General features: G+C 53.8%; 446 protein-coding genes, 9 tRNA genes, 1 other RNA gene, 9 pseudogenes and 1 riboswitch (2 of these 466 only partly in view). Of the genes and pseudogenes, 168 read left to right on the top strand and 297 right to left on the bottom strand.

Annotated elements, in window-relative coordinates:
- A protein-coding gene (gene ffh, locus QNH99_RS05335) for a signal recognition particle protein (protein WP_063880712.1) crosses the window boundary here: on the bottom strand, positions 1-1,044 show its 5' portion. Its footprint begins 318 nt before the window's first position; the window shows 1,044 of its 1,362 coding nt (coding positions 1-1,044); its start codon is at positions 1,042-1,044; the stop codon falls past the left edge of the window.
- A gap of 167 nt (positions 1,045-1,211) precedes the next feature.
- Here ffh and QNH99_RS05330 point away from each other — a divergent pair, with 167 nt between their 5' ends.
- Together QNH99_RS05330 and QNH99_RS05325 are read left to right on the top strand one after the other, a co-directional pair.
- A complete protein-coding gene (locus QNH99_RS05330; protein WP_063880713.1) occupies positions 1,212-2,009 on the top strand; it encodes a cytochrome C assembly family protein in 798 nt (265 codons plus the stop codon).
- 18 nt (positions 2,010-2,027) lie between these two features.
- Positions 2,028-3,314, top strand: a complete 1,287-nt coding sequence (locus QNH99_RS05325) for an HlyC/CorC family transporter (protein WP_063880714.1) — start codon at positions 2,028-2,030, stop codon at positions 3,312-3,314.
- 162 nt (positions 3,315-3,476) lie between these two features.
- On the opposite strand, the gene luxS is transcribed toward QNH99_RS05325, so the two are convergent.
- The 16 genes from luxS to mltB all read right to left on the bottom strand — a co-directional run bounded on the left by luxS (position 3,477) and on the right by mltB (position 16,766).
- The gene (luxS, locus tag QNH99_RS05320; protein WP_063880715.1) at positions 3,477-3,992 is read right to left on the bottom strand and encodes an S-ribosylhomocysteine lyase; all 516 of its coding nucleotides are present in this window, start codon (positions 3,990-3,992) and stop codon (positions 3,477-3,479) included.
- Between the two features lie 152 nt (positions 3,993-4,144).
- Positions 4,145-5,749 carry a glutamate--cysteine ligase gene (gene gshA, locus QNH99_RS05315; protein ID WP_410517373.1) on the bottom strand — a complete coding sequence of 535 codons (1,605 nt, stop codon included), beginning with the start codon at positions 5,747-5,749 and terminating at the stop codon, positions 4,145-4,147.
- 31 nt (positions 5,750-5,780) lie between these two features.
- Positions 5,781-6,209, bottom strand: a complete 429-nt coding sequence (locus tag QNH99_RS05310) for a YqaA family protein (protein ID WP_410517372.1) — start codon at positions 6,207-6,209, stop codon at positions 5,781-5,783.
- The gene (gene yqaB, locus QNH99_RS05305; protein ID WP_096011829.1) at positions 6,206-6,772 is read right to left on the bottom strand and encodes a fructose-1-phosphate/6-phosphogluconate phosphatase; all 567 of its coding nucleotides are present in this window, start codon (positions 6,770-6,772) and stop codon (positions 6,206-6,208) included. Before yqaB ends, QNH99_RS05310 begins: the two co-directional genes overlap by 4 nt.
- 879 nt (positions 6,773-7,651) lie before the next feature.
- Positions 7,652-7,728, bottom strand: a tRNA-Arg gene (locus QNH99_RS05300).
- A 189-nt stretch (positions 7,729-7,917) separates the two neighbouring features.
- Positions 7,918-7,994 (bottom strand) — tRNA-Arg (locus QNH99_RS05295).
- A gap of 265 nt (positions 7,995-8,259) precedes the next feature.
- Positions 8,260-8,336, bottom strand: a tRNA-Arg gene (locus QNH99_RS05290).
- 8 nt (positions 8,337-8,344) lie between these two features.
- A tRNA-Ser gene (locus tag QNH99_RS05285) sits at positions 8,345-8,437 on the bottom strand.
- A gap of 283 nt (positions 8,438-8,720) precedes the next feature.
- Complete coding sequence (gene csrA, locus QNH99_RS05280; protein WP_006120718.1) at positions 8,721-8,906, bottom strand: carbon storage regulator CsrA; 186 nt, start codon at positions 8,904-8,906, stop codon at positions 8,721-8,723.
- Between the two features lie 249 nt (positions 8,907-9,155).
- Positions 9,156-11,783, bottom strand: coding sequence for an alanine--tRNA ligase (gene alaS, locus QNH99_RS05275; protein ID WP_410517371.1), 2,628 nt, complete (start codon positions 11,781-11,783; stop codon positions 9,156-9,158).
- 128 nt (positions 11,784-11,911) lie between these two features.
- Positions 11,912-12,427, bottom strand: a complete 516-nt coding sequence (locus tag QNH99_RS05270) for a regulatory protein RecX (RefSeq protein ID WP_082875219.1) — start codon at positions 12,425-12,427, stop codon at positions 11,912-11,914.
- Between the two features lie 114 nt (positions 12,428-12,541).
- Positions 12,542-13,612: a recombinase RecA gene (recA, locus tag QNH99_RS05265; RefSeq protein WP_063880719.1), complete on the bottom strand. Its 1,071-nt coding sequence runs from the start codon at positions 13,610-13,612 to the stop codon at positions 12,542-12,544.
- Between the two features lie 95 nt (positions 13,613-13,707).
- Entirely contained in the window at positions 13,708-14,202 is a 495-nt protein-coding gene (gene pncC, locus QNH99_RS05260; RefSeq protein ID WP_096011726.1) for a nicotinamide-nucleotide amidase, read from the bottom strand.
- Positions 14,203-14,304: 102 nt separating this feature from the next.
- Positions 14,305-15,081, bottom strand: a complete 777-nt coding sequence (gene tam / locus QNH99_RS05255; protein WP_063880721.1) for a trans-aconitate 2-methyltransferase — start codon at positions 15,079-15,081, stop codon at positions 14,305-14,307.
- 191 nt (positions 15,082-15,272) lie between these two features.
- Complete coding sequence (locus tag QNH99_RS05250) at positions 15,273-15,608, bottom strand: zinc ribbon domain-containing protein YjdM (protein ID WP_063881238.1); 336 nt, start codon at positions 15,606-15,608, stop codon at positions 15,273-15,275.
- 75 nt (positions 15,609-15,683) lie between these two features.
- Entirely contained in the window at positions 15,684-16,766 is a 1,083-nt protein-coding gene (gene mltB, locus QNH99_RS05245; protein WP_096011727.1) for a lytic murein transglycosylase B, read from the bottom strand.
- Positions 16,767-17,108: 342 nt separating this feature from the next.
- On the opposite strand from mltB, the gene mutS reads away from it, so the two are divergent.
- The 3 genes from mutS to QNH99_RS05230 all read left to right on the top strand — a co-directional run bounded on the left by mutS (position 17,109) and on the right by QNH99_RS05230 (position 21,148).
- Complete coding sequence (mutS, locus tag QNH99_RS05240; protein WP_283356279.1) at positions 17,109-19,670, top strand: DNA mismatch repair protein MutS; 2,562 nt, start codon at positions 17,109-17,111, stop codon at positions 19,668-19,670.
- 218 nt (positions 19,671-19,888) lie between these two features.
- Complete coding sequence (locus QNH99_RS05235; protein WP_410517370.1) at positions 19,889-20,365, top strand: helix-turn-helix domain-containing protein; 477 nt, start codon at positions 19,889-19,891, stop codon at positions 20,363-20,365.
- A 42-nt stretch (positions 20,366-20,407) separates the two neighbouring features.
- Positions 20,408-21,148, top strand: coding sequence for a 2-phosphosulfolactate phosphatase (locus QNH99_RS05230; RefSeq protein WP_410517369.1), 741 nt, complete (start codon positions 20,408-20,410; stop codon positions 21,146-21,148).
- A gap of 72 nt (positions 21,149-21,220) precedes the next feature.
- Here QNH99_RS05230 and rpoS read toward each other — a convergent pair whose 3' ends face one another.
- The 13 genes from rpoS to cysG all read right to left on the bottom strand — a co-directional run bounded on the left by rpoS (position 21,221) and on the right by cysG (position 32,713).
- Entirely contained in the window at positions 21,221-22,213 is a 993-nt protein-coding gene (gene rpoS, locus QNH99_RS05225; RefSeq protein ID WP_013026913.1) for an RNA polymerase sigma factor RpoS, read from the bottom strand.
- 52 nt (positions 22,214-22,265) lie between these two features.
- Positions 22,266-23,402, bottom strand: a complete 1,137-nt coding sequence (gene nlpD / locus QNH99_RS05220; RefSeq protein ID WP_063880727.1) for a murein hydrolase activator NlpD — start codon at positions 23,400-23,402, stop codon at positions 22,266-22,268.
- 165 nt (positions 23,403-23,567) lie between these two features.
- Entirely contained in the window at positions 23,568-24,194 is a 627-nt protein-coding gene (locus QNH99_RS05215) for a protein-L-isoaspartate(D-aspartate) O-methyltransferase (protein ID WP_241568308.1), read from the bottom strand.
- Positions 24,188-24,949: a 5'/3'-nucleotidase SurE gene (surE, locus tag QNH99_RS05210; protein WP_410517368.1), complete on the bottom strand. Its 762-nt coding sequence runs from the start codon at positions 24,947-24,949 to the stop codon at positions 24,188-24,190. The genes QNH99_RS05215 and surE overlap by 7 nt, the downstream gene beginning before the upstream one ends.
- A gap of 283 nt (positions 24,950-25,232) precedes the next feature.
- On the bottom strand, positions 25,233-26,273 hold the full coding sequence (gene truD, locus QNH99_RS05205) for a tRNA pseudouridine(13) synthase TruD (RefSeq protein ID WP_283355058.1): 1,041 nt from the start codon (positions 26,271-26,273) through the stop codon (positions 25,233-25,235).
- Positions 26,270-26,752, bottom strand: coding sequence for a 2-C-methyl-D-erythritol 2,4-cyclodiphosphate synthase (gene ispF, locus QNH99_RS05200; RefSeq protein ID WP_063881240.1), 483 nt, complete (start codon positions 26,750-26,752; stop codon positions 26,270-26,272). The genes truD and ispF overlap by 4 nt, the downstream gene beginning before the upstream one ends.
- Entirely contained in the window at positions 26,752-27,468 is a 717-nt protein-coding gene (gene ispD / locus QNH99_RS05195) for a 2-C-methyl-D-erythritol 4-phosphate cytidylyltransferase (RefSeq protein WP_283355059.1), read from the bottom strand. The genes ispF and ispD overlap by 1 nt, the downstream gene beginning before the upstream one ends.
- A 3-nt stretch (positions 27,469-27,471) precedes the next feature.
- Positions 27,472-27,789, bottom strand: coding sequence for a cell division protein FtsB (ftsB, locus tag QNH99_RS05190; RefSeq protein ID WP_063881239.1), 318 nt, complete (start codon positions 27,787-27,789; stop codon positions 27,472-27,474).
- 168 nt (positions 27,790-27,957) lie between these two features.
- Entirely contained in the window at positions 27,958-28,278 is a 321-nt protein-coding gene (locus QNH99_RS05185; protein ID WP_063880732.1) for a DUF3561 family protein, read from the bottom strand.
- Positions 28,279-28,333: 55 nt separating this feature from the next.
- Positions 28,334-28,939, bottom strand: coding sequence for an adenylyl-sulfate kinase (gene cysC, locus QNH99_RS05180; protein ID WP_410517367.1), 606 nt, complete (start codon positions 28,937-28,939; stop codon positions 28,334-28,336).
- The gene (gene cysN / locus QNH99_RS05175; protein WP_109717040.1) at positions 28,939-30,366 is read right to left on the bottom strand and encodes a sulfate adenylyltransferase subunit CysN; all 1,428 of its coding nucleotides are present in this window, start codon (positions 30,364-30,366) and stop codon (positions 28,939-28,941) included. The genes cysC and cysN overlap by 1 nt, the downstream gene beginning before the upstream one ends.
- A gap of 11 nt (positions 30,367-30,377) precedes the next feature.
- Complete coding sequence (cysD, locus tag QNH99_RS05170) at positions 30,378-31,286, bottom strand: sulfate adenylyltransferase subunit CysD (protein WP_006120739.1); 909 nt, start codon at positions 31,284-31,286, stop codon at positions 30,378-30,380.
- An 11-nt stretch (positions 31,287-31,297) separates the two neighbouring features.
- Positions 31,298-32,713 carry a siroheme synthase CysG gene (gene cysG / locus QNH99_RS05165; RefSeq protein ID WP_063880735.1) on the bottom strand — a complete coding sequence of 472 codons (1,416 nt, stop codon included), beginning with the start codon at positions 32,711-32,713 and terminating at the stop codon, positions 31,298-31,300.
- Positions 32,714-32,966: 253 nt separating this feature from the next.
- Here cysG and QNH99_RS05160 point away from each other — a divergent pair, with 253 nt between their 5' ends.
- A complete protein-coding gene (locus QNH99_RS05160) occupies positions 32,967-33,977 on the top strand; it encodes an aminopeptidase (RefSeq protein ID WP_063880736.1) in 1,011 nt (336 codons plus the stop codon).
- Between the two features lie 9 nt (positions 33,978-33,986).
- Entirely contained in the window at positions 33,987-34,271 is a 285-nt protein-coding gene (locus QNH99_RS05155) for a YciI family protein (RefSeq protein WP_096011734.1), read from the top strand.
- 50 nt (positions 34,272-34,321) lie between these two features.
- Here the strand turns inward: QNH99_RS05155 and QNH99_RS05150 are convergent, their stop codons facing one another.
- Positions 34,322-35,074, bottom strand: a complete 753-nt coding sequence (locus tag QNH99_RS05150; RefSeq protein ID WP_063880738.1) for an IclR family transcriptional regulator — start codon at positions 35,072-35,074, stop codon at positions 34,322-34,324.
- A gap of 361 nt (positions 35,075-35,435) precedes the next feature.
- Between QNH99_RS05150 and QNH99_RS05145 the strand changes: the two genes are divergently transcribed.
- The 6 genes from QNH99_RS05145 to QNH99_RS05120 all read left to right on the top strand — a co-directional run bounded on the left by QNH99_RS05145 (position 35,436) and on the right by QNH99_RS05120 (position 40,235).
- Positions 35,436-35,828, top strand: a complete 393-nt coding sequence (locus QNH99_RS05145; RefSeq protein ID WP_063880739.1) for a RidA family protein — start codon at positions 35,436-35,438, stop codon at positions 35,826-35,828.
- 126 nt (positions 35,829-35,954) lie between these two features.
- Positions 35,955-36,794 (top strand): transporter substrate-binding domain-containing protein, encoded by an 840-nt coding sequence (locus QNH99_RS05140; protein ID WP_145394517.1) that lies wholly within the window; start codon positions 35,955-35,957, stop codon positions 36,792-36,794.
- A gap of 47 nt (positions 36,795-36,841) precedes the next feature.
- Entirely contained in the window at positions 36,842-37,579 is a 738-nt protein-coding gene (locus QNH99_RS05135; RefSeq protein ID WP_218996139.1) for an amino acid ABC transporter permease, read from the top strand.
- A complete protein-coding gene (locus tag QNH99_RS05130) occupies positions 37,576-38,220 on the top strand; it encodes an amino acid ABC transporter permease (RefSeq protein WP_241568305.1) in 645 nt (214 codons plus the stop codon). The genes QNH99_RS05135 and QNH99_RS05130 overlap by 4 nt, the downstream gene beginning before the upstream one ends.
- Entirely contained in the window at positions 38,217-38,954 is a 738-nt protein-coding gene (locus QNH99_RS05125; protein WP_096011739.1) for an amino acid ABC transporter ATP-binding protein, read from the top strand. Before QNH99_RS05130 ends, QNH99_RS05125 begins: the two co-directional genes overlap by 4 nt.
- 9 nt (positions 38,955-38,963) lie before the next feature.
- The gene (locus QNH99_RS05120; RefSeq protein WP_241568304.1) at positions 38,964-40,235 is read left to right on the top strand and encodes an alanine racemase; all 1,272 of its coding nucleotides are present in this window, start codon (positions 38,964-38,966) and stop codon (positions 40,233-40,235) included.
- A gap of 120 nt (positions 40,236-40,355) precedes the next feature.
- On the opposite strand, the gene QNH99_RS05115 is transcribed toward QNH99_RS05120, so the two are convergent.
- Genes QNH99_RS05115 through cysJ form a run of 3 tightly spaced genes read right to left on the bottom strand, consistent with a single transcriptional unit; the run spans position 40,356 to position 44,607 of the window.
- Positions 40,356-41,087 carry a phosphoadenosine phosphosulfate reductase gene (locus QNH99_RS05115; protein WP_063880745.1) on the bottom strand — a complete coding sequence of 244 codons (732 nt, stop codon included), beginning with the start codon at positions 41,085-41,087 and terminating at the stop codon, positions 40,356-40,358.
- Complete coding sequence (cysI, locus tag QNH99_RS05110; RefSeq protein WP_063880746.1) at positions 41,084-42,805, bottom strand: assimilatory sulfite reductase (NADPH) hemoprotein subunit; 1,722 nt, start codon at positions 42,803-42,805, stop codon at positions 41,084-41,086. Before cysI ends, QNH99_RS05115 begins: the two co-directional genes overlap by 4 nt.
- On the bottom strand, positions 42,805-44,607 hold the full coding sequence (gene cysJ, locus QNH99_RS05105) for an NADPH-dependent assimilatory sulfite reductase flavoprotein subunit (RefSeq protein WP_063880747.1): 1,803 nt from the start codon (positions 44,605-44,607) through the stop codon (positions 42,805-42,807). The genes cysI and cysJ overlap by 1 nt, the downstream gene beginning before the upstream one ends.
- Before the next feature lie 274 nt (positions 44,608-44,881).
- Here cysJ and QNH99_RS05100 point away from each other — a divergent pair, with 274 nt between their 5' ends.
- Together QNH99_RS05100 and queD are read left to right on the top strand one after the other, a co-directional pair.
- Positions 44,882-45,709, top strand: a complete 828-nt coding sequence (locus QNH99_RS05100; protein ID WP_410517366.1) for an arylamine N-acetyltransferase family protein — start codon at positions 44,882-44,884, stop codon at positions 45,707-45,709.
- Between the two features lie 129 nt (positions 45,710-45,838).
- Positions 45,839-46,198 (top strand): 6-carboxytetrahydropterin synthase QueD, encoded by a 360-nt coding sequence (queD, locus tag QNH99_RS05095; RefSeq protein WP_013026939.1) that lies wholly within the window; start codon positions 45,839-45,841, stop codon positions 46,196-46,198.
- Positions 46,199-46,321: 123 nt separating this feature from the next.
- On the opposite strand, the gene queE is transcribed toward queD, so the two are convergent.
- The 7 genes from queE to rlmD all read right to left on the bottom strand — a co-directional run bounded on the left by queE (position 46,322) and on the right by rlmD (position 56,200).
- Positions 46,322-46,993 (bottom strand): 7-carboxy-7-deazaguanine synthase QueE, encoded by a 672-nt coding sequence (gene queE / locus QNH99_RS05090; protein WP_410517365.1) that lies wholly within the window; start codon positions 46,991-46,993, stop codon positions 46,322-46,324.
- A gap of 138 nt (positions 46,994-47,131) precedes the next feature.
- Positions 47,132-48,247, bottom strand: coding sequence for an endonuclease/exonuclease/phosphatase family protein (locus QNH99_RS05085; protein WP_410517364.1), 1,116 nt, complete (start codon positions 48,245-48,247; stop codon positions 47,132-47,134).
- Positions 48,248-48,496: 249 nt separating this feature from the next.
- Positions 48,497-49,792, bottom strand: a complete 1,296-nt coding sequence (eno, locus tag QNH99_RS05080; RefSeq protein ID WP_063880752.1) for a phosphopyruvate hydratase — start codon at positions 49,790-49,792, stop codon at positions 48,497-48,499.
- A gap of 76 nt (positions 49,793-49,868) precedes the next feature.
- Positions 49,869-51,506, bottom strand: a complete 1,638-nt coding sequence (gene pyrG, locus QNH99_RS05075) for a glutamine hydrolyzing CTP synthase (RefSeq protein ID WP_063880753.1) — start codon at positions 51,504-51,506, stop codon at positions 49,869-49,871.
- Between the two features lie 229 nt (positions 51,507-51,735).
- The gene (gene mazG / locus QNH99_RS05070) at positions 51,736-52,524 is read right to left on the bottom strand and encodes a nucleoside triphosphate pyrophosphohydrolase (RefSeq protein WP_145394508.1); all 789 of its coding nucleotides are present in this window, start codon (positions 52,522-52,524) and stop codon (positions 51,736-51,738) included.
- 92 nt (positions 52,525-52,616) lie between these two features.
- Positions 52,617-54,848 (bottom strand): GTP diphosphokinase, encoded by a 2,232-nt coding sequence (relA, locus tag QNH99_RS05065; RefSeq protein ID WP_063880755.1) that lies wholly within the window; start codon positions 54,846-54,848, stop codon positions 52,617-52,619.
- A gap of 32 nt (positions 54,849-54,880) precedes the next feature.
- Complete coding sequence (rlmD, locus tag QNH99_RS05060; protein ID WP_283355068.1) at positions 54,881-56,200, bottom strand: 23S rRNA (uracil(1939)-C(5))-methyltransferase RlmD; 1,320 nt, start codon at positions 56,198-56,200, stop codon at positions 54,881-54,883.
- An 86-nt stretch (positions 56,201-56,286) separates the two neighbouring features.
- Here rlmD and barA point away from each other — a divergent pair, with 86 nt between their 5' ends.
- Positions 56,287-59,016 carry a two-component sensor histidine kinase BarA gene (barA, locus tag QNH99_RS05055; protein ID WP_283356280.1) on the top strand — a complete coding sequence of 910 codons (2,730 nt, stop codon included), beginning with the start codon at positions 56,287-56,289 and terminating at the stop codon, positions 59,014-59,016.
- A 61-nt stretch (positions 59,017-59,077) separates the two neighbouring features.
- Here barA and QNH99_RS05050 read toward each other — a convergent pair whose 3' ends face one another.
- The 6 genes from QNH99_RS05050 to QNH99_RS05025 form a co-directional block, all read right to left on the bottom strand.
- Positions 59,078-60,217 carry a glycerate kinase gene (locus QNH99_RS05050; RefSeq protein ID WP_283355069.1) on the bottom strand — a complete coding sequence of 380 codons (1,140 nt, stop codon included), beginning with the start codon at positions 60,215-60,217 and terminating at the stop codon, positions 59,078-59,080.
- Positions 60,218-60,291: 74 nt separating this feature from the next.
- On the bottom strand, positions 60,292-61,176 hold the full coding sequence (garR, locus tag QNH99_RS05045; RefSeq protein WP_063880759.1) for a 2-hydroxy-3-oxopropionate reductase: 885 nt from the start codon (positions 61,174-61,176) through the stop codon (positions 60,292-60,294).
- A 17-nt stretch (positions 61,177-61,193) separates the two neighbouring features.
- Entirely contained in the window at positions 61,194-61,964 is a 771-nt protein-coding gene (garL, locus tag QNH99_RS05040; protein WP_063880760.1) for a 2-dehydro-3-deoxyglucarate aldolase, read from the bottom strand.
- 46 nt (positions 61,965-62,010) lie between these two features.
- Positions 62,011-63,342 carry a glucarate dehydratase gene (gene gudD / locus QNH99_RS05035; RefSeq protein ID WP_063880761.1) on the bottom strand — a complete coding sequence of 444 codons (1,332 nt, stop codon included), beginning with the start codon at positions 63,340-63,342 and terminating at the stop codon, positions 62,011-62,013.
- 10 nt (positions 63,343-63,352) lie between these two features.
- Positions 63,353-64,699 carry an enolase C-terminal domain-like protein gene (locus tag QNH99_RS05030; protein ID WP_283355070.1) on the bottom strand — a complete coding sequence of 449 codons (1,347 nt, stop codon included), beginning with the start codon at positions 64,697-64,699 and terminating at the stop codon, positions 63,353-63,355.
- Between the two features lie 9 nt (positions 64,700-64,708).
- Positions 64,709-66,052 carry an MFS transporter gene (locus QNH99_RS05025; protein ID WP_109717025.1) on the bottom strand — a complete coding sequence of 448 codons (1,344 nt, stop codon included), beginning with the start codon at positions 66,050-66,052 and terminating at the stop codon, positions 64,709-64,711.
- A 511-nt stretch (positions 66,053-66,563) separates the two neighbouring features.
- Here QNH99_RS05025 and garD point away from each other — a divergent pair.
- Positions 66,564-68,123, top strand: a complete 1,560-nt coding sequence (garD, locus tag QNH99_RS05020; RefSeq protein ID WP_283355071.1) for a galactarate dehydratase — start codon at positions 66,564-66,566, stop codon at positions 68,121-68,123.
- Positions 68,124-68,245: 122 nt separating this feature from the next.
- Here the strand turns inward: garD and QNH99_RS05015 are convergent, their stop codons facing one another.
- From QNH99_RS05015 to syd, 4 genes are all read right to left on the bottom strand, one after another.
- Positions 68,246-68,692 (bottom strand): flavodoxin, encoded by a 447-nt coding sequence (locus tag QNH99_RS05015; RefSeq protein WP_063880765.1) that lies wholly within the window; start codon positions 68,690-68,692, stop codon positions 68,246-68,248.
- 12 nt (positions 68,693-68,704) lie between these two features.
- Positions 68,705-69,484, bottom strand: a complete 780-nt coding sequence (gene truC / locus QNH99_RS05010; RefSeq protein WP_096011751.1) for a tRNA pseudouridine(65) synthase TruC — start codon at positions 69,482-69,484, stop codon at positions 68,705-68,707.
- Positions 69,478-69,813 carry a YqcC family protein gene (locus QNH99_RS05005; RefSeq protein WP_063880767.1) on the bottom strand — a complete coding sequence of 112 codons (336 nt, stop codon included), beginning with the start codon at positions 69,811-69,813 and terminating at the stop codon, positions 69,478-69,480. Before QNH99_RS05005 ends, truC begins: the two co-directional genes overlap by 7 nt.
- Before the next feature lie 580 nt (positions 69,814-70,393).
- Positions 70,394-70,942, bottom strand: a complete 549-nt coding sequence (gene syd / locus QNH99_RS05000) for a SecY-interacting protein (RefSeq protein WP_283355072.1) — start codon at positions 70,940-70,942, stop codon at positions 70,394-70,396.
- A 61-nt stretch (positions 70,943-71,003) separates the two neighbouring features.
- Between syd and queF the strand changes: the two genes are divergently transcribed.
- From queF to xni, 3 genes are all read left to right on the top strand, one after another.
- Positions 71,004-71,849 carry an NADPH-dependent 7-cyano-7-deazaguanine reductase QueF gene (gene queF, locus QNH99_RS04995; protein WP_063880769.1) on the top strand — a complete coding sequence of 282 codons (846 nt, stop codon included), beginning with the start codon at positions 71,004-71,006 and terminating at the stop codon, positions 71,847-71,849.
- A 169-nt stretch (positions 71,850-72,018) separates the two neighbouring features.
- Positions 72,019-73,383 (top strand): nucleotide 5'-monophosphate nucleosidase PpnN, encoded by a 1,365-nt coding sequence (gene ppnN / locus QNH99_RS04990; RefSeq protein WP_014605152.1) that lies wholly within the window; start codon positions 72,019-72,021, stop codon positions 73,381-73,383.
- Between the two features lie 33 nt (positions 73,384-73,416).
- Positions 73,417-74,175 carry a flap endonuclease Xni gene (gene xni, locus QNH99_RS04985; protein ID WP_283355073.1) on the top strand — a complete coding sequence of 253 codons (759 nt, stop codon included), beginning with the start codon at positions 73,417-73,419 and terminating at the stop codon, positions 74,173-74,175.
- 39 nt (positions 74,176-74,214) lie between these two features.
- On the opposite strand, the gene rlmM is transcribed toward xni, so the two are convergent.
- From rlmM to QNH99_RS04965, 4 genes are all read right to left on the bottom strand, one after another.
- Positions 74,215-75,315: a 23S rRNA (cytidine(2498)-2'-O)-methyltransferase RlmM gene (rlmM, locus tag QNH99_RS04980; protein WP_063880771.1), complete on the bottom strand. Its 1,101-nt coding sequence runs from the start codon at positions 75,313-75,315 to the stop codon at positions 74,215-74,217.
- Positions 75,308-75,703 carry a DUF423 domain-containing protein gene (locus tag QNH99_RS04975; RefSeq protein WP_096011753.1) on the bottom strand — a complete coding sequence of 132 codons (396 nt, stop codon included), beginning with the start codon at positions 75,701-75,703 and terminating at the stop codon, positions 75,308-75,310. The genes rlmM and QNH99_RS04975 overlap by 8 nt, the downstream gene beginning before the upstream one ends.
- A 51-nt stretch (positions 75,704-75,754) precedes the next feature.
- Entirely contained in the window at positions 75,755-76,672 is a 918-nt protein-coding gene (locus tag QNH99_RS04970) for a transcriptional regulator GcvA (protein ID WP_063880773.1), read from the bottom strand.
- 335 nt (positions 76,673-77,007) lie between these two features.
- Positions 77,008-77,229: a YgdI/YgdR family lipoprotein gene (locus QNH99_RS04965; protein WP_063880774.1), complete on the bottom strand. Its 222-nt coding sequence runs from the start codon at positions 77,227-77,229 to the stop codon at positions 77,008-77,010.
- 211 nt (positions 77,230-77,440) lie between these two features.
- Between QNH99_RS04965 and csdA the strand changes: the two genes are divergently transcribed.
- Both csdA and csdE read left to right on the top strand, forming a co-directional pair.
- Positions 77,441-78,649: a cysteine desulfurase CsdA gene (gene csdA, locus QNH99_RS04960; RefSeq protein WP_283355074.1), complete on the top strand. Its 1,209-nt coding sequence runs from the start codon at positions 77,441-77,443 to the stop codon at positions 78,647-78,649.
- Positions 78,650-78,651: 2 nt separating this feature from the next.
- Positions 78,652-79,101 carry a cysteine desulfurase sulfur acceptor subunit CsdE gene (csdE, locus tag QNH99_RS04955; RefSeq protein ID WP_283356281.1) on the top strand — a complete coding sequence of 150 codons (450 nt, stop codon included), beginning with the start codon at positions 78,652-78,654 and terminating at the stop codon, positions 79,099-79,101.
- Here the strand turns inward: csdE and tcdA are convergent.
- Together tcdA and mltA are read right to left on the bottom strand one after the other, a co-directional pair.
- On the bottom strand, positions 79,098-79,898 hold the full coding sequence (gene tcdA / locus QNH99_RS04950; RefSeq protein ID WP_109717019.1) for a tRNA cyclic N6-threonylcarbamoyladenosine(37) synthase TcdA: 801 nt from the start codon (positions 79,896-79,898) through the stop codon (positions 79,098-79,100). The two genes, csdE and tcdA, sit on opposite strands and share 4 nt — an antisense overlap.
- A 49-nt stretch (positions 79,899-79,947) precedes the next feature.
- Positions 79,948-81,096: a murein transglycosylase A gene (gene mltA / locus QNH99_RS04945; RefSeq protein ID WP_063880777.1), complete on the bottom strand. Its 1,149-nt coding sequence runs from the start codon at positions 81,094-81,096 to the stop codon at positions 79,948-79,950.
- A gap of 204 nt (positions 81,097-81,300) precedes the next feature.
- Here mltA and QNH99_RS04940 point away from each other — a divergent pair.
- The 4 genes from QNH99_RS04940 to dsdA all read left to right on the top strand — a co-directional run bounded on the left by QNH99_RS04940 (position 81,301) and on the right by dsdA (position 83,166).
- Positions 81,301-81,377, top strand: a tRNA-Met gene (locus tag QNH99_RS04940).
- Positions 81,378-81,438: 61 nt separating this feature from the next.
- A tRNA-Met gene (locus tag QNH99_RS04935) sits at positions 81,439-81,515 on the top strand.
- Between the two features lie 61 nt (positions 81,516-81,576).
- Positions 81,577-81,653, top strand: a tRNA-Met gene (locus QNH99_RS04930).
- A gap of 184 nt (positions 81,654-81,837) precedes the next feature.
- Positions 81,838-83,166: a D-serine ammonia-lyase gene (gene dsdA / locus QNH99_RS04925; protein ID WP_283355075.1), complete on the top strand. Its 1,329-nt coding sequence runs from the start codon at positions 81,838-81,840 to the stop codon at positions 83,164-83,166.
- Between the two features lie 141 nt (positions 83,167-83,307).
- Here dsdA and amiC read toward each other — a convergent pair whose 3' ends face one another.
- Positions 83,308-84,552 carry an N-acetylmuramoyl-L-alanine amidase AmiC gene (amiC, locus tag QNH99_RS04920; protein WP_096011754.1) on the bottom strand — a complete coding sequence of 415 codons (1,245 nt, stop codon included), beginning with the start codon at positions 84,550-84,552 and terminating at the stop codon, positions 83,308-83,310.
- Between the two features lie 232 nt (positions 84,553-84,784).
- Here amiC and argA point away from each other — a divergent pair, with 232 nt between their 5' ends.
- Positions 84,785-86,113, top strand: coding sequence for an amino-acid N-acetyltransferase (gene argA, locus QNH99_RS04915; protein ID WP_096011755.1), 1,329 nt, complete (start codon positions 84,785-84,787; stop codon positions 86,111-86,113).
- 35 nt (positions 86,114-86,148) lie between these two features.
- Here the strand turns inward: argA and recD are convergent, their stop codons facing one another.
- The 12 genes from recD to rppH all read right to left on the bottom strand — a co-directional run bounded on the left by recD (position 86,149) and on the right by rppH (position 104,453).
- Positions 86,149-87,996: an exodeoxyribonuclease V subunit alpha gene (recD, locus tag QNH99_RS04910; protein ID WP_283355076.1), complete on the bottom strand. Its 1,848-nt coding sequence runs from the start codon at positions 87,994-87,996 to the stop codon at positions 86,149-86,151.
- Positions 87,993-91,532 (bottom strand): exodeoxyribonuclease V subunit beta, encoded by a 3,540-nt coding sequence (recB, locus tag QNH99_RS04905; protein WP_283355077.1) that lies wholly within the window; start codon positions 91,530-91,532, stop codon positions 87,993-87,995. The genes recD and recB overlap by 4 nt, the downstream gene beginning before the upstream one ends.
- On the bottom strand, positions 91,529-94,420 hold the full coding sequence (gene ptrA, locus QNH99_RS04900) for a pitrilysin (protein ID WP_283355078.1): 2,892 nt from the start codon (positions 94,418-94,420) through the stop codon (positions 91,529-91,531). The genes recB and ptrA overlap by 4 nt, the downstream gene beginning before the upstream one ends.
- 100 nt (positions 94,421-94,520) lie before the next feature.
- Positions 94,521-97,898, bottom strand: coding sequence for an exodeoxyribonuclease V subunit gamma (gene recC / locus QNH99_RS04895; protein ID WP_283355079.1), 3,378 nt, complete (start codon positions 97,896-97,898; stop codon positions 94,521-94,523).
- Positions 97,899-98,011: 113 nt separating this feature from the next.
- Positions 98,012-98,338, bottom strand: coding sequence for a prepilin-type N-terminal cleavage/methylation domain-containing protein (locus tag QNH99_RS04890; protein WP_256853132.1), 327 nt, complete (start codon positions 98,336-98,338; stop codon positions 98,012-98,014).
- Complete coding sequence (locus QNH99_RS04885; RefSeq protein WP_241568292.1) at positions 98,298-98,702, bottom strand: DUF2509 family protein; 405 nt, start codon at positions 98,700-98,702, stop codon at positions 98,298-98,300. The genes QNH99_RS04890 and QNH99_RS04885 overlap by 41 nt, the downstream gene beginning before the upstream one ends.
- The gene (locus QNH99_RS04880) at positions 98,699-99,226 is read right to left on the bottom strand and encodes a prepilin peptidase-dependent protein (RefSeq protein WP_109717010.1); all 528 of its coding nucleotides are present in this window, start codon (positions 99,224-99,226) and stop codon (positions 98,699-98,701) included. The genes QNH99_RS04885 and QNH99_RS04880 overlap by 4 nt, the downstream gene beginning before the upstream one ends.
- On the bottom strand, positions 99,223-99,693 hold the full coding sequence (locus QNH99_RS04875; RefSeq protein WP_063880787.1) for a prepilin peptidase-dependent protein: 471 nt from the start codon (positions 99,691-99,693) through the stop codon (positions 99,223-99,225). Before QNH99_RS04875 ends, QNH99_RS04880 begins: the two co-directional genes overlap by 4 nt.
- A 191-nt stretch (positions 99,694-99,884) precedes the next feature.
- On the bottom strand, positions 99,885-100,679 hold the full coding sequence (gene thyA / locus QNH99_RS04870; RefSeq protein ID WP_063880788.1) for a thymidylate synthase: 795 nt from the start codon (positions 100,677-100,679) through the stop codon (positions 99,885-99,887).
- Positions 100,676-101,557, bottom strand: a complete 882-nt coding sequence (gene lgt, locus QNH99_RS04865; RefSeq protein WP_063881243.1) for a prolipoprotein diacylglyceryl transferase — start codon at positions 101,555-101,557, stop codon at positions 100,676-100,678. The genes thyA and lgt overlap by 4 nt, the downstream gene beginning before the upstream one ends.
- A 109-nt stretch (positions 101,558-101,666) precedes the next feature.
- A complete protein-coding gene (gene ptsP / locus QNH99_RS04860) occupies positions 101,667-103,913 on the bottom strand; it encodes a phosphoenolpyruvate--protein phosphotransferase (protein WP_096011764.1) in 2,247 nt (748 codons plus the stop codon).
- A gap of 12 nt (positions 103,914-103,925) precedes the next feature.
- Complete coding sequence (gene rppH, locus QNH99_RS04855; RefSeq protein WP_013026988.1) at positions 103,926-104,453, bottom strand: RNA pyrophosphohydrolase; 528 nt, start codon at positions 104,451-104,453, stop codon at positions 103,926-103,928.
- A gap of 686 nt (positions 104,454-105,139) precedes the next feature.
- On the opposite strand from rppH, the gene mutH reads away from it, so the two are divergent.
- From mutH to QNH99_RS04835, 4 genes are all read left to right on the top strand, one after another.
- Positions 105,140-105,817, top strand: coding sequence for a DNA mismatch repair endonuclease MutH (gene mutH, locus QNH99_RS04850; protein ID WP_096011765.1), 678 nt, complete (start codon positions 105,140-105,142; stop codon positions 105,815-105,817).
- A 100-nt stretch (positions 105,818-105,917) separates the two neighbouring features.
- Positions 105,918-106,628, top strand: a complete 711-nt coding sequence (locus QNH99_RS04845) for a TerC family protein (RefSeq protein WP_063880791.1) — start codon at positions 105,918-105,920, stop codon at positions 106,626-106,628.
- A gap of 118 nt (positions 106,629-106,746) precedes the next feature.
- Positions 106,747-106,965 carry a YgdI/YgdR family lipoprotein gene (locus QNH99_RS04840; RefSeq protein ID WP_283355080.1) on the top strand — a complete coding sequence of 73 codons (219 nt, stop codon included), beginning with the start codon at positions 106,747-106,749 and terminating at the stop codon, positions 106,963-106,965.
- A gap of 139 nt (positions 106,966-107,104) precedes the next feature.
- Positions 107,105-108,145: an NADP(H)-dependent aldo-keto reductase gene (locus QNH99_RS04835; RefSeq protein WP_063880793.1), complete on the top strand. Its 1,041-nt coding sequence runs from the start codon at positions 107,105-107,107 to the stop codon at positions 108,143-108,145.
- A gap of 88 nt (positions 108,146-108,233) precedes the next feature.
- Here QNH99_RS04835 and lysA read toward each other — a convergent pair whose 3' ends face one another.
- Positions 108,234-109,484, bottom strand: a complete 1,251-nt coding sequence (gene lysA / locus QNH99_RS04830) for a diaminopimelate decarboxylase (protein ID WP_145394493.1) — start codon at positions 109,482-109,484, stop codon at positions 108,234-108,236.
- Between the two features lie 102 nt (positions 109,485-109,586).
- On the opposite strand from lysA, the gene QNH99_RS04825 reads away from it, so the two are divergent.
- The gene (locus tag QNH99_RS04825) at positions 109,587-110,507 is read left to right on the top strand and encodes a LysR family transcriptional regulator (protein WP_410517363.1); all 921 of its coding nucleotides are present in this window, start codon (positions 109,587-109,589) and stop codon (positions 110,505-110,507) included.
- On the opposite strand, the gene QNH99_RS04820 is transcribed toward QNH99_RS04825, so the two are convergent.
- The gene (locus tag QNH99_RS04820; protein ID WP_218996043.1) at positions 110,504-111,667 is read right to left on the bottom strand and encodes an MFS transporter; all 1,164 of its coding nucleotides are present in this window, start codon (positions 111,665-111,667) and stop codon (positions 110,504-110,506) included. The genes QNH99_RS04825 and QNH99_RS04820 overlap by 4 nt on opposite strands.
- Before the next feature lie 367 nt (positions 111,668-112,034).
- Here QNH99_RS04820 and QNH99_RS04815 point away from each other — a divergent pair, with 367 nt between their 5' ends.
- The gene (locus tag QNH99_RS04815) at positions 112,035-112,661 is read left to right on the top strand and encodes a hypothetical protein (RefSeq protein WP_063880797.1); all 627 of its coding nucleotides are present in this window, start codon (positions 112,035-112,037) and stop codon (positions 112,659-112,661) included.
- Here the strand turns inward: QNH99_RS04815 and QNH99_RS04810 are convergent.
- The 6 genes from QNH99_RS04810 to xerD all read right to left on the bottom strand — a co-directional run bounded on the left by QNH99_RS04810 (position 112,658) and on the right by xerD (position 119,493).
- On the bottom strand, positions 112,658-113,152 hold the full coding sequence (locus QNH99_RS04810) for a cupin domain-containing protein (protein WP_063880798.1): 495 nt from the start codon (positions 113,150-113,152) through the stop codon (positions 112,658-112,660). The genes QNH99_RS04815 and QNH99_RS04810 overlap by 4 nt on opposite strands.
- A 136-nt stretch (positions 113,153-113,288) precedes the next feature.
- Positions 113,289-114,809: a lysine--tRNA ligase gene (lysS, locus tag QNH99_RS04805; RefSeq protein ID WP_063880799.1), complete on the bottom strand. Its 1,521-nt coding sequence runs from the start codon at positions 114,807-114,809 to the stop codon at positions 113,289-113,291.
- Positions 114,810-114,818: 9 nt separating this feature from the next.
- Positions 114,819-115,917 (bottom strand): peptide chain release factor 2 gene (gene prfB, locus QNH99_RS04800; protein WP_096011771.1). Its coding sequence is split into 2 segments (ribosomal slippage): positions 114,819-115,841 and positions 115,843-115,917, totalling 1,098 coding nucleotides; the frame shifts between segments, so codons are not numbered across the junction.
- Positions 115,918-116,120: 203 nt separating this feature from the next.
- A complete protein-coding gene (recJ, locus tag QNH99_RS04795) occupies positions 116,121-117,860 on the bottom strand; it encodes a single-stranded-DNA-specific exonuclease RecJ (protein ID WP_283355083.1) in 1,740 nt (579 codons plus the stop codon).
- Positions 117,861-117,863: 3 nt separating this feature from the next.
- The gene (dsbC, locus tag QNH99_RS04790; protein ID WP_063880801.1) at positions 117,864-118,577 is read right to left on the bottom strand and encodes a bifunctional protein-disulfide isomerase/oxidoreductase DsbC; all 714 of its coding nucleotides are present in this window, start codon (positions 118,575-118,577) and stop codon (positions 117,864-117,866) included.
- Positions 118,578-118,599: 22 nt separating this feature from the next.
- Positions 118,600-119,493: a site-specific tyrosine recombinase XerD gene (gene xerD / locus QNH99_RS04785; RefSeq protein ID WP_096011773.1), complete on the bottom strand. Its 894-nt coding sequence runs from the start codon at positions 119,491-119,493 to the stop codon at positions 118,600-118,602.
- Between the two features lie 102 nt (positions 119,494-119,595).
- Between xerD and fldB the strand changes: the two genes are divergently transcribed.
- On the top strand, positions 119,596-120,114 hold the full coding sequence (gene fldB / locus QNH99_RS04780; RefSeq protein WP_109717004.1) for a flavodoxin FldB: 519 nt from the start codon (positions 119,596-119,598) through the stop codon (positions 120,112-120,114).
- Between the two features lie 305 nt (positions 120,115-120,419).
- Here the strand turns inward: fldB and QNH99_RS04775 are convergent, their stop codons facing one another.
- The gene (locus tag QNH99_RS04775) at positions 120,420-120,824 is read right to left on the bottom strand and encodes a protein YgfX (RefSeq protein ID WP_109717003.1); all 405 of its coding nucleotides are present in this window, start codon (positions 120,822-120,824) and stop codon (positions 120,420-120,422) included.
- A complete protein-coding gene (gene sdhE, locus QNH99_RS04770) occupies positions 120,799-121,065 on the bottom strand; it encodes an FAD assembly factor SdhE (RefSeq protein WP_063880805.1) in 267 nt (88 codons plus the stop codon). Before sdhE ends, QNH99_RS04775 begins: the two co-directional genes overlap by 26 nt.
- 224 nt (positions 121,066-121,289) lie before the next feature.
- On the opposite strand from sdhE, the gene ygfZ reads away from it, so the two are divergent.
- Positions 121,290-122,276: a tRNA-modifying protein YgfZ gene (gene ygfZ / locus QNH99_RS04765; protein WP_063880806.1), complete on the top strand. Its 987-nt coding sequence runs from the start codon at positions 121,290-121,292 to the stop codon at positions 122,274-122,276.
- A 35-nt stretch (positions 122,277-122,311) separates the two neighbouring features.
- Here the strand turns inward: ygfZ and trhA are convergent, their stop codons facing one another.
- The gene (gene trhA / locus QNH99_RS04760) at positions 122,312-122,965 is read right to left on the bottom strand and encodes a PAQR family membrane homeostasis protein TrhA (RefSeq protein WP_096011776.1); all 654 of its coding nucleotides are present in this window, start codon (positions 122,963-122,965) and stop codon (positions 122,312-122,314) included.
- Positions 122,966-123,129: 164 nt separating this feature from the next.
- Here trhA and QNH99_RS04755 point away from each other — a divergent pair, with 164 nt between their 5' ends.
- Together QNH99_RS04755 and QNH99_RS04750 are read left to right on the top strand one after the other, a co-directional pair.
- Positions 123,130-123,849: a MurR/RpiR family transcriptional regulator gene (locus QNH99_RS04755; RefSeq protein WP_063881244.1), complete on the top strand. Its 720-nt coding sequence runs from the start codon at positions 123,130-123,132 to the stop codon at positions 123,847-123,849.
- A gap of 114 nt (positions 123,850-123,963) precedes the next feature.
- Entirely contained in the window at positions 123,964-125,391 is a 1,428-nt protein-coding gene (locus QNH99_RS04750; RefSeq protein WP_410517362.1) for a 6-phospho-beta-glucosidase, read from the top strand.
- 33 nt (positions 125,392-125,424) lie between these two features.
- On the opposite strand, the gene QNH99_RS04745 is transcribed toward QNH99_RS04750, so the two are convergent.
- The 8 genes from QNH99_RS04745 to QNH99_RS04710 all read right to left on the bottom strand — a co-directional run bounded on the left by QNH99_RS04745 (position 125,425) and on the right by QNH99_RS04710 (position 135,451).
- Positions 125,425-126,168, bottom strand: a complete 744-nt coding sequence (locus QNH99_RS04745; RefSeq protein WP_410517361.1) for an SDR family oxidoreductase — start codon at positions 126,166-126,168, stop codon at positions 125,425-125,427.
- Positions 126,169-126,228: 60 nt separating this feature from the next.
- Positions 126,229-129,102, bottom strand: a complete 2,874-nt coding sequence (gene gcvP / locus QNH99_RS04740) for an aminomethyl-transferring glycine dehydrogenase (protein ID WP_096011779.1) — start codon at positions 129,100-129,102, stop codon at positions 126,229-126,231.
- An 81-nt stretch (positions 129,103-129,183) separates the two neighbouring features.
- On the bottom strand, positions 129,184-129,570 hold the full coding sequence (gene gcvH, locus QNH99_RS04735) for a glycine cleavage system protein GcvH (protein ID WP_063880811.1): 387 nt from the start codon (positions 129,568-129,570) through the stop codon (positions 129,184-129,186).
- A gap of 24 nt (positions 129,571-129,594) precedes the next feature.
- Positions 129,595-130,692 (bottom strand): glycine cleavage system aminomethyltransferase GcvT, encoded by a 1,098-nt coding sequence (gene gcvT, locus QNH99_RS04730; RefSeq protein WP_109717001.1) that lies wholly within the window; start codon positions 130,690-130,692, stop codon positions 129,595-129,597.
- Between the two features lie 433 nt (positions 130,693-131,125).
- Positions 131,126-132,328 (bottom strand): FAD-dependent 2-octaprenylphenol hydroxylase, encoded by a 1,203-nt coding sequence (gene ubiI, locus QNH99_RS04725; RefSeq protein ID WP_096011781.1) that lies wholly within the window; start codon positions 132,326-132,328, stop codon positions 131,126-131,128.
- Between the two features lie 13 nt (positions 132,329-132,341).
- Positions 132,342-133,520 carry a 2-octaprenyl-6-methoxyphenyl hydroxylase gene (gene ubiH, locus QNH99_RS04720; RefSeq protein WP_410517360.1) on the bottom strand — a complete coding sequence of 393 codons (1,179 nt, stop codon included), beginning with the start codon at positions 133,518-133,520 and terminating at the stop codon, positions 132,342-132,344.
- Complete coding sequence (pepP, locus tag QNH99_RS04715) at positions 133,517-134,839, bottom strand: Xaa-Pro aminopeptidase (protein ID WP_410517359.1); 1,323 nt, start codon at positions 134,837-134,839, stop codon at positions 133,517-133,519. Before pepP ends, ubiH begins: the two co-directional genes overlap by 4 nt.
- 33 nt (positions 134,840-134,872) lie before the next feature.
- The gene (locus tag QNH99_RS04710; RefSeq protein ID WP_063880815.1) at positions 134,873-135,451 is read right to left on the bottom strand and encodes a YecA family protein; all 579 of its coding nucleotides are present in this window, start codon (positions 135,449-135,451) and stop codon (positions 134,873-134,875) included.
- 171 nt (positions 135,452-135,622) lie between these two features.
- On the opposite strand from QNH99_RS04710, the gene zapA reads away from it, so the two are divergent.
- The 3 genes from zapA to QNH99_RS04695 all read left to right on the top strand — a co-directional run bounded on the left by zapA (position 135,623) and on the right by QNH99_RS04695 (position 136,849).
- On the top strand, positions 135,623-135,952 hold the full coding sequence (gene zapA / locus QNH99_RS04705; protein WP_063881246.1) for a cell division protein ZapA: 330 nt from the start codon (positions 135,623-135,625) through the stop codon (positions 135,950-135,952).
- Between the two features lie 39 nt (positions 135,953-135,991).
- A non-coding RNA gene (gene ssrS / locus QNH99_RS04700) (6S RNA) lies at positions 135,992-136,175 on the top strand.
- 77 nt (positions 136,176-136,252) lie between these two features.
- Positions 136,253-136,849, top strand: a complete 597-nt coding sequence (locus QNH99_RS04695) for a 5-formyltetrahydrofolate cyclo-ligase (protein ID WP_410517358.1) — start codon at positions 136,253-136,255, stop codon at positions 136,847-136,849.
- A gap of 42 nt (positions 136,850-136,891) precedes the next feature.
- On the opposite strand, the gene serA is transcribed toward QNH99_RS04695, so the two are convergent.
- Together serA and rpiA are read right to left on the bottom strand one after the other, a co-directional pair.
- Entirely contained in the window at positions 136,892-138,130 is a 1,239-nt protein-coding gene (gene serA, locus QNH99_RS04690; protein WP_410517357.1) for a phosphoglycerate dehydrogenase, read from the bottom strand.
- A gap of 277 nt (positions 138,131-138,407) precedes the next feature.
- On the bottom strand, positions 138,408-139,067 hold the full coding sequence (rpiA, locus tag QNH99_RS04685) for a ribose-5-phosphate isomerase RpiA (RefSeq protein WP_109716997.1): 660 nt from the start codon (positions 139,065-139,067) through the stop codon (positions 138,408-138,410).
- 181 nt (positions 139,068-139,248) lie between these two features.
- On the opposite strand from rpiA, the gene QNH99_RS04680 reads away from it, so the two are divergent.
- Positions 139,249-140,151, top strand: a complete 903-nt coding sequence (locus QNH99_RS04680) for a LysR family transcriptional regulator ArgP (RefSeq protein WP_063880819.1) — start codon at positions 139,249-139,251, stop codon at positions 140,149-140,151.
- Positions 140,152-140,519: 368 nt separating this feature from the next.
- Here QNH99_RS04680 and QNH99_RS04675 read toward each other — a convergent pair whose 3' ends face one another.
- The 8 genes from QNH99_RS04675 to tkt form a co-directional block, all read right to left on the bottom strand.
- Positions 140,520-141,248 carry an oxidative stress defense protein gene (locus QNH99_RS04675; RefSeq protein ID WP_063880820.1) on the bottom strand — a complete coding sequence of 243 codons (729 nt, stop codon included), beginning with the start codon at positions 141,246-141,248 and terminating at the stop codon, positions 140,520-140,522.
- Between the two features lie 144 nt (positions 141,249-141,392).
- Positions 141,393-142,016, bottom strand: coding sequence for an arginine exporter ArgO (gene argO, locus QNH99_RS04670; RefSeq protein ID WP_145394483.1), 624 nt, complete (start codon positions 142,014-142,016; stop codon positions 141,393-141,395).
- A gap of 126 nt (positions 142,017-142,142) precedes the next feature.
- Entirely contained in the window at positions 142,143-143,018 is an 876-nt protein-coding gene (mscS, locus tag QNH99_RS04665; protein ID WP_218996037.1) for a small-conductance mechanosensitive channel MscS, read from the bottom strand.
- Between the two features lie 172 nt (positions 143,019-143,190).
- A complete protein-coding gene (locus QNH99_RS04660; RefSeq protein WP_096011785.1) occupies positions 143,191-143,544 on the bottom strand; it encodes a VOC family protein in 354 nt (117 codons plus the stop codon).
- Positions 143,545-143,749: 205 nt separating this feature from the next.
- Positions 143,750-144,829, bottom strand: a complete 1,080-nt coding sequence (gene fbaA / locus QNH99_RS04655; protein WP_013027074.1) for a class II fructose-bisphosphate aldolase — start codon at positions 144,827-144,829, stop codon at positions 143,750-143,752.
- Positions 144,830-144,938: 109 nt separating this feature from the next.
- Positions 144,939-146,102 (bottom strand): phosphoglycerate kinase, encoded by a 1,164-nt coding sequence (pgk, locus tag QNH99_RS04650; RefSeq protein ID WP_145394481.1) that lies wholly within the window; start codon positions 146,100-146,102, stop codon positions 144,939-144,941.
- A 51-nt stretch (positions 146,103-146,153) separates the two neighbouring features.
- Entirely contained in the window at positions 146,154-147,173 is a 1,020-nt protein-coding gene (epd, locus tag QNH99_RS04645) for an erythrose-4-phosphate dehydrogenase (RefSeq protein ID WP_241568284.1), read from the bottom strand.
- Between the two features lie 307 nt (positions 147,174-147,480).
- On the bottom strand, positions 147,481-149,475 hold the full coding sequence (tkt, locus tag QNH99_RS04640) for a transketolase (RefSeq protein WP_063880826.1): 1,995 nt from the start codon (positions 149,473-149,475) through the stop codon (positions 147,481-147,483).
- 270 nt (positions 149,476-149,745) lie between these two features.
- On the opposite strand from tkt, the gene QNH99_RS04635 reads away from it, so the two are divergent.
- Positions 149,746-150,501, top strand: a complete 756-nt coding sequence (locus QNH99_RS04635; RefSeq protein WP_063880827.1) for a M48 family metallopeptidase — start codon at positions 149,746-149,748, stop codon at positions 150,499-150,501.
- A gap of 43 nt (positions 150,502-150,544) precedes the next feature.
- Here QNH99_RS04635 and speB read toward each other — a convergent pair whose 3' ends face one another.
- Together speB and speA are read right to left on the bottom strand one after the other, a co-directional pair.
- Positions 150,545-151,465: an agmatinase gene (gene speB, locus QNH99_RS04630; protein ID WP_063880828.1), complete on the bottom strand. Its 921-nt coding sequence runs from the start codon at positions 151,463-151,465 to the stop codon at positions 150,545-150,547.
- 159 nt (positions 151,466-151,624) lie between these two features.
- On the bottom strand, positions 151,625-153,604 hold the full coding sequence (gene speA / locus QNH99_RS04625) for a biosynthetic arginine decarboxylase (RefSeq protein WP_074181035.1): 1,980 nt from the start codon (positions 153,602-153,604) through the stop codon (positions 151,625-151,627).
- 803 nt (positions 153,605-154,407) lie between these two features.
- Here speA and metK point away from each other — a divergent pair.
- The 9 genes and pseudogenes from metK to ruvX all read left to right on the top strand — a co-directional run bounded on the left by metK (position 154,408) and on the right by ruvX (position 162,234).
- Positions 154,408-155,559: a methionine adenosyltransferase gene (metK, locus tag QNH99_RS04620; protein ID WP_283349954.1), complete on the top strand. Its 1,152-nt coding sequence runs from the start codon at positions 154,408-154,410 to the stop codon at positions 155,557-155,559.
- 439 nt (positions 155,560-155,998) lie between these two features.
- Positions 155,999-157,390, top strand: coding sequence for a sugar porter family MFS transporter (locus QNH99_RS04615; protein WP_063880830.1), 1,392 nt, complete (start codon positions 155,999-156,001; stop codon positions 157,388-157,390).
- Between the two features lie 212 nt (positions 157,391-157,602).
- Positions 157,603-157,917 (top strand): annotated as a pseudogene (locus tag QNH99_RS04610) (methyl-accepting chemotaxis protein); the annotation flags it as partial.
- A 91-nt stretch (positions 157,918-158,008) separates the two neighbouring features.
- On the top strand, positions 158,009-158,521 hold the full coding sequence (locus QNH99_RS04605; RefSeq protein WP_410517356.1) for a SprT family zinc-dependent metalloprotease: 513 nt from the start codon (positions 158,009-158,011) through the stop codon (positions 158,519-158,521).
- A 75-nt stretch (positions 158,522-158,596) separates the two neighbouring features.
- The gene (gene endA, locus QNH99_RS04600; protein WP_096011788.1) at positions 158,597-159,304 is read left to right on the top strand and encodes a deoxyribonuclease I; all 708 of its coding nucleotides are present in this window, start codon (positions 158,597-158,599) and stop codon (positions 159,302-159,304) included.
- Positions 159,305-159,377: 73 nt separating this feature from the next.
- Positions 159,378-160,109, top strand: a complete 732-nt coding sequence (rsmE, locus tag QNH99_RS04595) for a 16S rRNA (uracil(1498)-N(3))-methyltransferase (RefSeq protein ID WP_410517355.1) — start codon at positions 159,378-159,380, stop codon at positions 160,107-160,109.
- A 115-nt stretch (positions 160,110-160,224) separates the two neighbouring features.
- Positions 160,225-161,169, top strand: a complete 945-nt coding sequence (gshB, locus tag QNH99_RS04590; protein ID WP_063880834.1) for a glutathione synthase — start codon at positions 160,225-160,227, stop codon at positions 161,167-161,169.
- A gap of 85 nt (positions 161,170-161,254) precedes the next feature.
- The gene (locus tag QNH99_RS04585; protein ID WP_063880835.1) at positions 161,255-161,818 is read left to right on the top strand and encodes a YqgE/AlgH family protein; all 564 of its coding nucleotides are present in this window, start codon (positions 161,255-161,257) and stop codon (positions 161,816-161,818) included.
- Complete coding sequence (gene ruvX, locus QNH99_RS04580; protein WP_063880836.1) at positions 161,818-162,234, top strand: Holliday junction resolvase RuvX; 417 nt, start codon at positions 161,818-161,820, stop codon at positions 162,232-162,234. The genes QNH99_RS04585 and ruvX overlap by 1 nt, the downstream gene beginning before the upstream one ends.
- Here ruvX and QNH99_RS04575 read toward each other — a convergent pair.
- The gene (locus tag QNH99_RS04575; protein ID WP_410517354.1) at positions 162,231-163,226 is read right to left on the bottom strand and encodes a type IV pilus twitching motility protein PilT; all 996 of its coding nucleotides are present in this window, start codon (positions 163,224-163,226) and stop codon (positions 162,231-162,233) included. The two genes, ruvX and QNH99_RS04575, sit on opposite strands and share 4 nt — an antisense overlap.
- A gap of 15 nt (positions 163,227-163,241) precedes the next feature.
- On the opposite strand from QNH99_RS04575, the gene QNH99_RS04570 reads away from it, so the two are divergent.
- Genes QNH99_RS04570 through hemW form a run of 4 tightly spaced genes read left to right on the top strand, consistent with a single transcriptional unit; the run spans position 163,242 to position 166,263 of the window.
- Entirely contained in the window at positions 163,242-163,949 is a 708-nt protein-coding gene (locus tag QNH99_RS04570) for a YggS family pyridoxal phosphate-dependent enzyme (protein ID WP_063880838.1), read from the top strand.
- 12 nt (positions 163,950-163,961) lie between these two features.
- On the top strand, positions 163,962-164,516 hold the full coding sequence (locus QNH99_RS04565; RefSeq protein ID WP_063880839.1) for a YggT family protein: 555 nt from the start codon (positions 163,962-163,964) through the stop codon (positions 164,514-164,516).
- Between the two features lie 21 nt (positions 164,517-164,537).
- Positions 164,538-165,131 carry an XTP/dITP diphosphatase gene (locus QNH99_RS04560; protein WP_063880840.1) on the top strand — a complete coding sequence of 198 codons (594 nt, stop codon included), beginning with the start codon at positions 164,538-164,540 and terminating at the stop codon, positions 165,129-165,131.
- Complete coding sequence (gene hemW / locus QNH99_RS04555) at positions 165,124-166,263, top strand: radical SAM family heme chaperone HemW (RefSeq protein WP_063880841.1); 1,140 nt, start codon at positions 165,124-165,126, stop codon at positions 166,261-166,263. The genes QNH99_RS04560 and hemW overlap by 8 nt, the downstream gene beginning before the upstream one ends.
- 63 nt (positions 166,264-166,326) lie before the next feature.
- Here the strand turns inward: hemW and QNH99_RS04550 are convergent, their stop codons facing one another.
- A complete protein-coding gene (locus QNH99_RS04550; protein WP_063881249.1) occupies positions 166,327-167,061 on the bottom strand; it encodes a GntR family transcriptional regulator in 735 nt (244 codons plus the stop codon).
- 465 nt (positions 167,062-167,526) lie between these two features.
- Here QNH99_RS04550 and QNH99_RS04545 point away from each other — a divergent pair, with 465 nt between their 5' ends.
- From QNH99_RS04545 to QNH99_RS04535, 3 genes are read left to right on the top strand one after another with little or no spacing between them, the layout of a single operon-like run.
- Positions 167,527-167,988, top strand: a complete 462-nt coding sequence (locus tag QNH99_RS04545) for a PTS sugar transporter subunit IIA (RefSeq protein ID WP_063880842.1) — start codon at positions 167,527-167,529, stop codon at positions 167,986-167,988.
- A 25-nt stretch (positions 167,989-168,013) separates the two neighbouring features.
- Positions 168,014-168,283 (top strand): PTS sugar transporter subunit IIB, encoded by a 270-nt coding sequence (locus QNH99_RS04540; protein WP_096011794.1) that lies wholly within the window; start codon positions 168,014-168,016, stop codon positions 168,281-168,283.
- Between the two features lie 44 nt (positions 168,284-168,327).
- Positions 168,328-169,704, top strand: a complete 1,377-nt coding sequence (locus QNH99_RS04535; RefSeq protein WP_410517353.1) for a PTS ascorbate transporter subunit IIC — start codon at positions 168,328-168,330, stop codon at positions 169,702-169,704.
- A 193-nt stretch (positions 169,705-169,897) separates the two neighbouring features.
- Here the strand turns inward: QNH99_RS04535 and QNH99_RS04530 are convergent, their stop codons facing one another.
- The 4 genes from QNH99_RS04530 to melR all read right to left on the bottom strand — a co-directional run bounded on the left by QNH99_RS04530 (position 169,898) and on the right by melR (position 172,833).
- Positions 169,898-170,614 (bottom strand): DUF2884 domain-containing protein, encoded by a 717-nt coding sequence (locus tag QNH99_RS04530; RefSeq protein WP_063880845.1) that lies wholly within the window; start codon positions 170,612-170,614, stop codon positions 169,898-169,900.
- 42 nt (positions 170,615-170,656) lie between these two features.
- Entirely contained in the window at positions 170,657-170,983 is a 327-nt protein-coding gene (locus tag QNH99_RS04525) for a YggL family protein (protein WP_410517352.1), read from the bottom strand.
- Positions 170,983-171,702, bottom strand: coding sequence for a tRNA (guanosine(46)-N7)-methyltransferase TrmB (gene trmB, locus QNH99_RS04520; protein ID WP_063880847.1), 720 nt, complete (start codon positions 171,700-171,702; stop codon positions 170,983-170,985). The genes QNH99_RS04525 and trmB overlap by 1 nt, the downstream gene beginning before the upstream one ends.
- A 198-nt stretch (positions 171,703-171,900) precedes the next feature.
- Positions 171,901-172,833 (bottom strand): transcriptional regulator MelR, encoded by a 933-nt coding sequence (gene melR, locus QNH99_RS04515; RefSeq protein WP_063881250.1) that lies wholly within the window; start codon positions 172,831-172,833, stop codon positions 171,901-171,903.
- Positions 172,834-173,098: 265 nt separating this feature from the next.
- Between melR and QNH99_RS04510 the strand changes: the two genes are divergently transcribed.
- The 5 genes from QNH99_RS04510 to mltC all read left to right on the top strand — a co-directional run bounded on the left by QNH99_RS04510 (position 173,099) and on the right by mltC (position 178,701).
- Positions 173,099-174,454 (top strand): alpha-glucosidase/alpha-galactosidase, encoded by a 1,356-nt coding sequence (locus QNH99_RS04510; RefSeq protein WP_109717058.1) that lies wholly within the window; start codon positions 173,099-173,101, stop codon positions 174,452-174,454.
- Positions 174,455-174,538: 84 nt separating this feature from the next.
- The gene (melB, locus tag QNH99_RS04505; RefSeq protein ID WP_145394474.1) at positions 174,539-175,957 is read left to right on the top strand and encodes a melibiose:sodium transporter MelB; all 1,419 of its coding nucleotides are present in this window, start codon (positions 174,539-174,541) and stop codon (positions 175,955-175,957) included.
- A 254-nt stretch (positions 175,958-176,211) separates the two neighbouring features.
- Positions 176,212-177,297, top strand: a complete 1,086-nt coding sequence (gene mutY, locus QNH99_RS04500) for an A/G-specific adenine glycosylase (RefSeq protein ID WP_063881251.1) — start codon at positions 176,212-176,214, stop codon at positions 177,295-177,297.
- Entirely contained in the window at positions 177,297-177,569 is a 273-nt protein-coding gene (locus QNH99_RS04495; RefSeq protein WP_013027107.1) for an oxidative damage protection protein, read from the top strand. The genes mutY and QNH99_RS04495 overlap by 1 nt, the downstream gene beginning before the upstream one ends.
- A 52-nt stretch (positions 177,570-177,621) precedes the next feature.
- Entirely contained in the window at positions 177,622-178,701 is a 1,080-nt protein-coding gene (mltC, locus tag QNH99_RS04490) for a membrane-bound lytic murein transglycosylase MltC (RefSeq protein WP_063880850.1), read from the top strand.
- A gap of 1,523 nt (positions 178,702-180,224) precedes the next feature.
- Here mltC and QNH99_RS04485 read toward each other — a convergent pair.
- Positions 180,225-182,375: an ornithine decarboxylase gene (locus QNH99_RS04485; protein WP_410517351.1), complete on the bottom strand. Its 2,151-nt coding sequence runs from the start codon at positions 182,373-182,375 to the stop codon at positions 180,225-180,227.
- Between the two features lie 602 nt (positions 182,376-182,977).
- Here QNH99_RS04485 and QNH99_RS04480 point away from each other — a divergent pair.
- Positions 182,978-183,961: an MDR family oxidoreductase gene (locus QNH99_RS04480; protein WP_063880852.1), complete on the top strand. Its 984-nt coding sequence runs from the start codon at positions 182,978-182,980 to the stop codon at positions 183,959-183,961.
- On the opposite strand, the gene QNH99_RS04475 is transcribed toward QNH99_RS04480, so the two are convergent.
- A complete protein-coding gene (locus QNH99_RS04475) occupies positions 183,958-184,476 on the bottom strand; it encodes a CinA family protein (RefSeq protein WP_109716983.1) in 519 nt (172 codons plus the stop codon). The two genes, QNH99_RS04480 and QNH99_RS04475, sit on opposite strands and share 4 nt — an antisense overlap.
- 282 nt (positions 184,477-184,758) lie before the next feature.
- Here QNH99_RS04475 and QNH99_RS04470 point away from each other — a divergent pair, with 282 nt between their 5' ends.
- Positions 184,759-185,052 (top strand): SelT/SelW/SelH family protein, encoded by a 294-nt coding sequence (locus QNH99_RS04470; protein ID WP_063880854.1) that lies wholly within the window; start codon positions 184,759-184,761, stop codon positions 185,050-185,052.
- A 16-nt stretch (positions 185,053-185,068) separates the two neighbouring features.
- On the opposite strand, the gene QNH99_RS04465 is transcribed toward QNH99_RS04470, so the two are convergent.
- The 8 genes from QNH99_RS04465 to QNH99_RS04430 all read right to left on the bottom strand — a co-directional run bounded on the left by QNH99_RS04465 (position 185,069) and on the right by QNH99_RS04430 (position 191,937).
- Positions 185,069-185,608 carry a PadR family transcriptional regulator gene (locus QNH99_RS04465; protein WP_063880855.1) on the bottom strand — a complete coding sequence of 180 codons (540 nt, stop codon included), beginning with the start codon at positions 185,606-185,608 and terminating at the stop codon, positions 185,069-185,071.
- A gap of 98 nt (positions 185,609-185,706) precedes the next feature.
- Complete coding sequence (locus tag QNH99_RS04460) at positions 185,707-186,489, bottom strand: siderophore-interacting protein (protein ID WP_283355098.1); 783 nt, start codon at positions 186,487-186,489, stop codon at positions 185,707-185,709.
- 232 nt (positions 186,490-186,721) lie between these two features.
- Complete coding sequence (locus tag QNH99_RS04455) at positions 186,722-186,916, bottom strand: hypothetical protein (RefSeq protein WP_063880857.1); 195 nt, start codon at positions 186,914-186,916, stop codon at positions 186,722-186,724.
- A gap of 168 nt (positions 186,917-187,084) precedes the next feature.
- Positions 187,085-187,951 carry a helix-turn-helix domain-containing protein gene (locus tag QNH99_RS04450; RefSeq protein ID WP_145394469.1) on the bottom strand — a complete coding sequence of 289 codons (867 nt, stop codon included), beginning with the start codon at positions 187,949-187,951 and terminating at the stop codon, positions 187,085-187,087.
- A gap of 225 nt (positions 187,952-188,176) precedes the next feature.
- Complete coding sequence (locus tag QNH99_RS04445; protein ID WP_074181036.1) at positions 188,177-188,344, bottom strand: DUF2474 domain-containing protein; 168 nt, start codon at positions 188,342-188,344, stop codon at positions 188,177-188,179.
- 1 nt (position 188,345) lies between these two features.
- Complete coding sequence (cydB, locus tag QNH99_RS04440) at positions 188,346-189,350, bottom strand: cytochrome d ubiquinol oxidase subunit II (protein WP_063880859.1); 1,005 nt, start codon at positions 189,348-189,350, stop codon at positions 188,346-188,348.
- A gap of 1 nt (position 189,351) precedes the next feature.
- Positions 189,352-190,764: a cytochrome ubiquinol oxidase subunit I gene (locus QNH99_RS04435; RefSeq protein WP_063880860.1), complete on the bottom strand. Its 1,413-nt coding sequence runs from the start codon at positions 190,762-190,764 to the stop codon at positions 189,352-189,354.
- A gap of 789 nt (positions 190,765-191,553) precedes the next feature.
- The gene (locus tag QNH99_RS04430; protein ID WP_145394468.1) at positions 191,554-191,937 is read right to left on the bottom strand and encodes a winged helix-turn-helix transcriptional regulator; all 384 of its coding nucleotides are present in this window, start codon (positions 191,935-191,937) and stop codon (positions 191,554-191,556) included.
- 103 nt (positions 191,938-192,040) lie between these two features.
- Here QNH99_RS04430 and QNH99_RS04425 point away from each other — a divergent pair, with 103 nt between their 5' ends.
- The 4 genes and pseudogenes from QNH99_RS04425 (at position 192,041) to QNH99_RS04410 (ending at position 194,526) form a co-directional block, all read left to right on the top strand.
- Entirely contained in the window at positions 192,041-192,898 is an 858-nt protein-coding gene (locus QNH99_RS04425; protein WP_410517350.1) for an SDR family oxidoreductase, read from the top strand.
- Positions 192,899-193,114: 216 nt separating this feature from the next.
- The gene (locus QNH99_RS04420) at positions 193,115-193,435 is read left to right on the top strand and encodes an antibiotic biosynthesis monooxygenase family protein (RefSeq protein ID WP_145394466.1); all 321 of its coding nucleotides are present in this window, start codon (positions 193,115-193,117) and stop codon (positions 193,433-193,435) included.
- Positions 193,428-193,819 (top strand): annotated as a pseudogene (locus QNH99_RS04415) (amino acid-binding protein). The gene QNH99_RS04420 and the pseudogene QNH99_RS04415 overlap by 8 nt, the downstream one beginning before the upstream one ends.
- Positions 193,798-194,526 (top strand): ArsR/SmtB family transcription factor, encoded by a 729-nt coding sequence (locus QNH99_RS04410; protein WP_256853110.1) that lies wholly within the window; start codon positions 193,798-193,800, stop codon positions 194,524-194,526. Before QNH99_RS04415 ends, QNH99_RS04410 begins: the two are co-directional and overlap by 22 nt.
- Before the next feature lie 43 nt (positions 194,527-194,569).
- Here the strand turns inward: QNH99_RS04410 and QNH99_RS04405 are convergent, their stop codons facing one another.
- The gene (locus tag QNH99_RS04405) at positions 194,570-195,076 is read right to left on the bottom strand and encodes a GNAT family N-acetyltransferase (RefSeq protein ID WP_410517349.1); all 507 of its coding nucleotides are present in this window, start codon (positions 195,074-195,076) and stop codon (positions 194,570-194,572) included.
- Between the two features lie 317 nt (positions 195,077-195,393).
- Between QNH99_RS04405 and QNH99_RS04400 the strand changes: the two genes are divergently transcribed.
- Positions 195,394-197,052 (top strand): alpha,alpha-trehalase, encoded by a 1,659-nt coding sequence (locus QNH99_RS04400; protein WP_410517656.1) that lies wholly within the window; start codon positions 195,394-195,396, stop codon positions 197,050-197,052.
- Between the two features lie 79 nt (positions 197,053-197,131).
- On the opposite strand, the gene QNH99_RS04395 is transcribed toward QNH99_RS04400, so the two are convergent.
- The 8 genes from QNH99_RS04395 to QNH99_RS04360 all read right to left on the bottom strand — a co-directional run bounded on the left by QNH99_RS04395 (position 197,132) and on the right by QNH99_RS04360 (position 203,190).
- Positions 197,132-197,641, bottom strand: a complete 510-nt coding sequence (locus tag QNH99_RS04395; protein ID WP_063880867.1) for a ferritin-like domain-containing protein — start codon at positions 197,639-197,641, stop codon at positions 197,132-197,134.
- Complete coding sequence (locus tag QNH99_RS04390) at positions 197,638-198,135, bottom strand: ferritin-like domain-containing protein (protein WP_410517348.1); 498 nt, start codon at positions 198,133-198,135, stop codon at positions 197,638-197,640. The genes QNH99_RS04395 and QNH99_RS04390 overlap by 4 nt, the downstream gene beginning before the upstream one ends.
- A 505-nt stretch (positions 198,136-198,640) precedes the next feature.
- On the bottom strand, positions 198,641-198,805 hold the full coding sequence (locus tag QNH99_RS04385; RefSeq protein ID WP_006118264.1) for a general stress protein: 165 nt from the start codon (positions 198,803-198,805) through the stop codon (positions 198,641-198,643).
- 611 nt (positions 198,806-199,416) lie between these two features.
- The gene (locus QNH99_RS04380) at positions 199,417-200,235 is read right to left on the bottom strand and encodes an alpha/beta fold hydrolase (RefSeq protein WP_109716976.1); all 819 of its coding nucleotides are present in this window, start codon (positions 200,233-200,235) and stop codon (positions 199,417-199,419) included.
- A 146-nt stretch (positions 200,236-200,381) separates the two neighbouring features.
- Positions 200,382-200,825 (bottom strand): DUF943 family protein, encoded by a 444-nt coding sequence (locus QNH99_RS04375; protein ID WP_410517347.1) that lies wholly within the window; start codon positions 200,823-200,825, stop codon positions 200,382-200,384.
- A complete protein-coding gene (locus QNH99_RS04370) occupies positions 200,818-201,642 on the bottom strand; it encodes a DUF3289 family protein (protein WP_283355102.1) in 825 nt (274 codons plus the stop codon). The genes QNH99_RS04375 and QNH99_RS04370 overlap by 8 nt, the downstream gene beginning before the upstream one ends.
- Before the next feature lie 105 nt (positions 201,643-201,747).
- Positions 201,748-202,164 (bottom strand): hypothetical protein, encoded by a 417-nt coding sequence (locus QNH99_RS04365; RefSeq protein ID WP_410517346.1) that lies wholly within the window; start codon positions 202,162-202,164, stop codon positions 201,748-201,750.
- A 66-nt stretch (positions 202,165-202,230) separates the two neighbouring features.
- On the bottom strand, positions 202,231-203,190 hold the full coding sequence (locus QNH99_RS04360) for a diguanylate cyclase (RefSeq protein ID WP_410517345.1): 960 nt from the start codon (positions 203,188-203,190) through the stop codon (positions 202,231-202,233).
- A gap of 438 nt (positions 203,191-203,628) precedes the next feature.
- On the opposite strand from QNH99_RS04360, the gene QNH99_RS04355 reads away from it, so the two are divergent.
- From QNH99_RS04355 to QNH99_RS04325, 7 genes are all read left to right on the top strand, one after another.
- Positions 203,629-203,874, top strand: coding sequence for a hypothetical protein (locus tag QNH99_RS04355; protein WP_241568448.1), 246 nt, complete (start codon positions 203,629-203,631; stop codon positions 203,872-203,874).
- A gap of 111 nt (positions 203,875-203,985) precedes the next feature.
- Complete coding sequence (locus QNH99_RS04350; RefSeq protein ID WP_241568447.1) at positions 203,986-204,648, top strand: YfdX family protein; 663 nt, start codon at positions 203,986-203,988, stop codon at positions 204,646-204,648.
- 422 nt (positions 204,649-205,070) lie between these two features.
- Positions 205,071-206,654 (top strand): methyl-accepting chemotaxis protein, encoded by a 1,584-nt coding sequence (locus QNH99_RS04345; protein WP_410517344.1) that lies wholly within the window; start codon positions 205,071-205,073, stop codon positions 206,652-206,654.
- A gap of 201 nt (positions 206,655-206,855) precedes the next feature.
- Complete coding sequence (locus QNH99_RS04340; RefSeq protein ID WP_109716973.1) at positions 206,856-207,251, top strand: acyl-CoA thioesterase; 396 nt, start codon at positions 206,856-206,858, stop codon at positions 207,249-207,251.
- A gap of 298 nt (positions 207,252-207,549) precedes the next feature.
- Positions 207,550-208,836 (top strand): methyl-accepting chemotaxis protein, encoded by a 1,287-nt coding sequence (locus QNH99_RS04335; RefSeq protein ID WP_109716972.1) that lies wholly within the window; start codon positions 207,550-207,552, stop codon positions 208,834-208,836.
- A gap of 424 nt (positions 208,837-209,260) precedes the next feature.
- On the top strand, positions 209,261-210,034 hold the full coding sequence (locus tag QNH99_RS04330; protein ID WP_172897892.1) for a DUF1868 domain-containing protein: 774 nt from the start codon (positions 209,261-209,263) through the stop codon (positions 210,032-210,034).
- Positions 210,035-210,369: 335 nt separating this feature from the next.
- Complete coding sequence (locus tag QNH99_RS04325) at positions 210,370-211,578, top strand: aldose 1-epimerase family protein (protein ID WP_410517343.1); 1,209 nt, start codon at positions 210,370-210,372, stop codon at positions 211,576-211,578.
- A gap of 218 nt (positions 211,579-211,796) precedes the next feature.
- On the opposite strand, the gene QNH99_RS04320 is transcribed toward QNH99_RS04325, so the two are convergent.
- Positions 211,797-212,618: a TIM barrel protein gene (locus QNH99_RS04320; RefSeq protein ID WP_410517342.1), complete on the bottom strand. Its 822-nt coding sequence runs from the start codon at positions 212,616-212,618 to the stop codon at positions 211,797-211,799.
- 380 nt (positions 212,619-212,998) lie between these two features.
- A complete protein-coding gene (locus QNH99_RS04315) occupies positions 212,999-213,175 on the bottom strand; it encodes a hypothetical protein (RefSeq protein WP_410517341.1) in 177 nt (58 codons plus the stop codon).
- A gap of 511 nt (positions 213,176-213,686) precedes the next feature.
- Between QNH99_RS04315 and iolD the strand changes: the two genes are divergently transcribed.
- The 4 genes and pseudogenes from iolD (at position 213,687) to QNH99_RS04295 (ending at position 218,879) form a co-directional block, all read left to right on the top strand.
- A complete protein-coding gene (gene iolD / locus QNH99_RS04310; protein ID WP_096011823.1) occupies positions 213,687-215,627 on the top strand; it encodes a 3D-(3,5/4)-trihydroxycyclohexane-1,2-dione acylhydrolase (decyclizing) in 1,941 nt (646 codons plus the stop codon).
- A gap of 93 nt (positions 215,628-215,720) precedes the next feature.
- Positions 215,721-215,852: pseudogene (locus QNH99_RS04305) on the top strand (inositol 2-dehydrogenase); the annotation flags it as partial.
- A gap of 40 nt (positions 215,853-215,892) precedes the next feature.
- A complete protein-coding gene (locus QNH99_RS04300) occupies positions 215,893-216,789 on the top strand; it encodes a sugar phosphate isomerase/epimerase family protein (protein ID WP_109716964.1) in 897 nt (298 codons plus the stop codon).
- 605 nt (positions 216,790-217,394) lie between these two features.
- The gene (locus QNH99_RS04295; RefSeq protein ID WP_410517340.1) at positions 217,395-218,879 is read left to right on the top strand and encodes a sugar porter family MFS transporter; all 1,485 of its coding nucleotides are present in this window, start codon (positions 217,395-217,397) and stop codon (positions 218,877-218,879) included.
- 285 nt (positions 218,880-219,164) lie between these two features.
- Here the strand turns inward: QNH99_RS04295 and QNH99_RS04290 are convergent, their stop codons facing one another.
- On the bottom strand, positions 219,165-219,527 hold the full coding sequence (locus QNH99_RS04290; RefSeq protein WP_096011826.1) for a hypothetical protein: 363 nt from the start codon (positions 219,525-219,527) through the stop codon (positions 219,165-219,167).
- 243 nt (positions 219,528-219,770) lie between these two features.
- A complete protein-coding gene (locus QNH99_RS04285) occupies positions 219,771-220,685 on the bottom strand; it encodes a LysR family transcriptional regulator (RefSeq protein WP_063880884.1) in 915 nt (304 codons plus the stop codon).
- Between the two features lie 148 nt (positions 220,686-220,833).
- On the opposite strand from QNH99_RS04285, the gene QNH99_RS04280 reads away from it, so the two are divergent.
- Both QNH99_RS04280 and QNH99_RS04275 read left to right on the top strand, forming a co-directional pair.
- A complete protein-coding gene (locus tag QNH99_RS04280; protein WP_218995779.1) occupies positions 220,834-222,255 on the top strand; it encodes a M20 family metallopeptidase in 1,422 nt (473 codons plus the stop codon).
- Positions 222,252-223,526 (top strand): MFS transporter, encoded by a 1,275-nt coding sequence (locus QNH99_RS04275; RefSeq protein WP_410517339.1) that lies wholly within the window; start codon positions 222,252-222,254, stop codon positions 223,524-223,526. Before QNH99_RS04280 ends, QNH99_RS04275 begins: the two co-directional genes overlap by 4 nt.
- Positions 223,527-223,831: 305 nt before the next feature.
- Here QNH99_RS04275 and QNH99_RS04270 read toward each other — a convergent pair whose 3' ends face one another.
- Positions 223,832-224,257, bottom strand: a complete 426-nt coding sequence (locus QNH99_RS04270; protein ID WP_283378965.1) for a hypothetical protein — start codon at positions 224,255-224,257, stop codon at positions 223,832-223,834.
- A 146-nt stretch (positions 224,258-224,403) separates the two neighbouring features.
- Here QNH99_RS04270 and QNH99_RS04265 point away from each other — a divergent pair, with 146 nt between their 5' ends.
- Positions 224,404-225,282 carry a DUF6615 family protein gene (locus QNH99_RS04265; protein ID WP_283378964.1) on the top strand — a complete coding sequence of 293 codons (879 nt, stop codon included), beginning with the start codon at positions 224,404-224,406 and terminating at the stop codon, positions 225,280-225,282.
- Here the strand turns inward: QNH99_RS04265 and QNH99_RS04260 are convergent.
- Positions 225,279-225,533 (bottom strand): annotated as a pseudogene (locus QNH99_RS04260) (integrase domain-containing protein); the annotation flags it as partial. The gene QNH99_RS04265 and the pseudogene QNH99_RS04260 overlap by 4 nt on opposite strands.
- A 37-nt stretch (positions 225,534-225,570) precedes the next feature.
- Between QNH99_RS04260 and QNH99_RS04255 the strand changes: the two are divergent.
- The 3 genes and pseudogenes from QNH99_RS04255 (at position 225,571) to QNH99_RS04245 (ending at position 229,547) form a co-directional block, all read left to right on the top strand.
- Positions 225,571-226,691, top strand: a protein-coding gene (locus tag QNH99_RS04255) for an IS3 family transposase (RefSeq protein WP_109718365.1) whose coding sequence is annotated in 2 segments (ribosomal slippage) — positions 225,571-225,829 and positions 225,829-226,691 — 1,122 coding nt in all. Because the reading frame shifts where the segments join, the coding sequence is not laid out codon by codon here.
- Positions 226,692-227,074: 383 nt separating this feature from the next.
- Positions 227,075-228,103: pseudogene (locus QNH99_RS04250) on the top strand (IS3 family transposase).
- Between the two features lie 766 nt (positions 228,104-228,869).
- Complete coding sequence (locus QNH99_RS04245; protein WP_283378962.1) at positions 228,870-229,547, top strand: DNA-methyltransferase; 678 nt, start codon at positions 228,870-228,872, stop codon at positions 229,545-229,547.
- Between the two features lie 175 nt (positions 229,548-229,722).
- On the opposite strand, the pseudogene QNH99_RS04240 reads toward QNH99_RS04245, so the two are convergent.
- Positions 229,723-230,020, bottom strand: a pseudogene (locus QNH99_RS04240) (integrase core domain-containing protein); the annotation flags it as partial.
- Here QNH99_RS04240 and QNH99_RS04235 point away from each other — a divergent pair.
- Positions 230,020-230,133 (top strand): annotated as a pseudogene (locus QNH99_RS04235) (IS3 family transposase); the annotation flags it as partial. The pseudogenes QNH99_RS04240 and QNH99_RS04235 sit on opposite strands and share 1 nt — an antisense overlap.
- Positions 230,134-230,310: 177 nt before the next feature.
- Here QNH99_RS04235 and QNH99_RS04230 read toward each other — a convergent pair.
- Both QNH99_RS04230 and QNH99_RS04225 read right to left on the bottom strand, forming a co-directional pair.
- Positions 230,311-230,637 carry a hypothetical protein gene (locus tag QNH99_RS04230; RefSeq protein WP_410517338.1) on the bottom strand — a complete coding sequence of 109 codons (327 nt, stop codon included), beginning with the start codon at positions 230,635-230,637 and terminating at the stop codon, positions 230,311-230,313.
- A gap of 296 nt (positions 230,638-230,933) precedes the next feature.
- Positions 230,934-231,009: transfer RNA gene (locus tag QNH99_RS04225), tRNA-Phe, on the bottom strand.
- A gap of 294 nt (positions 231,010-231,303) precedes the next feature.
- On the opposite strand from QNH99_RS04225, the gene QNH99_RS04220 reads away from it, so the two are divergent.
- Genes QNH99_RS04220 through QNH99_RS04205 form a run of 4 tightly spaced genes read left to right on the top strand, consistent with a single transcriptional unit; the run spans position 231,304 to position 234,220 of the window.
- Positions 231,304-232,533 carry a SpoIIE family protein phosphatase gene (locus QNH99_RS04220; RefSeq protein ID WP_145395004.1) on the top strand — a complete coding sequence of 410 codons (1,230 nt, stop codon included), beginning with the start codon at positions 231,304-231,306 and terminating at the stop codon, positions 232,531-232,533.
- Positions 232,534-232,549: 16 nt separating this feature from the next.
- Entirely contained in the window at positions 232,550-233,116 is a 567-nt protein-coding gene (locus QNH99_RS04215; RefSeq protein ID WP_063881255.1) for a SiaB family protein kinase, read from the top strand.
- Positions 233,109-233,513, top strand: coding sequence for a DUF1987 domain-containing protein (locus tag QNH99_RS04210; protein WP_096011839.1), 405 nt, complete (start codon positions 233,109-233,111; stop codon positions 233,511-233,513). Before QNH99_RS04215 ends, QNH99_RS04210 begins: the two co-directional genes overlap by 8 nt.
- Positions 233,510-234,220: a GGDEF domain-containing protein gene (locus QNH99_RS04205; protein WP_063880891.1), complete on the top strand. Its 711-nt coding sequence runs from the start codon at positions 233,510-233,512 to the stop codon at positions 234,218-234,220. Before QNH99_RS04210 ends, QNH99_RS04205 begins: the two co-directional genes overlap by 4 nt.
- On the opposite strand, the gene mrdA is transcribed toward QNH99_RS04205, so the two are convergent.
- The 11 genes from mrdA to QNH99_RS04150 all read right to left on the bottom strand — a co-directional run bounded on the left by mrdA (position 234,217) and on the right by QNH99_RS04150 (position 246,516).
- A complete protein-coding gene (gene mrdA / locus QNH99_RS04200) occupies positions 234,217-236,100 on the bottom strand; it encodes a penicillin-binding protein 2 (RefSeq protein ID WP_410517337.1) in 1,884 nt (627 codons plus the stop codon). The genes QNH99_RS04205 and mrdA overlap by 4 nt on opposite strands.
- A gap of 217 nt (positions 236,101-236,317) precedes the next feature.
- Positions 236,318-237,031 (bottom strand): purine-nucleoside phosphorylase, encoded by a 714-nt coding sequence (deoD, locus tag QNH99_RS04195; RefSeq protein WP_063880893.1) that lies wholly within the window; start codon positions 237,029-237,031, stop codon positions 236,318-236,320.
- A 33-nt stretch (positions 237,032-237,064) separates the two neighbouring features.
- The gene (deoB, locus tag QNH99_RS04190) at positions 237,065-238,288 is read right to left on the bottom strand and encodes a phosphopentomutase (RefSeq protein WP_063880894.1); all 1,224 of its coding nucleotides are present in this window, start codon (positions 238,286-238,288) and stop codon (positions 237,065-237,067) included.
- A 94-nt stretch (positions 238,289-238,382) separates the two neighbouring features.
- Positions 238,383-239,711 (bottom strand): thymidine phosphorylase, encoded by a 1,329-nt coding sequence (gene deoA / locus QNH99_RS04185; protein WP_410517336.1) that lies wholly within the window; start codon positions 239,709-239,711, stop codon positions 238,383-238,385.
- Between the two features lie 59 nt (positions 239,712-239,770).
- On the bottom strand, positions 239,771-240,550 hold the full coding sequence (gene deoC, locus QNH99_RS04180) for a deoxyribose-phosphate aldolase (RefSeq protein ID WP_410517335.1): 780 nt from the start codon (positions 240,548-240,550) through the stop codon (positions 239,771-239,773).
- Positions 240,551-240,782: 232 nt separating this feature from the next.
- Complete coding sequence (locus QNH99_RS04175) at positions 240,783-241,556, bottom strand: TatD family hydrolase (RefSeq protein WP_410517334.1); 774 nt, start codon at positions 241,554-241,556, stop codon at positions 240,783-240,785.
- On the bottom strand, positions 241,553-242,602 hold the full coding sequence (locus QNH99_RS04170; RefSeq protein WP_063880898.1) for a patatin-like phospholipase family protein: 1,050 nt from the start codon (positions 242,600-242,602) through the stop codon (positions 241,553-241,555). Before QNH99_RS04170 ends, QNH99_RS04175 begins: the two co-directional genes overlap by 4 nt.
- Positions 242,603-242,842: 240 nt before the next feature.
- Positions 242,843-243,004: a DUF1328 domain-containing protein gene (locus tag QNH99_RS04165; RefSeq protein WP_003848537.1), complete on the bottom strand. Its 162-nt coding sequence runs from the start codon at positions 243,002-243,004 to the stop codon at positions 242,843-242,845.
- Between the two features lie 99 nt (positions 243,005-243,103).
- Entirely contained in the window at positions 243,104-243,718 is a 615-nt protein-coding gene (osmY, locus tag QNH99_RS04160; RefSeq protein ID WP_063880899.1) for a molecular chaperone OsmY, read from the bottom strand.
- A 256-nt stretch (positions 243,719-243,974) separates the two neighbouring features.
- Positions 243,975-245,561: a peptide chain release factor 3 gene (prfC, locus tag QNH99_RS04155; protein WP_063881256.1), complete on the bottom strand. Its 1,587-nt coding sequence runs from the start codon at positions 245,559-245,561 to the stop codon at positions 243,975-243,977.
- Between the two features lie 355 nt (positions 245,562-245,916).
- Positions 245,917-246,516, bottom strand: a complete 600-nt coding sequence (locus QNH99_RS04150; protein ID WP_410517333.1) for a pentapeptide repeat-containing protein — start codon at positions 246,514-246,516, stop codon at positions 245,917-245,919.
- A 444-nt stretch (positions 246,517-246,960) separates the two neighbouring features.
- Here QNH99_RS04150 and ftnA point away from each other — a divergent pair, with 444 nt between their 5' ends.
- Positions 246,961-247,467 carry a non-heme ferritin gene (gene ftnA, locus QNH99_RS04145; protein ID WP_063880901.1) on the top strand — a complete coding sequence of 169 codons (507 nt, stop codon included), beginning with the start codon at positions 246,961-246,963 and terminating at the stop codon, positions 247,465-247,467.
- Between the two features lie 70 nt (positions 247,468-247,537).
- Here ftnA and QNH99_RS04140 read toward each other — a convergent pair whose 3' ends face one another.
- Both QNH99_RS04140 and QNH99_RS04135 read right to left on the bottom strand, forming a co-directional pair.
- Entirely contained in the window at positions 247,538-249,901 is a 2,364-nt protein-coding gene (locus QNH99_RS04140; protein ID WP_283355121.1) for a glycoside hydrolase family 31 protein, read from the bottom strand.
- 10 nt (positions 249,902-249,911) lie between these two features.
- Positions 249,912-251,219, bottom strand: coding sequence for an MFS transporter (locus tag QNH99_RS04135; protein ID WP_410517332.1), 1,308 nt, complete (start codon positions 251,217-251,219; stop codon positions 249,912-249,914).
- A gap of 220 nt (positions 251,220-251,439) precedes the next feature.
- On the opposite strand from QNH99_RS04135, the gene QNH99_RS04130 reads away from it, so the two are divergent.
- On the top strand, positions 251,440-252,504 hold the full coding sequence (locus tag QNH99_RS04130) for a LacI family DNA-binding transcriptional regulator (RefSeq protein WP_063880904.1): 1,065 nt from the start codon (positions 251,440-251,442) through the stop codon (positions 252,502-252,504).
- A 15-nt stretch (positions 252,505-252,519) separates the two neighbouring features.
- Here QNH99_RS04130 and QNH99_RS04125 read toward each other — a convergent pair whose 3' ends face one another.
- From QNH99_RS04125 to QNH99_RS04055, 15 genes are all read right to left on the bottom strand, one after another.
- Positions 252,520-253,608, bottom strand: coding sequence for an MBL fold metallo-hydrolase (locus QNH99_RS04125; protein ID WP_410517331.1), 1,089 nt, complete (start codon positions 253,606-253,608; stop codon positions 252,520-252,522).
- Entirely contained in the window at positions 253,596-255,338 is a 1,743-nt protein-coding gene (locus tag QNH99_RS04120) for an ABC transporter permease (protein WP_410517330.1), read from the bottom strand. Before QNH99_RS04120 ends, QNH99_RS04125 begins: the two co-directional genes overlap by 13 nt.
- A 2-nt stretch (positions 255,339-255,340) precedes the next feature.
- The gene (locus QNH99_RS04115; RefSeq protein WP_145394994.1) at positions 255,341-256,333 is read right to left on the bottom strand and encodes an ABC transporter substrate-binding protein; all 993 of its coding nucleotides are present in this window, start codon (positions 256,331-256,333) and stop codon (positions 255,341-255,343) included.
- 15 nt (positions 256,334-256,348) lie between these two features.
- Positions 256,349-257,416, bottom strand: coding sequence for an ABC transporter ATP-binding protein (locus tag QNH99_RS04110; RefSeq protein ID WP_410517329.1), 1,068 nt, complete (start codon positions 257,414-257,416; stop codon positions 256,349-256,351).
- Positions 257,417-257,490: 74 nt separating this feature from the next.
- On the bottom strand, positions 257,491-259,197 hold the full coding sequence (locus QNH99_RS04105) for a lysophospholipid acyltransferase family protein (protein ID WP_096011849.1): 1,707 nt from the start codon (positions 259,195-259,197) through the stop codon (positions 257,491-257,493).
- A 336-nt stretch (positions 259,198-259,533) separates the two neighbouring features.
- Positions 259,534-260,136: a cupin domain-containing protein gene (locus tag QNH99_RS04100; protein WP_063880910.1), complete on the bottom strand. Its 603-nt coding sequence runs from the start codon at positions 260,134-260,136 to the stop codon at positions 259,534-259,536.
- Between the two features lie 158 nt (positions 260,137-260,294).
- A complete protein-coding gene (locus QNH99_RS04095) occupies positions 260,295-260,558 on the bottom strand; it encodes a hypothetical protein (RefSeq protein ID WP_256853199.1) in 264 nt (87 codons plus the stop codon).
- Positions 260,509-261,408 (bottom strand): ABC transporter substrate-binding protein, encoded by a 900-nt coding sequence (locus tag QNH99_RS04090; protein WP_096011854.1) that lies wholly within the window; start codon positions 261,406-261,408, stop codon positions 260,509-260,511. Before QNH99_RS04090 ends, QNH99_RS04095 begins: the two co-directional genes overlap by 50 nt.
- Positions 261,409-261,417: 9 nt before the next feature.
- Complete coding sequence (locus QNH99_RS04085; RefSeq protein ID WP_283349916.1) at positions 261,418-262,212, bottom strand: amino acid ABC transporter ATP-binding protein; 795 nt, start codon at positions 262,210-262,212, stop codon at positions 261,418-261,420.
- A complete protein-coding gene (locus tag QNH99_RS04080) occupies positions 262,196-263,122 on the bottom strand; it encodes an amino acid ABC transporter permease (RefSeq protein WP_410517328.1) in 927 nt (308 codons plus the stop codon). The genes QNH99_RS04085 and QNH99_RS04080 overlap by 17 nt, the downstream gene beginning before the upstream one ends.
- 9 nt (positions 263,123-263,131) lie before the next feature.
- Entirely contained in the window at positions 263,132-263,644 is a 513-nt protein-coding gene (locus QNH99_RS04075; protein ID WP_063880915.1) for a GNAT family N-acetyltransferase, read from the bottom strand.
- A 10-nt stretch (positions 263,645-263,654) separates the two neighbouring features.
- Positions 263,655-264,593 (bottom strand): ABC transporter substrate-binding protein, encoded by a 939-nt coding sequence (locus QNH99_RS04070; protein ID WP_063880916.1) that lies wholly within the window; start codon positions 264,591-264,593, stop codon positions 263,655-263,657.
- 11 nt (positions 264,594-264,604) lie between these two features.
- Entirely contained in the window at positions 264,605-265,918 is a 1,314-nt protein-coding gene (locus tag QNH99_RS04065) for an LLM class flavin-dependent oxidoreductase (protein WP_410517327.1), read from the bottom strand.
- A gap of 76 nt (positions 265,919-265,994) precedes the next feature.
- A complete protein-coding gene (locus tag QNH99_RS04060) occupies positions 265,995-267,149 on the bottom strand; it encodes an amidohydrolase (RefSeq protein ID WP_410517326.1) in 1,155 nt (384 codons plus the stop codon).
- Positions 267,150-267,175: 26 nt separating this feature from the next.
- Positions 267,176-268,177 (bottom strand): LLM class flavin-dependent oxidoreductase, encoded by a 1,002-nt coding sequence (locus QNH99_RS04055; RefSeq protein ID WP_410517325.1) that lies wholly within the window; start codon positions 268,175-268,177, stop codon positions 267,176-267,178.
- A 614-nt stretch (positions 268,178-268,791) separates the two neighbouring features.
- Here QNH99_RS04055 and QNH99_RS04050 point away from each other — a divergent pair.
- Together QNH99_RS04050 and QNH99_RS04045 are read left to right on the top strand one after the other, a co-directional pair.
- Entirely contained in the window at positions 268,792-269,958 is a 1,167-nt protein-coding gene (locus QNH99_RS04050) for an amidohydrolase (protein ID WP_410517324.1), read from the top strand.
- A gap of 76 nt (positions 269,959-270,034) precedes the next feature.
- Positions 270,035-270,517, top strand: a complete 483-nt coding sequence (locus tag QNH99_RS04045; protein WP_410517323.1) for a YlaC family protein — start codon at positions 270,035-270,037, stop codon at positions 270,515-270,517.
- On the opposite strand, the gene QNH99_RS04040 is transcribed toward QNH99_RS04045, so the two are convergent.
- Positions 270,514-271,917, bottom strand: coding sequence for a PLP-dependent aminotransferase family protein (locus QNH99_RS04040; protein WP_410517322.1), 1,404 nt, complete (start codon positions 271,915-271,917; stop codon positions 270,514-270,516). The two genes, QNH99_RS04045 and QNH99_RS04040, sit on opposite strands and share 4 nt — an antisense overlap.
- Before the next feature lie 79 nt (positions 271,918-271,996).
- Positions 271,997-274,093 (bottom strand): putative bifunctional diguanylate cyclase/phosphodiesterase, encoded by a 2,097-nt coding sequence (locus QNH99_RS04035; RefSeq protein WP_410517321.1) that lies wholly within the window; start codon positions 274,091-274,093, stop codon positions 271,997-271,999.
- Between the two features lie 706 nt (positions 274,094-274,799).
- On the opposite strand from QNH99_RS04035, the gene QNH99_RS04030 reads away from it, so the two are divergent.
- Genes QNH99_RS04030 through QNH99_RS04010 form a run of 5 tightly spaced genes read left to right on the top strand, consistent with a single transcriptional unit; the run spans position 274,800 to position 280,060 of the window.
- A complete protein-coding gene (locus QNH99_RS04030; protein ID WP_063880923.1) occupies positions 274,800-275,366 on the top strand; it encodes a spore coat protein U domain-containing protein in 567 nt (188 codons plus the stop codon).
- Positions 275,367-275,390: 24 nt separating this feature from the next.
- Positions 275,391-275,912, top strand: coding sequence for a Csu type fimbrial protein (locus QNH99_RS04025; protein WP_109716928.1), 522 nt, complete (start codon positions 275,391-275,393; stop codon positions 275,910-275,912).
- Between the two features lie 24 nt (positions 275,913-275,936).
- Positions 275,937-276,635, top strand: coding sequence for a molecular chaperone (locus QNH99_RS04020; RefSeq protein WP_410517320.1), 699 nt, complete (start codon positions 275,937-275,939; stop codon positions 276,633-276,635).
- Positions 276,636-276,641: 6 nt separating this feature from the next.
- Complete coding sequence (locus QNH99_RS04015) at positions 276,642-279,089, top strand: fimbria/pilus outer membrane usher protein (protein WP_410517319.1); 2,448 nt, start codon at positions 276,642-276,644, stop codon at positions 279,087-279,089.
- Entirely contained in the window at positions 279,086-280,060 is a 975-nt protein-coding gene (locus QNH99_RS04010) for a spore coat U domain-containing protein (RefSeq protein WP_410517318.1), read from the top strand. The genes QNH99_RS04015 and QNH99_RS04010 overlap by 4 nt, the downstream gene beginning before the upstream one ends.
- On the opposite strand, the gene QNH99_RS04005 is transcribed toward QNH99_RS04010, so the two are convergent.
- The 3 genes from QNH99_RS04005 to exbB all read right to left on the bottom strand — a co-directional run bounded on the left by QNH99_RS04005 (position 280,057) and on the right by exbB (position 282,853).
- Entirely contained in the window at positions 280,057-281,379 is a 1,323-nt protein-coding gene (locus QNH99_RS04005; RefSeq protein WP_063880927.1) for an MFS transporter, read from the bottom strand. The genes QNH99_RS04010 and QNH99_RS04005 overlap by 4 nt on opposite strands.
- Before the next feature lie 320 nt (positions 281,380-281,699).
- Positions 281,700-282,122, bottom strand: coding sequence for a TonB system transport protein ExbD (gene exbD / locus QNH99_RS04000; protein WP_109716925.1), 423 nt, complete (start codon positions 282,120-282,122; stop codon positions 281,700-281,702).
- Between the two features lie 5 nt (positions 282,123-282,127).
- Entirely contained in the window at positions 282,128-282,853 is a 726-nt protein-coding gene (exbB, locus tag QNH99_RS03995) for a tol-pal system-associated acyl-CoA thioesterase (protein ID WP_172823913.1), read from the bottom strand.
- Positions 282,854-283,760: 907 nt separating this feature from the next.
- Between exbB and QNH99_RS03990 the strand changes: the two genes are divergently transcribed.
- Positions 283,761-285,263, top strand: a complete 1,503-nt coding sequence (locus QNH99_RS03990) for a PTS transporter subunit EIIC (protein ID WP_410517317.1) — start codon at positions 283,761-283,763, stop codon at positions 285,261-285,263.
- Positions 285,264-285,329: 66 nt separating this feature from the next.
- Positions 285,330-286,346: a Mal regulon transcriptional regulator MalI gene (malI, locus tag QNH99_RS03985; protein ID WP_145394985.1), complete on the top strand. Its 1,017-nt coding sequence runs from the start codon at positions 285,330-285,332 to the stop codon at positions 286,344-286,346.
- A 278-nt stretch (positions 286,347-286,624) separates the two neighbouring features.
- Here malI and QNH99_RS03980 read toward each other — a convergent pair whose 3' ends face one another.
- The gene (locus QNH99_RS03980) at positions 286,625-286,756 is read right to left on the bottom strand and encodes a hypothetical protein (protein WP_255474515.1); all 132 of its coding nucleotides are present in this window, start codon (positions 286,754-286,756) and stop codon (positions 286,625-286,627) included.
- On the opposite strand from QNH99_RS03980, the gene QNH99_RS03975 reads away from it, so the two are divergent.
- Positions 286,755-287,204, top strand: a complete 450-nt coding sequence (locus QNH99_RS03975) for a hypothetical protein (RefSeq protein ID WP_244915428.1) — start codon at positions 286,755-286,757, stop codon at positions 287,202-287,204. The two genes, QNH99_RS03980 and QNH99_RS03975, sit on opposite strands and share 2 nt — an antisense overlap.
- Positions 287,205-287,236: 32 nt before the next feature.
- On the opposite strand, the gene QNH99_RS03970 is transcribed toward QNH99_RS03975, so the two are convergent.
- Together QNH99_RS03970 and QNH99_RS03965 are read right to left on the bottom strand one after the other, a co-directional pair.
- Positions 287,237-288,613, bottom strand: coding sequence for an MFS transporter (locus QNH99_RS03970; protein WP_145394983.1), 1,377 nt, complete (start codon positions 288,611-288,613; stop codon positions 287,237-287,239).
- Between the two features lie 285 nt (positions 288,614-288,898).
- Entirely contained in the window at positions 288,899-290,791 is a 1,893-nt protein-coding gene (locus QNH99_RS03965) for a bifunctional sugar phosphate isomerase/epimerase/4-hydroxyphenylpyruvate dioxygenase family protein (protein ID WP_410517316.1), read from the bottom strand.
- 231 nt (positions 290,792-291,022) lie between these two features.
- Here QNH99_RS03965 and pcaH point away from each other — a divergent pair, with 231 nt between their 5' ends.
- The 3 genes from pcaH to QNH99_RS03950 are packed head-to-tail and all read left to right on the top strand — an operon-like array spanning position 291,023 to position 293,373.
- Positions 291,023-291,763, top strand: a complete 741-nt coding sequence (gene pcaH / locus QNH99_RS03960; protein WP_063880935.1) for a protocatechuate 3,4-dioxygenase subunit beta — start codon at positions 291,023-291,025, stop codon at positions 291,761-291,763.
- A complete protein-coding gene (gene pcaG, locus QNH99_RS03955; RefSeq protein ID WP_410517315.1) occupies positions 291,760-292,380 on the top strand; it encodes a protocatechuate 3,4-dioxygenase subunit alpha in 621 nt (206 codons plus the stop codon). Before pcaH ends, pcaG begins: the two co-directional genes overlap by 4 nt.
- 60 nt (positions 292,381-292,440) lie before the next feature.
- Positions 292,441-293,373, top strand: a complete 933-nt coding sequence (locus tag QNH99_RS03950) for a LysR substrate-binding domain-containing protein (protein WP_283355132.1) — start codon at positions 292,441-292,443, stop codon at positions 293,371-293,373.
- 9 nt (positions 293,374-293,382) lie between these two features.
- Here QNH99_RS03950 and pcaC read toward each other — a convergent pair whose 3' ends face one another.
- The 6 genes and pseudogenes from pcaC to QNH99_RS03920 form a co-directional block, all read right to left on the bottom strand.
- Positions 293,383-293,769 (bottom strand): 4-carboxymuconolactone decarboxylase, encoded by a 387-nt coding sequence (gene pcaC, locus QNH99_RS03945; RefSeq protein ID WP_241568456.1) that lies wholly within the window; start codon positions 293,767-293,769, stop codon positions 293,383-293,385.
- Positions 293,770-294,525, bottom strand: a pseudogene (gene pcaD / locus QNH99_RS03940) (3-oxoadipate enol-lactonase); the annotation flags it as partial.
- On the bottom strand, positions 294,522-295,862 hold the full coding sequence (locus QNH99_RS03935) for a 3-carboxy-cis,cis-muconate cycloisomerase (RefSeq protein ID WP_256853211.1): 1,341 nt from the start codon (positions 295,860-295,862) through the stop codon (positions 294,522-294,524). The pseudogene pcaD and the gene QNH99_RS03935, both read right to left, overlap by 4 nt.
- A gap of 3 nt (positions 295,863-295,865) precedes the next feature.
- Entirely contained in the window at positions 295,866-297,068 is a 1,203-nt protein-coding gene (pcaF, locus tag QNH99_RS03930; protein WP_096011865.1) for a 3-oxoadipyl-CoA thiolase, read from the bottom strand.
- A 10-nt stretch (positions 297,069-297,078) separates the two neighbouring features.
- Positions 297,079-297,732, bottom strand: coding sequence for a 3-oxoacid CoA-transferase subunit B (locus QNH99_RS03925; RefSeq protein ID WP_172897932.1), 654 nt, complete (start codon positions 297,730-297,732; stop codon positions 297,079-297,081).
- 10 nt (positions 297,733-297,742) lie between these two features.
- A complete protein-coding gene (locus QNH99_RS03920; RefSeq protein ID WP_109716913.1) occupies positions 297,743-298,432 on the bottom strand; it encodes a 3-oxoacid CoA-transferase subunit A in 690 nt (229 codons plus the stop codon).
- Between the two features lie 186 nt (positions 298,433-298,618).
- On the opposite strand from QNH99_RS03920, the gene QNH99_RS03915 reads away from it, so the two are divergent.
- The 3 genes from QNH99_RS03915 to QNH99_RS03905 all read left to right on the top strand — a co-directional run bounded on the left by QNH99_RS03915 (position 298,619) and on the right by QNH99_RS03905 (position 301,576).
- The gene (locus tag QNH99_RS03915) at positions 298,619-299,425 is read left to right on the top strand and encodes an IclR family transcriptional regulator domain-containing protein (RefSeq protein ID WP_063880943.1); all 807 of its coding nucleotides are present in this window, start codon (positions 298,619-298,621) and stop codon (positions 299,423-299,425) included.
- A 77-nt stretch (positions 299,426-299,502) separates the two neighbouring features.
- Positions 299,503-300,693, top strand: a complete 1,191-nt coding sequence (gene metC, locus QNH99_RS03910) for a cystathionine beta-lyase (RefSeq protein WP_410517314.1) — start codon at positions 299,503-299,505, stop codon at positions 300,691-300,693.
- Between the two features lie 220 nt (positions 300,694-300,913).
- Positions 300,914-301,576 (top strand): DedA family protein, encoded by a 663-nt coding sequence (locus QNH99_RS03905; RefSeq protein ID WP_063880945.1) that lies wholly within the window; start codon positions 300,914-300,916, stop codon positions 301,574-301,576.
- A 12-nt stretch (positions 301,577-301,588) separates the two neighbouring features.
- Here the strand turns inward: QNH99_RS03905 and QNH99_RS03900 are convergent, their stop codons facing one another.
- Complete coding sequence (locus QNH99_RS03900; protein WP_410517313.1) at positions 301,589-302,497, bottom strand: AraC family transcriptional regulator; 909 nt, start codon at positions 302,495-302,497, stop codon at positions 301,589-301,591.
- A gap of 192 nt (positions 302,498-302,689) precedes the next feature.
- Here QNH99_RS03900 and dkgA point away from each other — a divergent pair, with 192 nt between their 5' ends.
- Positions 302,690-303,517, top strand: a complete 828-nt coding sequence (dkgA, locus tag QNH99_RS03895) for a 2,5-didehydrogluconate reductase DkgA (RefSeq protein WP_145394977.1) — start codon at positions 302,690-302,692, stop codon at positions 303,515-303,517.
- A 190-nt stretch (positions 303,518-303,707) separates the two neighbouring features.
- On the opposite strand, the gene ftsP is transcribed toward dkgA, so the two are convergent.
- The 3 genes from ftsP to parC form a co-directional block, all read right to left on the bottom strand.
- The gene (gene ftsP, locus QNH99_RS03890) at positions 303,708-305,138 is read right to left on the bottom strand and encodes a cell division protein FtsP (protein ID WP_063880948.1); all 1,431 of its coding nucleotides are present in this window, start codon (positions 305,136-305,138) and stop codon (positions 303,708-303,710) included.
- A 127-nt stretch (positions 305,139-305,265) separates the two neighbouring features.
- Complete coding sequence (locus tag QNH99_RS03885; RefSeq protein WP_063880949.1) at positions 305,266-306,003, bottom strand: 1-acylglycerol-3-phosphate O-acyltransferase; 738 nt, start codon at positions 306,001-306,003, stop codon at positions 305,266-305,268.
- Between the two features lie 45 nt (positions 306,004-306,048).
- Entirely contained in the window at positions 306,049-308,322 is a 2,274-nt protein-coding gene (gene parC / locus QNH99_RS03880) for a DNA topoisomerase IV subunit A (RefSeq protein WP_063880950.1), read from the bottom strand.
- Between the two features lie 392 nt (positions 308,323-308,714).
- On the opposite strand from parC, the gene QNH99_RS03875 reads away from it, so the two are divergent.
- From QNH99_RS03875 to QNH99_RS03850, 6 genes are all read left to right on the top strand, one after another.
- Positions 308,715-310,277, top strand: coding sequence for a BglG family transcription antiterminator (locus QNH99_RS03875; RefSeq protein WP_410517312.1), 1,563 nt, complete (start codon positions 308,715-308,717; stop codon positions 310,275-310,277).
- 18 nt (positions 310,278-310,295) lie between these two features.
- Entirely contained in the window at positions 310,296-310,766 is a 471-nt protein-coding gene (locus QNH99_RS03870) for a PTS sugar transporter subunit IIA (protein WP_145394975.1), read from the top strand.
- A 22-nt stretch (positions 310,767-310,788) separates the two neighbouring features.
- Complete coding sequence (locus tag QNH99_RS03865; protein WP_096011875.1) at positions 310,789-311,103, top strand: PTS fructose transporter subunit IIB; 315 nt, start codon at positions 310,789-310,791, stop codon at positions 311,101-311,103.
- Positions 311,104-311,114: 11 nt separating this feature from the next.
- Positions 311,115-312,206, top strand: coding sequence for a PTS fructose transporter subunit IIC (locus tag QNH99_RS03860; protein WP_063880954.1), 1,092 nt, complete (start codon positions 311,115-311,117; stop codon positions 312,204-312,206).
- Between the two features lie 9 nt (positions 312,207-312,215).
- Positions 312,216-313,067: a class II fructose-bisphosphate aldolase gene (locus QNH99_RS03855; protein ID WP_109716908.1), complete on the top strand. Its 852-nt coding sequence runs from the start codon at positions 312,216-312,218 to the stop codon at positions 313,065-313,067.
- Between the two features lie 86 nt (positions 313,068-313,153).
- Entirely contained in the window at positions 313,154-314,014 is an 861-nt protein-coding gene (locus QNH99_RS03850; RefSeq protein WP_218995717.1) for a ketose-bisphosphate aldolase, read from the top strand.
- Positions 314,015-314,341: 327 nt separating this feature from the next.
- On the opposite strand, the gene QNH99_RS03845 is transcribed toward QNH99_RS03850, so the two are convergent.
- Positions 314,342-315,112, bottom strand: coding sequence for a transporter substrate-binding domain-containing protein (locus QNH99_RS03845; protein ID WP_371560164.1), 771 nt, complete (start codon positions 315,110-315,112; stop codon positions 314,342-314,344).
- A gap of 154 nt (positions 315,113-315,266) precedes the next feature.
- Here QNH99_RS03845 and QNH99_RS03840 point away from each other — a divergent pair, with 154 nt between their 5' ends.
- Both QNH99_RS03840 and QNH99_RS03835 read left to right on the top strand, forming a co-directional pair.
- Positions 315,267-315,848 (top strand): NAD(P)H-dependent oxidoreductase, encoded by a 582-nt coding sequence (locus tag QNH99_RS03840; protein ID WP_063880957.1) that lies wholly within the window; start codon positions 315,267-315,269, stop codon positions 315,846-315,848.
- A gap of 31 nt (positions 315,849-315,879) precedes the next feature.
- Positions 315,880-316,188 carry a putative quinol monooxygenase gene (locus QNH99_RS03835; RefSeq protein WP_063880958.1) on the top strand — a complete coding sequence of 103 codons (309 nt, stop codon included), beginning with the start codon at positions 315,880-315,882 and terminating at the stop codon, positions 316,186-316,188.
- Positions 316,189-316,253: 65 nt separating this feature from the next.
- On the opposite strand, the gene parE is transcribed toward QNH99_RS03835, so the two are convergent.
- The 5 genes from parE to nudF are packed head-to-tail and all read right to left on the bottom strand — an operon-like array spanning position 316,254 to position 320,710.
- Positions 316,254-318,149, bottom strand: a complete 1,896-nt coding sequence (parE, locus tag QNH99_RS03830; RefSeq protein WP_063880959.1) for a DNA topoisomerase IV subunit B — start codon at positions 318,147-318,149, stop codon at positions 316,254-316,256.
- A gap of 48 nt (positions 318,150-318,197) precedes the next feature.
- Positions 318,198-318,779 carry an esterase YqiA gene (gene yqiA / locus QNH99_RS03825; protein WP_063880960.1) on the bottom strand — a complete coding sequence of 194 codons (582 nt, stop codon included), beginning with the start codon at positions 318,777-318,779 and terminating at the stop codon, positions 318,198-318,200.
- Between the two features lie 3 nt (positions 318,780-318,782).
- Positions 318,783-319,610: a 3',5'-cyclic-AMP phosphodiesterase gene (gene cpdA, locus QNH99_RS03820; RefSeq protein WP_063880961.1), complete on the bottom strand. Its 828-nt coding sequence runs from the start codon at positions 319,608-319,610 to the stop codon at positions 318,783-318,785.
- 42 nt (positions 319,611-319,652) lie between these two features.
- Positions 319,653-320,078 (bottom strand): DUF1249 family protein, encoded by a 426-nt coding sequence (locus QNH99_RS03815; protein ID WP_063880962.1) that lies wholly within the window; start codon positions 320,076-320,078, stop codon positions 319,653-319,655.
- Positions 320,075-320,710 carry an ADP-ribose diphosphatase gene (gene nudF / locus QNH99_RS03810; protein ID WP_096011877.1) on the bottom strand — a complete coding sequence of 212 codons (636 nt, stop codon included), beginning with the start codon at positions 320,708-320,710 and terminating at the stop codon, positions 320,075-320,077. Before nudF ends, QNH99_RS03815 begins: the two co-directional genes overlap by 4 nt.
- Positions 320,711-320,921: 211 nt before the next feature.
- On the opposite strand from nudF, the gene tolC reads away from it, so the two are divergent.
- The 3 genes from tolC to QNH99_RS03795 all read left to right on the top strand — a co-directional run bounded on the left by tolC (position 320,922) and on the right by QNH99_RS03795 (position 324,371).
- On the top strand, positions 320,922-322,391 hold the full coding sequence (tolC, locus tag QNH99_RS03805) for an outer membrane channel protein TolC (protein WP_063880964.1): 1,470 nt from the start codon (positions 320,922-320,924) through the stop codon (positions 322,389-322,391).
- Between the two features lie 142 nt (positions 322,392-322,533).
- On the top strand, positions 322,534-323,202 hold the full coding sequence (locus QNH99_RS03800; RefSeq protein ID WP_410517311.1) for a DUF1190 family protein: 669 nt from the start codon (positions 322,534-322,536) through the stop codon (positions 323,200-323,202).
- Between the two features lie 8 nt (positions 323,203-323,210).
- Entirely contained in the window at positions 323,211-324,371 is a 1,161-nt protein-coding gene (locus QNH99_RS03795) for a glutathionylspermidine synthase family protein (RefSeq protein ID WP_410517310.1), read from the top strand.
- Between the two features lie 39 nt (positions 324,372-324,410).
- On the opposite strand, the gene ygiD is transcribed toward QNH99_RS03795, so the two are convergent.
- The gene (ygiD, locus tag QNH99_RS03790; RefSeq protein ID WP_145394970.1) at positions 324,411-325,193 is read right to left on the bottom strand and encodes a 4,5-DOPA dioxygenase extradiol; all 783 of its coding nucleotides are present in this window, start codon (positions 325,191-325,193) and stop codon (positions 324,411-324,413) included.
- A 184-nt stretch (positions 325,194-325,377) separates the two neighbouring features.
- The gene (gene ribB / locus QNH99_RS03785; RefSeq protein ID WP_063880967.1) at positions 325,378-326,034 is read right to left on the bottom strand and encodes a 3,4-dihydroxy-2-butanone-4-phosphate synthase; all 657 of its coding nucleotides are present in this window, start codon (positions 326,032-326,034) and stop codon (positions 325,378-325,380) included.
- 110 nt (positions 326,035-326,144) lie between these two features.
- Positions 326,145-326,293: riboswitch (FMN riboswitch) on the bottom strand.
- Between the two features lie 171 nt (positions 326,294-326,464).
- On the opposite strand from ribB, the gene ubiK reads away from it, so the two are divergent.
- Positions 326,465-326,797, top strand: a complete 333-nt coding sequence (ubiK, locus tag QNH99_RS03780; RefSeq protein WP_410516015.1) for a ubiquinone biosynthesis accessory factor UbiK — start codon at positions 326,465-326,467, stop codon at positions 326,795-326,797.
- 36 nt (positions 326,798-326,833) lie between these two features.
- On the opposite strand, the gene hldE is transcribed toward ubiK, so the two are convergent.
- From hldE to QNH99_RS03765, 3 genes are all read right to left on the bottom strand, one after another.
- Positions 326,834-328,258: a bifunctional D-glycero-beta-D-manno-heptose-7-phosphate kinase/D-glycero-beta-D-manno-heptose 1-phosphate adenylyltransferase HldE gene (gene hldE / locus QNH99_RS03775; protein ID WP_063880969.1), complete on the bottom strand. Its 1,425-nt coding sequence runs from the start codon at positions 328,256-328,258 to the stop codon at positions 326,834-326,836.
- A gap of 70 nt (positions 328,259-328,328) precedes the next feature.
- Positions 328,329-331,181: a bifunctional [glutamate--ammonia ligase]-adenylyl-L-tyrosine phosphorylase/[glutamate--ammonia-ligase] adenylyltransferase gene (glnE, locus tag QNH99_RS03770; RefSeq protein WP_410517655.1), complete on the bottom strand. Its 2,853-nt coding sequence runs from the start codon at positions 331,179-331,181 to the stop codon at positions 328,329-328,331.
- A 29-nt stretch (positions 331,182-331,210) separates the two neighbouring features.
- Positions 331,211-332,521, bottom strand: a complete 1,311-nt coding sequence (locus QNH99_RS03765; protein WP_172897942.1) for an inorganic triphosphatase — start codon at positions 332,519-332,521, stop codon at positions 331,211-331,213.
- Between the two features lie 265 nt (positions 332,522-332,786).
- On the opposite strand from QNH99_RS03765, the gene QNH99_RS03760 reads away from it, so the two are divergent.
- Positions 332,787-333,407, top strand: coding sequence for a TIGR04211 family SH3 domain-containing protein (locus tag QNH99_RS03760; protein WP_063880972.1), 621 nt, complete (start codon positions 332,787-332,789; stop codon positions 333,405-333,407).
- A 157-nt stretch (positions 333,408-333,564) separates the two neighbouring features.
- Positions 333,565-334,782: a multifunctional CCA addition/repair protein gene (locus QNH99_RS03755; protein WP_410517309.1), complete on the top strand. Its 1,218-nt coding sequence runs from the start codon at positions 333,565-333,567 to the stop codon at positions 334,780-334,782.
- 32 nt (positions 334,783-334,814) lie between these two features.
- Here the strand turns inward: QNH99_RS03755 and bacA are convergent, their stop codons facing one another.
- Positions 334,815-335,633, bottom strand: coding sequence for an undecaprenyl-diphosphate phosphatase (gene bacA, locus QNH99_RS03750; protein WP_063880974.1), 819 nt, complete (start codon positions 335,631-335,633; stop codon positions 334,815-334,817).
- Positions 335,634-335,826: 193 nt separating this feature from the next.
- Entirely contained in the window at positions 335,827-336,186 is a 360-nt protein-coding gene (folB, locus tag QNH99_RS03745) for a bifunctional dihydroneopterin aldolase/7,8-dihydroneopterin epimerase (RefSeq protein WP_063880975.1), read from the bottom strand.
- Between the two features lie 108 nt (positions 336,187-336,294).
- On the opposite strand from folB, the gene plsY reads away from it, so the two are divergent.
- Positions 336,295-336,894: a glycerol-3-phosphate 1-O-acyltransferase PlsY gene (gene plsY, locus QNH99_RS03740; protein ID WP_063880976.1), complete on the top strand. Its 600-nt coding sequence runs from the start codon at positions 336,295-336,297 to the stop codon at positions 336,892-336,894.
- A gap of 34 nt (positions 336,895-336,928) precedes the next feature.
- Here plsY and tsaD read toward each other — a convergent pair whose 3' ends face one another.
- On the bottom strand, positions 336,929-337,942 hold the full coding sequence (gene tsaD / locus QNH99_RS03735) for a tRNA (adenosine(37)-N6)-threonylcarbamoyltransferase complex transferase subunit TsaD (protein ID WP_410517308.1): 1,014 nt from the start codon (positions 337,940-337,942) through the stop codon (positions 336,929-336,931).
- A gap of 278 nt (positions 337,943-338,220) precedes the next feature.
- On the opposite strand from tsaD, the gene rpsU reads away from it, so the two are divergent.
- The 3 genes from rpsU to rpoD all read left to right on the top strand — a co-directional run bounded on the left by rpsU (position 338,221) and on the right by rpoD (position 342,450).
- Positions 338,221-338,436, top strand: coding sequence for a 30S ribosomal protein S21 (gene rpsU, locus QNH99_RS03730; protein WP_001144069.1), 216 nt, complete (start codon positions 338,221-338,223; stop codon positions 338,434-338,436).
- 116 nt (positions 338,437-338,552) lie between these two features.
- Positions 338,553-340,298 carry a DNA primase gene (gene dnaG / locus QNH99_RS03725; protein ID WP_410517307.1) on the top strand — a complete coding sequence of 582 codons (1,746 nt, stop codon included), beginning with the start codon at positions 338,553-338,555 and terminating at the stop codon, positions 340,296-340,298.
- Between the two features lie 307 nt (positions 340,299-340,605).
- The gene (gene rpoD, locus QNH99_RS03720) at positions 340,606-342,450 is read left to right on the top strand and encodes an RNA polymerase sigma factor RpoD (protein WP_063880979.1); all 1,845 of its coding nucleotides are present in this window, start codon (positions 340,606-340,608) and stop codon (positions 342,448-342,450) included.
- 70 nt (positions 342,451-342,520) lie between these two features.
- Here the strand turns inward: rpoD and mug are convergent, their stop codons facing one another.
- Positions 342,521-343,036 (bottom strand): G/U mismatch-specific DNA glycosylase, encoded by a 516-nt coding sequence (gene mug, locus QNH99_RS03715; protein WP_172897945.1) that lies wholly within the window; start codon positions 343,034-343,036, stop codon positions 342,521-342,523.
- A 308-nt stretch (positions 343,037-343,344) separates the two neighbouring features.
- Here mug and QNH99_RS03710 point away from each other — a divergent pair.
- Positions 343,345-343,420: transfer RNA gene (locus QNH99_RS03710), tRNA-Ile, on the top strand.
- 167 nt (positions 343,421-343,587) lie between these two features.
- On the opposite strand, the gene QNH99_RS03705 is transcribed toward QNH99_RS03710, so the two are convergent.
- The 14 genes from QNH99_RS03705 to QNH99_RS03640 form a co-directional block, all read right to left on the bottom strand.
- Complete coding sequence (locus QNH99_RS03705) at positions 343,588-343,806, bottom strand: ogr/Delta-like zinc finger family protein (protein ID WP_014605020.1); 219 nt, start codon at positions 343,804-343,806, stop codon at positions 343,588-343,590.
- 60 nt (positions 343,807-343,866) lie between these two features.
- Positions 343,867-344,967, bottom strand: coding sequence for a phage late control D family protein (locus QNH99_RS03700; RefSeq protein ID WP_410517306.1), 1,101 nt, complete (start codon positions 344,965-344,967; stop codon positions 343,867-343,869).
- Positions 344,967-345,449: a phage tail protein gene (locus tag QNH99_RS03695; protein ID WP_033739843.1), complete on the bottom strand. Its 483-nt coding sequence runs from the start codon at positions 345,447-345,449 to the stop codon at positions 344,967-344,969. The genes QNH99_RS03700 and QNH99_RS03695 overlap by 1 nt, the downstream gene beginning before the upstream one ends.
- Positions 345,446-348,241 (bottom strand): phage tail tape measure protein, encoded by a 2,796-nt coding sequence (locus tag QNH99_RS03690; RefSeq protein WP_410517305.1) that lies wholly within the window; start codon positions 348,239-348,241, stop codon positions 345,446-345,448. The genes QNH99_RS03695 and QNH99_RS03690 overlap by 4 nt, the downstream gene beginning before the upstream one ends.
- A complete protein-coding gene (locus QNH99_RS03685; protein ID WP_013027006.1) occupies positions 348,234-348,356 on the bottom strand; it encodes a GpE family phage tail protein in 123 nt (40 codons plus the stop codon). The genes QNH99_RS03690 and QNH99_RS03685 overlap by 8 nt, the downstream gene beginning before the upstream one ends.
- A 14-nt stretch (positions 348,357-348,370) precedes the next feature.
- Entirely contained in the window at positions 348,371-348,673 is a 303-nt protein-coding gene (locus QNH99_RS03680; protein WP_145031933.1) for a phage tail assembly protein, read from the bottom strand.
- A 56-nt stretch (positions 348,674-348,729) separates the two neighbouring features.
- Positions 348,730-349,245 (bottom strand): phage major tail tube protein, encoded by a 516-nt coding sequence (locus QNH99_RS03675; protein WP_024471058.1) that lies wholly within the window; start codon positions 349,243-349,245, stop codon positions 348,730-348,732.
- A gap of 12 nt (positions 349,246-349,257) precedes the next feature.
- The gene (locus QNH99_RS03670) at positions 349,258-350,430 is read right to left on the bottom strand and encodes a phage tail sheath protein (protein WP_410517304.1); all 1,173 of its coding nucleotides are present in this window, start codon (positions 350,428-350,430) and stop codon (positions 349,258-349,260) included.
- 99 nt (positions 350,431-350,529) lie between these two features.
- Positions 350,530-351,048, bottom strand: a complete 519-nt coding sequence (locus QNH99_RS03665) for a tail fiber assembly protein (protein WP_410517303.1) — start codon at positions 351,046-351,048, stop codon at positions 350,530-350,532.
- Between the two features lie 9 nt (positions 351,049-351,057).
- Entirely contained in the window at positions 351,058-352,656 is a 1,599-nt protein-coding gene (locus tag QNH99_RS03660) for a phage tail protein (RefSeq protein ID WP_410517302.1), read from the bottom strand.
- Entirely contained in the window at positions 352,653-353,261 is a 609-nt protein-coding gene (locus QNH99_RS03655; protein WP_410517301.1) for a phage tail protein I, read from the bottom strand. The genes QNH99_RS03660 and QNH99_RS03655 overlap by 4 nt, the downstream gene beginning before the upstream one ends.
- Positions 353,258-354,175, bottom strand: coding sequence for a baseplate assembly protein (locus QNH99_RS03650; protein ID WP_410517300.1), 918 nt, complete (start codon positions 354,173-354,175; stop codon positions 353,258-353,260). Before QNH99_RS03650 ends, QNH99_RS03655 begins: the two co-directional genes overlap by 4 nt.
- Positions 354,162-354,515 (bottom strand): GPW/gp25 family protein, encoded by a 354-nt coding sequence (locus tag QNH99_RS03645; RefSeq protein ID WP_410517654.1) that lies wholly within the window; start codon positions 354,513-354,515, stop codon positions 354,162-354,164. The genes QNH99_RS03650 and QNH99_RS03645 overlap by 14 nt, the downstream gene beginning before the upstream one ends.
- Complete coding sequence (locus tag QNH99_RS03640; RefSeq protein WP_410517299.1) at positions 354,515-355,093, bottom strand: phage baseplate assembly protein V; 579 nt, start codon at positions 355,091-355,093, stop codon at positions 354,515-354,517. The genes QNH99_RS03645 and QNH99_RS03640 overlap by 1 nt, the downstream gene beginning before the upstream one ends.
- A 79-nt stretch (positions 355,094-355,172) precedes the next feature.
- On the opposite strand from QNH99_RS03640, the gene QNH99_RS03635 reads away from it, so the two are divergent.
- Entirely contained in the window at positions 355,173-356,609 is a 1,437-nt protein-coding gene (locus QNH99_RS03635; RefSeq protein ID WP_410517298.1) for a HEPN domain-containing protein, read from the top strand.
- On the opposite strand, the gene QNH99_RS03630 is transcribed toward QNH99_RS03635, so the two are convergent.
- The 11 genes from QNH99_RS03630 to QNH99_RS03580 all read right to left on the bottom strand — a co-directional run bounded on the left by QNH99_RS03630 (position 356,590) and on the right by QNH99_RS03580 (position 362,065).
- A complete protein-coding gene (locus QNH99_RS03630) occupies positions 356,590-357,033 on the bottom strand; it encodes a phage virion morphogenesis protein (RefSeq protein ID WP_410517297.1) in 444 nt (147 codons plus the stop codon). The genes QNH99_RS03635 and QNH99_RS03630 overlap by 20 nt on opposite strands.
- Positions 357,026-357,457 carry a phage tail protein gene (locus QNH99_RS03625; RefSeq protein WP_410517296.1) on the bottom strand — a complete coding sequence of 144 codons (432 nt, stop codon included), beginning with the start codon at positions 357,455-357,457 and terminating at the stop codon, positions 357,026-357,028. The genes QNH99_RS03630 and QNH99_RS03625 overlap by 8 nt, the downstream gene beginning before the upstream one ends.
- Positions 357,420-357,665, bottom strand: coding sequence for an Rz1-like lysis system protein LysC (gene lysC, locus QNH99_RS03620; protein WP_410517295.1), 246 nt, complete (start codon positions 357,663-357,665; stop codon positions 357,420-357,422). The genes QNH99_RS03625 and lysC (QNH99_RS03620) overlap by 38 nt, the downstream gene beginning before the upstream one ends.
- Positions 357,553-357,984, bottom strand: coding sequence for an Rz-like lysis system protein LysB (gene lysB / locus QNH99_RS03615; protein ID WP_410517294.1), 432 nt, complete (start codon positions 357,982-357,984; stop codon positions 357,553-357,555). The genes lysC (QNH99_RS03620) and lysB (QNH99_RS03615) overlap by 113 nt, the downstream gene beginning before the upstream one ends.
- Positions 357,981-358,496 carry a lysozyme gene (locus tag QNH99_RS03610; protein ID WP_410517293.1) on the bottom strand — a complete coding sequence of 172 codons (516 nt, stop codon included), beginning with the start codon at positions 358,494-358,496 and terminating at the stop codon, positions 357,981-357,983. Before QNH99_RS03610 ends, lysB (QNH99_RS03615) begins: the two co-directional genes overlap by 4 nt.
- Positions 358,477-358,689 carry an HP1 family phage holin gene (locus QNH99_RS03605; RefSeq protein WP_410517292.1) on the bottom strand — a complete coding sequence of 71 codons (213 nt, stop codon included), beginning with the start codon at positions 358,687-358,689 and terminating at the stop codon, positions 358,477-358,479. The genes QNH99_RS03610 and QNH99_RS03605 overlap by 20 nt, the downstream gene beginning before the upstream one ends.
- Before the next feature lie 3 nt (positions 358,690-358,692).
- Positions 358,693-358,896, bottom strand: a complete 204-nt coding sequence (locus QNH99_RS03600) for a tail protein X (protein ID WP_013027024.1) — start codon at positions 358,894-358,896, stop codon at positions 358,693-358,695.
- Complete coding sequence (locus tag QNH99_RS03595; RefSeq protein ID WP_410517291.1) at positions 358,896-359,381, bottom strand: head completion/stabilization protein; 486 nt, start codon at positions 359,379-359,381, stop codon at positions 358,896-358,898. The genes QNH99_RS03600 and QNH99_RS03595 overlap by 1 nt, the downstream gene beginning before the upstream one ends.
- Before the next feature lie 97 nt (positions 359,382-359,478).
- Positions 359,479-360,129 (bottom strand): terminase endonuclease subunit, encoded by a 651-nt coding sequence (locus QNH99_RS03590; protein ID WP_410517290.1) that lies wholly within the window; start codon positions 360,127-360,129, stop codon positions 359,479-359,481.
- A gap of 3 nt (positions 360,130-360,132) precedes the next feature.
- Positions 360,133-361,194: a phage major capsid protein, P2 family gene (locus tag QNH99_RS03585; protein WP_410517289.1), complete on the bottom strand. Its 1,062-nt coding sequence runs from the start codon at positions 361,192-361,194 to the stop codon at positions 360,133-360,135.
- Positions 361,195-361,210: 16 nt separating this feature from the next.
- A complete protein-coding gene (locus QNH99_RS03580) occupies positions 361,211-362,065 on the bottom strand; it encodes a GPO family capsid scaffolding protein (RefSeq protein WP_410517288.1) in 855 nt (284 codons plus the stop codon).
- 142 nt (positions 362,066-362,207) lie between these two features.
- Between QNH99_RS03580 and QNH99_RS03575 the strand changes: the two genes are divergently transcribed.
- Positions 362,208-363,974, top strand: a complete 1,767-nt coding sequence (locus tag QNH99_RS03575) for a terminase ATPase subunit family protein (protein WP_262959491.1) — start codon at positions 362,208-362,210, stop codon at positions 363,972-363,974.
- Positions 363,974-365,023, top strand: coding sequence for a phage portal protein (locus QNH99_RS03570; protein ID WP_410517287.1), 1,050 nt, complete (start codon positions 363,974-363,976; stop codon positions 365,021-365,023). The genes QNH99_RS03575 and QNH99_RS03570 overlap by 1 nt, the downstream gene beginning before the upstream one ends.
- Before the next feature lie 37 nt (positions 365,024-365,060).
- Here the strand turns inward: QNH99_RS03570 and QNH99_RS03565 are convergent, their stop codons facing one another.
- The 14 genes from QNH99_RS03565 to QNH99_RS03500 form a co-directional block, all read right to left on the bottom strand.
- Positions 365,061-365,360, bottom strand: coding sequence for a DUF1493 family protein (locus QNH99_RS03565; protein WP_105082435.1), 300 nt, complete (start codon positions 365,358-365,360; stop codon positions 365,061-365,063).
- Positions 365,354-365,815: an STM2901 family protein gene (locus QNH99_RS03560; RefSeq protein ID WP_105082436.1), complete on the bottom strand. Its 462-nt coding sequence runs from the start codon at positions 365,813-365,815 to the stop codon at positions 365,354-365,356. Before QNH99_RS03560 ends, QNH99_RS03565 begins: the two co-directional genes overlap by 7 nt.
- A gap of 393 nt (positions 365,816-366,208) precedes the next feature.
- Positions 366,209-366,874, bottom strand: coding sequence for a hypothetical protein (locus tag QNH99_RS03555; RefSeq protein ID WP_410517286.1), 666 nt, complete (start codon positions 366,872-366,874; stop codon positions 366,209-366,211).
- Positions 366,871-367,281, bottom strand: coding sequence for a hypothetical protein (locus QNH99_RS03550; protein WP_410517285.1), 411 nt, complete (start codon positions 367,279-367,281; stop codon positions 366,871-366,873). Before QNH99_RS03550 ends, QNH99_RS03555 begins: the two co-directional genes overlap by 4 nt.
- A gap of 26 nt (positions 367,282-367,307) precedes the next feature.
- A complete protein-coding gene (locus QNH99_RS03545) occupies positions 367,308-368,471 on the bottom strand; it encodes a hypothetical protein (RefSeq protein ID WP_410517284.1) in 1,164 nt (387 codons plus the stop codon).
- A 143-nt stretch (positions 368,472-368,614) separates the two neighbouring features.
- A complete protein-coding gene (locus QNH99_RS03540; protein ID WP_410517283.1) occupies positions 368,615-368,803 on the bottom strand; it encodes a hypothetical protein in 189 nt (62 codons plus the stop codon).
- A gap of 83 nt (positions 368,804-368,886) precedes the next feature.
- Positions 368,887-371,175: a replication endonuclease gene (locus QNH99_RS03535; RefSeq protein WP_410517282.1), complete on the bottom strand. Its 2,289-nt coding sequence runs from the start codon at positions 371,173-371,175 to the stop codon at positions 368,887-368,889.
- A complete protein-coding gene (locus QNH99_RS03530) occupies positions 371,172-372,008 on the bottom strand; it encodes a DNA adenine methylase (protein ID WP_205957008.1) in 837 nt (278 codons plus the stop codon). Before QNH99_RS03530 ends, QNH99_RS03535 begins: the two co-directional genes overlap by 4 nt.
- The gene (locus QNH99_RS03525; protein ID WP_104933734.1) at positions 372,005-372,232 is read right to left on the bottom strand and encodes a TraR/DksA family transcriptional regulator; all 228 of its coding nucleotides are present in this window, start codon (positions 372,230-372,232) and stop codon (positions 372,005-372,007) included. The genes QNH99_RS03530 and QNH99_RS03525 overlap by 4 nt, the downstream gene beginning before the upstream one ends.
- Positions 372,232-372,459 (bottom strand): DUF2732 family protein, encoded by a 228-nt coding sequence (locus tag QNH99_RS03520; RefSeq protein ID WP_039342011.1) that lies wholly within the window; start codon positions 372,457-372,459, stop codon positions 372,232-372,234. Before QNH99_RS03520 ends, QNH99_RS03525 begins: the two co-directional genes overlap by 1 nt.
- 70 nt (positions 372,460-372,529) lie before the next feature.
- Positions 372,530-372,913 (bottom strand): hypothetical protein, encoded by a 384-nt coding sequence (locus tag QNH99_RS03515; protein WP_024471084.1) that lies wholly within the window; start codon positions 372,911-372,913, stop codon positions 372,530-372,532.
- A gap of 1 nt (position 372,914) precedes the next feature.
- On the bottom strand, positions 372,915-373,094 hold the full coding sequence (locus QNH99_RS03510; RefSeq protein WP_104933736.1) for a phage filamentation protein Fil family protein: 180 nt from the start codon (positions 373,092-373,094) through the stop codon (positions 372,915-372,917).
- Positions 373,095-373,104: 10 nt separating this feature from the next.
- A complete protein-coding gene (locus QNH99_RS03505) occupies positions 373,105-373,614 on the bottom strand; it encodes a phage regulatory CII family protein (RefSeq protein ID WP_072404492.1) in 510 nt (169 codons plus the stop codon).
- Positions 373,615-373,648: 34 nt separating this feature from the next.
- A complete protein-coding gene (locus tag QNH99_RS03500) occupies positions 373,649-373,885 on the bottom strand; it encodes a regulator (RefSeq protein ID WP_072404490.1) in 237 nt (78 codons plus the stop codon).
- Between the two features lie 90 nt (positions 373,886-373,975).
- Here QNH99_RS03500 and QNH99_RS03495 point away from each other — a divergent pair, with 90 nt between their 5' ends.
- Complete coding sequence (locus QNH99_RS03495; RefSeq protein ID WP_410517281.1) at positions 373,976-374,587, top strand: phage repressor protein CI; 612 nt, start codon at positions 373,976-373,978, stop codon at positions 374,585-374,587.
- Positions 374,588-374,592: 5 nt separating this feature from the next.
- Positions 374,593-375,606: a phage integrase gene (locus tag QNH99_RS03490; RefSeq protein ID WP_072404486.1), complete on the top strand. Its 1,014-nt coding sequence runs from the start codon at positions 374,593-374,595 to the stop codon at positions 375,604-375,606.
- 375 nt (positions 375,607-375,981) lie between these two features.
- On the opposite strand, the gene QNH99_RS03485 is transcribed toward QNH99_RS03490, so the two are convergent.
- The gene (locus QNH99_RS03485; protein WP_063881016.1) at positions 375,982-376,410 is read right to left on the bottom strand and encodes a WapI family immunity protein; all 429 of its coding nucleotides are present in this window, start codon (positions 376,408-376,410) and stop codon (positions 375,982-375,984) included.
- A 10-nt stretch (positions 376,411-376,420) separates the two neighbouring features.
- The gene (locus tag QNH99_RS03480) at positions 376,421-377,098 is read right to left on the bottom strand and encodes a hypothetical protein (RefSeq protein WP_410516008.1); all 678 of its coding nucleotides are present in this window, start codon (positions 377,096-377,098) and stop codon (positions 376,421-376,423) included.
- A gap of 94 nt (positions 377,099-377,192) precedes the next feature.
- Here QNH99_RS03480 and QNH99_RS03475 point away from each other — a divergent pair, with 94 nt between their 5' ends.
- Complete coding sequence (locus QNH99_RS03475; RefSeq protein ID WP_410516007.1) at positions 377,193-377,381, top strand: hypothetical protein; 189 nt, start codon at positions 377,193-377,195, stop codon at positions 377,379-377,381.
- Between the two features lie 73 nt (positions 377,382-377,454).
- Here the strand turns inward: QNH99_RS03475 and QNH99_RS03470 are convergent, their stop codons facing one another.
- Positions 377,455-377,631, bottom strand: a complete 177-nt coding sequence (locus QNH99_RS03470) for an ogr/Delta-like zinc finger family protein (protein WP_074181041.1) — start codon at positions 377,629-377,631, stop codon at positions 377,455-377,457.
- Positions 377,632-377,710: 79 nt separating this feature from the next.
- On the opposite strand from QNH99_RS03470, the gene QNH99_RS03465 reads away from it, so the two are divergent.
- Entirely contained in the window at positions 377,711-377,842 is a 132-nt protein-coding gene (locus QNH99_RS03465) for a hypothetical protein (RefSeq protein ID WP_256392991.1), read from the top strand.
- A gap of 63 nt (positions 377,843-377,905) precedes the next feature.
- Here the strand turns inward: QNH99_RS03465 and QNH99_RS03460 are convergent, their stop codons facing one another.
- Positions 377,906-378,049, bottom strand: a complete 144-nt coding sequence (locus QNH99_RS03460; protein WP_410516006.1) for a tail fiber assembly protein — start codon at positions 378,047-378,049, stop codon at positions 377,906-377,908.
- A gap of 41 nt (positions 378,050-378,090) precedes the next feature.
- Positions 378,091-378,252 (bottom strand): hypothetical protein, encoded by a 162-nt coding sequence (locus QNH99_RS03455; RefSeq protein ID WP_410516005.1) that lies wholly within the window; start codon positions 378,250-378,252, stop codon positions 378,091-378,093.
- Between the two features lie 47 nt (positions 378,253-378,299).
- Between QNH99_RS03455 and QNH99_RS03450 the strand changes: the two genes are divergently transcribed.
- Positions 378,300-378,761, top strand: a complete 462-nt coding sequence (locus QNH99_RS03450) for a hypothetical protein (protein ID WP_410516004.1) — start codon at positions 378,300-378,302, stop codon at positions 378,759-378,761.
- 582 nt (positions 378,762-379,343) lie between these two features.
- Here the strand turns inward: QNH99_RS03450 and QNH99_RS03445 are convergent.
- Together QNH99_RS03445 and QNH99_RS03440 are read right to left on the bottom strand one after the other, a co-directional pair.
- Positions 379,344-379,637: pseudogene (locus QNH99_RS03445) on the bottom strand (DUF1493 family protein); the annotation flags it as partial.
- A gap of 543 nt (positions 379,638-380,180) precedes the next feature.
- Entirely contained in the window at positions 380,181-380,372 is a 192-nt protein-coding gene (locus QNH99_RS03440; RefSeq protein WP_096011888.1) for a toxin-antitoxin system HicB family antitoxin, read from the bottom strand.
- Between the two features lie 137 nt (positions 380,373-380,509).
- Between QNH99_RS03440 and QNH99_RS03435 the strand changes: the two genes are divergently transcribed.
- Positions 380,510-381,040, top strand: coding sequence for a hypothetical protein (locus tag QNH99_RS03435; protein ID WP_410517280.1), 531 nt, complete (start codon positions 380,510-380,512; stop codon positions 381,038-381,040).
- Positions 381,041-381,419: 379 nt separating this feature from the next.
- On the opposite strand, the gene QNH99_RS03430 is transcribed toward QNH99_RS03435, so the two are convergent.
- From QNH99_RS03430 to QNH99_RS03390, 9 genes are all read right to left on the bottom strand, one after another.
- Positions 381,420-381,641: an ogr/Delta-like zinc finger family protein gene (locus QNH99_RS03430; protein WP_063881022.1), complete on the bottom strand. Its 222-nt coding sequence runs from the start codon at positions 381,639-381,641 to the stop codon at positions 381,420-381,422.
- A gap of 73 nt (positions 381,642-381,714) precedes the next feature.
- Positions 381,715-382,872 (bottom strand): contractile injection system protein, VgrG/Pvc8 family, encoded by a 1,158-nt coding sequence (locus tag QNH99_RS03425; RefSeq protein WP_410517279.1) that lies wholly within the window; start codon positions 382,870-382,872, stop codon positions 381,715-381,717.
- A gap of 1 nt (position 382,873) precedes the next feature.
- The gene (locus QNH99_RS03420) at positions 382,874-383,377 is read right to left on the bottom strand and encodes a phage tail protein (protein WP_145394958.1); all 504 of its coding nucleotides are present in this window, start codon (positions 383,375-383,377) and stop codon (positions 382,874-382,876) included.
- 6 nt (positions 383,378-383,383) lie between these two features.
- Complete coding sequence (locus tag QNH99_RS03415; RefSeq protein ID WP_410517278.1) at positions 383,384-385,471, bottom strand: phage tail tape measure protein; 2,088 nt, start codon at positions 385,469-385,471, stop codon at positions 383,384-383,386.
- The gene (locus QNH99_RS03410) at positions 385,464-385,586 is read right to left on the bottom strand and encodes a GpE family phage tail protein (protein ID WP_063881026.1); all 123 of its coding nucleotides are present in this window, start codon (positions 385,584-385,586) and stop codon (positions 385,464-385,466) included. Before QNH99_RS03410 ends, QNH99_RS03415 begins: the two co-directional genes overlap by 8 nt.
- 32 nt (positions 385,587-385,618) lie before the next feature.
- The gene (locus QNH99_RS03405; RefSeq protein WP_109716888.1) at positions 385,619-385,915 is read right to left on the bottom strand and encodes a phage tail assembly protein; all 297 of its coding nucleotides are present in this window, start codon (positions 385,913-385,915) and stop codon (positions 385,619-385,621) included.
- Between the two features lie 53 nt (positions 385,916-385,968).
- Entirely contained in the window at positions 385,969-386,481 is a 513-nt protein-coding gene (locus QNH99_RS03400) for a phage major tail tube protein (RefSeq protein ID WP_063881028.1), read from the bottom strand.
- Between the two features lie 12 nt (positions 386,482-386,493).
- Positions 386,494-387,663 carry a phage tail sheath protein gene (locus QNH99_RS03395; RefSeq protein WP_256853229.1) on the bottom strand — a complete coding sequence of 390 codons (1,170 nt, stop codon included), beginning with the start codon at positions 387,661-387,663 and terminating at the stop codon, positions 386,494-386,496.
- A gap of 80 nt (positions 387,664-387,743) precedes the next feature.
- The gene (locus QNH99_RS03390; RefSeq protein WP_028722820.1) at positions 387,744-388,322 is read right to left on the bottom strand and encodes a recombinase family protein; all 579 of its coding nucleotides are present in this window, start codon (positions 388,320-388,322) and stop codon (positions 387,744-387,746) included.
- A gap of 420 nt (positions 388,323-388,742) precedes the next feature.
- On the opposite strand from QNH99_RS03390, the gene QNH99_RS03385 reads away from it, so the two are divergent.
- From QNH99_RS03385 to QNH99_RS03365, 5 genes are all read left to right on the top strand, one after another.
- A complete protein-coding gene (locus QNH99_RS03385) occupies positions 388,743-389,174 on the top strand; it encodes a tail fiber assembly protein (protein ID WP_410517277.1) in 432 nt (143 codons plus the stop codon).
- A gap of 369 nt (positions 389,175-389,543) precedes the next feature.
- Positions 389,544-390,104: a hypothetical protein gene (locus QNH99_RS03380; protein ID WP_410517276.1), complete on the top strand. Its 561-nt coding sequence runs from the start codon at positions 389,544-389,546 to the stop codon at positions 390,102-390,104.
- Positions 390,104-390,493: a tail fiber assembly protein gene (locus QNH99_RS03375; protein ID WP_096011896.1), complete on the top strand. Its 390-nt coding sequence runs from the start codon at positions 390,104-390,106 to the stop codon at positions 390,491-390,493. Before QNH99_RS03380 ends, QNH99_RS03375 begins: the two co-directional genes overlap by 1 nt.
- Positions 390,494-390,774: 281 nt before the next feature.
- Positions 390,775-391,314, top strand: coding sequence for a hypothetical protein (locus tag QNH99_RS03370; RefSeq protein WP_283355183.1), 540 nt, complete (start codon positions 390,775-390,777; stop codon positions 391,312-391,314).
- A complete protein-coding gene (locus QNH99_RS03365) occupies positions 391,314-391,526 on the top strand; it encodes a hypothetical protein (RefSeq protein ID WP_283349868.1) in 213 nt (70 codons plus the stop codon). The genes QNH99_RS03370 and QNH99_RS03365 overlap by 1 nt, the downstream gene beginning before the upstream one ends.
- A 185-nt stretch (positions 391,527-391,711) precedes the next feature.
- Here QNH99_RS03365 and QNH99_RS03360 read toward each other — a convergent pair whose 3' ends face one another.
- The 17 genes from QNH99_RS03360 to QNH99_RS03280 all read right to left on the bottom strand — a co-directional run bounded on the left by QNH99_RS03360 (position 391,712) and on the right by QNH99_RS03280 (position 401,992).
- Positions 391,712-392,308 carry a tail fiber assembly protein gene (locus QNH99_RS03360; protein ID WP_410517275.1) on the bottom strand — a complete coding sequence of 199 codons (597 nt, stop codon included), beginning with the start codon at positions 392,306-392,308 and terminating at the stop codon, positions 391,712-391,714.
- Entirely contained in the window at positions 392,308-393,438 is a 1,131-nt protein-coding gene (locus QNH99_RS03355) for a phage tail protein (protein WP_218987105.1), read from the bottom strand. The genes QNH99_RS03360 and QNH99_RS03355 overlap by 1 nt, the downstream gene beginning before the upstream one ends.
- Positions 393,435-394,043, bottom strand: coding sequence for a phage tail protein I (locus QNH99_RS03350; RefSeq protein ID WP_283355879.1), 609 nt, complete (start codon positions 394,041-394,043; stop codon positions 393,435-393,437). Before QNH99_RS03350 ends, QNH99_RS03355 begins: the two co-directional genes overlap by 4 nt.
- Positions 394,036-394,944 (bottom strand): baseplate assembly protein, encoded by a 909-nt coding sequence (locus tag QNH99_RS03345; RefSeq protein ID WP_063877292.1) that lies wholly within the window; start codon positions 394,942-394,944, stop codon positions 394,036-394,038. Before QNH99_RS03345 ends, QNH99_RS03350 begins: the two co-directional genes overlap by 8 nt.
- 3 nt (positions 394,945-394,947) lie before the next feature.
- Positions 394,948-395,298: a GPW/gp25 family protein gene (locus tag QNH99_RS03340; RefSeq protein ID WP_063877293.1), complete on the bottom strand. Its 351-nt coding sequence runs from the start codon at positions 395,296-395,298 to the stop codon at positions 394,948-394,950.
- Positions 395,295-395,879 carry a phage baseplate assembly protein V gene (locus QNH99_RS03335; RefSeq protein WP_410517274.1) on the bottom strand — a complete coding sequence of 195 codons (585 nt, stop codon included), beginning with the start codon at positions 395,877-395,879 and terminating at the stop codon, positions 395,295-395,297. The genes QNH99_RS03340 and QNH99_RS03335 overlap by 4 nt, the downstream gene beginning before the upstream one ends.
- A gap of 92 nt (positions 395,880-395,971) precedes the next feature.
- The gene (locus QNH99_RS03330; protein ID WP_256853484.1) at positions 395,972-396,442 is read right to left on the bottom strand and encodes a phage tail protein; all 471 of its coding nucleotides are present in this window, start codon (positions 396,440-396,442) and stop codon (positions 395,972-395,974) included.
- Positions 396,372-396,647, bottom strand: coding sequence for an Rz1-like lysis system protein LysC (gene lysC, locus QNH99_RS03325; RefSeq protein WP_241568272.1), 276 nt, complete (start codon positions 396,645-396,647; stop codon positions 396,372-396,374). Before lysC (QNH99_RS03325) ends, QNH99_RS03330 begins: the two co-directional genes overlap by 71 nt.
- Positions 396,529-396,963, bottom strand: coding sequence for an Rz-like lysis system protein LysB (gene lysB / locus QNH99_RS03320; protein WP_257469586.1), 435 nt, complete (start codon positions 396,961-396,963; stop codon positions 396,529-396,531). Before lysB (QNH99_RS03320) ends, lysC (QNH99_RS03325) begins: the two co-directional genes overlap by 119 nt.
- Entirely contained in the window at positions 396,960-397,469 is a 510-nt protein-coding gene (locus tag QNH99_RS03315; RefSeq protein ID WP_410517273.1) for a lysozyme, read from the bottom strand. The genes lysB (QNH99_RS03320) and QNH99_RS03315 overlap by 4 nt, the downstream gene beginning before the upstream one ends.
- Entirely contained in the window at positions 397,453-397,677 is a 225-nt protein-coding gene (locus QNH99_RS03310; protein ID WP_096011187.1) for an HP1 family phage holin, read from the bottom strand. The genes QNH99_RS03315 and QNH99_RS03310 overlap by 17 nt, the downstream gene beginning before the upstream one ends.
- A gap of 5 nt (positions 397,678-397,682) precedes the next feature.
- Entirely contained in the window at positions 397,683-397,886 is a 204-nt protein-coding gene (locus QNH99_RS03305) for a tail protein X (RefSeq protein ID WP_063877299.1), read from the bottom strand.
- A gap of 720 nt (positions 397,887-398,606) precedes the next feature.
- Positions 398,607-398,798 (bottom strand): hypothetical protein, encoded by a 192-nt coding sequence (locus tag QNH99_RS03300; protein WP_063881030.1) that lies wholly within the window; start codon positions 398,796-398,798, stop codon positions 398,607-398,609.
- Between the two features lie 206 nt (positions 398,799-399,004).
- A complete protein-coding gene (locus QNH99_RS03295) occupies positions 399,005-401,101 on the bottom strand; it encodes a replication endonuclease (RefSeq protein WP_410517272.1) in 2,097 nt (698 codons plus the stop codon).
- Positions 401,098-401,325 (bottom strand): TraR/DksA family transcriptional regulator, encoded by a 228-nt coding sequence (locus tag QNH99_RS03290; protein WP_063877302.1) that lies wholly within the window; start codon positions 401,323-401,325, stop codon positions 401,098-401,100. The genes QNH99_RS03295 and QNH99_RS03290 overlap by 4 nt, the downstream gene beginning before the upstream one ends.
- Positions 401,325-401,543, bottom strand: a complete 219-nt coding sequence (locus QNH99_RS03285; RefSeq protein ID WP_063877303.1) for a DUF2732 family protein — start codon at positions 401,541-401,543, stop codon at positions 401,325-401,327. The genes QNH99_RS03290 and QNH99_RS03285 overlap by 1 nt, the downstream gene beginning before the upstream one ends.
- A 68-nt stretch (positions 401,544-401,611) precedes the next feature.
- On the bottom strand, positions 401,612-401,992 hold the full coding sequence (locus tag QNH99_RS03280; RefSeq protein WP_109716878.1) for a hypothetical protein: 381 nt from the start codon (positions 401,990-401,992) through the stop codon (positions 401,612-401,614).
- Between the two features lie 426 nt (positions 401,993-402,418).
- On the opposite strand from QNH99_RS03280, the gene QNH99_RS03275 reads away from it, so the two are divergent.
- Positions 402,419-403,003, top strand: a complete 585-nt coding sequence (locus QNH99_RS03275) for a phage repressor protein CI (RefSeq protein WP_063881031.1) — start codon at positions 402,419-402,421, stop codon at positions 403,001-403,003.
- 224 nt (positions 403,004-403,227) lie between these two features.
- Here the strand turns inward: QNH99_RS03275 and QNH99_RS03270 are convergent, their stop codons facing one another.
- From QNH99_RS03270 to QNH99_RS03245, 6 genes are all read right to left on the bottom strand, one after another.
- Positions 403,228-404,085: a ketose-bisphosphate aldolase gene (locus QNH99_RS03270; RefSeq protein ID WP_063877305.1), complete on the bottom strand. Its 858-nt coding sequence runs from the start codon at positions 404,083-404,085 to the stop codon at positions 403,228-403,230.
- A 3-nt stretch (positions 404,086-404,088) separates the two neighbouring features.
- Complete coding sequence (locus QNH99_RS03265) at positions 404,089-405,498, bottom strand: PTS fructose transporter subunit IIC (protein WP_063877306.1); 1,410 nt, start codon at positions 405,496-405,498, stop codon at positions 404,089-404,091.
- A 21-nt stretch (positions 405,499-405,519) separates the two neighbouring features.
- Positions 405,520-405,993 carry a PTS sugar transporter subunit IIA gene (locus QNH99_RS03260; RefSeq protein ID WP_410517271.1) on the bottom strand — a complete coding sequence of 158 codons (474 nt, stop codon included), beginning with the start codon at positions 405,991-405,993 and terminating at the stop codon, positions 405,520-405,522.
- A complete protein-coding gene (locus tag QNH99_RS03255) occupies positions 405,986-407,491 on the bottom strand; it encodes a BglG family transcription antiterminator (RefSeq protein ID WP_410517270.1) in 1,506 nt (501 codons plus the stop codon). The genes QNH99_RS03260 and QNH99_RS03255 overlap by 8 nt, the downstream gene beginning before the upstream one ends.
- 203 nt (positions 407,492-407,694) lie before the next feature.
- Complete coding sequence (locus QNH99_RS03250) at positions 407,695-409,173, bottom strand: SulP family inorganic anion transporter (RefSeq protein ID WP_283355874.1); 1,479 nt, start codon at positions 409,171-409,173, stop codon at positions 407,695-407,697.
- A 456-nt stretch (positions 409,174-409,629) separates the two neighbouring features.
- Positions 409,630-411,174 carry a methyl-accepting chemotaxis protein gene (locus tag QNH99_RS03245; protein WP_109716874.1) on the bottom strand — a complete coding sequence of 515 codons (1,545 nt, stop codon included), beginning with the start codon at positions 411,172-411,174 and terminating at the stop codon, positions 409,630-409,632.
- 1,009 nt (positions 411,175-412,183) lie between these two features.
- Here QNH99_RS03245 and QNH99_RS03240 point away from each other — a divergent pair.
- The 3 genes from QNH99_RS03240 (at position 412,184) to QNH99_RS03230 (ending at position 415,022) form a co-directional block, all read left to right on the top strand.
- Positions 412,184-414,112, top strand: coding sequence for a methyl-accepting chemotaxis protein (locus QNH99_RS03240; protein WP_410517269.1), 1,929 nt, complete (start codon positions 412,184-412,186; stop codon positions 414,110-414,112).
- Between the two features lie 323 nt (positions 414,113-414,435).
- Positions 414,436-414,696: a hypothetical protein gene (locus QNH99_RS03235; RefSeq protein WP_063877312.1), complete on the top strand. Its 261-nt coding sequence runs from the start codon at positions 414,436-414,438 to the stop codon at positions 414,694-414,696.
- A gap of 128 nt (positions 414,697-414,824) precedes the next feature.
- A complete protein-coding gene (locus tag QNH99_RS03230) occupies positions 414,825-415,022 on the top strand; it encodes a hypothetical protein (RefSeq protein ID WP_063877313.1) in 198 nt (65 codons plus the stop codon).
- A gap of 106 nt (positions 415,023-415,128) precedes the next feature.
- Here the strand turns inward: QNH99_RS03230 and QNH99_RS03225 are convergent, their stop codons facing one another.
- The 4 genes from QNH99_RS03225 to QNH99_RS03210 all read right to left on the bottom strand — a co-directional run bounded on the left by QNH99_RS03225 (position 415,129) and on the right by QNH99_RS03210 (position 416,769).
- Complete coding sequence (locus QNH99_RS03225) at positions 415,129-415,401, bottom strand: biofilm development regulator YmgB/AriR family protein (RefSeq protein ID WP_063877314.1); 273 nt, start codon at positions 415,399-415,401, stop codon at positions 415,129-415,131.
- Positions 415,402-415,551: 150 nt separating this feature from the next.
- Positions 415,552-415,821 carry a hypothetical protein gene (locus QNH99_RS03220; protein ID WP_063877315.1) on the bottom strand — a complete coding sequence of 90 codons (270 nt, stop codon included), beginning with the start codon at positions 415,819-415,821 and terminating at the stop codon, positions 415,552-415,554.
- Between the two features lie 142 nt (positions 415,822-415,963).
- Entirely contained in the window at positions 415,964-416,203 is a 240-nt protein-coding gene (gene ycgZ / locus QNH99_RS03215; protein WP_063877316.1) for a regulatory protein YcgZ, read from the bottom strand.
- Between the two features lie 257 nt (positions 416,204-416,460).
- Entirely contained in the window at positions 416,461-416,769 is a 309-nt protein-coding gene (locus tag QNH99_RS03210) for a hypothetical protein (RefSeq protein WP_410517268.1), read from the bottom strand.
- Between the two features lie 737 nt (positions 416,770-417,506).
- Here QNH99_RS03210 and QNH99_RS03205 point away from each other — a divergent pair.
- Positions 417,507-417,749 carry a hypothetical protein gene (locus QNH99_RS03205; RefSeq protein WP_063877317.1) on the top strand — a complete coding sequence of 81 codons (243 nt, stop codon included), beginning with the start codon at positions 417,507-417,509 and terminating at the stop codon, positions 417,747-417,749.
- Positions 417,750-418,391: 642 nt separating this feature from the next.
- Here QNH99_RS03205 and QNH99_RS03200 read toward each other — a convergent pair.
- The 3 genes from QNH99_RS03200 to QNH99_RS03190 form a co-directional block, all read right to left on the bottom strand.
- Positions 418,392-420,566, bottom strand: coding sequence for a putative bifunctional diguanylate cyclase/phosphodiesterase (locus QNH99_RS03200; RefSeq protein ID WP_410517267.1), 2,175 nt, complete (start codon positions 420,564-420,566; stop codon positions 418,392-418,394).
- A gap of 245 nt (positions 420,567-420,811) precedes the next feature.
- Positions 420,812-421,051: a hypothetical protein gene (locus QNH99_RS03195; RefSeq protein ID WP_096011199.1), complete on the bottom strand. Its 240-nt coding sequence runs from the start codon at positions 421,049-421,051 to the stop codon at positions 420,812-420,814.
- 423 nt (positions 421,052-421,474) lie between these two features.
- Positions 421,475-422,938, bottom strand: a complete 1,464-nt coding sequence (locus QNH99_RS03190) for a methyl-accepting chemotaxis protein (RefSeq protein WP_109716868.1) — start codon at positions 422,936-422,938, stop codon at positions 421,475-421,477.
- Between the two features lie 344 nt (positions 422,939-423,282).
- Between QNH99_RS03190 and QNH99_RS03185 the strand changes: the two genes are divergently transcribed.
- Positions 423,283-425,064 carry an EAL domain-containing protein gene (locus tag QNH99_RS03185; protein WP_109716867.1) on the top strand — a complete coding sequence of 594 codons (1,782 nt, stop codon included), beginning with the start codon at positions 423,283-423,285 and terminating at the stop codon, positions 425,062-425,064.
- Between the two features lie 16 nt (positions 425,065-425,080).
- Here QNH99_RS03185 and QNH99_RS03180 read toward each other — a convergent pair whose 3' ends face one another.
- On the bottom strand, positions 425,081-426,658 hold the full coding sequence (locus QNH99_RS03180; RefSeq protein WP_172898015.1) for a diguanylate cyclase: 1,578 nt from the start codon (positions 426,656-426,658) through the stop codon (positions 425,081-425,083).
- A gap of 365 nt (positions 426,659-427,023) precedes the next feature.
- Here QNH99_RS03180 and iraP point away from each other — a divergent pair, with 365 nt between their 5' ends.
- Together iraP and ddlA are read left to right on the top strand one after the other, a co-directional pair.
- Positions 427,024-427,377, top strand: a complete 354-nt coding sequence (iraP, locus tag QNH99_RS03175; protein WP_172898016.1) for an anti-adapter protein IraP — start codon at positions 427,024-427,026, stop codon at positions 427,375-427,377.
- Between the two features lie 98 nt (positions 427,378-427,475).
- On the top strand, positions 427,476-428,573 hold the full coding sequence (ddlA, locus tag QNH99_RS03170; protein WP_063877324.1) for a D-alanine--D-alanine ligase: 1,098 nt from the start codon (positions 427,476-427,478) through the stop codon (positions 428,571-428,573).
- Positions 428,574-428,593: 20 nt separating this feature from the next.
- On the opposite strand, the gene QNH99_RS03165 is transcribed toward ddlA, so the two are convergent.
- From QNH99_RS03165 to QNH99_RS03150, 4 genes are all read right to left on the bottom strand, one after another.
- Complete coding sequence (locus QNH99_RS03165) at positions 428,594-430,018, bottom strand: GGDEF domain-containing protein (RefSeq protein WP_109716864.1); 1,425 nt, start codon at positions 430,016-430,018, stop codon at positions 428,594-428,596.
- Between the two features lie 263 nt (positions 430,019-430,281).
- Positions 430,282-431,757: a SulP family inorganic anion transporter gene (locus QNH99_RS03160; RefSeq protein WP_283355872.1), complete on the bottom strand. Its 1,476-nt coding sequence runs from the start codon at positions 431,755-431,757 to the stop codon at positions 430,282-430,284.
- Entirely contained in the window at positions 431,754-432,386 is a 633-nt protein-coding gene (locus QNH99_RS03155) for a carbonic anhydrase (protein WP_096011205.1), read from the bottom strand. The genes QNH99_RS03160 and QNH99_RS03155 overlap by 4 nt, the downstream gene beginning before the upstream one ends.
- 571 nt (positions 432,387-432,957) lie before the next feature.
- Positions 432,958-433,767 carry a 5'-nucleotidase, lipoprotein e(P4) family gene (locus QNH99_RS03150; protein WP_063877328.1) on the bottom strand — a complete coding sequence of 270 codons (810 nt, stop codon included), beginning with the start codon at positions 433,765-433,767 and terminating at the stop codon, positions 432,958-432,960.
- A gap of 108 nt (positions 433,768-433,875) precedes the next feature.
- On the opposite strand from QNH99_RS03150, the gene QNH99_RS03145 reads away from it, so the two are divergent.
- Both QNH99_RS03145 and QNH99_RS03140 read left to right on the top strand, forming a co-directional pair.
- A complete protein-coding gene (locus QNH99_RS03145; protein WP_241568234.1) occupies positions 433,876-434,583 on the top strand; it encodes a polyphenol oxidase family protein in 708 nt (235 codons plus the stop codon).
- A gap of 175 nt (positions 434,584-434,758) precedes the next feature.
- The gene (locus QNH99_RS03140) at positions 434,759-436,780 is read left to right on the top strand and encodes an NADPH-dependent 2,4-dienoyl-CoA reductase (RefSeq protein ID WP_256853496.1); all 2,022 of its coding nucleotides are present in this window, start codon (positions 434,759-434,761) and stop codon (positions 436,778-436,780) included.
- Here QNH99_RS03140 and rlmG read toward each other — a convergent pair whose 3' ends face one another.
- Complete coding sequence (gene rlmG / locus QNH99_RS03135; protein ID WP_096011209.1) at positions 436,781-437,899, bottom strand: 23S rRNA (guanine(1835)-N(2))-methyltransferase RlmG; 1,119 nt, start codon at positions 437,897-437,899, stop codon at positions 436,781-436,783.
- Between the two features lie 82 nt (positions 437,900-437,981).
- Here rlmG and QNH99_RS03130 point away from each other — a divergent pair, with 82 nt between their 5' ends.
- Complete coding sequence (locus QNH99_RS03130) at positions 437,982-438,485, top strand: M48 family metallopeptidase (RefSeq protein ID WP_063877332.1); 504 nt, start codon at positions 437,982-437,984, stop codon at positions 438,483-438,485.
- Here QNH99_RS03130 and QNH99_RS03125 read toward each other — a convergent pair.
- A complete protein-coding gene (locus QNH99_RS03125) occupies positions 438,482-440,170 on the bottom strand; it encodes a chloride channel protein (protein WP_096011210.1) in 1,689 nt (562 codons plus the stop codon). The two genes, QNH99_RS03130 and QNH99_RS03125, sit on opposite strands and share 4 nt — an antisense overlap.
- A gap of 136 nt (positions 440,171-440,306) precedes the next feature.
- Between QNH99_RS03125 and QNH99_RS03120 the strand changes: the two genes are divergently transcribed.
- A complete protein-coding gene (locus tag QNH99_RS03120; protein WP_256853498.1) occupies positions 440,307-441,287 on the top strand; it encodes a Gfo/Idh/MocA family protein in 981 nt (326 codons plus the stop codon).
- Positions 441,288-441,546: 259 nt separating this feature from the next.
- The gene (locus QNH99_RS03115) at positions 441,547-442,515 is read left to right on the top strand and encodes a TerC family protein (protein ID WP_063877335.1); all 969 of its coding nucleotides are present in this window, start codon (positions 441,547-441,549) and stop codon (positions 442,513-442,515) included.
- A gap of 244 nt (positions 442,516-442,759) precedes the next feature.
- Here QNH99_RS03115 and QNH99_RS03110 read toward each other — a convergent pair whose 3' ends face one another.
- From QNH99_RS03110 to uxaC, 8 genes are all read right to left on the bottom strand, one after another.
- A complete protein-coding gene (locus QNH99_RS03110; RefSeq protein ID WP_241568239.1) occupies positions 442,760-443,755 on the bottom strand; it encodes a LacI family DNA-binding transcriptional regulator in 996 nt (331 codons plus the stop codon).
- A gap of 60 nt (positions 443,756-443,815) precedes the next feature.
- The gene (locus tag QNH99_RS03105) at positions 443,816-444,121 is read right to left on the bottom strand and encodes a PTS lactose/cellobiose transporter subunit IIA (RefSeq protein ID WP_063877337.1); all 306 of its coding nucleotides are present in this window, start codon (positions 444,119-444,121) and stop codon (positions 443,816-443,818) included.
- A gap of 21 nt (positions 444,122-444,142) precedes the next feature.
- The gene (locus QNH99_RS03100) at positions 444,143-445,432 is read right to left on the bottom strand and encodes a PTS sugar transporter subunit IIC (protein WP_063877338.1); all 1,290 of its coding nucleotides are present in this window, start codon (positions 445,430-445,432) and stop codon (positions 444,143-444,145) included.
- Positions 445,433-445,459: 27 nt separating this feature from the next.
- Positions 445,460-445,765, bottom strand: a complete 306-nt coding sequence (locus QNH99_RS03095) for a PTS sugar transporter subunit IIB (RefSeq protein ID WP_096011212.1) — start codon at positions 445,763-445,765, stop codon at positions 445,460-445,462.
- A 21-nt stretch (positions 445,766-445,786) separates the two neighbouring features.
- On the bottom strand, positions 445,787-446,947 hold the full coding sequence (locus QNH99_RS03090; RefSeq protein WP_283355869.1) for a mandelate racemase/muconate lactonizing enzyme family protein: 1,161 nt from the start codon (positions 446,945-446,947) through the stop codon (positions 445,787-445,789).
- Between the two features lie 512 nt (positions 446,948-447,459).
- Complete coding sequence (locus QNH99_RS03085) at positions 447,460-448,950, bottom strand: UxaA family hydrolase (protein ID WP_283355868.1); 1,491 nt, start codon at positions 448,948-448,950, stop codon at positions 447,460-447,462.
- Between the two features lie 2 nt (positions 448,951-448,952).
- Positions 448,953-450,401, bottom strand: coding sequence for a tagaturonate reductase (locus QNH99_RS03080; RefSeq protein WP_283355867.1), 1,449 nt, complete (start codon positions 450,399-450,401; stop codon positions 448,953-448,955).
- Positions 450,402-450,403: 2 nt separating this feature from the next.
- Positions 450,404-451,819 (bottom strand): glucuronate isomerase, encoded by a 1,416-nt coding sequence (gene uxaC / locus QNH99_RS03075; RefSeq protein WP_096011215.1) that lies wholly within the window; start codon positions 451,817-451,819, stop codon positions 450,404-450,406.
- Positions 451,820-452,218: 399 nt separating this feature from the next.
- Here uxaC and QNH99_RS03070 point away from each other — a divergent pair, with 399 nt between their 5' ends.
- The 11 genes from QNH99_RS03070 (at position 452,219) to QNH99_RS03020 (ending at position 459,477) form a co-directional block, all read left to right on the top strand.
- Positions 452,219-453,523 carry an MFS transporter gene (locus QNH99_RS03070; protein ID WP_063877344.1) on the top strand — a complete coding sequence of 435 codons (1,305 nt, stop codon included), beginning with the start codon at positions 452,219-452,221 and terminating at the stop codon, positions 453,521-453,523.
- A 92-nt stretch (positions 453,524-453,615) separates the two neighbouring features.
- Entirely contained in the window at positions 453,616-454,392 is a 777-nt protein-coding gene (gene exuR, locus QNH99_RS03065; protein ID WP_063881033.1) for a transcriptional regulator ExuR, read from the top strand.
- A gap of 312 nt (positions 454,393-454,704) precedes the next feature.
- Positions 454,705-455,379, top strand: a complete 675-nt coding sequence (locus QNH99_RS03060; protein WP_063877345.1) for a DedA family protein — start codon at positions 454,705-454,707, stop codon at positions 455,377-455,379.
- A complete protein-coding gene (mzrA, locus tag QNH99_RS03055; RefSeq protein WP_063877346.1) occupies positions 455,376-455,723 on the top strand; it encodes an EnvZ/OmpR regulon moderator MzrA in 348 nt (115 codons plus the stop codon). The genes QNH99_RS03060 and mzrA overlap by 4 nt, the downstream gene beginning before the upstream one ends.
- A gap of 187 nt (positions 455,724-455,910) precedes the next feature.
- The gene (locus QNH99_RS03050; protein WP_063877347.1) at positions 455,911-456,285 is read left to right on the top strand and encodes a DUF1090 domain-containing protein; all 375 of its coding nucleotides are present in this window, start codon (positions 455,911-455,913) and stop codon (positions 456,283-456,285) included.
- 35 nt (positions 456,286-456,320) lie between these two features.
- Positions 456,321-456,626 carry a DUF883 family protein gene (locus QNH99_RS03045; protein WP_014604934.1) on the top strand — a complete coding sequence of 102 codons (306 nt, stop codon included), beginning with the start codon at positions 456,321-456,323 and terminating at the stop codon, positions 456,624-456,626.
- Between the two features lie 2 nt (positions 456,627-456,628).
- Positions 456,629-457,024: a phage holin family protein gene (locus QNH99_RS03040; RefSeq protein ID WP_172823880.1), complete on the top strand. Its 396-nt coding sequence runs from the start codon at positions 456,629-456,631 to the stop codon at positions 457,022-457,024.
- Positions 457,024-457,308: a YqjK-like family protein gene (locus tag QNH99_RS03035; protein WP_063877348.1), complete on the top strand. Its 285-nt coding sequence runs from the start codon at positions 457,024-457,026 to the stop codon at positions 457,306-457,308. Before QNH99_RS03040 ends, QNH99_RS03035 begins: the two co-directional genes overlap by 1 nt.
- A 205-nt stretch (positions 457,309-457,513) precedes the next feature.
- Positions 457,514-457,924, top strand: coding sequence for a DoxX family protein (locus tag QNH99_RS03030; RefSeq protein ID WP_063881035.1), 411 nt, complete (start codon positions 457,514-457,516; stop codon positions 457,922-457,924).
- Between the two features lie 234 nt (positions 457,925-458,158).
- Positions 458,159-458,719 carry a cytochrome b/b6 domain-containing protein gene (locus QNH99_RS03025; protein ID WP_283355865.1) on the top strand — a complete coding sequence of 187 codons (561 nt, stop codon included), beginning with the start codon at positions 458,159-458,161 and terminating at the stop codon, positions 458,717-458,719.
- A 65-nt stretch (positions 458,720-458,784) separates the two neighbouring features.
- Entirely contained in the window at positions 458,785-459,477 is a 693-nt protein-coding gene (locus tag QNH99_RS03020; RefSeq protein ID WP_283355864.1) for a VIT1/CCC1 transporter family protein, read from the top strand.
- Between the two features lie 25 nt (positions 459,478-459,502).
- Here QNH99_RS03020 and QNH99_RS03015 read toward each other — a convergent pair whose 3' ends face one another.
- Positions 459,503-459,506 carry the final stretch of a formyltransferase family protein gene (locus tag QNH99_RS03015; RefSeq protein WP_283355863.1) on the bottom strand. The gene runs 917 nt beyond the window's last position, so only the last 4 of its 921 coding nucleotides appear in the window; its start codon lies off the right edge, out of view; its stop codon occupies positions 459,503-459,505.

The following is a 459,506-nucleotide window of genomic DNA, read 5'->3' as shown; positions in this document are numbered from 1 at the left end:
CGCCATGCCGCCCATGTTACGCATCTGCTTTAACTGCTCAAGGAAGTCATTGAGATCAAAACCGTCGCCGGTTTTCAGTTTCTTCGCCAGTTTTTCTGCTTGTGCGCGGTCAACTTTGCTTTCGATATCTTCGATAAGCGATAGCACGTCGCCCATCCCGAGAATGCGCGAGGCAATGCGGTCTGGATAGAACGCTTCCAACGCATCGGTCTTCTCGCCCATCCCCATAAATTTGATCGGCTTGCCGGTGATATGGCGAATCGACAGAGCAGCACCGCCGCGAGCGTCACCATCCACCTTTGTCAGAATAACCCCAGTCAGCGGCAGCGCTTCATTAAAGGCTTTAGCGGTATTCGCCGCATCCTGACCGGTCATGGCATCCACGACAAACAGCGTTTCAACCGGATTAATCGCGGCATGAACCTGTTTGATTTCGTCCATCATCGCTTCGTCTACGTGCAGACGACCCGCGGTATCCACCAGCAATACATCATAAAACTTGAGTTTGGCTTCACGCAGCGCGTTATTAACGATATCAACGGGCTTCTGGCTCACATCCGATGGGCAGAAATCCACACCGACCTGCTGCGCCAGCGTTTCGAGCTGTTTAATCGCCGCCGGGCGATACACGTCCGCAGACACGACCAGCACTTTTTTCTTGTGCTTTTCACGCAGGAATTTACCCAGCTTACCTACACTGGTGGTTTTACCCGCACCCTGCAGACCGGCCATCAGCACAACGGCCGGCGGCTGTGCGGCAAGATCCAGCGCGTTGTTTTCAGCACCCATTGCCGTAACCAGTTCGTTACGGACGATTTTGATAAATTCCTGGCCCGGCGTCAGGCTTTTGTTGACGTCGTGGCCTACCGCGCTCTCTTTGACGCGATTAATGAAGTCACGCACCACCGGCAGCGCAACGTCAGCTTCCAGCAGCGCCATGCGAACTTCGCGCAGCGTGTCTTTAATGTTGTCTTCAGTCAGCCTTCCGCGGCCGCTGATATTGCGCAGGGTTTGCGACAAACGATCGGTTAAATTGTCAAACATTGTCTCTCACTTAAAGAAAATCGCGAGGCGCCATATCGGCAGAATGCGGCGGATTATAACACGAAGCAGTGGCGATCTCTTCAATTCCACCTCAGATCGTTTGGAGCCTGCTCCTGCTGGCGCTATACTGCCCTTTTCCTTTATCTGACTGATGCCTGAAAGGAACTATGTCCGTTTTCGCGATTGTGGCGCTGTTCGCCTACTCCCTGAGTCTTGCACTCATTATCCCCAGCCTGTTGAAGCGTCAAAGCGGCTGGCGCAGATTAGCTGTGCTGTCGGCCTGTGTGGCGTTAGTGACACATGCTGTCGCCCTGCAGCAACGTATTTTTGCTGTCGATGGCGGACAAAATCTCAGCCTGCTCAATATTGGCTCCCTTGTCAGCCTGCTGATCTGTTCGATCATGACCATTGTTGCCTCGCGAAATCGTGGCTGGCTGCTGCTGCCGATTGTCTATAGCTTTGCGTTAATCAATCTGGCCTTTGCCACCTTTGTGCCAAATGCGTTTATTACGCATCTTGAAACCACGCCTGGCATCATGATTCACATTGGCCTGTCGCTGTTTGCCTATGCGACACTGATTATTGCGGCATTGTACGCGTTGCAGCTCGCGTGGATCGATTACCAGTTAAAAAACAAAAAGCTGGCTTTCACTCAGGATATGCCGCCGCTGCTTACCATTGAACGTAAGATGTTCCACATTACGCAGGTTGGCGTTGTATTGCTGACGTTGGTGTTGTGCACCGGCCTGTTCTACATGCACGACCTGTTCAGCGCCGAAAACGTGGATAAGGCCGTGTTGTCAATTATTGCCTGGTTTGTCTACATCGTTTTGCTGTGGGGCCACTATCATGAAGGCTGGCGCGGTCGCCGCGTGGTGTGGTTTAACTGCAGCGGCGCACTGCTGCTTACGATGGCTTACTTTGGCAGTCGCGTACTTCAGCACCTGCTTGTTCACAGTTCTTAATAAAAAGGAAGTTTTGCGGTGGAACATGTTTCGACCACGACCCTGATTGTCACACTCATCATTATGGTGCTGGTTTCAGCCTACTTCTCCGGCTCTGAAACCGGCATGATGACACTCAATCGTTATAAATTGCGCCATCAGGCTAAGCATGGCCATCGCGCAGCCCGCCGCGTCGAAAAATTGTTAAAGCGTCCGGATCGTCTTATCAGTCTGGTCCTGATCGGTAATAACCTGGTCAATATCCTGGCGTCCGCCATTGGGACCATTGTGGGAATGCGTCTGTATGGCGATGCAGGCGTTGCCATCGCGACCGGTATCCTGACATTTGTCGTGCTGGTCTTTGCCGAAGTCCTGCCAAAAACGGTCGCCGCGCTTTATCCAGAAAAAGTCGCTTATCCCAGTAGTTTTCTGCTCGGTCCGCTGCAATACGTCATGCTGCCGCTGGTCTGGTTGCTGAATACCATTACCCGCCTGCTGATGCGCCTGGTGGGCATCCGGGCGGATGGTGCGATTAGTTCTGCCCTCAGCAAAGAAGAACTGCGAACCATTGTCTATGAGTCGCGTACACACATGTCGCGCCGTAATCAGGATATGTTGCTGTCCGTACTCGACCTGGAGAAGGTCAGTGTGGACGACATCATGGTGCCGCGTAATGAAATTGTCGGTATTAATATCAACGATGACTGGAAGTCGGTGATTCGTCAGTTAAGCCATTCACCGCACGGCCGCATTGTCCTGTTCCGTGATTCGCTGGATGACTGTGTCGGAATGCTGCGCGTGCGCGAAGCCTGGCGCATGATGACCGAGAAAAAAGAGTTTACGAAAGAGATGCTGCTACGTGCCGCCGACGAGATCTACTACATTCCCGAAGGCACGCCGCTCAACATCCAACTGGTGAAGTTTCAGCGTAACAAGAAAAAAACGGGTCTGGTGGTGGATGAATACGGCGACATTAAGGGCCTGATTTCGATAGAAGATATTCTGGAAGAGATCGTCGGCGATTTCACGACGTCGATGTCCCCTTCACTGGCTGAAGAAGTGATGCCGCAAAACGATGGCTCGGTGCTGATTGAAGGCAGCGCCAATATTCGTGAGATTAATAAAGTCTTTAACTGGCAACTGCCGGAGCAGGAAGCTCGCACCATTAACGGTATGTTGCTGGAAGCGCTGGAAGAGATCCCCACCGTTAACACGCGCGTCCGGGTGAATCACTATGATGTCGATATCCTGGATGTGCAGGATAATATGATTAAGCAGGTTCGCATTACCCCGCGGACACCGCTTAAGCAATCCGTCGGTTCCTGATGCAGACAAACCGCCTCTAAAGGCGGTTTTTCTTTTCGTCACAACCTGCGCCACTTCATGGCTGGCAACAGTCGCCGTCATGCATGACACCGTTGTTTTAGCTGCGCAATAAAAAACGCCGCTAACAGGCGGCGTTTTACTGTCAGAACAGCCGAAGCCAGACTAGATGTGCAGTTCTTTCAGTTTTTCGGCAGGCAGTTTCAGATCGTCGTTATGGTTCACGCCGATATCCTGCGCCAGCACGTTGCGGGCAATTTGCTGCGCTTCATCCAGTGAGTGCAGCTTATAGCTACCACACTGATATTCATTCAGCTCAGGGATCTGGTTCTGATCTTTCACCTTCAGAACGTCCTCCATCGCGCCTTTCCAGGCTTGTGCCACACGCTGCTCGTCTGGTGTGCCAATCAGGCTCATATAGAAACCTGTACGGCAACCCATAGGCGAAATATCGACAATCTCCACGCCGTTACCGTTGAGATGGTTACGCATAAAGCCTGCAAACAGGTGCTCCAGCGTGTGAATACCGCGTTCCGTCAGGATGTCGATATTCGGGCGACAAAAGCGCAGGTCGAAAACAGTAATCGTATCGCCATGGGGAGTCTTCATGGTTTTTGCAACACGAACCGCAGGCGCGGCCATGATGGTGTGATCAACAGTAAAACTATCCAGTAATGGCATACGTCACCTCTTGGTCTGAAAAATTTTTTTAGGAACGATGAAACTTTTCCGATCGCCCAGCGTCTGAATATATGAAAGACGCGCATTTGTTATCATCCATCCCTGACAACAGAGATGTTAATTTGGCCACATTGATGTGGCCTTTTTCTTTTCTACCCTTCCCGGCCAGCCAGATAGGTTTCAAAATCTAACGTATCATTCGCTTCAAGCTGCTGCTGCGCGGCGACGGATTCCTGCGCCTGACGCGCGAAGTCTTCCGGCTTCAGCACTTCCAGTGGCTCGTTGATAAGCAACTGCCGATACTGTTCTGCCAGGGCAATCCCCGTACCGGTTACGCCGTTTTCTTTCATCGCATGAAGAATACGCGCCGAATAGGTTAGCTCAGGATCGTCAAAGGATGCCACTAGTTCGTCACAGACTTGCTGATATTCTGTTGTCCCCTGATTACTGTCCAATGCTTCTGCAACGCGGCGCAAATCGGCAAACAGGGTTTTCCCCATCTCGACCAGCGAGTACTCTGCTTCACCACAGCCAACGGCGATCTTAAGGTCTGGTTTACGCCCTTCAAGCACCACACGGTTCCAGTTCTGCCGACTGCACTGTAATTCATCAGCGCTCATTTCTGGCGCGTCTGCCAGCGTACACCAAATCAGGAACAGATCGAGGAACCGCACCTGGTTTTCATCCACACCGATGGGTGAGAAGGGATTGATGTCCATTGAACGCACTTCTATGTACTCGATGCCGCCACGAAGCAGGGCATCAGAAGGCGCTTCTCCGGACCGGGTAACGCGCTTTGGTCGAATCGGGGCGTAGAGTTCGTTTTCAATCTGCAGAACGTTGGTGTTCAGCTGTAACCAGTTCCCCGCTGCATCCTGGGTGCCCATCTTCACGAAGTCTTCCGAGGGCGTTTTAATCGCTTTTTTCAGGGCGCTGACATAGCCCTCAAGTGAGTTAAACGTAATACCCAATGAGCTTTGCGACTTATTGGTATAACCCAGGTCGCTCAGGCGCAACGAGGTTGCATAGGGCAGCCACAGCGTACCTTTCTTATCCGTATCAAACGGTAGCGCGCTTTCTTTGCCCTGCAGGAAGCTGGAGCAAATCGCAGGCGATGCACCAAACAGATAAGGAATGATCCAGCCGAAGCGATAATAGTTTCGGATCAGCCGCAGGTAGCCGGCAGAAATGGTGTCTTTCCCGCTCTCGTAATCTTTTACGTCCGCCCATGCCTGCCAGAATGACAGTGGCAGCGAGAAATTATAATGAATCCCGGAGATGGTTTGCATCAGCGCACCATAGCGGTTTTTCAGCCCCTGGCGATAAAGGGTTTTCATACGACCAATATTGGATTTGCCATACTGCGCCAGCGTAATGTTATCCGCATCCTCAATCAGGCAAGGCATGCTGAAAGGCCACATGCGCTCTTCACCGAGCTCGCTGGCAACATGACGATGGACATCACGCAAAAATGCGAGCATATGGTCGATGCTGTGATCAACCGGGGTGATAAACTCCAGCAGTGTTTCAGCAAAGTCGGTGGTAATCCAGTCATGCTTAAGGGCCGAACCCAGCGACTCTGGATGAGCCGTCGTCGCAAGACGACCATCTGGCTGCACACGCAGCGTTTCACGCTCAATGCCACGACCAATGCCTTTCAGTGCATCAGGATGCGCTTCCAGCCAGGACAACGCTTTTGATACGTCGGGGATCACATTAACCTCCCGCTGTGTGAATAATTTATTTTTGTTCAGCATAGTGTTAACCCTAGCCCCGAATCTGTACGAATCAATGCCACCATTCCATGCCCTGTAATGTGGCGGTCGCAATAACGATGTAACGCAGCGTTTTACCGATAGCCAGAAACAGCACCGAAGGTAACCAGGCAAAGCGTAACCAGCCTGTGAGGACGCAGAGCAGATCGCCTATAACCGGTAGCCAACTCAACAACAGCGCTGCCGGCCCCAGCCGTTGCAACCACGTCATTGCTGTCTCATGCCATCGCCCCTGACGTTTTAACGGCAATAAGCGACCCAAAATTATGTTGGTCAAGCCACCCAGGGTATTCCCTAACGATGCGACTAAAATCAACCCGTAAACTGATGCGCTTTTCGCGATCAGTAATGTAACCAACAGCGCCTCAGAGCTACCTGGAAGGAGCGTTGCACTGAGAAAGCTGCTGCTAAATAAAGACACATAAGCCAGCGTTTCGCTCACAGCTGGCGAACATCAACCACGGCCATACCTGCGGCCTTTGCTGCCTGCACGCCAAAATCAGCGTCTTCGAATACCACACAACGTGTGGGTTCAACGCCCAGTAACGCCGCACAGCGCAAGAACGTTTCAGGCTCAGGTTTATGATGTTCGACGTCATCCGCCCCCACCACCGCCGAGAAAAGCGCCCTGACGCCCAGGTGATTAAGAAGTGCATCGGCCATGGCGCGCTGGCTACCGGTTCCGACAGCCATGGGTCGACGGCCATGATAAGCCTTAACGACGTCCATTAGCGGAAGCGGCTGGACGTTATCCAGCAGCATCGCTTTGACCGCTGCCGTTTTTTCCGCGGCGAGCGCATAAGGATCGTGACCTGACTGATTGGTTTCGACAATTAACTGCGCCAGCCGCCATGACGGCGCACCATTGAAATCCATCATGCGCGCTTCATCGAACGCCAGTTCATAACGCGCCAGCACCTGACGCCACGCTTTTCGATGTGTCGGTTCAGTATCAAGAATAGTACCGTCCATATCGAAAATCAGGGCGTCGTATTGATCGTAGATTGTCACAGAGGACCTCCAACAAATGAGCCACTACTTTAGCTGAATGTGCGTAGGTTGTCGCCAGGCGGGATGAACAGCAAATGCTTTGAAAGCATTAGCAATTTTAGTTTTCGGATAAAGGTGAGCGGGTTGGAAAGCCTGTAAGGTCGCGAATTCCCAGTGATTTTGTGAGGTAAGTTGAAGATCAGCGTTGCGCTAAGAAACGCATAAGAGATTAACGGAAGAGCGTAGAAAATTTAACACAGCGCTAAATGTTAACCTGCCTGAAAACGGCTATCGCACGGATGAATTTGAACCGGGACAGTTCAGACGGTGTAAAACGGGTCTGTGAAGAGAAAAAGGAAGACTGGCGAAGATATGTCAGTCATGCCGCTAACCGGCGCTGAGGAGCTAAAGAGATAACGATCTGTTTGTCCTGCATGATACGAACTGGGGGAAGGTTGTTTGTTATCCGGCTGGCTGTACGCACATCCGGTCAGGACAGAGAGAGAAGGAGGAGGAGAAGGAGAAGGAGAAGGGTTTCGCTTTAGAAGTGCAGAATATGGTGCATCCGGGAGGATGACTCGGCTGTTGCCTCGCCCTGCGGGCCGTTGCTGAAGCAACGTTATCCTCCCTGGTATTTGCTGTAAATACGTCAGGATATGGATAGAGGGATTTTGCTTTAGCTTTAGAAGTACAAACAGGGGAATTTCGCTTTAGCTTTAGAAGTACAAACAGGGGAATTTCGCTTTAGAAATGCAGAATATGGTGCATCCGGGAGGATGACTCGGCTGTAGCCTCGCCCTGCGGGCCGTCGCTGAAGCAACGTTATCCTCCCTGGTATTTGCTGTAAATACGTCAGGACAGGACAGAAGGATTTCGCTTTAGAAGTCTAGAATATGGTGCATCCGGGAGGATTCGAACCTCCGACCGCTCGGTTCGTAGCCGAGTACTCTATCCAGCTGAGCTACGGATGCATTGAAAATCTTTTATGGACTGACAGAAATCAACCTGGGGGTAATACGAAGAATGGTGCATCCGGGAGGATTACCAGGCTTGCGCCTTGCCCTGTGGGCCGTTGCTGAAGCAACGTTATCCTCCCTGGTTCTGACTGACAAATCGATGATGTCTTACAGACCAGGAACACACCTCCATACTCTGAAGTATGGTGCATCCGGGAGGATTCGAACCTCCGACCGCTCGGTTCGTAGCCGAGTACTCTATCCAGCTGAGCTACGGATGCATTATGAAATTCTTGTACAACGCAGGGTGCTAACGGCTCACCATGAAGGAATTGCTAGTTCACTTTACAACTCTGTTCCGACGATGTTATCTGCTGGCGCGTCGCCTGACATCAACATATCCAACAATATGGTGCATCCGGGAGGATTATTCGGCTGACGCCTCACCCTATGGGCCGTTGCTAAAGCAACGTTATCTTCCCTTGTTCTGACTGGCATATCGACGATGCCTTACAGAACACTCATACACGTCCATATCGAAAAACATGGTGCATCCGGGAGGATTCGAACCTCCGACCGCTCGGTTCGTAGCCGAGTACTCTATCCAGCTGAGCTACGGATGCATCGGAAATGGCGGTGAGGGAGGGATTCGAACCCTCGATACAGCTTTTGACCGTATACTCCCTTAGCAGGGGAGCGCCTTCAGCCTCTCGGCCACCTCACCTTACGCGTTCTTCCGAACTGTGCTTCTGAACTTTGTTTCTGCTCATCGGCACTGCGTGGCGCACATATTACTTTCCCGCACTTATAAGTCAAACAATTTTTCGGAAGGTTTTTTCCGTTTGCACAAATGACAGGCAATTGGGACAAAATGACGGCAAAAAGAGTGAATAATCAACAATGAAAGATGATGAAGTTAATAAAAATGGGAGATGAGGAGTAAAAAGAAAACGAAGAGGCAGAGAAACAAGGGTAGCGTCTCGCACAGGTGCGAGACGCTGAATCTGTCAAACGTTGGTTTGTTGCGTTTTTTCGGCCTGGATGCGCTGATAGATCTCTTCGCGATGCACAGACACTTCTTTTGGTGCGTTAACACCAATGCGGACCTGGTTACCTTTGACACCCAGTACCGTTACAGTCACCTCATCGCCAATCATGAGGGTTTCACCAACTCGACGAGTTAGAATAAGCATTCTTTGCTCCTTGAAAGATTAAAAGAGTCGGGCTTATGAAGCTTCCCGGCGTTATCCATCACTTAACGCTGCACACAGGCTATGAGAAATACACCATTGCACATCAACGCGCCAATACATTCTGCTGATAAATAGTTTAGCCGAAATACGCTACATCAACCCGACTTTGTCACTAGCAAATTTAACATCGTATTAAAAAGCGCCGGAACATCAGTTCTGGCGCTTGCTACGATGAATTATTTTATTTCATTACAGACGGCTCGAAACCCATCCTTCAACGCCTGCCAGCGCACCTTTCAGTGCAGTAGCATCACTGCCACCTGCCTGCGCCATGTCCGGTCGGCCACCGCCCTTACCTCCTACTTTAGGTGCAAGTTCGGCAATCAGCTCCCCGGCTTTTACGCGGTCGGTTAAATCTTTCGTTACGCCAGCAATCAGTGACACTTTGCCATCCGCTACCGTAGCCAACACGATAATCGCTGAGCCCAGTTGGTTTTTAAGATCATCCACCATGGTTCTCAACATTTTCGGATCGGTATTGCTCAACTCAGTCACCAGCAGCTTAACGCCTTTGACGTCAACCGCATGATTACCCAGTTGTGCACTTTCCTGCGCTGCCTGCTGATCGCGTAACTGCTGTAACTCTTTCTCCAGCGAACGCAGATGATCAACCAGACTGCGCACTTTTTCATTCAGGTTACTGCTGTTGGCTTTCACCAGGTGGGCAATGTCCTGCAGTTGGCTACTCTGAGCGTACACCTGCGCCAGCGCCGCTTCACCTGTTATCGCCTCTATACGGCGAATCCCTGCGGCAGTACCGGACTCGGCCTGAATGCGGAACAGACCGATATCACCCGTACGCGCAGCGTGCGTACCGCCACACAGCTCAACCGAGAAATCCCCCATGGTCAGAACGCGTACGCGCTGATCGTATTTTTCACCGAACAGGGCCATCGCGCCCTTGGCTTTTGCCGCTTCAAGATCCATCACATTGGTTTCAACGGGCAAATTGCGACGGATCTGGGCGTTAACAATGTCTTCAACCTGACGAATCTCCTGAGGTTTCATGGCCTCAAAGTGTGAGAAGTCAAAACGCAGGTATTTATCGTTTACCAGAGAGCCTTTCTGGGCAACATGTTCACCCAGAACCTGACGCAGTGCTGCATGCAGCAGGTGAGTGGCGGAGTGGTTCAGACGAATACGCGCACGACGCGCCTCATCAACCACAGCCTCAAGACGGTCACCAATGCGTAATTGTCCGCTGCTCAGTTTGCCAATATGACCAATAGCCTGACCATATTTTTGCGTGTCCTGTACGCTAAACAGCGCGTTGCTGCCTTTCAGCTCGCCCGTGTCGCCGACCTGGCCGCCAGATTCGCCGTAAAAAGGGGTTTCATCCAGTACAACCACTGCATCCTGACCGGCAGTCACGGCGTCAACGGCTTCACCCGCGACGAACAGTGCCTTAACGGTCGCCGACAGGTCGAGTTGGTCATAGCCTTTAAACGATGAGGCGGCGTCGATACGAATGACATTGCTGTAATCGGCGCCAAAGCCACTGGCTTCACGTGCGCGCTGACGCTGCTGTTCCATCGCCTGTTCAAAACCGGCTTCATCGATTTTGAGATTGCGCTCACGGCAGACATCGGCCGTCAAATCAGCAGGGAAACCAAAGGTATCGTACAAGCGGAAGACGGTTTCACCATCCAGCGTATCACCCTGCAGTTTCGCCAGTTCGTCGTCCAGAAGCGCCAGGCCACGCTCAAGCGTTTTAGCAAACTGCTCTTCTTCACTTTTCAGAACGTTCTCAACCTGAGCCTGTTGCCTCTGTAGCTCTTCCCCTGCTGCTCCCATCACCTCAACCAGTGGCGCAACCAGCTTGTAGAAGAACGCGTCTTTAGCCCCCAGCATATTGCCGTGACGCACCGCGCGACGAATGATACGACGCAGGACATAGCCACGGTTTTCATTCGAAGGGATCACGCCATCAGCGATCAGGAATGCACAGGAGCGAATATGGTCGGCAATCACGCGCAGCGATTTGTTGTTCAGGTCGGTTGCACCGGTAACCTGTGCGACCGCTTCAATCAACTTCTGGAACAGGTCGATCTCATAGTTCGAATTAACATGTTGCAGCACCGCCGTGATACGTTCCAGCCCCATCCCGGTATCAACCGATGGCTTAGGTAATGGCAGCATGGTGCCGTCAGCCTGACGGTTAAACTGCATGAAGACGATATTCCAGATCTCAATGTAGCGATCGCCATCCTCTTCAGGGCTGCCTGGCGGTCCGCCCCAGATATGATCGCCGTGATCGTAGAAAATTTCGCTGCAGGGACCGCAAGGGCCGGTATCGCCCATCTGCCAGAAGTTATCCGACGCGTAGGCGCTGCCCTTATTATCACCGATACGGATAATACGCTCACGAGGAACGCCAATCTCGTTGGCCCAGATATCGTAAGCTTCGTCATCGGTTTCATACACGGTGACCCACAAACGCTCTTTAGGCAGCTTAAACCACTGCTCGCCGGTCAGGAGTTCCCAGGCAAATGCGATAGCTTCCTTTTTGAAGTAGTCGCCAAAGCTGAAATTGCCCAGCATTTCAAAGAAAGTGTGATGGCGCGCTGTGTAGCCGACGTTTTCAAGGTCATTGTGTTTCCCACCAGCACGTACGCAACGTTGTGACGTCGTTGCTCGTGTGTAGTCGCGCTTGTCCTGACCGAGAAACACATCTTTAAACTGGTTCATGCCGGCGTTAGTAAACAGCAACGTCGGATCGTTGTTAGGCACCAGGGAGCTGCTTGCTACAACCTGATGTCCCTTACTATTGAAAAAGTCGAGAAACGCTTGACGGATCTCAGCAGTGCTCTTGCTCATATATATCCTGGAATCACGCTAACGAAAGGTCCTTCTTTATCAGGCGTGCCGCATCGTTACGGCAGCAAGCTTGAGGAACCAAAAGGGGTAAGATAAATATTCTTCGGGGGGAAGTAAAATCACATCGGCTATTCGTCGTCAAAATTTCTGAAAACCTGCTGAATATCTTCACTCAGGAAGCCTTTAGCATGCAGGAAGCGCTGTACTTTCGCTTTTTCTTTCCATTCAGTCGGCAAAGGATGGCCAAACTTCTTTTCTGCAAGTTCAGCCGCACAGGCCGACCAGTCAATCTCGGTCTCTTCCATGGCAAGATCGATCGCCTCGCGGCCAATGCCTTTTTGTGCCAGCTCAAGCCTGATGCGTTGCGAGCCAAATCCCTTACGGCTTCGGCTCTGGATAAACCGCGCGGTAAAGCGCTCATCATTTAACCAGCCGTTTTCACTGCACCAGTTCAGCACCTTTTCCAACAGCTCGGGCGTAATGATTTCGGGATCTTTTTGTTTTATCCACGCACTACGCTGCGCAGACAGCTGGAGTTTCTGTTTAAGTTCTTCGCGGCTGTGGTCACGTTGGCCCAGCAGGCGCATCGCGCGATCCAACAGGCGTGAAAATGAGATGACTTGTGGCTGAGGTTGTTCAGACATACTGCGCACCTTTTACAAACGGAGTGAGAGTATGGCGGGAGATGGGGACAGAGGAAAGGCAAGTGAGGCTTTAATGTCAAACAGGAGCGGATTTTTCCGCTCCTGTCTCAGGCTTTAATAGTCTTCGTTGGCTTCGCTTGCCGCGTTCTCAACTTCATTGGCTGAAGCGCCGGCTGCGATATTTTGATCGCCACCGTTAAGCAGCATCTCGCGCAGTTTCACATCCAGCTCGTCGGCTATCGCCGCGTTTTCTTTCAGAAAATTGCCTGCGTTTGCCTTGCCCTGACCAATCTTGTCGCCTTTGTAGCTGTACCATGCACCGGCTTTTTCAATCAGCTTGTGCTTCACGCCAAGATCCACCAGTTCACCGAAGGTGTTGATACCTTCACCGTACATAATCTGGAACTCGGCTTGCTTAAATGGCGCAGCAATTTTGTTCTTAACGACCTTAACGCGTGTTTCGCTACCCACAACGTTATCCCCCTCTTTAATCGCCCCAATGCGGCGAATATCAAGGCGAACAGACGCGTAGAATTTCAGCGCGTTACCACCAGTAGTGGTTTCAGGGTTACCAAACATCACACCGATTTTCATACGAATCTGGTTGATGAAGATCAGCAGCGTATTTGACTGTTTCAGGTTACCTGCCAGCTTACGCATTGCCTGGCTCATCATACGTGCCGCCAGGCCCATATGTGAGTCACCGATTTCACCTTCGATTTCGGCTTTTGGCGTCAGCGCTGCTACGGAGTCAACGATAATCACGTCAACGGCGCCAGAGCGGGCCAGCGCATCACAAATTTCGAGCGCCTGCTCGCCGGTATCCGGCTGCGAACACAACAGGTTGTCGATATCAACGCCCAGCTTCTTGGCATAAATCGGATCCAGTGCGTGCTCGGCATCGATAAAGGCACAGGTTTTGCCTTTACGTTGCGCAGCGGCAATAACCTGAAGCGTCAACGTGGTTTTACCTGAAGCCTCAGGTCCGTAGATCTCAACGATACGGCCCATGGGCAAGCCACCCGCACCTAACGCGATATCCAGTGACAGTGAACCCGTCGAGATGGTTTCCACATCCATTGAGCGGTCTTCACCCAAGCGCATGATGGAGCCTTTACCAAATTGCTTCTCAATCTGGCCGAGCGCGGCAGCTAAAGCCTTCTGTTTGTTTTCATCAATTGCCATTTCTACTCCTAATCATGCCGGGTAAACACGCACGCATGGTGCCTGTGCACTTTCTGTTGCGAGTAATTATACTGTATAGTCATACAGTATCAAGTTTAATTTTTCAGAAATTGACTGGATAACGTTTGTAGCGCCCAGCCAACAGACTGACGGCGCACGGCATCACGATCGCCGTCAAACTGCTGACGAAAAGCCATGACAACACCACCCGGTGCCGCAAAGCCAAACCAGACCGTCCCTACAGGTTTATCTTCACTGCCGCCATCCGGACCGGCAATGCCGCTGACGGAAATGGCGTAATCAGCACGTGCCCGCTGCTGGGCTCCCTGCGCCATTTCACGCACCACCGCCTCGCTGACGGCACCGTATTCCGTGAGCGACGCGGCACTGACGCCAACCAGCTCCTGCTTGGCGTCATTACTGTAAGTGACAAAGCCCCGCTCAAACCAGGCCGAGCTCCCGCTCACGTCAGTAAACACTTTCGCTATCCAGCCGCCGGTGCAAGATTCTGCACAGGTTACCGTGGCGTTACGCTGCTTAAGCGCTTCACCTATCTGCGCACTCAGCGCCTGCAACTGCTGGTCATTCATTTTTTTGCTCCCTGTCGCCGTTGACTGAACATGGTGCAATCCTCACTCTTTTTCAAGCGCTCAGGGCCAGCCAGTGAAGAAATTGCGGTTTACTGTCCAGTTTTAGCCTGTACGCGTCGCCACCATAAACAGTCGTGGGAAAGCCAGCAGCACCCTGCCGTCCTGGCGCGCCGGATAGGCGGTAATCAGGCACTGGTGATAGGCCGCCAGAAACTGCTCCTGTTCAGACACGTCAAGAGGCGCAAGAAACGGACGCAACCCGGTGGCCTTCAGCCAGTGGATAATTGCCTGCGCATCGTCCATAACGTGGTAATAGGTGGTTCGCCAGATATCCACGGCACATCCCGCCTTCGCCAGCACGTCATAATAGTGCTCTGTTGAGGGTAATCTTTTGCGTTCTGCAGCCTGTGCGCTGATCTTCTCGCGCCAGGGCCCGGCTGTCGCCACCTCACGCATTAACTGATGTGACGGTTCATCCAGATTATCCGGCATCTGAATCGCTAACGCGCCCGACGGTGCCAGTTGGTTAACTAACTGCGGTAACAGTGCGGGATGATCGCCAAGCCACTGCAGAGAAGCATTGGCATAAATCACCTGCTGCGGGATGTCGGTTTTCCAACTGCCTATGTCCGCCTGAATAAACTGGCACTGGGGCAAGCGCTCACGCGCCTGCGCTAACATGGCGGTTGAACTATCAAGGCCGATAACCTGCGCCTGCGGCCAGGCATCGTAAAGCAGTTCGGTGCTGTTTCCGGGGCCACAGCCCAGATCGGTGACAAACCGGACATCTTCAACCTTAATTCTCGCCAGTAATTCATGGGCGGGCCGTGTCCTTTCCGCCTCAAATTTACGATACAACGCCGGATCCCAGTCTTGCATAGTGCGTCTCCTCTTGATGACTGCCGATTCACAGAAGATGAGACGCGTAAATACCGATAAAGTGCCCAGCCGGACAGGAAAATGCGTGGAAAAACACGGCAGGCCGAAAGAAGAGAGTCAGCGGTTTAAAAGCAGATGAGCCCGAACAGGCTGGCGGGAATAAGATCGGGCGCAGCCTGCGCCCGGCAGAATCAGTTCTTTTTCACAAACTCAGATTTGAGCTTCATCGGGCCAAATCCATCAATCTTGCAATCAATGTTGTGATCGCCTTCGACCAGGCGGATGCTCTTGACGCGGGTACCAATCTTGAGCACAGAAGAGCTGCCTTTGACCTTCAGATCCTTAACCACCGTCACGCTATCGCCATCGGCGAGTAAATTGCCGTTGGCATCACGAACGACCCTATCCTGGCCGCTGTCGTCACCGTCAGCCTGCGTCCAGATATGACCGCACGACGGGCAATTAAGATTTTCAGCATCTTGCCAGGTGTAATCAGCATGGCAAACGGGGCAAGCAGGTAACGACATAACGGCTCCAGAAAATAAAGGCGGCACGACATAAAGGGCCGCCATCATATATCCTTACAGTTGCTAAGGGTAGGATTAAAACAGCGATCCCTGGCGCGCCTTGCTGACAGCCTCACCCAGTTGCCACACCGTCATCGCGTAATGTGTGCTGTTGTTGTAACGCGTGATGGCGTAGAAGTTAGGCAGACCGTACCAGTACTGGTAGCTGGTGCCTAAATCCAGTCGGAGCAGGCTGACCTCGTCATGCCCATCCAGCGATCCTTGTGGAGAAAGTCCTGATGCAGCCAGCATGCTGACGCTGTAACGGGTTTTAAAACCGTTATCAAGCATGGGCGCCTGTCCACTGGCCGGGACGGCAACATTTTCACCTGGACGCCAGCCGTTCTGCTGGAAATAGTGCGCGACACTGCCTATCGCATCGACGGGATCCCACAAGTTGATATGGCCATCACCGTTAAAATCCACCGCATAGGATTTATAGGACGACGGCATAAACTGACCGTAGCCCATCGCGCCCGCAAAGGAGCCTTTGAGATCGAGCGGATCGTCTTTCTCATCACGCGCCATCAGCAGGAAAGTTTCCAGCTCGCCGCTGAAGTAAGCAGAACGGCGTGGATAATCAAATGAGAGCGTTGCCAGCGCATCCAGAATACGGGTTTTCCCCATGATACGGCCCCAGCGCGTTTCGACGCCGATAATGCCGACAATAATCTCAGGTGGAACACCGTAAACCTGCTGAGCGCGCTGTAGCGCATCCTGATATTGGTTCCAGAAGGCCACGCCATTTTGCACGTTATCCGGCGTAATAAATTTATTGCGATAACGTATCCAGGCACCGTTAGGCCCACTTGGCGGTGTATACGAAGGCGCCTGACGATCCATCAAGCGCAAGACGTAGTCCAGTCGCTTTGCCTGGCCAATAATGGCATGCAGTTGCTGGCGATCGAAGCCATGCTTCGCCACCATTTTATCAATGAACTGTTCTGCGACAGGATTGCTGGCGAAATCGCCAAACATCGGTTGGACGGCATGGGACGGCTCCAGCAAAAAACCGCCTTTAGGCGCAACCAGCTCAGCGGGCGGCTGCGAAGAGTGTGGCTTACTGCTACAGGCGGCAAGCAGGACAAAAAGCGGAAGGAAAGCAAGCTTAAAACGCATCAGATATCCATATAACAGGCCAGACCAGGGATTCTAATGTTAATCGTTCAGGACGAATACATACAAACGAGATTGTAAAAAAAACGCATTTTTAACGATCTGTCCGGCTGTTTTTGTGAAAGGCCTCGATGACGTTAACTCTGGTCAAAAAAAACATTCAGTCGGCGGCCAGGCTTTGCTAAGTTCAATACCCGCTGCGGTAACCCGGATGATGCAGACGCCGTAAAATGGTAATATTTCTGCATGGTCTGTACAGCACGATAGCGGCTGTATATCTCCCTCGTTAAACCCCAGCGTCAACCGTGACGGGAAAAGGAAGCGTCAACCTTGAGTAAGAATGAGATGAACAAAGCAGCGCACATGGACTTGAGTACCCACACCCCAATGATGCAGCAATACTTACGCCTCAAGGCTGAGCACCCTGACATTCTGCTGTTTTATCGCATGGGTGATTTCTATGAGCTGTTTTATGACGATGCTAAACGCGCCTCTCAGCTGTTAGACATTTCCTTGACCAAACGCGGTGCCTCGGCGGGTGAACCGATCCCCATGGCCGGTGTGCCGCATCACGCCGTTGAAAACTATTTGGCCCGACTGGTGCAGTTAGGTGAATCGGTCGCTATTTGTGAGCAAATCGGCGACCCTGCGCTGAGTAAAGGTCCGGTTGAGCGCAAAGTCGTGCGTATTGTTACCCCCGGCACCATCAGTGATGAAGCCCTGTTGCAGGAACGGCAAGACAACCTGCTGGCCGCAATTGTCCAGGGTGCGCGCGGCTATGGTTATGCCACGCTGGATATCAGTTCAGGGCGCTTTCGCCTGAGTGAACCCGCCGATCTGGAAACCATGGCAGCAGAACTGCAGCGGACTAATCCTGCCGAACTGCTTTATCCGGAAGATTTTTCTGAGATGTCGCTTATCGATCAGCGTCGTGGTTTGCGTCGCCGTCCACTGTGGGAATTTGAAATCGATACGGCGCGCCAGCAGCTCAACATGCAGTTTGGCACGCGGGATTTAAACGGTTTTGGCGTTGAGCAGGCCCATTTGGGGCTGCGCGCGGCGGGTTGCCTGCTGCAGTACGTTAAAGATACCCAGCGCACCAGCCTGCCCCATATCCGCTCCCTCAGCATGGAGCGTCAGCAGGACAGCATCATTATGGATGCGGCCACGCGCCGTAATCTTGAAATTACGCAAAACCTTGCGGGCGGTACAGAAAACACCCTGGCTGCCGTGCTGGATAAAACCGTCACGCCGATGGGCAGCCGGATGTTAAAGCGCTGGCTGCATATGCCCTTACGTGACAGCAGCACCATCGCGAAGCGGCAGGAATCGATTGCTGAACTGCAGCCTCTGAGCGAATCTCTACAGCCTGTATTACGTCAGGTAGGTGACTTAGAGCGTATCCTGGCACGCCTGGCGCTGCGCACCGCACGTCCGCGCGATCTGGCGCGCATGCGTCATGCTTTTCAACAGCTACCGGCGCTGAATGACCTGCTGGCCAACGTTGACGCGGCGCAGCTGAAAAACCTGCGCGCGCAGATGGGCGACTTTAGCGAACTCCGCACCCTGCTGGAGCAGTCCGTGGTCGAATCCCCGCCGGTTCTGATAAGAGATGGTGGCGTGATTGCGCCGGGTTATAACGCCGAGCTTGATGAGTGGCGGGCGCTGGCCGATGGCGCAACGGATTACCTGGATCGGCTGGAGGTGCGCGAGCGTGAAAAACTCGGTCTGGACACTTTAAAAGTGGGCTTTAATGGCGTGCATGGCTATTACATTCAAGTCAGTCGTGGTCAAAGTCATCAGGTACCTATCCACTATGTGCGCCGTCAGACCTTAAAAAACGCCGAACGCTACATCATTCCTGAGCTGAAAGAGTACGAAGATAAAGTCCTCACCTCAAAAGGCAAAGCGCTGGCGCTGGAGAAAAGCCTGTATGAAGGCCTGTTTGATCAGTTGCTGCCGCACCTTGAAGCACTGCAGTTAAGTGCCGCTGCGCTGGCGGAACTGGATGTCTTAAGTAATCTGGCCGAACGCGCCTGGACGCTTAACTACTGTCGCCCAACGCTGCAGGATAAACCCGGCATTAAAATCACCGCTGGTCGTCATCCGGTGGTAGAGCAGGTGCTTAAAGAGCCCTTTATTGCCAACCCGCTCTCCCTGGCACCCCAGCGCCGAATGCTGATCATTACTGGCCCGAACATGGGCGGTAAAAGTACTTATATGCGTCAGGCGGCATTGATTGCCCTGATGGCGTGGATCGGCAGCTTTGTACCAGCTGAAGACGTTGTCATCGGCCCGCTGGATCGCATCTTTACCCGCGTTGGCGCAGCAGATGACCTGGCATCCGGACGATCCACCTTCATGGTGGAAATGACAGAAACGGCCAATATTCTGCATAACGCGACTGAAAACAGCCTGGTACTGATGGATGAAATCGGCCGCGGCACCTCGACATACGATGGGTTATCTCTGGCCTGGGCTTGTGCAGAGAGTCTGGCTAATCGCATTAAAGCCATGACGTTATTTGCAACCCATTACTTTGAGCTGACCACCTTGCCTGAAAAGCTTGAAGGCGTCGTGAATGTCCATCTGGATGCGGTTGAACACGGGGAAACTATCGCATTCATGCACAGCGTGCAGGATGGCGCGGCCAGCAAAAGCTACGGATTGGCGGTTGCAGCGCTGGCCGGTGTACCTAAAGACGTCATCAAACGAGCACGTAATAAGCTGAAAGAGCTGGAAACGGTATCGAATCACTCAGCCACCTCAAATATCGACGGTTCGCAACTGCCTCTGCTGGTGGAAGAAACCTCCCCCGCCATGGAAGCGCTTGAAGCCCTGGACCCGGATACGCTGACGCCACGTCAGGCTCTGGACTGGATTTATCGCCTTAAGTCGCTGGTCTGATCCCCTCCGCCCTTTCACCGGGGCGGATAAAACTATCCCGCAGTGAATGATGTTTTCGCCAGCATGTGGCCTGCATGCTGGTTCATGGTTTAGCCTGTTGTTACCGGCGAAAGCGGTGTCATAATGCTGTCGTGTCCCTGTCGTGCGGCGGTCGTGTTCCTGACCGCACGTCCCGGCGATGCTTCTTACCGATTGTTCACTCTTTCGGAGACTGCACTATGCCTAACCTGAATAAAGTCAGAGAGTATCGTCTTGCCCGCGCCTGGTCACAGGAACAACTGGCCGAAATGGCCGGACTCAGCACCCGAACCGTGCAGCGTATTGAAAACGGTGAGCAACCCAGCCTGGAAACGCTAAGCGCGTTGGCCGCCGTCTTTGAAATCAAAGTTACCGACCTGACAGCAGAAGCGCCGGTGAAAAGCGGGCAAGCTCTGGATGACCATATTTCTGATGCCCGCCTGCAGCTGGCACTCGAAACCCAGTTCTTTCGTTCACTGCTCACCGGGGTCGTGGTGTGCCTCATGCTGTATTGCCTCAACCGCGTCACCGAACCTGGTAGTAACTGGTCGCTCTGGGTCGTCGTCATCTGGGGAAGCGTGCTCGTGATAAGAGCGCTGCGCCTGTTTGTTTTCAAACAGTGGATCAACCGCTGGCAGCAAAAACGCCTGCAAAAAATATTACGTAAACAGGACTAGCCCGACCGGTCAGCGCTTTTCTGACAACCTGAAGGAACACCCATGCACTGGTACAGTCAGCAGGCATATAACATCCGTCTGGAATGGGGCATTCCCGCCGTTGAGTATCTCGCCGGAGAAGTGGATGCCGTGGTGATTATTGATGTGATGTCTTTTTCTACCTGCGTCAGCCTGGCGGTTGAAAATGGCGCTCGCGTTTATCCCTATCCCTGGAAAGATCACTCAGTTACCCACTATGCGCTGTCGGTGGGGGCAATCGCGGCAAACAGTGACCGACGATTCAGTGGAGAAGGCTACAGCCTGTCGCCCCATACCTTGCGGCATGTTCGCAAAGGTGAAAAGCTGGTGCTTCCCTCCCCTAATGGCTCCGCAGCCTGCTTCAGAGCAAGAGAATGGGGCGTGCCGATCTTTACGGGCTGCTTCAGGAATCTGTCCGCAACGGCGGCTGCCTGCCGCCTGTTCGAACGTCTTCTGATTGTGCCTTGTGGTGAACGCTGGCCGGATGGCAGCCTTCGTCCCTGCATTGAAGATTATGTTGCAGCCGGCGGCATCATTGCCGCGCTGGGCCGCAGCGGACTGTCACCTGAGGCAGAAACCGCCGTCGCGGCATGGCAATATCATCAGGCGGTTAACGTTGCATCGCTGCACGACTGTTCATCGGCGAAAGAGTTGATTCAGAGAGGTTTTGTGGACGATGTGACACTTTGCCTGGCGCTGGATACCGCCACACAGGCATGTTATCTCACGGGCGATTTTTTTGAGAGCAGACCGTTCTCATCTTGATGGAACGGAGAGAACAGGTAAAAAAAAGCGATGGGGTTAGCCATCGCTTTCTGTTGACGTGCAAAGTTCTGTTTACTCACGGAACAATGCTTCAATGCTGAGGCCCTGACCTTGCAGGATTTCACGCAGACGGCGTAAACCTTCAACCTGAATCTGGCGCACACGCTCGCGAGTTAAACCGATTTCACGGCCAACATCTTCAAGCGTTGCCGCTTCATAGCCTAACAGGCCGAAACGACGAGCCAACACTTCGCGCTGCTTGGCATTCAGTTCGAACAGCCATTTAACGATACTTTGCTTCATATCGTCGTCCTGAGTGGTATCTTCTGGTCCGTTGTCTTTTTCATCGGCCAGGATATCCAACAGCGCTTTCTCGGAATCACCACCTAATGGTGTATCAACCGAGGTAATACGTTCATTGAGACGCAACATACGGCTGACGTCATCAACGGGCTTATCCAGTTGCTCTGCAATCTCTTCCGCACTCGGCTCATGGTCGAGCTTATGAGAAAGTTCACGCGCAGTGCGCAGATAAACGTTCAATTCTTTAACAATGTGGATTGGCAGACGAATTGTACGGGTCTGGTTCATGATTGCCCGTTCAATGGTCTGACGAATCCACCAGGTGGCATACGTTGAGAAGCGGAATCCGCGTTCCGGATCAAACTTCTCAACGGCGCGAATCAGGCCGAGGTTACCTTCTTCAATCAGGTCCAGCAGAGCCAGACCGCGATTGCTGTAACGTCGGGCAATCTTCACCACCAGGCGTAAGTTACTTTCGATCATGCGGCGACGAGAAGGAATATCACCTCGTAATGCGCGGCGAGCAAAGAGAACTTCTTCCTCAGCCGTCAGCAATGGAGAATAGCCAATCTCCCCAAGATAGAGTTGAGTAGCATCGAGTACACGTTGTGTCGCACCCTGCGCCAGCAACTCTTCTTCAGCTACATCATTGTCACCAGATTCATTTTCGACGAGAGCCTTCTCATCAAAAATTTCTGCTCCATTCTCTTCGAATTCCGCGTTCTCATGTAACTCGTTTACTTTCAGCGTATTCTGGCTCATTAAGTGGCTCCTACCCGTGATTCCAGGGCAGATTCCTGAGGACTCTGCCGGATTATCGCTGCGGCAAATAACGCAACGGGTTTACGGATTTCCCCTTGTAACGAATTTCAAAGTGTAATCTAACTGAACTGGTTCCGGTGCTACCCATGGTAGCGATTTTTTGCCCAGCCTTAACTTCCTGTTGTTCCCGGACCAGCATTGTATCGTTATGGGCGTAGGCACTCAGGTAATCATCATTATGTTTGATGATGATTAAATTACCATAACCGCGAAGCGCGTTGCCTGCGTACACCACCCTTCCTGAAGCAGTGGCCACGATTGGCTGTCCGCGCGAACCTGAGATATCGATCCCTTTATTGCCACCTTCTGCGGCAGAGAAGTTATCGATGATCTTCCCTTCGGTCGGCCAACGCCAGCTTCCTACAGGTGTAGAGCTGTCAGTTGTGCTGCTAACCGTCGGCGGTGCGGTAACGGCTGGAGCTGTCGTCGATGCAACATTTGCTCCCTTCGATGGCAACAATTTACTGCCATTCGAGTTACCCGAATCATCAGAATACGTAATAACAGGCTGCTGTGCAACAGGGGCCTGTTTTATTTGTGGTGCGCTGACGACACCGCTCTGCGTTGCATCTGCCGCGGTGATGGCATTGCCGCCGGTAATCGGCTGGCCTGAGCCATTGTCAACCTGCAACGTCTGCCCAACATTCAGGCTGTAAGGCGCCTGGACGTTGTTACGCTGCGCCAAATCGCGGAAGTCGTTTCCGGTAATCCAGGCAATATAGAACAGCGTATCGCCACGTTTTACGGTGTAGGTCTGACCAGAATAGCTACCTTTAGGAATATTCTGATAACTCCTGTTGTACACAATTCGGCCGTTTTCGGTTTGCACATTACTGTTACTGGCGCCCACATTACTATTACTGGTACTAATGATTCCGGAATTGTTCTGTGGCAACGGCGTGCTTCTACTTAACATTCCGCCCTGCGGTGGCACTGAGGGCACACCGCCAGCCGCTGGCGCAGTGCCAGAACTCGCCATATTACTATTATCATTAACGCTGTTACTGTCCCCGATATTGCTTATCGGAGCCTGGGTATTATCGCCTGAACTACAGCCTGCCAGCCAAAAACTCACCAGTGAAAGCGCCGCCAAACGGCGTAACTGAAAAATTGTGCTTCCCGTGCTCATTAATCCCCCGTGGTGGCAACCTTTAAAAAACTGACTTATTCGTCTCACCAGCACAATACACTGTGCGGCACGTTATACGCTGGATTTTCGTTGAATGAACCGGATAGTAGCAATATCAACTACCTGATTCCATGAAACAGTTATGAAGAAATGCTAACAAGACAATCAGGCCAGATCGCCCTGAACTAATGGGACGAAACGAACCGGCTCAATGGTTTCTTCTGTAATCTCACTACCACGGCGGCGCAGACGCTTTAAGACCTGCTGCTCCTCGCCGACGGGCAGCACCATAATGCCGCCCTCTGCGAGCTGTGCTATCAGCGCAATCGGAATCTCAGGCGGCGCAGCAGTGACAATAATCGCATCAAAAGGCCCACGAGCCGGCCAGCCCTGCCAGCCATCACCGTGTCGGGTGGACACATTATGCAAATCAAGCTGTTTCAGACGACGTTTGGCCTGCCACTGAAGGCCTTTGATGCGTTCTACCGAGTAAACATGTTCGACCAGATGAGCGAGGATGGCGGTCTGATAACCGGAGCCGGTGCCAATCTCCAGCACGCGTGAGCACTCGTTGAGTTCCAGCAACGCGGTCATACGCGCGACCATATAGGGCTGAGAGATGGTTTGCCCGGACCCAATCGGCAGCGCCATATTGTCCCAGGCTTTATGTTCGAAGGCTTCATCAATAAAGCGTTCGCGCGGCACATCGGCAATCGCCTTTAACAGGTGTTCATCTTCAATGCCCTGTTGACGCAGCTGTGACAGCAATGTCTCGATACGCCGACTCACCATGCCAGATTTACCTCAGCTTTATCGAGCCAACTGCTGAGAACGTCCTGCGCATTGTGAGCAGTAAGATCAACATGGAGAGCGGTCACTGACACATAGCCTTCATCCACCGCGGCAAAATCCGTGTCGGGGCCGGCATCCAGTTTTTCACCGGGCGGGCCAATCCAGTAGAGGGGATTACCGCGTGGATCGGTCTGTGCAATCACCTGTTCGGCGGGATGACGGCTGCCGCAGCGCGTCACGCGAATCCCTTTTATTTCCGCCAACGGCAGGTCAGGCACGTTGATATTCAGTATACGTCCGGTGCGCAAGGGCTGTTGCGTCAGCGCTTTAAGAATCGCACAGGTTACCGCCGCGGCGGTGGCGTAGTGCTGATGACCATTTAGCGATACCGCCACGGCAGGTAATCCAAGATGACGGCCTTCCATTGCGGCCGCCACCGTACCGGAATAGATGACATCATCCCCCAGATTGGGGCCAGCATTAATGCCCGACACCACAATGTCTGGCCGGGGTTGCATCAGCGCGTTCACACCCAAATAGACACAATCGGTGGGCGTGCCCATCTGCACCGCGATATCCCCATTTTCATGGGTAAAAGTGCGCAATGGGGTTTCCAGCGTCAATGAGTTAGAGGCACCGCTGCGATTGCGATCCGGTGCCACGACCTGCACCTCGGCAAATTGACGCAAAGCCTTTGCCAGCGTCTGAATACCAGGCGCATGGATACCATCATCGTTGCTGAGCAATATCCGCATTTAATTCTGACCTTTTCTGTTCAACCGGGCCGCCGTTATATGGACCTGTTTTGAGGCATGGCAACAAGTTAAGAGTGGACAGCGACTGTTGCATTCTAGCGGTGAGCGAGAGGAAGTGGTAGGCGAAAATAAACGAGTGGGCAGGAAAAGGGCAGGTACTTGCCGATATCGAAACGATTCAGGGCGACGACATGCACAGATGAGGCAGCCAACGGGCCGGGAAAAACCACCAGAAGCAGGCCATGCGGCTTCCCCTGTGCTGAGGGACAAGGGAAGCAGCGGCTTATTCGTCAAGCATTTCAAGAGACTCGGTGCTGTTTAACAGCTCTCTGACGACACTGGTGGCAAAGCTGCCTGCGGGCAGCCAAAATTGCATCTCCAGCGTGGCATCATCCTGCCAGCACCAGCGCAGGTCGCGTGGCACAACCAGCATGGCACGCCGCCCGGCATCTACGCGCTCGCGCTCAAGCAGACCTCGCAGCTCGCCGGCATCGGCCAGGCACTGCTGCTCAAACGCCAGCGCATCGGCCTGCGGGCCGGGATCGCCCTGCCCCGGTAACGGGGCCGTAATACGGAGCGCATGCTGATTCACCCGCGCCTGCAGCTCAGCCAGCTCTTCCGGCTGTGCGACGAACCAACTGCCACGACCGGCAAGTTGCAGAGCATCCCCGTTCATCACCTGAGTGAGTCCACCCTGCTGCTGCAAACGCATGCTGGTGACCTGATTAAACAACGCACTGCGCGCCGCAGAAAGCATCAGGCCGCGCTTGTTGCGATCGCGAATCTGAATCTCGTTGCGCGCCAGCTTGACCGCCGTCACCAGGTTGTTGCCATTGCGACCAAAGCGTTGTTCGCCAAAATAGTTGGGTACCCCGCTGTCGCGAAGGCGCACCAGGCGCGCGTCTGTTTCCTCGCGATGGCTGACCTGGCGAATCACCAGCCGGAAGGCGTTTCCCGCCAGCGCGCCAATGCGAAGCTTGCGTTTATGACGCACCACCTCAAGGATTTCCACGCCTTCCAGCGCAAAACCCGCCAGCACAGGCATGGCATTGCCGGGAACGCGAAAGCACAGCGTCTGTTCGGTGACCGCATGACGATCTTTCATACCTGCATAGCTCAGATCGCGAACGTTCACTTTCATAAACTTCGCCAGCGCTTCGGCAACAAAACGGGTGTTAGCACCGCTTTTGCGGATTCGCACCAGCACATGTTCACCGTCGCCATCAGGCTGATAGCCCAAATCCTCCACGACCACGAAATCGTCCGCTGTCGCTTTGATCACGCCCGTCGCTGTAGGCTTGCCATAAAGGTAATGCAGCGTCATGCCGGTTCCGCTTTCAGCAGCAGTGCGACCGCTTCACAGGCAATGCCTTCACCCCGGCCGGTAAAACCCAGTTTCTCCGTGGTGGTGGCTTTGACGTTGACCTGGTCCATATGGCAACCCAGATCTTCGGCAATATTAATGCGCATTTGCGGTACGTGCGGCAGCATCTTAGGTGCCTGGGCAATCAGGGTAACGTCGACATTGCCAATACAGTAGCCTTTGGCCTCAATACGGCGCCAGGCTTCCCGCAGCAGTCCGCGACTGTCCGCGCCTTTAAACGCCGGATCGGTATCCGGAAACAGCTTACCAATGTCGCCCATGGCCACCGCGCCCAACAGCGCATCGGTGAGGGCATGCAGCGCTACATCGCCATCAGAATGGGCGATAAAACCATACTCAAATGGGATTCGCACACCGCCAATCACCAGCGGACCTTCTCCACCGAAGGCGTGAACGTCAAAACCGTGACCGATACGCATCATGTGCTCTCCTTTGACTGAATCTGACTAAGATAAAAAGCCGCCAGGGCTAAGTCTTCCGGGCGGGTAACTTTGATGTTATCGCTACGACCTGTTACCAGCTCAGGATGGTAGCCACAGTACTCCAGCGCGGAGGCTTCATCGGTGATGGTCGCCCCTTCGTTCAGGGCTCGCGTCAGGCTGGCGGTAAGTAAGGCCCGGGGAAAGAACTGGGGCGTTAACGCGTGCCACAGGTTGTCGCGATCGACAGTGTGCGCAATCGCCGCCTTACCGGGTTCCCCGCGTTTCATGGTGTCACAGACCGGGGCAGCCAGAATGCCGCCCGTTTTGCTGGTCTCCCGTAACCGCAGCAGGCGCTGTAAGTCATCAGGATGCAGGCAAGGTCGCGCAGCATCATGGACCAGCACCCAGCCGGCACCTTGCGCAGCCTGAAGGCCAGCCAGTACCGATTCAGCACGCGTATCGCCCCCGGTCACGCGAATCACGCGCGGATCGCTTGCCAGAGGCAAAGTGGCAAAATGTCGATCGTCAGGGCTTAAGGCGACAATAACCTGCGTGACAGCAGGATGGGAAAACAGGCGGGCAATGCTGTGTTCCAGAAGTGTGTGCTGACCAATCGTCAGATACTGTTTCGGACAGGTTGCCTGCATGCGGCTGCCGATACCGGCAGCGGGCACAACGGCAATCACATCCGCAGAGTGGGACTGATTGTTCATGTTTTATCGTTGTTGGTTTTGCGCAGCTTGTTGCGCGTTGCGTTTGTTCTGGTCAGGTACCAGACGATAGAAGGTTTCACCCGGCTTAATCATGCCTAATTCGCTGCGTGCGCGTTCCTCAATCGCTTCAGAGCCGCCATTGAGATCGTCAATTTCAGCAAAGAGTTGATCGTTACGCATTTTCAATTTGGCGTTATTCGCCTTTTGTACCGCAACGTCGTCGTCGACGCGCGAAAAGTCATGGATGCCATTCTTACCCAGCCACAATGAATATTGCAGCCAACCTAACAGCACCAACAGCAATAACGTCAGTTTTCCCATCCCGCCCCCTAAAAACGGCCCAATCATCCCATAACTTTACTCAGGACTCCACACTGGCAGTAAAAATGCCGTGTAATGCCGTTCACGCAGACAAAAAAGGGAAGAAAAGATCGGGCGCAACGCAGGAAAACTTTTGTAACCTGCTGCTGCGTTTAGACATCAGTCTGGCTACCAGCGAGACAGAAACAGGAACAGTAACCAGAACTGACAAGCGACGGCAACGACGCATATCAGAGAGGTCCAGAGCAACTGCCCACGCAGCCATGTATTCAATACCATGCCTGTCAGGACAGAAACCGGAAACAGCGCCAGGAAAAATGGCCAGGTGTAGAGAAAGAAAAACAGGGTGCTTGAGCCGTACAACAGGAAAGGTATGGCAAGCGCACACCAGTAACATACAAAGCCAATGACGCCGCCCGGAAGGACAGAGCGAGGCTCATCCGGTGTGCCGTGGTCTTTGCGTGCCAGCATGGGAGTAATATTCTGCATAAATATCCTGTCAACGCGAAGGCGGCAAAACGAAAGGCGCTTTGCCGCTGTCTGTTCAGGAACTGATAATATCGCGCTGACGCAGCAGATTTAACAATTGGGCCGTCAGTTTTGTAACCAATTGTTCCCCATTAAGCGAGATTTCTGGCTGGTCCGGCGCTTCATAAACGCTATCTATACCGGTGAAATTTTGTAGTTCACCTGCCCGGGCCTTTTTGTATAACCCTTTAGGATCTCGCGCTTCACAGACCGCCAGCGGCGTATCAACGTAAACCTCGATAAACCGGCCGCTGTCCAGCAGATCGCGCACCATTTGGCGCTCGGCACGATGAGGCGAGATAAACGCGGTAAGAACCACTAAACCCGCATCCACCATCAGTTTAGCCACCTCACCAACACGGCGGATATTCTCTTTGCGGTGCTCATCGCTAAAGCCCAGGTCGCGACACAGTCCGTGACGAACATTATCCCCGTCCAACAGATAGGTGCTGACACCGAGGCGGTGTAGCGCCTGTTCCAGCGCCCCCGCTACGGTCGATTTCCCTGACCCCGACAGGCCGGTAAACCACAGCACCACGCCCTGATGGCCGTGCTGCTGTTCACGCGCCTGGCGCGTCACCGGATGGTCATGCCACACGACGTTTTCATCATGCTGAGCCATTACTGACCGCCCAAAAGATCGCGCGCATTCCAGTGTGGGAAGTGGCGACGCACCAGCGCATTAAGTTCAAGTTCGAACGCGCTGAATTCGCCGTTATGCTGCGGCCGATCGCTCAGTGGCTCATTGATCAGCCCGGCACCCACGGTAACGTTACTGAGGCGATCGATAATGATCATGCCGCCGGTCACGGGATTTTGCTGATAGCTGTCGAGCACCAGCGGTTCGTCAAACGTAAACTCAGCCAGACCAATCCCGTTCAGCGGCAGGCTGTCCACCTGGCGTTTCTCCAGTGAATTAATCTCAACCTGATGAATGACCTTTTCTACTCGCCCACGGGCTTTCTTGCCGGCAATTTTAACATCGTAGCTCTGACCGGCCTGAAGCGGCTGCTCAGCCATCCAGACGACATCCACTGTGGCGGACTGAACGGCACGCAGCTCGGCGCTGGCGTCCACTAACAGATCGCCACGACTGATATCAATTTCGTCGTTCAGGACAAGAGTAATGGCTTCTCCGGCACCGGCTTCCTGCAGATCGCCGTCAAAGGTTACGATGCGGGCGATGGTGGATTCGACGCCAGAAGGCAGCACTTTAACCTGTTGCCCCACTTTCACCACACCAGATGCCAGCGTACCGGCATAACCCCGGAAATCGAGATTAGGGCGATTCACATACTGCACCGGGAAGCGCATCGGTTGGTTAGCCACCACCGCGTTTAACTCCACGGTTTCCAGCACATCAAGCAACGTCGGACCGCTGTACCATGGCATGCTCTGGCTCTGCGACGCGACGTTTTCGCCTTCCAGCGCCGACATCGGCACAAAGCGAATATCCAGGTCTTCAGGCAATTGCCCGGCAAAGTCGAGGTAATCCTGCTTGATCTGCTCATACACAGCCTGCTGATAATCCACCAGGTCCATTTTATTGATTGCCACGACCAGGTGTTTAATCCCCAGCAGCGTCGAAATAAAACTGTGTCGACGCGTCTGATCCAGCACGCCTTTACGGGCATCAATTAACAGGATCGCCAGATCACAGGTCGATGCGCCCGTGGCCATATTTCGGGTGTACTGCTCGTGCCCCGGCGTGTCGGCAATAATGAACTTACGCTTTTCGGTAGAGAAATAGCGGTAAGCCACATCAATGGTAATGCCCTGCTCGCGCTCGGCCTGTAAACCATCGACCAGCAGTGCCAGATCCAGTTTCTCGCCCTGCGTACCATGGCGTTTGCTGTCGCTCTGTAACGAAGACAGCTGATCTTCATAAATCTGGCGGGTGTCATGTAGCAGGCGGCCAATCAGCGTACTTTTGCCGTCATCCACGCTGCCGCAGGTCAGAAAACGCAGCAGGCTTTTATGTTGTTGTGCGGTCAGCCAGGCTTCAACGCCGCCCTGTTCGGCAATCTGTTGTGCAATTACGGTATTCATCTGGCGTCTCCTTAGAAATAACCCTGACGTTTTTTCAGTTCCATCGAACCGGACTGATCGCGGTCAATCACACGGCCCTGACGCTCGCTGGTGGTAGAAACCAGCATCTCTTCAATAATCTCAGGCAAGGTTTGCGCTTCAGATTCCACCGCGCCAGTCAGCGGCCAGCACCCAAGGGTACGGAAACGGACCATGCGCTGTTTAATGACTTCACCTGGCTGGAGGTTGATACGATCGTCATCGATCATCATCAGCATGCCATCACGTTCCAGCACGGGGCGCGGCGCAGCAAGATAGAGCGGCACAATCTCAATGTTTTCCAGGAAGATGTACTGCCAGATATCCAGCTCGGTCCAGTTAGACAGGGGGAAGACGCGGATGCTCTCGCCCTTGTTAATCTGACCGTTATAGTTGTGCCATAACTCCGGACGCTGGTTTTTTGGGTCCCAGCGATGAAAGCGGTCACGGAAAGAGTAAATACGCTCTTTAGCACGAGACTTCTCTTCGTCACGACGTGCGCCGCCAAAAGCCGCATCAAAACCGTACTTATTCAGCGCCTGCTTCAGCCCTTCAGTTTTCATGATGTCAGTGTGCTTGGCGCTCCCGTGCACAAAGGGGTTAATCCCCATCGCCACGCCTTCCGGGTTGCGATGCACCAGCAGTTCGGCGCCCATGGCTTTCACCGTGCGATCGCGGAATTCGTACATCTCACGAAACTTCCAGCCGGTATCGACATGCAGTAACGGGAACGGCAGCGTGCCCGGGTAGAAGGCTTTACGCGCCAGATGCAGCATGACTGAAGAATCCTTGCCGATGGAGTACATCATGACCGGATTGCCGAATTCGGCTGCCACTTCGCGGATAATATGGATGCTCTCCGCCTCCAGTTGACGCAGATGAGTGAGTCGTTTTTGGTCCATCGTTTTTCCTCTCAAGCCAGATTGACAACGGCGGACTCGCGAGCCCCCTGCTGTGCCGAATGCTGAAACCAGGCAAGTTGCCCATGTAAATTAACCACTTCCCCAATCACCAACAGGGCCGGGGAAGGCGCTGACGCTGCCAGCGTCTCAAGATGTTCAAGCGTGCCGGTCAACACCTGTTGGTCAGACCGGGTACCGCGACCAATCACCGCGACCGGCGTTGACGCGGCGCGCCCATGAAGAATGAGCTGTTTGCTGATGTGAGCCGCCTTCACAGCGCCCATATAAATCGCCAGCGTCTGACGCGCACGCGCCAGGGATGGCCAGTCAATATCATCGCTATCCGGACGACAGTGACCGGTAATAAACAGCACGCTCTGCGCATAGTCACGGTGGGTCAGTGGAATACCGGCGTACGCGGTGGCACCGGCCGCAGCCGTGACGCCTGGCACAACCTGAAACGGAATACCCGCCTGCTGCGCCGCCTGCAGCTCCTCGCCACCGCGGCCAAAAATAAAGGGATCACCGCCTTTCAGGCGCACCACGCGTTTGCCTTTTTGGGCCAGTTGCACCATCAACTGGTTAATCTCGTCCTGCGGCAGCAGATGCGCGCTGGCACGTTTGCCCACGCAGATACGGTCGGCATCGCGCCGCACCAGATCGAGGACCTCCTCACTGACCAAATGGTCGTAGAGCACCACGTCAGCCAGTTGCATTACCTGTAGGCCGCGCAGCGTCAGCAGGCCGCTGTCGCCAGGCCCCGCACCCACCAGAATAATTTCACCCTGTCGGGGTGGCTGATCGCCCAGTTCGCTGTCGAGCGTCTGTTTCGCGGCCTCAACGTCACCTGTTGCCATCTGACTGGCAAAACGGCCGTTAAATATTCTTTCCCAGTAACGACGGCGGTCAGACATACGGCTGAAACGTGCTTTGACCTTGTCACGCCACTGCCCCGCCAGTTCGGCCATTTGGCCCAGATGAGACGGCAACAGCGTTTCGAGTTTCTCGCGGAGCATGCGGGCAAGAACCGGCGCGGTTCCGCTGGAGGAGATAGCCACGACCAGTGGAGAGCGATCAACAATAGAGGGGAAGATAAAGCTGCATTTAGGCTGATCATCCACCACATTGACCAGCTTGTGACGGGCATTCGCCTCGTCGTAGACCTGCGCATTCAGCGCATTGTCATCGGTGGCGGCAATAACCAGAAAGACCTTGTCGAGCTGAGCGGGTTCAAAGGAGGTTGCCAGCCATTCAAGCTGTTGCTCATCCAGTAAAGCCTGCAGCTCCGGGCAGAGTTCGCGTGAGGCGATTTGAATGCGCGCGCCAGCACGACGCAGCAGTTCGATCTTGCGCGCCGCGATATCTCCACCGCCAACGACCAGTACGGGTCGGCCTGCGAGATCGGCAAAAAGAGGCAAATAATCCACGTTAACCCTAGTGTTGTTACGATGCGTTATCGCGACTATACGTTCCCTGGTTTATTGAGATGAAATTACGAATTGGAATGAGTTGTTACTGAATGGAATAACGCACGGCAAAAGCTCAGAACAAAATGTGCTTAGCAAATGATCTTATGGGCCTTTCCGGACGATTCAAATTGTGTAATCACCGTCACAGTTTCATACTATGGGTGAAAAAATATGACCGTCCTTATAGGGAATGAGCCACAAGGAACCCGACATGTCTGCCTTTCTTCGCCTGGCGACGCTGCTTGTTGGCAGCGTTATTTTCAGCGCTCAGGCCGTGACCGACGTCACCGGACACTTTGCTGAACAACAGGTTCGACACATTTCTACTTACTTTCCCGGTCGCATGAGCGGGAGTCCGGCTGAGTTGATGGCGGCCGACTATCTGCAACAGCAGTTCACCGAACTCGGTTTTGCAACCAATACCCGACAGTTTAATACCGGCTACAGCTGGCATGAAAATGACGGCACGTCGCGCTGGCATAAAATCACGGCCACCTCAGTCATCGCCGCGCGTGAAGGCAGCGCACCTCAGGAGATTCTGGTTGTTGCCAGCCTGGATACCTGGATTCCACTCAGCCGCAGCGAAACGACGCGCAGCCTGGGCGGATTGCGTTTGCAGGGCGTTGATGACAACGCATCCGGGCTTGGCGTAATGCTGGAACTGGCAAAACAGCTCAGCCATCAGCCACTTCATTACGGCGTGCGCTTTGTCGCGCTCAGCGCCAGTGAGTCACAGCTGCACGGCATGGACGACTACGTGGCGCGCATGAGTGAGAAAGAGAAAAAGAATACGCTGCTGGTTATCGATCTCAACAGCCTGATTACGGGCGATCATCTCTATTTCAACAGCGGCATCAACACGCCGCGTGCCGTGCGTAAACAGACCAGCGAACGCGCCCTGCTGCTGGCTCGCCGCTATGGCATTTCTGCCGCCAGCCGTCAGATGCAAGAAAAGGATTTTCAGGGCATCAATCCTTTCGATGCGGCAGGGTTTCCCCTGCTGGATGTCACCGCGCGAAACTGGAACCTGGGCAGCAAGGATGGCGAACAGCAGCGCAGCCGTTCCCGGCATTTTCCCGACGGCACCACCTGGCATCAGACCGATCGCGACAATCTCGACTTTTTAGACCACTGGCTACCCGGCCGCATTGGCCTGCGTACCCATGACAGCGTGAAAGTCCTGCTGCCGTTGCTGAGTGAGCTAACCAATCCCAAAGTGTGAGGACAGACAATGTATGTGGTGTACCTGAACTATTTTCGGCCGATCGAGGAAGTAGACGCCCTGCTGGCACCGCACATTACGTGGCTGGATCGCTATTTTAACAGCGGCGTATTTATTGCTGCGGGGCGTAAAGATCCCCGCACGGGCGGCATGATAATGGTGAAAGATATTGCGCGCGCACGGCTGGATGCGATTCTGGCGGAAGACCCTTTCATCGCTGTTGCCCATTATGAGGTTACAAAGGTCAACGTAACGCGCGCAGCCGATGCGCTTGCGGTGCTGAAAGACCTGTAGCCCTTTTACCCTGAGCCGACAGCCCGGGTTTAACCCCATTGCTCGTCGGTTCAGGTGAAGTCGGACAGCTTCTGACCTGCATTGATCAAGGTTTTCAGCAACATTTGACGCCGTTCTTCGGGTGTATCCCGGCTGACCATAAAACAGATGGCTGCCACCGCCAGATCGTTACGGGCGCGAATCGGCGCAGCCATACAGCAGGTAAAACTCTCTGACAGCCCTTCCGTCATGGAGTAGCCAAGATGTCCCGCCCGATGAATGTCGGCCAGAAAATCCTGCTTATTTAGCACCTTCCCGTTCGCCAGCCGATAATCCTCTTCCGGGATCAGGGACAGAATTGCCTCATCACTCCAGTTGCTCAGCAGCAAGCGACCGGTGGCCGTCCAGGGAATAGGAATTTTAACGCCAATATCCGAGGTTATCTTGAACGGATGTGCATTGCTCTCTGACAGCACCACCGTATATTTATTGCCTTCCAGCATACACAGCTGCACGGTTTCACCATGCTCGGCAACCATCTCGATCATTAACTGATGCGCCCGACGAATCAGGGGATTGTGCGCGATGTAATCCGCACCGTAGTAGTGCATTTCACGCCCAAAATAGATACTGCCTTCCGAATCGATTTCGACCAGTCCCGCTTCACTCAACAGATTAACCAGTTCATACACGCTTGAGCGGGGCGCGCCTGTCGCCTCGATCAGTTCACGCATCGCCATGGGCTGACGGGCAACGTGTAGCTGACGAAAAATAGCGATCACACGGTCCACGCCGCGCGCTCTGGCGGGTTTATCTTCCTGCATACCCTTCTTCTCCTACCGGGATCGTCACGTTGAGGTTGATTTAATACATCATACACAGGCCACTTTGTTTTACCTACGGGCGTGCACGATAACTGTCGTTTTCTTTTTTCGCTTCATGCTATTTATCGGGGCACTAAAAGAGAGCATGCCATAATTACAAAAAGAGATCCTGATCACTATTTATTTAAAACATTTATCATTAATAACAAATATTCGTGAAGCCGATTGTAAAGCACCAAAATAATCCCGGAGCAGGCTATTGCAAAAAAAATAACATTGTGCAAATCTCAACCTATCCGGTATTGCAGATTTAATTCCGGTATACCAGACAAGCTGCAGTGATGATGTTAAGGGCATAAGCATGACAATTAAGCGCTATGGCACAGAAGGCGGTGTCGGTACCGGAGGACAGAAACTGCCTTTCGCTCGCGCCGTAGAAGCCGACGGCTGGCTGTATATCTCCGGGCAGACACCGATGACAGGCGGTGAAGTGGTCGAAGGCGGCATCATTGAGCAGACGCGGCTGGCCTTTGAAAACTGTCTGACCATTATGCGGGAAGCGGGATATCAGATTCAGGACGTGGTGCATGTGACGGCGGTGCTGACCGATGCCCGCTACTTTAGCTCATTTAATAAAGTCTTTAGTGAGCTATTCCATGAAAATCCGCCAGCACGCATTTGCAGCGTGCAAGACCTGGTGGTGGATTGCAAAGTCGAAGTCGATATGAGGTGTTTTAATTCAGGCCGGAAATAACCTTCTCTTCATGTATAACAGGTGAAAACGCATTCACCCGTCAGAATAAATTGATAATTAAAAAAAGTCCCATCCACATTATTTATTAATGTTGGTGATACCACACTTTTATTTGAGATAATAAACATGAACACGACTTCACACCAAAAGGTATTGAACCTGCTGTTTCCGGCCTTGCTGACGGTTGCCGCTCTTGCCGGTTGTACGCCGACAGAAAAGAAAACGGAAGCCGGTGCCGCACCGCAGTCTACGCTGCAAACCGTGCTGCAGCGTGGCACGTTGCGGGTCGGTGACTGCCTGAGCTTTGCGCCCTTCGGCTTTTACGATAAAGCCGGTAATCCCGACGGCTACGATGTGGATCTGGCAAAATCCTTAGCGAAATCGATGGGCGTAAAACTGGAAGTGGTTAACACCACCAGTGCGAACCGTATCCCTAATCTGCAAACCAATAAAGTGGATGTCGTGTTCTGTAATTTCACGCGTAACCTGGAGCGCGCCAAAGAGATTGGCTTCACTCAGCCTTACGTGGTGGCCAGCGAAGCGATGTTGGTCCGCAAAGTAAGCGGGATCAAGTCGGCCCACGATATGGCAGGAAAAACCATTGCAACCGTGAAAGGCTCAACCAACGGTGACGAAGTCCGCAGCATGGGGATCGATGTGAAGATCCAGGAATACGATTCCTCTCAGGCGGCGATTCTGGCCGTTAAGCAGGGGCAGGCCGATGCCATGATTGAAGATAATAACTTCCTTGCCTACCAGGCCAAACTCGACCCCACGCTTGAGGTCACCAACGAAGCGCTGGTTCCGCTGGAATACAACGCGTTCGGTGTGAAGCAAGGGGATCAGGTGTGGACGAACTATCTCAACGAATTCCTGTTTGAAATTAACGCGTCAGGTGAGAACGCTCAGCTCTACCAGAAATGGTTTGGCAGTAAGCCTCGCTATCCGCTGAACCCGCAGTTCTGACAGGCGAGGACGCAGGTCATGCCTGCGTCCTGTTGAGGAGGCTTTCTATGAGCTATCAATGGCTGACACTCTGGCAGTATGCCGACACCTTTCTCGCCGCCACCTGGTTAACGCTTCAGGTGACGCTGCTGGCTTTTATGCTGGCGCTGGTGCTGGGATTGCTGGCCGCACTGGCAAAATCTGCGCCTTTTGCCCCCCTGCGCTGGCTAAGCCACGGCTACGTTGAATTTATTCGTAATACTCCCGTGCTGCTGCAAATTTTTATTGTGTTCTTCGGGCTTCCCTCGCTGGGCATCACCATGAGTGCCTTTACGGCGGGCGTACTGGCGCTGGGGATTAACGTCGGTGCCTATCTGGCCGAAATCTTTCGCGCCGGTATTCAGTCGGTACCAAAAGGTCAGCTGGAAGCCGCCTGGATTCTTGGCATCAGTCGCCGCCAGCGGTTTTTAAACGTGGTGATGCCGCAGGCCGCGCGCGCCGTCTGGCCTGCCATTATCAACAACCTGATTCAGTTGCTGTTGGGCACCTCACTGCTGTCAGCCATCGCGCTGCCGGAGCTGACGGGAACCGCCACGGTCATCAATGCGCGTACGCTGCTCTACATCCAGACGTTCAGCGTGGTGGCGTTGGTCTATCTGTTTCTCAGCAACCTGTTTTCCTGGCTGGGCAACGTCGTGGGACGCCATCTGTTTATGCCGCCGCTGGTGGTATCGGTCAAACGGCCCCTCTGGTCGCAGGCGAAAAAAATGTGGTCCCACACGGTTAAACGGGAGCCTGCCCAATGAGCGAACTGATTCTCAGCAGCCTGCCGCTGTTATGGCGTGGTCTGGTTATTACGTTATTGCTGTCGGTGGCCGCCATTGTGGGCAGTACCTTGCTTGGCCTGTTGGCAGCCATTTTGCGCACCAGCCGCCTGCCTGTCGCCCGACAAATTGCCCTGATCTATACCGAGCTGTTTCGCGGCACGCCCGTGCTTATCACGCTAATGTTTATCTACTTTGGCGTGGCCTATTTCGGCTATGACATCAACCTGTTTGCCGCGGGCATTTTGGGATTGAGCATTTATCAGGGTGCCTACATTGCCGAGATTTTTCGTGGCGGTATTGAAGCCGTCCCAAAAGGCCAGTGGGAAGTCTCGTGGATACTTGGGCTCTCCAGGCGGCAGACCTTTACCAGCGTGATTTTGCCGCAAACCCGCGGCATCGTCTTACCCCCGCTGGTCGGTCAGTACCTGTCGCTGATTAAAGATACCTCTATTGTCAGCATGATAGGCATGTCAGAGCTGATGCATCAGGGTCAGGCGATCGTCGACCGTATCGGACAACCCGTCGTGGTTTATGGCCTGGTCGCCCTGCTCTATTTCGTTATCTGTTTTCCGCTTTCCCGCTGGGTCCAGCACCAGCAAACCAGGAACCCGTTATCATGAAAAACGCAGCCATTACCCTGAGTCGGATTAGCAAGTCATTTGGGGCGACGCAAGTCCTGAAAGAGATCAGCCTTGATGTCTCGCCCGGAGAGGTACTGGTGCTGATCGGCGCATCCGGCTCCGGTAAAAGTACCGTATTACGGATCATGAGCGGTCTGGAAAAGGCCGACGGCGGAGAGATTTGGGTTAACGGCGTTCCGCTGCATGACCAAAAACGTAATCGTGATATTTGTGGTCAGGTGGGAATGGTGTTTCAGCAGTTCAACCTGTTTCCCCACAAGACGGCGCTCGGTAATGTCACCCTGGCACTGATAAAAGCGCAGAAGCTGTCAACGGCAGAGGCAAACGCACGTGGAATGGCGGCGCTGGAACGCGTCGGACTGGCTGATCGCGCCGATCACTATCCTTCTCAGCTCTCCGGTGGTCAGCAACAACGTGTGGCCATCGCGCGTGCACTGGCGGTACAGCCCAAAATCATGTTCTTTGATGAAGCCACATCCGCTCTCGATCCCGAATTAGTTGGCGAAGTGATGGAGGTGATGCGCGGGCTGGCGCGTGAGGGCATGACCATGGTGGTGGTGACGCACGAAATGGGGTTTGCCCGCAAAACAGCCGATCGCGTTGTTTTTATGGATCAGGGCGTGATTGCTGAGCAAGGCACGCCGGACGACATTTTTGTCCATCCGCAGAATCCGCGCACTCAGCAATTTCTGTCACGCGTTCTTGAGCACTAAGGAGCCGCTATGTCTTTACGTTTCCCGCTGGTCGCAGACGCGAAGCTGGATCGCGCGCAGCCCTCGCCCCGTTTTAAATCGGTTGCTGGCGCGGGCGATGCCCCGCTCGAGGCCGGCACCGCCGTGTTGAGCAGCGGGTCGGTGTTTTCGCCCGTCATGGTGATGAAACAGTCCGCACTGGACAATAACCTGCAGCAGTTGGCGCAATTTTGTCAGGAGAAAGGCGTCATGCTGGCCGCTCATGGCAAAACCTCAATGGCACCAGCGGTCTTACGCCGGGCCGTGACGCAGGGCGGTGCCTGGGGGATCAGCGCAGCGACGCCCGCTCAGGTGCGCGCCCTGCGTCATTTTGGTATCCGTAACGTGTTTCTGGCTAACGAATTAGTCGATCCTGCCGGGATTCGCTGGATTGGCGAGTGGCAGCGCCAGCATCCCGATCATGGCTTTCTCTGCTACGTTGACTCACTGGCGGGCATCACATTGCTGGAGCAAAACCTGGGCGATACGGCGATTGCCGTAGTGATTGAAGTGTCCATCCCCGGCGGCAGAACGGGCTGCAGAACCGCCGAGGAGGCGCTGGCCATTGCTGAACGTCTCGCTCAAAGCCGCCATCTTCATCTTGTCGGTGTGGCAGGCTATGAAGGTGCGCTCGGTGCCGCGCGGGACGCCGCTGGTGTGGCATTAGTTCGGCACTACTGCCATGTGATGCTGGAGTGCGCCAGAAGGCTGGCTGAACGCCAGTTGTTCCACAGCGATACGATTCTGCTCAGCGCCGGTGGTGGAGCATGGTTTGATGTGGTGACAGAATGCTTTACCCAGGCCGTGCTGCCGCTGCCGGTTCAGCCCTTAATTCGCTCGGGTGCCTACATGGCACACGATAGCGGGCTTTATGCGCGTATTGCGCCTTTTGCCCAGCCCGGCGCTGACCACCATTTTGCGGCGGCGCTGGAGATCTGGGGACGCGTTCTTTCCCGTCCTGAACCCGGTCTGGCGCTGCTGGATTTCGGCAGGCGAGATGTCCCTTTCGATCAGGATTTACCGATCCCCTTGTGGATTCGCCAGGCTGATGGCACCGCGCCGCGATCCGGCACCCATTTGCACATCAGTGAGGTTAACGATCAACATGCCTATTTACGCTTACCCAATGATGAGCCGCTGATGCCCGGCGACTGGGTGGGATGCGGCATTTCTCATCCGTGCACGGCGTTTGATAAATGGCGTTATCTTCCCCTGGTGGATGATGAATACCGGGTGGTGGACAGTGTAGAGACGGCGTTCTGACTGCCGCGGACACCTGTGGCTATCGCACGTCCTTCCCTGGGGTTTTGATGTCAGCGATAGCCCCATCGCAAAACGGGCGACCCACAAGGATCGCCCGTTGATACCGCTACGCCGCGTGCGTTAGCCTTCGTGCAGGCCGCACTCACGTTTCAGGCCAAAGAAGCGCGTTTCTTCTTCTGCCATGCCTGGCTCCCACTTGCGCGTGGTGTGTGTATCGCCTACCGACAGATAACCCTCATCCCACAGTGGATGGTATTTCAGGTTGTGGGTTTGCAGATACTGATGAATCTGACGGTTGTCCCAGTCAATAATCGGCAGCACTTTAAACACGCCGCGCTGCACGCCCAGTACCGGCAGGCTGGCACGGCTGCCTGACTGATCGCGTCGCAGGCCCGCAAACCAGGTTTGTGCGCCCAGCGTTTCCAGCGCCCGGTTCATCGGTTCAACTTTGTTGATCTGGTTGTACTGCTCAATGCCATCAACCCCTTGCTCCCACAGCTTACCGTAGCGAGCCTCCTGCCACGCGGGCGAGGTTTCTGCCCGGAACACCTGCAGATTAAGCTTAAGCTGGTCGGCCAGCTCATCAATAAAGCGGTAGGTTTCTGGAAACAGATAGCCGGTATCGGTGAGGATGACCGGAATATCGGGTTGCACGCGCGTCACCAGATGCAGCGATACCGCAGCCTGAATGCCAAAGCTGGAGGAGAGCACATAGGCACCCGGCAGGTTTTCCAGCGCCCAACTCACCCGCTCTTCTGCGGTGGCTTTTTCCAGTTGAGCGTTTGTCGCGGCCAGCGCCATCGCGCGCTGGACTTTCGACATTTCATTCAGTGCTGCCAGATCGATACTCATTTTGCCTCCTGCCAGAAGTCGCGCGCAGGGTCCAGTACCGGCGTAACGATGCCCGCACGAATAACAAAGTCACCAAAGCCTTCTGCGGCCTCGCGCTCTTTTGCCCAGCGACCTACCAGCTCATCAAGTGTGGCGAGAATGTCACTTTCCGTAATATTTTCGCGATACATACGTGGAATGCGCGTTCCAATACGGTTACCCCCGATGTGCAGGTTGTAACGACCCGGCGCTTTCCCCACCAGGCCCACTTCTGCCAGCATCGCACGCCCACAACCGTTCGGACAACCGGTAACGCGTAACACTATGTGCTCTTCGCCTACGCCATGGTTGTGCATGATCTCTTCGACTTTCGTCACGAAAGACGGAAGGAAACGTTCAGCCTCCGCCATCGCCAGCGGACAGGTTGGAAACGACACACAGGCCATCGAGTTTTCGCGCTGGGCCGTCACGTTTTCCATCAGGCCATGTTCGCGGGCAATCGCTTCAATCTGTGCTTTTTGGCTTTCCGGCACGCCTGCCACAATCAGGTTCTGATTGGCGGTCAGACGGAAATCGCCCTGATGAATGTTGGCGATTTCGGCTACGCCGCTTTTTAACGGACGGCCCGGATAATCCAGCAGACGACCGTTTTCGATAAACAGTGTCAGATGCCACTTGTTATCGATACCCTTGATCCAGCCAATGCGATCGCCACGGGTGGTAAATTCGTAAGGGCGCGTTGGCGCAAACGTCACGCCAGCGCGTTTTTCGACTTCCGCCTTAAACGTTTCTACGCCCACGCGTTCCAGGGTGTATTTGGTTTTGGCGTTTTTACGATCGGTACGGTTACCCCAGTCACGCTGTGTCGTCACCACGGCCGCCGCCACGTCCAGGATCTTATCCACCGGGAAGTAGCCAAATTCGCTGGCGGTGCGGGCATAGGTGGCTTTGTTACCGTGCTCAATGGACAAACCACCGCCCACCAGCAGGTTAAAGCCGACCAGCTTGCCGTTTTCCGCAATCGCGATGAAGTTAAGATCGTTAGCGTGCAGATCCACATCGTTATGTGGCGGGATCACCACCGTGGTTTTAAACTTACGCGGCAGATAGGTTTCGCCCAGGATCGGTTCCTGGTCGGTGGTTGCGACTTTTTCCTGATCCCACCAGATCTCGGCATAGGCGCGGGTTTGCGGCAGCAGATGTTCTGACAGTTTTTTTGCCCACTCGTAGGCTTCCTGATGCAACTCAGACTCCACGGGGTTGGAGGTGCACAGGACGTTGCGGTTAACGTCGTTCGCGGTCGCCAGCGCATCCAGCCCGACTTCGTGCAGCATCTGGTGCGTTGGCTTCACGTTCTTCTTCAGAATACCGTGAAACTGGAAAGTCTGACGGTTGGTCAAGCGGATGCTGCCGTAAAGGGTTTTATCGGTGGCAAATTTATCGATCGCCAGCCACTGTGTTGGCGTGATAATCCCGCCCGGCAGGCGGCAGCGCAACATCATCGCATGGCGAGGCTCAAGCTTTTGCTCCGCACGTTCAGCGCGAATATCGCGGTCATCCTGCTGGTACATGCCGTGAAAACGGATAAGCAGAAAGTTATCGCCGCTGAACCCTCCGGTCAGACCATCATCAAGATCCTCAACGATAGTACCGCGCAGGTAGTTGCTCTCTTTTTTTAATCGCTCAGCGTCAGTCAGTTTGCCTTCAACCACCAGCGGTCCAGGGTATTTTTCAGTCATTAGTAAACGTCTCGCTGATAACGGCGCTCAATGCGCAGCTCACTTAAAAATTCATCAGCCGTTTCACGATCCATAGCACCGTGCTCGACCACCACATCCAGTAATGCCTGCTCTACGTCTTTTGCCATACGGTTGGCATCACCACAGACGTAAAGGTGCGCGCCTTCTTCAATCCAGCGCCACACTTCCGCACCACGGGCGCGGATTTTATCTTGTACGTATATCTTCTCTGCCTGATCGCGCGACCACGCCAGATCGATATGGGTTAACAGGCCATCTTTGACATATTTCTGCCATTCAACCTGATACAGGAAATCATCGGTAAAGTGTGGGTTACCAAAGAATAGCCAGTTTTTACCGCCGGCACCGTCATTATCGCGCTGCTGCATAAAGGCGCGGAACGGGGCAATCCCGGTGCCCGGCCCAATCATGATGACCGGTGCATCCGGGTTGGCGGGCAGGCGGAAGTTATCATTGTGTTCGATGAACACGCGCACCTCGCCCTCTTCTTCAATGCGATCCGCCAGCCAGGTGGATGCGCCGCCGCCGCGCTGACGTCCTTCAATATCAAAGCGAACGGCACCGACGGTGATATGTACTTCGGTATCGGTTTCGGCCTGAGAAGAGGCAATAGAATAGAGGCGCGGCGTTAACGGACGCAGTAAGCCGGATAACTGTTCTGCACTCAGCTGCGCGGGTGCCAGGCGAACCATATCAACAATCGGATAGCGTTGCGCATACTGCTGCAGTTTGGCTTTGTCATCCACCAGCGACAGCAGTTCGTCGTTACGTGCTAAGGCTGCGTACTGCGCCACGATTTGCGCGGTGTTAACCGTTAGCTCAAAATGTTTCTGCAGCGCCTCTGCCAATGGCAGCGTCTGGCCCTGCACCTCAACCGGCTCATCGCCTTTCAACCACACCAGTTCAAGCAACTCGTTAACCAGCGCAGCGTCATTTTCGTACCAGACGCCCAGCGCATCACCGGGCTGGTAGCGTAATCCTGAATCACCCAGATCGATTTCGATATGACGCACGTCTTTATCCGAATCGCGCCCGGTAATTTTCTGGTTAACCGCCAGGCTGGCACTAAGCGGCTGCTCTTTGGTGTAAGGGCTGGTGAAAACTTCGTTCACACTGCCGGCAACGGTGGCCGCACTCTGCGCCGGAGACGCGGTTGGGACGCGTTCTTTCAGTACCGCAGTGATTGCCGTACGCCAGGCGCTGGCCTGCTCAGCATATTCGACATCGGCATCGACCCGGTCCAGCAGGCGCTCAGCGCCCAGCTCAGCCAGGCGGCTGTCAAAATCTTTGCCCGCTTTGCTGAAGAATTCATACGATGTGTCGCCCAGACCAAACACGGCAAAGGCCGCGCCGTCCAGTTTGGGCGCTTTTTTAGACATCAGGAATTTGTGCAGCGCAACGGCCTCTTCCGGCGGTTCGCCTTCGCCCTGGGTCGAGGTCACGACGATCAGGATTTTTTCCTGACCAATCTGCTTGAATTTAAAGTCGCCCGCGTTGACCAGATTCACGGTCAGTTTTGCCGCCTGCAGGTCATCGCGAAGCTGCTCGGCCACCCGGCGGGCATTACCCGTTTGTGAGGCAGAAAGCAGCGTAATGGCCGGAGCTTCAGCCTGCGCAGGGGCGCTGGCAACCGCCTGACCCGGCGTTTGATTGACCATGCCCCAGAAATAGCCGGAGAGCCAGGCCAGCTGGGTGGTGGAAAAATCTGTCGTTGCTGCCTGTAAACGAGCAAGTTGCTCCGGAGAGAGCGGAAGCATTGAACCTGGTGCCTGAGTCGTCATCGCGATAAAAATTCCAGTAGCAGAAGTCCGGACCGAATAGTAGCGGAAGAGAAGAAAGGGTACAGGGAGCTATATTAACGATTAAATACGCCTTCGACATATCAAATAACCAAAATGACTAAATGGTTTTTCAGATAAAATTAATCGTTAAAAGTGGTAACGACAGGGTGAGTTAACAAACTCAGCTAATCATACTGTCGGTAGGACGTTCCGACTGGTTATCGCGCTAAAGGGATGGCATAAAGACAGGAAAACCGCCACGGAGTGACGACAGATGCCAGACAGTATCACAGCATTACCGGCTGCATTGGCAGAGCAGAGTCTGGAAAAACTTGGCTTCAGCTCGCCTCCTGCCCCTGACGAGGCCGGACTGAGCACGCTTTATCGCGCCTGGTGCCAGTCGGTGCCCTTTGATAACCTTCGCCGACGTCTCATCACAGAAGACGACCGCGCCCTTCCCCTGCCAGGTAGCACGGCCAGCGACTTTTTCACTCACTGGTTAACCTTTGGCACAGGCGGTACCTGCTGGGCTGGCCACGGCGCGTTGTATGCCCTGCTCGCGTATTTGGGTTTTCACGTGCAGTTTGGCCTTTCCACCATGCTGTCTCCGCGTCCGGCACCCGTGGGTTCTCCCGGTCATGGCATGTTGATTGTTAAGCTGGATGGACGCACGCTGGTGGTTGACAGCACGCTGCTCCACGGCGATCCGCTTCCGCTGGAGGCCCGGCTGAACCCGCATCCCGTCTGGGGCACCCGCGTCCATCAGCATGATGGCAGCTGGTGCATACACTGGAAGCCGCTGGGTCGGGCATGGCTCGACTGTAAAATTCTGGCAACCGACCTTTCCGCTGACGCGTTCCAGTCACGCCATCAACAAAGCCAGAGCAACAGCCGCTTTGACGGTGCCCTGCTGATTCGCCGCGCTCACGGCGAGACGATCACGGGAATTGTGAAGGGAGAGCAGGTCATCCGGGATCGCCAGGGAAAAGAAAGCGTTACGCCGCTGTCACGTTCAGAGCAGCACCGGCTGCTGATTGAGGAGTACGGCATCGCGGAAGCCCTCGTCGCGCGACTTCCGGCTGACGATCCGGTACATCGCTGAGCGCTTTTCAAGGAAAGTGGGGGACGCGTTTTACCATTCTGGCTTAATCGTCGTTAGACGGCGCTTAGCGGATGCGAAAAACCGCCTTTTCAGGTAGAATTCAGCGGTTTTTAATGCCTGAGAGCGATTATGTCTACCACGTTATTTAAAGAGTTCCAGTTCGAAGCCGCGCACTATTTACCCAATGTGCCGGCAGGACACAAATGCGGCCGTTTGCACGGTCACTCATTCCTTGTTCGTCTGGAAATTACCGGTGAAGTGGATGCGCATACCGGCTGGGTCATGGATTTTGCAGAGCTGAAAGCGGCGTTTAAACCCCTCTATGACAGGCTCGATCACTACTATCTTAATGAGATCCCTGGGCTGGAGAATCCCACCAGTGAAGTTCTGGCGAAATGGATTTGGGATCACATGAAGCCTCGCCTGCCGCTGCTGAGCGCGGTGATGATCAAAGAAACCTGCACCGCAGGCTGCACCTATCGCGGTTAATCCGCTTCGCTACGGCCGCTCAGGGTCGATCGCCCGTATCTTCACCTGTTGATCGGCCTGCTGCCGCCTTTCCAGCGCGGCGTCATGTTAACGGTCTGGCGGCCAAAGGCCGCCAGCGTTTTATCAGGCAATATTCAGATATTTATGGGTCTGCATCGACAGTCGCCAGTTGCGCGCAATGCAGGTTTCAATACACAGCTTTGTTGCCTCATCTTTGCGACTAATTGGCTGCAGCGCAATGATGCGTGCTTTGCTGTCGTGGATGCCTGCCAGCAAATCGTCTAACGCATCCACATCACGTTGCCGGGCAACCGGGTGCTTAATTTCATCCGCACGCCTCAGGGCCTGTGCCAGGACGTCATAACCGCCACGCATGTTTACCTTGGGTGAAACGGTCACCCAGGTGGCATCAGCGCAGTGGATTTCGTGGGTCCCGCTGGTTTCAATCTGACACTGGAATCCCGCCGCCTCAAGTGATGCAGTCAGCGGACGCAAATCATAGATAGCCGGTTCACCGCCGGTGATCACCACATGGCGAGCCGTCCAGCCCTGTTGTTGTATGCTGCTCAGAAGCGTCGCCGCATCGGCATTGCCCCAGGCATCGCTTTCCACCGTTTTGACCAGAATATCGCCTAATGATGTTTCCCGATCCGCCTGTTTTTCCCAGGTGTGCTTGGTGTCGCACCAACTGCATCCTACCGGACATCCCTGTAAGCGGATGAAAATAGCCGGCACGCCGGTGTAATAACCTTCGCCTTGCAGCGTCTGGAACATTTCGTTAATCGGGTACTGCATAATGGTCTCTTTGGTTTTTTCAAAACGCGATTATCGCAGAACACCGGGTTGAGATCATGTCAGGTGATGCGAAAGAGCGCGAGCTGTTCGGCACGCGCCAGCTCGCAGGTCAGCTGAGGGCTGTGTTCAGCAGCCCGTTCAGACGGACAGATCCACCCAGACCGCCGCATGATCCGAGGCGGCATTAACCTCTTTTTTCAGTTCAGGATAGGTTTCCCACTTTACCGGACGCACGCCAGGCCACATCCCTTTGCGCCATACACCGCCCTTCTCTACCTTTTTCCACAGCGCGGGCGACAGCAAAATATAGTCAATCTTGTTGCTGGCAGTGCAGCCGCCCCAGGTCCCCGGATAGCCGCCGTTATCAAACTTTTCATGGGTGAAGATATCTTTCAGGTCGGTTTCTTTCAGCAGCGGCGACAATGCATCACTGTCCGGCGTATCGTTAAAGTCGCCGGTGATGGCAATCAGCGTTTGCCCCTCTTTAATGCGTTGCTGATAAATCGCTTTCACCCGTTCGGCCTGCTGCTTGCGGCGGGCATCGGAACTGGCTTTAGCGCCGTAGCCTTTACTCTTAAAATGGTTAACCAGCACGTGCAGAGTTTGGCCATCGGCCAGCGGAATCGCAAATTCGGGACAGTCGCGAGAGAAAATCAGGTTGCCCTGTTTATCTTTATCATCAACGTGGCTGCGGATGGTGTCGATGGCAAAGCCTGCCGCTGTCATCAGTCCGACATCGATTCCCCGCTCATCGTTGCCGTCAATCACCATGACATGATCAAAAGGCGTTCCCTGGCGGGCCGGCAGCATGGCGTTGTTGAATTCCAGCAGGGCGGGACGGCTTTCTGCCTCCACCACGGTCAGGATATCCGCGTGAAGGTCAATCATGACCTGTGCCGTTAACCCCATGGCAATTTCGTCTATCGGCGCGCGGCGCAACTCCAGTGAACCCACCCAGTCAGCGCGGCCTGCGGCAATAATTTTTATTCCGCTGTTGTCTGTCGGTCGGGTCAAAAGTTTGCCCCGGTTACGCCGGAGAATAACAAAGGGCCCGGTGTCGGACGTTTGCAGGCCAAGTGCATCCATCAATTCGACCATCTGTTTTTTGTCCGCGTCGCTGTATTCCACCTGTCCCAGCAGGGCATTAAGTTGGGCAAATTTTTCCAGCGTCGGTTTGCCCGCTCGCCATTCATTCTGGTTCATTGCTCTGGCGCGATCGAACAGGTTTTCAACGTTATAAGAAGCCAGTCTCATGCGTATCCCCTTTCAGGCAGTCAGAAATGTGAACCTGAAAGCACCCGCAGACGCGCTTCAGGCAAGCGGCAAGGTGCATTGTCTGTTACAGGCGCACGGTGCTCGTCGTTCAGTGTCGATGGGTTTTGTGAAGAACGGATGTAAACAGCATAGACGTCGCGGAAAAATGTGAGGTGAGCGGCATAACCTGTGGGCATAAAAAAACCCGCCAGCATGGGCGGGTTTTATCAGAAGTCAGAAGCAGTAAACTTACTGGCCTTTCACTTCTTTCAGACCGTTGAACGGGGCTTTTGCACCCAGCGCTTCTTCGATACGGATCAGCTGGTTGTACTTCGCAACACGGTCAGAGCGGCTCATTGAACCGGTTTTGATCTGGCCTGCAGCTGTACCGACCGCCAGGTCAGCGATGGTCGCATCTTCCGTTTCACCTGAACGGTGAGAGATCACAGCGGTGTAGCCTGCATCTTTCGCCATTTTAATCGCAGCCAGGGTTTCGGTCAGAGAACCGATCTGGTTGAATTTGATCAGGATGGAGTTAGCGATACCTTTGTCGATACCTTCTTTCAGGATCTTGGTGTTAGTGACGAACAGGTCGTCGCCCACCAGCTGGATTTTATCGCCCAGCACTTTGGTCTGGTAGGCGAAGCCATCCCAGTCAGATTCGTCCAGGCCATCTTCGATAGAAACGATCGGATACTGCTTGGTCAGATCTTCCAGGAAGTGGGTGAACTCTTCTGACGTGAACGCTTTACCGCCTTCACCCGCCAGAACGTATTTGCCATCTTTGTAGAACTCAGAAGCCGCACAGTCCATAGCCAGGGTAATGTCTTTACCCAGCTCATAACCTGCTGCTTTTACCGCTTCCGCGATAACAGCCAGCGCTTCGGCGTTAGAACCCAGGTTTGGCGCATAGCCACCTTCGTCACCTACCGCCGTGCTCATGCCTTTGCTTTTCAGCACTTTTGCCAGGTTGTGGAACACTTCAGAACCCATACGGATCGCTTCTTTCACGTTTGAAGCGCCAACCGGCTGAATCATGAATTCCTGGATGTCGACGTTGTTGTCGGCATGTTCGCCACCGTTGATGATGTTCATCATTGGCAGAGGCATAGAGTATTTGCCTGGGGTGCCGTTCAGTTCAGCGATGTGCTCGTACAGCGCCTGACCTTTAGAGGCCGCTGCCGCTTTCGCTGCAGCCAGTGATACGGCCAGAATGGCGTTAGCACCGAAGTTAGATTTGTTCTCAGTACCGTCCAGGTCGATCATGATTTTATCGATGTTCGCCTGATCTTTCGCGTCTTTGCCTTTTACCGCTTCAGCAATCGGACCGTTAACCGCAGCAACGGCTTTGGTTACGCCTTTGCCCAGGAAACGGGATTTGTCACCGTCACGCAGTTCCAGTGCTTCACGAGAACCGGTAGATGCACCTGATGGTGCCGCAGCCAGACCAACGAAACCACCTTCCAGGTGAACTTCTGCTTCAACAGTTGGGTTGCCACGTGAGTCGATAATTTCGCGACCGATGACTTTTACGATTTTGGCCATTACGATTTTCCTCAGTACAAGTTAGTCAATTCTAAGACAAACAACGCGCGAAAAGTTCGCGCGTTGTTCGTTAAACTTATTTCGCTAAACGCTTCTGATGCTCATGTGCTGCCTTCACAAACCCGGCAAACAACGGATGACCATCGCGTGGCGTCGATGTGAACTCGGGATGGAACTGGCAAGCAATAAACCACGGATGATTGGGGATCTCAATGATCTCAACCAATTGATCATCACCAGACCGGCCCGCCACACGTAAACCCGCTGCCTCGATTTGCTTCAGCAGCATGTTGTTCACTTCATAGCGGTGACGATGGCGCTCAACAATGGTGTCAGAACCGTACAGCTGGCGAACCTTACTTTCCGGGTTTAGCTGACACTGCTGGCTGCCGAGGCGCATGGTGCCGCCCAGATCGCTCTGTTCAGTACGCACTTCCACATTGCCTTCTTCGTCACGCCATTCGGTGATCAGTGCGACCACCGGATACTTACAGTCTGGCACAAATTCTGTAGAGTTTGCGCCTGCCATACCGGCAACGTTACGGGCGAACTCCATCAAGGCCACCTGCATGCCGAGACAGATGCCAAGATAAGGCACGTTGTTTTCACGCGCATATTTCGCCGTCATCAACTTGCCTTCTACGCCACGATAGCCAAAACCACCGGGGATCAGAATGGCATCTAAATCTTTCAGCAATTCGACACCACGGGTTTCAACATCCTGTGAGTCAATCAGCTTGATATTCACGGTCACGCGATTTTTCAGACCGCCGTGCTTCAGCGCTTCTATAACGGATTTATAAGCGTCCGGCAGTTCGACATATTTGCCCACCATGCCGATGGTGACTTCGCCGCCTGGATTGGCTTCTTCATAAATCACCTGCTCCCACTCCGCCAGATTGGCTTCCGGGGCGTTCAGGTTGAAACGCTTACAGATATAGTCATCCAGGCCCTGCGATTTCAGCATGCCCGGGATTTTGTAAATCGAATCGACGTCTTTCAGCGAGATAACGGCTTTTTCCGGCACGTTACAGAACAGCGCAATTTTGCCACGCTCATTCGCTGGCACCGCGCGATCGGAACGGCAGATGAGAACGTCAGGCTGAATACCGATGGAGAGCAGCTCTTTAACAGAGTGCTGCGTTGGCTTGGTTTTCACCTCGCCCGCCGCGGCCATGTAAGGCACCAGCGTCAGGTGCATGTACATCGTGTGCTCGCGGCCCACATCCACCGCCATCTGACGAATCGCTTCCAGGAACGGCAAGGATTCGATATCACCCACCGTGCCACCGATTTCGACCAGCACGACATCATGGCCTTCGCCGCCTTCAAGAATGCGCTCTTTGATCGCATTCGTGATATGAGGGATAACCTGAATGGTGGCACCAAGATAGTCACCGCGACGCTCTTTGCGCAGGACTTCTGAGTAGATACGACCCGTGGTGAAATTGTTGCGGCGCGACATTTTAGTGCGGATGAAGCGCTCGTAGTGACCCAAATCCAGATCGGTTTCGGCACCGTCGTCGGTGACGAACACTTCACCATGCTGAGTTGGACTCATGGTACCCGGATCGACGTTGATGTACGGGTCCAGTTTCATGATGGTCACATTCAGACCACGCGCTTCAAGAATGGCTGCGAGGGAGGCTGCGGCAATGCCTTTACCCAGAGAGGAAACGACCCCGCCGGTCACAAAAATATAATTCGTTGTCATGCTGAACCTGAGAGTTTAGGTTTAAAGACGGTGGAATAACCAGGACGGGAAAACAGTATACTGGAAACCGCTATCAGCCACAATTGGTGAATCACATCCATCTCCCAACGCATTGCTGCGGGTAACATAGCGGATAGCGGTAAACAAAATTTTGACCTGCGTCACAAATCTGGCGTCAGGCTGAATCGAGTAAGCTCAAGAGAGCAATTTATGCTCGCTGCTGGAATAATCAGCTTTTTTCCTTCGCCTTAACCTGTTGCCAGGCGGCTTCCATTTGCGCCAGGGTGGCGCCCGGCATCGTCAGGCCCTGCGCGGTGATAATGGCTTCTACCGCACGGAAACGGCGCTCAAACTTGTCATTGGCTTTCTGCAACGCCGTTTCGGCCTTGCTGCCCAGATGACGGGAAAGATTTACGGTAGCAAACAGCAGATCGCCAATCTCTTCTTCCAGCTTTTGTGGATCAATCACGCTTTGCTGTGCCTCATGCATCACTTCGTCGATCTCTTCGTGCACCTTATCGAGCACCGGGCCAAGCGTGGTCCAGTCAAAGCCCACGTTGTGGCATCGCTTCTGAATTTTATGGGCGCGCATCAGTGCAGGGAGCGCTTTCGGAATATCGTCCAGCGCGGAGTGCTGCGCTTTTTCTGCCCGTTCGGCGCTTTTAATCGCTTCCCAGTTTTTCAACACCTCTGCACTGCTCTCTGCCGTGCCCTCTGCGAAGATATGCGGATGACGGCGTTCCAGCTTGTCACTGATGGCGTGACAAATATCATCAAAGTTAAAACGCCCCTGCTCCTGCGCCATCTGAGCATAAAACACCACCTGGAAAAGCAAATCGCCCAGCTCGCCGCGGAGATCCTCAAAGTCTTCACGCTGGATAGCATCCAGCACTTCATAGGTTTCTTCCAGCGTGTAAGGCGCAATAGTGGCAAAGGTCTGCTCGCGATCCCACGGGCAGCCCTGCTGCGGATCGCGCAGGGTTTTCATAATGCCCAGCAGGCGATCAATAGAGGTCATATGGCAATCCTTCAGGTGTTCAGTTGGCGTAACAGCGGTGATAAAAGCAGCCAGGCGCACGTCAGAAAGCACGTGCGCCTGATAACAGAAGTTTAGTGCAGACGTCGGGCATCAATAATATCAGGCACCTGGTTCAGGCGAGACAGGACGCGCCCCAGCACCTGATGATTATAAATTTCAATATCCATATCAATGGTGGCTAACTGTTTTTTCGTATCGCTACGGCTTGAAACCCCCAGCACGTTCACCTTTTCATTGGCGAGGATGGTGGTGATATCGCGTAACAGCCCGCTACGATCGTTGGCCGTGACTCTCACGACCAGTGAATAGCCACTGGAATAGCTTTCGCCCCACACCGCATCCACAATGCGCTCAGGCGCGGTGGAAATCAGCTCAGACAGCTGATCGCAGTCGGCGCGGTGAATCGAAATGCCGCGTCCGTGGGTGATAAATCCGACGATATCATCGCCCGGAATCGGCTGACAGCAGCGTGCAATGTGGTGCATCAGGTTGCCAACGCCTTCCACCACCACGCGACCGCTCTCTTTGCGTGAGGTGGGCGCGTGCGATTTTTGCGTGAGCTGACGCAGGGCTTCGCGGTCTTGCTCTTCGGCAGTCGGCTTGTTGAGTTTCGCCTGCAGGAAATTCACCATCTGGTGCAGGCGAATATCACCGCCGCCAATAGCGGCCAACAGCTCGTCCAGCGAGGTGACGTTATAGCGCGGCAGCAGCAGCTTCTCGGCCTCACGCAGGCTGATATCCATCTGGTTCAGCTCGTTATCCAGAATCTGGCGGCCGGCCAGGATGTTTTTATCCCGATCCTGTTTACGGAACCAGTTATGAATTTTGGCGCGACCACGGCTGGTGGTGATGAATCCCAGGTTCGGGTTCAGCCAGTCACGGCTCGGGTTCGGCTGTTTTTGGGTAATGACTTCAACCTGATCGCCCATCTGCAGTTGATAGGTGAAGGGCACGATGCGCCCGCCAATCTTCGCGCCGATGCAGCGATGACCGATATCGCTGTGAATGTGGTAAGCAAAATCCAGTGGCGTAGAACCCGCCGGTAAATCCACCACATCCCCTTTTGGGGTAAAGACATACACGCGGTCGTCAAACACCTGACTGCGCACCTCTTCCAGCAGCTCGCCGGAATCCGCCATCTCTTCCTGCCATGTGATCAGCTTACGCAACCAGGCAATGCGCTCTTCGTGACCTGCCGCCCCGCGCGCATGGCTGGACGACGGGCCTTCTTTGTATTTCCAGTGCGCGGCTACGCCCAGTTCTGCATCTTCATGCATCTGACGGGTACGGATCTGGATCTCGACGGTTTTGCCCTCAGGCCCCAATACCACGGTGTGGATCGACTGATAGCCATTGGGCTTGGGATTTGCTACATAGTCGTCAAACTCATTGGGCAGGTGGCGATACAGCGTATGCACCGTGCCCAGTGCGCCATAACAGTCCTGCAGCCGCTCGGCAACGATACGTACCGCGCGCACATCAAAGAGTTCATCAAACGCCAGCGACTTCTTCTGCATCTTGCGCCAGATGCTGTAGATATGCTTCGGACGGCCGTACACTTCTGCCCGCACGCCCTCTTTTGCCATCTCTTTACGCAGGTTATTAACAAAGTTTTCGATGTACTGCTCACGGTCAATGCGGCGCTCGTGCAGCAGCTTAGCAATGCGTTTGTACTCATCAGGATGCAGGTAGCGGAAGCAGTAATCTTCCAGCTCCCATTTAAGCTGCCCAATGCCCAGGCGATTCGCCAGCGGTGCATAAATGTTGGTGCTTTCTTTCGCTGCCAGTACGCGCTCATCTTCCGGCGCGTCTTTGACTTCACGCAGGTTCATGATGCGCTCAGCCAGCTTCAGCACGACGCAGCGGAAGTCTTCCACCATGGCCAGCAGCATGCGGCGGACGTTATCCACCTGCTCGGAGGCCATGGAGTCGTTATGAATGGCTTTCAGCTGACGGATGGCGTCCATATCACGAACGCCGTGCACCAGCGAAACGATGCCTTTGCCGACGGTTTTTTCCAGCTCTTCTTCGCTGACCACTTCGTCATTAGCAAGGGGGAAAATCAACGCGGCGCACAGGCTTTCGATGTCCATGCTGAGCATCGAGAGGATTTCCACCATCTCGATACCGCGCCACAGCAGTAGCGACTGGTGAGGATGCCCCTGAGTCTGCGCTTCACAATAGCGCCAGGTTTCAGCGAGACGATCACAGGATTGCGGGTTAGCAACGCCAAGGCTGGCGATCCACTGGTCAAGGGCAAACTCCCCTTCCGTATTTAAATGTGCACTTCTAACCGCAACCATATCCTCTCCTGCACAGCGCCCCTGCCGGACACTTATATTTTTTTTCTGAACAGCACCATGGATTCGAGATGACGGGTATGAGGAAACATATCCAGCATCACGACCCTTTCCAATTGGTAACCCGCCGACAGCAAGGTGCTACTGTCACGTGCGAGTGTCACAGGATTACAAGATACATAGACCACGCGTTCTGGCGATAATTTTACGACATGTGCCATAACACCTGCCGCCCCAGCGCGTGCCGGATCGAGTAATACCTTGTTAAAGCCCTGCATAGCCCAGGGCTGATGCGAAACATCTTCTTCCAGATTGTGCTGAAAAAATCTGACGTTTTTAAGATTATTCACGTCAGCATTATACGCTGCCTGTTGCACTAATGCTGCAACGCCCTCCACACCTACGGCACGTTGTACCGATTTTCCTACAGGAAGCGTAAAGTTTCCCATGCCACAAAACAGATCCAGAACCCGATCTTCAGGTTGTAAATCAAGCCATTCGATGGCCTTCGCCACCATCTGCTGGTTGACCGCATCATTGACCTGAATAAAATCCTGTGGACTGAAGATTAGCTCAAGCTGGTGAGAATGATAAAATGGTCGCTGTTCGCTAAATCCGCGCAGCGTCTCACTTCCATCATCCAGAAACAGCATCAGTTGGTGCTGATGCGAAAAACGTTCCAGTTTTGCTATATCGTCGGGGCTTAATGCATCCAGATGGCGCAGTAGCAGCACTGAGCCATTGTCAGCCTGCACCAGTTCAACATGTCCTAACCGTTTGACAGCATTAAGCATGGTGAGACAATTGCGCAGCGGAATAATTAGCGCTTCAAGTTGGGGCACCATAACAGGGCATTGCTGAATATCGACCAGATCGTTGGTGGATTCCTGGCGAAACCCCATCAGTAACTGCTGACTTTTGTTATGCCATTGTAAACCAAGGCGGGCGCGACGGCGGTAGCCCCAGGTGGGCCCGGCAATAATGTCATCAACCGCCACGGGCTGGTTCGCAGCCTGGGTCAGCATGCGCGCCAGCGCACGCGATTTACTCTGCTGCTGCAACGCTTCATCAGCATGTTGCTGCTGACAGCCACCACAGCGGCTAAAATGAGGACAGCGTGGCTCAACCCGTGACGCGCTGCGGCTGAGCAGGCGCACCGTTTTCGCTCTGGCAAACTGGCGTTTGTCCTCCAGCAGGCTTACCTCCGCCTCCTCGCCAGGCAGCGCACCCGTGACAAACAGGGTTTTCCCCTTGTGCCGGGCAACGCCCTGACCAAACGGGTCGAGGTCTTCAATGGTGACGGTGATCCGTTGTTTGGTCGTCACGCGCTGTTTTGCGGAGTAAAATTGCGCCATAGTGTGGTTCTTTCTCTTTTAGATTCGATGTGCATAAGGTTCAGCGGATGCACAGGGACGTCAATGCCGGACAGCAGGCGACTATTATGACCAAATACAGCCTGCGGGCGCGAATGATGATTTTAATTTTGGCCCCTACGTTGATGGTAGGTTTGCTGCTCAGCTCATTTTTTGTGGTGCATCGCTACAACGAGCTACAGCGACAGGTCATTGAGGCGGGTGCCAATATCATTGAACCGCTGGCAATCTCCACCGAATACAGCATGACGTGGCACAATCGTGACGCGCTACGTGAACTGGTTAGTTTACTGCATCGCCGCCATTCCGGGATCGTTCGTGCCATCTCCGTCTTTGACGACAATAATCAGCTCTACGTCACCTCCAACAACAATCAAAACCTCAGTCTGGAATCAAAACAGGCTATTCGCGCGCTTCCTGACGATGTTTCCATCGAAGGCAGCGGCAACCTGCTGATTTTACGTAAGCCGATAACGTCTGAGCGTTACGCCGTTGACGAGCTACCGGAACAGGATGCCAAACCCGCAGGCAATCCTCTGGGCTACGTGGCGATAGAACTGGATCTGCAATCCGTGCGCTTACAGCAATACCGGGAAGTCTTTATTGCCACCCTGATGCTGTTGTTCTGCCTGTGCATTGCCATGCTGTTTGCCTACCGTCTGATGCGGGATGTCACCGGCCCTATCCGTAATATGGTCAGTACCGTTGACCGCATTCGCCGTGGGCAGTTAGACAGTCGGGTGGAAGGTCATATGCTCGGCGAGTTGAGTATCCTGAAAAACGGGATCAACGCCATGGCAATGTCGCTCACTGCTTATCACGAAGAGATGCAGCACAATATTGACCAGGCCACCTGGGATCTGCGGGAAACGCTGGAGCAACTGGAGATTCAGAACGTCGAGCTGGATCTGGCCAAGAAGCGGGCGCAGGAAGCCGCCCGTATCAAATCCGAGTTTCTGGCAAATATGTCTCATGAGCTGCGTACGCCGCTCAATGGCGTGCTGGGCTTTACCCGACAGATGCTGAAAACGCCGCTGCGTACCACTCAACGCGACTACATGCTGACCATTGAGCGCTCGGCCAATAACCTGCTGTCGATCATTAATGACGTGCTTGATTTTTCCAAACTGGAAGCCGGCAAACTGATGCTGGAGTCCATCCCCTTTCCGTTGCGCGCCACCCTGGATGAAACCCTGGTTTTACTGGCTCCGTCGGCCCATGAAAAAGGGCTGGAGCTGACCGTGGTGTGCAATAACAGCGTGCCGGATAACGTTATCGGCGATGCGCTTCGTCTGCAGCAAATCCTGATCAACCTGATGGGAAATGCGATTAAATTTACCGAAAAAGGCACGATTAATTTACGCGTAGATCAACACACCATCACGGCGACCCATGTCGAGCTGGAGATTCAGGTTCGCGACACCGGCATTGGCATTTCCGAAAAGCAGCAGGCGCAGTTGTTTCAGGCATTTCGCCAGGCGGATGCCAGTATTTCTCGCCGCCACGGTGGATCGGGGCTGGGGCTGGTGATCACCCAAAAGCTGGTGCGGGAAATGAACGGGGAGATTACTTTCGTCAGCCGCCAGAATCACGGTTCTACCTTTTGGGTGCGCGTTAAGCTCGACCTCAACCCCAATGCACCGAGTATGCCGCGGGTACTGGATGCGCTGTCGAATACGCGCATGGCCTATGTTGAAGCCAACCCAGATGTTGCCAGCGCGGTGGTGGAAATTTTAGCTGCGACGCCGTTGCAGGTTGAGCACAGCTTAACGCTGGAAGGCCTGAGCCAGCCACGCTATCCCATTCTGTTGATGGCAATGCCGGTCAACGCCAGCCAACCGCAGGTGCTTGAGGACAGGCTGATCCATTCCCTGCTGGAAAGCGCGGATCTGGTCATTATGGCGCTGCCGAGTCCGATGATGTTACTGGCCGATGAGCTGAAAGTGCGCGGTATTGATGGCTGTATCACGAAACCCGTCTCGCAAACGCGCCTGCTGCCGATGCTGCTGGAGCTGCATGCGCGTCACAGCAATGAAATGTCCGCTTCGCCGCGCCTGCCGCTGACCGTGATGGCCGTGGACGACAATCCTGCTAACCTGAAGCTGATCGGGGCGCTGCTCGAAGAACAGGTGCAACACATCGTACTGTGTAATAACGCGGAGCAGGCTATTCGCGTCGCCCACCGGCAAGCGTTGGACGTCATTTTAATGGATATACAAATGCCGGATATCGATGGCATCCGCGCAAGTGAGATCATCCGCACGCTGCCAAACCATGCAGCCACGCCGATTGTTGCGGTTACCGCTCATGCTATTGATGGTGAACGCGAGCATCTGATCAGGGCAGGAATGAACGACTATCTTGCCAAGCCAATTGATGAAAACAAGCTCGCTCAGGTTCTGGCGCGTTATATGCCAAGCCCGACCACCACGGTGCCAGAGCTGCCCCAAATATTGCCAACGCTCGACTGGAAGCTGGCATTACGCCAGGCAGCAAATAAACCGGACCTGGCACGGGATTTACTACGAATGCTGCTGGAGTTCTTACCGGAAGTGCACGGTAAAATGGCGCAGGCCATGGCCGACAATGACGCGATCGCCTTACGCGAGATCATTCATAAACTTCACGGCAGCGCCAGTTACAGCGGCGTGCCACGGATGAAACAGCTGTGTCGTAAGCTTGAGAAAGAACTTCATCAGGCCAGTGATATCGAAGCGCTGGAGCCAGAACTCCTGGAGCTTCAGGATGAAATGGAGAACGTCGCCACGCAGGCACGGCGCATACTCTCCATGCCTTAATCAGTAAAGGGTGATGATACGACGGCCCTGTCACTGCTGCATGGCGGGGCCGTAAAAACGTTTAGTGAAAACCGGCGATTTTCATCGTAGCGGCCACATTTCGCGCAGTGAGCCGGACATTGTTTTCTGCCCCTTTCAGGGCCTCATCCAGCGAGCAAATACGGTAAAGCACGCTAAACACCGCATCTAAGCCATGCTGGTGTACCACACCAACATCGTCAGTCAGGCTGCCAGCAATCCCTATCACCGGAATATTAAAACGCTTGGCGACGTTGGCGACGCCAATGGGCACTTTGCCATTGATACTCTGGCTATCGATGCGTCCCTCGCCGGTGATGACCAGGTCGGCGTCTTTTACCTGTTCTTCCAGTCCCAGTGCTTCGGTAACAATCTCAATCCCGCGACGTAGCTCCGCCTGACAAAAAGCATGCAGTGCAGCGCCCATACCACCGGCTGCGCCGCCGCCACTGACCTGCAGCACATCAATGCCCAGATCACGCTGAATAATGGTGGCGTAGTGCGTCAGTGCCCGATCCAGTTGCTCAACCAACTCGGGCGTCGCGCCCTTCTGTGGACCAAAAATCGCTGAGGCACCATGAGCGCCCGTCAACGTATTGGTGACGTCACAGGCCACTTCAAAGCGGCAGTGACGGATACGGCTGTCCAGCCCGCTAACATCAATGCTTGCCAGTTCGGGCAAGGCACCGCCGCCCTGACCAATTTGCTTGTCCTGCTTATCCAGCAAGCGGGCGCCCAGTGCCTGCATCATGCCTGCACCGCCGTCATTGGTGGCACTGCCACCAATGCCAATAATGATATGTTTAACGCCTTTATCCAGCGCATTTTTAATCAGCTCTCCTGTACCAAACGAGGTGGTGATCAGGGGATCGCGCTGCGCTGCCGGTACCAGCTCCAGGCCACTGGCCGCCGCCATTTCGATGTAGGCGGTATCTTCATTACCCGATAAGCCATAAAACGCCTCAACGGGTTCACCCAGCGGACCGGTTACCGTTAACCTGACTCTTTTTCCCTGCGTCGCGGCCACCATCGCTTCAACCGTACCTTCGCCACCATCAGCGACCGGTATTTTCACATAATGGGCATCGGGGAAAACCTCACGGAATCCCGCTTCGATTGCCGATGCCACTTCCAGGGCAGAAAGACTTTCTTTATATGAATCCGGTGCGATTACGATTTTCATAGGCAATCCAGGCGGTATTAATTAACGATTAGAGAGTGAAAGTGGCCCGACGTCCGCAGAAGCCGGGCGAGTCATTAACGAGAGATTTCGACGTTGGCTAATTTTTCATAATAGCAGGCCAACGCGCTGTGGTCGGCAGTTCCCTGTCCGTCATTACGCAGCGCCTGCATCATCTCCATCACGGCCGCCGTCAGCGGAAGGTGCGCACCGATGCTGTGCGAGGTATCCAGCGCGTTAGCCAGGTCCTTGATATGTAAGTCAATGCGGAAGCCCGGCTTAAAGTTGCGGTCCATCACCATTGGCGCTTTGGCATCAAGAACGGTACTTCCCGCCAGGCCACCACGAATCGCCTGGTACACCAGTTCCGGACTCACGCCCGCTTTGGTCGCCAGGGACAGGGCTTCTGACATCGCAGCAATATTCAGCGCCACAATCACCTGGTTTGCCAGTTTAGTGACGTTGCCCGCCCCGATGTCACCGGTGTGAACCACCGATCCCGCCATGGCTTTCATGATGTCATAGCACTCGTCAAACACGGCCTTATCGCCGCCCACCATGACTGACAGCGTCCCTTCAATCGCTTTGGGCTCGCCGCCACTCACCGGCGCATCCAGCATTTTAATCTGTTTTGCCGCCAGCGCATCGTGGATTTCCCGGCTCGCCAGCGGCGCGATGGAGCTCATATCGATCACAATCAGGCCCGGTTTAGCGCCGTCGATGATGCCGTTTTCGCCCAGGCAGACTTCTTTCACCTGCGGTGAGTTGGGCACCATGGTAATGACCACGTCACACTGTTGGGCCAGTTCTTTGGCATTCGCCGCCGTTGTCGCGCCGAGCTTCACCAGTTCAGCTTCGTTTTCTGCATTGTGATCGCGCACCACCAGTGAATAACCAGCTTTTAACAGGTTTTTACTCATTGGTTTGCCCATGATGCCCAGGCCAATAAAGCCAATTTTCATTTTGTTTCTCCTGATGATTACTTTTTGAATTTGTCACACAACGCCTGAGTGGCACTGCGAAAAACACCGAGATCGCTGCCTACGGCAACGAAAGTGGCGCCCCATTCGAGATAGCGCCGGGCGTCCACCTCAACCGGTGCCAGAATACCGCTGGGCTTGTTAGCCGCTTTTGCCCGCTCAAAGATGTGTTTGATGACCTTCAATACCTCCGGGTGCGCGGGCTGCCCAAGGTAGCCAAGTGCGGCAGACAAATCGCCAGGGCCGACAAAAATGCCGTCCACCCCGTCAACGGCCGCGATAGCATCAATATTGTCCACGGCCTGCTGCGTTTCTATTTGTACTAACACAGCAATGTTGTCGTTAATGGTGCCGTTATAATCCGGCACCGTGCCGTACATGTTGCTGCGATGAGAAACCGACACGCCGCGAATCCCGGCAGGCGGATAGCGCGTTGAGGCCACCGCACGTCTGGCGTCTTCTTCGTTCTCTACAAAGGGGACGAGGATGTTGTTAAAACCAATGTCCAACAGGCGCTTAATAATCACCGGTTCGTTACAGGGTGGACGCACCACCGGCGCACTGGGGCTGCCCTTCAACGCCATGAGCTGAGGCACAAAGGTGGTGATATCGTTGGGTGCGTGTTCACCATCCAGTACTAACCAGTCAAATCCGGCCAGCCCCAACACTTCGGTCGAGAGAGGACTTGCCAGGGCACACCAACTGCCGATCAGGGTTTCACCAGCCAGCAGGCGGCGGCGAAATTCATTTGGCCAGGCTGTATTACTCATGATTTGGCTCCTGTGGAACGGGCTTCCTCAAGGAAGCCCAAAAAAGTTAACGCACCAGGCACGGGCGCTTGTTATCAAACGTCCACTGCGGGATCAGGAACTGCATCGCCTGCGCATCATCACGTGCGCCCAGACCATGCTTTTGATAGAGCGCATTGGCCTGCATGACCTGATCCATATCCAGTTCAATACCCAGCCCCGGTGCCTGCGGCACCGCGACCATGCCACCTTCAATCTGGAAAGGCGTTTTGGTCAGTCGTTGATTGCCTTCCTGCCAGATCCAGTGTGTATCAATGGCGGTGATCTTGCCCGGTGCGGCAGCGGCAACGTGGGTGAACATCGCCAGCGAAATGTCGAAATGGTTGTTGGAGTGCGAACCCCACGTCAGGCCAAACGCGTGGCACATTTGCGCCACGCGCACGGAACCCTGCATCGTCCAGAAGTGCGGGTCCGCCAGCGGAATATCGACCGACTGCAGAGATAAGGTGTGGCCCATTTGACGCCAGTCAGTGGCAATCATATTGGTGGCGGTAGGCAGGCCGGTTGCCCGTCGGAATTCAGCCATCACTTCGCGTCCGGAATAGCCCTGCTCTGCGCCACAGGGATCTTCTGCATAGGCAAGCACGCCTTTAAGCTGCTTGCCCAGCGTAATAGCTTCGTCCAGCGACCAGGCTCCGTTGGGATCAATAGTGACGCGCGCCTGCGGGAAGCGTTTCGCCAGCGCCGTAATCGCTTCTGCCTCGTCGCTGCCGCTCAGCACGCCACCTTTGAGCTTAAAGTCGTTAAAGCCGTATTTTTCATAGGCGGCTTCAGCCAGACGCACCACCGCATCGGGCGTGAGCGCTTCCTGATGGCGCAGGCGATACCAGTCGCAGGCGTCGTTGTCCTGGTTCTGATAGCCCAGTGAAGTCTTATTGCGATCGCCAACGTAAAACAGATAACCCAGCATCTCTACTTTGTCGCGCTGCTGCCCATCGCCCAACAGCGAGGCAACATTAACGCCCAGATGCTGCCCCAGCAGATCCAGCAGTGAGGCTTCGATCCCGGTAACCACATGAATCGTGGTGCGCAGATCAAAGGTCTGATTACCCCGACCGCCGGCATCGCGATCGGCAAAGGTGGTGCGAACCAGGCTCAGGATGTTTTTATATTCGCCAATCGTTTTCCCCACCACCAGCGCCGCGGCATCTTCCAACGTCTGACGGATTTTTTCGCCGCCGGGAATTTCACCTACGCCGGTATGGCCGGCGTTATCGTTAATGATGACGATATTTCGGGTGAAGAAAGGTGAATGTGCGCCGCTCAGGTTTAATAACATGCTGTCATAACCGGCGACGGGAATAACCTGCATGGCGGTAATTTTCGGTGTCGTATTCATCTGTTATCCCTTAAGCAGAGGCCCGGCCAAACGCCGGGCGTTTACGGTCAAATGTCCAGCCGGGTAACAAATACTGCATGGCCGTGGCGTCATTGCGCCCGCCCGCTGGCAGTGATTTGTAGCGTTCGTTTGCCAGGCGGAGTTGTTCCCAGTCCAGTTCGATACCCAGGCCTGGCGCATCTGGCACCGCAATTTTTCCCTGACGGATCTGCAGCGGATTTTTCGTCAGACGCTGATCGCCCTCCTGCCAGATCCAGTGGGTATCTATCGCGGTAGGTTTACCGGGCGCGGCGGCACCGACATGGGTGAACATCGCCAGGGAAATATCAAAGTGGTTATTTGAGTGGCAGCCCCAGGTTAAGCCCCATTCATCGCAAAGTTGCGCGACCCGCACGGCACCGCTTAACGTCCAGAAGTGCGGATCGGCCAGCGGGATATCAACGGCATTCAGCATCAGCGCATGGTTCATTTCACGCCAGTTGGTGGCGATCATGTTGGTGGCGACCGGTAAGCCTGTGGCACGACGAAACTCGGCCATCACCTCGCGTCCTGAATAACCCTGCTCAGCACCACAGGGATCTTCCGCGTAGGTCAGCACATCCTGCATGCCCTTGCACAGCCCGATCGCTTCGTCCAGCAGCCACGCGCCATTGGGATCGACAGTGATTCGCGCCTCGGGAAAGCGTTTTTTCAGCGCCTGGGCGGTCGCGATCTCCTGTTCGCCCGGCAGCACGCCGCCCTTGAGTTTGAAATCTTTGAAACCGTATTTATCCTGTGCCGCTTCCGCCAAACGGACAACGGCTTCGCTACTCAGGGCTTCCTGATGACGCAGGTGATACCAGTCATGCTGTGCCTTCTCGCCGGTCAGATAAGGCAAATCGGTTTTACGGCGGTCACCTAAGTAGAACAGGTAGCCCAAAACGGTCACCTCGTCGCGCTGCTGACCCGGACCGAGCAACTCAGCGACCGGAACCCCCAGACATTGTCCCAGCAAGTCTAGTAATGCAGCCTCCAGTGCCGCGACCGCGTTGACGCGCAGTTCAAACGTCCAGGCACCTTTGCCAAAGGTATCGAAATCGGCGGACTGGTTCCCCTGATGAACCTGCTGCACCAGCCGGTTCATGCGGGCGACCTGCTGACCGATCACCTGGGGTACGGCGTCCACCAGGGTTTGATAGATGGTTTCGCCGCCTGGCGCTTCACCCAGCCCGGTGTGTCCGGCACTGTCAGTCAGGATCACGATATTGCGCGTGAAGCAGGCATTATGGGCCCCACCAATATTCAGCAGCATACTGTCGTAGCCAGCCACAGGAACGACCTGCATATCGGTAATCACGGGCGTTGATTGCGTATTCATGCTGGCTCCTTAACGTGTTTTCAGTTCGATGCGCTTGATGTTATCCACCAGCACCAGATAACTAAGCACGGCAACGAACGCGTGAATGCCCACATAAACCAGCGCACCGTTATAAGAGCCGGTAGACGCAATGATGTAGCCGATCGCGATAGGCGTGACGATGCCGGAGACGTTGCCAAACATGTTGAACAGACCACCGCTCAGCCCGCTGATCTCTTTCGGCGCGGTGTCCGCCATCACGGCCCAACCCAGCGCACCGATGCCTTTACCAAAGAAGGCGGTCGCCATGAACAGAACCACAACCCAGTCCGTCTCAACATAATTACAGACCACCATGGAAGTAGAGAGCAGCATCCCAAGGACAATCGGCGTTTTACGGGCAATATTCAGAGAGCCGGTTTTGCGCATGAGCCAGTCGGATATCACCCCACCGAGCACACCACCGATAAAGCCGCAGAGCGCAGGAACCGAGGCGACAAACCCCGCCTTAAGGATCGACATGCCACGCGCCTGTACCAGATAGACCGGGAACCAGGTGATAAAGAAGTATGTCAGGGCGTTGATACAGTACTGACCGATATACACACCGATCATCATGCGCGATTGCAGCAGTTGCTTAACCTGGAACCACTTATCACTTAAGCTGACTTTTTGCTTCACGCTTTTCTGATCCATGTTGATCAGCGCGCCGCCCTGCTCCATGTATTCCAGTTCTGCTTTGTTCACGCCAGGATGATCGCAGGGATCGTGAATCACTTTGAGCCAGACGAGGCTCAAAATAATCCCCAATCCCCCCATAAACCAGAACACGTGCGCCCAGCCCACGGCAGAGGTCAGCCAGCCCATAATTGGCGCAAAAATCACCGTAGCGAAATATTGTGCAGAGTTGAAAATTGCTACTGCCGTCCCGCGTTCCTGAGCCGGGAACCAGGCTGCGACAATACGGCTGTTGCCTGGGAATGAAGGCGCTTCAGCCAGCCCCACCATAAAGCGCAGCATAAACAGCGCCATCACAATGGTGTAACCGCTGAACAAGTCCACAAAGCCTTGCAGCAGGGTAAATAACGACCAAAGGAAGATACTCCAGAAATAGACGCGCTTAGAACCAAAGCGGTCCAGCAGCCAGCCGCCAGGGATTTGTCCGATAACATACGCCCACGAAAAAGCAGAGAAGATAAAGCCCATTCCCACCGGGTCGAGGCCGATATCTTTTGCCATCGCCGAACCCGCAATAGACAACGTGGCGCGGTCGCCGTAATTGAATGAGGTCACAATAAACAGCATGACCACGATCCAGTAACGCGCGTTGGTGCGTTTTTGTACCGCCTCCGTTGTCTGGTGATAACTACTCATGATGCACTCCTGAAATATAGCGAAAGCCACATTCGCTCTGACTGCATACACATCGCGTTGGGTATCAGAGAGATGTAGGTTAAACACGGCGATTTTTTTAGTGGCAAACCGATAATGCGTCGTGACAAATAACCTGCCCGGGAAAACGGAAATCAGTATATGAAGCTGATTTGGTTGAGGCATTGGAATATCACCCTGGAATAAGGTGAGAAGGAGGAGGCTTTTTTGTGCCGTTGCATAAAACGCTGCGGAACGTTTCACGTATTTTGTAAAAAATCACAAAAAGCGCGCCCAAAGGCGTGGAGATAACTGGCTTTGTGAGAATCTTCACTTGATTTAGTAAAAAGACATTAAAACTGCGTCACCAGAACGCCGAATATAGGTCAATTGCACAATGTGCGGGCGGTATTGCCTCTTTATACTGACCCTGGCAGATACCGAACCTGTGACACCTGGCTTATCATAATGAATGCGCCGCGCAAACAAGGCGCTACCCACTGGAAGGTGAGCGATGACCCCAACATCAAAAGAACAACCGCTCTGCATTAAAGTTCATGAAAATGACAATGTTGCGATTGTGGTGAACAGCCTGGGCCTGGCCGCGGGCACCACGTTTAGTGATGGATTGACATTGATTGAGCATGTCCCCCAGGGACATAAGGTTGCGCTGCAGGCGATTCCTCAGGGCCAGGCCGTGCTGCGTTATGGTGAAGTGATTGGCCTTGCGATTCGTGATATTGCCCAAGGCAGCTGGATCGATGAATCACTCATTGCGCTTCCGGACGCGCCCGATTTGCAGAGTTTGCCCCTGGCGAATAATGTTCCGCCTGACCTGCCGCCGCTTGAAGGTTATACCTTTGAGGGTTATCGCAACGCCGACGGCAGCGTAGGCACACGTAACCTTTTAGGCATTACCACCAGTGTTCACTGCGTGGCGGGCGTGGTGGATTATGTGGTGCAAATGATAGAGCGTGATTTACTGCCCCGTTATCCCAACGTGGATGGTGTGGTTGCGCTGAATCATTTGTACGGCTGCGGTGTGGCGATCAACGCCCCTGCGGCGGTCATCCCTATCCGTTCCGTCCACAATCTGGCCCTCAACGCGAATTTCGGCGGCGAAATCATGGTGGTCAGCCTGGGTTGTGAAAAGTTACAACCTGAGCGCTTACTGGCCGGTACGCCCGACGTGCAGCCTATTTCGCTGGATGACGAAGATATTGTGCGTTTGCAGGATGAGAAACTGGTGGGCTTTGGCGCGATGGTGGATGAAATCCTTCAGGTGGCAGAGCGCCATTTGCAGCGGCTGAATCAGCGCCAGCGTGAAACCTGTCCGTCCTCTGAATTAGTCGTGGGGATGCAGTGCGGCGGCAGTGATGCCTTTTCCGGCGTAACGGCGAACCCCGCAGTGGGGTTTGCGTCCGACCTGCTGGTACGCAGTGGCGCGACCGTGATGTTCTCTGAGGTTACTGAGGTGCGCGACGCGATTCACTTACTGACACCGCGTGTGATCAATCAGGAAGTGGGGCAGCGGCTGATTGAAGAGATGGCCTGGTATGACAGCTATCTTGATCAAGGCAAAACCGATCGCAGCGCCAACCCCTCTCCCGGTAACAAGAAAGGCGGGCTGGCAAACGTGGTGGAAAAAGCCCTTGGCTCCATTGCCAAATCAGGTCGCAGTCCGATTGTGGAAGTGCTGTCCCCGGGGCAACGCCCTACGCGGCGTGGACTGATTTTTGCCGCCACGCCCGCCAGCGATTTTGTGTGTGGAACCCAGCAACTGGCCTCCGGCATCACCCTGCAGGTTTTTACCACCGGCAGGGGAACGCCTTATGGTCTGGCTGCAATTCCGGTGATTAAAATGGCGACCCGCAATGCGCTGGCGGAGCGCTGGCATGACCTGATGGATATTAACGCCGGCACCATTGCCACAGGTGAAGAAACCATCGAGCAGGTTGGCTGGCGGTTATTCGAATTGATTCTGGACATTGCCAGCGGCAGAAAACAGACCTGGTCAGATCGCTGGGGGATTCGTAATCAGCTGGCCGTCTTTAATCCCGCGCCGATAACCTGAGCAAGATGCCGTTATGACTGCGCTAACGGGAAGGCCCGCACGGCCTGATCCCGTTAGTCAGAATGGGCTGCCGCCCGTTTAGCGTGGGACGGCAGCGAAACAGCAAGGCTGACATGCGCTTATCAGAGCTGTTTGCCCCATTGCTCAACCCATGGAGTGGTAACGGATTCAGGTTCCGGATCTTCAGTGGCATCCACCAACAACACCTCCCCTACCCGTTTGGCTTGATGCTCCTGCAACAGGGCGTCAAAACGTTTGCCCGCGCCACAGAAGTTTTCGTAGCTGCTGTCGCCTAGTGCAATGACGCCATAGCGCAGTGTCGGCTGGTGGCCCAGTTTGTCCTGCACGTCGTGGAACAGGCCAGAAATCGTATCCGGAAAATCGCCCTGACCCGTGGTTGACGTAATCACTAAGGCGACATCCTCTGCATAGCCTTGCCAGTCGGCTAACCCAGGATCTTCAAAAATCTTCACGTCATGGCCTTGCTGCTGCAAAACCGGTTCTGCTTCTTCTGCCACCAGTAATGCATTGCCATATACGGTGCCTACAAAAATACCAATTTTCGCCATTTCTCTTCCCCTTTATTCCGTCACGCTATCCTGACCTGAGCCAGCCATAAACTCAACCCGTGGCACATCAGGTAAACAGGCCTGCCAGCCAAACTGATCCAGAACGCCTTGCCAGACAGCATCCAGCCCGGCGCGAATCACCAGGGGTGCTTTAGTCACAGGATGGCTGAGCGCCAGGCTGCTGGCATGTAGCATTAAGCGATTAGCGCCAAAATGCTCAGCTGCGCCGCGGTTCTGACGCAAATCACCATGGGCTGAATCACCGATGATGGGATGGCGCAAATGGGACATGTGCCGACGCAACTGATGCTTACGGCCGGTTTTCGGTTTGAGCTCAATCAGGCTGTAACGTGCGGTGGGATAACGACTGACCGCAACCGGCATCTCGACCTTTGCCAGCGCATGATAATCGGTCACAGCAGGCTGTGGCATGCGCGCATCAGTGACAAATTTGTCGGCGATTTTGTCCAGTTCTTCGACCAACGGATAATCCAGCCGATCGCTGCCTTCAAGCCAGCCACGTACCACAGCGTGATAGGTTTTCTCCATGTGGTGATGCTCAAACTGCTGTGACAGCAGGCGGCCCACTTCACTGGAAAGGCCCATTAACAGCACGCCCGACGTGGGGCGATCGAGCCGGTGCGCCGTAAAAACATGCTGGCCTATCTGGTCGCGCACCGTCTGCATCACAAACTGGGTTTCGTGGCGATCGAGCCAACTGCGGTGCACCAGCCAGCCGGCAGGTTTATTCACCGCCACCAGCCACTCATCCTGATAAATGATCTCTAACATCCGGCAGACTCATCCTCCAGAAGGGCATCCAACTGCTGTAACGTGAGGAGCAGCAGCGAACGACCGGGCTGCTCAGGCGTTAAGGCGACCTCAAAATAGGGCGCGACCGCGAAGTTCTTTGGCAAAGGTTGCCGGGCATCAATGATGGCCCGAACGCGCGGAATCAGTACCCACTGTAACCATTCCAGCGGTTGAAGCGTGTCGAGGAAAAAAGGTTGCTCGCTGGTGAACGCCTGAGCGTCTGGTGCAGCGGTCTGCCAGAGATTGTGCTCGTGCATTATCGCTTCGACCTGCTCAAGCCGTTGAATAATTAAGTGTTCCAGCGTCATGCATCACCTCTGACTGGAGAAAAATGGGTGGCAAGCATAACCCGCAGGCACAAAAAAAGGGAGCACTGTCATTAAACAGTGCTCCCGGTTCGTTTGCAGCTTTCCGGCTACGTTAGTGCTCCCTGCTCATCCGTGACAACTTTTCCCGTGCGAACTCCATCCGCGTATCATCCTGATCAATCCTTAGCCTCCTGGCCCGCCGCCTCTTCTGAGGGGCTCTCATTCTCCATCCTGGAGGTGTCCGTTAACTCCGTCCTGAGTGTCCTGCTTCATCCTGAAGCCTTCCTTGTGACGTAAACTCCGTTACGTTCCGGCCTCCTGGCTACCGTCATCCTGACGGCTCCTGTTGTCCAGGACATCCTGTCCGCGAGTGATATTCTCGTCAGAAACTACTCAAGGCACAAGGTGTTAAAATGATTTATAACCTTACCTTATAGAAGCAGCCCATCAGCGCAGCTAATAAGTTAATGATTTACAATATTTTTACATCTTTTCGGAATAAAGGACGCGTGAATTATAGAGCGATCTCTCACAGAGTTTGTAAGAGATCTCTCACACGGCTGCTAGCAGATATCTGTAACTAGTCACTAAGCGGTTGTAAATTATTGAGAAAAGAGGGGATATCGGACGCCAGCGTGACGCGCTTTTTCTGCCCGGGTGTTTCCAGAATGACATTCCCGCTGATGTTACACAGCGAGATAATGTTCTCTTCAGAATCCGTGGTCGCGATAAACAGGGTCGGGGCCTGTTTCAGACGCCGCTGCATCACTAAATGACCGATCAGGTTTTCCTGCAGTCGAACAAAGTCCTCTTCGCTCCAGACCTGCAGTAACGTCAGCCTGTTTTGTTCATAGCTGGCGCGCATGTCTCCGGCGAACTGGCTGGTATAAAATGCGGTGATTTGCGGATCGAGCTGGATCTCCACCGCTCGCTCAACGGCATCCAGCGATGGCGGCAGGCTAAAGGGCTGGGGCTGCCAGAGGGCACGCTCTCCACGGTTCTCCAGCAGGCAGGGTGAAGGTACGCCATACAGATCACTGCTGGCCGGCACATGGCCGTAATCCTGCTGCCAGTGCTGGCAATATCGGGTGGTGAAATCGATTAAGGCGTCAGCCGTTTGCTGCATCATTCAAATTCTCACTTCTGATAGGTTACACTTACTCACTTTGATGACCTCAGTGGTAACCGTTATGTCTTCTTATCAGCCGGACCCGGCGCTTAGCAATCTGACGCTGGGCAAGCCTACAGCTTATCACGATCGCTACGACAACAGCTTATTACAGGCGGTGCCTCGCAGCATGAACCGCGAGCCGCTCGGCCTCTATCCTGATAACCTGCCCTTTACAGGTGCTGATATCTGGACGTTGTATGAACTTTCGTGGCTCAACAGTAAAGGTGTTCCGCAGGTTGCGGTGGGCGAAGTGGTGCTTGACGCCCGGAGTCACAATCTTATCGAGTCCAAGAGTTTCAAGCTCTATCTTAACAGCTTTAACCAAACCCGCTTTGCCGACTGGGGCGAGGTACGCCAAACGCTGGAGCAGGATCTGCGTGCCTGCGCGGAAGGTGATGTACGTGTTGCGCTGTTTCGGTTAAATGAAATTGAGGGCCAGCCTGTCGGGCACTTTGCGGGCGACTGCATTGATGAGCAGGATATCGAGATTGAAGATTATGGCTTCAATGCCGATTATCTGGTTGATGCTGCTGGTCAGGAGCGGGTGGACGAAACGCTGGTCAGCCATCTGCTTAAGTCTAACTGCCTGATCACCAACCAGCCTGACTGGGGCTCGGTGATGATTCGCTATAAGGGCCCACGGCTCAATCGCGAAGCGCTGCTGCGCTACATCATTTCATTTCGTCAGCATAATGAGTTTCATGAACAGTGCGTTGAGCGTATCTTCAATGACCTGATGCGTTTTTGTCAGCCGGAACAGCTTACCGTTTACGCACGCTATACGCGCCGTGGCGGACTGGATATCAATCCCTGGCGCAGTAACGTGGCCTTTACGCCCGGTCATTCTCGTCTGGTACGTCAATAGTTTGCGAGATATTTCTCAGGAAGTCAGTCAACTATCCGGTTCCACTTGAGCAAGCCCTGCCCACAAGGCTACTCTGGGCAAGGCGGTAAACAGTGGATTGCCGACCAGGGATTTTCGTCACTGCATTTGCAGTGTCAGCCATCACCCTCGCGGGTGCAAAGGAGTTCATTTGATTACACATGTCAGCCCTCTTGGCTCTATGGATCTGCTCTCCCAGTTGGAAGTAGATATGCTGAAGCGCACAGCCAGCAGCGATTTGTATCAACTCTTCCGTAACTGCTCGCTCGCCGTGCTCAACTCCGGCAGTCAGACTGACAGTAGCCATGAACTGCTGTCGCGTTTTGAGAACTTCGATATCAACGTGCTGCGCCGCGAGCGCGGTATCAAGCTGGAACTGATCAATCCGCCTGAAGAGGCCTTTGTAGACGGCCATATTATTCGTTCACTGCAGGCCAACCTGTTTGCCGTGCTGCGCGATATCCTGTTTGTTAACGGCCAGTTAGCCAGCTCTGGACGCTTACCCTGCGCAGAAGACAACGATTCGGTCATGATTACCAACACCGTGTTTTCCATTCTGCGTAATGCCCGGGCATTACACGTGGGCGAATATCCCAATACCGTTGTCTGCTGGGGCGGCCACTCGATTAACGCGGTAGAATACCAGTACTGTCGCAACGTGGGCACGCAGTTGGGCCTGCGCGAACTGAATATCTGTACCGGCTGTGGTCCGGGCGTGATGGAAGCCCCAATGAAAGGCGCAGCGGTAGGTCATGCTCAGCAGCGCTATCGCGACAGTCGCTTTATTGGTTTGACCGAGCCGTCGATTATCGCGGCTGAACCGCCTAATCCGCTGGTGAACGAACTGATCATCATGCCGGATATCGAAAAGCGTCTGGAAGCGTTCGTGCGTATTGCACATGGCATCATCATCTTCCCTGGCGGCGTGGGGACGGCAGAAGAATTCCTTTATCTGCTGGGCATTCTGATGAATCCGCAGAACGAACATCAGGTTCTGCCGCTCATCCTGACCGGGCCAAAAGAGAGCGCGGACTATTTCCGTGTGCTGGATGACTTTATTGTCAGTACGCTTGGGGAGCAGGCACGTAAGCATTATCAGATCATTATCGATGATGCCGCCGAGGTCGCCCGCCTGATGAGAAAAGCCATGCCGCAGGTGAAAGAGCATCGCCGCGAAACGGGTGATGCCTACAGCTTTAACTGGTCAATTCGCATTGCTCAGGATTTGCAGGTGCCCTTTATGCCGACCCATGAAAATATGGCTAACCTCAATCTCTATACCAATCAGCCGCCGGAAAAACTGGCTGCCGACCTGCGCCGGGCGTTCTCCGGTATCGTTGCGGGTAACGTGAAAGAGATGGGCATCCGCGAAATCCGCGAAAAAGGCCCTTATAAACTGCACGGTGATGCCGACATCATGCACCGCATGGATGAACTGCTACAGGGCTTTGTGGCACAGCAGCGTATGAAACTGCCCGGCACTGCCTATATCCCGTGCTACGAAATCATTAAGTAAACCAGGAGGCAGCCTGCGGGCTGCCCTTACCTTATGTCACATCACTTACTTATTGTTGATGCACTCAATTTAATTCGTCGCCTGCATGCCGTGCAGGGCACGCCCTGTGTGGAGGGCTGCGTTGCGGCGTTGCGCCAGCTTCTGGGACACACGCGCCCCTCGCATGTTGTGGCAGTGTTCGACGGCGAGGCCCGTCATCAGGGATGGCGGCATCAGTTGTTACCCGACTACAAAAGTGGCCGACCGCCGATGCCGGAAGATTTACAGGCTGAAATGCCAGCCCTGCAGGAGGCTTTTCGGGCGGTGGGCGTCAGTTGCTGGATTGCCGAACAGGATGAAGCCGACGATCTGGCCGCCACGCTGGCGGTAAAAATGGCGCATGCTGGCCATCAGGCCACCATTGTTTCTACCGATAAGGGCTACTGCCAGCTTCTCGCTCCGGCGATTCGCATCCGCGATTATTTTCAGAAGCGCTGGCTGGATTTGCCGTTTATTGAAACCGAGTTCGGCGTTGCACCGTCCGTTCTGCCCGACTATTGGGGATTATGCGGCATCAGCAGCAGTAAAATCCCAGGCATCGCGGGCATCGGCCCTAAAAGCGCCCGGGAGCTACTGCTACAGTTTGGTTCACTGGAAGCTCTGTATCAGCAGTTGGATCAGGTTCCGACAAAATGGCGTAATAAGCTGCAATCAGGCCAGGAGATGGCGCTTATCAGCCGCGATGTTGCCCGGCTGAAGCAGGATTTAGTGCTGGAAGGGAATCTGAATTTACTGCGTTACCATGGCGATTAACATCACCAGGCCGGGCGCAAGGGCACCCGGCGGTGGTGATTAGCGCTCGTCGCGACGGCCACCCATGGCAGCCCAGATACGACGGATGTGCACCGTCACTTCTTCACGATCGTGGTAGAGCTGGCGCGCGCGAATCTGCGCATTGATCCCATTTTCAGTGAGGCGCTCCTCGATCATGGCCAGATTCTGCGTCACTTCTTCATAACGCTTCTTCATAGGCAATTTCAGGTTAAAAATGGCTTCCCGGCACCAGCCATTCACCACCCAGTCCGCCATCAGATTCGCCACGCGTGCAGGTTTTTCCACCATGTCGCACACCAGCCAGCTGATGTTGGTGCGGGGCGGACGGAAGCGGAAACCGTCTTCACGTTCATGGAACACCTGTCCGGTATCCATCAGGCTCGGTGCCATAGGACCGTTGTCCACCGCATAGACCATCATGCTGCGCTGAACCAGTTGATACGTCCAGCCGCCAGGACAAGCGCCCAAATCGACAGCATACATCCCGCTGCCTAAACGTTCATCCCACTCATCGGCTGGCACAAAAACGTGAAAGGCTTCTTCCAGCTTAAGCGTTGAGCGGCTTGGCGCGTCAGACGGAAACTTAAGACGCGGAATGCCCATATAAAATGGCGAATTGTTTTCTGGCAGCGAATAGCCCACGTAACAGGTGCCGGGGGCGATAAAGAACACATGCACCACCGGGCGTTTTGGGCTTTCGTAGTTGAGCAGAATGTTGCTCTCACGCAGGCTGGCACGTAACGGCACGGTAAATTTACGGCAGAATTTGGTCAGCTCTTTTGCCTGGTTGGTGTCAGGAACTTCAACACGCAGCTCTCCACCTTTCTCCACCACGCCGCTTAACATGCCAACGATCGGCGAAATGCGATCCTCCTGAGGCAGATCGCGCAGCAGTTCACCGACGACCAGCATCTGGCGGGCGAAAATCAACGTGTCGAACGGCAGTTCACGGATCAGCCTTTCCGCATCAGGCTGCTGATAACATTCAAACAGAACATAACCGGCGTCCTCTTTTACCCGAGGAAAGCCGTAAACGTTATGCTCTGCAGCTTTAGCACTAATTTCTGCTGCACACTCTTTTTCAAAGCCGGAGCGGCAATACAGTAAAACTTTATTCATGGCGTTCTGCCTTGGTTTTAAGACGCAGCGCGCCAATCAACATCAATAGCCAGCCAATCAGGAAGAACAATCCCCCGACGGGCGTGATAAAGACAAAAAACGTTAAATGCGACAGCGCCAGCGAATAGAGGCTGCCGCTGAACAATACGGTTCCCAGCGCCATAGACGCACTGCTCCAGTAAAACCAGATGTTACAGCGATACAGCATCGCCGCACCCAGCCCCAGTACAGCCAGCGTATGGTAAGCCTGGTATTCCAGCCCGGTATGAATCCAGGCCATTTCAGTGGCGCCCAGCGTTTTATTCAACACGTGAGCACCAAAAGCACCAAATGCCACCAGGAAAAAACCGCTGATGGCCGCAAAAATAAACATGGCACGTCTGGACATCAACCTATCCTCAAGGTGCGTTTGCAGGTCCCTGCAAAAAAATCAAAAACATTACTGATCATAACGAAAGCGGAATTTTTCTTGTTCGGTTGCCGCTTTGGCGAGAATCCACTGTCGAAAGGCGGCTATTTTACCCAGTTCTGCCTGACTGTCATGACAAACCAGATAAAAAGCATTTTTGCTCACCAAAACGTCATTAAACGGACAAATCAACCGTCCCGCTTCAATTTCGCTTTGCGCCATGACGTTATTGGCTAATGCCACGCCCTGTCCATGAATAGCCGCCTGCAGCACCATGGCACTGTGACTGAAAATGGGGCCCTGTTGCACGTTGATGTGCTGAACGCCCAACTGGCGAATATAGGACTGCCAGTCGCGGCGCGAGGCATCATGTAGCAGAGTAAAGCGGGCAAGATCCATGGGGGTTTTAAGCGGATTCTCCCCAGTCATCAGCGACGGAGAACACACCGGCAGCAGGTATTCTGCATAGAGTTTTTCTACCCGCAGTCCGGGCCAGTTGCCCCGGCCATAGAAAATCGCCACATCCACATCATCAGCCAGTTTCTCTTCATCCCGGTCCACCGCCTGGATACGGACATCAATGCCCGGATAAGCCATATTAAAGCTGGAAAGGCGCGGCACCAGCCATTGAATAGCAAAACTCGGCAGCAAACTGACCGTGAGCGCGCCTTTAGCACTGCGTGCCTGCAGTTTGCGCGTGGCCTCATTGAGGGCAGTGAAAATTTCTTTGATGTCCAGGTAGTAGCTTTGCCCTTCTTCCGTGAGCAAAAGCGAACGATTCCTCCGCCTGAACAGCTTTAATCCCAGAAAATCTTCCAGCGATTTAATCTGATGGCTGACGGCAGCCTGGGTGACAAACAGCTCTTCAGCGGCTTTTGTAAAGCTTAAATGGCGTGCTGCGGCATCGAATACCCGCAGTGCATTAAGGGGAGGAAGACGTTTTGACATGGTTTTCCGTAGCCAGCCTGGCAAAAAATACGCGAACTAATACAAAGGCATTACGTATTAGAATTTATAATCCGAGACATTATAAATTGTCCGTTGAGGAAGCTCCAGCAAATACCTATAGTTGCGCTACTTCCAGAGCCGGAACGAAAAGTTTTTAGATTTGTGAGTGAGTTCGCAGATTTTCTGAAAGCTTTTGGCTTGTGGTCGTGATGTTGTGTTTGCAATTTTGATCTGACCTTTACAGATCAAGCTTTTTAATTCCTGTAGATTTACCCTGTCTGTCCATTGTGATATTGAGTAGCACCGCAAATTGCGGTGCTTTTTTTATGCGCTGACTACTTCGTTTCAACCATCTCTTTCACATCTGAACGGTTAATTTGCTGCTCATTGCCATTCGCATCTTTATAGCTGATCATACCGGTGTCAGTATCGACCTTTGGTTTGCCTTCTGCGACGATCGTGCGGCCATCATTGGTATGCATCACGTAGTTGCTTGAACAGGCAGCCAAAGTAAAGGCCATTGTACAAACGGCCAACATTGCGGCGAGTTTTTTCATCTTCTATCTCCTTGCAGATTGATTGCACCAAACCCCCCGCGTTACGCTGACCAAAGAGACGGTCAAGTGGGATCGACTGTAAGTATGTCGTATCGCCATGCGGGTTAAGTTTATACCTTGCAATACTCAGCATAACCCGCTTTTCCAGCTTTGCCAGACAGATAGCCATCTTTCAGCCTTAATCTGAAAATTAACAACCTATGAGCCACGTATGAGCGCCTTCAATCCTTCTTCATTTCGTCAGCAGTTTCCAGCGCTAAATGATGCCGGTGTTTATCTCGACAGTGCCGCTACCACGCTGAAACCGCAGGCGTTGATAGACGCGACGCAGCAGTTCTACAGCCTGAGCGCCGGTACGGTCCACCGCAGCCAGTTTGCAGCCGCACGCCAGCTGACAGCCCAGTACGAACAGGCGCGTGGCACGGTGGCGCACTGGCTTAATGCCGCCAGCGATCGCCAGATTGTGTGGACGCGCGGCACCACGGAGGCGATTAACCTGGTTGCCCACGGCTGGTTAGCCCCGCGTTTACAAGCTGGCGATGAAATTATTGTCAGTGAAGCGGAGCATCACGCCAACCTGGTGCCCTGGCTGATGGTCGCACAGGCCAGCGATGCCCGGGTGGTGAAATGGCCGATTGGGCCCGATCGCCTGCCAGATATGTCACAATTGCCCGGATTGATTAACAGCCGGACTCGCCTGTTGGCGATCGGACAGATGTCCAATGTGACCGGCGGCTGTCCGGATTTAGCTCAGGTCATCGCGCTGGCCCACGCGGCAGACGTAAAAGTCATGGTGGATGGCGCGCAAGGTGTGGTGCATTGCCCGCCAGATGTGCAGGCGCTGGATATTGATTTCTATGCCTTTTCCGGGCACAAACTTTACGGGCCAATGGGCATCGGCGTGCTGTACGGGAAAACCGAACTGCTGGAAGAGATGATTCCCTTACAGGGCGGCGGTAAGATGCTGACGCAGGTAGATTTTACCGGTTTTACCCCGCAACCGGTGCCCTGGCGTTTTGAAGCCGGTACGCCAAATGTTGCGGGTGTGACCGGGTTAAGCGCTGCGCTCAGTTGGTTGCAGCAGCTAGATATGCGCAAAGCCGAGATGTGGAGTCAGCAGTTAGCCAGCCTTGCCGAGGAGCAGCTTGCTGAGCTGCCCGGCTTTCGAAGCTTCCGCTGCGGCAGTGCCAGCCTGCTGGCCTTTGATATTCAGGGCATTCATCACAGCGACATCGTGACGCTACTGGCAGAGCACGGTATCGCCCTGCGAGCAGGCCAGCACTGTGCTCAGCCGCTCATGGCGGCGTTAGGCGTTGAAGGCACGTTACGCGTTTCGTTTGCACCTTATAATAATCTTCAGGATGTGGATGCGCTGCTGCGCGCCATGCACAGCACCATCGCATTGCTATCGGAGTTTTGATGATGACCGCCCCCCTGTTAGCGCCCCACCCGTTTGGTGTGGAAATAACCCCGGCTGATTTGCAGGCAACCTTTTCCCGCTTTCATCAGTGGGAAGATCGCTACCGGCAGTTGATTTTGCTGGGTCGGCAGTTGCCCGCTTTACCCGACACGTTAAAAACGCCGGATATCGAGCTGAGCGGTTGTGAAAACCGCGTCTGGTTCGGCAGTCAGCTGTGCGAAAAGGGTGCTCTGCACTTTTATGGTGACAGCGAAGGTCGCATCGTGCGCGGTTTGCTGGCCGTGCTGCTGACCGCGGTGGAAGGCAAAACGCCCGCGCAATTGCTGGCGTCCGATCCGCTGGACCTGTTTGAAGAACTGGGCCTGCGCGCCCAGCTCAGCGCCTCACGCAGCAGTGGCCTGAAAGCGCTGGCTGACGCCGTGCAACAAAGCGCACAGCGGTTGCTGGGTTAAGCCTGGCGCGCCGCGCGCGCCAGAAACTTCTTCAGCGCATGGGATACCGCCACAAAGCCGAAGGTGGCCGTCACCATGGTTGCCGCGCCAAATCCCGATTCGCAGTCCATTCTTTTCGGCCCTTCTGCCGTGCTACGTGAGGCGCAAACCGTGCCATCCGCCTGCGGATACACCAGCGCCTCGGTAGAAAACACACAGTCGATGCCCAGCTTGCCTTTGCTGTTCTTTACCACGCCTGACTGCTTCAGACGCTCGCGCAGTTTGGCCGCAAGAGGGTCCTGAATCGTTTTGGCCAGATCGCTCACCTGGATTTGCGTCGGATCGATTTGACCTCCCGCGCCGCCGGTTGTGATCAGTGGGATCTTATTGCGCCGACACCAGGCAATTAACGCGGCCTTGGGGCGGACGCTATCGATGGCATCGATCACATAGTCAAAATCGGCCGCCAGCAGCGTGGCCGTGTTGTCCGGAGTAATAAAATCATCAATGCACACCACCTCACAATCAGGATTAATTGCGCGCAGGCGATCCGCCATCACTTCCGTTTTGGCTTTGCCCACGTTGCCGCTAAGCGCATGTATCTGACGATTGGTATTGGTGATACAGACATCGTCCATATCGATCAGGGTTATTTTGCCAATCCCGGTGCGCACCAGCGCCTCTGCGGCCCAGGAGCCAACGCCACCAATACCGATGACGCAGAAATGCGCATCGGCGAACAGCTGCAGCGCCTGCCGGCCATAAAGACGTGCCGTACCACCAAAACGCTGGTGCCAGGCATCGTTTAACACTTTCATAATTAAACCTGTTACAGAGTGCGGGCCAGCGCGCCCGCAGCATCAAGAATTAGTTAGCACCTAACAGCATGGTGCCGTTGTTACCGCTCTGAGCATTGCTGAACAGCGGCTGCCCAGCGCCAGGCGCAGACTTCAGCACCCACACGCGACCATAATGGTTATAGAAACCGGCAAGATGAGCAGCATCCGGCCCTACGCCCTGATAAATATCGAAGTGCTGGCCTTTAATTGCACCACCTACATCCAGCGCCACCATCATCCGCATCTCATATTTACCGTTGAATTTGCCCTTTTCATTCAGCTGCGGCACTTCTGCCAGCAACACCGTTCCGGCAGGAATCAGTGAACGATCTGATGCCACAGAGGCTTTCGCCACCAGCGGTACAGCGCTGGCGCCGCGTACCGGCACGTAGGATTCAGGTTTGAAGAAGACAAATGAAGGATTGGTTTCTAACAGCGCACGCACTTCCTCTGGGGAATGCTCATCCGCCCACTGGCGAATCGCCTGCATGGACATGTCTTCACGCTTAACTTCGCCACGGTCAATCAGCTCTTTACCGATGCTATGATAACCCCAGCCGTTTTTCCCGCCATAACCAAAAAAGCTCATCGGACGACCGTCGCCGAAATCGACGTAGCCACTGCCCTGCACATCCATAATGAAGTTATCAATAAGTGAATTGCTCCAGGCAATCACATAACGATCGTCTAACCCACCACTATATATAGAAGAACGACTTGGCAGCTTTTGTCCGCGTTTGCGTGGCGGCATCCGGTAAATAGGGTACTGGAACTCGCCCTGTCGCGTGTAGCGCGCCTCGACCACCGGTGTGTAATAGCCCGTGAACTGCACGTTGCCGTAATTATCGGTGCCTTCCATCTGAAACGCATTCAAACCAAACTGCCGCAGCTGACGCGTATCGCCACCGGCTATCAACCAGTTCTCGACCGCACTGTACGTACTGTTGTTGCGACCAAACAGGGCAGATGACGTGGACTGAATCTGCCGCACCTGTTCGCCAAAATCTCTGCCATTAACCGGACGGCCTTTGGCGTTAGGTTGATTGACCAGGGCAAGGGGCTGCTCCAGTTTACCGTCTTTATACTGTTGACCCCGATCGGTTGGCTTAGAACTACAGCCCGCCAGCAGCGCTAAAAATGCGCCAGTAAGTGCATACTTCGCCCAATGTCCTTTCATCTTCATCTCTTTTTATGACTGTTCGCCACGCGACGATAGCAAAGCCGTCATCATAATGAAATCCATCCTGTTTGGTCATAATGGATATCGGTTCAATAAATCATCAAACGGGGGAATCCTTCAGCAATTAACAGCAAATTTAGCCTTTTAGGGCAAAAAGGGGTTGCAACAATCATCGTGCGGAGTATAGTGCGCATCCACGGACGCGGGGTGGAGCAGCCTGGTAGCTCGTCGGGCTCATAACCCGAAGGTCGTCGGTTCAAATCCGGCCCCCGCAACCAATTCTTCTGTGATAGTGCTCAGACAGAAGAGACAATGTGAAAGTCGCTATGCGCAATCGGACGCGGGGTGGAGCAGCCTGGTAGCTCGTCGGGCTCATAACCCGAAGGTCGTCGGTTCAAATCCGGCCTCCGCAACCAATTCTTCTGTGATAGTGCTCAGACAGAAGAAACAATGTGAAAGTCGCTATGCGCAATCGGACGCGGGGTGGAGCAGCCTGGTAGCTCGTCGGGCTCATAACCCGAAGGTCGTCGGTTCAAATCCGGCCCCCGCAACCACTTTAAACACCTGAAAGGGTGTTTTTTTGTATCTGAATTCCGCTGAACGACACAAGCCCACCGCTTTCCCCCTTTTAATCTCTTATAAAACGCCCCTCAGACCGAAGGTTATTCGTGCCGCAGGTATTGCTCTGGTCGATACATTTCTGCTTTCATGATTCATTCGGACACCAAAAGGTCTGGTATGAATAATCTCAATATTGCTGCTCTGACAGCTCAGTACCCGCAGGTCGCGGAGTTAATCGCGCTCAACGAAACCACCTGGTTTAATCCCGCCACGACCAGCGTCGCGGAAGCCCTTCCTCATGTTGGCCTGACGGCACAGGATGTGAAAGAGGCGCACGATCGTCTGAACCGGTTCGCGCCTTTTCTGGCGCAGGCCTTTCCGGAAACCGCCGTCACGGGCGGCATTATTGAGTCAGAGATCGTCGCCATCCCGACGATGCAGAGGCGGCTGGAACAGGCATACGGACAAAAAATTGCAGGTAAGCTGTTATTAAAGAAAGACAGCCACCTGCCGATTTCTGGCTCGATTAAAGCCCGTGGTGGGATTTATGAAGTGCTGACTCATGCCGAGAAGCTGGCGCTGGGCACAGGTTTGCTGACCAGGGAAGATAGCTACAGCAAGCTACTTTCCCCTGCCTTCCGGCAGTTTTTTAGCCAGTACAGCATAGCCGTGGGGTCAACCGGCAATCTCGGGCTGTCGATTGGCATCATGAGCGCCCGCCTCGGCTTTAAAGTAACTGTGCATATGTCGGCGGACGCCCGGGAATGGAAGAAAGCCAAACTGCGCAGTCACGGCGTCAGAGTGGTGGAATATCAACAGGACTATGGCGTGGCAGTCGAGCAAGGACGTAAAGCAGCAGAATCTGACCCGGACTGTTTCTTTATTGACGATGAGAACTCCCGCACGCTGTTTCTGGGTTATGCGGTTGCCGGACAGCGCCTGAAGGCACAGTTTGAACAACAGGGACGCGTGGTTGACAGCAACCATCCCCTGTTTGTGTATTTACCCTGCGGCGTGGGCGGCGGCCCCGGCGGCGTCGCCTTTGGTCTGAAGCTGGCTTTTGGTGAACACGTTCACTGCCTGTTTGCCGAACCAACCCACTCTCCCTGCATGCTGCTGGGCATCATTACCGGTTTGCATGAGGGTATTTCAGTGCAGGACATCGGCATCGACAATATCACGGCGGCAGATGGACTGGCGGTGGGTCGGGCTTCCGGCTTTGTTGGCCGGGCCATGCAGCGCCTGCTGGACGGGCTTTATACGCTTGACGATCAAAGTATGTATGACATGCTGAGCTGGCTGGCGCAGGAAGAAGACCTGCGACTGGAGCCCTCGGCGCTTGCCGGTATGGCTGGCCCCCAGCGCGTCTGCGGTGCCGCGGCTTACCTGCAACTGCACGGTTTTACCGCGACGCAGCTGGACCAGGCGACACATCTGGTCTGGGCCACGGGCGGCGGGATGGTGCCGGAAGACGAAATGGCACGCTACCTGGCGAAGGGCCGCTGAGCACCCGGGCAGCCCTGCTGCGACCCGAAACGGACATCGGGATGCGCGATTACGCACCCTGCATCCGGGCCTGACGCGCCTTTCACCGCCTGACGGCAGGCCGGGAAACGCAGTAGCAGCCTGTTTCCCCCGGCCTGCGACTCAGCGGTGAGCCAGTGCGGCACCGCTTTTGAAATAGGCTTTGATCCCTTCCAGTATCGCCTCTGCCACCTGATGCTGATAGCGCGTGGTACGCAACTTACGCTCTTCTTCCACATTACTGATGAACGCCGTTTCCACCAGGATAGAGGGAATATCGGGTGCCTTAAGCACGGCAAAGCCGGCCTGATCCACGGTGCGTTTGTGCAGATGATTGATGCGCCCCAGACGATGCAGCACTTCTTTGCCAAACTTCAGGCTGTCATGGATGGTCTGGCGCTGCACCATATCAAACATGGTGTGATCCAGATAGCGGTCGCCACTCATGCTGACACCGCCAATCTGATCGGCTTCGTTCTGGCTGTGCGCCAGGAAACGCGCCGCAGCAGAGGTCGCGCCGCGGGTAGAAAGGGCAAATACAGAAGAACCGCGCGCGGCCCGGCTGGTGAATGCATCCGCATGGATAGAGACAAACAGGTCAGCACGTTGCTTGCGCGCTTTGGCGACGCGCACCCGAAGCGGAATAAACACATCTTCGTTGCGGGTCATGTAAGCCTTCATGTTGCGCTCTTTTTCGATCAAGGTTTTCAGCCGACGACCAATCTTCAGCACGATATCTTTTTCGCGGGTTTTGTATTTACCATGCGCGCCGGGATCTTCGCCGCCATGTCCAGGATCGATCATGATGATAATGGGTCGATCGCGTCCGGCTTTACCGGGTAAAGGCTTCTGCACCGTCTCATTTTTTTCCAGATCGCCCTGGTTGTAATCTTTAAGTAATGCCAGTAAAGGATCATCTTCAACCGTATCCTGGCTGGGATAAAGATCGACCACCAGTCGGTGCTTGATGGTGGAAACCGGGGCAAGGCTGAAGATTTTAGGGGAAACGTTGCGCTTCAGTTCCAGTACCACGCGCACGGTGTTGGCATCAAACTGCCCCACTCTGGCGCTTTTAATAAAAGGATCGTCAACGCGCACGTGCTTATTCACGCCCTTTAGCACCGCGTTGAGATGCAAGCCATCAATATCAAGCACCAGTCGGTCAGGATTGGTCAGGGCAAACTGCTTGTATTTAAGCGCGACGTTCGATTCCAGCGTCATACGCGAGTAGGTTGAAGAGGGCCAGATGCGCACCGCCAGAATATGACGGGTGGCTGCCATACTTACGCCACTGACGCTGAGCAGTAACAGCGCCCCTGTACCTTTTAATAATCGTCTACGTGAAACCAGGGGATTACCTTCCGACATGCCACTCCAGCTGTTATATAGTGTTTAAAAAAACGGCAACCAAATAAAATGGCGGCGAAAACTTTATCCAATCCTCCAGGTAATGTCACCCGGAAACCCCAAATAATGCAGGCTGTTAGCGGCATTAGCATCAAGAAAAACGTAAATTATCGTCAGGATTAACGCTTGCAAAATGGCAGTCAAAAGCATAAAAATACACAAAATACGAATAAACATTCACTGAGGGTTAGCCGTGAAGGAACGTAGTACTGAACTGGTTCAGGGTTTTCGCCATACCGTTCCCTATATCAATGCGCATCGGGATAAGACATTCGTCATCATGCTTGGCGGTGAGGCCATTGAGCATGAGAATTTCTCCAGCATCGTCAACGATATCGGCTTGCTACACAGCCTTGGCATCCGTTTGGTCGTGGTCTATGGCGCACGTCCACAGATTGATGCCAGCCTGGCGGCACATCAGCTGGAACCGGCTTACCACAAATATACCCGTGTCACCGATGCACCATCGCTGGAACTGGTCAAACAGGCGGCAGGTCGGTTACAGCTGGACATCACTGCCCGGCTCTCAATGAGCCTCAATAACACGCCGCTGCAGGGCGCGCATATTAACGTGGTGAGCGGTAACTTTATTATCGCCCAGCCGCTCGGCGTGGATGACGGGGTAGACTACTGCCACAGTGGACGCATCCGCCGTATTGATGAAGAGGCCATTCATCGCCAGTTGGATAACGATGCCATTGTGCTGCTTGGCCCGGTCGCGGTGTCGGTGACCGGTGAAAGTTTTAACCTGACGTCCGAAGAGGTTGCCACGCAGTTAGCGATTAAGCTCAAAGCCGAAAAAATGATTGGCTTCTGTTCAGAACAAGGCGTGATCGATCGTGAAGGCAACATCGTCTCCGAACTCTTTCCCAACGATGCTCAGGCGCGTATTGATGAAATGGAAAGCGATGGCGATTTTCTGTCGGGCACCGTGCGCTTTTTACGGGGCGCGGTAAAAGCCTGTCGCAGTGGCGTGCGCCGCAGCCATTTAATCAGCTACCAGGAAGACGGTGCGCTGCTGCAGGAGTTATTCTCGCGCGACGGCATCGGGACACAGATCGTAATGGAATCGGCCGAGCAGATCCGCCGGGCAACCATCAACGACATCGGCGGTATTCTGGAACTGATTCGCCCACTGGAGCAGCAAGGCATTCTGGTTCGCCGCTCACGCGAACAGTTGGAAATGGAGATCGATAAATTTACCATTATCCAGCGCGATAACCTGACCATAGCCTGTGCCGCGCTTTATCCGTTTATGGATGAAAAGATTGGTGAAATGGCCTGCGTCGCAGTGCATCCGGATTATCGCAGCTCGTCACGCGGTGAACTGCTGCTGCAGCGCGTCGCGCTTCAGGCGAAGCAAATGGGGCTGGAGAAACTGTTCGTGCTGACCACGCGCAGTATTCACTGGTTCCAGGAGCGCGGCTTTACGCCGGTGGATATTGAGTCGCTGCCAGAAAGTAAGAAAGAGATGTACAACTATCAGCGCCGTTCAAAGGTGCTGATGGCCGATTTAACCTGACCGTCAACCGGGCGGCCATCCTGCCGCCCTGCTTATTATGCCTGCCCGGCAGCCTCTAACCTTTCCACCAGTCCACTGCGTCGCTGAGTTTGCAGCTGTACGGCACGTTCAAATATTGAGCGATCGCTGTAAATGGTCAGCTGACTGCGCGCGCGCGTAATGGCGGTATAAACCAGCTCGCGAGTCAGCACCGGCAGAAACTGAGTCGGCATGACCAACGCGGTATGGTCAAATTCTGATCCCTGCGACTTATGTACTGTCATCACCCAGGCGGTTTCATGGGACGGTAAACGGCTGGGCTGAATCGCTTTGACGCTGCCATCCGGCAACGGAAAAAACACCCTGAGCTGGCCTTCTTCGTCACGTAAAGTAATACCAATATCGCCGTTAAACAGCCCAAGCGCGCTGTCATTGCGGGTGATCATGACCGGACGGCCTGGATACCAGCGGCTGCCCAGCGCAGGACGGCGAAGACGTTGCAGCTGCATCAGACGCTGCTCTATGCGCTGATTCAGTCCGTGTACGCCAAACGGCCCTTCACGCAGGGCACATAACAGCTGGTAGCGGCTAAATGCCGCGATGGCCTGTTCCGGCGCGGCCTGCTGCTGCACAGCGTGCAGATATGCCTCATAGCCCCGCGCCACCTCGTCCAGCATCGCCTGATAAGCGTCGCCGTCATTGAGCGGCTGAAAAGAAACGTCGTGGTGCCCTGCGGCGAAAATAGTCTTCATCTGGCGCGCATCGCCCTGATTCACCGCCCGGGCCAGTTGGCCGATTCCTGACTTCTCATCGAAACGATAACTCTGCCGCAGCAGGCAAATGCTGTCGCGTACCGCGGGTGCAGCCTCGGCGTCGTTGCCCACAAGCGTACAACCGGTAAGGGTTGTCAGTTGCAAGGCCCGGGAAGCGCTAAACCCTGTTTCGCTACAGCGGCAAATGTCCCCCAGCACTGCGCCCGCCTCAACCGAGGCCAGCTGATCGCGATCACCCAGAAACACCACTCTGGCGTGATGAGGCAGGGCGGAAATCAGTTTTGCCATCATGGTCAGATCGACCATCGAGGCTTCATCCACCACCAGCACATCCAGATGCAGAGGATTTCCCGCATGATAACGCAGGCGCTGCGTGTCGGGTTGCGCGCCGAGCAGGCGATGCAGCGTCGTCGCTTCCGCAGGGAAACGGGCGCGCTCTTCCTCGTTCACCGCCAGCCCCTGCAGAGCTTTACCCAGCGACTCCGTTAAACGGGCCGCCGCTTTTCCGGTGGGTGCTGCCAGCTGTATGCGCAATGGCAGCGTATTCAGACGAATCAGCGCAGCCAGCAGTTTTGCTACCGTCGTGGTTTTACCGGTTCCGGGACCACCGGAAATCACGGCGGTTTTGCGCGTCAGTGCCACAGCAGCGGCAATCTTTTGCCAGTCATCAGGAAGGCTGCCAAACAGGTCGTTTAACACCTCACTGGCGCGGTGCGAATCGAAGCGTCCTTCGTCGGGCTGCAATGAGAAAAAGCGCGCAACCTGCCCTTCGCTCTGCCACAGACGATGCAGATACAAACGCTGATTGCTCAGCACCAGCGGGGTAACGGCACTGCCGTCGCTGACTGCCGACCAGCCCGCCAGCTGCGCATGCAGATCGTCCGGTGCGCCTGCAGCCTGCCACAGAGCCTGGGCCAGTGCAGGCTGACGACCTGCAAACAACCCTGCCTCGCTCAGATTAGCCAGCGGCAGACAGACATGGCCTTCTCCGGCATCCGCACTCACGCAGGCCGCCGCCAACAGCAGAAAAGGCCGGGTTTCATCCGCGATTAAGCGGGCAAACTGAATATCCAGAGGACGCAGTAAACGCTTTTCGACTGCCTGGAGCAGCAAGGCGTTTATATCACTCATAACATTTCCTCTGTGTTGCCAAACAACCTATCCATCTCATCAATAAACGCCGGGTCGGGTCGGGTCGCGAAAATGCCGTTATCGGCAGAGCTGCCGTCCATGCCGCGCAGAAACAGGTAAAATACCCCGCCGAAATGCTGTTGGTAGTCGTAGCCTGCCAGCCGATGCTGCAGATAACGGTGCAACGCCAGGGTATACAGCTGATATTGCAGATCGTACCGGTGATCGATCATGGCCTGCTCCATCGCTTCGGGCGTGTAAGCGGCATGGCTTTCACCCAGCCAGTTGGATTTGTAATCCAGCAGATAGTATTTCCCCTGCCAGCGGAACACCAGGTCGATAAAGCCTTTCAGCATGCCTTTGACCTGCCGGAAATCCAGCTTAGCTCCGCGCTGCGACAGGGGATCGTAGCGGCGCACCAGCGCATCCAGATCGGCTGCAGTCAGCAAATTGTTAATCGGCAGATAGAATTCCATTTCGATAAGTCGGTCACTGCTGTTGATACTGGCCAGCGTCAGGCCTTCCTTGTTAAGCGGCGTCGTCAGCACGCGCGCAATCCACTGCTGAATGACCGGAAGCCAGCTCAGCGGATAGCCATTTTGCTGCAGCTGATCTTCCAGCCAGATCGCGTCTGGCAGTTCGGTAAAATCAATTGATTCAAACAGCCCGTGCAGAAAAGTACCAGGTGCAGCGCCGCGAGGAAAATGGTGCGGCGTTAACAGAGCGTCTTCATCGTCTGCCGCTTCACCCGCGGCATCAATATCAAATTTAGGTAACGCATCCAGCAGCGGTGAGCTACCGTGCTGCTGTAATCCCGAATAACTGGTGACGCGCCAGCTGTCTGCCAGCGCACGCGTCATTTCCCGACTACTCAGCGCATCGTCACGACCTTCGCCTTCATGCCAGATCGCGCCGGGCTGGAGTTCGCTGCTTATGACCTCAATGCCCGCCCCCTCAAGCGCCTGCAGATGCTGGCTGAGCTGTGCGGCATCGGCAGTTTCACCGCGCTGGACCAGATAACCGAGCGCGCTTTTGTGCAGATCGCTCTCGCCTTCCTTTTTACGTGCCCCTTTGATCAGCGGCGCAATGCCCACGCTGCAGTGGTACACCGAGCGGGTAAGCGCCACGTAAAGCAGACGCAAGTCTTCTGCCAGCCGCTCCTCTTCTGCCAGCGACAGGCTTTGCTCATCGCCCTGCACGTCCAGCATCGCGGCAAAGCTTTCGCGATCGTGATACAGGGCGCTGGCGGCCTCGCGGAAGCCGGCGGCAAAGGGCAGCCAGACCAGAGGATACTGCAGCCCTTTCGATTTATGAATGGTGACGATTTGCACCAGGTGGCGATCGCTTTCCAGCCGCAGTTGCTGGCTAGAGGCCTGGTTGTCGGGACGGGCAATTTGCTGCGCCAGAAAACGCACCAGCGCATGCGTGCTGTCGAGTTGAACCGCGGCTTCCTGCAGTAATTCACCCAGGTGCATCAGATCGGTTAAGCGCCGTTCACCGTTGTCTGACGCCAGCATATTTTCGGCCAGCTGCCGCTTGATCATTACGTCACGCAGCATGGGTAAAACACCACGCTGATGCCAGATTTGCTGCCAGCTGACAAACTGCTCTACCAGCGCATCCCAGTCGCGTTCGTTCTGCGTCAGAGCGTCCAGTTCTGCGGCATCAATCGCGAAGATGGACGTCGCCAGCGCGCTGCGCAGTAATCGCTCCTGCTCAGGGGACTGAACCGCCTGTAAAAGCCACAACAGCTCACGCGCTTCGGGCGTAGTGTAAACGCTGTCGCGACTGGACAGATAAACCGAGGGAATCGCCAGGCTGTTCAGCGCATCGCGGATCAGGCTGGCCTCGGTCCGGCTGCGTACCAGCACGGTAATGTCCGATGCTTTAACCGGCTGTAGGGCATCACCTTTGCCAATCTGCGCCTGTCCCTGCTGTCCCGCCACCAGCCAGCGGCTGATGTCTGCAGCACACTGCTGTGCCATAAATTGTTGGTAATCACTTACTCCAACGCCTTCCCCCGGCTGAAGCCAGAAGCGTAAGGCGGGCTGCGGCTGTTGCTGGTAAATCAGTTTCAAGTCCTGGTTGGGCGCAGCCGGACTGACCGGGAGAAAAGGGATCGAAGAGAACAGAAACGGCGCATCGACCTGCGAAAACAACCGGTTAACGCTGTCCACCATTTCTGGGGACGAACGCCAGTTGGTATCTAATGTGTAGTGAGCACTAACTTCACTCCGGGCGCGCAGATAGGTAAAAATATCCGCGCCACGGAAAGCATAGATAGCCTGCTTGGGATCGCCGATAAGCAGCAGCGCTAAGTCTGGCTGATGAATATACAGCGTGCGGAAGATGCGATACTGCTGCGGGTCGGTATCCTGAAATTCATCGATCAACGCCACCGGAAAACGGCTACGAATGGTTTCAGCCAGAAGCGCCCCGCCCGGCTGCTGAAGTGCCTCATCCAGACGACTTAACAGGTCATCAAAGCCCAGTAATGCACGCTGACGCTTCTCACGCTGGACTGCTTCGCGGACCTCCGTCAGGGCCTGCCAGATAATGACATCGCGTAACGTTAGCGGTTCTGCCAGGAACCGATCCACCGCGTCAAACAGGGAATGCTGTGGCGCCTCGCCCTTTTTCGTTTTCTCATGCAGCACCTGCTGTCCAAAGCGCTCCAGCTCTTTGGGATACTGATAATCAAGCGTCTCACTCTGTGCCCACTGTGTCACTTTGGTAACCCAGTTAGGTAAGTGCTTACTGCTATAACTGCGTTTATCAACGCCAGATGCGGTAATAATGCCTTCCACATCGTCGCTGGCGGCCTGCCACTGCTGCTTAAGGGCGTTGATACGCTGAAGATTGGCCGCATGACGTGAGGCCAGGGTTTCATCTGCACGAGGGGGACGCCTGAGCGTCGGCGATTCTCCCTGTAGCCAGGGTCGTAGCGTGGTCAGCAAACTGTCTGGCCCGCTCCACTCCGCCGCAATCACTCTGGCCACATCCAGCGACAGCGGGTAACACTGACGACGCCAGAAATCGGCCGTCGCCTGCCGGAGCAGGGTTTGTTCGTTTTCAATCAGCTCCTGCTCGAACAACATCCCCGATTCAAACGCGTTCAGGTTAAGCATGCGCTGACAGAAGCCGTGGATGGTGAAAATAGCCGCTTCGTCCATTTGCCGCTCGGCCGCCAGCAGCTGTGACGCCGCCTGTGGCAGGTCAGGGATTTGTGCAATCAGCTGTTGATGCATCGGGTTTTGACTTTTACCGCGCACGCAGGCCAGCCGTAGCTGATGGATATTGTCACGAATACGGCCCCGAAGCTCCGCCGTGGCGGCTTCGGTAAAGGTCACCACCAGAATTTCTTCGACGGACAGTGGCCTGCGCCAGGCATGCTCACCGCCCAACCCTAACAGCAGGCGTAAATAAAGCAGGCCGATAGTGAATGTTTTGCCGGTCCCCGCTGACGCCTCAATTAACCGCTCGCCGTTCAGCGGCAGCGTTAACGGGTCAAGTGACTCGGGTCTTGACTGCATCATTGGATTTCACTCTTTACCGGCAGCGACTGCTGCAGTTTGGCGATTTCCTGCCAGGTTCTCCAGCCAGGTAGTGGAGCAAATTCAATTTTGCGCTCGCCGCTACCGGCAATCTGCGACGTCATTGCCATCCCTTTTTTCTGCATCACGGCCTGATGAAAGAAATCGGCCAGACCGGCTGGCGTAAGCAGCTGGACCTGCTCCATCAGCTTTTGCCGGGTATCAAAATCGTAGTTCTGGCGATCAAAATCACGGCTAAAACGATCGGCTTCTTCATTTAGCGTTTGCGGACGCTGTTTAAGATCGTTGAGCATCGCCTGCTGGTACTGGGTAAAGTCGGCCTGGCTCATCGTGCGAAGCCGCTGCTCTGCCTGTGGATAGAATGCCTGATAGCGCTGCATCAGATAAGCAGGCTGCTTGCTGTTACTTTGCAACAGAAAACCGATTCCCCACTGACGTCCTACTGGCATCCGGAAGGCAAACACGGCATAGCCCAGTTGCTCTTCTGTACGCAGCTGGTTGTAAAACCAGGGCTGCACGATCTGGCTGAGCATCGCGCTGTTCGCCATGCTTTGGTACTCGTCATAGCCCAGGGGAATATAGAGTGCCGCCAGCGCAGAGTCTGTGCTGCTGCCGTGCTGTTCCAGATTCGCCTTCAGCGGCTTTTCAACGCTGAGGTAGTTGCTGTGCCAGTAGTGAATACCTCCACACTGCATCTGTTGTTTCAGATCGCGCCCCAGTTGGGTCACGCTGTCGGCGCTGAGATTGCCCACCGCCATCATTTCCGGCGTGGCATTTTTAATTAACGCATCACGGTAGGCCACCACCTCATCCAGCGTAATGCCGCTCACCAGTTTGCGCCTTGTCTCGCGCTGAGTGTAAGGCAGTTGCGATAACAGCTGCATAGGCTGAATCGCCTGCTCAAAGGCTTTGCCTTTTTCGGCCGCATCCAGCCGTTCCAGGTACCAGGATTTGGCCTGCTCAAGCTGAGATTCACTGGGCCGGAAGGTGCTGTAACGATCAACTAACTGTTTGAGTAACGCGGGCAGGCGTTGCGTAAAGCCACTGGCGTTAAAGACCAGGCCATCGTTTTCACTGGTCGAGAAACTGATCCCGCCAATCGACGCCTGCGAACTCAGCTCATCCAGCGCGAGGCTGGCCAGATAGTCGTTCAGACCAAACAGCACCTGTTGGCGCGCATCGCTGATGGCCTGCTGATTTCGCAGCGCGACGGTAATGCTGGCTTTGGGTTCACTGCTATAGAACTGGCTTGGCATCCAGTAAATGCGCATACCGTAATCGTTATCCAGCTTCACCGGATGGCGGTAGACCTTGTCCCCGGTAGCAACCAGCGAGAAATCATCAGGAATGTAGGGATTCAGTACGGGCATCGCGAATTGCATGTCACGCCCGCGCTGCTGCCACTGGGTAAACGTCTGAGCGGTGATCTTATCAACCTGATAAGGCGCGTTGACAAAATAGGCCAGCTTGTTGTGCGGTTCCTGTGGGCTGATGTACCAGATGCGGGCATTCTGCGGCGTCATGCTGTTAAGACGGCCCTGAATCGCCTCAGCATCATACTGGTCGGCAAGGTAAGGCGCATCCAGCGTGTGCTCCACCGGCACACGCTGCATCGTATCGGCCAGCCATTCGATATAATCCATATTGCGCGTGATGGAGGGATAACGGAAATCCAGCGCCAGAACACGGGAAACTTCGTCGAAATAGCGGCGATCGATGCCTTTTTCTCGCAGCATAGAAATGTAGCTAAAGACGGCCGCAACCACATCATCGCGCTGGGCAAGGCCTTTATCGGTTAGCGACACGTTGACCGTAAAAACGCCGCTGTTGCGTTCGGTGACAGGGTCGGCCCCTGCGCTGACGCCATCGGCCAGCCCCTGTTTTTGCAGCCAGTCTGCCAGCGTATTTGGGCTACGGTTGCCCATTAAATAGCCGATGAGCGTGTCCGTTTTACTGCGGAAGCGGTCGCTGTTATTCGGGATACGGAACTCGATTTTCAACTGCTTACGGGGTTGTGCAGGCACGTAATGAATAATAATGCCCTGCTGTGCTTCCGTGACGACCGGCTCGCTAATCGCGGGGACGCTGGCATTGTGGTTCGCCACCCGACCAAAGGTGTTGGCCGCAATGGCGGCCATCTGCGCCAGGGATTGATTACTGTAGATAACCGCCTTCATCAGATTGGCTGAATAGTGACCATGGTAAAAGTCCAGCAGCGCCTGATGCAGGTTACTACCCGGCTTATCCCGTAGCGTTTCCAGATTGCCCCCGTAAAAATGTGCTGCCGGATGGGCCGGATTGATCGTCTCGGCACTGACCTGCCCCATGCGCAAACCGTCCCGCGCGCGCGCCATGGTCAGCTCGGCATTGACCGCGTGGCGTTCCCGGTCAGCATTGACCGGGTCCAGCAACGGCTCAGCAATCGCGTCCGCAAGGCGATCGACGGCAGGCTCCAGCGCATCATTTTCCACTTCAAGGTAATAAGCCGTGCGATAGGATGCCGTGCTGGCGTTGTGACTGCCCCCGTGCTTCTTGAGGAAGTCAGCCAGGCTGTCAGGCTGCGGATAACGCGTTGAGCCCATCAGCACCATGTGTTCAAGGTAGTGCGCCAGGCCAGGCTGTTGTGCAGGATCGTCCAGTGAACCAATCGGCAGCGTTAAGGCCGCCAGCGACTTAGGTGCATCCTTGTCTGATACCAGCAGCACGGTCATGCCATTATTCAGCGTGATCGCCTGATACTGGCGCGAATCCTGTTGGCTTTTACCAATGGTACTGTTAACGGGCTGCCAGCCGGGGCCGGTCTCGGCCTGAACCGTAAACGCCACCAGGCTGAACAGGATGGCCAGGATCAAGCGTGCATGTGTGCGCATGTAAACCTCTTACGTTACCCAAAAGCCGCCTTGCCAGCGCATCGACGGCTGAAAATACAACAAACGTTTTTGGTGTTCTCATCACCTGTAAAGGTGTGACTTACCGATCGTCCTGATGGGCCTGCAGTACCGGCAAGTACCAGTGCTCCGCGGCCTCGGTTATGCGCTGTACATGAGACGCGTCCAGTGCCCTGCACAACCGCTGCAAATAGGGATCGCTCCCCTCGCCCTCCTGCTGATAACCGCCCACCCAGGCCGCCAGTAAACTATTACGGGCTTTGAGCTGAGTCGCCTCATCCGTCAGGAACTGTTGGCTTTTTTTATCGAAACAGGCGTTGAGCCAGGCACCGCCGCTTTTGGTCAGCAGCATTAAGGGTTCCCGCATTCCCTGCAGATAACCTTGCATGTAGCGCGCTAACGTGGCGATGGCGTCATCCGGCGTAACGGCGTGGAAGCACCAGTAACTGTGCTGTCGGCCAAACATCCGGCTTCTGCCGTTACCGCCCAGTGCACAATAAACTAAATGCTCGAGCCACAGTAATAAACCATCATTGATATTCAGCACGCCCGGACGCCAGCGCAACAGACCATCGCTCTGCACCTGGGTCAGCCAACCGGATAACCTGACGCCGTCCAGATCCAGATTGATCTCCCAGCTTTCACCTTCGCTGCGTTGACTGCTCACTTCCGCCGCCACCTCCTGCATCTCTTCGCGCTGAGCCTGCCAGAACAGCTCGCCAAAGGCACCGTAAGGTAAGTTTCCTGCGGCGCGATGATGTGCATAAAGACGATCGGTGTCATCGCCCGTCACCAATGCATTCAGTAACTGGGCATTAATCTGGTAACGCTCCAGGCTGTCCAGGGCAAAAGGCTCGCTATCGGGCAGTTCATTTTCCTCAAGCCAGAAACTGACGCCCAGACGTTGCTGAAACCAGGCCCGAACCGGATGACGCCAGAATCGCAGGAACTGCTCCAGGGCGAGTGTCTCTACGGGCGGAGTGAGCAGGGGCTGGACAAAATCAGGTTGCGGCTGGCCGGTGCCTTGCGCGGCCGGGAGCCACTCGCGGGCAAAGCTGCGTGCCGTCGACGCGGGCTGGAAGTTTTCCGGCGCAAACGGCATGCGGCTGTGTAAATGTTCCAGATGCGCCCTGACCCGCAGTGCGCTCTCGTCCAGATCCAGATCCTCATCCCCGGGCAGGTAGAAACTTTGCCCGATATACTCCAGTAATTCAGTGACCAGTACTGAGGGATAGCGTTCGGTGTTGTCCTGGATTGCGCGTCCGATATAGCTGATATAGAGCTGTTGCTGTGCCGAAATCAGGGCCTCCAGAAACAGGTAGCGGTCATCATCACGTCGGCTGCGGTCGCCTTTGCGCGACTGATGCTGCATCAGGTCAAATCCCAGCGGCGCTAAGGTGCGCGGATAAACGCCGTCATTCATGCCCAGTAAGCATACGACACGGAAAGGAATGGAGCGCATCGGCATCAGGGTACAAAAGTTGATTTGCCCGGCAAGAAAGCGTTGGCTGATGCGCTGCTGGTCCAGCCGACCGCGCAGATCGTCACGCAGCAATACCACCGGGATCGGCTCATCGAAACGTGCGTCCATGCCATATTCAATCAGCGCCTTCCACTGCTCTTCCACCAGCAGTAATGCGGCTTCAGTTTCCGTATCGGCCGTAAAGAACGCATTGAGCAGCTCGCGGCATAAAGGCAGCCAGGCTTCCAGCGGGCGCGGTTCGGACAAGACCTGACGCCAGTGATTAAGCCGTGACAACAGTTCGGCCAGATGGCCCGCCAGTTCGGCCACCAGCCCGCTCGACTCATCGTAAGGTAAAATGCCCTGCCAGTCGCCATGCTGACTTTCCATCGCATAGCCAAGCAGCATGCGTTGCAGGCCAAAGCGCCAGGTGTGCTGACCGGTAACTGGCAAGGACAATGCCTCAACGCTGGCATCATCCAGCCCCCAGCGCACGCCGGACTCACTTACCCAGCGCCGCAGTAAACGCAGTCCGCTCTCATCAATAGAGAAGTGATTCGCTAAGGCGGGTACGTCCAGCAGCGCCAGCACATCCTCTGAGACAAAACGGCTGTCGGGCAGCGCCAGTAACTGCAAAAAAGCGACAATCGCCGGATGCGCCTGGCTGGCCCGACGGTCAGAGATGGCAAAGGGCAGATAGCGTTCGGTCGGCGCATTGGCAAACACGGCCTGAATAAAGGGCGCATAAGCGTCAATGTCTGCCACCATGACGATGATATCGCGCGCTTTTAACCCAGGACTGGCCTCCATCAGCGCCAGTAAATGATCCTGCAGCACTTCCACTTCACGTTGCACGCTGTGGCAGACCTGTATGGCGATCGAGCGATCCTCGGGGTCAAGCTGACGCTTTTGTCCGCTGTAGGCCAGTTCATCCGCCGTCAGGCCAATCACCGCGTTGTCCTGCAGGTTGAGAAGATCGTGCTGCATGCTGTGTAGCAGGTTGTCTTCTTCAACATCGACAAAGGCGTCAATTTCGCTGTTGAGATCCATCTGGCTGAGCAGATAAAGATTATCGCGCCCCAGCTTGCCCCAGGAGGCCAGGAGCGGGTTAGTCAGCTGCTGCTCGCCCTGCTCACTGAACAGCGCAGGCGCGCGCGCCGCGTCACTAAACAATCCACGGTATTCGTCCCGATCGTGGCGGCGACGCTGACGACTTTGTAACTTCGCCAGAAAGGCATAATCCTGAATGTCGCCCCAGTAATCGCGGCAGGGATTCGTGAACAGCAGATAAATATCAATGTGGCGGCCCAGCGCCTGCAACGCCTGCAGATAGACCGGCGGAAGCGCTGAAATACCACAAATAAAAACCCGCTCGGGCAGGTTAGCCGGGGCGGTCTGCGCCTGCTCCAGCGTATGAATAAAGCGCGCATAGAGGTTGGCACGGTGCCATTTAGGCTGGCCCAGTTCCTCGGTGTAATTCACTAAGTCACGCCACAGCGCCGCCTGCCAGATCTGGGCATCGCCCAGGCCGTCAATGTTTTGGCCACGTTCCCAACTGTTCAGCCAGTCGGCGCGATAAACCAGATACTGGTCAAACAGGTCAGCGATACGGGCGCTGAGCTGAAACAGCTTGCGCTTGTCGCCATCGTCGCTCAGGTAATGACGCAGCGAGGCAAACTCATCCTGACGCAGCAGTGAGGGTAAACGATGCATCAGCTTCCAGCTCATGCTGGCTTTACTGAAGGCACTTTCGACCGGAATGTCCGGCAGGACGCGAACAAACATTTCCCAGATAAAGCTGGCCGGTAGCGGGAATTCGATATTCGCCGCAATACCAAAGGTTTGTGCCAGTTCCATCTGTAACCATTGCGCCATGCCCGGACTCTGCACCAGAACCATTTCTGAGGCGAAGGGATCGTCAAGTGGGTCCAGTTTAATCACTCTGGCTGCCAGGCTTTTGAGCAGATCAAGCTGATTAGAGTGATAAACGTGAAACATGAAAACTCCTGTGGAAAATCAAAACGGCATAGCGACGTCAGAGGGTATTCACTCTACCGCGTATCGCATTTGAAGCCTAACAAAAGGCGGTGGGCGATAGCGCCCCCTGGCGGTTAACAGGTTACACGCATCAGGCTGGCGTGACGTTGATGCGGCCCGCTTACCTCAGCTTTTTCCAGCACACAGCCCGCCGGCCCCTGGGTTTTCTCTGACCGGGATTGCCAGCCCGGCACCTCGCGGCCGAGCAGCCGTTGCTCTGCCACGCGCCAGGCTTCGCGTTGTTGCCACTGCTGGCTGAATCCCAGCGTCAGCACCCGGTGATACTGCAGCAGAGCGCTGGTGCTGACGGCCATCAGGAGCAGAGCAAACAGGGCTTCCGGCAGGCTGAATCCTCCCGCATCAGAAGCAGTCTTCCGCTGCGGCCAGCGGGCAGTAGTCAATCCAGCCTTGCGGCAAGGGATGAAGACGGCGACCCTGCACTCTGACCCAGTGCCATGAGGCCATCTCACTGGTGCGGTCTTCACCTTTAAGCAATCCCTTATCATCTGCGGTTCTCTGCAGGCAGCTCTGCCAGCCATACTGTTTCTCCTGCTGGCAGGTCAACGTCTGTTGTTCCGGCCACTGTAATGTCAGCCCCCACTGCAGCGCCGACTGTGCCTGCCAGAATCCCTGAATGAAACGCTGTTCATCGGCCACTCCGCTCATCCCCTGCGCCAGCATCTCACGGCTGGCATGCAGCGTCAGGCTCCCTGTCAGCATAATGATCAACACCATGCCCAGCGCACTGTTGCCCTGCGCCTTCACAAATTCATGCCCTCGACCCAGCGCGCTACCGTTTCGTCCTGTTGACCAGACCGGCCCTGCAGCAAAATGTTGATCAGGCGACCTTCCCGCTGCACATCAAAGGCTTCCACGGAGAGAAAAGCGGGATCGGACAAGCGCTCCCATCCACCGCCGTTACAGTTATCCACACCGCGCTGCATCTCCAGCTGTTTTTGCCGCAGACGATAGCCGTAATAGTCGCTTTCGCTGTGGCTGATCCCTTCCCAGTGACCGTTGCTGTTTTCATCAACGCGAATAAGCAGACAGCTCTCCGCTACCGTCACTCCCCCGCTGCCACATTCTCCCTGGCAATATCCCGCCCTGCGCACGGCTTTTTCCAGGGTAGACAGTATTTGCTGCAACTCCAGGCGCAACTGCACCCGCTGTTGCAGCCTGAGGTTTTCACCCAGCAGCAGCGGCATAAAGCGCCCCGCCCCGACCATCAGTACCGCACTGATGGACATCGCAATCAGCATTTCCAGCAGGCTAAATCCGGCCATTTTCATTCACAGCCCGCTTCATCTGCCAGACACAGGCGAATCCGTGCCCGTGAAGAGATAATCAGCCGTATTCGTCCTGCCGCATTCACCAGCTCAATGCTACCGGCTTTGGCAACGTTGCGGCGTCCGTAAAAACCGGGTTCACCGCGCAACGGCTGCAAGGCGACATCCGCGTGCGGCGCAATAAAATGCAGACGCCTGGCGGCCTCACAGCCGTTGACCGGTGGTTCGGCTACACCAACGCACCAGGGCTGGGTCGTGCGCGCCCACAGAATAAAGTCACGGTTTTGCCAGTTGGCCTGCGCCCGCACGCTGAGCAGGAAGTTCTGCAGTTGCCGGGCGCTGTCCCGTAGCTGTTGACGCTGCTGCCAGCGTTGCCAGCCCTGAGTGGCAAATGCACTGAGAATACCGACAATCACCATGACGAACAGCAGCTCTGCCAGCGTGAAACCTTTTGACGTTTGTTTTTTCATGGCAGTAGAGTGCGGTGTGGCGGGCGGTCTGGCAAAGTGAAAAACCGGGAACGGGAAGCGGCGCTGCAGAGGCGTTTATCTGGTTGTTGTGTTTAAACAAAAGTTTGCGATCAACGCCGCAATGTTACGCCAGACAAACAATAAAAACCCCGGTATACAGCGCCATACCGGGGTTTTTTATGGGGTGAGATTTAAACGGCAACCGGCGCTTTAATCGCTGGATGCGGATCGTAGCCTTCAATCTCGAAATCGTCGAAGTGATAATCAAACAGCGACGCTGGCTTGCGCTTGATAATAAGCTTAGGCAGGGGCCGCGGCTCACGCGTTAGCTGCAGGCGAGCCTGCTCAAGGTGATTGCTGTACAGGTGCGTATCGCCCCCGGTCCAGACGAAATCGCCCACTTCCAGATCGCACTGCTGCGCCACCATATGCACCAGCAGCGCATAACTCGCGATATTAAACGGCAGGCCGAGGAAGATGTCGCAAGAGCGCTGGTAAAGCTGGCAGGACAGTTTGCCGTCGGCAACATAGAACTGGAAAAATGCATGGCAGGGTGCCAGCGCCATCTCGTCCAGCTCACCGACGTTCCAGGCGGACACAATAATGCGGCGGGAATCCGGATCGCGTTTCAGTTGTTCAATCACCTTGGTGATTTGATCAATCTCCTGGCCGCTTGCCGTGCCCCAACTACGCCACTGCTTGCCGTAAACCGGCCCCAGATTACCTTGTTCATCCGCCCACTCATCCCAAATTGAAACCTTGTTTTCTTTGAGGTAACCAATGTTGGTATCGCCTTGCAGAAACCAGAGCAGTTCATGAATGATGGAGCGCAGATGGCACTTCTTGGTGGTGACCAGCGGAAAACCATCCTGCAGATTAAAACGCATCTGGTGACCAAAAATTGAAAGCGTGCCTGTACCGGTACGGTCAGATTTTGGTGTGCCTTCGTTCAACACGTAGCGCATTAAGTCCAGATACTGTTTCATTTTTCCTCGTGAAGTTGTTGCTGCGGGCGACGACGGTACGCCCAAATCATCATAATCACACCGGCAATGATCATGGGCAGAGACAGCAGTTGTCCCATGCTGAGTCCACCGGTGAGCAAACCAAGCTGTGCGTCGGGCTGACGGAAGAATTCGACAATAAAGCGGAAGCAGCCGTAGCCGATCAGGAACAGGCCAGAAACGCTGCCCATCGGGCGTGGTTTACGAATAAACAGGTTCAGGATAATGAACAGCACGATGCCTTCAAGAAACAGCTCATAGAGCTGTGAAGGATGACGTGGCAGTACGCCATAAGTGTTCAGTAATGCCTGATATTGTGGGTTGTTGGCTGCCAGCGCGATATCTTCGCTGCGCGAACCCGGGAACAGCATGGCAAAACGGAAGTTGGGATCCACGCGGCCCCACAACTCACCATTGATGAAATTACCAAGGCGACCAGCACCGAGGCCAAACGGAATCAGAGGCGCAATAAAGTCTGAAACCTGGAAGAAATGTCGTTTGGTACGGCGAGCGAAGATCAGCATCACCAGAATCACGCCAATCAGTCCACCGTGGAATGACATACCGCCATCCCAGACTTTGAACAGGTACAGTGGGTTATCGAGAAACAGGGGCAGGTTATAAAACAGCACGTAACCAATACGTCCACCCAGGAAAACGCCCAGGAAACCGGCGTAAAGCAGGTTTTCTACTTCCTCTTTTTTCCAGCCGCTGCCCGGCTTGTTCGCCCGACGCACCGCCAGCCACATGGCGAAAACAAAACCCACCAGATACATCAATCCGTACCAGTGAAGCGAAAGCGGTCCGATCGAGAAGATTACCGGGTCGAACTGCGGAAATGCGATATAGCCGTTATTCATCATTCACCGTATATTTTCAGCCCTGAAAAGGGGACGTGATGCACATAAATTAGGGCTGGGCATGATAGCACAGCCAGTTTTCTGAGTAGCCGCAGAAATGTAACCTGGGTTAACGCCCACCCCGAATCAGGCCGCCCAGACCGCGCTCTTCCATAAACGCCGACACCAGCTGACGCACATCTGACGCCGAGTAAGCTTTGAGCGCCTGGGTACTGAGTTTCTGCACTTCTTCATAATCCAGATGGCGCAGCAGATATTTTACGCGCGAGACATTCTTGCCGTTCATGCTGAGATGGTGATATCCCATCCCTATCAAGAGCGCCACACACATCGGATCGCCCGCCATTTCACCACACAAGCATAATTCCAGATTCGCCAAATGGGCTTCAATGGAAATGGCCTGCAGCGCGCGCAGCATCGCCGGATGCAGTGAATCATACAGATTCGCCACGCGCGTATTGTTGCGATCCACCGCCAGTAAATACTGGGTCAGGTCATTGGTCCCGACAGACACAAAATCGACGCGTGAGGCCAGATGCGGGATCATAAACACCATGGAAGGCACTTCAATCATAATCCCGATGCGCGGCTTCGGAATCGTATAGCCGAGCATCTCTTCCACTTCCGTTCCGGCGCGTTGAATAAGGCGTTTGGCCTCGTCGATCTCATCGATATGGCTAATCATCGGCAGTAAAATGCTCAGATTGCCTGACGCGGCGTTAGCACGCAGCATGGCGCGCACCTGCACCATAAAAATCTCGGGTTGGTCGAGCGTGAGACGAATGCCCCGCCAGCCCAGGCAAGGGTTCTCTTCACTAATCGGCATGTACGGCAACTGTTTGTCTGCCCCGATATCCAGCGTGCGCAGCGTAACCGGTTTTTCATGGAACAGTTGTAACATGCCCTGATACTGAGCAACCTGCTCTTCTTCGGACGGGAAGCCGCTCTGCAGCATAAAGGGAATTTCAGTGCGATAAAGGCCAATACCGTCAACCCAACTGCCCAGCGTCTGCTCATGCTCCGGGCTTAACCCCGCATTGAGCATGACCTGCACGCGCTGACCGCTTCTCAGTTCACCAGGCCTGTCCACGCCGCCTTCAGCCATTTTACTGAGGGCATTTTCTTCACTGATTAACCGTTGGTACTCCTGCACCAGCACCGGTTCAGGATCGATCAGCAGTTCGCCGCGATAGCCATCGACAATCAGCAGACGTTTGTTTAACTGACTGGGCTGAATGTCCGCGCCCATGACGGTCGGAATCCCCATCGCGCGGGTTAAAATGGCCGCGTGGGAGTTTGCCGCGCCGTCGCGGACCACAATCCCCGCCAGCCGCTCGTGGGGAATTTCCGCCAGCGTTGTCGCCGTCAGTTCATCCGCCACCAGGACGAAACGCTCAGGCCAGGCGTTGACGCCCACCAGAGAATCATCGAGGTGAAACAGCAAGCGCTGCCCCAGCACCCGCAGATCGCCTGCGCGCTCTTTCAGGTAGCTGTCCGTCAGGCTGGCAAACTGGGCGGCAAACTTTTCAATCACGGTTTTGACCGCCCACTCGGCGACCGATCCGCGTTCGATCTCAGCAAAGAGATCTTTTTTCAACCGTGCGTCAGTTAACAGGTGTGAGTAGAGGTCGAAGATCGCCGCGCTCTCTTTCTGCGCGCTGGCGGTAAAGCGTTTGCTGAAGCGACGAAATTCATTGGCGGCTTCACTCATCGCCAGCGATAAACGTTCGCGTTCACGTTGCTGATCCAGCGTCGAGGCGGCAGAAACCTGATCAAGCAGCGGCTGGGTTTCATCCACCCATCCAGGAGCGACAGCGACACCTGGCGCGGCAGCAATGGCCCGAATGCGCGCCAGACGATACTGACCGAACAACTGACTCAACTGCGATTGAGACAGTAGCGCTGCCAGCTGCGTGGCTAAGGTAACGAGAAACGACTCCTCGCTTTCATCAAACTGTCGATGTTCACGCTGCTGAACCACCAACACGCCCATGAGCTGACGGCGGCTGATAATAGGCACGCCAAGGAAAGAGCGATAGCGCTCTTCCTTTACAGAAGGGATGTACTTATAGCTGGGATGGCTCTGCGCATCGGCAAGGTTAATTGGCTCGGCAAGTCGCCCCACCAGGCCCACAATACCTTCATCAAACGCCAGCTTGACCGTTAAGCCACGCGGTTTTTTCAGGCCGCGTGTGGCCATCAGGTAATAACAGCGACGTTCGTGATCGGCGAGGTAGACGGAACAAACTTCCGTTTCCATCGCCAGGCAGATCTCATTAACCAGAATGTCGAGTGCTTCATTCAGACGTGGCGCACTCGCCACCTTTTCAACAATTTCTCGCAACTGAGTGAGCATAAAGGGCGTGGCCTATCCTCTTTTACGTCGATGGGCAGGATGATTTCGCTGCACCGCACTCTCCTGCATGGACATGACAACGCCAGCAAATTCTTTCATAACCCGACGATAAACATCGCGCTTAAAAGAAACAACCTGACGTACCGGATACCAAAAACTTACCCACCGCCAGCCGTCGAATTCCGGCGTGCTGCTGTGTTGCACATTAATATCTGCGTCATTACACATCAACTGCAGAAGAAACCACTTTTGTTTCTGACCAATACAAACCGGTTTTGTGTCCCAACGCACCAAACGTTTTGGCAACTTGTAGCGTAACCAGTTACGGGTAGAAGCAAGTATTCGAACATCTTTGCGGTGTAACCCGACTTCTTCGAACAGTTCGCGATACATTGCCTGTTCTGCGGTTTCACCGGGATTGATGCCTCCCTGAGGAAATTGCCAGGAGTGCTGTCCAAAGCGCCTGGCCCATAACACTTGCCCCTGCCTGTTACAAATTACGATACCAACATTCGGGCGGTAGCCATCATCATCGATCACCGGACTACCTCAAAAGCTAAAATTGAATGGTCTGATTGTTTCACACTCCTTACAGGCGGTAAACCACTGGATTTGCGGGCGGTTACAGGCGTAATACTGGGATAACTCACAGACTAATGCGAAGTTATAAACAAAGACCACTAAAAAGAGCGATCTTATTCACGTTTTCTGTGGATAGCTTTGTGCAGAACGCGGGAGTTAACTGAATAACATCTCAGGATACTTCGGAGGAGGCTCAAAACCAGATTGTCTTTTTCAATTGAAATGTAAGATAATTTTTTTGCATAACCCGCTTTTTACCCACTGAAAATCCACCGGACAAATCCTTCACGCTGACAATTGGCTAAAGATCCACCACAACGCTTTTTATCCACAGCAATCGGCTTAAGCTTGCATCAAAACGGCCAATTCTTGTCAAAAACTGGCAAAGTCAAGGCTGTAAATGGAACCAGTAGGCCGTTCCAGCCAGGGTTATCCCATTTTTCTGTGGATAACTGGGCCTGAGATCCTGTTCATTGTTGATAGCAAGTTGGGATAACCTGCTACATTAGTGAGAGCAGGCAAATTTCACTTCAAAAAAAAGTACTATGTTTCATGTTATTATGTGAGTTATACCGCGTTCTTTCCTGTGGAAAACCTTAGGTTGCCGCAGGCTGCTTAATTATTAATCATTATGAGTTATTCACATGACATTCCTTCCCGGGCCACCTGAAGATGAGGCAACGTTGCTGTCACGCGCACAAACGCTGGCGGGTTTAACGCTGCAAACCCTGGCTGAACAGGCGGGCATTCCGATGCCTGCCAACCTTAAACGGGACAAAGGCTGGGTAGGTATGCTGCTGGAATTACACTTAGGTGCCAGCGCGGGCAGTAAAGCAGAACAGGATTTTGCCCATCTGGGGATAGAACTAAAAACGATCCCTGTCGATCGCTATGGCAAGCCGCTGGAAACCACGTTTGTGTGCGTCGCGCCACTCACCGGTAACAGCGGTGTGACGTGGCAAAACAGCCATGTTCGCCATAAGCTGGCGCGCGTCCTGTGGGTCCCGGTAGAAGGCGAGCGTGAAATCCCCTTAGCCGAACGTCGGGTTGGCGCGCCACTGCTGTGGAGCCCTGACGCGCAGGAAGATGAGATGCTGCGTCAGGACTGGGAAGAGTTAATGGATATGATCGTACTGGGCAAGGTGGAACGTATTACCGCCCGTCATGGTGCCTGGCTGCAGATTCGCCCGAAAGCGGCCAACAGCAAAGCGTTAACCGAAGGGATTGGCGATCGCGGACAGCCGATCATGACGCTGCCACGTGGTTTTTATCTCAAGAAAAGCTTTACCGGCCCCTTACTGGCGCGTCATTTCCTGGTCTGACGACGGCGTTCTCATGTCCGATACTGTATTTAAAGGTGAGTTAGACAAATTTGGTGCGTATAATCTTTGTTTAATTTTCGTTTAGGATATGAGTGCAGGTATGTTCGATTGGATTTACGATCCCAACGCCTGGCTGGCGCTGGGTACCCTGACCATTCTGGAAGTGGTGCTGGGCATTGATAACATTATCTTTCTGTCGCTAGTGGTGGCGAAACTTCCCAAACACCAGCAAGCCCGCGCACGTCGTATCGGTTTGATGGGTGCCATGCTAATGCGTCTGGGTTTACTGGCCTCCATTGCCTGGGTCGCTAAACTCACCAACCCGCTTTTCACGCTGATGGATCATGCTTTTTCAGCACGCGATCTGATCCTCCTGTTTGGGGGATTATTTTTGCTGTGGAAATCCAGCATGGAGATTCATGAAACCATTGAAGGCGAGGAAACCGAGCACAAGAGCAACGTTAACTCGTTCTTTGGGGCGATTGTCCAAATCATGTTGCTCGACATCATTTTTAGTCTCGACTCGGTGATTACGGCCGTGGGCCTCTCTGACCATCTGTTTATTATGATGGCGGCGGTCGTCATTGCCGTGCTCATGATGATGTTTGCTGCCCGCACTATTGGCGAGTTCGTTGATCGCCATCCGTCGGTAAAAATGCTGGCACTTTCGTTCCTGATTTTGGTGGGTTTCACCCTGATTCTGGAAAGTTTCGCCGTGCATGTACCAAAAGGTTACATTTATTTTGCCATGTTCTTCTCAATGGCCGTTGAGTGCCTTAACCTTATGCGCAGTAAGAAAAAAGTGAGCTAGCATTGTCAAGGGCGGCCCCGCGCCGCCCCGTTATTTTCAGATTGATACGATTAACCCAATCGGTAAAAGGATTTATTACTACACTTTTTGCTATGGACGATTCGTGAGGATAAGCATAATGAAAGGGCTGATTAAAATTGTATTACTGGCCGCTGCTGCGGTGACATTAGCGGGATGTAGTTCCAATTATGTCATGGCAACAAAAGATGGCCGTATGATTATGACCGAAGGCAAACCGAGTATTGATAAAGAAACGGGGCTGGTGCAGTACACCGATCAGTCGGGCCATACCGTGCAGATTAACAGTGATGAAGTCTCGACCATTATTGAACGCTAGATGCGAAACGTATCAGCCTGTCGCCACTCCCCTCGTCGGCAGGCTACTTCTCTTTGTTGTTCCCCTTTGTTACCCGCTACGCCTCGCGCTATAGTCCCTGAAGACAGAATACTTATCCCTACAGAAAAGGAAGCCGGCAATGCATTATCACCGTATCCCCCATAGCACGCTGGAAGTCAGCCAGCTTGGATTGGGCACCATGACGTTTGGTGAGCAAAACAGCGAAGCCGACGCCCACGCTCAACTGGATTTAGCTGTCAGTTCGGGCATTAACCTGATTGATACCGCCGAGATGTATCCGGTACCGCCGCGTCCCGAAACCCAGGGGTTGACCGAAAAGTATATTGGTAGCTGGTTAAAAAAGACCGGCAGCCGGGATAAAATCATTCTCGCCAGTAAAGTCGCCGGGCCGACGCGCGGCAACGATGCATCGATTCGCCCTAACATGGCGCTGGATCGCAAAAATATTCGCGAAGCGCTGGACGCCAGCCTGAAGCGCCTCAATACCGACTACATTGACCTGTATCAGCTGCACTGGCCGCAGCGCCAAACCAACTTCTTTGGCAAGCTCGGCTATCAATACAGTGAGAACAGCGTGCCTGTCACCTTGTTAGAAACGCTGGAAGCACTGGCCGAGCAGGTACGGGCAGGCAAAATTCGTTATATCGGCGTATCGAATGAAACGCCGTGGGGCGTAATGCGTTACCTGCAACTGGCTGAAAAGCACGAGCTACCGCGTATCGTCTCTATTCAAAATCCCTACAGCCTGCTGAATCGCAGCTTTGAAGTGGGCCTGGCGGAAATCAGTCAACATGAAGGCGTGGAACTGCTGGCCTATTCATGCCTGGCTTTTGGTACGCTGAGCGGAAAATACCTTAACGGTGCGCAACCTGCTGGCGCGCGTAATACTTTGTTTAGCCGCTTTACACGTTACAGCGGCGAGCAGTCGCAACTGGCGGTGGCGGAATATGTGGCGCTGGCTCAACAGCATCAGCTTGATCCTTCACAAATGGCACTGGCTTTTGTCCGTCAGCAACCCTTTGTTTCCAGCACCCTGCTGGGCGCGACCACGCTGGACCAGTTACAGATCAATATTGACAGCGCCAACCTGACCCTCAGCAATGAGGTTCTGGAAGCGCTTGAAGCGATCCATCGCCGTTATACCTATCCTGCACCTTGATATGCACTGCCAGCCGGGCTGTTGCGCGGCTGGCGTATATCGGCCATCGTCTTTCCCTTTCCCGACAGCCTGACTGCGCGCATTAGGCTCATTCCAGCGCCAGCAGTTCCTCAATGCGTTGCGCGCGACGAATTTCCCGCGGCTCGCCGTTTTCGAACAGGATCTCAGGAATCAGCGGACGGCTGTTGTAGTTGGAAGACATCGACGCGCCGTAAGCGCCGGTATCATGAAACACCAGGTAATCACCGACTTTAGCGGCTGGAATCGCCCGGGTTTCCACCTTGCCACCTTCAAGCTGGGTAAAAACATCGCCTGACTCGCACAGAGGCCCCGCGACCACGCTATCGATCGTCGTTTGCTCGTTGATAGTCCGGTTATCACCGGCCATCAGAGAGATATGGTGGTAGCTGCCGTACATGGATGGGCGCATCAAATCACTGAAGCCTGCATCCACCAGCACAAAGTGACGACTGCCCATCTCTTTTACCGCCCGAACCTGCGAAACCAGCACACCTGACTCTGCGACCAGGAAACGGCCGGGTTCAATTTCCAGCTTCACGGCATGGCCCAGATGTTCAGCTACGCGCTGACGTGCGGCATCCCACAGGCCAAAATAGTGATCGGTATCGATCGCGTCTTCCCCATAGTGATAGGGAACAGACAGACCGCCGCCGGCAGAGATAGCCTCAATATCCTGACCAAATTGCACCACCAGATCGACCATCGCATCGCAGACCTGCTGCAGGTGCGCATAGTCCACGCCTGAACCGATATGCATATGAATACCGATGAGGCGCAGTCCATATTGTTCAATGGCGGCCTGTGCAGCAGGCAGATCGCTGGGCCAGATACCGTGTTTACTGTTTTCGCCGCCAGTATTGGTTTTTTGGCTGTGGCCGTGACCAAAACCCGGATTGATACGCAGCCAGACCGCGTGTCCGGGAGACACGGCACCCAGTTGATGCAGCATGTCGACGGAGCCGGCATTCACCGGCACCTTGAGTTCAGCTATCCTGGCCAACGTGGCGTTATCCAGAACATCAGCGGTAAAGACGATTTCATCGCTGTTGGGCTTAAAGCCCGCCACCAGCGCACGCTCAATCTCGCCCAGGGAAACTGAATCGACTTTTACTCCCGCAGCATGCATCAGGCGCAGAATGTGCGTGTTAGAACAGGCTTTTTGCGCAAAACGCACCACGTCGAAGGCGTGCAGTTGGGCAATGCGCTGTTGAATAATCTGCGCATCATAGGCCCAGAATGGACCGTTATACTGGCGCGCTAGCGGCAATAAATGGTCAACGTTGAGGGCAGATTCAGTCGTATTGAGTGGACGAGGCATGAAATTTTCTCCTGTGGCAATAAAGCCATTAAGCCAGAATCGTGCCATGCCGAAAAATATCTGTTTTAATAGCATCTATGCAAAAATGATATGGAATAGCCCATGGCAAACATCAACTGGCGGCATATCGAGATTTTTCATGCCGTTATGACCAGTGGGAACCTCACTCAGGCTGCAACGCTGCTGCAAACCTCGCAGCCCACCGTCAGCCGTGAACTGGCGCGCCTTGAACGGCAGCTGAGTCTGAAGTTGTTTGAACGCGTGCGCGGCCGCTTACAACCCACGGTACAGGGATTACGTCTGTTCGAAGAGGTACAGCGCTCGTGGTATGGGCTGGATCGCATCATCGATGCGGCAGAAGGATTGCGCCAGTTTCGCCAGGGCGAGCTGTCCATCGCCTGCCTGCCGGTCTTTTCCCAGTCACTGCTGCCGCCTGTCTGTCAGACTTTTTTGCAGCGTTATCCCGATGTCAGTCTGAATATTATTCCGCAGGAATCGCCGCTACTGGAAGAGTGGCTGTCGGCACAGCGTTATGATCTGGGGCTTACGGAAACGCAGCATGCCCCCGCCGGGACCGTTCGGCTGGCGCTACTGACCTGCGATGAAGTGTGCGTGTTGCCGCAGCAGCATCGACTGGCACAGCATAGCGTGCTGACGCCGCAGGATTTTGCCGGTGAGAACTATGTCAGTCTGTCACGCACGGACAGCTATCGTCAGTTGCTCGACGCGCTGTTTCATGAACAGGGCGTGACGCGCAGGATGGTGATGGAAACCCACAGTGCAGCGTCCGTCTGCGCCATGGTGCAGGCCGGTGTAGGGATCTCGGTGGTGAATCCGCTGACGGCATTAGATTATGCCGACAGCGGTGTGGTCATGCGCCCTTTTAGCGTTGCCGTGCCTTTTACTATCAGCCTGGTCAGGCCGCAACATCGGCCAGCATCGGCCCTGGTCGAGGCGTTTGTGAGCCATCTGCAGCAACAGGTGGCCCGTTTTCCCGAGCAGATTGCGAACAAGCTCGCTTAAGCATGCACCCGGGCCGCCGTACCGCCTGACTTGCGGAAGGTGATCAGGCAAACGACCAGCCCAATCGCCGCCAGGGCAGCAGCGGCAACCGGCACCGCCGTCAGTCCATAGCCGCGCGCGATCACTGCGCCACCGACCCACGCGCCCAGCGCATTGCCCACGTTAAAAGCGGAAATATTCAGGGTTGAAACCAGATTGGGGGCTTCTTTACCGTGGCGCACAACATTGATCTGCAGGCCGGGAACCGTTGCAAAGGTTGCCATCGCCCACAAGAACAATGTGATTTCCGCCAGCCACAGCGCATGGCTGGTCCAGCTAAACAGCAGTGAGAACAGCGTAATCAGCGAAAAACTGCCGATCAGGCTCAGGGAGACTTTACGGTCGGCCATTTTGCCCCCCAGAATATTGCCCACGGTCAGGCCCGCGCCAATCAGGAACAACGTCCAGCTCACGCCACGATCGCCAATGCCGGTAACCTGCAACAGCAACGGCGCAATGTAGCTGAACAGTGCAAACATGGCGGCGGCGAAACATACCGTCATCAGCAATGACAGCCACAGTTTGCCATTTGCCAGCGCGCTGATTTCGCTTGCCAGATTGACCGGCTTCTCGTTTTTATTCCCCGGCAGACTGGTGATCAACGCGATAAATGCCAGCACGCCGATAGCCGAAACGCCCCAGAACGTGGCACGCCAGCCAAACAGCTGACCAAACCAGGTTCCCAGCGGCACGCCTAAGACGTTTGCCAATGTGAGACCAGTGAACATCAACGCGACGGCTGAAGCCTGACGATCGGCGGAAACCAGACTGGCCGCAACCACCGACCCTATCCCAAAGAAGGCACCGTGACAGAGCGCAGTCACCACACGTGCCAGCATCAGTAAGTTATAACTGTAAGCCAGCGCACACAGCAGATTGCCGATGATAAAAATCACCATCAACAGGATTAGCGTTTTCTTACGCGGCAACTTCGCCGTTAACAGCGCCATGACGGGCGCACCGATTGCCACGCCTAATGCATAACCGCTAATTAACCAGCCAGCTGACGGAATGGTCACCCGCAAATCGTTTGCGACTTCCGGCAGCAGGCCCATGATCACAAACTCAGTGGTTCCGATGGCGAACGCACTCAGCGCCAATGCCAGCAATGCAACAGGCATAACACTCTCCCAAAAATGATAATTGCTGCGTGACAGTTGACTCACGCAATGTTATGAACGAGCTATAATTTATGATCTACATCACACTGTGTATTACAGCATAGCTGCCTGTCATCTGATACTCACATAACAACAACAATCTATTGCGCAAATGGCAATAATTGACACACACACCAACTACGCTTATTAAACATACTGTTAGAGAAAGAAATACTGCTTTACGCACCAGACGTTGAGAAAGGTTGCCAGCGAAGTAGCCGTTTTTTTGCTAATACCGATTTTAGTTATCAATAAAGTATTAGCGTTGCCGATATAGCTCTTATGAATCGCCAGATGAAATGCAGTCCTACTGACGCGGAGAGAGAAAATGCAACGGCTTATCGTTTTAATGGTAATCAGTCTTACGGGCTGCTCAGTCGGTCATTATGAATACAGCAGAGAAGCTGAGAAACGCGTTGATATGACCGTGACCGGCATTCCAACCGTGCTGGGTGTGGGCACACTGGGTACCACCATTCCGTTAACCCCGAACTACAGCCTTACGGCGGCCCACGTGGCGAAATATTCGCTTTACCGTGTGAAAGCCTGGCATCCGGAATGCGATCTTGCGGTCGTGTACCACAAAAACAGCGAAGCCAACCTGCCCCCATCATTCCGTAACAGCCATATCGGCGACCAGGTGAATCTTTATGGTTACAGCTTCATCTCCGCCATGCCCGTGAGCTCAACAGGCAAAAACCTGGTGAACACGACGTTAGCCAATGACTGGAATAAAGCAAACTGCGTGGTCGTGGCTGCCAATGCAGGCGTGGTTAAGGGCATGTCAGGCGGCGCAGTTTATAACGCCTCTGATGACACCCTGGCTGGCGTGATTATCGGCTACAGTCAGCGCATCAACGATAACCATAGTGGTAAAACCTTATATAAAGATGTGGCGCTGTATGTGCCCTATGCCCGTTTTCAGACCTGGCTGGATGATGCTGTGAAATCTTAGGATTTTTCATCCGGCAGTCCGGGATGCGTGCCCATCTGCTGCTGCGGTGGGTTAAGCCATCTGTCTTTGCGCGTTGCCTCGTAGTCGCGGTTGAGCGGATAAGTAATGCGATTCTCCGGCTTGCTGACCTCGCCGACCACCAGAAAGCGCGCGTCGGCGTCACTGTTATTAATAAAGGTGTGGCAAATACCGGTGCCGGCCGGAAAAGCCACTGCATCGCCCGGTGACAACGGGTAGAGTTCGCCATTGATCCAGGCGTGGGGATTGCCTTCCAGCACGTAGATAAACTCTTCTTCTGCACTCTCTGCATGAGGATAAGACATGCGTCGTCCGGGTCGTAGCCTTTCATGATGGATGCCGAGCCGGGTTAACCCTGACAGTTTTGCCAGAGGTGTACCAATGGACATCAGCTCATCGCTATCGGAATAATGTTCGTTGTCTTCGCCTTCCAGCGCTTGCCAGTGAAGAATGCAGTCAGGACGTTGCTTCATGATGATCGCTCCAGGTTGAGATTGTCAGCCTGGCAGACGAGGGAGGATTACTCAAGTCGACGCACATTGTGAGGCATGGCGGGCAGCAGAAATGAAAAAGGCCGGAATCACCCGGCCTTTAACCAGCATCTGATAATTACTTTGAGCCAGGGCGCAACGCCGGGAACAGGATAACGTCACGGATGGTATGGCTGTTGGTAAACAGCATGACCATGCGGTCAATACCAATGCCTAACCCAGCCGTTGGCGGTAAGCCATGTTCCAGCGCGGTAACGTAATCTTCGTCATAAAACATCGCTTCATCATCGCCCGCATCTTTCGCATTAACCTGCTGCAGGAAACGCTCTGCCTGATCCTGCGCATCGTTAAGCTCAGAAAAGCCGTTACCGATTTCACGTCCGCCGATAAAGAACTCGAAGCGGTCAGTGATTTCAGGATTCTCGTCGTTACGACGAGCCAGCGGAGAGACTTCAGCCGGATATTCAGTGATAAAGGTTGGCTGAATCAGGTGCGCTTCAGCGGTTTCTTCAAAGATTTCCGTCACTACGCGGCCTAAGCCCCAGCTTTTCTCAACCTTAATATGCAAGGACTGGGCAATGGCTACCGCTTTGTCGAAATCCTCCAGATCGGCCAAATCAGTTTCCGGACGGTATTTCTTGATCGCCTCACGCATGGTGAGTTTTTCAAACGGCTTACCGAAGTCGAATTCCTGTTCACCGTAAGGCACAACGGTGCTGCCTAACACGTCCTGCGCCAGGGTACGGAACAGGCTTTCGGTCAGTTCAATCAGGTCTTTGTAATCCGCATAAGCCATATAGAGTTCCATCATGGTGAACTCTGGGTTATGACGTGGCGAAATGCCCTCGTTGCGGAAGTTACGGTTGATCTCGAATACGCGATCAAAACCGCCCACGACCAGACGTTTCAGATACAGCTCTGGCGCAATACGCAGATACATATCAATATCCAGCGCATTATGATGCGTGATAAACGGACGCGCCGATGCGCCGCCCGGGATCACCTGCATCATCGGCGTTTCCACTTCCATAAAGTCGCGTCCAACCATGAACTGGCGAATGCCGGCCATGATCTGTGAACGGATTTTGAAGGTGTTACGTGAGTCATCGTTGGCAATCAGATCAAGATAACGCTGACGATAGCGCGTTTCCTGATCGGCCAGCCCGTGGAATTTGTCGGGCAGCGGGCGCAAGGCCTTGGTTAACAAGCGCAGCTCTGAGCAGTGGATCGACAGCTCGCCGGTTTTGGTTTTGAACAGTTTGCCGCGCGCACCGAGGATATCGCCCAGGTCCCACTTTTTGAACTGCTCGTTGTAGATGCCTTCGGCCAGATCGTCACGCGCCACATACAGCTGAATGCGGCCGCCCACGTCCTGCAGAGTAATGAAGGAAGCCTTGCCCATAATACGGCGCGTCATCATGCGGCCAGCCACGCTGACCTCAATGCCTAAGTCTTCCAGTTCTTCGTTACTCTTCTCGTCATAGCTGGCATGCAGCCGATCGGAGGTGGTATCACGACGGAAATCGTTAGGAAACGCCACGCCGTTTTCACGCAGCACGCTCAGTTTCTCGCGACGCGTTTTCAGTTCGTTATTTAACTCAAGTGCAACGTCAGCGCTCTGCGGTTGTTGTTCAGACATGTCGGTTCCTTATAGCCCTGCTTTTAAACTTGCTTCAATGAATCGGTCCAGATCGCCATCCAGCACCGCCTGCGTGTTACGCGTTTCCACGCCGGTACGCAGATCTTTAATACGTGAGTCATCCAAAACGTAAGAACGGATCTGGCTGCCCCAGCCGATGTCAGACTTATTGTCTTCCAGCATCTGCTTCTCGGCATTTTTTTTCTGCATCTCAAGCTCGTACAGCTTCGCCTTCATCTGCTTCATCGCCTGATCTTTGTTTTTGTGCTGAGAGCGATCGTTTTGACACTGGGTTACCGTACCGGTTGGAACGTGGGTAATACGCACCGCCGATTCCGTACGGTTAACGTGCTGACCACCGGCACCAGAGGCACGGTAAACGTCAATACGCAGGTCGGCCGGATTGATGTCGATATCAATATCGTCATCCACTTCCGGATAGATAAACGCTGAGCTAAAGGAGGTATGGCGGCGACCACCGGAGTCAAATGGACTCTTACGTACCAGGCGATGTACGCCGGTTTCGGTGCGCAGCCAGCCAAATGCATAATCGCCAGAGACGCGAATAGTGACGGACTTGATACCTGCCACTTCACCTTCTGACTCTTCAATAATTTCAGTCTTGAACCCTCTCGCCTCTGCCCAACGCAGATACATGCGCATCAGCATGCTGGCCCAGTCCTGCGCTTCTGTTCCACCGGAACCGGCCTGCAGATCAATGTAGCAGTCGGCGCTGTCATACTCGCCGGAAAACATACGACGAAACTCAAGTTCACCGAGTTTACCTTCCAGCACGTCCAGTTCAGCCACGGCTTCGTTGAAGGTTTCTTCATCGTCAGCTTCTACCGCCAGGTCAAGCAGCCCCTGCACATCTTCCAGCCCCTGGTTCATCTGATCGAGCGTATTAACGATGGCTTCCAGTGAGGAGCGCTCTTTACCCAGCGCCTGAGCACGTTCCGGTTCGTTCCAGACGTCGGGCTGTTCCAGTTCTGCGTTTACTTCTTCAAGGCGTTCTTTCTTGGCATCGTAGTCAAAGATACCCCCGAAGAACGTCGCTGCGCTCGCTGAGGTCCTGAATACGGTATTTGACCGGGTTAATTTCAAACATGTGTTTAGCGTCTTTTTTACGTTCGATGGAATAAGAAATTCAGCCTGCGAGTTTACCCGAAACCGACGGCAGTTTGTAGCGTTGAGAAAATGCGCAGGTCTTAATCTTTCGGCTCAGTCAGATGGACTGGCTAAGCCGAAACGGGCGTGACGATGGTAATCATGACGACAGGGGGAACAGTGCCGCGCAATCCGCCTGCCCGGCTAGCTGAGCGGCCAGAGGTGTTCAACAATCAGTTGCACCGACCGGTTACCGCGGTACTCATTGATATCAAGCCGGTACGCGAGTTCAACCTGACGCACGCTGCTGTCAGGCCACAGCGTGGTATCCACATTAAACGCGATACCGTCAATCAGCGGCCCGCCTTCCAGCGGCTCAACCATCAGCTTCAGGTGACGTTCACCGACCAGGCGCTGCTGCAGTAGCCTGAACTTGCCGTCGAAAGCCGGTTCAGGAAAGGACTGGCCCCAGGGACCGGCATCGCGCAGCATTTCCGCCGTCTGAATTGAAAACTCGGCGGGCTGTAACGCGCCATCCGACCAGATAACGCCCTGTAACGCTTCTCCGGCCAGCCATTCGCCCACCAGGTCGGCAAAGCGCTGCCGAAATTCCTCGTAGCGCGTCGCTTCCAGCGACAGTCCCGCTGCCATAGCATGGCCGCCAAACTTCTGCATCAGGCCGGGATGCAACGTATCAAGACGTTCAAGCGCGTCGCGCAGATGCAAACCCGCAATCGATCGTCCCGATCCTTTCAACATGCCGTCACCGGCAGGTGCAAAGGCAATGACCGGGCGATGGAAGCGCTCTTTCAGGCGGGAAGCCAGAATGCCGACCACGCCCTGATGCCATTCGGGGTGATAAAAGGCCAGCCCCAGCGGCAGATCGCTTTGCTCGCTCTCCAGCTTTTGGCATAACGCCAGCGCCTCGCTCTGCATGCCCTGTTCTATCTCTTTGCGCATCTGGTTAAGCGCATCCAGTTCACTGGCTAACATGCGTGACTGGCTGAGATCGTCGGTCAGTAACAGCGCCACGCCAACAGACATATCATCCAGGCGTCCGGCAGCATTAAGCCGCGGACCCAGCGCAAAACCCAGGTCGCTGGCGGCCAACTGGCGGGCATCGCGGTTAGCGATTTCCAGCAGAGCTTTAATTCCCGGTCGGCATTTGCCAGCCCGGATACGGCTCAGGCCCTGCCACACTAAGATGCGGTTATTCGCATCCAGCGGCACCACATCCGCCACCGTACCCAGCGCCACCAGATCCAACAGGTCCGCCAGATTAGGTTCCGCTCGCGTGGCTCCAAACCAGCCCTGGGTTCGCAGATGCGCGCGCAGGGCCATCATCAGATAAAAGGCCACGCCAACGCCCGCTAACGAGCGAGAGGGAAAATCACAATCCGGCAGGTTGGGATTCACAATGGCATCAGCATCCGGCAGTGTTTCGCCCGGCAAGTGGTGGTCGGTGACCAGCACCGCAATGCCGTGCTGATGCGCCACCTGCACACCGGCGTGGGAGGAGATACCGTTATCCACGGTCAATATCATCTCGGCACCGCGCGCCCTGGCCTGCTCCACCACTTCCGGACTCAGACCGTAGCCATCTTCAAAACGGTTGGGCACCAGATACTGCACGTTGCTGTATCCCATGCTGCGCAGTGCCAGCACCGTCAGCGCGGTACTGGTGGCACCATCGGCATCAAAATCGCCTACAATCATGATGCAGCGGCCATCCAGAAGAGCCTGATGAAGCAAACTCACGGCCTTGTCTATACCGCTTAATGCGCTGAAAGGCAGCAGGTTTTTCGCGCCTCTCTCCAGCTCGGCGGCATCGGTAACGCCACGTTGCAGATAAAGCCGACGCAGGAGTGGCGGTAAATCAGCCGGTAACGCCGGCTGATCAGCCACCGCCTCACGGCGACGTAGTTCGACTTCGTGCTTTACCACGCCTTAACCACCACGCTTTTGATTATCCAGTACCTGCTTGAGTTCCTGTGGGCTTTGATAGCCTGGGATCATCATTCCGCTATCGGTCAGAATAGCTGGCGTACCCTGAATGCCGAACAGCACACCCAGTTGGTACTGCTTGCCGATATCGATATTGCATGAGGCTGGCGCATCCATCTTCGGCACATCGCCTTTCATTGCCTCATCAAAGGCTTTGTTGCGATCGGCGCTGCACCAGACGGCCTTCATGGCGCTGGCGACTTTGCCGTTCATGCCTTCACGGGGGAAAGCCAGATAGCGAACGGTGATCCCCAGCGCGTTATAGTCCGCCATTTGCTCATGGAGTTTGTGGCAGTAGCCGCAGGTGATATCCGTAAACACCGTCACCACATGCTGCTCTTTTGGCGCTTTATACACGATCATTTCCGGGACCAGCGCCTCAACTTTCTTATCCAGCAGCGCATTCGTGACGTTGACCGGCTGAGTGCCGCTGACATCATAAAGCGGCCCCTGGATCATGTGTTTACCATCATCGGTAACGTACAGCACGCCACTTTCGGTGAGCACGGTTTTAAAACCCGGCAGGGGCGAAGGTTGAATCTCAGTCTGGTGCAAACCCAGTTTTTTCAGGGAAAGCTGAATGGCGCTGTCATCAGCGTGGGTCAATCCGGAAAAGGCGCTGGCCAGAAGCGCCAGCATGGCAACATGTTTGTTCATTGTTTTCCTTACTATCCGTCGGTTATGCGCGCGGATGATGCTGTTGATGTAACAGTCGCAGACGTTCCGTGGCGACATGAGTATAAATCTGTGTCGTTGAGAGGTCGCTGTGCCCCAGTAACATCTGTACGACACGTAAGTCAGCCCCGTGGTTCAGCAAATGCGTGGCGAAAGCATGGCGCAGCACGTGCGGTGAAAGCTTTTCGCTGTCGATGCCCGCCAGCGTGGCGTAATGCTTGATACGATGCCAGAAGGTTTGTCGCGTCATCTGCTGGGCGCGGTTACTGGGAAAGAACACGTCCAGCGTCTGCCCATTGAGCAGCCATGGCCGTCCGTGCTCCATATAATATTCCAGCCAGTAAACCGCCTCTTCACCTAATGGCACCAAACGCTCTTTATTGCCTTTACCGATCACCCGCACCACGCCCTGACGCAGGCTGACATCATTCAGGGTCAGTCCCACCAGTTCTGAGACACGCAAGCCGGTGGCGTATAACAATTCCAGCATGGCTTTGTCGCGCAGTTCAAGCGGCACATTGACATCCGGCGCCTGCAGCAGGCGATCTACCTGCGCCTCGCTCAGATCTTTTGGCAACCGCTGGGGCAGTTTGGGGGCTGCCAGCATCGCGCTGGGATCGTCAGATCGAATCTTTTCGCGGTAGAGGTACTGAAACAGGCGGCGCATGGCGCTGAGCAGGCGTGCAGAGCTGGAGGCTTTATAGCCGCCCTCAAGCCGCTCCGCGAGAAACTGTTGCAGATCGGGCGCACTCAGCGTCGTGAGCGTCAAACCGTTATGCACCAGCCAGCCAGTGAGGGTTTGCAGATCCTGTCGATAGGAAGACAGGGTATTTTGCGCCAGATTGCGCTCAATCCACAGCGCATCAAGAAACTGTTCTGTCAGTTCACTATCTTGCACGTTTTCCCCACCGTTCAGTATGAAATCGTGCTCATTATGCCTGATTCAACCCTGCTTCTGATACAATTACGCCAAAGTCAGGATTAACAGAGCACTATCTGCATGAAAATAGGTCTTTTTTACGGTTCCAGTACCTGTTACACCGAAATCGTAGCGGAGAAAATTCGGGATTTTATTGGTGACGAGTTAGTGACGTTGCACAACGTGAAAGATGACGATCCGCGTCTGATGGAAGACTATGATCTGTTGATTTTGGGCATTCCTACCTGGGATTTTGGTGAGTTACAGGAGGACTGGGAGGCAATCTGGCCCCAGTTACCCACTCTCAATCTGCATAACAAGATAGTGGCACTGTACGGCATGGGCGACCAGATTGGCTATGGCGAGTGGTTTTTGGATGCTTTGGGCATGCTGCATGAGCTGCTACAACCAATGGGCGTGCAGTTTGTCGGCTACTGGCCACTGGACGGCTATGAATTCACCAGCCCCAAACCGCTGAGCGCTGATGGCAAACAGTTTGTCGGGCTGGCGCTGGACGATGTTAATCAGTTTGAAGCGACGGATGAGCGCGTCGAACAGTGGTGCGAACAGATTCTGACCGAGACTGCCGACCGGCTGTAACCTCTGTTCTGCAGCCCTTGTCCAGAAAGCGGTGTTAAAAACCGCCGTTCAGAAACGGGGGCTAAGAAGCCGCTGTTAATTCACTTTCTTCAGACAGGGTTATCCAGAAATCATTGTTTTGAAGGCCGTGTTTTAAAAGACATGTTTTGAAAACCGTGCTTTAAAGCCGTGTTCTGAAAGCCCTGTCCTGGGCGCGTTATTCTGGAAACCTTATTCAGGAAACATTGTTCAGGCAACGTTGTTCTGCAAAAAGTGTTCTGGGAAGCGTGTTCTGAAAACATGGCTCTGGAAGCCTTGTTCAGCGGTCAGGTGTCACTGAAACAGCGAGCCCGTAACGCGCGCCATTCCTCTGGCTGCATGTTGTCCTGCATCAGCCAGAGCCGTAAAGTCTTGCCGTTGCCGTTGCGCAGGACCAGTAAGACCGCGCCGGGTAACCAGTACAACGGCTGGTGCGTTTGCCAGCTGTCACCTTGCCAGCGCCAGTCGCGATTGCTGTCGCGCTGTAACCAGCCGTGCCGTTGGCGTAAACGGCGATCCTGTCGCCACCCTTCCCACAGCACTACGGCGACCAGAACCGACTTAATCATCCACTCTGCCGCAGGCAGTTCCATTATCCCGACGCCTGCTATAGTCATTAACAGAGCCAGGGTTAAGGTCGTGCGTGCGTGCAAAGAGGGATGAAGGTTACATCGCCACCGGTCCGCGTTCACGATTGCGCTGCTGGATAAGTTTAACCATACGATTCAGTTCGGGATCGCCCGGTTCGCCATGGTTCATCAACCAGTTGAAAAGATCGGGATCGTCACTTTTCAGCAGGGCGATAAACACTTGCTTATCCGTGTCGTTGAGCGTGTCATATTCGTACTTAAAGAACGGCATAATAGCGATATCCAGCTCCAGCATGCCACGACGGCAGGCCCAGTGAATTCGTGATTTATCATCAATATCCATGCAACAGTTTCCACATTTCACATCGTGGCCGCTAGTGTACCCTGGATTAATGCTGACTGCAGGCTCACAACGCAACCCTGTGCAACGCGCCGCAGAGTCAGGTTTTTTTAACACCTCAGTACGCGTTTTGTGCGCCCTTTTCAGTAAACAGGTTGCATTGCCAGTGTGCTCTTTTAACATTGAAGACATTGTTCCGGATGAACCTTCATACTCAGGATTTATCGATGCCAACATTTACGCTTCCCCCACGTCAGCCCGCAGCCTCGTCACGCCTGCCGTTAACGTTAATCTCTCTGGATGCCTGGGCACTGGTTTCCGTCGTCGGCCCCGACAGCACGCCTTATTTGCAGGGCCAGTTGACTCTGGATGTGGCAGCGCTGGATGCGGCTCACCATCTGCCTGCCGCCCACTGTGATGCTAAGGGCAAGATGTGGAGCAACCTGCGTCTGTTTCATCGTGGTGAGGGCTATGCCTATTTGGTGCGTCGCGAGCTGCGAGACACGCAGTTGCCTGAGCTGAAAAAATATGCCGTTTTTTCTAAAGTCACTCTGGCGGCGGATGACGATGTCGTTTTGCTGGGCGTCGCCGGTTTCCAGGCACGTGCCGCGCTGGCGAATGTCTTTGACACGCTGCCCGACCACTCAACTCCCGTAGTACAGCAGGGCGATACAACGCTGTTGTGGTTTGAACATCCTGCAGAACGTTTTCTGCTGGTCACGTCGCTTTCACAGGCAGAAGCGCTGAAACAGAGGCTGGCGGAGGATGCGCAGTTCAATGACAGCACACAGTGGCTGGCGTTAGATATCGAAGCCGGTATTCCGGTCATCGACGCGGCCACCAGCGCGCAGTTTATTCCCCAGGCTGCAAACATGCAGGCACTGGACGCAATTAGCTTTAAAAAAGGCTGTTACACCGGCCAGGAAATGGTGGCAAGGGCCAAGTATCGCGGCGCGAATAAACGTGCGCTCTACTGGCTGTCAGGCCAGGCCAGTCACCTGCCCACCGCTAACGACTCGCTTGAGCTGCAGATGGGCGAGCGCTGGCGTCGCACGGGCACCGTTCTTGCGGCGGTCCAGCTGGACGATGGCGTAACCTGGGTGCAGGTCGTGATGAACAACGATCTGGAGCCGGACAGCGTACTACGCGTTGAAGGCGATGAAGGCGGTAAGCTGCAGATTCAGCCCTTGCCTTACTCGCTGGAAGAAGGCTGAGTTCAGGGGCGGGATCTTGTCCCGCCCTTTTTTCTTTACATGACGTAGAAGTAGATGGCGCAGAAATGGCAAATACAGCCGCCTAAGACAAAACCGTGCCAGATAGCATGATTAAAGGGCACCCGACGCGCGACGTAAAAAATCACGCCCAGGGAATAGATAATGCCGCCCAACGCCAGCAGCCAGATCCCGCCAGCCGACAGTTTCATCGCCAACTGATAAACCACAATCAGCGAAAGCCATCCCATGCAAAGATAAGTAACCAGGGACAGCACCTTAAAGCGATCGGCGATAGTCAGCTTAAAAAGAATCCCCAACAGCGCCAGGCCCCAGATGACCGCCATTAATCCATAGGCCAGAGGCGACTGTAACCCCACCATCAGGAACGGCGTGTAAGTGCCTGCAATCAACAAGTAGATAGCGCAGTGGTCAACTTTTTTCAGCACGCGCTTAGCACGCGGATGGCTGACAGCATGGTAAAGCGTTGAGGCCAGAAACAGCAGGATCATGCTGCCGCCGTACAGGCTGGAACTGACGATAGTGGTTATTCCAGCGTTCATCGCCATTGCCTTATCAAGCAACAGCACTAATCCTACAATCCCAAACAGGCAACCGAGCCCGTGACTGATACTGTTGGCAATTTCCTCTGCCAGTGGATAACCCTGCGTCGGTAAACTTTTGTGAGTCATAACATTCCTGCCTGAAAAGTGATAACAACTGCAGATTTATCGTGCAACAGAGTACCCAGAAAAAGTTTCAGTGTACAAGTGTAAGCTTAAAATAATTATTGCGGTCAACCCCTGCGCGATTTCTGGTAAAATGCTGGCTAGTCAATTGCCTGATGAGTTTTTCCATGTTCTCGCATCACGATCTTGCCACCCTGAACGATCTTGAAATGCAGGTTTATCAGTACATCATCAAACATCGCGACAGTGTCAGTTACATGACCATCCGCGATCTGGCCGAGCAGGCAGCGGTGTCGACCACCACCGTATTGCGTTTTTGTCGCAAAATGCAGTGTGAAGGCTGGTCAGAATTTCGTATCCGGCTGCGTCTGGCGCAGGAGCAAACGGCCCCTGTGCTGCCGGTCTCGGGCGTCGCGGATATGCTGAGTTTCTTTAAAAGCATCAACAACGATGAGTTTGAGCAGGTCATGCGTCAGGCGGCAGAGATGATCAATCTGGCTGAGCGGGTGTTTTTTATTGGCGTGGGAACATCGGGAAGCCTGGGAAAATATGGGGCGCGCTTTTTCTCGAACGTCGGTAAGTTCAGCCATGCCATTGACGACCCTTATTATCCGGTGAGTCCGAGCTTATATGAAAACGCCCTGGCTATTATCCTTTCTGTTTCCGGCGAAACGGAAGAAGTGCTGCGTATCGCCAGTCAGTTCAGCCTGAATAAGTGTAAAATCATTGCCATCACCAATAGTGAAACCTGCTCACTGGCAAAAATGAGCGACTTTACGGTGTCTTATCATGTACCGGTGATACGAATGGCAGACCACAGCGATATTACGACTCAGGTCCCGGTCATGTATATTATTGAGTCTCTGGGTCGAAAACTGGGTAAATAAAACAAGGCGTTTTTTCGCCGTAACAAATCCCTTTTTTGCTACGGTGTTATAGCGTGACATTATTAAGTGCTTTGCTACACTCAGCCCAATTTTATTGTCAGGGGAGAGAGCGTAATGAGCTTACCAAAAACGTTTCTGTGGGGCGGTGCGGTCGCGGCACATCAGGTGGAAGGCGGCTGGGATCAGGGCGGTAAAGGCATCAGTATTGCCGATGTGCTGACCGGCGGTTCGCATGGTGTGGACCGGGTCATCACTGACGGCGTCCAGCCCGGAAAATTCTATCCTAATCATCAGGCTGTTGAATTTTACTCTCATTACAAACAGGATATTGCGCTGTTTGCTGAGATGGGTTTTAAATGCTTCCGTACCTCAATTGCCTGGACCCGTATTTTCCCGAATGGCGATGAATTGCAACCCAATGAAGCCGGTCTACAATTCTATGACGATCTGTTTGATGAATTACTTAAATACGGTATTGAGCCGGTTATTACCCTTTCCCATTTTGAAATGCCCTATCATCTGGTAAAAGAATATGGTGGCTGGCATAACCGTAAAGTCGTCGATTTCTTTGTTCGCTTTAGTGAAGTCGTACTGAAGCGTTACAAGAAAAAAGTAAAATACTGGATGACCTTTAACGAAATTAATAATCAGCGTAACTGGCAATATCCGCTGTTTGGTTACTGCTGCTCAGGCGTTATTTTCACTGAACATGAAAAACCTGAACAGGCGATGTATCAGGTCATGCATCATCAGTTTGTTGCCAGCGCCAAAGTGGTGAAACTGGGTCATGAGATCAACCCGGACTTTCAGATTGGCTGCATGATCGCCATGGTGCCGGTTTACCCCTTCTCCTGCCATCCGGATGACGTCCTGCTGGCGCAGGAAGCGATGCATCAACGTTATGTATTCAGTGACGTGCAGATGCGGGGTTACTACCCGGCTTATGCACTGAAAGAGTGGGCGCGCAAAGGCTACCACATTGAAATGGAAGCTGAAGATGCTGAAACCCTGCGTAATGGCTGCGCGGATTACGTGGGTTTCAGCTATTACATGAGTACTGCCGTGCAGACCAGCGCCAGCGGCGTAGATGACCCCATTACCGGTTTTGAAGGCGCGGTTAAAAACCCGCATGTTAAAGCCTCAGACTGGGGCTGGCAGATTGATCCCGTTGGCCTGCGCTATACGCTTAACGAGTTGTACGAGCGCTACCAAAAACCCCTGTTTATTGTGGAAAATGGCTTTGGTGCCATCGATAAACCGAATGCACAGGGCGTCATCGAGGATGATTACCGCATTGATTATCTGGCCGCACATATTGAAGAGATGAAGAAAGCCGTCACACATGATGGTGTGGATCTTATGGGATACACACCGTGGGGCTGTATCGACTGTGTGTCTTTCACCACAGGTCAGTACAACAAACGTTACGGTTTTATTCATGTGAATAAAAACGACGACGGCAGCGGCGATTTCTCGCGCGCGAAGAAAAAGAGCTTTGCCTGGTATCAACAGGTTATCGCCAGCAACGGCGAAAAACTGTAAGTCCGTGCCGCAGCGCTCTGCTGCGGCATAATTTTAGCGCCCGCCGGCGGCATCAATAATGCTGCCGGTAATGTAAGAGGCGGCATCGCTGGCTAACCAGACGATGGCTTCTGCAATTTCTTCGGCATAACCGCCGCGCCCCATTGGAATTCCGCTGGCGAGCCGGTCGACTCTGCCCGGCTCGCCCCCGTCCGCATGCATCTCGGTGTAGATCATCCCCGGACGTACGCCATTGACACGGATTCCCTGCTGAGCGACTTCCAGCGACAGGCCTTTGGTCATCGTATCCATCGCGCCTTTCGATGCTGCGTAATCGACATATTCATTTGGCGACCCCGTGCGGGCCGCAGCAGACGACACATTAACAATGCTACCGCCCTGCCCGCCATGATGGATTCCCATGCGCCGGACGGCTTCCCGACTGCAGAGAAAGGGGCCAAGCACGTTGGTGGCAAAAACCTGCTGAATACGCGAGGCATCCAGTTGCTCAAGGCGACATTGCTGGAACAGTATGCCGGCATTATTCACCAGCAGCGTGAGCGGCAGATCTTCCTGATCCAGCCGCTGAAACAGCGACATCACCTGCGCTTCATCACTGATGTCGGCCTGAACGCTAAAAGCCTCACCGCCCTGACGCACTATCTCATCCACAACCTGATGGGCCTCACTGGCGCGTGAGCGGAAATTTACCGCCACCCGGTAGCCTCGGGACGCCAGTAAGAGGGCCGTCGCGCGACCAATGCCGCGACTGCCGCCGGTAACGAGTGCGAGTTGCATGGCTGTCTCCATAAAAAAGGGCCGAAAATCGGCCCTCAGAAATAAATGCGTTAACCTGACTTAAGCATAGTCGCTCATCGGCACACACGAACAGAACAGGTTACGGTCGCCAAAGACATCATCCAGGCGCTTGACCGTCGGCCAGTATTTATTGTGTCCGCCTGCCGGGAACACGGCCAGCTCACGGCTGTAGGGATGCGACCATTCTCCGATGACTTCCGTTTGCGTATGAGGCGCATTGACCAGAGGGTTATCCTCAAGTGACCACTCTCCCTGCTCAACCCGACTGATTTCCATGCGAATCGCCAGCATGGCATCAATGAAACGGTCCAGTTCGATTTTGCCTTCCGATTCTGTCGGTTCCACCATGAGCGTTCCGGCTACCGGGAATGACATGGTCGGCGCATGGAAGCCATAGTCGATCAGGCGTTTAGCAATATCCAGCTCACTGATACCGGTTTGCTCTTTTAACGGACGAATATCGAGAATACATTCGTGCGCCACACGACCATCGCGTCCTGCGTAAAGAATGGGATAGGCCGATTTCAGGCGGCTGGCAATATAGTTAGCGTTAAGGATCGCGACCGAACTGGCCTGCTTTAGTCCTTCTGCCCCCATCATGCGGATATACATCCAGCTGATAGGCAGAATGGATGCGCTGCCAAATGGCGCAGCGGAGACGGCGCCCTGCTGCGTCAGCATGCCATCAATCTGCACCACGCTGTGTCCCGGAACAAACGGGGCCAGATGGGCTTTCACGCCGATCGGTCCCATTCCCGGGCCGCCACCGCCGTGCGGTATGCAGAAGGTTTTGTGCAGGTTGAGATGCGAAACATCTGCGCCGATGTAGCCTGGCGTGGTGATGCCCACCTGCGCATTCATGTTGGCACCATCAAGGTAAACCTGACCACCGTGCTGATGCACGATCTGGCACACCTCACGGATGGTTTCTTCATAAACACCGTGGGTGGAGGGATAGGTCACCATAATGCATGACAGTTTATCGCCGGCCTGAGCCGCTTTTTCACGCAGGTCGCCAAGGTCGATATTGCCCTGTTTGTCACAGGCTACCACCACGACATCCATGCCTGCCATCTGCGCTGAGGCCGGATTGGTGCCGTGCGCCGAGCTGGGAATCAGGCAAAGATGACGTTCACCTTCACCGCGGCTTTCGTGGTAACGACGAATCGCTAACAGTCCGGCATATTCCCCCTGCGCACCCGAGTTAGGTTGCATGCAGAGGGCATCGTAACCGGTCAGTTGAACCAGCCACTGTGAAAGCTGCCCAATCATTTGCAGGTAGCCGCCAGCCTGTTCTGCCGGGCAGAACGGATGCAGTTCGGCAAATTCAGGCCAGGTGATGGGGATCATCTCGGCGGCCGCGTTGAGTTTCATGGTGCAGGAACCCAGCGGAATCATCGCCTGATTCAGTGCCAGATCTTTTTTCTCCAGGCTGTGCATATAGCGCATCATCTCAGTTTCACTGTGATGACGGTTAAACACCGGATGAGAGAGAATTTCACTTTTACGCTGCTGCCCGGCCGGAACCGACTGGCTGTCAGCCGCCACCTGGCTGTCGAGTTGGTCGATATCCTGACCGTGTTCATCACCCAGCAGAATAGCGAACAGCGTGCTGATGTCTTCACGGCGCGTGGTTTCATCCAGTGTGATGCCGACTGCATTATGAATGTCGCTACGCAGGTTAACGCCAAAACTCAGCGCACGGTTAAGCACGCCCGCTTTATCTGCAACCTCTACCGTCAGCGTGTCAAACCAGTGGCTATGACGCAGTTTCAGCCCACCACGCTGGAGTCCGGCAGCCAGAATATCGGTGAAGCGATGGATACGCGACGCAATACGTTTCAGTCCAACCGGCCCGTGGAACACCGCATACAGCCCCGCGATATTGGCCAACAGCACCTGTGAAGTACAGATGTTGGAGTTGGCTTTTTCACGACGGATATGCTGCTCGCGGGTTTGCATCGCCATACGCAGGGCGGTATTGCCTGCCGCATCGCGGGAAACGCCGATAATACGGCCTGGCATAGAGCGCTTGTGCTCGTCGCGGCTGGCGAAGAAGGCGGCATGAGGCCCTCCATAGCCCATTGGCACACCAAAGCGTTGGGCGGAACCAAATACAATGTCCGCCCCTTGTTTGCCCGGCGACTCAAGCAGCACCAGCGCCATAAAGTCGGATGCCATGCTCACCACCACCTTGCGCGCTTTCAGCTCGCTAATCAGGTGGGTAAAGTCGTGTACTTCTCCGGTGGTGCCGACCTGCTGTAGCAGCACACCAAACAGGTTGTCGTGATCCAACGCTTTGGCCGGACTATCGATAATCAGTTCAAAGCCAAAGGTTTCGGCGCGGGTACGCACCACATCCAGCGTTTGTGGATGAATATCGTCAGCGATAAAGAACCGGTTGGCATTTTTCAGTTTGCTGATGCGTTTTGACATCGCCATCGCTTCAGCGGCGGCGGTGGCTTCGTCCAGCAGTGAAGCGGAGGCAATGTCCATGCCGGTCAGATCAATCGTGACCTGCTGAAAGTTAAGCAGTGCCTCAAGGCGGCCCTGCGAGACTTCTGGCTGATAGGGGGTATAAGCTGTGTACCAGCCCGGATTTTCCAGCATGTTACGCAAAATTACCGGCGGCGTGATCACCGCACTGTATCCCATGCCAATCCAGGATTTATAAAGCAGGTTTTGTCCGGCAATGGCCTTTAACTCAGCCAGCGCCTGTTGTTCAGTTGCGGCATCGCCGACAGCGGGCGGGCCTGGCAGCTGAATGTCGGCGGGGACGATAGAACCAATCAACGACGCCAGAGAGCTGGCACCGATCGCCTCCAGCATGACGGCCTGTTGTTCTGGCGACGGACCAATATGGCGCTCGATAAAGGCACCGTTGTGTTCAAGCTGGCTGAGAGTCTGAGTCATGAGCTGTAAATCCTGAATCGGGCTGGGGAACAGAGAATGCAAGTCAGATATGTGCGGCCCCGATAAGAGGCCGCACAACGATTACTCGTCGATGGAGGCTTTATAAGCATCCGCGTCCAGCAGCGAGTCAATTTCGGACTCATCGCTGGCTTTGATCTGGAATAACCAGCCACCGTCATAAGGCTCGCTGTTCACCTGTTCAGGGGAATCGTTCAGGGAATCGTTCACTGCCACAATTTCACCGCTGACGGGCGCATAAATATCTGAAGCGGCTTTGACCGATTCGGCGACGGCGCACTCTTCTCCGGCAGAGAAGGTGGCACCGACCTCAGGCAGGTCAACAAACACCATATCGCCCAGTAACTCCTGCGCATGTTCGGTGATACCAACGGTATAGGTACCGTCCGCATTTTTGCGCAGCCATTCGTGACTGTCGCGGTATTTCAACTCTGCTGGCACATTGCTCATCGCCATTTCTCCTGTAATTATATGTTACTGCGCAACCGGTTTTCCGGCGCGAACGAAAATCGGTTTAGTGACTTTTACAGGCATTTCACGGTTACGGATTTCAACAATCGCGTTCTCACCGATACCTGCCGGCACGCGGGCCAGGGCAATGCTATAACCCAACGTAGGGGAGAAAGAACCACTGGTGATCACACCCTGCTGCATCTGACCCTGTTGATCGGTAAAACGTACCGGCAAGCCGTTACGCAGTACGCCTTTTTCCGTCAGAATCAGCCCAACCAGTTTTTCAGTGCCCTTTGCTCGCTGGCTTTCCAGCGCTTCACGTCCAATAAAGTTGCGGTCAGTTGGCTCCCAGCTAAGCGTCCAGCCCATATTGGCCGCCAGCGGTGATACGCTCTCGTCCATTTCCTGACCGTAGAGATTCATGCCCGCTTCCAGACGCAAAGTATCACGTGCGCCCAGTCCCGCAGGTTTGACGCCTGCGCTCAGCAAGCGCTGCCAGAACGCGACGGCTTCGGCGGCAGGGAGCGCAATTTCATAGCCCGCTTCGCCCGTATAGCCGGTGGTGGCGATAAACAGCTCTCCGGCTTGTACGCCAAAGAAGGGTTTCATGCCCTGCACCGCCTGGCGCTGCGCATCGCTGAATAACGTTTGCGCTTTTTGCTGGGCCTGCGGGCCTTGTACAGCGATAAGCGCCAGATCGTCACGCTCTGTTAATGCGACGCCGTAACCCTGGGCATGTTCACTGATCCAGGCCAGATCTTTTTCACGCGTCGCGGAATTGACCACCAGACGGAAAAACGTCTCGTCCATAAAATAAACAATCAAATCGTCAATCACGCCACCGGAGGCATTCAGCATGCCGGTGTAGAGCGCTTTGCCCGGCTGGGTCAGTTTGGCGACATCGTTTGCCAGCAGGTAGCGCAGAAACTCGCGCGTGCGCTCACCTTTCACATCAACAATCGTCATATGCGACACATCGAACATGCCGGCATCGCTGCGTACGGCATGATGCTCATCCATTTGCGAGCCATAGTGCAACGGCATCATCCAGCCGTGGAAATCCACCATCCGCGCGCCATTTGCCTGGTGCTGTTCAAACAACGGTGTGTGCTGAGTCATAACCATCCTGTGCAGAAACGAGTGAGTTTGAAACCACGCCGCCATGTTGCCGACGCAAACGTTCTCTTTGCCTTGACGTTACCACCGAACCTGACGATTAACCATAAGCAAAGCGAGGTCGAAAGACGTTGCACAGCCTAACCAGGGAGAAAGGCAAACAGGACAAAAAACTGTAATTTTGTGATTAGCCACGCAATAAATACGCCATGGTGATTTATACGCAGCAATTTTATGCGCGAAGCCTGGCAGGATGTTAAAAAAATAGCGGGACGAAAAGGCTCAGGGATAAAAAAAAGTAATGCGAAACATCAGGCAAAATTAGAATAAATCAAATGAGGCGCAATCAGGGTGCAGCACTGCATTTTTATGGTGCAGTCGATTAAGGCGATAAAAAAAGCCAGCACGAATGCTGGCTTTTCTCTGCAGGATGGCGTTAGCGAAGCCACTCTGGCATATCATTCAGGCCCATTGCCTGGCGGAGCATTATCGGCTTTACGCCCGGCAGATTATCGGCTAATTTCAGGCCCAAATCGCGAAACAGCTTCCTGGCAGGATTGTTGCCTGCAAACAATTCACGGAAGCCCTGCATCCCGGCCAGCATCATTGCTGCACTGTGTTTACGACTGCGCTCATAGCGGCGCAGATAAAGGTGCTCTCCAATATCTTTGCCCTGCTGATGCAGGCGACGAATTTCGCCGATCAGCTCTGCGGCATCCATGAATCCCAGATTGACGCCCTGCCCTGCCAGCGGATGAATGGTATGCGCCGCATCGCCCACCAGCGCCAGTCGGTGAGCGGCAAAGTTACGTGCATAACGTGCCGTCAGCGGGAAACACTTGCGTTCCCCTTCCAGCTCGCACAGCCCCAGCCGCATATCAAACGCGACGGACAACTGTTGATTGAACAGCGACTCTGGCATGGCTTCCAGGCGGCTGGCTTCCTGGGGTGAAAGCGACCAGACGATTGAGCAAAGATGCGGATCCTGCATGGGCAGGAACGCCAGAATGCCATCGCCGTGAAAGACCTGACGAGCCACGCCGCCATGGGGCAAGGCTGTACGAATATTTGCCACCAGCGCATGGTGGTCGTAATCCCAGAAGGTCAGGGGAATGTCGGCTTTGTTACGCAACCAGGAGTTGGCCCCGTCCGCCGCAACCATCAGCCGCGCGCTCATCATGCTGCCATCTTGCAGCGTAATAAAGGCTTCATTATCGCCAAATGCCACTTGCTGTAGCTGTGAAGCCGCCAGTAACGTGACATCACTGCAGTTGCTGGCGCGCTGCCAGAGGGCGGTGTGGATCACGGGATTTTCGATGATGTGCCCAAGATGCGCCAGCCCCTGCTGCTCGCCATCAAATGCGATCGCGCCAAAGCTGTCACGCTCCCAGACTTCCATTGCCTGATAAGGGCTGGCGCGGAGGGACAAAATAGTTGACCAGACATCCAGCTTTTGCAAAAGACGTTCACTGGCCGCATTAATCGCGGATACGCGCACAGAGGGAGATGCGCCTGCATCAAATTGCGGCTCGGCCGACTGTTCCAGCACGGCAATGCGTAATCCGCTCCCTTGCAGACCGCAGGCCACTGCCAGCCCTACCATTCCGCCGCCAGCGATCACCACATCGTAAGTTTGCATCAGTGCCTCTCAGTTAACGCTTAACCCAGCCGAGCGTACGCTCAGCCAGAAGATTTCTCAGCCACGGCAGATGATCCATTGCCAGCAAGCCCAGGTTGCGCCCGACGACCAGCGGCGCATGACGATTAGCAAACAGACGTACCAGCCCGTCAGTGATGCCCACGGTAATGGCCCGGTCCTGTTGGCGACGTTGCTGGTAGTGCTGCAAAACCCCGTAGCTACCGGGATCTTGCTGCTGCCGATGTGCATTGGCCAGGGTTTCAGCCAGTGACATCACATCCCGCAGACCCAGGTTAAATCCCTGACCGGCTATCGGATGCAGCGTCTGCGCAGCGTTTCCGACGGTGACTACACGATGGGAAACCGCAGGATTGGCCTGCTGTAACGCCAACGGATAAACATCACGCTTGCCGGTATGGGTGAATTTGCCCAGCCGCCAGCCAAAGGCGCGCTGAAGCTGGCTGAGGAATACCTCGTCGTTCCAGCTTTCTACCTGCGGACGCTGCTCCAGCGGATGGCACCACACCAGCGACAGACGGTTGTTTGACATTGGCAGCAGCGCCAGGGGACCAAACTCGGTAAAGCGTTCAAATGCCCGGCCCTGATGAGGACGCTCACTGGTGACGTTGGCGATAAGCGCCAACTGCTGATAGGCCTCTGTCTGCCACTGAATGCCGCAGGCGGCAGCAACGGCAGAACGGGTGCCATCAGCGGCCACCAGTACCTCGCCTTCCAACTGCTCACCATTATCAAGCGTAACCTGCACGCGTTCCTGGGTACGGGCCACCTGAGTTACGCGTGACGGACAACGCAGTGTGACGCCAGGTGCCTGCTTAAGCTGCGTAAACAGCTGCTGTCCTACGTCGAATAACTCAACCACGTTCCCCAACGCGGGAATCGCATAATCGCTGGCGGCCAGGGATACAACACCGGCATGACCGCGATCGGAAACATGGATAGTGGTGATGGGTGTCGCACAGGGTGAAATACACTGCCAGAGATTGATATCAGCAAGTTGCTGGCAGGTGCCCGCAGACAGCGCGATCGCACGCCCGTCATAGCCCGGATGCGTGCGGCTGGCAGGTTCGCTGCTTTCAATCAGCGTCACGGGCAATGCGCCCTGTGTCAGGTGTGAAATCGCCAGCGCCAGCGTGGCGCCGGTCATGCCACCACCGGCGATAAGAATGGTCATACCGCGCGTGCCGCCGCCATCAATGCCTCAATGGCATCGGGATCTTTCACAACGCTGTCGGTAAGATTCTCGTTACCGTTTTCAGTAATCACGATGTCATCCTCAATGCGGATGCCGATACCGCGGTATTCCACAGGCACATCCGCATCTGGCGCGATATACAGCCCCGGCTCAACCGTGATAACCATGCCCGGTTCCAGGATACGATCGCGGCTTGGCGTGCCGTAGTGCCCCACATCGTGGACATCCAGACCTAACCAATGGCCCAGGCCGTGCATAAAGAATTTGCGATGCGCGTCTTCGGCGATAAGTGCATCCACCTCGCCCTGCATTACGCCCAGCTCAACCAGTCCAGTGACCATAATGCGCACGACGTCATCATTAACCTCGCGGATGCTGACGCCGGGACGGAATCGGGCGAGTGCCGTTTCTAAAGATTTGAGTACGATATTGTAGATAGCCCGCTGCGGCGGGCTGAACTTGCCATTAACCGGAAAAGTACGGGTAATATCGCCCGCATAACCCTGTAATTCGCATCCCGCATCAATGAGCACCAGGTCGCCATCCTGCATCTCACACTCATTTTCGGTGTAGTGCAGAATGCAGCCGTTTTCACCGGCGCCTACGATAGTGTTGTAAGACGGGAAGCGCGCACCGTGACGGTTAAATTCGTGATGAATTTCGCCTTCAAGATGATATTCAAACAGGCCTGGACGACAGGCTTGCATGGCGCGAGTATGTGCCAGCGCACTGATCTCGCCTGCGCGACGCAACAGCGCAATTTCTTCAGGGCTTTTAAACAGGCGCATCTCATGCACCCAGGGACGCCAGTCAGTCAGGCTAGCCGGTGCACTCAGATTCTGGCGAAAGCCTTGACGCAGTTTATCCAGCGCACTAAACACCAACTTGTCAGCCTCAGCATACTGGCCCTGCGAGTGATACACCTCATCCAGACCGTTCAGCAGCAGGTGGAGTTGTTCACCGATATCGTTCCATGGCAGAGCACGATCCACGCCCAGTTTAGCGGGCGCCGCATCCTGTCCCAGACGGCGGCCAAACCAGATTTCTGCAGTCAGGTCGCGCACACGATTAAACAGCACGCTGTGATTGTGGTTCTCATCACTTTTGATCAGTACCAGTAACGCCTGCGGCTCATTGAAGCCGGTGAAATACCAGAAGTCACTGTTCTGACGGAACGGATATTCACTGTCGTTACTGCGTGTTACTTCAGGCGCGGCAAAGATTAACGCTGCGCTGCCCGGAACCATTTTCGCTAACAGCGCCTGACGGCGCTGCTGGAAATTTTCCAGTGAAATCATGTCTGCACTCCCTGTTGAACTCAGATATCTGGCTTAGTGTAGCGTTGGCTTTTGTACTTCTGGTGCGGTCGGTTGCGGGCGCGTGAAGGTATCGTGACAGAGTAGCGCAGCAACGCGAACATACTCGATCACCTCTTCCAGCGACTGCTCGAGTTCTTCCTGATCTTCGTCTTCGTCATAGCCAAGCTGAGCAATCGTGCGCAGATCGTCAATGGCCTCACCCGTTTCGCCGGTGACCTTATCCAGTTTAGGCTGGGTTACGCCCAGGCCAAGTAAAAAATGATTCACCCAGCCCGCCAGAGCATCAGCACGGTCAAACACCGTGATGTCATCATCGCCAGGCAGCATCAGTTGAAAAAGAAAGCCATCGTCCTCAAGCGCAGTAGCAATGCTGGCATGCAGAGACTGCAGTGGCTGGGACAGCGTTTGCGAAAAAGCCATGCCTTCATTCGCGAGATCATGGACCAGCGTTTTCCAGCTGTTATCCTGATTACCGCCACACAGGATGCCGCTAAGCAATCCGTGCATTTCCGCGGGCGTCATACCGACGCCGTGGTGTGAGAGCGCCGCCGCCAGCGCGTTGTAATCGGGGGTTGCGTTCTGTGAAGACATCATTTTTCATCGTCGTTGGCTGTAAGAGTTCGTGGTATGCTACCACTAGCTGCCTCAAGGTTTCCAGAAAAGGGGTTGTATCTTATTTCTCAGGTCTATATAGTTGCCCGCCTCCCAGGCCATTGAAGGCTAAGGGGAATGGCGAGCCAGGTAATCAGTCAGGAAGGTGGCATGTCTGCACAACCGGTAGATTTACAAATTTTTGGTCGTTCTTTGAGAGTAAATTGTCCGCCTGAACAGCAAGATGCGCTGAACGCGGCAGCAGAAGATCTCAATCAACGGTTGCAAGATTTAAAAGTTCGCACTAGAGTCACAAATACAGAGCAACTGGTGTTCATTGCCGCGTTAAACATTTGCCATGAACTGGCACAAGAGAAAGGTAAGACGCGTGACTATGCTGCTAATATGGAACAACGAATCCGTATGCTACAGCAGACAATTGAACAGGCATTAGTTGAGCAAGGTCGCATAACCGATCGCGAGGATGCGAAGTTCGAATAACACTTCATGGTCGCTGTGCTACACTGACGGTGAAGTAAATTTTCTCTGAGATGTTTGCAAGTGGGCCAGTCCCCTGAGCCGATATTTCATACCAACAGAATGTGACGCTCCGCAACCTGTGAGCATGCTCGGTCCGTCCGAGAAGCCTGATGGTTGCGACGGCATGTTCACCTTGAACCAAGGGTTCAAGGGTTACAGCCTACGGCGGCATCTCGGAGATCTCCTTTCTGGTAGTACTGCTTTATCTCCCACCAGGCATGATATAATGCGTCGCTCAAACGACCTTGTCTGGGGGAAACCATGTCAGAACCCTCTTTGCTACCGCGACAGGACATCCGTCAGCATGTTCGTCATTTACGTCGCGCACTCAGCCCCGAACAGCAACACGCTGCAGCCGATCAGCTTGCGGAACACGCGATTAACGTTGCGCCGATTGCCGACGCCAGCAACATAGCGCTGTTTTTGTCTGTCGATGGCGAAATCAATACGCGACCACTTATCGCGAAGCTGTGGCAGCAAAACAAACGGGTTTATCTGCCGGTTCTGCATCCCTTTGCTGCCGGTCATTTGCTTTTTCTTCGCTATACGCCGGAAACACAGTTAATCCAAAATAAGCTGCGCATTCCCGAACCTCCGCTCGATATCCGCCATCTGGTTACACTTGATAAACTGGACGTAATGATGGTGCCGCTGGTGGCATTTGACCGCACCGGGCAGCGTTTAGGCATGGGCGGCGGTTTCTATGACCGCACCTTACAGAACTGGAAACAGCACGCGTTCCGACCGATTGGGGTTGCCCACGATTGTCAGTTGGTTGATGTGCTGCCTGCTGCGGCCTGGGATATCCCCCTGCCCGCGGTACTGACGCCGTCTAAACTCTGGCTATGGGATGAATAAACCCAGGCACGCTCGTGCGCCTGGGTTTATGACAGCGATGGATTAGTAAAGCAGACGGGCGCGGATAGTACCCGGAATAGCCTTCATGAGCTGCAGGGCTTTCTCAGCCAGTTCATGCTCGGCGTCAACGTCAATCACCACATAACCCATCATCGGCGAGGTTTGCAGGTACTGAGCGGCAATATTGATGCCCTGCTCAGCAAAGATCTGGTTGATCGCGGTGAGGACGCCTGGGCGGTTCTCATGTATATGCAGCAGACGACTGGCGCTCACGCCGTGCATCGGCAATGAAACTTCAGGGAAGTTAACGGCGGACAGCGTTGAACCGTTATCCGAGTATTTAGCCAGCTTACCTGCGACTTCAATACCAATATTTTCCTGCGCTTCTTCGGTAGATCCACCGATATGCGGCGTCAGGATAACGTTGTCGAATTCGCTCAGTGGTGAAATGAACGGATCGCTGTTGGTCGCAGGCTCGACCGGGAATACGTCAATAGCGGCTCCGCCAACCTGCTTACTTGCCAGCGCGTCACACAACGCCGGAATATCCACTACGGTGCCGCGTGAGGCGTTTATCAGCAACGTGCCGGGTTTCATCTGCGCCAGTTCATTGGCAGAGATCATATTTTGCGTGGAGGCGGTTTCAGGTACATGCAGGCTGACGACATCGCTCATGTTCAGCAGTTGCGTCAGGCTACGAACCTGTGAAGCGTTGCCGAGCGGCAGTTTGTTTTCAATATCGTAGAAATAAACGTGCATGCCCAGGCTCTCAGCCAGCACGCCCAGTTGCATACCGATATGACCATAGCCAATAATGCCGAGCTTTTTACCGCGCGCTTCAAATGAGCCCTTGGCAATTTTATTCCAGACGCCGCGGTGCGCCTTCGCATTCGCTTCCGGTACACCACGCAGCATCAGCAGCATTTCGCCAATAACCAGTTCGGCAACAGAGCGCGTATTGGAGAAAGGCGCATTAAACACCGGGATACCGCGCTTAGCGGCCGCATTTAAATCAACCTGGTTCGTTCCGATGCAGAAACAGCCCACAGCCACCAGTTTTTCTGCAGCGGCAAAAATCTCTTCGGTCAGTTGGGAACGGGAACGGATACCGATAAAATGCGCATCGCGAGCGGACGCTTTCAACGCCTCGGCATCCAGTGCGCCTTTGTGGAATTCAATATTGGTGTAACCTGCAGCACGGAGGTTTTCCAGCGCACTCTGATGGACACCTTCCACCAGCAGGAACTTAATTTTGTCTTTTTCCAGTGATACCTTTGCCATTTCCCAACCCTATTCAGAATTCAACGAGGACTGAACGCCGCCAGCCGTCTGTCAAAATATCAAAAAAATCGCCTGCGGCAATACAAACGATTGCCTGCCCGTCAGCATGGCCGGGCTCAGAGGGCGCACTTTGCCAGACAAAATCATGGGTTGGCCGCATCGGAAAGAACGAACCCGCTGCCGATGACGGTTATGTGACATAAGTCACCAAATTTTGACCTGGTAAGAAAAGTTTTTTAAATCAAAAAAAAGCGGGCGCCGTTCAGCGCCAGGCGCATTATTTTTTGAGAGTTTTGACGCCGTCCGGCCCACCAATCAGTGCAACGTCTGCGCCGCGCGTCGCAAACAGCCCAACGGTGACCACACCGGGCAAGGCGTTGATGGTTTTTTCCAGCTCAATGGGATTGAGAATACGCAGATTGTGCACATCAAGAATGATATTGCCGTTGTCGGTCACTACATTCTGACGATATTCAGGTAAGCCCCCCAACTTCACCAGTTCACGCGCAACATAACTGCGCGCCATCGGGATGACTTCAACCGGTAGCGGAAAGCGTCCAAGCACATCCACTTCTTTGGATGCATCGGCGATGCAGATAAACTTTTTGGCCACTGCAGCGACGATTTTCTCACGCGTCAGCGCAGCGCCACCGCCTTTAATCATCTGCATTTGTGGGTTAATTTCATCGGCACCATCGACATAAATGGCCAGGTCATCGATTTCGTTCAAATCAAACACCTGAATGCCCAGGCTTTTCAGCTTTTGCGTTGAGGCTTCGGAACTGGAAACGGCACCTTCAATCTGATGTTTAATGCTTGCGAGCGCATCAATAAAGTGGGCGGCAGTAGAACCTGTTCCAACACCGACGATTGTCCCGGGCTGGACATAATCAAGTGCAGCCCAACCAACAGCTTTTTTCAGTTCATCCTGGGTCATGATATGTTTAGAACCTGTGCGATAAGGAATTGCGCGTAGTATAAAGCAAGGCTTGCTGAAAATGCTCGGATGCATTGGGCGGATTTAATGCTTTGGAAGCCAGCCCACAAAAATTTCCCCGACATTGCCGTTGGCACTTTTGTGGCATAGTGACGTCCATCCTGAAGGAGAGAGAAAAATAATGAAACGCCCTGACTACAGAACGCTTCAGGCGCTGGACGCAGTGATACGTGAACGCGGCTTCGAACGTGCCGCGCAAAAGCTGTGCATTACGCAATCTGCCGTATCGCAGCGCATTAAACAGCTGGAAAACCTGTTTGGTCAGCCGCTGTTAGTTCGCACCGTGCCGCCTCGCCCTACCGAGCAAGGTCAAAAACTGCTTGCGCTGCTGCACCAGGTTGAGTTGCTGGAGGAAGAGTGGCTGGGCGATGAAATCAGCGGGACAACGCCGCTGCTGCTGTCGCTGGCGGTGAACGCCGACAGCCTGGCAACCTGGCTGTTGCCCGCATTAAAAGACGTACTGGCCGATTCGCCGGTGCGCCTGAACCTTCAGGTTGAGGATGAAACCCGCACTCAGGAACGCCTGAGACGAGGCGAAGTGGTTGGCGCAGTGAGTATCCAGCCCCAGCCGCTGCCCAGCTGTCTGGTGGATCAACTGGGTGCCCTGGATTATTTGTTTGTGGCCTCAAAGGATTTCGCAGATCGCTTTTTCCCCAACGGCGTAACGCGTTCCGCCCTGCTTAAAGCGCCAGCGGTGGCCTTTGATCATCTGGATGATATGCATCAGGCCTTCTTGCAGCAGAACTTTGATTTATCTCCGGGCAGCGTTCCCTGCCATATCGTCAACTCATCCGAAGCGTTTGTGCAGATGGCGCGGCAGGGATCGACCTGCTGTATGATCCCTCACCTGCAGATTGAACGCGAACTGGCAAGTGGCGAGCTCATCGATCTCACGCCGGGGCTGTATCAACGTCGGATGCTGTACTGGCACCGTTTTGCGCCAGAAAGCCGGCTGATGCGTCGGGTAACGGATGCGCTGATTGCCCATGGCCATCGGGTGCTACGTCAGGATACGGCGGAATAGCGGGCGGTCGACAGATCATAAAAGCGCTAAAGGCCAGGAAAAACGAGCTGGCTGAAGGTTGTGTGCCAAACGTCTAATCTTTGCCGCCGCAAAAGTTGGGCGTTGCGGTGAGAAGGTGTAGTTGTGAAAGCGGCACGGCGTTAATGGCCGTCAGGGCATTTTTCAGAAGGCAATACGCAGCGCTGAGCAGAGGGAATCCACTAGCATTTACCCGCAAGGATGCGGGTAAAAGGCACAGCCGGCACAGCGTTGTGCCGTCTGTGCCGGTCCGTCAGGTTGATGAGCGATGTGAAGGAACCGCATCAGCGGCGCAAGGACCGCCTGGCAAACACTGCCCCTGATGGCTTAACCACAACACCAATAACGGCTTACTGTGCCGTATTCGGTTTCATCTCAAACACCACATCCACCTGGTCATCAAAGTTGATGCTTTGCTGATCGTAGGTTTCCTGCGCAGACGTATCTGCCGCAGCCGAGGCTTTAAACATGCGGTTCATGGGCATTGGCTGATAGTTTGCCACCTGATAACGAATGCTGTAGATCGGGCCCAGTTTGGCATTAAAGCCTTCAGCCAGTTCAGCGGCCTGTTGGGTCGCATTCTTAATCGCGGCTTTACGTGCCTGCTGCTTGTAGCTCTCTGGATTGGCGACGCCCAGTTCAACACCGCGCACTTCGTTCAGACCGGACTTCAGCGCACCATCAAGGAGATCGTTCAGCTTGTCCAGCTGACGAACGGTGACCTGCACCTGACGCACCGCACGATAGCCTTTAAGCTGCGATTTACCGTCTTTGGTGTAGTCATACTCTGGCTGCGTCGTCAGGTTCGCCGCTTCAATGTCTTTTTTCTCAATACCGTTTTTTTGCAGGAAATCAAAATATTGCGCTACGCGACTATCGACCTGCTTTTTTGCTTCAGCGGCATCTTTCGATGAGACATTCACCACAATTGACAGCGTCGCGATATCCGGGCGGGCATCTACGGTTGCCTTACCTGACGTAACAACATGTGGTCCGTTCGGCAGTTCGTCAGCCTGTACGCTCAAAGGCAATGCCCCTGCGCTCATCATCGCGGCAAGCGCCAATGCTTTCAGTTTCATGAAAGTCCTCCTTGAAAAGGTCAGTTCGATGGCTTCCAGTATATGAAGCCCACAAGCGCATCATATTACGCCTTGGTTGGAGTGGAGATTATGGCAAAAGTTCGGCAGATTGACCTTAATAACCGGTTTTCGTTTACCTTTTGGTCAAAACCCAGTGATGACCTGTCGGGCAAGCTGAAACGCAATAAACCACATTACCGCCCCAACCAGCAGGTTAATGATGCGCTGAGCACGCGCCGTTTGCAGTAAAGGCGCGAGCCACGCAGCCAGCAGCGCCAGACCAAAAAACCAGATTACCGACGCGCTGATGGTGCCCAGTGCAAACCACTGTCGCGCCGTCGTTCCTGGCAACTGACCACCAAGGCTGCCCAGCACCACAAAGGTATCAAGATAAACATGCGGATTCAGCCAGGTCACCGCCAGCATCGTCGCAATAATTCGCCCTCTGCTTTGCGTTGCGTGCATCCCTGATGCCAGTTCAATATTGCGGCTAAACGCCGTACGCAAGGCTCCCCAGCCGTACCACAGCAGGAAAGCAACGCCTGCACAGGTAATCATCATCAGGAGCAGTGGGGACTGATTCAGTAGCGCGCTGCCACCAAAAATGCCCGCACAGATTAAGGCGATATCACTTAGCGCACAGAGCGCCGCCGTCATGAGATGATACTGACGCTTTACGCCCTGGTTCAGCACAAAGGCATTTTGTGGGCCTAACGGCAGGATGAGCGCAGCCCCAAGAGCAAGCCCTTGAAAATAAATGGTTAACACAGGATGTTATTCCTTACATCGGTGAGATGCAGGGATTATAGAGAGCGGTTTGGATTAGCGGAAATTGAAAAATTTAATCTGCCATTAACGAAATTAATGGGCGGCACGGGCCGCCCATCGCACGACTTACTGGGTCGCGGTCACGTCGCTGTCTGGCTGTTTAACCTGATGCAGATGTACATCCATTTGTGGATAAGGTATGCCGATGCCTTTGCTATCCAGCGCACGCTTGAAGTTCTTCAGCAAATCCCAGTAGACGTCCTGCAGATCGCTGCTATTACTCCAGCAACGAACAACAAAGTTAAGCGAAGATGCGCCTAATTCGTTCAGGCCAATCTGGATGCCACGATCTTTTAATACGCGCTGATCGGCTTCAACGACATCACGCAACAGAGCAATCACCTCATCCACATCGGCTTCATAAGCCACTCCGACGATAAATTCATTACGACGCACAGGCTCACGCGAAAAGTTAACGATATTGCCGCTGATGATTTTACCGTTCGGCACCACCACAATTTTGCCATCGGCGGATTTCAGGGTGGTAGAGAAGATTTGTACATTGAGTACGGTCCCCATTACGCCGCCCAGATCGACGAACTCGCCGGTACGGAACGGGCGGAAGGTGACGAGCAGCACGCCAGCCGCTAAATTGGAGAGCGAGCCTTGCAAGGCCAAACCGACTGCCAGACCAGCGGCACCCAGCACCGCGATGACCGAGGCCGTTTGCACTCCCACACGACCCAGCGCAGCAATAACCGTAAAGGCGATAACGCCATAGCGTACCAGAGCGGAAAGGAAATCGGCGACGGTGGCATCAATATGGCGCGCGCGCAGCAGCCGATTAACCGTGTTTGAAATTACCCTGGCAATGATCATGCCGACAATGATAATGGCAATCGCCGCCACGATATTGACGGCATAGCTCAGAATCAGTGCCTGGTTATGCACCAGCCAGCCACCGGCACTGTTGATGCCATTAACAACATTCAAGTCTTCCATTTGTAAGCCCTGTTGATGGTTCCCCCTACGGGGGAAAAACAAAAACTGCCAGATGTAATCCGACACCCAAGGGTTAAGGGTAATCAATTATTTAGCCAGGCGCCAAAATGAGTGACATATTAAGACGGCTTTGCACAATTACTCATCAGTGCCCCAGAAGCCACGGTTTTGCTCACTGCACATGGCTCAGGATATTAATGAGCCTGCCGAAAGGATCGCGGACATAAAAACGACGGACGCCCCACGCTTCTTCCGTAAGCCCATATTCCACCGTTAGCCTCGCGGCGACAACGCGTCGGTACACCTCATCAAGATTATCGACCTCAATGGACAAGTCCGGCACAGGCGTGCCTGCACCGCCTTCCAGCGCAATGCTGAGCTGGGGCGCCATAGCATTCTCCGCAGCCCAGGTCACAATCCATCCGTGATCCATGGTCAGTTTCAGGTCGAGAATGTCACCATAAAAGCGTTTAGCTTCTTCCGTATTTTTGCCCTGAATATTCGCGACGATGCGTTTGACAGCCATAAGATCGCCCTCACCTGTTAACTCACAGACAAAGCATACCGGGGACGATGCGATGAGGTTGTGACAGCCGGTCAGAAAGTGTCGCCCTGTAAGAAGAAATAAACCGGGGGTAAGCGGAAAGGATAAAAAAAAGTCCCGATCGGACGATCGGGACTGCGTCATTCATCCGGCGTTCTTGCGAACTCAGACGAGTGCGTTGTGATGCTTACAGAACGTCAACGGCGTTGAGTTCTTTGAACGCCTGCTCCAGACGCACCACCATGGATGCCTGAGCAGAGCGCAGCCATACACGTGGATCGTAGTATTTCTTGTTTGGCTTGTCTGCGCCTTCTGGGTTACCCAGTTGCGCCTGCAGATAGCCTTCGTTCTTTTTGTAGTACTGCAGGATGCCGTCCCAGGTTGCCCATTGGGTATCGGTATCGATATTCATCTTGATCACGCCGTAGCTGATAGACTCTTCGATTTCTGCAGCAGATGAACCTGAACCACCGTGGAATACAAAGTCCAGCGCGTTGTGCGGCAGACCGTGTTTTTCACAAACATATTTCTGTGAATCACGCAGAATCGTTGGGGTCAGTTTTACGTTGCCTGGCTTGTAAACGCCGTGCACGTTACCGAAGGATGCCGCAATGGTGAAACGCGGGCTGATCGCATTCAGTTTTTCGTACGCGTAGTTTACGTCTTCTGGCTGGGTGTAAAGTGCAGAAGCGTCCATATGGCTGTTATCTACGCCATCTTCTTCACCACCGGTGCAGCCCAGTTCGATTTCCAGGGTCATGTCGATTTTCGCCATGCGCGCCAGGTATTTGCTGCTGATTTCGATGTTTTCTTCCAGTGACTCTTCAGACAGGTCGATCATGTGAGAAGAGAACAGTGGCTTACCGGTTTTCTTGAAGTGCTCTTCGCCCGCGTCCAGCAGGCCGTCGATCCACGGCAGCAGTTTCTTGGCGCAGTGGTCGGTATGCAGGATAACCGGCACGCCGTACTGTTCAGCCATCAGATGCACGTGATGTGCGCCAGAGATAGCACCGAAAATCGCTGCGCCCTGTGGCTTGTCTGTTTTAAAACCTTTACCGGCGATGAATGCAGCACCACCGTTGGAGAACTGTACGATAACCGGCGCTTTTACTTTCGCGGCAGCTTCCAGTACAGCGTTAATTGAGTCGGTGCCGACGCAGTTGACCGCTGGCAGAGCGAATTTGTTCTCTTTCGCTACTTTGAAGATCTTCTGAACGTCATCACCAGTGACAACGCCGGGTTTTACGAAATCAAAAATTTTAGACATGATTGTGTCCTGTTTCGTGACCGGTTATCCCCAATACGGGGACAGCGATTTAAACGCCCTGTTTTGGGCGAGTTTTCAGGCGATGCCGCAGGGCATCGCCCCCAAAGGATTACTGCTTCGCACGCTCTTCCAGCATGGCTACGGCAGGCAGTTTTTTGCCTTCAACGAACTCAAGGAAGGCACCGCCGCCGGTAGAGATATAGGAGATTTTGTCTTCGATCCCAAACAGATCGATGGCAGCCAGCGTGTCACCGCCGCCCGCGACAGAGAAGGCCTCACTGTCCGCAATGGCGTTAGCGACGATTTCAGTGCCTTTACGGAAGTTCGGGAACTCAAACACGCCAACCGGGCCATTCCACAGGATGGTTTTAGCATTCTTCAGAATGTCCGCCATGGCCTGGGCTGTCTCATCGCCGAAGTCCATAATCTCTTCGTTATCTGCGACTTCTGAAACCTTTTTCACGGTTGCTGGGGCAGTTTCAGAGAATTCCGTGCCAACACGGGAGTCGGTTGGAACAGGAATACCATATTGATCGCGCAGGCCTTTTGCCGCCTCAACGAAGTCTGGCTCGTACAGCGATTTGCCCACGTTGTTGTCGATCGCGACAAAGGTATTCGCAATGCCACCGCCGACAATCACGGTATCAGCAATCTTCACCAGCGACTGCAGCACATCGAATTTGGTCGATACTTTAGAACCACCCACCACGGCCACCAGCGGACGCTCAGGGCTTTTCATCACTTTACCCAGCGCTTCCAGTTCTGCAGACAGCAGTGGACCTGCACAGGCGACAGGCGCAAATTTACCGACGCCGTGCGTCGATGCCTGGGCGCGGTGCGCGGTACCAAACGCATCCATCACAAAGACGTCGCACAGCGCAGCATATTTCTTAGACAGCGCTTCGTCGTCTTTCTTTTCGCCTTTGTTAAAGCGCACGTTTTCCAGTACCACCAGTTCACCTGCGCCGATGTCGACACCGTCAAGGTAGTCTTTCGCCAGGGTAACCTGAGTACCGTTCAGTTTTTCTTTCAGGTAGTTCACTACTGGCAGCAGTGAGAATTCTTCGTTGTATTCACCTTCGGTCGGGCGACCCAGGTGAGAGGTAACCATCACTTTGGCGCCCTGTTTCAACGCCGCTTCGATAGTTGGCAGTGAAGCACGAATACGTGCATCCGACGTCACTTTCCCTTCTTTCACTGGTACGTTGAGATCGGCGCGAATTAATACGCGTTTGCCAGCAAGATCCAGATCGGTCATCTTAATTACGGACATGGTGAACCCTCTCGTTGATTCTCATAAGTTTTGCCAGACGCAAACCGCGTCTTACCTGAAACCGCTTGCGGCCATCGCTAACGTTGTGTCGAGCATTCGGTTAGCAAAGCCCCATTCGTTGTCACACCAGACCAGGGTTTTGATCAGATGCTGACCGCTGACCCGCGTTTGTGTACCGTCCACAATGGCACTGTGCGGATCATGGTTGAAATCTACTGAGACTAACGGCAATTCCGTATAGTCAACTATACCACGAAATGCCCCTTCTGCCGCGCTTTGCAACAAGGCGTTAACCTCGCAGGCCCGTACGGGCTGGCGTACAGAAACGCTGAGATCAATGGCTGTCACGTTGATCGTCGGCACGCGAACCGCAATGGCTTCGAAGCGATCGTTAAATTTCGGAAAAATACGCGTAATGCCCGCCGCCAATCGGGTATCGACCGGGATGATAGACTGACTGGCCGCACGCGTACGGCGCAGATCGCTGTGATAAGCGTCAATCACCTGCTGATCGTGCATCGCCGAATGGATGGTCGTTACCGTGCCCGACTCAATACCAAAGGCGTCATCCAGCAGCTTAATCACCGGAATGATGCAGTTGGTGGTACAGGATGCATTAGAGACAATACAGTCCGTTTGTTTCAGCTCCTGCTCGTTGACGCCGTACACCACGGTTGCATCAAGATCGTTACCACCCGGATGGGAAAACAGGACTTTTTTCGCCCCCGCACGCAAATGGGCTTCGCCATCGTCGCGGGAACCGTAAACGCCGGTACAGTCCAGCACCACGTCAACGTTAAGCTCGCGCCAGGGCAGCTCATCCAGTCCGGCCTGGTGCAGAATGCGAATAATATCGTCCCCGACCCACAGCTGGTCACGCTCCTGACGGACATCCAGTGCAAAACGTCCATGGCTGGTGTCGTACTTCAGCAGGTGCGCCATGCCTGCGGCTTCAGCCAGTTCGTTAACCGCCACCACCGTAATTTCAGCGCGGCGCCCCGTTTCATACAGTGCACGCAACACGTTGCGTCCAATGCGACCAAAGCCGTTTATCGCTACCCGAATGGTCATCTTTCTCCTGCCAAACCAGACTGAAAAAAAGGTGCTGATAGCCTGAGCGTTTCGCTGCATTTTGTACAGGAGATTCTTAGCCCGGGACAGAGCAAAGCGGCCCAAACTGAAACGGTTCAGCTAGGATAATGGAAGGAAGGAATAACGGGAATGATTGCGATCAAGGGCGCTGCTTATTTTTGGATCTACGTCACAAAAACGGGCAAAAAATCGCTATTACTGGAGGAATAATTTGGTTAATAAGGGGACGGATTCCGCCCCCTTTAATCAGAAGGCAGGCGTGCATTCACTCGCCTGCCTCTCTTTACTATGCCAGCAACGCTTTGGCTTTCGCTACCACGTTATCTACCGTGAAGCCAAAGACTTCAAACAGCTTCTCAGCTGGCGCTGACTCACCAAAGGTAGTCATGCCGATGATTGCGCCGTTCAGACCGGTATATTTAAACCAGTAATCTGCAATACCGGCTTCAATCGCAACGCGTGCGGCAACGGCTTTCGGCAGGACCGATTCACGATATTCAGCCGACTGCTTGTCGAAGGCATCGGTAGAGGGCATGGAGACCACACGTACCTTACGGCCTTCATCGGTCAGCTTCTGATACGCGGCTACAGCCAGTTCAACTTCGGAACCGGTGGCAATCAGGATCAGCTCTGGCGTGCCTGCGCTGTCTTTCAGCACGTAACCGCCACGCGCGACGTTTGCCAGCTGCTCCGCGGTACGATCCTGTTGTGCCAGATTCTGGCGAGAGAAGATCAGTGCGCTTGGGCCGTCTTTACGCTCGATGGCATATTTCCACGCAACCGCCGATTCAACCTGGTCACACGGACGCCACAGGCTCATGTTTGGCGTGGTGCGCAGGCTTGCCATCTGCTCTACCGGCTGGTGAGTCGGGCCATCTTCGCCCAGACCAATGGAGTCGTGGGTATAAACCATGATCTGACGGATTTTCATCAGGGCAGCCATACGGGCGGCGTTACGCGCATACTCAACAAACATCAGGAAGGTTGCGGTGTAAGGCAGGAAGCCACCGTGCAGCGCCAGACCGTTAGCAATGGCGGTCATACCAAACTCACGCACGCCATAATGGATATAGTTACCGGCTGCGTCTTCATTGATTGGCTTAGAACCTGACCAGATGGTGAGGTTACTTGGTGCCAGGTCAGCAGAACCGCCCAGATATTCTGGCAGGATTTTACCAAAGGCTTCGATAGCATTTTGTGACGCTTTACGGCTGGCAATTTTCGCCGGATTCGCCTGTAACTGCTCGACAAACTTCTGCGATTCCTGCTGCCAGTTAGCTGGCAGGTCATTGCTCATGCGGCGGGTAAACTCAGCGGCCAGCTCAGGGAAAGCCTTAGCATAGGCTGCAAATTTGGTATTCCACGCCGCTTCTTTGGCCTGGCCCGCTTCTTTAGCATCCCACTCAGCATAAATATCTGAAGGAATCACGAAAGGAGGATATTCCCAGCCTAACTGCTTACGGGTCAGTGCAATTTCGTCATCGCCCAGTGGCGCGCCGTGTGAGTCATGGGTACCGGCTTTATTCGGTGAACCAAAACCAATAACGGTTTTGCACATCAGCAGTGAAGGCTTGTCGCTAACGGCTTTCGCTTCTTCAATCGCTTTGGCGATAGCATCGGCGTTGTGACCATCTACGCCACGTACCACGTGCCAGCCGTACGCTTCAAAGCGCTTAGCGGTGTCATCGGTAAACCAGCCGTCAACGTGACCATCAATTGAAATGCCATTGTCATCATAGAATGCCACCAGCTTGCCCAGCTTCAGCGTACCCGCCAGCGAGCAAACTTCGTGTGAAATGCCTTCCATCATGCAGCCGTCACCCATAAAGACCCAGGTATTATGGTCTACGATGTCATGGCCCGGCCGGTTGAACTGCGCTGCCAGCGTGCGTTCAGCAATGGCAAAACCCACCGCGTTAGCAATGCCCTGCCCCAGCGGACCGGTGGTGGTTTCCACGCCGACGGTATAGCCGTACTCAGGGTGACCCGGCGTTTTAGAGTGCAGTTGACGGAAGTTTTCCAGCTCACTGATCGGTAAATCGTAGCCGGTCAGGTGCAGCAGGCTGTAAATCAGCATGGAGCCGTGGCCGTTAGACAGCACAAAACGGTCACGATCGGCCCAGTGTGGGTTGGTTGGGTTATGATTGAGATAGCCGCGCCACAATACTTCGGCGATATCCGCCATGCCCATCGGGGCACCCGGGTGTCCCGATTTAGCTTTTTGCACTGCATCCATACTTAACGCGCGAATGGCGTTGGCAAGATCTTTACGAGAGGGCATCTTCTACTCCAGTTCGGATTAATGATTTGCGCCTTAACCTGTTGTAATTAATCAGCTATCGGGCAAAGCACGGGGAAAAGTTTCACCACAATGTACATGAAAAACGGGGCAAAAGTAATGTGGTAAAACGCTAAATGTTCCCGCTTCGTCTGGCTTTTCCAGTAATGTCTGCTAGCAAAATGGCTTATCGCGAACTATAACCTGTTGGTTCAACCACCTGGCACAGATTCAGGTGATTGTTTTTTATCTTGTTACTTATGGGACGACAGAATGAAAATTCAAAAAACGGCACTGGCTCTGGGCCTGGTTGCATTGCTAAGTGGTTGTGAAGGCGTAAACAGTGATGGTCTGCTGCAGTCGGGCGCACAGGCTTTCCAGGCTTACACCCTGAGCGATGCTCAGGTTAAGCAGCTCAGCGATCAATCCTGCGCCCAGATGGACAAAGAAAACCAGGTGGCACCGGCTGACAGCGAATACCAGCAACGTCTGAACAAAATCGCTGCGGCGCTGGGTGACAACATCAATGGCATCCCGGCGAACTACAAGGTTTATCAGACCAAAGATGTTAACGCATGGGCCATGGCCAACGGCTGCATCCGCGTCTACAGCGGTTTAATGGATATGATGACCGACAATGAGGTCGAGGCGGTGCTGGGACACGAAATGGGCCACGTTGCGCTGGGCCATACGCGCAAAGCGATGCAGGTCGCCTTCACCACGACGGCAGCACGTACTGCGGCAGCCTCGGCTGGCGGGATCATTGGTTCGCTGTCACAGTCACAGTTGGGTGATTTGGGCGAAAAACTGGTGAATGCGCAGTTCTCGCAGACACAGGAAACACAGGCCGATGACTACTCCTACAGCCTGTTGAAGAAGCGCGGTATTGATCCCGTTGGGCTGGCAACCAGCTTTGAAAAACTGGCAAAACTGGAGAAGGGCCGTCAAAGCTCTATGTTTGACTCGCATCCTGACTCGGAAGCTCGTGCTCAGCACATTCGCGATCGCATTGCCGCAGACGCTAAATAACGCGTTATCAGAGGGATAACCCTGAGGTTATCCCCCTGTCACCTCAGCCCTTGTTGGCAGCCTGGACGTGCAACATGTCCAGCGCCAGGGTGGCCGCGGCAAGAGCCGTCAGATCGGCGTGATCGTAACCCGGTGCAACTTCCACCAGATCCATCCCCACGATATTCATACCCTGTAAACCCCGAATCAGCTTGGTCGCTTTATCAGTGGTCAAACCGCCAATGACCGGCGTACCGGTGCCCGGTGCATGTGCGGGGTCCAGACAGTCGATATCAAATGTCAGATAGACCGGCAGATCGCCAACGGTGCGTTTAATTTCAGCCAGAATATCGTCCACGCTACGGTCGTTGACCTGAGCGGCATCCAGCACGTTAAAGCCCAGGCTCTTGTCGAACTCGGTACGAATACCAATCTGCACCGAGTGCTGAGGATCGATCAGCCCTTCCTTCGGTGCGGTAAAGAACATGGTGCCATGGTCAAACGTTGGGCCATTAGAGTAGGTATCGGTATGCGCGTCAAAGTGCACCAACGCCATTTTACCGAAGTGCTTCGCGTGCGCGCGCAGCAGCGGCAGCGTGACGTAGTGATCGCCACCGAAGGTCATCATACGTTTGCCGTTGGCCAGCAGTTTCTCTGCATGGGCCTGCAGCTTGTCAGACAGATCCTGTGAATCGCCAAAGGCATAAACCAGATCGCCACAGTCCACCACGTTCAGACGCTGACGCAGGTCAAACTCCCACGGCCAGCGGCAACCTTCCCAGGCGAGATTGGTCGAGATCTGACGGATAGCGCCTGGGCCAAGACGGCTGCCCGGACGGCCCGAGGTGGCCGCATCAAAGGGCACGCCGGTGATCACCCACTCTGCATCGCTGTCGTAAGGCTGGAAATTTACCGGGAAACGCATAAAACCAAAGGCATTAGAAACCAGTGAATTGTCGTACTGATTGCCAAGGGTATTGTACATAAGTCGTCCTCTGTCTGTGCTTGAGTCGGGTCTGGCCCGCGCACCATGAAGGTTGAGATAAAAAAAATCCCTCCCGCGTCGTTAGGCCCGACGAGGAAGGGATGAGTTGCTGCCGATTATCAACAATGTCCCGGCAAGCTGCAAGCGCTTCGCGGGGCTTTATTCGTCTTCTAAATAGGTGTAACCATACAGACCACTTTCAAACTCTTGCAGGAACTGCTCGCGCAGTTCGTCATCCAGTTCAGAGGTCTGAATTTGCTTACGGAACAGCGTCATCAGTTCGTTTGGATCAAGCTGAACATACTGCAGCATATCGGCTACGGTATCGCCTTCATCCGACAGCTGGACTTCCACTTCCCCATTCTGGAACGCGAACACGTCAACCGCTTCGGTGTCACCAAACAGGTTGTGCATATTGCCCAGGATTTCCTGATAAGCGCCCACCATAAAGAAGCCGAGCATCGGTGGATTGTCCACGTCGTACTCCGGCATCGGCATGGTTGTCGCAATCCCATCACCATCCACGTAGTGATCGATGGTGCCGTCTGAGTCACAGGTGATATCCAGCAACACGGCGCGACGTTCCGGCTTTTTATTCAAGCCTTCCAGCGGAAGCACAGGGAACAGTTGATCAATGCCCCACGCATCCGGCATTGACTGGAACAGCGAGAAGTTAACGTAGATCTTGTCCGCCATACGTTCCTGCAGCTCGTCGATAATAGGACGGTGTGCACGGTTGCTGGGATCAAGATGCTGCTGAATATAGTGACAGATGCTCAGATAGAGTTGCTCTGCCCACGCGCGTTGCTTCAGGCTGTAAGTGCCCGATGAGTAACCCGTATGGATATCAAACAGGTCCATCTGGCTGTCATGAAGCCATTCACGCAGGGAGCGGCGGGTGTTCGGCTCGTGCATCTCCTGCCAGGTTTCCCACATGCTCAGGATAGGACGAGGCGCGTCTTCAATATCTGGCGCTTCTGGCTTACTGAATTCGTTACGCTCAACGCCGATGATGTTAGACACCAGCACCGTGTGGTGCGCCGTGACTGCACGACCGGATTCGGTGATAACCGTTGGGTGCTCAAGACCATGCTCGTCACAGGCCGCGCCAATTCCCCAGATCACATTGTTGGCATATTCATTCAGCCCATAGTTAACCGAACAGTCGGACTGCGAACGGGTACCTTCATAGTCAACGCCCAGACCACCGCCGACGTCAAAGCACTTAATGTTGACGCCCAGTTTCGCCAGCTCAACATAAAAGCGTGCTGACTCACGTACGCCGGTGGCGATATCGCGGATGTTAGACATCTGCGATCCCAAATGGAAATGCAGAAGCTGCAGGCTGTCCATCCGACCGGCTTCACGCATGATGTCGACCAGCTTAAGGACCTGGGTGGCAGACAGACCAAATTTGGATTTCTCACCACCGCTCGACTGCCATTTACCGGAGCCTTGTGAAGCAAGACGGGCGCGAATACCCAGACGTGGCACCACGTTCAGGCGTTCCGCTTCTTCCAGCACCATGCGCACTTCGGTCATCTTCTCAAGTACCAGATAAACCTTGTGACCAATCTTCTCGCCAATCAACGCCAGACGAATATATTCACGATCTTTGTAACCATTACACACAATCACTGAACGGGTCTGCCCGGCATGGGCCAGCACCGCCATCAGTTCGGCTTTTGAACCGGCTTCCAGGCCCAGCGGTTCGCCGGAGTTAATCAGAGATTCAATCACGCGCTTGTGCTGGTTAACTTTGATGGGATAAACCAGGAAGTAATCACCGGTATAGCCGTAAGACTCACGCGCACGTTTAAATGCCCCGTTAATGGAGCGCAGGCGGTGTTGAAGAATCTGGGGGAAACAGAACAGTGCGGGCAGGCGTTGGCCTTGTGCCTCTCGCTCCTTGACCAGCTTAGCCAGATCGACGCGTACATCCGGGCGATCCGGGTCCGGGCAGACGCTAATATGACCCAGTTCATTGACGTCATAGTAGTTGTTGCCCCACCAGGCAATGTTATACGTTCGCAGCATCAGGCTGGCGTCTTGATCGTTCATCGCCACCTCCTGCATTGAGCGGAGTGCACCTTGTTCGCCAGCTGACGAACCCTTGATATTCTTCATGCCGTCAGACATCGCGAACCTCAATTTTCCGTTGAAAGATAATAATGTAAACCGACTCAAAGGTCGGAAGTCTGAAAATTCGTTGCCACATATTACGTCATGCTCTGTCTGCGTCGCGAACCCGCACGATGCATCGTTGAATACCTAAGTGTAAAACACTCAGCCATGTCAGGTGCAAAAGGGTCGCGAATAATTGACGACGCTCGCAGCCTGGGCGATATAAACCGCTATCGCGTCAGAGGTTAGCCAGCGCTTGTGTCGGGATAATTACCGAAACCAATAAAATGTCGGCAGAAGAGAAATAAAGGTGGGAAACAGGATAACGCCGGCGCAACGCCAGCACGCGAAGAACCCAGGAGTGGGAACATAAGGCTCATAACTCGTATCACCTCCGCACAGGTCAAAGACATGTGGAAAAGCATCAGGGTGAAAGCCAGACAGTTGTCTGACAGGCGCGACGCGCTAGCACGTCATCCTTTTTTTCTGCTGAGAACGCAGCGGCGTTTTATACATTTTGCGCACAAAAAATGCAAAGAGATTATTTGCTTAATGCCTCCGCCATAAACAGAATTATCCACTGCGCAGCATAAAGTTAACAGCGTAACCTCAAAAAGGGCTGGTAATTCGCTCACCCCGTAACCTAGAATAGACGTCCAGATGGTTTTCCATCTAAACAGGTTAATATCCAGGCGGTGTTGGCCTGCATGCTGACACTACCTGACTGCTCACGGCTTTGCCTTAAGGGGCGTTAAGTCAGCTAATACTCACTTGCGCTATGCAGTCGAATTCAAACCATTGGTAAGGTAAAGAACATAATGGCTAAACATCTTTTTACATCCGAGTCCGTATCCGAAGGACATCCTGATAAAATCGCCGACCAGATTTCTGATGCCGTGCTTGATGCCATCCTGGAACAGGATCCGAAAGCGCGTGTGGCCTGCGAAACTTACGTGAAAACCGGTATGGTGCTGGTTGGCGGCGAAATCACCACCAGTGCCTGGGTCGATATCGAAGAAATCACCCGTAATACCGTTCGTGAAATCGGCTATGTTCATTCCGATATGGGCTTTGATGCCAACTCTTGCGCAGTGTTAAGCGCAATTGGCAAACAGTCTCAGGATATCAACCAGGGCGTTGACCGTAGCGATCCGCTGGAGCAAGGCGCGGGTGACCAGGGCCTGATGTTTGGCTATGCCACAAACGAAACTGATGTTCTGATGCCCGCACCGGTGACCTATGCGCACCGTCTGGTTCAGCGCCAGGCTGAAGTGCGTAAGAACGGCACGCTGTCATGGCTGCGCCCGGATGCTAAAAGCCAGGTGACCTTCCAGTACGACGACGGTAAAATTGTTGGGATTGATGCCGTGGTGCTGTCAACCCAGCACAGCGAAGACATCTCACAGAAAGCGTTGCAGGAAGCGGTGATGGAAGAAATCATCAAGCCTGTCCTGCCTGCCGAGTGGCTGAATGCATCCACTAAATATCACATCAACCCGACTGGCCGCTTTGTTATCGGTGGCCCGATGGGTGACTGCGGCCTGACCGGTCGTAAAATCATTGTCGATACTTACGGCGGGATGGCCCGTCACGGTGGCGGCGCATTTTCTGGTAAAGATCCGTCTAAAGTTGACCGTTCAGCCGCCTATGCCGCCCGCTATGTTGCCAAAAACATCGTGGCCGCGGGCCTGGCCGATCGCTGTGAGATTCAGGTTTCCTATGCGATTGGCGTCGCTGAGCCGACCTCTATCATGGTCGAAACCTTTGGCACAGAAAAAGTGTCTACTGAACAGCTGACCCTGCTGGTGCGCGAGTTCTTTGACCTGCGCCCTTACGGCCTGATTCAGATGCTGGACCTGCTGCATCCTATCTATAAAGAAACCGCTGCCTACGGCCACTTCGGTCGCGAGCATTTCCCTTGGGAAAAAACCGACAAAGCTGCCCAGCTGCGTGAGGCTGCGGGCCTGTAAGGGCTGACGCATCACTGAAAAGCCCCGCCATCTGGCGGGGCTTTTTTTTGCCTGTTCTGCTTCCTTTTCATGGCGTTTTTTCCTTCTGCACATTTTTTTAACTCAACTACACTTTCTTTCGGCTTGTACGCTGCTGATGTGTTAACGCTTACAATTTGAAACGCTTTATATATCGGCTATTTAGGAATTTATCGCCGTAGTTATTCTTCTGAAAATGCGTTATTTTCAGCGTCATCTGATAGGCGTTAAACAGGACATTGTCAGAAACTTCGAGGGTGCTATACCTCACTGGTTACTTGACCTTTCTGGGTTGTAAATGCTGGATTTCAGGGTTTCAGCAAGTGTAAGCGATTACATCAATGTGATCGGGCTCACTTTTTGCTCAGTTAAGGTTTTTTAACATCGATAACAACAATGATGGATAATTTTGGAGGCAACCATGCCTGGCAATTCACATAAAAGCAGAACCTCAAATAAGGCAATGACCTTATTTGTCTGCTTTCTGGCAGCCCTCGCAGGCCTGCTGTTTGGGTTGGATATCGGCGTTATTGCCGGTGCTCTGCCCTTTATCGCGAAGGACTTTAACGTCACTGCCCATCAACAGGAATGGATTGTCAGCTCCATGATGTTTGGTGCAGCGATCGGTGCCATCGGCAGCGGCTGGATGTCATCCCGTCTGGGCCGTAAGAAAAGCCTGATGGCCGGTGCGATTCTGTTTGTTATTGGCTCACTCTGGTCAGCCATGGCACCGAACCCTGAAATGCTGATCAGCGCACGTGTGCTGTTGGGTCTGGCGGTAGGTATCGCCTCTTACACCGCGCCGCTTTATCTTTCAGAGATTGCCCCTGAAAAAATCCGCGGCAGCATGATCTCGCTGTACCAGTTGATGATCACCATCGGTATTCTGGGTGCTTATCTTTCCGATACGGCGTTCAGCTTTACAGGTAACTGGCGCTGGATGCTGGGCGTTATCACTATTCCTGCCCTGCTGTTGCTGGTTGGCGTGTTCTTCCTGCCTAACAGCCCACGCTGGCTGGCGGCGAAAGGCAACTTCCGCGATGCGCAACGCGTACTGGATCGCCTGCGTGATACCAGTGAGCAGGCAAAGCGCGAGCTGGATGAAATCCGCGAAAGCCTGAAGATCAAACAGTCAGGCTGGGGATTATTTACCAGTAGCAGCCACTTCCGTCGTGCGGTGTACCTGGGCATTCTGCTGCAGGTTATGCAACAGTTTACCGGCATGAACGTCATCATGTATTACGCACCGAAAATTTTTGAGATTGCAGGTTTCTCAAATACAACCCAACAGATGTGGGGAACGGTGATTGTCGGCCTGGTTAACGTACTGGCAACCTTTATTGCTATCGGTCTGGTGGATCGCTGGGGCCGTAAGCCTACCTTGATTCTGGGCTTCCTGGTGATGGCGGCCGGTATGGGCGTTCTTGGCACCATGCTGCATATGGGCATTCATTCGTCAGGCGCGCAGTATTTCGCGATTGGCATGCTGCTGATGTTTATCGTGGGCTTTGCCATGTCAGCCGGTCCGTTGATCTGGGTTCTGTGTTCTGAAATTCAGCCGCTGAAAGGACGCGATTTCGGTATCACCGTGTCAACGACCACCAACTGGATCGCCAACATGATTGTCGGCGCAACCTTCCTGACCATGCTGAATACGCTGGGCAATGCACCGACCTTCTGGGTTTACGGTCTGCTGAACGTCTTCTTCATCGTACTGACGGTTATGTTAATTCCCGAAACCAAAAACGTTTCGCTGGAGCACATTGAACGTAACCTGATGGCAGGTAAAAAGCTGCGCGACATCGGTCAGTAAGCCTCCGCTTTTCATGTGTATATCAAAGCCAGTCAGTGAACACTGACTGGCTTTTTTGCTGGCGTTTTACCGGCGTTCTCTCTCGAAAAATCCCCCGCCTTATTATTGTCCAGCCATGGCTATTCGCCCGTAGTCACCGTCGCTGCTTCATTTTTCTTTCAAAGATGCCCGCGGCCCCGGAACAGACTGCCGCCAGTATGGCGCAGATTCGCGCCGTGAAAGATATCTCCGCCCTGATTGAAGCGTCCGCCGTGCGGGTCGAAAATGGTGTCGTACTGGTCAACGATGCGGGCAAAACCATGCATGAGATGACGACTGCCGTTTCATCCGTGCAGCATATCATCGGTGAAATCGTTGCCGCCTCCGATGAGCAGGCTCGCGGCATTGCGCAAGTGACCATCGCCGTCAACGAAATGGATGGGACCACGCAGCAGAATGCCGCGCTGGTTCAGCAGATGTCAGCTGCGTCGAGTTCTCTTGAGGACCAGGCCCGGCAACTGGCGCAGACGGTTAAGCAGTTTCATTAAAAAGCGGGTGGTGCCGGTCGGCCAGCATACCTTTTTTGCAGGCGGTGTATTGCTGTTGAGTTCCTCGCCTGCGCCGCTTATGCTGAGCGCCATGAAAACAGCCCGCCTTCCCATTGCCCTGCAACAAGCCGTTATGCGCGCCCTGCGTAGCGCGCTTGAGCGGGCCAATGAAAAGCTTGAACGCCATTATCCTGAGCCAACGCTGGTTTATCAGCAGCGTGGCACCGCCGCCGGCACGGCCTGGCTGGAAAAATGGGAAATTCGCCTCAATCCCGTCCTGCTGATGGAAAATCAGCAGGTCTTTATTGAAGAAGTTGTTCCCCATGAGCTGGCCCATTTGCTGGTGTGGAAAACCTTTGGCCGCGTCGCGCCCCATGGCAAAGAGTGGAAATGGATGATGGAGAGCGTTCTGGGCGTGCCGGCACGGCGCACCCATCAGTTTGAAGTCGAGTCGGTGCGCAGCCGCACTTTTGCTTATCGCTGCCAGTGTCAGCAGCACCAGCTTACCGTGCGTCGCCATAACCGCGTGCTCCGAGGCGAAAGCGAGTACCGCTGCGTGCATTGCGGTAGCCTGTTGAAAGCCGACGTGTCTCCCCTCACCTGAACGGATTCTCATTCCGCCTGCGCCTGCATTCTGGTACCCTGCCGCCCTTTTAAGGATCAGGGGTAAAACTGGAATATGTCTCGCAAATTAATCATAACCACGGCGCTGTTACTGGCATCTTTTAACAGCCAGGCCCTTAACCTCAATAACTATCATCAAAATAATTTTCAGCAGGCCAAAGCCTTCGCCGCAGAGATTAACCAGGATGCGCCAGGCAGCTTTTATTGTGGCTGTAAGATTAGCTGGCACGGCAAAAAGGGCGAGCCTGACCTGAACAGTTGTGGTTATCAGCCGCGCAAAAATGCCAACCGCGCCGCGCGTATTGAGTGGGAACATGTGATGCCTGCCTGGGAGTTCGGTCATCAACGTCAGTGCTGGCAGAATGGCGGCCGCAAAAATTGCAGTAAAGATGCCGACTACCGCCGTATCGAAACCGACCTGCACAATCTGCAGCCGGCCATCGGTGAGGTGAATGGTGACCGCGGCAACTACGCTTACAGCCAGTGGAACGGCACTGAAAAGCAGTACGGTCAGTGCACCATGCAAATTGATTTTAAAAACAAGCAGGCGCAGCCGCCAGAGCGGGCTCGCGGCGCAATCGCCCGCACTTACTTCTACATGCGTGACCAGTATCATCTGCGCCTGTCGCGTCAACAAACCCAGTTATTCACGGCCTGGGACAAGCTCTATCCGGTGAGCAAATGGGAATGTGAGCGCGACCAGCGCATCGCGCGTGTACAGGGGAATCATAATCCTTATGTGCTCGAGGCTTGCAAGCGTTAAAATCCCTGCCCTAAACTAACGGTTTCACCGCCCCGCCGCGTTAATCCCGCGGCGTTTAGCTCTCAGGGACCTTATGCGCATACCTCGCATTTATCACGCACAGCCTGTTCACGTTGGCAGTGAAATTACGCTGGACGACGACGCCGCCAGCCATGTTGGTCGCGTGCTCCGTATGACCAGTGGGCAGCATGTAGAACTGTTTGATGGCAGTAATCTGACTTTCGCAGCAGAAATCACGCATGTTGATAAAAAACGTGTAAAAGTATCCATCACGGCAAGCCAGGAAGACGATCGCGAATCACCGCTTTATCTGCATCTCGGTCAGGTGATGTCTCGTGGCGAAAAAATGGAATTTACTATTCAGAAATCGATCGAACTGGGTGTAAATGTCATTACACCGCTGTTTTCTGAACGCTGTGGTGTCAAACTGGATGCCGAACGTCTGGCAAAAAAAATTCAACAGTGGCAAAAAATTGCCATTGCCGCCTGCGAACAGTGTGGTCGTAACCGGATACCTGAAATCCGCCCGGCCATGACGCTGGAAGCCTGGTGCAGTGAAGCAGAAAGTGGGTTAAAACTAAATCTGCATCCGCGCGCCAGCCACAGCATCAATACGTTGCCCCAGCCGGTAGAACGTATCCGCCTGTTGATTGGTCCGGAAGGTGGGCTGTCAACAGATGAAATTGCCATGACGGCGCAGCATGGTTTTACCGATATTCTGCTTGGCCCACGGGTTTTACGCACCGAAACCACAGCACTGACCGCCATCACGGCACTTCAGGTGAGGTTTGGTGACCTGGGTTAAGCGATACTTTTAGCTTCATCGGGTCGCGCACAGCACAAACCGCGTCCTGACTGTTCAGCCCCTTTTCGCCCGAACGGAACGAGACGGTAATCCCCGCCTCCTTCAGGAGATAATAATGATCAAGCTTGGCATCGTGATGGACCCGATCTCATCCATCAACATTAAGAAAGACTCCAGCTTTGCAATGCTGCTGGAAGCACAGCGCCGTGGTTACGAAATTCACTACATGGAGATGAACGATCTCTCCCTGCGCGGTGGCGTGGCTTTCGCCCGCACTCGCCTGCTCAGCGTGGAACAGAATGCCGAAAGCTGGTATCAGTTTGGCAGCGAGCAGGTGATTAAACTGGCTGATCTGAACGTCGTGTTGATGCGAAAAGATCCGCCATTCGACACCGAATTTATCTACTGCACCTATATCCTGGAGCGCGCAGAAGAACAGGGCACGCTGATCGTTAACAAGCCGCAAAGCCTGCGCGATTGTAACGAAAAACTGTATACCGCCTGGTTCGCAGAATTCACGCCAGATACGCTGGTCACCCGCTCTAAGCAACAGCTGCGGGCGTTCTGGCAGGAGCATGGCGATGTCATTATGAAGCCGCTGGACGGCATGGGCGGCGCGTCCATTTTCCGCGTGAAGCAGGACGACCCGAATTTCGGTGTTATCGCAGAAACCCTGACTGAACATGAAAGCCGTTACTGCATGGCGCAAAATTACCTGCCGGCGATCAAAGACGGTGATAAGCGCGTTCTGGTGGTCGATGGCGAACCGGTTCCCTATTGCCTGGCGCGTATTCCGCAGGGGGGAGAAACCCGCGGTAACCTGGCGGCTGGCGGACGCGGCGAAGCTCGCCCGCTGAGCGAAAGCGACTGGGAAATTGCCCGCCGTGTCGGCCCTGCCCTGAAGGCCAAAGGCCTGATTTTTGTCGGGCTCGACATTATTGGTGATAGACTGACTGAAGTTAACGTGACCAGCCCGACATGCATTCGTGAAATCGAGGCCGCGTTCCCTGTCTCCATCACCGGTATGCTGATGGACGCCATCGAGAAGCGCCTGGGCTGAGCATAACGCTGGGGCCATGCTCCGTGATCAACCCAACACCGGTGCAGATGTCACGCACCGGTTATCTTTGGTAAAGCATGTGAGAATGAATTTACAGCATCACTTTTTAATTGCCATGCCATCGTTGCAAGATCCCTTTTTCAAACGTTCTGTGGTCTACATTTGCGAGCATAACGAAGAAGGGGCAATGGGGCTGATTATCAATAAGCCGATGGAAAACCTGACGGTTGACGGCATTCTGAAAAAGCTCAAGATCGCCGAAGAAAACCGCGACCCGGCAATCAATCTTGATAAACCGGTGTTCAGCGGTGGTCCGCTGGCAGAAGATCGCGGCTTTATTCTGCATTCGGCACAGCGAACCTTTACCTCCAGCATTCGCGTCTCAGACAACACCGTGATTACTACCTCACGCGACGTTCTGGAAGCGATTGGCACGGCCTCACAGCCCGATCATGTGCTGGTCGCGCTGGGTTATTGTGCCTGGGAAAAAGACCAGCTTGAAAACGAACTGATGGAAAACGCCTGGCTGACCACACCGGCTAACAGCAACATCCTGTTTCAGACGCCGATCTCTGAGCGCTGGCGTGAAGCCGCACGCAGCATTGGCGTTGATATTCACAATATGGCCAGCGATGCAGGTCACGCCTGATGAATACACAAACGTTGTTAGGTTTTGACTTCGGCACCAAAAGCATCGGCGTCGCGGTGGGACAACAGCTGACGGGCAATGCCCGCCCGTTGAGTGCGCTCAAGGCGCAGGATGGCACGCCTGACTGGCTGCAAATCGAAAAACTGCTCAAAGAGTGGCAGCCTGATTTTGTGGTGGTGGGATTACCGTTAAATATGGACGGCACTGAACAGCCTTTGACCGCGCGCGCCCGCAAGTTTGCTAACCGCCTGCATGGTCGTTTCGGCATTCGCGTGGAGCTGCAGGATGAGCGCCTCAGCACCGTCGAAGCGCGAGCCGATCTGTTTGAACGGGGCGGTTATCGTGCACTGAACAAAGGATCAGTGGATTCACAGTCAGCGGCAATTATCCTGCAGGACTGGTTTGAAACCCATTAAGCAATAACGCCTTCGGCCTGACGGGCCAGACGGCTCTGCTCAAACGTTTGCATTCCGGCCTGCGCGCCGGTTTGCAAAATGGCAGGAATCTGGTGCATTTTGCCTTCCCGAATCAGGTTGATGACCGCACTGGTCGTAATCAGCACCTCAAACAGCCCGACTCTTTTCTCATCGATGGCAGAAACCAGCTGCTGCGCGATTACCGCTTTCAGGCTGCCCGCCAGTTGCGTGCGTATCAGATTCTTTTCATCTGCAGGAAACACATCCACCAGCCTGTCCACCGCCTGAACCGCGCCGCGCGTATGCAAGGTTGCCAGCACCAGATGTCCGGTTTCTGCGGCGGTCAGTGCCTGACGAATGGTGTCACTGTCGCGTAGTTCACCCAGCATAATCACGTCAGGATCTTCCCGTAAAGCCGCTTTCAGGCCCAGACTAAACGACCGGCAATGCAACCCGACTTCGCGCTGTTGAATCAGGGATTGCTGGCTGTGATGAATAAACTCAATCGGATCTTCCAGCGTCAGAATATGACGCGCCTGCAGCCGGTTGATGGCATCGACCATAGCCGCCAGCGTGGTCGATTTACCACTGCCGGTTGCGCCGGTAATCAAAATCAGCCCGTCCTGTTTATTCAGTAAGGTCGGCACCACCTCCGGCAGGCGCAACGCTGCCAGCGTGGGACAGTGGCTGGCAATAATACGCAACGCCAGTGACAGCCCGTTACGCTGCCTAAACAGATTGGCGCGGAGGCGTTGTCCACTCACCAGGGTTAACGCAAAATCCAGCTGCCCTTCTTGCTTCAGCTGCGCCTGCTGTTCAGTGTCCAGCCATGCCGAGGTAAACCGCGCCATCCAGTCAGCAGGCAGGACAGGCTGGTCGGGAAGCGTTTCAAGCCGGCCCTGACGGCGCCAGTACGGCAAATGTCCGTTACAAAGGTGCAGATCGGCGGCGTTATGCTTTACACTAAGCGCCACTATTTCATCCAAATCCATTTTGATCTCCAGACTATGACTTCAATCCAGCACAACCTACAGCAAGTCCGTCAGCGAATCGCTGCTGCTGCAACCCGTTGCGGCCGGGCACCAGAAGAAATTACGTTACTTGCAGTAAGCAAAACGAAGCCTGCGAGCGCGGTCGAAGAAGCGGCAGCGGCGGGTCAGATTGATTTTGGTGAGAATTACGTTCAGGAAGGGGTTGAAAAAATTCAGTCCCTGGCCTCACATCCTGGATTGATATGGCATTTCATTGGTCCCCTGCAGTCCAATAAAAGCCGACTGGTAGCCGAACATTTTGCCTGGTGCCACACCGTCGATCGCCAGAAGATCGCCCAGCGGCTCAACGATCAGCGGCCTGAACATCTGCCGCCGCTCAATGTCTTAATTCAGGTAAATATCAGTGACGAAAACAGCAAATCTGGCATCATGCTGGATGCGGTTGCCGAACTGGCTCAGGAGATTACCGCCATGCCGCGTTTGCGGTTGCGCGGGCTGATGGCGATTCCGGCACCCGAACAGGATTATCAGCGACAGCTGGCGGTATGCCAGCAAATGGCTGATGCATTTCACCAGCTAAAACAGCAATATAGTGATGTTGACACCCTTTCACTGGGGATGAGCGATGACATGGAGGCGGCCATCGCCGCTGGCAGTACTCTGGTGCGCATTGGCACCGCTATATTTGGCGCGCGTGATTACACACAACCTTCACAACAATAATTGAGGAACTTCATGTTAACAATGACGTTTTTAGTAAAAACGATAATCGATCTCTACGTCATGGTGCTGCTGCTGCGCATCTGGATGCAGTGGTCACGTTGTGATTTTTATAATCCGCTTGCCCAGTTTGTGGTGAAGATTACTCAGCCGATTGTGAAACCCTTACGTCGTATCCTGCCTGCACTGGGTCCGATCGATACGGCATCTCTGTTGTTAGCCTTTGTACTGACAACGCTTAAATACCCGCTTCTGCTGCTCATCCAGGTCGGCGTGTTCTCTGTCGATCCCACCAATTTGCTGGTTGGGCTGCTGTCGTTGCTGAAATCTGCCGGCTATTTGGTGTTCTGGGTGATTATCATTCGCTCCCTGATGAGCTGGATCAGCCAGGGCCGCGGTGCGATGGACTTCGTGCTGATCCAACTGACCGAGCCATTAATGGCGCCGATTCGCCGCATTCTCCCTGCCATGGGCGGCATCGACTTCTCAGCCATGATTGTGATTCTGGTGCTGTATGCCCTGAATTTCCTTGGCATGGATCTGTTCCCGGGTCTCTGGTATTTGCTGTAAATGAATCAAACTGGAACTGTTATGCAAAAAGTTGTTCTTGCCACCGGTAATCCCGGCAAAGTACGTGAACTGGCGGATCTGCTCGCCGCCTTTGGTCTGGATATCGTGGCGCAAACCGAACTCGGCGTGGAATCCGCCGAGGAAACCGGCCTGACCTTTATCGAAAACGCCATCCTGAAAGCGCGTCATGCCGCGCAGCTTACCGGGCTTCCTGCTCTTGCAGACGACTCCGGGCTGGCCGTAAATGCGCTGGGTGGCGCGCCCGGGATTTATTCTGCCCGCTATGCCGGTGAAGAGGCCAGCGACCAGCAGAACCTGGAAAAACTGCTTCAGGCGCTGGAAAATACGCCCGACGGGCAACGTCAGGCACAGTTCCACTGCGTGCTGGTCTATTTACGTCATGCTTCTGATCCCACGCCGCTGGTGTTCCACGGTAGCTGGGACGGGGAAATTACCCGGACGGCAGCCGGTAACGGTGGGTTTGGTTACGATCCCGTGTTCTATGTTCCGGCATTGGGTAAAACCGCCGCCGAACTGACTAAAGCAGAGAAAGGAAAAGTCTCTCATCGTGGTAAAGCATTGACGCTGTTACTGGAAGCGATGCGTAATGCCTGATTTACCGCCTCTGAGTTTGTACATCCACATTCCCTGGTGTGTACAGAAATGCCCTTACTGTGATTTTAATTCTCACGCCTTAAAGGATGAGGTGCCGCACGTTGAATATGTGCAGCACCTGCTGCGCGATCTTGAAAACGATCTGCCGCTGATTCAGGGTCGCGAGGTTCGCACGGTGTTTATCGGCGGCGGCACGCCAAGCCTGTTAAGCAGCAGCGCCATGCAGATGTTGATGGATGGTGTGCGCGAGCGCCTGACGCTGACGGCAGATGCGGAAGTCACGATGGAAGCGAACCCGGGCACGGTAGAAGCTGACCGCTTCAGCGCTTATCAACGCGCCGGCATTAACCGCATCTCCATTGGCGTACAGAGCTTCAGTCCGCAGAAGCTGGAACGACTGGGCCGTATCCACGGACCAGACGAAGCGAAACGCGCCGCCGAACTGGCTCAGGGATTAGGCTTACGCAGCTTCAACCTTGACCTGATGCATGGCCTTCCCGATCAGTCACTGACGGAGGCGCTGGACGATTTACGCCAGGCGATTGCGCTCAATCCACCGCATCTTTCCTGGTATCAGCTGACCATTGAGCCGAATACCTTATTTGCCTCTCGCCCGCCCACACTGCCGGATGATGACGCCCTGTGGGATATCTTCGAGCAGGGTCATCAGCTGCTGACCGCCGCCGGTTATCAGCAATACGAAACCTCGGCCTATGCCAGGCCGGGCTACCGCTGTGAACATAACCTGAACTACTGGCGGTTTGGTGACTATCTCGGCATTGGCTGTGGTGCCCACGGCAAACTGACCCAGCCCGATGGCCGCATTGTCCGCACGATAAAAGTGCGTCATCCGCGTGGCTTTATGAAGGGAAACTATCTCGACAAGCAGTACGACGTTGTGGACAGTGATAAGCCGTTTGAGTTCTTTATGAACCGTTTTCGTCTGCTGGAGCCCGCGCCGCGTGCTGACTTTAGCCGCTATACCGGGCTGGATGAAACGTGGGTTCGCCCGCAGATCGACCAGGCGCTTGCCGCAGGCTACATCACCGAAACGCCGGAATATTGGCAAATTACAGAGAAAGGCAAACTGTTCCTGAACACGTTGCTGGAGCTGTTTTTAGCGGAAGCGTAACGCATTCCCGGCCCGGAAGCCTGACGCCACAGGTTAGCGTAACCGGGCCGTTTACACCGCCGTTCAACCGCGCTCGGTATTCTGCCTTAGCTGTAACAGCCTCGTGTTAATAATGGCGATGTTAACCTCACAGGGCATACCATCATCCAGATAGACGGTTTCGTTGATCTCCAGCGCCGCATCATTCGCATTAAAATTCAGCAGCCTGAGCTGCTCACCGTCGGTAACGTTGATGGCATTCAGTTGCTGATCACGACGCTGAATTTTCTTGCCGGTGATCTGTTCAATGTACGAATATTTTGAGATTTCCAGTCGCCCAAACTCCATGCTGTTAAACAGGCTGACGGGCAGATGGATATATTCCAGCGCGACAGGAATGTCATCAAAGCACATCAGACGAACGATTTTGTATATCTGGTCGCTGTTCTTGATGCGTAAAGCCTGCGCCATATCGGGCCCGGGCACTTTGATAATGCTGGCAGTGAGCACCTTCCTGACCGCTTTGTGTCCTTTTTTGTGCGCCTGATAATCAAACGGCGAAAGCGCATGAAACCGGCCAGAATGATTACTCTTGCCGATTGAGCCGACGAACAGACCAGAACCTTTTACCCGATAAATGCGCTGTTGCTCAATAAGGATTCGGGTGGCTTCCCGCACCGTTGCCCGGGTAATGCCAATGTTCTTTGCTATGGCAATTTCTGTGTCCAGCTTATCGCCCGGCAGAAGGCCATCCTGCATAATCTTCGTCAGAATATAGTCGACAACCTCTTTTTGCTTCTCTGTAATGCCATCGAACATCAGCATGTTCCCGAATAGTGTGCCCGTGCCTGCGGTGCGCTACAGCAACGCCTTTACGCCCGATTTCCGTCACGACGTGCCAGTAAGAAAGGACCCAGATGTGATCCAGCTAACGATTTTGCACTCAAATTCCCTTCGTCCAGCCAGAAATGATTCTTGCATATTGTATCTGTACAGGTCGAGGTGCATCATCAAGATGACTAGACAGGTTTAACATGTCTATACGTAAGAAACGTTTTTTGCAACAGCGGATGTTCAAAACTGATGCGTGCAGTCAAAATAAAAACCATAATTTATAATGGTTTATATTTATTTTCTTTTTCATCCTGCTGCCAGCCGTTTTGCTGGATAAAACGGAAAAGGGATGACAGCGTGAAGAAACAAAGAAAGCTGACTGTACAGCTTGATGAATGCGGCGATCCTGCATCCTGACTTTTTTGCATAACTTTTTATCCAGGATAACGTATGGCGAATCTGACCCAATGGCTGAATGCCGACAAAATTCACTATCTTGAACGCGTTTCTGACTGGAAAGCCGCGATTCAGGTCACTGGCGATCCCCTGCTCAGAGAAGGTGCGATTTCACAGGATTACATCGACACGATTATCCGCCTTAAAGAGGAAACCGGCCCCTACTTCGTTATCGCGCCGCGCATTGCCATGCCGCATGCCCGCCCTGAGCAAGGCGCAATGAAGCTGGGGCTCTCCGTGGTGAAGCTTGCAAACCCGGTCACCTTTGATGCGGGGGAAAACGATCCTGTCGACATTCTTTTCATGTTCTCCGCCCCTGACAGCAACAGCCACATCGAGATGATCTCGCAGCTGGCTGAAGTCTTGACTGACGACGCCATCATGGAACGCGTGTACCAGGCACAAAGCCAACACGCGTTGTGCGCGGTGCTGTTAGCAAACGACATGTCCAATTAACCTATTCAACTTCAAAGAGGTTTTTATGAAAATTATGGCAGTGTGTGGTTCAGGCCTGGGAAGCAGCTTCATGATGGAAATGAACATCAAAAAAGTGCTTAAAGCGATTGATGTCACGGCGGACGTTGAGCATTCCGATCTCGGCTCAGTGACACCGGACGTGGCGGATGTGTTTGTTATGGCAAAAGACATCGCCTACAGCGCTAACCTGCCGCCGGAAAAAGTCATCATCATTAATAACATTATCGACCTGAAAGAAGTTGAGCAAAAAATTCGCGAGTACTTCAATAAATAATCCTGTCACCCACTTATAAAAGAACACTTACCGCTGAGGTTATTATGTTTATACAAAACCTTTTACTGGTAGTTGTCGACGTGCTGAAAGTCCCCTCTATTCTGGTCGGACTGGTGGCGATGTTCGGTCTGATCGCGCAACGCAAACCGCTGCCGGATGTGATAAAAGGCACGGTAAAAACCATCCTGGGTTTTTTAGTACTGGCAGGCGGTGCCACGGTGTTGGTTGGTTCACTAACGCCGCTGGGGGATATTTTTAAGCACGCATTTAACGTTCAGGGAATTATTCCAAATAATGAGGCGATGGTGTCTATCGCCCTGGCGAAGTATGGCGCGCCCACGACGCTTATCATGGCGTTTGGCATGGTGGCAAATATCACCGTTGCCCGTTTTACCCGCCTGAAATATATCTACCTCTCTGGTCATGTCACCTTTTATATGGCCTGTATGATTGCCATTATCCTGTCGGTGGCCGGATTTGAAGGCGTGCAGCTTATTTATACCGGCTCGCTGACGCTGGGAATGTTAATGGCTTTTTTCCCGGCACTGGCTCAGCCCTATATGCGTAAAATCATTGGGCACGATCAGGTTGCACTGGCGCATACCGGCACGGTGGGTTATGTCCTGTCAGGCTGGATAGGTTCTCTGGTGGGCAAAGGTTCAAAATCCACTGAAGAGATGAACATGCCAAAAAACCTGAGTTTTTTGCGTGACAGCACCATCTCGATTTCCCTGACGATGATGATCATCTATTTTATTTTGTCCGTCTCAGCGGGCAGGGAATATGTGGAGAGTCAGTTCAGCCACGGACAAAACTATCTGGTGTACTCGTTTGTGCAGGCTATTACCTTCGCTGCGGGTGTCTTTATTATCCTTCAGGGCGTGCGTTTAATTCTGGCGGAAATTGTGCCGGCATTTACCGGGTTTTCAGAGAAGCTGGTGCCCAACGCGCGTCCGGCACTGGACTGCCCTATCGTTTTCCCTTATGCGCCTAATGCCGTTCTGGTTGGCTTTATTTCCAGCTTTGTCGGCGGACTGGTGGGGCTGTTTATTCTTGGACAGCTGCACTGGATATTAATCCTGCCAGGTGTCGTACCGCACTTTTTCTGCGGCGCAACGGCAGGCGTATTTGGTAATGCAACCGGCGGTAAACGCGGGGCAATGTTAGGGGCCTTTTCGCACGGTATTCTGATTACCTTCCTGCCGGTCGCCTTATTACCTGTGCTGGGTGCCATCGGCCTGACCAACACCACCTTCTCGGACACCGATTTTGGCGTTACGGGGATACTGCTGGGTAATATGGCCAGGTTCCTTGATAAGGGAACGATCACCATGGTGATCACGGGAATTTTTGCCCTGCTGGTTATTTATAACTACGTTGCCAGCAACAAAACGGTCGCTAAAGAGGTTAACAACGACTAAATCCTGCCAGGGGCTGATGAATTCAGCCCCTTTTGTTTTGCAACGGATTCAGGAAGGGCGCAACCTTGATGACGCCTGACCACGGACGTCTTCATCGCCAGGGCGCGCAGACCCTGAGAACGGGCGACCACTGGCTCAATGAACCGCACGGTGAAGGGCAGACGACCTGCCGGAGCAGGCCCTCTGTGAAGCATTACTTCAGCGAACTGACCAGTGTTTTCCGGTCTTTCTCCAGAGCAATAACCCGGTTACAGACCGCTTTTCCAAACTGCTGGAAGTCGGCTTCCTGATTATTCCACTCGCTCTGAATGGCGTTTTGCAGGCCGCCAAGATTCCCCATCAACCCCTGCAAACCGCTGCCGCCACCGTTGGACATGGCTTTGCTGCCCATCTCATTGATGCTGTCCTGCAGAATACCGCCCATCGCCTGATTAACCAGTTGCTGACCATCGGCACGAACCTGATCGATCGCCTGATGATGGAAGGTTAAACCATCACTGCGATGCTCAATAATGCGGTTCATCTGGGTTTTTAACTGGGTATTCAGCGTTGCCAGCCGCTCATGTAACCGGCTGGATTCCCCGACTTGCTGGGTGATGATATTATCCAGCGCAGCACGCCCTTTCTCCAGACGTGATGTGGCACCGTTATCGATCCAGGGAAGATCGCGACGTAAGGCATTTTGATAATCAATCGCCTTCTGACGGTTAGCCGCATTCATCGTCATCTTCTGACCGTTGAACTGCACATCACCCAGCGTTGAGATCTGCATGTTGCCGTTTTCACCCACCACCTGCACGTTTTGTGGCGTAATAACAACATCATCCTGTGGTTTGACACTGCACTCCCAGGCGGCCTGGGCCTGCGTTGCTGCCAGTAAAAGACCGGCGACCAGCGCGTTACGAATCATACAATCTCCCTGTGTGGGTGTGAAAGCGACACTGCTGGTAACTTAGTCCCACCAGACGTCAAAGAGTTCGGTCACTTTCACATCCTGCAGCTTGCGGTCTTCAAGCCACTTGCGTACCAGCTCACGATGTTCATCGGTGCATTTACCGGTTTGCTCCAGGCAAATCAGCCCTTCCCATGCCAGATAACCGCTACCATCGAAAGCCAGACCATTAGGCGCGATCGCTTCATTGATGAACTGATTCAGGGTTTCGTCGATGTCACTTTCAGCGGTGCCTTCAGGAAAACGCCAGGCTACAGAAAAGCCCAGTTCCTGAAATTCATCAATATGTAATTTTTTACGTAAACGGCGGCTGCGTTGTGTGGCCATTATTTCACCCTCTCAAACATTAAATCCCATACGCCATGGCCTAAACGCTGCCCGCGCTGCTCAAATTTTGTCAGTGGACGCGTTTCCGGACGCGGCACATACGTGCTGTCTTCAGACAGGTTTTGATAACCTGCAATGCTGCTCATGACCTCAAGCATATGTTCTGCATAGGCTTCCCAGTCGGTCGCCATATGGAACACGCCACCCAGCTTAAGTTTACGCATCACCAGTTCGGCAAAGGGCACCTGCACAATGCGGCGTTTATTGTGACGGGCTTTATGCCACGGGTCCGGGAAGAAAAGCTGAACCATGCGCAGTGAGTTATCAGGAATCATTTTTTCCAGCACTTCAACAGCATCATGACACATAACCCGCAGATTGCTGACCTCCGCTTCTTTTGCAGAAGCCAGACAGGCCCCCACGCCCGGCGCGTGCACTTCAATCCCCAGGAAGTTTTGATGTGGCGTATTTTGCGCCATGGTCACCAGCGAGGCGCCCATACCAAAGCCAATTTCCAGGGTCACCGGCGCATCACGACCAAACAGCACAGGCAAATCAATGGGATCAGGCTGATATTCAACACCCATCTCCGGCCAGTAATTATCCAGCGCCAGCTGCTGGCCTTTGGTTAAGCGGCCCTGACGGCGCACAAAACTACGAATCCGACGCAACGGGCGTCCATTTTCATCATATTCCGGGGTGATGACATCATTAATCATGTAGAAGCCTGCTGGTTTGCCTGTTCTGGGAAACGGGCATTATGCAAAGTTCAAAAGCAGAAGCAAGCCTTTGCCACGTTCTGCTTTATTCCTGGGTGCCCTGAAGCGCGATTTCCTGCCTGAGTGTAGAGTAAACCGCAGAAATTTCCTTGTTGAGATCACCCTGTCAGGATCTCGACGCATCACGCGAAAAACAGCTTATAAAGCCATCGTCTGCCGCCGCTGCTGGCTCAGCTTACGATACTGCTGTGGAGACATGCCGACATATTTAGCAAATGTACTGTAGAAGCGGCTGCTGGATCGGAATCCGGCCGTCAACGCCACATCAAGCACGGTGATATCGGTGTCGCTCAATAACGCTCTGACATGGTTGATGCGCATGGCGGTAATGTACTGTTTTAACGTGAGCTGCATAACGCGCTGAAAAATGCCCATCGCATAATTGGCATTGAGCTTAACGTGTTCGGCTACGTCATTGATGGTCAAAGCCTGATCGTAGTTATCCGCAATAAATTCCAGCATCTGACTGACATAAAACTGGGCATGACGCGACACACTGTTTTTATGCGTGCGAGAGGTTTTGTTCACCCCTACCGGCTGCCATCCCGACAAACTAAAGCGTTTAAGCATCAGGCCAATTTCATCGACGGCAAGCTGGCGGATCTGTTCGTCGGGGCTGTTGAGTTCCTGCTGCCAGCGCTGCACTTCAAACACACTGAGCTGCTGCTTTGCCACTGACTTAATCACCATGCCGTGAGTAACATGATTGATTAACTCTCTGTCGAGCGGCCAGGACAAAAACAGATGCATCGGCAGGTTAAGGATAGCCATGTTCTGGCAGTTGCCGGGACGCGTAAGCTGATGCGGTGTACAGGCCCAAAACAGCGTGATGTAACCCTGTTTAATCTGGACGACTTCATTATTGATCAGGTACTCCACGTCACCGTCAAACGGGACATTCACCTCAACCTGACCGTGCCAGTGGCTGGTGGTCATGGCCAGCGGCGGACGCAGTTCGATATCCATGCGCTGGTATTCAGAATAGAGCGACAGCGGACTGCGGGTCTGCTTTTCATCGCTGCTACACATATGCGGGTCGGGTGGAAGCGGTACGCCAGGCTGCATCATCATCATTCCCTCTCCTGAATTATCAGAACCCTGCCATATCTGAAGGGCTCAGGCCAGTAGCAGAGGCCAAAAATGGGCGGTTCGCGTTAATAATTCTCTGCTTTTCAGGCCAGATACTCTTCTTTCCAGGCAAATTTATCCCAAAAACTCAGATCCGATGCTGGCGGCGGGCAGATCTGAGCTTTTGGGAATGCTCCCCCGGTTAGAAGGAAGTTTCGTTAGTTACGGCGTGACACTATGACGTTATCCAACCTTGCAATGGAGCATCCTGATGTCTGCACCCAAAATTACGTTTATTGGCGCGGGTTCCACTATTTTCGTCAAAAATATCCTTGGTGATGTCTTCCACCGCGATGCGCTGAAGTCAGCCCATATCGCGTTGATGGATATTGATGCAACCCGGCTTGACGAGTCCTACACCGTGGTCAGCAAGCTGATGAGTTCGGCTGGCGCGGCAGGCCATATTACCTGCCACAGTGATCAGAAAACGGCATTAGTCGATGCCGATTTTGTGGTGGTTGCGTTCCAGATTGGCGGCTATGAACCCTGTACCGTCACAGACTTTGCGGTATGTAAGCGCTATGGCCTTGAGCAAACCATCGCGGATACGCTTGGCCCCGGCGGCATCATGCGCGCGCTGCGCACCATCCCGCACCTGTGGCAGATTTGTGAAGATATGACGGCGGTGTGCCCCAATGCCACCATGCTTAATTACGTCAACCCCATGGCGATGAACACCTGGGCGATGTACGCACGTTATCCGCATATCAAACAGGTTGGCCTGTGCCATTCCGTTCAGGGAACCGCTGAAGAGCTGGCGAACGATCTCAACCTCAACCCTGCCGATTTACGCTACCGCTCTGCCGGTATCAACCATATGGCGTTTTATCTGGAGCTGGAGCGGAAAACCGCAGAGGGTACCTACGTCAATCTGTATCCGGAACTGCTGGCCGCCTTTGACGCCGGGCAGGCACCGAAACCCAATATTCACGGCAATCCACGCTGCCCGAACCTGGTTCGCTATGAAATGTTCAAAAAACTGGGCTATTTCGTCACTGAATCTTCAGAACACTTCGCGGAATACACGCCCTGGTTTATCAAGCCGGGACGAGACGATCTGATTGAGCGCTACCAGATCCCGCTGGACGAATATCCTAAACGCTGCGTAGAGCAACTGGATAACTGGCGTAGCGAACTTGAGCATTACAAGCGCGCTGAACGCATTGAAAGTAAGCCATCACGCGAGTATGCCAGCGCCATTATGAATGCGATATGGACAGGCGAACCGGCCGTGATTTACGGCAATGTGCGCAATGATGCGTTAATCGACAATCTGCCACAGGGATGCTGTGTGGAAGTCGCCTGCCTGGTGGACGCCAACGGGATTCAGCCCACCAAAGTCGGCACTCTGCCGTCACATCTGGCGGCCATGATGCAAACCAATATCAATGTGCAAACGCTGCTGACCGAAGCCATCCTGACGGAAAACCGTGACCGGGTTTACCACGCCGCCATGCTGGACCCCCACACGGCAGCGGTGCTGGGCATTGAGGAGATTTATGCGCTGGTGGATGAGCTGATCGCCGAACACGGAGACTGGCTGCCCGCCTGGCTTCACGCGTAACGTCTTTGTCTCCGGACATGCAGTCCGGCTGCTGCTGTATTCCATAACAGAAGGCGGGCGCTGGCAACAGCGTCCCGGTACCCGATGAGCATTTCAATAACGACAAAACTCAGCTACGGATTCGGCGCGTTTGGGAAAGATTTCGCTATTGGCATTGTTTATATGTATTTGATGTATTACTACACCGACGTAGTGGGTTTATCGGTTGGTGTCGTCGGTACGCTGTTTTTAGTGGCACGGATCTGGGATGCCATTAACGATCCGATCATGGGCTGGATCGTTAATGCTACGCGATCACGTTGGGGGAAATTCAAACCCTGGATTTTTGTGGGCACGCTGGCGAACTCGCTGGTGCTGTTCCTGTTGTTTAGCGCCCACTTGTTCGAGGGCACGGCCCAGTTGGTGTTCGTCTGCGTCACTTACATCTTATGGGGCATGACCTACACCATTATGGATATCCCGTTCTGGTCGCTGGTGCCCACTATCACTCTGGACAAGCGCGAACGTGAAGAGCTGGTGCCCTGGCCGCGCTTTTTCGCCAGCCTTGCCTCCTTCGTCACCGCAGGCATTGCCCTGCCCTTTGTCAGCTATGTTGGCGGTGACAATCGCGGATTAGGCTTCCAGATGTTTACGCTGGTGTTAATTGCCTTTTTTATCGCATCGATGTTGGTGACGCTGCGAAACGTGCATGAAGTCTATTCGTCCACTGACGATGAAACCACGGACGGCAGCCGGTTGGGACTGAAAGCCATTGTCGCCCTCATCTATCGTAACGATCAGCTTTCCTGCCTGCTGGGAATGGCGCTGGCTTACAACGTCGCGGCTAACATCATTACCGGCTTTGCCATCTACTATTTCACCTACGTTATCGGCGATGCCGCTCTTTTCCCCTACTATCTCTCTTATGCCGGTGCGGCGAACCTGGTGACGTTAATTCTGTTCCCAAAACTGGTGAACATTCTGTCGCGCCGAATTCTGTGGGCGGCGGCGTCCGCGCTGCCCATACTAAGCTGTGGCGTGCTGTTTGCCATGGCGCTGGCGGGCTATCACTCCACTCCGCTGATTGTGGTGGCCGGCATCCTGTTAAATACCGGTACCGCCCTTTTCTGGGTGCTCCAGGTGATCATGGTGGCGGATACCGTCGATTACGGTGAATACAAGCTGCATGTGCGCTGCGAGAGCATTGCTTATTCGGTGCAGACTATGGTGGTGAAAGGCGGTTCAGCCTTTGCCGCTTTCTTTATCGCCGTGGTGCTGGGGATAATTGGCTATATGCCTAACATCGCGCAGTCACAGGAAACCCTGGTAGGTATGCAATTTATTATGATCGCACTGCCCGCGGTATTTTTTATGCTGACGCTGCTGCTCTATTTCCGTTTCTACAGGCTGAACGGCGATATGCTGCGGAAAATCCAGATCCATCTCCTGGATAAATACCGTAAACCGCCGGCGTCAGAAGCGATTCCGGTCAGGAGCCTTGCGATACCTGGATCTGAACCGTAAAAGCCGCACGCCGGGCTTTTAATACCGGGTTTCGAACAGCCACAGCAGGCCAGGTGCATATCATCTGGCCTGCTGCTGTCTGGCATTTGTGATTGATGCTGGCGCGCCCGTGGCGACTCGCCCAGGGGCGGTCAAGGCAACGCATCCGACGGGCCTGAATGAAACAGGCCTTTTCAATCTTCCGGTTTACTCTCACGTGCGCTTATGCTGGAATTCCTGCCCGAATGTCGCGTAATCACGGAAATATCCCCTTTATGATGCAAGCCCCGCAGTTCGCGCAACAGGTGCTGGACTGGTATCAGCGCTTTGGCCGTAAAACCCTGCCGTGGCAGTTGGAAAAAACACCTTATAAGGTGTGGCTGTCTGAAGTCATGTTACAGCAAACCCAGGTGACCACCGTTATTCCCTACTTTGAACGCTTTATGGCGCGGTTTCCTACCGTCAGCGATTTAGCCGCCGCGCCCCTGGACGAGGTATTGCATCTCTGGACCGGCCTGGGTTACTACGCCCGGGCGCGCAACCTGCATAAAGCGGCAAAACAGGTCGTGGATGTTCATGGCGGCGAGTTTCCCCGCAACTATGATGACGTCGCCGCTTTGCCTGGCGTGGGACGTTCTACCGCTGGCGCTATTTTGTCTCTGTCGCTGGGTCTGCATTTTCCTATTCTGGATGGTAACGTTAAACGGGTTTTGGCACGTTGTTACGCGGTAGGTGGCTGGCCGGGTAAAAAAGATGTCGAAAAACGTCTGTGGCAAATCAGCGAGGACGTCACCCCAGCCGAAGGCGTCAGTCAGTTTAACCAGGCAATGATGGACCTGGGCGCAATGGTGTGTACCCGCTCCCGACCGAAATGTGACATCTGTCCGCTTAACAGCGGATGCGAAGCCCGGGCGAACAACAGCTGGGCCAGCTATCCAGGGAAAAAGCCGAAACAGACGTTGCCAGCGCGCAGCGGCTGGTTTTTGATGATGCAACATGGCGACAAGGTCTGGCTGGAACAGCGTCCGCCGGTGGGCCTTTGGGGCGGATTATTCTGCTTCCCGCAGTTCACCAGTGAAGAGGCGATGACCGACTGGCTGACGGCGCGAGGCATTCGGGCGAAACCTCAGCAGCTTACGGCGTTTCGTCATACATTCAGCCATTTCCATCTGGATATCGTCCCAATGTGGCTGTCATGGCCTTCTGCCGGGGCATTAATGGATGAAGCGGGCGGTCTCTGGTATAACTTAACGCTGCCGCCGTCTGTGGGATTAGCCGCACCCGTAGAGCGTCTTTTGCACGAACTGCGCCATCCCCAGCAGTTGCCTTTAGGCCGCTGTGAGATTAACGAGGAAGAATAATGAGCCGCACTATTTTTTGTACTTTTTTACAACGTGACGCTGAAGGACAAGATTTCCAACTCTACCCTGGCGATCTGGGAAAACGCATTTACAATGAAATCTCGAAAGAAGCCTGGCAGCAATGGATGGCCAAGCAAACCATGCTGATCAACGAGAAAAAGCTCAACATGATGAACCCCGAAGATCGCAAAGTGCTGGAAAAGGAAATGATCAATTTCCTGTTTGAAGGCAAAGACGTCCACATTGAAGGCTATACGCCACCCGAAGCATAACCTTTTTGGCCTCAGTACTGGGGCCGTTTTCCAGGTCAGGCATGTATTTTAGATGAATAAAAAGCTGATAGCCCTGCTGGTGATTGCACCCCTTTTAGTTTCCTGTTCCGGAAAAAAGAACCCGACCTATTCAGAAGAATGGGTGAAGGACACCAACGGATTTGACATCCTGATGGGGCAGTTCGCCCATAACATTGAGAACATCTGGGGTATCAATGAGGTTCTGATTGCCGGACCAAAAGACTACGTCAAATATAGCGACAACTATTACACCCGCAGCCATATCAACTTTGAAAGCGGTAATATCACTATTGAGACCATTTCCGGTACCGATCCCACCGCCAGCCTGCGTCAGGCGATCGTGACCACCTTGCTGATCGGCGAGGACCCGGGCAATGTCGATCTTTATTCTGATGTCAACGATATCCAAATCAGTAAAGAACCGCTGCTGTATGGTCAGGTACTGGATAACACCGGGCAGGCCATCCGCTGGCAGGGCCGCGCTCAGGCGTTTGCGGACTATTTGATTGCGAATAAACTGCAGCGTCGCAATTCTGGTCTGCATGTAATCTACTCAGTTACCATCCCGATGGTGCCTAACCATCTTGATAAGCGTGCGCATAAATATCTGCCGATGGTGCGCAAGGCTGCTGAGCAATATGGTGTTGATGCGTCTCTGATCCTCGCGATTATGCAGACCGAATCCAGTTTTAACCCCTACGCCGTCAGCCATTCTGACGCACTGGGTTTAATGCAGGTGGTACAGCATACCGCGGGCGTAGATGTGTTCCGCATGAAGGGTAAATGGGGCAAACCAAGCCGCAGCTACCTGCTGGACCCCGAGAACAACATTGATGCCGGTACGGCTTACCTGTCATTGCTGCAGCGCAGCTATCTGGCAGGCATTCAGGACCCGCTTTCGCGTCGCTATGCCGTCATTACCGCCTATAACGGCGGTGCAGGCAGCGTACTGCGTGTGTTCTCCAGCGATAAGGATCGTGCGGTCACTATCATTAACGGCATGTCACCCAGTCAGGTTTATCAGACGCTGTCTAAACAGCATCCGTCTGCGGAATCGCGGCATTATTTGTATAAGGTGAGTACGGCGCAGCGGAGTTATCATCGGTTTTGATGGGGGGAGCGCCTTTCAGGGGGGATCGTTGGCGCTGAGAGGGGGCTGCCCGCCGGGCGATGGGTTGTTCTGCCCGCCGGGCGTTGGGTTGCTTACTCTGGCTGTGAGAAGGTTCCGCCCGCCAGGCGTTGGGTTGCTTACTCTGGCTGTGAGAAGGTTCCGCCCGCTGGATGTTGGGTTGCTTACTCTGGCTGTGAGAAGGTTCCGCCCGCCAGGCGTTGGGTTGCTTACTCTGGCTGTGAGAAGGTTCCGCCCGCCAGGCGTTGGGTTGCTTACTCTGGCTGTGAGAAGGTTCCGCCCGCCAGGCGTTGGGTTGTTTGGTCTGGCTATGAGAAGGTTCCGCCCGCCAGGCGTTGGGCAGTTTCAGCCTGCCCGTGCAGGCGGACGTGTTAAGGGGCTTACGCCAGCCCCTTAACAATCCCGGCGTCCGGCAGCCGTCGCTGTTCCTTCGTCACTCACTGCGGCCTGACGGACCGTCCGGATGCACCCTCCCTGGCGCAGCCGTCCTCTTCGCGGCATCCCTGCCGCTCCGCCCTGGCCTCCGCTCTCTCCTCAGCGCTCCGGATGCCTCCTGAAAACCCACGCCTGTGAGATCGAATGTTTTCCCGGAAGGTCGGCGTTGTCTGTAATTAACTGCGTGCGGTTAAATGAATGCGGACGTTTAGGGAACAGAAAAATATCTTTATCTCAATATATTAGGATGCGCTCCGGATGCCTCCTGAAAACCCACGCCTGTGAGATCGAATGTTTTCCCGGAAGGTCGGCGTTGTCTGTAATTGACTGCGTGCGGTTAAATGAATGCGGACGTTTAGGGAACAGAAAAATATCTTTATCTCAATATATTAGGATGCGTTCCAAATGCCTCCTGAAAACCCACGCCTGTTAGGGCTTATATTTTTCCCGGAAGGTCGGCGTTGTCTGTAATTGACTGCGTGCGGTTAAATGAATGCGGACGTTTAGGGAACAGAAAAATATCTTTATCTCAATATATTAGGATGCGTTCCAAATGCCTCCGAAAACCTACGCCTGTGAGATCGAATGTTTTCCCGGAAGACTGGCTTCGCCTGTTGTTAACATGCGCAATCAAAACTCAGGATGGGAAAGCCTGACGAACATGAAAAAATGAAAAGTGATGAGCCAGGAGGCTTTTCCTGCATCTGAAGCGGCAACGCGGTTGGTTTTACTACAGATATCGAAGCGGGGGAGTTGGCCGGCCTTCCCGACCGCTGAGCGGATGAGGGATTTCCGGATGAGCCGACAGGACGTCGGCGAGAGCCGGGCCGCGCCAGGGACGGCGCGTCCTGGCGGTCCGGCAGAAATCCTGAAGTAGTGAAGGGACCGCGCAGCGGCGGGCGGGCAGGACGGGAGCCCGGGGTCAAGGGGCCGCGGCGACTGGCGGCCCCTTGTCGGTCGCCCGCACGGGGCAAACTGAAACTCCCTGCCGCCTGGCGAGCGAAACCTTCTCAGAGCTTCCGAACGTCAGCTCCATGAAAGCCCTCCGCCGCCAGGCAAAAAACCATGCCTCATTGCACCATCATATTCGCCACCAGATACTTACGTCCGTCAGCATCTTCCTCGGTGTAAACCCCTTGTAACTCCGGAGAAAAACCAGGCAACTGGTTAATGCCCGCTTCCAGCGCCAGGAAATAGCGCTGTACCGCCCCGCCCCATGCTTCACCCGGTACCACACAAAGTACGCCAGGTGGATAAGGCAGTGCGCCTTCCGCCGCAATACGCCCTTCTGCCGTGGCAATCGGTACCAGCTCAACTTCACCACGAATATAAGCCTGATGTGCATCCTGTGGGTTCACTTTAACCTGCGGCAAACCCTGCTCGCGGAACATCATGCGTTGCAGATCTTTTACGTTAAAGCTCACGTACAGGTCGTGCATCTCCTGACACAAACGGCGCAAGGTGTAACCCGCGTAGCGTTTGGCGTTTTTACGGTAAAGCGTCGGCAGCACTTCAGCCAGCAACGTATCGTCTTTAACATGCTGCTCAAACTGCGCCAACATCGCGACCAGAATCGCCATTTTTTCCGGGCTTTCTGCTGGCGTTAGCAGAAACAGAATGGAATTGAGATCGCATTTTTCCGGCACGATGCCGTTCTCACGCAGGTAGTTCGCCAGAATGGTCGCTGGAATGCCAAAATCAGCGTATTCGCCACTGGCAGCATCAATGCCTGGTGTGGTCAGCAGCAACTTGCAAGGATCGACACGGTACTGATCGCGATCGTATCCGGCAAAACCGTGCCATTTAGCGTTAGGTTCGAAGCTAAAATAGTTAAGATCGCGTGCGATCGCTTCCGTTGGCGCATCCTGCCAGCGCTCGCCATTGACGATTTCCGGCACGAAAGGCAGGATCATTTCACAACGCTCAAAGATCGCTTTGCGCGCTTCAATGCCCAGCATCACGCACTCATCCCACATACGGCGTCCCGCCTCGCCCTGATGCATTTTGGCGTTAATATCCAGTGCGGCAAACAGCGGATAAAACGGGCTGGTTGATGCGTGCAGCATGAATGCGTTGTTCAACCGCTTGTGCGGGCAGAAACGCTTTTGCCCACGAATATGGTTATCTTTTTTATGAATCTGCGAGGTCTGCGAAAAGCCCGCCAGCTGCTTGTGCACTGACTGGGTAACAAAAATGCCGGGATCGTTTTCGTTAAGCTCAAGCGTCAGCGGAGAGCAACCTTCCATCAGCGGAATAAACTGCTCATAGCCCAGCCAGGCCGAGTCAAACAGAATGTAGTCACACAGATGACCAATGCGATCCACCACCTGACGCGCGTTGTAGACCGTGCCGTCGTAGGTGCCTAGCTGAATAATCGCCAGCCGGAATGGACGCGCGTCGTTAGCCCGCTCAGGTGCGACTTTCTTGATCTGTTCGCGCAGATAGCCGTCGTCAAAACAGTGCGCATCAATGCCGCCAATAAAGCCAAACGGATTACGGGCAGCCTCAAGATAAACAGGCGTTGCCCCTGCCTGGATCAGCGCACCATGATGGTTGGATTTATGATTATTGCGGTCAAACAGCACTAAATCACCGCGCGTCAGTAAAGCATTGGTGACCACTTTATTCGCGCTTGAAGTGCCATTTAACACAAAGTAGGTTTTATCCGCATTAAACACTTTGGCGGCAAATTTTTGTGCATGCTTCGCCGAGCCTTCATGGATCAGCAGATCGCCCAGCTTAACGTCGGCATTACACATGTCCGATCGAAAAACGTTTTCGCCATAAAAATCAAAAAATTGCTTACCCGCAGGATGCTTTTTAAAAAACGCACCGCCCTGATGGCCGGGACAGGCAAACGTGCTGTTTTGCATGTCGACGTAACGCGTCAGAGTTTCAAAAAACGGCGGCAATAATGCGGCTTCATAAGCCTGAGCGGCGGTTTCCAATGCCACCCAATCCTGCGGCTCGCCATTCAGTTCACCCGTGACGCCAGGCAGGTGCATCACCTCTTCTTCGAAGGCATTGGCAACAAACACCGGTAAATTAAAACCAGTGTGACGTAACAACGCCAGCACGCCACTGCGTGTATCAGCCAGCGAGACGACCACAGCCGCCACATCGGTAAAATCAGTATTATCCAGCGTAACCACGTCGCGCGCAGTATTCAGGGTCAGATTAGGCGCAACAGCAGCGCTGGCAGCAATTTTAAGTGGTGTCATAACACAAATCCCTAACAGTCAGGGAGTGGGTGCCTGAGGCACGGCAATAGGGAAATTTCCCCGGCGAATAATGTCTGACGCGATAGACCGATAGACATCAGTAAAGAGTAGTCCTTACTCATGTCCAACAGTTGCGGCCCGATTGGCCTCACCGCATAGTGAACGATGTGTGTGTAACTGGCATGACGACGAGGAACAGTTCACGCGCCAGCTCAGGCGAGTGGGAACAAGTGCGGATGCGCATTGAACCGGACATGATAGCGTCCTCTGTTAGCGGGCGGTGACAAGAAAAAAGTGGCGGTCATAATGTCATTTTTTACCGGCAGGAACAACCCGACAACTTTAAATATCAGGTCAATAAACACAAAATAAAAAAGCCTTAAATATCATTTAATTGCACTTAAAACGTTCATAGCCAACCGATTAAGTTTCTGTAATTAATGCAAAATTATGCAATATGCAAATACGGCAGCACCTTCATCAGCCTGTACTGGAACACCACCAAATTGCGGCACGTCGCGCACTTGTCGGTCCAGTGCCTACCGCAATCGGCGTATCAGGCGTAAACTTGCCTGATTATTCTTACGCCTGACGGAGGCTGCATGTTTAAGGCACTGGTCATCGACAATGACGAACAGGGTTACCGCTCTCAACTCAAAGAACTCTCCGAAACACAATTACCCGATCAAGACGTCACCCTCGACGTAAGCTATTCCACCCTCAACTATAAAGACGCGCTGGCAATCTGCAATAAAGGGCCGATTGTGCGCCAGTTCCCAATGGTGCCGGGGATTGATTTCGTCGGACGCGTCACGGCAAGCCGCCATCCTGACTGGCAAGAAGGCGATGCGGCGCTGCTCACCGGTTGGGGCGTTGGGGAAAAACACTGGGGCGGGCTGGCACAGAAAGCCCGCGTGTCTGGCGACTGGCTGGTCGCGCTGCCGGATACGCTGACACCCTTGAATACCATGGCAATCGGAACGGCGGGTTTTACCGCCATGCTGTGCGTGCTGGCGCTTGAAAAACAGGGCGTTAAGCCCGGTAGCGGTCCGGTTTTAGTCACCGGTGCCAGCGGAGGCGTCGGCAGCTTCAGCGTCGCTTTACTGGCAAAGCTTGGCTACGAGGTGATCGCCTCTAGCGGACGGGCCAGCGATGAAGCCTATTTAATCTCCACCCTGGGGGCTACCGCGGTGATGGATCGCGCCGAGCTGACCCAACCCGGCAAGCCACTGGGCAAAGAGCGCTGGGCCGCCGCCATCGACAGCGTCGGCAGCCACACGCTGAGCAATGTGCTGGCCGGAATGCAACGTGACGGCGTGGTGGCGGCCTGCGGCATGGCACAGGGGCTGGATCTGCCCACCAGCGTCGCGCCCTTTATTCTGCGCGGCGTGACGCTGGCAGGCGTAGACAGCGTGATGTGCCCTAAACCGCTGCGACAACAGGCCTGGCAGCGGCTGGGGCAGCTTCTGGATGATGCGTTACTGAGCCAGATGACAACAGTCATCCCGCTCAGTGAGGTATGCCAGGGCGCACAGGACCTGCTGGATGGCAAAATCCGGGGCCGTCTGATCGTCGACTGCGCTTAATGCTCTTTTACGGTCTGGAGCGATGAAGGCGGGCGCGTCAGCAATTCGCTCAGCCCCTGAATCGCCCAGATCGTCCCCTGCTCCATCACCGCTTTCGGCTCACCGGAAAAGTGCTGGCAGCGGGCGATGACGTCACCGCCCGGCAAGGCCCATCCTACCCAAATCGTACCTGCGGGGGTGCCATCCTGTCCGCCGTCCGGCCCGGCATAGCCGCTGATAGCCAGACTGACCGGCTCACCAGAGCGTTCACACGCACCCCGAGCCATTTCGCATACGGTTTCCCGGCTTACCGCCGTATGTTTTTCCAGCGTGTCCTCGCTGACGCCAAGCAGTCGTACCTTGGCGCTTTCGCTATAGGTCACAAAACCGCTGGTAAAAAAATCGCCACTGTTTTCGACTGCAGCCAGCGTCATGCTGATTAATCCTGCCGTGCAGGACTCCGCCGTCGCCAGACGAAGACCAGAGGATAAAAGTTGCTGCCCCAGTAACGCTGCGGCCTCATTAAGTTTCATCATGGGTTTTCCTTTGTTTCCTGCCATGAGTGAAGTATGGCCGAAACCACACAACCTGAAACAGCTAATCTGATGTTTTATCAGAATAAACGCAGGCGCTTACCTGTACCGTTTCGGCTGGCGATGGGTTAAGGTTTGCGCTGCTGTCTGCCACGGGTGAGGATTCGCGTCAGGGTTAGCAACAAAACATCAAGACAAGAAACCCATGCGTAATAGCACAGCCGGACGCGCACGCTAATAGCGCCTGCTGGTCTGAGCGTTAACGAATAAGAAAGAGAGGGAAAGATGCAAAAACCCGTGATCGTCATCCACTACTGTACCCAATGTAACTGGCTGCTGCGCTCCGCCTGGATGGCGCAGGAACTGCTGCAAACCTTTGCACAGGACTTAGCCAGCGTGACGTTGCGTCCGGGCACCGGCGGTGTATTTGAAATTACCCTGGATGAGCATCTGTTGTGGGAACGCAAACGCGACGGCGGATTCCCCGATGCCCAGACGCTTAAGCAGCGGGTAAGGGATATCTGTTTCCCGGAGCGTTCGCTGGGGCACATTGATAAAAATAAATCTGACGACAGCTGATCACCAGCCTCAGTCATTAACTGCGGTTGATTTCATCTGCCGCAGTCTTCAGCACCGCAACAATTTTTTCCCGGGTTTCATCGGTAATCTCCTGCTGCGCCAGGCGAGTGTTTAAGGCACTTTTGAAGTGATAAATAGCCTGCTCAATCTCCGGAATGCTGCGGTTATTGACCAGAACCGCAAGGGATGACAAACGCTTCATCAGGCGAGATAGCAATGCGGCATCGCGCTTTAGCATGGCGTGGCCCGTTTCGGTCAGCACAAAAGCCTTACGCGCGGCGAGAGGATCATGGATATGAATGGCGTCCATCTCCTCCAGCCATGTCAGATTGGGATAAATGATGCCAGGACTGGGCGAATACTCGCCTTTTGACAGCTCCTCAATACATTTAATCAGCTCGTAACCATGCGTGGCGCGCTGCGAGATAAAATGCAGCATCAACAGACGGATCTCGCCCGCATCCAACATTTTTTCACGGCGCTTGCGACGTCCACTGCACGGCTCCGAATGCGCATCGTGGTTACTCTGCCCTGAATGTGCCGAATCCATTTTCATTCTCTGCCTGAGTCAGTGGAAAGAGCCTGATGGTAGTGGGCCGTCAGGCAAAATTCAATCAACAGCAGGTCACGTAAATCCAGTTAGCAGAAGAAGACTTACTTTTGATGCCAGTAAGCCACGGCACGCACACAATCAGCGTCAACCCCGCGCTGCGTGGTGAAATAGTCACACAGCTGTTTCACGAACTGCCCTTCTCCGGTGAGCCAGATAAAGGCGTCGTGCTGCGGAATCGCTATCTTATCCAGTGCGGCAGTGAGCTGCGGTAAATCCGCCAACGTCATGTTACCCCTGCCGAGCCAGCTGATCTCTGCATTGCCGGTATCCGCCAGGTAAGCGCGCCCGGCGGCCTCATCGGCGTAGGCAAACAGATGCAGCGCCTCTGCCTTTACTGTGCTGCTGCGGCGCTTAAACGCTGGCAGCCCGGTTTCATCGCACACATAAAGCTGAAAAGCATAATCTGTCGGCACCAGCAAAGAACCACGCGGACCACCGATGATTAAGGTATCACCCACCTGCGCCTGCGCTGCCCAGTTACTGGCGACGCCGCTTTCATGACTGTAAAAATCCAGCGTCAGCGATGACTGGCCGTCGAACGCCAGTGGCGTATAGTCGCGCGCTACCGGCCGCAAGCCGTCTTGCCACTGAATACCCTCATCGTTGATCGTCGGCAGTGCCAGCGCTGCGCCGTCAGCGGAGGGAAAGAAGACCTTAATATGGTCGTCAAAACCAGGGGAGTTGAAGCCCATCAGGTCGTCACCTGTGAAAACGATGCGCCAAAACGTGTCGGCGATCCTGGTTTTTTCGGCCACATGGATGCGACGAAAGCGCAGTTCGTTACGTACGCGTTCAGGTAAACGACGGGGATAAGATGTATGCACGGTAACTCTCCGAAAACGCGGCTGTGCGAGCGGGGATGGTTTTCGCGCGGCCTGAGTAAATAGAAATCATTCTCATGTTAGCGGCTCAGAATAGCTATGATATATCTTAAGAACAATGACCAAAAATGCGATCGGTTATGAAGCGAGGGAGCGCAAGGGAAGAAGAAGCGGGCGCGTAAAAACAAAAAAGGCGCTTGCGCACCTTTTAAGAGGACTGACGGCAATAACGTTGTTATCGAACCGGGTTTTGTCCGCTGCTTTGAGGCAGAGAGCTGTCACCGAGTATCTCGTTATGCGTGCCCTGCGAGCCAGGGTGCAAACCTGTTGGCACATTGACAGGATCGGTCATTTGCGCGCCAGCCAGAGCCGGAGCCACAGACAGCGCGATAGCCAGCAGCATTGCTGATATCTGGGAAAGTTTAATCATAGTTTTTAGCCTGATAAGGCGCAGAAAGCAGGTGAATATTCCAGCTCAGAGAAATAAAAGCCGTCGTAGTGGCTCCTCAGTGAGCTTCAGGGAGAATTTTACGCCTCGCCAGATTACCTGCTTATAAAATCGTGCGCTTTATCACAGTATGGCGCACGTAATGTGCATTCAGCATTGCGTAACCGGGATGGAAAATACGCCTTCAATGTTGTCAGCTGTGCACCGGGCTAAATCCAGGCACAGTAAATCCATCCCCGGACGGCAGGCAACGCCCAGTTTGGGCAAATGCAGATAATAAATATCCGCGATAAAACGCGTGAGTTGTTCCGGCGTACCGCTCCACGTAAGGCTGGCATACAGGCCAGGCTCAACCGTGCGGACCGGCTTATCCTGATGGACATCAGCCGCTGGCTGCACCTCAACCCCGCGAAACAGACTGATGTGCTGCTGTTCAACAGCGCTGCTTCCGGGACCGTACTGAAACCCCAGCCAGCCGTGTGCAGTTCCCTGATGTGCAAGGACAAAATGACGAACCTGTTCGGCAACGCGCTGATGGCGATCGCTTATATAGTCGCCGTACCTGCACTCCCACTCCAGCGTCTCGCCCTGCAACTGCAACGCCTCTTCACGTACTGTCAGTAACACCTGTTTTACTGGCGCGCGCTGGGCAATGCGTCCGTGAAAATGGCGCACAGGTAAGACTCTGAGGCGTCGGAAAGCCCCCGGCGTCATCGTGAAATGGTTTTTAAAGACACGATTAAAATTTTGCTGATTTTCAAAGCCGAAACGCACCGCAACATCAATCAACGGCATGCGGGTCAGTCGCAGTGCCATGGCGGCGAGCGTGAGCCGGCGTTTTCGCGTATAGGCCGCCAGCGTTTGTCCGGTCATCTCCTTGAACAAACGCTGCATATGCCATTTTGAGTAGCCGGATTTGAGGGTGATCTGGTCGATATTAATGTCGTTGGTCAGGTTGGCCTCAATCCAGTCGACTAAATCATTAATATGCTGTTTTTTTATGGTTTGACTTAGCATTGATGTATGAACAGAAAAAGAGGGGGAAATTCGTCATAAAAGAGTAACAAAAAGCCTTACAAAATGTAATGAAGCGCAGGGTAAACGTCAGGATGGACGGCGAAAAGCGCATTAATTGCCTGGGTTACTATTAAAAAAGCCAGCCCGAAGGCTGGCCGATAACAGAAGAACAGAGCAAACCGGGTACGATATCCTGCCCCGGTTTCGGTACGCAGTGGGTGAAGCTTAGTGGCTGCGCATGCCAGCGGCGGTCATCATCATTCTGAACAGCGTGGCCACCACACCGAGTGCCAGCACACTTGCCCCATAGATAACCACCAGCCACAGCACGCGTTTCCACCACGGCGACCGGGTTTCATTCTGACGTTCTTTGCTGCTGACCTGGGTCTGCATATCAATGGTATCCTTCGTCTGCTTTGATTTTTCCGCGGAACACGTAATAGCTCCAGAAGGTGTAGCCCAGGATCATCGGGATAATCAGCAGGCTGCCCACCAGCATAAATGCCTGACTCTGTGGTGGAGAAGCCGCATCCCAGATAGAAACCGAGGGTGGAATAATATTCGGCCAGATACTGATTCCCAGACCTGAGAAGCCCAGGAAAATCAGCGCCAGCGTCAGCAGGAAAGGCGAATAGTGCGCCTCACGCTTGATGGCGCTTCTCAGTCCCCAGGCACACAGCAGCACCAGAACGGGCACCGGCAGGAACCAGAACAGATTCGGCATGCTGAACCAGCGGTGCGCAATGTTATGGTGGGTAAAGGGTGTCCAGATGCTGATCACGCCAATAATGACCAGCAGCGCCACGAGCAGCGGCGTTGCCAGTGCGGACATTTTACGGTGCAGCTCATGCTCGGTTTTCATGATAAGCCAGGTACAGCCCAGTAATGCATAGGCCACCACCAGTCCGACGCCGCAGAACAGCGGGAACGGGGCCAGCCAGTCCATCGTGGAACCTGCAAAGCTACGGCCGGATACCGGAATACCGTCCAGCATGGCACCCACCGCAACGCCCTGGCTAAAGGTCGCCAGCAGCGAACCGGCGATAAACGACTTGTCCCAAAATGCCCGGTGATGCTCGACGGCCTTAAAACGGAACTCAAAGGCCACGCCGCGAAAAATCAACCCAATCAGCATGGCGGTGAGCGGGATAGAAAGCGCATCCGCAATAACCGCGTAGGCCAGGGGGAAAGCGCCAAACAGGCCCGCACCACCCAGCACCAGCCAGGTTTCGTTACCATCCCAGACTGGCGCAACCGTATTCACCATCATGTCGCGCTCGCCTGCATCCTTATTGAAAGGAAACAGCAGGCCAATGCCCAGGTCGAAACCGTCCATCACGATATACATCAGGACAGCAAAAACGATAATCGCGAACCAGATAACAGAGTAATCAACCATCTCAACGCTCCTCATTCTGGTGAGTGGCAGCAGAGAGCGGACGTGATGGCGTTTTGATCTGGCCGGGGCCACCCGTTTCAACGATATCGCCTTCACCCGTCACCGGACCCTGCTTAATCAACCGCATCATATAGTGATAACCCACACCGAAGACGGAGGAGTAAACCAGGATAAAGGCGAGCAGGCTGATACTCATGTGCATTTCGCCATGCGGCGATACCGCATCGATAGTGCGCTGTACGCCATAAACGACCCACGGCTGACGGCCAATTTCTGTGGTAAACCAGCCGGCTAAGATGGCAATCAGGCCCGATGGCCCCATCAGTAAGGCAAACCACAGGAACGGACGCGACTCGTACAGGCGTCCTTTAAAGCGTAACCACAAGCTGACCACCCCCAGCGTAATCATCAACAGGCCCAGCGCCACCATCACGCGGAATGACCAGAAGATGATGGTTGAGTTTGGACGATCTTCTTTCGGGAAGGATTTTAGCGCCGGTACCTGCTTATCCAGACTGTGCGTCAGAATAAGGCTGCCAAGATAAGGAATCTCCAGCGCATACTTAGTGCGTTCTTCTTCCATATCCGGCACACCAAACAGAATGAGTGGCGTCGCTTCACCCGGCGGGTTTTCCCAGTGGCCTTCGATAGCCGCAATTTTTGCCGGCTGGTGTTCCAGGGTATTCAGCCCGTGCGCATCCCCAATCATGGCCTGAACCGGTGCCACAATCAGGGCCATCCACAGCGCCATTGAGAACATCTTACGAATGGCGGGATTGTCATTGCCTTTAAGTAAATGCCAGGCTGCAGAAGCGCCCACAAAGAAGGCACTGGCCAGAAAGGCCGCCACGGACATATGTAACAGGCGATAAGGGAATGACGGGTTAAAGACAATTTTAAACCAGTCTTCCGGCACGACAACGCCGTTCTGAATCAGGTAGCCCTGCGGCGTTTGCATCCAGCTGTTGGAGGACAGAATCCAGAACGTGGAAATTAACGTGCCGAGCGCCACCATGCAGGTCGCAAAGTAGTGCAGGCCGGGACCGACGCGGTTCCAGCCGAATAACATCACACCCAGAAAACCGGCTTCCAGGAAGAACGCCGTTAACACTTCGTAGGTCAGCAACGGGCCGGTAATACTGCCCGCAAACTGAGAAAAACCACTCCAGTTGGTGCCAAACTGATACGCCATGACCAGCCCGGAAACCACGCCCATACCGAAGTTCACCGCAAAGATTTTCGACCAAAAATGATAGAGATCGCGATAGGTTTGATTATGCGTTTTTAGCCACATTCCCTCCAGCACAGCCAGAAAACTGGCCAGGCCGATCGTGATGGCGGGAAAGATAATATGGAAGGAAACAGTAAATGCGAACTGAATCCTGGCGAGATGAAAGGCATCTAATCCAAACATTGCTTACCTCTTTGCCACATAGAACACCATATAGTTACTTATAATTAACAACTTATGTACAAAGAACGTCATTCCGTTGCACAGAAAAATTCCATGGCGAATGTAAAACGCTTCGCCCTGGTAAAACAGAGACAATCAGATATGTAAAAACTATAACAGTATTTTTTGATTTAGATCATTTTTTTGTTGAAAGATCTTTTATTTGAAAAACAACAATAAAAAGTTAATTACAGCGCAGCAATGTGACATTTTTGTTATTAAATTAGAGGCTAAAAAAGCGCATTCCCGCCAGGCTGCACTGGGTAAAAAAAACCTCGCAACTCGCTGTTTTTCTCTGTTATTCAGCCTTTCCCGGCTGGCTTGAATCCGGTAAAAATCTACATCCCACAATAAAATTACGTGTTTTTTTATATTGTTAGCAGGATAGTGATCTTATCTTCCCTCTCTGACAGTTTTTGCCCGTTCGGGACATATTTAACCAAGAATAAATAAGCGTTTACTCGCGCCATTCAGCACAGGCCAGTTTGCTATTTATGTTAAAATTTAACGCAGTATGTAAATAAAGAACTATCTGCTAAAACCCAAAGTCCTTATTTCTTCCCGATAGCTCGCTGAAATAACCGTATTAGTAAAAACGATGTTAAAAAATGCCAGCGAACAACCTCCCCTGTGGCGCTGGCCGGTTGTTCATGCCGGTCAGTTGCAGTGCAGCCTTTACTCTGCGTAATCGGCTATGGCCAGGCTGGCGCGTCACCTGACAGGCAAGCGCGCCCCGTTCAGGGTGACAATTTATTCCCCGGTGGCGTCTTTTTCACGATGAGACAGAATGCGATCAACATTCTCTTCTAGCCAGTCGGCCAGGCCGACCACCTGCTCCCCCACTTCCAGGCCCAATGGCGTGAGGCGATACTCCACATGCGGAGGCACCACGTCATAGGCAATACGCTGCACAAAACCGTCTTCTTCCATGTAGCGCAGGCTCTGTGCCAGCATGCGTTCACTCACGCCGCCCACCGTCCGCCGTAATTCGCTAAACCGTAGCGTTTTATCTTTCAGCGCCAGCAGGATTAACACGCTCCAGCGGCTGGTAATGCGCTTTAACAGGTCACGTGACGGACAGTTAACGTGCAACAGCTCACCGCGTTTAAATCTTTCACTCATCTTTTCAGACATTTAGTTATATCACTCCACGCTAACAATTCTGTAAGTACTTACTAAAAGTTAGTTTATCGCTTAGGCTGTTTTTCACCAACCGCTATGTTAAAGGAGTTACCCAATGATCGCTGTTACTGGTGCGACTGGCCAGCTGGGCCGTTTAGTCATAGAAGCATTACGCAAAAAAATTGCTGCAGACCACATTGTTGCCACCGTGCGCTCGCCCGCTAAAGCCGGTGACCTTGCCGCATTGGGCGTTGTAGTGCGTGAAGCGGATTACAACAAACCTGAGACCTTAGCGGCCGCCTTTAAAGGGGTAGATAAAGTACTGCTGATTTCGGGCAGTGAAGTGGGCCAACGTGAAGCTCAGCACCGCGCCGTGATAGACGCAGCCAAAGCCGCAGGCGTGAAATTTATTGCCTATACCAGCCTGCTGCATACTGATACTTCTCCGCTCTCACTTGGCATTGAGCATCGCGCGACCGCAGCCATGCTGGCAGCCTCTGGTGTGCCTTACGCCCTGCTGCGCAACGGCTGGTACACCGAAAACTATGCCGCCAGCATCGCGCCAGCCCTGGCACATCATGTGTTCCTTGGTGCTGCGGGCGAAGGACGAATCTCTTCTGCTGCGCGCCAGGATTATGCTGAGGCAGCGGCCGAAGTGATGGTTCGTGACGATCAGGCCGGAAAAGTGTACGAGCTGGCAGGCGATGACAGTTACACCCTGGCTGAATTTGCCGCTGAAATTGCGGCACAAAGCGGAGAAAAAGTCGATTACGTGAACCTGCCACAGGCGGAGTTTGCCGCAGCGCTGAAAGCCGCAGGTTTACCGGCACCGCTGGCGGACTTACTGGCGGACTCCGACGTGGGTGTTGCTCAGGGCGGGCTGTTCGATGATTCGCGCACGCTGAGCCAGCTTATTGGTCGCCCCACCACCGCTTATCAGGATGTGATTCGCGCGACGCTGGCAAAAGGCTAAGGTCGACCCGCTAACCCCCGCTTTACTCGCTAACGACGCCGTCGTCTACCGGTTATCCTGCTCCGGTAGACGACGGCGATCTTGTCTTGATTGCGCCTGATGCCTGCATCCTTATCGCCTCTTGCCCGCGCGGCGTAAACCATGATTCGGTACACGCCGAAGCAAGACATTTTGCCGTGCGTAAACTGCCTGCATGTTTACTCATGGAGATCCAAAATGATTGCTGTTCTTTTTGAAGCAGAGGCACTGCCCGCAGCGCAACAACGCTACCTTGCGCTGGCGGCTGAGTTGACACCCGCGCTGGCCGAAATACCAGGGTTTATCAGGATCGAACGATTTCAGAGCCTGAGCACGCCCGGCAAGGTTTTATCGTTATCGTGGTGGGAGGATGAGAGTGCGGTAAGACACTGGCGGGAAAACACGCGGCATCAGTCGGCACAGGAAGAAGGTAAAAAACGCATTTTTGCCCATTACCAGATACGCGTTGTCCAGCTCATTCGGGACTATTCAGGGCCAGAGGGGCGCGATCATGTTTGATATTCACGTCGTGTTCAGTAATACACCGGGGCGCTTTCATCATTTGGCACCCTGCTCGGCCAGGATGGCATTGGGCTGGAAGGCGGTGGCGTTTTTACAACGTCGCACGAGAGCCACGCGCATTTTCTTGTTGAAGAGGGTCCCAAAGCACATCAGTTATTGTCTGACGCCGGTTTCGATGTCAGAGAGCTCAAAAAACCGTTGATCAGGAAGTTAGCGCAGGAACAGCCGGGAGAACTGGGTGAAATTGCGCGGGTCATTGCGGAAAATGGCATTACTATACTGGTTCAATACAGCGATCACAGTAACCGACTGATCCTTATCACCGATGATGATGAGCGGGCTGGTGACGTCACCCGAAAATGGACATTAGCGACAGCATGAAACTGATCCCTTCCCGGCATCAACAAGATCATCCGCCTTCACTGGAGACCAGCATGTCTGCGGTCGCCACCGCGATGGCGGATGCATCCAGAATGCATATTCTCTGTGCACTAATGGATGGCCGGGCATGGACCGCCACTGAGCTAAGCGTGGTTGCCGACATCGCCCCGTCCACCACCAGCGGTCATTTGCATAAGTTGCTTGATACCGGCCTGATCGTCTGTGTGGTGCAGGGCAGGCATCGCTACTACAGCCTGGCCGATCGCGAGGTCGCCGGGCTACTGGAAAACCTGATGGGCGTTTCGGTTAAGCCCGGTAACGCCGTTAAAACCACGACGCCAAACCGGCTGAGGCGAGCCCGCACCTGCTACGACCATCTGGCCGGTGAGATTGCGGTCGAAATCTATGATTTTCTGCAATCGGCAGGTTGGATAACGTCAGACGGCACAGCCTTAACGCCGTGCGGCACGGCGAACTTTGACAAGGCGGGCATCGTGCTTGCCCCTCGTTCCCGACGAAAAGCATGCTGTCCCTGCCTGGACTGGAGTGAAAGACGCTTTCATGCCGGGGGTGAAGTGGGTGCCGCTTTGTTACGCTTTCTGCTGCAAAAGCACTGGCTGATGCAGGCACCGGGATACCGGGAGCTTGTTGTAACGGACAGCGGCAAAGCGGCACTGCAGCGTCTGTTCAGTATCAGCCCGTTCTGACCGCCGCCCTGTATTGCCCGTTTGTTCAGCACAGGTTACAGGCTTAGCGCTCAGGTTCAGCATCCCGCCGCATCAGCAAGGTATCGTGAAAAACGCCGTTGACATAAAGCGCAGCAACATCCGTCGCGTAGGTCTGAAACCCCGCCGAGCGGTACAGCCTGGCAGCCGCGATGTTGGTGGCGCTCACGGCGAGTTTCAGGCTGCGGCATGCATGGGCTTCCGCTATCGCAGCCGTGAGCAGCGCCTTCGCCAGCCCGCTGCCCCGCCATTCAGGACGCACATACATCCCCCAGAGCGTGGCGACGTGCCGCTGTTTCACGCCTGGATTAAAGCGCACGCCGACGATGCCACCTGTCTGGCCCTGGTCATCGATGCCCGCCAGCATATGGTTTTCACGTAGCATTGCCGCAAAAAAAGCGTCCGGCTGCTGACGCTCGCGATCGTAATCCGCGCCAAAGGCGTCGGGATGACGCCTGAGCGCCTCCAGTCTGATAGCACGGAATGCCGACACATCCTGCTCAGCGAGAGGTCGTAAGATGTAAGGTTTCACCACGGAATTGTCCTTAGCGGGGTTGTTCGCACCATTTTGCTTTATCCTGACACTTCTGTGTATTTTGACGGCTACGCAGGTCAAAAACATGCCCGTTGGCGATGATCAAAATTTATTTAGTTATATCCTAAGAGATTCATCTGAAATGCATTTAATGCAAAACTGGTCATATTTGGTTGAATTGACTGTGTTTTATTCAATGCATACGATTAATCGACAATTTTTATTACGTTCATAGACAATCTGCATTGTTGTTCCTGCCTGCGAGAGGTCTATAATTTCTCTTTTGTGCAACCCCGTTCGCTCAGGAGGCCGTTATTAATACTTATCGCCAGCAACTCAATGCATTCGAAGAGAATCGTGCCGGGGCGGAAGTTGAGTATCAATACGATCCCCATGAACTGAAGCTGGACCGCATGCAGGATTCTGAACCTGAGCCAGAGCTGATCGAAGGCTTACCGGCTCCGGATGCGCTGACGCCTGCCGATCGCTATCTTGAGCTGTTTGAAGCCGTCCAGATGTCGGGCATTTTCGAGGACAGCAAAACCTTTCCCGATTGTTCGCCCAAGTATGATCCACTGGATGTTCTGATGCGCTATCGCCGTCAAAAGCGCAGCAAGGACTTCGATCTGTCGCATTTCGTTACTGAGCATTTTTATATGCCAGGCATTAACGAAAGCTTTTACGTCTCAAATCCCGATAAAACGCTCAACGAGCATATCGACGATCTGTGGCCGGTTTTGACCAAAATGCCGCAGCAGCATATGCCGCACTCCTCGTTGCTGCCGCTGCCTAAGCCCTACGTGGTGCCCGGCGGACGCTTCGGTGAAACCTACTATTGGGATTCCTACTTCACCATGCTCGGCCTGGCTGAATCGGGCCGTGACGATTTGTTGCGCCATATGGCAGACAACTTCGCCTGGCTGATCGATAACTACGGTCATGTGCCAAACGGTAACCGTACCTATTATCTCAGCCGTTCACAGCCACCGGTGTTTGCCTTGATGGTGGAGCTGTTTGAAGAGGACGGCGTGCAGGGTTCACAGCGCTATCTGGATCAACTCATGAAAGAGTATCAGTTCTGGATGGACGGTGCGGGCTCGCTGATGCCAAACCAGGCTTACCGCCATGTAGTCCGTATGCCTGACGGCTCGTTGCTGAACCGCTACTGGGATGACCGGGATACCCCGCGCGATGAGTCCTGGATCGAAGATGTGGAAACGGCTCGTCTTTCAAAGCGCCCGGCAAGCGAGGTTTATCGGGATCTGCGCGCAGGTGCCGCGTCCGGATGGGATTATTCGTCGCGCTGGCTACGTAATCCCAAACGCCTGGCGAGCATTCGTACCACGCAGTTTATCCCCATCGACCTCAATGCGTTGTTATACAAGCTTGAGTTGATGATAGCCACGCTGTCTCATGCCAAAGGCGAAGAGCTTACCGCCCTGGCCTGGCAGAAAAAGGCCGAGGCGCGCAAGCGGGCAATTACCCGCTATTTATGGGACAGCACGGCTGGTGTGTTCCGCGATTACGACTGGCGTCGTGCACGCTTCGGAGCCTTTACCGCCGCCGCCGTGGTGCCGTTGTTTGTCGGTCTGGCTACGCCTTACCAGGCACACCTGCAGGCTATCGCCCTGCGTCACCTGCTGCTCAGTAACGGCGGCCTGCTGACCTCAATGGTGGAAAGCGGTGAACAGTGGGACAAACCGAACGGCTGGGCCCCTATGCAGTGGATGGCCGTCGTCGGCCTGAATAACTACGGGGAAGAGACGCTGGCGAATGAAATTGCCGTTAACTGGCTGAACACGGTGAATAACTTCTATCAGTTGCACCATAAACTGGTAGAAAAGTACGATATCAGCGGCGATCGTGCCCGTCCGGGCGGCGGAGGTGAATATCCGTTACAGGACGGGTTTGGCTGGACAAACGGGGTAACGCGTCGTCTGATGGCGATGTATGGTCACCTGATGGCTGATTAACCGCCAGCCGTACCGAACAGACGCAAAAAAGCCGGGAATCTGTCCCGGCTTTTTTTATACCCGTCAGCGCGTAGTCACGTTATTTCTTCGCTTCTACACCTGGCTGGGCTGAGCGCTGCAGGAACTGTTGAGTCACCTCCGGCAAATGCTGGAACAGCCATTCAGCCATCGCAATTTCCTGGTCGCGAATCTCTGTCAGCACTCTGACACCTTCGCTGTCGCCTACCTGCTCCGCTGCCGCGATGAGACTGGTGTAACTGGCAATCTCTGCGTTTTCGAACACATAGCCGCTCATTGCGCCTTTCACGACTTCGTCAGGGGTAAACATACCGCCAATCGCCTGCCCCATTGCCGCCATTTTTCCCATCACGTCTTTCATAATGGAATGGTCAATATCGTGGCGTTCCAGCAGTTGCTCCAGCAGCCTGAGCTGATGTTTGGTTTCATCCAGATGCTGTGCCAGGCGCTGCTCCAACGCCGGATAATGCTCCAGACGGCCCGCCATTTTACTCAGCATGCTCTCAGCCTGCTTTTCCATGGCGTGAGCATCACGAAGCCAGTCATGATAATTTTCAATCGCCGTCGTCATTTTGATGCTCCTTTAACCGTGCTGATGGCCTGTGCAACGCCGGTCAGTTTTTCATCGGTCTGTTTTTCTTCCCCAAGCGTTTGAGCCAGCAGCTTTGCCGCTTTGGTGTAGCCCAGCTTCAGTGCCAGCGCATGCAGGGTGCCGTAGGTAGCAATCTCATAATGCTCAACTTTCTGCGCCGCCCCGATCAATCCCTGATCGCGTACTTCACCCTTTTCAACAGACTCAATAATCTCCTGCGCTTCTTCCACCAACCCTTCAAGCGCATGACACTTCATACGTTTAATTTTAACCTCGGGCGTGATGTCGACTAATTCATCAAGCCGCTCAATTTGCCCGCGTGTCTCTTCAAGATGTTGATTGAACGCAGCGATAAGATTTTCATCACTGGCTGCGCGGGCCATTTTTGGCAGCGCCCGGGCTATCTGTTTTTCAGCACTGTAAACATCTGACAGGTCATGGATGAAAAGATCATTTAACGTTTTAACAGTCATAAAAAGCGCCTCATTATTTAAACAGCCACACCGTAATTTCAGCGCAGCAACCGTAAATCTCACTCTCATATAACCTTAGTGTAATTAGCGGAAATTGCGTTTAACTTTGCACAAACCCACAGCAAAAGTAGCATTACCGATGCAATTTTTCTTTTACTACCAGTCATTTACTTCTTTTAATTTATCTTCGGTCAAAGAATGATTTTTCATCAATAACGACAAACCTGTACAAAAAATCAATAAACCGTACAACTTAATCCACGCTTTAAATAAAAACGTTCCGCCCGCTGGACTCAGGTTCCATTTTTTTAAATTTGTGATTTTTTTGATATCGGACGACAAGATAAAAAATACCGGAAAGGAATTTCCTTTCCGGCAAGATTAACGCAATCTCACACCAGAGATGATTGACACAACGAATTACACTGGAAGGTTTATCTGTTTCGAAGAAACGTTAAGCTTTTCAGTGCACAAAGATAATGATTAACTCATTGTTAATTAAGCATTAACTCCGGCGACTGACTTTACCACCTTTCCGACCTGCTTCAATAGCGCGTTGCGGATCGTTCTTAAAGTTTCCACCGCTGTTTTGACCACCTTTACGTCCCGCTTCTGCTGCACGTTCTTTGTCTGCAGCAAAATTACCCGCCCCACCACGATATTGCGTCATTCTGTGTTCTCCTCAAATTTCATTATTTAAACAGCACAGTTGAAGTTACATCAGCTAAAGGGTGCCAGAAATAAATGTAGTCATAAAACTTACCTTATCAAGCATGATGTTTGAGAAAAGGCATCACATTTCTGGTCATGGTTTGTGAAGAACTTTCCTCTCATTATTTAGTGATGAAACTATTTAAAGCAGAAACTCAACTAAACCGCATCAGGTGCCCACTGTGTGACAGCGGCACCTTCCAGCCTGTATTAATCGATCGATTCATTAAAAAGTCCACTCTGTTTTTCTTTTAAAGCGAAGCGTAACAACGTGATGATTGCGCCTGACATCGTCAATCTGATCAATAAATGATCTATTTAACCAGGCGTGATAACGCAAATTCCTTTATCAAAAGATTTCATCGGATGAAAATAAGCGAAGCGGTAAATTCGTTTATTATTAAGATACTGATAAAAAGCAGATCATTTAATAATCAACCAGACATCAATTAGCAAAATGACCGGGTCAGAAAAGAGAGAAAAAGATAAAGAGGGCGTTTTAAATAAGCGAAGCGTAGGAAAATAAAAAAAACGCCCTGACGGGCGTTCTTTTCGGACTATTCTGCCCTGCTACTTTTGCAGGAACGTCAGTAAATCTTGATTAAGCTGATCCTGATGCGTCACTGCAAACCCATGCGGACCCTGGTCATAGATCTTAAGTTCCGAGCCGGTTATCAGCGCATGGGCCAGTTTACCGGTTGCTTCAAAAGGCACGATCTGGTCATGACTGCCGTGGATGATTAACGTTGGCACATCAACTTTCGCAAGGTCCGACCGGAAATCCGTTTCAGCAAAAGCGGTCACGCAGTCCAGCGTCCCTTTCAGGGAGGCCATTAACGCAATCGTTAAGGTCTGAGTTAATACACCGTCAGAAACCTGTTGACCGGCGTTCGTGCCATAAAACGGCGCAGCAAACTCGTTAATAAACTGCGCGCGATCCTTGAGTAGCCCCCGTTTAATGCCGTCGAAAACGGCTTTTTCCACCCCTTCTGGGTGATCGTCTGTTTTGCCGAAAATCGGCGTAACCGCACCCAGCAGCACCAGGCTTTTGACTTTAGCGGTACCGTACTTACCGATATAGCGCGACACATCACCGCCGCCCATCGAGAAACCGACCAGCGTTACGTCGCTGAGTTGCAGGTGCTCAATCAGACTATGAATATCTTCAGCAAAGGTGTCGTAGTCATAGCCTTCCCAGGGTTGATCGGAACGCCCGAAGCCGCGACGGTCAAAGGCGATGGCGCGATAGCCCCGTTCAGCCAGAAAGTTAAGCTGGCTATCCCACATATCTGCATCCAGCGGCCAGCCGTGGCTAAAGAGAACCGGCTGACCTTTTCCCCAGTCCTTGTAATAAAGATTAAAGCCATCTTTGCTTTTAAACAGACTCATAAGTGCCTCGCTATGGGTGAAAGTCATGACTCTTCAGGCCAGCGCGAATAACGTTACCGCGACAGCCATGGCAGAGCGGCGATACCTGACAAGTTTGGCAGAGGAGGAAAAATGTTCAAATGCGGAACAGAGGTTTTATTTTGTTGTCACTTAATGTTTTTCTTATCGTTTCCTGTTTCAATGCTTATTGTCCCGTCTTTGTTATTTTCAACTCTCATAATCATTTTTTTATCAATGCATTTATTTTCATTAGTATCAAAACACATCATATCTTGTGTTTCAGAGTTAAATACTCTTATATCACCTTTAGGTTTTGATTTGAATCCATCGCCATAATCCCAAATATTCACATACCAATCTCCGTTGCTTGCAGGTTTTGGTATGTCATATTTTTTTCTCAAATATTCTTTATTTTCATTCCACCAGGCGATTTTACCGTTTTCTGTTAGCGGGAAGTTTTTAACTGCAATATTCGAAAAATTTAGCTCTTGATCTACGACGATGATTTCTGTTTTTCGTAAAACTTCCAGGTAAAAACCTACAGCAATTACGATTATGAAGATAGCTATAATATATTTTTTGTTAAGCATTTGAATTGCCTTTGATAGTCACATAAGTTTCCATATCTGTAAAGAATGGTCTAAATCCGAAATTCACAGATCTTTGTAATACAAACCAAGTCTTAAAGAAATAGAACTGGTTGAATTTCCAGTTCCTGACATCATCTTGATCTAAACCAAAATGGTCTTGAACTTTATATTTTATTTTAGCTGTGTATTCGTTTTGACTTATTGCAAGCTCTACAATTGAAATCTCAGTGCTGTATGTATCATGAACCGCTAAACCCAGTCCATTGAAGCTATCCTGAGTTCTTGTGAATTTTGGTAGTATGCTACTTTTAATATTTATCGCTATTTGTGGTATAGCCTCATTAGGGAGTGTTTTTTTATCGTAATTTATATTTTTATCAAGTATTTCTTTTATTCTTTTAAGGCTGCTATTTAAACTTTTATCAGAAATGATATTATGGTTTAGTGCAGCATTCAGGCTCGCATTTTTGAAGCTATTTCCGTTCGACATTTGCATATGATCGAACATCTGTTTAATGATTCCTTTGTAAGGACCAAAAAAAGAGAAAGGAAGCGTTAGTTTTTTTAGATCCTCAAACATCAGTTTCGCACACGTTTGTTTACTAATTTTTTTCCCAGGAGTAGGCGAGTAGAAGCGGCTTTGTGGATGGTTGAAAGGCGTTAAAAGTTCGAGAGTATACGGATTTACTACAGTCGAAACATCCCGAAGGTTCAAACGATTTTGCAGAAATGAATCAGTCAAATCCCCGAATTTCATATCATCAGAATTTGAATCGTTAAATTTTTTCTGTGTCGAATAAACAATTATTGGTTCCATGTTATTTAATCCGTTTAACCTACCAACAAGCCAATGATAAACCATTGCTCATAAAAAAGGCACCCTACAGGATGCCTCTTGCACGTCGTTATGGGTATCAGTCTTTCAGTAGTTTGTGCTCAATCTCTCTTGCCTGTGCAATGTTTTCATCTGTTGCATCTGCGAGGAAGCTTTCAAGAGTCTCACCGCCTTTAACCAGATCCTGAAGTGCCTGGGCATAGCTTTCTTTCCGTTCCAGGTATGAAGCTTCACAGCCCCGTCTTCATAAGCAAACATACCTTTAGCCGCTGTAGGAGCGGGCTTTACAGCCTCTTTTGCCTTATCTTCATCTTCTTGAGTATGAGTAATGAGTAGAGACGCAAGACGGGTTCCGTTTAACAGCATTTGTTCCAGATCCAGTGGTAAACGACCTCTGCCTGACCACTGCATAACCTGACCATGACTTTCATACTGATACTTAGCTGCTACAGAGACGGGTTCTTTCTGTCTGTTGTTACGAGCTGGAGCATTTGCTGACAGCAACTGAGCAACCTTATTGTCTTCGCTTACCTTAATGCCAGGCCCAGCAACATTTGCAAACAGAGGACGCTACAGATAACCCTCGTGTGACAGCGCTACGCCGCATTTGCCATTTTTCTTGATGCTGTACATGGCCGCATCCGCGCGTGCCAGTGCGCTGTCAAAGTTCTCCGGGTATTCAACCTGAACCACGCCGATGGATGCGCCAATTGAGGCGCTGCCGTTGGCCACTTCAAAAGGCTGTAAGGCTGCCTCCAGGCAAGCGTCGGTGAGCTTCTCTGTGAGCGGATGAGACAACGCAAAAGGAATCAGTAAAACAAATTCGTCGCCCCCCAGACGGCCAATGATGACATTCGCCGGACAGGCCGCGATAAAGCGCTGGCTGAGTTGAATCAGGACATCGTCACCACTGCGATGACCTAAGGTGTCGTTAACATGTTTAAAGTTATCTAAATCAATAAAGGCAATACAAAAGGCTACGTCCGTTTTCATCTCGCGGAAATGGTTGATTAACGCATGGCGATTGGTTAACTGCGTGAGTGGATCGTGCATAGCCAGCGTGGCCAGTTGTTCTTCGTATTGTTTCTCTTTGGTCATATCAATGTGGGTGCCCGTCACTTTAGTGGGCCTTCCCTGCTCATCCCATTCGCTGACACGACCGCGATCCAGTACCCAGGTAATTTTGCCCGTTTTGCCAATCATGCGATGCAACGCCTCATAGAAAGGCGCTTTCCCATCGATGTGATCGTAGAAAGCCTTTAACACATCGCTGGCGTCGTCCGGATGCAGGTAGGATTTCCATACATCGAAATGCGCACCGACCTCTTTAGGCTGAAAGCCCAGCATCGATCCCCAGCGTCGGTTAAAGATAACCAGCTTGCCGCTGGGAATATCCAACTGCCACAGACACAACCCCGTGCCGTCCAGTGCGGCGCTTAATTTATTACGGGCATCGTGCGCAATACGCTTTAACCGTGCGTTATGTTTTTTTAAATTCGCGATTTGCTGCCGCAGGGCTTCTTCAGACATAGGGATAACTGGAAAGGGAAATGTCTATTTTGCCAGTGCTATACATTGTGTAAAGCAGCATGTTGAAAAGACGATGAGACGCGGACAAAACCGGCGTCGACAGGATTTCTCACCCTTAACGGCGTCAGAAACAGCACACGACAAAATCTTAAGGGATAACGTCAGGGCGTTTACATTGTCCCGGCGAGCCTCAGGTTGGTCACAGAGGTATCGCGTGAAGTGTTGGTCAGATGTCAGCCTGTACGTTTTCATCTATAGAAAGCTTTGCTTTTTTAAAGAACAGGCGGCCTGTAACAACAGCATTCTGATAACCACTTGATATGTAATCATAAATAAAATCATCAAATGTAACGCTGACATGTTTATGCAAACTCATAATCACACTTAAATATCTTCCGGGTGTTAAGTAAAGACGTCAGCACGACATCAAGGAGATAAATGATGAACCCGTTAATCACGCTTTCTTTTCACGGTACTCAGTGTAAAAATCAGTCACAACAAGATTCCCATCTCACCGACGCGCTTTTTTTAGGCGATATGTTTTTCGCTCATAATAATGACAACGAACATCATGTAAAAAATTATGGATTACATGGCGCTGCGCCCGGCCATTTCTGTGTAAGAAATGCTGTGCTGGATAATCATTTCCACACTAGCCAAAAAGGGGCAGCGATATATATCTGACCACCACCGCGCATTATTTTTGCCAACCAGTAATAACCCGTAAGAAGGCAATATCGATGTAATCAATGACGTTAGCACCTTTCGGATGCATAAATGCAGAGGATAACTATCATGAAAAAGATGATTATTAGCTCAATGATTGTAGCCGTACTCGTTTTTACCGGCGGTGCCGCAGCCGCAGAATCATTCAAAGACAGCCATACGTTAAATAACGAAGTCGTGTCTGCGCAGGCCGCACAGGCGATGAATGACATTCAGCTTTCTCGCAATGCGTTATTTAATGGCCAGACGCAGCAGGCTAAAACGCTGGCGACCCAGGCTGAAACGTATCTTAAAGATAATAGCGTGGACTGGACCAGGTATATTCGCTACGACAAAAAGGCCCCAATAACAGGTGATAACTATATTCGTATAGGCTCGGACGTCTCGGTTTCTGAAGATTATCAACTTTCCAAACAGAAAAATGACGCGATCGATAAAGCCAACCAGCATATTAAGGCGGGAGATAAACAAGGCGCGCTCGATGCGTTGAAACTGGCAGGGGTTGCCGTTACCGAAACGCAGGAACTCATGCCGTTGCAGCAAACCGAAAATGACGTTTCCAACGCGCTTGCCATGATGAAACAGGATAAGTACTACCAGGCAGGCATGTTGCTGAAATCAGCAGAAGAGGGGGTCATTTACGACACCCAAACCTATTCAGAAAGCCCTGTTAACCCAACCATGCATCACACCCAAACGGGTAGCCATGCTCAGCCAGGTAATAAAGGATAACCATCGTTTTTAATAAAGTTACGTTATTAAATAACGCTGCCGCTTTCATTATTCAGGATGAAAGCGGCAACGTACATCTATAAATACACTATAAGATAATCTGCTTACCTCTTGTTGCGCATAAGTATTACGAATACATCCCACTTCATAAAAAAAGAAATGACTTTTTTACTGAACAAACCATCTTTTCTGACTATTCGAAGTTATTTAAACGTACGCTGCCGCGCGTTACACTTTTTCAAACAACGCTCCAGCACCTGCCCTTTCTATTGATAACCAATGAAATTACTTTTTAACTAAACTAAAGGATAGTTTTCTAAAAAAAAAGACTTCAGGTTATAAACTGCAATTCATCTTTGCCGATAAACGAAATGTAATGGCTTTAATGACAAAAATAATAAGATCACTTATCGGGGAAAAACATGAAAATCACAACAGGCCGTAAAATCGCTTTAGCGTTCGGCATCATCGTCATCGTCTCGCTGATTGGCAGCAGTTTGTCGATCACTAACTTTCTTAAACTGCGCCAGGCCAACACCTGGAACGTCCACAGTTACCAGGTCATGAGCGTCAGCGACAGCATGCTGACCGATATGGTTAATATGGAAACCGGCGTGCGTGGGTTTGTTGTCTCTGGCAATGACAACTTTCTGGCACCGTTTAACAGCGGTAAAACCGCTTTCGATCAGAAGTACAGCCAGCTACGCTCGATGACTGCGGATAACGCCGAGCAGCAGCAAAGGCTGGCATCACTGCTTGAATTGCATAACAGCGTTCAGGGCGTAGATGAGCAACTGATCGCCTTACGCCGCGAGGTGAACAGCGGCAAGCAACCGTTGGAGACCCTGACGCATTTCTTTCAGGAAGGCCGCGATAAAGCGTTTATGGATCGCTATCGCGCCATCGCTGCTGAATTCAACGGTGCAGAAGCCACACTGTTAGCCAAACGTTCTGCAGAGGTAAACAGTCTGGCCTTTGCCACCAAAATGACGCTGAGTCTGGCAGGTATCACCACCATTCTGCTTTCCATCATTCTGGGCACCATTATTACGCGCAGTATTATCCGCGCACTGGGCGGCGAGCCAAAAGCGGCTGCCGATATTGCCGGGATGATTGCGCAGGGTAACCTGACCGTAGAGATCGCCGTTCCGGTCAAAGGACAGAGTAGCCTGATGGGCTCTCTTGAAGCCATGCGCATGCAGTTAGTCACCATCGTCAGCGGTATCCAGTCCTCTGCTGAGCTGATCAACAATTCTGCGAGCGAAATCGCGCAGGGCAATGTCGATCTGGCCCAACGTACTGAAGAGCAGGCCGCAGCGCTTGAACAAACGGCTGCCAGCATGGAACAACTTACCGCTACCGTGCGTCAGAATACCGATAATGCGCGTCATGCGAATACGCAGGCCGACACAACGTCACACGTGGCGACGCAGGGCGGTGATGTGGTGAAACAGGTTGTTGAGACCATGCGCTCCATTTCTGAAAGCTCAGGCAAAGTGGCAGAAATCATTTCGGTCATCGAAGGCATTGCTTTCCAGACCAATATCCTGGCGCTGAACGCCGCGGTTGAAGCCGCAAGAGCGGGTGAAGGTGGACGCGGATTTGCCGTTGTCGCCGGTGAGGTGCGTTCGCTGGCCTTACGCAGTTCCACTGCCGCCAAAGAGATCAAAGATTTGATCACTCAGTCGGTTGAACATGTGGCAAAAGGCTCAGGACTGGCCCGCCAGGCCGGTAACACGATGGAAGAGATCGTGAAATCGGTGCAGGGCGTGACGACGATTATGGGCGAAATCACCATCGCTTCCGATGAGCAGAGCAATGGTATCGGTCAGGTCAGCATTGCCGTCAGCCAGATGGACCAGGTGACCCAGCAGAACGCCGCTCTCGTTCAGCAGGTTTCTTCTGCCGCACAAGGTATGCTGGAGCAAACGGTGATGTTGCGCGACGCGGTTTCCATCTTCCGCATCGAAAAAAGCGCTAACCTCGCTACCCCGGCTTTCCGCTAACCGGCACGCTTTTATTCTGCGTGCCTGAGTCATCACAGAGCCCGGACCCGCTAACCGCTGGCCCGGGCCTGTCTTAACGATTGCGCCGATCATGCCTGTTGCCCCCACGCTTTTCCCGCGTATCCCTTGCCAAAAAAAGCGTTTTAAAAAACACCGATGACCACTAAAGTGAGCATAACCTTACTCACAACGGGCGCAACTATGTTTACGAAAACCTATCAGGTTGACGAAAAGCACATTGATTTTCAGGGCGTGGTGGATGGACTTTACTATCCGTTTTATATGGAATGGACACGTCACGCATTTATGAAAGAGCACCTTGGCGTCGATCTTGAAGAAGAGTTTGCCGCAGGCCGAATTCATATGCTACTTGAGTACTCGCTGCGCTTTAAAAAGAGCCTGAAAAAAGGCGATGAAATGCAGGTCACCTGCGCGCTGGCCGCCAATGAAAAACGCAACCGCGTTAATTTCATCCAAAAAATACTGGTCAACAATGTGGTGTACGCCGAGGCGGTTTTTACCGGCACCTGTCTGGAAAATGGTCGCCCGTCCATCCCGGAATTTTTGCGCAGTGCGATTCCGGATAATCCGTCGTAACGCGGCCTCACTCTGCCACATTGCAACGACGTCCGCCGCACGCGGATGCTGTTAAGGCCGTCACCTAATCGTTGAGGCGCATGCCCTCTGTTGTCTCCACTGCATGTCCTTGATGAATAGCGTGACGCGCCTCACTGCTCTGTTTCGATATGACCGAAATGTGACCTAAATATGACACACGCGATGCCGATAACCTTAGTGGACCCGAGTCGATCGGCCTCCCTTTAAACGGGTCGTTGTCTCTCCACTACGTGGTCAAAATCTTTTGACCTTTTAACGGCTATAAATGGAGAGATCTATGTTTTCCCTCACGCGTTTACTACCAGGCAAAATTTCGCTGGCTGTGTCAGATGCTCAAAATAACATTCAGGCGATAAAGGCCTGTAGCGGTTGGATCGAATTTACCCCAGAGGGGATCATTCTCTCGGCCAACCCGGCCTTTCTGGCCGTGACCGGCTATCAGCTTAACGAAATCACCGGACAGCACCATCGCATGTTCTGTAAGCCAGAGTTCGTCCACTCCCGTGAATATGGCCAGTTCTGGGAAAGACTGGCATCCGGGCAGTCGTTCAGCGGCATCTTCGAACGCTACAGAAAAGACAAAAGCCTGCTCTACTTGAGCGCCAATTATTTCCCCGTGAAAGACAAACACGGCACCGTTAAAAAAATCATCAAAATCGCCAATGACATTACCGACAGGCATGAAGAGCTGACGCACAAAGAAGCCATTATTACTGCGCTGAATAATACAATGGCGACGATTGAATTTACTCCGCATGGTGACATCATCAATGCGAACGAAAACTTTCTCGCGCTGATGGAGTACGATCTTGCAGAAATTAAAGGCAAGCATCACCGTATGTTCTGCTTCGATGCGTTCTATAAAGAAAACCCGGATTTCTGGAATAAAATTCAGCATGGCCGGTCCTTCACCGGACGTTTCGAAAGGGTAACTGCGTCAGGGAAGCGCGTCTGGCTTGAAGCCAACTACAATCCGGTTAAAGATGCCTCGGGGCACGTGTATAAAGTGATTAAGCTGGCTTCCGATATCACCGAACGCGTGGAAACGGCGAAGCAGGTTGCCGATATCGCCATGAGCACATCTGAAAAAACCTCTCATATCACCGTTAATGCAAACGATGTACTGAGCCAAACGGTGCGTAACGCGGAATCAATGGCCTCGCAGGTCAATGCGGCAACGGCAATCAGTGACAAACTGAATTACTCGGCCAAAGATATCAAAGAGATTGTCTCGACCATTAACAACATTGCCGGACAAACTAATATTCTGGCGCTGAATGCCGCAATTGAAGCCGCACGTGCGGGCGAAGCGGGACGCGGTTTTGCCGTCGTGGCGGAAGAAGTCAGACGTCTTGCCGCCTCCACCTCTCAGGCGACGCAGAAAATCAGCAAGGTGGTTGAAGAAAATACTAATCTTATTGATGAGATGTACCGACAGCTCGATGAGATCAACCACTTTCTCACCACAGAAAACGACAAGATCACTAATCTCTCAGACAATATTCAGGAAATTTTTAGCGGGGTAAAAGAGTTCGTCACCGTGATTCACAGGCTGGATGTGTAATCGAAAAGCGCCAGTATCGATAATATGCTGACCGCTTGCGTCAGCGGCGCGCCTGGTCAGGCCATCCTGAAAAGACGACCATCATTCCCTCAGCGCAGAGCGGCTCACGCGTCAGCCCTTATCACATTGTGATGCCGCCCGCTGCCATCGGCTCCCTTTATCGATGTCGGAGCAACCCGTTCAATTCTGCTTTCCCGCCCATCAGGTCATCGTATGGTCACAGACTTCGCGTAGCCTGCTTGATCATTTGCACATATTTTTATCGGGCAGGCTGCCTGTGCAACGCTGGTACGCCGGTTAAAGGGTTGGTCTGCAATGATGCGTAGACCAGAGGCACGCACAGTTGCCACCTCAATCCCGTTCGCGCACGCATGACACTTTTGAGCGCGTTTGCCGGACGATTCGCTGATACAGGGGGAGCACCATGACAACACGGAGAACACTTTTGAAAGGAACGCTGTTGACGCTGGCCGGAATGGCCACCTCCATGAGCCGGGCCGCCGACCATTTGCCGAACGACACAGGCAGAAAATTTGCGGCTGACGGGCGCGTACTGCCGTTTCGGGGCAACACGATCATTTGTCATCTGCCACAGCAAGAAAAAGATTCTGACGCGTTCGATGCGCTGCTGGATATTTACCGCGCATTACCGGCTGAACCCTGGGCGCGCAACGTCACGGCACTGCCGCCATCCAGCTATCATATGACGGTCTTCGGTGGCGCAAACGACAAGGCTCGCCGCTACCCGTTATGGCCAGCAGGGCTTCCACTCGATATGCCGATAGAGGAATGCGATCGTATCCTGGCCGATCGGCTGCGGCAATTTCGCCTGGGTGAGGATGCCTCTCCTTACCGTATGCGCGTTGATCCGGCAGAGCCGTCCGCGAAGGAAAAGCCGCTGACGCTTCGCCTGCTGTCAGCCGATGAGGATACCGAAACCCGCCTGCGCCGTTTGCGCGATCGGCTATCGCAGGTGACTGGCATTCATGAGCCTGACCATGAGCGTTACGGTTTCCACATCACCCTGGGTTATCAGTTCGCCCCCCTGACCGACGACGAGGACGCCGCATGGCGACGTTCGCTGGCGGCATGGAAAACAACCATTGCCCAACGTGTCCCGGTGATAACCCTGGGTAATCCTGAGTATTGCCTGATGAACGATATGTTCGCATTCAAGCGCCAGTTTTATCTGACATAAACGGACGCGCGTCTGCAACAGGCACGCCAAGCGCGGCTGAAAATGCCGCCGCCCTTCCCCAGCCAGGCATACTGGCAAAGCATGTTTATAATGATCTGGCCCGCCCGACTGGCCCGGCTCTTTACGCCCGCTCGTATCGGCTGAATCGTTACAACGCCAATCCTGTTACCCGCCGTAATCGTCATCTTTCTCATTTTTATCTGTGACTCGGCGCACAGTGCTGGGGCATTTGTGGATTCTTTTTCCAGCAGGTGAGGCGAATCACGTTTCGGTTAAGTGCAAATCAGTAAATTCCCTTAACGACTGAAAAAACGATTCAGCTTAAGGAAGGAAAGATGAAGACTAAAATCGCACTTGCCGTATTCGCCGTGATGATATCGGGTTCCGTGTCAGCAAAAACCTGGGTGCTGACGAGTGCTGAACAAGGCACAGACAAAGGAAACTGGCAAATAACCAGCAGCGAGCTGAAGTTACAGGGTAAACCGTTCAGCATCGAACAGAAAGTCCTGCACGGCGGTAAACAAGAAGGCAGTAAAATCCTTGAGATTCGCAGTCAGGATGGCCTGACCATCACGCTGATCCCCACCCGAGGAATGAACCTGCTGCGAGTAGAAGGTTTTGGCACCCGGCTGGGCTGGGATTCCCCCGTGAAAGAGGTGGTGAACCCGGCTTACATCAATCTTGAAAGCCGAAATGGCCTGGGTTGGCTGGAAGGTTTCAACGAAATGATTGTGCGCTGCGGCTATGAATGGACCGGGCATCCGGTGAACGACAAAGGGCGCATCTATACGCTGCACGGTAAAGCGGGTAATACACCGGTATCCCAGCTTGAAGTCGAGGTAGCCGATGCGGCCCCGCATGAGATTCGTATTCGGGGTTTGATCAAAGAGAGCACGTTCAAAAAAGCGGATCTCCAGACGCTTACCGAACTGCGCTATGTGCCAGGCAGCAACCAGTTCAGCCTGCATGACGTGCTGACTAACCATTCAGATTACCCGCATGATTACGAGATTATTTATCACAGCAACTTTAGTACGCCGATTCTGGAAGAAGGCGCTCGTTTCCTCGCCCCGATGTCGAGCATCAGTCCGTTTAATGATTACGCCAAAGCGGGTTTGAAAAACTGGCAAACCTATCAGGGACCGACCAAAGACTTTGATGAAATGGTGTTTAACATCAAGCCGCTTTCCGACAAGGATCATCACACGGTCGCTGCCGTCGTCAATAAAGCCGGAAACAAAGGCGCCTCCATCCAGTTTGATACCCAACAACTGCCACTGCTGACCTTGTGGAAAAATACCGACACGCTGAAACAAGGTTACGTCACCGGTATTGAACCCGGCACCAACTATGCCTATCCGGTGACCGTTGAACGTGAACAGAAGCGGGTGAAACAGCTGGCGCCAGGGGCAAGTACGGCGTTTGATCTGACCTATACGCTATTACACAACAGCGAGCAGGTTAATGCCGTTGAAAAACGCATTAAGGCGATTCAGGGCGACACGAAGATTGATGAGAATGCTACGCCAATAGCGACAGAGTAAAATATCCTGCCTCTCTGCCAGGAAATTTACCCTCACTCAGAGCGGACAGATGATGAATCACACTGACGGGCATTGTTGCCCGTCAGTGCATCAACGAAGCCTGGGCGCGTTTACTTCGACGCCCTGTTGGCTGTTCCTCATAATGCTGTTTCTGCGAACCGAAGATGCATGAGATATCATCGATAAATCAGCAGGTTAATCCTCACGGGCGAGGCACTTTACTTCAGGGAATGTTGAATCAGTTGGATGCTGTTTTTAATTTCATGCTGAACCTTGTTCTCATCCCAGTCCGCCAGTTCTGGCGCAAAAGGTTCAAAGGCATAAATGCCTTTATAGCCTCGTTCTTCAAGCTGTTTAACCTGGCGACAGGTGAACAGGCGATCTTCCGGCGTTAACATTATGCGCTCGGCATCGGTCAGGCTTTCACGCGGACGTTTGTCCTCCACGCCCGACAGGTGAACCAGACCGATTTGGGCGATATCCACCTGGCTGAATTCGGCGTCAGCATCGGGATAGAGATGATGATGGAAGGTATCGATTAATAATTTAAAGGGAACATGGGCATCGCGAATAAGATTCTGCGCCTGCGCTGCTGAACGCAGCGAGCTTTGTGGGAAGCCCAGCGGCTCAACCAGTCCGGTTATTCCATAGGTCGCGAACAGCGGTGCCACATCGCGCAGCGCGTTTACTGTTACCTCTGGCGCAACCGACGAGCCGTCGTTCAGGGGACAAAGCACCAGCGAACGCGCCCCCACCGCTTTGGCATCAGCCAGCAAGGATTCGGTCAGTTGGCGAACCTGTTCCGTACGCTGATTGAAGGGATAAACGGCGTTTATGGTAATAATGTCAATGCCATAGCGTTCAGCCAGTGCGCAAACCTGGGCAGCACTCAGGTTGTCCATCACTTTACCGCTGGGCAAGTCGTTACGAAGTTCAACCTTATTCAACCCCAAACCGTTCACCAGCCTGAAGAAGGCTTCAATGCTCAGCGAGGGGGCGATCTTTCTGTTAATACAAAAACGTTCTGCGGCGATGGTCATGCGACTCTCCTGAACCCGGTAGCATCAAGCGAACCCAATGGGATAATGAAAATATTTATTTCATTTTAGATTAAAAGGAAAATAAATTTCTTTGATGACTCTCGCAAATACGTTAACGCCCGGTTAAAAATCTCAGAAAAGAAAGAATAAAACCCACTATTTTCCTTAATTAACAACAGAATATTCACCATTCTTCTTCTGACAAAAAACCGGCAGGTTCATGTGAAAAAATGCCTCCCTGATGAAATGGAAATTTCATTTAAATGCCCTTTAAGCACCCTGCGAGGACAGCGACAGTCAGGTGTGAATCTTTTACCGATGTCAGGCCAGTACCTGATTATCGTGGGTCAGGTTATTAGTGGAGAGCAGCCATCCAGCCATTACAGTGTGGTCATCGGGGCGATAGCCTGCGCGCCGTTGCCGGCTGAGCGACCAGGATAGGTGAAGCAACGGGCGACATCTTCCGGCCTCGCCGCGCTTTGCCGGGCAACGGAAGCGACGGGCAGCCGCTCCATACCAATGACGTCAAACCGCATTGAGGCGGCATTTGTGAGCATGTCGTTTTGCGCGCCTTGCCGGGCCGGGCCATCGATCTGAGCGCGTTCCGCATGGGGGCAGCGATCGCCCTTCATGGAATTTACACTCCAGAATTAATTTAAATGAAATATAAATTTAAAAAGTGCGAATGCGCTGTCAATTTTTCCTCTGCGCCTGGCGCGCGCGGCCGTTATGACGTGCCAATGCATCCCAATAGGCAGCCTGTCTGAAGTGGTATTTTTATTTTAGAATTCAAAATAATGCCGCATTCCTCGATCTTTCATGCGTATGCATTGCTCACCTGGCAGGCACTGCGCCCCCGCATCCCCGCCGGAATAGCAGTAGAGTTTGATCGCCCTCGCAAAATGAAATCTTTCTTCTGTATTATGGTTTAATGAAAAATATGTTTGCCTATAATCGGGCATTATCCAGATTAAGGTACAACCTCTTCACTGCGTCAAGGCAAACACCGCCTGACAGAGCAAGGGGCCGGGCGACAGGCTACTACCGATCAAAACAGGAATGAGCAAAATGGGCAAAGTGAGACTGACAATGGCGCAGGCGCTGGTTACGTTCCTTGATAATCAGTATCTGAAAGTGGATGGTGAAGAGCTCAAATTTGTTAAAGGCATTTTCGCTATATTCGGGCACGGTAACGTGCTGGGACTGGGTCAGGCGCTGGAGCAGAACTGCGGCGATCTGCGGGTGTTCCAGGGGCGTAACGAACAGGGGATGGCACATGCGGCAACCGGGTTTGCGAAGCAATCTCTGCGTCGTCAAATCATTGCCTGCACCTCTTCTATCGGCCCTGGTGCGGCCAATATGATTACCGCCGCAGCCACGGCCACAGCAAACCGCATTCCTTTATTGCTCCTCCCCGGTGACACTTTTGCAACACGGCAGCCCGATCCCGTGCTGCAGCAAATCGAGCAGAGCCACGATCTCAGTATCAGCACTAACGACGCGTTTCGCCCGGTAAGCAAATACTGGGATCGCATTACTCGCCCGGAACAACTGATGAGCGCCTGCCTTAATGCGATGCGCGTTCTGACCGATCCCGCTGAAACCGGCGCGGTCACACTCTGTTTGCCTCAGGATGTGCAGGGCGAAGCCTGGGACTATCCAGAGTCCTTTTTTGCCCGACGGGTGCACGTGTTAGATCGTCGTCCGGCCAGTCAGGCGCAACTGGATGACGCTATTGCTGCTATTAAAGCAAGCCAAAAGCCGCTGATCGTCTGCGGCGGTGGGGTGAAGTACGCGGGCGCAGGCCAGGCATTGATGCATTTTGCCAGCCGTTACGGTATCCCGTTTGTCGAAACCCAGGCTGGCAAAGGCACCGTTGTCTCATCACACCCTTTTAACGCGGGCGGTGTCGGAGAAACCGGCTGTCTGGCCGCCAACCAACTGGCGAAAGAGGCCGATCTGGTTATCGGCATCGGTACGCGCTTCAGCGACTTTACCACCTCATCGAAATGGATTTTCCAGCATCCGTCCGTCCGCTTCCTGAATATCAACGTCAGTAATTTTGATGCCTGGAAACTGGATGGTATGCCGCTTCTGGCCGATGCGCTCACGGCGCTCAACACGCTGGATGCGGTGCTGGAAAAAGAAACCTGGCGCGCCAGTTGGGGCGACCGTATTGCCGAGCTGCTCACTCAACAGCACAAAGAAACTCAGCGTGTCTATCAGGCAGTATGGAAGGAAACGTCTTTCGTGCCTGAAATCGACGACCATCTGGATCGCGAGTCAGTCTACCGAGAATTTCGTCAATTAACCGACTCAACCCTGACACAAAGCAGCGTACTGGGCGTCCTCAACGAGGTGCTTCCCGAAGAATCGGTGATTGTGGCCGCAGCGGGAAGTCTGCCGGGCGATTTGCAACGTGTCTGGCGCACCCGGGCCGAAAATACCTATCACGTCGAGTACGGTTACTCATGTATGGGTTATGAAGTCAGCGCCGCGCTGGGCGTAAAGCTGGCACAGCCGCAAAGCGAGGTCTATGCGCTGGTGGGCGACGGCTCTTTTATGATGCTGCACTCCGAGCTCGTCACATCGCTGCAGGAAGGCGCGAAGATTAATATCGTGCTGCTCGATAACATGACTAACGGATGTATTAACAACCTGCAAATGGAACACGGCATGAACAGTTTCTGCACCGAGTTCCGCTACCGCTCCCCGGAAAATGGCCGACTGACCGGTGGCCTCGTTCCCGTCGATTTTGCCGCAATTGCAGCGGGCTATGGCTGCAAGACCTGGCGAGTCACCAGCCTTGATGAACTGCGTCAGGCGCTTGATGCCTCGCGCCACGAAGCGGGCAGCACACTGATTGATATTAAAGTGTTGCCGAAAACGATGGTGCACAAATATGGCAGTTGGTGGAACGTTGGCGTCGCGCAAACGGCGCTTTCGGAACGGATTCGCAAGGTTGCTAAACAGATCAATGAAAAACGCGCGCAGGCGCGCGATTACTGAGTGCCGTCCTGACCCTGAAGCCTGTGAACATGTGGGCGTAAGATCATGGCGTTACGCCTCGGTGTCACAGGTGCTGGCCTCATCGGTAAAGAACGTATTCGCCGTCCCTCAGCCTGGGATGGCTATGCTGAATCTGTTGCGGCCGATGCCAGCCTGAAAACAGCGGAAACGGGCGAAACGGTAAGCGTTACGCTGCCTGAACGCCACTCTTTTTATCAGCGTTAAGCGCTGGCCTACCATCCATTTTTACTGACAGGTAACAATGATGAAAATTGCATTTGACGTAGACGTGATAAAAGATCTGGGCGTGACCCGGATGGTGCACCAGGTCGCGGATTGGGGTTATAAGTACATCGAGCAGTCGCCGCATCCCCAGATCAATCCTTTCTATAAACATCCGCGCGCCAGCCGTGAAATCATTACGGAATATAAGCGGGCGCTGAATGAAACCGGTTTAGAGATATCTTCATTTATTTGTGTTTATCGCTGGTCGGGGCCTGATGAACTGCGTCGTCAGGCCGCCGTGAAAAACTGGAAGCGCCTGGTTGAAATCGCCGTCGAGATGGGCGTACAGGTCATTAATACCGAATTCTCCGGCGATCCAAATCAACCAGAAATCTGCGACGAAATGTTCTATCGCTCAATGGAAGAACTGTTGCCTGTTTTTGAACGTGAGGGCATTCGTGTTGAGATTCAGGCTCATCCGTGGGATTTTTGCGAAGAGAACGACGGGACGGTCGACGTAGTGAAATCGTTTCGCAGCGATAACGTCAAATATATCTACAGCGTGCCGCACACCTTCTTTTACGACAAAGGAATCGGTGACGTCGCAAGAATGTTGCGCTATGCCGGTGACGATCTGTCCCATGTGCTCATCGCTGACACCATGAACCACACCAGGCACTGTCGTTATATCGTTAATCCTCCGGGTGTTGATGCCACCATCCACCAGCATGTTGCCGTAGGTGAAGGTGAAGTGGATTTCGACGCGCTGTTCCGTACCCTGCGCGAAATGAAATTCGCCGAGAAGACCTTCAACGTCGGCGGTGAATCTATCGTGGCCGCGTCCCTTTTTGGTTATCCGGAAAAGATGAAGTACCAGGCTGTGGAAACGCGTGAATTGATTGAACGTGAATTGCTCGGTCACACCTCAGCAGTATAACGGTAAGACGTTCGGAAAAGAGTAAGCGGGCTCATGACAAGGATGTCATTGATTTTCTCATGTATTTCGCTGAAGAGAAGCGTCTGGCAAAAAGGCATCAAGCGCTGGAGAGGCAAGAGCACAGTTACCCTCGCCCAGCTTGCAGGCAACACACGCATTCTCTGGATGAAAAGCGGGCACAGCATCGTTGATAACAACCGTCGTGCGTAAGCGCCTCTTACCACCTGACACTGATTTTCTACCCGCTACTTTGTGAAAGAAAAATTCCAAATATTCCACTTAATTCCAGTCTCGTTCAGGCCGGTTTAATGCCGACAGCGCGGTAAATTTTCACGCGTTTGAATCGAATAATATCAATATCCTGGCATCACGTCGGGCCAGCATGCTGCGTTCACATTTTGTTCAGCACCTCTCCTCTTCCTGTCGTTTCATAAAAAATAATTAACAAAACATGATCCATAACTCAAACATAAAGTTTCATAGTTAACATTGATGAAATTTTTGATCTAAATTAATGCTGTTAATTTAGGTGTACTGAGGTGAATGCTTTGCGCCTGGACAAATTTTAGATTTATTTCTCTTACATCAGGTGACTGGAGTCTTGTATGACGAAAGAACAATTTCTCACACTGAACAACGCATCGGGCCCAAACAGTAACGCACCCACTTCGCCTTTTGTGAAGGTCGTTGCGCTCATCGCAACGCTAGGTGGTTTACTTTTTGGGTACGATACCGGCGTGATTTCTGGCGCGTTGCTTTTTATGGGCGATGAGCTGCATCTCACCCCCTTCACAACCGGGCTGATCACCAGTTCTTTGCTGTTTGGTGCCGCCTTTGGCGCGTTGTTATCAGGCCATCTGGCAGCAGCAGCGGGCAGAAGGAAAATAATCCTCTATCTGGCCGTTATTTTTGCGATTGGCGCGGCAGGCACGTCACTGGCACCAGACGTAAACTGGATGGTTTTCTTTCGTCTTATCCTGGGCGTGGCGGTCGGCGGCGCGGCAGCGACCGTGCCGGTTTATATCGCAGAGATGGCCCCCGCCAATAAACGTGGGCAACTGGTGACGCTCCAGGAACTGATGATTGTCTCGGGTCAGCTCCTGGCTTATATCTCGAATGCGACCTTCCACGAAATATGGGGAGGTGAAAGCACCTGGCGTTGGATGCTGGTGGTAGCAACGCTTCCTGCCGTATTGCTGTGGGTCGGGATGATGTTTATGCCCGATACGCCACGCTGGTATGCCATGAAAGGCCGTCTGGCTGAGGCTCGCCGCGTACTTGAACGCACGCGCCACAAGGATGAGGTGGAATGGGAGCTGATGGAGATTACCGAGACGCTGGAAGAACAGAGTTCGCTGGGTAAACCGCGTTTACGTGAAATGCTGACGCCGTGGCTGTTCAAACTTTTTTTGATAGGTGTCGGTATCGCCGTTATCCAGCAGCTAACCGGCGTCAACACCATTATGTATTATGCCCCCACCGTGCTGAAGTCAATCGGTATGTCGAATAATGCCGCGCTTTTTGCCACCATCGCCAACGGCGCGGTGTCCGTCTTGATGACGTTTGTTGGGATTTGGATGCTGGGTAAAGTGGGTCGCCGAACCATGGTGATGACGGGACAGTTTGGTTGCACCGCCTGTCTGGTCTTTATTGGCACGGTGAGCTATCTGCTGCCTGAAACGGTTAATGGTCAGCCAGATGCGCTACGGGCTTATATGGTACTGGCGGGCATGCTGATGTTTCTCAGTTTCCAGCAGGGTGCCTTGTCACCCGTGACATGGTTGTTATTGTCAGAGATATTTCCGACGCGACTGCGTGGCATCTTTATGGGCGGTGCCGTATTCGCCATGTGGATAGCGAACTTTCTGATCTCTCTTTTCTTTCCTCTTCTTCTTGCCCGGGTGGGTCTGGCGGGTACGTTCTTTATTTTCGCCGCCATTGGACTCTTTGGTGCCATCTTTGTTATCAAATGCGTGCCGGAAACCCGCAACAGGAGCCTGGAGCAGATCGAGCATTATCTGAAAGGCTGGCTTGATGATGAAAATCGCCATACGGCCAACAATGCCGTTTTCGTTTCAAAAAGCCGCTAATGGTAGGCGCTTAAGAGTTGGCAATCGCATGTGCCGTAATGAGGACGTTGACGGGATGACAGTGCTCAATGTTATCTGACGATGTCCCGTGGATGACAGCGTTCCAATCTCAACGCTGCGTTGGGCATGACGAAGATGATAACCTTTTGCGCCACCATCTGAGCCGTCATGCAGTATAACCGCCCCGGATACAGAGACAGGCTGATATCCGGGGCGTTATTTATTACCGTCAGGCGCTGAGCTAAGCACCGGTGTTCCCCCTACGGACTAATTTAGGGAAAGCCGTTAGGCCGAAAAGCGACAAGGACGATCAAGCTCATCGAGCTTCTTTTCCACCAGCCATTGGAACGTTTTGCCATCAGGGCGGGAATACAGCGCTTTTCTTAGCGGGACGAGCGCTACCCACTTTTGAGCAATCGTCATTTTTCTGACATCGGCTAGCAGCAGCCCATGATGTTCGCTTATCGCCCGGTTAACGGCCTGCTCGGCGGTGACGCCGGTCCAGTTACGGTTGCGCTTCAGCGCTTCGCCAAACCACAGCAGGCGAAAACTCTGGTGACGTTCAATCAGCCCTTTCACCGCACTGACGCGCTGCCAGAACGTTTTACTGAGGGTATCAATGACATCCTCAGGAAAGAAAGAATCCATGGTGGTTCTCCTTTGCAGATGAATGTTCAGGTCGTTATGTGCCGCTCTATTCTGTGTTATCGGCAAACTTCCGACAGAGATACAGCGGCTTATGAAAGGAATGATAGGCGGGTCACAGGCAGAATCCTCGCCCTTTTACAGCCTTTTACGTCCTTTACACTATCTAAAGAGAGATGACATGACGTGTGAATGAAAAGCCCCGTGTCTGGCGCATTTCTCGTGATCAATAAACTGGCAGTGGGGTTATAGGGTCAGCGGCTCGTCCAGCGCGTTCAGTTGCTGCCGCGCAAACCCTAAAAATACTTCCAGCGCGGCGCTGCGGGGCCGACCGGAAGGCACCTGCAACTGCAAATTGCGCTGGCTTAGCTGATCGATGCCCACGGATCGCAAAACCAGTCCGTGCGCTTCGGCTTCCTGTATCACGCTGAAAGCACTGCAAATGGTCACGGCTAACGGCGTATGCAGCAGGAACTGAAACAGGGTTGAAAAGTTATCGCAGGTGACGACCGGTTCAATCAGATTGCCGCTCATGTGGCTCGCCAGCTCGAACAGCTGTCGTACCGTGGTGTTTTGCTGCGGCAGCGCCAGCGGATAGTGGCTGATATCGCTGAGTGTCACCTGCGGCGCGCTGGCCAGTGGATGGCTCTGATGCATCACCAACAGCACCGGTGCAGGCCAGGAACCGAGGATCTCAACTCCGTGCTCAGCGTGCAGGCTGAACTGTAACGCCAGGTCGCATTCTCCGTTGCGTATCAGTTCTGATACGCCCTGCGGGCTGGCGACCTTGATTTCAAAAAGAATGCCGGGGTTATCTTCCCGAAAGGCGGCAATCATGCGGGGCAGCAACGTAAAGGCCAGTCCATCGGTACAGGCCAGCCGAATCAACGTACGGCGCACGGCTTTCAGCCCTTTGATTTCCGCCAGCGCGTATTCCATATCCAGCATATTTTTGCGCACGTGATGAGCAAAGATTTCCCCGGCTTCATTCAGCACCATGCCACGCGCGTGACGCTCAAACAACGGCACGCCCACCTGTGTTTCCAGCCGCTGAATCTGACGACTGATTGCCGACACGGCAATAAACAGCTGCTCACTCGCCGCGCTGAGCGAGCCTGTATTCGCGACGGCGAGGAAATAGCGGATTTCATTACTGATCATGCGGTCGCCTCATGCTGGTGCATGCCTCGAAAACGGGCACGTTTGCTTTGCTTTAAAAGCAAACCTTACTAGATAAATTGATAATGGTGGCAAAGCAGCGTTTCAGCAATGATGACAAAACCATAATATGAATAAAAGACGAGCAAACATGACAGCCCAACAAGCGGTAGACCAGGCCACCGCATGGTTCGACAGTGGCGAGTTTCAACGGCTACTCGCACGCCGCGTTTCGCAGCGTACCGAGAGCCAGCGTCAGGATCGCGACAGCGAATTACACCACTATTTACATGACGAAATCGGCCCACAGCTGAGTGCATTGGGTTTTACCCTGCACTTCATCGAGAACGCCGAAGCGGCCCATCGTCCGTTTCTGGTCGCAGTGCGCATTGAAGATCCCACTCTGCCTACCCTGCTGAGCTACGGTCATGGCGATGTGGTGTTTGGCGATGATGAAAACTGGCGCGAAGGATTATTGCCCTGGCAGCTCGTTGAAGAAGGCGATCGCTGGTACGCCCGTGGCAGCGCAGATAACAAAGGTCAGCACTGCGTGAATCTGGCCGCGCTGGAACAGGTGTTCATCGCACGCGGTGGACGTCTGGGCTTCAACTGCAAGCTACTGTTCGAGATGGGCGAAGAGATCAGTTCCCCCGGCCTGGCGCAGCTGTGCCAGCAGCACGGTGATCTGCTAAAAGCCGATCTGTTTATCGCCTCGGACGGTCCACGTCTGAATGCAGTGCAACCTACCCTGTTTCTGGGATCGCGCGGGGCGGTGAATTTCCGCCTGACGGTGACTGCCCGTGACAACGCCTATCACTCCGGCAACTGGGGCGGCTTGCTAAGCAACCCTGGCACCCAACTGGCCAACGCCATTGCCGCGCTGGTTAATGCCCAGGGCGTGCTTCAGGTTGAGGCGCTGAAACCCAACTCGCTAACCCCGCAGGTGCGCGACATTCTCAGCCAGATTAAGGTTGGCGGGATGCCGGGCGATCCCGAGATCGATCCGAACTGGGGTGAACCGGCATTGACGCCAACGGAACGTCTGTATGGCTGGAACACGCTTGAAGTACTGGCATTCCTGACGGGCAATCCTGCGCGCCCGATGAACGCCATTCCGGGTGAAGCCAGCGCCGTCTGTCAGCTGCGCTTTGTGGTGGGCACCGACTGGAAGAACCTGGCGCAACACGTCAGCGAACATCTGGCGCAGCATGGCTTTGGCTACGTGAAGGTCGAGTTTATGCGCGGATCGCCGGCAACCCGCCTTGATCCCACCGATCCGCTGGTCGACTGGGTGCTGGCCAGCATCGCCGAAACCAGCGGTAAGAAACCGGCTCTGCTGCCCAACCTGGGCGGATCGCTGCCCAACGAGGTGTTTTCCGACATCCTCGGCCTGCCCACATTGTGGGTGCCGCACTCTTATCCCGCCTGCGGTCAGCACGGCGTGAACGAACATATGCTGAAGTCGATTGCGCGTGAAGGTCTGCAAATCATGACCCGATTGTTATGGGACTTAGGCGAGCAAGGCCGCGAGCTGGTGGCGAAGCACCGTCAACATGCCGGAGGTGCCGCATGAGCACACTCAACACGGCTGCACCGCTGCACGCGAATAAACCCAGCCTGCACAAAACCCTTTTCGCCACCTGCATCGGTAACGCGCTGGAGTGGTTTGATATTGCGGTTTACGGCTTTTTTGCCAGCTATATTGCCCATGCGTTCTTCCCGACCAGCGATCCGTCCGTTTCTATGCTGCTGACCTTCGGCAGTTTCGGTGTCTCCTTCCTGATCCGTCCGCTGGGCGCGATTGTGCTGGGTAACTACGCCGATCGCCACGGGCGTAAAAAGGCGCTGCTGTTGTCCATCAATCTGATGATGCTGGGCGGTGCCATCATTACGTTCATGCCAGGCTACGCGAGCATTGGTCTGGCTGCGCCTTTGTTGATTCTGCTGGCGCGCCTGGTGCAAGGCTTTTCTGCGGGTGGCGAATTTGGCAGCTCGACGGCGTTTCTGGTGGAGCATTTCCCCGAGCGCAAAGCCTTTATCGCCAGCTGGCAGTTCGCCACCCAGGGGGCAAGTACGCTGATGGCATCCGCGTTTGGTCTGGGATTAACGCAGATCCTTACTGAAAGCCAGATTCAGGACTGGGGCTGGCGCATTCCTTTTGCCTTTGGTCTGCTGATTGGCCCGCTGGGGATTTATATTCGTCGCCACGTACATGAACCTGCCAGCTTCGCCACGCGGCAGCCTGAAGTCGCCCCGCTTAAGCGCCTGTTTGGCCGTCAGAAAGAGCTGATGCTGCTGGCGATTGGCCTGATGGTCATCTCTACGGCGGTTAACTACATGCTCAACTATGTGCCGACCTATGCCACCCGCAACCTGCACCTGCCCGGCTCTGTCGCCTTCACCGCCACCTTGCTGGCGGGCGTGATCCTGACCGTAGTAACGCCGATTATGGGCCTGTGGGCAGAGCGCGTTGGCCGTGTCCCATTGATGTGGGGATCGCTGATTTTACTGATCGTCACCATCTATCCTGCCTTTAAGCTGGTGGTGAATCACACCACGCCCACCACGTTGATCGTTATGGTCTGCTGGATGGCGTTGCTGAAGTCGATTTACTTCTCCACGGTGCCGTCGGTCATGGCCGATCTGTTTCCGATGGGCACCCGCGCCAGCGGGATGGCGATCAGCTATAACATCGCGGTGACGGTATTTGGCGGATTTGCGCCGCTGATCTGTACGCTGTTGATCACCGTCACCGGCACCAGCCTGGCACCCGGCTATTACCTGATGGCGATGTCGGTGCTGAGCGGTCTGGCGCTGCTGCGGAGTCAGAAGCGGATTCGGTGAGAGAACAGGTGCACAGGGTTGTGCACCTGACGGATTTTATTACCGCGTTAACGTTCCAGAGATTGAGGATGGCTATGCCTGTGAGAGTGCGTTATCCGGCTTGGTCGCGCGCTTCGCCATATCGGCAAGCGCTGGAATAAGCAGGCTATTGGCCATTGGCCACCTAAGTGCTTAGTTAGCCACTCCTGAACATCAAGCCATTCTGCAAGCGTGCCATCCGATGAAATGTCATAGCAGCCGATGCAAAATCTATGTGCCCGCAGTAGCGTGGTTTTCACCATAAAGTCATAGGACCGGTCTGGTGATCAATTGAACGATGTCTTACAGAATTCACTACCAGACGAATGTTGGCCAAGGAAGAAACTTTCATACTCAAGATCTTCCTTCTCTTCGCCGTTAAAAGAGATAGCGGGTTGTCGAATGCCGCTTTGAACTATCAAGTCAGCTGGCTGCAAAAGTGGATAACGGCCATCACTTGTGCAAAGCACCAACGGTTGCTTATAGCCGGGAACATGCCGGTTTTGTATTATCAAAAACAGGTTTGATAGCTGTACGCTGAACAGTAACCACTGATCGTCAGGAACTGATTTTAGTTGTATGTAGCAATGGCAATAGCCCATGGGTAAATCCTCCAGATGTGAAAAAAGGGATTTATTCGCTAATGGGAGTAAATCCCCATTAGGGTGGGTAAAGCATGCCGTGCGGCGAGGTGATGAGAGAACCTTGACCATCCAAGATGGCACCCGTTCTAAAGTTGTACGGGTATGGGGACCGCCAGATGGCGCTTCTTTAAGGTCCGTGAAGTTTTTTTATTCCATGATAGATTAAAGGTAATGCCCTAAATCTCAAGTCCAATTGTCATAAAAAGGAACTCTAAATGGAAGTTTTTGAAATGATATCAGAGTATGTTTGGAAAACTTTGTCGTTAAGTAAGAAATTTAACATATTACAAGGCGAAGAGACCGTTAGTGATAGTATATTACTCAAACTCGCCATTGCAGGAGATACTTCATTATCAATAATTAAAACCCCTAAGAATATTGAAAAAATAAAAGGAACTGATTGGGAGTGGTGGATTGGTTGTCGTTCTACTGGATGGGTGAGAATTGCTGCTCAAGCAAAAAAAATTGATAAGAATGGTCGACATTATAGCGCTTTTAAACATAAGGTAGGAAAAACAGGCATTTATCAACATAAAATATTAGAGGCCTATAGTAAAAGAAAGACAGCTTACCCTATTTATGTATTTTATAATCACACTAATCTAGTTGACCCAAAAAAACATTGGCACTGCAATAAAAACGAGTTTCAAGAAGATTTGCTAGGCATTAGTTTTACAAATTACTATAACATCAAGGCAAAGTTTACTACTCGAGGAGGGAAGGATTTTGAAAGTTTACATAGTAATAAGTTCATGTTCCCATTAAAATGTTTAATGAGCTGTATAACCATATCGAGAAGAAGAGTTCCATTAGCATCCCAAACTCCGCCATCAAAAAATGGAACCCTACAGTTGATGGTATCTTCTAATTTTTTGAGTTATGCATCTAAACAAAACTATGTCAACTTCCTCAGTCTTCATGGGGAATCACTTGAAAATTTCACTTATTTCAAGGGTGAGGATATTAAAGAGAAAATTTTAAATAGTGATGGTGAGTTCAATCCTTCGCTAAAACATACAGACCAGTTTATTAATTGCCCAAGTAGAATAGTAATTATTGATATTGAAGACAAGCTCATGGCAAGTAATAGTTAAACATTAGACACCTTGTTAATGTAGCTTCCTCTTCCATCCCCATGCCTCAAATCCATTGAAACCATAGCCTCCGCTTCTTTTCTGCTGAGGCCGTATTCTATATGCCACTCAGTAGCTTCACGTAAATATGCATACCTCAAACTGTGCGGCGCTTCTTTCCCTGAAAGCCCTGCATCCTTAGCCACATTTCGGTAGCGATCGATCGCGCTCCTTAGCCTGACCTGCTCCCCGTTGATTAATACACCGCGATGTTAGTAATGTCTTCATAAGCCACATGAGGACATTCCCATGAAGAAGCGTTTTTCCGACCAACAGATCATCAGTATCCTCCGCGAAGCTGAAGCCGGGGTTTCTGCCCGTGAACTCTGCCGCAAGCACGCCATTTCCGACGCCACCTTTTATACCTGGCGTAAGAAGTATGGTGGTATGGAGGTGCCCGAGGTTAAGCGCCTGAAGTCGCTTGAAGAAGAGAACGCCAGACTCAAGAAGCTGCTTGCCGAAGCCATGCTGGATAAGGAGGCACTCCAGGTGGCTCTGGGGCGAAAGTACTGACGACAGACCAGAAGCGGGAAGCCGTTGAGTTTATGTGTGGTGCGACCGGTCTGTCGCAACGTCGTGCCTGCAGACTCACAGGTTTGTCCCTGTCGACCTGCCGCTATGACGCTCAGCGTCCGGCGGATGATGCCCATTTATCAGGGCGCATTACTGAACTGGCACTGGAGCGCAGGCGTTTTGGCTATCGCCGCATATGGCAGTTACTGCGCCGTGAAGGGCTTCTGGTTAATCACAAGCGCGTGTACCGCCTTTATCATCTGAACGGGCTGGGCGTTAAACGCAGACGTCGTCGTAAAGGGCTGGCAACAGAACGTCTGCCGCTGCTCCGCCCGGCGGCGCCCAACCTGACCTGGTCGATGGATTTTGTCATGGACGCGCTCGCCACCGGTCGCAGGATCAAGTGCCTGACCTGTGTGGACGACTTCACGAAGGAATGCCTGACGGTCACTGTTGCCTTTGGGATTTCAGGCGTGCAGGTGACACACATTCTGGACAGCATTGCGCTGTTTCGAGGCTATCCGGCGGCGATAAGAACTGACCAGGGGCCGGAGTTCACCTGCCGCGCACTGGATCAATGGGCTTTTGAGCATGGTGTTGAGTTGCGCTTAATCCAGCCGGGCAAGCCAACGCAGAACGGATTTATCGAGAGCTTTAACGGACGATTTCGCGATGAATGTCTGAATGAGCACTGGTTCAGCGATATCGTTCACGCCAGGAAAGTCATTAAAGATTGGCGGCAGGATTATAACGAGTATCGTCCGCATTCAGCACTGAATTATCAGACGCCATCAGAGTTTGCAGCACGGTGGCGGAATGGAAAATGTGAAGGTAAACAAACCGACATTACTAACTGATGGTTGTATCTAATACTGGGGGCAGGTCACCTCAAGTGCAGAAAACCAAAGTGTACTTGATGCAAGATTAGCAATTTTGTTTATATCCATCTTGCTGAATTTAAATAATTTGATCATATCATCCAACCATAAGAAATGAAAAGTATCAGTCTTTATTTCAAACCTATCAGGTTTATTATTTTAAAGCTTGAGTGATAACGTAATCAAACTCTAAACTAATATTACTTAATCCCACTAAAGACCTTTAGATTTTAACTAACTTTACTATCTTAATCATCACCGTTTTCCTAATCCATTAGCCACCGTGTAAGTATCCCGTCAAAACGAACCATTCACTTCTAGAGAGCTTCCGACATACTGATTATGTCCCTGAGGAGATCACCATGCGTAAAGCCCGATTTACCGAGCACCAGATCATCACCGTTCTGAAGTCTGTTGAAGCCGGACGTACCGTCAAAGATGTCTGCCGCGAAGCCGGAATATCTGAGGCTTCATACTATAACTGGAAAGCGAAGTATGGCGGCATGGAAGCCTCTGATATCAAAAAGATGAAGGATCTTGAGGACGAAAACCGCCGTCTCAAACAGATGTTTGCCTACCTGAGTCTGGAAAATCGCGCGTTAAAAGACGTCATTGAAAAAAGCTTTAAAACCAGCGTAAAGCGTGAGTTCGTCAGCTATATGAAAGAGATGTTTTCGATGAGCGTACGCCAGGCATGCAGGACATTATCGCTGAGCAGGACGGTGTATTTTTACCAGCCCGATACCTGTCGCGATGAGCCTGTGATCCAGGCGCTGACTGAACTGGCGGAGCGTTATCCGCGATACGGCTTTAAGAAACTGTTCCAGTTGCTGCGCCGTCAGGGCAACAGGTGGAAACATAAACGCGTTCACCGGATTTACTGCCCGCTGAAACTGAATTTTCGACGTAAGGGAAAGCAACGTCTGCCGGTGCGCAATCCGGCTCCGCTGGCGACGCCGGAAGCACTTAACCAGAGCTGGTCGATAGATTTATGCATGATGCGCTGGTGTGTGGCAGACGCTTCCGGATCTTCAATGTGGTGGATGATTTTAACCGTGAAGCGCTGGCGAAAGATGCGTATGGATAACGGGCCAGAACGGGTCTCACTGGCACTGGCGCAGTGGGCCGAAGAACATGGTGTGTTACTGGAATTTATCAAGCCGGGAAAGCCGACGCAGAATGCCTTCATCGAACGGTTTAAACGGACGTACCGGACAGAAATACTGGATTTTTACCTGTTCAGAACCCTGAACGAAGTACGGGAAATCACAGAGCGCTGGCTGATGGAATATAACAGCGAGCGACCTCATGAATCTCTGAATAACCTGACGCCGGAAGAATACAGGCTGATGGCCGAAAACGCGGAAATCTCAAAAAGTGCGTGGAACTAAAACGGGTGTGCTTACAGCTAGGCAAGGCCCTAAAAAACGGCCTTAGCCCCATGAACCTCGCCAGTACATTCCTGATAAACTGCTGTCTGCGAAACAAAGCTGAAAGCTCAATACGCCCCCACACCAATATTAACTAGAAATTAAGAACGGATATTGACCATATGGATGCGTACATGACTTTAAGAGGTCCCTGAAACGTAAAAACCCCGATTAAGTGAGCGCCTAAAATTTGTGGCGCCCTAACCCAAAATTGAATTAGAGACTCGACTAAAAATCCATTAAGCATATGATTTTAAATTATTTAAAATTTATTTTCGATGAAAAATGTACCACGCTCAGGCCTAATGTACCGAGAAACTTAACCACTTTCTAACCTTCGAATGTTTTTTCTCAAGGGTATTGACTGACTCAAGTAAATATTAGATAAAGTTACTGATCACGATCAGCACAACAAGTAAATAATCCTTATCTGATTTGTAAAGGAGTTACAAATGACAGCATGTAGTTGTTGTGGTAAAGCTCTTAATCGGGGTATTTGGACAGATGATGGCCAGCATAAAAGCTGCCCATTGTGCTCCACTACCCAAGGAATCCAGCATGTTTTCAGGCGTTATCCTGAGGACTTTGGAACTACAGATAGACGGATTACTCCTAATAATCCTGATGGTGCTCAGAGCTATTGCGTTGACTGTAGAGGGCTAGATAAAGGACAATTATCGCAGGTAGATCTCACCAAACAGAGATTGTGCGATACAGTGAAAATTTAATGAATGTAAATCAGTTAGATGCAGTAGAATGGTTGAAGACACTCCCCTCTGGGAGTGTTGACCTTTTTATTACTGACCCGCCATACGAGTCTCTTGAGAAGCATAGAAAAATTGGCACGACGACCAGATTAAAAGTTAGTAAATCTTCAAGTAATGAGTGGTTCTCAATCTTTCCAAATAGTAGATTTAGTGAACTTTTAACCGAAGTGTATCGTGTTCTTAAACAAAATCGTCATTTGTATATTTTTTGCGACCAAGAAACCATGTTCCATCTTAAGCCGATTGCTGAAGAAGTCGGATTCAAATTTTGGAAGCCTATAGTTTGGAACAAAATGGCTATAGGTATGGGTTATCATTACCGAGCTAAATATGAGTTTGTACTTTTTTTTGAAAAGGGTAAGAGGAAACTCAACAACTTAGGTATACCAGATATTTTGGAAGCTAAGAGAGTAATGCGAGGCTATCCGACTGAAAAACCAGTTGATCTCATTAAAATCCTCATCGAACAAAGTACCCTCCAAGGCGAGTCAGTATGCGATCCTTTCTTTGGATCAGGGTCCGCATTAATTGCTGCATCTGAATTAGGCCGCGATTTTCTCGGTACGGATATATCTTCTTCTGCTCATGATTATTTCAAACAACGTTTATCAATTAGTAATTCGTCTATGAGTGATTAGTTAATCCCCATAAATAGAATAAATTTGGGTGGCCTCATTTAAATCCTGAGGCCCTTCAACTTAATGATTTATGGCTGATTATTAAATCATAATATTTTAATGCTTGAGCTGCAACCAATATTAAGCACAAACATCCCTTAATAAAATAGATTTGTTTAACTTCATTTGTTCCATTTCACCAGCCCGCTGCAAATTCAGCTCGCCTCAAATAATTGAGTGAGCATTGAGGTCTACACTCGTTATATTCCTGTCACCACTCGTTAATAATTTTTCTGTAGTGAACGATATCTCTGAACCAGTACTCATTCTGGTACTCATCTCAAAATAGAACATTAAAAGCTTTCGACAAAACCTTTTTATGTAGGCTTATCCGGCCGAATAAGTCGATGATCAACGCTATGTCCAAAGGCTCACAGGTCCCGTGCGCGGCAGGTAAAATCTGCTCCCTAATCTATTCTGATTGTTGCCGGATATGCATGATGCTTTGGTGTGCGACAGACGATTTCGGACCTTCAACGTGGTGGATGATTTTAACCGCGAAGCACTGGCGAGCGAAATTGACCTGTATATCCCGCCGCAGCGGGTTGACCTTCCCCCTGAAAACTGTGCGTGGAGCTGAAGCTGGAATACTTATACAATCACACTAAGTTAGCATAAAAGTAGGGATCACATGTATTTTTACATGGATTTCCTATTTAACATTCATCCATTTATTTTAAATAGTTAGTAAGTCCAATAAGATCCGGTCCGTTAATTGTAAAACCTACTTATGCTTTTTGAGCAATTTACACTGTTTCTTAGCGCCATATGCCCGTCTTTTCTCGATCATTCTTATATAAAAATCATGGAATTCTTTATATTGGCTTTCTCTCATTTCTTCAGGAAGCATTTCACGAGATCTTGACCAGGCATCCAGTTCCGGCTTACATTTAATGTATGCATCTTCGACGATTTTATTTGCTGGAGTTGTTGTGCTTATGAAAGGAATCGTATTGTTATTGAGGCATTCAACTTCGGGTGTCATAAAACCGGGAGTGTTTGAAAATGCCAAAGCGGGATAAAAGATGCCTAAAAATAATACACGTCTCATTATGTAGTTTTCCCTTAATAAACTTGGTTAGTGCTCCCCATTAATGCATTTCTGTAATTTAGTACGAGCTTATCTATGCCGAACCTGCTTGTTGCTCTCGGCGATGGAGGCATTGCTCATCAGTGCTATCACCGCCCGTCTGCTCCGCGCATCCTTTCGTAGAAATCTCGACTATCACCCAATCCCGGAAACCAAAACCTTACCATCACCTAAATCAAGCCCACTCACCCACTGAAGTACAGCTTTAAAGCCCCCCCAACGCAAAAACCCCCGCCGAAGCGAGGGTTTCAAATTTGTGGTGCCCGAACCCGGAATCGAACCAGGGACACGGGGATTTTCAATCCCCTGCTCTACCGACTGAGCTATTCGGGCAACGGGGCGCATTAAACCTTATGCAGGCCCCAGCGTCAAACGCTTTTCACAAAAATGAAATCAACTGACGGGTTTTCCATCAACCCGGATAGTCACGGACGAAAATTTAGCGATGCGCTCAAAAAGACACCGGATTTTCGCGCTGCCGAACGCCCTCTGACAGGCGATTTTTCGCTGCTATTTTGCTTTATCCACGATTTATCCGCGCTCTTTTTCCCAACCGTTTTTTTGCCATAAATCCGTCATCTGCGCTCATTACTCTAAGATTATTCCTGGACAATCAAGAGCCGCATCATGCAGTTACCCGCCTCTGTGAATACTGTGATTTCCGCCTCAAGCCGTTATGACGCACGGGTGCTCTGCATTGATGTTCCTTTTGTCAGCCCCGACACGGATAACCGTGCCGTGATGGCGCTCTTTGCCGAGCATAAAGATCTTATCGGCCTGCCCGTGGTTGAAAACGGCAAGCCGTTTGGCATGATTAACCGCCACATCTTTTTGTCGCAGATGGCGCGCCCGTTTTTCCCCGAACTCTATGACCGCAAAAGCTGTATCGCCTTTATGGATAAGTTCCCGCTGGTGATTGACGTGGAAAATACCCTGGAAAGCGTCGCACAGCAGGTGGTGGCTAACGGCGATAAGTCTGTGGCCGATGGGTTTATCCTGACCGAGCACGGGCACTATATCGGCATTGGTTTAGGGATCGATCTGATTCGCCGCGTCTCCGATCTACAGGCGCGCCAGCATCAGCAGATTTTACAGAGCATTGATTATGCGCGGGTGATTCAGGACGCGATGCTGGACCGCTCCAACCAGTTAATCGCTTCCCTGCTCGACGACTGGTGTTTGTACTGGCAACCACGTGACGGTGTGGGGGGAGATTACTATGCCTTTCACCGTCACGACAGCGGCTGGCTGGCGGTGATCGCCGACTGCACAGGTCATGGGATTCCCGGTGCCTTTATGACGGTGATTTTGCAGTCTGCGCTGGAAAACGCGCTACGCGAAGCCGATCTCCAGGCCCCGGCCAGCATCCTGCATGCCCTTAACCACCATATCAAACAAACGCTCGGCCAGCTGAATGCCTCTCAGCAAACGTCACTCTCTAACGACGGCTGCGATGCCATCGTGATATCGGTCGATACCGAGCGGCATCAGCTGCGCTGGGCCAGCGCCCGAACCCAGGCGTTTATGCTCAGCCACATCAGTAAAGAAATTACCTCGCTCAGTCAGGATCGCGTCGGCGTGGGCTATACCGATACGCCAGAAGACTATCACTGGCCTGAGCAGAGCTTAGCGTTTAACCGTGGCGACATGCTGTTTGTGCTGACAGATGGCGTCACCGACCAGCCGGGTGGCGAGCGCAATATCATGTTTGGTAATAAGCGCATCCAGTCTCTGCTGATGCGTTATCAGCAGTTGCCCATGCCGCAGTTATCACTGGCGTTTCAGCAAGATTATTTAAGCTGGCAAGGTAACCAGGCGCGACGCGATGACGTCACCTGGTTTGGCTTTCGCTATTGACCGCACCGGGAAGAAAATGAAAAACGAGTCACTACGGGGTCTGCCCTTCAATACCGAATCGCAGTCCGGCCTTATTGCACTACAGTACACCGGCTTTTTTTCACCCCAGAACATCACGGCAATGGGTGAAGTGGTCAAACTGTTTCTGGAAAACCATGAGCAGTCGCAAAAGGTCAGACGGCGGCTGTTCTCCAGCTTTGTCGAGATTGCACAAAACATTTTACGTTACTCTCAGGACAGCCGGGCGCTGAGCCATAACGATCAGCTGTATCGCTTTGGTTCATTGAGCCTGCGCTACGATGATGGTCGCTACTATCTGGAAAGCGCTAACCTGGTCGCCAGTGACGCCACTCATCAGCTGCGCGGTGACTTGGATTCGCTGCGGGTGATGAATGCGGATGAAATTAAACAAGCTTATCGAAACCGGTTACGCGCTGAGAGTCCGGTCTGGAGCAAAGGCGCAAATATCGGCTTGCTTACCCTGGCGCGCGACGTCAGTGAACCGCTGGAATATTGTTTCCAGCCACTGGAGGCCAGCGAGCTCTCTGCCTTTTGGTTAAAGGCCACAATCTGCCATGACTGAAGAAACCCTTATGCAAACCATTCAACTTACCGCCACTGAATGTACGCCCGCCGTAGAGTTTGACTTTGCGGCCCACCGATTCTCCCTGAAAGGAGAATCCTGGCCCGAGAACGCCGCCGCCTTTTACCGGCCACTGCAAAGTGCGCTGGAGTGCTGGCAACCGCAGGCCAGCCAACCGGCAGAGGTGAATATTGACCTGAGCTATTTCAACAGCTCAAGCACCAAGATGCTGTTTGGGCTGTTCGATCAGTTCAACAGGCTGGCGCAGAACGGCTGCACGATAATACTCAACTGGTTCTATGATGCCGAAGACGACGTTTCGGAAGAGTTTGGTGAGGAGCTGTCGCTGGATTTCACCGCGTTAACCGTGAAGCTGCATGCGGAACAGCGCCAATGACGCAACTTAACGAGCTGTTTCTGGAAGAAACCCAGGCACTCAATCAGGCCAGCCATATCGCGGCGCAGCAAAGCCTGCACGCCGAAGAGTATCGCCAGGCGTTGCTGCAGCTTAACAGCCACTACCAGCGGCTAATGCGGGAAACCTACCGGCTAATCTCGCGCAGCGATCGGGCAGAGCGTGAGCTGAACCGGGTGAATGAACAACTTAACGAGCTGGCAACAGAGCTGGAGTACAAAGCCACGCACGATCCCCTGACCAATGTCTGGAACCGCAGCGCCATTATTCAACGCATCAGCGACACGCTGGATCAAACACCAGCGGCCTTAATCATCCTCGATATCGACTTTTTTAAACGCATCAATGATGAATACGGGCATCCCGTCGGAGATAAGGTGATTTGCGAGCTGGTGCAGCGCATTCAGCGTAATACGCCCGACATGGCCAGCATCGGCCGTATCGGCGGTGAAGAGTTCACCATCATGTTACCCAACACCTGGCTGGGTGATGCAGTGATCGTTGCCGGGGCCATTCTTGCCTCATTAAACGCCTCGCCGCTTAATGCCCTGCCAGAGCGGCTGGTCACGGCCAGCCTCGGCGTCAGCTGGGGCGCGGCGGGCACCCGGTTTGAAACGCTTTACACCCATGCCGATGCGGCGCTCTACGATGCCAAAAAGCACGGGCGTAATCGGGTATTCTTCCGCTAGCCTGCCCGATGTTGTACCACCTCGACCGGCGGTGTGGTGGTCGGCGGCAGGAAGATATGGTCAAGCAGCTGGCGCATGACCGGCGCGGCAACCACGCCTTCACCTCCGCCGTTTTCCAGAATCAGGGCCACCGCCACTTTGGGATCGTTGAAGGGCGCGAAGGCAGTGTAAAACGTATGGTCGCGCAGCCGTACCGGAATCATTTTGGCGTTATAGGTCTGGTTTTCTTTCAGGCTAAATACCTGTGATGTCCCGCTTTTCGCTGCAATGCCGTAGGGCGCAGTATGGAAATATTTATAGCCTGTCCCGTTCGATGCGTTGGCCATGCCAAACATGGCATGTCGCACCAGTGACCAGTACGGTGAATGCGGATCGCCAACCTGCGCCTGGGGCAGTTTAGCCTGATAGAGCTGAACGCTGGTGCCGCGCTGCGATTTTTCCAGCAGATGCGGCGCAATCACCCGGCCATTATTAATTAACGTCACCAGCGCTTTCACCATCTGTATCGGGGTGGCAATCCAGTAGCCCTGCCCAATCCCCACCGACACCGTATCGCCCTGATACCACGGCTTTTTATGCACTTTCATTTTCCAGTCGCGGCTCGGTAGCAGCCCGCTGTACTCTTCGTTCAGGTCGATGCCCGTGGGCTGACCGTAACCGAATTTGCTGAGCATGGTGTGAATACGATCGATGCCCATCATAAAGGCCACCTGATAGAAGAAGGTGTCGGCAGACTCTTCGATAGCTTTGGTGACATCGAGCGTGCCGTGCCCGCTTTTTTTCCAGTCACGATAGCGACGATCGGTGCCCGGTAAGGTCCATGTCGGCCCACCAAAAAAGGTGGTTTGCGGGGTAATCACATGGGTTAACAGCGCAGACATCGCCATATAGGGTTTTACGGTGGAAGCCGGGGGATAAAGGCCCTGCGTGACACGGTTGATCAGCGGCAGATTTTTATCCTGCAGCAGCGTTTTGTAGGCCTTGTAGCTGATGCCTTTCACAAACGGATTAGGATCGTAGCTGGGGCTGGAAACCATGGCCAGCACGGAGCCGTCGTGAGGGTCCTCCACCAGCAACGCGGCACGCTGCCCGGCCAGCAGGCTTTCAATATACTGCTGCAGATGCAGGTCCAGCGTCAGGGTGATGTTCTTACCCGCCACCGGGGGCACTTCTTTCAGCACCCGGACAATGCGCCCATGGTTATCCACTTCCACTTCCTGATAACCCGGCTTACCGTGCAGCAGAGATTCATAATAGCCTTCAATCCCCTGTTTACCGATGTTGTGGTCAGCCGCGTAGTTTTCTGCAATACCTTCTGCATTCAGCCGTTTGTAGTCGTTGTCATTGATTTTAGAAACGTAGCCGATGACATGTGCCAGATCGGCCCCATAGGGATATTCTCTGTCCTGATAGGTATCAATGCTGACGCCGGTAAAGCGAAACTGGTTTACCGAAAAGCGCGCCACCTCTTCGTCGGTGAGTTCCTCTTTGAGGATAACCGGCTTATAGCGGCTGCTCTGGTGAAGATCGTGCTGAAAACGTTCTATATCGTCCGGGGTCAGATCGATAAGCGGCGTGAGCTGGCGCAGCACGTCTTTCATATCATCCACTTTATACGGGGTGATGGTGATGTCGTACCAGGTTACGTTGCGCACCAGCGGAATGCCGTTACGGTCAAAAATCAGCCCGCGCGTGGGCGCGATAGGGATCATCTTGATGTCGTTTTGATTTGAACGTGTCTGGTAATAGCTGTGATCGCGTACCTGCAGGCGATACAGGTTTAAACCAAGAATGGTGAAGCAGATGCAGACCAGCACAAATGCCATCACGGCACGGCGTACAAATAACTTCTCTTCAGCGTCGAAATTTCGGAAATTCATCAGGCAGGTATTTTCAGTCTGGCATATTGTTATTTATTGTTCGTCTTCATGATAGTGACATAAGCGATCCTTGCCAGTGCCAAGATGCACAAGCCTGATGAAAAGTGTGTCATTTGATGAGAATGTTGCGAAAAGAACGGGAAGCGTAAATTTTCTGACGCGTTAACCCGGCAACAGCGCGCTGCCGGGTTAAGGATGACATTAATGACGTCGGGGTTTAATCACCCAGCAGTACTGATTCCAGCGCAATCTTGATCATGTCATTAAAGGTTGTCTGACGTTCTGCCGCAGTGGTCTGCTCATGGGTACGGATATGATCCGACACGGTGCAGATAGTCAGCGCTTTCGCACCAAACTCGGCGGCTACGCCGTAAATGCCTGCAGCTTCCATTTCAACGCCGAGAATGCCGTACTTCTCCATTACGTCAAACATCTGCGGATCGGGCGTGTAGAACAGGTCGGCAGAGAAGATATTCCCTACGCGCGCGTCGACGCCCAGATTTTTAGCCGCATCAACGGCGTTACGTACCATATCGAAGTCCGCAATCGCGGCAAAATCGTGATCTTTGAAGCGCATACGGTTGACTTTCGAGTCGGTAGACGCGCCCATGCCGATAACGATATCACGCAGTTTCACATCGGCACGCACGGCACCACAGGAACCCACACGGATAATTTTCTTCACGCCAAACTCGGTGATCAGCTCTTTCGTATAGATGGAGCAGGAGGGAATACCCATACCGTGGCCCATTACCGAGATTTTGCGGCCTTTGTAGGTGCCGGTATAACCCAGCATGCCGCGCACGTTATTCACCTCAACGGCATTTTCCAGAAAGGTTTCTGCAATGTGCTTCGCACGCAGCGGATCGCCCGGCATCAGTACGACGTCTGCGAAATCACCCATTTCTGCATTAATGTGAGGAGTTGCCATAATTCTCTATCCTTTTTAAAAATTTCGCTGTTTTTACAGCATGTTCTTGCCGTAGTCCATGGGGGACAGGTCAAAATAGTGCGCGATCGTCTGGCCGATATCGGCAAAGGTTTCACGATAGCCCAGCGATCCCGGCTCAACCTTCGGTCCGTAAATTAAGATCGGGATGTGCTCGCGCGTATGTTCGGTGCCCTGCCAGGTCGGATCGCAACCGTGATCTGCCGTGAGGATCAAAATATCATCCTCTTTGACCCATTCCATGAGCTCTGGCAAACGGCGATCGAACAGCTCCAGCCCGCCCGCGTAACCCGCAACGTCGCGGCGATGGCCCCAGGTGGAATCAAAGTCGACAAAGTTGGTGAACACAATTGCCTGATCCGGCGCAGTCTTCATTTCCTGAATGGTCGCATCAAACAGCGCGTCCAGCCCGGTGGCTTTCACTTTTTTCGTGATGCCCTGCTCGGCATAAATATCGGCAATTTTACCGACGGAAATCACATGACCGCCCTTTTCGTCCACCAGCTTTTTCAGCATGGTCGGCGATGGTGGCTCAACGGCCAAATCGTGGCGGTTGCCTGTGCGCTCAAAGCTGCCTGCTTTGTCACCCACAAACGGACGGGCAATCACCCGGCCAATGTTATAGCCGCCTTCGGTCAGCTCTTCGCGGGCGATTTCACACAGTTCATACAGCCGCTCCAGCCCGAAGGTTTCTTCGTGGCAGGCGATCTGGAATACCGAGTCCGCCGAGGTGTAGAAAATCGGCTTACCGGAAGCCATGTGCTCTTCGCCCAACTGGTCGAGGATCACCGTACCCGATGAGTGACAGTTACCGAGATAGCCCGGTAAACCGGCGCGTTCCACCAGTTTGTCCAGCAGTTCCTGCGGGAAGCTGTTCTGCTTATCACTGAAGTAACCCCAGTCAAACAGCACAGGCACACCAGCGATTTCCCAGTGGCCTGACGGCGTATCTTTGCCAGATGACAGTTCACGGGCGTAAGCATAAGCGCCCGTGATCTTAGCCTCAGGGTCCAGTCCCGGCGGAAAACGCCCGGTTGAAAGCGCTGCCGCTTTGCCCAGCCCCAGCGCGGTCAGATTCGGTAAGTGCAGCGGCCCTTTACGACCTTTATCTGCCTGACCGTTAAAACAGGCTTCTGCGATATGACCTAACGTATCTGAACCTGCATCACCGAATTTATCGGCATCTTTGCTGGCACCGATTCCAAAGGAATCCAGCACCATAATAAAAGCACGTTTCATGCCAGTCTCCTGCGCCAAAAGCGCGCGACAAGTCAAAAAAAAGCGATCAGATCAGTATACCCGAATCCTGTGCGGTATACAGTCGCTATCCGCGTTAACCCACCTCAGTCACCCGGCGATACACGACGGGCGTGGCTGCTGGCGCGCTTTCACCCAGCGTGATGGCCGCTTTTACGGCGGCAGCGGCCTGCTGCCAGTGCGCTTCGCTGCTGGCATGAATAACGGCTAACGGACGGGAGGCATCCACCTGTTCACCCAGGGTAATCATGTCGCTCAACCCGACGCTGTAATCAATGGCATCGCTGGCGCGCTGGCGTCCACCGCCCATCGCTACCACCGCCATGCCCAGCGCGCGGGTATCCATATGGGTAACACAGCCCGCGCTGTCGGCATAAACCGCTTTGCTCATCGTCGGCGCAGGTAAATAGCTGTCGTAGCGCTCAACAAAATCGCTCGGGCCGTTTTGCGCCGCCACCATGCGGGCAAACACCTCTGCGGCCTTGCCGTTATCCAGCACCGTCATTAATTTTTCGCGTGCCTCAGCATCATTTTCTGCCAGTTTGCCGGAGATCAGCATTTCGCTGCACAGCGCCAGCGTCACTTCCAGCAGTCGCGGGTTACGCTGCGCACCGGTTAAGAAGCGCACCGCTTCACGCACTTCCAGCGCGTTACCGGCTGTGGAGGCCAGCACCTGATTCATATCCGTTAACAGCGCCGTGGTTCGGCAGCACGCGCCATTGGCCACGCCGACAATGGCCTGCGCCAGGTTTTCAGACGCCTCATAGGTCGGCATAAATGCCCCTGAGCCGACTTTGACATCCATCACCAATGCATCCAGGCCCTCGGCCAGCTTTTTCGCCAGGATCGAGGCGGTGATCAGCGGAATGGAATCCACGGTGGCCGTGATATCACGTGTGGCATAAAACCGTTTGTCCGCCGGCGCCAGAGAGTTGGTCTGGCCGATAATCGCCACGCCAACCTGTTTAATGGTCTGGCGGAAGTGGTCATCACTGGGGAAAATATCAAAACCAGGAATCGCTTCGAGCTTATCTAAGGTGCCGCCGGTGTGCCCCAGCCCGCGACCTGAGATCATCGGGATATAACCGCCACAGGCGGCCACCATCGGCCCCAGCATCAGCGACGTGACATCGCCGACGCCGCCCGTGGAGTGCTTGTCGACCACCGGCCCGTTGAGGTTCAGGGATTTCCAGTTCAGCACGGTGCCTGAGTCACGCATCGCCATCGTCAGCGCCACCCGTTCGGCTAGCGACATATCGTGAAAATAAATGGTCATTGCCAGTGCGGCAATTTGTCCTTCGGAAACGCTGTTATCGCGCACGCCGTTAATGAAGAAACGAATCTCGTCTTCACTCAGCGCGTGGCCGTCACGTTTTTTTCGAATGATTTCTTGTGCGAGGTACAAAGTTGCCCCCTTACGTCAGGGAAAGAGGAGAAAAGGCGGCCGGATGCCGCCCAGAGATATCAGTAGCCTGACTGACGAGTATCGCTGCTGTGTCCAAGCGTGTTCAGCAGGCTTGCCAACAGACTGGAGGCACCAAAACGGAAGTGGCGCGCATCAGCCCAGTCAGCGCCCAGCGTATCTTCTGCCAGTTGCAGATAGATGGCGGCATCTTCCGCCGTGCGCACACCACCGGCAGGTTTAAAACCGACATGCGCTTTAACGCCTTTATCGCGGATCACGCTCATCATGATCTGCGCCACCTCTGGCGTCGCGTTTACCGCCACTTTACCGGTTGAGGTTTTGATAAAGTCAGCCCCGGCGTCAATGGCAATTTCTGAGGCCTGACGAATCAGCGCTTCCTGCTTCAGCTCGCCGGTTTCGATAATTACTTTCAGCAGAACACTGGCGTCGGCGCAGACGGTTTTACACGCCTTCACCAAATCAAAACCCACCTGAGCATTGCCCGCCATCAGCGCGCGGTACGGGAAAACCACGTCCACTTCGTCGGCACCGTAAGCGATAGCCGCACGGGTTTCGGCCAGCGCAATCTCAATGTCGTCATTGCCGTGGGGGAAGTTGGTCACGGTGGCAATACGCACATCCGGGGTTCCCTGCTCACGCAGTGTTTTACGGGCAATGGGAATAAAACGCGGATAAATGCAGACGGCTGCGGTATTGCCCGCCGGGGATTTAGCCTGATGACACAGTGCAATCACTTTCTCATCGGTGTCATCTTCATTCAGGGTGGTTAAATCCATCAGTTTCAGCGCGCGCAGGGCCTGCTGTTTGATATCGGTCATAGCGATCTCCAGAACATGGGGTGAATCGTTGAATCACCCTTGCATGTGATAATAGTAACAATTCGGGGCCGGGTAATATGTGCCATACGTCACATCAAAGTATGAAACAACTGCAACATCTAACAAGAAAGTGGATTAATGCACGCTATCCGGCCGAGTCAACCCAGTATAAGCCAGCACTGAGAATGTTACTATTATAACATTTTGGTGAGAAAGGGGTAAACCGGCGGGATTACGGAAGAAGAAAAAGGCTGTGGCTGTTATGCCATAGCGCATCGGCGATCGTCTCGGGCGATTCGTCACGCAGTTCACACAACACCTGCCACACCTGAAAGGCACGCTCTGGCCGGTTAGGCTGTCCCTGAAAACCGTTGAGGGGCATATCCGGTGCATCGGTCTCCAGCAACAGCGAGGAGAGCGGTAGCTGCGCAATGGTCTGCCGGGTTTTACTGGCACGGGGATAGGTAATGGTGCCGCCCACGCCAATCGCATAGCCGAGTTTGATAAACGCCTGTGCCTGTTGCAGGCTACCGGCAAAACCGTGCACGACGCCGCGGCGCGGAAGATCGTGACGGCGCAGATGCAACGCCAGTTGATCGTGCGTGCGGCGCGAGTGCAGGATCACCGGCAGATCGTAACGTTTCGCCAGCTTCAGCTGCGCATCCAGAAAATATGTCTGCTGATCAAAATGGGGCTCTTCACGATAACGATCCAGACCGATTTCACCGAGGGCGACCAGTTTAGCGGGCCGCTGTTGCAGCAACCTTTCAAGCTCAGCAAGGTGCGGCTCTTTATGATGTTCAATCACAATCGGATGCAGCCCCAGGGCAGCATAAAGGGCCTGATGCTCGCGGGCTAACTGGCAAACCAGGTCAAAGCGCCCGGCCTCTACCGACGGCACAATAATTTTTTCAACGCCCGCGTTCGCGGCCTGGCGCAGACTGGCGTCGACCTCATCCACGAACGGCGGAAAATCAAAGTGGCAGTGGGTATCCACAAACCTCATGCCAGCGAACCTTTACTGTAGGCATCATCGTTGCCTGCCAACGGCGTGATCACCGCCGCGCGCTCCGGTTCATTCGCCACCGGCGCTGATGGCAACACGATATCCAGCCCGGTTGCGGGTTCGGCATCGCTCAGCCACTGGCCAAGCGTGGCCATAAAATAGCGGCCACAGCGACGTCCAAGATGGTAGTCCTGATTGAGCGAAGCGACCCGGCTGCCCAGCGCGTTACTGGCTAAGGCGCGCGGCGGGAAGATTTCGATGATGCGTAAATCACCCGGTGGCTTCTCAATAAACTGCTGGGTTTCACGGTAGCTCTGCTCGTGATGATGCAGGATATTGATCATCGGCTGCAGCGCACTGCCGTTGAACCAGCGCTCCATGCGCGTCATCCAGCGCGGCGTGTCAAACATCTGCGAGGGCACGGTGCGGATCACCACAATGGTATCCGCGCCGCGTTTTGCGGCCTCCCGGACGGGAATCGCGTCACTGACGCCGCCATCCAGATAGCTTATTCCTTCCAGATCCACGCCCAGCCGATAAAAGCCCGGAATCGCACTGGAAGCTTTAATAATTTCCAGCCAGTTATCACTGGTGGGCGCAAAATAACTGGGCGCATAGTCATCACTGCGACAGGCACACATATAGAATTCGCGCCCGTTCGCAAACAGCGTTTCGGCACTGCTCATCGCCAGGGGAAATTCACTTCGGGTAATATCGATCAACCAGTCGAGGTCAATAAGATTGCCCCCGCGTAAGAAACGTAGCGGATCGAAAAACAGCTTGCTGGTGGTATAGCGCGTAATGACCCGACGTGCGTAGCCCGGCTGTGCACACACAAAGGCAGACAGGTTCTGTGCCCCGGCTGAGGTGCCAAGCAGTAACTGGAAGGGGTTGAATTTAGCCCGCTGAAACTCATCTAAAACGCCAGCGGTAAAGATGCCGCGTTGACCGCCGCCCTCGCAGACTAAGGCGATTTTCCTGGCTTTAAAAGGTGTGAGAGCAAGGGGTTCAATCGCCCCCAGCGTCACGGGAATACGTATACCCAATGTACCGACCTCAGATTGGGTTCCCGATAGACAAATGTAGGGAATGCAGGGAGTAGAATTGTGGGTCGATACTAGCACGGAGAACCAGCTATGGTGTCCATAAATTGTGCTATTGACGTTGCGCCGTTTAACACATCGTTGCGAATATGAAGCATCCTTTGCTTCACAATAACATTCGCTACAAATAACTGGTCTCCGTTTAATACTGGCTACGCCAGCATTAAACTGTCTGGATCATCGCTATAGCTTTTTACGGCCAGTGAACAAGCTGATGAGGAACAGAATAATACCCACCACGAAGACCACTTTAGCGGCCCAGGCTGCGGTACCGGCCAGGCCACCAAAACCTAATGCAGCAGCGATCAGTGCAATCACCAGAAAAATAATGCCCCAACGAAACATAAGCCTCTCCTTCACCATTTAATATTGAACTGCTTGTTTCATCCCAACGATGGGTATTTTTATCAGCGCGGCCTCGCGAGGAAGCCGCACCGGGTCGTGTTAAGACTTGACCTTCAGGTCATTTTTAACACTTTTTACGCCTTCGATAGCTTTAGCGATGCTCTCAGCACGGTCAGACTGTGCCTGGTTCGCCACTTCACCTGAGAGCTGAACCACACCATCGGTGGTTTCAACTTTCACGTTACGTGAAGGAACCATGTCATCAGCTAATAGCTTAGCTTTAATTTCGCTGGTTGTAGCAGCGTCACCGGCATAACCTTTCATTGACTGGTTTTTTGCGTCTTTCACATGCAGTTTGTCGCTGACGGATTTCACGCCTTCCACTTTTTTCACCACGGCCACGGCTTTTTCAGCCTGGTCTTGTGAGGTGACAAAACCGCTCAGCGTCACCACGCCTTTATGGGTTTTGACAGAAATGTCGGTGCTTTTGATGGAGTCGTCATCAACCAGGGCCGCTTTCGCTTTGGCGGTCACGGCGCTGTCATCCATAAAGCCGCCCACTGATTTCATTGAGCTGTCGATTTTAGAACCGGCGCTGTCAGCCGTCTGTGACGCTTTCTGAGACGCGGATTCCTCTGCAAATGCGCTTCCGCTCAGCAGAGCAGTACCGATCATCGCAGCCATCAATGTTTTAGTAATCTTCGTTGTGTGCATCGATATCATCCTTCTATCTGTTAACTCGCCCAAAACTGTGGGCGCAAGAGCAGCAAACAGTGCTGCTGCGGCACTGGACGCAGGGAGAAATAAGTCTCTTTAACCGTCCGATGAAGTAATCATAGTCGGGATTTAGAGATTTGCTTGGGTAACTGGTTGATCGTGCGTCAAAAGCGAGGAAAAAGCGTGTTTTAGGAGGGTTCTGTATCGGTTAAAACAGGGCCATCCCGCGCTGGAATGGCCCTGCAGGCGCGGATTAATGCTCGCGGGTTTTGCGGAACGTCACATCAGGATAGCGTTCCTGCGTAATGTTCAGATTCACCATCGTCGGCGCGATATAGGTCAGGTTATCCCCGCCATCCAGCGCGAGGTTAACCTCGTTTTTACGCTGGAAATCTTCAAATTTTTTGGCGTCACTGCACTCGACCCAACGCGCCGTAGAGACGTTAATCGCCTCATAGATGGCTTCAACGTTGTACTCGCTTTTCAGACGCGCAACGACCACGTCAAACTGCAGTACACCCACGGCGCCCACAATCAGGTCATTGTTATGCACCGGGCGGAACACCTGCACCGCGCCCTCTTCCGACAGCTGTACCAGCCCTTTCAGCAGCTGCTTTTGCTTCAACGGATCGCGCAGGCGGATACGGCGGAACAGTTCTGGGGCGAAGTTCGGAATCCCGGTGAACTTCATGTTCTCACCCTGAGTAAAGGTGTCGCCAATCTGAATGGTGCCGTGGTTGTGCAGGCCGATGATATCGCCCGGATAGGCTTCTTCCACATGCGAACGGTCGCCTGCCATAAAGGTCAGGGCATCAGAAATCACCACGTCTTTGCCGGTGCGCACCTGGCGCAGCTTCATGCCTTTTTCATAGCGGCCGGAAACCACGCGCATAAACGCCACCCGGTCACGGTGTTTAGGGTCCATGTTGGCCTGAATCTTAAACACGAAGCCGGTGAATTTCTCTTCTTTGGCTTCAACCTTGCGGGTATCGGTATCGCGCGGCATGGGACGTGGCGCCCACGCCACCAAGCCATCCAGCATATGATCTACGCCGAAGTTACCCAGCGCGGTTCCAAAGAACACCGGAGAGAGCTGACCGCTAAGAAATGCCTCTTCATCAAATTCGTTTGAAGCACCCTGCACCAGCTCCAGCTCGTCACGCAACTGAGCGGCCAGCTCTTCGCCTACCGCCGCGTCGAGTTCCGGGTTATCCAGGCCTTTGACGGTACGGACTTCCTGAATGGTGTGCCCTTTACCGGTCTGATAGAGATAGGTTTCATCTTTATAAAGGTGATAAACCCCTTTAAACAACTTACCGCAGCCTATCGGCCAGGTGATGGGCGCACAGGCAATTTTTAACTCGCTTTCCACTTCATCCAGCACTTCCATCGGATCGCGGATGTCACGGTCGAGTTTGTTCATAAAGGTGAGGATGGGCGTATCACGCAGACGGGTGACTTCCATCAGCTTGCGGGTACGATCTTCAACGCCTTTTGCCGCATCGATCACCATCAGACAGCAGTCAACGGCAGTCAGCGTACGGTAGGTATCTTCAGAAAAGTCTTCGTGCCCCGGCGTATCCAGCAGGTTTACCAGGCTGTCACGATAGGGAAACTGCATAACCGACGTCGTAATCGAAATACCACGCTGCTTTTCCATCTCCATCCAGTCAGACTTAGCATGCTGGTTAGAGCCACGGCCTTTTACCGTTCCGGCGGTCTGAATCGCCTGTCCGAACAGCAGGACTTTTTCGGTAATGGTGGTTTTACCGGCATCCGGGTGCGAGATAATTGCGAAGGTGCGGCGGCGTGCCACCTCTTCTAAAAAGGGATTAGACATGAGTGAATTCTTCTCAACGTAGCCACGCACTAACAGGCGCAGCAGATAAATCACGGTGGCCGGCAGAACCTTACCGGCAGGTAAACGGTGCCAAATGCGACTTTATGTCGTCGCGGGGTGAGCGCAAAGTTACATTGGCGTGCTTCCGGTTACCTGGTCAACTTTAAGGCGGCATAGCATACAATATTTTGTGCTAATGGCCTACAGCGTACCGAAGAGAAAGTCACGTCGGCCTGAAATACCGCTCAGCGAGGCTTAGCACGGATGCGGCGGCCCAGGCGCGTGGCGCAGTCATCCCGCCGCCAGCCGCGGCTGTGAAAGTGAAAACCCCCACGTCACTGCGGCCCGGTGCCGGTTAATCCACCAATTCAATCCCTAAGCTTTCCAGCAGAGACACCGCCTCAAGGCGCGAAAATTTGGCTTTAGTGACCGTATTGTTTAAGACATCAATGCTGTAATTCCATGCGTCGGTAAAATCGGCGCCCCGCAACAGCGTGTGATTGAATAAGCTGCCTGTCAGCTCCGATCCGCTGAACGTTGCGCCAGTCAGATCGCACTCTCTGAAGTCAACCTCCGCCACTCTGCACGCCTCCATTTTTAGCCCCTGAAGCTTAAGACCATAAAAGGATGCGCTGGTCAGCATGCAGTTCACAAAATACAGCTCATGATCCAGATGAAAATCAGGCCAGTAGGCTTTTGTCCAGTCGATGCCGGTCAGCTTGCACTCCGTGAACTGCAGGCCATAAAAGCGGGTATTCGGCGCATCCAACAGGCTCAGATTACAGTGCCTGAAAGTGCAGTTAATGAACTTACAGGCGGTAAACTGCGCAGAGGTGAAGTTGACGTTACTAAAGTCGCAGTCTTCAAAATGGGTTTCAGCGATGGTCAGACCGGTGAAATCCTCTTTTGAAAAATGGGTATCATAAAATTCAGCGTGACTGTCGATACGTTGCATATTCACCCTTATCGGTTAATGGTGGCATTTTACCAAAAGCTTATGCGATTTTTTCGCAGCGGAACCTTCTGACGATCACCCTTCACATTTTGCCTCATGAACCGTCATCGAACATGTCTGTTCAGCGTGGCGGGCAAAAAAACGCGCGGTCCGATCGCGTACCTGATTTTCCTCTGTCGCCTCCCCAGGCCGCATACAGACTGCGCCTCAGCCCTCCGCAACATCGCAGAGGATCGCCGCACGCCCCGCCAGGTTAACATTCAGGGAGAAAATTGACCGCGCGAAAAGCAGACCACAATGATAATCGCTCGCATTCAACAGTTGAAATAATTCTTTTTAAATCAATCAGATAAATTGCAACTTTTTCAACAAAAGGCTTCCCATTCGTTACCAGACTGTTGCATAATTCACCACTAATTTAATGACAATCAAAAGGACGCGGCCATGCTGACTGCTGAAATGACTGGACGTTTAAACGACCAGCTGAACCTGGAATTCTTCTCCGCCAATCTCTATTTACAAATGAGTGCGTGGTGCAGCGATAAAGGCTACGAGGGCGCAGCGTCCTTCCTGAAAATGCATTCGCGTGAAGAGATGCAACACATGCAGCGCCTGTTCGACTATCTGAGTGATACAGGTGGTATGCCGGTGCTGGGCAGCATTGCTGCACCGCCCGTTGCTTACAATTCGCTGAACGAAGTGTTGATTCAGGCGCTGGATCACGAAAAGCTGATCACCAGCAAAATCAATGAACTGGCGCACTCTGCCATGACGACGCAGGACTATTCAACCTTCAACTTCCTGCAGTGGTATGTTGCAGAACAGCATGAAGAAGAGAAACTGTTTAAAACCGTGCTGGATAAACTGGCGATGGTGGGCGACAGCGGTAACGGTCTGTTCCTGGTCGATAAAGACCTTGGACGCATGAGCACCGAAAACCACTCAGCCTGAACATAAACCGGCCCACGCAGGTGGGCCGGTTATCAATATTGCGGATGACGACAGCCTGATGCGCTATCGCTTACGCCAGCCGATAACATGACGTCCTTTCACCGTTGATCCACAGCGGACGCTGCTCACCCGGCGGCAACATAATCGCTATCTCACGCCACGCCGGCAGATAATCGCCGCGCTTTTCAATGGTCAGATCCAGCCGTGACGCGCTACTGGTTAAAGACCAGTTCAACCATAACGCATTGCCTTTCTGCCAACCGTGGGTTTCGCCGTCGTCATCGAACACCTCACCCTGGGTGGTGGCATCGCCCGGCGCAGGCCAAATCTGCAGCTCACGCACGTTATCACGTTGCGCATCGGTGGTGGTTTCGCACTGTCCCAGTGGGAGTGCGGCCCCGGCACGGACCAGCAACGGCAACCGATCCAGCGGCGCATCCAGCGTCACGGTTTGTCCGCCCGCCAGCCAGTTGCCGGTGTGCCAGTCATACCAGCCGTGGGTATTTTCCGGCAGATAAACCTGGCGCTGGCGTGCGCCCTGCTCCACCACGCTGGCCACCAGCAGATCGCGTCCCAGCATAAAATCATCGCACTCGTCGTACGTACGGGGATCGTCCTCATGATCGAGGAAGGTCGGCCGCAGCATGGGTTCATCCTGCTCGCTGGCCTGCCAGGCAAGCGTATACAGATAGGGCATCAGACGATAACGCAGGCGGATCGCCTCGCGGATCATCGGTGTCGCTTCCGGATACATCCAGGGCTCGTTCACCGTATGATCGTCATTCCAGGAGTGAATGGTAAACCGTGGATGCATCACGCCATTCTGCACCCAGCGTACAAACAGCTCCGGATCGGGTTTATCCCCGGCAAAACCGCCCACATCGTGCCCCACGTTAAACAGGCCTGACAGGCTCATCCCTAATCCCATGCGGATGTTGTAGCGCAGGGTTTGCCAGTTTGTCCGGTTGTCGCCGCTCCAGGTCTGCACATAGCGCTGCATCCCTGCACAGCCAGAGCGCGAGATCAGATACGGCCGCTTGTCTGGGGCAAAGCGCTGCTGAGCTTCCATCGAGGCCCGCATCATCAGTAGCGGCATCACCGGACGAATATGCTTGATGGCGATGGGCTGACCAAAGCCATAGCAGCGCGCTTCGCCATCCCAGACTTCATATTCGTTATTGTCGTTCCAGGTTGAATCGATGCCTTTTTTCAGCAACTGCTCAGTGACGTTTTGCTGCCACCACGCCACGGTTTGTGGATGGGTAAAATCCAGATGCGAGCCTTCGTCATCCCAGAACACCGAGCGTTCAGGCCGGTCATGTTCCGAATCACGGATAAACAGTCCCTGGTCCGCCACTTCTTTGTAACGTGGATGATCCTGCAGCAGACAAGGCTTGATATTGGCTGCCAGCTTCATCCCGGCCTGATGGAAAGAAGCACTCATCCCCTCCGGGTTCGGCACCTTGTCGTAGTTCCAGTTAAACACGTAGCGCTTGTTGTTAATGGAGGTGTAACCCGACGACAGCTGAAACGAATCGCAGGGAATTTCATGCTCACGGCACAGCTGGATAAAGGACAAGAGTTGCTGCTGCGCATCAGGCGCATCCGTGTAGTGCATGGTGGATCCGCTATAGCCCAGGCTCCACTTCGGCTGAAACAGGGTACGACCGGTAAGGCGAACAAAGGCTTTAGTGACGTCCAGCAGCGTCGGACCCAGCATCATGTAGTAATCCAGATCGCCCGCCTCCGCACGGTAGCGACGATAAGGCAAATGGTAATTATCTAACTCATTGCCCAGATCCAGCCAGCTGCTGCTGAGGTTATCGTAAAACAGGCCAAAGCTGACGCCGTCACGCTGGGTCAGCGTGAAGGGAATATGCTTGTAGAGCGGATCGGTACTGGCCGCGTTATAGCCCATGGCGTCCAGGTTACGCATCTCATAACGACGGTTAACCCGGTTGAGGTCGCCACTTTTTTCACCCAGGCCGTAAACCCGATCCTGCGGCTGGCGGCGCTGATAATGTTCCACACCATCGCCATGCATGTTCAGCAGGTAAGCCCCGGTATGGCGATCGACCGCCAGCGGTTGCCAGCCAGTGCCGTCAAAATGTTCCCAGCTGAGGCACAGCGGATAATGCACGGTGACGCGCAGCCGGTCAGTGGCCAGACGGATTTGCTGCGCCTCCTGCTCAACGGTAAAAGCGGGCAGTGTAAAGCCTTCCAGCGATTCGCGATCGCGTCCCTCCCATGGCACATCCTCCTGGGGAGCAATGCTCCAGGTGCGGTTGAGCGCCAGCTCCCCGTCGCGTTTCAGCAGCACGCGCATCAGGCCATTTTCTAATACGTAAATACGTAAAAAGTGACGTTGCTCGACTTTCAGTTCGACGAAATTCGCCGCCTGGTGATGAAGCGTCCATGTCTTAAGCGTTTTCATCAGGTTACCCTCAATTTTTAGCAGTACGTTGGCGGCGTTCGGCGATAAACATCACCAGGAAAACCGCGCCAATCAGGTCAAAAAAGCCCATGGCAATAAACAGGGGATTAAAGCCAATGGTGTCGGCCGTGACGCCGATAATCAGCGAGAAAATAAAGCTGGCGATCCAGGCACAGGAGCCGCGCATCCCGTTAACCGTTGCCATCTGGCGGCGATCAAAACGCTCGACCACCAGCGCACTCAACATGCAGGAGATCACCTGGTGACCGAACCCGCCGATGGAGATCAGGGCGATGGCCAGATAGGGATCTTTAACCAGCGTCATTAGTGCCAGAGAGATCATCAGGGCAGCCCCGGTCACAGAACTGGCAACGATAGAGTTGACGCGGGAGCAGCCAAACCAGCGCACATAGAGTTTGGTCAGATAACCACTGGCGATGCTGCCCAGATCCGCAGCCAGGAAGGGTAGCCAGGCAAACATCACGATCTGTTTCAGATCCATGCCGCGTTCGTTGGCCAGGTAGAGCGGCACCCAGAAGCTCAGTACCGCCCATGCGGGTTCAGCCAGAAAGGCCGGAATGGCAATACCGTAAAATTTCTTCTCTTTACCAATCTCTTTCATGGCGGTGAAAAACGGCAGCTTTTCGCCGATGACTTCTTTGTCCTGGGTGATAAACGCCCGTTCTTCCTCCGACAGACGCGGATGATGTTCAGGTGAGTGATAACCCCACCACCAGAGCGCGACCCAGATCAGGCCCAGCCCACCGGTCAGCAGAAATGCGCCCTGCCAGCCAAACGAGATATGCGCGACATAAATAATGGGCGGTGCCAGCATCGCGCCAATGGAGAACCCCACGCCAGCCCAGCCTGCTGCTACCGGTCGTTCCTTTTTCGGAAACCATTCCCCAATGGCTTTGGCATTCGCAGGCGTGGCTGCGGCCTCGGATGCCCCCATCACAAAGCGCAGCAGCGCCAGATGCAGCCAGCTTCCGGCTCCGGCGTGCAGCAGACAGGTAATGGACCAGATAACGGCGCAGATTAAAAAGCCCATCTTCAGGCCGATAATATCGATCAACCAACCGCAAAGAGGCTGAAACAGCGTATAGGCCAGCTGAAAGGCGGCTACCACCCAGGAATATTGCTCCGTAGCCATATTCAGGGTGTTTTTCAGTTCGGGGGCCAAAATGCCCAGGGAGTTACGGGTGATGTAGTTCACCGTCACGCCCAGCAGGAACATACCCAGCATCCACCAGCGCAGATTTTTAATAACCCGCACCGTGCGCGACGCGCTGGTGCGGGTGGTCGAGTCGAGACTCATGATGAAACTCCTGTAGCCAGTAATAACCGCGTTGCCGCGAAGCAAACCTTTTTGTCTGATCCGACCTTAAAAAAGCGCAAAACGTGGGTACAGCCCATTTTTTGCAACTCTTTTCATGACACTATCTGGAAATAACAAAAAACCCCTCTCAGACCAGTAGGGACACGATTCAGCACGTTATGAAAATTTTTTCATTTGCAGATTTGAGGGCGATCACAGAATGAAACAAAGCTTAAAAGTGAGCGAGATTGCCGCCCTGAGCGGCGTGTCAGTCAGCACGGTTTCTCGCGTCCTGGCCGGGAAAGCCAATATCCGTACCGCCACGCGCGATAAAGTCCTGCGCATTGCCCAACAGCAAGGCGTACTGGACAACCTTCATCATGGGCGGCTGCTGCTTAATGATCTGATGGTGTTTGCACCACCGCGCGCGTTTGATATCCGCACGGATATCTTTTATTACAAGGTGATCCAGGGCATCAGCGAGGCCGTCAAACCGCACGATGTCCGGTTGCGCTACTGCCCGCTGGAAGAGGTGGAAAGCGATGCCGCCCTGTTTATCGACAAGATGCAGCAGACGGAGGCGGCGCTGTTAATCGGTATCGACGACGAGCACATCCATCAGTTGGCAGCCGAAATGAATAAGCCCTGCGTGCTGATCAATGCCCGCGATCGCCGAATGCGGCTGCCCTCGGTATCGCCCGATCATCAGCTCATTGGCGAGTTTTCGGCGCGCTATTTGTTTGAACAGGGTCACCGGCAAATTCTGTCGCTGCACTGCCTGCGGCGTTACACCATGGAACAGCGGCTGCAGGGAGTGCGCGATGCCTGGCATGCCATGAATCTGCGCTTCGACAGCCGTCAGCACCTGATTACGCTCAACAGCTTTAGCAGCAGCGAAGCCAGCGCCTGTCTGGGTGAGTATCTGCGTCATTGTCCTCAGGCACAGCGGCCCACGGCGATTCTGGCAAGTGGGGATTATATTGCGGCGGGAACCGTGCAGGCGTTACAACAGGCCGGCCTGCGGGTGCCGCAGGATGTGTCCGTCATGAGCATGGATGGTTTTAATCTGGCGACCGTACAGGAGATACCGTTAACCTCGGTGCAGGTGCCACGGGATGAACTGGGAGAAGCTGCCGTCAAAGTCCTTCAGGCGCTGCGTTTAGACCCGGACCTGCCACCCGGCAATCTGCTGCTGAACGGCAAGCTGGTGGTACGCGACTCTGTCCGCCGCATCCGGGATAATCCGGGCCATGCCTCGGTGCAGCAACACGGGCTTTACAGCTGAGGAGGCATCGCGCGCTCAGGCAAAGCTTTCCCAGCGGGATGACAGCGTGAAATGACGCTGCCAGTTCAGCGTCGCGGGCGTTCGGGCGATTAACTGCTGACACAACGCCGGCTCGACAAAAGCGGGGATCACCTGTTCCGCCCCGCTGTGTTGGATCAGCGCCAGTTGATCGTCCAGTGGTGGGTGAACATTCCAGGGTAGCCACTGCGCCAACCCGTTTTGCAGCATCTCGAAGGCCCGCGTGCCGCGCGCCACATGGCTACTAAAAATCAGATTGAATTCGGGTCGCTGGCTCAGCGTGGCAGCCAGGCCACTGTCTGCCACCGCATCGGCTGCGACAATAATGCTGTCAGGCCGCCATTGCGTTGGCGTCGGCTCGCGCAGTAGCGGCAGTAACGCCAGCGCGGTAGCGGCAGGTAATGTATTTTGCGCCAGCAGCTGTGACACTTCCTCACGCACCTGCGGGCAAAGCACGACAGATAAACCCTGGCTACGCAGCCGTAATGCCATCTCCGGGCCTCTGCCATGCAACGGCGCCGTGACCACCGCGCCTTTTCGGGCTGCCTGCACCAGGGCATCAACCTGCTGATCCAGACGCTGATTGCGGTCGCCGTAGGATGCATCGGTAATCAGCCAGCGCGCCCGTGGCGGCCGGTCAAAAGGCAGCAGCAGCGACTCACAGCTCCAGTCTCCCATATAGGTAATCCCGCCCGCGACCGGCAGATGAAACCAGACGGAGCCGGGCGAGTGCCCGCTCCGGCCGGTAAACAGGTTAAGCGGCCCCATCGCGCACTGCCCGTGCAACGGCAGAGAATGCCGCCAGCGGGCTGGCACCGGGCAAGCAGCCAACTGCTGCCAGGTCAGCTCCGTGGCATAAACCGGCGGCGATCCCAGCTGTTGCCAGCTGTCGAGCGCACCGGCATGGTCGCCGTGGGAGTGGGTAAGACAAATCGCATCAACCTGGCCTGTCTTAGTCAGATCCGGCTTTACGCCCGGTTCAGGTCCTGCGCCCAGGTCCCATAACAGGCGATATCCCTGAATCTCAAGCAGGAAAGCGGCCGGCAATTTACCGCCCACGCCGCTCACCACCGTCAGGCTTGCCATGGCAATACTCCCTGCGGCAGGCGGCGCGTCAGACGCGTTGCCAGCAGCATTAAGGTCAGAACAACCAGAATCATCAGGCATCCCACGGCGGCAGCCAGCGGGGCGGAACCGCCTTCATCGAGAAAGATGATGGTAGGCCCCAGGGTTTGTGTGTCAGACGTCACCAGCAGCACCGATACCTGAATTTCATTTAGCGCGGTCAGAAACACCAACAGGCTTCCCGCCAGCGCCGACGGTGCCGCCAGCGGCAGTAAAATATCTCGCATGCGACGCATAAAGCCGGCCCCGCACAGGCGGGCGGCTTCATCCAGCGACGGCTCAATTTGTGCGAAGCCTGCCAGCGTGGGCCGCAAGACTAAAGCCAGAAAGTTGGACAGATAGGCAGCAAGAATGATCCAGACCGTGCCGTAAATCGACACCTCCAGCAGCGGAAGCGGCGGCAGAAAGAACAGTATGGCCGCCACGCCTGTCACAATGCCGGGCAGCGCGTACGTCAGTTCACTGGCAAACCACAGGCCGCGAACCAGCCGGGTGCGCTGCCAGCTCAGGAAAAAAGCCAGAAACAGCGCCATGGCGGTCAGGATCAGCGTCGCCAGGGAGGTCAGCCACAGGCTGGTCACGAAAGCATGACGGATTGCAGAATAGCCCCACAGCGCCTGATAAATGTTCTCCAGCGTCAGGGTTTGCCACGTTAAAGCCTGACCAAAACCCCGCGTCAGCGCCGTGGTCAGCAGCGCGCTGACGGGCATGATAAGCGTGGCGGCCATCCACAGCCAGGCCATGACTTCCATGGGCAAGCGAGCGCCTTTTAGCGGTTGATGGAACGGGCGCGGCGAGCCACTGACCCGGACATCCTGCCGACCGCCCAGCCAGGCGCTTAGCATCATGCCGGTCAGCGTGATCAGCGCAATCAGCAAGGAATAGACAGCGGTATCCGGCAACGCGCTGGGGCCGATGGCGTTGAGCTGTTGATAGACCAGGGTAATTAAGGTCGGTAAACGCGCCGGAATGCCCAACATCGCCTGAATACCAAAATTACCGACGGCCGCCACAAATGCCAGCGCCGCCCCGGCAAAAATGGCGGGGCGCGCCAGCGGCAGAATGATGGTGCGCAGGATTTGCCCGTGCGATGCACCGCTGATCTGCGCCGCCTCCACCAGTTCGGCGGGTAAACGCCGAAGACCGGCTCGCACCGTCAGAAACACCAGCGGCGCATTGTGCAAACCCAGCAGCAACACGATTCCGCCCCATGAACAGAGCGGCTGCTCACCCGGCGCAAACCAGGGTAAACCCAGCCGCTGAAACAGCGATGCCAGCAGGCTACCCGGTGCCAGTGCCTGGAGCCAGGCGAGCGCCGTCACCTGCGGCGGAATCATTAACGGTAAGATAAACGCAAAGACCCAGGCCGCTTTGGCGCGCATATCGCTCAGCGCGACCAGCCAGGCGGCAAATGTACCGAGCAGCAGCGACAGCAGGGTGGCACTCAGCCCGACGCTTAAGGTATTTAGCGTGGCGCTGAGCACCCGACGGCTGACCAGCAACTGCGTCAGCCGGGCCAGATCCGGCACGCCCTGCGGCGCCACCGCTGTCCAGATCAGCCGCCCAAAGGGCGCGACGGACAGCAGTCCGATCGTCAGCACCAGCAGCCCCAGCACCCACGGCTCGGCGCGAAAACGCCAGCGTGCGGGCTGCAAACGGCGGGGCCGACAGTCGTTACTCAGCACGCTCATGTTCAGCCACCAAACAGCGCGGTAAACTGCTCCCGCACCTGCGCATCGTCCGCGACCGCCTTCTCAACGTCCGGCGTCAGCAGTTTGATCTGGTCGACAGGGACAAATCCTTCAGGCGCGGCAACGCGGTCATCGACCGGCCGGTTACCCTGCTGCACCACCAGTTTCTGCCCCTGTTCGGAGAGTAAAAAGTCCACAAAGGCTTTGGCGGCAGGCAGGTTATGTACCGATTTCATAATGGCAACCGGTTCGGTGACGTAAGAAACCCCTTCTTCGGGATAAACCAGGTCGATGGGCGAACCCTGTTTTTTGGCCCGGATGATGTCGGCATCGGTAATCACGCCATATTTATCCATCCCGCTGGCCACGGCTTTTAAAGCCGGTCCGTTGCCGCCCTGCGGCGCAATACCCAGCGCCGCCAACTGCTTATAGAAGTTCCAGCCGATGTCCGGCGTCGTAATATCGGTGTGCAGTTTATACAGGGCCGCCCCGGAGTAAAGCGGGCTGGGTACGGCTATTTGCCCTTTGTTATCAGCATTGAGCAACGCTTTCCAGCTGTTGACCGGTTTGGCACGTTGTGTGTTATAGGCAATCACGGTGGCGATGATCTTGGTACCAAAAAAGGTTTTATCACGGTCATAAAACGCAGGCTTCAGGTGATCCACGGGCGCATCCTGATACGCATACAGCTGCTTCTCTTTCTTCAGTGCGCCGAGGTTGATGGCATCCGCCACCAGCAGCACGTCAGGCTTGACCTTGCCGCTCATCATTTCCGTGTGCAGGACATTCATTAACTGCGTGGTGCCGTTGCGCGTCCATTCCACCTGAATCGCGGGATAAGCGGCTTTGAACGCATCCATGGTTTGCTGCGCAATTTCCGGTGCCTGCGAGGTGTACACCACCAGCTTGCCGCTGGGCTTGTCAGCCGCCTGCGCCAGCGTTGAACCTGTCAGCGCAGCCGTGAACAGTAGCGAGGTAAGAATGACCTTTTTCATATTGTCTGAAGTCCTTTATGCGGGAAGAATCCAGCCGTCATTAACAGCAATACTTACGATGTCGTTCACCGCAAGCGCAGAAACATCATCAAGGGCCAGGGTGAAAGAGACATCCGGCTGCGCCAGCGGACACAGGTGAATGTCGTAATGACCGCCACGGTAGATAATGCGTTCAACCTGCGCGTTAAACTGACCGCGATTAACAGGCATCAGGCGGAAACTGGCACGATGAAAGCTGGCTTTGCCGTGGGGTAACGTTGCCTGCTGCGCTGAGCAGCGCAGCAGCAGTCGTGCGCCGAACAGCATGACCGATGCCTGCCCCTGTCCCACCGGCTCAATATCCTGTACCGGCAGAACCCGTCCCTCATCAATGAAGGTGGCGACCATCTCGTTGGCGGGCTCGCGCCACAGCGTTTGGGGCGAAGCAAACTGCATGACCTGCCCCGCATTCAGCACCACAACGCGATCGGCCATCGCCATCGCTTCGCGCTGATCGTGGGTGATGTAGACCAGCGTTGCCCCGCTGTGACGATGAAAGCGGCGAAACTCCTCTTCCATCGCGCTACGCAAATGCACGTCAAGGTTAGCCAGAGGTTCATCAAGCAGGACCAGCCTGGGCTTTGCCACCAGGCAGCGGGCCAGCGCCACGCGCTGACGTTGGCCGCCGGACAGATCGGCCGGGCGACGATCGGCAAAGGGCAGCAGATCGACCAGCGTCAGGGCTTGCCGGATACGATCCGCCCGCTCTGTACGGTTCACGCCGTTGACTTTCAGGCTGTAGCCCACGTTTTCGGCTACCGTCATGTGCGGCCAGAGCGCGTAGTTTTGAAATACCACGCCAAGATCGCGACTTTCGGGGGGAAGATGAAAACCCTGAGTGGCAAACAAGGTGTCGCCTACCCAGATCTCACCGCGATCCAGAGTTTCGAATCCGGCGATCAAGCGGAGTAAGGTTGTCTTGCCGCAGCCGGAAGGACCCAGCACGGCGATAAACTCACCCTGCTGGATCTCCAGCGATACCGCGTTAAGGACCGGCTGCGCCGCGAAGGCTTTATGCAGCCCGGAGAGTGAAATTGCGGCCATGATTACGTCGCCTGTGCCATAAACGTTCTATGCAAAACGTTACGACACATTGATGACAACACCGTGACAGCAGGCTACTTCGGCAGATGGACCGCCACGTAGCGCTCATAGCGCGACGGCTTAATTTTGGTGAGATCCGCCAGAACCAGCCCGTCAATACAGTTGTTGAAGTCGGGGTCGCTGCCAAAATCAATAAACTGCACGCCGCCGGGTTCGTACACTTCGCAATACTGTTTGTAGAGCGTCGGGATTGCCACGCCGAGGTTGCTGAGCAACTGCTTCAGCCGCTGGAGATCCTCTTTGTAATCATTGCCGCTGAACTGGGCCAGCACGTCAGGCAGCGAGGCCGGATAAGGACAGCGCGACGTGGCCAGGGGGAAGTCCGTCGGAAAATAGATGCGGTAGAAGGCCACCAGCAAATCACGTGCCGCCAGCGGCATAGTGCCAGAGATAGAGACCGGTCCGAACAGATAGCGCACCTCAGGGTATCTGGCGACGTAAGCTCCGATGCCCAGCCAGAGATAATCCAGCCCGCGTTTGCCCCAGTAAGCAGGCTGGATAAAGCTGCGTCCCAGCTCAATGCCCTGACGCAGGATAGGGATCATGCGTTCGTCGTAATGAAACAGGCTGTGACTGTAGAGTCCTTCCATGCCGCGGCGTTCCAACTGTTCGCCACCGGGAATAAACCGATAGGCACCAACGATTTCCAGCTCTGCATCGTCCCACAGGATCAGGTGATAGTAGTCATCATCGTAGCTGTCTAAATCACGTCGGCGGCCGCTGCCCTCGCCCACGGCACGAAAGGCAATTTCCCGCAGTCGGCCCAACTCACGCAGTATCGGCACCGAGGTGGCCCCGTTACGCCGCCACAGATAGATCTGCTTGCCATCCGGGGTATTCCCCAACAGTTCGCTTTGCAGCAGCGCTTTTTTCAGGTCGGCACGATCTTCCGCCAGCGCAATGGCGGATTCAGTCTGAAAAAGGCCCTTTTTTCCCTGCCCCAGACGATAGACATGTTTACGCACGCGCTTTGCCAGCTCTTTGCCTGGCGTGTGGCCGTCGTGCCAGTGCGCAAACGGAATCTGCGCACCGATACGCAGTTTGATGCGCATTCCGCGCTGTTTAAACATTTCCCGCACCAGCATTAACATTGCCACAGGCGGTGCGACTTTGGCGGTAGCATAGAACAGCCAGCTGTTTCGGCCCTCAACGTGTACCGGCACCAGCGGTGCCCGCGCTTTCGCCGCAAGACGCAGGAAGCTGTGATGCCATTCACGGTCACGCACGCCCGCACTGCTAAGACGGGACACTTCACCCGCCGGGAAGATAATCAGCACGCCCTGATTGCTAAGATGCTGCTGCATGCTCTGCAACTGCTGGCGGCTGGTGCGGTTCCCAATATTGTCGACGGGCAACATCAGGCTGTTGAGCGGTTCCAGCAGCATAATCAACCGGTTCGCCACAATTTTCACGTCGGGGCGCACCTGTGATATCGCATGCAGTAACGCCATGCCGTCAATGGTTCCCAGTGGATGGTTGGCCACGATGACCACCGGCCCGCGCGGGGGGATCTGCTCCAGATCGCGCTCGCTAAGCTCGCAACGTACATCAAGGTGCTCCAGCACCTGCTCGACCATATCCAGCCCTTTCAGGTGAGGATAGCGCGCGGCAAATCGCTGGAATTCATCTTCACGTAAGATCCACTTCAGAATCCGTTTCTGCCAGTTGGCGGGATGCTGGTTGGGCCAGAAACTCTCAATAACCTGATCGACTGAAAACATAGTTAACCTTTCGTGCCTGTCCCGGAGATACAGCGAAAGTAAGTCGCATTGTTTGCACTTTTATGAATAACGAGTGGTCGAGAGGCAAATATGTTGGCGCAGTCAGCGACACATGGGTGCCGCATCAGGTTTTTAGCCACAAAAACAGAAGGATAAGGCAGGATATTTCACCGGGACGATACGGTGTCGGGACATGAAAAATCTTAATACTGCTGGCGATAACGGCATTCGTACCCGTTCGCCACCGCTTGACAAGAAAAGGCGGAACCGGTTTCCGCTGCCTGTTTGTCGGCAGCGGCACTGTCATTAATCCTGAGCAGCCGGTCCCGTTTCGCGTTACTGGTTGTGCATCATGGTCGCAACCGGGAGCCAGATCTCGGTCATCGCGCCCGCTTTACCGGTGAACGGGTCCCGTTTCGGCAGCGCTACTGTTTTTACTTTTTCCTGGGACAGCTTCAAATGGGCAATTTCATCGCGCAGGATTTCAGGCTTCAGGCCTTCCGGATAGGCACCCACCGCCAGGAAATCTTCGCTGGCTGACACCTGTCGATGTCCGACACCGGCCGGGATCAGCACGGCATCGCCTGCCCGCAGAGTAATCATACGACCACTGTCGCCACCAAACAGCACTTCCGCCCAGCCTTCAGCCACGCCGAGGAGCTCATGCGTGTTGGGATGGTAATGCATGTAAGGGAACAGCTGATCGCGCCAGTCGGGTGGCCAGCCATTTTTTTCAAACGTCTGCTCGAACCAGGCGGCGATATACTCTTCATCCTCTGGCACCACGCGCGGCCAGATAATGAGCGGTAACGGATTATTCGGCACGCCGCCAGACGGACTGGCGAACATCAAATGCTGAGGGTTATCTGATGCCCCGGCTGAAAATGTTCCTGCTGCGAAAGACATCAGCAACATCAGACTGGAAGTTTGGGCAGTCATACAATGTCTCCTTTTTTCTTTAGTGTGACAAAGGTCGCAGGGTTTGTAATGTGCGCTATGCATCACAATTTACACAACCACCCTAACTCGCTAACCAAAGTCAAATTAGTTGTTAACAATTTCACCCTAAGTAAGTAAGTCTCTTTTACGTGGTAGGATTAATCTGTAAAAGAGACAACGCCCGTGGTTGCACGCTGAACCGGCAGTCGCTGCGCATCCGTCAAAGTGAAGATTAAGGCTAATAACCCCAGAAAATGACGGGCCGATGACAAGGCATCAATCTGTTTCGCGGCGACAAAAAAACCCGCCAGGGCTGGCGGGTCGATGCGCGGTGATGGCCTGTGGCTGACGCCATTTTCAGGCTCGCCTGACTCAGTAAACAATGCCGGGTGGATTGACGGTGGAATGGGCGACCGCTTCATCCTCTTCGCCCCAACGCTGGAGAACCTGCTGATACTGCCCGCCGGCAATGGTGCCATCCAGCGCGGTTTGCAGCGCCGCTGCCAGGCCGTTGCCCTTTTTGGTGGTCACCGCCACCCAGGCGCGGAACGGCCCCTCGCCGACTATTTTCGTTTGCCCGCGCGACGCCACTTTCCATGCCGCCGTAGAATGCGGGCCAAACAGCGCATCGGCCCGCCCGGAGAGCAGAGAGAGCGTCGCCGAGGCATCATCCGTCAGGTAGATGGGTTGGACAGGCGGCAACCCTTTAGCCCGGTTCTGCGCGTCCCAACTGAGTAAAATGCGCTCCTGATTGGTGCCTGATGCCACGATGATGCGCTTGCCCGCCACGTCTGCCGGTGAGTTGATCGTGCTGACAGGACTGTCCGCTTTGACGACAAAGGCGTGGTTATCGGCGCGATAGGTGGCAAAATCAAACTTCTTTTTCCGCTCTTCGGTGACCGCAATGTTAAACATGGCCACGTCGTAGCGTCCGGCGCGAATCCCCAGCGGCCAGTCCTCCCAGGACGCGGGGACCAGCTTAAGTTTCAGCCCCAGACTGTCCGCCAGCAGGCGGGCAATGTCAGGATCGCTGCCAATGCGGGTCAGGTTATCCGACGCCAGCAGCGCCAGCGGGGGCGAATTGGTGGCAGAGGTCGCCACGGTTAAGGTGCCCGGCTCAACAAAATGAAAATCCGCCGGGATTTTTTTTACCGCGTCGGGATTCACCGGCGCATGAATCGGCTGTTCATTGTTGGCGGCATCCCGTTTTTCCCCGGCAAACACCGCGCCGCTCACCAGCATCGCCAACAGCGTCAGATACGCATATTTCATCTCGGCCTCTTATAATACGCGAGCCAGAAAGCGGCGCGTTCTCTCATGACGTGGATGGTTTAACACTTGCGTACTGCTGCCCTGCTCCACAATTTTACCGTCCACCATGAACACCACGTTGTCGGCCACCTCACGGGCAAAGCCCACTTCATGCGTGACGATCACCAGCGTCGTACCTGACCGGGCGAGCTTTTTAATCACGTCCAGCACCTCCCCCACCAGTTCGGGGTCCAGCGCTGACGTCGGCTCATCAAACAGCATGACACGCGGTTGCAGCATCAAGGCCCGGGCAATCGCTATGCGCTGCTGCTGACCGCCAGACAGATGACGAGGCCAGGCATCGGCTTTATGCCGCAGGCCCACAATATCCAGGAGCTCGCCCGCCCGGGTTATCGCCTCGCGCTTTGAGAGCTGGCGATGGGCGATGGGCGCTTCGATTAAATTTTCCAGCACCGTGAGATGGGGAAACAGGTTGAAGTTCTGAAAGACATAGCCAACGTTAATGCGCTGACGCAGAATCGCCCGCTCCTTCAGTTCATACAACCGGTCACCCCGGCGCTGATAGCCAATGTACTCCCCGTCAATCTGGATAAATCCTTCGTCTACCCGCTCCAGATGGTTAATGGTCCGCAGCAGGGTCGATTTTCCTGACCCGGAGGGGCCAAGAATTACCGTGACGGAACCCGGCTCCAGCGCCAGTGAGACATCGTCCAGCGCCTTGAGCTTGCCGAAACGTTTGCTGACGCCGGTCATGCTAATGGCCCCCTGCGCAGGGAATAAACGGTAATCAATGGCTTCGGACATGGCTGACCTCCTCAACAGGATTAAGCGGTGCGACGCGCGTGCGCCATTGTCGCCAGCGCGACGGTTGCGGTTCACGGCTGACGCTGCGAGCCAGCCAGCGTTCAACGCTGTGCTGAATCACTGACAGAACGGTGGTGATAATCAGATACCAGGCTGCGCCGACCATCAGTAAGGGGATCACTTCCTGATTGCGGTTGTAGATCATCTGAATGGTGTAAAACAGCTCCGGCATCGCCAGCACATAGACCATCGCCGTGCCCTTCGCGAGACTGATAATTTCGTTAAAGGCGGTCGGAATAATGGCGCGTAAGGCCTGGGGCAAAATGATGCGAAAAGTACGCCGCGAGGCTGACAGCCCCAGGGCAGAGGCCGCCTCCACCTGACCGTGATCGACGCCTAAAAAGCCGCCGCGAATGATCTCGGCACTGTACGCCGCCTGAACCAGCGTCAGACCAATCACCGCTGCGGGAAACTGCCCCAGCACGTTAATCGTCTGAAAGTGGCCCCATGACAGGTGGGTAAATGGCACCCCAACGGACAACGTGTCGTAGAGATAGGAGAAGTTGTAGAGAATGATCAGCACGACAATCAACGGCAGCGACCGAAACAGCCAGATGTATCCCCATGCCAGACTGCTTAACAGCCAGGAAGAGGAGAGCCGCGCCAGCGCCAGCAAACCGCCTAACAGCAGGCTGAACACCGTGCCCAGCAGGGTCAACAGCAGTGTCTGCCCCAGGCCATGCAAGATCACCGGGTCGAAGAACCAGCGGGCAAATACGCCCCATTCCCAGCGGGGATTAAACGCCACCGACTGTACAACGCCTGCCAGAATAAACAGCGCCACCACGGCACCCAGCGTTCGGGCTGGGTAGCGGGCGGGCACCACCTGTAACTGTTGATGATGACTCATGGGCGATCCTTAGCTTGCCTGCGCAACGCTGTGCACATCGATAATTTTGATAAAACGCAGGCGACCATCGTGTGGCGGCTGACCAAAACGTTCCAGATCGCCATTCAGGTCGAACTGCGGCTGATAACCGTGGCCGATATACAGGCGCACGGCCTCGGGCTGGCGAAAGCCGGTGGTCAAAAACAGACGCTGATAACCCGCCCGTTTTGCTCGCCGCTCCAGCTCTTTCAGCACCACCAGCGCTAATCCCTGGCGGCGCAGATCGCCACGCGTCCAGATCCGTTTTAGTTCGGCGGTTTGTGCGTCATAAGGTTTGTACGCGCCCATGGCAATAATCTCGTCGTCACGCTCCAGCACAATAAATAAGCCGTGCGGGGGCAGATACCATTCGGCCAGCTCCTGTTCCTGGTGGCGGCTAAAATAATCGCCATAGCGGGCCGCATACTCACCGAACAAACCGGTCAGGATCGGCACCAGTTCAGGCGCATCCGGTGACAGCTCGCGAAATTGCAGTTCACTCATGGTGCGCTCCTCAGTCACCCAGACCCGGTGGATTAATCTCGGAATGATCGATGCGTTCAACGCCTTCTCCCCAGCGATCCAGCACCTTCTGGTAGTCACCATTTTGCATGACGCCATTCAGGGCCGTGCTGATGGGTTCCGCTAATCCGCTGCCTTTTTTGACCGTGACAGCAATGTGCGCGGCGTTAGGCCAGCCGCCATCCACACTGCCGACCAGGCGGGTTTTACCATTCAGTGACGCCTTCCAGGCCCCAATCACGTTTGGACCAAAATAGGCATCCGCACGTCCTGCCTGCAGCGCCAGCGTTTGGGCGGCGTCATCTTTGGTATAAATCGGCGTAAACGGCTTACGGCCTTTGGCCTGATTTTCTTTATCCCAGGCCAGTAAAATGGCCTCCTGGTTGGTCCCGGAACCGACAATGATGCGCAGCCCGGCGATATCTTCGGCTTTGGTCAGCGACTGAATGGGGCTGCTGGTTTTCACATAAAACCCCAGAGAATCTTTTCGGTAGGTGGCGAAATCGAACTTCTCTTTGCGCGCCTTCGTCACGGTGATGTTGGTGATGGCGGCATCATATTTCCCCGATGCCACACCAAGCGGCCAGTCTTCCCAGGAAGCCGGCACGACGTTAAGTTTCAGCCCCAGGCTGTCCGCCACCAGCCGGGCAATATCGACTTCGCTGCCCAACAACGTTTTATTGTCATCAGAGAAAACGGTCAGCGGCGGCGAGTTCAGGGCCGCCACCGCCACGGTAAACGCGCCCGGTACGGCGAAGCGATAGTGGGCAGGCAGTTGCGCCACGGCTTGCGCATTTTTAACGGTGTGGATGGGGGTTTTATTGGCCTCAAGACTGACGCGCTGACCATTCACGGCAACACGGGTTCCTTCCGCAAGGCTGCTACCGCTGGCGGTCAGCATCAGCAAGGCGATAAGCATATTTTTCTGCATAGCAAAGGCTCTTATTGTGATGTGAATTGATTAACCGGCTGCGACAGGGCAAAGCTGTCACGCAGCGTGGAGCCCGGATAGTGACGGCGCGCTAAACCGCGCGCCTGTAGCACAGGTACTACCTGGTCAACAAAACGCTCAAAGGTGTCTGGCGTACCGCCATTGATAATGAAACCGTCTGCGGCCTCGCTCTCAAACCACAGTTGCAGACCGTCGGCGACCTGCTCGGGCGTGCCATGAAACAGCGGACGCGGCGTTGCCGCTTCCAGTGCCGCCTGGCGCAGTGAATGACCCTGCTCACGCGCTTTGTGTTTAATCTCGTCGGTGGTACTGCGGAAACTGTTCTGACCGATGTCGCCAATATCGGGGAAAGGCGCATCGAGCGGGTACTGGGAAAAGTCGTGATGGTCGAAGAAGCGGCCAAGATAGTTGAGCGCATCATAAATGGAAACCAGCGCGGCGGTGGTTTGATATTGCTGCTCCACGTCCTCAGCATCGTTGCCAACGATGACGCTCACGCCCTGGAAAATATGCAGATCCTGCGGCTGACGGCCATTTTTCGCCTGTAGCGCTTTGACGTCACGATAAAATGCCTGGGCTTCCTCGCGCGTCGGCTGATGCGTAAAGATGGCATCGGCATGACGGGCTGCCAGCTTTTTACCGTCGTCAGAGGCGCCCGCCTGAAAAATGATCGGTCGGCCCTGTGGCGTGCGTGAAATATTGAGCGGTCCCTGCACCTGGAAGAAGTCGCCGTGATGGTTAAGGGTGTGCAGCTTAGCGGGGTCAAAAAACTGGCCGCTGTCTTTATTGCGGACAAACGCGTCCTGTTCCCAGGAATCCCATAATCCTTTCACCACCTCAAGGTACTCATCCGCAATGCGATAACGCAGTGCATGTTCAGGATGCTGCTGCCGTGAGAAATTCTTTGCCGATCCTTCCAGCGGTGAGGTCACTACGTTCCAGCCGGCACGTCCTCCGCTCAGGTGATCCAGACTGGCAAACTGTCGTGCCACGGTGAAGGGTTCGCTGTAGGAGGTCGAGACCGTGCCCACCAGCCCTAAATGTTCGGTGACACCGGCCAGCGCCGACAGCAGCGTTAAGGGTTCAAACCGGTTCAGAAAGTGGGGGATCGATTTTTCATTAATAAATAAGCCGTCGGCGACAAACAGAAAATCCAGTTTGCCCTCCTCGGCTTTCCGCGCGATTTTTTTCGCGTAGTCAAAGCTGATGCTGGCGTCCGCCTGGGCGGCCGGGTGGCGCCAGGCCGACATATTTCCAGACGCGCCATGCAAAATGGTACCCAGTCGAAGCTGTCTTGTGGTCATGATGTGCTCTCTTTTATGCGTCAGGATGCCAGGCGGTTGTCCGGGACAGCCGCTCAGGCAAGTCAGAAAGTTGAACTTAATTCAGGGCGGGTTCACGACATCGGTCGTGAAGATGGTGCAACGCCTGCCGGGCGAGCTGTGCAAAGTAGTGGGCGGCGGGCGCTATCGAGGATTCGTCGGGCGTAAAACCGGCATGATGCAGGCCAAAGTCGCTGGCGCTGCCAATGCTGACAAACGCGCCCGGTACCTGCTGCAGGTAGAAGGCAAAATCCTCGCCCCCCAGATGTAAATCGGCAGTCTGTACCCGATAGCCCACCTGGCGAGCCACCTCAGTGCTGAACTGCGCCCAGCGCGCGTCATTGATCAGCACGGGCGGCCCGGCGTGCCAGCTCAGGCTGGCCTGCGCGCCATTGGCCTGCGCGATGTTCTCCACCAGCGTGCGTACGCGTTTTTCCAGTTCAGCGCGCAGGTGCAGATCGTGAGTGCGGGCGGTGCCGCCAAACTCCACCGTTCCCGGCAGCACATTCCAGGTTTTACCGCCGTCAATGCGGGTGATACTGAGCACCAGGCTGTCGAGCGTGTTAAAGCTGCGACTGGTCAGCGTCTGAAGAGCCTGAATAATCTGGCTGGCGACCACGATGGCATCCACGCCCTGCTCTGGATGCGCCGCGTGCGCGCCCTTACCTGTCACGTGGATAACAAACTTATCGGCGTTGGCATAAAACGCCCCGTCACGCGTGGCAAAGGTCCCGCTCGGCAGGCCGGGTTCGTTATGCATGCCAAAAATAGCCTGTACCTGATCCAGTACGCCAGCCTGGATAAACTGTCTGGCACCGCGTGCAATCTCTTCGGCGGGCTGAAATAAGATGCGTACCCGACCGCGCAGTTGCTGCTGCTGTGCCTGCAGTTCAAGGGCCGCGCCCAGCATCACGGCACTGTGCAGATCGTGACCACAGGCGTGCATCACACCTGGCTGGCGAGAGTGGAAACTGACGCCGCTGGCCTCATGGATCGGCAGCGCATCAATATCGGCACGCAACGCAATCAGGTTTTCACCGTTGCCGATTTCCGCGACCACGCCGGTTTCAAGCGGGTAGTCAAGCAAGCGGATACCGGCGTTCTGGAGCCACTGGCGCAACCGTGCGGTGGTGGCAAACTCCTGGCCAGAGAGTTCGGGCCAGGTATGCAGCTCGCGTCGCCACGCAATTAACTGTGCTTCGTTCAGACTCATGGTGTACCTCGGCTAACACATCATGCTCAGGCGGCGACCCACTGATGGGTTGCCAGTAACTCCAGCGACCGGTAACGCGCGCGGGCATCGGCAATCGGCGTGTCGATAACAAACTCATCAATGCCGAAGTTATGCTGTAGCGCGTCGAGCTGGGCATGAACCTGGGACGCGGTGCCTTTCAGCAGGGATGGCGTGCGCGGCTCAATCAGATAATCGGTAAAGCCGCCCTGACGAACATAGCGTTCCGCCTGTTCCAGGCTGGCAACGTTGACGCCCGGGCCACCTTTCACCTGCACGTGGAAATGTTTGAGATCGGCAACCAGCAAATCGGCCTGCGCTGGCGAATCAGCCACCACGACCTGCACCGCTACCAGCGCCCGTTTACCCTGTGCCTGCCGTGAATAGGCCTGCAGGGATCGCTCAAGACGCTGGCGATCGCCATTGATGTGCGCGGCAAAAACAAACTGCCAGCCCAACTGCGCCGCCAGTTGGGCGCTCTGCTCGCTCCCCCCCAACAGAAACCGCTGCGCCGGACGCGCAGGCAAGGGCGTGGCACGTAGCCTTTCGTCGTCGTCGTGCCGTTCCACCTCAGGTTGCAGCCAGCTTTCCAGTTGCTGAAGCTGCTCGGCAAAACTGCCCTTTTCATCCTGATGCACCCCAAGCTGTAGCGCCCGGGTTGAAAGCGGCAGGCCGCCAGGCGCTTTACCGATGCCCAGATCGATCCGCCCCGGTGCCAGCGACGCCAGCAAATTAAAATTTTCCGCCACTTTATAGGGGCTGTAGTGCTGTAACATCACCCCGCCAGAGCCAATACGAATATGCTGGGTTTGCGCCACAAGCCAGGCGATTAAGACTTCAGGTGACGGGCTCGCCAGCTGTTCAATATTGTGATGTTCCGCCAGCCAAAAACGGTGATAGCCCCATTTCTCAGCCTGTTTCGCCAGCTGCAACGTGCGCTGAAGCGCCGCCGCCGGTGTTTCACCTTCTGCCACGGGCGATTTATCTAACAGACTTAATTGATATGCCATTCACCTGTCCTCACTCATTTCCGTTAAGGCTCAGTGTGGCGATGCGGGTATATTTCGTAAAACAATAAATATGACAATATGAAGTTAAAAAGTGGCAATAGAATTAAATGAATAAACGCATTCCGCGATGGCATTATTTATTACCTTCCTACCAACCCCGCCAGAATCGATATTAATTCCGCGTTTAACCATGCTGTATTTGCTAATTTTCGCTAAGCTTTGATTAATTCCTTACTTTATCGACTCACGGTATTGCCCGATGATGATCCATCGGGTCAAACAGGTGAGAGAGAGGGATAAAGTATGTTAAAAGTCAGTACCTTATTACAAATGCTGTTCCCACATAACAGCGAGACAGCTTGCCAGCATAGCCCCGTTAAAAAGCCCCGTGCAGGTGCTTGCTCTGGGTCTGACAGAGAATTATCCACCCGCGATTATTCAGGCAGAGAGAATGAAAATCATCATTATGATGCGTACTCGACGTCGGTATCGGTGTTATCAACCCAGGATCATGCCCTGACGCAATTGCCCGATTACCCCTGGCAACCCAATAACCTGTAACGGCTAAGCAGGAATATCTAAGATTGCGTTGGACTGTTTGAACAAGGAGACTCATGACTTCATTTTTACTGGAACGACTGATGCAGTGGCGTCGTGAACTGCACCAACATCCTGAACGCTCAAATCAGGAGTTTGCCACCACGGAACGTATTACGCGCTGGTTGCAGCAGGGCGATATTCGTTTGCTGCCCTTGCCATTGACGACCGGCGTGGTCGCGGAAATCGGCCAGGGCGAACCCCTTATTGCCCTGCGCGCCGATATTGATGCTCTGCCTGTCGACGAGGCCGTGCATTCTGCCTGGATGTCCCAACAACCCGGCGTGATGCACGCCTGCGGACACGATATTCATACGTCGGTGATGCTCGGCGTTGCCCATCAGCTTAAGCAACGTGAAGCCACGCTTCCGGGCCGGGTACGTATTCTTTTTCAGCCCGCAGAAGAGACGTTTGAAGGTGCCCGACAGCTGCTTGGCGCAGGTGCGCTGGACGGCGTACAGGCCATATTTGGTATGCACAACGCGCCGGATCTGCCACTGGGTACGCTGCGAACCCGGCCTGGCGCGTTTTACGCCAATGTCGACCGCTTTATTATTCGGGTGCACGGCAAGGGCGCACATGCCGCCCGGCCCCAGGAAGGTATTGATGCCATTGTGATTGCCAGCCACATCGTGACGGCATTACAGACGTTACCTGCGCGGGTGTTTAGCGCCCTGGAAACGGTCGTGCTGAGCGTCACCCGTTTCACGGCGGGTAATACCTGGAACGTGCTTCCGCAAGAGGTGGAACTGGAAGGCACGGTCCGCACTCACCATGCTGCGCTGCGTCAGCAAATCCCTGAACGTATGACGGCGCTGATTCAGGGAATCGCATCGGGCTTTGGCGCTCGCGCCGGGCTGGAATGGATAGCGGGGCCGCCTGCCCTGATAAACACGCCAGAATGGGCAGAAATGGCCCTCGATCAGGCCGCCCAAAGCGGTTATCGCGCTGAACAGGCCGTTACGCCGCTAATGGGCGGTGAAGATTTTGCCTTTTATCTGCAACAGGTGCCGGGGGCCTTTGTGAATATTGGCAGTGCCAGCGAATATGGCCTGCATCATCCGGCGTTTAATCCCGATGAAGCCATGCTGGGGCCCGCTGTCGACTATTTTACGCAGTTGGCACCGCGCGCCCTGGCGCGGGTGGCGGCGCAGTCGGTCAGCAAACGCGAAACTGTTATATAAAAAATGGCCTAATCTGTGTCTGAACGCCTTGACTGTTATCTGTTCTAATAGCTATCAGTTGAAAGTGAGGGGAACGATGGACGCCATTAAACAGATCTTGATCGACGAAATTAATACGCTCAACCGTGAAGAACGCCGGGATAACCTGCCGCGCTTCAGCTTCTCTTTTTTGAAAAAACATCCCGGGCTGTGGGCAGTGATGTACCTGTGCTACGGCCTGTGCGTGGCACTGATTTTTTCCACTGAGATGTTGGGCTGGCCAGCCTTCTGGTTCGCGACCGCCTTTATACTGGTGATGAGCTTTCTGATGTTGCTGGATATCAATCCCAAATACCGTTTTGAAGATATCGATGCGCTGGATCTGCGGGTTTGCTACAACGGCGAATGGTATTACGTGCAGCCGGTGCCTGAACAGGCGGTATCGCGCATTATGTCTTTGCCGGATGCGCCAGAGCGCGTCAAAACAGGGATTGACCGTTTGCTGAAGCAGAAAGGGGAAGTGGACTTTTACGACGTTTATTACCTGACCTGGGGGCACCGCCAGGCTGCGCAGGTTTAACCCCGCGCCATGTCGGCCATGATCTCCCCCAGGGTGACGACCGCCGCCTCGGCTCGCGAATCCCAGGGCCAGGCGGTATTAAGCCGAAAACAGTGGCTGAACTGTTCGCCAGCGGCAAACAACTGCCCCGGTGCAATACTGATACCTTTTGCCAGCGCGCGCTGGTAAAGCTGGGTGGTATTAATACTGTCCGGTAGCGTCACCCACAAAAAGTAGCCCCCGGCGGCGTCGCTCACCGTGGACGGTGCGGGCAGCACCTTCATCAGTGCCTGACGCGCCAGTTGCTGGCGCTTTGCCAGACTTTGCCGAAGCCGTTTCAGGTGATTATCGTAGCGGCGGGTCGCCAGAAAATCCGCCAGTGCCAGCTGCATCGGTGCACTGGTCGAAAGCGTACTCATCAACTGCAGGCGTTGAATACGTTGAGCATGCTGGCCCGCAGCGACCCATCCCACGCGAAACCCCGCCACCAGCGATTTTGAAAAAGAACCGCAGTGCAGCACATTGCCATGGCTGTCCCAGGCTTTTGCCGGCAGGGGCGGCGCGCCCTCACCCGACAGCTCAGCGTACACATCATCTTCGATCAGCGGCACCCGATGACGGGCAAGCAATTCCACCAGCTGCTGTTTACGCTCGGGGGTCAGCGTGGCACCTGAGGGATTTTGCAGGGTCGTCATTAACCAACAGGCTTTAACAGGCCAGCGCTGAAGCGCGTCCTCAAGCTGCTGTAAATCAATGCCGTTCTGCGTGTCGACGGGAATAGCCAGCGCCTTGAGCTTAAGCCGTTCAATCGCCTGCAGTGCGCCATAGAAACTGGGCTGTTCAATCACCACGTAGTCGCCGGGTTCGGTAAGAGATTGCAGACTGAGATTCAGCGCTTCCAGCGCCCCGCTGGTAATCACGATTTCATCGGGGGATAACGTGATGCCCTGACGGGCGTAACGCTGCGCCAGCAGCTGGCGCAGCGTGGCGTTGCCGGGGGGCAGATTATGCAATGCATCGGTGGGCGTCAGCTGGTGTGAGACGTTCGCCAGCGAACGCATCAGCTGACACTGGGGAAACAAAGCCGGGTCGGGGAATGCCGAACCAAACGGCACAATGGCCGGATCGCGCGTGGCCTGCAAAACGTCGAACACAAAGTCATTAATATCCACCCGCTCGCTGATAGCCACGCTGAGCGGTGCGGCTGCCAGCGCCCGTGGCGCGACGTAATAACCGGACTGCGGGCGCGACACAATCCATCCCTGACTTTCCAGCAATTCATAGGCATGCAGCACGGTCATCAGGCTCAGCCCCTGCCGGGCGACCTGCTGGCGCAGCGAAGGCAAACGGGTGCCCGGTGGCCAGATACCGGCTTCGATTTGCTGCTGAATGTCATCCATTAACTGCTGATATTTCGCCACGGCATGTCGCTCCTGATGCTGAGGCGTCACTTTATCATGTTGATCACCTGTAACAAAAAAAGCCGTGGCGGTTAACGCCTTAGCACTCCAGCGCTGCGGGTTTGTCTGCTTCAGTGCCCACAAACTCGTTAAGCTCTTCGATACGTTCCGGTGGAAGGGGGCGACCCAACAGATATCCCTGTAGCGTGTTGCAGCCAAGTTGGGTCAGAAAGGCCTGCTGCTCGGGCGTTTCGACGCCTTCAGCCACGACTTTTAACTGTAAAGACTGCGCCAGCGCCACAATCGCCGAGACGATGGTCGCATCTTCCGACTGGTGCTGAAGCTCGTTCACGAAGGCCCGATCGATCTTCAGCTCACTGGCTGGCAGGCGTTTGAGATACAACAAACTGGAATAGCCGGTTCCAAAATCGTCAATCGAGGCTTTGACGCCGAGCTCCGTCAGTTCGGTCAGAATACGGACGCTTTCATCGGGATTACGCATTGCCGTCGTTTCCGTCACCTCCAGCGTTAACTGCGTGGCGGGAATATGGTGCAGCGCCAGCGCCGCTTTAACCGTTTCGACCAGATTGCTCTGCTCAAACTGCAGCGCCGACAGGTTCACCGCAACGGACCATGCCTGATGGCCCTGCAGGTGCCACTGATGCAATTGACGGCAGGCTTCGTTAATTACCCAGTTACCGATATTCACTATCATGCCGGTTTTTTCCGCCATCGGCAGAAAGCAGTCCGGCGTCAGCAAGCCGTGTTTCGGATGCTGCCAGCGCAGCAGGGCTTCAAAGCCCATAATCGGGCCGTGTGGTGCACAGTATTTGGGTTGGTAAAACAGCCGCAGCTCGTTGTTATCCAGCGCATGCCACAGATCGTTATTCAGCTGTAACTGACTTTGCGCCAGCAGATTCATGGAGGGCTGGAAAAAGGTATAGCCGTTGCGGCCGTTATTTTTGGTGTGGTACATCGCGGCATCCGCATTGAACATCAGCTCGCGCTCATCCTCGCCGTCACCGGGATATACCACAATGCCGATGCTCAAGGAGACCACTAACTCGTAACGGGAAATCGAGAACGGGCGAACCACCGCTTTTACCAGTTGATCGGCGACCGCCGCCGCATCATTTGGCTCGGTGATTTCAATCAGCAGGACAAATTCATCGCCACCCAGACGCGCCAGCGTGTAGTAGCCTTTCATCTGTTCACTCATTCTTTCCGTGACGCTGACCAGCAAACTGTCGCCAATGTGGTGACCAAAGGCATCGTTGACCGCTTTAAACCCATCGAGATCCATAAACATCAGAGCAAACTGGCTGCTCTCACGATTGGCTTTATTCATCGCCTGTTCAAGACGGTCTTCCAGCAGGATGCGGTTTGGCAGTCGGGTCAGATTATCGTGGAGCGCCAGCTGGGCCAGTTCACGATTGGCCTCAGCCAGTGAACTGGCCAGGATAGACGTACGTGCCTGCATGCGCGCATCCAGCATGGAAACCAGCAGGGTGATACCGAGTATGGCGATGGTCACTACGGTGACCACAATGGCTAACCAGTTGCTGTTAACGCCCGAAGACATGGTATGGCTGCCTGCAGGGAATGAAGCCGCCATCATGCCGGTGTAGTGCATACCGGCAATGGCGGCGCCCATCACCACCGATGCACACAGCCGCAGTGTGGCGACGCGTCCCTGATGCCCTTCACGCAGCTTAAACGCCAGCCACAGGGCAGCAACGGAGGCGGCCAGCGCGATGATCACCGAAATCAGCACCCAGCCCCAGTTCCAGATGATACGGGTCGAGAGCACCAGGGCGGCCATGCCGGTGTAATGCATAGCGACAATGCCGCTGCCGAGGACAACAGCACCGCCGGCTAAGCGCGGCAGAGGCAGGTCCCCCTGACAGACGAGCCACAGGGCGAAAATGGATGCACACACCGCAATACCGGCAGACAGCGCCGTGAGGGATGCGTCATAACTCATCATCATGTCCAGGTCCATGGAAAGCATGCCAATAAAGTGCATGGCCCAAATACCAATGCCCATGGCAAAGCCACCGCCAAACAGCCACACGAGTGCGACCTTACCGGTTGAAGTGGCTACACGTCCCGCCATATCCAGCGCGGTAAAGGAAGCCAGCATCGCCACTAATACCGAAATGACGACGATGAATGCGTTATATGAGGCCACTAGCATAGTGTTTATCCGAACAGCGCCGAGCGCGCAGCTGTGATGTTGACGTTGAAAAAGATGTTTTGTCTTATTTACCGGTTATCGGCGCGAAAAAAGACTAAATTAGGCTTTTTTAATAGAGGTTCCCAATGCTTCCGAGCGTCCGGACCAATCAACCTGGTCTGCCGACCGAGGAAATTTGTTGTTGTCCGCAGGGCGCTATCCAGGCGATTACCGCTCTCCCGGCATGAAACGACAGGCACAGAAACGCAGGAAAAATTAAAAAAGACTGCTATTCCAAAAGATTATAATTAAACATGCTGCCAACTCGTCTGCACGCCCCTGTCCACATCTGCTTATCTTAGACGATTATTCTGAAACCGTTTCTGATCGGCGCAAGACCATCCCACCTGATTCGAAAGGGTCACGGTGCGCAAAATATGCCCCTGTTTTTATTTTCATTTACCGAGAATGAGCGGCTATGAAGGGTGTCCGGGGGCACGAATGTAACAAATTAATAAAAAATTTATCGTCGGGTTTCGCTACAACGGCCAGGCTGATGTATAGTAAAAAAAATTAATATAAATCGACTTACCTGTTTTCTGGATTGTCGGGAAAAACAACGGCAGGATGCTGACACTCTACGGTTAGGTTTTCTTTTCTCTGGTTTTTTTGTATTACGCCATCAGGTGAAAAAGCACAAGTCCTGAATAATCGGTAAGGAATGATTATGAAATTCAAGCTTTTTCTGTTAGCTGTCAGTTTCACCACGGCGCTGCCGTCCGTGACGTTTGCTGCCACCACCACGGGTGCAATTAACGCTACGCTGACATTAACTACAGGTTGTCTGGTGAACGGCCAGTCAGCCACCACGGGCGTAAACTTTGGTTCGTTGAACTTTGGTAGCAGTGCCGCCACCTTCGATACCCTGAATGCCACCCTGGTGGGCGCGGCAGGAAACGGTATCTACGTGCGTTGTACTACCGGGCAAACGTTTAACGTCCAGGTGACCAGCAGTAATGCGGCACCGGGAACCGTCTACGGCACCGTGTCATCTGCACCGCGCTATCTGGTGCTGGGCGCGGATAATACCCAGGGCATCGCTTATACCCTCTACAGCGACGCCTCCTTTAGCACCGCCATTGCGAATAACACCAATATTGCGCCAAGCGGCACGACCGATCCCACGCTTGGCACCAATTACGCGATTTACGGACGCGTGGTGGGCGGCGGCTTTAACCCTGTGATTCCGGCTGGCACTTACACCGATACCATTAACGTTGCCGTGAACTACTAAGCGCCCGTGTTTGAGTAGCGGCAGATGACAGCAACCTGGTCACCTGGTTCGATCACCGCTGGCGGGTTACTGTTCCTGGTGAGTGTGAATGGGTGGAGCATTACGACCAGCTCCACGACATTTCAGGTTTCAGCGTCAATCGTTGCAGGTTGTGTGATCTCCGGGACCAATACGGGGATCTTTGGCACGCTTAATTTTGGCACCCAGTCCGGGCTGGCAAACAGCAGTGTCAGCGCCAGCTATGTGCAAAGTTCAACGATTAACCTCGCCTGTACACCCGGCACCACCCTGAGCATGACCATCAACGGTGGCAGTAACTATACCGCGACCCGCAACCTGAAGCTGGCGAACAATACCAACACGATTCCCTATTACCTCTTTAGCAATGCGGCACGCACAACCCCGATTCCGGTGAATACGGCAGTGCCGCTGAGCTACAGCAATGCCAATAACATCACGTTACCGATTTACGGCGTGCTGCAGTTACCCGGCCCGACGCGCGCCGGGGTTTATTCCGACACGCTCAGCGTCACGCTGACCTGGTGATAAAAAGTACAAAGGAGCTTTACCATGCCATCCCTGCGCGCCCTGTTTTTTCTGTTCACACTCGTGTTGTTGCCACAGGCGCAGGGCGCTAACTCTGTCATGATTTGGCCCATCGACCCGGCGATAAACCCGGAGGAGAAAGCCAGCGAGCTGTGGCTGGAAAACCGTGGCAGCAGCACGACGCTTATGCAGGTGCGCATCTTCGCCTGGCAGCAGACCAACAGCCAGGAGCAGTATCAAACTCAGCAGCAGGTCGTCGCCAGCCCGCCACTGGTGCGCATCGAACCCGGTCAGAAGCAGCTCGTCCGCCTGATTAAACAGCTACCGCCTGCCGCAGGTAAAGAGGTGGCCTACCGCGTGGTGCTGGATGAAATCCCTACCCCGCGATCGGTCAGCGACAACCAGGCCGGGCTGAATTTTCAGATGCGTTATTCGGTTCCGCTCTTTGTCTATGGCTCCGGTCTGAGCCGCGATGACGCGAAGTCGGCACTCAGCTGGCGTCAGGTCAACGCGAGCGGCCAACGCTATCTGGAACTGACGAATCGCGGCAACGGCCATGCACGACTCAGTAATGTCACCGTTGGCGGTCAGCGACTTGGAAACGGACTTTATGGCTATGTGCTGGCCAACAGCACGCAGCGCTTTCCGTTAACGTCCTCCGTAAGCGGTGAACTGAGCGCAGATACCAATAACGGGCAGTGGCGCAGCGCTGCGGCTCAGTAAGTTGCAATGATGCAGTTTTCGCCGCATCCCGTCGCGCTGGCTATCGCGGGACTGTGTTGTCTGACGCCCGGTTATCTCTGGGCTGAAACCTTTACGTCGCTACCGCCCCCTCCGTCGGTGGATAACCGTCCTACCGGCCAGCGTTACATGTTAGAGCTGGTAGTGAACCAGCAGGCGCGGGGCGATATCGTGCCGGTCGAGCAGCAAAACGGCCATTTTCTGGTGCGGGCGGGCGATCTCCAGCGTGCCGGAATCCCTGCCGAAAAATATCAGGGGCAGCAGCAGGTTGATGTCAATCAACTGGCGGAGGTGAAAGTGGATTATGACGATCGCCGTCAGCGCTTGCTGCTGACCGTTCCGCCCGGTTGGCTGCCAGCCCAGACGTTGGGTGAGAGCAACAACGGGCCGCGCTTTCCTGGACGCGTCAGTAACGGTGCCCTGATCAATTACGATCTCTACGTCACGCGCACCGACGTGGCGGGCACACGGCTGGCGGCCTGGAATGAACTGCGTCTGTTTGGTGAGGCAGGGCATTTCTCCAGTAATGGCGTCTGGCAACAGCAGTTGGAAGGGCAAAATCGCTACCAGGATGAGGGCTATATCCGCTATGACACCTGGTGGAGCAATGAGAATGAAAACGCCATACTGAGCTGGCGGGTTGGCGACCTCACTACCGATGCGCTGGCATGGACCAGCAGCGTCCGGCTTGGCGGCATACAGGTTGCGCGCGATTTCAGCGTACGACCGGATCTGGTTACCTATCCCCTGCCTGCCTTTTCCGGTCAGGCGGCGGTGCCCTCGACGGTTGACCTGTTTGTTAACGGCTATCGATCCACCCAGGCCAACGTCCAGCCCGGTCCCTGGTCGCTGACCAACGTGCCCTTTGTGAATGGCGCAGGGAACGCCGTCATTACCACAACGGATGCCGTCGGTCGCCAGGTCGTCACCACGCTACCGTTTTATGTTTCCAGTAATCTGCTCAAGCCCGGCCTGTCCGATTACGCCTTTTCAGCGGGTGCGATACGTCAAAATTACGGCATCAAAAATGCCGATTACGGTGCGGCAGCCCTGAGCGGCTCGTGGCGCTATGGCATGACGGACTGGCTCACGCTGGAAACCCACGCGGAAGGCAGTAATGAGCTGGGAATGGGCGGCGCGGGCGCGCAGTTCAAAGTGGGCAGTTGGGGCGTGATTAACGGCGCAGCGGCGCAGAGTCGTCTGGAGGGTCAGTCGGGTGCGCAGTACAGCTGGGGCTATCAGTACAACAACAGCCGTTTCAGCCTGGGCACCCAGCACACCGTCCGCAACGCCGGCTTTGGTAATCTGGCCCTGCTGAGCAACCAGCGCAACAGTGCCTATGCTGACAACCGTTACAGCCTGGCGCGACGGACCGCGCAGTACAGCGCCAGCATATCGCTCAATCGTTATGGCAGTCTGGGCGCAGCTTATATCGATATCTCCAGCGGCGATAACCAGCGTACCAGCCTGTGGAACCTGTCGTGGAGTAAAAATCTGTGGGGCAATGCCAGCCTGTACATTTCCGCCAGCCGTGACAGGCAACAGGGCGAATGGAGCGGTGCCGTCTCGCTGGTGATCCCGTTTGGTGAAAACAGTAATGCCTCCCTGAGCCTTGAGCGCGATCAGCAAGGCCAAAATAATCAGCGGGCCTATTTGTCCCGCGCCATGCCCAGCGATGGGGGCTTTGCCTGGGATGCATCCTGGGCGAATCAGGGCGGCAACAGCGGCGATTATCGTCAGGGCAGCCTGCGCTACCGCAACAATAAGATCGATACCTCCGCTGGCTTTTATGGGGATGATGACAACACGACGCAGTGGGCAGATTTATCCGGCTCGTTGGTGTTGATGGATAATCAGGTGTTTGCCGCCAACACTATTAACGATGCGTTTGTGGTGGTCAAAACTAATTACCCGGACGTGAATGTCCGCTATGAAAATCAGTCGATGGGACGCACCGACAGCAAGGGCTACCTGCTGGTGCCGTCAATCAGCAGCTACTACGCAGCCAAATACGACATTGATACGCTCGATCTGCCTGCCGATATGACCACGCCCAAAGTGGAGCAGCGTTTTGCCGTGAAGCGTCAGAGTGGATTTTTACTGGATTTTCCGGTTGAACGTTTACGCGCCGCCAGCGTGATTCTGTTTGACGGCAATAACCAGCCGCTGCCGGTATCCAGCCAGGTGATCCGTCCGGGACAGGCAACCGGCTACGTTGGCTGGGACGGCATCGCCTGGCTGGACGACCTCAGCGAGCACAACCCTATCAAGGTCATCGCCCCCGATGGCCGAACCTGTGAAACCGATCTGACACTGCCTGGCGGTCAACCGCAGGCATTAAAAACCTACGGGCCGCTGACCTGCCCCCTACCGCCGCTGCCCAAAGGTGCACCGGTGCCCAATCCTGATAACGCTACCGCCGGAATGACGCCATGAAAAACCTGATGCTACTCCTTTGCCTGCTGTTGTTGCCCTCGCTGGGTTATGCAGCCTGTGCCCTGCCTGCCTCCAGCGCCAGCTTTGGCACAGAAACGACCTTTGTTGCAAATACCAGCGTCAGTTCCACCTCCACCAACGCTAACGTCAACTGCGGATCGGGCACGGCCCTGACCCTGCTGGGTAATAACCAGATTACGTTTCAGTTGACCAGCGCCAGCAACACCAACGGCACGCGCGGTACGCTCAAACGAAGCGGCGATACCGGCAGCGACAATATTCCGGTACGGCTGTGTACCGACAGCGCCTGCGCCAATGAACTCACGATTGGCGGGTCGGCTTTTGTCTATAGCTCGGCGACGTTGATTAATCTGGCGGGGTTACTGGGCAGCCTGAACTTTGCGATTCCCGTCTATTTACGCACCGTCGCCGGGCAAACCGTGGCGGCGGGCAGCTATACGCTGACGCTGAACATGGCCGTCACCTATAACGTTTGCACCAGCCTTTCCGCCCTGGGCGCTTGCCTGACCCCGCAGACCGGCAACGGGGTCATTCCCATTACCGTGACGGTTGTCCTGACTAACGACTGCACCGCGATTACCGCACCGAATATCAGCTTTGGGAGTGCACCGCTGGTCGCCAGTTTTGGGGCGGTTTCGCAAACCATCAATGTATTATGCAGTAAAGGCAGTACCTACACGGTGGGCTTAAGCAATGGCAACAACACGTCAGGCAGCGTGCGCAATATGGCGAGCGGCACGAACCTTCTGAGTTACGAAATCTACAAAGGAACCAGTAGCGATCGTTGGGGACCGAGCGGGACAGAACGCGTTGGCAGTGCGGCGGCGAATACCGTCAGCACCGATGGACTGACGCGCAGCTTTAACTACACTGCGCGCGTCCTCACCACCCAAAACACGCCGCCTGCGGGCAACTACAGCGACAGCGTGGTGGTCGATATTGCCTTTTAAAGTGCGGCGCTGACCGGCGTGCCGCCATGGCGCGCGCGGTACTGTTTGACCATTCGACCAATCAGCAAGGTGCCAATCAGCCCACAAATGGCCGCAAAGGTCAGCCATACGCCCGGCATCGCCTTATCACCCGTGGCGTGAATCAGATAACTCGACACCGCTGGCGTGAAGCCGCCAAACAGCGCGGTTGCCAGGCTGTAGGCCATGGAGAAACCGGCGGCGCGCACTTCTGCCGGCATAATTTCCGCCAGATAAACCACCATGGCACCGTTGTAGCTGGCGTACAGGAAGGAGAGCCATAATTCCGCCTCCAGCAGATGGGCAAAGCTCGGCGACCCCACCATCCAGTGCAGTACGGGCCAGGCCGTGGCAATCATCAGCACGGTAAACGTCAGCAACAGGGGGCGACGACCGACGCGATCGGACAGCGCGCCCATCACCGGTAGCCAGAACAGGTTGGAAATGCCCACGAACAGCGTCACCATAAACGCCTGCTTGTCGCTCATCATCAACACCGTTTTGCCAAAGGTTGGCGTAAAGGCGGTAATCATATAGAACATCACGGTCGTGGTGACGACCATCAACATGCCCGCCAGTACCAGTGCCCAGTTGCTGGCAACCGAACGCATAATTTCTGTCATCGCCGGGTGATGTTTACGTTGGCTGAAGGCGTCGGTTTCTTCCAGCATACGGCGGATATAGAACAGGAATGGCACGATCAGGCAGCCCACCACAAAGGGAATACGCCAGCCCCACTCGGTCACTTCATCATGGGAAAGCAGATGGTTCAGCGCCAGACCCAGCAGCGCAGCAAAAATCACGGCGATCTGCTGACTGCCCGATTGCCAGCTCACAAAGAACCCTTTGCGTCCTTTTGGGGCCACTTCGGCCAGATACACGGACACACCGCCTAACTCCACGCCGGCTGAAAAGCCCTGCAGCAGACGACCCAGCAGAATCAGGACCGGTGCCGCCGCGCCAAGCGTGGCATAACCCGGTACCAGCGCAATGGTGAGCGTACCCACTGCCATCAGGCCGAGCGTTAACAGCAACCCTTTGCGACGACCATGGTGGTCAATGTAAGCCCCCAGAATAATCGCCCCCAGCGGGCGCATCAGGAAACCTGCGCCGAAGGTCATCAACGTCAGCATTAATGAAGAGAAGGGATCGTCACCGGGGAAGAAGGTTTTGGCTATCGCGGTCGCGTAATAGCCAAATACCATGAAGTCGTACATTTCAAGGAAGTTACCACTGGTAACGTTGAAAATGGTTCTGGCCGCGCTCTTGGGCGGCTTTTGTAAAGTTTCACTATGGCTCATCACGGCTTCCTTGGTTTTTTATCCGTTTTAGCCTGCCAGAAGCCAGATTAATGTGACATTGATCACCATTGCACTTTACAAACTCGTGAGTTTCCGTAACAAGAAATTAACAGAAGAGCTACAGCAGCATATCTGCCTGCGTTGACTGACAAAAGGCTATCGAAGATTCTGCAAAAAAGCAGAGACAAAAAAAGCGCTACAGAGTGAGCGCTTTTTGAGGAGGGCTTAAGATGTGGGGACAGGTAAGCGTATTAACTGCATCTGAGAAGTGAAAAAGGGTCAAGGCTTGCGGCTTAACCGGGTTTACCCCGCCTGATTCATCACTTCTTGACCGTTTCCATTCCCATTAAACCGATTTTTAAATAACCGGCCGTGCGCAGTTCATCCATAACGCTCATCAGCGTTTCATAATCCACAGACTTGTCGGCCTGGAAGAAAATCGTGGTGTCTTTCTTGCCTTGCGTCTGCTGCGTCAGCACGTTAATCAGCGACGCATTATTTACCGCCTCGTTGCCGACATAGAGCTGCTTGTCGGCTTTGATAGAGAGGTAAACCGGTTTTTCCGGGCGCGGCTGAGGCGCACTGGTGGACGCCGGGAGATTCACACGGACATCAACGGTCGCCAGCGGCGCCGCGACCATGAAGATGATGAGTAGCACCAGCATCACGTCAATAAACGGCGTGACGTTGATTTCGTGCATTTCACCATCGGTTTCGGACGGGTCGTTTAATCGCATTGCCATAACGCTTACCCTACACGCAGTTTTTGCGCGGCGGCAGGACGGTTGGCTTCAGGCTGTGCCAGGTTTCCCAGGTCGATATCGCGGCTTTGCAGCAGCATAATTTGCGCAGCAACATCCCCTAACGAGGCTTTGTAGTTGGCGATCATGCGGGCAAACACGTTGTATATCACCACCGCCGGAATCGCGGCCACCAGACCGATCGCGGTCGCCAGTAAGGCTTCAGCGATGCCGGGGGCAACAACGGCTAGATTGGTCGTTTGGGTTTTGGCGATACCAATAAAGCTGTTCATGATGCCCCAGACCGTGCCGAACAAACCGATAAACGGCGCGACGGAACCAATCGTTGCCAGGAAACCATTGCCGCGGCCAGCGTGTCGGCAGAAAGCAGCGACGCGACGTTCGAGCCGGAAAGCGGTACGATCTTTGATTCCGGCCGTGTCTTCAACGCCTGCAGAAAGTTCCAACTCGTTTTGCGCGTCGTTAAGGAGCACCGCACTGTGGCTGGTGGTTTTAAACTGCTGGGCGGCGCGCGCGGCATCATTCAGGTTGCGGGCTTCACCCAATGCCAGCTGTTCACGTTTCAGGCGTCGTTTGGCCGCGCTCAGCTCAGCATACTTACCGAAGAAAATGGCCCAGGTCACAACAGAGGCCAATAACAGACCAATCATGACGACCTTCACCACGATATCAGCATGCTGGTACATGCCCCATACGGAAAGGTCTGCTTGCATTAAATCACTGGCTACCACGCGGCTTCTCCAACTTCATATTCAGGATGCGGAATAAGTGCAGATGATAGCAAAAATCAATCGAATTGATAGTGGTTCTCATTAGTATTTACAATCTACCGCGCCTCCAGGCTATGGAGCCAGCACTGGAAAAAGGACGCTTAGTCTCAGGGCCTGTACGCGCTGGCTTTATTACGCTCGTATTGGGATGGCCTGCATTACGCCTGAGCCGCCAGTGCTTCAGGCGAGCGGTTCACAGGCCCACGGCGCTCTTTTCCATCTCGCCCCATACGTCAGCTTTCACCACAAGGCACTGTGTTTTTAGCACAGGAACGATAGCCCCTGTCCACTTCGCCTTATTGCCGCCGGTTTCATCAAACCCTGTTTCACCTGTCAACGGTCAACGGTCAACGTGAGTGTGCCGGTGCCCGACCTCGCCGCATCGCTCTGCTGGAATACGTGGTAGCAGCTCTGCCATTGATGGTCTGAAGTGGAGGTTCCCTCGTTATAGCCATCCGCGCACACCCAGGCGACATAACGGCCTGCAAGGAAATAACGCAGGGCTTTGGGCTGCGGCGGCGAGTTAATTTTACCAGGCCACCAGGCCCAGACAATATGCTTCGTGCCGCGTTACACACAGATGGCGTGGCTGTCGAGACCACGGGGCTTTTGGCTTTTGGCTGACACCCTGAGCAGAGGTTGCTCAGTTAACCCAGCATTTTTACCGCCTCCAGATGCGCCAAAACGGCTAATAGCGATCAATCTCATAAAATAAGTTTTTCGTTTCGGTGAATGTAAAAATTATGTTGCGGCCAAAATCCCCCTGCAGCAGGATGAGTAGAACGTTCTACTAAAACGTTCTACCTACTATAAAAACGCTAATAACAGCGCAACATTGGGGAAACCTGGCATGAGACTGCTCTCAGGATTTGTTAAGTCGTTATCAAAACTATCAATGATTGGCCGGGCGCTCATGCTGCCCATTTCGTTGCTGCCTGCCGCTGGCTTGCTACTGGCATTTGGTAATAAATTTGAGTTGCCGCTGATGATGAATGCCGGCGGGGTGATTTTCGATAACCTGCCGATGCTGTTTGCTATCGGCTCCGCGGTAGGGCTGGCCTCCGAGTCCGGTATCGCCGCGCTCTCTGCCGCGGTTTCCGTCTTTGTGACCAATATTACCATCGGCACTATGTTGCATATCACGCCGGAAATGGCGGCTCAGGGCGGAAAATATGCCATGGTCGTCGGCATTCCGACGTTGCAGATGGGTGTGTTTGGTGGACTTATCTGCGGTATTCTGGCCGCCTGGTGCTATAACCGCTTCCATACCCTGCAGCTCCCGGAATTTCTCGGTTTCTTTTCCGGTAAGCGTTTTGTCGCCATTGCCACCGCGTTTTTATCCTTCCTGCTTGGCCTGCTGATGCCGTATGTCTGGCAACATATTCAGGCAGGGATTGATGCGCTGTCGGTTATCGTTAACGGTGATAATCAGGCGGCCTCAACCTTTATTTTCGGACTGGTCGAACGCGCCCTGATACCGCTTGGCCTGCACCATATCTGGTATCCTTCGTTTTGGTACTCCTTTGGCGATTACGTGACCAAAAGCGGCCAGGTGATCCATGGCGATCAAACCATCTGGTTCAAGATGCTGGAAGAGGGCGTGAAATCCTTTAGCAGCAACACCTACCAAAATGCGGGCAAGTTTATGCAAGGTGAGTACCCGCTGATGCTGTTCGCGCTGCCCGCCGCCTGTCTGGCGATGTATCACGAAGCCCATACGAAAAACAAAAAGATCGCCTTCGGTATCCTGTTTTCGGCGGCGCTGACCTGCTTTTTAACCGGGATCACCGAGCCGGTAGAATTTACCTTTATCTTTGTCGCGCCCCTGCTGTATGTCTTTAATGCCATCATGGCAGGCCTGGCGTATATGACCATGTACCTGCTGTATGCTCATATCGCGAAGTCCTTTTCGGCCGGAATGATTGACTACATTACCTTTGGCATTGTGCCCTCTCTTAACGGTTATCAGACTCACTATCTCAGTGCCGTTATCGTAGGCGTGCCGATGGCATTGATTTATTATTTCACCTTCCGCTTCGTGATACGCCGGTTTAATGTAAAAACGCCGGGACGAACCGATGTGACGGCCACGACCGATGATAAAACCGATGCAGAGCTGGCAAGCGACATTATGGTTCTGCTGGGCGGCGAGCAGAATATCAGCGCGGTGGGCGCCTGCATTACGCGCCTTCGGCTTGAAGTGGCCAACAGCAATGAGGTCGACCGTGAAGGGCTTAATAACCTTGGCGCGCGCGGCGTGGTTTTTGTCGGCGATAACGGAATACAAATTATTTTTGGTGCCAGAGCGCAGTTTATTGCCCAGACGCTGTCCGGGATGGTGGGCAAATCCTGACCTGCGTTTCTGCAGGCGACGGGCAAAGCGGTATCAGGCGGATGACGTGAATGTCAGGGAGCAGGTTTGAAGAGAGTCAGCATTACTGACGTTGCTAAACATGCCGGTGTTTCGGTTTCGACCGTTTCACTGGTGCTGCGTCAGAAAGGAAAAATATCCGATGCCACCATCAGGAAAGTTCACGCCGCCATTGATGCGCTCGACTATGTGCAAAATGTGGCCGCGGCGAATCTGCGCGCCAGTACCTCTAACCTTATCGGTTTGATTCTGCGCGATTTCAGCGACAGTTTCTCTGTCAAGGTGATGGCAAGCATTGTTCAGCAGCTTGAAAAGCAGGGCTACCTGGTGTTTCTGGGCCAGCCCACTGACGACGACGAATCACTGGCACGCTGCCTGCTTTCGTTTAAACAGCAGGGCGTCGCCGGGGTCGTCTATCTGGCGTCAAACACGCGAAACGCCAGCCTGCCCGAGCAACTCCTGCACTGCCCTTTGCCGCTGGTGGTGGTATCGCAGTCGCTGCTGGCAGAGAAGTGCAATCTGGTGATGCGTGATAACCGCCAGGCCGCGCACCTGGCGACGCGCTATCTGATAGAACGCGGTCATCGCAATATTGCTTACATTGGCGGGATTGAAGGGGATCTGATCCGGCAACAGCGCTTACTCGGGTTTCGCAGTGCCCTGACCCAGCACGGGCTGGCGCTGCGGGAAGGGTTTACGCCCTCCTGTCGGGCCGATACCCAGGCCGCCGCTTATGCCACTCGCCAGTTACTGGAGCAGAACAACACCATTACCGCCCTGCTCTGTCACTCGCCGGATGCGATCATTGGGGCGATTTCAGGGATTCATCATACGGGACGCACCGTGGGTAAGGATGTGTTCCTGACCCAACAGGTCGCGCTGGTGGGCTTTGAAGACATGCTGCACGTGAACCTGACCTCGCCCTCTTTCACCTATGTTTCTTCCGCCAGTGAAGAAACCGGGCGACAGGCGGCGGAACTTATCCTGCGTCAGGTGAAAGAACCCGAACGGCAAACGCAGCGTATTTTATTATCGGGCCAATTAATTACACGAGAGTCAGCATAAATCGGCATTTCCATTGTCAGAGAAGCGAGTCAGTGAAAAATCGCTTTCGTGAGCAGGGGGAATCCCCGCGCACGATTGTTGCGCAAACAGAATGATAAACAGACTATGAGCAATGCAATCATAACCAGCCTACTTTCGCTTTTACGTCGGACAATACCGTGGCTTTCATTACGAGGCCGCCGTTTACCGCATGACCACGCTGACCTTACTCGTGAGGGAGATCGCCCATCACGCCTGTCTCCCGCTCCCGTTTTCGCCGGGCCTGACGGCACCCTTTCTCACGCCAGTAACGCCTTAATCCAGGCAAGCGAGACGTCATCCGATCCCTGCCCGCCGCCAGACCGGACGATGCTGCTCTGGCTGTCTCGCTGTTTTTTGTTTGTATCACTGCTGCTACCCGGTTCAAACATGGCTTCACACTGTTCGGGAGCCTGCTATGCCGCCACCAATACCCTGATCACTTTGCACTTTTTCAGGCGCTGTTATGAATCCGGTAAACCCTCATCCGGGATGGTTAAATGTTTTAGTCGCCAGTTGCGCAGCGTGGCACTGATTCGTTTCATCCATGCCTCACGCAGCGCGGCCCCGCCGGGCAGGTTAAAGCGTTTTCGTCACGACCATCACTCAGGTAAGAAGAAAAGAAGCCAGGTACGTCCGCCCTTCCGGGCCGATCCCGAGCCAGAGCAGCCCGTCCGTGCCAGCCCGGCAGAACCCTCTTTGTTCTCGCCTGACACATTGCTCAGACAGCACCCGCTGCCACCGTCGTCGCCCTGCACCGGACGGCAATATCAAGAAATGCCATCCGGGGTGAGCCCGCCGCTGAACACGCCGACCACCTCAACCGGCTGTGTGCCCTGAGCGGACAGCATCTGGGCGTAACATAGCCCTGATTAGCGGATATCCCCTGGGCTAATTCCCCAGCGGGAAGGCGTGCTTCTGCTGGCGGCCTGGCGCTGCTGATAACGTCCTTTTGCCGTAATCATCGCCACCGTTAACAACGCCGGAATAGCCAGTACGGCAAAAATGGTGGCAAATCCCCAGCCCAGCGCCAGCATCTCTGCCCCGACCAACGCGCTCAGAATCGCGCCGATGCGTCCCACGCCGTGCATCCAACTGGAGCCGGTCGCGCGGGCCTCGGTCGGATAAAAGCTGGCCGAGAGCGCATTCATTCCAGTGTTAGCGCCACCGATGCAAAAGCCGATCATCATGGCACAACCGCCCAGCAGCACCGGGTGCGCAAGCGAAAATCCCATACCGACCGTGAACAGCGCGCCCGCACCGTAAATCAGCGACAGCGCCCGGTGCGACTCAATCCTGTCCATTAACCAACCCGAAAACAGCGAACCGCAGGTGCCGCCTGCCTGGAACAGCGCAGTAATAATCGCAGCCTGTACCACGTCAAAACCGTTATCTTTAATCAGCATGGGTAGCCAACTGCCCAGGGTGTAGAACAAAAACAGGGCGGTAAAATAGGCGCCCCACAGCATCAGGCTGCCAAACCGATACGCGTCATTGAGTACCACTTTTACCGGCTGCGCGTTCGCTTTGCTGACGGGCGGCAGCTCGACGCTGCACTGTTGCAGGTCCAGATCCGGCGCCAGCTTAGCCAGAATACGGTGAATTTTTTTGCTGGCAGCGCGCCTGACCACTAAAAAGCACACCGACTCCGGCAGCGCCCAGAGCAGCAACGGCACGAACAGCATCGGCAGGATGCCGCCCAGCATCAGTACGGCGTGCCAGCCAAAGTGCGGCATCAGCCATGAAGCGGCAAAGCCTCCCAGCGCGGCACCAAAGGTGAAGCCGCAAAACACCACGGTGATGAGAAAGGCCCGCCGCCTGGCAGGCGCAAATTCGGCCACCAGCGTACCCACATTGGGCATCGCCGCACCCAATCCCAGACCGGTCAGGAAGCGAAACAGGATCATCTGCTCCATGTTTTGCGAAAAGGCGGTGATCAGCGTCCAGGCACCAAAAAAGAACACGCTGTTAATAATGACCACTTTGCGGCCCAGCCTGTCAGACAGGGGACCAGAGAGCATCGCGCCCAGCGCCAGTCCCACCAGCGCTGCGCTGATAATCAGCCCCAGCTCGCGGTTGGTGATCCCCCAGTCGGCTTTTAATTCAGGTGCAATAAATCCCATGATGGCAATATCAAATCCATCAAGGGCGATGATGCAGAAGCCAAACAGCACCACCATCTTTTGCCACATCCCCAGCGGGCGGCTGTCGATTAACGCCCGAACATCAATTGTTTTGCTTTCCGCCACGGTGACTCTCCGGTGAAATACGTTATGTGGGGTTACTATATGCAGGCGCTGTAGGGCGATAAACGGCGATAATCGAAATTTTGTGCGTTTATCGCGCAACAATGCGTTAAATAAAGTTCATTATCGCGTTACCAGATTGTTATATAAGGCAATTTTTCTGACAGCATGGCTCCCGTTATCCGCTAAGGATTGTGAGCGGGATCGGGCGTGTTTTCAGGCGGAGGGATGCGGTACAGAGGAGACAGGTGCAGGATAAGGGGCCAGCGAAACTGGCCCGTCGAAGGATTACCGCATGGCGGTCAGCCGCACGGGCGCATTGGCCGCGCCAAAGCCGCGATAGCCGCCACGCCGTTCCAGCAACTCGAAGAAAAAGCGGCCTTTTTCATAGGGAACGGTATAGACGTGCAGCAGTTCCCCGCCCTGTTCATCACGGTCATACAGCACATCGTAGCGTTGCAGCTGCGCCAGAAAATCGGCATCGAGTTCGAAGCGCGCCATCAGGTCCTGATAATAGTTATCGGGAATCGGTAAGGTTTTTAGACCGCGTTCGCGCGCGGCTTTTACCGCGCTAAACAGGTCGTCACAGCCAAAGGCGACGTGCTGTAATCCTGCGCCCTGATAGGTCGTTAAGGCACGGGCAATTTGGGTTTCCCGGCTGACCGACATATTCAGCGGCAGGCGAATCGCATCGTTGGGACTCCGCAGCACCCGACTGCGCACCAGACCCAGGGGATCGGGCAGTTCCCACTCGGTATCCTGCACAAAACCCGGCACGCTGCGCAGGAACATAATCCAGTTATCGCGTGTGTCATCGGGCAGGGCAATCGCCAAATGATCGATCGTCTGCATCGCGGTCTGCGGCGCTGTGCGGTGCGTTAAATGAAAATCACTGTGGTAACCGTCCTGACCTGCTGGCTCATCTTCCACCAGATAAATCAGGCTGCCGTCGGGGGCACATAGCGCCGGTATCTGGCGTTCGTTCGGGCCGGTTTCTCCCTGCCAGATGGCGTAACCATAGTCCTGCGCGCGTTTAATCAGCTTATCGACTCCGCGAACCCGCCATGCCACCGCACACAGCGAAATGCCGTGTTGATGATAATACCCGCTGGCCTGGCTCTCCGGCTGGGCATTCAGGATCACATGCACCTTGCCGTTACGATACAGCGCCACCTGCTTGGAGCGATGATCCCCCGCATGAACCAGGCCAAGCTGCGTCAGCCATTGCCCCAGGGCCAGTGCGTCGTTGTGGCTGACGGCAAATTCGATGAACTCCAGTGACAGCAGCGGCGGCTGGGGCGCAGAGTGAAACAGCCCGTCTCCGGCCAGGGAAGCCAGCGCACTGGGCAGCAGCGGCTGTTTGATCAGCCAGTCGCGCGTTTGCTCCTCAAGCCACAGCAGCGATCGATAGCCGTCCTGAGCAGTCGGCACTACCGGCGAAGCACGGAACCCGTCGTTAAAAATCTCCAGCGACCAGGCGTCCCGGTAACCATGGGCAGACAGCTGCGTCATAAACTGGGTCAGATTGAATTCGCCCTGGCCGGGAAAGCAGCGGAAGTGGCGACTCCATGACAGCACGTCCATTTTCAGCAGCGGCGCATCCGCCAGTTGCACAAACACAATCTTCTCTGGCGGCACCACGTCCAGCCCGTCAAGGCTGTCGCCGCGCGACAAAATGTGAAAACTGTCGAGCACGATGCCCAGCGCTGGATGGTTGACGGCCTCGACTCTGGCCCAGGCATCGCGCCACAGGCTGACGTGGCGTCCCCAGGCCAGCGCCTCATAACCGAGAGTAATACCGTGCTGCTCCGCCAGCTCTGCCAGTGCCTTAAGATCGCTGACCTGAGTGGCGAAATCGTCACTGCAGTCGGGTGAGACGTTGCTGCAGAGCAGCATCCGCTGACAGCCCAGCTGTTGCATGACTTCAAACTTCCGCGCCGCGCGCGCAAGGTTGTGCGCCAGCCTGTCACGCGGGCCGCCCTCGAAGTCACGGAAGGGTTGAAACAGCAAAATCTCCAGCCCGAGCTGTTCACACAGCTGGCGGATTTCCACGGGTGAGCCGGGATAATAGACCAGATCGTTATCGAAAATTTCAACGCCATCAAAGCCTGCGGCGGCGATGGCCCGCAGTTTGTCCGGCAGCGTGCCCGATACCGAGACCGTTGCGATAGAACGTTTCATTGTTGCCTCCAGATAAACGGTCACCGGGTGACCTTAAAGCAGCCAGTCAGCAGCGAGGCGTTCCACTGACGGAGATTGGCAATTGTTATGAACCAGTTGGAACATTTCGTCAATGTGTAACTAGTCATGATTTTTGGTTATGACAAAGCCGACAATTTTTCACTTTCCTTTTACAAGTTGCGCTTCCTACACTTCCTGCTCTGTAGCCGAAAAATAATAAAGGATGCCTGGATGAAAAATGACTGGCCCGCCCGCGAACTGGTGCATCGTGATTACCGTGATCACCCACCGGCCCTCGCGCCCTTGTATAAAACAAGCCTGTTGCGATCCCCGCGCAATGCGCTGATTTCGTTGCAAAACTCATTGTCAGAAATTACCGCACCGGTGTTTACCCGCCAGGAGCTTGGGCCACGAGACAGTGACCTGATCCTCAATTACGCGAAAGAGGGTTTGCCCATCGGCGAACGCATTATCGTGCATGGCTACGTGCGTGATGCGTTTGGTCAGCCAGTAAAAAATGCCCTGGTTGAGGTGTGGCAGGCCAATGCCGGAGGACGCTATCGTCATAAAAAAGATCAGTATCTTGCGCCTATCGATCCTAACTTTGGCGGTTGCGGTCGTATGCTGACAGACGACAACGGTTACTACTGTTTTCGCACCATCAAGCCCGGCCCTTATCCCTGGCGCAATCAGGTCAGCGACTGGCGGCCGGCGCATATTCATTTTTCCCTGTCTGGCGAAGCCTTTGCCCAGCGACTGATTACCCAGATGTATTTTGAGGGCGACCCGCTGGTAGGCCGCTGTCCGATTGTTCAGTCGGTAGGCAGCGAGGACGCCGTGCGAACGCTGATTGCAGAACTGGATACGCATTCCGCTGTGCCGCTGGATTGCCTGGCCTATCGCTTTGACCTGGTCCTGCGCGGTCATCGTGCGACCTGGTTCGAAAACCGGACCCAGGGAGCCGCATCATGAAACGCTATCTTGCCGAAACGGCGTCGCAAACCGCCGGCCCTTATGTGCACATTGGCCTGGCGCCCCATGCGGCAGGCTTTGATATTTTTGAAAATAACTTTAGTGAGGTGCTGACCCAGCCGGAAACGCGCGGCGAGCGCATTGTGGTTGAAGGCTGCGTTTACGACGGTTCCGGCACGCCGGTTCGCGATGTGCTGATTGAAGTGTGGCAGGCCAATGCCGAGGGACGCTATCAGCACCCCGCTGACCAGCAGCACGATAAACCGCTGGACCCGGCGTTTCGTGGCTGGGGGCGGACCTGCTCGGATTTTGACAGCGGTATCTGGCGTATCAACACCATTAAACCCGGCAGCGTGACCGGGCGCGATGGCCGCCCCATGGCCCCGCACCTGAACCTGTGGATTGTGGCTCGGGGCATTAACATCGGTCTGAATACCCGGCTCTACTTCGCCGATGAACAGGCGGCAAATGCCAACGATCCGGTGCTGAATTTAATTGAATGGGAAACACGACGCAGCACCTTACTGGCGCAGCGTGAACAGCGCGGCGATGAGACGATCTACCGCTTCGATATCTGGCTGCAGGGTGAAAAAGAAACCGTGTTCTTTGACATCTGATTCTTAACTTCCTTGCAACATTGTTCTTGCCGCTTCGGCGGCAAATTCATAACATGAGCCATGGATAGGTTTTCCCGGTTTAGTCAGCGCGTGCGCCTGCGTCATCTTCACGCTTTTGTTGCCACCGCGCAGCAGGGGACGCTGGGTCGTGCCGCCCTCCATCTTGGCATTACCCAGCCCGCCCTGTCCAAAACCCTTAACGAACTCGAATTCCTTACCGGTGAGCAACTGTTGCTGCGAAGCCGCCAGGGAACCGAGCTTACCGCCAGCGGCGCGCGTTTCCTGCACGACGCCATTCGTATTCTGGATGCCCTGAATATTGCTGACCAGGTCATGCGACCCGGCTGCGCGCCTCAGCCCGCGCCGCTGCACCTTGGCGCGCTGCCTACCGCCATAATCAGCGTCGTTGCGCCAGTGTTAGCCAGCCTGCAGCAGCACTATCCCGGCTGGCGCATCCAGGTCAGCACGCTGGCGAACGATGCCCTGCTGATGGGGATAAAATCGGGACAGATGGCGCTGGGGATTGGCCGCATGGCCGAACCCGTGTTGATGGAGGGGCTGAATTTCGAGCTGCTGTATCTGGAAACCCTGCGCCTGGTGGTGGCCCCGCATCATCCACTGTTGCACGCCGGCGTGACGCTGGCCGAAGCTCTCAGCTGGCCGCTGATCCTGTCTCCTCGCGGGACGGTGCCGCGCCAGAACGCCGAATCACTGATGACCAGCCATGGCCTGACCTTACCGGATGGCGCAGTGGAAACCCTGTCCACCACGCTGGCCCGTCGTCTGACGCTGGGGCACGGTTACGTCTGGCTGGTGCCCTACGGCGCGGTGCGCGACGACCTGACCAGCAACCAGCTACGCACCTTGCCGCTTCCCAGCCAGGGCATGGCTGAAGCGGTCGGCATCCTGACCCGTCAGCAGCAAACGCCGCCACCTGAGCAGCTGCAACTGGTAGCGGCCTTGCGGCAACGGGTGCTGGACGTGCCTGTCTGACATCGCCGTTTACCGCGCGCTATCCTGCTCATCGAATACCGTCTGCGCCAGATGGAATGCAGCGTTGGAGGCCGGCAGGCCGCAATAGAGGGCAGCATGCATCAGCAGCTCTTTGATTTCATCCCGGCTGACGCCGTTATTGAACGCGGCCCGCAGGTGCATCTTCAGCTCTGCTTCCCGGTTGAGCGCAATCAGCATGCCGATGGTGATCAGGCTGCGCGTGTGGCGAGTCAGGCCAGGACGGGTCCAGATCTCGCCCCAGGCATAGCGGCTGATAAAGTTCTGGAACTCGTCATTCAGCGGCGACAGGTTTTCCAACGTACGGTCCACATGGGCTTCGCCAAGCACGGCCCTCCGCACCCTCATGCCCTGCTGATAGCGTTGATCCTGCGTCAGCTGAGCGTCAATAAAAGGCTGCAGCGCACGGTTAAACGCCAGCCACACCTCCACGCTGGACAGATGCGAGGCGGGCAGCACGACACGCTGCGCGCCCGGAATCTGTGCAACCATCGCATCCGCATCGGCCACCGTGGTGACCTTGTCGTCCCGTCCGGCAATCACCAGCACAGGTAGCGAAATCGCCGCCAGTTCATGGCGCAAATCGGCTGTCGCCAGGGCTTCACAGCAGTCGGCATAGCTTTCGGCATCGCAGGCGCTGAGCTGCGATAGCAGGCTTTGTACCGTCGCGGGCGCGCGTTCACAGAATGCCGGCGTAAACCAGCGCGCAGCCGCGCTCTCCGTGATAGCGGTCATGCCGTGCTGACGGACAACTGCCGCCCGCTGCTGCCAGGCCGCTGGCTCGCCGATCTTTGCCGCACTGTTGGCGACCGTTAATGTCATCAGGCGTTGAGGATGAAAACGCGCCAGCCAGAGTCCGGTCAGCCCGCCCATTGAGATGCCGCAAAAGTGCACCCTGTCGATGCCCAGCGTATCCAGCAGCGACAGAACCTTGCTCCCCAGTTGTTCCAGCGAACGGGTTTGTCCGTCCGGTGCCGAGGCACCGTGGCCGGGAACGTCGTAACGCAGGATGCGATACTGGTTGATCAGCGCATCGCGCTGCGGCTGCCACATCTCTGATGTGGTGCCTAAGGAGTTGCTGAACAGAATAACCGGGGCATCGTCTGGCCCCTCAAGTACGTAATGCAGCGTCATGATTCCCTCGCAGCCGCTAAAACCTGGTGAATAAAGCGCGATGCGCTGCCCGTAGCGGTGGCCGGATCGAGCAGCGTCTCCAGTGCAGGCCGGCTCAGGTGCGAGACAACGGTGTCATCTGCACACAGAATGGTCAGCAAACTCTGCTGCGTCTCCAGCGCCCGGCGGCAGCACTGCTCAATATGATGGTGTGCCTGTTGTCGTCCCAGCGACTCTCCCAGCGCCAGCGTGACCGCTTCGGCCATAATTAATCCCTGCGTCAGACCGAGATTGCGTTGCATGGCTTCTTCATGCACTTCAAGGCCGTCGATCAGTTCCGTGCTGTGCACCAGCGCCGCGCCACTGAGTTCTGTCAGCTGCGGCAGGCTCTGCCACTCTGCCTGCCAGCCGCCCAGCGCACGCTCGTGCTCCTGAACCTGGCCAGCATACAGGCCCGACATCAGGCCCGGGACCCGGTTGGCGGCGCTGAGAATCGCGGCACAGAGCACCGGATTACGTTTGTGCGGCATGGTAGAAGAGCCGCCGCGCCCCGGTGCCCGGGGTTCACTGATTTCACCGACTTCGCTCTGTATCAGGAGCGACATGTCCCGGGCCAGTTTACCCAGCGTACCGGTAAGACCGGCATACCAGCCAGCCAGCTCGGTGATCCTGTCGCGTTGGGCGTGCCAGGGCGTGGCGCTACGCGGCAGATCCAACGCCTCGGACAGTGCCTGCTCTACGCGCTCGCCCTTTTCCCCCAGCGACGCCAGCGTGCCTGCCGCTCCGCCGAACTGAAGCGCCAGCACCCGGGGCCGCATGGCCACCAGCCGCGCGCGGAAGCGCACCAGCGCATCCAGCGTGCCCGCCAGCTTCAGGCCCAACGTCACCGGTAAAGCGTGCTGCAGCCAGGTCCGGCCGACCATCAGCGTCGTGCTGTGCCGCTCGCACTGAAGAACCAGTGCGGCAATCAGCCGGTCCAGCAGCACCGCCGTGTCGTTAAGCGCGGCGCGCAGTTGCAGCATCAGGCCACTGTCGATCGCATCCTGACTGGTTGCGCCCCAGTGCACATAGCGCGCGGCGTCGGGCGACGTCGCCGCCACCACGGCCGTGAGCTGTTTCACCAGCGGAATCGCCAGGTTGCCAGCCAGCCCCGCAGCCTGCGTCAGCGCCGCCCGATCGATCGCCTGCGCCCGGCAACAGGACTGAATACAGCGGGCGGATGCGTGATCGATCACCCCGGCTACTGCCAGCGCCTGTGCCAGCCCGGCTTCAAAATCCAGCATTCCCTGGAGCAGGGCCGTATCGCTGAAGCTGTCGCTAAGCGGAGAAGCCATAAACATGGCGCGGTAAAGAGACATTGGTTATACCCGTTCCAGAATGAGTGCGATTCCCTGCCCAACGCCTACACACATGGTGCAGAGCGCGTACCGGCCGCCGGTGCGCCGCAGCTGGTAAGCTGCCGTCATGGCCAGCCTGCCGCCTGATGCGCCCAGCGGATGCCCCAGCGCAATCGCGCCACCGTTGGGATTCACATGGGCCGCATCGTCGGCTAACCCCAGTTCGCGCGTCACCGCCAGCGCCTGAGCAGCGAAAGCTTCATTTAATTCGATCACGTCCATTTGTGCCAGCGTCAGGCCACTCTGGGCCAGCACTTTACGCACGGCAGGCACCGGGCCATAGCCCATAATGCGCGGCTCGATGCCACAGGCCGCCATCGCCACCACCCGCACCAGCGGTGTCAGTCCATGTTCTGCCGCCGCGCGCTCGCTTGCCAGCAGCAAGGCGCAGGCGCCGTCGTTAATGCCCGACGCGTTACCCGCCGTCACGCTGCCTTCCGGGCTGACCACGCCTTTCAGGCCTGCCAGCGCCGCCAGCGAGGTGCTGCGCGGATGCTCGTCACAGGTGACGTTCAGGGCGTCGCCTTTGCGCTGCGGGATGCTCACCGCCATCAGTTCGTCACTGAACAGCCCCATTTCCTGCGCCCGGGCGGTACGTAATTGACTACGCAGGGCGAAGGCATCCTGATCGGCGCGGCTGACAGCGAACTCGCGCGCAACGTTTTCTGCGGTTTCCGGCATGGTATCGACCCCAAAGCGGGCGCGCATCTGCGGGTTAATGAAGCGCCATCCCATCGTCGTGTCTTCCATTTTCAGGGAACGGCTAAACGCGCTTTCTGCTTTGCCGGTCACAAAGGGCGCGCGCGACATACTTTCCACGCCGCCCGCAATCATCACGTTGGCCTCACCGCATTTGATCGCCCTGGCCGCCGTGCCGATGGCATCCAGCCCCGAGCCGCACAGGCGATTGAGCGTAGTGCCCGGCACGCTGGACGGCAGGCCAGCCAGTAACAGGGCCATACGCGCGACGTTACGGTTATCTTCTCCGGCCTGGTTGGCGCAACCGTAGATCACATCATCGATGGCCTGTGCCAGCGAAGAAGGCTGACGGGCTAACAGCGCGGCTAAGGGTAAGGCCGCCAGATCGTCAGCGCGCAGGCTGGCAAGCGCGCCCGCGTAACGGCCAAAAGGGGTACGTAGCGCATCACAGATAAATGCCTGTTGCATCAGTCTCTCCTCAGGCGGTCGCCAGTTCAGGTTGCAATAAGCGCACCGGTGTTAACGCCTGCAGCGCGTCGAAACTCAGTCCGGGGCAGCACTCCACCACCAGCGGTCCCTGCGGGGTAATATCAATCACCGCCATATCGGTATAAAGACGACTGACGCAGCCCAGACCGGTGAGCGGATAGCTGCACTGATTCACCAGCTTGCACTCGCCTTTTTTGGTCAGGTAATCCATCATCACATAGACTTTGCGCGCGCCAATGGCGAGATCCATCGCCCCGCCCACGGCAGGAATCGCGTCCTGCGCGCCGGTACTCCAGTTAGCCAAATCGCCGTTAACCGACACCTGGTACGCCCCCATCACGCAGATATCCAGATGCCCGCCGCGCATCATGGCAAACGAGTCGCCGTGGTGGAAAAAACAGCCGCCAGGCAGCAGCGTCACCCGCTCTTTCCCGGCGTTGATCAGCTCCGGATCTTCCTCTCCCGCTGCGGGTGCCGGCCCCATGCCGAGCAGGCCATTCTCACTGTGCAGAAAGATCTCTTTGTCCGCAGGCAGATAGTTGGCAATGCGGGTGGGCAGGCCGATGCCCAGATTAACGTAAGCACCTTCAGGAATATCACGCGCCACGCGCTGGGCCAGTTGGTCTCGGGTGAGTTTTTGCATAGTCTGTTCCTCAGGCGGAAACGGTCAGGGTGACGGGATGCGCGACGGCCACCAGCCGCTGCACAAAAATGCCCGGTGTGACGACGTTTTCAGGATCGAGATGCCCAAGCGGCACCAGTTCTGCGACCTGGGCAATCGTGGTGGTGGCGGCCATGGCCATCACCGGCCCAAAGTTTCGTGCTGCTTTGCGGTAAACGAGGTTGCCCCAGCGGTCGCCCTGGTGCGCTTTTATCAGGGCAAAATCGGCCTTAAGCGGTTTTTCAAACACGTAATGGCGACCGTCGATCTCGCGCGTTTCCTTGCCCTCCGCCAGCGGCGTACCAAAGGCGGTCGGCGTAAAAATCCCGCCTAAGCCGCTCCCGGCTGCCTGCATTCTGGCTGCAAGGTTGCCTTGCGGCACCAGCTCAAGGGCGATTTCCCCACGGCGATAGCGTTCGTCGAACACCCATGAATCGACCTGACGTGGAAAGGAACAAATCATCTTATCGACGCAGCCCGCTTTCAGCAGCGCGGCCAGGCCGCTTTCGCCGTTACCGGCGTTATTGCTGATCACCGTCAACCCACGGACGCCACTGTCGATCAGCGCATCAATCAGTTCCAGGGGCTGGCCTGCGGGCCCGAACCCGCCAATCATGATGCTGGCCCCGTCCGGTATCACCGCAACGGCCTCTGCCAGCGTTGCCACACTTTTATCGATCATCTGCTGTTCCTTTAGCCCGGCTCAGGCCGGTTTGTGTTGAATAGTCAAAAAGTAGATCGCTCTGTGACAGCAAACAATACCGATAATCGAAATAGTGTGCGATTATCGGTCAACGACAGACTGAAACGGGGCATTGTGATCGCGCACACAGGCGTGCACGGCTCCAGCCACTCACGGGAGAACATCATGACGGATGAACAACAACCACTGCGCGCTAACAGCGATCCCTGGAAAGGCGATCCCAACTTTATGGCCTCACTGGCGCGGGGACTGGAGGTGCTACAGGCGTTTACGCCACAGCGGCGTCTGATGTCCGTGTCGCAAATCAGCCAGCGTACCGGCATTCCCCGTGCGGCCGTGCGGCGCTGTCTCTATACATTGAGCAAGCTGGGGTTTGTGTATGCGGAGGATGGCAAAAACTTTGAACTGCGTCCGCGTGTGCTCTCTCTGGGTCACAACTGGTTAGGGGCTACGCCGCTGGCGAGCGCCTCACAGCCGGTTTTGCGCCAGCTCAGCCAGACGCTGAACGAATCCTGTTCGATGGCGGTACTGGACGGGGATGACATTCTCTATATCGCCCGTGCGTCAGCATCGCGCATCATGACGATCGACCTGCATATCGGCAGCCGCTTACCGGCCAGCACCACCTCCATGGGAAGAGTGCTGTTAAGTGGGCTTGCCAGCGAACCGCTAAATGATTATCTGGCGCGTTTAACCCAACTGCGTTACACCAGCCACACGCTGGTCAGCAGTAGCGCGCTGCGCGAGGAGCTGGCGCGCGTCAGGCAGCAGGGTTACGCCATCAACGATCAGGAACTGGAAATCGGACTACGATCGCTGGCCGTGCCGCTCAGCGCGCCGGATGGCCGGATCGTGGCCGCCCTGAATGTGGGCGTGCATGCCGGACAGGTTTCCGCCGATATGCTGCGCCAGCACCATTTACCACTGTTGCAGGAGGCAGCCCGCGAAATCTCGCTATTGCTGCGGCAATAATCTGTTTAGCCGCTCAACGCCGTTGCCGAATTCGTGGTAACGTGAAGTCTGAGTTGCAAGCGGCAAAGTAGAGAGCTATGACCACGAAAAAAATTGATACCACACTCGTCAGTGCTGGACGCAACAAGCGTTATACCCAGGGTTCGGTGAACGCGGTGATTCAGCGCGCCTCTTCGCTGGTTTTTGATACCGTAGCTGAGAAAAAACGTGCCACCGCCGGGCGTGCGAAGGGCGAGCTGTTTTATGGTCGTCGCGGCACCCTGACACATTTCGCCTTGCAGGATGCCATGACGGAGCTGGAAGGCGGCGCGGGCTGTGTTCTCTACCCTTGCGGCGCGGCAGCCGTCTCCAATGCCATCCTCGCGTTCGTTGAAGCGGGCGACCACATTTTAATGAGTGGGGCGGTTTACGAACCGACTCAGGACTTCTGCACGAAAATACTGAGCAAACTCCAGGTATCCACCACCTGGTTTGATCACTGTATCGGTGGTGACATCGCCGCACTGATTCAACCGAATACCCGCGTGGTTTTCCTGGAATCCCCCGCCTCCATCACGATGGAAGTGCAGGACGTTCCCGCTATCGTCGCGGCGGTGCGCGCTAAAGCGCCCGACGCCATCATTATGATCGATAACACCTGGGCGGCTGGGGTGCTGTTCAGCCCGCTGGCCCTTGGCGTGGATATTTCTATTCAGGCCGGCACGAAATACTTGATTGGTCACAGTGACGCCATGATTGGCACCGCTGTTGCCAACGCCCGCTGCTGGGATCAACTGCGCGAAAACAGCTACCTGATGGGTCAGATGGTGGACGCCGATACGGCTTACATGGCAAGTCGTGGCCTGCGTACACTCGGCGTGCGCCTGCGCCAGCACGAAGAGAGCGCGTTACAGGTGGCAGAATGGCTTGCTGCGCGACCTGAAGTGGCGCGTGTTAACCATCCGGCACTGCCTTCCTGCCGGGGACATGAATTCTGGCAGCGTGACTTTAACGGCAGCAGCGGTTTATTTTCATTTGTTCTGCAGCAAAAACTCAGCCGTGAACAGCTGGCGAATTACCTCGACCATTTTCATCATTTCAGCATGGCCTATTCATGGGGCGGTTATGAGTCGCTGATTTTAGCCAATCAGCCTGAGGAGCTGGCGGCCATTCGCCCGGCCGGTGGCGTGGACGTCGAGGGCACGCTGATACGGCTCCATATCGGCCTGGAACATGTGGATGATTTACGGGTCGATCTTGAGACAGGCTTTGATCGCCTGACGCGCTAAAATAGTAAACATGATATAAACCAGGCGCCGACCGTCGTGATATAACACCCGGTCATGGCTGGTTAGCTGTTAACATTCAGTTTATAAAAAAAGTGTTCAGCCAGCAGAAGAACCGCAGCATTTTACCCTTCCACCGCACGCTGTTGCGGTGGTGGAAGTAAGAGGTCAGGCAGGTCTGAACAGAACGAGTAAGTCTTATTGTGACGTAATGGGATAGCTAATGGGTGTTTTACACGAGATTGTGCACGCGCTTTGGCATCAAGACTTCGCCGCGCTGGCCAATCCAGATGTGGTTTGGATCGTCTACAGCGTCATGTTTATGACGCTGTTTCTGGAAAATGGTTTGTTGCCTGCCTCTTTTTTGCCCGGTGACAGCCTGCTACTGCTGGCAGGTGCCATGGTCGCCAAAGGGGTGATGGATTTTTTCCCGACGCTGTTGATTCTGACGACTGCCGCCAGTCTGGGCTGCTGGCTGAGTTATCTGCAAGGACGCTGGCTAGGCAACACGAAACTGGTCAAGAGCTGGCTGATGCAGCTCCCGGCGCAATATCATCAACGCGCATGGAATATGTTTAACCGCCATGGCCTGATGGCGCTGTTGGTTGGCCGCTTTCTGGCTTTTATTCGCACCCTGTTACCGACCATGGCAGGTATATCCGGGCTGTCCAATGGCCGTTTCCAGTTATTTAACTGGCTGAGCGGCCTGCTGTGGGTCGGCATCGTAGTGACCATGGGTTACGGTATCAGCCAGGTGCCCTTTATTAAACGTCACGAAGATCAGGTGATGGCGATTCTGATGATATTGCCGATGGTGCTACTGGTGGTAGGACTGGTCGGCAGCATCATCGTTATCTGGAAAAAGCGTCGTCAAAAACACGCCTGAGCATGGGCTGCGTCAGCCGGCGGGTTCGGCTACCGTCTGACGCACCCGATTCACTTCTTCTCCCGGCGTCACGCCAAAATAGCGCTTAAACTCCCGTGAAAACTGCGAGGGGCTTTCATAGCCGACGCGCACCGCCGCCACGCTGGCTTTCAGGCCATCATGCAACATCAGTAGCCGCGCCTGATGCAGGCGATAACGTTTAAGGTACTGCAACGGCGACGTCTGCGTCACCGCCTTAAAGTTATGATGAAACGCCGACACGCTCATATTCACCTCTGCCGCCAGCGCCTCCACGCTGAGATTGTCAGCGTAGTGATGCTCAATGCGCCGCACCGCCCGGGCAATCTGGCTGAACTGCGTTTGACGACTGACCAGCGACAGCAGCGCCCCGCCGATCGGCCCGGTCAGCACGTAATAAATAATTTCCCGCACAATGTCCGGTCCCAGCACGCGGGCATCCCGTGGTTGTGTCATCACATCCAGCAGGCGCTCTGCGGCGCATAACATCGGCTCGGTTAGCCAGCCAGCGTGAATACCGGAGGTAAGCGGCTGTGGCTGAAACCCTTCGTCGTCACCAATCGCCATCAGCAGGTCCTGCAAACTGGCGGTATCCACGTTCAGACACATCCCGGCTAAGGGCTGTTCGGGTGACGCCCAGGTTTCGCACTCGACAGGCAGCGGTACGGTCAGCATCAAATACTTTGTGGCATCGTACTGAAAAACCGTACTGCCGAGATAGCCGGTTTTACTTCCCTGAAACAGGATAACGATGCCGGGCTGATACATGATCGGCGTACGCGGGCGATACTGACCGGCATAGATCAGCGAGACGTTTTCTACCGGGCACAGCTGTTCGCGCCCGTGGGTCATCAACGTGACCACCTGTTGAGCCAGACGTTGGCACAGTGCGTCGTGGGGCATAATCACTCCAGAAAATAAAATAGCAGTTTGCCGCGCACCTGGTTAATTCGCCAGCAAAATGGAGAATCAGGCAAGAAGTTGACAGGATCAGGCAGGGTTATCCTGTGCGGTTCACAAGCAGCCTGCAAATTGTTAGCTAGACTTAAGCACAGCGAAGATTCACTGGTTTACTGCAAATGTAAGGAGCATGTCATGGCAGACCAACCTATTATCAAACTGCACGATGGTAACATGATGCCGCAACTGGGACTTGGCGTGTGGCAAGCCAGCGTCGAAGATGCGCGTCACGCCGTGCTGAAAGCGCTGGAGGTCGGCTATCGTTCCATTGATACCGCTGCCGCGTACAAAAACGAAGAGGCGATTGGTCAGGCGTTACAGGAAACTGACGTCGCGCGTGACGATATCTTTGTCACGACCAAGCTGTGGAATAACGACCAGCAAAATGTCCAGCAGGCGCTGGAAACCAGCCTGGAAAAGCTCAAGCTGGACCAGGTCGATCTGTATCTGATGCACTGGCCGTGCCCGGAAAACGATCACTATGTTGAAGCCTGGAAGAACATGATCGCGCTCCAGCAGCAGGGCCTGGTTAAAAGCATTGGCGTGTGTAACTTTAATCAGCCGCATCTGAAGCGACTGCTGGAAGAAACGGGCGTGACGCCGGTGATTAACCAGATTGAGCTGCATCCGATGCTGCAACAGCGCACCCTGCATGCATGGAACGCCATGCATCAGATTCAGACAGAATCCTGGAGCCCCCTGGCTCAGGGTGGCGAAGGTGTATTCGATCAGGACATCATCAAATCGCTGGCGAAGAAATACGGTAAAACCCCGGCGCAAATCGTTATCCGCTGGCACCTGGACAGTGGTCTGGTCGTGATTCCAAAATCGGTAACGCCTGCGCGCATTGAAGAGAACTTCAAGGTGTTTGATTTCCGCCTGGATAAGACAGAAATGAGCGAGATTGCCAGGCTGGACAGCGGCAATCGTCTGGGGCCAGACCCGGACACGTTCAACGGCTAACGCAACCGCCTTGTCTGCATCTTGCCCCATCAAGCCTCTCTGCCCCAGAGAGGCTTTTTTATCTCTGGTGCGCGATGCCCAATGCATGACGTTTCATCGGGCGTACCGGTCCGTTTGCGCCAGGCGACTGCGCGCGGTCATGGCGACGCCGCAGGAGAACGCGGCAAGCCGCTTTCCCCTCACATCAACCTTAAGACAGCGTGGGTTGCGTCAGTAACTGGCCTGCCGTGCCGCGATCCGCCAGTTCCAGGGTCTGACTGTGGTAGACAAAAGGAAAATGCTCTGACGAACTTTGCGTAAAGCTCACCAGCAGCTCGACGTCGCCGTCCACCCAGACGGTATCTTTCCAACCGCGATCTTCGCCCATCGGCTGGGCACCGTTCACGCTCTTAATCAGGAACATCACGCCCTGAATATGGAAGGATTGCGGACGATCGGCACGAATAATCCAGCGCTCGAACGTGCCCTGCTGGGCGGTGGAGTCGATGCGGTTCATATCCCATACGGCACCGTTGATGCCCGGCATACTGTCGCCAATGCGGAACTCCCGCGTACGCACCGACGCACCGTCCAGAATCTGATCGGCCAGTAAACGCATCGGCAGGTTATCGGTGACCAGCGGCAGCAGGCCGGTAGGCCGTAACGTCAGCACCAGCGTTGAGGTCAGAATCGTGGAGGGTTCAAAGAAACCCCGCAGGCGATCCATAATGCCCGCCGCCGTGCCTGCCGTGATGGAGACTTCATCCCCTTGCGACATATCCACTAAGACTTCGCGCCGCTCGCCCGGTGCCAGGGTTAAGCGCTGTACCGCAACCGGTGACGGCAAGAAGCCCTGATCGCTGGCGATCACCGTAAAGGGGCGGTTATCACTGATGCTCAGTTCATAACGTCGCGCATTGGAGGCGTTCAGCAACCGCAGACGTACCCAACCGCGCGAGACCTCAACAAAGGGATTGCGCACACCGTTGACCAGCAACGTGTCGCCCAGGAAACCGCCCTCGCCCGGCGGGTCATAAACCGGCGTGGCAAAGTTATCCAGCCGTTTGTCCTGAATGATCAGGGGGAAATCGTCCACGCCATAGTGTTTCGGCAGCGGTAACTGCTTGCTGATGTCGTCTTCAATCAGCCACATGCCCGCCAGGCCGTTATACACGTGCGGGGCCATACGATTTGGCGTATTGGCATGATACCAGCAGGTGGCGGCATTCTGGCGAATCGGTAGCACCGGTGCCCAGTCAACGCCGGCTGACATCATACGCGGCGCACCGCCCATCAGTGCACCGGGCACCTGCAGGCCGCTGACCGTCATGGAAACCGGTTCGTTAAGGCGATTGCTGTAGATCAGTTTGACATCATCACCGCTGTACACGCGCACCGTCGGGCCCAGATACATGCCGTTAATGCCCCAGACCGGGACTTTATTGTTATCACCGTTAAACGACCAGTGGCTGCGCTGCAGGGTTAAAAACAGCGGCTGACCACGGCGCGATTCCAGTAGCGGAGGAACAGGAAGCGGCGTGTCACCACGCGCAGACGCGGCACGCGCCGCATGAGGCATAACCGTGGCACTGAGCGCCACACCGGCAGAAAGCTGGATAAACTGACGTCTGCTGAAAGACATTGAATTTCAGACCTTTTACGCGTGGCGCTGAAACGCCAACTCTGTTTTTATTGCTGTGCTGCGTACACGGCGAGCGAAACCCGCCGTGGGGCATCCATGCAGAATAGTCCGACAAAGGACTTATCGGTTAGATTTTACCGTTTTTTTCACGTTCTTCGACTTCGGCGTTCAGCTCTTCCAGCTTTGCCGCCATTAATTCACGACAGTGCGTCGCCAGTTTACGGACTGAAGTGGCCTCAAATTGTTTGACGTCCACCGGCGGCAGCATCTCCACAATCACCAGTCCGTTTTTCAGGCGGTTGAGGTTAATTTTGCCGTGAGTATTCGAGACCACAATCGGAATGACCGGCACGCCCGCCGCAACGGCGGCATGAAATGCCCCGGTTTTGAACGGTAATAACCCGCGACCGCGGCTGCGCGTGCCCTCTGGAAACATCCAGAATGAAATGCGCTTTTTATTAAACTGATCTACCAGCTCACCAATCGTACCGTGTGCTTTGGCGCGGTTGTCACGATCGATCAGCAGGTTACCGGCCAGCCAGTAAAGCTGCCCAAAAAAGGGTATCCATAACAGGCTTTTTTTACCCACGGTGACCGTCGTGGGCTGCACAATCTTGGCTGCCGTCACCATATCGTAGTTGTTCTGATGGTTAGCGATGTAAATCGCGTTGCCATAGTTTTCCGCGCCTTCGGGGCGGCGAAGCTCTACTTTAAGGCCAAACAGGGTCGATAATTTGCCAAACAGGTGACCAAAGGTCGCGACGTGGCGCGGGTTACGTGGCGAGAACAGACACCAGATGCACCCGAAAATACTTAACAGGGTTGAATAAATCACGACGATAATAGTACGTAATATCAGTAACATAGTTTCCTCAATGTGACACGACTGGCCATCAGCCAGCCGGGTGAATTACGCGTCGCTGTCCGCGCTGTCAGGACGTGCCGGTGCATCCAGTTCGACCCGATCAATTTTCTGCAGGCCACGCGGCAGCAACGTGCCACGACGGCCGCGATCGGCACGGAACTTCTGCAACTCTTCACTGCGTAACAGCAGCTTGCGTTTGCCAACGTGCAGCGTAATCGCACTGCCCGGTGGCAGTATCATCAGCCAGGCCAGTTTATCGACTCCCGCTGCGGCATCCGCCGACGGAATGGAGATAATCTTGTTGCCTTTGCCCTTCGACATTTGCGGCAGCTCGCCTACCGGGAACATTAACATCCTGCCGGCCTGCGTAATGGCCAGCAACATGTCGTCTTCGTGATGCACGGCCATTGGCGTCATCACGCGCGCATTCTCAGGCAAGGTCAGCAGCGCTTTGCCCGCACGGTTGCGCGAAATCAGATCGTTGAAGGTACAGATAAAACCATATCCGGCATCAGAAGCCATGAGCAAACGCTGCTCTTCTGGCTCCATCAGCACCTGTTCAACGACAGCACCCGGCGGTGGCGTCAGCTTACCGGTTAGCGGCTCGCCCTGACCCCGTGCCGACGGCAGCGAGGTGGGATCGAGCGTATAGCTGCGTCCGGTTGAATCGATAAAGGCGACGGGTTGATTACTCTTACCGCGCGCCGCCGCCAGATAGCTGTCGCCGGCTTTGTAGCTCAGCCCTGCCGGATCGATATCATGTCCTTTAGCACTGCGCACCCAGCCCATTTGTGACAGGACAATGGTGACAGGCTCGGAGGGAACCAGCTCAGTTTCGCTGAGTGCTTTGGCTTCTTCGCGCTCACGCAATGGTGAACGGCGATCGTCACCAAAACTGTTGCTGTCGGCCTGCAGTTCTTTTTTCAGCAGCGTATTCATTTTGCGTTCGGACGCCAGAATCGACTGCAGCTGATCGCGCTCTTTTTCCAGTTCGCTCTGCTCGCCGCGAATCTTCATCTCTTCCAGCTTCGCTAAATGGCGCAGCTTGAGCTCAAGGATCGCTTCGGCCTGGGTTTCACTGATCTCAAAGCGCGACATCAGTACCGGTTTCGGCTCATCCTCAGTACGGATGATGTGAATCACTTCGTCGATATTGAGGAAGGCCACCAGCAAACCGTCAAGAATATGCAGGCGACGCAGCACGCGATCTAACCGGTAGTTCAGACGGCGACGCACGGTGTCGCGGCGGAACACCAACCATTCCGACAGGATCTCCAGCAGGTTTTTCACCGCCGGACGGTTATCCAGCCCGATCATGTTGAGGTTAATACGGTAGCTTTTTTCCAGGTCAGTGGTGGCGAACAGGTGGTTCATGACCTGATCCAGATCGACGCGATTGGATCGCGGTACGATCACCAGCCGGGTGGGGTTTTCGTGATCGGATTCGTCACGCAGATCCTCTACCATCGGCAGCTTTTTGTTGCGCATCTGGTTGGCAATCTGCTCCAGCACGCGGGCACCCGACACCTGATGCGGCAGCGCAGTGATCACCACCTCACCCTCTTCTTTCTTCCACACCGCACGCTGGCGAACCGAGCCGCGTCCGTTTTGGTAGATTTTACGGATCTCTTCACGCGGCGTAATGATCTCGGCTTCGGTCGGGAAATCCGGCCCCTGCACGATCTCCAGCAGCGCATCCAGGCTGGTTTTGGGATCGTCAATGAGGGCAATAGCGGCCTGGGCGACTTCACGCAAATTGTGCGGCGGAATATCGGTTGCCATGCCCACGGCGATGCCGGTGGTGCCGTTCAGCAGAATATTCGGCAGCCGCGCGGGCAGCATCTTCGGCTCCTGCATGGTGCCATCAAAGTTTGGCACCCAGTCAGCCGTGCCCTGACCCAGCTCGCCCAGCAGCACTTCGGCATATTTAGACAGGCGTGATTCGGTGTAACGCATGGCGGCAAAGGATTTGGGATCGTCCGGTGCCCCCCAGTTCCCCTGACCATCGACCAGCGGATAGCGGTAGGAAAACGGCTGCGCCATCAGCACCATGGCTTCATAGCAGGCGCTGTCGCCATGAGGATGGTATTTACCCAGCACGTCACCCACGGTACGGGCGGATTTTTTAAATTTGGCTGTGGCGTTCAGTCCCAGCTCTGACATCGCAAAGACAATGCGGCGCTGCACGGGCTTTAAACCGTCGCCAATGTAAGGCAGCGCGCGGTCCATGATGACGTACATGGAGTAATTTAAGTACGCATTCTCAGTAAACGTATGCAGGGCAAGACGCTCTGCACCATCCTGCGTCAATTCGCTCATTAAGTCCTCATCCTCACATCGTGACCCGCAACGGCGGATCACCCGGCGGTTGTTTGGCGAGGATAGTACCTTATTCGCGGGTGTTAGTCACAGTCCTGACGCAGTCAGCTCAGGGTTTTTTCCCTGTTTATTGCATGCCAAAAACGACGCTCCGGACAAAATGCTCAGCATCTTATTTCTAATAGTTTGTGACCGCGCTCGCAATTAATTACTGGCGAACGTCGCGCGTATTAATCCTGTCCTGCTTCCGGGACAACATTTAGTATTGTTGATTCGCCTTTCTCGCCCTACATTCCCTTTCATCGACATCAGGTTATTTTATTTTTATGCCAGGTTGGATTAAACGAATTGCCACTTAAGCACCGCTAACGAAATAATAGACAGGTGACTGAATGCAGAATCTGACTTCACGACAACATCGCTTACTGAAATTACTGCTACAGGCCGGCACGCCGCTGGCTTTAACGCAATTAGCCCAGCAGTTGAGAGTGTCGGAAAAAAGTATTTATCGCGATTTACAGCGCCTGGAAATCTGGCTGAGTGACTGGCAGGTGCCGTTGATCAAGCTGCCCGGACGCAGTGTGATGCTGCAAACCGACGACAGAGAGCAACGCCTGCTTTTACAGCAGCACCTCGCCAGTGAAGAAAACTGGTCTGAGGGGCTAAGCAACAATGCACGCCGGGTGAAAATTCTGTCGCAGCTGCTGAGGGATGCCCCGCGAGAAACCTCAATCAGTAAATTATCTGAACGTTATTTCATCAGCCATGCCTCTATCGTCAACGATTTAAAGGTGATTGAAGAGTGGCTGCAGCCGCTGGAACTCCAGGTCGTGCGCAGTCAGAGCGGTACCCATGTGGAAGGCAGCGAACAGGCATTGCGCCAGGCAATGGTATCGCTGATTAACGATGTTATGCAGCATAACGTTGGCAGTAATACGCCGTTGCCGCGGCTGGACCCGGGCAGTTACCAGGCGCTGATTCACTATTTTGGCGAAGAAGATGTGGCCTTTGTGCAGACCTTACTGCAGCACATGGAGCAGCAGCTTGGCTATCCCCTGAGCGATGCCTACTACATCAATCTGTCGACCCACATCCTGATCATGATCCACCGCATGTCGCAGGGTAAGGCCTTATCCCTGCCGCTGGCGCTGAGCGCTCAGGAAATGGACAACCGTATCCTGAAGATTGCTCGCCAAATGGTGGTACAGATTGAACAACGTTTAGGACAGTCAGTACCGGCTGATGAGATCGGATTTATTTATCAGTACATTATTTCTTCCGGCATTGTTGTTGAGGAACGCGGTAGCGATATGCTGCCGCAATATCACTTTTCGAATAAAGAATCGCGCAATATAACGCTTGAATTAATTCACTGCTTCTCAGATCTCATTCAACAGGATCTCACCACCGATCCTTTATTATTTGAAGGTTTACTTTTTCATATTAAGCCATTACTTAATCGGCTTAAATATCATATTCGTATTCGCAATCCGTTACTGGAGGATATTAAAACCGAGCTGAGTGAAATTTTTACGCTGACGCAGCGGGCCATGCAGATTACCGCGACACGTTTTCATTATGCGTCCATCGCTGACGATGAAGTGGGTTATTTGTGTGTTCATTTTCAGGCTGCGCTGGAACGGCAAATCGCCCACAAACGTATTCTGCTGGTGTGTTCCAGCGGCGTGGGCACTTCGCATCTCCTTAAGAGCCGTATTCTGCGCGCGTTCCCGGACTGGATTATTGCGGGCGTCATTTCTGCCAGTAACCTGGGCGATTTTTGCCAGCAAGAGCCGGTGGACCTGGTGATTTCTACCATTCATCTTGATATCGCGACGTTTCCAACCGTGTATGTGACCGCGTTTTTCAATGACGACGACATTCGTCGTGTGACTGACGCCATGATTGGCAGCCAACTGCCGCAGGCCGTTAACAGCGTCCTGGCTGAACATTAACTGAATGAGGTCTGACAGATGGATATTTCTCGCATTCTTACGCCGCGCCGCGTCAATCTCAACCTGCAAGCCAGCAGTAAAGAGGAGGCGATTGTTGAACTGACCGATTTGCTGTTCAGTGACGACGCCATCAGCGATAAAGCGGCTTTTATCAAGGACGTCTGGCTACGTGAAGCGGAAGGATCGACAGGGTTTGAAAACCATATTGCCATTCCGCACGGTAAATCGTCAGCCGTTAAACAAACCACATTAGCCATTGGGCGTAGCCAACAGGATATTCCGTGGGAAACGCTGGATGGCAGTAAGGTGCGCTGCATTATCCTGTTTGCCGTGCGTCTTGAAGATCAAAATACTCCCCATATTCGCCTGCTGTCCCAGGTGGCCAGTGCGCTGGCCGATGATGAGGTGATAGCGCAGTTGCTGGTGGAAAATGACCCCAGCGAAATCATTCGGCTGTTCAGTCAGTACGCCGAAACCGACCTCTGTTAATCCTACACGTCCGAGGTAGACCATGAACATCGTCTGTGTTGCCGCCTGTACGGCGGGCATCGCGCATACCTACATTGCGCGCGAAAAACTGATCAAGGGTGCACATGCCCTTGGTCACACCATCCACGTGGAAACGCAGGGCACCATTGGTACCGAAAATGCCCTGGATGCCGACACCATCGCCGCCGCCGATGTGGTCATTCTGGCGGTAGACGTGAAGATCAACGGTGAAGAACGCTTTCGCGGCAAACCGATCGTCAGGGTGAAAACCGAAGTGGTGATCAAGTCGCCGATCAAGTTTCTGGAAAAAGTGGCGGATTCACTGGCGCGCGCCTGAGGAGATCCACAATGAACGATAACAAAAGACAGTATGGGCAGGAGATCAAAGGCCATCTGTTGACCGGGATCTCCTGGATGATCCCGCTGATTGTCGCCGCCGGGATCTGTATCGCCCTGGGCCAGGTGATCGGCGGACCGGACGTTGGCAAACATCCCGGCACGATAGCCTGGATGCTGAACCAGATGGGCGGCTGGGGCATGGGATTGATCGTGCCGTTGATCAGCGCCGCCATCGCCTATTCGATTGCCGACAGGCCTGGCTTTGCACCCGGTTTAATCGTGGGCTTTATCTGCGGTCAGATCGGCACCGGCTTTATCGGCGGCATCCTGGGTGGCTTCCTGGTGGGTTATACGGTGATTCTGCTGCGGCGCACTATCCGGTTGCCACAGTCGATGCAGGGGCTAATGCCCATCATGGTGTTGCCCGTGCTGAGCACCATTATCGCCGGACTTCTGATGATGACCTTTATCGGCCAACCCATCGTCTGGCTACAGAAGGCGTTGATTGCGCTGCTGGAATCCATGCAAGGCGGTTCTAAATTCGTCATGGGGGCGATTCTTGGGGCGATGGCGACCTTCGACTTCGGCGGCCCGGTGAATAAAACCATGTCGCTGTTTGCGGATGGCATGCTGGTCGACGGCATTTATGGACCGGAAGCGGTCAAATTTGTCGGCTCGATGATCCCCCCCTTTGGTATCACCCTTTCCTGGTTATTAACCCGCCATAAGTACACCCGCGCGGAAAAAGAAGCACTGAAGGCGGCCTTTCCGATGGGGATCTGCATGATCACCGAAGGTGTGATCCCGATAGCTGCCCGCGATCTGTTTCGTGTCGTCGGCAGCTGTGTGGTGGCGTCCGCCGTCGCCGGTGGGCTGATTATGGTCTGGGGCGTCGAAGCGCCTGTGCCTCATGGCGGTATGTTCGTGGTTCCCCTCTTTACCAAACCCTGGCTGTTCTGTCTGGCGCTCGGTATCGGCAGCACGATCTGTGGCGTGATGTTATCGCTGCTGAAAAAGCCGGTCACCGAAGCCGACGAGGAGTTTGACGACGTGGAAGACCACAGCGTTCGCGATGACGACATTAAATTCACACTGGAATAAGGAGTGCGTATGTACGCGGCAATGAATGACCTGATAGCGCAGGCCGCCCGTCACCAATACGCGGTACTGGCCATCAACTGTTTTAACCTGGAAAGCGCCCGTGCGGCCGTGCAGGCGGCGGAAGAGCAACGTGCACCCCTGATCCTGAATGTTTATCAGGGACACAGTCGTCATTTTCCGCCCACTGTTGCCGTGCCGCTGGTTCAGGCGCTGGCGGCGGATGCCAGTGTGCCGGTCGCCCTGGCGCTCGACCATGGGACAGACTTTGCGCTGATTGGGCAGGCCTTTCGCGCGGGGTTTACCGGACTGATGATCGATGCCTCTTCCGAGCCATTGGCAGAAAATATTCGCCAGACGGCAAAGGTGGTCGAGATGGCCCACACCGCTGGCGTTTGTGTGGAAGGCGAACTGGGGCATATCGCCGATGCCCCAACTTATGCGCTGGCGGACGCCGCGGTAAAAATGACACAGGTGGCGGATGTGCTGCCCTTTCTGGAACAAACGGGCATCGATCTGTTAGCGGTGTCGGTTGGCACCGCGCACGGGCTCTATCCCGCTGGCGTCAAACCGCAAATCGACTTTCAGCGTCTGGCAGAACTGCATGCCGTCTCGCCGGTCCCCCTTGCGCTTCACGGCGGCAGCGGCACGCCTGCGGAGGCGATTCGTCGCGTCAGTCAGCACGGCGTCGCCAAGATTAACGTCGGTGCAGCCGTTTTTGATGCCGGCAAGCAGGCGATCCAACAGGCGCTTAAACAGCATCCTTCTGCTGAACTGCCTGACCTGATGGCGCTGATGGCGTCCGCCTGTCGCGAAGTCGTGCATGACTATCTGAGCGACTCCGGCTCCGCGAATCAGATCTGATTTTTTTCTGCTGTAACCCGGTGCGCGTCGCTGAACGTCAGCGCAGGGCATCCCTTTGTCGTAAAACAAGCTGAGGAAGATTTAACATGTTGATTTCAATGAAAGAGATGTTAAGCCCCACCCGTCAACACCGCTTTGCTATAGGCGCATTTAACGTGGCTGACAGCTGTTTTATCCGCGCTGTGGTGGAAGAAGCCGAAGCCACCCACACCCCGGCCATTATCTCTATTCATCCCAGCGAACTGGAGTTCGTGACGGATGCGTTTTTTGGCTATGTGCGGGAGCGCACCCTGAAAAGCCGCGTGCCCTTTACCCTGCATCTGGATCATGGTGCTTCGGTTGCCCATGTGTTGCGGGCCATCCAGTGTGGCTTTACATCGGTCATGATTGATGGCTCGCTGCTGCCCTATGAAGAAAACGTGGCGCTGACCAAAGAAGTGGTGAAACTGGCCCATGCGGTGGGCGTTTCCGTGGAAGGCGAACTGGGCACCATTGGCGATACCGGTACGTCGGTAGAAGGTGGCGTCAGTAAGGTGATTTATACCGAGCCGGCGCAGGCGGAAGATTTTGTGCAGCGCACCGGCGTGGATACCTTAGCGGTGGCAATAGGCACGGCGCACGGTATTTACCCCAAAGATATGAAACCGGAACTGCAAATGCATATCCTGCGGGATATCTCGCAACGCGTGTCCATTCCGCTGGTGCTGCACGGCGGTTCGGCAAATCCGGATGCGGAAGTGGCTGAAGCGGTTACGCTGGGCGTGGGTAAAATCAATATCTCCAGCGATATGAAATATGCCTACTTCCAGAAAGTCCGCGAAGTCTTAACCCGTGAAACCTGGTGGGACCCTAACGTTATCTATCCCGAAGCGATTGAAGCCGCTAAAGCGGTGATCCGCTACAAAATGAATTTGTTTGGCGGACTGGGAAAAGCGTCGCTGTATTGAGTACTGAAGGGTAAAAATGTGTGGTTGGTGTTCCGTGCGGTTCCCACCGCCACGGTATCGGATCTGACGTCCTCGCGCCGCTAACGCGGTGCCTTCGCGGCGTTCGTCAGCCTGACGAACCAGCGGAGACGGTACTTCCTGTACCGGCTCCGCTTTTTGCCCGCGTCCTGCGGGCAAATTCTGGCTTCCTCGCTCTGCTCAGCGCTGCGAATTGTCTGTTCCGCTCCCGTGGCGGTGGGCACAGTGACGCATGTGCGCCGTTTCGGACGGCTATCTGCAGTTTTGAAGCCCGGCGTTAACACATCAGGGGAACCCCCTGCTTTCTCGTTACTTCATCACACCCATCCACTGCTGGGCGATCTGCGCATATTCCCCGGTCGCGGTGCTCAGATGCAGCCACTGATCGACATACTGCTTCCAGCTCATATCATCACGCGGAATCATATAGGCCTTTTCGCCATACTGGAGCGGTTTATCCGGGTTGAGCGCACATAACGTCGGAAAGCGTTTTTGCTGGTACAGCGCCTCGGAGGCATCGGTGATCATCACATCGGCTTTGTTGTCCACCAGCTGCTGGAAGATGGTCACGTTATCGTGAAACAGCGTTAACGAGGCCTGAGGTAAGTGGCTGTGAACAAACGCCTCGTTCGTGCCCCCTGCTGGCTCAACCAGACGCACGCTGGACTGGTTCATCTGTTCGACCGTCTGGTACTTCGTTTTATCCGCACAACGCACCAGCGGAATTTTACCGTCCACGCCCAACGGCTGCGCAAACCAGGCGGTCTGCTGGCGCTTCAGCGTGACCGATACGCCACCCAGCGCGATATCGCACTGCTTAGCCAGAAAGTCCTGCGTCAGGGTTTTCCAGGTCGTGGGAACCCACTGCACCTTCGCCCCAAGTGATGCCGCCAGCGACTGGGCCATACTGATATCCAGCCCCTCATAGCTGCCATCGGGTTTCAGAAAGCTGTAAGGCTTGTAGTCCCCGGTGGTGCAGACTTTGAGGGTTTTACTGCTGAGGATGGTGTCCAGACGAGACTCAGCCTGAGCGCCGGTCGCCGCCAGCAGTAACGTGATTACGAGTGTTTTTTTCATCATTATATTTTTTTCGAAGATGGGTTTGCGCCGTTATGGTGACATAACCCCGCTGGTTATTGCGCTATTCGCAAAAGTGTTGTGATCATTCTCGCATTTTTCTCCGGCACGTCTCCCCCTAAGCTATCCCCATTGACGTATAGGGGAAAGAAGCTGAATGAGTAAAATTTTAATTATCGATGGCGGTAAAACCTTCGCCCATTCTAAAGGCGAGCTGAATCATACACTGACCGATGTGGCCGCCAGCCAACTGCGTGATCTGGGCCATGAGGTGACGATTACCGTTGCCGACAGCGATTATGTCGTGGCCGAAGAAGTACAAAAATATGTCGACAGTGACGTAGTCATTTACCAAATGCCGGGCTGGTGGATGGGCGAGCCCTGGACCGTGAAACGTTACATTGATGAGGTTTTCACCGAAGGCCACGGTAAGCTTTACGCCAGCGATGGACGCACACGTGCTGACGACGCCAAAAAATACGGTTCAGGCGGACTGATTCAGGGCAAAAAATATATGCTGTCCCTCACCTGGAACGCGCCCCTCGAGGCTTTTACCGACCCCGAGCAGTTCTTTGAAGGCGTTGGTGTAGACGGACTCTATCTGCATTTCCACAAGGCGAATCAGTTCCTGGGTATGGAAGCATTGCCGACCTTTATCTGTAACGACGTGATGAAACAGCCTGATGTCCCACGCGATATTGCACGTTATCGCACGCACCTCAGCGAGATTTTTGCTTAAATAGCGTTTCATCCAGAAAGAGGAAAAGTGAATGTTAACCGTCGTTGCTGAAATTTGTGTAAAACCAGGCTGTCGTCAGAAAGTGCTGGATGCGTTTCACCAGGTGATTCCTACCGTGCTGGAAGAAGAAGGCTGTCACCAGTACAGCCCTCTGGTCGATCATCAGGCGCAGGTGCCGTGGAAGCACAATTCACCCGATTCGGTTTTTATGCTGGAGCAGTGGGAAACGCTACGCCATCTTGATCAACATCAGCAGATGCCGCATATGGAAGCCCATCGTACTGCGATTAAAGACTATGTGACGGACGTGAAAATTCTGGTGCTTGAGCCGGGTAAATAATTTTTTGCGGCGCTTACATGAAAAAGCCCCAGCGATGGCCGGGGCTTTTTGCATCTGGCGGCGAACTACACTTCAATGTCCGCTTTATCGCCTTTTTCCTGTAACCAGTTGCGGCGGTCTTCGGAACGCTTTTTCGCCAGCAGCATATCCATGACCCGCAAGGTCTGGTCAATATCATCGTCACTGATGGTGAGCTGTACCAGACGTCGCGTATTGGGATCGAGCGTGGTTTCGCGCAGCTGCAGCGGGTTCATTTCACCCAGCCCTTTAAAACGCTGCACGTTTGGCTTGCCCTTCTTGCGCTTCAGTTGCTCCAGCACGCCCTCTTTCTCGTCTTCATCCAGCGCGTAATACACTTCTTTGCCCAGATCGATACGATAAAGTGGCGGCATCGCCACATAGACGTGGCCATTTTTTACCAGCGTGCGGAAGTGCTTCACAAACAGAGCGCAGAGCAATGTAGCAATGTGCAGTCCATCCGAGTCGGCATCCGCAAGAATACAGACTTTACCGTAGCGCAGCTGAGACAGGTCTTCACTGTCGGGATCGATACCGATCGCCACCGAAATATCATGCACCTCCTGCGAGGCCAGCACTTCATCAGATGAGACTTCCCAGGTATTCAGGATCTTACCTTTAAGTGGCATGATCGCCTGATATTCACGATCGCGCGCCTGCTTCGCCGATCCGCCCGCCGAATCCCCTTCCACCAGGAACAGCTCGGTTTTATTCAGATCCTGCGCGGTACAGTCTGCCAGTTTTCCTGGCAGGGCCGGGCCGCTGGTCAGTTTTTTACGCACCACTTTCTTGGCCGCACGCATACGGCGCTGGGCGCTGGAAATCGCCAGCTCCGCCAGCTGTTCCGCTGCCTGCACGTTCTGGTTCAGCCACAGGCTGAAAGCATCTTTTACTACGGCAGACACAAAGGCGGCGCACTGGCGCGAAGATAAACGCTCTTTTGTCTGCCCTGCAAACTGCGGGTCCTGCATTTTCACTGACAGCACATAGGCGCAGCGATCCCAAATATCTTCCGCAGACAGCTTAACGCCGCGCGGCAGAATATTGCGGTACTCGCAAAATTCACGCATGGCATCCAGCAAGCCCTGGCGCAGCCCATTCACATGGGTGCCGCCCTGCATGGTGGGAATCAGGTTTACATAGCTTTCCGTCAGCAGCTCACCGCCTTCCGGCAGCCACAGTAACGCCCAGTCAACCGCTTCAATATCACCGGCAAAGGTGCCGACAAAGGGTTTTTCCGGCAACGTCGGCAGGCCATTAACGGCTTCACACAGGTAATCGGTCAGGCCATCGTCATAGCACCAGCGCTGTTCGGTATTGTTTAGTTTGTCTTTAAAGACAATTTCCACGCCCGGACACAGCACGGCTTTGGCTTTAAGCAGATGGGATAAGCGGGACACCGAGAAACGCGGGCTGTCAAAGAAGTGCTCATCCGGCCAGAAATGGACGCTGGTGCCGGTGTTACGCTTGGCAACGGTGCCGGTTACGGTAAGATCCTGCACTTTGTCGCCATTTTCGAAGGCGATAAAGTAGATCTCACCATTACGGCGCACGTTGACTTCAACACGTTTGGACAGGGCGTTAACCACCGAAATGCCAACGCCATGCAGGCCACCGGAAAACTGGTAGTTTTTATTCGAGAATTTGCCGCCCGCATGCAGCCGGCACAGAATAAGCTCCACGGCCGGGACGCCTTCTTCCGGGTGGATATCCACCGGCATGCCACGTCCATCGTCGATGACTTCCAGCGACTGATCGGCATGTAAAATCACTTCTACGCGCCTGGCATGGCCCGCCAGTGCCTCATCGACACTGTTATCAATCACTTCCTGACCTAAGTGGTTAGGCCGCGTCGTATCGGTATACATTCCCGGGCGACGGCGAACCGGCTCAAGGCCAGTCAGGACCTCAATGTCACCCGCATTATAGCTTGATTGACTCATGGTAACTGTCTGATTAGAAGAAGAAAATGGTTGCGATTTCCGCGTTACTCAAGAGTGATTCAGGCCCAGAAAGTCCAGAATTTGCGGGAAATGGCGCTCGAATCCAGTAAATGCATGATTTCCGCCCTCTTCCACCGTATGACGGCACGCGCTGTAGTAGTCGAGCGCCTGGCGGTAATCGAGCACTTCATCGCCGGTTTGTTGCAGCAACCACAATAAATCAGGTGCTTCCAGCGGTTCAATCTGCATCACTTTCAGATCGTAAATGTGGCGAGACTCTAACACATATTGCTGGCCGGTGTAGGGATTCTGATTTTCCCCTAAAAAATCCACCAGCAACTCAAATGGCCGCACGGCGGGATTGACGACCACCGCAGGCAACATAAAGCACTGTGACAGCCAGGTCGCGTAATAACCGCCCAGGGAGGAGCCTACCAGCCCCATATCGCGCCCGCTGTTGCTCAGCACAATATCTTCCAGCATCGCGGCGGCATCGGCCGGAAACGTGGGAAGCTGCGGCACAATCATCTCAATATCAGGATGGTTGTGGCTCAGCCACTGTTTAAACAACGTGGCTTTTGCTGAAAGCGGTGAACTGTTAAAGCCGTGCAGGTAAAGCAGTGCCTTCATCCGTCAATATCCTTCAGCGTCAAGATCGGGACAAAACGCCTGAGTGGTGAGCCGGTTAACTTCCGTCTCTAGCTGACCGTCATCGTGCAGCGTAAACCAGCGCCAGCCCGGCGCAACGGTATCAATAGTGAAGCTGGTGCAGTGCGGTTTGAACTGCACGCAGGTGGAAGGCGTTGCCAGAACGCGTCGGCCGTGCCAGTCCACATCCATTTCCTGATGGATATGGCCGCATACCAACGTCTTTGCCAGCGGATAGTGCTGTAGCACGGCATCAAGCTGATGCGGATTGCGCAGGCTGTGCTGATCAAGCCAGGTACAGCCTGAAGCGAGAGGATGATGGTGCAGCAGCACCAGCGTATGACGCAGGGGAAAGCGCGCGAGCGCGTTATGGAGCCAGTCAAGTTGATAGTCGCTTAACATGCCATGCGGCACGCCGAAGACCTGGCTGTCCAGCAGCACCACCTGCCAGTGTTCCCCCATCAGTACATGTTTATGGGTGTTAATACCGGCCTTGGCCAGCGTATCTACCATCGCGGGCTGAAAATCATGATTACCCGGCAGCCAGACGCAGGGTTTAGGCAAGCGCGAAATGCCCTCAACAAAATGCTGATAGGCTTCGACCGAGTGATCCTGAGAGAGATCGCCGGTGGCCACAATGAGATCATAATCGCACTGCTGCGCGATGATCGCATCCAGCACCGCGTCATAACTCGACCAGGTATTCACTCCCAGCAGCGATTCATGTTTTCCTGCGAACAAGTGTGTGTCCGTCACTTGCAGAATCCGAAACTCGGACCCCGTTGTCGCAGGAAGAGTTAGCAGGCTATCCAAAGCGTTTCCTTCGTCTCTACGCCATTCAATGCATTATACGTATCAGCAAACCGGTACTGCCATCGCGCCATGCGTCAGACAGTAGCGTAACCAGTCAGCGAGGAACTGATTGATTTGATGTTTTTCATCACGCTGATTCATCTTTTTATTCGGGTAATCATAACGCGCTTTAAACCGATAGATCTGCTGTGTTGAACACACTTCAGCGACCATGGCGTCATGATACAGCCTGACAGACATCGACGGCAGGCTCCAGTAACTCACCGCCGGGACCGTCTGACGAATTTCGACCAGCGTGGTGTAACGGGTGGATTCTTCAATTGTTAACTGATAGCGGGCGCCACTTACCTGATAGATCACCGATGCGCCTGCCTCGTCATCGCGTGGTAGCAGACGGCGTAACTGGGCGAAATTGGTCTCGCACAGCCGCATCATCTCGGGGAAATCAGGGGTATAGCGCTGTTTCATTTTTGCGTCCACTCTTCTCGAAGTTCTTTATGGTGCAGTGCCAGCCATTGCAAGGCGATGACAGATGCCGCGTTATCAATAATCCCCTGTTCCACCCAGTGGTAGGCCTGTTCACGGCTGACCACATGCACGAGAATATCCTCATTCTCTTCCTCCAGACCATGGCATCCTGTTGCCAGACTGGCATCCACTTCACCGACCATCACCGATAAACGTTCGCTGGTGCCGCCGGGGCTGGCAAGATAGTTCAACACGGGCTTCACCCGGCCAACGTCCAGACCGGCTTCTTCTAAGGCTTCACGGCGCCCTACCTGTTCCGGGGTTTCACCTTGCTCAATAATGCCCGCAATCATTTCCAGTAGCCACGGCGTTGGGCTGCAGTCAAAGGCCGGGATGCGGATCTGTTCAATCAGCACCACTTCATCACGGATGGGATCATAAGGTAGCAGTACGGCAGCATGACCGCGCTCAAAAACTTCACGGGTCACTTCCCCGCTCATCCCGCCCTTAAACAGACGGTGACGAAAGCGGTAGCGAACGATGGAAAAAAAACCGTCGTAGGCTGTTTCTCGTGCAATAATTTCTACATCATTTTTTGTGAAAGTCACAGGTGATGTTTTATTGTCCTTCATCATTGGGTTCCTTTTGCAGATTGGGATGACACAGATAAAACACAAGCCCAGGCACCATTCAAACAGTCATTACTGAGTTATTTACCTGAAACACACAAATATGGCACGTTCAGCCACCTTATCTCACAGTTGCCCTCTGCTAGAATCTGCGATAATTTTTGGCTTACCGGCGGCACTATCATTGCGATTTGCTGCAACAAAAGGAATGCAAATGAAAAAACTGCTCCCATTATTTATTGGGCTGAGCCTGGGCGGTTTCAGCGTCGCCAGCCAGGCGGAAAACCTGCTTCAGGTTTACCAACAAGCGCGTTTAAGCAACCCGGATCTGCGGAGTTCCGCTGCCACTCGCGATGCTGCGTTTGAGAAAATCAACGAAGCGCGCAGCCCTTTATTACCACAGCTGGGTTTGGGTGCAGACTATAGCTATGCCAATGGCTATCGTGATAGTAGCGGTATTCATTCCAACACGACCAGTGGCACACTGCAATTGACGCAAACCATTTTTGACATGTCAAAATGGCGCGCGCTGACTCTGCAGGAAAAAACCGCCGGTATTCAGGACGTCACGTATCAGGTTGCTCAGCAGGATTTGATTCTGAATACCGCCACGGCCTATTTCAACGTGTTGAAAGCTATTGATACGCTTTCTTACGTCGAAGCGCAGAAGATGTCCATCTACCGCGAACTGGATCAAACCACTCAGCGCTTCAACGTGGGCCTGGTTGCGATTACCGACGTGCAGAACGCCCGCGCTCAGTATGACAGCGTGCTGGCGAATGAAGTGACAGCGCGGAATAACCTGGATAACTCGGTGGAGTCCCTGCGTCAGATCACCGGCATGGACTATCTGGCGCTGGCCTCGCTGAATATCGATCGCTTTAAAACCACAAAACCTGATGACGTTAACTCGCTGCTCAAGCAGGCAGAAAGCCGTAACCTTAATCTGCTTTCTGCTCGCCTGAATCAGGATTTAGCCCGTGAGCAGATTCGCTCTGCGGAATCAGGCCACCTGCCAACGCTCGATCTGACTGCCTCAACCGGCCTGTCTAACAGCAAGTACGGCGGAAGCCGCGCTGAACAGAGTGCAAACTCAACCGACTCGATTACCGGAAACAGTAAAGTCGGCCTGAGCTTTACGCTTCCGCTTTACAGCGGCGGCAGCGTGACCTCGCAGGTGAAACAGGCGCAATACAGCTTTGTCAGCGCCAGCGAGCAGTTGGAAGCGGCGCACCGTTCCGCTGTCCAGACGGTGCGGTCTTCTTACAACAACGTGAACGCGTCAGCGAGCAGCATTGCGGCCTACAAACAAGCCGTGGTTTCTGCGCAAAGCTCATTAGACGCAATGGAAGCCGGTTATCAGGTCGGTACGCGTACCATCGTTGATGTGCTGAACGCCACCTCAACCCTGTATAACGCGAAACAGCAGTTGTCAGATGCCCGTTACAGCTATCTGATTAACCAGCTGAACATCAGCTATGCGCTGGGTACGCTAAACGAGCAGAGTCTGGGTATTCTCAACAGCCAGTTAGGCAAAGAGATCTCCACGTCACCTGAAACCGTTCAGCCGCAAAACGTTCAGCAGGTGTTGGGTGACGATCATATCGCGTCCTCTTCAGAAACCGCGACGGCGCCAGTGCGCCCTGCGGCCCATAAGAGCAGCCGTAATCCATTCGGTCACTAATCAGGTTGCGGGCTGCTTTGCGGCCCGCTTCTCTTAAAAACGTATAACTAAGTAAAGATCCCCGTCCTGCCTGGCCGTTAGCTTCATTTCTCGCCACTCATCCCCTATTCTATGCGCTACCTTTGGGCACAGGATATTTATAATGAAACGGACTAAAACGATCCGCTATGCCGCCTTTCGTAAGAGCTGGCAAGCAAGACACTTAACGCCTGTTGCTATCGCTGTATCAGCGGTATTTATGCTGGCAGGTTGTGAACAAAACGATGAAACCGTCTCGCTTTATCAGAACGCTGATGATTGCGCAAAAGCCAACCCTGGCCAGAATGCGCAATGCACCACCGCGTTTAACAATGCGAAAAAAGAAGCTGAACGCACCGCACCGAAATACGCAACGCGTGAAGACTGTGTGGCGGAATTTGGTGAAAACCAGTGTCAGCAGGCACCTGCTCAGGCGAGCGTGGGCAGCACTAACGCCGAGTCGCAGCAAAGCGGCAGCTTCTGGATGCCATTGATGGCGGGCTATATGATGGGCCGCATGATGGGCGGCGGAGCAGGTTTTGCGCAGCAGCCGCTGTTCTCACCTAAAACGCCAAACAGCCCGGCTAACGGTCAGTTTGTCGATGCTTCCGGTCGTAACTACGGTAACGCCACTTCCGGTAAAACCATGACGGTTCCTAAAACCGCCATGGCGCCTAAGCCGACCACGACCTCAACCATCACGCGCGGTGGCTTTGGTGAAACGGTCGCGAAGCAAAACAGTATGCAGCGTAGCAGTGCCACCGGCACCTCTAATCGTTCGCTGGGAGGCTAACCCCGTTTATGCAACGCATCGCGATTTCAGAGCGCCCGGGCTGGCGGGAAAAAGCCACGGAGTTTGGTTTTCGTTTTCACACCATGCACGGTGAGCCTTACTGGTGTGAAGATGCTTACTATCAGTTCACGCTGGCGCAGATTGATTATCTTGAGGACGTCACCGCCGAGCTTCATCAGATGTGCCTGCAGGTGGTGGAAAAAGTGGTGAACAGCGAAGCGCTGCTCACCAAATTCCGCATCCCTAAGCACACCTGGGACTTCGTGCGCGACTCATGGCAACAGCGTCAGCCTTCGCTTTACTCGCGCCTTGACCTTGCCTGGGACGGCAAAAGCGATGCCAAACTGCTGGAAAACAATGCCGACACGCCCACGTCGCTGTATGAAGCGGCGTTTTTTCAGTGGCTGTGGCTTGAAGATCAGCTCAACGCTGGACAGCTGCCGCAAGGCAGCGATCAGTTCAACAGCCTGCAAGAGAAACTCATCGGCCGCTTCACGGTGCTTCATCAGCAACAGGGGTTTAACTGGCTGCATTTCGCCTGCTGCCGTGATACCGATGAAGATCGCGGCACAGTGCAATACTTGCAGGACTGTGCCACGGAAGCCGGACTACCGAGCGAGTTTCTCTACATCGATGAGATAGGGCTGGGGGAGAAAGGCCAGTTTACGGATGCCCAGGATCAGGTCATCAGCAATCTGTTCAAGCTTTATCCGTGGGAATTTATGCTGCGCGAGATGTTTTCTACCAAGCTGGCCGATGCGGGCGTACGCTGGCTGGAACCTGCCTGGAAAAGCATCCTGTCAAACAAAGCGTTGCTGCCTCTGCTGTGGGAGATGTTCCCGAATCACCCCAACCTGTTGCCCGCCTGGTTTGCCGAAGACGATGTGCCCCCGATGGACAAGTACGTCGTCAAACCGCTGTTCTCGCGCGAAGGTGCCAATATTCGTATTGTGGAAAACGGCAAAGAGATCGCCCGTGTGGACGGTCCTTACGGCGAAGAAGGCATGATCGTCCAGCAGTTTCACCCTCTGCCAAAATTTGGTGACAGCTACACCCTGATTGGCAGCTGGTTGATAGACGATCAGCCTGCAGGCATCGGCCTGCGTGAAGATCGCGACCTGATCACCCAGGATCTTTCGCGTTTTTATCCGCACGCGTTCATCGACTGACTGTTCTTATCCAGGCCAGCACGCTGGCCTGTTTTCACGCTAGCCGACCTGCACCGACAACATACTGATAGCGCCCATTTCCATACCTTCGACAGGGACGGTGACGGCCTCGTCTGCATGGCGAGATCCCAGCACATACAGCAGCGGCAGGAAGTGTTCCGGCGTCGGATTGGATAACGCCGCATCCGGATGCTGCATAAAATTCACCAGCGGATGTGCATCCGCCTCGGCCTGAACCGCCAGATTATCGCGCACATAGTCGTTGAATCCTGTCGCCCAGTCATAAGCGTTTCCGCCGCCCCACAGAACCTTACGCAGGTTGTGCACGACATTGCCGCTGGCAACGATCATGACACCGCGATCGCGCAGTTCAGACAGCTTTTTGCCCATCTCAAAATGCCAGGCCGCAGGCTTGCCGCTGTCGATACTAAGCTGGACTACCGGAATATCCGCCTCAGGATACATTTTAATGAGTACGCCCCACGAGCCGTGATCGAATCCCCATGCATGGTCCTGATAAACCGGCACAGGCGATAATATCTCAGCGATTTCGTTTGCCAGTTCAGGCGAACCCGGCGCGGGATAGCGGGTATCAAACAGCGCCTGCGGAAAACCGCCAAAATCATGGATGGTGCGCGGCTTCTCCATCGCGGTGACCGCCGTTCCCTGGGTGTACCAGTGAGCCGAAATGGCCAGGATCGCCCGTGGTCGTGGCAGCGTGGCACCGGCTTGACGCCAGGCTTCGGTGTAACGGTTTTCTTCTAGCGCGTTCATCGGGCTGCCGTGTCCCAAAAACAGTGCCGGCATACGTACCTGGTTCATAGCGATCCTTAATATGTTCACTCAATGAACACTACGATACGCTGTTTGCAGACGTTATCACGCGGATAAGCATGATGTTGTCTTTCAGGAAATTTGAATAATATTGAGGGGTAAAACAGAGGGGAAAACGGGCGGTGCCGGGTGAAACAATCAGGCCAGAATATCTGGCCTGATGAGAAAACGTTTAGCTGGCCTGACGCGTTTCATGCTCACGACGATAGGCGACCAGGTCTTCGATGGTAACCACCGGCATAGCATGTTGTTTCGCGAAGACGATGACTTCAGGCGCATGGGCCATCGAGCCGTCGTCATTCGTCAGTTCACACAACACGCCTGCAGGTTTAAAGCCCGCCAGCGTAACGAGATCAATGGTCGCTTCCGTATGACCGCCACGGGCCAGAACGCCGCCATCGTGTGCACGGAGCGGGAAAACGTGGCCAGGACGGTTTAAGTCTTCTGGCTTCGCGTTATCGGCAATGGCGGTGCGAATAGTGGTGAGACGATCCTGGGCGGAAACACCTGTGGTAACGCCTTTCGCCGCTTCGATGGTGACGGTAAAACCCGTGCCGTAGGCGCTGGTATTGTTTTCCACCATCATCGGCAACGCCAGCTGCTGGCGGCGTTCTTCGGTCAGGCAAAGACAAACGATGCCGCTGCCGTGACGAATGGTGAGCGCCATCTGCTCGACGGTCATGGTTTCAGCGGCGAAAATCATATCGCCTTCGTTTTCACGATCTTCATCGTCGAGCACCATCACACCGCGACCTTCGCGTAGCGCTGCGATAGCACGTTCTACACGCTGTTTCGGCGTGCCAAATTCAGAAAGTAGAGTCTGATTCATGGTAATAAAACCTTATAAATGTATTGGGTTACCAGAATCAGGGCAAGCTTAGGAGTGACGCCTTAAAGACGTAGCAATGACGCAAAACAGACATAATGCCTGACAAATGTCGTTACCCTCTCCCATCCGGACTTTAACCGTCGGCCCCGGAATTTCACCGGATCTGCTGACCTTCACCATGAGAGTGAAGCGCTCGCGGGCTGTCAGCCTGGGCTGATTTACCGCCGGTGGGGAATTTCGCCCCGCCCTGAGAATAAGCGTTTTAACTATAACGCTTCCCATTCGGGGCGGCAATGCAGAAAGCCATTATTGCTTTAGCATTTTTTGCGCTAAGGATTTCAGGTTTAACCTTTTCAATTCAGGCATTACACTTAAGTCACCATAGCGTTGGTAAAATGCTGCCATAGCAACCCGTAATCAGGAAACCATCATGATCGACACGAAAAAAATTGAACAAATGGCCCGTCAGGTTCATGACGCGCTGCCGAAGGGAGTTCGTGAATTTGGCGATGATGTCGAGAAGAAAATCCGGCAGACGCTGCAGGCACAAATGACCCGCATGGATCTGGTCAACCGCGAAGAGTTTGATGTACAGACTCAGGTGTTACTGCGTACGCGGGAAAAACTGGCGGCGCTGGAGCAACGTCTGGCTCAGCTGGAAAGCAAGAGTTCGGCTTCTGCCGCGCCCGCTGCCACCAGCACACCCGGCCCGGCACCGGCAATCGTTCCGGCAGCCAACCCTGCTGACAAGACCACTAAATAAAGGGATGGCGGGCGCGCAGGCTCCCGCCATCATCATTCAGTCGCCGCGAATGGTTTTGATGATGTTGGTGGTCGAGATACCATCTTCAAAATTGAGCACGCGTACGTCACCGCCATTTGCCCAGACTTCTTTACTGCCCGCGATATCTTCAGGTTTGTAATCTCCGCCCTTCACTAACAGATCGGGCAGCACGCTGGCGATCAGACGCTGAGGCGTGTCTTCTTCAAACAGCACCACCCAATCCACCGCTTCCAGCGCACCCAGCACAATCATGCGGTTTTCCTGCGGGTTCACCGGACGGCTGTCGCCTTTCAGGCGCTTAGTGGACGCATCGCTGTTTACCGCGACAATCAGGCGATCGCCCAGTTTGCGCGCATTAGCAAGGTACGAAACATGCCCGGCGTGCAGGATGTCGAAGACACCGTTGGTCATTACCACTTTTTCGCCGCGCTGACGTGCCATCGCAACGGCGTCTTTGAGTTCAGCTTCGGTCATGATGCCAAAGCCGCGTTCAGGACGCGCGCGAATCGCGTTTTCCAGTTCGACGATACTGACGGTCGAGGTGCCGAGCTTGCCCACTACCACGCCTGCGGCAGCGTTAGCCAGGAAACAGGCTTCTTCCAGCGAGTCACCTGCCGCTAATGCTGCGGCCAGCACGCCAATCACGGTATCCCCGGCGCCGGTAACGTCAAAGACTTCCTGCGCCAGCGTAGGCAGGTGCAGCGGAGCCTTGCCGGGCTGGAGCAGCGTCATACCGTTCTCAGAACGGGTGACCAGCAGGGCGGAAAGGTCGCAGTCGGCGATGAGCTGCATACCACGTTCAACAATCTCGTTTTCTGTTTTGCACTTGCCGACCACGGCTTCGAACTCAGACAGGTTGGGCGTCAGCAGCGTCGCACCGCGGTAGCGCGCAAAATCCGTGCCTTTTGGATCGATCAGCACGGGCACATTCGCTTCGCGTGCCAGCGTGATCATTTGCTGAACGCTGTCCAGCGCGCCTTTGCCGTAATCCGACAGCACCACCGCACCGCTGCGGGACAGCGACTGACGCATTTTTTCGTGCATCGGGGCGGCATCAACCTGCTCAAACCCTTCTTCAAAGTCCAGGCGGATAAGCTGCTGATTGCGCGAGAGCACACGCAGTTTGGTAATAGTGGGATGGCTTTTTAACGTGACAAAATCGCAGTCAACACGAACATCTTTCAGCGTTTTACTCAGTACCTGAGCCGCATCGTCTTCACCGGTGAGTCCGATCAGGCGGGAACCGGCACCCAGCGCAGCAATGTTCATTGCCACGTTAGCGGCGCCGCCTGGGCGTTCTTCAACGGTTTCTACTTTCACCACCGGAACCGGGGCTTCAGGAGAAATACGGCTGGTGGGGCCGTACCAGTAACGATCCAACATGACATCGCCGACGACCAGCACCGAGGCCTGGCCGAACGCGGGCAGAGTAACTTTCATTCCAGACACTCCAGACTGCATTCAAAATAGTGCGCGGATGATAACACAGTTGCGACAGGTGCTATCAGCCTCACGCCGTGAGAGATTGTGGTGACTGTAGCCAGCGCTGCCAGCTGCCGTTCACCGCCTGTTTTTCCTGCGCGAATGCGTCGGGTTCAACATGCCCCGGCTGCTCCTGAAGCGCCAGATGGTGCAGCGCATCGCGCAGCGTGACATAAGCATGGGTAAGCGCAGCCGCTTCCTCATCTGACATTTTCTGATGGGTGGCCATCAGTTCAAAAATCCGCACATTGTCCGACCAGCGCGTTAAGGCGGGCTGCGCGGCCGCGTAACGCAGCACCAGATACTGCGCGATAAACTCGATATCCGTAATGCCGCCTTCGTCGGTTTTGATTTCCCAGCGGCCTTTGTGCTTATTACTCAGATGCGCGCGCATTTTGTCACGCATCTCTCTGACGTCGGTTTGCAACGCCGTTGCGTCGCGAGGCAGACAGAGAATGGCACGGCGAATGGCGCTAAAGCGCTCGCTCAAGGCGGGCTCACCGAACACCACGCGGGCCCGAACCAGCGCCTGATGCTCCCATGTCCAGGCTTCATTGCGCTGGTAGTCGTCGAAGGCTTCAAAGGTGCTGACCAACATGCCAGCCGCCCCCGACGGACGCAGTCGTGCATCTACTTCGTACAAAATACCGGACGAGGTGCGGGTGCTGAACAGATGCATGATGCGCTGCGCCAGCCGCAGATAAAACTGACGGCCGTCGATGCTGCGTTCTCCCTGCGTAACCGCTTCCAGCGGGCAGTCATGCAGGAAAACCAGATCGAGATCCGAGCTGTAGCCCAGTTCCCATCCACCCAGCTTGCCGTAGCCCAATACCGTGAAGCCCCGTTCGTGTTCATGCACAAGGTGTGACGGTCGGCCATAGCGCTGTACCATCATATTCCATGCCTGTTGCACCACCGATTCAATGATGGCTTCGGCCAGCCAGGTTAAGTGATCGCTCACTTTCATCACCGGCAGCGTGCCTGCAATGTCTGCCGCCGCGATGCGTAACAGCTGTGCCTGTTTAAACTGGCGCAATGCTTCAAGCTGCTGTTCTTCATCATCAGCGGGAATGCGCATCAGATACTGACGTAGCTCATCACGATAGGCATCGGTGGCGGTGGGTTGATACAGCGTGGCGGGATCAAGAAGCTCATCCAGTAGCAGGGGATAACGCGCCAGCTGGCTTGCCACCATCGGCGAGGCCGCACAGAGGCGAATCAGGTGACGTAACGCACCGGGGTACTCGGTCAGCAGTTCAAGATAGGTGCTGCGGGTCAGAACGCTCAGCAGCAACGGTGCCAGTCGGCTGAAGGTCACCGGGGCATCGTTGCGTGAACACACTTCACTCAGCAGCCGTGGCATGAGCTGATCCAGCGCCTGGCGACCACGCGGGCCGATGGTACGGCGGCTGATATCCTGGCGAAACGCCTCCAGCGCCTGATTGAGTGCCTGGCACTGCGCGGTATCCAGTTGCGGCACCAGCGGCGCCAGCTCACTGTCCTCCAGGCTGTCCTGCCAGAGCATATTGAAATCGGCCAGTTCGGGCCGATCGCCAACATCCGGTGTATCTTCCCCGATCAGCTCATCGAAAATGGCCCGCACGGCGGCCATGTGCGTGTCCAGCTGTGCGCTCAGCATGGACCAGTCATCACACTGCATCGCCCACGCCAGACGGGCGCGCGGTAATGCCTCTTCCGGCAGCGTTTGCGTTTGCTCGTCTGTCAGGCTTTGCAGCAGGTTTTCCAGCCTGCGCAGAAACAGGTAGGCAGCGCGCAGTGCAGCAACCTGTTCAGGTGGCAGCAATGCCAGGGATTCAATAGCCGACAGCGTGGGTAACAAGGCTCTGAGCTGAAGCGAGCGCTCACGTCCACCGCGAATCAGCTGAAACACCTGCACGATAAATTCCGTTTCACGTATCCCACCGGCACCCAGCTTGATATTGTTTTTCAGCCCACGGCGGCGCACTTCGCGCGAGATCATCGCTTTCATATTACGCAACGACTGGATCACGCTGAAATCGATGTAACGGCGATAAACAAAGGGCCGCAGCATCTGTTGCAGCTCCTGGCTCCAGCGATCCTGCTCATCGCCCATCAGCCGGGCTTTCACCATCGCGTACCGCTCCCAGTCGCGGCCCTGCTCCTGGTAATAATCTTCCAGAGCGGCAAAGCTCATGACCAGCGGCCCGCTGTCGCCAAACGGACGCAGGCGCATATCCACCCGGTAAACAAAACCGTCCGCCGTGGGCTGGTCGAGCACCTTAATCAGGCGCTGGCCCATACGGGTAAAAAACTGCGCATTGTCGAGTTCACGGCGACCGCCGCGCGTCGTGCCATTTTCCGGCCAGGCAAAAATCAGGTCGATATCCGACGAGAAATTCAGCTCGCCGCCGCCCAGCTTACCCATACCGAGGATCAGCAGCGGCTGTGGCTCACCTGCGGCATTGCAGGGCGTGCCAAACTCGCGGCAGCAGTCCTGATAAACCCAGGCGCGCGCGGCGTCGATCAGCACCTCGGCTAACACGCTTAACTGCTGCAGCGTCTGCTCTGTCGTGGCGTGATGTAAGCACTGCATCCAGGCAATGCGAACCAGCATGCGACGACGAAACAGGCGCAGCACGCGCATCAGGCTGGCTTCACTGTCTACCGCTGCCATGTCACTGTCCAACCACTGCGTATACTGCTGCCACTCGTCGGCCTGAGGCGACTGCGCGGCGATGGCTTGCCACCAGTCCGGATTCTGCTGCAGGTTATCCAGCACAAAGTCGCTGAACGCCAGACCGGCAAGCTGTGCCTCACTCAGGGCGGAATCCGCAAGACCGAGCTGTTCGACGGCCTGCGCGGCCTGCGTGCGCAATAGGTTGGGTAAGGATGGCAACATGTTCTCTCCCTGATAGCGTGCGGTGTGACTCAGCGTGGCGAGCCGCTGGTTAGCCAAAATGGTGGCTGTTTCATGGCCTGGGCCTTTAACCAATCCAGGCTGGCGTGCTGCTGATCCCTGATTGCGCGCTGCAGCTGCTGCCACGGTGCCAGCCAGTCGTGCACCGCGTCCGGCGAGTAGGCGCCCGCCAGTAAATGGACCGCCAGCAACTGCCGATCCAGACGTGTGGCCTTGTCCTGATACTCGTTAGTCTGGTGAATGGTGCTGAAGGTTTCTTTCAGGTCGGCATTGATGCGGCCCAGCATGATATCGCCAAAGCGTTTAAAGGAGCCGTTCAGCTTGGTTTGTCCTTTTTCATCAATCCACTGCCGCCAGTGCGACTCGGCTAACCAGTGAGTAAGTGCTAACTGGGTTTCCACAGAGAGGGCAGAAAAACAGAAGCTGTCGGCGTCAACATCCTCGTTCAACAGCGTCTCTTCCAGCGTAGTGAGTTTCTGACGCAGCTCGCTGCTGGCCTTGCGCGGCACTAACGCACCAAACAGCGCGAATGCCTGACGCAGCACATCCAGCGCCTCACGCACCGCTTCCCTGGCCCGCTTGTTGCCACGCAGCCACACTTCTTCATGATATTGCCAGTGGTCAAGACCTGCCGCCATGGCCGCGACCATGCCCTCTTCCACCGTGGCTTTCGGCCCCGCTTTTAACAGCGGAAAGGGTTTTAACTCACGCGGCGGATTGCCTTTCGCTAACTGATAACCACGCGCAGCCTTGCTCAGGCTGCCCATTCGCAGATCGCCCACGGCAATTAACTGCCGGGCAAACGTCAGCATCTCGCTGCGCTGACCGCCTTTTAACTCAAGCTCAACCTCTGACAAGGGTTCACTAAACTCCCCCGCCGTGACTTCGCCCCGATCGCAGGCAATTTCAACGTCACTGCTGCCCGCCGTGACCACCCAGATCTCACGTTCAAAATGGGTGCTGAACAGCGGCTGCAGGCGCTGTTGTAATGCCGCAACGTCGGTGCCTTCCGGCCAGATGTCGGCTGGCAGACGACTGATGTCCAGCGTCGGTTCGGTCAGATCAACGTTGTATTCGCCTCGCTGATGTAGCCCGCCCAGCGTGGTGCCGGCGGTTTTCAGCGTCATTTCGTAGCGCTGGTCCACGCCACGAATGCGTAATCCCATATTCCATCGACGTAACTGGTTATCGTCGGTTTCAAAATAGATATTGGTCAGCTGACGGGCAGCCTGATGCTGATGCGGGAATGCCGCCAGCCGTTCTGCCAGTTTCCCGGCAGCATTTGGTTTAGCAATGAACTTAAGCTCGATCTCGATGGTCATATTTTTTTATTCACTAACGCCGCTGGTACTTGAGGATATATTCCCTACCTGTTTCAGGTTATCTTCTGCTGCATCCACTGAGCTGAAGGTTAGGGGTTTTCAGGCGAAGAGTAATGCACAGAAGCCGGGCTGTCTCTGCTTTCTTTGTGCTTTCGCTACCCTTTTCGCACTGTCATGAGACCAGGATAGTTCTCATTCAGATTTATGCGAAGCCTCTACAGACTGTGCCGGTAAATTATCTTCATTTTAAGCAAAACGAAATCTAATGAAAAAAATCACACTCACTGGAATCACTTTGCTGGCCCTCAGCACCCTTGCACCTGCTCACGCTGATGAAAAACGTTACGTTTCTGACGAATTATCCACCTGGGTTCGCAGCGGCCCTGGCGATCAGTTTCGCCTGCTCGGCAAGCTGAACGCCGGTGAACAAGTCCAGTTGCTGCAGACCAATGACGCCACCAAATATGGTCAGGTGCGCGATGCCGAAGGCCGTACCGTCTGGATCCCACTGTCGCAGCTGAGTGAAAACCCCAGCCTGCGCACCCGGGTTCCACAGCTGGAGCAACAGGTAAAAGACCTGACGGCTAAGTTAGCGAATATCGATAACAGCTGGAACCAGCGCACGGCAGAAATGCAGAATAAAGTCGCCAGCAGCGACAGCGTGATTAATGGCTTAAAAGAGCAAAATCAGAAACTTAAAAACGAACTAATTGTGGCCCAGAAGAAAGTCAGCGCCGCCAACGTTCAGTTGGATGACAAGCAGCGCACGATCATCATGCAGTGGTTTATGTATGGCGGCGGCGTGCTCGGTGTGGGCCTGCTGCTCGGTCTGCTGCTGCCGCATATGGTGCCGCGCCGGAAGAAAAACGATCGCTGGATGAACTAGTCTGCATCACAGCTCGCTATCAGGGGATCGCCAGATGCCCCTTTTGGCCTGTCTGCAATATGCCGAATTTGTGCAACAATAGAGTTCGTGCCCGTCTGGATTCAGGTGCCGGAAGCCCCCGGACGCGCAGTTCACTTATTTATCTCTGGAGTTGTGCGTGAAGACCTTTCTTGTTGGCGGCGCGGTACGTGATGCGCTGTTGAAATTGCCGGTTAAAGACAAAGACTGGGTGGTGGTTGGCGCGACGCCAGAAATCATGCTGGAACAAGGCTATCAGCAGGTAGGCCGCGATTTCCCCGTGTTCCTCCATCCCGACAGCCGGGAAGAGTACGCGCTGGCACGTACCGAGCGGAAAAACGGCAAAGGCTATACCGGTTTTACCACCTGGTCGGCACCGGACGTCACCCTGGAGCAGGATTTACAGCGGCGCGATTTGACGATTAACGCCATCGCCCAGGATGAGAAGGGTGAGCTTTATGATCCCTATCACGGGCAACAGGATATCGCTGCCCGTCAGCTGCGCCACGTGTCCGATGCCTTTAGTGACGATCCCCTGCGCGTGCTGCGCGTTGCACGCTTTGCCGCGCGCTTTGCCCATCTCAACTTCCGCATTGCCGATGAAACCCAGGCCCTGATGCAACAAATGGCGGAGAGCGGCGAACTGGCCGATCTCACGGCCGAACGCGTCTGGAAAGAAACGGAAAAAGCGCTCACTTCGCATAATCCTCAGGTCTACTTCCAGGTGCTGCGTGACTGCGGTGCCTTACGGGTGCTGTTTCCGGAAATAGATAACCTGTACGGCGTCCCCGCTCCCGCCAGATGGCACCCTGAAATCGATACCGGGGTGCATACATTGATGGCCTTAACCCTGTCAGCGGCCTTATCAGACGCCATCGACGTGCGTTTTGCGACGCTGTTCCACGATGTCGGTAAGGCATTAACTCCCGTGGAGAAATGGCCCAGCCATCATGGGCATGGCGCAGCGGGCGTTCCGTTGGTCGCCGCACTGTGCCAGCGTTTACGCGTGCCCAATGCGATTCGTGATTTAGCGCTGCTGGTGACGGAGTTCCACGACATGATGCATACCATTGAGCAGCGCCCTGCTGAATCCCTGGTTGCGTTATTTGACCGTCTTGATGCCTGGCGCAAACCCGAACGGGTGAACCAACTGGCGCTGTGTAGTGAAGCGGATGCCCGCGGACGCGGTGGTCTTGCCAGCATGCCTTATCCGCAAGGCGATTACCTGCGACGTGCGTTTGCACTGGCTCAGGCGGTGTCCTCTAAGGCGGTGGTTGAGGCAGGATTTAAAGGCATTGAGGTGCGGGAAGAGTTAACGCGACGGCGTATTGCCGCGGTCGAACAACGCATAGCTTAACGCGGCCAGTCACCCGGCCGCGTCATAATGGCTTACATGAAAATCATGTAGACCGCGCCCGCCACGATAAAGCGGTAGATGGCAAACGACACGAAAGAGATACGTTTGATCAGTTCCAGGAAGACTTTGATGGCCAGCAGCGCGACAACAAAGGCGGTGATAAAGCCAACGGCAAACATCGGGAAGTCGGCCATCGACAGGAAGCCAAGGCTTTTGTACAGATCCAGCCCTGTGGCACCCATCATCATCGGGACGGCCAGGATAAACGAGAACTCGGATGCGGCATAGCGGCTCACGCCCATCAGCATCCCACCTGAAATGGTGGCACCTGAACGCGAGAAGCCCGGCCACAGCGCCAGACACTGGAAGCAGCCAATCGCAAACGCCTGAAGATAGGTAATATCATCCACGCCGACGGCTTTTGGCTGTTTGGGTTTCAGGAATTCCGCCGCCAGCAGCAGTAAGCCGCCGACCACCAGCGCATACATCACGTTAATCGGATTAAACAAGGTTTTAATCTGATCGTGCAACGCCAGCCCGACCACCACCGCGGGGATCATCCCCAACAGGATATGAATCAGGGTTAAGCGGCCCGTTCCCACGCCTTCGTGTTTGACTTCACCAAAGTGGATACCGATTAATCCAAACAAACGCCGCCAAAACATCACGACCACAGCAAGAATGGAACCTAACTGAATGACGACCTCAAAGGTTTCCGCTTTATCGCCCTCAAAGCCCAGTAGGTGCCCCACGATAATCATGTGCCCGGTGGAAGAGACCGGTAAAAACTCGGTTAACCCTTCGACCACGCCCAGGATTGCAGCTACCCACAGCTGATGAAGATCTGCCATCAATGTATTCCCTCTGTCCGTTTTAAAACCATTAAAAAGGCGCTAGCAGCAGCGCTATCGCCTTAATCTTATCTGCTTCACTCTGAATAAAACCTTAAGCTCAATCGCCGTTTAGTCAGTCGCAACGAAACGGCACCACCTGAGACAGACAATAATTTGGTTTGGTTTCATTGTGATGGCAATCACATCGTAATTATTTAGGAATAGTCCCGCGCTGAATACGCACGCCAACCTGCGCTGCCTGCGCCACAGCGCCCGGTTTTGCTACCTTGATACGCACACCAGGCGAATTGAAACGGTTCATCAACAGATCCGCGATTTCTTCCGCTACGCGCTCGACCAGGGCAAAACGCTGTCCTGTCAGATGCGTCAGGATCGCGTCGGAGACGTCGGCATAGCTCAGGCAGTCTTTCACATCGTCGCTGGCGGCCGCCTGGCGGTTATCCCACGCCATCTCTACATCGATCACCAGCTTCTGCTGTATTCCCTGCTCCCAGTCGTAAACGCCAATGGTGGTGAAGACGGTGAGTTGTTCAATAAAGACGATATCCATGATGATGCTCTCTGTTTTTGGTCGCGCCGGATACCACTTCCGGCAGATTGTGCGTATTATCCATGCTTGACGTGATCAAAACGACCCCAAAGGAAACGGGACGGTGTTATGAGTGCTTTCGCGCTTGGTATGATTATTTTCGCGTATCTGTGCGGTTCAATTTCCAGTGCCATTCTGGTCTGCAAACTTGCCGGTTTACCCGATCCCCGCACCCACGGTTCAGGCAACCCGGGCGCAACCAACGTGCTGCGTATTGGCGGCAAGCTGGCGGCTGCGTCTGTACTGGTGTTCGATATTGTGAAAGGTATGGTGCCCGTGTGGCTGGCGTACCTGTTTCATGTCTCACCCCTTTATCTGGGCTTAACGGCGATAGCCGCCTGTCTGGGCCATATTTACCCGGTGTTCTTTCGCTTTCGCGGCGGGAAAGGTGTGGCGACCGCCTTTGGTGCTATCGCCCCGATTGGCTGGGACCTGACCGGACTGATGACGGGAACATGGCTGCTGACCGTGCTGCTGAGCGGCTACTCATCGCTTGGGGCGATTGTCAGCGCGCTGATTGCGCCATTTTATGTCTGGTGGTTTAAACCCCAGTTCACCTTTCCGGTTTCTATGCTCTCCTGCCTGATTTTGCTGCGTCATCATGACAATATTCAGCGCCTGTGGCGCGGTCAGGAAAGCAAAATCTGGAAGCGGAAAAAGAAACCCTAAGCGTAAAAAAAGCCGGCTAACCGGCTTTTTTATTTCAAATGGCGGGCAGTTCCGACAGTGGCCAACGCGGCCTGACGCTGACGCCAAGCTCACCCCGCGTACCGCCTTTAAGGCGTACCATGCCGGCATAAGCAATCATCGCGCCGTTATCGGTACAAAACTCAGGACGGGCATAAAAGACTTCTCCGCCGCGCTTTTGCATCATCACGGCCATCTGCTCGCGCAGAGTGCGGTTTGCACTGACGCCGCCCGCAATAACCAGACGCTTAAAGCCGGTTTGATCCAGTGCGCGTTTGCACTTAATCGCCAGCGTATCCACCACCGCATCTTCAAACGCCCGCGCGATATCGGCCCGGGTTTGCTCGTCGTCGTCATTGCCACGAATGGTATTCGCCGCAAAGGTTTTCAGGCCCGAGAAACTAAAATCCAGCCCAGGACGATCGGTCATCGGACGCGGAAACGTGAATCGCCCAGCGGTGCCCTGCTGCGCCATTTTCGCCAGCATTGGACCGCCAGGATAATCCAGCCCCAGCAATTTGGCGGTTTTATCGAAGGCTTCCCCTGCCGCGTCGTCAATCGACTCGCCCAGCAGTTCGTATTCGCCAATGCCGGTGACGCTGATTAACTGGGTATGACCACCTGAAACCAGCAATGCCACAAACGGAAACGGTGGCGGATTCTCTTCGAGCATCGGTGCCAGCAGATGCCCTTCCATATGGTGCACAGGCACGGCAGGAACTTTCCATGCAAACGCCAGCGCGCGCCCAATCGTGGCGCCCACCAGTAATGCGCCCACCAAACCCGGGCCTGCGGTATACGCCACCGCATCAATCTGCTGCGGCTGCAAACCCGCCTCTTTCAGCGCCGCCTGGATCAGGGGCACTGTTTTGCGTACGTGATCGCGCGATGCCAGTTCCGGCACTACACCGCCGTAATCGGCATGCAGTTTTACCTGACTGTATAGCTGGTTGGCCACCAGGCCAGCCTCGTCATCATAGATTGCGATGCCGGTTTCATCGCACGATGTTTCAATACCCAGAATTCGCATGGCTTCACCTCATTCTTGCGGCGCGCAGTTTAGCATAGCCCTTGTGTGAAAAGAGGACCCCATCCACGCAAAAAGTCATTTTCCGCTGCCTAAAGAGTGCGCTATACTTCCGCCCCTGGAAAAAACCGGCAGCCGCACAGGCAATCGCTCCTGTTGGTTCTAAATTATCCATGGTGCTTTACAAGCCGACGCGAGTTGGAGTAAAATGCTGCACCATTTTGAAATGTGCTGACGCCGCAGTCAGCAGCAAAACCGAATTTTATTGAGGTGAGAGTTACATGCCGGTAATTAAAGTACGTGAAAACGAGCCATTTGACGTAGCACTGCGTCGCTTTAAGCGTTCCTGCGAGAAAGCAGGCGTTTTAGCTGAAGTTCGTCGTCGTGAATTTTATGAAAAACCAACGACCGAACGTAAGCGCGCTAAAGCATCTGCAGTTAAGCGTCATGCCAAAAAATTGGCTCGCGAAAACGCACGCCGCACTCGTCTGTACTAATTTCCCGGAGGTTCGCCTCCACAGCGTGATAAACGCAGACCGAGTCAAGTAAAAGGCCGTGCTTTCCGAAAGGAAGCGCGGCTTGTTGTCGTTTATGAGCTGAAAAAACGGGGCTTATGGCAGGACGAATTCCACGCGTATTTATCAATGACTTACTTGCCCGCACGGACATCGTGGAGTTAATCGATGCTCGCGTTAAGCTGAAAAAGCAGGGAAAAAATTATCACGCGTGCTGTCCTTTCCATAATGAGAAAACGCCCTCTTTCACCGTAAATGGCGAAAAGCAGTTTTATCACTGCTTTGGATGCGGCGCTCACGGTAACGCCATCGATTTTCTGATGAACTATGATCGGCTTGAGTTTGTTGAGAGCATCGAAGAGTTAGCCACATCCCATGGTTTAGACGTACCTTACGAAGCCGGCAACGGGCCAAGCCCGATGGAACGCCATCAGCGCCAGAGCCTGTACCAACTGATGGAAAACCTGAACGGGTTTTATCAGCAGAGTTTGCAGCAATCCAGCGCCCAGTCAGCTCGCGGTTATCTTGAGCATCGCGGTCTGAGCGCCGACATCATCAACCATTTTGCGATTGGCTATGCGCCCGCCGGTTGGGACAACGTCCTGAAACGCTTTGGCAAACAGCCTGAAGATCGCGAGTCGTTGATGGAAGCAGGCATGCTGGTCAGTAATGACAAAGGCCGGGTTTATGACCGCTTTCGCGAGCGCGTGATGTTTCCGATTCGCGATAAGCGAGGCCGCGTCATCGGCTTTGGCGGCCGCGTGCTGGGTAATGATACGCCTAAGTATCTGAACTCACCTGAAACGCCTGTTTTTCATAAAGGCCGTCAACTTTACGGTCTGTATGAAGCGTTAAAAAATCATCCTGAGCCTAAACGCTTGTTGGTGGTTGAAGGTTATATGGATGTGGTTGCCCTGGCGCAGTTCGGCGTGGATTACGCGGTGGCATCGCTGGGGACATCCACGACGGCTGAACATATTCAGCTGCTGTTTCGCAGTACGGACAACGTGATTTGCTGTTATGACGGCGATCGTGCCGGACGTGAAGCCGCATGGCGTGCACTTGAAACAGCATTGCCTTACATGAATGACGGTCGTCAGCTACGCTTTATGTTTCTACCCGACGGCGAAGACCCGGATACGCTGGTTCGCCAGGAGGGTAAAGCCGCATTTGAGGCGAGGATGGAGCAGGCGATGCCGCTCTCTTCGTTTCTTTTTGACAGCCTGCTACCTCAGGTAGATTTGAGCTCTCGCGACGGCAAAGCACGTTTAAGTACGTTGGCGCTGCCGTTGATCACACAGATTCCCGGTGAAACACTGCGCATTTATCTGCGTCAGGAGCTGGGTAACAAATTAGGTATTCTGGATGACTCTCAGCTTGAAAAGCTGATGCCGAAGCAGGCACCGGGCGGAAGCGCACCGGTGGCCCCGCCACTCAAACGCACCACGATGCGTGTATTAGTGGCGCTGCTGATCCAGAATCCGCAGTTGGCAACACTGGTGCCGTCTCTGGATGGGCTTGCCGAGTCGAAAATGGCCGGTTTACCGCTATTTATCGAATTAGTGACGCGTTGTAACGAGAATCCTGGATTGACCACAGGTCAGCTACTAGAGTTATATCGCGGAACAAATTTTAGCCAGACGCTTGAAACACTGGCCGTTTGGAACCACATGATAGTGGATGAGGAAAGCGAAGCGGTATTTCAGGACTCCCTTGCGAGCATTTATGACTCGGCACTGGAAGAACGACTGGAGTTCCTGATTGCGCGTGAACGCACGCACGGGCTGAGTAGCGACGAGCGCCGCGAACTCTGGACACTGAGCCAGGCCTTCGCGAAGAAATGATGCATTATCCGGCCTGCTGCTTCCTGTAACCGAAGCGGCAGGCTTAAAAATTTGATGGGCGAAGCATGGTTTGTTTCTGTGCCGTTACCTTAGCGTACTCAAGTACGTGAGGATGACGAGCACTTCCAGAGACAAAAATGGCGAGTAAGCCAGGCCCGACATAAAATTTGCGGCTTAAGTGCCGATTACTAATGGGCAAAGCCCAGGCCGCGACGAAGGCAGCGGCAAGAATAAAGGCCTTCACTGCTATTGTTGGCACGCTGCCGACCGACACCAATCTAATTAACAGAAGTGTGGATACCGTCTTATGGAGCAAAACCCGCAGTCACAGCTCAAGCTTCTTGTCACCCGTGGTAAGGAGCAAGGCTATCTGACCTATGCTGAGGTCAATGACCATCTGCCGGAAGATATCGTCGACTCCGATCAGATCGAAGACATCATCCAGATGATTAACGACATGGGCATCCAGGTGGTTGAAGAAGCCCCGGACGCCGACGATCTGATGCTGAATGAAAACAGCTCCGATACTGACGAAGATGCCGCGGAAGCTGCCGCTCAGGTATTATCCAGCGTTGAATCTGAAATTGGCCGCACCACTGACCCGGTTCGCATGTATATGCGTGAAATGGGTACCGTTGAACTGCTGACCCGCGAAGGCGAAATCGACATTGCCAAGCGTATTGAAGACGGTATCAACCAGGTTCAGTGCTCCGTCGCTGAATATCCGGAAGCCATTACCTACCTGCTGGATCAGTACGATCGCGTTGAAGCAGGTGAGTCGCGCCTGTCAGATTTAATCACTGGCTTTGTTGATCCTAACGCAGAAGAAGACCTGGCACCGACCGCAACGCACGTCGGTTCTGAGCTGTCTGAAGCCGATCGTAATAACGACGATGAAGAAGATGAAGAGAGCGATGATGACAGCTCGGATGACGATAACTCTATCGATCCCGAACTGGCACGCGAGAAGTTCTCTGACCTGCGCACCCAGTACGAAACCACCCGTGATGTGATCAAAAGCAAAGGACGCAGCCACGCTGCCTCTGTTGCCGAGATCCAGAACCTGTCTGACGTCTTTAAGCAGTTCCGCCTGGTACCGAAGCAGTTCGACTACCTGGTGAACAACATGCGTGAAATGATGGAACGCGTCCGTACTCAGGAACGTTTGATCATGAAGCTGTGTATTGAAGTGTGCAAAATGCCTAAGAAAAACTTCATTACGCTGTTCACCGGTAACGAGACCAATGAGAGCTGGTTCAAAGCCGCACTGGCGATGAACAAGCCCTGGTCTGAAAAACTGCTGGACGTGCAGGATGATGTGATGCGCTCTCTGCAGAAACTGGCGCAGATTGAAGAAGAAACCGGCCTGACCATCGAGCAGGTTAAAGACATCAACCGTCGTATGTCGATTGGTGAAGCGAAAGCGCGTCGTGCCAAGAAAGAGATGGTCGAAGCTAACCTGCGTCTGGTGATTTCCATCGCGAAGAAATACACCAACCGTGGTTTGCAGTTCCTCGATCTGATTCAGGAAGGTAACATCGGCCTGATGAAAGCGGTTGATAAGTTTGAATACCGTCGCGGCTATAAGTTCTCAACTTATGCCACATGGTGGATTCGTCAGGCTATCACCCGTTCTATCGCTGACCAGGCGCGTACCATCCGTATTCCGGTGCATATGATTGAGACCATCAACAAACTCAACCGTATCTCGCGCCAGATGCTGCAAGAGATGGGCCGTGAGCCAACGCCAGAAGAACTGGCTGAGCGCATGCTGATGCCAGAAGATAAGATCCGCAAGGTGCTGAAGATTGCCAAAGAGCCTATCTCTATGGAGACGCCGATTGGTGATGATGAAGATTCACATCTGGGTGATTTTATCGAAGACACCACGCTGGAGCTGCCGCTGGACTCTGCCACCTCTGAGAGCCTGCGTTCTGCCACCCACGACGTGCTGGCTGGCCTGACCGCGCGTGAAGCCAAAGTGCTGCGCATGCGTTTCGGCATCGATATGAACACCGACCACACGTTAGAAGAAGTGGGCAAACAGTTTGACGTTACCCGTGAGCGTATCCGTCAGATTGAAGCGAAAGCCCTGCGTAAACTGCGCCATCCGAGCCGCTCGGAAGTGCTGCGCAGCTTCCTCGACGATTAAGTCAGTTAAAACCCCGGTTCGCCGGGGTTTTTTATTTCTGCCGCCCTGCCCCACTTTTCACGCGTTAGCTTCAGCCTCGTGTCTTCAGCGCATCGTACATCTGACGATACATCGCCACGATCGCTTCCAGCGATGCACGATTTAACCCACTCGGATTCGGCAACACCCAAACCTGGGTTTTCCCCATGTAGATCGGCTGCTCGCCCCATTCCACCTTGCTCTGACGAAACGCGCGTTTAAAGGCATCTTTGCCCAGGATAGCCAACGCAGCAGGCTGATAACGCAGCACCTTATCCATCAGCCGCTGACCACCATCACGCAGCTCATCACTGGCCAGTTCATTCGCCTGGATGGTTGGACGCTCGACCAGCATCGTGATGCCGCAGCCCGTTTCCAGTAAGCGCTGCTCCTCTTCCGGCTTCAGCTGCTGCTCGGTAAACCCTGCCAGATGAATCACCTTCCAGAAGCGGTTGCCGGGATGGGCAAAGTGATAGCCAGTGTGCGCCGTCGACTGACCGGGATTGATGCCGCAAAACAGCACGTTCAGATCTGATGCGATGATATCGCTAATATTGTGTTCGCTCATGTTGCCTCCTGGCTTTGCGCCTGCGCGCCCCACTGTCGCTCACGCAAAGGGTCCTTGTTTGTCATCGTCTTGTCACTGATTAAAGCGCATTTGGCGGGCAGCGTCGTGGTTTGGGTTGGCTTTTTTCACTGTTAAGCAGGGAAAGACAATTAAGGATAACAGTGCCGGTTATGCCGCCGCCTGTCAGCCAGAGGTTTTTGTCTGTTTTATCATAGTTATCAGCAAGTAAAACATTGCTGCTTATTTCAGCAACCAGCCGATCAACGCTGGATTGCCCTGGACAGATACTTTATAATCCCCGCTCCATTGGCCCCTTAGCTCAGTGGTTAGAGCAGGCGACTCATAATCGCTTGGTCGCTGGTTCAAACCCAGCAGGGGCCACCAGATTTAGTGATGAAAATCATGCAGTTAAGCCACCTTAAAAGGGTGGCTTTTTTGTTGGCTATAGTCTTGATGGCAGCAAAATGGCAGCAGACTTTTTTTGCATATATCAATGTCCATCAACTTTTCTCTTGCGAGGGGCAAAAAAAAACCCGCTAAGCGGGCTTTTATTACATCCATAAGACTTGCTGAGAACCTCGATCAGGGTGGGGCGGAACGCTAGCCACTTTTCCTGGTGTCATGATTATGTCAGTTACAGTTTCATGTGATTTAAAGGTACAACTGCAGTTAATGTTCTGGCACTGGTTATAACGCTCTTTAGTATTCTTAGATACCTGAAAGCTACTTCTCGTGTGTGCGGCATTACCACACATAGGACAATTCATCATCGCTTAGGCCCCATCGCATTTTTAATCAATTATACACAAACATTTGTTTTGAGATACGCCTCATTCCATTTGCAATGAATCAATTTTCACTTCCAGCTCTATGCTGGTCGTGTAGCCGCTGTCAGCGCTCAGGCTGTGCGTCAGCGTGGTAATGATCCATTCGCCATCATCAATCTGCTTTTTAAACCCTGTTACCTTTACCGGCATTTCGGTGTAAAGCTCTGCGCGCCCTCGCGCCAGCTGGATCGAGAAGGTCGCAACACCGCGCTGCAGCCGTTCCCACTGCATTTTTGCTGCCCGCTCTGCGTTTGACCGGTTGGCATAGGTGCGGCTCAGCACCAGTACGTTTTCGTCGGTGCCGACGAGATAATCACCCTGTTTCGCTTCCGGCTCTTTTTTCTTCGCCGTGGTTTTGCGGCGCCGCTTTACCTTTGTTTCCGGCTTTTTCGCTGGCTCACGCGTGTGCAGCCAGCTGGCAATCACGCCGGTATAGGCGTCGCGGTCAGCCAGGGTAAAACGATGACTGTCGCCGTCACGGCGCTGAATGGTGATGACCGGCAGCGCCTTGCCGCTGGCGTTTTTGCCCTGCCCCTGACGGATAAACAGTAGCTTGCCGTCCTTGACGCAGGCCAGCGCACCGCACTGGCGGGCCACGCGCATCAGAAAACTGGCGTCGGATTCGTTGGTCTGGTCGATGTGGTCGATTGCCATTTTCTCAACGTCTGCGCTCAGCGCTAAATCCAGCTTGTGCCTTTCCGCAATGGCTTTCGCAATTTCGCCTGCCGTGGTTTTGTGCCACGATTTTTCGCGCCTGGTGTTCAGGGTCTGACGAAAGTCGGCGCTGCGGGCGCGAAGCGTCAGCCTGTCGGGCGTGCCGCTGTGCTCAATCTCATCAACCGTATAACTGCCCTTGATGATAAGCGGCTCCCCCTCCCAGCCCAGCGCCAGTTTTAACACTACGCCCCGGCGCGGCAGCTGCAGCAGGCCGTCTGCGTCGTCCAGTTCAATATCCAGCTGGTCAGCCTCAAAGCCCCGGTTATCGGTCAGCGTCAGGCTGATGAGCCGCTTTTGTATGGTCTGCGTGACGTCCTCGCCTGCCATCGTGAGGCGAAACGCCGGGGCGCTGGCTGCCCCTTTTACCCAGCTTTCTGCCTGCATCATCAGAAAAGCCCTCCCGCTGCAGCCGTGACTTTACCGGCCACGCCTGCCGCCGCGCTTTTCATGGCGTCAAGCTGGCCGCTCAGGCTGCCGAACATCTCGCCCAGCGACTCATCGGCACGCTTAAGCGTAAGCGTGAACTCAATACGCCTGCACGCGCCGTTACTGAAAAACTCGGCTTTGGTCTGGCTCAGGCTCTCAATCACGTACATGCCGTAAATGGTGCCGCTGCCCTCAATCAGCGGCCACGCGCGCCCCAGCTCCGCGATTTGCTCCAGCGCATACAGCGACAGCCTGCCGCCGGTCAGCTCCGGCAGCAGCACGCCGGAAAGCGTCAGCGTGTCGGTGTCCGGCCCGGCAAACTGCAGCGACGGGCGAAAGCCCACGCGGTTGTTGGACGGAAATCGCCAGCTGCGTTGTAACTGCAGCTCCTGATAAGGCACCGTTTCCAGCATGAAAACGAACAGCCCCAGCGTCATCATCATTCGTCAAATCCCCCCTGGTCACGATAAGAACTGCGCGCGCGTGCCTCTGCCTGACGCTGCTCAGCTTTGAGCCTGCGCATCACCTTATCAACCAGATCTTCCTGGCTCTCTCCCGGCTGCTGCACGATGGTGAATGATGCGTTGATTTGCGGCGCGGCAACCTGCGGCGCGGCCTGTGCGCGCTGCGCTTTACTCTGGTATGCCTGCGCGGGCAGGCTCATCGGGTGCAGCGGGCGCGCGGCGGCAGGTGCGGCGGCCATACCCAGTGCCAGCGACGCCGAGGCGGCCAGTGCGGCAGTGCGGCGACGGCTGGTAATGCGCGCCGGACCGTTGACCAGCTCCGGCCCGTTCTCGCCTGCGATGCCATACTGACCGGCGGGAATGTAGCCGCCATTGTCAAAGAGTCCGGCAAAGCCCGTCGGGGATGTCGGGCTTAACGGGTTGACCGGTGTCGCGCCACCCTTATCCGCTGAGGGCTTCATGAATCCCGGCAGCAAATCCGTCATGGATGACAGTCTGGCCTTAAGCGCGTCCCATTTGGCCGTGATGCCCTCAAGCAGCGCGCTGATCATGTTGCTGCCCGCTTCTTTAAACCGCTCCGGCAGCGTGCTGGCCGAGTTAACCAGCTCATCCCACTTCTGCGACACGGCTACCTTGATGCTTTGCCATGCCCCGGCGATGCCGTCGCGTATCGCGTCCCAGCCTCTGCTGATGACTTCCTGCAGCGCGCCATCCGTGAACAGGGATTTAACCCAAGTCCAAGCATCGGCTATTTTGCCTTTGATGGCCTCCCACGCTGCCGAGGTGTTATCTGTCACCCGCTGCCATGTCGCTTTAAACATTGGGCCGAGGGTGTCCCAGTTACGCCAGATGTAAATTGCCCCCATAGCGATAAGGCCAATAACGGCCAGTATCGGGTTGGCAAACATCAGGCGGCCCAGCCAGATAACACTGCTGCCGACGATGCGCAACGCCTTGCCTATCATTCCTAATGCGCCCGCGCCCTTAAAGCCCAGCGTCGCCATGCTCAGCCTGATAACCGCCATCGGCCCGACAATGGCCGCAAAGCCGATAGCCAGCGTCCCCAGACCGATAACGATGGCAGACACCGCCGCGCCGACTTTCACCAGCGCGCCAGCCAGCGCCTTGTTTTTCTCTATCCACTGCGCCGCCATGCCGGTGACCTTTTTAATCGCCCCCATGATGTCCATCAGCGGCTGGCGCAGCGTATCTCCTAACCCGCTCATGGCGTTATTGAGACCGGTTTTGGACAACAGCCACTGCGCGGAAAGGGAATCTTTGTTGATGTCAGACTCTTTCTGCATCGAGCCTTTGGCGGCATCGCCCTGCGTCAGGGCCAGCTGCCGGCGCAGCTCCGGCAGGTTATTGGCAAGTTTCGCCGCATCCTTGCCGAACTCCTTGCCGAATATCATCGTCAGCGCAGACAGGCGTTTGTTTTCCGGCAACTTTTTGACCTTTTCCAGCACGCTGATGATGGTCCCCATCGCGTCCGTGGTCATCTGCTTTTCAATCTTTTTGGGGTCCAGCTTAAGCAGCGTCATGCCTTCCTGAAAGCGCTTGCCCTGCATGGTAGCAATCGACAGCTCGCGCACCATCGCGTTGGCCGAACTCGCCGCAATCTCAGAGGTGGCACCGAGTGAAAGGAAGGTTGAACCCAGCGCCGCCGCCTTGCGAAAGTCCAGCCGGTCGGCGTTGCCGCCCATGCGCTGCAGCACGTCGATAATGTCCGCCCCTTTCGACATGGCGTTATCGTCTAAATAGTTCAGCGCATCGCCCAGCTGCTCAATGTTGCGGGTCGGTATCTTATACAGCTGGCTGATTTTACCCAGCCCCTCGGCCAGCTGGTCGGCGGGCAGCTCAAACGCCGTGGACGCTTTGGCCGCCGTAGTGGCAAAGGCCAGTAAATCGCGCTTCTGGTCGGCGTAAGAATCATTCTGGTTGGTAACACCCATGCGCGCGCCGCCCTCAACCAGCGCGGCATAGTCAACCGCGCCGTGCTCCATCGGCAGTTGCTCACTGGCGGCCTTGATGGCGGCCTGCATGTCGTAAAACTGCGCGGTGCGGTTGCCCTTGTCATCGCGCAGGCCGTTGACCTGCTTAGCCACGCCCTTCATGGCGTCTTCCATATCCGCCGAGGCTTTAATTGCTGCTGCAAACGGCACGCCCATTGCCATGCCCGCCGCCGTGGCTGTCGCCCCGGCCCCGGCCACCTTATCGCGGGCCTCCAGCGTTTTACCGTAGCGCTCACGCACGGCGCGCAATTTAGCCTGGCGCTCTCCCAGCCTTTTCAGCTCACGCTGCTGCTGCTCAATCGCCTCCGTTGCGGCGCTGGCGTCGGTTTTCAGGCGGCGCTGTGCCGCGCTCAGTTGCTTTGTATCAATACCGGCGGCGGTCAGCGCGCCGCGCTGCTGCTGTACCGAGCGCAGCAGGCCGTTGTAGCTCTGCTGCAGGTCATTAACACGGTTTTTTGCCTGCTCAAGCAAGCGGGACTGCTGCGCCGTGGGGCGGTTGGTGGCGGAAAACTGCGTCGCCAGTGCGGCGGCCTCCTGCCGGGCAGAGGCAAGATTTTTTTCAGTGATGGCCAGCTGCTGGCGCGTTTTGCGAAAGCCGTCAATGCGCCCGGCCTGATCGTTCAGGCTTTTCAGGCTGTCTTTGCTGGCTTTGAGGGCGGCGGACAGCTCCCTGGAGCCGTCGCGCGCACTGCGGAAAGGGCGGGTGATTTTGTCCACCGCCTTAAGTACCACCTGCAGGCGCAGGTCTCTGTCACTCATCGTCACCGGCTCCGTTACGCAGGATCGCTTTGTGCCGCCACATCAGCACGTCCGCCAGCGACTCCGCGAACATGACCGGCGGCGGCCAGTGAAACACGGTGGCGATGTCTGCCACCAGGTCATCTACGGTCAGCTCTGCGGGATAGTCGAAAGCGCCGACCTCGTTAACAAAAAAGACACCACCTCCACCGACAACGACACCAGATCGGCGGGGTCCATTTCGTTGATTTCCTGCGCCGTCAGCGCAGGCGTTGACACGCGCGGCAGCACGGTCATCACCGCGTTGACGTCCATTTCCATTAACGCCTGCAGGCGCACGCCGCGCAGCGCGCCGGACTGCGGCTTACGCAGTACCACCTCTGTGATTTCGGTTTTGCCGCGCTTGATTGGGGTGTCCAGGGTGACGGTTTTTTCGTTTTTGATGTCGCTCATGTTCTTAATCCACTGAAAAATTGATAAAAGCAGCAGGCCAGCGCCTGCCGCCATGATTACAGGCCCAGCGCGCTGCGGTGCGCTTCCATCATGTCTTTGCCGTCCACGATGTGAACCATGTTGACCAGATCCACCTCAAACAGCACCTCGCCGTTAATGGTCAGCTTGGCGTAGCTGTTGGTCGCGGAAACCTTGGTCGTGTTGGCGTCGCCGGTTTTCCACTCGCCGGAATCCAGCTCCTTGTAGCGCCCGCGCGTGACCAGCTCCACCGCCTGCACCTCGCCGGTGTCGTCGCGCTGGATTGAGCCGGTAAAGCGCAGCTGCACCGCGTCTACGGTTTCCGCGCCCAGCTGCTTAAACAGCAGCGCCTCGGTGCCGCCGACGGTAAATTCCGTGTCCAGCGCGCCATCGTCCAGGCCCATATCAATATCGACCGCACCGGCCATGCCGCCGCCACGGTACTTTTCAAACTTACGGGTCAGCTTTGGCAGCGTCAGGGACTCAACCAGCCCCTGCCAGTTGTTGCCTGCGTTGAACAGGTTCAGGTGTTTTAACTTACGGGGTAAGGCCATGTGTTCAGCTCCTTATGCTTTGACGCTGGCGGCGAAGTTGACCAGGTACTGGTCAGTGATGCGCTGGCGCAGCATCAGGTTTTCCAGCGGCGGCACCGGCGTGTAGTCGTAGTCGATAAACAGCTGCCCGGCCTTGAGCGTCTCTTTGGTGTTCACCGAATCATCCAGCCAGCAGCTTGCGCCGATGAGATAGCCCTGATTCACCAGGCTGCGCAGCTTCGCGTTGATGCCTTCGATGATGTCGCGGGCAAGCGACGGATTCAGCGGCCCGTCAACGGCCCACATCTGCGCCTCGGCCATCGTGTCGGCCAGCACCTGCGCCGTGCGGGTATAGGTTTCGAACTGAAAGAGCGGGTCATCACTCAGGCAGCGCGAACCCCAGAAACGAAAACCGTCCTTGCGGATCAGTGTGGTGACGTCGTTCTGGTTCAGCAGGCCCGCATCGGTTGCCGGATCCTGCAAATCCCACGACACATCTTTTGAAATGCCGGTGACGCCGTTCACGCCGACGTTGGACAGGGACTTGTGCCAGCCGGTTGTTTCGTCAATTTTGGCGCGCAGGCCGAGCGCGCGGGCGGTGGCATAGGCCGTCGCGTCAGCGTTCAGCACGGTGTCAAAGCTGATGAAGTCAGGCCAGATAAGCATTCCTTCGCGCTGGCTGAAATTAGCGCGGTAGGCGATGACCTCGGACACGGTTTTGCAGCCCCAGGCCGAGATATACGCGAAGGCGCGCAGGGTCTGCGCGACGCTCAGCAGCTCGGTTGCCACTGCCTTTGTGTCATGCCCCGGTACGCCGAGAATGCGCGGTTTGACGCCGCAGACGTTCTGCGCGGCCAGTAGCGCTTTCATGCCGGTGCGCATCCCGTCTGCGGTCACGCCGCCGATGATGTTGGATGTGGTTTCCGCCTCGGTTTCACCCTGCGCCACGCGCACAACAACGACGAGCGGTTTTGCCTGGTCGGCGATGGCGTCCAGTGAGGCGGCAAGCGTGCCGGTTTTACCGGCCTTGCCGATGGCGGTTGTGACGTCGGTGAGTAAAACGGGACGGTTTAGCGGGAACGTTGCCGCGTCGGCATCGTCGCCGGTGCAGACCATCCCGATGATGGCCGTGCTGACGGTGGTAATGGTTCGGGTGCCTTCGTTAACTTCAATAACGCGCACGCCGTGATGATAATCCTGTGCCATGTAACGGATCTCCGGTTAAGGGGTTCCGCTATGGTGGAGGGGATGGGGCGCGGGCGCACCCCGGCAGCATTGTGCAGAGAATGACACAAAGGAAAGAACTCAGACGGGAGCAACAGGCCATGGCACATCCGGCGCCTGGCTGACGTCCACCCGGCTGACGTCTACGCGGTACTTTTTCCACAAAGGAAGCAGCCGCTTTTCTTCGTCGGTTGCGATACCCAAATCAACCGCATCCTGTAGTGGGTTGATGGCGTCAGTCGCCACACCTATATAGTACGTTTTAAATCCCGACGCTTTGGCTACGTGCTCCGCATGAGGAACAATTCGCGGCACAATATTCTCACCGTCAAACATCCACTCGCCGTTTGCGGCAAACCCGTCGGGAATATCTTTTGCTTCGACAGACGTCACAGATCGGTTTTCAGGATACAGACCGGTGGCATCGTAACCGCACGTTCTGATGATGTTGTCCGATTCAAACGCAATCTTTAACAGGCCGTTATCAAGTTCTGCCAGAACGGTTTCGTACCAGTCCTGCCCGTCTTCTGTCCTGAAGGCGTAATCAATAAATGTCGGCACGTCCAGCGGGATTTTTTTGAAGTTGCGATAAATTTTCATGGTATGCCCTTACAGATAAGATGCATCGATCCAGTTTGCGCCGACACGCTTCTGGAGCCTGCGATAAAAGATGCGGGTTATCCCGACATAGCTTCCCGTTGATGTGGCAGTCACGCCCGTGACATAACAGCCGTGCGGAACAAGGCTGTCTGTTGACTGACCTGATGCGGGGATGGTCACGCTCATGGACTCCTGCTGTCCCAGGCGCTGGTCATTTGCCATGTTGCCGTTAAGAAACGTCCCGTCCCGGCCAATCTCCAGAAAGCGAATGCCGTTAATTTCAACAGCAAAACTTTTAACGGTGTTGTCGCCCGCCCGCACAATGCCGGTGCGCACATAGTCGCTGTACCAGGTGTAACTTGACCAGGCGACGAAGGTATCCGCCGACTGACCTGTATCTGCAGACACTAACTGCACCGGGTTTGATTCTTTGGCGATGGTTTCGACCTGCCGGAAACGGAAAATTTTATCGAAGTTGCCGCCGCCTGCTGACACCGCGCCCACGTTGTCCGCTGTCAGTTCAATATCCTTTGAACCGTCAAACGCCACCCCCGCAATTTTGCGGGCCGTCGTCAGCTTTGTGGCACTGTCTGCGCTGTCTGCACTGACCGCTTTCCCTTCCGCTGGCAGTGCGCCAACATCCTGCGCCGTCGGTTTATTCAGCGTGTGATACAGCTCACCCCACTCAGAGAGTTTTTTACCGTCCAGCGCCATTCTGATAAATGCGCGTGGCTTTCCGCCATCACCGCCCAGCCCCTGACCGGCAATCTGCCAGCCAATATCATCACCCATGACGTGCGTTATGCCGCCGCACCACTGGCCGGAAAGCGGGCCGATTTTTTCACCAGGCGGGAAATAATCAAAACGAGTGACGTCAAGCGCGCCCATTTTGCCGGGCAATTTTTCATTATGAATGCCCAAACCGAACAGCCCGCTGCCGTCCTTAATGCCCAGCGTGCTGATCTCTTTTGCAACAAACTCCGTGTTCGCCAGCTGCCTGCTGCTGTTCCCCGCTTCCGCCGTGGGCGCTTTAGGGATGCCGGTGAGCGTCGGGCTTTCTTTCGGTGCGTACTGCGTATGCGGATCGTCTGCCTTGAGATGCGCGGCCATCAGGCTGTCGGCGTACTGCTTCACCTCAATGGCTTTGTCGTCAACATACTGGCGGGTCGCCAGCACCACAGACGGGTCGATTTTCAGCGTAATGGCGTCCGTGCTGTTCACAATCAGGATCATGCGCACGGTCTGCGTGCGCCCGCTCCCCTCCTGCAGCGCGGGCTTGTAGGTCTCCGGCGTGTTACAGACCGCAATCAACGTGCCGTCTGCATCGAACAGGCCCATTTCCCTGATCCAGAAACCGCCTTCGGTTTCGGGGATGACCTGCTCGGCAATCACCTGGCTGACGTTGGCCGGATCGACGCTCAGCGTGTTGATGGCCGCGCGGCGCTTCTCGCCAACCAGCTTTGTCTGGCTGGCGTTGGGTGTCGGCAGCGTGCCGCCCCCGTCGCCCACGGCCATCTGCGTGATGTTCAGTTTTGTGCCGAGCGCGGCGGCGTTGGCAATTTTCGCCGCGCCCAGGCCTGTCACTATGGCGTAATATTTCTGGCTCATGGTCTGATTTCCATCATGTCAGTAACGTGGAGAGCCGCACCGCCGAACAACTGGCCGGTGACGACAATATTTTCCGGTATATAGGGGTAGACGGTCATGGCGTCGCCGTCATAGCTGCCCGCCGCAATGCGGGTTTCACCCGTGACCTGCAGGTTTATCGACATGCCCAGCAGATGACGGCTGCAGGGTTTGGCGTCGCTGATAAGGCGCTCAAGCTCTGTATAAGTTTCCTCGGTGATACCCTGATCCTGCACGCCGATATCCAGGCGAAACGTGCCGGGCGCTTCACCGGTTTTCCACCACTCCAGCACGCGGATAAGAAATCCGAACGGCTCCACCACGCGGCGCACGGCGCTGATGGTGCCTTTATGCTGATGGATGTAAAACGCATCCAGCACTACGCGGCGTTTAACGGTTTCTGTCCAGGCCTCGTCCCAGCGGTCCACCGAAAATGACCAGGCAAGGTAAGGCAGAAACCACACCGGACAGGCGGCGGGGTTCCACAGGTCGCGCAGCGGGACGTTCAGCCCGCTGATGCCGCTGCACGCCTCTGCAAGCCTGCGCTCAAGCGCCGAGGAGGCGGGCGGTAACAGGCTCTGGCTCATCCTTTGCCCCCGTTATCGCTGGCAACGGTAACGGTCACCGCCGTGCAGTTGCCTGCCTGCGTGCGGTTCAGAATGATGTCCTGCGCCGGTTCGGTGATTTCCACCCAGTCCACGCCCGCCACGCGCAGCACTGCCCCGTAAGACTCGCGCCGCACGCTGCGGCCCAGCTTTTTCTGGTCAGTCAGGTAGGCATCCATTGCCGCCTGCGCCGCCTCCAGGCACGGGCCTGCGGCCACGCCGTCAAACAGGTGCAGCGTGGCTTTTACCTGATAATCAAATATCGCGGCCGCCTGCACCGTCACACGATCCGCCACCGGGCGCACGGTTTCGGCGTTTAACGCGACATTCACTGCGTTCAGTAAATCCACCGTTGCCGCCCCGCTGTTGTCCCGGCTCAGTACCGTGATCAGCACCTCCGCCGGTGCCGGACTCGTTGCCGACACGTCAGACACGCGCCCGTCGGCACTTTTGGCGTAAAACTCATACGCCGCCGTCGGCCCGGCCACGCTCAGCCCCTCAAACGCCCCCGGCACGCGCAGGCGTAAATCGTCGTCTGACTCCATCACCGCCGCCACGGGTGGTACGGCGTCGGGGTTGGCCGGGGTGATGGTCAGGCGCTTAACGTTGTTGTTGGCTGCCAGCTGGTCCAGATCGGTGCCGAGCGCATACGCCACCATGACCGCCTGCGCCGCCTCATTGATGCGCTGTCGCAGCAGGATTTCGCGGTAGACGTTTTCCTGCAGGCACTTGACCAGCGGATCGGATTCCAGCGCCAGCACGCTGCGCATGGCACCCTGCTGATCTGACGGATACAGCGCAATCAGGTTCTCTTTACGTTCGGCCAGCAGCGTTTCAAAGTCCGGCACCTCAATGACTTCCGGCGCGGGAAGCTGCGATAAATCAATCACTGCCACGGTTCACCCCCGTTGGTATGGTCATTGCCAGCGGCGAACCGTCGGCACGCTGTGCGCTTATCTCAACGACCATCGAACCGTCATAAGCCGTTGTGTAATTCACTGAAATCAGCCGGATGCGCGGCTCCCAGCGGCTCAGCGCAGTGTAGGTTGCCGCCATAACCTGCATACGGGTGACGCCGTTTTGCGGCTGATCGATGAGCGCGGAAAGCATGGAGCCGTATTCACGACGCGCCAGGCGGCTGCCCTCCGGGGTCATCAGAATGTCGCTGACGCTCTGGCGAATATGATCGATATCGGTCAGCGCTTTGCCGGTGTCGCGGTTCATGCCGAGATACATCACGCCGGGCCTCCTGATGTGTCATTGCCGTACTTCACGCCGCCGTGTTTATGGGTATGCACCACGACGCCGTTAGAACTCATGTCACCGCCGCGCTGTGTGACTGCGCCGTTAATGGCCGTTTCACTGTTGAAGGTTGTTTTACTGGCCTCAACGCCGAATGCCTCAGTCAGCAGCTGAATGCCGTCCGCCGCTTCGATGCGCACGCTTTTAATGTTCTTTATCAGCAGCTGGCCGGTTGCCGGTTCGTACTGAAAAAATCCGCCGTCGCTGTACTGCGTGGCGCTGCCATTCTCTGAATTCGCAGGCGGCGGGAATGCATCGGAATAGATCGCGGGCAGCGCAAAGGCGGTTTCGAGGTTGCCGCCCATGCTCAGCAGCATGACCTGCTCACCCACGGTGGGTTGCCACCATGTGCGCGTATTACCGGCGCGCAGGGTGAGCCAGTTAATCCAGTTGGTTTCGAGGTCGCCCGTTTTCACCCGGCACAGCCAGTTAACCGGATCGACGTCGGACACTGTGCCGGTTCGGATCAGGTTGGTGATGAGGCGCATGATTTCGGTCAGTTTTTCGTTCATTAATTATTTTTAAATCATTGCTGACCTAATCAGAAGCCTCTGTTAATGTTTGGTTGATCACACAAGAGGCTAGGAAAAAATGAGTGAGACTACTTATGAGTCGGAGTTAGTTACTTTTGAAATGAACGAAGAGATACTAGAGGATGTTCTATGTGATTTTTTTGCCGAAGATAGTAATTGGCAGAAAATCAGTTTTACAACCAAAGATAATCGCATAACTAAGCTTTTCGACAAAGACAAAATACAGGCATCTGTAAAATACACCTCTTCATCTGGCAAAACATATAAGAAAGTAGAGATATTTGATTCTTATGTGGGTACATGGCAGACATTTTGGCGACAAGGGAGAGATAAATATACATTTACCCTCCACCCAAAAAATGCATTAACAAGACAACTTCAATCAGAAACAACTCCCAACTCTCGTTGTGATCTGGATATTTTTATAAACGAAGCCCCTGCCATCAAGCCTAATACATTTCTAAGAGTAATGAAAAACGGTGACATTAAGCAGAACAAAGCAAAACCATCAATAATAAAACTCAACTCCGGTTTAAAACTAAATATTGATTTAGGCTTTGACTATGATAGCTCCGGAAAAAAATTCACCATCGATTCATACACAATAATCAGAACAAGAATCAACAAAAAAAGAAATTTTTTAGATAAAATAAAAAAAGACATCATCCCTGAAGTTGACAGGTTTATTGAACTAGTATCATTAATTCACGGAGAAAGGGTTTTTTGTAGAGGTTGGCGGTGTACAAAAAATAACGAAGTCATTTACTTCCATCGTTGTAACTTATCTTCCGTAAGAGATATTGAATCCAATGATTTCAGCTTACTTGTGCGTAAAAAGCATGCATCCGATTTTTTGAACCATAGTATAACAGCCTACGTAAATTCCTCCCATCATGACGCCCTGAGAAATGCAATAAATACACTATTGCTTCCATCTGGCATGGTTTTAGAAATGACATTCCTTGCGTACTTTCAGGCTTTAGAATGTTTGATACTTTCATTTAGAAGATTAAATGGCCTGGAATTAACTTTTAATGATGAGCAATTCAAAGAAATCAAAAGAAAAATTAAAAAGTCAATAGACTCCAGCATTATTCCAGACCCCTCAAAGCGCATGCTCATAAAAGAAAAGATTGATGAGCTAAACAGGCCATCCATAAAGAATGTTACCACAGCATTTTTTAATGAAATCAGTCTAGTCACAAGCGATTTATGGCCTCTATTCGATTCCATTGAAGCCACTGGGCTATCAACCTTAAGAAACAAAATCATTCATGGCGACACTTTACCCAAAGAAGCCTTTGAATACCTCATAGCCGCATGTGAGCACGCAAGAATATATATACAAAGAATAATTTTAAATCTATTAAACTGGGATTTAGATAAATCAAATACTTCTGTTTCAGCAGTGTCTAAATTTAATTCTTACTTTGAAAAGAAAACATACGAGGAAGCATTAAAAAATATGACAGCCATTATAAGAAGTAAGACATAACCTCAAAGCCGATGTCACTTACTTCTTTTGAAGTAAATCCTAACAGACGGCGTTCAGCATATTTTACGGTTATACCTTTTTTTCTCACGCGGTCACGCAGGCCGTAATGATGAACGCGGGCCAGACGCTGCACGGCAGGCACGAAAGTCACTTCTGCACTGTCGCCAGTTGCTTTTGTTTTCAGGTACTTTGCGGTTTTCAGCTTCACAAACATTTTGCGCTTAATTCGCCCCGGCTTTGTCCTGGCCGATATGCGGCGCGGTTCCCATGCGCTGCCGTCGGGCGCACGCTGTGCCGTCATGTTGGCCTGCTGAATCCGCCTGACGTCGCGCGCTACCTCGCGCAGCATCTTTTTGCGCTCAGCCGGTTCCAGCTTAGCCAGCAGCGCATCCAGCCAGGCGTCAACCTCGTGCAGATTATCCACGTTTCACCGTCCAGGCTTCCTCTGGCTCGTCCGGTTCCGGCACGGCTCTGACCTCTGTCACGCCGCTGACTTCCTCGGCAATAACACGCTCTGTCAGCTTTAAATTAATGCTGATATCACACGCACCGTTGCCGAGAATGTCCACTTCAAACGTGCACAGCTGGTCGCGCTCACTGGAATTCTGCAGCGCATCGGGCTGGTTGGTGCGCAGCCAGTACATTACCGCCGCCATCAGCAGGTTTTGATCGCCGGTGAAGTCCGTAATGATGACGTTAAGCGTGTAGCGGTATTCCCACGACACGGACGCGGCAGAAGTGGCAACCAGCGCACCTCTGTCAACAAACAGGTGCAGCCTGTCGGGGTTCTCCTGCAGGTAGGCAACAGCGCTATTCAGGGCTTCGCGCAAGGACTGCGGCTTGTTCATCGTCTTTATCCTGGCAGGTTACTATGGTGTCCACCTTGTCGGCGCAGACCGCCCAGGCGGTTTCTGTCTCATCCAGCAGGGCCAGTAAATCGCCGTTAGTGCGCGCCTCTGAAGGCCCCAGTTGGCAGCGGGTTATTTTGGGACAGCCACTGACGGTAAGATTCACCTCCGGTGATGGCCGGTCGCTGGCGCAGCCGGATAACAGCATCAGGCAGAGGGGCATCACTCCAGCGGCGTAGGGCGTCATTTTCACGTTTCAGATCCTCAGTCTGGCGCTGCCGCTGGCGCAGCAGTGCGTTGTTTTTCTCAGCCGCCGCATACAGCTGCGTCTGTGCAAGTTTACTGCTCTGTGCCATGATGTTGACCGCCATCAGCTGGCTGTTTTTTTGGCTCAGCTTTTTATCCTTTGCGGCCAGCTCTGCCACCTGCGTGCCGATAGTCCTGTTTGCGCTGTGCAACTGCCACGACAGCAGCCCGGCGGTCACCAGCAGCATGACAAAGCAGGTCACCACAACGGCGCGCATCATGATGCCGCCCCTTTCAGGCACCAAATTAGTTCCCGCCCGCGCCGGTTATCCAGCCCCTGATTAAATACGCCTTTCACGTACACCCATCGCGGCAGCTGATGACAGGCATCGCGCCACCGGCTGACCCTGATGAGTTTCACCATGGTTGATGCGCACACGTTGCCGGTGCCGACGTTAAACGCCAGCGACACCAGCGCGTCATAGACCTGCTGCGGCATGGTGACCGCCACGCAGCGCGCCAGTGCCGCCTCAACGCGCAACACATTGGTGATAAACGTCCCGGCGGCCTGCCGCTCGGTAATGCTTTTGCCGGGCACAACGCCCTGTGTGTTGCCGATCCCGTCGGTCCACACGCCCGCATCGCACTGGTATGGCTTAAGGCGGCAGCCCTCGTAATCGGCAATCAGTTTCAGCCCCTCAACCGAGGTATGCAGCTGCTGAAAGCCCGGCAGCGTGGCGGCGATGGCCAGCACCGCGCCGACGGCGCAGCGTTTAACGGTTTGCAGATTCATAATCCTCCCGTGTGATGCGCCCGCTTACCAGTAGCTGGTAGGTCTTGTGCTTGTAGTACCAGCTGATTAGCGCCATGCCGATGCCGATAATCAGCCCGGCCCACGTTGAAACGTCCTTAACCGATAAGTCGCCCAGCCAGGCCATAAACACGGCCATCGACCAGGTGATAAACGTGCTGATTCTTTCCCACATGATTCAGTCCCATAGCTGCACGGTCTGCGCCGTGGCTGCGGGCGCAACGTCCGGCAGCTCGACCTCTAAACCGTGGGGTAAGGTGGGGCCGTATTCCGCCAGCCCCGGATTGGCCTGTAACACACGCTCGGACAGCCCCTGCGTGCGCCCGTAGTGACGCCAGCAAAGTGCGTCCACCGTGTCATACTGCTGCGCACGCACTTTCATTAAATAAGCTCTATTACGGAGTGCGGCAGATCCTGCACGCGGCTGATGGCCCAGCGCGCATCCCGCCACAGTTCGGCGCTGGCATCGTCCAGCACCTCGCCGCGCTTCACGCCGGATGCGGTGGCGTCAAAGTCGCTGTAACGCTCGTTGAGTACCGCCCGCGTCCAGCACCACACGGCGCTTTCATAGTGGTGCAGGCGCACGCTCTGCCCTGCCAGCTTCTCGGCGGGTACGTCGGCCAGCGCGTTATAGCCTTTCATTTCCTGCCGCTCACGCCACGGGTAAAGCTCGGCGTTAATTTCTGCAATGGCGGTCAGCACCACCTGTTTAAGCCGGTCAGGCGTCACGGTGCCGTCAACGCGCATCGCACTACGAAATTTTTGCAAATCCATGTCCGGCCAGAATGAGTTATTGGGGATAATCACCGGCGCAACGGGCCACTGCACTGATGCAACCTTGGGCTGCTTGGATGATACAAAATCCATTGTTACTGCTCCTGAATAGGTGGGCGGTGGACGGGGTTTTGATGCGGCGCTGCCTGTCGCCACCCCGTGCCGCCCCGCGCGTGGGCACGTTCGGTTATCAGCTGTCTTTGCGGAGTTTCCGCTCCAGCTGCTCAATGTCTTTTTTCACCCCGCACTTTTCATCCAGCTGCAGGGCCTGCTTAAGGTGATTCAGCGCCAGCTCAGGCTCGTTTTCGGTGAGTACCCAGCCAGTGGATTTATGCAGGCGCGCGCGTGACTGATCCGGCATGTCCTGCCCGTTCACGGCGTCCAGCGTCTGCAGCAGCAGGTCAGCATCAAACGGTGTTTCTGCCAGAATGGCGGCTTTGGCGGCGTCGGCCATTTCCTCGGCAAGCAGCGCCTGCACGTTACGACTGAATCCCTGCGGCATTACCCAGCCGTGTTTAAGGGCATGGCGGCCAATGGTCAGCGCACCGGCATAATCACCGGCATCAATGCGCCACAGCATCACATACATCACCACGTCATCCTGATTCGGGCTGTCGGCGCTCAGGATGCCATCGACCCAGGCGGCATATTTCGGCAGGACTTCGGCTTTTATTTCCGCTTTTTTGGCATTGGACTGAACGCCCTTGAGGCGTCGTCGGTCTTCGGTCAGTTGCAGCAGCATCAGCTCGTAGCCGCTGGCGTGGCGAACACTGCCGCCCTCAAGGGCGGCCTGTTCAGCCTGAACACGCAAACGGTGCTGCCGTGCGGGACTCAGGCTCATGGATTACGCCTCCGTTCCGGTGGTTGCCGGTGCCGTGAAGTCACCCATTTCGATATTTTCAACCAGCGCGGCACAGCGGTAGTCTTCGATCACATACGCCTCGTTGACCGATTCGAAGTTTTCGATACGGTCACGCTTCGGATTGTCGATGACCGAGCGGCGGCGGGTCTCCTCCTGCCAGTAAATCGACAGGTTATCGAGGCGGGTAATCATCACCGCATTGGCGGGGAAGTAAGGCGCGCGCACCGCCTGCAGGCCGCCCATACGTTTCTGGCTGATAATCAGATCGGCGGCCAGCTTGTTAACGTTGTCCTGCCCGTTGTTGACGAGCGGGAAATATTTGTCGGCCAGCAGCTCGCGGCCACAGATAACCACCAGTTCGTCATCGTCCTGGAAGATGGGATCGATAAGCTCGTTAACGGCATCCATCACCAGCGCGTCAAGGTTGGCATAGGTGCCTTTAATGCCGACCTTGACCGTTTTAGCCGTGGTTACGCCGTCTTTGGTTTCGCTGCCCATGACGTTATCAGGCGCATCTTCGCGCAGCTTCTGCAGCCAGCCTTTGTTAACGTCCTGCAGCATCGGATTTTTGACGCGATCGGATGTCTTTTCGCGCTTGATGCCGTTAAAGCCGATCATGATGCGGTCCAGCGCCTGGCGCTTCACGATGGCGTCACGGATACGCACCTGGAAATCCTGAAATTTCGCCCACAGGTCCAGCTTCGCGTAGGTAATGGCCGTATCAAAGTTGGTCTGCGCGCACGTGTATTCGGTTTCGGTCATCGCACTCGGATCGGTTGGCTCGCGCTCTTTGGTGCTGGTATCTGTCGTGCCTGCAATAGAGCTACCGACGCCGAGGCCGAGCAGCTGGCCGGACTGCTCCTGCACACCGATAACGTTGATCAGCGTCAGGAATGCGGCTGACTGCTGAATGGTGTCTTCCAGCTTCTGCGCCACGGACGGCTCTACGGCAAACTTGGTGGACAGCTCGGCAACCGGCACGCTGTAGATGTTCGCCAGTTGGGATAAATAGGCGTTGTAAGCAAAACGGGTAGTGGTTTTCATGGGGTTTGCTGCTCCTTTAGCAGTTGGTCAGGGTGGCAGCGGGTGCAGTACCGCCCGGTGCGCGCTGGCGAAAGTCTCTGCGGCCGTCTTCCTGGCTCAGCTGCGCTTTCAGTTCGTTAAATTCGGTCTGCTGTTCGGCAAACGCGGACTGTGTTTCCTGCAGCTGCAATTCCAGAGCAACAATTCGCTCTGCCTGCTCGCTGACGGCCTTGTCATTGGCTGCACTGTAGCTCTGCTGTTCGCTGGCAATCAGCTCGACGGCCTGATGAACATCACTGAAACGCGCGTCGTCGGTCTGCTGCTGCCTGCTGAACATTTGTTGAATGCGCTTAAACAGAGCGGGCTTTGCCTCCGGCACGTCTTCCAGCTCGATCACGGTCTCAGCGGCGGCGGTAAAGAGGTTGTCCGGGTGCTGCTTGCGGTTTGCCAGGGGGTTTTTGGCAGCGCTGGCGCTGAACTGCAGCATCTCGGTGCCGAGGCTTGCCGGATCGTCTGTTGCGGCCAGGCCGACCAGATACGCCTTGCCGGTGTCGGCAAACTTGGTATTCACCTCCATTGAGGTAAAAAGTTTCTGACCTTTTTTAACCAGCTCGACAAGTGAACCCGTCGGCAGGATGTCGGCATACAGGGCCATTTTCCCGGCCAGCGGGCCGTCTTTGATTTCTTCCGCGACCAGTGCACTCACCGTGCCGTAGCGGTTAAAGGTGCTGTCTGGTGCGTATGACTTTAAGTGCTCCAGATTAATCGTGGCGGTGTAAACCGACGGGTTGTAGGCGTCAGCCATCTGTACCAGCCATTCGCGGGAAATTTCGCGCCCGTCGGTAGTGGCACCTTCCACCCCGATTCGGAAACGCTTTGCAGCTACTGTCATGTGCCAGACTCCGGTTTGAAAAACTCTGTGAGTCCCTATGTTTGCGGCGAGAGGGGTACTGAAACAACGCGGCGGCGTTGTACCGTAATTCACACAATCACGGGCGGCGGAAAAGGAAACGGGCGGGCCGTATTTTGGGGCCATGACAACGACAATCGCCCCCGCAGACCTCGATCCCCGCAGACAGGCTTTGCTTCTGTTCTTTCAGGGATACCGCATCGCCCGCATTGCTGAAATGCTGGGAGAGAAACCCGCAACCGTTCACAGCTGGAAAAAACGCGACAGGTGGGGCGACTATGGCCCGCTTGACCAGATGCAGCTCACCACTGCCGCGCGCTACACACAGCTGGTCATGAAAGAGGACAAAGAAGGGAAGGATTACAAGGAAATTGACCTGTTAAGCCGTCAGGCTGTGCAGCAGGCGCGCATTGGCAAATTCAACAACGGCGGCAATGAGGCCGATCTCAATCCCAAAGTGGCGAACCGCAACAAAGGGCCGCGCACGCCACCTGAAAAGAACGTTTTCAGCGACGAGCAGATCGAAAAATTACAGGAAATTTTTCACGCCTCAATGTTCGGCTATCAGCGCAACTGGTGGGAAGCCGGAAACAAGCACCGCATCAGGAACGTTCTCAAGTCGCGCCAGATTGGTGCGACATTCTATTTTGCCCGCGAGGCGCTGATCGATGCGCTGACCACCGGGCGCAACCAGATATTTTTATCCGCCAGTAAGGCGCAGGCGCACGTTTTCAAACAGTACATTATTGAGTTTGCCCGCGAGGCTGACGTAGACCTGAAAGGCGACCCGATGACGCTGGCTAACGGCGCATGTCTGTATTTCCTCGGCACCAACGCCCGCACCGCGCAGAGTTATCACGGCAACCTTTACCTGGATGAATATTTCTGGATACCGAGATTTCAGGAACTGCGCAAAGTGGCGTCGGGCATGGCGCTGCATAAAAAATGGCGACAGACCTATTTTTCCACTCCGTCCAGCCTTACGCACAGCGCTTATCCGTTCTGGTCTGGCGCCCTGTTTAACCGGGGCCGAGCCAAAGCCGAGCGCGTTGACATCGATCTGACGCACGGCAACCTTTCGCGGGGCCGGTACTGCGACGACGGCCAGTATCGCCAGATTGTCACGATTGAAGATGCGGTAAGCGGTGGCTGTAACCTCTTTGACCTCGACCAGCTGCGCCTTGAGTACAGTCCGCCGGAATACCAGAACCTGCTGATGTGTGAGTTTGTGGACGATCTGGCGTCGGTGTTCCCGCTGACCATGCTGCAGTCGTGCATGGTAGACAGCTGGGAAGTGTGGAAGGACTTCGAAGCCTTTGCCCTGCGCCCCTTTGCCTATAACGAAGTGTGGATCGGTTATGACCCGGCCAAAGGCACGCAAAACGGCGACAGTGCGGGCTGTGTGGTTATCGCGCCGCCTGCCGTGTCGGGCGGTAAGTTCCGCATCCTTGAGCGGCACCAGTGGCGCGGAATGGACTTCCGCGCGCAGGCCGACGCCATTAAGGCGCTGACAAAACAGTACAACGTGACCTACATCGGCATTGACTCGACCGGCGTCGGTCTCGGCGTCTATGAAAACGTGAAGGCATTTTTCCCGCAGGTTAAAGAGTTTGTTTATAACCCAAACGTCAAAAACGCCCTGGTGCTCAAGGCTTACGACATCATCAGCCATCAGCGCCTTGAGTTTGACGCCGGACACCTCGACATTGCGCAGTCATTTATGGCAATCCGCCGCGCCACCACGGCCAGCGGCAACCGCCCTACCTACGAAGCCAGCCGCAGCGAAGAAGCCAGCCACGCAGATTTAGCCTGGGCGGTCATGCACGCACTGGCTAATGAACCGCTGCAGGGCGAGGCGGCAGGTAAACGCAACATTATGGAGATGTTTTAATGAGCAAACGCAGAAACCGCGCACGCACGCAGCCCGTGCCGCGACAGGACAACATGACGGGCGCACCGGCGGCAGAGGCGTTTACCTTTGGCGACCCGATCCCGGTACTGGATCGCCGCGAAATACTGGACTACGTGGAATGCGTTATCAATGACCGCTGGTATGAGCCGCCCGTGAGTTTTGAAGGGCTGGCGCGCACGTTCCGCGCGGCTGTGCACCACAGCTCGGCGCTCAGCGTGAAATGTAACATTCTGGCAAGTACCTTTGTCCCGCACACGCTGTTAAGTCAGCAGGCTTTCACCCGGTTTGCTCAGGATTACCTAGTATTTGGTAATGCCTACCTGGAGCGACGCACATCACGCCTCGGCAATACCTTAAGCCTTGAGCCGTCACTGGCAAAATACACGCGACGCGGCACGGATCTAGATACTTACTGGTTTGTGCAGTACGGACTCAACACACAGCCCTATGAATTTACGGCGGGCAGCGTATTTCACCTGATGGAGCCGGACTTCAATCAGGAAGTTTACGGCCTGCCCGGTTACCTGTCGGCCATCCCGTCCGTGCTGCTGAACGAGTCCGCCACGCTGTTTCGCCGAAAATATTACCTGAACGGCAGTCACGCCGGTTTCATCATGTACGTGACAGACCCGGCGCAGAATCAGGAAGACGTAGACGCCATGCGCAAAGCAATGAAAAGCGCTAAAGGCCCTGGCAACTTCCGCAATCTGTTTATGTATTCGCCGACCGGCAAAAAAGACGGCATTCAGATCATCCCGTTGTCAGAGGTAGCAGCAAAGGATGAATTCCTGAACATCAAAAACGTGAGCCGTGACGATATGCTGGCCGTGCACCGGGTGCCGCCGCAGCTTATGGGAATCATCCCCAACAATACGGGCGGATTTGGTGACGTTGAAAAAGCCAGTCGTGTATTTGTACGTAACGAACTCATCCCGCTACAGGCTCGCATGAAAGAGTTAAACGACTGGCTTGGCGAGGAAGTTATAAAGTTTGCGCCTTACAACCTCGTTCTGGATGATGAAAGCTAAGACACATCGCAAAGCAAAGCGCCTGCGGGCGCTTTTTTTATTTATCGGCCCACTGACCGGCGCGGGCTGAATCAATCAACAGCTGAATGGTCAGCGGCTTTTCCGCTTTGCCGTTATCTGCCGGAAAATAACGACCGAAGTTTATTTCTTTCGGGTTGACAGAAAATCGCTCCGCGAAAGTTTCCAGCAGCTCGGCGGCGTCTTCCGGTGCCATCCTGAAATCCTTATTCAGATCGGTAGTGTGTGTCAGGGGGAAACGCTTGCGCAGCCAAAACCAGTGACCGTTATATTCTTCAACAAGTGCGAATACAGCTTTTTCAGTATCATCAATCACCATATTCTATCCTCCGCACGCGCTATCGTATTGTAACGATTTACCGACTTCCACCCTATGATTGCCACGTCTGATGCCACTATGGCCCAGCCAATAACCGGCACTGTCCTGCCAACAAACGTGCCTAGCTTTTTTGTCATTATTATTTTCATTTTAAACGGATTTCCAACTATCGTCGGTAGCGGGAAAGGCAGCCTGTATTTTTGCAACAGCCTGCGCGACTGAACAGAAGCCCATGAAGTGCCAGGCGTAGCGTTTGCGAGTTTGCCGGACACGGCGACGTTATTACGCCCGGCATAAATCGCAGCTGCTGCCATAACGTTACCTGTTGCAGCTGTCGCCCCCGTGAAATGCTCGGCAGTCACATCAACCATAATCCAGAAAAAAAGCTCACCGGCATTGAGATTTGAAAGGCCGCCGTAAAAATAGGTTCCGTTAAGCTGTTCGGTTGTATCCATCACCACACCTCGCAATAAAAAGCGTGATTAAACTTTAACCGCAACGACTTTCAATTTCCAGCACCCTACCACAGGCCCTGTAACGCATCCTGTCGCACCTGTGCCCTCGCCCGTCGCAGGGGGCATCCGAAACCACATCACACGGCAGCGGGCCGGAAATTGGGCCGCATGGTCATGGCCTAATCGTCGTGGCGCGCGCTCGTAGCCCCGCCACGCCTGCGCACTTTATCTAGTGGTTTTCATGCACCTGCATGACATCCAAAAAAGCCAGTCAGTATTGGCGGGAGGACGGGTAAACGAACCTTTATGGATCATGCGGATTCATGCAGTATAGGCATGCACTATGCTAAAGTGCTTTCGAGAATCTTGAAGTGAAGCATTTTAAATATGCAGCTAGAGATCTGGATCGGCAGGCTTATGATAAAAATTGATGGGATAGTGTGTGACCTCATAAGGTAGCCCGCTAACCTTATGCGTATGAGAACTATAGAACACTAGAGGATTTGTTAAGCAAGGTTTGATATCAATAGAGCGGCAAGAATGTATACGAGGTGCACATTTGCTCAAATGGTTGGACCATTTAGTCATCATTTCGGTACATTTACTATTTTTCGTATAAATGATTAATCCACCGCTAGAACTGTCAGCAGTACCAGTGCTATATCTTTCTGTAAGTTGAGCATACCCCTTAAATAAATAGCTATAAGCCTTAGTATGTTTTTTGGCCTCACCGTGCCAAATAAAGTTATGAAGTTTAATTGTTATGTCGCAATGACCTCGCTGATTATTTTCATGAAAAGCTTCGACGCCAAGATGACTATTCTTAACATTCGACAATAAAATAAGAGTTAGCTGATCCTCCGTCAAATCGAAAGTGAATTTATTACTGTTTTGCTCTATATACTTTACTGCATCATCAAGTTCAATCCTAATAAATTGCTTGAAATTATTATACGATTCGAGAGCAAACCGAACACGTTCTAAAGAATAGTGAACCTTACTAAGAAACATATCTTGATCAAGTTGAGCTAAAGACATTGGCTTAGAAAAATTCATCATAATTCCTCTTTGAAACCATGTTCTACAGTAAAAAAGGGGAATACATAATTTTTATAATCATATATTAATTCACCAGTATAAGGATGCTCCAGTGAATGACTAGCATTTGCTTCTACAACATCGTTGATTCTAATTTCCACAGGATCATTAAAATCGTCTATGAAATAATATTTAAGCTTTAAAAAATCCACCGATGGGTTACAAAGTACATGTACCGCATAAATTGAATTTTCTTGACTAACTTGAGTTTCAGCGCAATATTTTTCAGTTATAAAAAAAATATCTTTATAGCTCAAAAGGATATTAGGGGATTTTTTTGCATAGTCTTCAATCCTATCATGCAAAAAGCATGCTAACTCACCTATTTCAGGCGTGTCTTTGCATATGCTCATGATAAGATTGGACATTGTTGAATCCCCCATATTGAATGGCTCTATAATATCAGTTTAGTCAATGTTTCGAAATCCTCTTTACATATGCACTTGCTTAGTAAAGCATAGCTTACAGGTGCAACGCCGCTTCCCCCAAGATGCCGTCTTAGAGTACCGGGAATAATCAACTCGATGTTGTCAGCAAGCTGCAGTCGAGGGTTGTTCCTGTCAACTCTTATCCCAATGCGATAAAGACCTATATTACCAACTGCCTTAATTCCTTCTTTATTAAAAAGGTCGTCTCTCAAATCTTTATTAGCCGTGTTTTTCTTTTCTTTATGTGTAGTGCCTTCATTAGTCAAAAATGACAAATCGAATATTTTATAACTAAGATTGGAATAAGGTGCTGTAGACTGATTAAAAATTGGTTCAATCAACGGATAGAAGTCTTTTTCAACAGCTTTGAAGTTGGCACCGTTTATCTTGTACAACTCACTGACAATGTTTCCCTTTGAGAAAAGAATACTTTCACCGATAGCATTACCACCAGAATCAATTAAGATGTGAATTTTATCTCCAGCAAGGATACACACATCATAACATTGTTTCTTTTCTTTTTTCTTTGCTATTATTTCATCATAATTTTGATATTGGGGTAAGGTCTGCACAGGTATTTTTTCCCGAACCACCTGTTCTCTAATCGAAGAAAAAAGGATAGTGCAAACATTGTTACCAAATGAACAAAAAACTATTTTAGGCTCATTTTTAGTGAGTGCGTTGACCTGAGATTCATCGAGAAGGGTATCTGAAAGATTTCCAGTTTTTGGGGCCGCATTCCATATTACACTCAGCTTTTTCCCTAATGATTCAACTAATTTTTGGTCCGCAGTTAGGCTAAATAGGGCCTTTTCACCGAACATTATCTGCCCATCTAAAACGCTATTTACAGTCTGCAAGGTTTTATCGAACTTTATCTTATCAATTTTTTTTAACTCAATAAGAGATTCGAGAACTTTTTCATTAGTTGCTTCGCGGCCCTTACCTGTGGGCAATCCAAGTGCCCCCACAATTGGCCTGGCAACATTCCAGCTAAGTCGTTCAGTTAACGTAAGTATTGTTTTGAGTTCTGTTTCAGAGAGAACGATCGGAGCACTGGTTGTCATGTAGCCACCTAAAATAGATAACGCCCATAGGGCAATGTGAAGTGCGGTGCTGGCGTGTGGCACTAGCACCATAAGAATAAACTTATCTTAACTATTTTAAGTATTGCAAGAAGTTTCAAACATAACGAAGGCAGCATGTGAGACATTTAATCGTCGATTTTAACTAATTACGAACAACTTCAAATGCTACCAGCATGGATTTTCTTTTACTCAGATACATCCATTGAACGGGCGTATTCGTGACTTCTGACCTTTTTCATTAATTCATCAGTCAGCTCGGACACCCATTGGATTGCCAGATTCTTTTCATCTTCACTACATTCACTCGATGCAACCAATTTAAGAAATAAATCAATACGTTGTAACTTCAATGACTCAAAAAAATGATCCTGCATAACATTACCCCCTTTCAAACAACTGTACATAAATACAGTATATTAGAACATTCTTAATGTGAAATGTTTTTTTACTCTTAGCCTTACTTTTTGTACGCTTCGCTTTTAGCTTTAAGTAAGTTGGCCGCCTTAGCCCTTTCAGAAAGGCTGTTGAAACGACCCAGTATTTCGTCTTTGCGTGAATTGTCATCTTTGCTCCTGAATGACCGCACTAAGTCGCCGTAACAGGTGCTGCGGAACATTTTTCCCGCAATTTCTGTCTGCGTGCCACCAATCAGGCGCACGGCCAGACCGCGACTGATGGTTTCGCCGCTTAAATCTCTGACCTGGCCGATCACGTTGTCACAAGCCGTCTCTATCTTGTCTGGCCGCCGCAGCACAAGGTGCTTTTTATCCGGTTTTTCTGCTCTCAGTCGGGCCAGCATTCGTCGCCGTTCTTTACGGCTCATCCTTTTAAGATCGATTTCTCCCACACTTTCCGGCGGGTTTGAATCCTCAGATCTCAAACGCCCCGTACAGTTATTGACAGAACTCCGAGAGGGCGCGGGCGCGCCCTGAAGGTCAAAACCAAAATCAACGGCACGTTTCGGAACAATCTTCCACTGTGCCAGACGGGTTAAAATCGGAGTGTCTGCGCCAACCTCAGTTGCGTAGACGCCCTTAATACGCACGGTTTCCTCACCGTATTCATTCAGCTCATCGCCCGACTGATACCATGTGCGCACGGCCAGCTCATCACGACGCACGAACGGGCCGCCCTGTGCGTTAACGTATGCCGCCCAGTCGCCCATGTCTGCCGCGTCATGCGCAGCAGCAAACTCAACGCTGAGGCCGTGGGCGGTTTCGGTGTCATCCATGCGGCGCAGCTCGCGGTAAACCGTAACCGGCGCACCACCGACAAACTGAAACTGGCGGATGTGCCAGCGGGCCGCCCAAGCAGAAACAGCGGGCGCGGTTTCTTTCAGCTCTTTGCCGCTTTCGTCGTCCAGCTCGCCATCCAGCGCGTAACCGTCGATATTTTTAGAGATATATTTAGCCACGTAACCCGTAGCGCTGCCTTTTTCCGGATCGATGGCCTCGGCATGAAAGCGCGCTTTACGGGCTTTATCTGTGGTCAGCTCGTTGCTGTCCTGCTGAAAGGCATAATCACGGATTGTCTGGCGCACCTGATCCGCATCTTCGGGACGCATAAACATCAGCATGTGCCAGTGTGGCGTTGCGTCGTGGTGGGGTTCAGCAACGCGAATGCCAAAGATTCGAATGTCATCACGGTGCAGCTTTGCCCGGATGCGCTGCCAGACGCTGCAAAGGTAACGCTGCGTGTCTGCAGGGCTGGCACCATTCCATTTTCGGTTACGATGCCCGGTTTTAATTGTGGCGTGATAGCGTGACGGCGCGGTCAGCGTGTAAAACTCCCCGACATAGCCAAGCTCATTACAGATATTTTCAAAGCCGCGAATGCGGGTCATCAGCTCACAGCGACGTATTGCCGGATTTGCCACGCTGCCGTCGTATTTTTCAATCAGGCTGATGCGGTTGCCTTCCTCGTCTTCCAGTTCCATGCCCTTTAAAAACTCACGGGTACGGCGTTTCTGTTCCCGCCATTCGGAAACCGTCATTCTGCTGGCGTAGGGCGTGTGCTTTTTGCTGACGTTAGCCAGGGCAATCTGCAGGTGTTCCCGCCATGACGCAGCAACGCGGCGCAGTCGTCCCGTCCACCATTTCTCTGTCTGCATACGCAGCACGGCGGGCGTGACTTCTTCGGGATCAAAGAAACGGGACGTCACCTTATCCCACAGTGGCGGCGTCTGATTAAATTCACGGGTAATGGCCGCCGCTGTCATGTAGACGCGGTGCGTGTATTTATAATCTGACTCATCAGTTGCCTGCGCGTGTGCCTGTACCAGCTCGGCCAGAATGAAACTGGCAATATCACCGGCCAGCAAATCCACGTCGGCACGCGACATATCAGCCAGGCGGTTAAAACGCTTCATCAGTTCCCAAAGCTGTCCACCGGCACGCGCTGCGCCAGTCTCCTTCGTGGCGTTCTGTGTCAGCAGGTTAAAGGTGCTGGCGTCCATAGCCTTCACCTGGTACTGCTCGTTAACGCATTCAACTCGCGGCAATGTGCGCTCGACGAAAGTTTTCGTTAAGTACGCATTGGCGCGGGCAATGCCCTGTGATTTTTCCAGCTCGTTGACGCGACGCTTAACGTCAATCTGGATCAGCGTCGGCTGCTGCTCAAGCAGCTCCTGCGCACGCACTAAAGCCGCAATCATCTGACTGCGGCTGTGCATTTCCTCATAGGTGGGATAAGGGCTGGCGATGGCTTCCCGTGGCGTATTCCACGGGTAAGCGTACGGCTCAATCATGTAGCTGCCTCTTTTGCAGCCATATCAACCCCAAACCAGACAGCGGCAGGACGACGAACAGCAATGATTTCTGCCGCGCTTTTACTGTCACCGGCGGCTACACCAACCGCGCGGGCAGCCCTGACGCTGGTCAGCTCGTAGGCATTAAAAAGCGTGCGCGTAAAGTCGGTATCACTGTTTGAAGCGATGACCGGGCAGCGATCTGACACGCTGGTTAACATGCTGGCTAAGTCCTGCTGCGCGGCCTTATCAAATCCGCCTGCGTGGTAGTCGCTAAACGTGCCGTCATAAGGCGGATCGCAATAAACGACGTCGCCGGTCTGAATCATGCTCAGTGTTTCGCGGAAATCAGCGCAGATAAACGTTGCACGGTGGGCTTTGGCTGCGAACGTTTCGATTTCTTCCAGGGGGAAATAGGGTTCAGAATAGTTACCGTAAGGAATATTAAATTCACTCTTACGGTTATAACGGCAAAGGCCACGATAGCCGTGGCGGTTCAGGTAAAGGAAATGTGCGGCGCGTTCGAGCAGAGGTAAAGCCGGGTCATGATTAAACGCTTCGCGGATGCGGTAATAATCCTCTGCCCTTTTGTTTTGGGTAAACAGGCTCATCGCCACTACGATAAACGGGCGCGTGTGTTCTTTAATCTGGCGGTAAAGATTAATCAGGTCGGGATTAACGTCAGCCACTAAATAAGCCGGGTAATCCGTTGCCATCATCACCGCGCAGGAACCTGCGAAGGGCTCAACGAGGCGATGCCCCTGCGGCAGATGATTAAGCAGCTCGGGCATGAGGCGGGTTTTGTTGCCCGCCCACTTGAGGATCGTACTCATACAGCACCGCCTTTATAGTGGGCGCTTTTCAGCTCGACGATTTCCTGACAGGCGACGCAGTGAGTAACACCCTGCACCGCGCGGCGACGGGCCTCCGGTATCGCCTCATCGCAGGCAAGACAAAAAAACTCACCAGCCCCGACAGGCTGGTTACGTGCTTTAGCGAGATTGCGCTGCAGTTCTTCCTCAACGCGCGCCTGGACTAAATCCATTGAATCGGCCATTAGTGCAACTCCCGCGCCTGATGCTCAAAACGCTCTGCCTCTTTATCCAGCAGCTCAATGATTTCCGGCGCGGTCATTTCGTGCTTGCGGGCATGGATGACCAGCGCCGCAATGCGGATTGACACGGCAAGCGCATCATCGCTGCGCTGTTCTGTTTTAGCCTTGTTCAGCAGTGCATTAAGCGTGTCTGCATCGGCTTCAAAATTGCGGGTTTCGGTATTTCTCATTTTTCTAATCTCCAGATTCAGGGCAAAAGAATGCCCGGCGGGTTTACGCCATTAATTTTTTGAGTCTTATTTACTCAGGTAAAAAACAGTCTGCGGTAGAAAACTGTCGGGGCAGAATCTTTCCCCAGCGCGCCATTTTATTCATCGCCATGATGATTAACTCGCGGCGGTATTCGTCGAAGTATTCAAACGGCTTTCCGATTTCCTCCTGTGAAAATGTTTTAGGATTTTCGCGGTTAGCCAGGGTTAACACGCAAAATTTAAACTCGTCATTCTGACGGTTGAAATAACGCAGCGACGGGTTAGCATTATTGTCACGCTGCTGCCGCCAGCTTTTCCGAAACTCATCAAACGACATTTTGTTAACAGCATCAGCACGATTGCCCGTTGAATGAGTTTTGGCAAAAGATGCCGGGCCTTGCTGTGCGGTTGTGTTTCCTGTTACTCGCTGCATGTTACCCCCTGAATAAACGCGCTATAAAACTGGCGGGTTTGCGTTTGCTGGTCAGCCCCTGCAGCAGTTGCGTTTGGCTGTAGCACGGATGCCAGGGCTTGCCATTCTCACCCATGATCCAGCCGTTGCCGTATGATACTGACGGGCTTTGACGCTTAAGACGTGATGCCAGTGAAATCATTATCAGTCCCTCAGCTCAGGCCAATGGATGCGCCGAGGCCGCTGATCGCGTCTACGGTTGATGCCATAGTGGGATTGGAATGAATGCGGGCCTGTACTGCTATAGCGGCCAGACTCAGGCAGCGAATGCCGGTATTAACGCTTTTCATCAGGCTGCGGCGACAGGAAGTGCTCAACGCATCCTGATTCACTGCACCGGCTGCCAGCTGCCCCACTTCTGCCGTTGCCTTCAAAACGTAGGCTGACAATTTTTCCTCGGCGTGTTCGTTCATTGGTACGCAAGGCAAACAATGTAGCTGTGCCAGCGCACCATCCATTAAGGTTGCATCTTCGGTCAGGTCAGTGAGCAAAAGCATTTCCGCAACGGTCAACTGGTGCGGCTGCTCAGGGTTCAGCTTGTTGCGCAGGGTCTGCACGTTCATGCCTGCAGCCTGTGCCAGCTCTTTCATATTGTGAGACAGGGCGAATCTACGGCAGGCCTCGTCAAAGTGGTTATGTGTGGATACTCGAAAATCAAACATGATTAATCCCTTTCAATATCCCAATATGGATGCATCAGGCTTGCAGTGTTATGTGGTAGTCAGATGCAGCTTCAACGATGAGAGCCAGCATATTGACCTCAACGAGCGAGTTAAGGCCGCCTTTCTTCCTGATAGGAAGGCGGTTTTCCTTACACATCTTGCGCGCGGTGCGTTGGCAAATGCCGGTACGGCGACAGTATTCATCTAAAGAGATGAAGGGTTCAGAAATCACAAAGTTGAGATTCGGGCGCATTGTAAAATCACTTTTCATAATGCAAGATTCCTTTTGGGTTGTTAGATGTCACTATATGTCAGTATATGTCACACATCACACTTGCGATAATAGGATCTCAAATCAAACATGTCAAACACTACAGAAACCCCAAAAGAAGTAAATAAGCATCTTTACCCATCACAAGGTGGCGGGCGCGAAGCTATAAATCGCATCATGACGGCTTATAACTTCTCAACTCGCCAGGCGTTGTGTAATCACTTGGGTATTTCACAAAGCACCATGGCAAACCGTTGGATGCGTGACACTTTTCCGCATGATTGGCTGATAGCTTGCCACTTGGATACCGGTACACCGATTCTCTGGCTTGCAACTGGCGAGGGTAGTTCTGGCAGGACTGACTCATCCGACACACAAACCAAAATGAACCTAAAAAAGATCTCAAATGGGGTTATACAGTCCAGTTTTGAAGTTTCTTATGACTCAAGACTACTTCGCCCTGAAATCACAAAACCGTTTTTAGTGGAGTTAGAAAATGTAATTTACTTGGTTGACGGGGCTAGATCGGAGGTTACAGACGGATTATGGCTGATAGACATTGACGGCCTTACCAGCATCAAGGAGTTGTACAGACTACCCGGTAAGAAATTAAGGGTTGAGAATGGTCCGGCTTCCTTCGAGTGCTCGCCGAATGATATTTCGGTGTTAGGTAAAATCGTCAATAAGACGGAGTACATTTAGAAAAAATGGCCGTAAGTAAACTAGCTAATGGTAAGTGGCTGGCGCAATTCTTTCCTAATGGGCGTGACGGTAAAAGAGTGAGGAGGCAATTTGCAACAAAAGGCGAGGCGTTATCCTTTGAAAAGCACGTTAAGGATCAGGTGCAGGAAAAGCCTTGGCTTGGTGAAAAAACTGACAAACGAACCGTTTTCGATCTTGTCGAAAATTGGTACAACGCTCACGGCATAACTTTGACTGATGGGAAGAAAAGAAAAGATGCGATGGCCTTTGCTTGTGAAGCAATGGGCAATCCATTAGCAACAGAATTTAATGCTCGAATTTTTTCAGCTTACCGCGAGCAGCGCTTGTCTGGAAAAATCACCCGATCAAATCGCGTGAAAAAAGTTACCCCCCGCACCGTTAATCTTGAACTGGCATATTTCCGGGCGGTATTCAATGAATTGCGCCGCCTGGATGAGTGGAAGGCTCCTAATCCATTGGATAACGTCAGAGAGTATAAAATTGCCGAATCCGAAATGGCATATTTGAGTAATGAAGAAATTAGAGCATTGTTAAAAGAATGCGAAGCAAGTACCTCTAAAGATCTACTTAGCGTTGTTAAATTGTGCTTGGCAACAGGTGCGCGCTGGGGTGAAGCAGAAACACTGAAAGGTAATCAAATCAGGGCTGGTAAAGTCATCTTTACTAAAACTAAAGGTAAAAAAAATCGGGCAATTCCCATCAGTGATGATTTACTTCGGGAGTTACCTGCCTGCAGGAATGCAAAACCTTTGTTTGGGTCATGCTATGCCGCTTTCCGTTCCGCATTAAAAAGAGCAGGGATTGAAACTCCGCCAGGCCAGCTTACTCATATTTTGCGTCACACTTTTGCATCTCACTTTATGATGAATGGCGGGAACATTTTGGTATTGCAACGCATTTTAGGTCATACCGATATTAAGGTAACAATGCGTTATTCACACTTTGCACCGGAACATCTTTCAGAAGCAATTAACCTTAATCCCCTAGAGCGCCTGTAAGTCGAAAAAATGGCAGCAAAATGGCAGCAGAGGATGTCACTATATGTCATTATATGTCTCTATATGCCAAGCTAAATTTATTATAAAACAGTAAGTTACTGTTTTCATTCAAAACTAGTTCGGACTCATAATCGCTTGGTCGCTGGTTCAAACCCAGCAGGGGCCACCAGATTTAGTGATGAAAATCATGCAGTTAAGCCACCTTAAAAGGGTGGCTTTTTTATTTTCTGTTTTTAAGTGGCGATAAAATGGCGGTGGATTTTCTCGACATTCTAATTGTGCCATTGCTGTTCACTCAGAGCAGTCCGCACACAGCGGCTCAACAAAGCGGAAAATCTTTAGAAATGTATAAAGTAACTGTGTTATCTGAACGTATCAGGTTGACCAGTTTATGATTTCATCCAGTCCAAACAAAATCGCAGGGAAGTAACTTTCATCCAGTCCAAAAAAGTCTGTAAGCATGACACTATCAGCATGATCCTCAGGCCTTAGCACCATGTTTACGCCTACAGCATTACCCGAATCTGACTGTATGAATGTCAACTCGACCTGCTTAAACAGACAGCTAAGAACGACATCCGAATTCTTCTGTTGAAATATCAGCGACTGATGCAGCTTTTTTAAATCATCCCGAAATATCTCAAGCTGGCCCGCAGCAAACTCCGCACGGAATTCAGTTTTAAGCGAAGGAACAGAAAACTCAACCCAGACCATGATCCGGTCATATGCCGCTTCTTCAGGCTCAGGTATCCTTTCATAAGGGGTTAACTTGAGATGTAGGGTTCCGCTCTGTATATCGATCATCCGTTCACCTTTAAGGCATGTACTGAAAGTGCATAATAGTCCAGTCTTTTTCTCTTACCAGAACTTCAAGCCGGTAGGGTTTATAGAAATAACTTCCTTTTTTTTGTTTATCTTCTACCAGCCGGTACATACGGGTTTCATATCTGAAAAGCCCTGGTTTTCTAAGTGGGTCTGGCATACGTGTTCCATATCGAATGGCTTTTTCCTGTATCTGTAAAGGCACATATCGACCAGGTTCATACATGTGCTTTGCTGCGCTTTCCGTCATCTTCAAAGAGCGAGCCGAAAGGCCTATTTTTAGCCTTCCGCGCAAGAGGCTGATCGTGGCATGGCTAAGATTTACAGTTACGGCTGCACGAACTCCACTCTGTAGTAAAGCTCTCCCGGCAAGAAAAATACGAAATGCTCCTGCCGCCAGCAACACCAAATCGGTTGGGTCAATGAGGGGAGACTCTAACGGTGCCTCTTCAAGCCGAAAAAAATTTCCTTCCGTATCATAAATCTGCCACAACCCTGGAGCCTGAGATACTGAGTAGCCGATACACATACCGGTTTCATCATCAACAATAGGCTTCGCACCATGAGGCAGAAATCGTGGGCGAATTTCAAAGAATTCGCCGTGTGGTAATCGTGACTGAAAAGTGTAGTAGCGACCGGGTTCTTCACTCGCTGGTAATCCTGTAACCATGAATACCTCCTCCTTGTAATTCAACGCAGTGAATAATAGCTCCATGCTAAAATAGCTCGGGTTTATAGACTGAAGAAAATGGAGGAAGATGTAAATGCATCATTTTCTGGAAACACTTTCAGAATTTCTTTCCCATTGGCCTGTAATATCGGGAGAGCGAGCAGAGAGAAAGCCAGTAAAAGACAGGAAGAAGATCTCAAGTCTTCACTACAGACCTATTTGCAAGATCACTGATGATAAAACAAGAGATAATGATATTCCCAAGAAAGATGAGGCCAACTAAGAAAAACACATTCACACTTAAGCAGTCAGACTCATTGCTTGTAAAAAAACCCGCTAACCGGGCTTCATTACGATCATAACCATAGGGGCTGCTGCTGGCCTCTGCCTGGATGTGGCGGAACGGCTTTAACTTTACCTGGTGACATAATAATTTCTGACACAGTCTCATGCGACTTAAAGGTACAACTGCAATTAATGTTCTGGCACTGGTTATAACGTTCTTTGATCTTACCCACGTAATGTGGACACAATCCTAAGCGAGATTCTGGTTTTCAAATTGTTCCGGGCTGAGGCCGCCACAGGCACTGTGACGTCGGCGACGATGGTGTAATGATTGAATATGACCTTCGTCCTGAAGCACATGCTGACAGCGTTCAGGTTAAAGGCGATTTCGGCATCAACGAGAGCTACTTCCCCGATATTTTAAAACGGCTGGATGAGATGATTGAATGGCAAAATTAAGCCTTCCCGCCTCTAAAATTTTTCCTGATAGTCCCCGCTGTAACGGGGATTTTTCTGTTCAAACTATTCCGGCCAGCTGACATTCGGTGCTGCTGAGATCTCGACGCGGTTCAGCTTCACGCGGTAGGTTCTCTGTTGCTCCAGCAGCGCTTTCTCGCTCTCCGTGGCGATTTTCCTGCCGCCTGGCAATAACACAGCGTCCGCCATGTCTCGTCGGCAATGCGGATATAGCCGTTGCCCGCAAAGGCTCACTTGTTGAAAAGACGCATAGCGGCATCAACGCTCGACAGCTTATCCCCGCCCGCCATCATATCTGCCGCTACTGAAACGCCATGCTTACCGGCATCGTACAGGCTGAGATTTTTAAGGGCGTCGGCAATCAGTCCCGCGTCTTTGATTTCCGCCAGCACGTTGGCCGTTTGCAGTTACTGCTTATGAGGATTATCAGCGGCAACATGTGCGCCTGCGCCTTGTCGGTACACGCCTTTACCTCAGTTACCGCGTTATCCACGGCCTGCCGCGTGCCAGCACCACGGACGGGTGGATTTTCAGCGTGACGACACTGTGGCAGAAGCTACGTATACATAATTACGATATACTCTACTTCCTTTTTGAAGAACCTTTGAAGCACCTGATAGAAATGGAAGAATGTTGCGGAAAGAGCCCAACAGAACGGAGGCGTTATTACGTGCTATCGAGAATCTTTAAACTGTCATTCAAATTTGTTTCCGAGATAGTGGGAACACTGGTTTTGACAGCAACTGTATTTGGTATGTTCTATACAGGCTTTATGAATGAAGGTGTCATGCGGATCGTAGGACCTCTCGCTGTACTGATCTGCGGAATCGGGGCTTATGTATTGGTGATGTATCCCACCACGAAAATCAGTGAAAATGATAAAAAGGGCCAACCTGGTTAAGGATAACACTGGGATTATGTCTCAGGCTAAATCCGCATATCGGAGAAAAACATGGCTCATGATGGCTACGCTCCTGTTACTCCTCCCATTACGCTAAGAATGGCACGCTTTACTATTCTCACGTTGACCCAATAAGTTTGCGCAGACCAACCACTGTAAAACAGGTCCATAGATCCTGTAAGCACTCCGGACTACTTTCGCTCAACGTTTTAGCTTTACCACAATCCTGCTCTGAGTACATTCGTAAAGCGGGAAGCACGCATAGCGGATCTGTTATTTTTTTAATCTGACTAAATATCGGTAGATTTTTTTTACCAGATAGATAGCGGCAATACCCAGCAAAATCGATGCTATACCGAGAAAAATCATTAACGAAAGGAGGTGGCTAAAAATCCCGCCCAGACTTGTGAAATCGCTGAGTCTGACGAGCTGTTCAGGGGTTAGTGTACGAACCACTATTTCCGGAAGAATCAGAAAACATATAATGACTGCTAAAATATAAATCGTCTTGTTTGTTCCCTTTTTCATTATTTTCCTGTCTGAGTTTGAGGGTAAGGTATTTTCTGTTTTTGATTTTTCTTCATCCGTCCAGTGACCTGCTCGTGCCGAGTCAATCAGTAATTGAATGGTCAACGCCTTTTCTGCTTTGCCATTATCTTCAGGAAAATAGCGAGTAAAATTTATTTTATCTGTATTAATTAAAAATTTCTCTGTGAATTCTTCCAGTAAATCATAGGCATCTAACGGGTCCATTCGAAAATCTTCATTAAGATCGGTATTATGTTTGAGCGGATACCGCTTAAAGGTAAATATGCTGCGACCATTGTAGGTCTCAACAAGATCGAATACTGCTTTTTCTGTCTCGTCCATTATCATAATCCGTTCTTATTTCAGGCAATCTTATTGTATTTGAATGTTATCTCATAGCTAATCCTGTAAGCATACAGCTTAGATTGCTCATTAATTTATAAGGATCTTATATCCTGATTATTTAGTTTGAGCAAGTCAATATGGATAAGGCCCGATTCACTGAACATCATATTACAGATAACTATTAAAATTTCATGGTATTTTTGAAAATCCCCATGAAGAATATTATACGGTTGAGGTTAAACCCACTTACTATATCTTATATAAAAATAAGCAACGAAACCGACCCAGGCAACCACAAACCCCATTGGATAAAATGGAACAAATCGCACAATAAAATAAGCGCCAACAACACTGGCTATAATCGGTACAAGATAGAAAAAAGATTGCAGTAACCATACAATAAAAAGCTTCATTTACTCACAACTCCATCAAAGCCTCAGCTATTTTATCAAACTTGTAATGGCCACATTAAAAACTTCACAATATCGAAATTTAACTTTTTTCATTTACCACACATATAATTAACTCAACATTTCACGCACAAATTTATCCCTTCGGCTCAATTCCCCTTGCCTTTAACGCCTCCCTCGCCAGGTTTTTCAACCAGCTTGCTAAACTAATTCCTTCTTCAGTTGCAACAGCATCGAGCTGTTTTTTCAAGGCGGGATCAATGCGCATTTTAAATTGTGGAGACTTGCCTCCACCTTTTGGTTTTTTTTCACGCATTATTATTGACATGTGGCTACCTACTCCCTCATTTTAGCCTTATAAAAGACCACACTAACACGAGGCCTTTTATAAGAGCAACGCCCCGGCAGTGCAGCAACACATACCGGAGCGTCTGACCACAACGTTCACTCTTAAGGAACAACGCTATGGCTAACACCGATAGTAACACAACCGCCCATCATCAAATCGTGGACATTCAGCCAGTTATCGAATCTGCGATCTCAAACCTCTTGAAAACGCCGCTCGGCACCACGCACGATCTCTTTCAGGTGCTGGATACGTGCGTGCGCTATGTCGATGCCTTGGTTGAATGTAACGATATTGCAGACCGCATGGCGCTGTGCGGTCGTCTGCTCGCTGCACTGGAAGTCTTGAAAGTTCTGTTAGACAAGCCACTGCCAGAACACCTGATTAAACGCCTCACGCTGGAGAAAGGTGATGACAGAGCCTGTCGCAGCAGGGATTCGATAGACTCGGAAGAGATGCGGCAATATTGCAGCGCGTTAACGTTAGTATTACTGAATCAGCAGGCCCCGGCAGACTTGCAAAAACATATCACCGGCTTGTTATTCCAGATGGTTAACATCATGACTGATGACTTAACCGCGCCGCGCTTTGTGCGAACAGAGTCGGGGCTGGTGATGATTGAGAGCAAATTTACACATATCGTTCACTGATTTTGGACCCTTCCCTTCTTCCGCATGGAAGAAGGGAATTCGCATGCAAAATCTAAAATCTCACTGTGGGCTCACTCTCAGTGCCAAAATGCTTTATAACCCTGAGTTTTCCTCTGCCGAAAATACCACCACGATTCATCTTCATTCACTGAAAATATATTTTGTCGTGCTGCCATTCCTGAAATCTTTTCATTCCCGTACAGTTATTGCCAACTTCCCCAAGGGCCCGCGCGCCCCACCCGCCGTACAGTTATTAACAGCACTCCCAGAGGGCGCTGTCGCCCCCTTAAACGTCAACGGCGCGCTGGCCTTCAGCCACGTCTGTCAGCCATCCCACCCAACCCGCATCCATAAAAAAACCCGCTTTCGCGGGTTGGGCTTACAGCAGCTGCGGTGACGGGTTATCGCTCCCTTTCGCCATAACCGGCACCGTATTGATCTGCGCCGGTTCGACGATAATCCCGGACACGCTCTCCAGGGTTTTAAAGGTACAGCTGCAGTTAATGTTCTGGCACTGGTGATAACGTTCTTTCGTCTCTTTCGAAACGTAGCGACTGCTTTTCGTATGGGCGGCGGTCTGACATTTTGGGCAATGCATCATAGTCGTTCTCCTCTCTGGCATAGTGCAACATTAGCCAAAGACTAAACAAAAAGCAACTTAAATTAGACTAAATCTAACCAGCCTGTTTTTCCACTAAGACGTAATCCACGCTTTCAATCATCAGCTCCAGGTTCAACTGGGTGGTAAATCCACTTTTATCGAGGGTATGCACGATATTGGTAATCAGCCATTTTTGATTATCGATGACCGATTTAAAGCCCTGGGCTTTGACCGGTGTTTCAGGAATCAGCTCAGCAGCACCCAGCGCGAGTAGGATCTTCAACGTAGCCCGGTTACGTTGCAGTTCCTGCCACTTCGCTTTAGCCGCCTCCTCTGCTTCCCCCTGGCTACTGAAGTGCGTATTCAGTACGAACAGCTTCTTATTGCTGCCAAAAACATAGGTTTTTCCCGGGTCTTGTTGCCCGATAGTGGGGATATTTTTGGCCGCCGGATGGACAGGGTTCACCGCCGGTGTTGCTGGCGGTATCGTGTTGACGGTTACCCCTTTCTGCTGCGCTTTTTTCTGATCGTACCATTTTGCTTCAACGCCACTGTAATCGTCGCGCTTAAACAATTTGTACTCATACTTATCGCCATCCTGTCGGTTCAGATTCAGGAGTGGAATCGGCTTTCCGCTCGCTGTCACGCCATGCCCGGGGGCAAAGAACAGCAGCGTCTTATCTTTTATCGCCGCCACAGCGCCAACCAGCATAGCCAGCCGGGTAATGAACGTGCCGTCCGTTTCCTGCGTCTGATCGATATGCTTAATCTTTTTTTTGGCTATCTCCGGCCGCACGTCGGAGGTAAGTCCGTTACGTTTCGCGATTTTCTCCACAGCCTCGCCAACCGTCATGTCCGGATATGAATCAGTGATTTTAACATCGAGCGAACCGCTAAAATCGGCGCTTCGGGCGACCACCGTTATCGTGTCCGGCGCGCCCTGGTAGGTGACCTGATCAATGATGTAGGAGCCTTTATTTGCAAGCGGCTGTCCCTTCCAGCCTATCTCTAAGACCACTTTCGCGCCAAAGGGCGGCATGACCAACTGGCCGTCACTGTCGTCCAGCACCAGGTCCAGCTGATCGACCTCCAGACCACGGTTATCCGTCAACTTCAGAGAAATCAGCCGTGGGCGAATATCCTCCGTTTTATCCTTCGTCTCAATTTTGATACTAAAGTCCGGCGTAGGCGCAACACGCAGGGGCACGGGAATCGGGACGATATCGCTCATCTCAGCGCCCTCCGTTCAGCGCAGAGGCGGCGCTGTTGATGACAGAGCCGACCCGTTGCGCTGCGTCGCTGGCCCGATTTTGCAGTTCTTCCGCCTGCCTTTTTAAGTCCCCGAACATACTGGTTAGTGAATCGTCTACCCGCAGCAGGTTGAGGGTAAAGCCTATCTTGCGCGCGCTGCCGTCGCTGTAGAACTCCGTGTGCGTGGCCGAGAAATCCGTCACAACAAACATGCCGTAAATAATGCCATTGCCGCCAATCAGCGGCCACGCCAGCCCTTCATCGGCCATGGTCTTCAGTGCCAGCAGCGTGACATTGCCGCCGGTGATTTCAGGCCGGAGTTCGCCAGACAGCTTGATTTTATCGTCGCCGCCGCCCAAAAACTGGGTCGACTCACGGCGCCCCACGCGACTGTTTTTCGCCCAGCGGTAGGTAATGTCATGCTGCAAATTGTCGAAGGGCAGGGTTTGCCGTACAAACGGCATCATGCCTAATATCATCATCATGGTTAATTAATCCAGACTAAACATGGAGTTATAGCTGCGATCAGCCGTGGACCACGGCGATACCGTGGAAGCCTGCGCGACGGCCTGTCCAATCGCCTGTGGGTCGCCCGTCACATTGATGTTGTTGGTGACCGTGTGCTGCCGGTTATCCACGTTTGAATTGTTAACCGAGGGCAAAGGCTGATTGAGCGTGCTGTTCAGGCTGGCGCGCGATGCGGCCGGACGGGCATCCGCGTTATCCTCATCCTCGTCGTCCTGTTCGCGCATTTTGGGCGGAGGCAGCTTGTCTTTCACCTTGTCAGATTTCTCATCGATGATGCCAAGCTTGCCGAGCACCCAGTCAATGCCGCCCCGCAGCTGATTCAGGGCTTCACCGGGTAATTTGAGTGCTGTCGCCAGCATATTGCCGAAGCGCTGTCCCATCTCCCCTGCCGAGGCCAGTTCCTGCTGAGAAAACTTCACCGGTTCCAGCAGCTTTGAGAACCAGGAGCCCAGCTCAGAGACTTTGTTGCTGAACCAGTCAAATACCGGCTTCAGCGGCGCGAATGCGTCACTTATCGGCCCCATCGCCGCACTGAAGCCCTGAGCAACGCCGCTGATAAAGGTGCTGATCGGTTCCCAGTACTGATAAACCAGCATCGCGCCCGCCGCGATAGCCGCGCCAAGCAGCACAACCGGCAGCGTAATTGCGCCCAGCGTCGCCGTAATCGCACCACCGATGATGGCAAACGCACCGCCCAGCAGTTCAGCGCCCGCCATGATGGTGCTCAACCCGCTAATGACCGGCCAGACAATATTCCCCACGCTGGCGAGTGAGTCCACCAACGTCAGTCCACTGGCCGCCAGCGTCAGCAGGCTGTCCGAAAGCTGGGGATTGATATTCATCACGCCGGTCAGAACGGACTGTACGGATAAGCCGTCCTGACTGATGGTTTGCAGATTGGTGTCAACAGAGGCATCTACCGGCTGCTGAGCCGCCGGCGCCTGAGACAGCTGATCCAGGCGTCCACTGGCGGCACCTTTCATGAGCACAGCGGCAGGAGCCGCGCCCTGTTCGCCAAAGATGGCCTGCAGATAGGTTGCCTGCTGGGCTGCATCGATTTTGTTTTTCTCAAACGCCGTCTGCACCTGGCTGAGCACCGTGAAAATCGGCTGACTGTTGCCCTCGCCGTCTGCGGTAACAACATTCAACGCTTTCAGCGCGCTGTCTGCATTGTCATCAGGTGCCTGCACGTGCGACAACATGGCACCGACGCCTGCGCCCGCAGCGCTGCCCGTCATGCCGTTTTCGGCCAGCACGCCGATCATCGCCGACGCCTGACCGACGCTGACGCCGGCTTGTTTCGCCACCGGGCCGATGCTGGCCATCGCCTTATTCAGCTCAGCGATATCCGGTTGCGCACCGCTGTTGTCCGGATTAACAGACAGGGATGCCGCCTGATCCTTACCGTTATTCGCATCCGCAGGTGACAGATAATCGATAACCTTGCGGCCCTTCTCGACGAAGTCTTTGGCGTTGTTGCTGGCACCTTGCACGTTATCCGCCAGCGCCATGCCGGCGCGGTAACGATCCCGGGTACGATTGAGCTTATCCTGGCGCTGATTCAGCAACCCCATCGACTCGCCCTGCGCATCAAGGATGGATTGGGTCCGCTCTGTTTGTTGGTTCAGCTTCTGGCGCTCGCTGCTCAGACGACGCGTGGAAATCCCGGCGTCATTCAGCGACTGGCGCTGATCCTGCACCGACTGGCGCAGCTGAATGTTCTTTTGTTGTAACGCGTTGGCAGACAGGCGCAGTTTCTCCAGCGCCTGCGCTTGTTCAACGGTGGGGTTCTTGGTGTTTTTCAGTTCAATGGCGAGTGCTGCCGCTTCTGCCCGGGTGTTTTTAAGATTTTGTTGGGTCAGCGTCAGTTCTTTTCGGGTATCACGGAACCCTTCAATCTGCGCGGATTTGGCGTTAAGTTCTGCCAGACGGTCTTGCGTTTCCTGGATATCCGCAGACAGCCTTTCTGTTTCTTTACGCACGGCATTGAACGGGCGCGTGGCCCGATCAACCGCCTCCAGCAGCACTTGCAGCTTGAGCGTGTTACTCATCAGAGGTTACTCCACTGCGGATCATCACTTTATGCCGCCAGTCGAGTAATTCTTCCAGCGACATGAGATACATTTCTGAGGGTGGCCAGTGAAAAACGCTGGCAATGTCGGCCATCAGGTCATTGACCGTTAGATCGCGGGGCCAGCTTACCCGGCCGATTTCGCTGACAAAAAACCAATCACCTTGCCGCCCAGGGCAATCAGGTCGACCGGATCGAGCGCATTGCACTCCGCTTTGGTCAGCGATGGCAGGGTGATACGGGGCAGCACCATTAACAGGGCATCCACATCAGACGAGGCCAGGTCGGCCAGTCGCACGCCACGCAGCGATCCTGCCGTTGGTTTCACCAGCTCAACCTGGCTGATCACCACATCACCACGTGAAATCGGGCTTTCCAGCACCACCAGGTTTTCTTTCAGTTCTGGTTTATCAAGCTGTTCCATTTTTTCTCCATCAGGATAAAGAGGGCCAGCGCAGGACGCGCCGGCCTTTTTTATTACACCAGGCCGAGATTTTTACGACGCTGTTCCAGGCGATCGACGCCGTTGACCTTCTCCACCATGTTGACGGTGTCGACTTCGATCAGCTCTTTGCCATTCCAGGTCAGTTTGAAATAGGTGTTTTTGCTGGTGACTTTGGTCTCAGCGTTTTCGCCCTGTTTGGCTTCACCGAAATCAAAGGCCTGGTGCTTACCGCGCACTTCGATTTCCACGGCAATTTCTTCGCCGGTGTCATCGCGCTGGTAAGAACCGGTGAAACGCAGCGGTACGTTGGCGGTTGCGCCCCACTGGCTTAACACCAGCTCATCCATCCCGCCCAGCGTCCACTCCATATCGAGTGCGGCATCGTCCAGGCCGTTATCGATGAACGCCGCACCGTTCATACCGCCAGCGCGGTAGGTATCCAGCTTGCGTGACAGCTTCGGCAGCGTCACGGCGGTGACGATGCCCTGGTAGCTGTTTGAATCATTGAAGAGGTTTAACCCCTTAAGTTTACGTGGCAGTGCCATTTATCCGGCTCCTTAGCTGTTTACGGATGCGGCGAAGTTCGCCAGATAGGTGTCGGTGATGCGCTGACGCAGGGTCAGATCTTCCAGCGGCGGCACCGGTGTGTAGTCGTAATCGATAAACAGTTTGCCCGCCTTCAGGGTCTCTTTATCGTTCGCGCTGTCGTCGTACCAGCAGTTTGCGCCCAGCAGATAACCAGCACTGACCAGCTCGCGGAACTTGGCATTGATGCCAGCGATGATTTCGCGCACCAGCACCGGCGTCAGCGGTTTGTCGTTGGCCCACATGTGCGCTTCGGCCATGGTATCGGCCAGCACCTGTGCCGTGCGGGTGTAGTTTTCAAAGGCAAAAAGTGGATCGTCGCTACAGGTACGGTTGCCCCAGAAACGGAAACCGTCTTTGCGAATCAGCGTGGTCACACACTTTTCGTTCAGCAGATCGGCATCGGTGCCGGTCTGTTGCAGGTCCCAGAAAACGTCTGCGGAGATACCAGTTACGCCATTGACGCCCACGTTAGACAGGGTTTTATGCCAGCCGGTGTCGTTGTCAATTTTGGCGCGCAGGCCCAGTGCACGTGCGGTGGCATAAGCCATTTCAGATTTGTTCGTGGCGGTGTTCCAGGCTATAAAGTCTGGCCAGATCACCATCAGCTCGCGCTGGCTGAAGTTTTCGCGATACTTCATGGCATCCGAGATGGTTTTGCTGTTCCAGGCAGACACGTAGGCAAAGCCACGCAGCTGCTGGGCAATGCTGGCCAGCGCTGTCGCCACTTCCAGCGAGTCCAGACCTGGGACGCCGAGAATGCGGGGTTTAACACCCAGTTGCGTTTGCGCGCTCAGCAGCGCCTTCATGCCGGTGTATTTACCGTTCGCATCCGTCGAGCCAATCAGGTTAGAGGTGGTTTCAGCCTGGCTCGCGCCTTCTGCAACGCGAACCACGACAGTAACCGGCTTCGCCTGGTCAGCAATCGCCTGCAGCGCTGCCGCTAAGGTGCCTTTTGTACCGGCTTTACCGACGGCTGCCTGCACGTTGGTCAGCAGGACAGGTGTGTTAAGAGGAAACGCCGTTGCATCAGCATCTTCTGCGGTGCAGATCATGCCAACAATGGCGGTTGAAACTGTTGAAATGGTGCGTGTACCGTCATTTACTTCGACGACGCGGACACCGTGATGAAAATCAGACATCTGTAGCACTCCGTGTTGAGGGTGTGCTCAGATTGTCAGGTCAGTGGAAAGGATGCATTCGATTGCGGTTTGCTGATCGTTCAGTAAGAAGAACCGCGTAAATGGTGCTGTTTTGGCGCTGGAATATAACGATAAATCGTTTTGGGTGAGACATCTAATACCAGCGCAACCTGATGAAGCGTGGCGCCATTCGCCATCATGCGTTCCGCTCTGGCAACGACTTCCGGTGTCATAATACGCCGCCGGCCACCAATGCGCCCTTTTTCACGCGCTGCGGTCAGCCCGGCCCGCGTTCGCTCGACAATCAATTCGCGCTCCATCTCCGCCAGTGCGCCCATCACATGGAAGAAAAAGCGGCCCATCGGTGTGCTGGTATCGATACTGTCCGTCAGACTACGAAAGTTAACCCCGCGTTCGCGAAGCTCTTCGGTGAGCATGACCAGGTGACGCATGCTGCGGCCCAGTCGATCAAGCTTCCACACCACCAAAGTATCGCCCTCTTTTAACGTCCGCAGCGCCCGTTTTAAACCAGGCCGTTCACTGGTCTTGCCGCTGATTTTATCCTCAAAAATCTGTTCACAATTTGCGCTCTGCAGCGCATTCCGTTGCAAATCGGTGTTTTGGTCATTTGTTGACACCCTGACATAGCCAATCAGCATCGTTTTTTCTCCGGTAAAAGGTGAGGAGTTTGCCATTGTGCAGGTGAGGCGGGCCAGGGGTTTGTTTCATCAAAACCTCGGTTTGGGAGATGCCGTAAGGTTGCGCGACTATTCTGCTAATTTTTCCGATAATGGCTGGGTAAGATGGCCTAATGGCCTCATTTACCAATGGGGGATGGGCCCTGTCACTAATGCCACAACACCTACGGCAAAAATTATTTTCCCAATCCCATTTCCAAATGAGCTTATTGAACTAAATTCTCATGACTTTGGAAACCCAGTAGCAACAACAATATTCCAATTCATCGAAACAACTCGACTTGGCTTCACTGCTGCTAATATCTGTACGTTAACGCGTGGTAGCTCGCAAGTGAATGGTATAACTGATAGCACCTGTAAATGGGCTGCATGGGGAAGATAATGAAAAATTACGTTTTTAGTGCAAAGAATAATGCATTTTATCCAATTGTATTACGTTCAGATTATGAAAAAGCTGGCACATGGCCAGAAGATGGGATTGAAGTTGAAGATAATGTATTTGAGCAGTTTAGTGGCCTTGCTCCTGAGGGGATGATCCGTATCGCTGGCAATAACGGATTACCGCTGTGGCAGAATAGTTCTCCTTCTACACCAGAGCAGAAAATTGAAATTGCAAGAAATCAGAAAAGCTTGCTCATTAACACGGCCATTAGCTTTATTAATGACAAGCAGTGGGGAGGTAAATATTCACTTGGAAGATTAAGTGAAGATGAAATAATAAAATACAAGCTCTGGCTTGACTACCTTGATAAATTGGAAGCGATGGATTTTCAGGAAGGTATCCCTGACATATGGCCTGAGAAGCCAGAATAAAATCAACTCTGAAGTACTTAATTATCTCAAGATGCCGAAATACATAATTAAAGTCTCTTTAGTTCATCAGGAAAGATGGACCTAAAAAACATTAAACTATAGCGCATATCGATTATTTCATGATAATACATCACACCGGTTGCAGGTTGATGTATTATCAATCTTTTCTGGTTTTTATTTAAGTCACAAGCTTCATAATCATTTCACTTTTTCACGTTATAAAATCTACTCATGATTTTTTTCTAAGGCTTAGCGTTGTTTCAGCATGAGGTTTTTATAGGCTAGGATTTATTTCTTCAAAACCTCGGTTTGACGGAACGGTTTTCGGGGCGTTTTATAAGCCAACAAATATTTTCCCTACCTGGCACGGTGAACTACAAACCCACGTCAGGCACCAAACGAATCAAAATCACGCTCACTGGCGGCGGCGCTCGTGGTTACGGCTATCTAGGCTGGGGTTCAAATTATAGATCCCGGGGTGCGGGTGGTGGTGCGGGCGCGACGGCTATCGCATGGCTGGATATTGACGACACTAAAACCTATACAGGTGTCGTCGGACGTGGAGGGGACGATACCTCTTCGGCTACAAGCAGCACCTTCAATGGGATTATTACAGCAGCCAATGGCGGCACACCGACAATGGGCTCAGATGGAGGTCGAGGAGGAATAGCAGTTGGCGGCGACATTAATATCCAGGGTGGGGACGGTAGTGATGCGCCAGGCGTTATATCTGACAACAATAATGTCTACCGTGGCGGCTCGGGTGATGGTGGCGTGAGTTATTGGGGCGGTGCTATTCGTAGCGTGGAAGGCGCAGCGCTCAGCCGTCAAATGTCTTTCGGTACGGGCGGTGGGGGCAGCATTCGGGAAAATCCCTTTATTGGAAATTTTGGCTCTCACGGTGTGATTTATGTTGAGGAGTATTCTTAATGAAAACCTATGTTCGTCTTGAAGAAGAACGCGTTGCGGAAATTATTTCACTTAGCATCGAGCCTAAAGAACTCTATCACCCATCGCTGATATGGATGGATATCAGCACAATGGATCAGCAGCCTAACGTGAATGATATTTTGCGCGATGGTGTTTTTTCCGCGCCGATGACTAAAGCGGAAGAAAGCATCTTTATTGCAAGCAGCCGACTGAATACTGAAATGGATCTGGCCAGCCGGACGATAGCACCGTTGCAGGATGCTGTTGATATTGGTATCGCAACTAACATTGAAATCACACATCTGGATGAATGGAAACGTTACCGTGTTGCGCTGAGTCGAATTGATCTCAGTAAAACGCCAGATATTGAATGGCCAATACAGCCATAATGACTAAAGCCCGCAATAGCGGGCTTTAGTCATTATGGCATCCGTAGCTCTGGTTATGCAGAAACCTGAATCATCGTATAAACCTCGGTTTGGGAGAGAAGTTTTCAGGCAGGCTTATTCGTACGATTGTTATGACCACATCTGGCAATTACACACCTGATCCGGAGGCAAAGAAAGTACGTTGCCAATTAGTCGGCGCGGGGGCTAGTGGAAGTAGTCCTGCAACAACAGATGCTTCTTCATATACCGCAGCTGGTGGGGGTGGTGGTGGCGGGGGGTTTGTGGAATTTGAAATTGATCTTATCGTTACAAAAATTACTAACTTACCCGTGACTATAGGATTGGGAGGTGCAAGCGTCACTGGTTCAGTAGGTATTATTGGAGGAACAACCTGGTTCGGAACCAAAATTTATGCATCGGGCGGAAGTACAGGTTCTATTTCCACACGTCCACAAGTTAATTACACCAATGCGGTTAATTCTCTTATGGTCATTCCAGGGGTTCCAGGGATTGGAGAATTCAAAGAAACAGAATTGGGTTATAAGCTTTTGCGTAAAGCTAACGGTACTTATGGGGGCTGGGGTTACCTAGGAACACAAGGGCAACTTGGTGGATCAGGTGGTGCGAGTATGCTATCCGGAGAAGTATCCGCCGCGGGTAATAGAGGTTTTGGAAATAATGGGGCAGGTGCAGGTTATGGCGCTGGAGGCAGTGGGACATGTAACTTGTATAATGATCCTTATCCTGAAGTGCTTACTTACTCAGCCAAACCATCAGGCGCAGGTGCCAATGGCGTTGCAATCTTTTATGAGTACTCATAATGAATAAACAATATGCAGTAATAAAAAATGGTGATTGTGTTGTTGAGAACACTATTGTAGCACCGGCTGATTATCAGATTGATGGTTTTTATTTAGTAGAGTTGAGTGAAAATAATCATGCTCAGCCGGGTGCATTTTACAACTCTGAAAACGGAATGTTTTATGGTGATAGAGATTACACGACGGACTATAAAAAATTCACAATAGGATAAGGTTATTTTTAATGGTAACTATTTTAAGCGGCATTTCGATAGGGATAAAATAAGTTATAGCGTTATTCTAAATTGATTTATTTAAATTATAGCACTTTGATCTTTGAAAAAAACAGCCTGAAAAATTAGGCTAAAGGTAGCGTTTATCGCTACCTTTTTTTTCACAAGCGCTTAATTTTCAAACACTATTGAGGTTTTTCCGGCCAACTAATCTCAGGGGCTGTGGAAACATCCACGACCTTCACAGCAGATTTATATGCCATCCATGCTGAAAGCTTTGCTTTATCAGTATCGCTAATCTCTCCAAGCAATAATTCAATTCGCCAGTCAGATATCATTATTTCAACTTCACTCAAAAGTTCTCGACGAAATTTCTCAGCACTTGCTATATCTGCTTCGTGTTGGGCCACCAGATCCAAAATCCAGTTATCCCCGTCCCATTTATCATATTGTGAGCCTGGCTTTTTGGGCGTGGTACTTATTGGATAATCTCCCAAATTTTTTATAATAAATGGTTTTCCGTTTGTAATATCATAAACGGTTTCACCCCGATGATCGCTAACGTACTCCCAGGATAAAAGATCTTCAGTCCTGCAAACTGCCATTCCATCCTTATTTTTTAAAGGCGCATCGATACATGAATTGGCAGGAATGCCAACACCTAAAGCCAGACTTTCAATGCCGGATGAAAGGTATTCACGTGAGATCTCATCAAAATTATAAACTCTGACGTCCCCAGCCTTAACGGCTATAAAGTTTTTATCTAATTCAGCCTGGTTCATTATGCAGCCCTTACAATATAATTAAATGCGATATTTCTAGGGCGCATGGTTATCCATACAGAACCCTCTTTATTGTAAACTGAATTACTAGCTCCGCCACTAACGCCATTATCCTGAGCAGCACTGTTTGTAAGATCTAAATTATTGGGTGCCCGATAAATACCACCTGGTGATGCTACTGACTTAGTTACAAAGTCGGCACCAGAATAGGCCATACCGATATAAACGCCACTACTGTCAACATCACTCCCATTATAATCCATCATGCCTGTCCGAAGATAAGTCGAAATCTGGGCTGCTAACAACTCACGGTTAGAATCAATTCCCCGCCCATCATCCCATCCACGAATAAATTCCCCACGTAAATCCGGTAATTTTAGTGATGGATAGGCCCTTGCCAGAAGCGGGTACTGAGCAGAGGTAATAGCGGCACCATTACATTTTAACCAACCAGTTGGCGGGTTCGCTGACGGCCAGGGAACAGGTACGCCAACCGGCAAAGCGGAGCCTTCTCCCAAACCGAGGTTTTTGAGAACCTCCGCCACCAGCCCCGCATCTTTAATTTCTGCCAGCGCTTTAGCCGTTTGCAGATACTGGCTATGAGGATTGGCCGCATCGACGTGCTTCTTCATCACGTCGTCAGTGTAGGCTTTCACCTCGATGACGTTGTCATCCACATACTGGCGCGTGGCGAGCACAACCGAAGGATCAATCTTCAACGTAACGGCACTGGTGCTGTTCACAATCAAAATCATGCGTACGGTCTGGGTACGGCCACTGCCTTCCTGCAGCTGTGGCTTGTAGGTTTCCGCGCAGTTCGCGACGGCAACCATTACGCCATCGGCGTCATAGAGACCAATCTCGCGAATCCAGAAGCCGCCTTCGCCTTCAGGGATAATCTGTTCAGCGATAATCTGGCTGCTGTTCACGGCATCCACCTTCAGTGAATTCAGCGCAGCACGGCGTTTTTCGCCAACCAGTTTGGTCTGCGCAGGGTCCGGCGTTGGCAAAGTGCCGCCGCCATCACCCACCGCCATTTGGGTAATCTGCAGTTGGGTACCCAGGGCTGCGGCATTGGCCAGCTTTGCCGCGCCCTGATTGGTCAGTAGGGCAAAATATTTCGTTGTCATGCTCTCACTTCCGTCAGGTCAATAAGATGGACCGCTGCGCCGGTGTAACCGGAACCGCCTGCGGTGATAACTTCAGGTGTATAGGGATAAACGGTTAGCTCGTCGCCGCTGTAGCTGGCAACCGCTACGGGTACAGTCCCCGTAGAATCCAGATTGATGGACAGGCCAATCAAATGACGGCTGACCGGTTTGGCATCAGCAATCAGCCGTTCCAGCTCGTTGTACATCGCTTCGGTAATGCCGTTGTCCAGCACGCCGACATCAATGCGAAAGGTGCCGGGCGCTTCATTGGTTTGCCACCATTCTTTAATGCGAATCAGATAGCCAAGCGGCTCCACCACACGGCGCAAAGAGCCAATGGTCCCTTTGTGTTTATGGATGTATTCCGATGCAGCCACCACGCTGCGTTTGGTACTTTCGCTCCAGCCTGAATCCCAACGATCCACCGACCAGGCCCATGCCAGATAAGGCAGTAGCTCTACCGGGCAGGTCTGTGCATTCCATAATCTGCGCAGCGGAACCGGGATGGACTCCAGCGCTGAACAGGCTTCAGCCGCGGCAACTTCCAGAGCTGATGAACCCGTTGGCAGCAGGCGTTTACTCATCGGACCCTCCTACCGTGATCTGGTAGCCGGTGCAGAACGCGGCCTGGGTTTTATCCAGCACCACATCGGCCACCGGCTGAGCCAGTTCGACGCGCTGCACGCCTTCAACATGCAGCGCGGCATACAGCGCAGACTTGCGAATATCGCGCCCTAAACGTGCCTGGGTGTTCACGAATGCCTGCAGTTTTGCCTCTGAAGCGGCACGAATAGGTTCGGCTTCCGGCCCCGGATAGAGGTACAGCGTGGCCTCGACGCGGTAATCCACAATCTGTGCCGACTGCACGGTGACCCGATCGGCAACCGGGCGAACATCTTCCTCATTCAGCGCGGCATCCACGATCGCCAGCAGGTCCGTGCCCGCCGTGCCATTACCTTCGCGGGACAGCACCGTAACGGTGACGCTGGCCGGAGAGGGACTGATAGCAGAAGCATCCGCCACGCGCCCGTCAGCGCTGCGTGCATGAAATTCATAGGCACCCGATGGGCCCGCGACGCTCAGCCCTTCAAACGCGGCGGCAATGCGGGCGCGAAAATCTTCATCCCGTTCCATTACCGCCTCCACAGGCGGCGTAACCGTGTTATCTGCCGGCGTCAGTACCAGGCGTAGTACGCCGTTGTTGGCACCCAACTGGTCCAGATCGCTGCCGCTGGCCCAGGCAACCATCACCGCCTTGGCCGCTTCGTTAACGCGCTGGCGCAGGATGATCTCCCGGTAAGCATTCTCCTGCAGGAGTTTCACCAGCGGGTCGGACTCCAGCGCCAGCACCCGGGCAACCGATGCCTGCTCATCTGCAGGGTAGAGCGAAATCAAGGTGGCTTTGCGTTCGGCAAGCAGCGTTTCATAGTCCAGCGTTTCCACCACGGTTGGCGCAGGCAGCTGGCTCAGATCGATAGTAGGCATGATTCAACTCACAGGGACGGTTAACGAAAAATCCTGCGCGGTGTCCGCACGGTTGCCGGTGATTTCCACCACCATCCCGCCGTCAAACGCAGATTCAAAATTAATGGCAGTCAGGCTGATGCGCGGCTCCCACTGCAGAATCGCCATATAACAGGCCGACATGATTTGCAGGCGCAACCGGTCGTTCTGCGGCTGGTCGATCAGCGCCGACAGCAGTGAACCGTAGTTACGGCGCATCACCCGCGATCCCAGCGGCGTCGTCAGAATGTCACGCACAGACTGGCGGACATGTTCAAGTTCAACCAGCGTCATGCCCGTTTCGCGGCTCATGCCGGTGTAGCGTGCTGTCGTCATAATGGCGCTCCTGTGGTGCCACCGCTGTCGCCCGGATGTTGATGCGTATGCAGCACTTTGCCGTTGGAGGCGAAGCTGCCGCCGCTGTGCGACATATCGCCCTTCATGGTGCCGCCCTGTGTGACTTCCAGCGTGGCGGTTTTAAGTAATGTGGTGCACTCCACCTCTGGCGTATCCAGCAGGATTTTAACGGCCGCTTTAATGGTCGCCGTCTGAATCCCTTCGGCTTTCAGGGTGCCGGTTGCAGGCTCATACTCAATGACCGCGCCATCGGGAAAGGAATAGTGCAGCGCATCTGCCGAGGCCGAGGGTGCCGGGCTGGCGTCAGAGAACACGCCGGGTAACACAAAGCCGCTGTTCAGCTCGCCACCCAGACTCATGATCAACACCTGCTCGCCCACCGAGGGTGCATTCCACGAACGGGTTTTTCCCGCCCGGGCACTCAGCCAGTGCAGCCAGTTGGTGGTGTTGTCTCCGGTTTTTACCCGGCAGGTTCCCTCCTCCAGATTGATGGCGGCGACGGTGCCAATGCGGACCATATTGCGCAGCAAGCGCTTGATTTCTAATATTTGCTCATTCATGGCGTTAGTTTCACGTTGCGAGAGAAAAGCAGCAATCGAATGCCGTTTGCTCAAAGATGACTAAACAGCGCGTCAGCTGATAACGGTTGGCGCTATGACGTCCATTCACTGACCAGCTTGCCTTTGATATAGAGCTGCCAGGGCCGCTCTACATTTTCTGGCAGCGCAGGTTCCGGCAAATGAGTGATGTGTAACGCGTCATTCTGCTGCTCAACCCAGACGCGTTCGGTCAGTTGCAGAGTGATATTCACCCTGTTACGCCCTTCTTCCATCGCATCGAGGGTGAAGGTAAAGCCGGTGAGACGCTTCTCATCAGAAACCATGATGTCGGGCTGATTTTCCCGAAGCCATGTCAGCAGCGGAACCATGATCAGATCGATATCATCGGCGTAGTGCGTAATGGTGACAGCCAGCTGGAAGTGGTATTCAAACGACAGCGAGCTGGCTAAGGTGGAAACCAGGTTTCCGGACTGAATCGCTATATTCAGGTTGTCAGGATTTTGCTGTAGCAGCGGAACGCTGTTTATCAGCACCTGGCGTAGTTGGGTCACTTTCAACATCATGCTGCTCCTGGCACGCTTTAATCATCTCTACCTGCAACCCGCACGATGCGAGCGCAGCCTCTAACTGGCGGTTATCCGCCGCCAAATCACCCTGCGTTTGCAGGTTGTTCTCCGGAATGGGGCAACTTGTCACGCGTGGACAACCAGTCCAGATAATCTCGGGCATTGCTGAAGGCGGGACGGCTGTGCAGCCGGATAACGTCAGCAGGCAAAGCAGCAGCGCTCCAGGCACGTAAAGCGGGATTGGCATCGGTTTCTCTTCTGATGGTTGTTTCTCGATGGAGCGCCTGCGCGCTGGCCTGGGTTTGTTGCAGACGCAACGCCGCCTCACGTTTTCGGGTGGCTTGCATATCTGCATTGAGCTGAGCCAGTGCGGTGTCCCGACGGCTAATGTCGGCGGTTAACGTACTGACCCTGTGCTGTGCCTCATCCCGTTGATGAGTCATGACACTGAGCCGCCAGCCCGTTAACACCAGGGCGCTAAGCAACAGAGCGATAGCCGCTGCAACCAGTCGCATCATGCTGCTCCTTGTAAACACCAGGCCATTTCTTGCTGGCGGCGGTTATCGAGGCCCGGGTTGTAAGTCCCTTTGACATACACCCACCGCTTAAGCTGCAGACAGGCGTCGTGCCAGCGCCCGCTGTTGATCAATCCCGCCAGCGTTGAGTTACAGGCCGCGCGGACGCCCACGTTAAAACCAAATGACACCACCGCGTCGTAGACCTGGGGCGGCATTTCACGCGTCATGCACTGGTCGATGCCGCGCTCAACGCGCATGACGTCATACACCAGATTCACTGCAGCCTGGCGCTCGTTCACCACGCTGGTCGGGGTAACGCCCTGCGTATGACCAATCCCGTTGGTCCAGACGCCAGCGCTGCATTGATAAGGCGAGGTGCGGCAGCCTTCTGCATCGGCAATCAGCCTCAGGCCAGCGTCAGAGGTTTTCAGCATCTTGATTTGCGGTACCAACGCGGCCATGGCCAGCACGGCCGCGACCGCACAACGCTTAGCGGTCTGGCTCAAAACTTAACCCCTTTAGGTTGCGCTGTTGTAGCTCGAAGGTTTTGCGACGGTAGTACCAGTTGATAAAAAACGTCGCGACATTGGTGCACATGGTCAAAACGGCGACGCCAGAGCCAACCATAAAGGCGATATCCTGCGGTGTGTGACGACCAAACCACATCAGGACAATCCCGATGAGGTAATTAATCAGAGAACTGATTTTTTCCATTGGCACTAATCCCACAGATTGAGGGTTTCACCGGTGGCCGCCTGAGGCAGCTCCGGTAACACCACCTTGCATCCGTGCGGTAACGTTGGGCCGTTTTCTGCCAGGCCGGGATTGGCGGCATAAACCTGTTCAACCGCCTGCTGCGTGCGTCCGTAGTAACGCCAGCAGATCTCATCGACGGTGTCTTCCTGTCGTGCGTAAATCAGCATTGATTGGCCCCTTATGAGCGTAAAAGCCGTGGTCGAATGGGTGATAAATCAAGCGCATCCGCTGTAGGCGGTGCCGGCTTCAAAGGCCCGATCGGGTCTGCGAAAACCTGTCTTCAGCATTGAATCGTCAGGCCACAAAACGCCCGATAAATGCCACTACCGGATAACCCGAGCGGTGCCATAAACGTGGGGGATTTGCTCAGCGCGGCCTGTACGGTTTTTCACGCCTGCCGTCGCCGGCACTTGTCAGGAGTAGTGTGTGCTTCAGCAGACGCTTGCTCAACGCAAGGCCGTCCGCTCAAGGCTGGTTGGGCAGGACGCGCAGGGAATGGCTGGATAACCCAGCTGAAAGGCGGAAAAAGGCCGGGATGCGGTGAACACATGAGCGATGACCCGCAACGATCAAATGCGGTCAACAGGCAGAGGAAAGTCGCCTTGATGAAAGGCAGGGCAAATCGGGAACAAAAAAAGCAGAGCGAGAGGGAACCGGCGAACGCGAAGAAGGAGCGGCAGCAGTCAATGGATGAGGCAGCGCATAAAGGCAAACGGCCGGGTCCCGGGGTTTTTCTGTAGGTGACAGTGCCGGGTATGAAAAGGGCGTTGCACGGTAGCGCATTCCAGGTCGGTGTAGCGGTTGCCCGCGCCTGAACCCTCTCTTCCGTTGAGATGGCTCAGGCGACGGGCAACCCTGCTGATGTCACAGTGAAAACGTCGCCGTCATTATTTTTTTAAAGGCGTAGCCGAGAAGACAACAGAAAAGTGGTTATCGGAAAGGGTGTAGTTAGCAGCGATTTCGGCGATCAAATTTAACGCTATTTCCCTGTCTCGTTCCCGGCAGGCTCCTTCGCTGGTGAGCCTGGCGATAAGTTCAACGCGTTCAAGCATGACTCGCTCATGTAATTCATTTCCCACAATTCCCTCCCCCAAAATAAACACTGTACATACATACAGTAGCATAGCATTCATTAACTGTGGAAGCGTTTTAAGATAGTTCGTAAAAAATTATATCGTGTTGATAGGAATCAACTTTTATCCGACCACCTGGCAGACAGGTTGGTGACTGCTCCTGCCAGAAGCGTAAGAAAAATCAATAGATTTTCTTCATTTACCCCGTAATTCTACAGAATTTTCACCCCTCTTTTTTCGTCAGGTCCCGGCTGAGGCAAGATCCTGCACAATGGCTGAACCGCCGGTAAAGCATTGCTTCCGTCACTGAGTAAACGCGTGCTGCTGACAGGTGCAGACGTGGACCGACAGCTTAGCCAGGGGTGCCCTCCTCCTTTTTTCTCCCCACGCCGGTCGTCTGTGTACGGCGCCTCAGATAACGGGCGACGGAAGAAGAGGCGGTCTGCCGGGTCCGTACAGTTATTAACAGAACTCCAAGACAACAACGCGGAATGCGGTTTTTCGCCGTCCTCTTCTTCAGCACGTTTGGGCACCAGCTTCCAGGTTTTCAGCCGGGTCAAAATGGGCGTGTCGATGCCGACAGCTGTGGCATACACGCCCTTAATTGACTGGGTTTCTTCACCAAAGGCATTGCAGATTTCGGCGGGCTGATACCAGGTGCGCACCGCAAGCGCATCGCGTTTCACAAAGGGACCGCCCTGTGCATGAATATATTCCGCCCATTGACCGGCGTCAGCCGCATCATGCACCGCCGCAAATTCCACGCTCAGGCCATGCGCGGTGTCACTGTCTGCCAGACGGCGCAGCTCACGATAAACCGTTACGGGCGCGCCACCGATAAACTGAAACTGACGGATGTGCCAGCGCGCCGCCCATGCTGACACCGCCATCGCCGTCTCCTTCAGGGGTTTACCGCTCTCGTTATCCAGCTCGCCGTCCAGCGCATAGCCATCAATATTCTTGGAGACGTATTTGGCAACGTAACCGGTCGCGCTCCCTTTCGCCGGATCGATCGCCTCCACATGAAACCGGGCTTTGCGTGCCTTTGCGCTGGTCAGTTCATCGCTGTCCTGCTGGCAGGCGTAATGGCGCAGGATCTCGTCTACGCGTGCAACGTGCTCAGGGCGCATAAACATCAGCATGTGCCAGTGAGGCGTGCCATCGTGATGCGGCTCCGCAACGCGCAACCCAAAAATACCGATATTTTCCCGGTGCAGTTTGGCGCGCACTTTCTGCCAGAGCGTGCAGAGATAGCGCTGTGTTTCTGCCGGGCTGGCCCCCTGCCATTTATGATTACGGTGGCCGCTCTGTAAGGTGGCGTGATAGCAAGACGGCGCGGTTAAGGTATAGAAGCCAGCCCGGAAGCCCATCTCCTGACAAATCGTTTCGAAGCCCCGGATGCGCGTCATCAGTTCAGCACGGCGAATGGCCGGATTGGCGACGCTGCCGTCATATTTTTCGATCAGGCTGATGCGATTGCCCTCTTCATCTTCAAGATCCATCCCCTGAAGGAAATCACGCGTGCGCCGACGCTGCTCGCGCCATTCCGCCACCGCCATCGGGCTGGCGTAAGGCGAGTGCTTTTTGTTGACGTTCGCCAGCCCGATATGCAGGTGTTCTCGCCAGAAGGCACTGATTCGACGCAGTTGCCCTTTCCACCATTTTTCCGCCTGCATACGCAGAATGGCCGGGGTCACGTCTTCAGGGCAGAATACGCGGGCGCTGACGGTTTCCCACAACGGCGGCATCTGGCCCAGTTCACGGGTAATCACCGCCGCCGTCATATACAGACGGTGGGTATAGCGGTAATCGGTTTCAGCGCTGGCCTGGGAATGCAGTTGCACCAGCTCGGCATGAATAAAACGGGCGATATCGCCCGCCAGCAAATCGGTGTCGGCACGGGACATATCCGGCAGGCGATTAAATCGTTTCATCAGCTCCCACAGCGTGCCCGCGGCTCTGGCTGCGCCTTGCTGGCAGGACAGGCTACGGGCTAACTGTGCGACAACGCCTGGCCGCATATCATGCAGTTGATAACGTCGGTTCACAGACTCAACGCGTGGCAATGTGCGCTCAACAAAGGTTTTTGCTAAGTAAGCATTGGCCCGGGCTGTGCCCTGCTGCTGTTCCAGACTGGCGAGACGGCGCCTGACGTCCAGTTGCACAATCCGGGCCTGGGCAGCGAGGCTTTTCTGACCCTGCAGCCACGCCGCTATCTGGCGATTGCGGTGCTGCTGCTGGTCATGGGTAGGATACGGGCTGGCGATTGCCAGCCGCGGGGCGTTCCATGGGTAAGCGAACGACATCATCGTACATGCCCGAAATGAAGGCGCGTTCTTAACTCGCTGAGTTCCTGACAAGGCAGGCAGCGGGTTACGCCCTGGAGCGCACGACGACGCGCTTCAGGAATCGGCGCATCGCACTCTTCACAGAACGAGGCACCGATCGCCACAGGACGTTGCGTAACCTGAGCAATATGCTCCGCCAGAATCTCTTCGCTGCGCTGCTGCGCAATATCAATCGCATCCGCCATCAGCGCATCTCTCCTGATTCATTTTCATAACGTTCAGCCTCAGATCGCAACAGCTCTGCGGCTTCAATGCCGTTTAACGTCTGCCGCGTAATATGCGATGCCATGGCGCTTAACCGCTTAGCCACCGCCAATGCACAGGCTTTACGCTCGTTATCGAGCAGTTTGTTCAGGGTAAAGTGGCTCACGTTGTTCATTGAATGTGTCTCGCTATTCATCATGTCTCTCTCCAGATTTTGGGCAAAGCGATGCCCGACGGGTTTACGTCATTGAGTGGTGGGTGATTTATTTATTCAGACAGAAAGCAGTCCGCCGTGGAGAACTGACGCGGCAACCTGTTTCCCCAGCGCGCCAGCTTGTTCATCGCAATAATGATGTGCTCACGGCGTGCCTGGTCGAAATACTGGAAGGGCTTGCCAATCTCCTCCCGCCTGAACATGCCCGGACAGTCGCGGTTAGCCAGGGTTAATACGCAAAATTTAAAGTCGTCATGTTGATGATTGAAATAACGAAGCGATGGGTTTCGGTTGTTATCGCGCAGCAACCGCCAGCGCTGACGGAACTCATCAAACGTCATTTTTTCGCCGTGACTGGGGTGATCCGCCGTGAAACCCTCCTGAGCATTCAGAGCGGCAGGTGACTCACTTATGACCTGGACGGTGCGGTTCATAGGCTCCTCCGATAAACGTTGCATCTGCTGTTGATGACAAATCAATGTCATCGCCGAGGTGGCTGTCGCCTGTGATGGGCGGCGGCTTCGCGCCTGTCTCATCCATCACGTTTGTTAAGCATTAAGCGAAACGACAGCGTTCTGCTCACCGCGATTCATCCCGCTTCTTAAACTGCGCATTTCCGCTGCAACAGCGGCCTGAGCGCGGTTCTTCTGAGTAAAACGCCCTTTTACGCGGCATTCAGCCTGTCCTGACTGCGTTAACCCTGTGTCTCAGTGTGGCGATAAGGTTCTGGCATGATGATTGTAAAAATGAGCCTCATCAGGCAAAATCCTTCGTTATCAGATACAGCCGCACCCTGTCACATCATTCAAAGGCTAACTTAAACCGGAGGATACTTAGACTAAATCTAAGTGTCAATGAAAATGAGCGTTTATACTAATTTCAAATTTCCGAACTCGAGCGCAGAAGCTCTGGATCGCGTCGTCGATGCCTATGGCTTTACCATGAAAATGCAGCTTGCAGATCACCTTGGAATTGCGGCAAGTAGCCTGTCTGCGCGCTATAAACGTGATGTTTTTCCGTCAGATATCGTTTTACAGTGCGTGATGGAAACCGGTGCAGATTTGCAGTGGCTGATTACGGGCAAAGGCTCAAAATTCTCGGAAAGCAAACCTGATACGCCGACGCTGGTTAGAAAAAAGCTAATCAGCGGAAAAATCGAGGAAGCGGGCTATGTGATGCTGGATAAAGCGTTATACGCACCGCTGAAGCAGGAGCCGCGTAATGCTTTTTTACTGTTAGCGGAAACCACCCAATACATCATTGATACCGATTTTGAAGATATGCATGACGGCGTCTGGTTGGTTGAAATTGAAGGGACCGCCAGCGTAAGGACGCTGACGCGCATTCCGGTCAGGAAAGTGCACGTCAGCGGGATAGGCGTGGCATTTGATTGCGGAATTGATGACATCAGGCTTATTGGGCGCGTCGTTCTGACGATTCAGTAAACCGACTTATTGCGACCTGCAACGTCTTATCACTGTCAACGCGTTGCCGACAGAATGCGACATCACGCGGGACGCCCGCCCATAAAAAACAGCTATCCGTTCACGGCTGCCAGAACGAACAGCCGCCCGCGCAGCGGCTGCTTGATCACCGCTTGCGTTTGCTGCGCCTGGGGCAATACAGGTTTAACCACCGCCTGCGCATCCAGAGCGACAAGCGTTAACGGTTAATACAGCCCGGCTTTCCCCACAGAAGAGAAAAGCCGCATCTTGTGCTCCACCACGGCTTTGGCCGCCGCCATTGGACGGACGTACAGCGCGCTGGGCTCATGCCCGTTTGACTGCAACTCTTCCTGTAGCGCGACGTAAAACGCCTTTTTCATATCGCTGGAGATATTGATTTTCCCCACACCATACTTAATCGACTCCGCGACCTCGCTGTCTTTGTTACCCGAGCCACCGTGCAGGACCAGCGGAATCGTCAGCCGCTGCCTGATGGCTTTAAGACGGTCAATATCCAGTACCGGCTGTTTACCGACAGGATACAAACCATGTGAGGTGCCAATGGCCACGGCAAGCGTATCTACCCCGGTTTCTCTGGCAAACCGCTCCGCCTGGTCGGGATCGGTGTAAAGAATTTCACTGTGGCCCCCTTCCGCGCTCCCCTCTGCCACGCCAATCGTACCCAGCTCGGCTTCTACCGAGACGTTAACTTTATGGGCAATGGCGGTGATATCACGCGTCAGGGCGATATTCTCTTCAAACGGCAGGCCGGAAGCATCGATCATCACCGAGGTATAGCCGGTGCGGATGGCGGTTAAGATATGCTCCAGCGTCTGGCCGTGATCCTGATGAATAACCACCGGTACAGAGGCGTTAACAGCCAGCTCTCTCAGATAGGTGATAAAACTGTCACCGACAAAAGCGTGCTCTTCAGGATGCACTTCCAGGATGACGGGAGATTGCAGGGATTCCGCCACCTCAATCACCAGCCGGGCAAACTCCGCGGAGGCGATGTTAAAGGCACCGACGCCAAATTGATTGTCCTGTGCCACCTTCAGTAACGCTTTCATATTAATCAACATAATTCACTCCTGCGGTAAATGTTGCGGATGATCTTTCTTAATCACTCTGAGGATCAGTGCGGTAAACAGCGCACCGGCGAGAATGGCAAACAGATAGCCTGTGACGTGCGTAATGACGTTGGGTATGAACATCACGAAGATCCCGCCGTGGGGCGCGCGGGAAGCACAACCGAGCATCATCGACAGTGCCCCGGCCAGTCCCGAGCCGGCAACGATGGCAGGAATGACGCGTAGCGGATCAGCGACCGCATACGGAATGGCACCTTCGGTGATAAAAGAGAGGCCGAGCACATAGGTCACCTTGCCGGTTTCGCGCTCCTGAGGGCTGAATTTCTTTTTAAATAGCGTGGTGGCAAGGGCAATGCCCAACGGAGGAACCATGCCTGCGGCCATACATGCCGCAATGGGCTCGTAGATTCCCGTCGACATCAAACCAATCGCGAACATACAGACGGTTTTGTTTAGCGGCCCGCCCATATCGAAAGCCACCATCATCCCGATAAGCAATCCGAAGATAGCCGCATTGGCATTTCCCATATCGGTCAGAAAAGCAGTCAGACTCTGCAACAGCAGCTTGATGGGTTGGCCGACCACCAGAATCATCAGCGCACCGGTCAGGAACACGCTCAACAGGGGCACAATCAGAATGGGTTTGAGTCCGGCAATGGCGGTGGGCAGGTTAATGTACTTCACCACCAACAGCGTGATATAGCCGGCCATAAAGCCCGCCAGTAACGCACCCAGAAAACCCGATCCGGTGTGAATGGCCAACATGCCGCCCACCGCGCCCGAAACAATGCCCATGTTGCCGCTAATCGACTTGCTGATACCCAATGAAAGAATCGGCAGCATTAACGCAAAAGCGGCACCGCCGCCAATATCGGCCAGCATTTTTGCTATCGGGTTATAACGGGGATCGCCAGGCGTTGCCGCGGTAATACCGAAAGAGAAACTCAGGGCAATTAAAATACCGCCCGCGACAACAAAAGGAATCATCAGGTTTACACCTGTGATCAGATGTACATAGATGCTCGACAGGGTCGTTTTTTTGTCTTTTTCCCTGCCCGGTGAGGTCGCGTCTTGTGGCGTGACGGTGCAGATTTCTCCGGTTAAGGCACCCGACAAAATGTCGTCCAGCAATCCAGCGGCATCTCTGGCCGCGCGGGTAACCGATACGGTAATAATGCTTTTACCGATAAAGCGGGAGCGATCAATCATTTTATCCGCGGCAATAAGAACGATATCGGCACGTTTAATATCGTCTTCCGTAAAAATATAATCGCTCTCAACGGCACCCTGTGTTTCAACAAGGATCGTGATTCCTTTTTTCTCGGCGCTCTTTTTTAAATTGGCTTCCGCCAGATAAGTGTGTGCTACGCCTGTGGGACAGGCGGTAATCGCAATAATATTCATTATTTTCTCCCGGTGAAAGGCTTACCCCTGGGTGTTATTGACTAATAAATTAAACAACTCCTCTTTCGTTTCTGCGTTTAGTAATGCCTCGACGACATCATCATCGCCAAGCGCAATAGAAATTTTCGCCAGGAGTTTTATATGCCCGGCGCCGCTGTCCGCTTCTTTCACCGCAAACAGAATCACCAGCCTGACGGCTGAATCGTCCATGGTTTCCCATTCAACGGGAGAGGCCAGTTTGGCTACCGCTATTCGGGTTTCATTGACCCACGGTGATTTCCCATGCGGAATCGCGATTTGATTTTCGAATCCGGTGGAGCCTAATGCTTCACGTAGCATGACATCGTGAATAAAACCGTCTTTATTGCTGATAATATTTAATTCACACAGGCTTGCCGTTAATTTATCAATAACCTCGTCTTTATTTTTAGCCTCAAGATTCATAAAAACACAGGCCTGATTTAACAGATCGGCCACTACGATTTTATTATGCATCCGTTCCTCCGTTAACATGACTGTCTTTATTAAGGCACTCCATCACCCGTAAAATGTCTCTGTTTGAAAACAGGGCAGAAACATAGGCAACGGGATGTTCAGTCTCTTCAAGCCTGATGGTCGAAATAATTAAGTCGCACCTGGCTTTCTTAATCGCCTCATTCAGACGGGCACCCGGCACAATGTCGACGATCTCCCATTCCGGAAAGGCGCGGCTGATTCGGCTGGAAAGCAGCTGAGATGTGCCAATGCCACTGGAACACACCAGCATGACGCGTTTCGTCGCATGACACTTTTCTAACGCGTTCTGGATATAAATGGTCAGATAGGCAATCTCATCATCGGACGCCGTTGGCAGCCCCCACTGTTGATTAAGCTGGAATGCGGCCTGTTTGACGACGTTAAACACCGCGGCAAACTCTTTACGTATCTCATCCAGCAATGGGTTATGAATAACAATGCGGTAGGCCAGACGATTAAGCATGGGCTTCACATGTGACACCAACGCATTAAGCAGCACGCTGTCGCTGCAAATATTCTTTTTTAATAAAGAAGACAGCCGCGTTGTTAAGGTAGTGGCGTAGTTCACGGCGTCTTCGTCATAGTGCGTTGAGGGTTGAAAACCGGCGCTAAACGGATGCCGACCAGACGAGATGAGATATTGATAAATGTAATGCACCTCTACTGGCGCGAAGGAGACCGCGTATTTTTCCTCAAGCCATCTGACCGCTTGCCGGGCGACTGACCATTCCTGATTGTTATAACCTGTCATGTCCGAATCGGTCGGCGTCGGTGGCGTGCCGTTAAGCGCCCTTTTTATCGTCACCAGCAGATGGGAAAACAGGTTGGTATAATAGGGTTCGCTGATTGAGCAGTGCAGCGCCTCTTCTATATAAGTGATGAGGTTAATACAGCAGGCCACATTGTCACTGCCAAATTCCTCCACCAGCTGAACACGCGAAAAACGATCGATGCGACTGTCGGCGACAGGGTAATCGCTCATCACGCTGAAGGTAATAATCTCTTTCAGCGCCAGACGAATATCCCGATCGCTGCCGGTAATACAGGTTCCGCTATGGCTTCGGGTAATGCTCAGTGAAAAGGGCGTTAACCAGACCTCAATTTTTCTTAAATCCGCCACGATGGAAGAGCGGCTGATAAAATATTTTTCCGCTAAGGCGCTCAGCGTTAGCGGTAATGGAGAACAGGTAAGCAGGTCTGTTGTGATGGCTACCAGCCTTTTATTCTTCAACAAACCTTTTACCTCTTCCCCATGCAGATCCACAGGCAGGGCAAAACCATTTTCCAGTAACAATCCCAGGCCGGGCTTACTAAGGATACGACTCTCCTTGTCGGTAAAATAGTGATTGACCGCATCCACGTCGCGCCGCAACGTACTGGCTGAAACGTTCAATGTCTGGGCAATATCCGTTGCCGAGCGCCATTCGCCCTGAGAAGCTAAAAGATTAATTAACGCCTTTTGTCTTTTGGTTAGCACGTTGACTCCCGGCTTCGCTAGATGGTCCAGATGCTCGGTCATTACCGTTATATCTGCCTTGTTCCGGTAGAGAAATACCAAACCCTGGCGTTGATATGACCATAATAGTGAACAGCATGCTGCTAACCCGGTTCCATTCATGCAACATAGCGCTTGCCTAGAAGCGTCAGGATGAGCGGGCCTGAGCATCAGGCCCGGAACGGTTAATGCCCGCCAAAGACTTTTTCAACTTCTTCGGGTTTATCGTGTACGCCAAAGCGATCGACAACGGTTTGTGTCGCAGCGTTCATGCCACGAATGTCTACATCTGCCCCAGCGCGGCGAAATTTAACCACCACGCGATCAAGCGCATTCACAGAGGTGATGTCCCAGAAATGAGCATGGGTTACGTCAATCACCACCTTTTCCAGCGTCTCATGAACGTCAAAACAGCGGACAAAGCGATCGGCGGAGGCGAAAAACACCTGCCCGGTGACGGTATAGTGACGGCACTCGCCTGTTCGCACTGAACTGACCGCCATAAAGCGCGCCACTTTGGTGGCAAAATTTAATGCCGCAATCAGCACGCCCACGATGACGCCAAATGCAAGATTGTGGGTAAAAACCACCACTAACACGGTGGCGATCATCACCACGCTGCTTGAGAGAGGATGGGTGCGCAAATTCGCCACCGACCGCCAGGAAAAGGTGCCGACAGAAACCATGATCATCACCGCAACCAGGGCCGCCATCGGGATCTGAGAAACCCACTGGCGCAGGAACACCACCATCACCAGCAACGTAATGCCGGCAGTCAGCGTGGAAAGCCTTCCGCGCCCGCCTGATTTTACATTGATCACCGACTGACCAATCATCGCGCAACCGGCCATCCCACCCATAAAAGAGGTGCAAATGTTGGCAATCCCCTGCCCTTTGCATTCCCGGTTTTTGTCGCCCGTGGTGTCGGTCATGTCATCAATGATGGTCGCCGTCATCATCGACTCCAGTAATCCCACGATGGCAAGGCCTGCGGAGTACGGCAAAATAATCAGCAAGGTATTCAGGTTAAAAGGCACATCGGGCAGCAGAAAAACCGGCAGGCTGTCAGGCAGCTTGCCCATATCGCCCACGGTGCGGACATCCAGATGCAGCAGCAGAGAGGCCGCAGTCAGCATCACAATACAGATCAGCGGAGAAGGCAGGGTTTTATCGACCAGGGGATACAGATAAATAATCGCCAGGCCCGCAGCGGTGAGCGCATAAACATGCCAGCTTACATGGGTGAGTTCCGGCAACTGGGCCAGGAAAATCAGAATGGCCAGCGCATTAACGAAGCCCGTGACCACCGAACGCGACACATAGCGCATCAGGTTTCCGAGTTTGCAATAACCCGCAATCACCTGAAGTACGCCGGTGAGCAACGACGCCGCCAGCAAATACGCCAGCCCATGCTCTTTAACCAGCGTAACCATAAGCAGCGCCATCGCACCGGTGGACGAAGAAATCATCGCCGGACGCCCGCCAAAAAAGGCGATAACCACCGGGATACAGAATGCGGAATAGAGACCGACCTGGGGATCGACACCGGCGATGGCAGAAAAGGCGATCGCTTCAGGAATCAGCGCGAGCGCGACAACAATACCGGCCAGTACGTCACCACGGACGTTCCCCAGCCAGTCCTTTCTCGTCGAGGACAGCAACATAGTTTTTTCTCAAATTTTGGATGCAGTTAACCCATAAGGGCAGATTTCAGACAGACAGAATCACATCCACAGACGGGATGTTAGTGATGCGCGTCCGGACAGCTTCAGGACGGCAAAGGAGGGGGAAAACTCAGGGCGGCGTAATACGCATAACGATTAAAAACTCCTTATCAGCATGGGCTGGCTGCAGCAAGGATCTGCAGTCACATTGCCATCGATCATGTCAGGCAATGCCCCGTTCAGGGGGATACTCTACACAAAAAATCACCCGCACTGAAAGCCAAAATTTGCCTTAACGCCGGAAAAACACGGGTAAGCCGCAGGTAAAATTCCCGATAAGCCGTTGTAAAAATAATGTTTATTAATGTTGAAAACGGTGCCTGGCACAGGGCCATTTTCATCGGCAAGGCATGAGTGAGCGGTTAGTCTGAGGTGACAAACCGCTCTGACGCGCAGCTACACCCTGAAGGCTTCAACCATCCCACGTAACGAATGTGCCTGTTCAGACAGGGATTGCGAAGCAGATGAAGACTCTTCAACCAGCGCGGCGTTGTTCTGGGTGACGCCATCCATCTGACTGACGGCAATACTGACCTGAGAAATCCCCTGCATCTGCTCCGACGAGGCCATTGAAATCTCGTCCATTGCCCCCGCAAGCTCGTTCACCATGCCAACGACTTTTAATATGCTTTCTCCGGTGCCCGCCGCCACATGCACGCCGCTGTCCACCTGCTCTACGGCGCGTTCGATAAGTTCCTTGATCTCTTTTGCTGCGGTGGCACTGCGCTGCGCCAGTGTTCTGACCTCGCCTGCAACAACGGCAAACCCGCGCCCTTCTTCACCCGCACGGGCGGCTTCAACCGCTGCGTTTAACGCCAAAATATTGGTCTGAAACGCGATGCTTTCAATCACACCCGTGATGTCGCGAACTTTGGTCGCGCTGAGCGCGATTTCATTCATGGTGTGGGACATTAACTGCACTTCTGACTCACCGGTGCGGGCCAGCATCGCTGCATCTCTGGCCACGGTAGCGGTATGTTGAGCGCTGGCGGTGTTACTTTTCACCGTCGCAGTAAGCTGTTCCATACTGGCCGCCGTTTCCTGCAGGGCGGCGGCCTGCTGTTCGGTGCGTGATGACAGTTCAGTGTTGCCCTGTGCAATTTCGTCGGAGGCGGATGCTACCGATCCCGCCGATTCTTTAATTTGCGTAACCAGGCTTCGCAGGCTGGTTTGCATGTTCGCGAGTGAGGCCAGCAGGCTGGTGGAATCATTATGGCGCAAGGTGACCGGGGCCGTGAGATCACCACTGGCAATGGCGGCAGACAGCGCCTGCGCCTGCGCGGGTTCGCCGCCCAACTGACGCATTAACACGCGGGTGATGATGTAACCCGCCGCCACGGAAACCGCAACGGAAAGCGAGGCAAGGATCATTAAAATCAACGTTGCTTTGCGGACGTTCTGACTGGTGCTTTCCACCGACTGCTCACTGTCCTCCATTTGAATATTGGTCATCTCCTTTAACGCGTCCAGCAACTGGCCCTGCAACGGCCTGACGGTTTTAATGAGATAGGTTACCGATTCCTGCTGTTTGTTTTGCAACCCCAGCTGTCCCGCGTGCTCCAGGGCCGCCAGAACAGGGCCTTCGCTGCTCACGATTTTATCGAAGGCTTCTCTGGCCTGCGGGGTTGAATCTTTTGCGACCATGGCGGCAAGCCGCTCCCGGTTATCGATATAGCGGGCTTTTTGCGTAACGATGCGCTGCCATTCTTTTTGCATCTGATCGGCTTCGTTGAGTAGTGCAAGGTTACGCACAATCACCGCCATATCGCGTAACCCACCGTACATATCCATACCCAGACGGTATTTCTTCATTTTGACATTGACGGCATCATCCATGCCGTCACGGGCATTATTCAGGCCAGTGTAGGCCACCGATGTGCATATAATAAACAGCGTAATTAACAGCCCAAAGCTGATAGTCAGGCGCGTAGAGATTTTCATTTGGAGTCCCTGTTTATGGTGAAAAACAGGTATCGGTTAAATTAAAAAAAACCCCAGTAAAAAAAGCATTAATAATAATTATAGAATAACAAACCACTGATAATTATGATTTTTTCTTAATTTATAAAAAAGTTTGACGGATGTGATTTTATAAACTAATAAGATGTAATAAATAAACATATTTACAAACAACAAATTTATTAAAAATAGTTTACCCGCATGCTTTCAGTGCAGAAAAAATAATATCAAACTCATTTCTGCAGCATAATCGTTCGGTTTGCCGCGCTCATTACCGCGATTTGCACTGCCGGTGGCGTATGAACGGTCAGGTAGCACCTCAGCACCGCAGGATGTCGTACCAGCAAAAGAGGAAGATAAGCCCGCATCAGCACATGAAAACGGCAGGCTCTGTTGACCCCACGGCATCATCTTACCTGAGCGTTATGGCACAGGTTGTTATTGTTGGGTCGGCCCACAAGGTAAAGGGATCGCAGGGTACCAGCCGCGCGTCACGCCTCTCTTTTGACGGTAGAGAGACGAACGTAACGTGTTATCACTTTAATTTTTGCGTGGGCGCATGCTAGCATGCTTTATAAATATTACCTTGAAATACACGCTGTAATTAAACGCGCGCATTATCGGCGTGGCTTATTAAAACTTTAATATTTTTTATTTTTTTAGATCGCCAAGCGTATTTATAAATCACCACCAACCCAATACCTATTTATGATTAGTAGAATAACGCTGATAAAAACCGTTAATTTGGCTTAACCCCATCCAAAAGAAAATATTGTGCATTTCGATCATGGAAAATAACACGACGCATTCTATAATACTCTTCACTATGGAAAGTAGAATCTCCCCCGCGTGTTTAAACAGGCACATTACGCCTGCTTTTTATACGCAAAGCCATGATAAATATGCATTCTTGTATCAGATTATAAAAAGACTAAAAAATAATTTTTGATGATCTTCATCAAAAGACACCATTTCACCTGGAATTCAATAAATGAAAAATATTCTCGATAAAATCAGTCTACCGACAAAATTCCTGATACTGGGAATTTTTGCCTTGGTTTTATTTGCCTTACCAACCTATTTATTTATCCAGACGGGTAATCAGGCCATCGATGCTAAGAAACAAGAGCTGCAGGGCGTACCGGTCGAAAAAGAGATCCTGACTTTACTTAACCTGATTCAACGTCACCGCGCTGAAAGTGCTATTGCTATTTCACTGAATAAATATGATAACGCCCCACGCCTGGAACTTGCCGCTCAGATAGATGCGCAGACTACGAAAATCGCCGCTGAGTTACATCAGTATGATACTCATGCCCAGCCGACCCAGCGTTTTGATGAGGTCAAAACAGCCTGGTCGCAGCTTCAGCAAGACGTCTCGTCTGGCAAACTGACACTCGCCACCAGTCTGTCACGCCATGCTCAGGTGATTCAGAACTTACTGGACACTAATCAAGATATTCTGGATCTGTATGGCCTTTCTTTAGATGCAGACCTGAATACTTATCAACTTATTATGAGTATATATGGCAGGTTGCCTGAGTTAACCGAAACCCTCGGACGCATCAGGGCCGCGGGGACATCCGTGATTGCAGCGGGTGATAAAGCAGCAGAATCCGCACGCGGTGCTATGGAATACCAGATTGACGGTGGCAAAGCGGCGCTGGAAAAATTCAGCAACGTGTTGAATAAAGCGTTTGCCGTCGAGCCGGATTTAAAATCGGAATTCAGCCCAATTGCCATTGATGCCTATCAGCGTTCAGCGAACGTCCTTAACATGGCCGATGGCGTGTTTATTGCAAAAAATGTTCAAATTACCCCAGTAGAGTATGTAAAAGCGTTTACCCAGGCCATCAACACCTATAACGATCTTGGCGTTAAACTGAGCCTGCAACTGGGTAAAACACTTAACGACCAAATCGATCAGCGTCGTCAGTCACAATATATCTTGTTGGGCGCACTGCTGGCCGTTGCGTTACTGGCAATATTTGTGGCGATGATGATTAGTCGTTCCGTTACCCGCCCGGTTAAAGAAGCCGTTTCGCTTGCCAGTAAAGTGGCTGCAGGTGATTTAACAACTGCGATAACCGTGTCGGGTAAAAATGAGATTGCTGAATTACTGAATGCGCTGGCACAAATGCAGCAGCGTCTTTCTCATCTGGTGTCGAATATCAAAAATAACGCGTCAACCATTGCACATTCCTCTGAAGAAATTGCGATGGGTAATAACGATCTGTCTTCCCGCACTGAAGAACAGGCGGCTTCACTGGCAGAAACGGCCGCCAGCATGGAACAGCTTTCTTCCATCATTAAGCAAAATGCGGATAACACGCGCTACGCGTCTGATATGGCGGTATCCGCAACCAGCGCTGCCCTGAAGAGCGGCGAGGCGATGACCTCGGTTATGGCGACAATGCAGAAAATTCGCAGCAGTTCAGGACAAATCGAAGAAATCACATCGGTGATCGACAGTATTGCCTTCCAGACAAATATCCTTGCGCTCAACGCGGCTGTTGAAGCCGCGCGCGCGGGCGAACTGGGCAAAGGTTTTGCCGTCGTCGCCGCTGAGGTGCGGGCGCTTGCACAGCGTTCTGCCAGCGCAGCGAAAGAGATCAAAGGCTTGATCGAGCAGTCTGTTATGCAATCGAATGAAGGTTTAACGCTGGCGCAGGACGCTGGCAGCAAAGTGAAACAAAGTGTTGAGGCGATTGAACAAACCTCCCAGTTGATCCGCGATATTTCATCGTCTTCTGAAGAGCAAAGCAGCGGCGTGAGCCAGATTAATATTGCGGTCAATCAGATGGATCAGGTGACACAGCAAAACGCCGTTCTGGTTGAACAGTCAGCCTCTTCTGCGGATGAACTGGCAAAACGAGCCGGTGATTTGCGCGATATGGTGTCTGTATTCCGTACGGCTTAAAGGCGTCGCTCTGTACACTGCCGCCCGCGTTTTACCCACGCGGGGGCAATTGGTTAACCATTGCCCGGCAGAGTCCGGGCAAATTTTATCGACAGAAATACGCAAATCGCACAGATGATGAATTGAATGATAACCGAAAGAAACTTATTCTGTTGGCCGTAAAAAACACAAGACCAGTCAACGGTGAGCCTGCCGCGCATTAACATCAGGGGAACGGCGTCGTCACAGTCGGGTCGGTGGATTCTCATTTTGATGCTGAGCACCTATCCGCCGGGCTAACCTGTGCTAACCTTGCGGTCTCAGAATCGCCATTCGGGGAGAATATGAATAACGTTTTTGACGAAAAAATGACGGATATCATCATCGGTGAGATGGTGACGCAGCTACTGAATGAGGATGCGGCTATTTCCTGGAGCATTCTCCTTGAGAGGCTGCAGCAGTTTCTGGATACGGAGCAGGATGAAGTCAGGCTTCGTGCAGCCTTGCGGGCCATGGAGGAGATCCGCGTAGAGATGTTTTCCCATCAGTCTGAAAACAACAGTTCCGTTGAAACCAACGTCACTCACCTTCATCACCTTCACTAAGTCTTGCGCGACGCGACGGATGCCCCTTTTAGCCGTCGTGCGTCGTGCGCCTGATCAGATGCCATTAACGTTACCAACATGATTACAGCGCTAACCCAGCAGCCCCTTCTCTGGCTGACAGAGGTCAGATGAGCGACGACACCGCATCTGAAGATATCTACACCGTTATTGGCAGGATAGTCGCCCGTCTGCTTAAACCGGATGGCGAAGTCCATCTGCAGGATATACTGCGTTCGCTGCACAGCTTCAGTGAGCAAAGCACAGAGCACGATGAAAAGAGAGCGTGCCAGGAGGCGATTCGCTTGCTCTCAAAACAGCTTCACTGATTTTTAATTACTGCCCTTACCTACTGGGGATGCCGGGCAGTCACGGTCGCAAACCCGGCTCTCAACATCGCTGTTTCACGTAGGTCTGCCCTGCGGTGAAAAGCGTTTATGGCTGTTCGTCTGAAGGTGTACGCCCTACCACGATCTCCAGACAGCTACGAAGCACATCCAGTTGTACAACGTCTTCTGTACACTCCAGTTCGGCGATTAAACTGATAATAATGGCTTTGCTGGTGACTTTTTGCCCGTGGATGACAATATTACGAATCACTGCATCCAGCACTGCACTTTCAGCCTGAAGTTTGTCGCCCGCACTGCGAAAGAGGCGCATAATTTCCACTTCAGTCGTGCTTTGCTGAATGTCGATGTTGTTCTGCATGATGAGTCTTCTTATCAGTCTCAGTTTAGGGTGAACACATCATAACCCTCGCCAGTTGGGCGAAGTGGGGATGTGCTTGTCCTGAGTAGTCTTTATTGAAACTACTCTTGGGTAAGTAACAGGTTTTTTATGAGAAGGGATCAGCCATCATCAATGCTTGCGGCGACTGTCAGAAACGCTCTGACCAAATGCCAGAACGGCAGACTCCATCGGATCGCGCGCAGAAGCAAATTCACTTCGCACTTCAGCAAGCGCGACCTCAATCGCCTCGCGCCGTGCTGCATTTGCTTCATTTACCAGCATAGACTTCAGTCTGTTAGCGAGCGTGGCACCACTGATTTTGTCATTACTGTCCAGTAGCGCAGTCACCGCCTCGCCCATCACTATCTCGGTGAGTTTCTCAAGTTTATCTTTCTGCATACCCGCATCTCTGATGACATTGTGCCCCCTAAAAACGGGCAACCCAGCCTCAAACGCTCAGGCCTCTAATGACCTGCTTTTTTGGCCGTTCAGATTAATGCTGCGGGACGTTGTAATCGGTTAACGCAACGCGGCACTCATTTCAGCGGTCAAAAAGCATGCCGATAAGTTTTTGATAATGCTGCTCTTCCTGCGGGCCCGTCGACTGGCTGAGGCGACGGATAAGCGAGCTGCAGATGGCCTTACGATTCAGGCTCTTACCGGCGTGCAGTATTTCAAGAATAACCTGACCCAGCGTTTCTTTTTCAGAAGGCTGCGTGTCGTTGCCAAAATAACGGGCAATATCACGTACGGTGTTCGACGTAGTTTCGTTCTGACGCATGTTAAACCTCCAGATGTGAAAGTGAGTAAACTCTAACCAAGACTTGGTCACTAAACTTATACAACATCTGGAAAATTGTACAGGAATTCCGGGTGCCGGCCGCACGCCGAATGGTGCAAAAAGTGCTATGCCATTTATAACAGTCACTTGCGTGAGTATCAGATCCTTAACTTTTTCGCCCCGCATCCATCCTGACGCCGATCTTGTACATGACGAGGTGAAATCGTTGCCCCTTTTGTACACCTTTGCTCACCACGTTATCTGTCTTCGTCTTCTTCAGGCCTGAGACGAATCACATTTTCATGCGGCTTACCGCTTTCGTCCTGGCTCGCGGCCATCAGCCAACGCAGTCCTGAATCTGAACGCACCTGCGACAGCCTGAACTGTTTCAGCCAGTGGCGGGCATCACAAATTTCCCCCAACCTACTGTCTCGGGTTTCCTCTTCCGCCATCTGGTTAAGTTCTGCGATAAGCGTATCGATACTTATTTCTCTGTCACCGAGAGCAAGGCTGACCACGGCTTCGCCAAGAATAAGATGACCTTTCTCATCGTCGTGAAATAACACGTTCTCCTCCTCACATAACAGATTAATTATGGCTATATCATTTATTTTAGTGGTGACATGACAGATGACAAAAATATTTCCTGACAGCCCCAGGATTATTCCATCCACCTGAATATCTTACCTTTGAAATGCATTTTTTAACTTTATGAAAAATAAAAAATTTATAGTTTTAAATTTTAATAAACATCACGAAATAGAATAATCTTAAACAGGATCTGGTCAGGGCTTACCGTGCCAGCGCCGATGCCAGAAGGCTTCGCAGGGCATCTGTCGTTCTGTCTTCGCCTGGGCAGGCTGACAATAAAAGTCGGTTCTGTATTGTAGCCTGCCCTGCTTTATTATTTTCGCCAGACAACCTCTTTGATACCGATATAAAACGCCAGATAACCCGAAAAATATAACCCTACAGAGTATGCGTGTTAGTGTTTCAACGAACAGAAGCATGATGAAAATCGCCAAAAATACCTGGCCTGCTGACGGGCCTGTTTTTTTTAGCCTGTGAAGTGGCGGGAGAATTAAGGAGACACAACAGCTCGCCAGCCAGGCGATATATTCGCCATGTTAAGGCTGAGGGTTTGTCTTGATTTGGGATCGCCGTCGCCACGCCGCGCATCAAAAAAAGTAAGCCAGGCGGCTCCTGTTTTTCTTTTCAGCGGGATCGGTAATTCTCCTGTACAGCGGTCCCCAGGATCGGTTAAGTTGCGCACAACTCTTTCTACTTTGTTCTAAGGAACACTATGCGCCAGGGCAGTTTGCCACCTGCGGAAAAAACTAACGGTCTGGCACACTATTTCAACAAGATTGATCATCCACGCCAGCTTGAAACCCTGGGGCGGATAGCCGTTGAAATACTTCGCGAGAATAAGCCCGTCAGTCGACGCATCATCTGTCTGAAGCTTATCGGTTGTCTTGAAAAAGCCACCAGTGAAGATGACAGGTTGCACTATCGTGGACTTCTGACCCTGCTGTTCAGTCAGTAACGTTGAAAAACCCCGCTTTTGATCAATCAGCACGCCGGTTATAACGCGTCTGCCTGACTCTGACCTTCGCTCAACATCACATCTGAACCTGACTTCAACGCCGTAGCGCCCTGCTGCCAGGCCTGGTGCGATGGTTGACGTCCCGGACAGGTGCATCCTATGCATGCTGCCAGCCAATGCCTTCTCGCTATCAGAGAAGCCGTTTTTTTGCTGTAACACCGATAAAAAAATGCCCGCACCTCGTTAAAGGGTCGGGCCGGAGTTCTCAGGGAAATCCTAAATGACTTCCAAACAGCGTTATCAAATTAGTTCACCATCTGGATTGTCGCCAGTCGGAATCAGATAATTTTTCTTCATACCTGAAACAGGTCTCTAATTTTTTGCTGATATGTGCCGTTTGAACGCTCAAAACCCGTTATACATCACACTTTTGCAAAGTCTTCTCGACCTCGCTCAATGTTCTGTTCAGGGCGTCGATAACAGTATTGTGAGTTGATTATCACAATGATTGTCCTGACCAAACGTTGCTTACTTCGGCACCTTTCACGGTGCCGTTTTTTTTGCCGCTATGATGCCGGGAAAGGGTAAGCCTGGTGAGCAATGCTATGGCGAGGTTGTCATATCCCCTCGCCACCCTGCCAGTTAATGCGAAGGCGTAAGATAGAGGGTTTCAAACCGTGATGCGCTAACAGGGGAACCGGTTTGGTTGCCTTGCAAAACATCGCATGCTGCCGCGCAAATGAACTCGTGCTGGGCGCGGTTCTCAACGCCTTCTGCTGCTACGCTGATCCCCATATTTTTACCCAGTGACGCGATAGCGTTGATCAATAATCGGGCTTTGTTACTGTTCTCAAGCTGAACAGTAAGGGATTGATCAATTTTGAGTCCCGCGATGCAGCGATGCTGTAACAGGCTGAGCGAGGCAAGGCTGCGACCAAAGTGATCGATGATAAATAACGCCCCGGTAGCCTGAACGGCCTCTAACACCTGAGATGTACTTTCCCCCACATCGGTCAGCAGTGGTTCATCGACTTCGAGATCGATAAAGCCTGCATCTTCTCCGGCACACTGACGAATCACCTCTTCAAGTCCAGCTTCCATTAGCTGGCGCGGAAACAGGTTAATACTGACTCGCAGAGGCAGGTTTTGACTCCGCCATTGTTTAACCTGACTGACAGCAGACTGAATAATCCATGTTCCCAGGGTGATGGACAGTGGGCTTTTGATCAGCATATCGATGAACTCAGAGGGAAGCAGCAGGCCACGGGCCGGATGCATCCAGCGAACCAGCGCTTCACAGCCCATTAACTCGCCATTGAACACATCAAAACGCGGTTGATAATGCAGCACGAACTGCTGCTGGCGAACAGCGGCTTCCAGTTCACGTTCAAACCGACGTCGACCTAATTCAGCCTCGCGAAATTCAGGCTGAAACAGGACAGACTGCCCTTTGCCACTTGCTTTAGCCCGATACAGCGCCAAATCCGCAGCCGACATCACTGAAGACATATCACTTGCATGCAGGGGAAAGCTTGCCACACCGGTGCTTGCGCCGACCTCCACCGCAGAACCCATGTAATAAAAAGGTGTCTGGATAGCCGCAGTGAGCCGCTGGGCAATATCCATTGCGCCATCACAGCCACAGGGCAGTAAAACGATAAACTCGTCGCCCCCCAAACGGGCCGCTGCGATAGCGTGGGTGCAGACAGCGCGGATCTGCTCCGCCACATGGCAAAGCAAAGCGTCACCTGCCGCATGACCGCGCGTGTCGTTCACGTCTTTGAAGCTGTCCAAATCTGTCATCAGCAGCGTGTAAGGCACACCGGATTCCGTCAGCTTGCTGAGTTGCGTCATGAAGGCACTCCGGCTGGCAAGCCGGGTAAGCATATCCAGTGAGGCCAGTTCGCAGAGTCGCGCCTCACTTTCATAGCGTAACGTCACATCCCGAATGATCATGCCAATATAGCGCTCAAAGCCCTCCTGCCAGCCCGAAAAAGAGACCTCCGCTGGAAACTCCTCGCCGTTGCATCGCTTGCCCCAAATCTGCAAGGTACGCGGCGTAGAGATCGCGCCCTCTTCATGTTCAAGTCGGTCAAGCTCATTACGGTAATCGGTCTGACAGCGTTCAGGGATCAGCCCGGCGACGTATTTACCGGCCATTTCGTCAGCGTCATAGCCAAACATTTTCGTCGCGGCAGGGTTCCAGAACGTAATACCACGGTTCAAATCAGTACAGATGATCGCGTCCGGTGAGGTTACCGATATGGCTTCGAGGCGCTGCTGGCTGGCATGGCGCAAAACCGCCATGCGATGAACTTCCATGCGGTCCATGACCAGCGCGGCCAGATCGGTCAGGTTGTGGCGATCCGTTGTGCTCATTGCGGGGCGGGGATGATTATCGGTCAGGCATAGCGTACCAATACGGTGCCCGTCTGGCGTAATCAGTGGGACGCCGGCATAAAACCGAATAAAGGGATAACCCAGCACCAACGGACTGTTTGAGAAACGGGGATCGTCGAGCGCATCGGGAACGCAAAGGATATCGTCGCTTTCCAGCGTGTGATGGCAGAACGCGACGCTTCGTGAGGTTTCCGTAATTTGCAGACCATAGCGAGACTTAAAAAACTGACGTTTCTCATCAATCAGCGACACGAAGGCCACCGGCACACAGAACAATCTGGCCGCCAGAATAGTCAGTCGATCAAAGGCTTCATTGGGCGGCGTGTCCATCAGTTGGTACTGGGCCAGCGCACGTATGCGTGCTTCTTCGGAGCCGCTTTCAGTTGAGTGCATCAGAGTGTGTCCTCCTGAGGTCATATACTGTGGCCGGGCATCTCACAGTAAAAAGAGGACGCCTGCAATCAGACAGAACCAGGTAACGCGCAATACATCAACCTGAAGCCGCAACAAAGGTCCGCCTGTGCAGCAAAATGTCAGTTATCAGAGATCTGCACTGATAGCGACACCTGCTCTTACATGGTGCCCGGTATTGCAGTTATCGTCCGTTCAGGCCTGAACTTCATAGCCAGAGACGGCTTTACTCTGTCAAACGGTAAAAATCGCTATTTTTTGTCTTGCGGCACCAGTTCATAGTGAGGATGACGCCCTGCCAGCAGCAGCAGCAGTTCGTACTCCCCTTGACTCAGCAAGGCCACCTTCGCCGTAGCTTCTTTGGTCTGCCAGGCGCGCAAACTCAGATCAAAGCGTTCAGCGGCACCTTCCTGCGACAGGCCGGCAGCAATTCGCAGTTCACGAACATTATTCTGGACGGGCACGGGCCGTCGGACGATTGAATTTCCCAAACCAGGCTCCCTGTGGATGAAGTAGGGTAACAGTACGTCAGCCGATCAGTTCAGTGTCGGCTGAGACCTCTGTCTGCAACCGTTGCAGCACACCTTTCATAAGGATTTTTAATCTTATCTGCTGAAATGTCAAACCAGCGGATTCGCCAGCTTCGGGATTATTTGCCTGTAAAAAAAACGTCTGATCGGCAGCGCTTATTTTTTATTAAGCGAAGCGTCGTTATATTTAAATGACTCAAAGTTTTAGATTTTATTTTACGCTGCGTTTATGTAAGTAAATATTTATTAAGGATTAATGAATTTACGGGCAACAAAAAACCCCGCTTTGGCCGCGAGGTTTTAAAAAACACAACAGGAAACGGGTCCGTCTGCTGCGTATAACCAGCCCATCAGTGCGTTTATATCTGATGAGACAGACGTTGATTATCTGCCAAACGCCACCCAGGCCTCATCGTCTTTGGTCGGTACAGATGCGATATGACGCTTTGCCGGGACGGGCTTAGCGACGACAACACTGGCCGCTGACGACGCGGGTAAGGTAAACCGGGTTATCACGCTGGTGAGCGTTTCCGTCTGGTTACTCATACTCTCTGCCGACGCCGAGATCTTCTGTACCAACGTACTGTTTTGCTGCGTCACGCGGTCAATCTCAGCCACGGCAAGCGTCACCTGAGAAATGCCCTTGCTTTGCTCTTCCGATGCCAGCGCGATCTGGCTGATGAGCTCGTTAACGCTGCCCACGCTGCGCAGCACCTCTTCCATCGTGCTTCCGGCGCTGTCAGCCGCACCGCGCCCTTCGCCGATGCGCGCTACCGTATTGCCAATTAACCCTTCAATCTCTTTCGCCGCTTCTGCGCTGCGCTGTGCCAGTGAGCGAACTTCACTGGCTACGACCGCAAAACCACGTCCCTGCTCACCGGCACGTGCAGCTTCAACCGCCGCGTTGAGCGCCAGAATGTTGGTCTGGAACGCAATACCGTTGATGGTGGCAGTAAACTGGCGGATTTTCTCAGCGCCTTCGGCAAGCACACCCATAGCGGTCACCACGGTTTTCACCAACTGCTCACCTTTCTGGGTCGTCTGGGCGGTAACACTCGCCAGCTCACGCGCCTCACGACTGTTTTCAGCATTGTGGCGAACCGTCGCCGTAAGCTGCTCCATACTGGCCGCAGCCTCCTCCAGCGCCGCCGCCTGGGTGGCCGTTCTGTTCGACAGATCGGCATTGCCTTTTGCAATATCGCCCGCCTCAAAATGTAAAACGGACGCGTTATCACGAATAGCCTGGACGGTATTCAACAGACTTTGTTGCATTTCTTTTAATAAAGGAACCATTAGCCCGATACAATTCTTACCCAGGTCCTCGGGTTCACGTGTCAGATCACCATCAGCAATCACGCGGAAGTGCGCCCGCAGTTTTGCTACCGGCCGCACCAGATGGATGACAAGATAGCGATCGCAAAAAATGAGCAGCGCAGCGACCGCAGCGAGCGTAATCAGAAACAGATTCACCAGCCGCTGATGTTCCTCACGCAGCGGGGCCGCATTAGCAGAAAGCTGCTGCTCAAGCGCGGCGAGCCGTTCCTGAGCCGCCGCAGGGTAATCCTGAGGCGCGCTGGTCAGAGCGGTGCGATAACGTTGCCATTCATCACCCGCCGGTGCCTGAGAAGCAATGTCCGCATGGTTCGCCGTGGCGTTCGTCTGCACTTGCACACTGGCGCGGTTAAGGAAAATAAGCTGTTGAGTCAGGGCATTACTGCGGCTGGCTTCGCGGTCAATGTCGTTTATTATCCGTGAACCATACGCGCCGGCTAACGCAATAATCATTACGGCAGCGATAAGTATCCACAGAACAACGCGTCTAATCGTAAAATTTTTTAGAATATTCATGGTATTTCCCCGGTGTTGCGACGTAAAAAAAACACTTCAATAAAATATTCACATCTAATAGTTGCGGGCAAAACAATAGCGCGCTACTCTTCTGAGGTTATTGTGGCAGCGTTATTGAAAAAATAAAATTCAAAAATTGATTAAATGTTTGCATCGTTGATAACTGATAAATTCATTAAAGAAAATAAAAAGAGACAGAAATCCAAATCACGCCTATTATTCAGCGAGAAAAAAAAACTATTTTAATTTTCCTTTCGCTGAATCTGGCCTTGTTCCGGTGCTTTTTATCCGCCACTTTTTCTTTTTAATTTCGCGCCGTGAGCAATCCGGGGCGGAGGACACACATGCTTATGAATCTCGACGGTGATCATGAACGCCGCACTCGTGCCCTTGAGGCCCTTCGCTACCCCGATGAAAGTCGGGATGATGTGCTGAGAAAATTTGTCAGGCTTGCCAGTCAGGCACTGAGCATTCCCGGAAGCTTTATTTCGGTTATTGATGATGAATTTCAGTATATTCGTGCTGCGCACAATTTTAAGCTGGAGCGTTCCTCCCGCGAGGATTCGCTATGTCGCTATGCTGTGGACAGCGATTCTCCGGTGGTTGTGCCGGATACGTACCTCGACAGCCGATTCGCGCAACATCCCCTGATCATTGGTGCGCCCTTTATTCGTTTTTATGCGGGTGTGCCGCTTAAAAACCGCGACGGCATCAATTTGGGCACGCTGTGCGTGACAGATATTCAGCCTCATCCTTTTACGCCTGCACAAATCACCACGCTGACGCTACTGTCGTCGTTGGTCATGTCTTTTCTGGAAGCATGGCACTCGGCAGGATTTATCGATCCGGTGACAAATCTGCCGAATCGCCAGCGCCTGATCCGCGACATGCATTATCTGACTGCTGCCGGTGACACCACATTGCGTCGCCTGGTGCTGATTGACTGTATTGATATGCCACGCGCCTATGAACTGGCGCGCTCAATGGGCATGAGTCCTGTTGAAAGCCTGCTTAAAGATGTGGCGACGCTGCTGCCATTGCGGCTGCGCCCCGCTGCCAGCGATATTCTTTATACCGTTGCAACCGGACGATTTGCCGTGTTGACCCGTGCGGACAGCCGCATCAGTGCAAACTGGGTGGCCTGCCAGATGGAGGGCATCAGTGCGGACCTGGGGGAAGGCTTGTCGGTGGCGCTGAGTACCCATACCGGTGAAGTCGATTTCGTCTCCGGTATCTTTCCTCCCCAGGAAACGTTACGTCAGGCGGTCAGTGCCTTGCACGAAGCGATCGATCGCGGATTACCCTCTTTGCGCTTTAGCGAAGCCACAGACAGCAGGCGTACCCAGGACTTCACGCTGGTGAACGATCTGGCGAGAGCGCTTCGGGAAAATAATGGGCTGTATCTGGTTTACCAGCCCAAAATTTGCCTGCAAAGCGGCAAACCTATCGGGCTTGAGGCGCTGATTCGCTGGCGCCATCCTGTGCAAGGTGAACTCGCACCCGCGACGTTTATCCCGCTTGCCGAGCAGACGGAGATCCTTACGGCCCTTACCACATGGGTGATAGATAGCGTGATCGCGCGTCTGAAACGTCTGCGGAACAGCTGCATCCAGCTGCCAATTACGATTAACGTGAGTGAGCGTGATTTCTCGATTGATGGCTTTGCAGACGTGCTGGAAGAGAAGATGCTGAGGGCAAAACTGCCGACCTCGCTGTTGGGGATCGAATGCCTTGAAACAGAACGCATCGTGGAGAGCCCTTCCGCTATGCGCGGGCTTGAAATGCTGAAACTGCGCGGCTTCGGCATTTCCCTTGATGATTTCGGCACGGGCTACAGCAATATCAGCTATCTTCGCCGTATGCCGCTGGATGTGATTAAGCTGGACCGGTCACTGATCAGTGAGCTGTCGTCGGATACGGCTTCACGCATCATCGCCCGCAATATTATCGCAATGCTTAAAGAGCTGGATTATGTGGTGTTGGCCGAAGGCGTGGAATGCGTCGATACCGTCGAGGCATTGACGGAATATGGCTGCGACCAGGCGCAGGGCTTTTTCTACTCCCGACCGCTGGCAGACAGCGAACTGGATCACTGGCTGCACTGGAAAATGCGTGAGATGTGCTGAGAGACCGCATCCGGGGTCAGACAGCAGGATAGCGAGAAATATCGCCTTCGTGGCTGACCATCACCCGGTTACGGCCATCATCTTTGGCCGCATATAACGCTTCATCTGCCCGCCTTAACAACGACTCTTTATCATCCGTGTCGCTCAGCGTTGCCACGCCGAGAGAGACGGTCATCGCGCTGATAAACGGAAATGACGTCATACTGACGGCCTCACGGATACGTTCTGCCATGGCAGCCGCATCGCTCAGTGCAGTGCCGGGAAGCAGCAAAATAAACTCTTCGCCGCCAAAGCGGCTCACCACATCCAGCGTGCGGCATCGCTTACGCAGCAGGCCTGCCAGGCTTACTAAAACCTCATCCCCGGCATCATGCCCGTAGCGATCGTTGATCTTTTTAAAGTGATCGATATCGATCGCGATGGCGCTCTGCACCCGCTCCTCACTGTGCTGTTCCGCCTGGACATAAAAGCCACGACGGTTATTCAGTCCGGTCAGCGGATCGGTCATGGCTTTATCATTCAGATCGGCAACGTGCCCAGCAACGGCCTGACGGTGTTGCTGAACCGCCTCTCTTAACCTGTCCGCTTCGTTATACCAGGTGTTGACCGATGACAGCAGTTCCGGGCTGGCATCGCTGCCGCCCTCGCGAACCATACCGGCCAGTTTTTCCAGCGGATAAGAGATACGCGCCGCCAGAAAAGCCATGCAGCTCGCCGTGAGGACGATGATGCCCAGGATAAACCAGAACGCGTTTCTGGCCGTATGTATCATCAGGCTACTCACGGTTTCTGACGTACCGGACATAAAGATATTCCAGTCGGTTTTTTGCAGGCTGGCGTAGCCAATAAGGTATTTTTTGCCTGCGTCCTCAATCATAAACTGACCATTTGAGGTTGAAGCCAGTCGTTTTTGCAGTTGCGGACTCAATGCCATTCGGGTGCCAACCAGGGCAGGATCGTGACTGAAAATAACGAAACCGTCATCACTGACAATACTCACCGAGGTGCCATCACCGTAATAATGCTGGCTCAGGACGTCACTCAACATGCTCTGTTTTTTCAGGTAAATGGTGCCACAGATTAAACCGAGATAACGCCCATCTGTCGAAAACAGGGGCTGGGAAAGCAGCACGACGTAATTTCCCGAAGGAGAATTAAAGGGTGAGGAAATAAAGGGTTTCCGGGCCGCGATCGCCTGCTCTGTCTCTGGGGTATCCACCTTTACGCCCACCAGACTCAGGCTTTCAGGTGAAACAGAGGCGATGACGGCATGACGATCCAACACCGCCACCGAATTGAAAAAACCGGACTGCTGGAATAAACGCGTCGTTTCGCGATGCAGCTTGCCGACATCATTAAGATCGACGATCTGACTGGCACTCCATGCCAGCTCGCGCTGGGCAATGGTCAGGTAATGATCGGTTGTATCCGCCAGCTTACGCGCATAGGCGATATTGCTGTCGAGCAGTGACTCTTCGATATTATTCTTCTGAAACAGAAACAACGCGCCCAGCAGCAGACCTGACGTCAGTATGACGCTTCCGATGGATAGTCCGGTAAGGAGCGTTCTTAGATATATTTTTCTGCGATACATATCGGGTTGCGCTGAGAGTGAGTTAAACAAATTTTAACCGCCTCTGCGCCAGACAAACGCGAGAATAAACGCCAGATTACTTGTCTTTAGTGCTGAATGACGTTACGCATTGCTGTAAAAGCAGCCTGATACTCTTTTTTTTGTGTCGTGCAGCATTTCCGCGTCGTGAAGGTGTAATCTGGGCCAGCGGTTACCCAGGCTTTTGGGGGATTATCGTTGCCAGATGTCCTAACCCGATAACCTCTCTGGCGACGTCTCATTCCCCTTATTGATAACCGGAATCATCCGATCACCGCACGGTTGCCTGTGGTTTTCTATGCGCTAATAATGTTCAACACGTAAAACAGACCCCGAGGAAGACCATGATGAAAAGCGCTGTTCTTAGCATGCTGGCCAAGATTTCAAAAATGGATGCCGAAACTAAAGAACTGGTTGCTCAGACAGAAGCGCAGTCACTGTTGCTCAGCGCGTTGACGCTGACCGTTGGCAAAAGTGGCGGTGTTGAAGAGCTGATTTCGGCGATCAGTCAGGCAATTAATACCGTTCTGGAGTCCTCTGACGGGCTGATTAAATCTGATGCGGAGCTTCTGCTGACCAAATTTCAGGAACAGCTCACGCTGACGCGTCTGGTCGATGAAGAGTCAAAAGAGTTTCTGAAAGGCGTGTCCCATAAGTCTCCTTCCTCCGTCTCGAATAATGAAAAAATTACCGACTGCTAGCCACGTCTCCTGACGGCGAGGCGTTAAGCGCGTCTGTCTGTTTTTTATTGTGACGCACGTGGTATGGTATTTATTTGCCTCTACGTGGACAAGGTTTGATGAAAAAACAGCGAGTTGGCATTGTGTTCGGTGGGAAATCGTCTGAGCATGAAGTGTCATTGCAGTCGGCTAAAAATATTGTTGATGCCATAGATAAAACCCGGTTTGAGGTTGTGCTGCTGGGTATAGATAAGCAAGGCCAGTGGCATCTTAACGATGCCTCAAACTTTCTGCTAAATGCTGAAAATCCCTCGCTGATTGCCCTGAATCGCACCGCAAAACACGTTGCACTCATCCCCGGTGAACCTCAACATCCACTGATTTCCCGTGATAATGCCCATCCCCTGTCCCAACTTGACGTTATTTTTCCGGTGGTCCACGGGACGCAAGGTGAAGATGGCTCGCTGCAGGGATTGCTGCGGATGGCCTCGCTGCCCTTCGTCGGCTCGGACGTGTTGGGTTCTGCCGTCAGCATGGATAAAGACGTCACCAAACGCCTGCTGCGGGATGCCGGTCTAAAGGTTGCGCCCTGGCTGAGCGTGACGCAGTCACAGAGGCATCATCTGGACACCGAGGCTGTCATCGAACGCTTTGGGTTGCCGCTGTTTATCAAGCCAGCCAATCAGGGATCGTCCGTGGGCGTCAGTAAGGTTGATACGGCGGCAGAGTTACTCCCGGCCCTGGAACTGGCCTTTACTTTTGATCGTAAAGTTTTGATAGAGAAAGGGATTAAAGGTCGCGAGATCGAATGCGCAGTGCTGGGCAATGACAAGCCAGAAGCCAGCCCCTGTGGCGAAGTGGTGGTAAAGGATGCTTTTTATTCTTACGACACCAAATACATCAGCGAAACCGGCGCACAAACGGTGATACCGGCTGACATTCCTGCTGCTGTAGATGATGCGATTCGTCAGGTGGCCCTCACCGCCTTCACCGCGCTGGAGTGTTTTGGTATGGCGCGCGTTGACGTGTTCTACACCGATGACGGTGAGATTATCGTCAATGAGGTGAATACCTTACCCGGTTTCACCAATATCAGCATGTATCCAAAACTGTGGCAGGCGGCGGGCCTGAGCTACCAGGATCTGATCACCCGTCTGATTGAGCTGGCGCTGGAACGCCATCAACAAGGCGCAGCGCTGAAAACCACCGTCAATTAATCGTCTCCAGCGGCGTCTGCTCAGGCAACGTCGCTGGTAACTTCGCTTTGCGTATTGCAGGGGGACGTCTGATTGCGGCCATTTCGCTTAGAGATATAGAGGTTTTTATCCGCGGCGGATATCAGGCGGTTGACCGTCTCGGCCCAGGCGTTACCCGGTTGTGCCTGGCCGTTTGCCAGCCCCAGGCTGACGGTGACGGTGACCGCGTTGCCGTGCAGTAAAAATTTCTCTTTGACGATGCTCTGGCGAATCCCCTCGGCCAGCGAATAAATCATTTCTGGCGACAGGTCGAACTGCACAATCACAAACTCTTCCCCCCCAAAACGACAGATATGGCCGTGATTACCCACTAATGGCGAAATACGCCGGGCGATCTCTTCAAGGACACGGTCACCGGCATCATGACCAAAATTGTCGTTGACCGATTTAAAATAATCCACATCCAGCAGGATGACGCCCACCTTACGTTGCTCAAAGAAGGGTTCATTGCGCAGATGTTCATACAGCCCCGAACGCGACAGGAGCTGGGTGAGAAAATCGTAGTCAGCACGCAGCGCCAGACGTTCATTGAGCTGGCGAATCGCATCCATGCTCACCGCCACGATTAACGGGCTCATGACGATAGTGGCCACGCCCAGACGCGCTGAGGTCAGGTGGCTGATCGGCAGCAGGTTGGCATCGCCCTGAATGTTCATGACGCCGTGCGACACTAACACGATTTGGCTAATGCCGGTTATCAGCGTGATCAGCGTGGTCAGGGGAACCGGTAAGACAATGGCGCACCAGATTAATGCGGGCACCGGGAGCGTGAGGCTGCCCGCGCCGCCCATTAATGCCCCCGTGATCAGGGACAACACCACGGCGATTAACGGGACAAGTTTGCCCAGTTGCAGCAAGCGCCTTGAGAACATGACGCGCCAGTGTGACGTTAACAGAAACGGCAGCAGCATTAACGCCGTGGAAAACTGCTCGCTGAACCAGTTCATCCACGCGTCAGCAAAGGCCGCGTTAATGCTGCCTACCTGCGCCAGTCCTCCCCAGGTGGCGCAACCGAGCGCCGCCAACAAACAGGCAGGGAAAATACGCAGTGCGTTAGATATACGCTCACTGCTGGAATCATGCTGATACTGCCGCCCCATCACCATCACGCAAATGATGATAAACAGGATATTGGCCACATTCAGCGTGAAGGCCGGTAACGCCCAGCCCGAAAACACCGCGTCGTTAAATACCATGGCGCTGTAGCACACCAGATAAAAACGGGCTCGATGAAGAAAGGGATAGCGAAGCATCATCCCGGCGATGAAGGCATTCACCGGCCAGAACAGGGATAAGTCATGGGGAAAACGCAGATGTCCGCCGACAAAACAGAACATCAGAGTAATCATAAACAGCCAGAGGGCACTCTTTTTAGTATTGTGCTCTTCAAACAGCTTAACGCGCATACGTCTGGACCTTGTCACAAAGAGGCTTACCATCACGCCGCTCACGGGGTATATGGCGTTATGATCATTTAACCCTGATTCTTGTCTGCGCCATTCAGAGAAAAGCACCCGTAAATGCGCGAACGTTACGGGTTTAACACCCGATACGAGATATAAACATACTGGCAGACATCCTTGCTCATTATGTCTTACAAATAAAAAAATCGGATATCCGAGATATCCGATTTTTAAAAAAAACGACCTGGCTGTTGAGGTCTGCGTGACTATTTAACCGCCACGGGCCACTGACTCAGGCGGATTCCCCGTTTATCAGCATTATCACCAAAATCCTTCAGCACGGCCTTAACATCCGGATCGATGTATTCTGCATTATCGTTATCTACGATTACCACGCTATTTTCGGGTATTTCATCCAGCAAGCCCTGCAGTTTAGGATTGTGCATAAAAGTCAGGTTTTGCTGGAAACGCAAAACGTAGTGGTCGTCGTAACGCGTAAGCTGCAGCGCATTGCGGTGACTCTTGTAGATGCTATAGAGAATCTGTGTCGCAATACCAATCCCAATCCCGACCAGCATGCCCAGCGTGATGATCCCGATAATCGTTGCCAGGAAAGGCACGTACTGCTGTGCTCCCATACGGAACTGCTCGATAAACAGGCGCGGCGCGGCCAGTTTATAGCCGGTGTACAACAGCACCGCCGCCAGGCTGGCCAACGGAATGGCATTCAGCATTTCACTAAACCACATCCCACAAATCAGCAGCATGACACCGTGCAGCAAGATAGAGAGTTTGGTTTGTGCGCCAGCGTTGACGTTGGCTGAACTCCGGACGATGACCGCCGTAATCGGCATAGCCCCAAGGAAGCCCGCCGTCAGGTTACCGATCCCCTGCGCAAACATCTCTCTGTTTGGCGAGGGCGCAGGGTTTTGCGGGCGTAGCTTTTTCAGGGCTTCCTGGCTAAGCAGGGTTTCCAGACTGGCCACCAGCGCCAGGGTCAGGGCAACGATCCAGACCTGCGGATTCTGCCATGCCATCCAGTCCGGGGTTTCCAGCTCCGCCATCATGGCGGAAACGCTGTCAAACGCGGGCAATGAAATGCGCGGTAAAGCGCCGGTGAGCTCAGGGAACAAACGTGCGCCAGCGACCGTGACCACACAGCCAAACAGCACGGCGAATAAGGGCCCGGGTATCCACGCCAGCGCCTTAATGCGCTTAATGGGGCCGGTTGTCCATATAAACAAAATGAACAAGCCCACTAACGACACCAGCAGCGCCGACAGTGAGAACGTCATTTCCCCGTTCACCAGCGACACTAACTTCACGCTGCCGCCCGCCCCCAGCGCCACCGGTATCTGCTGCATAATCAGCAGTAAACCAATCGCGGCCAGCATGCCTTTGATAACGCTACCCGGCACTAACGCGATGAAGCGTCCAGCGCGCAACAGACCAAACAGGCACTGTAACAGTCCGGCGATAATCAGGGCGGTCAGGAACGAGGAGAAGCTGCCCAGGGTCGCCATAGACGCGACGACGATGGTGACCAGTCCTGCGGCCGGTCCGCTGACGGCGAAACGTGAAGGACTGAGGGAGGTAACGAGTATTCCGCCAATAACGCCCGTTAATAAACCGGCGAAAGGCGGCAGCCCGCTGGCCTGTGCAATACCCAGGCAGAGCGGCAGTGCGACCAGAAACACAACAAGCCCTGCCGGCACATCGCGGCGTAAGGTATCCAGATTCATGGTGAAGACTCCTCTGCAGATTGCTGAATCAACTCTTTCAGATGACCCGATTGCAGGTCGTAAACACAGCCAAACACGTCAAGTTCCTGACCAGACTGCCAGGCCTGCCGTACCGGTTCTGTTGCCACCAGGTTGGCGAACTGCACCAGAACATTCGCTTCAACCAGACGATTAAGCGTCTCGCTCTCCGTCTCCTGCCCGGCTTCGTGGCTAAGATGGCGTTCTAATCCACTACGCAGAAAGGCAATACGCCGGGCCAGAGCGGAGTCCTCAGTGGCTAACGGGCTGCCCGGCAGGGCTAAGGCAGCCTGAACGCCACCGCAGCCGTAATGACCACTCAACACGATTCGTTTTACCCCAAGGTAAAAAACGGCATATTGCAGCACGCTCAGCAGGTTATCGTCCTCTGCCACGACCATATTGGCGATATTACGATGAACAAACAGTTCGCCGGGATGCGATCCCGTTAATACCTCCGCTGGCACCCGGCTGTCTGAACAACCTATCCATAATGAGTGCGGTTTTTGCTGATATAAGGATTTTTCAAAATAGGCGGGGTTACGCTGGCGGCGCTGTAATGCCCAACTGCGATTTTTCGCTAATAAGGGTTTAAGTGTCGTCACAATCATCTTCTCTCTACGACCGGGAATATCACTTCCTGGCTGACCACGGAGTGAACCCGCTCACTGAATCGCCGCGAACGGGTTACGAAATCTGAAGCTCATCACATTAATAGGTTATAGCGGCTTATGATTGCTAATGCACACAGAATATTTTATGCCAGAAACATCCGGCGCTATATGTCAGTATTTGTTCAATAAACGTCATGATCACGTAAATTACCTTAAGAGGTCATACCACATACACATTAAATTACTTTAATTATTTTATATAAAAATCATATAATTAAAAATAAAGCCGAAAAATGAAAACTGACAAATAAATACAAAACCGTTGACGTTAGTCAGATGGATAAAACAGAAACAAGGCGAAATGCCAGGATTACTCTTAAATGCAGAATTTATGAATAGCACGATCAACCGCCTTTATTCTGTATAAGCAGTTAATCGAACTTTGTTAAGGGTGAAATTAAAGCAAGAGATGGTTAATTTAATTTGCGTGAAAATAATGACGGCGGTAAGTAAATAATCTCAGCGGCGTGAAAGAGCCTGCCCACGGCAGGCTCATCATATTGACACTTTATTTACCGTTCCAGGCCCTCAGCCGCGCTTCACGGACGGAAAGCTGCTGTTCAGGCGTCAGCTTATTGTAATTTTCTGCCATGCCGCTCTCCCAGTCACCGTAAAGTGGGTTTGGCAACACAATGAACTGGGTGCCAAATCGCGCATGATTATTTTCGACAAACCCCTGACGCTGCGCGTTACCCTGATGCCAGGTCGCCCCGCCAAAATCATTCAGGTTGTCACCGATATACAACACGACGTTGTAGCCGGCGTTTTTAATCGCATCGAAGCGTGCCTGTTTGTTTGAAGAGTCGGTTTTCAGGCTCACCGTTTTTTCACTGACACCGCTGAAGCCAAGCTGCTGAAGGTTGGCCACTGTGGCAGCGTAATCTTTCTGGTCGCGGTTGGAGACATAGAATACGGTGCCGCCATGACTGTTAACATAGCGGGCAAACTCTACCGCACCAGGCACGGCTTTGGCCTGGCGCGCCTGCGTCCAGGCCGACCAGGTTTTATCGCTGAAAGGCTGTCCATTCTTCGCCTGCCATGCGCTGTAGGCGCTGTTATCCAGCATGGTTTCATCTAAATCGACAATCACCGCTTTGGGCTTGCCCACCAGCGAAGCCGACTGATCAAAGGCCAGACGTGCACTGTTAAACGCCTGCCAACTGAGCGCCTGATATTCACCGGACTGCTGGAACCAGTTTAACGCCAGCACCGATTGCTGCCCCAGTTGCTGTTGTGCCTGCTGCTGGGAAGGGTGTGCACAGCCCGCAAGCGCCAGCGCAACCACGGCCGACAGCGCGAAATTCACTGAATTTTTCATCGATTCATCCTAAGGTGTGAAAGATTTGAGTGGGTAACGCTTCAAAAATGTATCAGTTAACGTAAGCTGATGGCAGCAGATTGCACGCTGTCCTGACAGGAGAAGAGGATGTCCGCCATGCCGCGTTCGCCGTTACTTGATGCACTCGACTGGGTCGATTATGCTTTTCAGCCCGCTGGCGCGCCGCCGCCTGAGGATGCGGCCTACGGTCATCAACGCCACAGCGCCGTTGTGTTAACCGACATCCATAATATCCCACCTAAACGTTGCGAATCAGATGGCGTGATTGCCACGGGTCATCGGCCGGTAGCGGTGTACACCGCGGACTGTTTACCCGTGCTGTTCGCCGACAGCCAACAGCAACAGGTCGCCGCCGTTCATGCTGGCCTGCAAGGCACGCTGGCGGGCGTACTCTATCGCGCCGTGGAACAACTTTGCGCACGCGGTGCCACGCCGCAGAGCCTGACGGTTGCGATTGGCCCAGCGCTGGCACCCTGCTGTTTCGAGCTGGATCGCCAGCGACTGGCAGACATTGCGCAGTTACCCGGTATTCCCCTGCCGCTGCGCTATTATCATCAACAGCCGCATAATCCTCAGGCACAGCGCCCCCAGGCCCTGGCCACCCGAGAAGGTGTCTGGTTCGATTTACCGCATCTGGCTAAACAGATGCTGACCGATGCCGGGGTTCCGGCGGGGCAAATTGACCAGATTGACCAGTGCACCTACTGCACAACAGAGTCGGGGTCCAGTTATCGCTTTAATACGCACCACAGCAGCGGCTATCGTTCGCGCTATTCATGGATTCGTCGACGCTGAATCCAACGTCATCGGTTATACCTGCCCTGCTCCCTCAGCCGACGGTTTGGCACCTGACTGCCCATCGGGTATGGCCGCTTTTATGATGCTTCTCACACCCTGATGCCATTTCACTTTTTTTTAACAAAGAAATGGTTAAAGCTAACTCATCCGACCACTTTATCTGTGAGTGATTATGACTGCGCTGTCCTCCCACTATCCTGCTTTGTTTACCCCGCTCGATCTGGGTTTCACTCAACTCAGAAACCGTTTTTTGATGGGATCAATGCATACGGGCCTTGAAGAGCGTGAAGATGGCGCGGCCAGGCTGGCGGCATTCTATGGCGAGCGGGCACGGGAAGGCGTGGCGCTGATCGTAACGGGCGGCGTGTCACCGAATCCGCAGGGCGTAACCGCCGAACACGGTGCTGTACTGAATGACGACGCACAGTGTGACTGGCACCGACAGATTACCGCAGCGGTGCATCAGCATGGGGGGAAAATCGCCCTGCAGATATTACACACCGGTCGCTACAGCTTTCAGCGCGATCTGGTTGCCCCCTCTGCGATACAGGCCCCCATCAATCGCTTTACCCCGCGTGAACTGAGCGATGCCGAGGTTGAACAGACCATTGCCGATTTCGCCCACTGTGCCCGGCTCGCCCAGAAGGCGGGCTACGATGGTGTGGAAATCATGGGTTCCGAAGGCTATCTGATTAACCAGTTTCTGGTGCAGCATACCAACCAGCGCCATGACCGCTGGGGCGGCGATTTTACCGGGCGCATGCAGTTTGCCCTGGCGATTACCCGCGCGGTACGCGCGGCAACCGGCGACCGCTTTATCATTATCTTCCGGCTGTCGATGCTGGATTTAATTCACCACGGCAGCACGTTAGAAGAGACGCTGCGACTGGCCAGCGAGCTGGAAGGCTGCGGTGTGACGCTGTTTAATACCGGCATCGGCTGGCATGAGGCGCGTATTCCGACCATCGCCACCTGCGTTCCCCGCGCCGCCTTTGCCTGGGTCACGCGTCGTTTGCGTCAGCATGTCGCCGTGCCGGTGGTGGCCACCAACCGCATTAACCATCCGCAGGTCGCCGAGCAACTGTTGCAGGATGGCTGTGCGGACATGGTTTCGATGGCGCGGCCTTTCCTGGCCGATGCCGCCTTTGTCAGCAAGGCGCAACGCGGGGATGACAACAGCATCAACACCTGTATCGCCTGTAATCAAGCCTGTCTGGACCAGATTTTTGCCGGTCATGTCACTTCATGTCTGGTTAACCCGCGCGCCTGCCATGAATCCCTGATGCCGGTGACACCGGCGCAGGCACCTAAACGGCTGGCCGTCGTGGGTGCCGGGCCGGCGGGCATGGCGTTTGCCTTGCAGGCGGCAGAACGGGGACATCAGGTGACACTTTACGATGCCGCGCACGACATCGGCGGGCAGTTTACTATCGCTCGTCAGATCCCCGGCAAAGAAGAGTTCAGCGAAACCCTGCGCTATTTCCGCCATCGTCTGCCCGCGGCGGGCGTGGTGATCAAAACAGGCTGTCGGGTGAATGCCGCGATGTTAGCGGACGCCGATGAAGTCATCCTTGCTACCGGCATAAAACCGCGTACGCCTGAGATTCCCGGCATACATCATCCCAGCGTGCTGAGCTATCTGGATGTGCTGGCAGATAAACAGCCGGTCGGCGCGCGCGTGGCGATTATTGGCGCTGGCGGTATTGGCTTTGATACGGCGGAATACCTGTCACAGCCGCCACAGACGGAAACCCTGGATGATTTTTATCGTGAATGGGGCATCGATCATAGCCTGACGCAGCGTGGTGGTTTGATCCCCCCTGAGCCGCAGCGCTCGCCACGTCAAATCTGGCTGCTCCAGCGCAAGCCAGGCAAACCCGGTGCGACGCTGGCGAAAACCACTGGCTGGATACACCGCAGCAGCCTGCTGGCACGAGGCGTTGAAATGTGGGGCGGTATTGAGTATCTGGCGATTGACGATGAAGGGCTACATATTCATCGTGACGGCGAACGTCTGGTGCTGGCGGTGGATAACGTGATTATCTGCGCCGGTCAGGAGCCGCAACGTGAACTGGAAGCGGCCTTAAGGGAGAGCGGCAAGCCGGTGCAGGTGATTGGCGGGGCCGATGTCGCACAGGAGCTGGATGCTCGCCGGGCAATCGCTCAGGCCACCGCGCTGGCGTTAACGCTTTAGTTAACGCATTTTCACGGCGCGCAGCACCACAAATTTTTTGTTAGAGGCCACCAGCGTGCAGTTGCCAAACAGCTTTTTCAGCTTGTGGTGATAATCAAGATGACGGTTGCCGACAATGCGCAGCTCACCACCATATTGCAGGCAGCGCTTAGCATCGCGGAACATCTGCCAGGCCAGGTGGTCGGTGACGGCGTGCTGCTGGTGGAACGGCGGATTACACAGTACCGCATGCAACGTATCAGACGGATAGCCACTCAGCACATTGTTCACCTGGAACTGGCAGCGCGACAGATCGTCGGGGCGGTTGACCTCAACGTTTAACCGGCTGGACGCCACCGCCATATAAGACTCATCAAGGAAATGCACCTCGGCCTCAGGGTTCTGCGCCAGCGCCATCAGCCCGATCACGCCATTACCACAGCCCAGATCGACGATTTCCCCTTCGATATTTTCCGGCAGATGCTGCATAAACAAGCGCGCACCGATATCCAGGGATGACCGGGAAAATACATTGGCGTGGTTGTGAATCTGATAAGGCGTTCCGTCCAGCGGCCAGACGTGGGTAAGCGATTTCTCGCGCAGTTCTGGCTGGGTGAACTGGCTGTAAATCACGCGCGCTTTTTTTACGGCCAGCGAGGTTTTGGTTTCACCGATAATCTGTTCAAACAGTTGCAGCGTTGAGGTATGAATCTCTTTCGCGCGTCCCGCTGCCAGCACAACGGTTTCAGGGGTAATGACCTGACGCACCGCCCGCAATTGCTGCTCCAGAAGGGCCAGGGTTTTCGGGATTTTGATCAACACCAGTGCCGGGGCGGCAGGAAGGGCCGCCAGGCTGTCGAGGAAATGAACCTCGCTGTCATCCTGTTCATTCAGCCGCAGATTCTGGCGAGTGGCCTGCTGACTCAGCCAGGAGTCACTGATATGCCACACTGGACGTGCATTCAGCGCACAGGTTAATGCGCCGAAGCTGTCGTTAAAAATTAACGCCGGGCCAGACGGCAGGCTTTGCTGCAACAGATATTCATCAGCGGCATCCCAGGCTTGTAACGGACTTTCGTCACGCATCTGCGGGAAACGATGCAGGATCAGTGTGCGATCGTTCAGTTCAAGTTGGCTCATGAATTCTCCGGCGTGGTACACTTTGGTTGATTTTCGCCCCAAAAAGGGGGCGCAGTATACTGTCTTTCGCCGGGAATCTCTAATGTCCTCACTTATCTATCTTCAGGGTTATCCTGAGTCCATCCTTGAACAGGTGCAGACACTCATCGATCGTCAGCGGTTAGGCCCGGTGCTACAACAGCGCTATCCCGATATGCATGACGTAATGAGTGATAAGGCGCTGTACGACTTTACGCTGGCGCTCAAAAACCGCTATATGCGAAATGCCCCGCCGATTAACAAGGTGATATGGGATAACAAGATTAAGGTCATGAAGCATGCGCTGGGCTTGCACACCGCGATATCACGCGTGCAGGGCGGCAACCTGAAGGCCAAAGCCGAGATCCGTATTTCGACGTTTTTCCGCCAGGCACCCGAACCCTTTTTACGGATGATCGTGGTGCATGAGCTGGCGCACCTGAAAGAGAAAAACCACGATAAGGCGTTTTATCAGCTCTGCTGCCATATGGAACCGGACTACCACCAGCTCGAATTTGATGCGCGCCTGTGGATGACCGAGCAGGCGATGCGCGGCAACGCGGCTTAGAGAAACTGCTGGGCTTTCTGAATCAGGCTGGTTTTCGTCAGCGCCCCCATAAAACGGCGCTCCTGCGGATTATTCAATACTGGCAGGCGTTCCAGCGTCACCGCCGCAAAGGCTTCCCATCCTTCCCGTATACTTTGGTTTTGATAGGCCACCGGGAAATCTTCGTCCATGACGCATTCAACCGGTGAGTCCAGGTTAATCTCCTGCGCCAGCACCCGGCGTGAAATTTCATGAATCGACACCACACCAAGAAAAGCCCCTGCCGCATTGATCACATACACATAGCGCTCACGCTTCAGGGAGCTCACCGCCAGCGCCTCTCCTACCGATGCCTCCGGCTGGAGCGCTGCCCCCGGAATAATCAGCTCGGCGATGCGCATATTATCGAAATCATATTTCGCTTCAGAGCGGTTAAAATGGTGAGTAACGACCGGATAGGTACTGGCCATTTGCAGGCGATAAACCACCATTGTTGCCAGCACGGAGGCAATCATGACCGGAAACAGCAAACTGCTGTTGAGCGTCATTTCCAGCACCATCAGCATCGCCATCAAAGGAGCCTGACTCACCGCCGCCAGCACGGCCGCCATGCCCACGGCGGCGAACAGCAAGACGTTGTGAAGGGGAAGATGCAGCGCTACGCCGCCGAGCGCGATAACCATGCCCAGCAGCGCACCGATGAGTAAGGACGGCGTAAACAGCCCGCCCACGGCATTGGAGCCCACAGAGAGGCTGGTCGCCAGCATTTTTAACACCAGCAACAGCAGTAATCCCGACAGCAGATAATGCCCCGCCATCACCTTGACGATCACTTCATAGCCATTGCCCAAAATATCGGTAGAGATCAGCGCCAGCAGGCCCACGGCGAATCCCCCTGCCCCAAGCCGCAACGGCAAAGAAGTGACCCGGCTGAACAGCATTTTAGTACGCGCAATCAGGCGAATCAGAAGCAACCCCGCCAGCCCGGACAGCAAACCAATCAGGACAGTAATCAGCAGGCTGTTGATATCCATGGTGAAGCTGACATCCGCCAGCGGATAAAGCGCATGACGGAACCCCATCGCCCACATGGTCATTACCGCCACGGCCGATGACACCACCAGCGGGATCAGACGCTGCAGCGCCGACATGCCAAAGGCAATCTCCGCCACGAAAATAGCCGACGCCAGCGGCGCATGATAAACCGATGAAAGACCGGCGGCGGCGGCCATGGCAACGACATCACTGTTTTTTAACTGTAATGAGCGGGGCAAGACACGACCGATTATGCTGCCACACAGGGCGGCGAGCTGAACCATCGGGCCTTCTTTACCGATTGAGGCGCCGCTGCCAATACTGGCTATCGACGACAGCGCCCGAAAAAGCGAGGTTTTGGTCGGAACGGCGTCAAGGCGGGCATTAATCACTTCGAGATAGTCCGTTTTTACGGTTTGCTGCTGCTCAATCGCCACCGCATAACGCAGGAAGAATCCCGCCAGCAGGCCGCCAACACCGACCAGAACCGGCCAGAATATCCAGGGCCAGAGATGCAACGACTCGGTGATATCGTTGCTGCGACCAAACAGCAACTGATTGATAAACTCAATGGTTTCACGGAATAACAAGGTGACTAACGACGCCGCACAGCCAACGGGAATGGCAATAAGCAATGTGGTCCAGTTTAGTGCGTGTTTACTTCCTTTCACCTGCGCTCCCAGTCTTGTGCTTAACGTGCGTTATCCAGCCATATTATTGGAATGGAGATCTCAGGATCAACGTCTGGCGTTGCTTGCCCGGTTTCAGATGCTACTCTGCGGTTTTTACACATGCAGGAGGCTAACTGTGATTCGCTTTGCCATTGTGGGAACCAACTGGATTACGCGTCAGTTTATTGATGCCGCACATGAAACCGGCCACATGACACTCTGTGCCGTCTATTCGCGCAGCCCAGAGCAGGCGGAGGCATTCCGTCATGACTATCCCTGCGACCATCTCTTTACGTCGCTGGAGGCCATGGCCGCCAGTCCTGACATCGACGCCGTGTATATCGCCAGCCCCAACGCACTGCATTGTCAGCAGGCCATGCTGTTTATGTCACAGGGCAAACACGTCATTTGCGAAAAGCCGCTGGCCTCCAATCTGCAAGAGGTTGAGGCGATGATCGCCTGCGCCTTTAGTCATCAGGTGGTGCTGTTCGAAGCCTTTAAAACCGCCAGCTTACCGAACTTTATTCAACTGCAACAGGGGCTGCCAAAGCTTGGCACACTCCGCAAAGCGCTGCTGAACTATTGCCAGTACTCCTCTCGTTATCCCCGTTACCTCAACGGCGAGCATCCCAACACCTTCGATCCCCGCTGGTCAAACGGGTCCATTATGGATATTGGCTACTATTGTCTGGCGACGGCCGTCACGCTGTGGGGCGAACCCCAGCAGGTTTTTGCCTCTGCCAGCCTGCTGGAAAGCGGCGTCGATGCGCACGGCACGGTGATCCTGAATTATGGTCAGTTTGATGTCACTATTTTGCATTCCAAGGTGAGTGACGCCATGCTGGACAGTGAAATCCAGGGCGAAGCCGGATCGCTGGTGGTTAACCGGATCGCCGAGTGCCAGTCAGTGACCTTTATTCCGCGTGAAGGGGATAAACAGAATCTAAGCCAGCCGCAGCATATCAACACGATGCTGTATGAAGCGCAGACCTTTGTGCGGCTGGTTGAACAGCGTCACGTCAGTCATCCGGCACTGGAGATTTCCCGCAGCGTCGCCAGATTACTGACCGAGATTCGACGCCAGACGGGCGTTGTTTTCCCGGCCGATCGGCCCTGAATGTAAATATTTCAAAATATGACATTCATCGATTGATTCCTGACCAACAGGCACGTAACTTACCCGCTTGCAAAGGGGAGTAACTTGTAAGCTGATTGATCGTCACTACGTTGCGCACGCATCCGGTCATCAGGCAACCCAGAATCGATTCCTGAGTTGTAAGTGAGACCTTGCCGGAAGGCGAGGTTTGCTTACACTGAATAAGCGGCTGACGTCTTCTGACTTCAGCCGTTTTTTTATTTTTAGACAGGATACGATGATGCAAACTGTAGGTACGCCACTCCTCTGGGGCAGTTTTGCGGTTGTAGTGCTTATCATGCTGGCGATTGACCTGTTCTTACAGGGCCGTCGCGGTTCGCAAACCATGACCTTTAAACAGGCTGCCGTCTGGTCACTGATTTGGGTGTCCGTCTCGCTCCTGTTCAGCGCCGCGTTTTGGTGGTATCTGGAAGGCACCGCCGGACGAGAAGTGGCCACCAGCCAAACCCTGGCCTTTCTGACCGGCTACGTGCTGGAAAAATCCCTTGCGGTCGATAACGTCTTTGTCTGGCTGATGCTGTTCAGCTACTTCTCTGTTCCTGCCAACCTGCAACGGCGCGTGCTGATTTACGGTGTGTTGGGCGCTATCGTGCTGCGTACCATCATGATCTTCGCGGGTAGCTGGCTGGTCACGCAGTTTAGCTGGGTCCTGTATATCTTCGGTGCCTTCCTGCTGTTTACCGGTATCAAAATGGCGATGGCAAAAGAGGATGATGCGGCGGTGGGCGACAAACCGGTGGTGCGCTGGCTGCGTAAACATCTACGCATGACCGACACGCTGGAAGGGGAGAAATTCTTTACCCGTAAGAACGGCGTGCTGTTTGCAACACCGCTGCTGCTGGTGCTGATCATGGTCGAATTAAGTGATGTGATCTTTGCCGTAGACAGTATCCCGGCAATCTTTGCCGTCACCACCGATCCCTTTATCGTTCTGACCTCGAACCTGTTTGCGATTCTGGGTCTGCGCGCCATGTATTTCCTGCTGTCTAACGTGGCGGAACGCTTCTCGATGCTGAAATATGGCCTGGCGCTCGTATTGGTGTTTATCGGTATCAAGATGCTGATTGTCGATATTTACCATATTCCGGTAGCGATATCCCTGGGCGTGGTGGGCGTGATTCTTGGCTCCACCCTGGTGATCAATGCCTGGGTGAATCACAAGAACGATAAGAAGCGGCTCAACCAGTAATAGTGCATCCCCGCCCGCAAAGGCGGGGATGTTTCTCCGTCCGCGACAAAAAGTGGATAACCAGAATGCTTCGCCACCTGTCACCGCGTTTCCAGCAGAATGAAGTCAGTGTTAACGCGCTGTCGTTCTCTTTAATCGCGGCGGTGTAAGGTGTGACTGAAGGCGGTTACGGCCCGGATGAAGGCTGCGCTTCTGGGGTGATGAACCTGTGCCGAAACGTTAAAGGCCGTGGCTACGGGCAGGTTTATGCGTCGCAATGACGGATTGAATCGCCGGGAACGAAAGAGTGGGAAAACGCTTTTGGCCGGATGATGTAGCCTCTGTTCTGGAGCCTGCTCAGCACTTCGCTCACGCCGTATTCAGCCATTTCTTTGACCGGATAAATAACGCTCTCAATTTGCGGGCCGAGATATTGGGTCAGTCCAAAGCTATCGAACGCGATAACCGACATAGTGTCGGGCACACTTCTTCCCAGCGTTTTTAATGCTCTCAAACCGCCGGCACAGGACCGCTCACCACAGTAAACAAGGGCGGTAATCTCAGGATGCCGCGTGACCAGTTCAAGCGTGGCCTGCTCGCCAAAGGCCTGATCGTAGCTACCGGACAGAACATAGCGGGTATCCCATGACGGATTGACCGTGCGTATCGCATCGGCACAGCCCTTTACGCGAGCGATGGCACTGCGACGCGATTCTGGCCCCCCGACGACGGCAATATAACGGTGTCCGGCAGTAATCAGCTTTTGTGTTGCTTCAAACGCGGCGTCGTAGTGCCCAAACGACACGCCCGCGATGACCGAGGTTTCCGCAGCATCAAGAAGTGCAACGGGTTTGTCCTGGGTGTAATGCGTTATTTTGTCGTCGGGCAGATGGCGAATATAAAGCAGGAAACCATCACAGTTAATCTCATTAAGCTTGCGTAATGCGTTCTCTTCTTCTGTGGCATCCGCACTTTCTAACACCATCAGCATCTTACCGTTGGCATTCACCTGCTTGTGCACCGCACTCATCACTGAACCAAAAAAACCAGAGATGTTATCTGGCACCAGCATCCCTATCACCCCGCTACTTTTGCTAACCAGGGAGCGGGCGCTCAAATTTGGCGTATAGCTCAGCGTCCTGATTGCATTTTCCACACGAACGCGGGTTTCTTCTTTTACTTTTTCAGGCTCATTCAGAACCCGGGTAACCGTAACCCGGGAGACATTCGCAAGTCTTGCAACATCAACTATCGTGCTCATGGTGATCCACTATGAATAAAGCAGTAATGGTGAAGAAACCCGGGTTCATCGTACGGAGAATCAGGACTTATTTCTATACATTTCAATCATTTCTTTAATCAGTTCATTCGCCAGCATGGCCGTCATTAAATGGTCTTGCGCATGAACCATGACCAGCGTAACAGGGACTTTCCCTTCGCCCTCATCTAATCCAATTAATTGGGTTTGTATAGCGTGTGCCCGTCCCGCTGCCTCTTTTGAACGCATCAGCGCGGCGTCGCACGCCTGCCATTCATGACGTTTTGCATGCTGTAACGCCATCATCGCTTCGCTCTTACTTTCTCCGGCGTTCGTAATGATTTCCATAACGACCAGTTCAATATTCATTTTTAATTATCCCAGGTGGTATTAACACGTCGTTTCAGTTTCCTGAGCGAGTAACTGTTTTTCATAGGCTTTGAAAAACGGTAACCAGATCAGGCATGAAATCGCAAAATTAGTCAGCACAAGTATGATCGGCCCGACAGCCCATCCGGCGGCCCAGGGGGCACCTAATAAAGCCGGTGTGGTCCAGGGAACGATAGATATCGGTTTATCCACAAATCCCGACGCCAGCGCAAACCATGCCACAGTGGCATTGATAAGTGGGGCACCGACAAACGGAATCAGCATGACGGGATTCATAATAATCGGCGAACCAAATATCACCGGTTCGTTAATGTTAAAAAAGGAGGGCACAATACTTAGCTTGCCGATAGAACGTAAATGTGAAGAACGGCTGCGGATATACATCATGACCAGTGCCAGCGTTGAACCACATCCGCCGATAACGATGTAAAACCGCCAGAACGGATCGACAAAGCTGTTTGGCAGTGCCTGCCCCATTTCAAGCGCCAGTTGATTGGCGGCGATATTTGCCAGCCAAAAAGGTTGCAATAAATTTGTGACAATAGCTGCACCATGAATCCCACAAAACCACAGCAGATGCGAGAGCAATACACAAATCAGAACAGCGGTCAGGCTGTCTGAGGCGGTGACCAGGGGTTTAAAAACCGCCATGATAAGCTCGGGCAATAACATGCCGGAAACGTGTTGCAGCAGAAGTGAAAGCGGATAAAGGGTCGCGATCATAATCAACACGGGAACCAGCAGTTCGAACGACTGTGCTATTTTTTCTGGTACCTGCTCCGGCAAGCGAATAGTGAAATTTTTCGCTTTCAGGAGTCGCATTAACTCGATGGAATAGATTGAGGTTAATAGCGCCGTAAAGATACCCGTTCCGCCCATATACATGGCGGGAATATTTCCGTTAGTGAAAGGTGCAGCGACAATCAGAAATGAACACAATGAAAGTAGCCCGCCCATTAATGGACTGAGTTTATAGCCCTGTGCCAGGTTATAGCCAATCCCCACGGCGACATAGATCGTCATGATGCCCATCGTCATGCGAAAAGGCAGCATGATCGCTTCTTTATGGTTGGTGGCAAATTCCAGCCACATTTGCCCGAAAGCAAAGGTCGTGTCCCGGGAAAAAGGCGGAAAGGCCAGTATCATCAGAAAGCTGCCCACAATCATAAATGGCATGGCAGAGATAAACCCATCACGCACGGCCAGCACGTGGCGCTGCCCACCGATTTTACCTGCGACAGGTGCTATCTTCTTTTCAATCATAGAAATAATAACATCATACATTTTCATGAGTTACTTCCTCATATTGGCGTACGTTTAGCCAAGTAATTCGAGCGCAAACTTTAATACGTTGTCACCCTTCATCATTCCGTAATCCATTGGATTAATAGCTTCTACTTTTTTATTTTTTTCGGCGGCTATTTTCCTGAATTCCTCAAGTTTATATCGCACCTGAGGCCCCAACAGGCACAGATCATAGGTTTCAATGCTTTCGTTAAATTTCTCCAGTGGAAAGGCCTCGATTTCAATATCGATGTTTTGCTCAGCGGCAGACGCCTTCATTTTTTTTACGAGCATAGAGGTGCTCATGCCCGCATTGCAGCAAAGAAAGATTCTTTTCATTTTATTCATCCTGATGGTTAATTATTTAAATTTATATTGTTGGAAATTTGATAAATAGTTTTTATCGAGTTCAACGCCCAAGCCGGGATTCATCTCTTCAACGACAAAGTGACCGTCTTTAACGTTATGTTCAAGCGCCTCCTGGACAACCCGATAACGTTCATCCTGCCAGTAAGGAAACCATTCCTGAATTTGAACATTGGTGGTACAGATATCAAATTGCACACAGGCAGACGTTAAAACTGGGCCAGAAGCATTATGTGGCTGGATGGCAATTTGATAGGTTTCTGCAAAGGCAGCGATTTTTTTCATTTCGGTAAAACCGCCTGCCAGTCCCATATCGGGCTGAATCAGTTCGAAGATACGGTTTTCAATGAAAGGCGCAAAATCATAACGGGTATATAAACGCTCACCGCCGGCCAGAGGAATATCCACCTTCAGTTTGACTTCAGCTGAGGCGTTTATCAGCAGCGTATCGGTCGGTTCTTCGTAAAAATAAGGAGAGAACGCTTCCAGTTGTTTCCCCCATTTAACCGCGTCGGACACATTCAGGCAGCCATGAAGATCGAGCATGATATCAATGTCATCGCCAACGGCTTCACGCACCGCTTTAACCCTTGCGATGGCCATATTTCCCCATGCTTTGCTGACGGGACGATCGGGCGTAGACTTTTCTCCCGTTGGCGACATTTTAAAGGGATCAAATTTCAGCCCTTTATAGCCCTCGTTTACCACCCGCAGCGCCCGTTCAGCGAACTCTTCTGGTCGCCAGGCATCGAAATACCAGTGGTTTGCATAGAGCGGAATCCTGTCACGGCATTTCCCCCCCAACAGTTGGTAAACCGGCAGATTAAGTGCCTTACCTTTGATATCCCACAGGGCGATATCGATTGCACTCATCGCGCCATATATCGCCAGCGATCGGCCGCGCGCCCAGTAGGACTTATCAAAACACTGTTGGAAAATCAGTTCTGAATCAAAAGGCGAGCGGCCTGTAAGGTAAGTCTTTGTCAGCGACTCAAGCACGGGAATAACGGACTTGGCACCGACGCCGTAGCTCATCGCGACTTCGCCGATACCGGAAATCCCTTCGTCCGTTTCAATCTCCACGATAATCAGGTTATGACCCGGTTGCCGGGCGCGAAGATCGACGTCATAAACGTTTAAACCGGTTATTTTCATATTATCCTCCCTGTTTTTCATTATGTGCACGTGCACATCATTAATCAACCAGCAGTCTGCGATCGAGATCTCACAATAAGAAGAAATGTGCACGTGCACACTCAGCAGGATGAAACCCCTTTCGGCTGTAAAATTCGTCGCCGTTAAAAAGACGAGTCGGGTGAGTGCCTGCCGTTAATTTTGCGAGTGAAGCCCGCTAAACCGGACAGCCAGAATCTACAGGAGAAAAGTGATCAGGCAGGTTCGTAGATTGTGCCGCTTAGCGTGGGTGGCTTTCAGGCATCTCTCTTATGGGATGCACGAAGACGGCGTTAGTGACCCGTTGCGGGTGAGGAGAAAAACGTATTGAAGTCTGTTTAGCGGCCTAACGCTATGGATGACCAGCTATTACAGGATCTGAGGCCCAGGCAGCCTGCTATACGAAATCCATGCGGCCCAGTTCGCCGTAACCAGATGTCAGTCGGCGCGGTTGCGTCATAAAACTAAGGGCGGCGGCCATGCCGCCCTTCCGTTTACAGCGTCACGCCGCTTTTAAAAATAGCCAGCTCACGAAAATCATTTTTTTCATTGTTGGTTAACTGCCCGTTGGCAATCGCCACAATGGTGTCAACAAAGTCGGCTAAGAGCGCGTCCATGCTCATGCCATCAAGCAGTCTTCCGGCGTTAAAATCAATCCAGTGTGGTTTCTTTTCAGCCAGCGGCGTGTTGGTGGCCAGCTTGACCGTGGGGACAAATCCGCCGTACGGCGTGCCGCGCCCGGTGCTGAACAGCACCATATGACAGCCCGCCCCCGCCAGCGCACTGGTCGCCACCGCATCGTTCCCCGGCGCGCTCAACAGGTTAAGGCCCGGTGCGGTGAGACGTTCGCCATACTTGAGTACGTCCACGACCTGACTTTGCCCCGCTTTTTGTGTACAGCCGAGTGACTTCTCTTCCAGCGTGGTAATACCGCCTGCTTTATTACCCGGTGACGGGTTTTCGTAGATGGGCTGATGATGATCGATAAAGTACTGTTTGAAGTCGTTAATCATCGACACGGTTTTGTCGAAGGTGGCCCGATCCCGGCAACGGCCCATCAGAATACGTTCGGCACCAAACATTTCAGGCACTTCCGTCAGCACCGTTGTCCCGCCGTTGGCGATCATCTGATCGGAAAAGCGGCCCAGCAGCGGATTGGCCGTAATGCCCGAAAATCCATCAGAGCCGCCACATTCCAGACCGAACTTAAGCTCGCTGAGTGTGCCCGGTGAACGGCGGTCGTGACGCATTTTTTTATAGAGCGCATGCAGCCGCTCCAGTCCGGCTTCGACTTCATCGTCATGCTGCTGGCACACCATAAACTCAACGCGATCGCTTTCAAATGCGCCCAGGGTTTCACGAAACACATCCACCTGATTGTTCTCGCAGCCCAGGCCTATCACTAATACCGCGCCCGCATTCGGATGGCGAACCATGTTTTGTAGCATGGTGCGGGTGTTGTCATGATCCTGCCCTAACTGCGAACAGCCAAAGGTGTGACTAAACAGAAAAGCGCCGTCTGTACCGGCTGCATCCTGCGTCTCCTTCAGAAAGCGCTGTAAAATCTGTCGCGCAATCCCGTTTACGCAGCCTACGGTCGGTAAAATCCACAGCTCGTTGCGGATGCCGACCTCACCATTGGCACGGCGGTAAAGCTGCACCTCACGGTCGCCCGGCTGGGTGGTTAAAGCCATCTGCTCAGGCACATAGTCGTAGTGATCAAGGTCACTGAGATTGGTGCGGGCATTGTGGGAATGAATCAGCTCCCCTGCCCCAACGGCCTGAGTCGCATGCGCAATCGGCAACCCATATTTTATGATCAACTCGTCCTTGCCGATGGCGCGCAAGGCAAACTTGTGCCCCCGTCCCACGTCCTGAAGCAACGTGACGGGCTGGGCGGCGAGTTCAATCGTGGTGTCGGCTTCCATATCATGCAACGCCACGGCAACATTGTCCTGCGGATGAATTTTTATGGCGTCTTGCATGGTTATCTCCGTTGGCTCAGCGCGTCACGTATACCGTGCGCGAGGATGCGTTGCAGGTGCTGGCTGACCGTTTCGGCCAGGCCGGGTTGCTGTGTTAAATCTTGTCCCCAGTGCTGAGCATCACTTAATACGCGACTGACCAACGCTAAAGGAGAGATCTGCTCTGCCGCCACGGCGGCCCAGCCCTCTGAGTAGCGTTCCAGCCAGTGCGGCTCATCCTGCAGAGGCCAGCTTTTATCCGCCGATTCCCCGCGATAAAACGCAATCAGGGCTGCCAGCGCAAACGTCAGGTGCTGTGGCCACTGCCCTGTTTTCGCATGCGACATCAGTAAAGGTTGCAACAAACGTGTACGGAACTTGGTCATGCTGTTCAGGGCGATGGAAAGCAGTGCATGGCGAATAAACGGATTGCGGAAGCGGCGCAACACCGCGTCGGCAAAAGCGTTGAGCTCATCGGCTGGCAGATCCAACGTGGGAATAATCTCTTTGCGCAGCAGCGCATCGACATAAGCAGAGATTTGCTCATCGTCCATCGCCTCTCCTACGCTCTCAAGCCCCGCAAGACAGGCGACCGGCACCATCGCGGTGTGGGCACCGTTCAGAATGGCCACCTTTTGGGCTTTGTACGGGGCGATATCGTTAACGTGGCGGACATGTGGCGTCAGTGCGGCAAGCTTCAGTTCGTCAAACAGCGCCATGGGTCCCTGAAGCACAAACTGGTAATAGACTTCCCCGGCCACCAGAAAACGGTCCTGGTACCCCAGTTGATCTTCAAGCGCGGCGCTGTCGGACGGAAAGCCGGTCACAATCCGATCCACCAGCGTGTTATAGAACGCACAGCACGTATCAACCCAGCGTTGAAACGCCTGGGGCAGTTGCCAGAGATCGGCATAGCGCAGCACCAGAGTGCGCAGCATATCGCCATTGTGATCGACCAACTCACAAGGCACGATGAGCCAGCCTTTCTCTTTATTCCCTTCGAAATGCTGGTAACGCGCCCAAAGCAGTTGCGTCAGCTTGCCCGGAAAGCTGGATGCAGGCCGATCGCTTAATCGATCGGTTTCGGTAAACGTGATGCCGGCTTCGGTGGTATTGGAGAACACAAACCGCATGTCGGGCTGACGTGCCAGCGCCATAAAATCGTCAAACTGCTGGTAAGGCTGAATCTCACGGTTCAGGCTGCGGATCAGGCGGCTTTCGCTCACCTGTTCCCCCTGTGCGTTCAGCCCGCGAATCAGCGTGGTATACAGACCGTCCTGCTGATTCAGATTGTCGCTGACGTCGCGATTACGCGGCCTGACCACCACCACACCGGCGTCTGTGCCCTGATGTTCATTGAGCCAGTCAAGTTGCCAGTCGATAAAGGCACGCAGAAAGTTACCTTCACCGAACTGAATCACGCGATCGTGGTAGACCGCGCCGGGAAAGTCGTGGCGGTTCAGCCGCTTCATGGTCAGGCTCCCAGCTCAATGCCAAAATAGTCACGGGCATTGTTGAAGCAAATGTTTTGTACCATCTGGCCCAACAGCGCTTCATCTGCAGGCGCTTCGCCCTGTTCGACCCAGCGGCCAATCATCTGGCACAGCAACCGACGGAAATATTCATGACGGGTATAAGAAAGGAAGCTGCGGCTGTCGGTTAACATCCCGACGAAGCGGCTCAGCAGGCCAATTTGCGCCAGCTGTGTCATCTGGCGCTGCATGCCATCCAGTTGATCGTTAAACCACCAGGCGGAACCGAACTGCATTTTCCCTGCCTGGCCCTCGCCCTGGAAATTTCCGGCCATGGTTGCCAGCACTTCATTATCCCGCGGATTCAGACAGTAGAGGACAGTTTTAGGCAAGGCGTTATTGAGGTTTTGCGCGCCAAGTAAGCGGGCCAGAGGTTCGGCAACAGGCTGATCGTTGATGGAGTCAAAGCCCACATCTGCGCCCAGCAGTTGGAACTGGCGTTGGTTGGTATTGCGCAACGCTCCAATATGGTACTGCTGCACCCATCCACGACGAGCGTATTCCCCGCCAAGCCATACCAGCACTGCGGTTTTAAACTGGGCGATAGCCTGCGCATCCGGCTTTGCGCCGCCGCGACGATGCGCCAGAATGCTGTCCAGCGTGGTTTCATCCGCATCGGCATAACACACCACATCCAGCGCATGGTCGGAAATTTTGCAGCCGTGTGCCGCAAAGTGATCCAGACGTTTGCTCAGCGCCTGACGTAAATCATCAAAGCGCTGCACGCTGATATCGGTCAGGCTTTCCAGTTTTTCAATCCACGGCAGGAAGGTGTCGGCTTCGATATTAAAGGCTTTATCCGGACGCCAGCTTGGCAGCACCTTCACCTTGAAGCTGCTGTCTTCCGCCAGCACACGGTGATGTGTCAGATCGTCCAGCGGATCGTCGGTGGTGCCGACCATCTTAACGTTCATCTGCTGCATGATGCCGCGCGCAGTGAAATCGTCCTGCGCCAGTAAATCGTTGCAGCGCTGCCAGATCTCATCGGCCGTTTTTTCGGACAGCAGCACGCCGGTAATGCCAAAGGGACGACGTAATTCCAGATGCGTCCAGTGATAAAGCGGATTGCCGATGGTTTGCGGTACCGTTCGCGCCCAGGCATTGAATTTATCCCGATCGCTGGCGTCGCCGGTGCACAGCGCCTCTGCCACACCGTTAGCCCGCATCGCCCGCCACTTATAGTGATCGCCTTTCAGCCAGATATCGTAAAGGTTGGCAAAACGATAGTTTTCAGCAATCTGCTGCGGCGGTAAATGGCAGTGATAATCGTAGACGGGCTGATCTTTGGCGTAGCCGTGATAAAGACGACGGGCGAACTCAGTGTCCAGCAAAAAATCTTCGGTCATGAAACGCGACATACAAAGCTTCCTTATGGGATTACCCCTGAATGACTCAAAGTTATCATACCAATTTTGGCTGACTGCAGGTTTTTTTACGACTCAGGTCACATTTAAGCAAGATGATCACATCTCATATGGACCTTATTGTCGCCTGCAGCGCGCTAACTGGCTGTGATCTCATCTGTTTGCAGTATCCCACAAGCTATTGCGGGTTTTTGTGATGGCTTTCAACTTTTAAAGTTGTATAACAAGTTAGGCTCTCGCTTTACCGCAAGGTAACAAATTTCTTACACAAGGCAAGGCAGATAACGGTCGCTGGTGCAGGACCGGCGGGCGTGAGCAGAGCTGTATCACGAGATGTCCCGCTCCAGATAACAACAGCGGTAAGACCGCACAAACAACTGGAAGAGGTACAGAATGCGTAAGATCAAAGGATTACGCTGGTATATGATTGGCCTGGTCACGCTCGGAACGGTGCTCGGCTATCTGACGCGTAACACGATTGCCGTGGCAGCGCCAACGCTACAAACAGAACTGCATATCACCACCCAGCAGTACTCCTATATTGTGGCGGCGTACTCTGCCTGCTACACCGTAATGCAGCCTGTAGCGGGTTATGTTCTTGATTTATTAGGTACCAAAGTGGGCTACGCGGTATTTGCTGTACTGTGGGCGATTTTTTGCGCCGCGACAGCGCTGGCGGGAAGCTGGGGCGGTCTGGCGTTGGCACGCGGTGCAGTGGGTGCCGCAGAAGCGGCGATGATCCCTGCCGGACTCAAAGCCAGTAGCGAGTGGTTCCCCGCTAAAGAGCGCTCCGTGGCGGTAGGCTACTTTAACGTCGGCTCGTCAATCGGTGCCATGCTGGCGCCTCCCCTGGTGGTCTGGGCGATTGTCGCGCATAGCTGGCAGATGGCGTTCATTATCTCGGGCGTGCTGAGCATGATTTGGGCGCTCTGCTGGCTGGTGTTTTATAAACATCCTAAACAGCAGAAAAAGCTGAGTGAAGAAGAGCGTCACTACATCATCTCCGGTCAGGAGCTTCAGCATCAGACCGGCAACAGCACCAAAATGTCGGCACTGCAGATTCTGCGTAATCGCCAGTTCTGGGGGATCGCCCTGCCACGTTTCCTGGCAGAACCCGCATGGGGCACCTTTAACGCCTGGATTCCGCTTTTTATGTTTAAGGTTTATGGTTTCAACCTTAAAGAGATCGCGCTTTTTGCCTGGATGCCGATGCTGTTCGCTGACTTTGGTTGTATCCTGGGCGGCTACCTGCCACCGCTGTTTCAGCGCTGGTTTGGGGTTAACCTGATTGTGTCACGCAAAATGGTGGTCACCATGGGTGCCGTTTTGATGATAGGTCCAGGCACCATCGGTTTATTTACCAGCCCTTATATTGCTATCGCGCTGCTGTGCGTCGGCGGCTTTGCCCACCAGGCGCTGTCTGGTGCGCTGATTACCCTGTCTTCCGATGTGTTTGGCCGTAACGAAGTTGCCACCGCCAACGGCCTGACCGGCATGGCAGCCTGGACAGCCAGTACCCTGTTTGCGCTGGTCGTCGGTGCGTTGGCCGATACATTAGGCTTTAGCCCCCTGTTTGCCGCGCTGGCCGTGTTCGATTTACTGGGCGCCATCGTCATCTGGACAGTGTTAAAAAATCAGCCCATATCTGAACTTCAGACACCACCTTCTCCTTCTGCGGCTGCGACGGTACGTAGCTAATCCTGCGGGCTGGCTTGCGCCAGCCCTTTTCATCTCTTACCGCAAAGTGGTATAACAACTTATCTTATCTGATCGTTACCTTGGACGGTGTCATGGACCTCACTGAATCTCGTCGACTTTATCAACAGCTGGCCAGCGAGTTAAAACGCCGCATTGAAAACGGGGTTTATCAGGTGGGTGAGAAACTGCCCGCAGAACGCCTGATCGCTGAAGAGATGGAAGTCAGCCGCACGGTGGTGCGCGAAGCCATTATTATGCTGGAAGTCGAAGGCTACGTTGAGGTGCGCAAAGGGTCGGGCATTCATGTCATTTCCAGCCAGCAGCAAAACCGGGTTGCCGAAAGCAGCAGCCAGTTAGAGTTTGCCGCCTTTGGGCCTTTCGAGCTGTTGCAGGCCCGCCAGCTTATCGAAAGTAACGTGGCAGAGTTCGCGGCAACCCAGGTGACGCGCAAAGATATCGTCGATTTAATGGCGATTCAGGAGAAAGCCCGTCAGGAGGACCATTTCAGGGACTCGGAATGGGATATGAAGTTTCACGTTCGCATCGCCCAGTCGACGCAAAACAGCGCCCTGGCCGCGATTGTAGAAAAGATGTGGCTGCACCGCTTGCACAATCCCTACTGGCTTAAGCTGCATGAGCATATCGATCAGCGCAGTATCGTAAGCTGGTGTGACGATCACGATCAGATTCTGAAAGCCTTAATACGCAAAGATCCCGCCGCCAGTAAGCTGGCAATGTGGCAACATCTCGAAAATACCAAGCAGATGTTATTTAACGCCACCGCCGACGATTTTGAGTTCAACGTCGACCGTTACATGTTTAGCGAAAATCCGGTTGTGCTTCCGGATGCAGACACGATTCCGCGTTAACCTGACTTAATAACAGTCAGTTAATCTGCAATAGTGTCAGGACATGTAAAACTCCTTTTTACATCGTGATACAGAGGGTAAAACTCCTGTTCGTTTAGGAGTAGTTCTGTCTCCGATGCATGATTTTTGTTACAGTTATCACCCTTTTCTTACCTTTTGCGATAAGGGCTTATCAAATCGCTGATTTAACAATCAGTTCTGGAAGGATCCAGAAACGCTTGCTCAGACGACGCTCTCAAAATATATAACAAATGTCAGTCTGCGCTGAGGTCCCTGTGGGACATGATTAACGATGATGTTCAGGAACGATTGATGGAAATTTTGCAAGCGCTGCTGCATGCCTTGTGGCAACAGGATTATGAAACGCTTTCTGATCCAACGCTGGTATGGGCGATTTACGGCGTTTTATTTATGATCCTTTTTCTGGAAAACGGCTTATTGCCTGCCGCTTTTCTGCCTGGCGACAGCTTGCTGATTCTGGTGGGCGTACTGATTGCCAAAGGAACCATGGGCTTCCCGCTGACCATTCTGGTCCTCACGACCGGTGCCAGCCTGGGATGCTGGGTCAGCTATATTCAGGGCCGCTGGCTGGGGAACACGCCGACGGTTCAAAACTGGTTATCGCACCTTCCTGCCCGCTATCATCAGCGCGCCCATAATCTGTTTCACCGCCACGGCTTATCGGCACTGCTGATTGGTCGTTTTATTGCCTTTGTGCGTACCCTGCTGCCGACGATTGCCGGGCTTTCTGGTTTAAGTAATGCCCGTTTCCAGTTTTTTAACTGGATGAGCGGCTTCTTATGGGTCGTCATCCTTACCGTTCTGGGCTTTGCCTTAGGTAAAACCCCCATCTTCCGCCGTTACGAAGATGAACTGATGTTTTTCCTGATGATGTTGCCGTTGGCGTTACTGGTGATTGGGCTGGTAGGCTCGCTGATTGTGCTGTGGCGTAAGCGCCGGGCAAACCAGCGTGGTGAGGGCTCATGAAACTGTTACAGGTCATTCCTAAACGCTGGCTTCCCTGGTTAATTGGTGGCGCATTTGCGCTGATTGCTATCAGCATGGTGCCCAACCTGATGCGTCATGAAAACGTGGTACAGATTCGCGTTTCACATGCGGGTGCGCCGATGCCCGATGGCTTCTATCTGTATCAACAGCTGAGCGCTCAGGGCATTCGTATCAAAAGCATCACGCCCTCTGGCGATGCGCTGATTATCCATTTTGATAATGAAGAGCAGAGCCTGGCCGCGCAGAAAGTGCTGCGTCGCCTGCTGCCAGAGGGGTTTATCGTCGCTCAACACGACCCGATGCCTCACCTTTCTCTCGCCTAGTCCGTATTCCTTTCTTATCGCTCATCTCACCAACAAGGTGTGCTGAGCGTTTTTCTGTATATCGGTGATCTTTGGACTTTTTCCACCTGATGTCTATGCTTAAACTAAGGCTGGTTATCAACGCAGTGCGGAATGCTTGTGCACCACGTTGAATTAAGTCAGGCAACAATGGAAGGTACAAAGCCTAATGAAACACAAATTACTGCTGGGAATGGTGCTGTTTTCTCTTTCAGGCTCGTTGATGGCAGCACAGTCGCTGTGTCAGCAAAAAGAGCAGGATATTCAGCGCGAAATCGAGATGGCTCAGAAGCATAACAACCAGCGTCGTGTAAACGGCCTGGAGCGCGCCCTGACCGAAGTGCGGGCAGGATGTACCGATAAAAAGCTTAAAGCCTCACATCTGGAAAAAATTAACGCTCAGAAGCAGAAAGTGGCTGAGCGTGAGCGCGAACTCAAGGAAGAGCGCGACGAAGGTCATGACAAGGACAAGATTGCGAAACGCGAACACAAGCTGGAAGAAGCACGCCAGGAGCTTAAGAAGTTACAGGCGGAGCCCTATTAATCGGATTCAATCTACTGATGTTAAAGGAGTATTTCATGTCTAAAGACACATCATCGGAATATTTGCGTGCTGAACTGAAAAACCTGGCGGATACGCTGGAAGAAGTCCTGAGCAGCGGAACTGAAAAATCAAAAGGTGAACTGGATAAACTCCGTCACAAAGCGCGCGTTGCGCTGGACAGCTCTCGCGAGCGTTTAGGTGAATCCGGTGAGCGCCTGGCGGCCACCACGCGTGAAGCCGCACAAAAAGCGGATGGTTACGTGCGTGACAACCCATGGCACGGCGTAGGTATCGGTGCGGCGATTGGCGTTGCCATCGGTATGCTGATCTCGCGTCGTTAATCATGACGGATTCACAGCAGAACCACGGACCGGCCAAAGGGGTCATCAACATTGGTCAGCGTATTGTTACCACGCTGGTCAGTATGGTCGAAACACGCGTTCGTCTTGCAGTGGTAGAGCTGGAAGAAGAGAAGGCCAATCTGATCCAGATGCTGTTGATGCTTGGCCTGACCATGCTTTTCACTGCTTTTGGCCTGATGAGCCTGATGGTGCTGATTATCTGGGCAGTTGATGCGCAGTACCGTTTAATGGCCATTGCCATCACCACCGGCGTGCTGTTCTTGCTGGCGCTGATCTTTGGGCTATGGACACTGCGTAAGTCACGTCAGTCCACGCTATTGCGCCATACGCGCAAAGAACTGGCTAACGATCGTGATCTGCTCGAGGATAACCACTAATGAGTTGCCGTGAGCGTCAAGCGCGCATCGATGAACTGCTAAAGCAGGTTCAGCAGCAACGCCTGGATCTGAGCGCGGCGCGGCGTGGCTGGCTGGAGATCACGGCCTCTTACGACCGTGGCTGGTTTACGTTTTTAAGTTTGAAACGTTATCTGGCCATTGGCAGTAGTGCGTTAGCCATTTATTCCATTCGCAGCCCTAATCGCCTGCTCCGCTGGGCGAAACGGGGCTTCGGTCTGTGGAGTACATGGCGCATGGTGAAATCCGCTCTTCCCCCGCGTTGAATCCCCCAAAGCCAGCCCGATTGCGGCTGGCTTTTGCTTTTTATCAAATTTACTGAATAACATCGACAGTTTATATTGCTTACAACTGTAACCCCTCGCTACTATCATCTCCAGCTATCAGCCCGGCTAATCGCCATCATGCGGTTAACGGGAATATTCACTGCGGGCAGCGTCGCCTTGCAAACTTTTAGCATTGGAGCTTATGATGAAAAAATTCGAAGACAGTGGTTTGTTGGCCGCCCGTATCCTGATGACTATCCTGTTTATCGTTTCTGGCTGGGGCAAAATTACCGGTTATGCTGGCACTCAGCAGTACATGGAAGCGATGGGCGTGCCGGGTTTCATACTGCCACTGGTTATTCTGCTGGAGTTTGGCGGCGGCCTGGCCATTATGTTTGGCTTCCTGACCCGCTTTACTGCGCTGTTTACCGCTGGCTTTACTATTCTGACCGCGTTTCTGTTTCACAGTAACTTCGCAGAAGGCGTTAACCAGCTGATGTTCATGAAAAACCTGTCTATCGCAGGGGGCTTCCTGGTGTTAGGTTTAGTGGGTCCTGGTGCGTACAGTATTGACCGCCTGATCGGCAAAAAACCACAGGGTGCTCTGGCGCGCTAACTGACGCCCGACGCCTCGCGTTATCTGAACGCACCGGTTGCTTTCTTCCGGTGCGTTTTTTTATGCCCTTCCCCTGCCAAATTGCCCTCACTGGACCGCCCGAACAGATAACATGCTGTCTTCCGCGCGCAGATTTTCTGGTTGAGCGGGATAACACCTCCGCGCCCTGCTTAAGGTAAGCCTAATCTACTCATGGAAATATAGCGTTCCGTCTCTCTTCTTTTTGGCAACGCTATGAAAGTGTCTTATGGTCAGTGGCTTCCCCATCACGATGCGCCCTTTTTTCGACGGCTTCATCTTTTGGTCGCCGTGCTGATCCTTTCGCAGATCATTAATTCCAATTTCACCGCACGTGAAGCGCTCGGCGGGCATAACCTGGAGACGCTGATAACCTGGCTACATATTCTCTCAGGACTGTTGCTGATCGCTGCGGGCGTTATCATGCTCATCTGGATGCGGGTTCAGCGGGGTTTTCGCTGGTACTTCGCCTGGCTTATGCTGGATTTTCGGGGTATTCGAAACGATGTCGTACAGCTGACCGGCCTGAAACTCCCACAGGCACATGGCGGTGGGATAGCCGCGACGGTGCAAGGCCTGGGGGTTATCGCGTTGATCGCGGTCGCCTGTTCTGGTGGGCTATGGTTTTTATTTAACAGTACGTCGCTCGCCACACCTGATTTGACGCGTGAGGTATTGCACTGGCATAAATTCCTGACCACCTTTGTAGAGATTTATTTTTACAGCCATGGCGCGATGGGCGTGCTTCATATCCTGCTATCCCGCTATGAAAAATAGCAAAGGACATGCATGCAGGCTGTCGCCCTCCTTGTTAAACGAATCGCTTATCACTGGAAGACCGGATGCTACATAGTGAATCACACAAAATTGAACACGCCGGATGGCTGCGGGCCGCCGTGCTGGGCGCGAATGATGGCATCGTATCCACTGCCAGCCTGCTGGCCGGGGTAGTTTCTGCCAGCAGTAGCCATCATAACGTGTTGCTCGCCGGGCTGGCAGGCATCGTCGGAGGGGCGATGTCGATGGCAACGGGAGAATACGTCTCGGTGTCCTCACAGTCCGATACAGAAAAAGCGTCTCTGCTGCAGGAAAAAGCCGAACTGGAGGCCGATTTTACGGCTGAAACCATGGAGCTTGCGGCCATTTACAGGGCGCGCGGCCTGTCTCCTGAGCTGGCACATCAGGTGGCAGAGCAACTGATGGCCCATGATGCGTTGGCCGCGCACGCCAGAGATGAGCTGGGCATCACGGCCTTCAGCAGCGCGAAACCGCTTCAGGCCGCCCTGTTTTCAGCAATCAGTTTCGCATCAGGCAGTATTTTACCGTTCGCGATCGCGATGCTCATCACCGGGCCTTTCGCCTTACCCGCCATTGCGGCCTCGGCGCTCCTGGCGCTGGCGCTGCTTGGCGCGACGGCGGCCCGGGCCGGGGACGCGCCAGTAAGAAAAAGCGTCTCGCGGATTTGCTTCTGGAGCCTGTTGGCGATGGGCCTGTCTGCATCAGTAGGTTATCTTTGCGGACAGGCGCTCGGATAATCGCCTGACGCAGCATTTGACGCCGTCAG

The organism is Pantoea allii (assembly GCF_046529425.1).
Taxonomy (GTDB): Bacteria; Pseudomonadota; Gammaproteobacteria; order Enterobacterales; family Enterobacteriaceae; genus Pantoea; species Pantoea allii.
The sequence above is the reverse complement of the archived record's forward strand: the minus strand, read 5'-3'. Positions and strand labels throughout refer to the sequence as shown.

Excerpts from the sequence above, each read along its gene's own strand:
- QNH99_RS05330 (WP_063880713.1), top strand. The coding sequence starts at position 1,212 with ATGTCCGTTTTCGCGATTGTGGCGCTGTTCGCCTACTCCCTGAGTCTT.
- luxS (WP_063880715.1), bottom strand. The coding sequence starts at position 3,992 with ATGCCATTACTGGATAGTTTTACTGTTGATCACACCATCATGGCCGCG.
- gshA (WP_410517373.1), bottom strand. The coding sequence starts at position 5,749 with ATGCTGAACAAAAATAAATTATTCACACAGCGGGAGGTTAATGTGATC.
- csrA (WP_006120718.1), bottom strand. The coding sequence starts at position 8,906 with ATGCTTATTCTAACTCGTCGAGTTGGTGAAACCCTCATGATTGGCGAT.
- alaS (WP_410517371.1), bottom strand. The coding sequence starts at position 11,783 with ATGAGCAAGAGCACTGCTGAGATCCGTCAAGCGTTTCTCGACTTTTTC.
- QNH99_RS05270 (WP_082875219.1), bottom strand. The coding sequence starts at position 12,427 with ATGTCTGAACAACCTCAGCCACAAGTCATCTCATTTTCACGCCTGTTG.
- recA (WP_063880719.1), bottom strand. The coding sequence starts at position 13,612 with ATGGCAATTGATGAAAACAAACAGAAGGCTTTAGCTGCCGCGCTCGGC.
- pncC (WP_096011726.1), bottom strand. The coding sequence starts at position 14,202 with ATGAATGACCAGCAGTTGCAGGCGCTGAGTGCGCAGATAGGTGAAGCG.
- tam (WP_063880721.1), bottom strand. The coding sequence starts at position 15,081 with ATGCAAGACTGGGATCCGGCGTTGTATCGTAAATTTGAGGCGGAAAGG.
- QNH99_RS05250 (WP_063881238.1), bottom strand. The coding sequence starts at position 15,608 with ATGTCGTTACCTGCTTGCCCCGTTTGCCATGCTGATTACACCTGGCAA.
- mltB (WP_096011727.1), bottom strand. The coding sequence starts at position 16,766 with ATGCGTTTTAAGCTTGCTTTCCTTCCGCTTTTTGTCCTGCTTGCCGCC.
- mutS (WP_283356279.1), top strand. The coding sequence starts at position 17,109 with ATGAACAAAGCAGCGCACATGGACTTGAGTACCCACACCCCAATGATG.
- QNH99_RS05235 (WP_410517370.1), top strand. The coding sequence starts at position 19,889 with ATGCCTAACCTGAATAAAGTCAGAGAGTATCGTCTTGCCCGCGCCTGG.
- QNH99_RS05230 (WP_410517369.1), top strand. The coding sequence starts at position 20,408 with ATGCACTGGTACAGTCAGCAGGCATATAACATCCGTCTGGAATGGGGC.
- rpoS (WP_013026913.1), bottom strand. The coding sequence starts at position 22,213 with ATGAGCCAGAATACGCTGAAAGTAAACGAGTTACATGAGAACGCGGAA.
- nlpD (WP_063880727.1), bottom strand. The coding sequence starts at position 23,402 with ATGAGCACGGGAAGCACAATTTTTCAGTTACGCCGTTTGGCGGCGCTT.
- QNH99_RS05215 (WP_241568308.1), bottom strand. The coding sequence starts at position 24,194 with ATGGTGAGTCGGCGTATCGAGACATTGCTGTCACAGCTGCGTCAACAG.
- surE (WP_410517368.1), bottom strand. The coding sequence starts at position 24,949 with ATGCGGATATTGCTCAGCAACGATGATGGTATCCATGCGCCTGGTATT.
- truD (WP_283355058.1), bottom strand. The coding sequence starts at position 26,273 with ATGACGCTGCATTACCTTTATGGCAAGCCTACAGCGACGGGCGTGATC.
- ispF (WP_063881240.1), bottom strand. The coding sequence starts at position 26,752 with ATGCGTATCGGTCACGGTTTTGACGTTCACGCCTTCGGTGGAGAAGGT.
- ispD (WP_283355059.1), bottom strand. The coding sequence starts at position 27,468 with ATGAACAATCAGTCCCACTCTGCGGATGTGATTGCCGTTGTGCCCGCT.
- ftsB (WP_063881239.1), bottom strand. The coding sequence starts at position 27,789 with ATGGGAAAACTGACGTTATTGCTGTTGGTGCTGTTAGGTTGGCTGCAA.
- QNH99_RS05185 (WP_063880732.1), bottom strand. The coding sequence starts at position 28,278 with ATGCAGAATATTACTCCCATGCTGGCACGCAAAGACCACGGCACACCG.
- cysC (WP_410517367.1), bottom strand. The coding sequence starts at position 28,939 with ATGGCTCAGCATGATGAAAACGTCGTGTGGCATGACCATCCGGTGACG.
- cysN (WP_109717040.1), bottom strand. The coding sequence starts at position 30,366 with ATGAATACCGTAATTGCACAACAGATTGCCGAACAGGGCGGCGTTGAA.
- cysD (WP_006120739.1), bottom strand. The coding sequence starts at position 31,286 with ATGGACCAAAAACGACTCACTCATCTGCGTCAACTGGAGGCGGAGAGC.
- QNH99_RS05160 (WP_063880736.1), top strand. The coding sequence starts at position 32,967 with ATGTCTGCCTTTCTTCGCCTGGCGACGCTGCTTGTTGGCAGCGTTATT.
- QNH99_RS05155 (WP_096011734.1), top strand. The coding sequence starts at position 33,987 with ATGTATGTGGTGTACCTGAACTATTTTCGGCCGATCGAGGAAGTAGAC.
- QNH99_RS05150 (WP_063880738.1), bottom strand. The coding sequence starts at position 35,074 with ATGCAGGAAGATAAACCCGCCAGAGCGCGCGGCGTGGACCGTGTGATC.
- QNH99_RS05145 (WP_063880739.1), top strand. The coding sequence starts at position 35,436 with ATGACAATTAAGCGCTATGGCACAGAAGGCGGTGTCGGTACCGGAGGA.
- QNH99_RS05140 (WP_145394517.1), top strand. The coding sequence starts at position 35,955 with ATGAACACGACTTCACACCAAAAGGTATTGAACCTGCTGTTTCCGGCC.
- QNH99_RS05135 (WP_218996139.1), top strand. The coding sequence starts at position 36,842 with ATGAGCTATCAATGGCTGACACTCTGGCAGTATGCCGACACCTTTCTC.
- QNH99_RS05130 (WP_241568305.1), top strand. The coding sequence starts at position 37,576 with ATGAGCGAACTGATTCTCAGCAGCCTGCCGCTGTTATGGCGTGGTCTG.
- QNH99_RS05125 (WP_096011739.1), top strand. The coding sequence starts at position 38,217 with ATGAAAAACGCAGCCATTACCCTGAGTCGGATTAGCAAGTCATTTGGG.
- QNH99_RS05120 (WP_241568304.1), top strand. The coding sequence starts at position 38,964 with ATGTCTTTACGTTTCCCGCTGGTCGCAGACGCGAAGCTGGATCGCGCG.
- QNH99_RS05115 (WP_063880745.1), bottom strand. The coding sequence starts at position 41,087 with ATGAGTATCGATCTGGCAGCACTGAATGAAATGTCGAAAGTCCAGCGC.
- cysI (WP_063880746.1), bottom strand. The coding sequence starts at position 42,805 with ATGACTGAAAAATACCCTGGACCGCTGGTGGTTGAAGGCAAACTGACT.
- cysJ (WP_063880747.1), bottom strand. The coding sequence starts at position 44,607 with ATGACGACTCAGGCACCAGGTTCAATGCTTCCGCTCTCTCCGGAGCAA.
- QNH99_RS05100 (WP_410517366.1), top strand. The coding sequence starts at position 44,882 with ATGCCAGACAGTATCACAGCATTACCGGCTGCATTGGCAGAGCAGAGT.
- queD (WP_013026939.1), top strand. The coding sequence starts at position 45,839 with ATGTCTACCACGTTATTTAAAGAGTTCCAGTTCGAAGCCGCGCACTAT.
- queE (WP_410517365.1), bottom strand. The coding sequence starts at position 46,993 with ATGCAGTACCCGATTAACGAAATGTTCCAGACGCTGCAAGGCGAAGGT.
- QNH99_RS05085 (WP_410517364.1), bottom strand. The coding sequence starts at position 48,247 with ATGAGACTGGCTTCTTATAACGTTGAAAACCTGTTCGATCGCGCCAGA.
- eno (WP_063880752.1), bottom strand. The coding sequence starts at position 49,792 with ATGGCCAAAATCGTAAAAGTCATCGGTCGCGAAATTATCGACTCACGT.
- pyrG (WP_063880753.1), bottom strand. The coding sequence starts at position 51,506 with ATGACAACGAATTATATTTTTGTGACCGGCGGGGTCGTTTCCTCTCTG.
- mazG (WP_145394508.1), bottom strand. The coding sequence starts at position 52,524 with ATGACCTCTATTGATCGCCTGCTGGGCATTATGAAAACCCTGCGCGAT.
- relA (WP_063880755.1), bottom strand. The coding sequence starts at position 54,848 with ATGGTTGCGGTTAGAAGTGCACATTTAAATACGGAAGGGGAGTTTGCC.
- rlmD (WP_283355068.1), bottom strand. The coding sequence starts at position 56,200 with ATGGCGCAATTTTACTCCGCAAAACAGCGCGTGACGACCAAACAACGG.
- barA (WP_283356280.1), top strand. The coding sequence starts at position 56,287 with ATGACCAAATACAGCCTGCGGGCGCGAATGATGATTTTAATTTTGGCC.
- QNH99_RS05050 (WP_283355069.1), bottom strand. The coding sequence starts at position 60,217 with ATGAAAATCGTAATCGCACCGGATTCATATAAAGAAAGTCTTTCTGCC.
- garR (WP_063880759.1), bottom strand. The coding sequence starts at position 61,176 with ATGAAAATTGGCTTTATTGGCCTGGGCATCATGGGCAAACCAATGAGT.
- garL (WP_063880760.1), bottom strand. The coding sequence starts at position 61,964 with ATGAGTAATACAGCCTGGCCAAATGAATTTCGCCGCCGCCTGCTGGCT.
- gudD (WP_063880761.1), bottom strand. The coding sequence starts at position 63,342 with ATGAATACGACACCGAAAATTACCGCCATGCAGGTTATTCCCGTCGCC.
- QNH99_RS05030 (WP_283355070.1), bottom strand. The coding sequence starts at position 64,699 with ATGAATACGCAATCAACGCCCGTGATTACCGATATGCAGGTCGTTCCT.
- QNH99_RS05025 (WP_109717025.1), bottom strand. The coding sequence starts at position 66,052 with ATGAGTAGTTATCACCAGACAACGGAGGCGGTACAAAAACGCACCAAC.
- garD (WP_283355071.1), top strand. The coding sequence starts at position 66,564 with ATGACCCCAACATCAAAAGAACAACCGCTCTGCATTAAAGTTCATGAA.
- QNH99_RS05015 (WP_063880765.1), bottom strand. The coding sequence starts at position 68,692 with ATGGCGAAAATTGGTATTTTTGTAGGCACCGTATATGGCAATGCATTA.
- truC (WP_096011751.1), bottom strand. The coding sequence starts at position 69,484 with ATGTTAGAGATCATTTATCAGGATGAGTGGCTGGTGGCGGTGAATAAA.
- QNH99_RS05005 (WP_063880767.1), bottom strand. The coding sequence starts at position 69,813 with ATGACGCTGGAACACTTAATTATTCAACGGCTTGAGCAGGTCGAAGCG.
- syd (WP_283355072.1), bottom strand. The coding sequence starts at position 70,942 with ATGATGCAGCAAACGGCTGACGCCTTAATCGATTTCACCACCCGATAT.
- queF (WP_063880769.1), top strand. The coding sequence starts at position 71,004 with ATGTCTTCTTATCAGCCGGACCCGGCGCTTAGCAATCTGACGCTGGGC.
- xni (WP_283355073.1), top strand. The coding sequence starts at position 73,417 with ATGTCACATCACTTACTTATTGTTGATGCACTCAATTTAATTCGTCGC.
- rlmM (WP_063880771.1), bottom strand. The coding sequence starts at position 75,315 with ATGAATAAAGTTTTACTGTATTGCCGCTCCGGCTTTGAAAAAGAGTGT.
- QNH99_RS04975 (WP_096011753.1), bottom strand. The coding sequence starts at position 75,703 with ATGTCCAGACGTGCCATGTTTATTTTTGCGGCCATCAGCGGTTTTTTC.
- QNH99_RS04970 (WP_063880773.1), bottom strand. The coding sequence starts at position 76,672 with ATGTCAAAACGTCTTCCTCCCCTTAATGCACTGCGGGTATTCGATGCC.
- QNH99_RS04965 (WP_063880774.1), bottom strand. The coding sequence starts at position 77,229 with ATGAAAAAACTCGCCGCAATGTTGGCCGTTTGTACAATGGCCTTTACT.
- csdA (WP_283355074.1), top strand. The coding sequence starts at position 77,441 with ATGAGCGCCTTCAATCCTTCTTCATTTCGTCAGCAGTTTCCAGCGCTA.
- csdE (WP_283356281.1), top strand. The coding sequence starts at position 78,652 with ATGACCGCCCCCCTGTTAGCGCCCCACCCGTTTGGTGTGGAAATAACC.
- tcdA (WP_109717019.1), bottom strand. The coding sequence starts at position 79,898 with ATGAAAGTGTTAAACGATGCCTGGCACCAGCGTTTTGGTGGTACGGCA.
- mltA (WP_063880777.1), bottom strand. The coding sequence starts at position 81,096 with ATGAAAGGACATTGGGCGAAGTATGCACTTACTGGCGCATTTTTAGCG.
- dsdA (WP_283355075.1), top strand. The coding sequence starts at position 81,838 with ATGAATAATCTCAATATTGCTGCTCTGACAGCTCAGTACCCGCAGGTC.
- amiC (WP_096011754.1), bottom strand. The coding sequence starts at position 84,552 with ATGTCGGAAGGTAATCCCCTGGTTTCACGTAGACGATTATTAAAAGGT.
- recD (WP_283355076.1), bottom strand. The coding sequence starts at position 87,996 with ATGAGTGATATAAACGCCTTGCTGCTCCAGGCAGTCGAAAAGCGTTTA.
- recB (WP_283355077.1), bottom strand. The coding sequence starts at position 91,532 with ATGATGCAGTCAAGACCCGAGTCACTTGACCCGTTAACGCTGCCGCTG.
- ptrA (WP_283355078.1), bottom strand. The coding sequence starts at position 94,420 with ATGCGCACACATGCACGCTTGATCCTGGCCATCCTGTTCAGCCTGGTG.
- recC (WP_283355079.1), bottom strand. The coding sequence starts at position 97,898 with ATGTTTCACGTTTATCACTCTAATCAGCTTGATCTGCTCAAAAGCCTG.
- QNH99_RS04880 (WP_109717010.1), bottom strand. The coding sequence starts at position 99,226 with ATGAAAATGGCCGGATTTAGCCTGCTGGAAATGCTGATTGCGATGTCC.
- QNH99_RS04875 (WP_063880787.1), bottom strand. The coding sequence starts at position 99,693 with ATGAAAAAACAAACGTCAAAAGGTTTCACGCTGGCAGAGCTGCTGTTC.
- thyA (WP_063880788.1), bottom strand. The coding sequence starts at position 100,679 with ATGAAACAGTATCTGGACTTAATGCGCTACGTGTTGAACGAAGGCACA.
- lgt (WP_063881243.1), bottom strand. The coding sequence starts at position 101,557 with ATGAATAACGGCTATATCGCATTTCCGCAGTTCGACCCGGTAATCTTC.
- ptsP (WP_096011764.1), bottom strand. The coding sequence starts at position 103,913 with ATGCTCACTCAGTTGCGAGAAATTGTTGAAAAGGTGGCGAGTGCGCCA.
- mutH (WP_096011765.1), top strand. The coding sequence starts at position 105,140 with ATGACATTCCTTCCCGGGCCACCTGAAGATGAGGCAACGTTGCTGTCA.
- QNH99_RS04845 (WP_063880791.1), top strand. The coding sequence starts at position 105,918 with ATGTTCGATTGGATTTACGATCCCAACGCCTGGCTGGCGCTGGGTACC.
- QNH99_RS04840 (WP_283355080.1), top strand. The coding sequence starts at position 106,747 with ATGAAAGGGCTGATTAAAATTGTATTACTGGCCGCTGCTGCGGTGACA.
- QNH99_RS04835 (WP_063880793.1), top strand. The coding sequence starts at position 107,105 with ATGCATTATCACCGTATCCCCCATAGCACGCTGGAAGTCAGCCAGCTT.
- lysA (WP_145394493.1), bottom strand. The coding sequence starts at position 109,484 with ATGCCTCGTCCACTCAATACGACTGAATCTGCCCTCAACGTTGACCAT.
- QNH99_RS04825 (WP_410517363.1), top strand. The coding sequence starts at position 109,587 with ATGGCAAACATCAACTGGCGGCATATCGAGATTTTTCATGCCGTTATG.
- QNH99_RS04820 (WP_218996043.1), bottom strand. The coding sequence starts at position 111,667 with ATGCCTGTTGCATTGCTGGCATTGGCGCTGAGTGCGTTCGCCATCGGA.
- QNH99_RS04815 (WP_063880797.1), top strand. The coding sequence starts at position 112,035 with ATGCAACGGCTTATCGTTTTAATGGTAATCAGTCTTACGGGCTGCTCA.
- QNH99_RS04810 (WP_063880798.1), bottom strand. The coding sequence starts at position 113,152 with ATGAAGCAACGTCCTGACTGCATTCTTCACTGGCAAGCGCTGGAAGGC.
- lysS (WP_063880799.1), bottom strand. The coding sequence starts at position 114,809 with ATGTCTGAACAACAACCGCAGAGCGCTGACGTTGCACTTGAGTTAAAT.
- dsbC (WP_063880801.1), bottom strand. The coding sequence starts at position 118,577 with ATGAACAAACATGTTGCCATGCTGGCGCTTCTGGCCAGCGCCTTTTCC.
- fldB (WP_109717004.1), top strand. The coding sequence starts at position 119,596 with ATGAAAATAGGTCTTTTTTACGGTTCCAGTACCTGTTACACCGAAATC.
- sdhE (WP_063880805.1), bottom strand. The coding sequence starts at position 121,065 with ATGGATATTGATGATAAATCACGAATTCACTGGGCCTGCCGTCGTGGC.
- ygfZ (WP_063880806.1), top strand. The coding sequence starts at position 121,290 with ATGCCAACATTTACGCTTCCCCCACGTCAGCCCGCAGCCTCGTCACGC.
- trhA (WP_096011776.1), bottom strand. The coding sequence starts at position 122,965 with ATGACTCACAAAAGTTTACCGACGCAGGGTTATCCACTGGCAGAGGAA.
- QNH99_RS04755 (WP_063881244.1), top strand. The coding sequence starts at position 123,130 with ATGTTCTCGCATCACGATCTTGCCACCCTGAACGATCTTGAAATGCAG.
- QNH99_RS04750 (WP_410517362.1), top strand. The coding sequence starts at position 123,964 with ATGAGCTTACCAAAAACGTTTCTGTGGGGCGGTGCGGTCGCGGCACAT.
- QNH99_RS04745 (WP_410517361.1), bottom strand. The coding sequence starts at position 126,168 with ATGCAACTCGCACTCGTTACCGGCGGCAGTCGCGGCATTGGTCGCGCG.
- gcvP (WP_096011779.1), bottom strand. The coding sequence starts at position 129,102 with ATGACTCAGACTCTCAGCCAGCTTGAACACAACGGTGCCTTTATCGAG.
- gcvH (WP_063880811.1), bottom strand. The coding sequence starts at position 129,570 with ATGAGCAATGTGCCAGCAGAGTTGAAATACCGCGACAGTCACGAATGG.
- gcvT (WP_109717001.1), bottom strand. The coding sequence starts at position 130,692 with ATGACTCAGCACACACCGTTGTTTGAACAGCACCAGGCAAATGGCGCG.
- ubiI (WP_096011781.1), bottom strand. The coding sequence starts at position 132,328 with ATGCAAACTTACGATGTGGTGATCGCTGGCGGCGGAATGGTAGGGCTG.
- ubiH (WP_410517360.1), bottom strand. The coding sequence starts at position 133,520 with ATGACCATTCTTATCGCCGGTGGTGGCATGACCGGCGCCACGCTGGCG.
- pepP (WP_410517359.1), bottom strand. The coding sequence starts at position 134,839 with ATGATTTCACTGGAAAATTTCCAGCAGCGCCGTCAGGCGCTGTTAGCG.
- QNH99_RS04710 (WP_063880815.1), bottom strand. The coding sequence starts at position 135,451 with ATGTCTTCACAGAACGCAACCCCCGATTACAACGCGCTGGCGGCGGCG.
- zapA (WP_063881246.1), top strand. The coding sequence starts at position 135,623 with ATGTCTGCACAACCGGTAGATTTACAAATTTTTGGTCGTTCTTTGAGA.
- QNH99_RS04695 (WP_410517358.1), top strand. The coding sequence starts at position 136,253 with ATGTCAGAACCCTCTTTGCTACCGCGACAGGACATCCGTCAGCATGTT.
- serA (WP_410517357.1), bottom strand. The coding sequence starts at position 138,130 with ATGGCAAAGGTATCACTGGAAAAAGACAAAATTAAGTTCCTGCTGGTG.
- rpiA (WP_109716997.1), bottom strand. The coding sequence starts at position 139,067 with ATGACCCAGGATGAACTGAAAAAAGCTGTTGGTTGGGCTGCACTTGAT.
- QNH99_RS04680 (WP_063880819.1), top strand. The coding sequence starts at position 139,249 with ATGAAACGCCCTGACTACAGAACGCTTCAGGCGCTGGACGCAGTGATA.
- QNH99_RS04675 (WP_063880820.1), bottom strand. The coding sequence starts at position 141,248 with ATGAAACTGAAAGCATTGGCGCTTGCCGCGATGATGAGCGCAGGGGCA.
- mscS (WP_218996037.1), bottom strand. The coding sequence starts at position 143,018 with ATGGAAGACTTGAATGTTGTTAATGGCATCAACAGTGCCGGTGGCTGG.
- QNH99_RS04660 (WP_096011785.1), bottom strand. The coding sequence starts at position 143,544 with ATGGCTGTCAAACGCATCGTCGCGAATATTCAGGGCAAAAATACGGAA.
- fbaA (WP_013027074.1), bottom strand. The coding sequence starts at position 144,829 with ATGTCTAAAATTTTTGATTTCGTAAAACCCGGCGTTGTCACTGGTGAT.
- pgk (WP_145394481.1), bottom strand. The coding sequence starts at position 146,102 with ATGTCCGTAATTAAGATGACCGATCTGGATCTTGCTGGCAAACGCGTA.
- epd (WP_241568284.1), bottom strand. The coding sequence starts at position 147,173 with ATGACCATTCGGGTAGCGATAAACGGCTTTGGTCGCATTGGACGCAAC.
- tkt (WP_063880826.1), bottom strand. The coding sequence starts at position 149,475 with ATGCCCTCTCGTAAAGATCTTGCCAACGCCATTCGCGCGTTAAGTATG.
- QNH99_RS04635 (WP_063880827.1), top strand. The coding sequence starts at position 149,746 with ATGAAAATTCAAAAAACGGCACTGGCTCTGGGCCTGGTTGCATTGCTA.
- speB (WP_063880828.1), bottom strand. The coding sequence starts at position 151,465 with ATGTACAATACCCTTGGCAATCAGTACGACAATTCACTGGTTTCTAAT.
- speA (WP_074181035.1), bottom strand. The coding sequence starts at position 153,604 with ATGTCTGACGGCATGAAGAATATCAAGGGTTCGTCAGCTGGCGAACAA.
- metK (WP_283349954.1), top strand. The coding sequence starts at position 154,408 with ATGGCTAAACATCTTTTTACATCCGAGTCCGTATCCGAAGGACATCCT.
- QNH99_RS04615 (WP_063880830.1), top strand. The coding sequence starts at position 155,999 with ATGCCTGGCAATTCACATAAAAGCAGAACCTCAAATAAGGCAATGACC.
- QNH99_RS04605 (WP_410517356.1), top strand. The coding sequence starts at position 158,009 with ATGAAAACAGCCCGCCTTCCCATTGCCCTGCAACAAGCCGTTATGCGC.
- endA (WP_096011788.1), top strand. The coding sequence starts at position 158,597 with ATGTCTCGCAAATTAATCATAACCACGGCGCTGTTACTGGCATCTTTT.
- rsmE (WP_410517355.1), top strand. The coding sequence starts at position 159,378 with ATGCGCATACCTCGCATTTATCACGCACAGCCTGTTCACGTTGGCAGT.
- gshB (WP_063880834.1), top strand. The coding sequence starts at position 160,225 with ATGATCAAGCTTGGCATCGTGATGGACCCGATCTCATCCATCAACATT.
- QNH99_RS04585 (WP_063880835.1), top strand. The coding sequence starts at position 161,255 with ATGAATTTACAGCATCACTTTTTAATTGCCATGCCATCGTTGCAAGAT.
- ruvX (WP_063880836.1), top strand. The coding sequence starts at position 161,818 with ATGAATACACAAACGTTGTTAGGTTTTGACTTCGGCACCAAAAGCATC.
- QNH99_RS04575 (WP_410517354.1), bottom strand. The coding sequence starts at position 163,226 with ATGGATTTGGATGAAATAGTGGCGCTTAGTGTAAAGCATAACGCCGCC.
- QNH99_RS04570 (WP_063880838.1), top strand. The coding sequence starts at position 163,242 with ATGACTTCAATCCAGCACAACCTACAGCAAGTCCGTCAGCGAATCGCT.
- QNH99_RS04565 (WP_063880839.1), top strand. The coding sequence starts at position 163,962 with ATGTTAACAATGACGTTTTTAGTAAAAACGATAATCGATCTCTACGTC.
- QNH99_RS04560 (WP_063880840.1), top strand. The coding sequence starts at position 164,538 with ATGCAAAAAGTTGTTCTTGCCACCGGTAATCCCGGCAAAGTACGTGAA.
- hemW (WP_063880841.1), top strand. The coding sequence starts at position 165,124 with ATGCCTGATTTACCGCCTCTGAGTTTGTACATCCACATTCCCTGGTGT.
- QNH99_RS04550 (WP_063881249.1), bottom strand. The coding sequence starts at position 167,061 with ATGTTCGATGGCATTACAGAGAAGCAAAAAGAGGTTGTCGACTATATT.
- QNH99_RS04545 (WP_063880842.1), top strand. The coding sequence starts at position 167,527 with ATGGCGAATCTGACCCAATGGCTGAATGCCGACAAAATTCACTATCTT.
- QNH99_RS04540 (WP_096011794.1), top strand. The coding sequence starts at position 168,014 with ATGAAAATTATGGCAGTGTGTGGTTCAGGCCTGGGAAGCAGCTTCATG.
- QNH99_RS04535 (WP_410517353.1), top strand. The coding sequence starts at position 168,328 with ATGTTTATACAAAACCTTTTACTGGTAGTTGTCGACGTGCTGAAAGTC.
- QNH99_RS04530 (WP_063880845.1), bottom strand. The coding sequence starts at position 170,614 with ATGATTCGTAACGCGCTGGTCGCCGGTCTTTTACTGGCAGCAACGCAG.
- QNH99_RS04525 (WP_410517352.1), bottom strand. The coding sequence starts at position 170,983 with ATGGCCACACAACGCAGCCGCCGTTTACGTAAAAAATTACATATTGAT.
- trmB (WP_063880847.1), bottom strand. The coding sequence starts at position 171,702 with ATGATTAATGATGTCATCACCCCGGAATATGATGAAAATGGACGCCCG.
- melR (WP_063881250.1), bottom strand. The coding sequence starts at position 172,833 with ATGATGATGCAGCCTGGCGTACCGCTTCCACCCGACCCGCATATGTGT.
- melB (WP_145394474.1), top strand. The coding sequence starts at position 174,539 with ATGAGCATTTCAATAACGACAAAACTCAGCTACGGATTCGGCGCGTTT.
- mutY (WP_063881251.1), top strand. The coding sequence starts at position 176,212 with ATGATGCAAGCCCCGCAGTTCGCGCAACAGGTGCTGGACTGGTATCAG.
- QNH99_RS04495 (WP_013027107.1), top strand. The coding sequence starts at position 177,297 with ATGAGCCGCACTATTTTTTGTACTTTTTTACAACGTGACGCTGAAGGA.
- mltC (WP_063880850.1), top strand. The coding sequence starts at position 177,622 with ATGAATAAAAAGCTGATAGCCCTGCTGGTGATTGCACCCCTTTTAGTT.
- QNH99_RS04485 (WP_410517351.1), bottom strand. The coding sequence starts at position 182,375 with ATGACACCACTTAAAATTGCTGCCAGCGCTGCTGTTGCGCCTAATCTG.
- QNH99_RS04480 (WP_063880852.1), top strand. The coding sequence starts at position 182,978 with ATGTTTAAGGCACTGGTCATCGACAATGACGAACAGGGTTACCGCTCT.
- QNH99_RS04475 (WP_109716983.1), bottom strand. The coding sequence starts at position 184,476 with ATGATGAAACTTAATGAGGCCGCAGCGTTACTGGGGCAGCAACTTTTA.
- QNH99_RS04470 (WP_063880854.1), top strand. The coding sequence starts at position 184,759 with ATGCAAAAACCCGTGATCGTCATCCACTACTGTACCCAATGTAACTGG.
- QNH99_RS04465 (WP_063880855.1), bottom strand. The coding sequence starts at position 185,608 with ATGAAAATGGATTCGGCACATTCAGGGCAGAGTAACCACGATGCGCAT.
- QNH99_RS04455 (WP_063880857.1), bottom strand. The coding sequence starts at position 186,916 with ATGATTAAACTTTCCCAGATATCAGCAATGCTGCTGGCTATCGCGCTG.
- QNH99_RS04450 (WP_145394469.1), bottom strand. The coding sequence starts at position 187,951 with ATGCTAAGTCAAACCATAAAAAAACAGCATATTAATGATTTAGTCGAC.
- QNH99_RS04445 (WP_074181036.1), bottom strand. The coding sequence starts at position 188,344 with ATGCAGACCCAGGTCAGCAGCAAAGAACGTCAGAATGAAACCCGGTCG.
- cydB (WP_063880859.1), bottom strand. The coding sequence starts at position 189,350 with ATGGTTGATTACTCTGTTATCTGGTTCGCGATTATCGTTTTTGCTGTC.
- QNH99_RS04435 (WP_063880860.1), bottom strand. The coding sequence starts at position 190,764 with ATGTTTGGATTAGATGCCTTTCATCTCGCCAGGATTCAGTTCGCATTT.
- QNH99_RS04430 (WP_145394468.1), bottom strand. The coding sequence starts at position 191,937 with ATGTCTGAAAAGATGAGTGAAAGATTTAAACGCGGTGAGCTGTTGCAC.
- QNH99_RS04425 (WP_410517350.1), top strand. The coding sequence starts at position 192,041 with ATGATCGCTGTTACTGGTGCGACTGGCCAGCTGGGCCGTTTAGTCATA.
- QNH99_RS04420 (WP_145394466.1), top strand. The coding sequence starts at position 193,115 with ATGATTGCTGTTCTTTTTGAAGCAGAGGCACTGCCCGCAGCGCAACAA.
- QNH99_RS04410 (WP_256853110.1), top strand. The coding sequence starts at position 193,798 with ATGGACATTAGCGACAGCATGAAACTGATCCCTTCCCGGCATCAACAA.
- QNH99_RS04395 (WP_063880867.1), bottom strand. The coding sequence starts at position 197,641 with ATGACGACGGCGATTGAAAATTATCATGACTGGCTTCGTGATGCTCAC.
- QNH99_RS04390 (WP_410517348.1), bottom strand. The coding sequence starts at position 198,135 with ATGACTGTTAAAACGTTAAATGATCTTTTCATCCATGACCTGTCAGAT.
- QNH99_RS04385 (WP_006118264.1), bottom strand. The coding sequence starts at position 198,805 with ATGACGCAATATCGTGGTGGGGCGGGTAATTTTGCTGCAGACAAAGAA.
- QNH99_RS04380 (WP_109716976.1), bottom strand. The coding sequence starts at position 200,235 with ATGAGTCTGTTTAAAAGCAAAGATGGCTTTAATCTTTATTACAAGGAC.
- QNH99_RS04375 (WP_410517347.1), bottom strand. The coding sequence starts at position 200,825 with ATGCTTAACAAAAAATATATTATAGCTATCTTCATAATCGTAATTGCT.
- QNH99_RS04370 (WP_283355102.1), bottom strand. The coding sequence starts at position 201,642 with ATGGAACCAATAATTGTTTATTCGACACAGAAAAAATTTAACGATTCA.
- QNH99_RS04360 (WP_410517345.1), bottom strand. The coding sequence starts at position 203,190 with ATGTCTGAAGAAGCCCTGCGGCAGCAAATCGCGAATTTAAAAAAACAT.
- QNH99_RS04355 (WP_241568448.1), top strand. The coding sequence starts at position 203,629 with ATGATGAACCCGTTAATCACGCTTTCTTTTCACGGTACTCAGTGTAAA.
- QNH99_RS04350 (WP_241568447.1), top strand. The coding sequence starts at position 203,986 with ATGAAAAAGATGATTATTAGCTCAATGATTGTAGCCGTACTCGTTTTT.
- QNH99_RS04345 (WP_410517344.1), top strand. The coding sequence starts at position 205,071 with ATGAAAATCACAACAGGCCGTAAAATCGCTTTAGCGTTCGGCATCATC.
- QNH99_RS04340 (WP_109716973.1), top strand. The coding sequence starts at position 206,856 with ATGTTTACGAAAACCTATCAGGTTGACGAAAAGCACATTGATTTTCAG.
- QNH99_RS04335 (WP_109716972.1), top strand. The coding sequence starts at position 207,550 with ATGTTTTCCCTCACGCGTTTACTACCAGGCAAAATTTCGCTGGCTGTG.
- QNH99_RS04330 (WP_172897892.1), top strand. The coding sequence starts at position 209,261 with ATGACAACACGGAGAACACTTTTGAAAGGAACGCTGTTGACGCTGGCC.
- QNH99_RS04325 (WP_410517343.1), top strand. The coding sequence starts at position 210,370 with ATGAAGACTAAAATCGCACTTGCCGTATTCGCCGTGATGATATCGGGT.
- QNH99_RS04320 (WP_410517342.1), bottom strand. The coding sequence starts at position 212,618 with ATGACCATCGCCGCAGAACGTTTTTGTATTAACAGAAAGATCGCCCCC.
- QNH99_RS04315 (WP_410517341.1), bottom strand. The coding sequence starts at position 213,175 with ATGCTCACAAATGCCGCCTCAATGCGGTTTGACGTCATTGGTATGGAG.
- iolD (WP_096011823.1), top strand. The coding sequence starts at position 213,687 with ATGGGCAAAGTGAGACTGACAATGGCGCAGGCGCTGGTTACGTTCCTT.
- QNH99_RS04300 (WP_109716964.1), top strand. The coding sequence starts at position 215,893 with ATGAAAATTGCATTTGACGTAGACGTGATAAAAGATCTGGGCGTGACC.
- QNH99_RS04295 (WP_410517340.1), top strand. The coding sequence starts at position 217,395 with ATGACGAAAGAACAATTTCTCACACTGAACAACGCATCGGGCCCAAAC.
- QNH99_RS04290 (WP_096011826.1), bottom strand. The coding sequence starts at position 219,527 with ATGGATTCTTTCTTTCCTGAGGATGTCATTGATACCCTCAGTAAAACG.
- QNH99_RS04285 (WP_063880884.1), bottom strand. The coding sequence starts at position 220,685 with ATGATCAGTAATGAAATCCGCTATTTCCTCGCCGTCGCGAATACAGGC.
- QNH99_RS04280 (WP_218995779.1), top strand. The coding sequence starts at position 220,834 with ATGACAGCCCAACAAGCGGTAGACCAGGCCACCGCATGGTTCGACAGT.
- QNH99_RS04275 (WP_410517339.1), top strand. The coding sequence starts at position 222,252 with ATGAGCACACTCAACACGGCTGCACCGCTGCACGCGAATAAACCCAGC.
- QNH99_RS04270 (WP_283378965.1), bottom strand. The coding sequence starts at position 224,257 with ATGGTCAAGGTTCTCTCATCACCTCGCCGCACGGCATGCTTTACCCAC.
- QNH99_RS04265 (WP_283378964.1), top strand. The coding sequence starts at position 224,404 with ATGGAAGTTTTTGAAATGATATCAGAGTATGTTTGGAAAACTTTGTCG.
- QNH99_RS04245 (WP_283378962.1), top strand. The coding sequence starts at position 228,870 with ATGAATGTAAATCAGTTAGATGCAGTAGAATGGTTGAAGACACTCCCC.
- QNH99_RS04230 (WP_410517338.1), bottom strand. The coding sequence starts at position 230,637 with ATGAGACGTGTATTATTTTTAGGCATCTTTTATCCCGCTTTGGCATTT.
- QNH99_RS04220 (WP_145395004.1), top strand. The coding sequence starts at position 231,304 with ATGCAGTTACCCGCCTCTGTGAATACTGTGATTTCCGCCTCAAGCCGT.
- QNH99_RS04215 (WP_063881255.1), top strand. The coding sequence starts at position 232,550 with ATGAAAAACGAGTCACTACGGGGTCTGCCCTTCAATACCGAATCGCAG.
- QNH99_RS04210 (WP_096011839.1), top strand. The coding sequence starts at position 233,109 with ATGACTGAAGAAACCCTTATGCAAACCATTCAACTTACCGCCACTGAA.
- QNH99_RS04205 (WP_063880891.1), top strand. The coding sequence starts at position 233,510 with ATGACGCAACTTAACGAGCTGTTTCTGGAAGAAACCCAGGCACTCAAT.
- mrdA (WP_410517337.1), bottom strand. The coding sequence starts at position 236,100 with ATGAATTTCCGAAATTTCGACGCTGAAGAGAAGTTATTTGTACGCCGT.
- deoD (WP_063880893.1), bottom strand. The coding sequence starts at position 237,031 with ATGGCAACTCCTCACATTAATGCAGAAATGGGTGATTTCGCAGACGTC.
- deoB (WP_063880894.1), bottom strand. The coding sequence starts at position 238,288 with ATGAAACGTGCTTTTATTATGGTGCTGGATTCCTTTGGAATCGGTGCC.
- deoC (WP_410517335.1), bottom strand. The coding sequence starts at position 240,550 with ATGACCGATATCAAACAGCAGGCCCTGCGCGCGCTGAAACTGATGGAT.
- QNH99_RS04175 (WP_410517334.1), bottom strand. The coding sequence starts at position 241,556 with ATGAGGTTTGTGGATACCCACTGCCACTTTGATTTTCCGCCGTTCGTG.
- QNH99_RS04165 (WP_003848537.1), bottom strand. The coding sequence starts at position 243,004 with ATGTTTCGTTGGGGCATTATTTTTCTGGTGATTGCACTGATCGCTGCT.
- osmY (WP_063880899.1), bottom strand. The coding sequence starts at position 243,718 with ATGCACACAACGAAGATTACTAAAACATTGATGGCTGCGATGATCGGT.
- prfC (WP_063881256.1), bottom strand. The coding sequence starts at position 245,561 with ATGTCTAATCCCTTTTTAGAAGAGGTGGCACGCCGCCGCACCTTCGCA.
- QNH99_RS04150 (WP_410517333.1), bottom strand. The coding sequence starts at position 246,516 with ATGCAACGTATCGACAGTCACGCTGAATTTTATGATACCCATTTTTCA.
- ftnA (WP_063880901.1), top strand. The coding sequence starts at position 246,961 with ATGCTGACTGCTGAAATGACTGGACGTTTAAACGACCAGCTGAACCTG.
- QNH99_RS04140 (WP_283355121.1), bottom strand. The coding sequence starts at position 249,901 with ATGAAAACGCTTAAGACATGGACGCTTCATCACCAGGCGGCGAATTTC.
- QNH99_RS04135 (WP_410517332.1), bottom strand. The coding sequence starts at position 251,219 with ATGAGTCTCGACTCGACCACCCGCACCAGCGCGTCGCGCACGGTGCGG.
- QNH99_RS04130 (WP_063880904.1), top strand. The coding sequence starts at position 251,440 with ATGAAACAAAGCTTAAAAGTGAGCGAGATTGCCGCCCTGAGCGGCGTG.
- QNH99_RS04125 (WP_410517331.1), bottom strand. The coding sequence starts at position 253,608 with ATGGCAAGCCTGACGGTGGTGAGCGGCGTGGGCGGTAAATTGCCGGCC.
- QNH99_RS04120 (WP_410517330.1), bottom strand. The coding sequence starts at position 255,338 with ATGAGCGTGCTGAGTAACGACTGTCGGCCCCGCCGTTTGCAGCCCGCA.
- QNH99_RS04115 (WP_145394994.1), bottom strand. The coding sequence starts at position 256,333 with ATGAAAAAGGTCATTCTTACCTCGCTACTGTTCACGGCTGCGCTGACA.
- QNH99_RS04110 (WP_410517329.1), bottom strand. The coding sequence starts at position 257,416 with ATGGCCGCAATTTCACTCTCCGGGCTGCATAAAGCCTTCGCGGCGCAG.
- QNH99_RS04105 (WP_096011849.1), bottom strand. The coding sequence starts at position 259,197 with ATGTTTTCAGTCGATCAGGTTATTGAGAGTTTCTGGCCCAACCAGCAT.
- QNH99_RS04100 (WP_063880910.1), bottom strand. The coding sequence starts at position 260,136 with ATGACTGCCCAAACTTCCAGTCTGATGTTGCTGATGTCTTTCGCAGCA.
- QNH99_RS04095 (WP_256853199.1), bottom strand. The coding sequence starts at position 260,558 with ATGAAGCGGTCGCCCATTCCACCGTCAATCCACCCGGCATTGTTTACT.
- QNH99_RS04090 (WP_096011854.1), bottom strand. The coding sequence starts at position 261,408 with ATGAAATATGCGTATCTGACGCTGTTGGCGATGCTGGTGAGCGGCGCG.
- QNH99_RS04085 (WP_283349916.1), bottom strand. The coding sequence starts at position 262,212 with ATGTCCGAAGCCATTGATTACCGTTTATTCCCTGCGCAGGGGGCCATT.
- QNH99_RS04080 (WP_410517328.1), bottom strand. The coding sequence starts at position 263,122 with ATGAGTCATCATCAACAGTTACAGGTGGTGCCCGCCCGCTACCCAGCC.
- QNH99_RS04075 (WP_063880915.1), bottom strand. The coding sequence starts at position 263,644 with ATGAGTGAACTGCAATTTCGCGAGCTGTCACCGGATGCGCCTGAACTG.
- QNH99_RS04070 (WP_063880916.1), bottom strand. The coding sequence starts at position 264,593 with ATGCAGAAAAATATGCTTATCGCCTTGCTGATGCTGACCGCCAGCGGT.
- QNH99_RS04065 (WP_410517327.1), bottom strand. The coding sequence starts at position 265,918 with ATGACCACAAGACAGCTTCGACTGGGTACCATTTTGCATGGCGCGTCT.
- QNH99_RS04060 (WP_410517326.1), bottom strand. The coding sequence starts at position 267,149 with ATGAGTCTGAACGAAGCACAGTTAATTGCGTGGCGACGCGAGCTGCAT.
- QNH99_RS04055 (WP_410517325.1), bottom strand. The coding sequence starts at position 268,177 with ATGGCATATCAATTAAGTCTGTTAGATAAATCGCCCGTGGCAGAAGGT.
- QNH99_RS04050 (WP_410517324.1), top strand. The coding sequence starts at position 268,792 with ATGACTTCATTTTTACTGGAACGACTGATGCAGTGGCGTCGTGAACTG.
- QNH99_RS04045 (WP_410517323.1), top strand. The coding sequence starts at position 270,035 with ATGGACGCCATTAAACAGATCTTGATCGACGAAATTAATACGCTCAAC.
- QNH99_RS04035 (WP_410517321.1), bottom strand. The coding sequence starts at position 274,093 with ATGCTAGTGGCCTCATATAACGCATTCATCGTCGTCATTTCGGTATTA.
- QNH99_RS04030 (WP_063880923.1), top strand. The coding sequence starts at position 274,800 with ATGAAATTCAAGCTTTTTCTGTTAGCTGTCAGTTTCACCACGGCGCTG.
- QNH99_RS04025 (WP_109716928.1), top strand. The coding sequence starts at position 275,391 with ATGACAGCAACCTGGTCACCTGGTTCGATCACCGCTGGCGGGTTACTG.
- QNH99_RS04020 (WP_410517320.1), top strand. The coding sequence starts at position 275,937 with ATGCCATCCCTGCGCGCCCTGTTTTTTCTGTTCACACTCGTGTTGTTG.
- QNH99_RS04015 (WP_410517319.1), top strand. The coding sequence starts at position 276,642 with ATGATGCAGTTTTCGCCGCATCCCGTCGCGCTGGCTATCGCGGGACTG.
- QNH99_RS04010 (WP_410517318.1), top strand. The coding sequence starts at position 279,086 with ATGAAAAACCTGATGCTACTCCTTTGCCTGCTGTTGTTGCCCTCGCTG.
- QNH99_RS04005 (WP_063880927.1), bottom strand. The coding sequence starts at position 281,379 with ATGAGCCATAGTGAAACTTTACAAAAGCCGCCCAAGAGCGCGGCCAGA.
- exbD (WP_109716925.1), bottom strand. The coding sequence starts at position 282,122 with ATGGCAATGCGATTAAACGACCCGTCCGAAACCGATGGTGAAATGCAC.
- exbB (WP_172823913.1), bottom strand. The coding sequence starts at position 282,853 with ATGCAAGCAGACCTTTCCGTATGGGGCATGTACCAGCATGCTGATATC.
- QNH99_RS03990 (WP_410517317.1), top strand. The coding sequence starts at position 283,761 with ATGAGACTGCTCTCAGGATTTGTTAAGTCGTTATCAAAACTATCAATG.
- QNH99_RS03975 (WP_244915428.1), top strand. The coding sequence starts at position 286,755 with ATGGCTTCACACTGTTCGGGAGCCTGCTATGCCGCCACCAATACCCTG.
- QNH99_RS03980 (WP_255474515.1), bottom strand. The coding sequence starts at position 286,756 with ATGTTTGAACCGGGTAGCAGCAGTGATACAAACAAAAAACAGCGAGAC.
- QNH99_RS03965 (WP_410517316.1), bottom strand. The coding sequence starts at position 290,791 with ATGAAACGTTCTATCGCAACGGTCTCGGTATCGGGCACGCTGCCGGAC.
- pcaH (WP_063880935.1), top strand. The coding sequence starts at position 291,023 with ATGAAAAATGACTGGCCCGCCCGCGAACTGGTGCATCGTGATTACCGT.
- pcaG (WP_410517315.1), top strand. The coding sequence starts at position 291,760 with ATGAAACGCTATCTTGCCGAAACGGCGTCGCAAACCGCCGGCCCTTAT.
- QNH99_RS03950 (WP_283355132.1), top strand. The coding sequence starts at position 292,441 with ATGGATAGGTTTTCCCGGTTTAGTCAGCGCGTGCGCCTGCGTCATCTT.
- QNH99_RS03935 (WP_256853211.1), bottom strand. The coding sequence starts at position 295,862 with ATGTCTCTTTACCGCGCCATGTTTATGGCTTCTCCGCTTAGCGACAGC.
- pcaF (WP_096011865.1), bottom strand. The coding sequence starts at position 297,068 with ATGCAACAGGCATTTATCTGTGATGCGCTACGTACCCCTTTTGGCCGT.
- QNH99_RS03925 (WP_172897932.1), bottom strand. The coding sequence starts at position 297,732 with ATGCAAAAACTCACCCGAGACCAACTGGCCCAGCGCGTGGCGCGTGAT.
- QNH99_RS03920 (WP_109716913.1), bottom strand. The coding sequence starts at position 298,432 with ATGATCGATAAAAGTGTGGCAACGCTGGCAGAGGCCGTTGCGGTGATA.
- QNH99_RS03915 (WP_063880943.1), top strand. The coding sequence starts at position 298,619 with ATGACGGATGAACAACAACCACTGCGCGCTAACAGCGATCCCTGGAAA.
- metC (WP_410517314.1), top strand. The coding sequence starts at position 299,503 with ATGACCACGAAAAAAATTGATACCACACTCGTCAGTGCTGGACGCAAC.
- QNH99_RS03905 (WP_063880945.1), top strand. The coding sequence starts at position 300,914 with ATGGGTGTTTTACACGAGATTGTGCACGCGCTTTGGCATCAAGACTTC.
- QNH99_RS03900 (WP_410517313.1), bottom strand. The coding sequence starts at position 302,497 with ATGCCCCACGACGCACTGTGCCAACGTCTGGCTCAACAGGTGGTCACG.
- dkgA (WP_145394977.1), top strand. The coding sequence starts at position 302,690 with ATGGCAGACCAACCTATTATCAAACTGCACGATGGTAACATGATGCCG.
- ftsP (WP_063880948.1), bottom strand. The coding sequence starts at position 305,138 with ATGTCTTTCAGCAGACGTCAGTTTATCCAGCTTTCTGCCGGTGTGGCG.
- QNH99_RS03885 (WP_063880949.1), bottom strand. The coding sequence starts at position 306,003 with ATGTTACTGATATTACGTACTATTATCGTCGTGATTTATTCAACCCTG.
- parC (WP_063880950.1), bottom strand. The coding sequence starts at position 308,322 with ATGAGCGAATTGACGCAGGATGGTGCAGAGCGTCTTGCCCTGCATACG.
- QNH99_RS03875 (WP_410517312.1), top strand. The coding sequence starts at position 308,715 with ATGCAGAATCTGACTTCACGACAACATCGCTTACTGAAATTACTGCTA.
- QNH99_RS03870 (WP_145394975.1), top strand. The coding sequence starts at position 310,296 with ATGGATATTTCTCGCATTCTTACGCCGCGCCGCGTCAATCTCAACCTG.
- QNH99_RS03865 (WP_096011875.1), top strand. The coding sequence starts at position 310,789 with ATGAACATCGTCTGTGTTGCCGCCTGTACGGCGGGCATCGCGCATACC.
- QNH99_RS03860 (WP_063880954.1), top strand. The coding sequence starts at position 311,115 with ATGAACGATAACAAAAGACAGTATGGGCAGGAGATCAAAGGCCATCTG.
- QNH99_RS03855 (WP_109716908.1), top strand. The coding sequence starts at position 312,216 with ATGTACGCGGCAATGAATGACCTGATAGCGCAGGCCGCCCGTCACCAA.
- QNH99_RS03850 (WP_218995717.1), top strand. The coding sequence starts at position 313,154 with ATGTTGATTTCAATGAAAGAGATGTTAAGCCCCACCCGTCAACACCGC.
- QNH99_RS03845 (WP_371560164.1), bottom strand. The coding sequence starts at position 315,112 with ATGATGAAAAAAACACTCGTAATCACGTTACTGCTGGCGGCGACCGGC.
- QNH99_RS03840 (WP_063880957.1), top strand. The coding sequence starts at position 315,267 with ATGAGTAAAATTTTAATTATCGATGGCGGTAAAACCTTCGCCCATTCT.
- QNH99_RS03835 (WP_063880958.1), top strand. The coding sequence starts at position 315,880 with ATGTTAACCGTCGTTGCTGAAATTTGTGTAAAACCAGGCTGTCGTCAG.
- parE (WP_063880959.1), bottom strand. The coding sequence starts at position 318,149 with ATGAGTCAATCAAGCTATAATGCGGGTGACATTGAGGTCCTGACTGGC.
- yqiA (WP_063880960.1), bottom strand. The coding sequence starts at position 318,779 with ATGAAGGCACTGCTTTACCTGCACGGCTTTAACAGTTCACCGCTTTCA.
- QNH99_RS03815 (WP_063880962.1), bottom strand. The coding sequence starts at position 320,078 with ATGAAACAGCGCTATACCCCTGATTTCCCCGAGATGATGCGGCTGTGC.
- nudF (WP_096011877.1), bottom strand. The coding sequence starts at position 320,710 with ATGAAGGACAATAAAACATCACCTGTGACTTTCACAAAAAATGATGTA.
- tolC (WP_063880964.1), top strand. The coding sequence starts at position 320,922 with ATGAAAAAACTGCTCCCATTATTTATTGGGCTGAGCCTGGGCGGTTTC.
- QNH99_RS03800 (WP_410517311.1), top strand. The coding sequence starts at position 322,534 with ATGAAACGGACTAAAACGATCCGCTATGCCGCCTTTCGTAAGAGCTGG.
- QNH99_RS03795 (WP_410517310.1), top strand. The coding sequence starts at position 323,211 with ATGCAACGCATCGCGATTTCAGAGCGCCCGGGCTGGCGGGAAAAAGCC.
- ygiD (WP_145394970.1), bottom strand. The coding sequence starts at position 325,193 with ATGAACCAGGTACGTATGCCGGCACTGTTTTTGGGACACGGCAGCCCG.
- ribB (WP_063880967.1), bottom strand. The coding sequence starts at position 326,034 with ATGAATCAGACTCTACTTTCTGAATTTGGCACGCCGAAACAGCGTGTA.
- ubiK (WP_410516015.1), top strand. The coding sequence starts at position 326,465 with ATGATCGACACGAAAAAAATTGAACAAATGGCCCGTCAGGTTCATGAC.
- hldE (WP_063880969.1), bottom strand. The coding sequence starts at position 328,258 with ATGAAAGTTACTCTGCCCGCGTTCGGCCAGGCCTCGGTGCTGGTCGTC.
- glnE (WP_410517655.1), bottom strand. The coding sequence starts at position 331,181 with ATGTTGCCATCCTTACCCAACCTATTGCGCACGCAGGCCGCGCAGGCC.
- QNH99_RS03765 (WP_172897942.1), bottom strand. The coding sequence starts at position 332,521 with ATGACCATCGAGATCGAGCTTAAGTTCATTGCTAAACCAAATGCTGCC.
- QNH99_RS03760 (WP_063880972.1), top strand. The coding sequence starts at position 332,787 with ATGAAAAAAATCACACTCACTGGAATCACTTTGCTGGCCCTCAGCACC.
- bacA (WP_063880974.1), bottom strand. The coding sequence starts at position 335,633 with ATGGCAGATCTTCATCAGCTGTGGGTAGCTGCAATCCTGGGCGTGGTC.
- folB (WP_063880975.1), bottom strand. The coding sequence starts at position 336,186 with ATGGATATCGTCTTTATTGAACAACTCACCGTCTTCACCACCATTGGC.
- plsY (WP_063880976.1), top strand. The coding sequence starts at position 336,295 with ATGAGTGCTTTCGCGCTTGGTATGATTATTTTCGCGTATCTGTGCGGT.
- tsaD (WP_410517308.1), bottom strand. The coding sequence starts at position 337,942 with ATGCGAATTCTGGGTATTGAAACATCGTGCGATGAAACCGGCATCGCA.
- rpsU (WP_001144069.1), top strand. The coding sequence starts at position 338,221 with ATGCCGGTAATTAAAGTACGTGAAAACGAGCCATTTGACGTAGCACTG.
- dnaG (WP_410517307.1), top strand. The coding sequence starts at position 338,553 with ATGGCAGGACGAATTCCACGCGTATTTATCAATGACTTACTTGCCCGC.
- rpoD (WP_063880979.1), top strand. The coding sequence starts at position 340,606 with ATGGAGCAAAACCCGCAGTCACAGCTCAAGCTTCTTGTCACCCGTGGT.
- mug (WP_172897945.1), bottom strand. The coding sequence starts at position 343,036 with ATGAGCGAACACAATATTAGCGATATCATCGCATCAGATCTGAACGTG.
- QNH99_RS03705 (WP_014605020.1), bottom strand. The coding sequence starts at position 343,806 with ATGATGAATTGTCCTATGTGTGGTAATGCCGCACACACGAGAAGTAGC.
- QNH99_RS03700 (WP_410517306.1), bottom strand. The coding sequence starts at position 344,967 with ATGATGCAGGCAGAAAGCTGGGTAAAAGGGGCAGCCAGCGCCCCGGCG.
- QNH99_RS03695 (WP_033739843.1), bottom strand. The coding sequence starts at position 345,449 with ATGATGATGACGCTGGGGCTGTTCGTTTTCATGCTGGAAACGGTGCCT.
- QNH99_RS03690 (WP_410517305.1), bottom strand. The coding sequence starts at position 348,241 with ATGAGTGACAGAGACCTGCGCCTGCAGGTGGTACTTAAGGCGGTGGAC.
- QNH99_RS03680 (WP_145031933.1), bottom strand. The coding sequence starts at position 348,673 with ATGAGCGACATCAAAAACGAAAAAACCGTCACCCTGGACACCCCAATC.
- QNH99_RS03675 (WP_024471058.1), bottom strand. The coding sequence starts at position 349,245 with ATGGCCTTACCCCGTAAGTTAAAACACCTGAACCTGTTCAACGCAGGC.
- QNH99_RS03670 (WP_410517304.1), bottom strand. The coding sequence starts at position 350,430 with ATGGCACAGGATTATCATCACGGCGTGCGCGTTATTGAAGTTAACGAA.
- QNH99_RS03665 (WP_410517303.1), bottom strand. The coding sequence starts at position 351,048 with ATGAAAATTTATCGCAACTTCAAAAAAATCCCGCTGGACGTGCCGACA.
- QNH99_RS03660 (WP_410517302.1), bottom strand. The coding sequence starts at position 352,656 with ATGAGCCAGAAATATTACGCCATAGTGACAGGCCTGGGCGCGGCGAAA.
- QNH99_RS03655 (WP_410517301.1), bottom strand. The coding sequence starts at position 353,261 with ATGAGCCAGAGCCTGTTACCGCCCGCCTCCTCGGCGCTTGAGCGCAGG.
- QNH99_RS03645 (WP_410517654.1), bottom strand. The coding sequence starts at position 354,515 with ATGTATCTCGGCATGAACCGCGACACCGGCAAAGCGCTGACCGATATC.
- QNH99_RS03640 (WP_410517299.1), bottom strand. The coding sequence starts at position 355,093 with ATGAACGAAAAACTGACCGAAATCATGCGCCTCATCACCAACCTGATC.
- QNH99_RS03635 (WP_410517298.1), top strand. The coding sequence starts at position 355,173 with ATGAGTGAGACTACTTATGAGTCGGAGTTAGTTACTTTTGAAATGAAC.
- QNH99_RS03625 (WP_410517296.1), bottom strand. The coding sequence starts at position 357,457 with ATGAACAAGCCGCAGTCCTTGCGCGAAGCCCTGAATAGCGCTGTTGCC.
- lysC (WP_410517295.1), bottom strand. The coding sequence starts at position 357,665 with ATGCTGTTATCCGGCTGCGCCAGCGACCGGCCATCACCGGAGGTGAAT.
- lysB (WP_410517294.1), bottom strand. The coding sequence starts at position 357,984 with ATGATGCGCGCCGTTGTGGTGACCTGCTTTGTCATGCTGCTGGTGACC.
- QNH99_RS03610 (WP_410517293.1), bottom strand. The coding sequence starts at position 358,496 with ATGAATCTGCAAACCGTTAAACGCTGCGCCGTCGGCGCGGTGCTGGCC.
- QNH99_RS03605 (WP_410517292.1), bottom strand. The coding sequence starts at position 358,689 with ATGTGGGAAAGAATCAGCACGTTTATCACCTGGTCGATGGCCGTGTTT.
- QNH99_RS03600 (WP_013027024.1), bottom strand. The coding sequence starts at position 358,896 with ATGAAAGTGCGTGCGCAGCAGTATGACACGGTGGACGCACTTTGCTGG.
- QNH99_RS03595 (WP_410517291.1), bottom strand. The coding sequence starts at position 359,381 with ATGGATTTTGTATCATCCAAGCAGCCCAAGGTTGCATCAGTGCAGTGG.
- QNH99_RS03590 (WP_410517290.1), bottom strand. The coding sequence starts at position 360,129 with ATGAGCCTGAGTCCCGCACGGCAGCACCGTTTGCGTGTTCAGGCTGAA.
- QNH99_RS03585 (WP_410517289.1), bottom strand. The coding sequence starts at position 361,194 with ATGAAAACCACTACCCGTTTTGCTTACAACGCCTATTTATCCCAACTG.
- QNH99_RS03580 (WP_410517288.1), bottom strand. The coding sequence starts at position 362,065 with ATGACAGTAGCTGCAAAGCGTTTCCGAATCGGGGTGGAAGGTGCCACT.
- QNH99_RS03575 (WP_262959491.1), top strand. The coding sequence starts at position 362,208 with ATGACAACGACAATCGCCCCCGCAGACCTCGATCCCCGCAGACAGGCT.
- QNH99_RS03570 (WP_410517287.1), top strand. The coding sequence starts at position 363,974 with ATGAGCAAACGCAGAAACCGCGCACGCACGCAGCCCGTGCCGCGACAG.
- QNH99_RS03565 (WP_105082435.1), bottom strand. The coding sequence starts at position 365,360 with ATGGTGATTGATGATACTGAAAAAGCTGTATTCGCACTTGTTGAAGAA.
- QNH99_RS03560 (WP_105082436.1), bottom strand. The coding sequence starts at position 365,815 with ATGGATACAACCGAACAGCTTAACGGAACCTATTTTTACGGCGGCCTT.
- QNH99_RS03555 (WP_410517286.1), bottom strand. The coding sequence starts at position 366,874 with ATGATGAATTTTTCTAAGCCAATGTCTTTAGCTCAACTTGATCAAGAT.
- QNH99_RS03550 (WP_410517285.1), bottom strand. The coding sequence starts at position 367,281 with ATGTCCAATCTTATCATGAGCATATGCAAAGACACGCCTGAAATAGGT.
- QNH99_RS03540 (WP_410517283.1), bottom strand. The coding sequence starts at position 368,803 with ATGCAGGATCATTTTTTTGAGTCATTGAAGTTACAACGTATTGATTTA.
- QNH99_RS03535 (WP_410517282.1), bottom strand. The coding sequence starts at position 371,175 with ATGATTGAGCCGTACGCTTACCCGTGGAATACGCCACGGGAAGCCATC.
- QNH99_RS03530 (WP_205957008.1), bottom strand. The coding sequence starts at position 372,008 with ATGAGTACGATCCTCAAGTGGGCGGGCAACAAAACCCGCCTCATGCCC.
- QNH99_RS03525 (WP_104933734.1), bottom strand. The coding sequence starts at position 372,232 with ATGGCCGATTCAATGGATTTAGTCCAGGCGCGCGTTGAGGAAGAACTG.
- QNH99_RS03520 (WP_039342011.1), bottom strand. The coding sequence starts at position 372,459 with ATGAGAAATACCGAAACCCGCAATTTTGAAGCCGATGCAGACACGCTT.
- QNH99_RS03515 (WP_024471084.1), bottom strand. The coding sequence starts at position 372,913 with ATGCAGCGAGTAACAGGAAACACAACCGCACAGCAAGGCCCGGCATCT.
- QNH99_RS03510 (WP_104933736.1), bottom strand. The coding sequence starts at position 373,094 with ATGATTTCACTGGCATCACGTCTTAAGCGTCAAAGCCCGTCAGTATCA.
- QNH99_RS03505 (WP_072404492.1), bottom strand. The coding sequence starts at position 373,614 with ATGTTTGATTTTCGAGTATCCACACATAACCACTTTGACGAGGCCTGC.
- QNH99_RS03500 (WP_072404490.1), bottom strand. The coding sequence starts at position 373,885 with ATGAAAAGTGATTTTACAATGCGCCCGAATCTCAACTTTGTGATTTCT.
- QNH99_RS03495 (WP_410517281.1), top strand. The coding sequence starts at position 373,976 with ATGTCAAACACTACAGAAACCCCAAAAGAAGTAAATAAGCATCTTTAC.
- QNH99_RS03490 (WP_072404486.1), top strand. The coding sequence starts at position 374,593 with ATGGCCGTAAGTAAACTAGCTAATGGTAAGTGGCTGGCGCAATTCTTT.
- QNH99_RS03485 (WP_063881016.1), bottom strand. The coding sequence starts at position 376,410 with ATGATCGATATACAGAGCGGAACCCTACATCTCAAGTTAACCCCTTAT.
- QNH99_RS03480 (WP_410516008.1), bottom strand. The coding sequence starts at position 377,098 with ATGGTTACAGGATTACCAGCGAGTGAAGAACCCGGTCGCTACTACACT.
- QNH99_RS03475 (WP_410516007.1), top strand. The coding sequence starts at position 377,193 with ATGCATCATTTTCTGGAAACACTTTCAGAATTTCTTTCCCATTGGCCT.
- QNH99_RS03465 (WP_256392991.1), top strand. The coding sequence starts at position 377,711 with ATGATTGAATATGACCTTCGTCCTGAAGCACATGCTGACAGCGTTCAG.
- QNH99_RS03460 (WP_410516006.1), bottom strand. The coding sequence starts at position 378,049 with ATGGCGGACGCTGTGTTATTGCCAGGCGGCAGGAAAATCGCCACGGAG.
- QNH99_RS03440 (WP_096011888.1), bottom strand. The coding sequence starts at position 380,372 with ATGTCAATAATAATGCGTGAAAAAAAACCAAAAGGTGGAGGCAAGTCT.
- QNH99_RS03435 (WP_410517280.1), top strand. The coding sequence starts at position 380,510 with ATGGCTAACACCGATAGTAACACAACCGCCCATCATCAAATCGTGGAC.
- QNH99_RS03430 (WP_063881022.1), bottom strand. The coding sequence starts at position 381,641 with ATGATGCATTGCCCAAAATGTCAGACCGCCGCCCATACGAAAAGCAGT.
- QNH99_RS03425 (WP_410517279.1), bottom strand. The coding sequence starts at position 382,872 with ATGAGCGATATCGTCCCGATTCCCGTGCCCCTGCGTGTTGCGCCTACG.
- QNH99_RS03420 (WP_145394958.1), bottom strand. The coding sequence starts at position 383,377 with ATGATGATGATATTAGGCATGATGCCGTTTGTACGGCAAACCCTGCCC.
- QNH99_RS03415 (WP_410517278.1), bottom strand. The coding sequence starts at position 385,471 with ATGAGTAACACGCTCAAGCTGCAAGTGCTGCTGGAGGCGGTTGATCGG.
- QNH99_RS03410 (WP_063881026.1), bottom strand. The coding sequence starts at position 385,586 with ATGGCCGACATTGCCAGCGTTTTTCACTGGCCACCCTCAGAAATGTAT.
- QNH99_RS03405 (WP_109716888.1), bottom strand. The coding sequence starts at position 385,915 with ATGGAACAGCTTGATAAACCAGAACTGAAAGAAAACCTGGTGGTGCTG.
- QNH99_RS03400 (WP_063881028.1), bottom strand. The coding sequence starts at position 386,481 with ATGGCACTGCCACGTAAACTTAAGGGGTTAAACCTCTTCAATGATTCA.
- QNH99_RS03395 (WP_256853229.1), bottom strand. The coding sequence starts at position 387,663 with ATGTCTGATTTTCATCACGGTGTCCGCGTCGTCGAAGTAAATGACGGT.
- QNH99_RS03390 (WP_028722820.1), bottom strand. The coding sequence starts at position 388,322 with ATGCTGATTGGCTATGTCAGGGTGTCAACAAATGACCAAAACACCGAT.
- QNH99_RS03385 (WP_410517277.1), top strand. The coding sequence starts at position 388,743 with ATGAAAAATTACGTTTTTAGTGCAAAGAATAATGCATTTTATCCAATT.
- QNH99_RS03375 (WP_096011896.1), top strand. The coding sequence starts at position 390,104 with ATGAAAACCTATGTTCGTCTTGAAGAAGAACGCGTTGCGGAAATTATT.
- QNH99_RS03365 (WP_283349868.1), top strand. The coding sequence starts at position 391,314 with ATGAATAAACAATATGCAGTAATAAAAAATGGTGATTGTGTTGTTGAG.
- QNH99_RS03360 (WP_410517275.1), bottom strand. The coding sequence starts at position 392,308 with ATGAACCAGGCTGAATTAGATAAAAACTTTATAGCCGTTAAGGCTGGG.
- QNH99_RS03355 (WP_218987105.1), bottom strand. The coding sequence starts at position 393,438 with ATGACAACGAAATATTTTGCCCTACTGACCAATCAGGGCGCGGCAAAG.
- QNH99_RS03350 (WP_283355879.1), bottom strand. The coding sequence starts at position 394,043 with ATGAGTAAACGCCTGCTGCCAACGGGTTCATCAGCTCTGGAAGTTGCC.
- QNH99_RS03345 (WP_063877292.1), bottom strand. The coding sequence starts at position 394,944 with ATGCCTACTATCGATCTGAGCCAGCTGCCTGCGCCAACCGTGGTGGAA.
- QNH99_RS03340 (WP_063877293.1), bottom strand. The coding sequence starts at position 395,298 with ATGACGACAGCACGCTACACCGGCATGAGCCGCGAAACGGGCATGACG.
- QNH99_RS03335 (WP_410517274.1), bottom strand. The coding sequence starts at position 395,879 with ATGAATGAGCAAATATTAGAAATCAAGCGCTTGCTGCGCAATATGGTC.
- QNH99_RS03330 (WP_256853484.1), bottom strand. The coding sequence starts at position 396,442 with ATGATGTTGAAAGTGACCCAACTACGCCAGGTGCTGATAAACAGCGTT.
- lysB (WP_257469586.1), bottom strand. The coding sequence starts at position 396,963 with ATGATGCGACTGGTTGCAGCGGCTATCGCTCTGTTGCTTAGCGCCCTG.
- QNH99_RS03310 (WP_096011187.1), bottom strand. The coding sequence starts at position 397,677 with ATGGAAAAAATCAGTTCTCTGATTAATTACCTCATCGGGATTGTCCTG.
- QNH99_RS03305 (WP_063877299.1), bottom strand. The coding sequence starts at position 397,886 with ATGCTGATTTACGCACGACAGGAAGACACCGTCGATGAGATCTGCTGG.
- QNH99_RS03295 (WP_410517272.1), bottom strand. The coding sequence starts at position 401,101 with ATGATGTCGTTCGCTTACCCATGGAACGCCCCGCGGCTGGCAATCGCC.
- QNH99_RS03290 (WP_063877302.1), bottom strand. The coding sequence starts at position 401,325 with ATGGCGGATGCGATTGATATTGCGCAGCAGCGCAGCGAAGAGATTCTG.
- QNH99_RS03285 (WP_063877303.1), bottom strand. The coding sequence starts at position 401,543 with ATGATGAATAGCGAGACACATTCAATGAACAACGTGAGCCACTTTACC.
- QNH99_RS03280 (WP_109716878.1), bottom strand. The coding sequence starts at position 401,992 with ATGAACCGCACCGTCCAGGTCATAAGTGAGTCACCTGCCGCTCTGAAT.
- QNH99_RS03275 (WP_063881031.1), top strand. The coding sequence starts at position 402,419 with ATGAGCGTTTATACTAATTTCAAATTTCCGAACTCGAGCGCAGAAGCT.
- QNH99_RS03270 (WP_063877305.1), bottom strand. The coding sequence starts at position 404,085 with ATGTTGATTAATATGAAAGCGTTACTGAAGGTGGCACAGGACAATCAA.
- QNH99_RS03265 (WP_063877306.1), bottom strand. The coding sequence starts at position 405,498 with ATGAATATTATTGCGATTACCGCCTGTCCCACAGGCGTAGCACACACT.
- QNH99_RS03260 (WP_410517271.1), bottom strand. The coding sequence starts at position 405,993 with ATGCATAATAAAATCGTAGTGGCCGATCTGTTAAATCAGGCCTGTGTT.
- QNH99_RS03250 (WP_283355874.1), bottom strand. The coding sequence starts at position 409,173 with ATGTTGCTGTCCTCGACGAGAAAGGACTGGCTGGGGAACGTCCGTGGT.
- QNH99_RS03245 (WP_109716874.1), bottom strand. The coding sequence starts at position 411,174 with ATGAAAATCTCTACGCGCCTGACTATCAGCTTTGGGCTGTTAATTACG.
- QNH99_RS03240 (WP_410517269.1), top strand. The coding sequence starts at position 412,184 with ATGAAAAATATTCTCGATAAAATCAGTCTACCGACAAAATTCCTGATA.
- QNH99_RS03235 (WP_063877312.1), top strand. The coding sequence starts at position 414,436 with ATGAATAACGTTTTTGACGAAAAAATGACGGATATCATCATCGGTGAG.
- QNH99_RS03230 (WP_063877313.1), top strand. The coding sequence starts at position 414,825 with ATGAGCGACGACACCGCATCTGAAGATATCTACACCGTTATTGGCAGG.
- QNH99_RS03225 (WP_063877314.1), bottom strand. The coding sequence starts at position 415,401 with ATGCAGAACAACATCGACATTCAGCAAAGCACGACTGAAGTGGAAATT.
- QNH99_RS03220 (WP_063877315.1), bottom strand. The coding sequence starts at position 415,821 with ATGCAGAAAGATAAACTTGAGAAACTCACCGAGATAGTGATGGGCGAG.
- ycgZ (WP_063877316.1), bottom strand. The coding sequence starts at position 416,203 with ATGCGTCAGAACGAAACTACGTCGAACACCGTACGTGATATTGCCCGT.
- QNH99_RS03205 (WP_063877317.1), top strand. The coding sequence starts at position 417,507 with ATGCGCCAGGGCAGTTTGCCACCTGCGGAAAAAACTAACGGTCTGGCA.
- QNH99_RS03200 (WP_410517267.1), bottom strand. The coding sequence starts at position 420,566 with ATGACCTCAGGAGGACACACTCTGATGCACTCAACTGAAAGCGGCTCC.
- QNH99_RS03190 (WP_109716868.1), bottom strand. The coding sequence starts at position 422,938 with ATGAATATTCTAAAAAATTTTACGATTAGACGCGTTGTTCTGTGGATA.
- QNH99_RS03185 (WP_109716867.1), top strand. The coding sequence starts at position 423,283 with ATGCTTATGAATCTCGACGGTGATCATGAACGCCGCACTCGTGCCCTT.
- QNH99_RS03180 (WP_172898015.1), bottom strand. The coding sequence starts at position 426,658 with ATGTATCGCAGAAAAATATATCTAAGAACGCTCCTTACCGGACTATCC.
- iraP (WP_172898016.1), top strand. The coding sequence starts at position 427,024 with ATGAAAAGCGCTGTTCTTAGCATGCTGGCCAAGATTTCAAAAATGGAT.
- ddlA (WP_063877324.1), top strand. The coding sequence starts at position 427,476 with ATGAAAAAACAGCGAGTTGGCATTGTGTTCGGTGGGAAATCGTCTGAG.
- QNH99_RS03165 (WP_109716864.1), bottom strand. The coding sequence starts at position 430,018 with ATGCGCGTTAAGCTGTTTGAAGAGCACAATACTAAAAAGAGTGCCCTC.
- QNH99_RS03160 (WP_283355872.1), bottom strand. The coding sequence starts at position 431,757 with ATGAATCTGGATACCTTACGCCGCGATGTGCCGGCAGGGCTTGTTGTG.
- QNH99_RS03155 (WP_096011205.1), bottom strand. The coding sequence starts at position 432,386 with ATGATTGTGACGACACTTAAACCCTTATTAGCGAAAAATCGCAGTTGG.
- QNH99_RS03150 (WP_063877328.1), bottom strand. The coding sequence starts at position 433,767 with ATGAAAAATTCAGTGAATTTCGCGCTGTCGGCCGTGGTTGCGCTGGCG.
- QNH99_RS03145 (WP_241568234.1), top strand. The coding sequence starts at position 433,876 with ATGTCCGCCATGCCGCGTTCGCCGTTACTTGATGCACTCGACTGGGTC.
- QNH99_RS03140 (WP_256853496.1), top strand. The coding sequence starts at position 434,759 with ATGACTGCGCTGTCCTCCCACTATCCTGCTTTGTTTACCCCGCTCGAT.
- rlmG (WP_096011209.1), bottom strand. The coding sequence starts at position 437,899 with ATGAGCCAACTTGAACTGAACGATCGCACACTGATCCTGCATCGTTTC.
- QNH99_RS03130 (WP_063877332.1), top strand. The coding sequence starts at position 437,982 with ATGTCCTCACTTATCTATCTTCAGGGTTATCCTGAGTCCATCCTTGAA.
- QNH99_RS03115 (WP_063877335.1), top strand. The coding sequence starts at position 441,547 with ATGCAAACTGTAGGTACGCCACTCCTCTGGGGCAGTTTTGCGGTTGTA.
- QNH99_RS03110 (WP_241568239.1), bottom strand. The coding sequence starts at position 443,755 with ATGAGCACGATAGTTGATGTTGCAAGACTTGCGAATGTCTCCCGGGTT.
- QNH99_RS03105 (WP_063877337.1), bottom strand. The coding sequence starts at position 444,121 with ATGAATATTGAACTGGTCGTTATGGAAATCATTACGAACGCCGGAGAA.
- QNH99_RS03100 (WP_063877338.1), bottom strand. The coding sequence starts at position 445,432 with ATGAAAATGTATGATGTTATTATTTCTATGATTGAAAAGAAGATAGCA.
- QNH99_RS03095 (WP_096011212.1), bottom strand. The coding sequence starts at position 445,765 with ATGAAAAGAATCTTTCTTTGCTGCAATGCGGGCATGAGCACCTCTATG.
- QNH99_RS03090 (WP_283355869.1), bottom strand. The coding sequence starts at position 446,947 with ATGAAAATAACCGGTTTAAACGTTTATGACGTCGATCTTCGCGCCCGG.
- QNH99_RS03085 (WP_283355868.1), bottom strand. The coding sequence starts at position 448,950 with ATGCAAGACGCCATAAAAATTCATCCGCAGGACAATGTTGCCGTGGCG.
- QNH99_RS03080 (WP_283355867.1), bottom strand. The coding sequence starts at position 450,401 with ATGAAGCGGCTGAACCGCCACGACTTTCCCGGCGCGGTCTACCACGAT.
- uxaC (WP_096011215.1), bottom strand. The coding sequence starts at position 451,819 with ATGTCGCGTTTCATGACCGAAGATTTTTTGCTGGACACTGAGTTCGCC.
- QNH99_RS03070 (WP_063877344.1), top strand. The coding sequence starts at position 452,219 with ATGCGTAAGATCAAAGGATTACGCTGGTATATGATTGGCCTGGTCACG.
- exuR (WP_063881033.1), top strand. The coding sequence starts at position 453,616 with ATGGACCTCACTGAATCTCGTCGACTTTATCAACAGCTGGCCAGCGAG.
- QNH99_RS03060 (WP_063877345.1), top strand. The coding sequence starts at position 454,705 with ATGGAAATTTTGCAAGCGCTGCTGCATGCCTTGTGGCAACAGGATTAT.
- mzrA (WP_063877346.1), top strand. The coding sequence starts at position 455,376 with ATGAAACTGTTACAGGTCATTCCTAAACGCTGGCTTCCCTGGTTAATT.
- QNH99_RS03050 (WP_063877347.1), top strand. The coding sequence starts at position 455,911 with ATGAAACACAAATTACTGCTGGGAATGGTGCTGTTTTCTCTTTCAGGC.
- QNH99_RS03045 (WP_014604934.1), top strand. The coding sequence starts at position 456,321 with ATGTCTAAAGACACATCATCGGAATATTTGCGTGCTGAACTGAAAAAC.
- QNH99_RS03040 (WP_172823880.1), top strand. The coding sequence starts at position 456,629 with ATGACGGATTCACAGCAGAACCACGGACCGGCCAAAGGGGTCATCAAC.
- QNH99_RS03035 (WP_063877348.1), top strand. The coding sequence starts at position 457,024 with ATGAGTTGCCGTGAGCGTCAAGCGCGCATCGATGAACTGCTAAAGCAG.
- QNH99_RS03030 (WP_063881035.1), top strand. The coding sequence starts at position 457,514 with ATGAAAAAATTCGAAGACAGTGGTTTGTTGGCCGCCCGTATCCTGATG.
- QNH99_RS03025 (WP_283355865.1), top strand. The coding sequence starts at position 458,159 with ATGAAAGTGTCTTATGGTCAGTGGCTTCCCCATCACGATGCGCCCTTT.
- QNH99_RS03020 (WP_283355864.1), top strand. The coding sequence starts at position 458,785 with ATGCTACATAGTGAATCACACAAAATTGAACACGCCGGATGGCTGCGG.